441 protein-coding genes, 8 tRNA genes, 9 pseudogenes and 1 riboswitch (1 of these 459 cut by a window edge) are annotated in these 444971 nt (G+C 67.9%); of the genes and pseudogenes, 220 read left to right on the top strand and 238 right to left on the bottom strand.

Going from position 1 to position 444971, the window contains the following annotated elements:
- Positions 1-131 precede the first annotated feature (131 nt).
- Positions 132-374: a hypothetical protein gene (locus H7K45_RS02845; RefSeq protein ID WP_263994212.1), complete on the bottom strand. Its 243-nt coding sequence runs from the start codon at positions 372-374 to the stop codon at positions 132-134.
- Positions 375-486: 112 nt separating this feature from the next.
- Entirely contained in the window at positions 487-2013 is a 1527-nt protein-coding gene (locus H7K45_RS02840) for an alpha/beta hydrolase (RefSeq protein WP_263994211.1), read from the bottom strand.
- Between the two features lie 151 nt (positions 2014-2164).
- On the opposite strand from H7K45_RS02840, the gene H7K45_RS02835 reads away from it, so the two are divergent.
- The 5 genes from H7K45_RS02835 to H7K45_RS02815 all read left to right on the top strand — a co-directional run bounded on the left by H7K45_RS02835 (position 2165) and on the right by H7K45_RS02815 (position 8624).
- A complete protein-coding gene (locus H7K45_RS02835) occupies positions 2165-4036 on the top strand; it encodes a serine/threonine-protein kinase PknD (RefSeq protein WP_276069362.1) in 1872 nt (623 codons plus the stop codon).
- Between the two features lie 53 nt (positions 4037-4089).
- Complete coding sequence (locus tag H7K45_RS02830; protein ID WP_276069481.1) at positions 4090-5175, top strand: BTAD domain-containing putative transcriptional regulator; 1086 nt, start codon at positions 4090-4092, stop codon at positions 5173-5175.
- A gap of 99 nt (positions 5176-5274) precedes the next feature.
- A complete protein-coding gene (locus H7K45_RS02825) occupies positions 5275-5622 on the top strand; it encodes a hypothetical protein (protein ID WP_263994209.1) in 348 nt (115 codons plus the stop codon).
- Positions 5623-5745: 123 nt separating this feature from the next.
- Positions 5746-7233 (top strand): APC family permease, encoded by a 1488-nt coding sequence (locus H7K45_RS02820; RefSeq protein WP_263994208.1) that lies wholly within the window; start codon positions 5746-5748, stop codon positions 7231-7233.
- Positions 7230-8624: an FAD-binding oxidoreductase gene (locus tag H7K45_RS02815; protein WP_263994207.1), complete on the top strand. Its 1395-nt coding sequence runs from the start codon at positions 7230-7232 to the stop codon at positions 8622-8624. The genes H7K45_RS02820 and H7K45_RS02815 overlap by 4 nt, the downstream gene beginning before the upstream one ends.
- A gap of 2 nt (positions 8625-8626) precedes the next feature.
- On the opposite strand, the gene H7K45_RS02810 is transcribed toward H7K45_RS02815, so the two are convergent.
- Both H7K45_RS02810 and H7K45_RS02805 read right to left on the bottom strand, forming a co-directional pair.
- Positions 8627-9997: an SGNH/GDSL hydrolase family protein gene (locus tag H7K45_RS02810; RefSeq protein ID WP_263994206.1), complete on the bottom strand. Its 1371-nt coding sequence runs from the start codon at positions 9995-9997 to the stop codon at positions 8627-8629.
- Between the two features lie 55 nt (positions 9998-10052).
- Complete coding sequence (locus H7K45_RS02805) at positions 10053-11417, bottom strand: MFS transporter (protein ID WP_263994205.1); 1365 nt, start codon at positions 11415-11417, stop codon at positions 10053-10055.
- Between the two features lie 66 nt (positions 11418-11483).
- Between H7K45_RS02805 and H7K45_RS02800 the strand changes: the two genes are divergently transcribed.
- On the top strand, positions 11484-12563 hold the full coding sequence (locus tag H7K45_RS02800; protein WP_263994204.1) for an FAD-binding domain-containing protein: 1080 nt from the start codon (positions 11484-11486) through the stop codon (positions 12561-12563).
- A 22-nt stretch (positions 12564-12585) separates the two neighbouring features.
- Here H7K45_RS02800 and H7K45_RS02795 read toward each other — a convergent pair whose 3' ends face one another.
- Positions 12586-12981: a nitroreductase family deazaflavin-dependent oxidoreductase gene (locus tag H7K45_RS02795; RefSeq protein ID WP_263994203.1), complete on the bottom strand. Its 396-nt coding sequence runs from the start codon at positions 12979-12981 to the stop codon at positions 12586-12588.
- A gap of 718 nt (positions 12982-13699) precedes the next feature.
- Between H7K45_RS02795 and H7K45_RS02790 the strand changes: the two genes are divergently transcribed.
- The 3 genes and pseudogenes from H7K45_RS02790 to H7K45_RS02780 all read left to right on the top strand — a co-directional run.
- The gene (locus H7K45_RS02790) at positions 13700-14176 is read left to right on the top strand and encodes a hypothetical protein (RefSeq protein ID WP_263994202.1); all 477 of its coding nucleotides are present in this window, start codon (positions 13700-13702) and stop codon (positions 14174-14176) included.
- A gap of 69 nt (positions 14177-14245) precedes the next feature.
- Positions 14246-14404, top strand: coding sequence for a hypothetical protein (locus tag H7K45_RS02785; RefSeq protein ID WP_263994256.1), 159 nt, complete (start codon positions 14246-14248; stop codon positions 14402-14404).
- Positions 14401-14718 (top strand): annotated as a pseudogene (locus H7K45_RS02780) (SLC13 family permease); the annotation flags it as partial. The gene H7K45_RS02785 and the pseudogene H7K45_RS02780, both read left to right, overlap by 4 nt.
- Positions 14719-14760: 42 nt before the next feature.
- Here H7K45_RS02780 and H7K45_RS02775 read toward each other — a convergent pair.
- Positions 14761-15918 (bottom strand): low temperature requirement protein A, encoded by a 1158-nt coding sequence (locus H7K45_RS02775; protein ID WP_263994201.1) that lies wholly within the window; start codon positions 15916-15918, stop codon positions 14761-14763.
- Between the two features lie 523 nt (positions 15919-16441).
- On the opposite strand from H7K45_RS02775, the gene H7K45_RS02770 reads away from it, so the two are divergent.
- Positions 16442-17758 (top strand): ApeA N-terminal domain 1-containing protein, encoded by a 1317-nt coding sequence (locus H7K45_RS02770; RefSeq protein WP_263994200.1) that lies wholly within the window; start codon positions 16442-16444, stop codon positions 17756-17758.
- A gap of 11 nt (positions 17759-17769) precedes the next feature.
- Here H7K45_RS02770 and H7K45_RS02765 read toward each other — a convergent pair.
- The 7 genes and pseudogenes from H7K45_RS02765 to H7K45_RS02735 form a co-directional block, all read right to left on the bottom strand.
- A pseudogene (locus H7K45_RS02765) lies at positions 17770-17982 on the bottom strand (tyrosine-type recombinase/integrase); the annotation flags it as partial.
- Between the two features lie 493 nt (positions 17983-18475).
- A tRNA-Leu gene (locus H7K45_RS02760) sits at positions 18476-18549 on the bottom strand.
- Between the two features lie 59 nt (positions 18550-18608).
- Positions 18609-19250, bottom strand: a complete 642-nt coding sequence (locus H7K45_RS02755; RefSeq protein ID WP_263994199.1) for a uridine kinase family protein — start codon at positions 19248-19250, stop codon at positions 18609-18611.
- Between the two features lie 25 nt (positions 19251-19275).
- Positions 19276-20772: an NAD-dependent succinate-semialdehyde dehydrogenase gene (locus H7K45_RS02750; RefSeq protein WP_263994198.1), complete on the bottom strand. Its 1497-nt coding sequence runs from the start codon at positions 20770-20772 to the stop codon at positions 19276-19278.
- Between the two features lie 6 nt (positions 20773-20778).
- Complete coding sequence (locus H7K45_RS02745) at positions 20779-23664, bottom strand: FAD-binding and (Fe-S)-binding domain-containing protein (RefSeq protein WP_263994197.1); 2886 nt, start codon at positions 23662-23664, stop codon at positions 20779-20781.
- Positions 23661-24980, bottom strand: a complete 1320-nt coding sequence (locus H7K45_RS02740; RefSeq protein ID WP_276069477.1) for an aspartate aminotransferase family protein — start codon at positions 24978-24980, stop codon at positions 23661-23663. Before H7K45_RS02740 ends, H7K45_RS02745 begins: the two co-directional genes overlap by 4 nt.
- Before the next feature lie 53 nt (positions 24981-25033).
- Positions 25034-26164, bottom strand: a complete 1131-nt coding sequence (locus tag H7K45_RS02735) for a phosphotransferase (RefSeq protein ID WP_263994195.1) — start codon at positions 26162-26164, stop codon at positions 25034-25036.
- Between the two features lie 231 nt (positions 26165-26395).
- Here H7K45_RS02735 and H7K45_RS02730 point away from each other — a divergent pair, with 231 nt between their 5' ends.
- The 5 genes from H7K45_RS02730 to H7K45_RS02710 all read left to right on the top strand — a co-directional run bounded on the left by H7K45_RS02730 (position 26396) and on the right by H7K45_RS02710 (position 32320).
- A complete protein-coding gene (locus H7K45_RS02730; protein WP_263994194.1) occupies positions 26396-27073 on the top strand; it encodes a GntR family transcriptional regulator in 678 nt (225 codons plus the stop codon).
- Between the two features lie 196 nt (positions 27074-27269).
- On the top strand, positions 27270-28703 hold the full coding sequence (locus tag H7K45_RS02725) for a gamma-aminobutyraldehyde dehydrogenase (RefSeq protein ID WP_263994193.1): 1434 nt from the start codon (positions 27270-27272) through the stop codon (positions 28701-28703).
- A 34-nt stretch (positions 28704-28737) separates the two neighbouring features.
- Complete coding sequence (locus tag H7K45_RS02720) at positions 28738-29082, top strand: RedY/HapK family protein (protein ID WP_263994192.1); 345 nt, start codon at positions 28738-28740, stop codon at positions 29080-29082.
- Complete coding sequence (locus H7K45_RS02715) at positions 29079-30812, top strand: phytoene desaturase family protein (RefSeq protein WP_263994191.1); 1734 nt, start codon at positions 29079-29081, stop codon at positions 30810-30812. Before H7K45_RS02720 ends, H7K45_RS02715 begins: the two co-directional genes overlap by 4 nt.
- A gap of 23 nt (positions 30813-30835) precedes the next feature.
- Positions 30836-32320 (top strand): APC family permease, encoded by a 1485-nt coding sequence (locus H7K45_RS02710; RefSeq protein WP_263994190.1) that lies wholly within the window; start codon positions 30836-30838, stop codon positions 32318-32320.
- A 10-nt stretch (positions 32321-32330) separates the two neighbouring features.
- Here H7K45_RS02710 and H7K45_RS02705 read toward each other — a convergent pair whose 3' ends face one another.
- From H7K45_RS02705 to H7K45_RS02690, 4 genes are all read right to left on the bottom strand, one after another.
- Complete coding sequence (locus tag H7K45_RS02705) at positions 32331-33602, bottom strand: MFS transporter (RefSeq protein ID WP_263994189.1); 1272 nt, start codon at positions 33600-33602, stop codon at positions 32331-32333.
- Positions 33599-34303 (bottom strand): hypothetical protein, encoded by a 705-nt coding sequence (locus H7K45_RS02700; RefSeq protein WP_263994188.1) that lies wholly within the window; start codon positions 34301-34303, stop codon positions 33599-33601. The genes H7K45_RS02705 and H7K45_RS02700 overlap by 4 nt, the downstream gene beginning before the upstream one ends.
- 158 nt (positions 34304-34461) lie before the next feature.
- On the bottom strand, positions 34462-35211 hold the full coding sequence (locus tag H7K45_RS02695; RefSeq protein WP_263994187.1) for a hypothetical protein: 750 nt from the start codon (positions 35209-35211) through the stop codon (positions 34462-34464).
- A gap of 223 nt (positions 35212-35434) precedes the next feature.
- A complete protein-coding gene (locus H7K45_RS02690) occupies positions 35435-36664 on the bottom strand; it encodes a hypothetical protein (RefSeq protein ID WP_263994186.1) in 1230 nt (409 codons plus the stop codon).
- A gap of 232 nt (positions 36665-36896) precedes the next feature.
- On the opposite strand from H7K45_RS02690, the gene H7K45_RS02685 reads away from it, so the two are divergent.
- Positions 36897-39416, top strand: coding sequence for a DUF4118 domain-containing protein (locus H7K45_RS02685; protein ID WP_263994185.1), 2520 nt, complete (start codon positions 36897-36899; stop codon positions 39414-39416).
- Positions 39413-40093 carry a response regulator gene (locus H7K45_RS02680; protein WP_263994184.1) on the top strand — a complete coding sequence of 227 codons (681 nt, stop codon included), beginning with the start codon at positions 39413-39415 and terminating at the stop codon, positions 40091-40093. Before H7K45_RS02685 ends, H7K45_RS02680 begins: the two co-directional genes overlap by 4 nt.
- A 3-nt stretch (positions 40094-40096) precedes the next feature.
- Here H7K45_RS02680 and H7K45_RS02675 read toward each other — a convergent pair whose 3' ends face one another.
- The 3 genes from H7K45_RS02675 to H7K45_RS02665 form a co-directional block, all read right to left on the bottom strand.
- On the bottom strand, positions 40097-40699 hold the full coding sequence (locus tag H7K45_RS02675) for a TetR/AcrR family transcriptional regulator (RefSeq protein WP_263994183.1): 603 nt from the start codon (positions 40697-40699) through the stop codon (positions 40097-40099).
- A gap of 159 nt (positions 40700-40858) precedes the next feature.
- Positions 40859-41695 carry a class I SAM-dependent methyltransferase gene (locus tag H7K45_RS02670; protein ID WP_263994182.1) on the bottom strand — a complete coding sequence of 279 codons (837 nt, stop codon included), beginning with the start codon at positions 41693-41695 and terminating at the stop codon, positions 40859-40861.
- 10 nt (positions 41696-41705) lie between these two features.
- Complete coding sequence (locus H7K45_RS02665) at positions 41706-42578, bottom strand: alpha/beta fold hydrolase (protein ID WP_263994181.1); 873 nt, start codon at positions 42576-42578, stop codon at positions 41706-41708.
- 42 nt (positions 42579-42620) lie between these two features.
- On the opposite strand from H7K45_RS02665, the gene H7K45_RS02660 reads away from it, so the two are divergent.
- Positions 42621-44492 (top strand): propionyl-CoA synthetase, encoded by a 1872-nt coding sequence (locus H7K45_RS02660; RefSeq protein ID WP_263994180.1) that lies wholly within the window; start codon positions 42621-42623, stop codon positions 44490-44492.
- 178 nt (positions 44493-44670) lie between these two features.
- Here the strand turns inward: H7K45_RS02660 and H7K45_RS02655 are convergent, their stop codons facing one another.
- The 6 genes from H7K45_RS02655 to H7K45_RS02630 form a co-directional block, all read right to left on the bottom strand.
- On the bottom strand, positions 44671-44958 hold the full coding sequence (locus H7K45_RS02655; protein ID WP_263994179.1) for a hypothetical protein: 288 nt from the start codon (positions 44956-44958) through the stop codon (positions 44671-44673).
- A gap of 63 nt (positions 44959-45021) precedes the next feature.
- Positions 45022-45963 (bottom strand): Ppx/GppA phosphatase family protein, encoded by a 942-nt coding sequence (locus H7K45_RS02650; protein WP_263994254.1) that lies wholly within the window; start codon positions 45961-45963, stop codon positions 45022-45024.
- Positions 45964-45986: 23 nt separating this feature from the next.
- Positions 45987-46481 (bottom strand): DUF501 domain-containing protein, encoded by a 495-nt coding sequence (locus H7K45_RS02645; protein ID WP_263994178.1) that lies wholly within the window; start codon positions 46479-46481, stop codon positions 45987-45989.
- Positions 46474-47190, bottom strand: coding sequence for an FtsB family cell division protein (locus H7K45_RS02640; protein WP_263994177.1), 717 nt, complete (start codon positions 47188-47190; stop codon positions 46474-46476). The genes H7K45_RS02645 and H7K45_RS02640 overlap by 8 nt, the downstream gene beginning before the upstream one ends.
- Before the next feature lie 23 nt (positions 47191-47213).
- Entirely contained in the window at positions 47214-48503 is a 1290-nt protein-coding gene (gene eno / locus H7K45_RS02635) for a phosphopyruvate hydratase (RefSeq protein WP_263994176.1), read from the bottom strand.
- A 72-nt stretch (positions 48504-48575) separates the two neighbouring features.
- Positions 48576-49307: a lytic transglycosylase domain-containing protein gene (locus tag H7K45_RS02630; RefSeq protein WP_263994175.1), complete on the bottom strand. Its 732-nt coding sequence runs from the start codon at positions 49305-49307 to the stop codon at positions 48576-48578.
- 174 nt (positions 49308-49481) lie between these two features.
- On the opposite strand from H7K45_RS02630, the gene efeU reads away from it, so the two are divergent.
- The 3 genes from efeU to efeB are packed head-to-tail and all read left to right on the top strand — an operon-like array spanning position 49482 to position 52892.
- Positions 49482-50438, top strand: a complete 957-nt coding sequence (gene efeU, locus H7K45_RS02625) for an iron uptake transporter permease EfeU (protein WP_263994174.1) — start codon at positions 49482-49484, stop codon at positions 50436-50438.
- Complete coding sequence (efeO, locus tag H7K45_RS02620; protein ID WP_372512488.1) at positions 50405-51607, top strand: iron uptake system protein EfeO; 1203 nt, start codon at positions 50405-50407, stop codon at positions 51605-51607. Before efeU ends, efeO begins: the two co-directional genes overlap by 34 nt.
- On the top strand, positions 51588-52892 hold the full coding sequence (efeB, locus tag H7K45_RS02615) for an iron uptake transporter deferrochelatase/peroxidase subunit (protein ID WP_263994172.1): 1305 nt from the start codon (positions 51588-51590) through the stop codon (positions 52890-52892). The genes efeO and efeB overlap by 20 nt, the downstream gene beginning before the upstream one ends.
- Before the next feature lie 71 nt (positions 52893-52963).
- Here the strand turns inward: efeB and H7K45_RS02610 are convergent, their stop codons facing one another.
- The 3 genes from H7K45_RS02610 to H7K45_RS02600 all read right to left on the bottom strand — a co-directional run bounded on the left by H7K45_RS02610 (position 52964) and on the right by H7K45_RS02600 (position 58247).
- Positions 52964-53863 (bottom strand): nucleoside triphosphate pyrophosphohydrolase, encoded by a 900-nt coding sequence (locus H7K45_RS02610; protein WP_372512493.1) that lies wholly within the window; start codon positions 53861-53863, stop codon positions 52964-52966.
- A gap of 50 nt (positions 53864-53913) precedes the next feature.
- On the bottom strand, positions 53914-57546 hold the full coding sequence (mfd, locus tag H7K45_RS02605) for a transcription-repair coupling factor (protein WP_263994170.1): 3633 nt from the start codon (positions 57544-57546) through the stop codon (positions 53914-53916).
- A 104-nt stretch (positions 57547-57650) separates the two neighbouring features.
- A complete protein-coding gene (locus H7K45_RS02600; RefSeq protein ID WP_263994253.1) occupies positions 57651-58247 on the bottom strand; it encodes a TetR/AcrR family transcriptional regulator in 597 nt (198 codons plus the stop codon).
- A 95-nt stretch (positions 58248-58342) separates the two neighbouring features.
- On the opposite strand from H7K45_RS02600, the gene H7K45_RS02595 reads away from it, so the two are divergent.
- The 8 genes from H7K45_RS02595 to pth all read left to right on the top strand — a co-directional run bounded on the left by H7K45_RS02595 (position 58343) and on the right by pth (position 64711).
- Positions 58343-58414, top strand: a tRNA-Gln gene (locus H7K45_RS02595).
- Positions 58415-58490: 76 nt separating this feature from the next.
- Positions 58491-59951, top strand: a complete 1461-nt coding sequence (gene glmU / locus H7K45_RS02590) for a bifunctional UDP-N-acetylglucosamine diphosphorylase/glucosamine-1-phosphate N-acetyltransferase GlmU (protein WP_263994169.1) — start codon at positions 58491-58493, stop codon at positions 59949-59951.
- A gap of 92 nt (positions 59952-60043) precedes the next feature.
- Positions 60044-61024: a ribose-phosphate diphosphokinase gene (locus H7K45_RS02585; protein ID WP_263994168.1), complete on the top strand. Its 981-nt coding sequence runs from the start codon at positions 60044-60046 to the stop codon at positions 61022-61024.
- Between the two features lie 36 nt (positions 61025-61060).
- The gene (locus tag H7K45_RS02580) at positions 61061-61738 is read left to right on the top strand and encodes an LpqN/LpqT family lipoprotein (protein WP_263994167.1); all 678 of its coding nucleotides are present in this window, start codon (positions 61061-61063) and stop codon (positions 61736-61738) included.
- Complete coding sequence (locus H7K45_RS02575; protein ID WP_276069465.1) at positions 61735-62397, top strand: LpqN/LpqT family lipoprotein; 663 nt, start codon at positions 61735-61737, stop codon at positions 62395-62397. The genes H7K45_RS02580 and H7K45_RS02575 overlap by 4 nt, the downstream gene beginning before the upstream one ends.
- Before the next feature lie 39 nt (positions 62398-62436).
- The gene (locus H7K45_RS02570) at positions 62437-63303 is read left to right on the top strand and encodes an oxidoreductase (protein ID WP_263994165.1); all 867 of its coding nucleotides are present in this window, start codon (positions 62437-62439) and stop codon (positions 63301-63303) included.
- Between the two features lie 160 nt (positions 63304-63463).
- A complete protein-coding gene (locus H7K45_RS02565; protein WP_263994164.1) occupies positions 63464-64129 on the top strand; it encodes a 50S ribosomal protein L25/general stress protein Ctc in 666 nt (221 codons plus the stop codon).
- A 6-nt stretch (positions 64130-64135) separates the two neighbouring features.
- The gene (gene pth / locus H7K45_RS02560) at positions 64136-64711 is read left to right on the top strand and encodes an aminoacyl-tRNA hydrolase (protein ID WP_263994163.1); all 576 of its coding nucleotides are present in this window, start codon (positions 64136-64138) and stop codon (positions 64709-64711) included.
- An 81-nt stretch (positions 64712-64792) separates the two neighbouring features.
- Here the strand turns inward: pth and H7K45_RS02555 are convergent, their stop codons facing one another.
- The gene (locus tag H7K45_RS02555; RefSeq protein WP_263994162.1) at positions 64793-65830 is read right to left on the bottom strand and encodes an epoxyqueuosine reductase; all 1038 of its coding nucleotides are present in this window, start codon (positions 65828-65830) and stop codon (positions 64793-64795) included.
- Between the two features lie 109 nt (positions 65831-65939).
- Between H7K45_RS02555 and H7K45_RS02550 the strand changes: the two genes are divergently transcribed.
- Positions 65940-66470, top strand: coding sequence for a DUF6611 family protein (locus H7K45_RS02550; RefSeq protein ID WP_263994161.1), 531 nt, complete (start codon positions 65940-65942; stop codon positions 66468-66470).
- Here H7K45_RS02550 and H7K45_RS02545 read toward each other — a convergent pair.
- The 3 genes from H7K45_RS02545 to H7K45_RS02535 all read right to left on the bottom strand — a co-directional run bounded on the left by H7K45_RS02545 (position 66442) and on the right by H7K45_RS02535 (position 69813).
- Positions 66442-66834 (bottom strand): DUF8686 domain-containing protein, encoded by a 393-nt coding sequence (locus H7K45_RS02545; protein ID WP_263994160.1) that lies wholly within the window; start codon positions 66832-66834, stop codon positions 66442-66444. The genes H7K45_RS02550 and H7K45_RS02545 overlap by 29 nt on opposite strands.
- 21 nt (positions 66835-66855) lie before the next feature.
- A complete protein-coding gene (locus tag H7K45_RS02540) occupies positions 66856-68490 on the bottom strand; it encodes a fatty acyl-AMP ligase (protein ID WP_263994159.1) in 1635 nt (544 codons plus the stop codon).
- 348 nt (positions 68491-68838) lie between these two features.
- The gene (locus H7K45_RS02535) at positions 68839-69813 is read right to left on the bottom strand and encodes a 4-(cytidine 5'-diphospho)-2-C-methyl-D-erythritol kinase (protein WP_263994158.1); all 975 of its coding nucleotides are present in this window, start codon (positions 69811-69813) and stop codon (positions 68839-68841) included.
- 84 nt (positions 69814-69897) lie between these two features.
- On the opposite strand from H7K45_RS02535, the gene H7K45_RS02530 reads away from it, so the two are divergent.
- Together H7K45_RS02530 and H7K45_RS02525 are read left to right on the top strand one after the other, a co-directional pair.
- The gene (locus tag H7K45_RS02530; protein ID WP_263994157.1) at positions 69898-70683 is read left to right on the top strand and encodes a serine/threonine-protein kinase; all 786 of its coding nucleotides are present in this window, start codon (positions 69898-69900) and stop codon (positions 70681-70683) included.
- Between the two features lie 97 nt (positions 70684-70780).
- Complete coding sequence (locus H7K45_RS02525; protein WP_263994156.1) at positions 70781-72307, top strand: amino acid permease; 1527 nt, start codon at positions 70781-70783, stop codon at positions 72305-72307.
- A gap of 45 nt (positions 72308-72352) precedes the next feature.
- Here the strand turns inward: H7K45_RS02525 and rsmA are convergent, their stop codons facing one another.
- The 3 genes from rsmA to H7K45_RS02510 all read right to left on the bottom strand — a co-directional run bounded on the left by rsmA (position 72353) and on the right by H7K45_RS02510 (position 75332).
- Positions 72353-73252 carry a 16S rRNA (adenine(1518)-N(6)/adenine(1519)-N(6))-dimethyltransferase RsmA gene (gene rsmA / locus H7K45_RS02520; protein WP_263994252.1) on the bottom strand — a complete coding sequence of 300 codons (900 nt, stop codon included), beginning with the start codon at positions 73250-73252 and terminating at the stop codon, positions 72353-72355.
- Positions 73249-74376: a resuscitation-promoting factor gene (locus tag H7K45_RS02515; RefSeq protein ID WP_263994155.1), complete on the bottom strand. Its 1128-nt coding sequence runs from the start codon at positions 74374-74376 to the stop codon at positions 73249-73251. The genes rsmA and H7K45_RS02515 overlap by 4 nt, the downstream gene beginning before the upstream one ends.
- Positions 74377-74477: 101 nt before the next feature.
- Positions 74478-75332, bottom strand: coding sequence for a TatD family hydrolase (locus H7K45_RS02510; RefSeq protein ID WP_263994154.1), 855 nt, complete (start codon positions 75330-75332; stop codon positions 74478-74480).
- A gap of 23 nt (positions 75333-75355) precedes the next feature.
- On the opposite strand from H7K45_RS02510, the gene metG reads away from it, so the two are divergent.
- Genes metG through H7K45_RS02490 form a run of 4 tightly spaced genes read left to right on the top strand, consistent with a single transcriptional unit; the run spans position 75356 to position 80302 of the window.
- Complete coding sequence (gene metG, locus H7K45_RS02505) at positions 75356-76903, top strand: methionine--tRNA ligase (RefSeq protein WP_263994153.1); 1548 nt, start codon at positions 75356-75358, stop codon at positions 76901-76903.
- A gap of 49 nt (positions 76904-76952) precedes the next feature.
- Positions 76953-78125, top strand: coding sequence for an NAD(P)/FAD-dependent oxidoreductase (locus H7K45_RS02500; protein ID WP_263994152.1), 1173 nt, complete (start codon positions 76953-76955; stop codon positions 78123-78125).
- Positions 78122-79012, top strand: coding sequence for an RNA polymerase sigma-70 factor (locus H7K45_RS02495; protein ID WP_263994151.1), 891 nt, complete (start codon positions 78122-78124; stop codon positions 79010-79012). The genes H7K45_RS02500 and H7K45_RS02495 overlap by 4 nt, the downstream gene beginning before the upstream one ends.
- Positions 79013-79048: 36 nt before the next feature.
- Positions 79049-80302 (top strand): aminodeoxychorismate synthase component I, encoded by a 1254-nt coding sequence (locus H7K45_RS02490; protein ID WP_263994150.1) that lies wholly within the window; start codon positions 79049-79051, stop codon positions 80300-80302.
- On the opposite strand, the gene rsmI is transcribed toward H7K45_RS02490, so the two are convergent.
- Positions 80258-81094, bottom strand: a complete 837-nt coding sequence (rsmI, locus tag H7K45_RS02485) for a 16S rRNA (cytidine(1402)-2'-O)-methyltransferase (protein WP_263994149.1) — start codon at positions 81092-81094, stop codon at positions 80258-80260. The genes H7K45_RS02490 and rsmI overlap by 45 nt on opposite strands.
- Before the next feature lie 39 nt (positions 81095-81133).
- On the opposite strand from rsmI, the gene H7K45_RS02480 reads away from it, so the two are divergent.
- Together H7K45_RS02480 and H7K45_RS02475 are read left to right on the top strand one after the other, a co-directional pair.
- Positions 81134-82654: a dolichyl-phosphate-mannose--protein mannosyltransferase gene (locus H7K45_RS02480; RefSeq protein ID WP_372512492.1), complete on the top strand. Its 1521-nt coding sequence runs from the start codon at positions 81134-81136 to the stop codon at positions 82652-82654.
- A 100-nt stretch (positions 82655-82754) separates the two neighbouring features.
- On the top strand, positions 82755-83615 hold the full coding sequence (locus H7K45_RS02475; RefSeq protein WP_263994147.1) for a type IV toxin-antitoxin system AbiEi family antitoxin: 861 nt from the start codon (positions 82755-82757) through the stop codon (positions 83613-83615).
- A 50-nt stretch (positions 83616-83665) separates the two neighbouring features.
- On the opposite strand, the gene arcA is transcribed toward H7K45_RS02475, so the two are convergent.
- Positions 83666-84871, bottom strand: a complete 1206-nt coding sequence (gene arcA / locus H7K45_RS02470; RefSeq protein ID WP_263994146.1) for an arginine deiminase — start codon at positions 84869-84871, stop codon at positions 83666-83668.
- A 46-nt stretch (positions 84872-84917) separates the two neighbouring features.
- On the opposite strand from arcA, the gene soxR reads away from it, so the two are divergent.
- Together soxR and H7K45_RS02460 are read left to right on the top strand one after the other, a co-directional pair.
- Entirely contained in the window at positions 84918-85349 is a 432-nt protein-coding gene (soxR, locus tag H7K45_RS02465; RefSeq protein ID WP_263994145.1) for a redox-sensitive transcriptional activator SoxR, read from the top strand.
- Between the two features lie 40 nt (positions 85350-85389).
- Positions 85390-85998, top strand: coding sequence for an alpha-ketoglutarate-dependent dioxygenase AlkB (locus H7K45_RS02460; protein WP_263994251.1), 609 nt, complete (start codon positions 85390-85392; stop codon positions 85996-85998).
- Here the strand turns inward: H7K45_RS02460 and H7K45_RS02455 are convergent.
- Together H7K45_RS02455 and H7K45_RS02450 are read right to left on the bottom strand one after the other, a co-directional pair.
- Complete coding sequence (locus H7K45_RS02455; protein ID WP_263994144.1) at positions 85995-86666, bottom strand: DUF5642 family protein; 672 nt, start codon at positions 86664-86666, stop codon at positions 85995-85997. The genes H7K45_RS02460 and H7K45_RS02455 overlap by 4 nt on opposite strands.
- Positions 86667-86694: 28 nt before the next feature.
- Positions 86695-87345 carry a DUF5642 family protein gene (locus tag H7K45_RS02450; RefSeq protein WP_263994143.1) on the bottom strand — a complete coding sequence of 217 codons (651 nt, stop codon included), beginning with the start codon at positions 87343-87345 and terminating at the stop codon, positions 86695-86697.
- 72 nt (positions 87346-87417) lie between these two features.
- On the opposite strand from H7K45_RS02450, the gene lpqN reads away from it, so the two are divergent.
- Genes lpqN through H7K45_RS02435 form a run of 3 tightly spaced genes read left to right on the top strand, consistent with a single transcriptional unit; the run spans position 87418 to position 89421 of the window.
- Positions 87418-88122 (top strand): envelope biogenesis lipoprotein LpqN, encoded by a 705-nt coding sequence (lpqN, locus tag H7K45_RS02445; protein ID WP_263994142.1) that lies wholly within the window; start codon positions 87418-87420, stop codon positions 88120-88122.
- Positions 88119-88508, top strand: coding sequence for a hypothetical protein (locus H7K45_RS02440; protein WP_263994141.1), 390 nt, complete (start codon positions 88119-88121; stop codon positions 88506-88508). The genes lpqN and H7K45_RS02440 overlap by 4 nt, the downstream gene beginning before the upstream one ends.
- A 7-nt stretch (positions 88509-88515) precedes the next feature.
- The gene (locus tag H7K45_RS02435) at positions 88516-89421 is read left to right on the top strand and encodes a hypothetical protein (RefSeq protein WP_263994140.1); all 906 of its coding nucleotides are present in this window, start codon (positions 88516-88518) and stop codon (positions 89419-89421) included.
- A gap of 2 nt (positions 89422-89423) precedes the next feature.
- Here H7K45_RS02435 and H7K45_RS02430 read toward each other — a convergent pair whose 3' ends face one another.
- The 4 genes from H7K45_RS02430 to H7K45_RS02415 are packed head-to-tail and all read right to left on the bottom strand — an operon-like array spanning position 89424 to position 92280.
- Positions 89424-90245, bottom strand: coding sequence for a shikimate 5-dehydrogenase (locus H7K45_RS02430; protein WP_263994138.1), 822 nt, complete (start codon positions 90243-90245; stop codon positions 89424-89426).
- Positions 90245-91246 (bottom strand): acetyltransferase Pat, encoded by a 1002-nt coding sequence (gene pat, locus H7K45_RS02425; protein WP_263994137.1) that lies wholly within the window; start codon positions 91244-91246, stop codon positions 90245-90247. The genes H7K45_RS02430 and pat overlap by 1 nt, the downstream gene beginning before the upstream one ends.
- A gap of 41 nt (positions 91247-91287) precedes the next feature.
- On the bottom strand, positions 91288-91695 hold the full coding sequence (locus H7K45_RS02420; RefSeq protein WP_263994136.1) for a hypothetical protein: 408 nt from the start codon (positions 91693-91695) through the stop codon (positions 91288-91290).
- A 48-nt stretch (positions 91696-91743) separates the two neighbouring features.
- Positions 91744-92280: a DUF6328 family protein gene (locus H7K45_RS02415; protein WP_263994135.1), complete on the bottom strand. Its 537-nt coding sequence runs from the start codon at positions 92278-92280 to the stop codon at positions 91744-91746.
- 304 nt (positions 92281-92584) lie between these two features.
- Here H7K45_RS02415 and H7K45_RS02410 point away from each other — a divergent pair, with 304 nt between their 5' ends.
- Complete coding sequence (locus tag H7K45_RS02410; protein ID WP_263994134.1) at positions 92585-92920, top strand: STAS domain-containing protein; 336 nt, start codon at positions 92585-92587, stop codon at positions 92918-92920.
- On the opposite strand, the gene H7K45_RS02405 is transcribed toward H7K45_RS02410, so the two are convergent.
- The 5 genes from H7K45_RS02405 to H7K45_RS02385 are packed head-to-tail and all read right to left on the bottom strand — an operon-like array spanning position 92917 to position 96262.
- Positions 92917-93543 carry an SAM-dependent methyltransferase gene (locus H7K45_RS02405; protein WP_263994133.1) on the bottom strand — a complete coding sequence of 209 codons (627 nt, stop codon included), beginning with the start codon at positions 93541-93543 and terminating at the stop codon, positions 92917-92919. The genes H7K45_RS02410 and H7K45_RS02405 overlap by 4 nt on opposite strands.
- Positions 93540-94301, bottom strand: coding sequence for a PIG-L deacetylase family protein (locus H7K45_RS02400; protein ID WP_263994132.1), 762 nt, complete (start codon positions 94299-94301; stop codon positions 93540-93542). The genes H7K45_RS02405 and H7K45_RS02400 overlap by 4 nt, the downstream gene beginning before the upstream one ends.
- Entirely contained in the window at positions 94298-95242 is a 945-nt protein-coding gene (locus H7K45_RS02395) for an acyl-CoA dehydrogenase family protein (RefSeq protein WP_263994131.1), read from the bottom strand. Before H7K45_RS02395 ends, H7K45_RS02400 begins: the two co-directional genes overlap by 4 nt.
- Positions 95239-95943, bottom strand: a complete 705-nt coding sequence (locus H7K45_RS02390; protein WP_263994130.1) for a glycosyltransferase family 2 protein — start codon at positions 95941-95943, stop codon at positions 95239-95241. Before H7K45_RS02390 ends, H7K45_RS02395 begins: the two co-directional genes overlap by 4 nt.
- A 43-nt stretch (positions 95944-95986) precedes the next feature.
- Positions 95987-96262: a hypothetical protein gene (locus tag H7K45_RS02385; RefSeq protein ID WP_263994129.1), complete on the bottom strand. Its 276-nt coding sequence runs from the start codon at positions 96260-96262 to the stop codon at positions 95987-95989.
- Positions 96263-96409: 147 nt separating this feature from the next.
- On the opposite strand from H7K45_RS02385, the gene H7K45_RS02380 reads away from it, so the two are divergent.
- On the top strand, positions 96410-96598 hold the full coding sequence (locus tag H7K45_RS02380) for a hypothetical protein (RefSeq protein WP_263994128.1): 189 nt from the start codon (positions 96410-96412) through the stop codon (positions 96596-96598).
- Positions 96599-96603: 5 nt separating this feature from the next.
- Positions 96604-96924, top strand: coding sequence for a hypothetical protein (locus H7K45_RS02375; protein WP_263994127.1), 321 nt, complete (start codon positions 96604-96606; stop codon positions 96922-96924).
- A 7-nt stretch (positions 96925-96931) separates the two neighbouring features.
- On the opposite strand, the gene H7K45_RS02370 is transcribed toward H7K45_RS02375, so the two are convergent.
- Positions 96932-97831, bottom strand: a complete 900-nt coding sequence (locus H7K45_RS02370; protein ID WP_263994126.1) for a mechanosensitive ion channel family protein — start codon at positions 97829-97831, stop codon at positions 96932-96934.
- Positions 97832-98045: 214 nt separating this feature from the next.
- On the opposite strand from H7K45_RS02370, the gene H7K45_RS02365 reads away from it, so the two are divergent.
- Positions 98046-98732 carry an HAD family hydrolase gene (locus tag H7K45_RS02365; protein WP_263994125.1) on the top strand — a complete coding sequence of 229 codons (687 nt, stop codon included), beginning with the start codon at positions 98046-98048 and terminating at the stop codon, positions 98730-98732.
- Between the two features lie 4 nt (positions 98733-98736).
- On the opposite strand, the gene H7K45_RS02360 is transcribed toward H7K45_RS02365, so the two are convergent.
- Together H7K45_RS02360 and H7K45_RS02355 are read right to left on the bottom strand one after the other, a co-directional pair.
- Positions 98737-99753 (bottom strand): DNA topoisomerase IB, encoded by a 1017-nt coding sequence (locus tag H7K45_RS02360; RefSeq protein ID WP_263994124.1) that lies wholly within the window; start codon positions 99751-99753, stop codon positions 98737-98739.
- 9 nt (positions 99754-99762) lie between these two features.
- A complete protein-coding gene (locus H7K45_RS02355) occupies positions 99763-99978 on the bottom strand; it encodes a hypervirulence associated TUDOR domain-containing protein (RefSeq protein WP_263994123.1) in 216 nt (71 codons plus the stop codon).
- Positions 99979-100076: 98 nt separating this feature from the next.
- Between H7K45_RS02355 and H7K45_RS02350 the strand changes: the two genes are divergently transcribed.
- Positions 100077-100877 (top strand): alpha/beta fold hydrolase, encoded by an 801-nt coding sequence (locus tag H7K45_RS02350; protein ID WP_372512491.1) that lies wholly within the window; start codon positions 100077-100079, stop codon positions 100875-100877.
- Positions 100874-102025 carry a PP2C family protein-serine/threonine phosphatase gene (locus tag H7K45_RS02345; protein WP_263994121.1) on the top strand — a complete coding sequence of 384 codons (1152 nt, stop codon included), beginning with the start codon at positions 100874-100876 and terminating at the stop codon, positions 102023-102025. The genes H7K45_RS02350 and H7K45_RS02345 overlap by 4 nt, the downstream gene beginning before the upstream one ends.
- Here the strand turns inward: H7K45_RS02345 and H7K45_RS02340 are convergent.
- Positions 102022-104211, bottom strand: coding sequence for a SpoIIE family protein phosphatase (locus H7K45_RS02340; RefSeq protein WP_263994120.1), 2190 nt, complete (start codon positions 104209-104211; stop codon positions 102022-102024). The two genes, H7K45_RS02345 and H7K45_RS02340, sit on opposite strands and share 4 nt — an antisense overlap.
- Positions 104212-104509: 298 nt before the next feature.
- On the opposite strand from H7K45_RS02340, the gene H7K45_RS02335 reads away from it, so the two are divergent.
- The 5 genes from H7K45_RS02335 (at position 104510) to H7K45_RS02315 (ending at position 109619) form a co-directional block, all read left to right on the top strand.
- Complete coding sequence (locus tag H7K45_RS02335) at positions 104510-104863, top strand: STAS domain-containing protein (protein ID WP_263994119.1); 354 nt, start codon at positions 104510-104512, stop codon at positions 104861-104863.
- An 84-nt stretch (positions 104864-104947) separates the two neighbouring features.
- The gene (locus tag H7K45_RS02330) at positions 104948-106153 is read left to right on the top strand and encodes a PP2C family protein-serine/threonine phosphatase (protein WP_372512487.1); all 1206 of its coding nucleotides are present in this window, start codon (positions 104948-104950) and stop codon (positions 106151-106153) included.
- A gap of 80 nt (positions 106154-106233) precedes the next feature.
- Positions 106234-107766 (top strand): sensor histidine kinase, encoded by a 1533-nt coding sequence (locus H7K45_RS02325; RefSeq protein WP_263994249.1) that lies wholly within the window; start codon positions 106234-106236, stop codon positions 107764-107766.
- Complete coding sequence (locus H7K45_RS02320; RefSeq protein WP_263994118.1) at positions 107763-108203, top strand: response regulator; 441 nt, start codon at positions 107763-107765, stop codon at positions 108201-108203. The genes H7K45_RS02325 and H7K45_RS02320 overlap by 4 nt, the downstream gene beginning before the upstream one ends.
- 54 nt (positions 108204-108257) lie before the next feature.
- Positions 108258-109619: a WS/DGAT/MGAT family O-acyltransferase gene (locus H7K45_RS02315; protein ID WP_263994117.1), complete on the top strand. Its 1362-nt coding sequence runs from the start codon at positions 108258-108260 to the stop codon at positions 109617-109619.
- Between the two features lie 3 nt (positions 109620-109622).
- Here H7K45_RS02315 and H7K45_RS02310 read toward each other — a convergent pair whose 3' ends face one another.
- The 6 genes and pseudogenes from H7K45_RS02310 to H7K45_RS02285 all read right to left on the bottom strand — a co-directional run bounded on the left by H7K45_RS02310 (position 109623) and on the right by H7K45_RS02285 (position 113793).
- Positions 109623-110861 (bottom strand): KasA/KasB family beta-ketoacyl-ACP synthase, encoded by a 1239-nt coding sequence (locus H7K45_RS02310; protein ID WP_263994116.1) that lies wholly within the window; start codon positions 110859-110861, stop codon positions 109623-109625.
- Between the two features lie 94 nt (positions 110862-110955).
- Positions 110956-111395, bottom strand: a pseudogene (locus tag H7K45_RS02305) (DUF5078 domain-containing protein).
- Positions 111392-111922, bottom strand: coding sequence for a MarR family winged helix-turn-helix transcriptional regulator (locus H7K45_RS02300; protein ID WP_263994115.1), 531 nt, complete (start codon positions 111920-111922; stop codon positions 111392-111394). The pseudogene H7K45_RS02305 and the gene H7K45_RS02300 overlap by 4 nt, the downstream one beginning before the upstream one ends.
- Positions 111923-112149: 227 nt before the next feature.
- Positions 112150-112386 carry a hypothetical protein gene (locus H7K45_RS02295; RefSeq protein ID WP_263994114.1) on the bottom strand — a complete coding sequence of 79 codons (237 nt, stop codon included), beginning with the start codon at positions 112384-112386 and terminating at the stop codon, positions 112150-112152.
- 122 nt (positions 112387-112508) lie between these two features.
- The gene (locus H7K45_RS02290; protein ID WP_263994248.1) at positions 112509-113345 is read right to left on the bottom strand and encodes a glycoside hydrolase family 16 protein; all 837 of its coding nucleotides are present in this window, start codon (positions 113343-113345) and stop codon (positions 112509-112511) included.
- Positions 113346-113490: 145 nt separating this feature from the next.
- Positions 113491-113793, bottom strand: a complete 303-nt coding sequence (locus H7K45_RS02285; RefSeq protein WP_263994113.1) for a hypothetical protein — start codon at positions 113791-113793, stop codon at positions 113491-113493.
- Positions 113794-113833: 40 nt separating this feature from the next.
- Between H7K45_RS02285 and H7K45_RS02280 the strand changes: the two genes are divergently transcribed.
- Positions 113834-114367, top strand: a complete 534-nt coding sequence (locus H7K45_RS02280; protein WP_263994112.1) for a GNAT family N-acetyltransferase — start codon at positions 113834-113836, stop codon at positions 114365-114367.
- Here H7K45_RS02280 and H7K45_RS02275 read toward each other — a convergent pair.
- Positions 114356-115360 (bottom strand): amidohydrolase family protein, encoded by a 1005-nt coding sequence (locus H7K45_RS02275; protein WP_263994111.1) that lies wholly within the window; start codon positions 115358-115360, stop codon positions 114356-114358. The two genes, H7K45_RS02280 and H7K45_RS02275, sit on opposite strands and share 12 nt — an antisense overlap.
- A 50-nt stretch (positions 115361-115410) precedes the next feature.
- Between H7K45_RS02275 and H7K45_RS02270 the strand changes: the two genes are divergently transcribed.
- Positions 115411-116898, top strand: a complete 1488-nt coding sequence (locus tag H7K45_RS02270) for a flavin-containing monooxygenase (protein ID WP_263994110.1) — start codon at positions 115411-115413, stop codon at positions 116896-116898.
- Here H7K45_RS02270 and H7K45_RS02265 read toward each other — a convergent pair whose 3' ends face one another.
- Entirely contained in the window at positions 116899-117387 is a 489-nt protein-coding gene (locus H7K45_RS02265) for a Dps family protein (RefSeq protein WP_263994109.1), read from the bottom strand.
- A gap of 103 nt (positions 117388-117490) precedes the next feature.
- Here H7K45_RS02265 and H7K45_RS02260 point away from each other — a divergent pair, with 103 nt between their 5' ends.
- Positions 117491-117946 carry a Fur family transcriptional regulator gene (locus H7K45_RS02260; RefSeq protein ID WP_263994108.1) on the top strand — a complete coding sequence of 152 codons (456 nt, stop codon included), beginning with the start codon at positions 117491-117493 and terminating at the stop codon, positions 117944-117946.
- Between the two features lie 55 nt (positions 117947-118001).
- Positions 118002-119537 carry a histidine ammonia-lyase gene (gene hutH, locus H7K45_RS02255; protein ID WP_263994107.1) on the top strand — a complete coding sequence of 512 codons (1536 nt, stop codon included), beginning with the start codon at positions 118002-118004 and terminating at the stop codon, positions 119535-119537.
- Between the two features lie 9 nt (positions 119538-119546).
- Here the strand turns inward: hutH and H7K45_RS02250 are convergent, their stop codons facing one another.
- Positions 119547-120887, bottom strand: a complete 1341-nt coding sequence (locus tag H7K45_RS02250; RefSeq protein WP_263994106.1) for a serine/threonine-protein kinase — start codon at positions 120885-120887, stop codon at positions 119547-119549.
- A 52-nt stretch (positions 120888-120939) separates the two neighbouring features.
- Positions 120940-122847: an ArnT family glycosyltransferase gene (locus H7K45_RS02245; protein WP_263994105.1), complete on the bottom strand. Its 1908-nt coding sequence runs from the start codon at positions 122845-122847 to the stop codon at positions 120940-120942.
- A 144-nt stretch (positions 122848-122991) separates the two neighbouring features.
- Here H7K45_RS02245 and aceA point away from each other — a divergent pair, with 144 nt between their 5' ends.
- The 3 genes from aceA (at position 122992) to H7K45_RS02230 (ending at position 126469) form a co-directional block, all read left to right on the top strand.
- Positions 122992-125283, top strand: coding sequence for an isocitrate lyase ICL2 (gene aceA / locus H7K45_RS02240; protein ID WP_263994104.1), 2292 nt, complete (start codon positions 122992-122994; stop codon positions 125281-125283).
- A gap of 71 nt (positions 125284-125354) precedes the next feature.
- Positions 125355-125495, top strand: a complete 141-nt coding sequence (locus H7K45_RS02235; protein WP_263994103.1) for a hypothetical protein — start codon at positions 125355-125357, stop codon at positions 125493-125495.
- Positions 125496-125500: 5 nt separating this feature from the next.
- Positions 125501-126469 (top strand): aldo/keto reductase, encoded by a 969-nt coding sequence (locus H7K45_RS02230; RefSeq protein ID WP_263994102.1) that lies wholly within the window; start codon positions 125501-125503, stop codon positions 126467-126469.
- Here the strand turns inward: H7K45_RS02230 and H7K45_RS02225 are convergent.
- A complete protein-coding gene (locus H7K45_RS02225; protein WP_263994101.1) occupies positions 126466-127224 on the bottom strand; it encodes a class II aldolase/adducin family protein in 759 nt (252 codons plus the stop codon). The two genes, H7K45_RS02230 and H7K45_RS02225, sit on opposite strands and share 4 nt — an antisense overlap.
- A gap of 125 nt (positions 127225-127349) precedes the next feature.
- On the opposite strand from H7K45_RS02225, the gene H7K45_RS02220 reads away from it, so the two are divergent.
- Together H7K45_RS02220 and H7K45_RS02215 are read left to right on the top strand one after the other, a co-directional pair.
- Positions 127350-128492 (top strand): GGDEF domain-containing protein, encoded by a 1143-nt coding sequence (locus tag H7K45_RS02220; protein WP_263994100.1) that lies wholly within the window; start codon positions 127350-127352, stop codon positions 128490-128492.
- A gap of 86 nt (positions 128493-128578) precedes the next feature.
- Positions 128579-130672 carry an acyltransferase family protein gene (locus tag H7K45_RS02215; RefSeq protein WP_263994099.1) on the top strand — a complete coding sequence of 698 codons (2094 nt, stop codon included), beginning with the start codon at positions 128579-128581 and terminating at the stop codon, positions 130670-130672.
- Positions 130673-130685: 13 nt separating this feature from the next.
- On the opposite strand, the gene H7K45_RS02210 is transcribed toward H7K45_RS02215, so the two are convergent.
- Positions 130686-132203: an MFS transporter gene (locus H7K45_RS02210; RefSeq protein WP_263994098.1), complete on the bottom strand. Its 1518-nt coding sequence runs from the start codon at positions 132201-132203 to the stop codon at positions 130686-130688.
- 115 nt (positions 132204-132318) lie between these two features.
- Here H7K45_RS02210 and H7K45_RS02205 point away from each other — a divergent pair, with 115 nt between their 5' ends.
- The 3 genes from H7K45_RS02205 to H7K45_RS02195 all read left to right on the top strand — a co-directional run bounded on the left by H7K45_RS02205 (position 132319) and on the right by H7K45_RS02195 (position 134514).
- A complete protein-coding gene (locus tag H7K45_RS02205) occupies positions 132319-132765 on the top strand; it encodes a MarR family winged helix-turn-helix transcriptional regulator (protein WP_263994097.1) in 447 nt (148 codons plus the stop codon).
- Positions 132766-132824: 59 nt separating this feature from the next.
- Positions 132825-133205: a YybH family protein gene (locus tag H7K45_RS02200; protein WP_263994096.1), complete on the top strand. Its 381-nt coding sequence runs from the start codon at positions 132825-132827 to the stop codon at positions 133203-133205.
- 244 nt (positions 133206-133449) lie between these two features.
- Entirely contained in the window at positions 133450-134514 is a 1065-nt protein-coding gene (locus H7K45_RS02195) for a 3-deoxy-7-phosphoheptulonate synthase (RefSeq protein WP_263994095.1), read from the top strand.
- A 60-nt stretch (positions 134515-134574) separates the two neighbouring features.
- On the opposite strand, the gene H7K45_RS02190 is transcribed toward H7K45_RS02195, so the two are convergent.
- The 3 genes from H7K45_RS02190 to H7K45_RS02180 all read right to left on the bottom strand — a co-directional run bounded on the left by H7K45_RS02190 (position 134575) and on the right by H7K45_RS02180 (position 136974).
- Entirely contained in the window at positions 134575-135771 is a 1197-nt protein-coding gene (locus H7K45_RS02190) for an acyl-CoA dehydrogenase family protein (RefSeq protein ID WP_263994094.1), read from the bottom strand.
- 56 nt (positions 135772-135827) lie between these two features.
- On the bottom strand, positions 135828-136163 hold the full coding sequence (locus H7K45_RS02185; RefSeq protein WP_263994093.1) for a hypothetical protein: 336 nt from the start codon (positions 136161-136163) through the stop codon (positions 135828-135830).
- 352 nt (positions 136164-136515) lie between these two features.
- The gene (locus tag H7K45_RS02180) at positions 136516-136974 is read right to left on the bottom strand and encodes an anti-sigma factor antagonist (RefSeq protein ID WP_263994092.1); all 459 of its coding nucleotides are present in this window, start codon (positions 136972-136974) and stop codon (positions 136516-136518) included.
- 176 nt (positions 136975-137150) lie between these two features.
- Here H7K45_RS02180 and H7K45_RS02175 point away from each other — a divergent pair, with 176 nt between their 5' ends.
- Positions 137151-137900 carry a TetR/AcrR family transcriptional regulator gene (locus H7K45_RS02175; protein WP_263994247.1) on the top strand — a complete coding sequence of 250 codons (750 nt, stop codon included), beginning with the start codon at positions 137151-137153 and terminating at the stop codon, positions 137898-137900.
- A gap of 25 nt (positions 137901-137925) precedes the next feature.
- Here H7K45_RS02175 and H7K45_RS02170 read toward each other — a convergent pair whose 3' ends face one another.
- The 10 genes from H7K45_RS02170 to H7K45_RS02125 form a co-directional block, all read right to left on the bottom strand.
- A complete protein-coding gene (locus H7K45_RS02170) occupies positions 137926-138150 on the bottom strand; it encodes a hypothetical protein (protein WP_263994091.1) in 225 nt (74 codons plus the stop codon).
- A 58-nt stretch (positions 138151-138208) separates the two neighbouring features.
- Complete coding sequence (locus H7K45_RS02165; protein WP_263994090.1) at positions 138209-138673, bottom strand: hypothetical protein; 465 nt, start codon at positions 138671-138673, stop codon at positions 138209-138211.
- Entirely contained in the window at positions 138673-141174 is a 2502-nt protein-coding gene (locus H7K45_RS02160) for a molybdopterin oxidoreductase family protein (protein ID WP_263994089.1), read from the bottom strand. Before H7K45_RS02160 ends, H7K45_RS02165 begins: the two co-directional genes overlap by 1 nt.
- A 168-nt stretch (positions 141175-141342) precedes the next feature.
- The gene (locus H7K45_RS02155) at positions 141343-141957 is read right to left on the bottom strand and encodes a class I SAM-dependent methyltransferase (protein WP_263994088.1); all 615 of its coding nucleotides are present in this window, start codon (positions 141955-141957) and stop codon (positions 141343-141345) included.
- Positions 141958-142035: 78 nt separating this feature from the next.
- Positions 142036-142437, bottom strand: a complete 402-nt coding sequence (locus tag H7K45_RS02150; RefSeq protein WP_263994087.1) for a PaaI family thioesterase — start codon at positions 142435-142437, stop codon at positions 142036-142038.
- 514 nt (positions 142438-142951) lie between these two features.
- Positions 142952-143698, bottom strand: a complete 747-nt coding sequence (locus H7K45_RS02145) for a TatD family hydrolase (RefSeq protein ID WP_263994086.1) — start codon at positions 143696-143698, stop codon at positions 142952-142954.
- On the bottom strand, positions 143695-145053 hold the full coding sequence (gene qatC, locus H7K45_RS02140) for a Qat anti-phage system QueC-like protein QatC (RefSeq protein ID WP_263994085.1): 1359 nt from the start codon (positions 145051-145053) through the stop codon (positions 143695-143697). Before qatC ends, H7K45_RS02145 begins: the two co-directional genes overlap by 4 nt.
- Positions 145050-145775, bottom strand: a complete 726-nt coding sequence (locus H7K45_RS02135) for a Qat anti-phage system associated protein QatB (RefSeq protein WP_263994084.1) — start codon at positions 145773-145775, stop codon at positions 145050-145052. The genes qatC and H7K45_RS02135 overlap by 4 nt, the downstream gene beginning before the upstream one ends.
- Entirely contained in the window at positions 145759-147714 is a 1956-nt protein-coding gene (locus H7K45_RS02130) for a KAP family P-loop NTPase fold protein (protein ID WP_372512490.1), read from the bottom strand. Before H7K45_RS02130 ends, H7K45_RS02135 begins: the two co-directional genes overlap by 17 nt.
- Before the next feature lie 435 nt (positions 147715-148149).
- Positions 148150-148734 (bottom strand): recombinase family protein, encoded by a 585-nt coding sequence (locus tag H7K45_RS02125; RefSeq protein ID WP_263994082.1) that lies wholly within the window; start codon positions 148732-148734, stop codon positions 148150-148152.
- Positions 148735-149336: 602 nt separating this feature from the next.
- Here H7K45_RS02125 and H7K45_RS02120 point away from each other — a divergent pair.
- Positions 149337-150230 carry a hypothetical protein gene (locus tag H7K45_RS02120; RefSeq protein WP_263994081.1) on the top strand — a complete coding sequence of 298 codons (894 nt, stop codon included), beginning with the start codon at positions 149337-149339 and terminating at the stop codon, positions 150228-150230.
- A 201-nt stretch (positions 150231-150431) separates the two neighbouring features.
- The gene (locus tag H7K45_RS02115; protein ID WP_263994080.1) at positions 150432-151172 is read left to right on the top strand and encodes a hypothetical protein; all 741 of its coding nucleotides are present in this window, start codon (positions 150432-150434) and stop codon (positions 151170-151172) included.
- A gap of 303 nt (positions 151173-151475) precedes the next feature.
- Here H7K45_RS02115 and H7K45_RS02110 read toward each other — a convergent pair whose 3' ends face one another.
- Positions 151476-152669, bottom strand: a complete 1194-nt coding sequence (locus H7K45_RS02110; protein ID WP_263994079.1) for a protein NO VEIN domain-containing protein — start codon at positions 152667-152669, stop codon at positions 151476-151478.
- 190 nt (positions 152670-152859) lie between these two features.
- Here H7K45_RS02110 and H7K45_RS02105 point away from each other — a divergent pair, with 190 nt between their 5' ends.
- The 3 genes from H7K45_RS02105 (at position 152860) to H7K45_RS02095 (ending at position 155533) form a co-directional block, all read left to right on the top strand.
- Complete coding sequence (locus H7K45_RS02105; RefSeq protein ID WP_263994077.1) at positions 152860-153219, top strand: WXG100 family type VII secretion target; 360 nt, start codon at positions 152860-152862, stop codon at positions 153217-153219.
- Complete coding sequence (locus H7K45_RS02100) at positions 153219-154904, top strand: alpha/beta hydrolase (protein WP_263994075.1); 1686 nt, start codon at positions 153219-153221, stop codon at positions 154902-154904. Before H7K45_RS02105 ends, H7K45_RS02100 begins: the two co-directional genes overlap by 1 nt.
- A 140-nt stretch (positions 154905-155044) precedes the next feature.
- Positions 155045-155533: a hypothetical protein gene (locus H7K45_RS02095; RefSeq protein ID WP_263994073.1), complete on the top strand. Its 489-nt coding sequence runs from the start codon at positions 155045-155047 to the stop codon at positions 155531-155533.
- 19 nt (positions 155534-155552) lie between these two features.
- On the opposite strand, the gene H7K45_RS02090 is transcribed toward H7K45_RS02095, so the two are convergent.
- From H7K45_RS02090 to H7K45_RS02080, 3 genes are all read right to left on the bottom strand, one after another.
- Complete coding sequence (locus tag H7K45_RS02090; RefSeq protein WP_263994072.1) at positions 155553-156140, bottom strand: hypothetical protein; 588 nt, start codon at positions 156138-156140, stop codon at positions 155553-155555.
- 193 nt (positions 156141-156333) lie between these two features.
- A complete protein-coding gene (locus H7K45_RS02085) occupies positions 156334-157398 on the bottom strand; it encodes a zinc ribbon domain-containing protein (RefSeq protein ID WP_263994071.1) in 1065 nt (354 codons plus the stop codon).
- Between the two features lie 52 nt (positions 157399-157450).
- On the bottom strand, positions 157451-157984 hold the full coding sequence (locus H7K45_RS02080; RefSeq protein ID WP_263994070.1) for a hypothetical protein: 534 nt from the start codon (positions 157982-157984) through the stop codon (positions 157451-157453).
- Positions 157985-158250: 266 nt separating this feature from the next.
- Here H7K45_RS02080 and H7K45_RS02075 point away from each other — a divergent pair, with 266 nt between their 5' ends.
- Positions 158251-158466 (top strand): helix-turn-helix domain-containing protein, encoded by a 216-nt coding sequence (locus H7K45_RS02075; protein ID WP_263994069.1) that lies wholly within the window; start codon positions 158251-158253, stop codon positions 158464-158466.
- An 893-nt stretch (positions 158467-159359) separates the two neighbouring features.
- Here H7K45_RS02075 and H7K45_RS31790 read toward each other — a convergent pair.
- The 10 genes from H7K45_RS31790 to H7K45_RS02025 form a co-directional block, all read right to left on the bottom strand.
- Positions 159360-160850 (bottom strand): helix-turn-helix domain-containing protein, encoded by a 1491-nt coding sequence (locus H7K45_RS31790; RefSeq protein WP_504928623.1) that lies wholly within the window; start codon positions 160848-160850, stop codon positions 159360-159362.
- Between the two features lie 122 nt (positions 160851-160972).
- A complete protein-coding gene (locus H7K45_RS02065) occupies positions 160973-162325 on the bottom strand; it encodes an AAA family ATPase (protein ID WP_263994067.1) in 1353 nt (450 codons plus the stop codon).
- Positions 162322-162558, bottom strand: a complete 237-nt coding sequence (locus H7K45_RS02060; RefSeq protein WP_263994066.1) for a helix-turn-helix domain-containing protein — start codon at positions 162556-162558, stop codon at positions 162322-162324. Before H7K45_RS02060 ends, H7K45_RS02065 begins: the two co-directional genes overlap by 4 nt.
- The gene (locus tag H7K45_RS02055) at positions 162555-162776 is read right to left on the bottom strand and encodes a hypothetical protein (RefSeq protein ID WP_263994065.1); all 222 of its coding nucleotides are present in this window, start codon (positions 162774-162776) and stop codon (positions 162555-162557) included. Before H7K45_RS02055 ends, H7K45_RS02060 begins: the two co-directional genes overlap by 4 nt.
- A 294-nt stretch (positions 162777-163070) precedes the next feature.
- Entirely contained in the window at positions 163071-164210 is a 1140-nt protein-coding gene (locus H7K45_RS02050) for a tyrosine-type recombinase/integrase (protein ID WP_263994063.1), read from the bottom strand.
- 89 nt (positions 164211-164299) lie between these two features.
- Positions 164300-164372, bottom strand: a tRNA-Ala gene (locus H7K45_RS02045).
- Positions 164373-164421: 49 nt separating this feature from the next.
- On the bottom strand, positions 164422-165507 hold the full coding sequence (sepX, locus tag H7K45_RS02040) for a divisome protein SepX/GlpR (protein ID WP_263994062.1): 1086 nt from the start codon (positions 165505-165507) through the stop codon (positions 164422-164424).
- 131 nt (positions 165508-165638) lie between these two features.
- Positions 165639-166292, bottom strand: a complete 654-nt coding sequence (locus H7K45_RS02035; protein WP_263994060.1) for a GNAT family N-acetyltransferase — start codon at positions 166290-166292, stop codon at positions 165639-165641.
- 11 nt (positions 166293-166303) lie between these two features.
- Positions 166304-167560, bottom strand: a complete 1257-nt coding sequence (gene glp / locus H7K45_RS02030; protein ID WP_263994057.1) for a molybdotransferase-like divisome protein Glp — start codon at positions 167558-167560, stop codon at positions 166304-166306.
- A gap of 38 nt (positions 167561-167598) precedes the next feature.
- Positions 167599-168513, bottom strand: coding sequence for a UTP--glucose-1-phosphate uridylyltransferase (locus H7K45_RS02025; protein ID WP_263994056.1), 915 nt, complete (start codon positions 168511-168513; stop codon positions 167599-167601).
- 73 nt (positions 168514-168586) lie between these two features.
- Between H7K45_RS02025 and H7K45_RS02020 the strand changes: the two genes are divergently transcribed.
- The 4 genes from H7K45_RS02020 (at position 168587) to mscL (ending at position 170855) form a co-directional block, all read left to right on the top strand.
- Positions 168587-169165: a 5-formyltetrahydrofolate cyclo-ligase gene (locus H7K45_RS02020; RefSeq protein WP_263994054.1), complete on the top strand. Its 579-nt coding sequence runs from the start codon at positions 168587-168589 to the stop codon at positions 169163-169165.
- A gap of 100 nt (positions 169166-169265) precedes the next feature.
- On the top strand, positions 169266-169622 hold the full coding sequence (locus tag H7K45_RS02015) for an FmdB family zinc ribbon protein (protein WP_263994053.1): 357 nt from the start codon (positions 169266-169268) through the stop codon (positions 169620-169622).
- A gap of 61 nt (positions 169623-169683) precedes the next feature.
- Positions 169684-170334, top strand: coding sequence for an SAF domain-containing protein (locus tag H7K45_RS02010; protein WP_263994052.1), 651 nt, complete (start codon positions 169684-169686; stop codon positions 170332-170334).
- A 74-nt stretch (positions 170335-170408) separates the two neighbouring features.
- Positions 170409-170855, top strand: coding sequence for a large-conductance mechanosensitive channel protein MscL (gene mscL / locus H7K45_RS02005; RefSeq protein WP_263994051.1), 447 nt, complete (start codon positions 170409-170411; stop codon positions 170853-170855).
- Positions 170856-170916: 61 nt separating this feature from the next.
- On the opposite strand, the gene mspA is transcribed toward mscL, so the two are convergent.
- From mspA to rpmF, 7 genes are all read right to left on the bottom strand, one after another.
- Positions 170917-171540, bottom strand: coding sequence for a porin MspA (mspA, locus tag H7K45_RS02000; RefSeq protein WP_079925806.1), 624 nt, complete (start codon positions 171538-171540; stop codon positions 170917-170919).
- A 374-nt stretch (positions 171541-171914) separates the two neighbouring features.
- Entirely contained in the window at positions 171915-172073 is a 159-nt protein-coding gene (locus H7K45_RS01995) for a hypothetical protein (protein ID WP_263994047.1), read from the bottom strand.
- A gap of 160 nt (positions 172074-172233) precedes the next feature.
- Positions 172234-172731: a MogA/MoaB family molybdenum cofactor biosynthesis protein gene (locus H7K45_RS01990; protein WP_263994045.1), complete on the bottom strand. Its 498-nt coding sequence runs from the start codon at positions 172729-172731 to the stop codon at positions 172234-172236.
- Between the two features lie 71 nt (positions 172732-172802).
- On the bottom strand, positions 172803-174152 hold the full coding sequence (locus H7K45_RS01985) for a S1C family serine protease (RefSeq protein ID WP_263994044.1): 1350 nt from the start codon (positions 174150-174152) through the stop codon (positions 172803-172805).
- A gap of 141 nt (positions 174153-174293) precedes the next feature.
- Positions 174294-175814: a HAMP domain-containing sensor histidine kinase gene (locus H7K45_RS01980; RefSeq protein WP_263994043.1), complete on the bottom strand. Its 1521-nt coding sequence runs from the start codon at positions 175812-175814 to the stop codon at positions 174294-174296.
- A 7-nt stretch (positions 175815-175821) separates the two neighbouring features.
- Complete coding sequence (locus H7K45_RS01975; protein ID WP_263994041.1) at positions 175822-176508, bottom strand: response regulator transcription factor; 687 nt, start codon at positions 176506-176508, stop codon at positions 175822-175824.
- A gap of 68 nt (positions 176509-176576) precedes the next feature.
- Positions 176577-176750 (bottom strand): 50S ribosomal protein L32, encoded by a 174-nt coding sequence (gene rpmF / locus H7K45_RS01970; protein ID WP_149481706.1) that lies wholly within the window; start codon positions 176748-176750, stop codon positions 176577-176579.
- Between the two features lie 237 nt (positions 176751-176987).
- Here rpmF and H7K45_RS01965 point away from each other — a divergent pair, with 237 nt between their 5' ends.
- From H7K45_RS01965 to H7K45_RS01935, 7 genes are all read left to right on the top strand, one after another.
- Complete coding sequence (locus H7K45_RS01965) at positions 176988-178676, top strand: acyclic terpene utilization AtuA family protein (RefSeq protein ID WP_263994246.1); 1689 nt, start codon at positions 176988-176990, stop codon at positions 178674-178676.
- On the top strand, positions 178673-179821 hold the full coding sequence (locus H7K45_RS01960; RefSeq protein ID WP_263994038.1) for an acyl-CoA dehydrogenase family protein: 1149 nt from the start codon (positions 178673-178675) through the stop codon (positions 179819-179821). The genes H7K45_RS01965 and H7K45_RS01960 overlap by 4 nt, the downstream gene beginning before the upstream one ends.
- Before the next feature lie 16 nt (positions 179822-179837).
- Positions 179838-181433: an acyl-CoA carboxylase subunit beta gene (locus H7K45_RS01955; protein WP_263994037.1), complete on the top strand. Its 1596-nt coding sequence runs from the start codon at positions 179838-179840 to the stop codon at positions 181431-181433.
- Positions 181434-181521: 88 nt separating this feature from the next.
- A complete protein-coding gene (locus tag H7K45_RS01950; RefSeq protein WP_263994036.1) occupies positions 181522-183501 on the top strand; it encodes an acetyl/propionyl/methylcrotonyl-CoA carboxylase subunit alpha in 1980 nt (659 codons plus the stop codon).
- Positions 183498-184655 (top strand): acyl-CoA dehydrogenase family protein, encoded by a 1158-nt coding sequence (locus H7K45_RS01945; RefSeq protein WP_263994035.1) that lies wholly within the window; start codon positions 183498-183500, stop codon positions 184653-184655. The genes H7K45_RS01950 and H7K45_RS01945 overlap by 4 nt, the downstream gene beginning before the upstream one ends.
- The gene (locus H7K45_RS01940; protein WP_263994034.1) at positions 184655-185455 is read left to right on the top strand and encodes an enoyl-CoA hydratase family protein; all 801 of its coding nucleotides are present in this window, start codon (positions 184655-184657) and stop codon (positions 185453-185455) included. The genes H7K45_RS01945 and H7K45_RS01940 overlap by 1 nt, the downstream gene beginning before the upstream one ends.
- Before the next feature lie 57 nt (positions 185456-185512).
- Positions 185513-186091 (top strand): DUF1707 SHOCT-like domain-containing protein, encoded by a 579-nt coding sequence (locus H7K45_RS01935; protein ID WP_263994033.1) that lies wholly within the window; start codon positions 185513-185515, stop codon positions 186089-186091.
- Positions 186092-186095: 4 nt separating this feature from the next.
- Here H7K45_RS01935 and H7K45_RS01930 read toward each other — a convergent pair whose 3' ends face one another.
- From H7K45_RS01930 to sfnG, 7 genes are all read right to left on the bottom strand, one after another.
- Complete coding sequence (locus H7K45_RS01930) at positions 186096-188075, bottom strand: VWA domain-containing protein (protein ID WP_263994032.1); 1980 nt, start codon at positions 188073-188075, stop codon at positions 186096-186098.
- Positions 188068-189450, bottom strand: a complete 1383-nt coding sequence (locus H7K45_RS01925) for a sigma 54-interacting transcriptional regulator (protein ID WP_263994031.1) — start codon at positions 189448-189450, stop codon at positions 188068-188070. Before H7K45_RS01925 ends, H7K45_RS01930 begins: the two co-directional genes overlap by 8 nt.
- A 79-nt stretch (positions 189451-189529) precedes the next feature.
- Entirely contained in the window at positions 189530-191101 is a 1572-nt protein-coding gene (gene purH, locus H7K45_RS01920; RefSeq protein WP_263994245.1) for a bifunctional phosphoribosylaminoimidazolecarboxamide formyltransferase/IMP cyclohydrolase, read from the bottom strand.
- A gap of 14 nt (positions 191102-191115) precedes the next feature.
- A complete protein-coding gene (purN, locus tag H7K45_RS01915; RefSeq protein WP_263994030.1) occupies positions 191116-191745 on the bottom strand; it encodes a phosphoribosylglycinamide formyltransferase in 630 nt (209 codons plus the stop codon).
- Between the two features lie 10 nt (positions 191746-191755).
- The gene (locus H7K45_RS01910; protein ID WP_263994028.1) at positions 191756-193345 is read right to left on the bottom strand and encodes a cell division protein PerM; all 1590 of its coding nucleotides are present in this window, start codon (positions 193343-193345) and stop codon (positions 191756-191758) included.
- 61 nt (positions 193346-193406) lie between these two features.
- On the bottom strand, positions 193407-194354 hold the full coding sequence (locus H7K45_RS01905) for a DUF5336 domain-containing protein (protein WP_263994027.1): 948 nt from the start codon (positions 194352-194354) through the stop codon (positions 193407-193409).
- Between the two features lie 88 nt (positions 194355-194442).
- Positions 194443-195573, bottom strand: coding sequence for a dimethylsulfone monooxygenase SfnG (gene sfnG, locus H7K45_RS01900; protein WP_263994026.1), 1131 nt, complete (start codon positions 195571-195573; stop codon positions 194443-194445).
- A 115-nt stretch (positions 195574-195688) separates the two neighbouring features.
- Between sfnG and H7K45_RS01895 the strand changes: the two genes are divergently transcribed.
- Positions 195689-196537: an LLM class F420-dependent oxidoreductase gene (locus tag H7K45_RS01895; RefSeq protein WP_263994025.1), complete on the top strand. Its 849-nt coding sequence runs from the start codon at positions 195689-195691 to the stop codon at positions 196535-196537.
- Between the two features lie 46 nt (positions 196538-196583).
- Positions 196584-197360, top strand: a complete 777-nt coding sequence (locus tag H7K45_RS01890; RefSeq protein ID WP_263994024.1) for a class I SAM-dependent methyltransferase — start codon at positions 196584-196586, stop codon at positions 197358-197360.
- Here H7K45_RS01890 and H7K45_RS01885 read toward each other — a convergent pair.
- The 5 genes from H7K45_RS01885 to H7K45_RS31420 all read right to left on the bottom strand — a co-directional run bounded on the left by H7K45_RS01885 (position 197338) and on the right by H7K45_RS31420 (position 202338).
- On the bottom strand, positions 197338-198873 hold the full coding sequence (locus tag H7K45_RS01885) for an acetyl-CoA acetyltransferase (RefSeq protein WP_263994023.1): 1536 nt from the start codon (positions 198871-198873) through the stop codon (positions 197338-197340). The genes H7K45_RS01890 and H7K45_RS01885 overlap by 23 nt on opposite strands.
- Before the next feature lie 112 nt (positions 198874-198985).
- On the bottom strand, positions 198986-199558 hold the full coding sequence (locus H7K45_RS01880; protein ID WP_263994022.1) for a YbhB/YbcL family Raf kinase inhibitor-like protein: 573 nt from the start codon (positions 199556-199558) through the stop codon (positions 198986-198988).
- A complete protein-coding gene (locus tag H7K45_RS01875; RefSeq protein WP_263994021.1) occupies positions 199555-200316 on the bottom strand; it encodes an SDR family NAD(P)-dependent oxidoreductase in 762 nt (253 codons plus the stop codon). Before H7K45_RS01875 ends, H7K45_RS01880 begins: the two co-directional genes overlap by 4 nt.
- A 38-nt stretch (positions 200317-200354) precedes the next feature.
- Positions 200355-201488 (bottom strand): LLM class flavin-dependent oxidoreductase, encoded by a 1134-nt coding sequence (locus tag H7K45_RS01870; RefSeq protein WP_263994020.1) that lies wholly within the window; start codon positions 201486-201488, stop codon positions 200355-200357.
- 52 nt (positions 201489-201540) lie between these two features.
- Positions 201541-202338 carry an IclR family transcriptional regulator gene (locus tag H7K45_RS31420; RefSeq protein WP_263994019.1) on the bottom strand — a complete coding sequence of 266 codons (798 nt, stop codon included), beginning with the start codon at positions 202336-202338 and terminating at the stop codon, positions 201541-201543.
- Positions 202339-202512: 174 nt separating this feature from the next.
- Here H7K45_RS31420 and H7K45_RS01860 point away from each other — a divergent pair, with 174 nt between their 5' ends.
- From H7K45_RS01860 to H7K45_RS01840, 5 genes are read left to right on the top strand one after another with little or no spacing between them, the layout of a single operon-like run.
- The gene (locus H7K45_RS01860; protein ID WP_263994018.1) at positions 202513-203448 is read left to right on the top strand and encodes an isocitrate lyase/PEP mutase family protein; all 936 of its coding nucleotides are present in this window, start codon (positions 202513-202515) and stop codon (positions 203446-203448) included.
- Positions 203441-204700 (top strand): 3-isopropylmalate dehydratase large subunit, encoded by a 1260-nt coding sequence (locus H7K45_RS01855; protein ID WP_263994017.1) that lies wholly within the window; start codon positions 203441-203443, stop codon positions 204698-204700. Before H7K45_RS01860 ends, H7K45_RS01855 begins: the two co-directional genes overlap by 8 nt.
- Positions 204697-205230, top strand: coding sequence for a LeuD/DmdB family oxidoreductase small subunit (locus tag H7K45_RS01850; RefSeq protein ID WP_263994016.1), 534 nt, complete (start codon positions 204697-204699; stop codon positions 205228-205230). Before H7K45_RS01855 ends, H7K45_RS01850 begins: the two co-directional genes overlap by 4 nt.
- Positions 205227-205658, top strand: coding sequence for a flavin reductase family protein (locus tag H7K45_RS01845; RefSeq protein WP_263994015.1), 432 nt, complete (start codon positions 205227-205229; stop codon positions 205656-205658). Before H7K45_RS01850 ends, H7K45_RS01845 begins: the two co-directional genes overlap by 4 nt.
- Positions 205655-206599 (top strand): NAD-dependent epimerase/dehydratase family protein, encoded by a 945-nt coding sequence (locus tag H7K45_RS01840; RefSeq protein ID WP_263994014.1) that lies wholly within the window; start codon positions 205655-205657, stop codon positions 206597-206599. Before H7K45_RS01845 ends, H7K45_RS01840 begins: the two co-directional genes overlap by 4 nt.
- Positions 206600-206681: 82 nt before the next feature.
- Here the strand turns inward: H7K45_RS01840 and sucD are convergent, their stop codons facing one another.
- Positions 206682-207584, bottom strand: coding sequence for a succinate--CoA ligase subunit alpha (gene sucD / locus H7K45_RS01835; RefSeq protein ID WP_263994012.1), 903 nt, complete (start codon positions 207582-207584; stop codon positions 206682-206684).
- An 11-nt stretch (positions 207585-207595) separates the two neighbouring features.
- Positions 207596-208759: an ADP-forming succinate--CoA ligase subunit beta gene (gene sucC, locus H7K45_RS01830; RefSeq protein ID WP_263994010.1), complete on the bottom strand. Its 1164-nt coding sequence runs from the start codon at positions 208757-208759 to the stop codon at positions 207596-207598.
- A 273-nt stretch (positions 208760-209032) separates the two neighbouring features.
- On the opposite strand from sucC, the gene H7K45_RS01825 reads away from it, so the two are divergent.
- From H7K45_RS01825 to H7K45_RS01795, 7 genes are all read left to right on the top strand, one after another.
- Positions 209033-210082 carry a M23 family metallopeptidase gene (locus H7K45_RS01825; RefSeq protein WP_372512486.1) on the top strand — a complete coding sequence of 350 codons (1050 nt, stop codon included), beginning with the start codon at positions 209033-209035 and terminating at the stop codon, positions 210080-210082.
- A 3-nt stretch (positions 210083-210085) separates the two neighbouring features.
- Positions 210086-210676, top strand: coding sequence for a hypothetical protein (locus H7K45_RS01820; protein WP_263994009.1), 591 nt, complete (start codon positions 210086-210088; stop codon positions 210674-210676).
- Between the two features lie 135 nt (positions 210677-210811).
- A complete protein-coding gene (locus tag H7K45_RS01815) occupies positions 210812-211771 on the top strand; it encodes an ABC transporter substrate-binding protein (RefSeq protein ID WP_263994008.1) in 960 nt (319 codons plus the stop codon).
- On the top strand, positions 211750-212628 hold the full coding sequence (locus tag H7K45_RS01810; protein ID WP_372512485.1) for an ABC transporter permease: 879 nt from the start codon (positions 211750-211752) through the stop codon (positions 212626-212628). Before H7K45_RS01815 ends, H7K45_RS01810 begins: the two co-directional genes overlap by 22 nt.
- Positions 212625-213362, top strand: coding sequence for an ABC transporter ATP-binding protein (locus tag H7K45_RS01805; protein WP_263994006.1), 738 nt, complete (start codon positions 212625-212627; stop codon positions 213360-213362). The genes H7K45_RS01810 and H7K45_RS01805 overlap by 4 nt, the downstream gene beginning before the upstream one ends.
- Positions 213346-214944, top strand: coding sequence for an FAD-dependent oxidoreductase (locus tag H7K45_RS01800; RefSeq protein WP_263994005.1), 1599 nt, complete (start codon positions 213346-213348; stop codon positions 214942-214944). The genes H7K45_RS01805 and H7K45_RS01800 overlap by 17 nt, the downstream gene beginning before the upstream one ends.
- Positions 214941-215345 carry a 4Fe-4S dicluster domain-containing protein gene (locus tag H7K45_RS01795; RefSeq protein WP_263994004.1) on the top strand — a complete coding sequence of 135 codons (405 nt, stop codon included), beginning with the start codon at positions 214941-214943 and terminating at the stop codon, positions 215343-215345. The genes H7K45_RS01800 and H7K45_RS01795 overlap by 4 nt, the downstream gene beginning before the upstream one ends.
- Here the strand turns inward: H7K45_RS01795 and pcrA are convergent.
- Complete coding sequence (pcrA, locus tag H7K45_RS01790; RefSeq protein WP_263994002.1) at positions 215342-217660, bottom strand: DNA helicase PcrA; 2319 nt, start codon at positions 217658-217660, stop codon at positions 215342-215344. The two genes, H7K45_RS01795 and pcrA, sit on opposite strands and share 4 nt — an antisense overlap.
- Positions 217661-217877: 217 nt before the next feature.
- Here pcrA and H7K45_RS01785 point away from each other — a divergent pair, with 217 nt between their 5' ends.
- Positions 217878-218183: a chorismate mutase gene (locus H7K45_RS01785; RefSeq protein WP_263994001.1), complete on the top strand. Its 306-nt coding sequence runs from the start codon at positions 217878-217880 to the stop codon at positions 218181-218183.
- Here H7K45_RS01785 and H7K45_RS01780 read toward each other — a convergent pair.
- Positions 218180-219628 (bottom strand): NAD-dependent succinate-semialdehyde dehydrogenase, encoded by a 1449-nt coding sequence (locus tag H7K45_RS01780; RefSeq protein WP_263994243.1) that lies wholly within the window; start codon positions 219626-219628, stop codon positions 218180-218182. The genes H7K45_RS01785 and H7K45_RS01780 overlap by 4 nt on opposite strands.
- A gap of 61 nt (positions 219629-219689) precedes the next feature.
- Between H7K45_RS01780 and pgi the strand changes: the two genes are divergently transcribed.
- Together pgi and H7K45_RS01770 are read left to right on the top strand one after the other, a co-directional pair.
- A complete protein-coding gene (gene pgi / locus H7K45_RS01775) occupies positions 219690-221357 on the top strand; it encodes a glucose-6-phosphate isomerase (protein ID WP_263993999.1) in 1668 nt (555 codons plus the stop codon).
- A gap of 81 nt (positions 221358-221438) precedes the next feature.
- Complete coding sequence (locus H7K45_RS01770; protein ID WP_263993997.1) at positions 221439-222080, top strand: RNA polymerase sigma factor; 642 nt, start codon at positions 221439-221441, stop codon at positions 222078-222080.
- Here the strand turns inward: H7K45_RS01770 and H7K45_RS01765 are convergent.
- The 8 genes and pseudogenes from H7K45_RS01765 to cobF all read right to left on the bottom strand — a co-directional run bounded on the left by H7K45_RS01765 (position 222037) and on the right by cobF (position 228626).
- Positions 222037-222786, bottom strand: a complete 750-nt coding sequence (locus H7K45_RS01765) for an SDR family oxidoreductase (protein ID WP_263993996.1) — start codon at positions 222784-222786, stop codon at positions 222037-222039. The two genes, H7K45_RS01770 and H7K45_RS01765, sit on opposite strands and share 44 nt — an antisense overlap.
- Positions 222787-222817: 31 nt before the next feature.
- Complete coding sequence (locus H7K45_RS01760) at positions 222818-223291, bottom strand: zinc finger domain-containing protein (protein WP_263994242.1); 474 nt, start codon at positions 223289-223291, stop codon at positions 222818-222820.
- 162 nt (positions 223292-223453) lie between these two features.
- Positions 223454-223684 (bottom strand): annotated as a pseudogene (locus H7K45_RS01755) (DNA-formamidopyrimidine glycosylase family protein); the annotation flags it as partial.
- Between the two features lie 9 nt (positions 223685-223693).
- A complete protein-coding gene (locus H7K45_RS01750) occupies positions 223694-225862 on the bottom strand; it encodes a xanthine dehydrogenase family protein molybdopterin-binding subunit (RefSeq protein ID WP_372512484.1) in 2169 nt (722 codons plus the stop codon).
- The gene (locus tag H7K45_RS01745) at positions 225859-226836 is read right to left on the bottom strand and encodes an FAD binding domain-containing protein (protein WP_263994241.1); all 978 of its coding nucleotides are present in this window, start codon (positions 226834-226836) and stop codon (positions 225859-225861) included. Before H7K45_RS01745 ends, H7K45_RS01750 begins: the two co-directional genes overlap by 4 nt.
- A 5-nt stretch (positions 226837-226841) precedes the next feature.
- Positions 226842-227426 carry a (2Fe-2S)-binding protein gene (locus tag H7K45_RS01740; RefSeq protein ID WP_263993993.1) on the bottom strand — a complete coding sequence of 195 codons (585 nt, stop codon included), beginning with the start codon at positions 227424-227426 and terminating at the stop codon, positions 226842-226844.
- A gap of 47 nt (positions 227427-227473) precedes the next feature.
- Positions 227474-227854 (bottom strand): phage holin family protein, encoded by a 381-nt coding sequence (locus H7K45_RS01735; RefSeq protein ID WP_263993992.1) that lies wholly within the window; start codon positions 227852-227854, stop codon positions 227474-227476.
- Between the two features lie 25 nt (positions 227855-227879).
- Complete coding sequence (cobF, locus tag H7K45_RS01730) at positions 227880-228626, bottom strand: precorrin-6A synthase (deacetylating) (protein ID WP_263993991.1); 747 nt, start codon at positions 228624-228626, stop codon at positions 227880-227882.
- A 117-nt stretch (positions 228627-228743) separates the two neighbouring features.
- On the opposite strand from cobF, the gene H7K45_RS01725 reads away from it, so the two are divergent.
- Positions 228744-229964 carry a diiron oxygenase gene (locus tag H7K45_RS01725; protein ID WP_263993990.1) on the top strand — a complete coding sequence of 407 codons (1221 nt, stop codon included), beginning with the start codon at positions 228744-228746 and terminating at the stop codon, positions 229962-229964.
- Positions 229965-230024: 60 nt separating this feature from the next.
- The gene (locus H7K45_RS01720; RefSeq protein ID WP_263993989.1) at positions 230025-230903 is read left to right on the top strand and encodes an LLM class flavin-dependent oxidoreductase; all 879 of its coding nucleotides are present in this window, start codon (positions 230025-230027) and stop codon (positions 230901-230903) included.
- Here H7K45_RS01720 and H7K45_RS01715 read toward each other — a convergent pair.
- A complete protein-coding gene (locus H7K45_RS01715; RefSeq protein WP_263993988.1) occupies positions 230900-232087 on the bottom strand; it encodes an ROK family transcriptional regulator in 1188 nt (395 codons plus the stop codon). The genes H7K45_RS01720 and H7K45_RS01715 overlap by 4 nt on opposite strands.
- 100 nt (positions 232088-232187) lie before the next feature.
- On the opposite strand from H7K45_RS01715, the gene H7K45_RS01710 reads away from it, so the two are divergent.
- The 7 genes from H7K45_RS01710 (at position 232188) to H7K45_RS01680 (ending at position 237298) form a co-directional block, all read left to right on the top strand.
- The gene (locus H7K45_RS01710) at positions 232188-233414 is read left to right on the top strand and encodes an MFS transporter (protein ID WP_263993987.1); all 1227 of its coding nucleotides are present in this window, start codon (positions 232188-232190) and stop codon (positions 233412-233414) included.
- A 146-nt stretch (positions 233415-233560) separates the two neighbouring features.
- Positions 233561-234235, top strand: coding sequence for a cutinase family protein (locus H7K45_RS01705; protein WP_263993986.1), 675 nt, complete (start codon positions 233561-233563; stop codon positions 234233-234235).
- 83 nt (positions 234236-234318) lie between these two features.
- The gene (locus H7K45_RS01700; protein WP_263993985.1) at positions 234319-235119 is read left to right on the top strand and encodes an alpha/beta hydrolase; all 801 of its coding nucleotides are present in this window, start codon (positions 234319-234321) and stop codon (positions 235117-235119) included.
- The gene (locus H7K45_RS01695; protein ID WP_263993984.1) at positions 235116-235709 is read left to right on the top strand and encodes a TetR/AcrR family transcriptional regulator; all 594 of its coding nucleotides are present in this window, start codon (positions 235116-235118) and stop codon (positions 235707-235709) included. The genes H7K45_RS01700 and H7K45_RS01695 overlap by 4 nt, the downstream gene beginning before the upstream one ends.
- Positions 235710-235735: 26 nt before the next feature.
- On the top strand, positions 235736-236350 hold the full coding sequence (locus tag H7K45_RS01690) for a VOC family protein (protein ID WP_263993983.1): 615 nt from the start codon (positions 235736-235738) through the stop codon (positions 236348-236350).
- The gene (gene rnhA, locus H7K45_RS01685) at positions 236347-236805 is read left to right on the top strand and encodes a ribonuclease HI (RefSeq protein ID WP_263993982.1); all 459 of its coding nucleotides are present in this window, start codon (positions 236347-236349) and stop codon (positions 236803-236805) included. The genes H7K45_RS01690 and rnhA overlap by 4 nt, the downstream gene beginning before the upstream one ends.
- Before the next feature lie 61 nt (positions 236806-236866).
- A complete protein-coding gene (locus H7K45_RS01680; protein ID WP_263993981.1) occupies positions 236867-237298 on the top strand; it encodes a VOC family protein in 432 nt (143 codons plus the stop codon).
- Positions 237299-237302: 4 nt separating this feature from the next.
- On the opposite strand, the gene H7K45_RS01675 is transcribed toward H7K45_RS01680, so the two are convergent.
- From H7K45_RS01675 to H7K45_RS01630, 10 genes and pseudogenes are all read right to left on the bottom strand, one after another.
- Positions 237303-239567, bottom strand: a complete 2265-nt coding sequence (locus H7K45_RS01675) for an ATP-dependent DNA ligase (protein WP_276069353.1) — start codon at positions 239565-239567, stop codon at positions 237303-237305.
- Positions 239568-239615: 48 nt separating this feature from the next.
- Positions 239616-240305, bottom strand: a pseudogene (locus H7K45_RS01670) (HNH endonuclease signature motif containing protein); the annotation flags it as partial.
- A gap of 33 nt (positions 240306-240338) precedes the next feature.
- Positions 240339-240784, bottom strand: a pseudogene (locus tag H7K45_RS01665) (DUF222 domain-containing protein); the annotation flags it as partial.
- 68 nt (positions 240785-240852) lie between these two features.
- Positions 240853-241287, bottom strand: coding sequence for a DUF222 domain-containing protein (locus H7K45_RS01660; protein ID WP_372512483.1), 435 nt, complete (start codon positions 241285-241287; stop codon positions 240853-240855).
- Positions 241288-241468: 181 nt separating this feature from the next.
- On the bottom strand, positions 241469-242779 hold the full coding sequence (locus H7K45_RS01655) for a DUF4032 domain-containing protein (protein ID WP_263993979.1): 1311 nt from the start codon (positions 242777-242779) through the stop codon (positions 241469-241471).
- Positions 242779-243861, bottom strand: a complete 1083-nt coding sequence (locus H7K45_RS01650; protein ID WP_263993978.1) for an ABC transporter ATP-binding protein — start codon at positions 243859-243861, stop codon at positions 242779-242781. The genes H7K45_RS01655 and H7K45_RS01650 overlap by 1 nt, the downstream gene beginning before the upstream one ends.
- Before the next feature lie 13 nt (positions 243862-243874).
- Positions 243875-244744 carry a carbohydrate ABC transporter permease gene (locus H7K45_RS01645; protein WP_263993977.1) on the bottom strand — a complete coding sequence of 290 codons (870 nt, stop codon included), beginning with the start codon at positions 244742-244744 and terminating at the stop codon, positions 243875-243877.
- Positions 244745-244746: 2 nt separating this feature from the next.
- Entirely contained in the window at positions 244747-245721 is a 975-nt protein-coding gene (locus H7K45_RS01640) for a carbohydrate ABC transporter permease (protein WP_263993976.1), read from the bottom strand.
- Complete coding sequence (locus tag H7K45_RS01635; protein WP_263993975.1) at positions 245721-247094, bottom strand: ABC transporter substrate-binding protein; 1374 nt, start codon at positions 247092-247094, stop codon at positions 245721-245723. Before H7K45_RS01635 ends, H7K45_RS01640 begins: the two co-directional genes overlap by 1 nt.
- A 45-nt stretch (positions 247095-247139) precedes the next feature.
- Positions 247140-248093 carry a sugar-binding transcriptional regulator gene (locus tag H7K45_RS01630; RefSeq protein ID WP_263993974.1) on the bottom strand — a complete coding sequence of 318 codons (954 nt, stop codon included), beginning with the start codon at positions 248091-248093 and terminating at the stop codon, positions 247140-247142.
- A gap of 286 nt (positions 248094-248379) precedes the next feature.
- Here H7K45_RS01630 and H7K45_RS01625 point away from each other — a divergent pair, with 286 nt between their 5' ends.
- The 9 genes from H7K45_RS01625 to rbsD all read left to right on the top strand — a co-directional run bounded on the left by H7K45_RS01625 (position 248380) and on the right by rbsD (position 256998).
- Positions 248380-249792 carry a mannitol dehydrogenase family protein gene (locus H7K45_RS01625; protein WP_263993973.1) on the top strand — a complete coding sequence of 471 codons (1413 nt, stop codon included), beginning with the start codon at positions 248380-248382 and terminating at the stop codon, positions 249790-249792.
- Positions 249789-250706: a carbohydrate kinase family protein gene (locus H7K45_RS01620; RefSeq protein WP_263993972.1), complete on the top strand. Its 918-nt coding sequence runs from the start codon at positions 249789-249791 to the stop codon at positions 250704-250706. Before H7K45_RS01625 ends, H7K45_RS01620 begins: the two co-directional genes overlap by 4 nt.
- A gap of 21 nt (positions 250707-250727) precedes the next feature.
- Entirely contained in the window at positions 250728-251663 is a 936-nt protein-coding gene (gene ku, locus H7K45_RS01615) for a non-homologous end joining protein Ku (protein ID WP_263993971.1), read from the top strand.
- A gap of 128 nt (positions 251664-251791) precedes the next feature.
- The gene (locus H7K45_RS01610) at positions 251792-252871 is read left to right on the top strand and encodes a LacI family DNA-binding transcriptional regulator (RefSeq protein ID WP_263993970.1); all 1080 of its coding nucleotides are present in this window, start codon (positions 251792-251794) and stop codon (positions 252869-252871) included.
- 22 nt (positions 252872-252893) lie between these two features.
- Positions 252894-253928, top strand: coding sequence for a sugar ABC transporter substrate-binding protein (locus tag H7K45_RS01605; RefSeq protein ID WP_263993969.1), 1035 nt, complete (start codon positions 252894-252896; stop codon positions 253926-253928).
- Positions 253928-254899 carry an ABC transporter permease gene (locus tag H7K45_RS01600; RefSeq protein WP_263993968.1) on the top strand — a complete coding sequence of 324 codons (972 nt, stop codon included), beginning with the start codon at positions 253928-253930 and terminating at the stop codon, positions 254897-254899. Before H7K45_RS01605 ends, H7K45_RS01600 begins: the two co-directional genes overlap by 1 nt.
- Positions 254900-254910: 11 nt before the next feature.
- Positions 254911-255681, top strand: a complete 771-nt coding sequence (locus H7K45_RS01595; protein WP_263993967.1) for an ATP-binding cassette domain-containing protein — start codon at positions 254911-254913, stop codon at positions 255679-255681.
- Entirely contained in the window at positions 255674-256600 is a 927-nt protein-coding gene (locus tag H7K45_RS01590; protein WP_263993966.1) for a ribokinase, read from the top strand. Before H7K45_RS01595 ends, H7K45_RS01590 begins: the two co-directional genes overlap by 8 nt.
- Entirely contained in the window at positions 256597-256998 is a 402-nt protein-coding gene (rbsD, locus tag H7K45_RS01585) for a D-ribose pyranase (RefSeq protein ID WP_263993965.1), read from the top strand. The genes H7K45_RS01590 and rbsD overlap by 4 nt, the downstream gene beginning before the upstream one ends.
- A gap of 4 nt (positions 256999-257002) precedes the next feature.
- Here the strand turns inward: rbsD and H7K45_RS01580 are convergent, their stop codons facing one another.
- On the bottom strand, positions 257003-257407 hold the full coding sequence (locus H7K45_RS01580) for a heme-binding protein (protein ID WP_372512482.1): 405 nt from the start codon (positions 257405-257407) through the stop codon (positions 257003-257005).
- Entirely contained in the window at positions 257407-257721 is a 315-nt protein-coding gene (locus tag H7K45_RS01575; RefSeq protein ID WP_263993964.1) for a hypothetical protein, read from the bottom strand. The genes H7K45_RS01580 and H7K45_RS01575 overlap by 1 nt, the downstream gene beginning before the upstream one ends.
- A 156-nt stretch (positions 257722-257877) precedes the next feature.
- On the opposite strand from H7K45_RS01575, the gene H7K45_RS01570 reads away from it, so the two are divergent.
- The 6 genes from H7K45_RS01570 to H7K45_RS01545 all read left to right on the top strand — a co-directional run bounded on the left by H7K45_RS01570 (position 257878) and on the right by H7K45_RS01545 (position 262648).
- Positions 257878-258669, top strand: a complete 792-nt coding sequence (locus H7K45_RS01570) for an SDR family oxidoreductase (protein ID WP_263993963.1) — start codon at positions 257878-257880, stop codon at positions 258667-258669.
- Positions 258670-258681: 12 nt separating this feature from the next.
- Positions 258682-259773 carry an NAD(P)H-dependent amine dehydrogenase family protein gene (locus tag H7K45_RS01565; protein WP_263993962.1) on the top strand — a complete coding sequence of 364 codons (1092 nt, stop codon included), beginning with the start codon at positions 258682-258684 and terminating at the stop codon, positions 259771-259773.
- Positions 259774-259797: 24 nt separating this feature from the next.
- On the top strand, positions 259798-260073 hold the full coding sequence (locus H7K45_RS01560) for a hypothetical protein (protein ID WP_263993961.1): 276 nt from the start codon (positions 259798-259800) through the stop codon (positions 260071-260073).
- The gene (locus tag H7K45_RS01555) at positions 260074-260289 is read left to right on the top strand and encodes a hypothetical protein (protein WP_263993959.1); all 216 of its coding nucleotides are present in this window, start codon (positions 260074-260076) and stop codon (positions 260287-260289) included.
- Between the two features lie 64 nt (positions 260290-260353).
- Positions 260354-261583 carry an Nramp family divalent metal transporter gene (locus H7K45_RS01550; RefSeq protein ID WP_372512481.1) on the top strand — a complete coding sequence of 410 codons (1230 nt, stop codon included), beginning with the start codon at positions 260354-260356 and terminating at the stop codon, positions 261581-261583.
- Positions 261584-262648: a poly-gamma-glutamate hydrolase family protein gene (locus tag H7K45_RS01545; RefSeq protein WP_263993957.1), complete on the top strand. Its 1065-nt coding sequence runs from the start codon at positions 261584-261586 to the stop codon at positions 262646-262648. It abuts the gene before it with no gap.
- Here H7K45_RS01545 and H7K45_RS01540 read toward each other — a convergent pair.
- The 3 genes from H7K45_RS01540 to H7K45_RS01530 form a co-directional block, all read right to left on the bottom strand.
- Positions 262631-263074, bottom strand: coding sequence for an STAS domain-containing protein (locus tag H7K45_RS01540; RefSeq protein ID WP_263993955.1), 444 nt, complete (start codon positions 263072-263074; stop codon positions 262631-262633). The two genes, H7K45_RS01545 and H7K45_RS01540, sit on opposite strands and share 18 nt — an antisense overlap.
- Positions 263075-263332: 258 nt before the next feature.
- A complete protein-coding gene (locus tag H7K45_RS01535) occupies positions 263333-264676 on the bottom strand; it encodes an APC family permease (RefSeq protein ID WP_263993954.1) in 1344 nt (447 codons plus the stop codon).
- A 12-nt stretch (positions 264677-264688) separates the two neighbouring features.
- Positions 264689-266314, bottom strand: a complete 1626-nt coding sequence (locus H7K45_RS01530; protein WP_263993952.1) for an amidohydrolase — start codon at positions 266312-266314, stop codon at positions 264689-264691.
- Between the two features lie 157 nt (positions 266315-266471).
- On the opposite strand from H7K45_RS01530, the gene H7K45_RS01525 reads away from it, so the two are divergent.
- The 3 genes from H7K45_RS01525 (at position 266472) to H7K45_RS01515 (ending at position 268589) form a co-directional block, all read left to right on the top strand.
- Entirely contained in the window at positions 266472-267212 is a 741-nt protein-coding gene (locus tag H7K45_RS01525; protein WP_263993951.1) for a DUF1365 domain-containing protein, read from the top strand.
- A 73-nt stretch (positions 267213-267285) separates the two neighbouring features.
- A complete protein-coding gene (locus tag H7K45_RS01520) occupies positions 267286-267867 on the top strand; it encodes a sigma-70 family RNA polymerase sigma factor (RefSeq protein WP_263994238.1) in 582 nt (193 codons plus the stop codon).
- Complete coding sequence (locus H7K45_RS01515; protein WP_263993950.1) at positions 267864-268589, top strand: anti-sigma factor; 726 nt, start codon at positions 267864-267866, stop codon at positions 268587-268589. Before H7K45_RS01520 ends, H7K45_RS01515 begins: the two co-directional genes overlap by 4 nt.
- A 1-nt stretch (position 268590) precedes the next feature.
- Here the strand turns inward: H7K45_RS01515 and H7K45_RS01510 are convergent, their stop codons facing one another.
- Positions 268591-269697 (bottom strand): glutamate--cysteine ligase, encoded by a 1107-nt coding sequence (locus H7K45_RS01510; protein ID WP_263994237.1) that lies wholly within the window; start codon positions 269695-269697, stop codon positions 268591-268593.
- Positions 269698-269834: 137 nt separating this feature from the next.
- On the opposite strand from H7K45_RS01510, the gene H7K45_RS01505 reads away from it, so the two are divergent.
- Positions 269835-270656: a TIGR03621 family F420-dependent LLM class oxidoreductase gene (locus H7K45_RS01505; RefSeq protein ID WP_263993949.1), complete on the top strand. Its 822-nt coding sequence runs from the start codon at positions 269835-269837 to the stop codon at positions 270654-270656.
- Here H7K45_RS01505 and H7K45_RS01500 read toward each other — a convergent pair whose 3' ends face one another.
- Positions 270657-270833 carry a CsbD family protein gene (locus H7K45_RS01500; RefSeq protein WP_263993947.1) on the bottom strand — a complete coding sequence of 59 codons (177 nt, stop codon included), beginning with the start codon at positions 270831-270833 and terminating at the stop codon, positions 270657-270659.
- A 74-nt stretch (positions 270834-270907) separates the two neighbouring features.
- On the opposite strand from H7K45_RS01500, the gene H7K45_RS01495 reads away from it, so the two are divergent.
- Positions 270908-270980 (top strand) — tRNA-Arg (locus tag H7K45_RS01495).
- 43 nt (positions 270981-271023) lie between these two features.
- On the opposite strand, the gene H7K45_RS01490 is transcribed toward H7K45_RS01495, so the two are convergent.
- Both H7K45_RS01490 and H7K45_RS01485 read right to left on the bottom strand, forming a co-directional pair.
- Positions 271024-272214 carry an IS481 family transposase gene (locus H7K45_RS01490; RefSeq protein WP_263993945.1) on the bottom strand — a complete coding sequence of 397 codons (1191 nt, stop codon included), beginning with the start codon at positions 272212-272214 and terminating at the stop codon, positions 271024-271026.
- A 117-nt stretch (positions 272215-272331) separates the two neighbouring features.
- Entirely contained in the window at positions 272332-275892 is a 3561-nt protein-coding gene (locus H7K45_RS01485; protein ID WP_263993943.1) for an Ig-like domain-containing protein, read from the bottom strand.
- Here H7K45_RS01485 and H7K45_RS01480 point away from each other — a divergent pair.
- Together H7K45_RS01480 and H7K45_RS01475 are read left to right on the top strand one after the other, a co-directional pair.
- Complete coding sequence (locus H7K45_RS01480) at positions 275885-276100, top strand: hypothetical protein (RefSeq protein WP_263993939.1); 216 nt, start codon at positions 275885-275887, stop codon at positions 276098-276100. The genes H7K45_RS01485 and H7K45_RS01480 overlap by 8 nt on opposite strands.
- 27 nt (positions 276101-276127) lie before the next feature.
- On the top strand, positions 276128-276592 hold the full coding sequence (locus H7K45_RS01475; RefSeq protein WP_263993938.1) for a hypothetical protein: 465 nt from the start codon (positions 276128-276130) through the stop codon (positions 276590-276592).
- 207 nt (positions 276593-276799) lie between these two features.
- On the opposite strand, the gene H7K45_RS01470 is transcribed toward H7K45_RS01475, so the two are convergent.
- The 3 genes from H7K45_RS01470 to H7K45_RS01460 form a co-directional block, all read right to left on the bottom strand.
- Positions 276800-277492, bottom strand: a complete 693-nt coding sequence (locus tag H7K45_RS01470) for a helix-turn-helix transcriptional regulator (protein WP_263993937.1) — start codon at positions 277490-277492, stop codon at positions 276800-276802.
- Positions 277493-277512: 20 nt separating this feature from the next.
- Positions 277513-277905 (bottom strand): nuclear transport factor 2 family protein, encoded by a 393-nt coding sequence (locus H7K45_RS01465; RefSeq protein ID WP_263993936.1) that lies wholly within the window; start codon positions 277903-277905, stop codon positions 277513-277515.
- Between the two features lie 64 nt (positions 277906-277969).
- On the bottom strand, positions 277970-278650 hold the full coding sequence (locus H7K45_RS01460; protein ID WP_263993935.1) for a GAF and ANTAR domain-containing protein: 681 nt from the start codon (positions 278648-278650) through the stop codon (positions 277970-277972).
- Between the two features lie 195 nt (positions 278651-278845).
- Between H7K45_RS01460 and H7K45_RS01455 the strand changes: the two genes are divergently transcribed.
- The 5 genes from H7K45_RS01455 to H7K45_RS01435 all read left to right on the top strand — a co-directional run bounded on the left by H7K45_RS01455 (position 278846) and on the right by H7K45_RS01435 (position 283625).
- The gene (locus tag H7K45_RS01455; RefSeq protein ID WP_263993934.1) at positions 278846-280069 is read left to right on the top strand and encodes an acetyl-CoA acetyltransferase; all 1224 of its coding nucleotides are present in this window, start codon (positions 278846-278848) and stop codon (positions 280067-280069) included.
- A complete protein-coding gene (locus tag H7K45_RS01450; RefSeq protein ID WP_263993933.1) occupies positions 280066-281583 on the top strand; it encodes a carotenoid oxygenase family protein in 1518 nt (505 codons plus the stop codon). The genes H7K45_RS01455 and H7K45_RS01450 overlap by 4 nt, the downstream gene beginning before the upstream one ends.
- Positions 281584-281615: 32 nt before the next feature.
- Positions 281616-282473 carry a winged helix-turn-helix transcriptional regulator gene (locus tag H7K45_RS01445; RefSeq protein ID WP_263994236.1) on the top strand — a complete coding sequence of 286 codons (858 nt, stop codon included), beginning with the start codon at positions 281616-281618 and terminating at the stop codon, positions 282471-282473.
- Complete coding sequence (locus H7K45_RS01440; RefSeq protein ID WP_263993932.1) at positions 282470-283021, top strand: isochorismatase family protein; 552 nt, start codon at positions 282470-282472, stop codon at positions 283019-283021. The genes H7K45_RS01445 and H7K45_RS01440 overlap by 4 nt, the downstream gene beginning before the upstream one ends.
- A 154-nt stretch (positions 283022-283175) precedes the next feature.
- Positions 283176-283625, top strand: coding sequence for an Hsp20/alpha crystallin family protein (locus tag H7K45_RS01435; protein ID WP_263993931.1), 450 nt, complete (start codon positions 283176-283178; stop codon positions 283623-283625).
- Positions 283626-283668: 43 nt separating this feature from the next.
- Here H7K45_RS01435 and H7K45_RS01430 read toward each other — a convergent pair whose 3' ends face one another.
- Both H7K45_RS01430 and H7K45_RS01425 read right to left on the bottom strand, forming a co-directional pair.
- Positions 283669-284253, bottom strand: coding sequence for a GNAT family N-acetyltransferase (locus H7K45_RS01430; protein ID WP_263993930.1), 585 nt, complete (start codon positions 284251-284253; stop codon positions 283669-283671).
- The gene (locus tag H7K45_RS01425; protein WP_263993929.1) at positions 284250-284684 is read right to left on the bottom strand and encodes a hypothetical protein; all 435 of its coding nucleotides are present in this window, start codon (positions 284682-284684) and stop codon (positions 284250-284252) included. The genes H7K45_RS01430 and H7K45_RS01425 overlap by 4 nt, the downstream gene beginning before the upstream one ends.
- 94 nt (positions 284685-284778) lie before the next feature.
- On the opposite strand from H7K45_RS01425, the gene H7K45_RS01420 reads away from it, so the two are divergent.
- A complete protein-coding gene (locus H7K45_RS01420; protein ID WP_263993928.1) occupies positions 284779-285225 on the top strand; it encodes a cupin domain-containing protein in 447 nt (148 codons plus the stop codon).
- Here H7K45_RS01420 and H7K45_RS01415 read toward each other — a convergent pair.
- Positions 285215-285940, bottom strand: a complete 726-nt coding sequence (locus H7K45_RS01415) for a 3-keto-5-aminohexanoate cleavage protein (protein WP_263993926.1) — start codon at positions 285938-285940, stop codon at positions 285215-285217. The two genes, H7K45_RS01420 and H7K45_RS01415, sit on opposite strands and share 11 nt — an antisense overlap.
- 50 nt (positions 285941-285990) lie before the next feature.
- Between H7K45_RS01415 and H7K45_RS01410 the strand changes: the two genes are divergently transcribed.
- The gene (locus tag H7K45_RS01410; RefSeq protein ID WP_263993925.1) at positions 285991-287703 is read left to right on the top strand and encodes an NAD-binding protein; all 1713 of its coding nucleotides are present in this window, start codon (positions 285991-285993) and stop codon (positions 287701-287703) included.
- On the opposite strand, the gene H7K45_RS01405 is transcribed toward H7K45_RS01410, so the two are convergent.
- From H7K45_RS01405 to H7K45_RS01385, 5 genes are read right to left on the bottom strand one after another with little or no spacing between them, the layout of a single operon-like run.
- Complete coding sequence (locus tag H7K45_RS01405) at positions 287684-288124, bottom strand: type II toxin-antitoxin system Rv0910 family toxin (protein WP_263993924.1); 441 nt, start codon at positions 288122-288124, stop codon at positions 287684-287686. The two genes, H7K45_RS01410 and H7K45_RS01405, sit on opposite strands and share 20 nt — an antisense overlap.
- Positions 288125-288127: 3 nt before the next feature.
- A complete protein-coding gene (locus H7K45_RS01400; RefSeq protein WP_263993922.1) occupies positions 288128-288391 on the bottom strand; it encodes an antitoxin in 264 nt (87 codons plus the stop codon).
- Positions 288392-288414: 23 nt separating this feature from the next.
- Entirely contained in the window at positions 288415-290028 is a 1614-nt protein-coding gene (locus H7K45_RS01395) for a serine hydrolase (protein WP_263993920.1), read from the bottom strand.
- Positions 290029-290045: 17 nt separating this feature from the next.
- The gene (locus H7K45_RS01390; RefSeq protein WP_263993919.1) at positions 290046-291152 is read right to left on the bottom strand and encodes an MBL fold metallo-hydrolase; all 1107 of its coding nucleotides are present in this window, start codon (positions 291150-291152) and stop codon (positions 290046-290048) included.
- Positions 291152-291886, bottom strand: coding sequence for an enoyl-CoA hydratase (locus tag H7K45_RS01385; protein ID WP_263993917.1), 735 nt, complete (start codon positions 291884-291886; stop codon positions 291152-291154). Before H7K45_RS01385 ends, H7K45_RS01390 begins: the two co-directional genes overlap by 1 nt.
- A 27-nt stretch (positions 291887-291913) precedes the next feature.
- Here H7K45_RS01385 and H7K45_RS01380 point away from each other — a divergent pair.
- Positions 291914-293390, top strand: a pseudogene (locus H7K45_RS01380) (carboxyl transferase domain-containing protein).
- 105 nt (positions 293391-293495) lie between these two features.
- Positions 293496-294188, top strand: a complete 693-nt coding sequence (locus tag H7K45_RS01375; RefSeq protein WP_263993915.1) for a hypothetical protein — start codon at positions 293496-293498, stop codon at positions 294186-294188.
- Here H7K45_RS01375 and H7K45_RS01370 read toward each other — a convergent pair.
- A complete protein-coding gene (locus H7K45_RS01370; RefSeq protein ID WP_263993914.1) occupies positions 294185-294727 on the bottom strand; it encodes a TetR/AcrR family transcriptional regulator in 543 nt (180 codons plus the stop codon). The two genes, H7K45_RS01375 and H7K45_RS01370, sit on opposite strands and share 4 nt — an antisense overlap.
- A 101-nt stretch (positions 294728-294828) precedes the next feature.
- Between H7K45_RS01370 and H7K45_RS01365 the strand changes: the two genes are divergently transcribed.
- Positions 294829-295962, top strand: a complete 1134-nt coding sequence (locus H7K45_RS01365) for an FAD-dependent oxidoreductase (protein ID WP_263993913.1) — start codon at positions 294829-294831, stop codon at positions 295960-295962.
- A 45-nt stretch (positions 295963-296007) separates the two neighbouring features.
- A complete protein-coding gene (locus H7K45_RS01360) occupies positions 296008-297381 on the top strand; it encodes an NAD(P)/FAD-dependent oxidoreductase (RefSeq protein WP_263993912.1) in 1374 nt (457 codons plus the stop codon).
- Here the strand turns inward: H7K45_RS01360 and H7K45_RS01355 are convergent.
- From H7K45_RS01355 to H7K45_RS01325, 7 genes are all read right to left on the bottom strand, one after another.
- On the bottom strand, positions 297321-297749 hold the full coding sequence (locus H7K45_RS01355; protein WP_263993911.1) for a hypothetical protein: 429 nt from the start codon (positions 297747-297749) through the stop codon (positions 297321-297323). The two genes, H7K45_RS01360 and H7K45_RS01355, sit on opposite strands and share 61 nt — an antisense overlap.
- A gap of 41 nt (positions 297750-297790) precedes the next feature.
- Positions 297791-299611 carry an ABC transporter ATP-binding protein gene (locus tag H7K45_RS01350; protein WP_263993910.1) on the bottom strand — a complete coding sequence of 607 codons (1821 nt, stop codon included), beginning with the start codon at positions 299609-299611 and terminating at the stop codon, positions 297791-297793.
- The gene (locus H7K45_RS01345; RefSeq protein ID WP_372512480.1) at positions 299608-301551 is read right to left on the bottom strand and encodes an ABC transporter ATP-binding protein; all 1944 of its coding nucleotides are present in this window, start codon (positions 301549-301551) and stop codon (positions 299608-299610) included. Before H7K45_RS01345 ends, H7K45_RS01350 begins: the two co-directional genes overlap by 4 nt.
- 32 nt (positions 301552-301583) lie before the next feature.
- Positions 301584-303521, bottom strand: a complete 1938-nt coding sequence (locus tag H7K45_RS01340; protein ID WP_263993907.1) for an ABC transporter ATP-binding protein — start codon at positions 303519-303521, stop codon at positions 301584-301586.
- Positions 303522-303614: 93 nt separating this feature from the next.
- A complete protein-coding gene (locus H7K45_RS01335) occupies positions 303615-304160 on the bottom strand; it encodes a chromate transporter (protein WP_263993905.1) in 546 nt (181 codons plus the stop codon).
- Positions 304157-304735 (bottom strand): chromate transporter, encoded by a 579-nt coding sequence (locus H7K45_RS01330; RefSeq protein ID WP_263993903.1) that lies wholly within the window; start codon positions 304733-304735, stop codon positions 304157-304159. Before H7K45_RS01330 ends, H7K45_RS01335 begins: the two co-directional genes overlap by 4 nt.
- Complete coding sequence (locus H7K45_RS01325) at positions 304732-305721, bottom strand: phospholipase D-like domain-containing protein (protein WP_263993901.1); 990 nt, start codon at positions 305719-305721, stop codon at positions 304732-304734. The genes H7K45_RS01330 and H7K45_RS01325 overlap by 4 nt, the downstream gene beginning before the upstream one ends.
- 89 nt (positions 305722-305810) lie before the next feature.
- Here H7K45_RS01325 and prrA point away from each other — a divergent pair, with 89 nt between their 5' ends.
- Both prrA and H7K45_RS01315 read left to right on the top strand, forming a co-directional pair.
- On the top strand, positions 305811-306521 hold the full coding sequence (gene prrA, locus H7K45_RS01320) for a two-component system response regulator PrrA (protein WP_263993899.1): 711 nt from the start codon (positions 305811-305813) through the stop codon (positions 306519-306521).
- A 7-nt stretch (positions 306522-306528) separates the two neighbouring features.
- Positions 306529-307875: a HAMP domain-containing sensor histidine kinase gene (locus tag H7K45_RS01315; protein WP_263993898.1), complete on the top strand. Its 1347-nt coding sequence runs from the start codon at positions 306529-306531 to the stop codon at positions 307873-307875.
- On the opposite strand, the gene arfA is transcribed toward H7K45_RS01315, so the two are convergent.
- Both arfA and H7K45_RS01305 read right to left on the bottom strand, forming a co-directional pair.
- Positions 307872-308366 (bottom strand): channel-forming protein ArfA/OmpATb, encoded by a 495-nt coding sequence (arfA, locus tag H7K45_RS01310; protein WP_263993896.1) that lies wholly within the window; start codon positions 308364-308366, stop codon positions 307872-307874. The genes H7K45_RS01315 and arfA overlap by 4 nt on opposite strands.
- Complete coding sequence (locus H7K45_RS01305) at positions 308367-308729, bottom strand: FKBP-type peptidyl-prolyl cis-trans isomerase (protein WP_263993895.1); 363 nt, start codon at positions 308727-308729, stop codon at positions 308367-308369.
- A gap of 31 nt (positions 308730-308760) precedes the next feature.
- Here H7K45_RS01305 and H7K45_RS01300 point away from each other — a divergent pair, with 31 nt between their 5' ends.
- A complete protein-coding gene (locus H7K45_RS01300) occupies positions 308761-309021 on the top strand; it encodes a DUF2630 family protein (RefSeq protein WP_263993894.1) in 261 nt (86 codons plus the stop codon).
- On the opposite strand, the gene H7K45_RS01295 is transcribed toward H7K45_RS01300, so the two are convergent.
- The 7 genes from H7K45_RS01295 to pdxH all read right to left on the bottom strand — a co-directional run bounded on the left by H7K45_RS01295 (position 309009) and on the right by pdxH (position 318228).
- The gene (locus H7K45_RS01295) at positions 309009-312158 is read right to left on the bottom strand and encodes an ATP-binding protein (RefSeq protein ID WP_263993893.1); all 3150 of its coding nucleotides are present in this window, start codon (positions 312156-312158) and stop codon (positions 309009-309011) included. The genes H7K45_RS01300 and H7K45_RS01295 overlap by 13 nt on opposite strands.
- A gap of 81 nt (positions 312159-312239) precedes the next feature.
- Positions 312240-312662: a MarR family winged helix-turn-helix transcriptional regulator gene (locus H7K45_RS01290; RefSeq protein WP_263993892.1), complete on the bottom strand. Its 423-nt coding sequence runs from the start codon at positions 312660-312662 to the stop codon at positions 312240-312242.
- Positions 312652-314088 carry an MFS transporter gene (locus H7K45_RS01285; protein WP_263994235.1) on the bottom strand — a complete coding sequence of 479 codons (1437 nt, stop codon included), beginning with the start codon at positions 314086-314088 and terminating at the stop codon, positions 312652-312654. The genes H7K45_RS01290 and H7K45_RS01285 overlap by 11 nt, the downstream gene beginning before the upstream one ends.
- A 103-nt stretch (positions 314089-314191) precedes the next feature.
- Positions 314192-315505, bottom strand: a complete 1314-nt coding sequence (locus H7K45_RS01280) for a citrate synthase (RefSeq protein ID WP_263993890.1) — start codon at positions 315503-315505, stop codon at positions 314192-314194.
- A 71-nt stretch (positions 315506-315576) separates the two neighbouring features.
- Entirely contained in the window at positions 315577-316257 is a 681-nt protein-coding gene (locus H7K45_RS01275) for a TetR/AcrR family transcriptional regulator (RefSeq protein WP_263993889.1), read from the bottom strand.
- A gap of 46 nt (positions 316258-316303) precedes the next feature.
- Positions 316304-317563, bottom strand: a complete 1260-nt coding sequence (locus H7K45_RS01270; RefSeq protein WP_263993887.1) for an MFS transporter — start codon at positions 317561-317563, stop codon at positions 316304-316306.
- Between the two features lie 2 nt (positions 317564-317565).
- Positions 317566-318228, bottom strand: a complete 663-nt coding sequence (pdxH, locus tag H7K45_RS01265; protein WP_263993886.1) for a pyridoxamine 5'-phosphate oxidase — start codon at positions 318226-318228, stop codon at positions 317566-317568.
- Between the two features lie 83 nt (positions 318229-318311).
- On the opposite strand from pdxH, the gene H7K45_RS01260 reads away from it, so the two are divergent.
- The 3 genes and pseudogenes from H7K45_RS01260 to H7K45_RS01250 all read left to right on the top strand — a co-directional run bounded on the left by H7K45_RS01260 (position 318312) and on the right by H7K45_RS01250 (position 320572).
- The gene (locus H7K45_RS01260) at positions 318312-319439 is read left to right on the top strand and encodes a citrate synthase 2 (RefSeq protein WP_263993884.1); all 1128 of its coding nucleotides are present in this window, start codon (positions 318312-318314) and stop codon (positions 319437-319439) included.
- A pseudogene (locus H7K45_RS01255) lies at positions 319433-320040 on the top strand (maleylpyruvate isomerase N-terminal domain-containing protein). The gene H7K45_RS01260 and the pseudogene H7K45_RS01255 overlap by 7 nt, the downstream one beginning before the upstream one ends.
- Positions 320041-320125: 85 nt before the next feature.
- Entirely contained in the window at positions 320126-320572 is a 447-nt protein-coding gene (locus H7K45_RS01250; RefSeq protein WP_263993883.1) for a VOC family protein, read from the top strand.
- A gap of 22 nt (positions 320573-320594) precedes the next feature.
- Here the strand turns inward: H7K45_RS01250 and H7K45_RS01245 are convergent, their stop codons facing one another.
- Together H7K45_RS01245 and H7K45_RS01240 are read right to left on the bottom strand one after the other, a co-directional pair.
- A complete protein-coding gene (locus H7K45_RS01245) occupies positions 320595-322256 on the bottom strand; it encodes an FAD-dependent oxidoreductase (RefSeq protein WP_263993882.1) in 1662 nt (553 codons plus the stop codon).
- Between the two features lie 6 nt (positions 322257-322262).
- The gene (locus H7K45_RS01240) at positions 322263-323291 is read right to left on the bottom strand and encodes an AurF N-oxygenase family protein (RefSeq protein WP_263993881.1); all 1029 of its coding nucleotides are present in this window, start codon (positions 323289-323291) and stop codon (positions 322263-322265) included.
- A gap of 208 nt (positions 323292-323499) precedes the next feature.
- Between H7K45_RS01240 and serC the strand changes: the two genes are divergently transcribed.
- Both serC and sepH read left to right on the top strand, forming a co-directional pair.
- On the top strand, positions 323500-324606 hold the full coding sequence (gene serC / locus H7K45_RS01235) for a phosphoserine transaminase (RefSeq protein WP_263993880.1): 1107 nt from the start codon (positions 323500-323502) through the stop codon (positions 324604-324606).
- 78 nt (positions 324607-324684) lie between these two features.
- Positions 324685-325476, top strand: coding sequence for a septation protein SepH (gene sepH / locus H7K45_RS01230; protein WP_263993879.1), 792 nt, complete (start codon positions 324685-324687; stop codon positions 325474-325476).
- Positions 325477-325492: 16 nt separating this feature from the next.
- Here the strand turns inward: sepH and H7K45_RS01225 are convergent, their stop codons facing one another.
- From H7K45_RS01225 to H7K45_RS01215, 3 genes are read right to left on the bottom strand one after another with little or no spacing between them, the layout of a single operon-like run.
- Complete coding sequence (locus H7K45_RS01225; protein ID WP_263993878.1) at positions 325493-325777, bottom strand: DUF2537 domain-containing protein; 285 nt, start codon at positions 325775-325777, stop codon at positions 325493-325495.
- A complete protein-coding gene (locus H7K45_RS01220) occupies positions 325774-326595 on the bottom strand; it encodes a TrmH family RNA methyltransferase (RefSeq protein ID WP_263993876.1) in 822 nt (273 codons plus the stop codon). The genes H7K45_RS01225 and H7K45_RS01220 overlap by 4 nt, the downstream gene beginning before the upstream one ends.
- A complete protein-coding gene (locus H7K45_RS01215; protein ID WP_263993875.1) occupies positions 326592-327026 on the bottom strand; it encodes an Rv0880 family HTH-type transcriptional regulator in 435 nt (144 codons plus the stop codon). The genes H7K45_RS01220 and H7K45_RS01215 overlap by 4 nt, the downstream gene beginning before the upstream one ends.
- A 63-nt stretch (positions 327027-327089) precedes the next feature.
- On the opposite strand from H7K45_RS01215, the gene H7K45_RS01210 reads away from it, so the two are divergent.
- Positions 327090-327350, top strand: a complete 261-nt coding sequence (locus H7K45_RS01210; protein WP_263993874.1) for a DUF2530 domain-containing protein — start codon at positions 327090-327092, stop codon at positions 327348-327350.
- An 18-nt stretch (positions 327351-327368) separates the two neighbouring features.
- Positions 327369-327821 carry an SRPBCC family protein gene (locus H7K45_RS01205; RefSeq protein ID WP_263993873.1) on the top strand — a complete coding sequence of 151 codons (453 nt, stop codon included), beginning with the start codon at positions 327369-327371 and terminating at the stop codon, positions 327819-327821.
- Here H7K45_RS01205 and H7K45_RS01200 read toward each other — a convergent pair.
- Positions 327818-328651 carry a DUF3027 domain-containing protein gene (locus H7K45_RS01200; protein WP_263993872.1) on the bottom strand — a complete coding sequence of 278 codons (834 nt, stop codon included), beginning with the start codon at positions 328649-328651 and terminating at the stop codon, positions 327818-327820. The two genes, H7K45_RS01205 and H7K45_RS01200, sit on opposite strands and share 4 nt — an antisense overlap.
- Before the next feature lie 161 nt (positions 328652-328812).
- Here H7K45_RS01200 and H7K45_RS01195 point away from each other — a divergent pair, with 161 nt between their 5' ends.
- A complete protein-coding gene (locus H7K45_RS01195) occupies positions 328813-330351 on the top strand; it encodes an MFS transporter (RefSeq protein ID WP_263994234.1) in 1539 nt (512 codons plus the stop codon).
- Positions 330348-330836 (top strand): DUF2771 domain-containing protein, encoded by a 489-nt coding sequence (locus tag H7K45_RS01190; RefSeq protein WP_263993871.1) that lies wholly within the window; start codon positions 330348-330350, stop codon positions 330834-330836. Before H7K45_RS01195 ends, H7K45_RS01190 begins: the two co-directional genes overlap by 4 nt.
- On the opposite strand, the gene H7K45_RS01185 is transcribed toward H7K45_RS01190, so the two are convergent.
- A complete protein-coding gene (locus H7K45_RS01185; RefSeq protein ID WP_263994233.1) occupies positions 330833-331837 on the bottom strand; it encodes a glutathione S-transferase family protein in 1005 nt (334 codons plus the stop codon). The genes H7K45_RS01190 and H7K45_RS01185 overlap by 4 nt on opposite strands.
- 121 nt (positions 331838-331958) lie before the next feature.
- Between H7K45_RS01185 and H7K45_RS01180 the strand changes: the two genes are divergently transcribed.
- Positions 331959-332843 carry an endonuclease domain-containing protein gene (locus H7K45_RS01180; RefSeq protein WP_263994232.1) on the top strand — a complete coding sequence of 295 codons (885 nt, stop codon included), beginning with the start codon at positions 331959-331961 and terminating at the stop codon, positions 332841-332843.
- A gap of 36 nt (positions 332844-332879) precedes the next feature.
- Here H7K45_RS01180 and H7K45_RS01175 read toward each other — a convergent pair whose 3' ends face one another.
- Positions 332880-333290, bottom strand: a complete 411-nt coding sequence (locus tag H7K45_RS01175; RefSeq protein ID WP_263993870.1) for a cold-shock protein — start codon at positions 333288-333290, stop codon at positions 332880-332882.
- A gap of 150 nt (positions 333291-333440) precedes the next feature.
- On the opposite strand from H7K45_RS01175, the gene H7K45_RS01170 reads away from it, so the two are divergent.
- The 4 genes from H7K45_RS01170 to H7K45_RS01155 all read left to right on the top strand — a co-directional run bounded on the left by H7K45_RS01170 (position 333441) and on the right by H7K45_RS01155 (position 336941).
- Positions 333441-333830 carry a YccF domain-containing protein gene (locus H7K45_RS01170; RefSeq protein WP_263993868.1) on the top strand — a complete coding sequence of 130 codons (390 nt, stop codon included), beginning with the start codon at positions 333441-333443 and terminating at the stop codon, positions 333828-333830.
- Positions 333827-334888: a GTP 3',8-cyclase MoaA gene (gene moaA, locus H7K45_RS01165; RefSeq protein ID WP_263993866.1), complete on the top strand. Its 1062-nt coding sequence runs from the start codon at positions 333827-333829 to the stop codon at positions 334886-334888. Before H7K45_RS01170 ends, moaA begins: the two co-directional genes overlap by 4 nt.
- Position 334889: 1 nt before the next feature.
- On the top strand, positions 334890-335138 hold the full coding sequence (locus tag H7K45_RS01160; protein ID WP_263993865.1) for a MoaD/ThiS family protein: 249 nt from the start codon (positions 334890-334892) through the stop codon (positions 335136-335138).
- Positions 335139-335383: 245 nt separating this feature from the next.
- Positions 335384-335570, top strand: a riboswitch (cyclic di-AMP (ydaO/yuaA leader).
- A gap of 9 nt (positions 335571-335579) precedes the next feature.
- A complete protein-coding gene (locus H7K45_RS01155; protein WP_263993864.1) occupies positions 335580-336941 on the top strand; it encodes a transglycosylase family protein in 1362 nt (453 codons plus the stop codon).
- A gap of 18 nt (positions 336942-336959) precedes the next feature.
- Here H7K45_RS01155 and H7K45_RS01150 read toward each other — a convergent pair whose 3' ends face one another.
- From H7K45_RS01150 to H7K45_RS01135, 4 genes are read right to left on the bottom strand one after another with little or no spacing between them, the layout of a single operon-like run.
- Entirely contained in the window at positions 336960-337388 is a 429-nt protein-coding gene (locus H7K45_RS01150) for a molybdenum cofactor biosynthesis protein MoaE (RefSeq protein WP_263993863.1), read from the bottom strand.
- Positions 337385-337864 carry a MogA/MoaB family molybdenum cofactor biosynthesis protein gene (locus H7K45_RS01145; protein ID WP_263993862.1) on the bottom strand — a complete coding sequence of 160 codons (480 nt, stop codon included), beginning with the start codon at positions 337862-337864 and terminating at the stop codon, positions 337385-337387. The genes H7K45_RS01150 and H7K45_RS01145 overlap by 4 nt, the downstream gene beginning before the upstream one ends.
- The gene (gene moaC, locus H7K45_RS01140; protein ID WP_263993861.1) at positions 337861-338340 is read right to left on the bottom strand and encodes a cyclic pyranopterin monophosphate synthase MoaC; all 480 of its coding nucleotides are present in this window, start codon (positions 338338-338340) and stop codon (positions 337861-337863) included. Before moaC ends, H7K45_RS01145 begins: the two co-directional genes overlap by 4 nt.
- Before the next feature lie 2 nt (positions 338341-338342).
- Entirely contained in the window at positions 338343-338534 is a 192-nt protein-coding gene (locus H7K45_RS01135) for a hypothetical protein (protein ID WP_263993859.1), read from the bottom strand.
- A gap of 64 nt (positions 338535-338598) precedes the next feature.
- Here H7K45_RS01135 and H7K45_RS01130 point away from each other — a divergent pair, with 64 nt between their 5' ends.
- Genes H7K45_RS01130 through H7K45_RS01120 form a run of 3 tightly spaced genes read left to right on the top strand, consistent with a single transcriptional unit; the run spans position 338599 to position 342874 of the window.
- Complete coding sequence (locus tag H7K45_RS01130; RefSeq protein ID WP_263993858.1) at positions 338599-340854, top strand: helicase-associated domain-containing protein; 2256 nt, start codon at positions 338599-338601, stop codon at positions 340852-340854.
- Between the two features lie 21 nt (positions 340855-340875).
- Entirely contained in the window at positions 340876-342525 is a 1650-nt protein-coding gene (locus H7K45_RS01125; RefSeq protein ID WP_263993857.1) for a DNA repair helicase XPB, read from the top strand.
- A 1-nt stretch (position 342526) separates the two neighbouring features.
- A complete protein-coding gene (locus H7K45_RS01120; protein WP_263993856.1) occupies positions 342527-342874 on the top strand; it encodes a VOC family protein in 348 nt (115 codons plus the stop codon).
- On the opposite strand, the gene H7K45_RS01115 is transcribed toward H7K45_RS01120, so the two are convergent.
- The 4 genes from H7K45_RS01115 to H7K45_RS01100 form a co-directional block, all read right to left on the bottom strand.
- Positions 342871-343860, bottom strand: a complete 990-nt coding sequence (locus H7K45_RS01115) for an LLM class F420-dependent oxidoreductase (RefSeq protein WP_263993855.1) — start codon at positions 343858-343860, stop codon at positions 342871-342873. The genes H7K45_RS01120 and H7K45_RS01115 overlap by 4 nt on opposite strands.
- 115 nt (positions 343861-343975) lie before the next feature.
- Entirely contained in the window at positions 343976-346123 is a 2148-nt protein-coding gene (locus tag H7K45_RS01110; RefSeq protein WP_263993854.1) for a 3-hydroxyacyl-CoA dehydrogenase NAD-binding domain-containing protein, read from the bottom strand.
- Between the two features lie 11 nt (positions 346124-346134).
- Entirely contained in the window at positions 346135-347346 is a 1212-nt protein-coding gene (locus H7K45_RS01105) for an acetyl-CoA C-acetyltransferase (protein ID WP_263993853.1), read from the bottom strand.
- A gap of 190 nt (positions 347347-347536) precedes the next feature.
- The gene (locus H7K45_RS01100) at positions 347537-348640 is read right to left on the bottom strand and encodes an alkene reductase (RefSeq protein WP_263993852.1); all 1104 of its coding nucleotides are present in this window, start codon (positions 348638-348640) and stop codon (positions 347537-347539) included.
- Positions 348641-348701: 61 nt separating this feature from the next.
- On the opposite strand from H7K45_RS01100, the gene H7K45_RS01095 reads away from it, so the two are divergent.
- On the top strand, positions 348702-349901 hold the full coding sequence (locus H7K45_RS01095; protein WP_263993851.1) for a pyridoxal phosphate-dependent aminotransferase: 1200 nt from the start codon (positions 348702-348704) through the stop codon (positions 349899-349901).
- On the opposite strand, the gene H7K45_RS01090 is transcribed toward H7K45_RS01095, so the two are convergent.
- From H7K45_RS01090 to H7K45_RS01080, 3 genes are read right to left on the bottom strand one after another with little or no spacing between them, the layout of a single operon-like run.
- The gene (locus tag H7K45_RS01090) at positions 349902-351908 is read right to left on the bottom strand and encodes a YhgE/Pip domain-containing protein (protein WP_263994231.1); all 2007 of its coding nucleotides are present in this window, start codon (positions 351906-351908) and stop codon (positions 349902-349904) included.
- Positions 351909-351910: 2 nt separating this feature from the next.
- Complete coding sequence (locus H7K45_RS01085; RefSeq protein ID WP_263993850.1) at positions 351911-352597, bottom strand: hypothetical protein; 687 nt, start codon at positions 352595-352597, stop codon at positions 351911-351913.
- Between the two features lie 23 nt (positions 352598-352620).
- The gene (locus H7K45_RS01080) at positions 352621-353538 is read right to left on the bottom strand and encodes an LLM class F420-dependent oxidoreductase (protein WP_263993849.1); all 918 of its coding nucleotides are present in this window, start codon (positions 353536-353538) and stop codon (positions 352621-352623) included.
- 86 nt (positions 353539-353624) lie between these two features.
- Here H7K45_RS01080 and H7K45_RS01075 point away from each other — a divergent pair, with 86 nt between their 5' ends.
- Genes H7K45_RS01075 through H7K45_RS01060 form a run of 4 tightly spaced genes read left to right on the top strand, consistent with a single transcriptional unit; the run spans position 353625 to position 357100 of the window.
- The gene (locus tag H7K45_RS01075) at positions 353625-354434 is read left to right on the top strand and encodes an ABC transporter ATP-binding protein (protein WP_263993848.1); all 810 of its coding nucleotides are present in this window, start codon (positions 353625-353627) and stop codon (positions 354432-354434) included.
- Positions 354431-355198, top strand: a complete 768-nt coding sequence (locus H7K45_RS01070; RefSeq protein WP_263993847.1) for an ABC transporter permease — start codon at positions 354431-354433, stop codon at positions 355196-355198. Before H7K45_RS01075 ends, H7K45_RS01070 begins: the two co-directional genes overlap by 4 nt.
- Positions 355195-355998: an ABC transporter permease gene (locus H7K45_RS01065; protein ID WP_263993846.1), complete on the top strand. Its 804-nt coding sequence runs from the start codon at positions 355195-355197 to the stop codon at positions 355996-355998. The genes H7K45_RS01070 and H7K45_RS01065 overlap by 4 nt, the downstream gene beginning before the upstream one ends.
- Positions 355999-356029: 31 nt before the next feature.
- Positions 356030-357100, top strand: a complete 1071-nt coding sequence (locus H7K45_RS01060) for an ABC transporter substrate-binding protein (protein WP_263993845.1) — start codon at positions 356030-356032, stop codon at positions 357098-357100.
- Positions 357101-357136: 36 nt separating this feature from the next.
- Here H7K45_RS01060 and H7K45_RS01055 read toward each other — a convergent pair whose 3' ends face one another.
- Both H7K45_RS01055 and H7K45_RS01050 read right to left on the bottom strand, forming a co-directional pair.
- A complete protein-coding gene (locus tag H7K45_RS01055; protein WP_263993844.1) occupies positions 357137-358216 on the bottom strand; it encodes a CaiB/BaiF CoA transferase family protein in 1080 nt (359 codons plus the stop codon).
- Positions 358213-358653, bottom strand: coding sequence for an SRPBCC family protein (locus H7K45_RS01050; RefSeq protein ID WP_263993843.1), 441 nt, complete (start codon positions 358651-358653; stop codon positions 358213-358215). The genes H7K45_RS01055 and H7K45_RS01050 overlap by 4 nt, the downstream gene beginning before the upstream one ends.
- Positions 358654-358693: 40 nt before the next feature.
- Between H7K45_RS01050 and zwf the strand changes: the two genes are divergently transcribed.
- From zwf to H7K45_RS01035, 3 genes are read left to right on the top strand one after another with little or no spacing between them, the layout of a single operon-like run.
- Positions 358694-360226: a glucose-6-phosphate dehydrogenase gene (gene zwf / locus H7K45_RS01045; protein WP_263993842.1), complete on the top strand. Its 1533-nt coding sequence runs from the start codon at positions 358694-358696 to the stop codon at positions 360224-360226.
- 9 nt (positions 360227-360235) lie between these two features.
- Positions 360236-360589: a UBP-type zinc finger domain-containing protein gene (locus H7K45_RS01040; protein ID WP_263993841.1), complete on the top strand. Its 354-nt coding sequence runs from the start codon at positions 360236-360238 to the stop codon at positions 360587-360589.
- Positions 360590-360595: 6 nt separating this feature from the next.
- The gene (locus H7K45_RS01035; RefSeq protein WP_263993840.1) at positions 360596-361540 is read left to right on the top strand and encodes a cation diffusion facilitator family transporter; all 945 of its coding nucleotides are present in this window, start codon (positions 360596-360598) and stop codon (positions 361538-361540) included.
- Between the two features lie 142 nt (positions 361541-361682).
- Here the strand turns inward: H7K45_RS01035 and H7K45_RS01030 are convergent.
- Positions 361683-363199: pseudogene (locus tag H7K45_RS01030) on the bottom strand (phytoene desaturase family protein).
- Between the two features lie 51 nt (positions 363200-363250).
- Positions 363251-363856, bottom strand: coding sequence for a TetR/AcrR family transcriptional regulator (locus tag H7K45_RS01025; protein WP_263993839.1), 606 nt, complete (start codon positions 363854-363856; stop codon positions 363251-363253).
- Positions 363857-363970: 114 nt separating this feature from the next.
- Here H7K45_RS01025 and H7K45_RS01020 point away from each other — a divergent pair, with 114 nt between their 5' ends.
- The 3 genes from H7K45_RS01020 to H7K45_RS01010 all read left to right on the top strand — a co-directional run bounded on the left by H7K45_RS01020 (position 363971) and on the right by H7K45_RS01010 (position 366595).
- Positions 363971-364603 (top strand): GAF domain-containing protein, encoded by a 633-nt coding sequence (locus tag H7K45_RS01020; RefSeq protein WP_263993838.1) that lies wholly within the window; start codon positions 363971-363973, stop codon positions 364601-364603.
- A gap of 45 nt (positions 364604-364648) precedes the next feature.
- Positions 364649-366142, top strand: a complete 1494-nt coding sequence (locus H7K45_RS01015) for a sugar transferase (protein WP_372512479.1) — start codon at positions 364649-364651, stop codon at positions 366140-366142.
- A gap of 111 nt (positions 366143-366253) precedes the next feature.
- Positions 366254-366595: a hypothetical protein gene (locus tag H7K45_RS01010; RefSeq protein ID WP_263993837.1), complete on the top strand. Its 342-nt coding sequence runs from the start codon at positions 366254-366256 to the stop codon at positions 366593-366595.
- Positions 366596-366769: 174 nt separating this feature from the next.
- Here H7K45_RS01010 and H7K45_RS01005 read toward each other — a convergent pair whose 3' ends face one another.
- The 4 genes from H7K45_RS01005 to H7K45_RS00990 all read right to left on the bottom strand — a co-directional run bounded on the left by H7K45_RS01005 (position 366770) and on the right by H7K45_RS00990 (position 368309).
- On the bottom strand, positions 366770-367876 hold the full coding sequence (locus tag H7K45_RS01005) for a GGDEF domain-containing protein (protein WP_372512478.1): 1107 nt from the start codon (positions 367874-367876) through the stop codon (positions 366770-366772).
- Positions 367877-368011: 135 nt separating this feature from the next.
- Positions 368012-368088, bottom strand: a tRNA-Phe gene (locus H7K45_RS01000).
- Between the two features lie 31 nt (positions 368089-368119).
- Positions 368120-368196, bottom strand: a tRNA-Asp gene (locus H7K45_RS00995).
- 40 nt (positions 368197-368236) lie between these two features.
- Positions 368237-368309: transfer RNA gene (locus H7K45_RS00990), tRNA-Glu, on the bottom strand.
- 146 nt (positions 368310-368455) lie between these two features.
- Here H7K45_RS00990 and H7K45_RS00985 point away from each other — a divergent pair.
- The 3 genes from H7K45_RS00985 to H7K45_RS00975 all read left to right on the top strand — a co-directional run bounded on the left by H7K45_RS00985 (position 368456) and on the right by H7K45_RS00975 (position 370123).
- A tRNA-Lys gene (locus H7K45_RS00985) sits at positions 368456-368531 on the top strand.
- A gap of 56 nt (positions 368532-368587) precedes the next feature.
- Positions 368588-369553: an aldo/keto reductase gene (locus tag H7K45_RS00980; RefSeq protein WP_263993836.1), complete on the top strand. Its 966-nt coding sequence runs from the start codon at positions 368588-368590 to the stop codon at positions 369551-369553.
- A 63-nt stretch (positions 369554-369616) separates the two neighbouring features.
- A complete protein-coding gene (locus H7K45_RS00975; RefSeq protein ID WP_263993835.1) occupies positions 369617-370123 on the top strand; it encodes a hypothetical protein in 507 nt (168 codons plus the stop codon).
- A gap of 17 nt (positions 370124-370140) precedes the next feature.
- Here H7K45_RS00975 and H7K45_RS00970 read toward each other — a convergent pair whose 3' ends face one another.
- Positions 370141-371139 carry an oxygenase MpaB family protein gene (locus tag H7K45_RS00970; protein WP_263993834.1) on the bottom strand — a complete coding sequence of 333 codons (999 nt, stop codon included), beginning with the start codon at positions 371137-371139 and terminating at the stop codon, positions 370141-370143.
- 68 nt (positions 371140-371207) lie between these two features.
- Between H7K45_RS00970 and H7K45_RS00965 the strand changes: the two genes are divergently transcribed.
- Positions 371208-371795, top strand: coding sequence for a TetR/AcrR family transcriptional regulator (locus tag H7K45_RS00965; protein ID WP_263993833.1), 588 nt, complete (start codon positions 371208-371210; stop codon positions 371793-371795).
- Here H7K45_RS00965 and H7K45_RS00960 read toward each other — a convergent pair whose 3' ends face one another.
- Both H7K45_RS00960 and H7K45_RS00955 read right to left on the bottom strand, forming a co-directional pair.
- Positions 371796-372257: a hypothetical protein gene (locus tag H7K45_RS00960; protein ID WP_263993832.1), complete on the bottom strand. Its 462-nt coding sequence runs from the start codon at positions 372255-372257 to the stop codon at positions 371796-371798. It lies immediately after the preceding gene.
- Between the two features lie 123 nt (positions 372258-372380).
- Positions 372381-372830 (bottom strand): hypothetical protein, encoded by a 450-nt coding sequence (locus tag H7K45_RS00955; RefSeq protein WP_263993831.1) that lies wholly within the window; start codon positions 372828-372830, stop codon positions 372381-372383.
- A gap of 210 nt (positions 372831-373040) precedes the next feature.
- Here H7K45_RS00955 and H7K45_RS00950 point away from each other — a divergent pair, with 210 nt between their 5' ends.
- From H7K45_RS00950 to phoU, 4 genes are all read left to right on the top strand, one after another.
- A complete protein-coding gene (locus tag H7K45_RS00950; protein ID WP_263993830.1) occupies positions 373041-374042 on the top strand; it encodes an acyl-ACP desaturase in 1002 nt (333 codons plus the stop codon).
- Between the two features lie 41 nt (positions 374043-374083).
- Complete coding sequence (gene dusB, locus H7K45_RS00945) at positions 374084-375217, top strand: tRNA dihydrouridine synthase DusB (protein WP_263994228.1); 1134 nt, start codon at positions 374084-374086, stop codon at positions 375215-375217.
- A gap of 215 nt (positions 375218-375432) precedes the next feature.
- A complete protein-coding gene (locus H7K45_RS00940) occupies positions 375433-377463 on the top strand; it encodes an LCP family protein (RefSeq protein ID WP_263993828.1) in 2031 nt (676 codons plus the stop codon).
- A 93-nt stretch (positions 377464-377556) separates the two neighbouring features.
- The gene (gene phoU, locus H7K45_RS00935; protein WP_263993827.1) at positions 377557-378225 is read left to right on the top strand and encodes a phosphate signaling complex protein PhoU; all 669 of its coding nucleotides are present in this window, start codon (positions 377557-377559) and stop codon (positions 378223-378225) included.
- Here the strand turns inward: phoU and H7K45_RS00930 are convergent.
- Entirely contained in the window at positions 378219-378737 is a 519-nt protein-coding gene (locus tag H7K45_RS00930) for a MarR family winged helix-turn-helix transcriptional regulator (RefSeq protein ID WP_263993826.1), read from the bottom strand. The two genes, phoU and H7K45_RS00930, sit on opposite strands and share 7 nt — an antisense overlap.
- Before the next feature lie 80 nt (positions 378738-378817).
- Between H7K45_RS00930 and H7K45_RS00925 the strand changes: the two genes are divergently transcribed.
- Positions 378818-379792, top strand: a complete 975-nt coding sequence (locus tag H7K45_RS00925; RefSeq protein WP_263993825.1) for a quinone oxidoreductase family protein — start codon at positions 378818-378820, stop codon at positions 379790-379792.
- Between the two features lie 7 nt (positions 379793-379799).
- Here H7K45_RS00925 and pstB read toward each other — a convergent pair whose 3' ends face one another.
- From pstB to H7K45_RS00895, 6 genes are all read right to left on the bottom strand, one after another.
- A complete protein-coding gene (pstB, locus tag H7K45_RS00920) occupies positions 379800-380576 on the bottom strand; it encodes a phosphate ABC transporter ATP-binding protein PstB (protein WP_263993824.1) in 777 nt (258 codons plus the stop codon).
- A gap of 9 nt (positions 380577-380585) precedes the next feature.
- Positions 380586-381500 carry a phosphate ABC transporter permease PstA gene (gene pstA, locus H7K45_RS00915; protein WP_263993823.1) on the bottom strand — a complete coding sequence of 305 codons (915 nt, stop codon included), beginning with the start codon at positions 381498-381500 and terminating at the stop codon, positions 380586-380588.
- Positions 381497-382546 (bottom strand): phosphate ABC transporter permease subunit PstC, encoded by a 1050-nt coding sequence (gene pstC, locus H7K45_RS00910; RefSeq protein WP_263993822.1) that lies wholly within the window; start codon positions 382544-382546, stop codon positions 381497-381499. Before pstC ends, pstA begins: the two co-directional genes overlap by 4 nt.
- 48 nt (positions 382547-382594) lie before the next feature.
- Positions 382595-383737 (bottom strand): phosphate ABC transporter substrate-binding protein PstS, encoded by a 1143-nt coding sequence (gene pstS / locus H7K45_RS00905; protein ID WP_372512477.1) that lies wholly within the window; start codon positions 383735-383737, stop codon positions 382595-382597.
- Between the two features lie 123 nt (positions 383738-383860).
- Positions 383861-384745: a mycothiol synthase gene (gene mshD, locus H7K45_RS00900; protein WP_263993821.1), complete on the bottom strand. Its 885-nt coding sequence runs from the start codon at positions 384743-384745 to the stop codon at positions 383861-383863.
- Complete coding sequence (locus H7K45_RS00895; protein ID WP_263993820.1) at positions 384742-385527, bottom strand: winged helix-turn-helix transcriptional regulator; 786 nt, start codon at positions 385525-385527, stop codon at positions 384742-384744. The genes mshD and H7K45_RS00895 overlap by 4 nt, the downstream gene beginning before the upstream one ends.
- A gap of 185 nt (positions 385528-385712) precedes the next feature.
- Between H7K45_RS00895 and lmeA the strand changes: the two genes are divergently transcribed.
- From lmeA to H7K45_RS00865, 7 genes are all read left to right on the top strand, one after another.
- Positions 385713-386510 (top strand): mannan chain length control protein LmeA, encoded by a 798-nt coding sequence (gene lmeA, locus H7K45_RS00890; protein WP_263993819.1) that lies wholly within the window; start codon positions 385713-385715, stop codon positions 386508-386510.
- Positions 386507-386923, top strand: coding sequence for a thioredoxin family protein (locus H7K45_RS00885; RefSeq protein ID WP_263993818.1), 417 nt, complete (start codon positions 386507-386509; stop codon positions 386921-386923). Before lmeA ends, H7K45_RS00885 begins: the two co-directional genes overlap by 4 nt.
- Before the next feature lie 29 nt (positions 386924-386952).
- Complete coding sequence (locus tag H7K45_RS31645) at positions 386953-387045, top strand: Ms5788A family Cys-rich leader peptide (RefSeq protein ID WP_355215570.1); 93 nt, start codon at positions 386953-386955, stop codon at positions 387043-387045.
- An 85-nt stretch (positions 387046-387130) separates the two neighbouring features.
- Entirely contained in the window at positions 387131-387595 is a 465-nt protein-coding gene (locus H7K45_RS00880; protein ID WP_263993817.1) for a DUF4395 domain-containing protein, read from the top strand.
- Between the two features lie 37 nt (positions 387596-387632).
- Positions 387633-388466, top strand: coding sequence for a sulfurtransferase (locus H7K45_RS00875; RefSeq protein WP_263993816.1), 834 nt, complete (start codon positions 387633-387635; stop codon positions 388464-388466).
- A gap of 1 nt (position 388467) precedes the next feature.
- The gene (locus H7K45_RS00870; protein ID WP_263993815.1) at positions 388468-388770 is read left to right on the top strand and encodes a DUF1416 domain-containing protein; all 303 of its coding nucleotides are present in this window, start codon (positions 388468-388470) and stop codon (positions 388768-388770) included.
- Positions 388771-389066: 296 nt separating this feature from the next.
- Positions 389067-389726: a nitrobindin family protein gene (locus H7K45_RS00865; RefSeq protein WP_263994226.1), complete on the top strand. Its 660-nt coding sequence runs from the start codon at positions 389067-389069 to the stop codon at positions 389724-389726.
- A 237-nt stretch (positions 389727-389963) separates the two neighbouring features.
- Here the strand turns inward: H7K45_RS00865 and H7K45_RS00860 are convergent, their stop codons facing one another.
- Positions 389964-390836 carry an aminodeoxychorismate lyase gene (locus tag H7K45_RS00860; protein WP_263993814.1) on the bottom strand — a complete coding sequence of 291 codons (873 nt, stop codon included), beginning with the start codon at positions 390834-390836 and terminating at the stop codon, positions 389964-389966.
- A 43-nt stretch (positions 390837-390879) separates the two neighbouring features.
- On the opposite strand from H7K45_RS00860, the gene ygfZ reads away from it, so the two are divergent.
- Both ygfZ and H7K45_RS00850 read left to right on the top strand, forming a co-directional pair.
- Positions 390880-391959 (top strand): CAF17-like 4Fe-4S cluster assembly/insertion protein YgfZ, encoded by a 1080-nt coding sequence (gene ygfZ / locus H7K45_RS00855; protein WP_263993813.1) that lies wholly within the window; start codon positions 390880-390882, stop codon positions 391957-391959.
- 147 nt (positions 391960-392106) lie between these two features.
- Positions 392107-392292 carry a DUF3073 domain-containing protein gene (locus H7K45_RS00850; RefSeq protein ID WP_263993812.1) on the top strand — a complete coding sequence of 62 codons (186 nt, stop codon included), beginning with the start codon at positions 392107-392109 and terminating at the stop codon, positions 392290-392292.
- Between the two features lie 35 nt (positions 392293-392327).
- On the opposite strand, the gene purM is transcribed toward H7K45_RS00850, so the two are convergent.
- On the bottom strand, positions 392328-393407 hold the full coding sequence (gene purM, locus H7K45_RS00845; RefSeq protein WP_263993811.1) for a phosphoribosylformylglycinamidine cyclo-ligase: 1080 nt from the start codon (positions 393405-393407) through the stop codon (positions 392328-392330).
- A 68-nt stretch (positions 393408-393475) separates the two neighbouring features.
- On the opposite strand from purM, the gene H7K45_RS00840 reads away from it, so the two are divergent.
- Complete coding sequence (locus tag H7K45_RS00840; protein ID WP_263993810.1) at positions 393476-393910, top strand: cupin domain-containing protein; 435 nt, start codon at positions 393476-393478, stop codon at positions 393908-393910.
- Between the two features lie 73 nt (positions 393911-393983).
- Complete coding sequence (locus H7K45_RS00835) at positions 393984-394961, top strand: NAD(P)H-binding protein (RefSeq protein ID WP_263993809.1); 978 nt, start codon at positions 393984-393986, stop codon at positions 394959-394961.
- An 89-nt stretch (positions 394962-395050) separates the two neighbouring features.
- Here the strand turns inward: H7K45_RS00835 and purF are convergent, their stop codons facing one another.
- Positions 395051-396604, bottom strand: coding sequence for an amidophosphoribosyltransferase (gene purF, locus H7K45_RS00830; RefSeq protein WP_263994225.1), 1554 nt, complete (start codon positions 396602-396604; stop codon positions 395051-395053).
- Positions 396605-396763: 159 nt separating this feature from the next.
- Here purF and H7K45_RS00825 point away from each other — a divergent pair, with 159 nt between their 5' ends.
- Entirely contained in the window at positions 396764-398062 is a 1299-nt protein-coding gene (locus H7K45_RS00825) for a DoxX family protein (RefSeq protein WP_263993808.1), read from the top strand.
- Here H7K45_RS00825 and H7K45_RS00820 read toward each other — a convergent pair.
- From H7K45_RS00820 to H7K45_RS00795, 6 genes are read right to left on the bottom strand one after another with little or no spacing between them, the layout of a single operon-like run.
- Positions 398059-398451 (bottom strand): sterol carrier family protein, encoded by a 393-nt coding sequence (locus H7K45_RS00820; protein ID WP_263993807.1) that lies wholly within the window; start codon positions 398449-398451, stop codon positions 398059-398061. The two genes, H7K45_RS00825 and H7K45_RS00820, sit on opposite strands and share 4 nt — an antisense overlap.
- Positions 398452-398470: 19 nt before the next feature.
- The gene (locus H7K45_RS00815) at positions 398471-399094 is read right to left on the bottom strand and encodes an Rv0804 family intramembrane glutamic endopeptidase (protein ID WP_263993806.1); all 624 of its coding nucleotides are present in this window, start codon (positions 399092-399094) and stop codon (positions 398471-398473) included.
- A 23-nt stretch (positions 399095-399117) separates the two neighbouring features.
- The gene (gene purL, locus H7K45_RS00810; protein WP_263994224.1) at positions 399118-401391 is read right to left on the bottom strand and encodes a phosphoribosylformylglycinamidine synthase subunit PurL; all 2274 of its coding nucleotides are present in this window, start codon (positions 401389-401391) and stop codon (positions 399118-399120) included.
- A gap of 33 nt (positions 401392-401424) precedes the next feature.
- Positions 401425-402627 (bottom strand): cation:proton antiporter domain-containing protein, encoded by a 1203-nt coding sequence (locus tag H7K45_RS00805; protein ID WP_263993805.1) that lies wholly within the window; start codon positions 402625-402627, stop codon positions 401425-401427.
- Between the two features lie 22 nt (positions 402628-402649).
- Positions 402650-402997 (bottom strand): VOC family protein, encoded by a 348-nt coding sequence (locus H7K45_RS00800; RefSeq protein WP_263993804.1) that lies wholly within the window; start codon positions 402995-402997, stop codon positions 402650-402652.
- A 16-nt stretch (positions 402998-403013) separates the two neighbouring features.
- Positions 403014-404258, bottom strand: a complete 1245-nt coding sequence (locus tag H7K45_RS00795) for a M18 family aminopeptidase (RefSeq protein ID WP_263993803.1) — start codon at positions 404256-404258, stop codon at positions 403014-403016.
- A 100-nt stretch (positions 404259-404358) separates the two neighbouring features.
- Here H7K45_RS00795 and H7K45_RS00790 point away from each other — a divergent pair, with 100 nt between their 5' ends.
- From H7K45_RS00790 to H7K45_RS00780, 3 genes are read left to right on the top strand one after another with little or no spacing between them, the layout of a single operon-like run.
- Positions 404359-405372: a Dyp-type peroxidase gene (locus H7K45_RS00790; protein ID WP_263993802.1), complete on the top strand. Its 1014-nt coding sequence runs from the start codon at positions 404359-404361 to the stop codon at positions 405370-405372.
- A complete protein-coding gene (locus H7K45_RS00785) occupies positions 405372-406169 on the top strand; it encodes a family 1 encapsulin nanocompartment shell protein (RefSeq protein ID WP_263993801.1) in 798 nt (265 codons plus the stop codon). The genes H7K45_RS00790 and H7K45_RS00785 overlap by 1 nt, the downstream gene beginning before the upstream one ends.
- 10 nt (positions 406170-406179) lie before the next feature.
- Positions 406180-406917: an N-acyl homoserine lactonase family protein gene (locus tag H7K45_RS00780; RefSeq protein WP_263993799.1), complete on the top strand. Its 738-nt coding sequence runs from the start codon at positions 406180-406182 to the stop codon at positions 406915-406917.
- Here the strand turns inward: H7K45_RS00780 and H7K45_RS00775 are convergent.
- The 4 genes from H7K45_RS00775 to purS form a co-directional block, all read right to left on the bottom strand.
- A complete protein-coding gene (locus tag H7K45_RS00775) occupies positions 406866-407009 on the bottom strand; it encodes a hypothetical protein (RefSeq protein WP_263993798.1) in 144 nt (47 codons plus the stop codon). The two genes, H7K45_RS00780 and H7K45_RS00775, sit on opposite strands and share 52 nt — an antisense overlap.
- A 60-nt stretch (positions 407010-407069) precedes the next feature.
- Positions 407070-407597, bottom strand: coding sequence for a winged helix-turn-helix domain-containing protein (locus tag H7K45_RS31640; RefSeq protein WP_372512476.1), 528 nt, complete (start codon positions 407595-407597; stop codon positions 407070-407072).
- Between the two features lie 158 nt (positions 407598-407755).
- The gene (gene purQ, locus H7K45_RS00765; RefSeq protein WP_263993795.1) at positions 407756-408430 is read right to left on the bottom strand and encodes a phosphoribosylformylglycinamidine synthase subunit PurQ; all 675 of its coding nucleotides are present in this window, start codon (positions 408428-408430) and stop codon (positions 407756-407758) included.
- Positions 408427-408666 (bottom strand): phosphoribosylformylglycinamidine synthase subunit PurS, encoded by a 240-nt coding sequence (gene purS, locus H7K45_RS00760; protein ID WP_263993794.1) that lies wholly within the window; start codon positions 408664-408666, stop codon positions 408427-408429. Before purS ends, purQ begins: the two co-directional genes overlap by 4 nt.
- Before the next feature lie 79 nt (positions 408667-408745).
- Here purS and H7K45_RS00755 point away from each other — a divergent pair, with 79 nt between their 5' ends.
- The 3 genes from H7K45_RS00755 to H7K45_RS00745 are packed head-to-tail and all read left to right on the top strand — an operon-like array spanning position 408746 to position 410430.
- Complete coding sequence (locus tag H7K45_RS00755) at positions 408746-409396, top strand: MBL fold metallo-hydrolase (protein ID WP_263993792.1); 651 nt, start codon at positions 408746-408748, stop codon at positions 409394-409396.
- On the top strand, positions 409397-410026 hold the full coding sequence (locus H7K45_RS00750; RefSeq protein WP_263993791.1) for a hypothetical protein: 630 nt from the start codon (positions 409397-409399) through the stop codon (positions 410024-410026).
- A 26-nt stretch (positions 410027-410052) separates the two neighbouring features.
- Entirely contained in the window at positions 410053-410430 is a 378-nt protein-coding gene (locus tag H7K45_RS00745) for a hypothetical protein (protein WP_263993790.1), read from the top strand.
- Positions 410431-410478: 48 nt separating this feature from the next.
- On the opposite strand, the gene H7K45_RS00740 is transcribed toward H7K45_RS00745, so the two are convergent.
- The 5 genes from H7K45_RS00740 to H7K45_RS00720 form a co-directional block, all read right to left on the bottom strand.
- Positions 410479-412125 carry an FAD-binding dehydrogenase gene (locus tag H7K45_RS00740; RefSeq protein ID WP_372512475.1) on the bottom strand — a complete coding sequence of 549 codons (1647 nt, stop codon included), beginning with the start codon at positions 412123-412125 and terminating at the stop codon, positions 410479-410481.
- A gap of 23 nt (positions 412126-412148) precedes the next feature.
- Entirely contained in the window at positions 412149-412862 is a 714-nt protein-coding gene (locus H7K45_RS00735; protein WP_372512474.1) for a DUF2334 domain-containing protein, read from the bottom strand.
- Positions 412863-412932: 70 nt separating this feature from the next.
- Complete coding sequence (locus tag H7K45_RS00730) at positions 412933-413421, bottom strand: glutathione peroxidase (RefSeq protein WP_263993789.1); 489 nt, start codon at positions 413419-413421, stop codon at positions 412933-412935.
- A gap of 10 nt (positions 413422-413431) precedes the next feature.
- Positions 413432-415546, bottom strand: coding sequence for a S9 family peptidase (locus H7K45_RS00725; RefSeq protein WP_263993788.1), 2115 nt, complete (start codon positions 415544-415546; stop codon positions 413432-413434).
- On the bottom strand, positions 415543-416433 hold the full coding sequence (locus tag H7K45_RS00720; RefSeq protein ID WP_263993785.1) for a phosphoribosylaminoimidazolesuccinocarboxamide synthase: 891 nt from the start codon (positions 416431-416433) through the stop codon (positions 415543-415545). The genes H7K45_RS00725 and H7K45_RS00720 overlap by 4 nt, the downstream gene beginning before the upstream one ends.
- A 40-nt stretch (positions 416434-416473) precedes the next feature.
- Between H7K45_RS00720 and H7K45_RS00715 the strand changes: the two genes are divergently transcribed.
- Positions 416474-417088, top strand: a complete 615-nt coding sequence (locus tag H7K45_RS00715; protein ID WP_263993783.1) for a hypothetical protein — start codon at positions 416474-416476, stop codon at positions 417086-417088.
- Between the two features lie 102 nt (positions 417089-417190).
- The gene (locus H7K45_RS00710) at positions 417191-418051 is read left to right on the top strand and encodes a PDDEXK-like endonuclease domain-containing protein (protein WP_263993782.1); all 861 of its coding nucleotides are present in this window, start codon (positions 417191-417193) and stop codon (positions 418049-418051) included.
- Between the two features lie 17 nt (positions 418052-418068).
- Here the strand turns inward: H7K45_RS00710 and H7K45_RS00705 are convergent, their stop codons facing one another.
- Both H7K45_RS00705 and purB read right to left on the bottom strand, forming a co-directional pair.
- Positions 418069-419262, bottom strand: a complete 1194-nt coding sequence (locus H7K45_RS00705) for a cytochrome P450 (protein WP_263993781.1) — start codon at positions 419260-419262, stop codon at positions 418069-418071.
- Positions 419259-420677 (bottom strand): adenylosuccinate lyase, encoded by a 1419-nt coding sequence (gene purB / locus H7K45_RS00700; RefSeq protein WP_263993780.1) that lies wholly within the window; start codon positions 420675-420677, stop codon positions 419259-419261. The genes H7K45_RS00705 and purB overlap by 4 nt, the downstream gene beginning before the upstream one ends.
- A 40-nt stretch (positions 420678-420717) precedes the next feature.
- Here purB and relZ point away from each other — a divergent pair, with 40 nt between their 5' ends.
- Positions 420718-422433, top strand: a complete 1716-nt coding sequence (relZ, locus tag H7K45_RS00695; protein WP_263993779.1) for a bifunctional ribonuclease/(p)ppGpp synthase — start codon at positions 420718-420720, stop codon at positions 422431-422433.
- Between the two features lies 1 nt (position 422434).
- On the opposite strand, the gene H7K45_RS00690 is transcribed toward relZ, so the two are convergent.
- Positions 422435-423292 carry a methyltransferase gene (locus H7K45_RS00690; protein WP_263993778.1) on the bottom strand — a complete coding sequence of 286 codons (858 nt, stop codon included), beginning with the start codon at positions 423290-423292 and terminating at the stop codon, positions 422435-422437.
- A gap of 102 nt (positions 423293-423394) precedes the next feature.
- Here H7K45_RS00690 and H7K45_RS00685 point away from each other — a divergent pair, with 102 nt between their 5' ends.
- Together H7K45_RS00685 and H7K45_RS00680 are read left to right on the top strand one after the other, a co-directional pair.
- Positions 423395-424213, top strand: a complete 819-nt coding sequence (locus tag H7K45_RS00685; RefSeq protein ID WP_263993777.1) for a class I SAM-dependent methyltransferase — start codon at positions 423395-423397, stop codon at positions 424211-424213.
- Positions 424210-425184 (top strand): phytanoyl-CoA dioxygenase family protein, encoded by a 975-nt coding sequence (locus H7K45_RS00680; protein ID WP_263993776.1) that lies wholly within the window; start codon positions 424210-424212, stop codon positions 425182-425184. Before H7K45_RS00685 ends, H7K45_RS00680 begins: the two co-directional genes overlap by 4 nt.
- Here H7K45_RS00680 and H7K45_RS00675 read toward each other — a convergent pair.
- On the bottom strand, positions 425181-426617 hold the full coding sequence (locus H7K45_RS00675; protein WP_263993775.1) for an APC family permease: 1437 nt from the start codon (positions 426615-426617) through the stop codon (positions 425181-425183). The genes H7K45_RS00680 and H7K45_RS00675 overlap by 4 nt on opposite strands.
- A 74-nt stretch (positions 426618-426691) precedes the next feature.
- Positions 426692-427303 (bottom strand): TetR/AcrR family transcriptional regulator, encoded by a 612-nt coding sequence (locus H7K45_RS00670; RefSeq protein WP_263993774.1) that lies wholly within the window; start codon positions 427301-427303, stop codon positions 426692-426694.
- A 69-nt stretch (positions 427304-427372) separates the two neighbouring features.
- On the opposite strand from H7K45_RS00670, the gene H7K45_RS00665 reads away from it, so the two are divergent.
- Both H7K45_RS00665 and H7K45_RS00660 read left to right on the top strand, forming a co-directional pair.
- Entirely contained in the window at positions 427373-427822 is a 450-nt protein-coding gene (locus H7K45_RS00665) for a DoxX family protein (RefSeq protein WP_263993773.1), read from the top strand.
- The gene (locus tag H7K45_RS00660) at positions 427819-428724 is read left to right on the top strand and encodes an alpha/beta hydrolase (RefSeq protein WP_263994223.1); all 906 of its coding nucleotides are present in this window, start codon (positions 427819-427821) and stop codon (positions 428722-428724) included. The genes H7K45_RS00665 and H7K45_RS00660 overlap by 4 nt, the downstream gene beginning before the upstream one ends.
- Here H7K45_RS00660 and purD read toward each other — a convergent pair whose 3' ends face one another.
- Positions 428725-429993: a phosphoribosylamine--glycine ligase gene (purD, locus tag H7K45_RS00655; protein WP_263993772.1), complete on the bottom strand. Its 1269-nt coding sequence runs from the start codon at positions 429991-429993 to the stop codon at positions 428725-428727. It abuts the gene before it with no gap.
- Positions 429994-430056: 63 nt separating this feature from the next.
- Between purD and H7K45_RS00650 the strand changes: the two genes are divergently transcribed.
- Positions 430057-431298, top strand: coding sequence for a cytochrome P450 (locus tag H7K45_RS00650; RefSeq protein WP_263993771.1), 1242 nt, complete (start codon positions 430057-430059; stop codon positions 431296-431298).
- A gap of 43 nt (positions 431299-431341) precedes the next feature.
- Entirely contained in the window at positions 431342-431953 is a 612-nt protein-coding gene (locus H7K45_RS00645) for a TetR/AcrR family transcriptional regulator (protein ID WP_263993770.1), read from the top strand.
- On the opposite strand, the gene H7K45_RS00640 is transcribed toward H7K45_RS00645, so the two are convergent.
- Genes H7K45_RS00640 through H7K45_RS00620 form a run of 5 tightly spaced genes read right to left on the bottom strand, consistent with a single transcriptional unit; the run spans position 431940 to position 436681 of the window.
- Positions 431940-433166, bottom strand: coding sequence for a hypothetical protein (locus H7K45_RS00640; RefSeq protein ID WP_263993769.1), 1227 nt, complete (start codon positions 433164-433166; stop codon positions 431940-431942). The genes H7K45_RS00645 and H7K45_RS00640 overlap by 14 nt on opposite strands.
- The gene (locus H7K45_RS00635) at positions 433163-433594 is read right to left on the bottom strand and encodes a carboxymuconolactone decarboxylase family protein (RefSeq protein ID WP_263993768.1); all 432 of its coding nucleotides are present in this window, start codon (positions 433592-433594) and stop codon (positions 433163-433165) included. The genes H7K45_RS00640 and H7K45_RS00635 overlap by 4 nt, the downstream gene beginning before the upstream one ends.
- Positions 433595-433597: 3 nt before the next feature.
- Entirely contained in the window at positions 433598-434443 is an 846-nt protein-coding gene (locus H7K45_RS00630) for an NAD(P)-dependent oxidoreductase (protein ID WP_263993767.1), read from the bottom strand.
- Complete coding sequence (locus H7K45_RS00625) at positions 434440-435201, bottom strand: SDR family oxidoreductase (protein ID WP_263993766.1); 762 nt, start codon at positions 435199-435201, stop codon at positions 434440-434442. The genes H7K45_RS00630 and H7K45_RS00625 overlap by 4 nt, the downstream gene beginning before the upstream one ends.
- A 10-nt stretch (positions 435202-435211) precedes the next feature.
- On the bottom strand, positions 435212-436681 hold the full coding sequence (locus tag H7K45_RS00620) for an aldehyde dehydrogenase (protein ID WP_263993765.1): 1470 nt from the start codon (positions 436679-436681) through the stop codon (positions 435212-435214).
- Positions 436682-436864: 183 nt separating this feature from the next.
- Here H7K45_RS00620 and H7K45_RS00615 point away from each other — a divergent pair, with 183 nt between their 5' ends.
- The 10 genes from H7K45_RS00615 (at position 436865) to H7K45_RS00570 (ending at position 444538) form a co-directional block, all read left to right on the top strand.
- Positions 436865-437452: a TetR/AcrR family transcriptional regulator gene (locus H7K45_RS00615; RefSeq protein WP_263993764.1), complete on the top strand. Its 588-nt coding sequence runs from the start codon at positions 436865-436867 to the stop codon at positions 437450-437452.
- Positions 437449-438651, top strand: coding sequence for a cytochrome P450 (locus tag H7K45_RS00610; RefSeq protein WP_263993763.1), 1203 nt, complete (start codon positions 437449-437451; stop codon positions 438649-438651). The genes H7K45_RS00615 and H7K45_RS00610 overlap by 4 nt, the downstream gene beginning before the upstream one ends.
- Positions 438652-438663: 12 nt before the next feature.
- Complete coding sequence (locus H7K45_RS00605; RefSeq protein WP_263993762.1) at positions 438664-439488, top strand: SDR family oxidoreductase; 825 nt, start codon at positions 438664-438666, stop codon at positions 439486-439488.
- The gene (gene cyp51, locus H7K45_RS00600; protein ID WP_263993761.1) at positions 439485-440840 is read left to right on the top strand and encodes a lanosterol 14-alpha demethylase; all 1356 of its coding nucleotides are present in this window, start codon (positions 439485-439487) and stop codon (positions 440838-440840) included. The genes H7K45_RS00605 and cyp51 overlap by 4 nt, the downstream gene beginning before the upstream one ends.
- 4 nt (positions 440841-440844) lie before the next feature.
- On the top strand, positions 440845-441051 hold the full coding sequence (locus tag H7K45_RS00595) for a ferredoxin (RefSeq protein WP_263993760.1): 207 nt from the start codon (positions 440845-440847) through the stop codon (positions 441049-441051).
- Between the two features lie 5 nt (positions 441052-441056).
- Positions 441057-441596: a nuclear transport factor 2 family protein gene (locus H7K45_RS00590; protein WP_263993759.1), complete on the top strand. Its 540-nt coding sequence runs from the start codon at positions 441057-441059 to the stop codon at positions 441594-441596.
- A 96-nt stretch (positions 441597-441692) separates the two neighbouring features.
- Positions 441693-442820, top strand: coding sequence for an NDMA-dependent alcohol dehydrogenase (locus tag H7K45_RS00585; protein WP_263993758.1), 1128 nt, complete (start codon positions 441693-441695; stop codon positions 442818-442820).
- A gap of 5 nt (positions 442821-442825) precedes the next feature.
- Positions 442826-443263 carry a nuclear transport factor 2 family protein gene (locus tag H7K45_RS00580; RefSeq protein WP_263993757.1) on the top strand — a complete coding sequence of 146 codons (438 nt, stop codon included), beginning with the start codon at positions 442826-442828 and terminating at the stop codon, positions 443261-443263.
- On the top strand, positions 443260-444108 hold the full coding sequence (locus H7K45_RS00575) for an SDR family NAD(P)-dependent oxidoreductase (protein WP_263994222.1): 849 nt from the start codon (positions 443260-443262) through the stop codon (positions 444106-444108). The genes H7K45_RS00580 and H7K45_RS00575 overlap by 4 nt, the downstream gene beginning before the upstream one ends.
- 25 nt (positions 444109-444133) lie before the next feature.
- The gene (locus tag H7K45_RS00570) at positions 444134-444538 is read left to right on the top strand and encodes an HIT family protein (RefSeq protein WP_263993756.1); all 405 of its coding nucleotides are present in this window, start codon (positions 444134-444136) and stop codon (positions 444536-444538) included.
- Here H7K45_RS00570 and H7K45_RS00565 read toward each other — a convergent pair.
- Positions 444535-444971, bottom strand: the 3' end of a protein-coding gene (locus tag H7K45_RS00565; RefSeq protein WP_263993755.1) for a sensor histidine kinase. The gene runs 1024 nt beyond the window's last position; 437 of the gene's 1461 nt are visible here — the last part of the coding sequence; the start codon falls outside the window, past its right edge; its stop codon occupies positions 444535-444537. The two genes, H7K45_RS00570 and H7K45_RS00565, sit on opposite strands and share 4 nt — an antisense overlap.

Raw genomic sequence — 444971 nt, 5'->3', positions numbered from 1 at the left:
GACACGAAGGCCTCCTGGTTGATGAAGCGGTTCCTAGACAGCTCCACTTCACAACCGGAGGCCTTCTCTGTCACACAGGCTCACCGATACGAATCGGGACAACCTCCCTGGACATCACACCTAGGCCGGGTCTACTCGCAGCCGATACCGTTTCCGTCGCGGTCGAGGTCGTAGATGTCAGTGCCGACGACGGTGACCGGACCGGACACGTAGGCCGGGCCGTTGCCGCTTCCCCCTTGGCAGTCGACGTCACTGGCGATGGGGACGCACGCCCCTGAGTAATTCGGATCGCAGTCGCTCTGCTGTGCGTTTGCGACAGGGCAAAGAAGATAGCTTGCGGCAAACAATATTGTCGACACAGTCAGTTTTCTCATTTGGCCAGACTGTAGCTCAACCAGACCATTTCGCGTTGGCGACTGATCCACGCGAGAGCAGGACCGCTTACTAGAACTTCCCGACTAGGCGATTTGCCCTTCTCGTCGAGGATCAGCAGCGCAGGTCGGCCGGGGGCTGCAGGCGGTCGACGAAGAACGCCTCGAGGGGAGCGTCGACGCAGCGGTTGCCGCTGAAGGCGACCGTGTGCTGGTTGCCGTCGAACGTGATCAAGGGGGCGCCGAGTTGACGGGCCACGTCGACGCCCACCTGGTACGGGGTGGCGGGGTCCCCGGTGCTCGACACGACGACGACCTTCCCCGGTCCCGGCGAGCTCAGCGGATGCGGCTCGGCTGCCGACCGCACCGGCCAGAAGACGCACAGTGGGCGGGGTGCCTCACCCGTGAACTCGCCATAGTCTTTGTAGGGGGCGACCTCTCGCATCTTTCGGTCGACGTCGGCGTAGACCGCAGGGTCTGTGGGGTACGCCTCGTCGGCACAGTGGACGGAGTTGAATGCGTCCTCCGAATTGGTGTAGTGCCCGTCCTCGTCGCGTTCCAGGTATTCGTCGGCGAGCTCCAGGAGACTGTCGGCGTCAGTTCCACGGGCCAGTGCCGTCAGACCGTCGGTCAGTCGAGGCCAGTCCTCAGAGCTGTAGAGCGCGTCTTCGACCCCGGTGAGGGCGTCGGAATGACTGAGCCCCCGCGGGTCTGCCGTACGCGCAGGCTCGTCCACCAGTGGGTCGACGAGCTGATGGAAACGGTCGACGGATCCTGCCGGGTCGGTTCCGAGGGGGCAACCGGGCCGGGAGGCGCAGTCGGCGGCGTAGGCGTCGAACGCCTGTTGAAATCCCGCCGCCTGGTCAACCGCTCCGGCGAGTGGATCGGTGAATTGGTCCACCGCACCGTCGAGCATCATCGCGCGCACACGGTCGGGAAACAGTTCGGCATAAGCAGTTCCGAGTCGGGTGCCGTAGGAGTAGCCAAAGAAGTTCAGTTGCTCCTCCCCGAGGGCGGCCCGTACCGCGTCCATGTCTCGAGCGGAGTTCTCGGTGCTCATCCCAGCCAGGAACGCCAACCCGACCTGGTCCGCGCATCTCCGAGCGCGTTCCCGATCGATGTCTTCGATGTGGGCGACACCCGCCGGGCTGTAGTCGACCTGTGGGTCGGCGCGGTATTCGTCGAGCTCGGCGTCGGTTTCACACCGAATCTCGGGGGTGGACAGTCCCACTCCACGCGGGTCGAACGCCACCAGGTCGAATCGTCGTCCGATATCGGTCTTCTCGAGCTTCGGCGCGAACCGGGACATGACCTCGATAGCGGAGACACCTGGCCCACCCGGGTTGGAGATGATCGTGCCCAGTTTCTGGCCGGTGGCCGGTATCCACATCACCGCCAGCTGGGCTTGCGGCGCTTGCGGATTCGCGGCGTCACTCCAGTCGACGGGTACCGCGACGGAGGTGCATCGGGCGGTGGGCACCTTGGCGGTGTCGACCCAATCTCCGCAGCCGTGCCACCCCAGGGCCGGCGCGGCGTCGGGCGCCGCAGCAGCCTGCGGCACGGCGGTGGTGACGAGCGCAAGCGTCACCACGCAGACGACTCCGGACACGACGACCCCCGCAACGCTCCCCCACCGCAGCATCGCGACATCCTCGCACGACCGCGGCGGGGGTTGCAGCGCTTGCGCCTGGCGGACCTGAGCGGGGCCGTCGGCGCATTAGCCGCCCAACTGACTCCTCGGCTGGTTGAATGTCGCCAACAGAAGTCGGCCGGTCACGGGAGTTCGCAGCGTCATGGATGACACGGTCGTAGACGGCGGGGACGCCACCGAGGATCCGCCGTCCGGCCGGGAGGCCACCCGAGGCACGCCGTCTGCCGAGACCGCGACCGAAGGCGCCGAGACCGTCCGCACCTTCGGGCGTTACGAGCTGTTGTCGTTGGTCGGCGCGGGCGGCATGGGCCAGGTGTGGCGTGCACGCGACCGGCAGACCAATCGGGTCGTCGCGCTGAAGGTCTTACCGGAACACTCCGCCGCGGACGACGAGCCGCGCGAACGGTTCCGGCGGGAGTGCGAGGCGGTGGCACAGCTGACCGAGCCGCATGTCATCCCCATTCACGACTTCGGCGACATGGACGGCCGGCTCTTCCTCAACATGAGGTTGGTCGACGGCACCGACTTGCGCACGCTGATCCAACGCAACGGTGCCCTGACTCCCACGCGCGCGGTCGCGATCATCACCCAGGTCGCCGGCGCACTGCAGGCGGCCCATGACGTCGGACTGGTGCATCGTGACGTCAAACCGTCGAACATCCTGGTGTCCGACAACGACTTCGCCTACCTGATCGACTTCGGAATCGCCCACGCCTCAGGCGACCACACCCTGACGAAGGCCGGCGAAACCATCGGGACCGCGGCCTACATGGCACCGGAGGCCATCGGCGCCGCGGTGAAGACCCATGCGCGCGTCGACGTGTACGCCCTGGCCTGCGTACTCCACGAATGCCTCACGGGTAAGCCACCTTTCACCAGCGACATGGGTATTCAGGGCATGATTGCCCACCACCTGCACACCGCGCCACCGCGACCCAGTGCCAGTACGTCCGAGGTGCCAACCGCCTTCGACGCCGTCATCGCGAAGGGAATGGCCAAGAATCCCGACGAGCGCTACCCGACCGTCCGAGACCTCGCCGCCGCGGCCCGCGCGGCGACGGGCGCCACCGACACCGTGCCGGATGCGCCTGCAAGGAAGCGAGACACACCGTCGCGCAAGGTCATCGCCATCCTCGGCGCCGCATTGGCGGCCACCGTGGTGGCGGCGGTCGTCATCGCCTTCCGACCCTCCCCCGAGGGAGCCCAATCGTCGAATGGCGGTGGCACGCCGTCCGGCCCGGTCGGCCAGGGCCATTCCGCGCAGACCACGTTGCCGTTCAACGGAATTCGCGTCGCCGGTGGGGTCGCGGTCGACCCAGCGGGGACGGCGTACGTCACCGGCATCGGCACGGACCGGGTGATGCGACTGGAGCCTGGCGCGACTGATGCGACCGAGCTGCCGTTTCGCGGGCTCAAGAATCCGCGCGACGTGGCAGTCGACGCGAAGGGCGACGTCTACGTCACCGACTCGGGCAACGACCGCGTGATGTGGCTGCCGTCCGGCGCGCCCACGGCAATCCCGTTGCCCTTCAGCGGTCTCAACGACCCCCGCGGCATCATCGCCAGTCCGGGAGGCGACGTCTACGTCGTCGACCGTGGCAACGACCGCGTGCTGTTCTTGCCGTCGGGCACGACGGTGGCGGCCGAGCTGCCGTTCACGGGCCTCAACGATCCCCGTGGCGTCGCCGTCGACGCGGCGGGCGGTGTGGTCGTCACCGACTGGGGCAACAACCGGGTGGTGCGGTTGGCGCCGGGCGCTACCGACGCCACCCCCCTCCCGTTCACGGGTCTGAACGATCCTCACGGCGTGGCCATCGACGAGCAGGGCGACGTCTACGTGACCGACCGCGGCAACGCGGGAGTCGTCGAGCTCCGACCGGGTGCGCCTGCGGCGATTCCGCTGCCCTTCACGGGTCTCAACGATCCCCAGGGTGTGGCGGTCGACGGGGCAGGCAACGTCTACGTGACCGATGCGGGCCCCAACCCCGTGGTCAAACTCGCAGTCGACCGGTGAGCCTGGACTTCGGACTCCTCGGTCCGCTCCAGGTCACCGTGGACGGCCGGCCCATGCCGTTGGGCACCCCGAAACAGCGGGCGGTGCTGGCGCTGCTACTCATCAACCGCAATCGCGTGGTGCCAAGGGATTCCATCATCGACGCGATCTGGGCGGACACGGCCCATGCCGACGCGACCCACAATCTTCACGTCTACGTCGCGAATCTGCGCAAGATCTTCGGCACCGCCGGGGTCGACCCCCGAGCCGTCTTGGTCAGCGCACGGCCCGGCTACCGGCTGGACGTGCCGGAGTCATCCTGTGACATCGGGCGATTCGCCACGGAGCGGGCTGCGGGCGTCGAAGCGGCCGCCGCGGGTCGGTTCACCCAGGCCGGCGACCGCCTCGCCGCCGCTCTCGCGCAGTGGCGTGGCCCCGTCCTCGACGACGTGCGCGAGTTCGGTTTCGCCGCGACCTTCGCCACCGCGCTGGTCGAGGACAAGGTGGGGGCTCAGGTCACTCGCGCGGAGGCTGACATCGCCTGCGGTCGAGCCTCTTCGGTGATCGGCGAACTCGAGGCGCTCGTCTCGGAACACCCCTATCGCGAACCCCTGTGGGCGCAGCTGATCACCGCCTACTACGTCGTCGAGCGACAAACCGATGCCCTCGACGCCTACCGCAGAGTGAGATCCACGCTGTCCGAGGAGCTCGGCATCGACCCCGGCCCGACCCTGCGCACCCTGCACCAGCAGATCCTGCGCCAAGAGCCCCTGGACATCCGACGGATCGCGCAGAGCGACGCATCCGACGTCCTCACCATGATCGAGTTTCACACCTCGAATTCCAGTTCGGCGGCCGGCAGGGCGCAGCTCCGTGACGCCGCGGGCCGTTGCTACCCGTTGGAGACGGTGGCGACGGGGATCGGACGCCGCGACGACAACGCCATCGTGCTCGACGATCCACGGGTGAGCCGGCACCACGCCACGGTGATCGACACCGGTGCCAGCTTCGTGATCAACGACCTCCGGTCGTCCAACGGGGTGCTGGTCTCAGGCGAGCGCATTCGCGGCAGTGCCACGCTCTCCGACGGTGACGTCATCACCATCGCAGGCCATCGGCTCGTGTTCGAACTGGCACCGCACGCACCACCTGCCCCCTGACCGGCGGCGGCGTGGTCGGCGTTGAGATTCCGTTGAGGACTGCGCCGCATTCTCTTCTCCACGCGGCCACACCACGTGGCTCCGAGAAGGGAACCGCACATGATCACCACCCGAATCGCCACCAGCGCGGCCGTCCTGGCCTTCGGCCTCACCGGCCTCGGCGCAACCGTGGTCACGCTCGCCGCGCCCGCCCAAGCCGACACCGCGACCGTCACCCACGTCGACGGAACACCTATGACCGGCACTGCCGGACCCGCCGTGGAAGACGCCGGCAGGATCACCAACGAACTCGAAGGCGCGACCCGCGGACCCAACGTCGCCGCCGTCCCAACCCCGGGCAGCGCCACCACCGTCCAGCACGTCCCCTTCCCCCTCAATCCCGCCCCGCACAGTGAGCACGCCGGCCAGGGCCACAAGGGCACGAACGAACAACACGTCGACCACTGAATCCCACGGCGTTCCGCCGAACACCGCATGGCAAATCATCTCAATCGTGAATTTCCTCGCTAGAACACCCAGACCATCCCTTAATGTCCTGCACGAACCCAGCTACAGAGGATCGGAAGAATTGTGACCAGAGAGACTGCTGCGAATTCAGCTACTCAGAATGACGAGCGTCTGGGTTCCGGCTACGAACCGGAGTTGAAGCGAACACTCGGCGGCTTCCAGGTGTTCGCCGTGTCATTCGCGTTCATCTCGGTGGCGGTCGGCATCTTCGGGACCTACGACGACCTCCTCACCACCTCGGGACCGGTCGGCATCTGGTTGTGGATCCTCTCCGCGATCGGCCAAGCACTGGTGGCCCTGGTGGTGGCGCAGTTCGCGGCGAGGATCGCGCTCAGCGGATCGTCCTACCAATGGGCGTCGCGGCTGGCGAATCCGAAGGTCGGCTGGCTGTTCGGCTGGCTGACGTTCTGGTACTTGGCGATCGCCGTCGTCGCAGTGGACAACGCGTTGGCCAGTCAGGCGTTCATGCCCCTGGTGGGAATGGCGGAGAACGAGGACACCGCGCGCATCATCACCGTCGCGATCCTCGTCATCCAATCCGTCTTGGTGATCGCCTCCACGAAACTGCTGGGCATGCTCACCTCGAGCGCAGTGGGTGTCGAACTCCTCATCATCGTGGTGGTGGTGATCGGCCTGGCGGTCGTGATGGTGTTCACCGGCAGCGGCGATCTGACCAATCTCACCTCCCGCGGAGTCACCGCCGGAGCACCGAACTACTTCGCCATCGGCGGCGGTTTGATGGCCGGCATGATCATGGGTCTGACCACACTCGTCGGCTTCGATTCCGCGGCCAACCTGGCCGAGGAGGCGAAGGATCCGTTCAAGAGCGTCCCCCGCGCAATCGTGGCCTCGGTGCTCGCGGCGGGCCTTCTGGGATTCGTGTTCCTGATTGCGTTGACCATCGCCATCAAGGACGTCCCGGCGGTCAGCGCCAGCGGATCACCGGTCGCCGCGATCATCCGCAGCCAATTCGGAGTGGTAGCCGAGCGAGTCTTGTTGGCAGGCTTGGTATTCGCGATGTTCGGTGCGGGGATGGTGATCATCGCAGCGTGCTCGCGGCAGGTGTTCTCCATGGCCCGCGACAAGCGGTTCCCGGCCCACGAACTGATGAAGAAGGTCAACCCGAAGACCCAGACCCCCGTCCCCGCCACGCTGCTGATCCTTGGCGTGGGCGTCGTCTTGATGCTCGCTCTGCCCGGAGCCGCACTGATCCCACTGATCGTCGGCTCGACGATCCTGCCCGCGCTGATCTACACCGGAATCGTCGTCCTGTATCTGGCGGTGCGAAAGAACTTGGAGCGCAAGGAGGGCGGGTTCAGCCTCGGACGATTCGAGATACCGGTCGCCGTGGCGGCGCTGATCTGGGAGGCGTTCGTCCTGTTCGTACTCGTCACGCCCGGCGGCAACACCGTGCCCGTCATCGTCGTCGTCGGCATCATCCTCGCCGGCGGGATGTACTTCGCCTACATGTACTTCCTCCACCGCGACGTCCTCGACCACGAAGCGGGAATCGACGACGTCACGGCGACCACACCCGAGGTGACCGCATGAGCACGACGAGCACCTCAGCCGCCGAGCTGACCGGCCGGGTCGTCCGTCCGGGTGACGACGGCTACCGCAGCGCCAGTGACTCCTGGAACCTGCTGCACCGCAACGATCCGGCGGTGGTCGTGTTCGCGCAGCAGACGCAGGACGTGGTGAACGCAGTGGCCTGGGCGCGGCAAAACCGAGTCCCGGTCCGCGCCCGCAGCGGCGGGCACTGCCTCGAGGGGTGGTCCACCGTCGACGACGGCATCGTCATCGACGTCAGCGAATTGAAGTCCGCCACCGTCGACGCCGAGGGGCTGACCGCGACGGTCGGCGCGGGGCTCAACCAAATCGAAGCAGTCACCGCGCTCGGTGCGGCCGGCGTTGCGGCGCCGACCGGCACCGAGGGAACCGTCGGGTTGGTCGGTGCCACCCTCGGTGGCGGCTTCGGCCTCCTGACCCGTGCATTCGGAATGGCATCGGACAACCTGTTGGCCGCCGAGATCGTCGTCCCCTCCGAGGACGGCGGGGCACGGGCGATCGTCGTCGACGACAACACCAACGCAGACCTGTTGTGGGCGTTGCGCGGCGCCGGCAACGGCAACTTCGGCATCGTCACGTCCCTCACGTACCGCGTTCACCCCCTCGCCCACGTCGTCTACCTCACCGTGAGATGGTCGGGATTGGGTGACCTGCCCGCGGTGTTCGACGCCTGGCAACGCTTCGCCTTCGACACCGACAGTCGGCTCACCACTCAGCTCGAAATTGGCACCGACGGGTTCGAACTGGTGGGAGCGCTGGCCGGGGGAACGGCGGACGAGGCGGAACAGCTCTTGGTGCCCGTCACGTCCATTGGCATACCGACGCTCGTGATGACGGACGCGGGCTGGGCCGACACCTACGCCGGCTTTCAGATTCCGACCGAAGACGAACCGGTGAACTGGGCGTTCAAGTCGCAGTTCATCTATGAGCCGTACCCCGCCGAAGCGGTCGACGTCATCGTGTCGTTCCTGTCCAAGGCGCCCTCACCGCAATGCAATTACTTCACCAACGCCTTCGGTGGTGCTCTGCCCGGCAGTGAGCCCGCCGCCGGTTCGGCGTTCGCCCATCGCAACGCATTGTTCTACGCCGAGCCCGGCGCCGGCTGGGGCGGCGCGCGTGGCACGGCGGCCCGTGAGCGACCGGAGACACCCGACCCGCTCACCGCCGAATGTCTGTCCTGGATAACGGAATTCATGGAGGCCCTGGCGCCCTACGTCGACGGCGCGTACACCAACGTGCCGAATGCCGGCATGGCGGACTACGAGAACGCCTACTGGGGAGCGGGTGTCGACCGGTTGCGCACCATCAAGGCGAAGTACGACCCGGACGACGTGTTCAGCTTCGAGCAGAGCATCAGACCGGCGACGTCATGACCTCAGGAGCAAGCGCGGTCGGCAAGCATGTCGAGCGGAACGGCGTCGGCCATCGCCCGGTAACCGGCGAGGTTAAAGTGCAGATGGTCTGAGCCGTCGTAGGCCGGATTGATCCGGGACGGGTCAGCGGGGTCGCGGACGGCGGCCTCGAAGTCGACCACCCCGTCCGCCGGGCTCTGCTGCCGGATCCAGTCGTTGACCTCCTGACGCACGGCGTCGCTGTTTGGCGGCGCAGCGCTGCCACCAGCCGGAGTCAGCGTGCCCTGCAGTACCCGCAGTCCACGAGAATGCAGGCGGTCGATGACGTCGCGATACCCGCCGGTCAACTGGTCGACGGTGGCGTTGGGGGGCATCAGCAAGTCGTTGATTCCCTCTAGCCAGATCACCGTCGTCACGCCCGACTGGGCCAGCACATCTGCGTCGAGACGCCGAATCAGGGCAGGTCCCTGGATATCCGGCTGACCGCCAACCGTCGAATCTTGCAGGACGCGGTTGCCTGCGATGCCAAGGTTGAGCACCGACAGCGGACGGCCCGCTGCGGCCAGCCGCCGGGCGAGGTCGTCTGGCCAGCGCCCGTCGGCGTCGATGCCCTCCGCAGCCTCCGGCGCCCCTGCCGGAACCGCCTGGTAGCCGTCGGTGATGGAGTCGCCGACTGCGGCCACGGCACCGTCGGAGAGCGGCGCCTGCACCTCGAGACCGCTGACGAACGGGCGGCTGGTGGTGCGCTGGGTGAACGCGGACCCGTCGGCGTCGGCAGTGTGGTCGCCGGCGCCCTCGGCGGTGAGGTAGGACGTCTGCCGCGCGACGGCGTGCTCAGTCGCCTTGCCGACGTCGCCCGCCACGTACAGGCTCACGGCCAGCGGTTCGAAGGCCTGAACCGTGAATTGAACGGGGTCGCTTAGGACATCGTGTTCGGGCGCCACGGTGACGCTGCGGTCGCCGGCGAAGGTCAGCGGCGCGGTGGTGTCCGGAACCAGCGCGGGCCCGGATGCCCGGCGCGCTATGGCCGCCTGCGCGAATGTCACTGGGACGCTACCGAATCGGTTGGAGAGCCGGACCCGCGCGGTGCTGCCGTCGAACGTCGGCGTGAGGATCGCGCGGATGGTTTCGTCCCGCACCACCGACTTCGGGTTCATCGACATGTCGTACCGGTCGAAGTCGTCGTCGCCGGCAGACGCATCCGACGGAGCGGCTGCCCACACGCCGAGCCAGCCCTGATCAGAACAGCTGGGCAGAGGATCGGCCGCAGCCACCCCGGGCACGGCGAGTTGGATCATCAGCCCTGCCGCTGCGATCGAGATCGCCAGGCGAGAGCGCCAGCCCGCCCGCTTCTGGGATGCAGCAGCGAAGCTGGCCGCGTTCTCTGCCGTCATCGACGTTCCGATCCTCTGCGAGTGGTCCGCACGGACACTAGACGACAGGCGATCGTCAGGGAACGAGTTGCTCGATGTCGTCGAGCGAGGCGTCGCGCGTCTCGCGCATCACCAACAGGGCGATACCGGTCAGCACCGCCGCGCAGAGCAAGTAGACGCCAACCCACGCCACGCCGTAGGAGGTGGCCAGCCACGTCGCGACGAACGGTGCGATCGCCGCGCCCAAGATGCTGGCGACGTTGTAGGCGATACCGGATCCGGTGTACCGCACGTTGGTCGGAAACAGTTCGGGCAGCACGGCACTCATCGGCCCGAACGTGAGCCCCATCAACGTCATGCCGACGATCAGGAACACCAGGGTCGAGGTGGTCGTCGCCGACGCCGGGTCGAGCAGCAGTCCGAACGTGGTGCCGTAGACCATGATCGCGACGGTGATCACCAGCAGCGTCACCCGCCGGCCGAACTTGTCGGCCAGCAGTCCGGTGACGGGCAACATCGCGGCGAAGAAGAGCACCGAGATCAACTGCAGTTGAAGGAATTCTAGGTAGGGAATACCCAAACCCCCACCGGTGGGGGTCTTCTTGCCGGTGCCGAAGCTCAGCGCCCAGGTGGTGACGACGTAGAACAACGTGTAGGTGGCCAGCATGACGAACGTGCCGATGATCAGTTGACGCCAGTGGTTGCGGAACACCTCGGCCAACGGTGCACGCACCCGCTCGCCGCGGGCGATCGCGCGGGCGAACACCGGCGTCTCGGTCAGTCGCAGCCGCACGTACAGCCCGATCGCCACCATGACCGCGCTGAGCAGGAAGGGAATGCGCCAGCCCCACGTGAGGAATGCGCCGTCCAGGTCGGGGCTGGCGGTGTTGAAGCCCAGCCACAGCACCAGGATGAGGAACACGCCGTTGGCCAGCAGGAAGCCGAACGGGGCGCCAAGCTGGGGCCACATCGCCGCCCACGCGCGCTTGCCGGGTTTGGCCGTCTCGGTGGCCAGCAGGGCCGCGCCGCTCCATTCGCCACCCAGTGCCAGGCCCTGACTGAATCGCATGATCGCGAGCAACGCCGGGGCGAGCAGCCCCACTTGGTGATAGGTGGGCAGCACGCCGATGAGGAAGGTCGCGATGCCCATCACCAGCAGCGAGGCCACCAACGTGGTCTTGCGTCCGATCCGATCACCGAAGTGTCCGAACAAGATCGACCCGAGGGGACGGGCCACGAAGGCCAGGCCGAAGGTCGCCAGCGATGCGAGCAGTGCCGTCGTCGGGTCGCCCTTGGGGAAGAAGAGGTGCGGGAAGACCACGACGGCCGCGGTGGCGTAGGCATAGAAGTCGTAGAACTCGATGGTGGTGCCCACCATCGATGCGACGACGATCCGCCCGCGAGGCACGCCGTCAACCAGATCGGGTTCGCGTGTGGTCATGGGTGGACATCCTTGCACTCGCCTCGTCGGCGTGGCGTGTCCGACCCCGTGGCTACCCTCGACGAGGTGGAGTCGTTTGCGGTGTCTCGCCAAGACGTGCTGGACCAGGTATCGGGAATCGACGCCGGGAAGTACGCCAGGACGCGCAACTTCACCGACGGCGGCACGCAGATCTCGCCGTATCTCACCCGCGGGTTGGTGACCTTGCCCGAGGTGCGCGACATCATCCTCGAGCGACACACGCCCAGCCAGGCCTACAAGTTCGTCTTCGAGCTCGCGTGGCGTGAGTACTGGCAGCGGGAGTGGACGTTCCTCGGTGACCGCATCTTCGGCGACGTCAAGCGCCCGCAGCACCCCGTGAGCTCGCGGCGGATGCCGCGTGCCGTGCTCGACGCCGAGATCGGGGTCGACGCACTCGACGCCGCCGTGCGAGGTCTCTACGACACCGGCTACATGCACAACCACGAACGAATGTGGTTGGCGGGCTTGACATGCAACCTTGGGCGCACCCATTGGTGGGAGCCCGCGCAGTGGTTGTACTACCACCTGCTCGACGGCGACCCCGCCAGCAACAGCCTGTCCTGGCAATGGGTGGCGGGCACCAACAGCCACAAGAAGTACGTGCCGGCCCAACAGAACATCAACAAGTACTCACCGTTGAGGCAGCACGGCACCATCGTCGACCACGGGTACGGCGTGCTCGCCGACATGGCGGTGCCCGACGTCCTCACCGAGCGTGCCGACCTCGACCTGTCGTGGTCGCCGCCGCCGAGCGACGCGGTGGCGGTCGACCCGGCCAAGCCGACGCTGCTGTACCACTCGTTCTGGCTGAACGCGGCGTGGCGCTCGGACGTCGACGCCAACCGCGTCGTCCTGCTGGAGCCGAGTTGGTTCGCGCGCTTCCCGGTCTCGCCGATGGTGACTGACTATCTAGTGCGCTGCGCGCGGGAGATTCCTGGCGCCCAAGTGGTGGTTGCCGAGTTCGACGACCTAAGTCTCGGGGACGACGTGACCTTCATGGCTCACCCGTCGGTGCCGCACTGGCGAGGCCATGCCGACGAGATGCCGCGGATGTTCCCCAGGGTGCCGGAGAAGTCCTATGCGTCGTTCACCAGTTTCTGGAAGCAGTGCGAGCGGACGGGATGACCCGGCCGGGCTTGGTCGGGAGTCAGCCCGCCAAGCCTGCGCTCGTCAGCACGACCGCTGCCTCGTCGTAGGGAAACGCTCGGTAGAGCAGCCGGGCACGCGGTACGACGAGAGCCGCGGCCTCAGCCTTGCTCATGACCCGTGGGTCGACGAGCGTGACTGCCCGTCCACGCCTGTGCAGTACCGCCGGGCCGCCGGCCAGAACGTTCTTCACCCAGTCCGTCTCTCGGCCGTAGCCGATGAGGAAGGCATAGCCATCGGCGGTCTCGAACACTAGGAGGGGCGTTCGGTAACGCTTCCCCGACTTCCGTCCGACGTGCTCGAGCGTCCCGAGATAGGGAAGCCACGGTGTGATTGCGCGAGCCGTCGGGTTGGTGACCCGCTTGTTGAACTCTGCGATCCGGCGAGGCATGCGCACTCTCGGAGTGTAGGTAGTCGTCGGGATTCGCGGCGAACGAGCGGCTCGCCGGTGGAGGGGCTGGCGACAGTCGAGCGGACGCGCACCCGGCGAACCCCGCCGACACCCCGGCCTTCCGACCGGATTCGTCGTTCAGTTGGCACCGCCGCACCTCCCGCCGACATCGCGTCGTCCCTCCTGCATCCATCGGGGGTGACACTCCGCGTCATGCGGCGACGGCGAGCTTTCGAATCACGGTGCGTCTAAGAATCGTTTGCTGGTGGCAACCGATGGCAACGTTACGAGTACGTCAAATAATAAGGCGGGAACAATGGCTCATGACCATTCACGGCATATCCGACGGCAAACCCGGCTCCGCTACGGCTGGCGCCGTCCGGGGACGGACTGGCCGCGCGGATCGGCGATCCTTCGCTCGAACAAGAAGGTGGCGAGTCGCCACGAAAGACGTCGATCTACAAAAAACGGCCTCTAGCTGGGCTTACGGGGTAATCTGAATGGGAATGAATCGCACGCCTGCCGCACGGAGGTGTTTACACGATTCGCACGCACGTGCATTTTGGCCGCTGTCGCGTCCGACAGTTCGCTAGCAGCAAACGCCCAGACCTAGCCGCGACTCAAAAGAGACCAAAAGTTTTTATCGACCAATATGTTTGATTGCCGAATGCAGTGGTAACTTCTTCCTACACAACAACACCGTTGCTGAAAGGGAGAAGTTCTCATGAGTGGAACCATCGGACGCAGGATCATGTCGGGCGTTGCAGTGGCCGGCGGAACCGCAGCAATCGCCACCGGCTTGGCTCTGGCGGGCGCAGGTGCCGCATCGGCAGACAACACCCAGAACACCGTGACGAGCAATGGCAGCAAGTTCAGCCCGGGCAGCACCTCGGCCGCCGTCACCACGCCGGTCGGCAACGCGGGCACCAGCTTCCTGGACAACCTCGGCACGGCGATCTCCAACGCCCAGATCCAGCTCGGCACCGCGGGCACCAACGCCATCTCGCAGACCGGCACCGCGATCTCCAACGGGCAGATCCAGGGTGGCACCGCCGGCACCAACGCCATCTCGCAGACCGGCACCGCCGTCGGGAACGGACAGGTTCAGGTCGGCACCGCAGGCACCAACGCCATCACCCAGCTCGGCCAGGCCGGCAACGGCTTCCTGAACGGGATTGGCAACCTCTTCAACCGGGGATAGTCACACCACCTAGCTAGCGACGAGAGACGGCCGTGCCTTGGGCACGGCCGTTTTTCGTCGTTCTGGACGGTGCGTCAACGCTTGCTGATGCTGGGGTGCGTCGGCGACCGTCGCGCCCTGCTGCCGTGGGCCGGTTTCCTCATCGCCGGTGCGCTGTCGACGGCGGGCGCCTTCTCCACCGCGGTGATCGCCTTCCTCGTGCCGATGTCCGCGCATATCAGCCTCTGATCCTGGTCATCGCCTACCTGACGGCGCTGCTGTGCAACATCGAGAGTTCGACCCTCGGCGCGCTCGGGCTGGTGACGCCCATCGCGTTCGGCGCATTCGGCCACACCGACGTCGTCTTCTGGGTGACCGCCGCAGTGTGCGTGCCCGCGGCGCTGATGGTGATGAACCCGATCCATGTCGCGGGCACCTTGATCATCGGCAACAACGCCGTGGAGAACCAGGACGCCCTGTTCCGCCGACTGCTGGCCCTGGCGGGCTCGTTGGCGTCGGTCGTCCCGCGTCTCCTGGCGCTGATACCGATCGCCTCCGGCTGACAACCCAAGTGGCGGTTGCCCTTTCGTCCTTCCGGTTACTCCTCAGCGCACCTGGCCCGCCACGCCAGTGCCGATCCGCGGACGACGCCACAACTCCCAGGCCAGTCGAACGGCCCCTAGGGCGGTGAGCAAGGCCAGCGCCGCGAGACCGGGGACGTGCATCAGCACCGGCAAGGACGCCGCGGCGGCCAACCCCGTCGCGGTGCGGTCCACGGGGATCTGTCGGTGGTCCCGCCACCGGTAGGCGACGTCGGCGAGATAGAACATCCCCATTCCCCCGGCAAGGGCGACGGCCGACGGCACGGACACGGGCGCGGTGACGTGCGCGACGGCGCCGTGAGCCCCCACGGCGAACAGCACGATGCCGGCGACCATCGGTAGATGCAGATAGCTGTAGGCGTCGCGGGCCAGTTGGGCGCGTTCCGTCCCGGTCGCCTGTTCCAGCCGCTTCTGGGCACCGCTGCTCAAGCCGAAGTACGTCCACCAGAACGTTGCGTTGATCAGCACGCCCAGAATCAGCGCGGCGATCACCTCGGGACGGTGCAAATCGTTGGCACCGGAGCCCAGTTCGACGACGGCCTCTCCCAGCGCGATGATGATGATCGAGCCGTGGCGTGACACGAAGTAGGACGGCGAGACGCGAAATCCACCGAGCCCCAGCACAGCCGGTGCGCCGTAGTCGATCAGCGCCGCGGCAACCCACAGCAGCTCGCGTCCGGGCGAGTCGACGAAGGCGGCCGCCACGATGCAGGCGGGTGCGACGACGAAGGCCGGCACGATCCGCCACACGCTTCGCCGCAACTCGGAGTCCTCGTTCGACGAGTGCGCGACGAACATCACCGCGTGAATCAACCGCACGGCCAGGAGGGCAATTGCGAAGAGCGACGCACCGGAGGTGAACGCCGTCGGCAATGCCGTCGCGGCGACGAGCATCGCCGCCATCGCAGCGATGACCATCACCTCGTGCCACACGTTGGCGGTATCGAAGGTGTTGATCAGCCAGGTGTAGCCGACCCACGCCCACCACACCGCGAGCAGGGCGAGCGCTCCCCGCCCGAAACCCGTCGTCGACGGATCGTGAAGGACCAGCTGGGTCACCTGCGACATGGCGTAGGTGAAGACCAGATCGAAGAAGAGCTCGAGATTGCCCTCCGACGTCGGACTGCCTCCGTCGCTCGACTTTTCGTCGTCGTTGCTCATGACGCGGTGTCCGTGCGCGGCTGGGCCATCACCGTTGCCTTCCTTCCCCTGGTCGGCCTTGCGTCAGTTTGCCAACCGGGGAGGACGCGGTGCTTGGGCCTGACGGGTGAAAGCCGGGACCGTTCGTTGGTCCTGGGAGGCCGTGGTGAAATCCGCTGCTCGGCGGTTCGCTAGCACCCGGCCCGCACGTCGACGAGCGACGGGCGGCCTTCTTGCCTGTTCAAAGTGCGGTGCCCCCAGTCGGACTCGAACCGACACTTGGCGGATTTTAAGAAGGGGCGACCGGGTTTTCGCGACCTCGGGAAACGAACCGTCGAAGCGATCACTTTGGTTGCGCAACATCCTATTTCGACGTTCTCGGGTACGCCTGCGGTTCGGGCTCGATTCGCCCTAGATTCGCCCCCGGTCGCCGGGTGAGACCTGGTCGGCGTGCATTAGCTAGCAAGCCGAGGCGGCGTGTCGCGATTGACGCCCTAGGCCCTGATGCAACGATTCGGCTATGGGGGATCCACTACGCGAAACTATGGATGGCACGCTCGGACATTTCTGGACCGAATCGACCGACGTGTACGACCTTGACAAGGCTGCCGACGGCTACGTGAGGGTGGTCAACGACAGCATCTTTCACGTCGGAACTCTTCGCACTCGGGAATTCAATAGTGGGTTCAGAAACCCTAACCAGAGGCTCCCGCGCCCCGAGGCGGTCTACGGCCTTACCGCAAGCACAAGGGCAATGTTCTTCGACCTTGCAGGTGTCGGGCAATCAAATGTTATGGGGCAACGCGCATCGACGCAGACCGTACGCACGCGCGGTGTTGTTGTTGATGTTCCATTCTCCGTCCTGAAAGATACCGACTTCACTGAAGTTGAACTTTGGATCTCGGAAGTCACCCAATGGTCCGGACTATGGGGGATGTCTGAACAGATTCGACACGGCGACGACGGCCGACCGAACAAATTCACCGCATCCACTCTCGACCATGAGCCACTCGAGATTGACATTCGACGTGGTTTAAAACTGACCCTCGACACCACGTGGTCGGTGCAGGGCCCGGATGATAAGCGCGTCTTGAGTACGCCGCTGGTCGTCGGAACAGTAAGCGACAGACCACGATCCTGGCGTCAACACCTACCGGCGCTGATCGCAGTCCAGGACCTAATCAACCTCGCCTATGAGGGATTTGTGCCAGCGGAACATGGCACAGTCGAGTTCAAGTGCCGTGAGGACGGTCAACCGCGAACCACTCCGCAGATGTGGAACTCACGGCTCATGACTCTACCGCCAGGGAGCACAAAGCCTGCGATGACGAAGGTTCCAATGTTCTCCCTCGACACGATCGGCGGCGCTAGAGGTGTAAGGAATTGGATTCGGCTTGATCACGACTATCCGCGAGCGACCGGCCCGATTACGAACGAACACCGCTTCGGAGCGAGTGGGGTTGAAACGCGCCTCTTAGAAGTGGCCCTGGGGCTCGAGTACTGGACAAAGGTCAACCAGCAGCTAGGACGGGCGTGGGCCAAACCCCGAAAGCGAACGAAGAAGTCCTTTGAACCTCTGCCGATGGCGATCGGCCGTCACGTTGGGCCTGCCTTCACAAATTTTGTAGGCGACCTGGACAAGTGGGCTGACACGTTCTGGGACACCTACAACAGCCTGAAGCATGCACCCAACTTTGAGTACGACACGAGCGAGGTAGAACTGCTCGGTGATAGTGGCGCTCTATTACTTCTCGGCGCGTTGCTTAACCGCGCCGCGAACAACAGAACACCGATGAGCGTCATCTGCGATAGCCACCGTACGCAGATGATCGGATACAACGTCCGGAAGCTCTGGACTTAATGGATGATCCCTTAGGCTGGCCCAAACAGGCGTACCACGTTGCTGACCGCAGTCCGCTGAACCGGCGCGGGTGGTTCGGGCAGCGTGTTCAGTGCGCCGCCGTCCTGCTCGGGAATGTAGTCGCCTTACGTGTCGAGGGTTAGCGTGAACGTGCTGTGCCCCAGCCATTTCGAGACCTGCATGAAGTGCGTACCCGCCGAAAGCTGTAAGACCGCGAAGGTATATGAGCCGAAAAACTCCATAGACAGTCTCAACAGACTGCGAAAGGGCACCAGAGGTAACGCGTGGCGGCGTGACGGGTGCTAATCGGTGACGTGATTGACGTATTGCGGCCTTGCGGGTGCGACAAGCGCAAGCGCGACGCCGATTGGCCCGAGTAGAAGAAACGTGCACCAAAAGAATGACCAGGGCCGGTCGTTAGGTGCGACCGCAGCAGCGAGCAGCGCTATCAACAACCACACAAAAAATATGACTCCAGCGAGAACGCCGAACGAGCCATAAGTAAGGTCGATGAGCCTCTGTACTGACGGGTCCACATTGCTGTCCATAGGTCGAATCTTCCGCCACCAGGAACGCTGTCCGCGCAGCTTCGACCGAGTTAGCTACGGAAGCGACTCCGCCGCCGCGATCCCGCCGCCCGCCGGGGTGACGCCGGGGTGAAAGGGCTGCAGAGGGAAAGATTTTGAGACGAAAACCGATCTAACAGGCCCTATTCGGTGCCCCCAGTCGGACTCGAACCGACACTTGGCGGATTTTAAGTCCGCTGCCTCTGCCAATTGGGCTATGGGGGCGTGGCAGCTCAAAGGGTAATTCAGTCGTGCAAGAGTCCGACGGTGGGCTTCGCGAGCCCTCACCCCAGGTGTAACGATGCCGCGCCGCGCGCGAGTAGTACTTCTCCCCCGCCAGCACCCCGCAATTCCCCGGATACGACCATCGTCGCGCGCGCCCAGGGGCGTTCGTGCGCCAGGAAGGGCACCTCCTGCGCCGTCCAGTCGTCGACGAACTCGACCGAATCGTCACCGCGAGCGAGGACCCGGCGATAGGCGAGATCGGGGTCGGACTGGACCCACACCGTGGCGTCGAACCAGTGACGCAGTCGCTCGCGACATGCGCCGACACCCTCGACGACGAGTACGTCCGTGCCGGCCGGTACCTCGACGGCGCCCGGCCGACCGCGAGCGTCCCACGCCGGTGGCCTGAACGCGACCGGTGGCCCGTCGCGTCTCAGCGGCGCCAGCACCCCGTCGACGAGGAGGTCATGCCAGTCGAAGAACGAGTGGTGCCAAGCGATGTCGTCGGTATGGACGACGGCGATGCGTGCGCCGGCACGTGCCAGGTTGGTCGCGAACGTCGACTTGCCGGACCCGCTGCGACCGTCGACGCCGACGAGCATCACCCCCGACTGCCGGGGACTGGCACGCAGCTCGGACAGGACCCCCGCGTACGACGTCTCCGTCCACTGCGTGATCGTCGGCTCGTCCCCGACGTTCACGACCGCACCGCCGGGAGCGACGGTCTCATCGGCCTCGGCGTCGAGGAACCGCCAGGTACTTGTACTCCAGGAACTCGTCGATGCCGACCTTGCCGCCTTCGCGCCCCAAACCGGACTGCTTCACCCCACCGAACGGAGCGGCCGGGTTGGACACCACTCCGGTGTTGACGCCCACCATGCCCACCTCGAGTCGCTCGCTCAAGTCGAAGGCGCGGTCGACGTCCTGCGTGAACACGTATCCCACCAGACCCCAGTCGGTGTCGTTCGCGCGGTCGACGACGTCGTCCTCGTCGTCGAAGGGGATGACCGGGGCCACGGGTCCGAACACCTCGGTGGTCATCAGGTCGGAGTCGGCGGAGACGTCGGCCAGGACGGTCGGTGGATAGAAGTAGCCCGGTCCCTCGGGCAGCCGACCACCGGTCAGCGCGGTCGCGCCGCGCGCCAACGCGTCGTCGACGAGTCGCTGCACCTTCGCTCGGCCCGCCGAGTCGATCAACGGCCCCACCTCGGTGCCGTCGTCGAGTCCGTTGCCCACCGTCAACGCCGCCATCCGCGCGGCCAGCCGTTCGGAGAACGTCGCGGCGACGTCGCGGTGAACGTACATGCGGTTGGCCGCGGTGCACGCCTCCCCCATGTTGCGCATCTTCGCGGCCATCGCACCGTCCACCGCGACGTCGACGTCGGCGTCCGCACAGACGATGAACGGGGCGTTCCCACCCAGTTCCATCGAGGACCGCATCACCGTGTCGGCGGCCCGCCGCAACAGCAGCTTGCCCACCCCGGTGGAGCCGGTGAAGCTCACCTTTCTGGCCTTGCCGCTGCTCATCCACCGCTCTACCACCGTTGCCGCGTCCGTGGTGTTGACGACGTTGAGCACACCGTCGGGCAGGCCGGCCTCCTGCAGAATCCCGGCCAAAGCCAGGGAACTCAGCGGAGTTTGGGGGGCCGGCTTGAGCACCATCGTGCAGCCGGCGGCGACCGCGGGAGCGATCTTGCGCGTGCCCATGGCCAGGGGAAAGTTCCATGGCGTGATGAGCACGCACGGGCCGACCGGTCCGCGGGTCACGATGATGCGGTTCGCGCCGTCCCCCGTGGTGGTGTGGTCACCGGAGATTCGTACCGCCTCCTCGGAGAACCACCGCAAGAACTCGGCCGCGTAGGCGACTTCACCCTTCGCCTCGGCGAGCGGTTTGCCCATCTCGAGGGTCATCACCTCGGCCAGCCAATCCTGGCGGGACATCACCAAATCGTAAGCGCGACGCAAGATCTCGCTGCGATACCGCGGCGAGGTACCCGCCCACGACGCCTGTGCCCGTACCGCAGCCGCCAGCGCGGCGTCTCCGTCGGCCGGATCGGCGTCGGCGACGGCGGCCAGCACCTCGCCCGTCGCCGGGTTCTCGACGTCGAACACTCGTCCGCCGACGGCGTCCCTCCATTGCCCGTCAATCAGCAGCCCCGTCGGAATCGAGGCGACGGCCGGGCGAGACGACGTCGACTCGACGGTGGTGGTCGGTGCGGTCATGGGTGTCTACTCCTGTCGTTCGAGCGGATCGAGGATCTGCGCGAGATGCCGCGAGGCACTCGGCGAAGGATTCTCGGTGAGTTGCCGGGCCTGCATGTGGCAGCTGAACCCGTCGGTGAGGACGACGGCATCCGGACGTGCCCTCAACGCCGGCGCGAGCGCCTGCTCGGCGACGGCCATGCTGACGTCGAAGTGTTGCCGCTCGAAACCGAAGTTGCCTGCGACGCCGCAACATCCGGTGGCTTCGTGGACGTCGTCGATTCCGACGGCCTTCAACGCGCGCACCTGGGTGGCGGCTCCGAAGACGGCGTATTCGTGACAGTGGGTTTGTACGGTCACCGACGTCGGCAGCGCCGCACTCGGTGTCCAGCCGGCGTCGCGTCGAGCGCTGACGTATTCGGCGAAGCTCTGGACCCGTCGCGCCACACGATGCGCGGCGGGCGAGTCGACGAGTTCGGGTAGGTCCTTGCGCAGAGCTGCAGCGCAACTCGGCTCGGGGACGACGATCACGCGGTCGGACCCGTCGTCGAGCGATGCGGCGGTGCGACGCAGTCGCTTTCTGGCTTGATGGAGCTGTCCGGTGGAGATCCACGTCAGACCGCAACAGACGTCGGTACGCACGTCGGCACGGTGCCCGGCGTCCGCCACGACCCGCAGGGCCGCCCCGGCCACGTCGGGCCGGAAGCCCTTCGTGAAGGAGTCCACCACGAGGACGACGTCGCCATCCCCATTGCGATGAGGTGCCAGCTCGCGTCGAAGTTGGCGCCGGGAGGCGAAGCTCGGCAGCGGTCGCTCGGTGGTCAAGCCGCCCAGGCGAAGTCCCACCGGGCGCATTGGACTGGCCAACACGGCGTTGACGAGAGGGGCCATCCGCGACGTCACCGCCAGCCATCGCGGCAACCAGCCCAGCGAATAGTGCGCCACGGGACGCAGCCGCCCGCGGTAGTGGTGGTCGAGGAACTCGGCCTTGTAGGTCGCCATGTCGACGCCGGTCGGGCAGTCCGACGAGCATGCCTTGCACGACAGGCACAGATCGAGTGCCTCGCGCACGTCCTGCGACGCCCACCCCTCCTCGGCGCTCGTTGCGCCGCGCACCATGTCTTGGAGAACACGGGCACGCCCGCGCGTGGAGTCCTTCTCGTCGCCGGTGGCCCGGTAACTGGGGCACATGACACCGCTGCCGTGCGAGCGGCACCGTCCGACGCCGATGCAGCTCTGGACGGCCTCGGCGAACCCTCCGCTCCCCGACCCGTTCGCGTCGTGCAGAACGAAGGTCGTCTGCCACGGCAACGCGGGAATGTCCGCCAGCGCCAACGAGTTCGTGACCGGTTCGGGGTCGACGATCATGCCGGGGTTGAGGACGTTGGTCGGGTCGAAGAGACGCTTGAAGGCCGAGAAGGCCTCCATGATGGTCGGCGAGTACATCTCGGGCAGGAGCTCGGAGCGGGCCCGTCCGTCGCCGTGTTCTCCGGACAGCGTGCCGCCGTGGCGGACCACGAGACGAGCGGCAGCGGTGAGGAAGTCCGACATCACCTGCCGGCCCTCCGGAGTCCGTTGGTCGAAGGTGATGCGGATGTGCATGCACCCGGCGCCGAAGTGGCCGTACATCACCCCGATGAGACCGTGCCGTTCGAGCAATGACCGGAAGTCGGCGAGGTAGTCGGCGAGATCTTCCGGGGCGACCGCGGAGTCCTCCCAACCCGGCCACGACGTGACGCTCGACCCGTCGGGCAACTCCAGCCGGGATGACAGCCCCGCCCCGTCCTCCCGAACGCGCCACAACTTCCTGCGCTCGACGGGATCGCGCACCTCGCGGCAGTCCAGCGCTCGCCCAAGAGCCCGAAGCTCGCCCTGGAGCTTCCTCGACTGCGCCTCGACGGCGACGTCGTCCTCCCCGTCGAGGTCGACGTAGAGCCATGCCCGCCCAGCCGGCAGTTCGGACACCGAGTCCGGACCGCGACGAGCCCTCATGGTCGCCACGATCTGTTCGTCGATGCCCTCGATCGCGGCCGGGGAGTACTTCAGGATGGTCGTCACGTCGCGCGCGGCATCCACCACGTCGTCGTAGGCCACGATGAGCAGCAGCGCCGACGACGGCACGTCCACCAACTGCATGGTGGCGCCCACCACGATGGCGCACGTTCCCTCGCTGCCGACGAGTGCGCGGGCGACGTCGAAACCGTTCTCCGGCAGCAGGTTTGCCAAGTGAAAGCCCGACACCTGCCGCGGAATGCGGCCCAACTCGAGACGGAACTGAGCCATGTACCCGGTGGCGAGGGCCTTGAGGTCGGCGGTCAGCTGACTGGCCCGCTCGACTGCGGCCACGTCGTCGGAGTCGGTGGCACGCAGCGCGGTGCGGGTGGCGGTCAGTCGTGTTCCGTCGGCGAGCACCACGTCGAGGGACACCACGTGGTCGCCGGTGCGGCCGTAGCGAACGGAGTGGTTGCCGCACGCGTCGTTGCCTATCGATCCTCCGATCGTGGCGCGGTTCTTGCTCGACGGGTCCGGTGCGAAGGTGAGGCGGTTACCGGTGTGCCGTTCGACCGCGTCCGTGAGCTGGGACAGCACGACCCCCGGCTCGACGACGGCAGTCCGGCTGGCCGCGTCGATGGACACGATCGAGTTCATGTGGCGTGAGGTGTCGATGACGACACCTCGACCAATCGCGTTGCCGGCCATCGACGTTCCACCCCCGCGCGCGACGACGGGCACACCGGCTCGTCGACACGTCGCGACGAGGCGGCTGACGTCCTCGGCGTGGCGCGGAAACGCAACGGCCAGCGGCGCGACGCGGTAGTTCGACGCGTCGTAGCTGTACTCGGCGAGCCGCCTGCTGCTGACGTCGACGTCGACCCCGCTGCCGGCGAGCAATTCTGCGACGTCTCCGCTCAATGAAGTTCTTCGGCTAGGACGACGGCCAGGTTCTCCAGCATGCGATCCGCGTCGCCGATCGAGAACGGCAGCGGCGGGCGGACCTTGAGGACGCTGCCCCGTGGCCCGGACGCTGAGATCAGCACGCGTCGGCGTCGCATGTTGTTGACCACGCGCATGGTCGACTCCCCGTCGGGGGTGTTGGACTCACGGTCGGCCACGATGTCCACGCCGACGAACAACCCCGCGCCACGCACTTCGGCGATCTGTTCGTAGTCGGCGGTGAGCGTCGAGATCTCGGACATGATGTAGTTGCCGACCTTCTCGGCGTTGGCGATCAGGCCCTCGTCGTTGATCACGTCCAGTACGGCCTGGGCGGCGGCGATGGACACCGAGTTGCCGCCAAAGGTGTTGAAGTACCTGATGTTGCGGCCGAACTCGGTGAGCAGTTCGGGCCGGAAGGCGGCGGCGGCGATGGGTATGCCGTTGCCCATCGGCTTGCCGGTGGTCATGATGTCGGGAACCAGCCCGTGACGTTGAAAGCCCCACCAATGTTGGCCGGTACGCCCAAACCCTGGTTGCACCTCGTCGGCGATGAACAGACCGCCTGCGTCGTGGACCTCGTCGATGATCGGCTGGAGGAAGCCCACCGGGTCGGCGAAGATGCCGTCGGAGGAGAAGATCATGTCGGCGATGAACGCCGCGACCCCGAAGCCGTGGCGCTGCAGGTCGGCGACGGCGTCTCGTATTTCGCGCCGCATGGCCTCGACCACGCCGTCGTCGCCGCCGTGCCGCAGGCGATCGGGAGCACTGATCGTGCGGACGTGCGGACCGAGCGGGACGCCGACACCGAGGGACGGTGAGAAGGCCGACACGTCGGCCGTGAGGCCGTGGTAAGCGCCGGAGGTCACGATGACGCCGTGGTTGCCGGTGTAGTACCGGGCCACTCGCATGGCGAGATCGTTGGCTTCCGAACCCGTGCAGGTGAACATGACGTGCCCGAGCTCGGCGGGCATGGTGCCCAGGAATTGTTCGCTGTAGCTGAGGATCGACTGCTGAATGTAGCGGGTGTTGGTGTTCAGCGTGGAGAGTTGCCGGTGTACCGCGTCGACGACGTAGGGGTGGCAATGACCGACGCTCGTGACGTTGTTGTACACGTCGAGGTAGTCGTTGCCGTCGGCGTCGTAGAGCAACGTGCCTGCGCCGCGGACGATTTCGACGGGGTCGTCGTAGAACAGTCGATATCCGGGCCCGAGAAGCCGTTGCCGGTCGCCGACCTGTTGGCGTGCGCGCGGCGGCAATTCCTCGATGCGTGACGGATCGAACCCGTTCACCATCGGCTCGGATGCCCTGGGTGCGGGAGCCTTGGGGTTGAGGGACGCGGTCACGGTCATTCCCTTCCTGTCGGTGAGGCTGGTGTGCCGGTGGACTCGAGCATGGCGTGGACGGTCGGGGTGGCTACCGACATCGCGCACCGCAGCCGCTTCCAGTCGAGAGCAGAATGCGACAGTCCGTAGTCGCGACTGTCGGGATGCAGCGCGGCGCGCCAGCCGAAGATCAACGCCCGCAGGAGTAATCGGGCGGGTCCGGTGATGGCCAGCAGTGCCACCTCATCGGCTGCCACGGGACGCTCCTGCCGGTAACCGCGCACGATCTCCACTGCACTGGCCCACGGCCGCCGCTCGTCGGCGCCGATCTGGTTGGCGACCGCGACACTGAGTTCGAACACGATCGGGCTGCGAACGACGTCGCCGAAGTCGATGATCCCCGTGACGAACTCCTCGGACGCCGGATCGACGACGACGTTGAAGGGGCTGAAGTCGCCGTGAATCATCTGGGCGTCCAGGCCGTTGATCCGGGACGCGACGTGGGCGTCGAACTGGTCGAAGATCCACGTGGCCATGCTCGTGTCGTCGCGGTCGGTGACCCATTCCATCAACGGTCTCATGTGAGAGAAGTTCTTGAGATCCCAAATCAGAAGACGGGAGTCCTCCGGGTGGGTGAAGTCGCCCAGCGCGCGATCCAGTCGGGCCAGCATCGCACCCACACCGGCGAACTGCGCGGATGTCGGCTGCACGGTGGCGAGAAGACTTCCCTCGAGGTAGCTCAGAACGCGCAGGATGCGCACGTTGCCGTCGCCGTCGACGACGGGGGACTCGGTCTGACCACGTACTCCGCGGATCAAGCGCTGGGTCGGAATCGGCTCGGTCGACTCCTCCAGGTGCAGCATGACGGCGGATTGCAGGTTGACGATCTGCGCGCTCTCCGACGCTGGGGCAATCTTGACGAGGAACGACCCTCCGGCCGTGGAGAGGCGGAACGTGTCGTCCTTCTCGGTGGGTATGCGGGTCAGCTGACCGCTGAGACCGTAGAGCCTGTCCAGTTCGACGGCGACCCGCTCGTCGGGGAACGCCGGTGCACCAGACGCCAGCGCGCTCTCCCGCGCGATGTGCTCGAGTAGATCCGAGTTGGTGATCACGGGGTCGGCTCCTGCGGTGGACGCCTTCGGAAGAGCGGCCATCGCGCTGTGTAGTGGTGGTGGGTGGCGTACGGCATTCCGGTCTCTCTTCGTTGCGATCGGAGGACACGCCGTGGCGAGCGGTGCGTGCGGTCGTGTCGGCACTCGTCCGGTCGAGCCGGACTCGCGAGCCAACTTAGCGCAACTGTAGGACAATAGGGCAGCCGAGTCCAGGCGCTGGTCCGTCGAGGCGTCCTACAGGTGCGCAGTGTTGAGCAGTTGTACGCTGGCGCCATGTCCGTGGCTGATCGCATTCACATCGTCGGGCGCAGCAGTGCGCAGCAGATCGCCGACGGTTTGATGGACATGATCCTCGAGGGAGAACTCAAGCCGGGCGAGCGCATCAGGGAGAGCGTCATCGCCGAGCAATTGGGCATCTCCCGCAACACGGTCCGGGAAGCGGTGCGGCTTCTCCAGGGAACGGGGCTGGTTCGGTACGTCTTCAACCGCGGATTGGCAGTGTGGAACCCCTCCGACGAGGAAGTCCTCGACATCTATCGAGCGAGGCTCCACCTGGAGACGGCGGCCGCGGCGTCCGTGGGGTACGACACCGACCTGACGCCCCTGACCGACGCGATGGATGCGCTGAAAGTTGCGATGCTGACCCAAGATCCGCGCACCATCGTGGAGAAGGACCTGGACATTCACCGTGCCATCGTCGGATTGATGAACAGCCCCAGGTTGAACAAGTTCTACGGTGAACTGCTGGCCGATCTCCGGTACTTCCTGCTCATCTTGTCCCTGGATCACCACGAGTACGAGAGCGGCTCTGCGCTGGAGGACGAGCACCAGCGAATCGTCGCGGCATTCACCTCGCGCGATCCGGAGTTGGCGCGAACCACGATCGCCGAGATCATCACCGAGAACCGCGACGAGGTGCGCAAGATCCTGGCCAGTCGCACCGCCGGCTGACGGGCGTTCCATCCCCACCCTTCGGGTACGACGGCCTCCGGCGGGCGTGTCGGGCGGGGCCACCGTTCGCGATCCGGATTCCACCGTCGCCTTGCGCACACCTGAACCCTGTGCTTAAGTCCAACAAGTCAACTGTTCAACACTTGAACATGAACGACCATCTGCGGTCGACGGCATACGTCTGGAGAACCTTCACATGGCACAGGGCCATCTCATGTACATCGCGGGCGAGCATGTGTCTGCCGCGAGCGGCGCCACCGAGGCGGTCGTCAACCCCGCCACCAACGAGCGCATCGCCACGGTCCCCCTGGGCGATGCGAGCGACGTCGATCGCGCCGTTGCGGCGGCCGACGAGGCCTTCGACGATTGGGCGGCGACCACCCCCGGCAAGCGGGCCGAGTTGCTGCTGAAGCTGGCCGACCGGTTGGAGTCTCACGCCGAGGAATTCGCGCAGTTGGAGTCCCAGAACGTCGGCAAGCCCATCGCGGTGGCTCGCGAAGAGGTGCCCTTCGGCGTGGACAACATGCGCTTCTTCGCCGGCGCCGCCCGCGTTCTCGAGGGCCGGGCCGCCGGCGAGTACTCCCCCACCCACACCAGCATCATCCGACGTGACCCACTCGGCGTCGTCGGCAGCGTCGCCCCGTGGAACTTCCCGCTCGTCATGGCGATTTGGAAGATCTGCCCGGCTCTGATGACTGGCAACACGTTGGTACTGAAGCCAAGTGAAATGACTCCGCTGTCCACGCTGCGGCTGGCCGAACTTGCCGCAGACCTGTTCCCGCCCGGGGTGTTCAACGTCGTCACCGGCCACGGCGACACCGTCGGCGCCGCGTTGACCTCCCACCCCAGGGTACGAATGAGCTCACTCACCGGGGACACCAACACCGGAAAGGTCGTCGCCCGCGCCGGCGCCGACAACCTCAAGCGCCTACACCTCGAATTGGGCGGCAAGGCACCAGTATTGGTGTTCGACGACTGCGACGCCGAGCTGGCGATCACCAAGATCTGCGAAGGCGGCTACGGCAACTCCGGGCAGGACTGCATGGCCGCCTCCAGGGTGTACGTCGCCGACGGCATCTACGACGACTTCGTCACCGAACTCACCCGCGCCGTGTCGAAGATCGCCATGGGCGACCCCGCGCTCGAGTCGACCGACATGGGCCCGGTGATCTCCGAACGCCAACGCGACCGCGTGGCCGGCTTCGTCGACCGTGCGGTGTCCTCGGGACCGGCCGAGCTCGCGGTGGGCGGACTCGGCACCGGACCCGGCTTCTGGTACAAGCCCTCACTCGTCGTCGACGCCGCCCAAGACTCCGAGATCGTGCAGAAGGAAGTCTTCGGGCCGGTGGTCACCACGACCCGGTTCAGCGACGAAGCACAGGCCTTCGCCTGGGCCAACGACGTCGAATACGGTTTGGCCGCATCGGTGTTCACCCGCGACGTCGGCCGCGCGATGCGGGCGGCCCGCAAGCTGCAATTCGGCACGGTCTGGATCAACGATCATCTGCCGATCGTCTCGGAGATGCCGCACGGTGGCTTCAAGCAATCCGGCCACGGCAACGACATGTCGATCTACTCCGTGGAGGAGTACACGGAGATCAAGCACATCATGATCAACCTCGAGTCCTGACCCGCAGTCGCCCAACCACTTTGGAGTCCTCACGATGACGTCGACCAGCCGCCCGGTAGTAGCGGTCAACCTGTTCTCGATGCTGCCCGGCGTCGACCCGGCCGCATTCGAACGCTTCTCCACCGAGGTCGACCGACCGACGTGCCTGGCCCACCCCGACGTCGTCCGACGGTTCGAGGCGTTTCGCGTCAAGGAGGCGCCCGACGGTTCCCCCGCCGACATCCTGGAAGTCCTGGAGGTCAGCGACTGGGCGGCGTGGGAACGGCTTCGGGACACCCACCCCACCATGAAGCCCGTCACCGACGGCTTCGACGAACTCGTCGACCCCGCGACCGTTCGCACCTACTTCACCCACCTCATCCCTGGAGAGCTTCGATGACCCATCCCACCACCTACGATGCAATCGTCATCGGCGCCGGGCACAACGGTCTGATCACCGCCGGATACCTGGCTCGTGCCGGCAAGAAGGTTCTCGTCGTCGAGGCGCGCGACGTCGTCGGCGGCGCGTGTACCAGCGAGGAACTGATCCCCGGCGCCACGTGGTCGTCGTGCGCCTTCATCGCCAGCCTGCTGCGTCCCGAGATCATCGCCGACCTGGAACTCGAGCGGTACGGCCTGGAGATGTATCAGACCGAAGCCAACGAGGTCAGCATCTTCCCCGACGGCAGCCACCTGTTCGTGTGGAGGGACATGGACAAGACGCTCAAGGAGATCGAGAAGTTCTCCAAGCGCGACGCCGCCGCGTTCCTGGACTTCGGCCTGCGGGTGAAGAAGTTCGCCTCCATCCTGACGCCGTTCCTGCTGTCTCCGGCACCGAGTCGCTCGCAGGTGCTGGCCGCATTCGAGGCTGCCGGGGCCGAAGACCTGTTCAACGAGATGGTGCTGCTGTCCACCAAGGACCTGCTCGACCGGTACTTCGAGAACGAGCACATCAAGGGCCTCTTCACCTTCTTCGGCATGATCTCGGTCTGGGGCGGCCCGTCGACGCCGGGCACCGGCTACGTCTACGGGCACCACTCCGTCGGCGAATTCAAGGGCACGCTCGGACAGTGGGGCTTCGTCAAGGGCGGCATGGGCGGCATCACCCAGGCCATGGCGCGCAGCGCCGAAGCGCACGGCGCGCAGATCCGGCTCAACTCGCCGGTCGAACAGGTCGTCGTCGAGAGGGGTCGGGCAACCGGGGTCAAGCTGGCCACCGGCGAGATCATCTCCGCGCGCACGGTCATCTCCAACGCCGACCCGCAACGCTCCATGCTGCAGCTGCTGCCCAAGGGTGCCGTCGACGCCAAACTGACCGAGAAGCTGGAAGACTACGACGCCCGCGGCTCGATGGCCCGCATCCACCTCCTGATCGACGAATTGCCCGACTACATCGGCTTTCCCGCCGGCGAATTCGGTCCGCAGCATCAGGCACAGGCGATCATGGGTGCCTCCATAGAGAACTTCGAGCGCGCCTGGGAGGCCGAGCGGCGCGGAGAAATTCCCGACGACTTCGTCATCGAGGCCGTCATCCAGTCCACCCACGACGACACCCTGGCGCCCAAGGGCAAGCACACCATGACCCTTGGCGTGCAGCAACTTCCGTTCGAATTGGCCGGTACCGACTGGGACACCATCCGCGACGAGTGGGCCGATCGCGTGCTGGAGGTTCTGTTCCGCTACGCCCCGAACCTGCGCGGACACATCCTCGAGCGGGTCATCATCACGCCCAAGGATCTCGAGCGCGACTATGGCCTGACCGGCGGCAACATCTTTCACGGCGCCATGTTCTTCGATCAGCTGTTCAACAACCGCCCCACCCCCGAATTGGCCGACTACCGCACGACCGTGGACGACTACTACCTCTGCGGCTCGGGCACTCACCCCGGCGGCGGTGTGATGGGAGCCAACGGACACAACGCCGCCAAGGTCGTCATCGCCGACCTCGACGGGACCGCGGCACCCACCGCCGTGCGCGTCGGCCCCGCACCGCGGGCAGGTGTCGTGGACCGGGCGATGGAAACCGTGATGAGCACCAAGAGCGGCAAGAAACTCGGCTACACCGTCGCCACCAGCCCCGCACTGCGCAAGGTCGTCAAGTTCGCCGCTCGTAGCAAGTCCACCCGCTGACCTTCAACCGCAAAGGATCCGCCATGCTCCATCAAGACGAACCCCAACATCTCGCCACGGTCAAGGAATCACCCGATGGCTCGACGGGTTTGGCGCGCAACCAGATCGGCGTACTCGGCATCGTCTTCTTCGTCGTCGCCGCGGCCGCTCCGTTGACGGTGGTGGTGGCGCTCTTCCCGGTGATCATCGGCTCCGGAAACGGCATCGGCATCGCCGGCGCGTTCGTCGTCGTCGCCCTGGTGTTGACGATCTTCGCCGTCGGTTACGTGGCGATGAGCAAGCACATCACCAATGCCGGCGCCTTCTACGCCTTCATCACCCGTGGCCTCGGTCGACCACTGGGACTCGGATCGGCGTCACTGGCGATCTTCGCCTACAACGCGATACAGCTCGGCGTCATCGGCGGGTTCGGCTACTACGCAGCAGAATTCGTCTCCCGCCATACCGGCACCAACGTGCCCTGGTGGGTGTTCTCCTTCATCGCCATGGGCGCGTCGCTGTTCCTCGGCGTCCGGCAGATCCATGCCGGTGCCCGCGTGCTGGCCGTCTTGTTGACCCTCGAGACGGCCATCATCCTGATCCTCAACGTCGGCATCCTGGCCAACTCGCCGACACCGGTCAGTGACTACTCGTTCGAACCCTTTGCGCCGTCGGCAGTCTTCGCCGGGGCCATCGGCGTCGCGCTCATGTTCGCCCATGCCTCCTTCATCGGTTTCGAGGGCACTGCCATCTACGGCGAGGAAGCCAAGGACCCCAAGCGCACCGTGCCACGGGCCACCTACGCGTCGGTGATCTTCATGGGCGTCTTCTACGCCGTCACCGCCTTCCTCATCGTCAACGCGGTCGGCGTCGACGACATCACCGGTCTCGCGGCCAGTGAAGGTGGCAACCTGGTCTTCGCGGTGAGCGACACCGTGCTCGGCCGGGCGGGAACCGAAGCCTTCCAACTCTTGGTCATCACCAGCCTCTTCGCGGCCATCCTCACCTTCCACAACAACGTGGCCCGCTACCTGTACTCGCTGGGGCGCCAAGGCGTCATCTGGTCACGGTTGGGCACCACCCACCCGACCCGCCAGTCACCCGCAATCGCGTGTTACGTCCAGATCGGCATGGTCGCCGTCGTGGTCGCGATCTTCGCCATCTTCGGTCTCGATCCGTACACCACCTTGTTCACGTGGTGGACCGGTGTCGGCGCTGCAGGGATCATCCTGCTGCAGACGATCGCGAGCATCGCCATCTTCGTCTTCTTCCGCCGCTCCAAGGTCGACAAGCGGCCGTGGAACACCTTCATCGCACCCCTGCTCGGCATCGCAGGACTGATGCCGTTCCTCTGGTACGCGGTGACCGGAATGGACGTGCTGCTCGGTGGTGGCGGCTGGCTCCAGTTCACCTTCACTGCAATGTTGTTCGCCTCGCTCGCCATCGGCGTCATCGGTGCCTACGTCATCAAGGCCCGGTCACCGCAGCGCTACGAACAACTCAATTCGACCCTCGGCGACCGCATCTAACACGGGGTCGCTACCCCACCGGGCTAGGCTCCGCCTCGGCGGACTTGGACTTCGGTGGCTCGTCGACCGAGGAGCGCGTCTCGGGCACGGTGACGATCAGGAGGACGAGGGCGACGACGGCGATGCCGGTCAGCGCGAGCATGGCAGTGGTGTAGCCGGCCGCCTGGTCGATCGCACCGGCCAGGGCCGGGCTGAGCGTGGCGCCGATGCCCTGCACCATCGTCGCGGCACCGAACGCGACGTTGAAGCGGCCACTGCCACGGGTCAGGTCGGCCACCATGATGGCGAACAGCGCGCCCTGCAAGCCAGCGCCGATGCCGTCGAGCGCTTGGATCGCGATGACCTCGCCGGGGTTGGATGCCACGACGAACAGCAGACCGCGGATGGGCAGGACCGCGAAAGCGGCGATCATCAACGGCTTTCGGCCCCACTGGTCGCCGCGCTTGGACACGAGCAAGGCCATCGGGATCATCACGACCTGCGCCACGATGATGAGGGCAGCTTGATACAGCGCACCTTCACCGGAGTTGCCGACGGCCAGTTTCTGTCCCGTGATGGTGAGCATCGCGCCGTTGCCCAGCTGCCAGAGTCCGACCACCGCGGCCAGCAACAGCAGCGGCCGGTTGCGCAGCAGCATCCGGAACCCCGAGGGCTTTTCGTCGTCCCCGTCGTCCTCCTTGGGCTTGAGGCCACGCGCCAAGTCGTCGTTGATCAAGTGTCCCTTGATCATCAGGGTCGCGAGCACGACGAAGATGCCGAAGAGGCTGGCAAGCCAGAATCCCATCTTCAAGCTGATGAGGTACCCCGCCAAACCGGCGACGGCAGAACCCATTACGTTGCCCGCGTGGTTGAAGGCCTGCATGCGTCCGGTCTGCGCGGCATAGCGCTTGGGTCCGACCATGCCCAGCGCGATCGCCGCGATCACCGGGCCTAGGACGACACCGGCCACCCCGGTGATGAGCTGGGCGGCGGTGACGACGGCGAATGTCGGCTTGAGCGTCACGATGAACGTGCCGAACGAGGTCAGGGCAGCCGCACCGGCCAGGAGCGCGCGCTTGTGTCGACTCGCGTCGATGAGCGCGCCCGCCGGCGCGTTGAGCAACAACCCCACCGCCCCACCCAGGGTGAGGATCAATCCGATGTTGGCGGGGTTCCATGTCTCCTTGTTGATCAGGTACACCCCGAGGAAGGGGCCGAGGCCGGCTTGCACGTCGGCGAGAAAGAAGTTCACCCCGTCCAGCGCCCACAGCGAGCGCTTCAGCTCCGGGCTGTCGGTCGTCACCGGACTCGGCTCCCGGCCAGCGTCCACGCGCCGTAGCGAGTAGTGCAGGTGCCGTTGGGGCTCATGCCGTAGAGCGCCACCTCGTCGAGGTCGCCGCTGAACTCCTCGACCGCCGGCAGGACGAACAGGTCGGTGCGACTGGTCTCGTCTCGCGGCCAGGTGAGGGTGACGTGCGGGTTGAACCGATCGTCCTCGTCGTCGGAGACGTCGTCGAAGCCGTAGCGCCGCAGCTGCCGCACCCGCGCCGGATCGTCCGGGTGGGGATCGTCGAGAATGGCCGCCAGAGGTTCCCCGCCCGGCCCACGCTCTCGGAGCCTGCCGCGGCGCAGCGGCTCCACCGCGGCGACGATGGCGCGCTGTACGGCCCGAAAGTCGCCGTCAAGCGCGAAGAACACCTCCGGGGCGCCCTCGTGGTTGTGGCGGTACTCCGTCGCCGTAGCCGTCACGGGACCGCACGTGCGGAGCGCCTCGGCCAACGCGGCGCCGACCTCGGCGACTTCGTCGTCCTCCACGGCCATCATGAAGATCGACACGTGCGGCTCGCACGGCCCGTCGGACTGGCCCGGAAAGTTCGCGCCGAGCCGGAAGGCCGCGCCGCCGTGGGCCTCCATCGCGTCGGCTAGTTGGTTGCTACACGTCACGGCCAATTGACGCAGCCGTCGCGGAAGGACGAACACGACGTCGAGAGTCACCAAGGTCATCGGGGCTTCTCACTCGCGAAGAGACCCGGTGGACCGGGCGGCAAACACCACGGCGATGTATTGCTGCGAGTGATGTTGACCGATGAACCTGAATCCAAACTGAAGATTTCGAACCTGGCAACTACCTGAATGCATTGTGCCTCAATGCATTCCTCGCGTCAGGTGGACGCGGGCCTGGTCCGTTCCGCTCGCACGACGGCGGCGGTGTACCCCAACTCGGACCGGAGGTCGTCGTTCTGTGCGTAGCACGTGAGATAGTCGTAGAGCGCGCGGTGGTCTACGTCGAATCGCCGACAGTCGACTTCGATCATGGGCACCGGCGGGAGTCGGTCGATCCGCCACAGGCGCGTCGTGTACGACCGGCTCCACTCGGCGTTCGCGTACCCGATCAGCAGGATGACCGGGTGTCCGTTGAACGCGGCCTTCACCCCCGCGATCTCCGTCCACGCCAGAGCCGACTCAAAGCTCCAACCCCGTTGTGTGACACCTCGTTCCGTCAGCGCCACTCGGCCGCGGCGGATCCGCCCGAGGAGCGCCGACACCGGAAGCGATGCGAGGACGAGTCCGACGACGGCGAGCAGTCCCGAGACCACCGACATCCCCTGGCGAAGGAAGAGGTGTACTGCGCCGATCACACACGTGCCCGCAAGCGTGGTCATCAAGGCGACCAACAGGGCGAATTGCCTTGGCGATGAACAGATCTCGGTTGCCGGCAACCCGCCCACGCTCGTCGTCCTAATCGCGTGTGTGAGGGGACGCCGTCGATCGCGACTGGCCACACCAAACGCTGCGACAAGCGCCATCACGACGGCGAACAGCACCGAATACACGAGGCCCGAGGGATGTCCGGCCGAGGCCACGGTCGCACCGAACGACACGGATGCCACCGCGATGACGAGCAGAACCACGGTCGCGATGGTGGAACGAGCGCTCGAGGATCGAATCCGCACTCACCCCATCCTCCCCGGGCAAGCCCCTACAACCGCAGTTCGTCGGCGATCAGCGCCGCCTGCGCGATCACCGCATCCTGCCACTGTTGAAGGGCGTGGACGGGTGAGGCGTCGAAGCTCTGACCGAACGGATCGGGCACACCCGTCTCGTGTCCGGCGAGGGCTTCCTGACCAAACCCCGTTACTCGCCCTCGCTTCCGGACGCGGGCTTGGCGCTCGCACCCGCGCCGTCGTCCTTGGACGCGGGCTTGGCGCTCGCACCCGCGCCGTCGTCCTTGGCGGCGGGCTTGGCGGCGGGCTCGTCGCCGGTCTTGTCGGCGGCCTTGTCATTGCCCGTGGGATGGACGCCTGGCGTGGCCTTGATCGAGTCCTTGACCTCCGGGGTGTCCTTGACCGTGTCCTTGACCTCCGCGGTGTCCTTGACCACGGGGTCGGGTGACGGGCTGACGTCCCCGACCGGGGTCGGATCGGACGTCTTCTCGGGCTCGACCTCGAGCGGGGCGTCGACGGCCGGTGGCTGCTCCTCGCCGGCAGTCGGATCACTGACGGGCGCAACGAGTTTGGACTCGGACACCGCCGGATCATGGGAGACACCCGCGGACCGCGACAGCGTCAGGGTGTCGTTGCCGGTGGACAGCGTGCTGAACGACGACACGTCCGACACGTCCGCGGCGCCGAATGTCGGCGGCGGCGGGGGCGTCGTCGCGAGAGCGGTTGCGATGCCGAACTGCGCGGCCTCGATGCCCGCGACGATCGCACCGGCACCCTGCCCGAGCGAGGCGACGAAGTTCTTCGTGCCCTCCAGCCCGGCGTTGACGATGTTGCCCAGGTTCAGCGTCAGCACCGCGGCGACGAAGTCCTGCACGCCGACGATGGCTGCCGTTGTCACACCGTTGGCTGCGGTCAGGAAGCCGTTGGCGACGCTGAGGTAGGCCAGCGGTAATGCTTCGCTCAACGCAGCCTGTACCAGGGCGGCGCGCTGGTTGCGCCAAATCAGCGAATCGAGCAGCGGTTGCCCGACGGCGATCACCGAATCGCGGACTGCGGTCGCCACGGTGTCGAAGGCACCGACGAAGTCCAGCGCCAGGACCTGCTGGATCGCCTCGACGGTGACCCCCGGGATGGCCAACAACGACTGGGTAAGGCCGACACCGGCCTTGGCGAAACCACCGAGGTAGACCACCCAGTTCTCGATGGTGTTGCGGATGTTCTGGCGCACGATTGGCAGAGAGAGGATGTAGGGCCACTCGATGGCCGTCAGCTGGAACTCGTGCGACACCGCCGCCGTCGCACTCGCGACGTCGGCGGAGACCCGCGCGGGCGCCAGCGGGCTGACGGGCGTGAGCGCGATCGCGCTGGCACCGACGAGTGCGACGCCCGTGGTGAACCACGGCTTGATGGCTGCTTGCATGTCCCTACCCCTGACCCCGATGAAAATTGACGATCTTGACAGTAATCGCAGGCGTTTCACAGCATGGTCGTTTCCCACGGACTCGTCGCCGTGCCGTATGGAACGCGTAAAGACGCAGTTCGGCCGCGTCAAGAAAGTGCAAGGGTGGCCGCGACCGCCGACGGCCCGTCCTACCGTGGGAGACACGTCGACCGTGCGCTCGACGGCCGACGGATGAGGGGATGATGGGCACGTGAGTCCCGACGCGTCCACGCACCGCTCGAAGCGTGGCGAGCTGCGCATCTACCTCGGTGCGGCGCCGGGTGTCGGCAAGACCTTCGCCATGCTCGGCGAGGCGCACCGACGGCTCGAACGCGGCACCGACGTCGTCGCGGCGGTGGTGGAGACCCACGGCCGCAAGCGGACCGCCGAGCTCCTCGACGGCATCGAGCTGGTGCCGCCGCGGGTCATCTCCTACCGCGGCACCGAATTCGCCGAGCTGGACGTCGAGGCGGTGCTCGCCCGGCGTCCCGAGGTCGTGCTGGTCGACGAACTCGCCCACACCAACACCCCCGGATCGAAGCACGCCAAACGGTGGCAGGACGTCAGCGAGCTACTCGACGCCGGCATCGCGGTGGTGTCCACCGTCAACGTGCAGCATCTGGAGAGCCTCAACGACGTCGTGGCCCAAATAACGGGCATCGAACAGCAGGAGACCGTGCCCGACGAAGTGGTTCGGCGTGCCAACCAGATCGAGCTCGTCGACATCACCCCGGAAGCGTTGCGCCGCAGACTTTCCCATGGAAACGTCTATGCGCCCGAGCGCATCGACGCCGCCCTGAGCAACTACTTCCGTCAGGGCAACCTGACGGCCCTGCGCGAACTGGCTCTGCTGTGGCTGGCCGACCAGGTCGACGCCGCCCTGGCCAAGTACCGCGCCGACCACGAGATCAGCGACACCTGGGAGGCCCGGGAACGCGTCGCAGTCGCCGTCACCGGCGGCGACGAGTCGGAGACGTTGGTGCGCAGGGCGTCTCGCATCGCATCCCGGTCCAGCGCCGAGCTGATGGTGGTGCACGTCGTGCGCGGCGACGGACTGTCCGGCGTCTCGGCGCCACAGATGGGCAAGATTCGCGAACTCGCCGCCAGCCTGGGGGCCACGCTGCACACCGTCGCCGGCGACGACGTCCCCACCGCGCTGCTGGACTTCGCCCGCGAGATGAACGCCACCCAGCTGGTTCTCGGCACGTCGCGACGGTCCCGGTGGGCGCGGATGTTCGACGAGGGCATCGGCGCGGCCACGGTGCAGCGCTCGGGCAAGATCGACATCCACATGGTCACCCACGACCAAGCCAAGGGTGGTCGAACGTGGCAGGTCGCCCCCCGCGAGCGACGTCTGGTGTCGTGGCTCGCCGCGATCGTGGTGCCGTCGGTGTTGTGCGCGGTGATCGCCCTGCTGTTGGACCGCGTGCTCGGCATCGCCGGTGAGAGCGTGCTGTTCTTCGTCGGTGTCGTCGTGGTGGCGCTACTCGGCGGCGTCGGGCCTGCGACCGTGTCGGCGCTCCTGTCGGGACTGCTGCTCAACTACTTCCTCGTCGCGCCGCGCTACAGCTTCACCATCGCCCAACCCGACAGCGCCGTCACCGTCGTGGTACTGATTCTCGTCGCCGTCGCGGTGGCCGCCCTGGTCGACAGTGCGGCCAAACGCGCCAGGGAGGCTCGCTGGGCGTCCCAGGAGGCAGAACTGCTCGCATTGTTCGCCGGTTCGGTGCTGCGCGGCGCCGACCTGACCACGCTGCTCGAACGTGTCCGCGAGACCTATTCCCAACGCGCGGTGAGCATCCTGCGCGAGCGCGACGGCGAACAACGCATCATCGCCTGCGTCGGCGCCGACCCGTGCGTCGACGTCGAATCCGCCGACACGGCCATCGAAGTCGGCGACGACGAGTTCTGGATGCTGATGAGCGGACGACGACTCGCCGCCCGCGACCGTCGGGTGTTGACGGCGGTCGCCACCCAGGCCGCCGGATTGGTGCGCCAGCGCGAGCTGATCGACGAGGCCGGCCAGGCCGAGGCCATCGCACGGGCCGACGAGCTGCGCCGCTCATTGCTCTCGGCGGTCAGCCACGACCTCCGGACGCCGCTGGCCGGAGCCAAGGCCGCGGTGTCGAGCCTGCGCGCCGACGACGTCGGCTTCTCCCCCGAGGACACCGCCGAATTGCTCGCCACCGTCGAGGAGTCGGTCGACCAACTGACGTCGCTGGTGGGCAATCTGCTCGACTCCTCACGGCTGGCGGCCGGCGTGGTGCGACCCGAGCTGCAGCGGGTGTACCTCGACGAGATCGTTCACCGTGCCATCCTCGGAATACCCAGGGGCACGGCCGGTTTGGACCGCATCAAGGTCGACGTCGGCGACACCGCCGTGATGGCCGACGCCGGACTGTTGGAACGCGTCCTGGTCAACGTCGTCGACAACGCGATGCGTTACGCCCCCGACGGCATGGTCCGCGTCAACGCCGGGCGGGTCGGGGATCGCGTGCTCGTCAACGTCGTCGACGAGGGGCCCGGGGTGCGGCGCGCGCAAGTCGACGAACTGTTCGCGCCCTTCCAGCGGCTCGGCGACCACGACAACACCACCGGCGTCGGGTTGGGACTCTCCGTGGCACGGGGTTTCGTGGAGGCCATGGGCGGCACCATCAGCGCCACCGACACCCCCGGCGGCGGGCTGACCGTCGAAGTCGACCTCGCCGCCCCAAGGGAGGACACCCCATGACACGGGTGCTCGTGATCGACGACGAGCCGCAGATCCTGCGCGCCCTGCGCATCAACCTCTCGGTGCGCGGCTACGAGGTGCACACCGCCGCCACCGGCGCCGAGGCTCTCAAGGTGGCCGCCGAGCACAAGCCCGACGTCGTCGTCCTGGATCTGGGATTGCCCGACATCTCCGGCATCGACGTGCTCGAAGGCCTGCGGGGCTGGTTGAGCGCGCCCGTCATCGTGCTCTCGGCGCGCACCGACTCCTCGGACAAGGTCGAGGCCCTCGACGCCGGCGCCGACGACTACGTGACCAAGCCGTTCGGCATGGACGAGTTCCTCGCTCGCCTGCGGGCCGCGGTGCGCCGGGCCGACGCCTCCGACGACACCGACCAGCCCGTCGTCGAAACCGATTCGTTCACAGTCGATCTCGCCGCCAAGCTGGTCACGAAGCACGGTGTCGAAGTGCACCTCACTCCCACCGAGTGGGGCATGCTGGAGATGCTGGTGCGCAACCGCGGCAAGCTCGTCGGCCGCGAGGAACTGCTCAAGGAGGTGTGGGGACCGGCGTATGCCAAGGAGACCCACTACCTGAGGGTGTACCTCGCCCAGCTGCGCCGCAAGCTCGAAGACGACCCGTCCAACCCGCGTCACCTGATCACCGAGACGGGGATGGGATACCGCTTCGCGCAGTGAGGCTCAGGCCGTGAACATCTTCCTCGCCACGTCGACCAGCGGCCCGTGCAGGTTCTCGATCGAGTGCACCTCGTCGGCCAAGAGAGCGTCGACCACCAGTGTCGAGATCGCACCGACCAGCGTCCGGCACGCGAAGCGGGCGGCGTCGGTGCGGGCGTCGAATACGTCGGCCACCCCGTCGACGAACCGCTTCTGCTTGTCGAGCTTGATGGCAACGGCCTCGGGACCCGCGCTGTAGACGCCGATCAGGTAGAGCTTCGAGGTCTCCGGCCGGGAGGCGATGACCGAGAGGTAGGCGCCGAGGAAGCTCGCGAACCGGTCGATCGGGGCGTCGGCCACCGGGGTCGAGAAGATCGCCTCGATCAGCGAATCCTGCCGACGTTCGTAGCTCGCAAGGAAACAGCTCTGTTTGGAGTCGAAGAGTTCGTAGAACGTCTGCCGCGAGACACCGGCGTTGCGCACGATGTCGGCCACGCTGGTTCCGGCGTATCCGCGCACGGACATCTCGGCCTCCAACGCGTCGAATATTCGCTCGCGTTGATTACCACGGACCTCGTCGCGGCTCAGTCGATGCCGTCCGGGTCGGAGCTGTTTGCTGCTTTCCATGCCGTTGCCGCCAGGTAGACGTAAATGCTGTGCGAGTGCTGAGTGTAGGCGCTCAGACGACTGTCTCACCGATTGCCAATGATGAACAACTGTGTCTATATTTGCTCCGACGGGCGGGTCCAGAGGAGGGGACTGGATCCGCCCGATTCGCGGACGAGATCAGCGAGGTGGCTCCCACACCGCCTGCAGCGTGTACGTCATCGGAAGCCGATCGCCTCCCTCGGCTAGCACGAACTCCCCCTCGTGCTCGGGGCTGGCAACCATCGCGTCGTCGAAGAAGTTCCACGCCAACTCCCGGTGTTCCTCGAACCCGGTGATTCTGAAGCCGGCCTCCAAGAGCGCCGTGAAGATCTCGCCCAGCCCGTGGTTGAAGGCGACCGACTCGGGCGAGGAGACCACGCCCGCACCGGCATAGGTGTCCTCGTAGACGAAGCGCGTCCCCGGCGTCTCGAAGTAGGGGAACTCCACGACGAGCAACCCGTCGGGCCGCGGATCGCTCATCGCCCACAGGATTGGGTGGCCCTCCCTGACGAACAACCGCCCACCTGGACGCAGCAGGCTCGCCACCACGCCGGCCCACTCGCGGATGTCGGGCAGCCAGCACAGCGCGCCGATACCGGTGTAGACGAGGTCGGCACACTGCGCCCCGAGCGCTGCCGCCGCGTTGGCCACGTCGGCCTCGACGAACGTCACCTCGGCGCCGGCGCGGGCCGCCAGCGCCCGTCCCGCATCGATCGCGGACGGCGAGAAGTCCAGTCCCGTGACGGATTTCGCGCCCAGCCGAGCCAACGACACGGTGTCGGTGCCGATGTGGCACTGCAGGTGCACGACGTCGAGGCCGTCGAGCCGGCCCAACCGGGGAACGTCGTAGCGCACCACCGGTGAGAGGTAGTCCGGATCCTCGAAACTCGCCAGGTCGTAACCGCCGGGGCCGATGTGCATCGGCACCCGCGACTCCCAGTTCCTCAGGTTGACGTCACGCCAGTCGTCGGTCATGCCCAGGAGATTAGCCCGCCGTCTCCTCGGCAAGGTCGATCAGCCGCGCCCGCACCACGTCCGGTCGCTCGTCGATGACGAAGTGCCCGGAATCGACGGGCTCGAAGGTGTAGTCCTCGGCGTTGGCCGTCTCGGGGTCGGCAAGCGACGGATGCACCGCGATGTCACCCATGCCGAACACCGCGCGGATCGGCACCGTCGCCCTGCGGTCCTCGGGTTCCCTTGCACCCTGCGGCAATTCGCGCAGCAAGAACGTGCGATAGGTGTCGGTGGCCGTCCGCGCGACCACGGGGTCGCGGAACCGGTCGGCGTACACCCGCGCCGTCGCCGGGTCCAGCCGGTGCGCCTTCGGGCCGAAGGCGAACAAGAAGCGAAGATAGGGCGTGCGGCGTTGCAGCGCAACGCCAATCGTGGCGACGAACGGTTGGTAGAGCAGGAACCGCCAAAAGTGCGGCAGGATCGTCCTCGGCGTCTGCCATGGATGCGCCATGTTCATCACCAGGTAGCCCTCGAACCGCTCCGGCGCCGCCAGCAGCATCCGGTAGCCGACGAAGCCGCCCCAGTCGTGGCCCACCAACAGGACGCGGTCCAGACCCATCGCGTCCATCAACGCCAGCACGTCGGCGGCGACGTCGTCCTTGGCCCAGCGGTGCGGCGCGGGTCCGGACCAGCCGTACCCCGGCAAGTCGGGTGCGATGATGCGCAACCCGGGCGGGGGGTCGGCGAGCAGCTCCCGGTACACCCAGTGATGTTGCGGCCACCCGTGCAGGGCCAGCACCGGCCGGCCGTCCTCTGGCCCGGACTCGGTGACGTGAAAGCGCACGCCGCGCGCCTCCACGAATGATCTGCGCACACCGTCGATCGGCGGAACAAGACTAGTCATAAGTCCAGGTTATGGGACCCGGGAAGCCAGTACGCTCCCGATATGCCGGGCTATCGCGAAATGTTCGACGCCAGTATCGACGACCCATGCGCGTTCTGGGCTCGGGCGGCCGAGGCCGTCACCTGGACCCGCGCACCTCGACGCATCCTGGACGACTCCAATCCCCCGTTCTACCGGTGGTTCCCGGACGGTGAGCTCAACACCTGCGCCAACGCGCTGGACCGCCACGTCGACGGTGGCCGCGGCGACCAGGCCGCGCTGATCTACGACTCGCCGCTGACCGGCACGAAGCGCACCTACACCTATCGCCAACTGCTCGACGAGACCGCACGCTTCGCGGGCGTGCTGCGGGGACTCGGCGTCGAGAAGGGCGACCGCGTCGTCGTCTACCTGCCGATGGTCCCCGAGGCCCTCATCGCGATGCTAGCTTGCGCACGCCTCGGCGCCGTGCACTCGGTGGTGTTCGGCGGCTTCGCGGCCCACGAGCTCGCCGCCCGCATCGACGACGCCCGGCCGGCGGTGCTGGTGACGGCGTCGTGCGGTATCGAGCCCACGCGCATCGTCGACTACAAGATGATCGTCGACGGCGCGCTTCACCTGGCCGACCACGACACCCCGGCCTGCGTCGTCCTGCAACGCGAGCAGCACCCGTGCCATCTGACGCCCGGTCGCGACGTGTCGTGGACCGAAGCCATGGCCGACGCGGAACCCGTCGACCCCGTGCCCGTCGCCGCGACCGACCCGCTGTACGTGCTCTACACCTCCGGCACCACCGGCAAGCCCAAGGGCATCGTGCGCGACAATGGGGGCCACGCCGTCGCCCTGCTGTGGACCATGAAGCACATCTACGACACCGAACCCGGCGACGTGTATTGGGCGGCCTCGGACGTCGGCTGGGTGGTCGGGCACTCCTACATCGTCTACGGGCCGCTGCTGCTCGGCGCGACGACCGTGCTCTACGAAGGCAAACCGGTGGGCACCCCCGACGCGGGCGCATTCTGGCGGGTGGCCGCCGAACACGGTGTGAAGGCGCTGTTCTCGGCGCCTACGGCGGTCCGGGCGATCAAGAAGGTGGACCCGGACGGCGCCCTGCTCGCGGACTACGACCTCTCCGCGCTGAAGTATCTGTTCCAGGCAGGGGAACGGCTCGATCCCAGCACCTACCATTGGGCGGCCGAGAAGCTGGGCATCCCCGTGGTCGACCACTGGTGGCAGACCGAGACGGGATGGTCCATCGCCGCCGCGCCGATGGGCGTCGAGGCAATGGCCGTCAAGCCCGGCTCGGCGACGGTGCCCATGCCCGGCTACGACGTTCGGGTTCTGCGCCCCGACGGCACGGAATGCGATCCGGGAGAAGAGGGTTCGATCTGCGTCAAGCTGCCGCTTCCACCCGGGACGCTGCCCACGCTGTGGGGCGACGACGAGCGCTACGTCGCCTCGTACCTCTCGGCGTTCCCCGGCTACTACCTGTCCGGCGACGGCGGCTACCTCGACGAGGACGGCTACCTGTTCGTCATGGGAAGGACCGACGACGTCATCAACGTGGCGGGGCACCGGTTGTCGACGGGGTCGATCGAAGCCGTCCTCGCGACGCATCCCGCCGTCGCCGAGTGCGCGGTGATCGGTGCCGCCGACGAACTCAAGGGGCAGGTGCCACGCGGTTTCGTCGTGCTCAAGTCCGGGGCTTCCGCCGACGGCTTGGTCGATGAACTGGTGTTGGCGGTGCGGGAGAACATCGGTGCGGTCGCAGCGCTCAAGAGGGTCGACGTCGTGGCGGCGCTGCCGAAGACCCGCTCGGGCAAGATCCTGCGAAAGACCATGCGTGGCATCGCCGACGGTCGCGAAGAGCCTGTGCCGTCGACGATCGAAGACGCCGGTGTGCTCGACGCACTGGCACCGATCCTCCGGTCTTGATACGCGTCACGGTGATCGGAACTATTGTCGAATCGTCAAAGGTGAATGTTCGACCGACTCGACAGAGGTGGACTGCCATGAGTATCCGCGACCACAAGGCCGGGGCCTGCAACTGCCATTGCAATGCGTGTGACAACGGGCATCACTGCGGAAACCCGCCCAACTGCAACGTCCGACGCTAGGCGGCGACTTCGGCTGCCGTTTCCGGCTCGGCCCTCAGCCAGCTCGGGAACGGCAGCGCGCCGCCCTCGGAGCGCTTGCTGTCCACGCTGAACAGGAACAGGCTCAAGGCGAAGCTGAGTAGCGCGACGGTCCCGAGGATGGCCGCGCTCATCGCGTGTCCGGCACCGAGCGAGACCAGCGCGATGACGCCGGACACCACGGTGCCCAGCATCGTCACCAACCCGGCGGTCGCCAGGAATTCGGCGCTGGGATCGTCGTTGTACGTCGTCTTCTGCTCGGTCACGGACGGTTTTTACCCCGCACCCGCACGTTCAAAACGTAACGTCGAGCCGCCGCCATTCGCCCTTCACGCAATGGACAGCGCGATGCCGTCGAGGATGTCGTGCTCGCTGACCACCAGCTCGTCGATGCCTGCTCGCCCACCGAGCGCACGGGCCAGTTCCTCCACCACGATCGCACCGCCGCCGATGACGTCGACCCTGCCCTCGTGCATGGGTCCCAGCGCCGCGCGTTGACGTCGGGTCATCCCGAGCAGTCCCTCGCAGACCGTCAGGAGGTCCTCGAAGCCCACCCGGGACAGATGGATTGCCTCGGAGTCGTACGCGGGCAGGTTCATCGCCAGCGCCGCCAGTGTGGTCATCGTGCCGGCGACCCCCACCCAGGTCTTGGCCCGCTCGACGGGCACGACCTCGAAGACGGCGTCGAGCGCGTCGCGGACGACGGCGCGGGCGTCGGCGATCTCGGTCGCAGTCGGCGGGTCGGTCGTCAAGCACCGCTCGGTCAACCGCACGCAGCCGATGTTCGCCGAGTAGCTCGCCTCCACACCGGCGGCGGTACCCACCACCACCTCCGTCGACCCGCCGCCGAGGTCGACGACGACGAACGGCGCTCCGGCGGAGTCCAATTCGCCGACTGCCCCACGGAAGGACAGAGCGGCCTCCTCGGTACCGGTGATCACCTCGGCGACCGCGCCGGGCACCACCGCGCCCAGCACCTCGGCGGTCATCGCGAAGAATTCCTCGCGGTTGGCCGCGTCCCTGGTGGCCGAGGTGGCGACCATCCGCACCGTCGCGACGTCGTGCTCGGCCAGGAGGGCGGCGTACTCGACCAGAGCGGCGCGCGTCCGTTCGATCGCCGGCGCGGCGAAGCTGCCAGTCGCGTCGACGCCCTCGCCGAGACGCACGATGCGCATCTCACGGTGCACGTCGGTCAGGCGTCCGTCGGCCACGTCGGCGATCAGCAGCCGAATGGAATTGGTGCCGCAGTCGACGGCTCCCACCCGGCGCACGCGAGGGGCGAGGTCGGCCTCAGTCACGTGCTCCACACCTCTCGGTCCAGGATTCCGGCCATCGCGGGTTCCGCGGCCAACACGGCCAGCGCCTCGTCGCCGAAGGGGTTGACCCCTGGGCCCTTGGCCAGCGAGTGCGCGATGACGACGTGCAGGCACTTGACCCGGTCCGGCATGCCGCCACCGGAGAACGTCGTGCCCAGCGGTTCGACGGCGTCGCGTTCGGCGAGGAACGACTCGTGGGCGCGGCGATATGCGGCCGCCAGGTCCGGATCCACGGCGAGGCGCTCGGTCATCTCCCGCATCATCCCCGAGGACTCCAACCGGCTCGCGGCTGCCGTCAGCGCCGGATGCGTCAAGTAGTACAGCGTCGGAAAGGGCGTTCCGTCAGGCAGTTTCGGCGCCGTCTTGACCACGGCGGGTTGCCCGTTGGGGCAGCGGTAGGCGATCTCCAGGACGCCGCGCGGTTCACGGCCCAACTGCTGCGCGACGGCGTCGAGATCTGCTGCGTCAACCACCGGGACCCGGAGGAGGTGGTGCGGGGGGCGGCGGCACGTCCGGTCCGGGGGGCCCTGGCACCGGCGGCTCGGGGGCCGCCGGAATCTGCGTTACGCCGTGCGGTGCGTCGGCGATGGTGTGCCACAGCGAGGTGTACCACGGCTGGTTGCTCGGCGGCTTCACCGCGTCGACGCCCGGGGCCTCGACCGGCGCGGCCCCCGGCGGCAGCTGCACCTGATACGGAATGTCCCCTGGCATCACGAAACCGAGTCGCTCCCGCGCCTGTGCCGCGATGTACACCGGGTCGCCGAGCTTGAGCTTCTGCTGTTCGAGATCGGCGATCTGCGTGCGCAACTGCGCCTGCGCCTCGACGAGCTGCTTCATCTCTGTGCGCTGCGCGAAGAACGTGCGCACCGGTCCGGCGATCGTCAGGGTCAACACGCACACCACGACCGCGAGGATCGCCGCACGCCGGGCCGCCGAGCCCAGGCGCTGCTCGGACTGATGCTCGGCCGCCTCGGCGATGGCCTTGCGGATGGGCTCGATGACACCGGTCGGCTCGTCACCGTCGTCGAACTCCGCTGCTGCCTCCGCGGGTGCGGGTCGCGCCTCGATGGCACGCGGCTCGCGCCGAATCGGCGACGCCCCACGCGGCCGCCCGCCACCCTTGCCCGGTCGCGACGACGCGGGGGTGCGTCGCTTCGGGTCGGGCCGCTTGGCGTCGGGCATGACCGTGAAGACTCCGACCGGTGCTACTTGGTCTCGACCGAGAAGCGCGGGAAGGCCAAGTCGCCGGCGTAGCGGGCGGCGTCACCGAGTTCCTCTTCGATGCGCAACAGCTGGTTGTACTTGGCGACGCGCTCGCTGCGGGCGGGGGCACCGGTCTTGATCTGCCCGCTGCCCACGGCGACGGCCAGGTCAGCGATCGTGGTGTCCTCGGTCTCGCCGGACCGGTGGCTCATCATCGTGCGGTAGCCGCTGCCGTGCGCCAGGGACACTGCGTCCAACGTCTCGGTGAGCGTGCCGATCTGGTTGACCTTGACCAGGAGCGCGTTGGCCGCGCCCTTGTCGATGCCCTCTTCGAGCCGCTCCGGGTTGGTGACGAAGAGGTCGTCACCGACGATCTGGATGCGGTCGCCGATCGCGGTGGTCAACGAGACCCAGCCGTCCCAATCATCTTCGGAGAGTGGGTCTTCGACCGACACCAGCGGGTAGGCGTCGAGCAGTCCGGTGTAGAACTCCGTCATCTGCTCGGCGGTGCGGGTCTGCTTCTCGAAGGCGTAACCCTTGCCTTCGGTGTAGAACTCGGTCGCGGCGACGTCCAGCGCCAGGGCCACGTCGGAACCCAGCTTGAAGCCGGCGCCCTCGATGGCCGAACTGATCAGGTCGAGCGCGGCCACGGTGCCCGCGATGTCGGGGGCGAACCCGCCCTCGTCGCCAAGACCGGTGGCCAAACCCTGCTTCTTGAGCACCGACTTCAGCGAGTGATACACCTCGGCACCCCAGCGCAGCGCCTCCTTGAACGACGCGGCACCGATGGGCGCGACCATGAATTCCTGCACGTCGACGCCGGTGTCGGCGTGCGCGCCGCCGTTGACGATGTTCATCATCGGCACCGGCAGGATGTGGGCGTTGGGGCCACCGACGTAGCGGAACAGCGGCAGGCCTGCGGCGTCGGCAGCGGCCTTCGCGACGGCCAGCGACACCCCGAGGATGGCGTTCGCGCCCAGCCGGGACTTGTCCGGCGTGCCGTCGCAGTCGAGCAGAGCCTGGTCGACGAGTCGCTGATCGTCGGCGTTGAGACCGATCACGGCGGGTCCCAGTTCGTCGATGACGCCCTTGACTGCCTTCTCCACGCCCTTGCCGAGGTAGCGGCTGCCGCCGTCACGGAGCTCGACGGCCTCGTGCTCACCGGTGGAGGCGCCGGACGGGACGGCCGCGCGGGCGGCGGACCCGTCGTCGAGCGCCACCTCGACCTCGACGGTCGGGTTCCCCCGGGAGTCGAGAATCTCTCGCGCTGCGATCTGCTCGATGACGGGCACTGACGTCTCCTCGCGTGGTGCTGATGCGGACCAGGACAGCCTAGAGGCTGAGGTTTCCCGACGCCGAGAGAGCTACAGCGAGTGCCCCTCGGCGTAGGCGGTGGCCCAGTCGCGGACCGTTCTGGCGTACTGGTCGGACAGGTTGTAGGCCCGCAGCGCCTCCATCCACCCCCTCGGCGTGGCGAGGTCCTTGCCGCGCCAGCACAGATACCCGGCGGCCGACAGGGCCGCGTCGTCGATGTTGTCGGGGCTCACGACGCCGTCGTTGTTGGCGTCGACCCCGTAGAGCTTCCACGTCGCGGGGATGAACTGCATCGGCCCCATGGCGCGGTCGAACAGCTTGTCGCCGTCCAGCTTGCCGCCGTCGGTGTCGGGGATGGACATGTTGCCCAACGAGCCGTCCAGCATGACGCCCCGAATGGGCGGGGTCACGTCGCCGTTCGGGGCGATCGTCGCGCCGCGGTAGGTGCCGTGGTGGCTCTCGACCATGCCAATTCCGGCCAGTGTGGTCCAGGCCAGATGGCACTTGGGGTTCTCCACCTCGGCGACCCGCGCGGCGTAGGCGTAGGCCTCGAGTGCGGTCGCGGGGATGCCAAGGGCCGCAGAACGTTCCGCGGCCCACTCGCGCAGCTGGTCGGCCGGCCGCCCCTTGGCGTGCGTGTCGACCTGCGGCACCGCGTCACCGGGTGGGGGCGGCACGCCGTCGGGAATCGGGATGCCCGTCTGCCACGAGCACGACGAGGCCATCAGCAGAACCGTGGCGGCGACGACGACGACGGCCCTCAGCCAACGCACTGACGACACCGGACTCCCTCGACGCTTACGGACTCCAGCCATCGTCCCACGCGTCCGCGAGTGCCCTGCTTTCCGACGTGTGACGGGGCGTGCCGTTCCGTCGGCCACCTTGCTAAGGTGAGCCACACCTAGCTATGGCTAGCCAAACTTTGGTTCACCCTCACGCGCAGCAAGGACGAGTGCATGACCCCGGTCGCCGACCTCTCCGAGTCCGTGCTGGCTGCCGGGCCCAGCGTCACCTCACAGTTGTTCGGCAGCGCCCTGATCGGCGTCCGCGAAGGCCTCGAGGCCGCCATCGTCGTGACGATTCTGGTCGCCTTCCTGGTCAAGTCGGGCCGGCGCGATGCGCTGAGATGGGTCTGGCTGGGCGTCGGCGCGGCCGTCGTCATGACCGTCGCGGTGTTCCTGGTCATCCAGTTCGGCACGAGCACCATCTCGGGGCTGGGCGCCGAGGCCGTCGCCGGTGTCGCGTCGCTGATCGCGGTCGCCATCGTCACCACCATGGTGCTCTGGATGAGGCGGGCCGCCGCCGGATTGTCCGGGCAGTTGCGCGGCGACATGTCCAAGGCGCTGGAGGCGGGCGCGTTCGCCGTGCTGTCCCTGTCGTTCCTGGCCGTCGGCCGGGAAGGCGTCGAGACCGCGCTGTTCATGGTCGGCTTCGCCGAGGCCAAGACGCTGTGGCCGCTGACGGGCCTGATCGTCGGCGTCCTCGTCGCCGTGGTGATCGCCTTCGGGATCTACAAGGGCGCGCTGAGGATCAACCTCGCCAAGTTCTTCACCTACACCGGCGCGTTCCTCGTCGTGGTCGCCGCGGGCATCCTGTCCTACGGCATCGGCGCGTTGCAGACCGTCGGCTGGCTCCCCGGATTGAGCAGCCGCCCCTTCGACATCAGCTCTTGGTTCGACTGGTCGTCCTGGTACGGCCAGGTGATCCAGGGCGTCTTCAACGTCACCCCGACGCCGACGTGGTTGCAGTTCATCGGCTGGGTCGCCTACCTGATCGCCGTGCTCACCGTCTTCCTGCGACCCACCAAGGCGCCCGCGAAGCCGACGGACACACCTCCGCCGGACTCCCCGTCCACCAGTTCCGACGCCAATGCCTCCGAATGCACCACCGCACCCGAAAGGTCGAACACGTGATCGTCTCTGCTCACACCGCGAGGACGGGCGCAGCTGCCGCGGCCGCCCTGCTGACCGGCATCTCCCTGGTGGGCTGCCAGGCCAAGGAAAGCCAGACCCCGGCCAGCAGCGGCGACAACGCCCCCGCGCAGATCACGGTCGACGCCTCGGACACGACGTGCGAGCTGTCGGGCACCGAGAACGCCACCGGCCCGAGCACCTTCGTCATCACCAACAACGGCACCAAGGTCACCGAGTTCTACGTCTACGGTGCGGGCGACCGGGTCATGGGTGAGGTGGAGAACATCTCCCCCGGACTCGAACGCAAGCTCATCGTCCAGCTCACCGAGCCGGGCAAGTACCAGACTGCGTGCAAGCCGGGCATGATCGGCGACGGCATCCGCGGTGACTTCACCGTCACCGGCGACGCCGTCCAGGTCGACACCGAGGGCAAGTTCAAGGAAGCCGCCGACAACTACAAGCGGTACGTCACCAGCCAGACCGACGCCCTGATCCCGGCGGTCGACGTGTTCGTCGCGGCCGTCAAGAAGGGCGACGTCAACGCCGCCAAGGCCCAGTACCCCATTGCGCGAACCTATTACGAGCGCATCGAGCCCGTCGCCGAATCCTTCCCCGACGACCTCGACCCTCGCATCGACCTTCGCGAGGCCGATCTGGAGCCCGGCCAGAAGTGGACCGGATTCCATGCGCTGGAGAAGCAGCTGTGGGTCACCGGCCTGCAGCCCGACGCCAACGCCCTGGCCGATCAACTGGTCGCCGACGTCAAGGAACTCAACGACGGGGTCAAGGCACCGAACTTCACCGTCGACTCCACCCAGATCGCCGGTGGCGCACAGGGTCTGCTCGACGAGATCGCCTCCAGCAAGATCAGCGGCGAAGAGGACATCTTCAGCCACACCGACCTGTGGGACTTCGAGGCCAACCTGCAGGGCTCGCAGACCGCGGTGTCCTCGGTGCGGCCCATCCTCGACGAGCGCAACCCCGACCTGGGCAAGAAGGTCGACCAGCGCTTCGCCGAGTCCGAGGCGCTGCTGCAGAAGTACCGCCAGGGCGACGGATTCGTGCTCTACGACACGGTGACCGAACCGCAGCGCCAGGAGCTGTCCCGCTCGATCGACGCGCTGAGCAAGGAAGTCAGCCAGGTGCAGGGTGTCATCGCCGAGCAGTGACGCGGCGGAACCGGCCGGCGGCGGGCTGTCCCGCCGCCGGTTGTTCGGCGCTGCGGGGGTGACGGCCGCCGTCGTCGGCGCGGCCGGTGCGGGTGCACTGGCCGGCCGCGCGTCGGCCTCGAGCACGGCCACCGAGGAACTGCAGAACTCGGTGCCCTTCCGCGGCGAGCACCAGGCGGGCATCGTCACCGCGGCGCAGGACCGAATGCACTTCTGTTCCTTCGACGTCACCACCGACGACCGTGACGACGTGGTGGCGATGCTCAAGGAGTGGACGGCGATGGCCGAGCGGCTGACGCTCGCCCAGGAGGCGGTCGCAGGCGGTGCCGTCGGCCTCAACCCCTACGCCCCGCCCGCGGACACCGGTGAGGCCCTTGGTCTTCCGGCCTCGCAGCTGACGCTGACCGTCGGCTTCGGTCCGACGTTCTTCACCAAGGACGGCAAGGATCGCTTCGGGGTCGCCGACAAGCGGCCCCAGGCGTTGATCGACCTGCCGAAGTTTCCCAACGAGACGATGGACCCGGCCCGCAGCCACGGCGACATCTGCGTTCAGGCCTGCGCCAACGACCCGCAGGTCGCCGTGCACGCCATCCGCAACCTCGCCCGCGTCGCTTTCGGCACGGCCGCGGTGCGCTACTCGCAGCTGGGCTTCGGCCGCACCTCCTCGACTACTCGCGAGCAGGCGACACCGCGAAACCTGTTCGGCTTCAAGGACGGGACGTCCAACCTCAAGGCCGAGGACACCGGCGCCCTCGACGCGCACGTCTGGGTGGCCGACGGCGACGGCCCGGCTTGGATGACCGGCGGCTCCTACCTGGTGACCCGCCGCATCCGCATGCGCATCGAGAACTGGGACCGCACCACGCTCATGGAGCAGGAGCGCGTCATCGGCCGGCTCAAGGGATCCGGCGCCCCGATCGGCTACGCCGACGAATTCGACGCACTGGACTTCACCACCAAGAGCTCCAAGGGCACGCCCCTGATCGACATGGCCGCACACGTGCGGCTGGCGTCGAAGGAGAACCTCAACGGCATCGAGATCCTGCGCCGCGGTTACAACTTCACCGACGGCACCGACGGATTCGGCCACCTCGACGCCGGCCTGTTCTTCATCGCATTCGTCCGCGACCCCCGGTCGTCGTTCGTGCCGATGCAGATGGAACTGTCGCGACGCGACGCGCTCAACGAGTACATCACCCACACCGGGACCGCACTGTTCGCTTGCCCGCCCGGGCTTCGCGACGGCGACGCGGACGCCTACTGGGGTTCGACGCTGCTGTCGTGATCAACGCCGAACGTGGAGTCGTGTGCGAATTTGCGGCCGAAAGTCGCACATAAGTCCACGCTCGGCGACGATCAGGCCGGCCAGTGCGCCCGCCACTCCTCCTCGGTGACCGCACCTAGCGGTGCATTGCCCAGATCGGGGGCGTCCTCGGCGCTGCGCCGACTGACGAGGATGCTCTGCTCGACCGCGCGGACCAGGTCGACGAAGTCCAAAGCCGCGGCACGCACGGCACTTTCGGGGTCGCTGCCGAACGTGGTACCGATCGTCACCAGCTCCTCGGGCATCAGGTCGGCGGGTACGCCCGCTGCGGCGGCTCGGTCGAGGACCTTCTGCGCCAGCGCCAGCGCGGGCTGAGCGGTCGGCACGTCGTCCATGACCGACTCGCGTGCCTTCACCTTGACCTCGAGGGCCTTGCGCTCCTCCCACTGCGCCAGTTGGTCGTCGAGCGAAATCGCCTCTCCGGCAAGCACTGCCGGAACGCGGTTGCCGAGCTTGCGCACCAGCGCGTCGGCGACGTCGTCGACGCCGAAGGGCGACTCGGCGTCGTCCTGGGCGATGCGGGCGTGAAACAGCACCTGCAGCAACACGTCTCCGAGTTCTTCCCGGATTTCGTCGGTGTCGCCGCTGCGCACGGCGTCGAACAGCTCGTAGACCTCCTCTAGCAGGTAACGCCGCAGCGAGTCATGGGTCTGCTCGCCCTCCCACGGGCCGGCCGTACGCAGCGTGTCCATGATCGCGACCGCGTCGACGAGACGCTCACCGGGCGCCGGGGCGGGGGTGGCGATCAACGTCGCGCCCGCGGCCAGCCGGGCCTTGACCGCCGGATGGTCGGGGTCCGACGACAACAGGACGGGCGCGTCGTCGCCGAGGTAGGCCGGCCGGGCCGATGGCAGCGACCAGGGCACCTTGACCGGCATCTCCTCGGTGTACTGTACGTCTCCGGCGAGCAACGCCACCGCCTCGACGGGCATCAGCGCCGGCCGGCGCGGGTCGACCAAGACGACCGTGGACGAGGCGGAACTCACGTGGCCACGCTCGCCAGGTCGGTGACGTCGACGTCGTTTTGGGGCCGGCCGTCCAGCGCCAGCAGCAGACTCGCCACCACGCGCAGCAATTCGGCGTCGCGCACCCGCGGGGCGCTGACTCCGCTGCCCGCCCGCGGAATCGGGATCGTGATGGTCGACGTCGTCGCGCGGTAGGTCGCCGACGGGTACATGCGCTTGAGCCGTAACTGCTGAGAGTCCAGCAGCGTCAGCGGGGTCAGGCGGATGGTCGTCGCCGACGCCGTCACCTCGGTCACGCCGTACTGGCGGCAGAGCAGCCGGAGCCGGGCGGCCGCCACCAGCAGTTGCGCGGACTCGGGCAGCGGGCCATACCGGTCGACCAATTCCTCCACGACGGCGGCGATCCCGGCGTCGTCCTGGGCGGCGGCCAGCCGTCGGTAGCCCTCGAGCCGCAGCCGGTCGCTGCCGATGTAGTCCGGCGGCAGATGGGCGTCGACCGGTAGGTCGACGCGGACGTCCTTGGGCTCCTCGGCGGTGGACACGGTGTTGCCGTCGACCACGGCGCGATAGGCCTCGACCGCCTCGCCAACCAGCCGTACGTACAGGTCGAAGCCCACCCCGGCCACGTGACCCGACTGCTCGGCGCCGAGAACGTTTCCCGCGCCGCGGATTTCAAGGTCCTTCATGGCCACGGCCATACCCGCCCCGAGTTCGTTGTTCTGCGCGATGGTGGCCAGCCGGTCGTACGCAGTCTCGGTCAGCGGCACCTCGGGCGGGTAGAGCATGTAGGCGTAGCCGCGCTCGCGGCTACGGCCGACCCGACCCCGCAGCTGATGCAACTGGGAGAGGCCGAACGTGTCGGCGCGCTCGACGATCAGGGTGTTGGCGTTGCTGATGTCCAGGCCCGTCTCGACGATCGTCGTGCACACCAGGATGTCGAACTCGCGATTCCAGAAGCCCTCGACGGTGCGCTCGAGCTGCTCCTCGGGCATCTGCCCGTGCGCCACCACCACGCGCGCCTCCGGCACCAGCGCACGCACCCGCGCGGCCGCCGAGTCGATCGACTTCACCCGGTTGTGGATGTAGAACGCCTGCCCGTCGCGCAGCAATTCGCGCCGCAGCGCCGCACCGACCTGCTTGTCGTCGTGCGGCCCGACGTAGGTCAGCACCGGGAATCGCTCCTCGGGCGGCGTGAGGATCGTCGACATCTCGCGGATGCCTGCCAGGCTCATCTCGAGCGTGCGCGGAATGGGCGTGGCGCTCATGGTCAGCACGTCGACGTGGGTGCGCATCGACTTGATGTGCTCCTTGTGCTCGACGCCAAAGCGCTGCTCCTCGTCGACGATGACCAGCCCGAGATCCTTCCACGTGACACCGGTCTGCAGCAGGCGGTGCGTGCCGATCACGACGTCGACCGATCCGTCCTTCATGCCCTCGACGACCTTGCGGGACTCGGCGTTGTCGGTGAAGCGCGACAACCCCTTCACCGTCACCGGGAAGCCCGCCATCCGCTGGGAGAACGTCTGCAGGTGCTGGTCGGCCAGCAGCGTGGTGGGCACCAGCACGGCCACCTGCTTGCCCGCCTGCACCGCCTTGAACGCCGCGCGCACCGCGATCTCGGTCTTGCCGTAGCCGACGTCGCCACAGATGACGCGGTCCATCGGGACCGGCTTCTCCATGTCGGCCTTGACCTCGGTGATGGCCGTCAACTGGTCGACGGTCTCGGTGAAGCCGAACGCGTCCTCCATCTCGGCCTGCCACGGAGTGTCCGGTCCGAAGGCGAAGCCGGGGGCGGCCTGACGCTTGGCGTACAGCGTGACGAGCTCGCCGGCGATCTCCCGAACGGCCTTGCGCGCCTTGGTCTTCGTGTTGGTCCAGTCGCTACCGCCCAGCTTGCTCAGCGACGGTTCCGTGCCGCCGACGTAGCGCGAGAGCTGATCCAGCGAGTCCATCGGCACGAAGAGCTTGTCGGAGCCGCCGCCGCGCTTGGAGGACGCGTACTCCAGCACCAGGTACTCGCGGCGCGCGCCGCCGATGGTGCGCTCGACCATCTCGACGAACCTGCCGATGCCGTGCTGATCGTGCACGACGAGATCGCCCGCGGCCAGCGCCAGCGGGTCGACGACGTTGCGGCGCTTGGCCGCCAGCTTCTTGCCCTCGGTCGCGGCCGCCCGGTTGCCGGTCAGATCGGTCTCGGTGATGACGACGAGGTTGGCCCCCGGCAACACCACACCGTCGCGCAGCGGGCTCTTGAGCACCCCGACCACACCGGGCTTGGGGACGTCGCCGGGCGCCAACATCGAAGCGGGAGTGTCGGATTCACCTAGTTGCTCGACGATGCGCTGCGCCGTGCCTGCACCGGGGGTGACGACGGCGGCCAGCCCACCGGTGGTCACGTGCGCCCGCAGCATCGCGAACATCTCGTCGAGGTTGTTCTGCTGCCCCCGCGCCGACGGGGCGGCCTTGACGTCCAACTCGATCGCCGACCCGTCGGCGAGCTGGCTCAACGTCCACCAGGGATGTCCGCCGACCGCGGCGTTGGCCCGCACGTCGGCGAGGTCGCGGAAGCCCGAACCGCCGAGCTGTTCGACGTCGATCGGCGCGTCGGCCCCCATGGCCGCCACCGACCACGACGCCTCCAGGAATTCCTGGCCGGTCTTGATCAAGTCCGCCGCGCGGGTGCGCACCTTCTCCGGATCGCACAACAGAACCGGCGCCCCGGCGGGCAGGTGGTCGGTCAGCAGCGACAGTTCGGTAGGCCGCAGGACCGGAAGCAGCGCCTCCATCCCGTCGGTCGGGATGCCTTCGGCGAGCTTGGCCAACATGTCGCTGACCGTGCCGGTGACGCGGTTGTCGTCGTGGGGCTGATCGGCGGACAGCGCAGCCGCTCGCTGGCGCACGTCGTCGGTGAGCATCAGTTCCCGGCACGGGACCGCGATCACTTCGGTGACCTCGACGTCGGGGATCGACCGTTGGTCGGCGACGGAGAACATGCGCATCTCCGAGACCTCGTCGCCCCAGAACTCGACGCGGATCGGATGCTCGGCGGTCGGCGGGAAGACGTCGAGGATGCCGCCGCGGACGGCGAACTCGCCGCGCTTGCCGACCATGTCCACCCGCGTATAGGCCAACTCGACCAGCCGCTCCAGGAGGCCGTCGAAGTCGGCGTCCTCCCCAACGGTCAGCGTGACCGGCTCCACCTCGGCCAGGTCCGGCGCCATCGGCTGCAGCAGCGACCGTGCGGTGGTGACCACCACCCGCAGCGGCGCACCCAGCCGCGCGTCGTCGGGGTGGGCGAGACGGCGGAGCACCATCATCCGGGCGCCCACGGTCTCCACGCCCGGCGACAGCCGCTCGTGCGGCAGCGTCTCCCAAGACGGGAACATCGCGACGGCGTCGCCGAGCACCGCACGCAGTTCGGCGGTCAGGTCGTCGGCCTCCCGGCCGGTGGCGGTGACGACCAGCAGCGGACCCGCCTCGGCCAGCGCCGCGGCGACGAACAGCCGGGCGGCGGGCGGCCCGACGAGGGCGAGTTCGGCGGTGGAGTCGGCGGCGCGACGGGTGAGCTCGGCCAGACCGGGGTCGGACAGCGCAAGACGCACCAGGCCCGACATCGGGGTCTGGACATGGGGGTGCCCCGATGTAGTCATTGTTCTCCCAGTCTAATCGTCGGGGCTCGTCGGTCGCCCAGTGGCCACCTACCCCGCGACGCCGTCGAAAAACCGTGTGTCTACTGGCCATTCGACGCGGCCCGCTAGTGCTGGTCGTGCAGTTCCGGATCGGCTTCGAGGTGCGTGAGTCCGTTCCACATCAGGTTGACCAGGTGCGCGGCGACGACTTCCTTCTTCGGCTCCCTGGTGTCCAGCCACCACTGCGCCGTCATCGACACCGAACCGACGAGCGCCTGGGCGTAGAGCGGGGCGAGGTCGGGGTCGAGACCGCGGCGGGAGAAGTCGCCGGCCAGGATCGAGGCGACCTGGCTGACGGCGTCGTTGAGCAGGCTCGAATACGTGCCCGAGGCGATGCTGGCGGGCGAATCGCGAATCAGGATGCGGAAGCCGTCGGTGCGTTCCTCGACGTAGGTCAGCAGCGCCAGGGCCACCCGCTCGACCCGCACCCGGGACCGGTTGTTGGTCAGCGACGAGGTGATGCCGTCCAGCAGCGCCGACATCTCGCGGTCCACCACGACGGCGTAGAGGCCTTCCTTGCCGCCGAAATGCTCGTAGACGACCGGCTTGGACACGTTGGCCCGCTGGGCGATCTCCTCGATCGACGTCGCGTCGTAGCCACGCTCGGCGAACAGCGACTTGGCGATCTCGACCAGTTGTTGACGCCGTTCGGTGCCCGTCATACGCGCCCGAGGTGCGCGCACTTCCTTCTCCGGCGCTGCCACGGCCATCAGGGTAATCCCCGTCGGGTGGGAGTCGACTAAAGTCACTCCCGCAGTCCGTCGTGGTGTAATCGGCAGCACCTCTGATTTTGGTTCAGATAGTTCAGGTTCGAGTCCTGGCGACGGAGCGAGGCTGCGACTTCGGCGTGCCTACCGGCGGTGAGCGCCGCCGATCACGCCGAAATCGCACGAAGGAGGCCTGCAATGGCGACAAGAGGTGAGACCGCGGTCATCGTCCTGGCAGCCGGCTCCGGCACCAGGATGAAGTCCGACATCCCCAAGATGCTGCACACGCTGGCCGGCCGCAGCATGCTCTCGCACACCCTGCACGCGATCGCCAAGGTCTCGCCGCGGCACCTGGTCGTCGTGGTGGGCATGGGCCGTGACCACGTCATCCCCGCGGTCAACGGGCTTGCCGACGACCTGGACAGGCCCATCGAGATAGCGGTGCAGGACGAGCAGCTGGGCACCGGCCACGCCGTCGGCTGCGGCATGGCCGCGCTGCCCGAGGACTTCGACGGCACCGTCCTGGTGACCGCCAGCGACGTGCCGCTGCTGGACTCCGACACCCTCGCCGGGCTCGTCGACGACCACGTCAGCCACTCCACCGCCGCGACGCTGCTGACCACCACCCTGGCCGACCCGACCGGGTACGGCCGCATCCTGCGCACGCAGGACGGCGAAGTGCAGAGCATCGTCGAACAGGCCGACGCGACCGAGTCCCAGCGGGCCATCCGCGAGGTCAACGCGGCGGTGTACGCGTTCGACGCCCTCGCCCTTCGGCGGGCCCTGACCCAGCTGCGTTCCGACAACGCCCAGCGCGAGCTCTACCTGACCGACGCCGTGGAGATCCTCCGCCGCGACGGTCTGCGCGTCCGCGGCCGCCACGTCGACGACAGTGCGCTGGTCGCCGGCGTCAACGACCGCGTCCAGCTGGCCGACATGCACCGCGAGCTGAACCGGCGCATCGTCGCGGCGCTACAACGCAGCGGCGTGACCGTCGTCGACCCGGCCACCACCTGGGTCGACGTGGACGTGACCGTCGGTCGCGACACCGTGGTGGCCCCCGGCACCCAGCTCCTCGGCACCACCCGCATCGGGGCGCGCTGTCAGATCGGCCCGGACACCACGCTGACCGGTGTCACCGTCGGTGACGGCGCGACGGTGATTCGCACGCACGGGTCGTCGTCGGTGATCGGCGACGACGCCGTCGTCGGCCCGTTCGCGTATCTGCGGCCCGGCACCGAACTCGGTGCCGAGGGCAAGATCGGCACGTTCGTCGAGACGAAGAACTCGAGCATCGGAGCGGGCACCAAGGTGCCGCATCTGACCTACGTCGGCGACGCCGACATCGGCGAGCACACCAACATCGGCGCCGCAAGCGTCTTCGTCAACTACGACGGAGAAATCAAGCAGCGCACCACTATTGGATCGCACGCGAAGACGGGTTCGGACAACATGTTCGTCGCCCCGGTGACCGTCGGCGACGGCGCCTACACCGGCGCGGGCACCGTCGTGCGGCAGGACGTGCCGCCCGGCGCGCTGGCCGTCTCGGCGGGTCCGCAACGCAACATCGAGGGCTGGGTGGAGCGCAAGCGGCCGGGCAGCGCGGCGGCGCGAGCGGCCCGCGAGGCCACCGCGGCGAGCGACCGTTCGGACACCTGACGTTGGCTTCGTGGCAACCCGGACCACGCGCCCCCAGAATGGCTACGTACGATCAACCCGTATCGATCCCCGACGGCAAAGGCAGCTTCGACGTGGCCACGGACTGGACCGACAATCGCAAGAACCTGATGTTGTTCTCGGGTCGTGCGCATCCCGAACTCGCCGAACAAGTCGCCAAGGAGCTCGACGTCAGCGTCACCGCGCAGACGGCCCGCGACTTCGCCAACGGTGAGATCTTCGTGCGCTTCGACGAGTCGGTGCGCGGCTGCGACGCCTTCGTGCTGCAGAGCCATCCCGCGCCGCTGAACAAGTGGCTGATGGAACAACTGCTGATGATCGACGCGCTCAAGCGCGGCAGCGCCAAGCGCATCACCGCGATCCTGCCGTTCTACCCCTACGCCCGCCAGGACAAGAAGCACCGCGGCCGCGAGCCCATCTCGGCGCGCCTGGTCGCCGACCTCTACAAGACCGCAGGCGCCGACCGCATCGTGTCGGTGGACCTGCACACCGACCAAATCCAGGGCTTCTTCGACGGCCCCGTCGACCACATGCGTGGCCAGTCACTGCTGTGCGGCTACATCCGCGACAACTACGCCGATCACGACATGGTCGTCGTCTCCCCCGATTCCGGGCGGGTGCGCGTCGCCGAGAAGTGGGCCGATTCGCTCGGCGGCGTTCCGCTGGCCTTCATCCACAAGACGCGCGACCCGCTGGTGCCCAACCAGGTGAAGTCCAACCGCGTGGTCGGCGACGTCAAGGGCAGGACCTGCATCCTCACCGACGACATGATCGACACCGGCGGCACCATCGCCGGGGCGGTCAAGCTGCTCAAGGAAGACGGCGCCGCCGACGTGGTGATCGCCGCCACCCACGGCGTGCTGTCGGACCCGGCCCGCGACCGGCTGGCCGCGAGCGGTGCCCGCGAAGTCGTGGTCACCAACACGCTGCCCATCGGCGAGGACAAGATGTTCCCGCAGCTGACCGTGTTGTCGATCGCGCCGCTGCTGGCCAGCACCATCCGCGCGGTGTTCGAGAACGGCTCTGTGACGGGACTGTTCGACGGGGATGCCTGACATGGCGCCTCTGGTCGGCGACGTTCGCGAGACCCCGTGAGGCTGCGGCGCACCCTTGGCGTGGCGGTCACCGCACTGGCTCTGGCCGGATGTTCGGCCGCAGGACAGGACGCGGCGTCGTCGTCGACGAGCTCGTCGCCGGTGGCGACGACCAGCGACACCCCCGCCATGACGTCCGTACCCCCGGCCCCCGCGGCGCCGGCCGACCGCCCGCAGGGCTTCCGCGACTATCTGGCCTCGATCGACGTCACCGGTTCCCCGGTGCATCTCGACCAGGCGCCCGGTCTGACCGTCACCGTGCCGGTACCCGAGGGGTGGGCACAGACCAACGATCCGCTGTTCTCGACCGGCGTCGAGTTCATCCAGCCGGTCGGCCAGAGCGGCAACACGCCGTCGGTGACGCTGATGGCCGTCGAATTGACCGGGCCGTTCGACCCGAAGGACGCCATCCGCCACGCCAACGCCGACGCGTTGCCACCGGCGGCGACCGACGTCACCGAGTCCTACGACGACTACGACGGCTTCCCGTCGGCGGCGGCGCAGGGCGTGACCGCCTCGACCCAGCACTACAACCGCATCGTGCTCGCCGACGTCCCGTCGACCGGCAAGCGGTACCTGGTGCAGCTCACCGTCACCACACCCGCCGACCAGCTGATCGCCGCCAACCCGCCGCTGAAGAGCGTCGTGACCGGATTCAAGGTGGCGGTCTCCTGAAGCGCGTCGGGGTGGCGATCGCTGGTGCCGCGATCACGCTCGCCGTGGCCGGGTGCGGGCCGGCGACGCCGGACTACAAGTCGATCTGGACCACGACGACGTCGACGACCACCACAACACCCGCCGGCGAGAAGCCCATCTCGCTGTCGACCTACTTCGAGAACATCGGCATCACCGGCGCGCCGGTCGCACCCGACAAGCTGACCGACCTGACGGTGACGGTGCCCGAGCCACCGGGCTGGAAGCCGTACTTCAACGTCAACCTGTCCCCCGGCACCCGCACCATCGCCAAGGGCGACACCTACCCCACTGCGATGATCCTGGTGTTCCAGCTCGACGGAAACTTCGACGTGGCCGAGGCCCTCAAGCACGCCAACGGCGACGCCGAGCTGTCGGAGAACTTCAAGCAGCTCAACGCCTCCACCGACGACTTCCGCGGTTTCCCGTCCTCGATGATCGAGGGCACCTACGACCTCAACGGCCAGCGCATGCAGAGCTACAACCGCATCGTGTTCGCGACGGGCAAGCCCGCCAGGGCCAACCTGCCGGGCCAGAGTTACTTGGTTCAGCTGACCGTCACGTCATTTGCCGACAAGGCCCAGGAAGACGGTCCGGACATCGAGTCGATCATCAAGGGTTTCGTCGTCGCACCGACGTGACGCCACCCACTGCCGAGGCCTCCCGACTATGGTCCAGGCATGACTGAGTGGACCGCCGCAGACCTGCCCTCGTTCGCCGGCCGCACCGTGATCGTGACCGGTGCCAATAGCGGACTCGGCGAAGTCACCGCGCGCGAACTGGCGCGGGTCGGCGCCAAGGTCGTGGTCGCGGTACGCAATCTGGACAAGGGCAAGGCCGCCGCGGCGGGAATGCCCGGCGACGTGGAGGTCCGCGAGCTCGACCTGCAGGACCTGTCGTCGGTGCGCGCGTTCGCCGACTCGGTCGACGAGGTCGACGTACTGGTCAACAACGCCGGCATCATGGCGGTGCCGTTGGCTCGGACCGTCGACGGCTTCGAGAGCCAGTTCGGCACCAACCACCTTGGCCACTTCGCGCTGACCAATCTGTTGCTGCCGAAGATCTCCGACCGGGTGGTGACGGTGTCGTCCATGCTGCACCTGCTCGGCAAGATCAGCCTGAAGGACCCCAACTGGACGTCCCGTCCGTACTCCGCGTGGCTGGCGTACGGCCAATCCAAGCTGGCCAATCTGCTGTTCACCAAGGAGCTGCAGCGCCGCCTCGACGCGGTCGACTCGGCAATCCTGGCCGTGACCGCCCACCCCGGGTACTCGGCGACCAACCTGCAGGGCCACACCGCCGGAAAGGTCAGCGGCTCGCTCATGTCACTGGGCAACAAGCTGGCCACCAACGCCGACTTCGGGGCGCGCCAGACGTTGTTCGCCGTGTCGCAGGCCCTGCCCGGGGACGCATTCATCGGGCCGAAGTTCGCCATGCGCGGCCCGACCGGCCTGACGTCACGCAGCCCGCTGGCGAGCAACGCCACCACCGCGCGGGCGCTGTGGGAGCTGTCCGAGCAGCTCACGAGCACCAAATTTTCGATCTGACGGGGTCGTGCGCTAGCCTTGGCGACGATCACGGCGAGGGTGGACCGCTGCAGTCTTCAGACTTCAGGGCCTACCGTTATCGACGGGAACCGATTCGCAGCCACGCTGCTTCTAGTCGCCCTCTCCGTGCCACCACTGACACGGCACAGGAGCACTTCACATGGCGAAGACCGCCACCCACGCAGAGAACAACCTGACCGCTGAGGTCCGCGCCAAGACCGGCAAGGGCGCCTCGCGTCAGGCCCGTCGCGACGGCAAGGTGCCCGCGGTCCTCTACGGCCACGGCGCAGACCCGCAGCACCTGACCTTGCCGGCCCGTGAGTTCGCCGCCGTGCTCCGCAACTTCGGCACCAACGCCGTCCTGACCCTCGACATCGCCGGCAAGGAAGCCCTCGCGCTGCCCAAGGCCATCGAGATCCACCCGATCCGTCGCACGATCCAGCACGTCGACCTGATCATCGTCCGTCGCGGCGAGCGGGTCACCGTCGAGATCAACGTCATCGTCGAGGGTGACGCCGGCCCGGACACCCTGGTCAACGTCGAGTCGAACACCATCGAGATCGAGTCCGACGCGATGTCCATCCCGGAGAGCCTGACTCTGTCGGTCGAGGGCGTCCCCGCGGGCACGCAGTTCCTCGCCTCGCAGGTGCCGCTGCCCGAGGGCGTCACCCTGATCTCCGATCCCGAGTTGCTCGTCGTCAACGTCATCCCCGCGCCGACCGCCGAGGATCTGGAGTCCGAGGGTGCCGGCGACGCGGCCGACGCCCCCGCCGCCGACGAGGGCGACGCCGAGGACGGGGAGTCCTCGGACTCCGAGTCCGAGTAGCCTCCCGTGGCCGAGCCACTCTTGGTGGTCGGCCTTGGCAACCCCGGACCGCGGTACGAGACGACGCGGCACAACCTGGGCTTCCTCGTGGCCGACATCCTGGCCGATCGAATCGGCGCGGGTTTCAAGGTGCACAAGAAGTCCGGAGCAGACGTCGTGACCGGTCGCCTCGGCGGACGGTCGGTGGTGCTGGCCAAGCCGCGGACGTACATGAACGAGTCGGGGCGCCAGGTCGGTCCACTGGCCAACTTCTACTCGGTGGCCCCCGCCGACGTCGTCACCATCCACGACGAGCTGGACATCGACTTCGGTCGCATCCGCCTCAAGTTGGGTGGCGGCGAGGGCGGCCACAACGGGTTGCGCTCGGTGGCGTCGGCGTTGGGCACCAGGGAGTTTCAACGCGTGCGCGTCGGGGTGGGCCGGCCGCCGGGCCGCAAGGACCCGGCCACGTTCGTGCTGGAGAACTTCAGCGCCGCCGAGCGCCCGGAAGTCGGCGTGATCTGCGAGCAGGCCGCCGACGCCACTGAACTGCTCATCGAACTGGGCCTGGAGACGGCGCAGAACACCGTGCACGCCTGGTAACCGTCTCCTCGTCGAGTGTGCTGTGAGATCGCGAATTCGACCAACTTCGCGATCTCACAGCACACTCGACGGGGTGGGGGGTCAGCTGCGGCCGGTGATGCCGCTGTCGACCACCTTCGTCGGCTTGTGGGGGTAGCGCTTCTCGGCGTGTTCCTTGGCCGCGGAATTCGGCAGCACGTAGAGCGTCTCGCGCTTGGCCTGAAGCGGTTTGAGCACCAGATCCATGAAGCCCTTGCGGTCGTCGAGGTAGGGCTCGATGACGTCCTCACCCGCCGGACACACCGCCAGGCAGTAGGCAGCCTTGTAGTTCGCCTTGAACGACAAGCTCTGCCACATCGAGGCGTTCTCCGAATCGGTGACGCGCGAGCGGAAGTCGGCGGCGTCGGTGCTGTCGGCGATGGTCTGCACGTAATCGGTGAAGCCGCCCATGAACTCGCGGTAGTTGTGCACCGAGCACGCGACGAAGTCGAATTCGCCGTCCTTGCCGATGGCCCCGACCGGGCACGCCGCAACGCAGAGCTTGCACTCCAGGCAGGGTGAATAATCCAGCGGCTCACCGTAACTGGTGACGGGGGCGTCGACCAGGATGGTGGCCAGCAGGATGAAGTTGCCGAACTTGGGGTGGATCACGTTGCGGTGGATGCCCATGACGCCCAGGCCCGACGCCACCGCCACGGGCTTGTGGGCGACGACCCAGATGCGGCCGGGGAACCGGTCCATCTCCATCGGGAAGGTCGCCGACGGGTTCAGCGCCCGGTGACCGGCGTCCTGCAACGTGCGGGTGATGCGATGGGCCGCCTCGTTGATGATCTCGCCGGTGCGGTGGAACTCCTGGTTGGCCACGCTGCGCGCCGGCGACCGGACGTTGTCGCGGTTCATCCGAACCACCAGCGAGATGAACGTCTTGGCGCCGGGCAGCGCGGACTCGACGTGCTCGCGTTCGGACGCCAGGTCCGGATTCTCCACGCTGGCGAAGGCGACGTCGTCGGCGCCGGCAGCCAGGCAGACCTCGCGCAACCAATCGGCGTCGACGACCGCCGGTGGCGGTTCGGTCTTGTTGGCGAGCACCTTTCGTACGGTGGGATGGTTGGCGATGCGTCCGGCCACTCGATCCGTCATAGCTAGGTATAGTACACAATAGTCAGCTGTCGTAAGGATTCGACGGCGAACCGTCAAGACTTCGTACGGACCCTCGTCGCGGCCTTCATCCGGGCGTAGACCTGAATGCGTGAACGACACGACGACCACACCCCGCTGGCGACGACTGCTCGACGGCGGGCATTCCTGGGGCTCCCTCGAGGTGTCACCGACCCGGTACGGCGTCACCCGCTATCGACTGGTGGTGTTCCCACCGGGCATCTCCGCCGACGACCGGGCCCGGTTGCGCATCTGGCGAGCCTGGCCGACCTGGGGCATGGCAACCTTCCTGGTCTTGGAGATCCTGCTGGTGCCCGCCGTCGGACCCGTTGCCGCGCTGTGGATCTCGTCGATCGTCTTCCTCGGCGGCGGCCTGGCCATGATGCTGACGACGGCCGCCTACCGTGGCGGCGTGCGCACCATGATCGTGATCCGACGAGCCGGCGTGCACGACCCGCAGGCCGCCGAGCGCTTCGTCGAGTTCTACGTGCTGGCCCACGAACTGATCGAGGCCGACCGAGCGTTTGGCGCCGGCGAGACCCAGCCCGTCGGCCACGAACTCGCGGTGTGGCGGGCCTACGACCGGATGGCGGTCAGGGCGCCTGTCGCCACCAGGCGGTGACGTAGAGAGCGAGTGAGACGGCCAGGCCCATGACCATCCACAGCACCACGGTGTAGTCGACCCACGATCCGATCGGCGGCGATCCGGGGAACAGGTTGCGGATGGGCAGGACGGAGAACAGCAGCACCGCGCACATCGCGATGCCGAAGCCCACCGACGCGCCGGTGCGTGTGACATGGATGTCCAGGGGCTTCCCCGGCCCGGAGTCCGCCTCCGTGGCGTGCACGGCCCAGGGGGTCGACGAGTCGGTCACGGCCACCTGCACCGGCACGGCGACGCGAGCGGCGCCGCTACCGGAGAACGCCAACACCTGGACGTCGGACGCCCGATATCCGTCGAACGGCCAATCGTGTCCCGCGGACACGCACGCCAGAGGACGAAGGGCTTAGGTGACCAGCGAGACCGAGTTGGCCCGGCGCAGCTTGCCCGACGGCGTCTTCGGGATGGTGCCGGGGCCGAGGACCACGACGTTGCGCGGACGGACGTCGACCTCGGTGACGACCTCGTGGGCGACCTGGTGCTCGATGCGGCGCACCTCGACCGGGTCCTCCCACGCGTTGGACTCCACCGCGACGGCGAACGTCTCGCGGGAGTGCCCGGCGTCGAGCCGAACCGCGACGGCACATCCCGGCCGGACGCCCTTGACACGGCCCGCCGCCCGCTCGATGTCGGTCGGGTAGATGTTGCGGCCGGCCATGATGATGACGTCCTTGACGCGGCCACAGACCACGATGTGGCCGTTCTCCATCTGATACCCGAGGTCGCCGGTGTCGTACCAGCCGTGCTGGTCCTGGGCGGGCAGGAAGCCGCCCATGGTGATGTAACCGGGGGTTAGCGACTCGCCCCGGAGTTCGATGACGCCGACACCACGGGCGGGCATGATCTCGCCGTGCTCGTCGACGACGCGGGCCTCGAGGTCACGCAGCAGCGGGCCGAGCGACGCAAGCCGCTTGGTGTTGCCCTTCGTCGAGGGCACGGCGCGGCGCAGCGCCGCAAGCAGGTCGGCGTCGATCTCGTCGACGACCAGGCCCGCACCGCATTCGGAGAAGGACACCGCCAGCGTGGTCTCGGCCATGCCGTAGGCGGGCAGGATTGCCTTGGGGCTCAGACCGAACGGCTTGCCGGCGTCCAAGAGGTCTTCGACGTCGGAAGGGTCGACGGGCTCGGCGCCCGAGAGTGCGAATCGCAGAGTGGAGAGGTCGAATTGGCCGGGCTCGGCCTGGTTGCGCAGCCGCTTGGCGAACAGGGCGTAGGCGAAGTTGGGCGCCGCGGTCATGGTGCCCTTGTACTTGTCGATCAGCTTGGCCCACAGCAGCGTGTCGCGCAGGAAGTCCATCGGCGTGACCTTGACCAGTTCGGCGCCGAAGTACATCGGGATGGTGAGGAAGCCGACCATGCCCATGTCGTGGAAGCAGGGCAGCCAGCTGACCATGACGTCCTTCTCGACGTCGTACTGCGCGCCGATGAACATGGCCTCGGCGTTGGAGTAGATGTTGCGGTGCGTGATCTGCACGGCCTTGGGCGACCCGGTCGAGCCGGACGTCAACTGCATCAGGGCGAGGTCGTCCTCGTCGGTCTCGACGGGGTCGACGGGCTCGGCCTCCAGCAGGTCCCCGATCTTCAGGACCTTGATGCCCTTCTCCTCGAGCACGGGGATGGCGACGAGGAACGGCTCGGAGATGACGACGGCGGTGGCCTCGATCATGCCGATGACGTTCATGGTGTCCTCGGCCCAGACGACGAGGTCGGTGCGCGGGGTGGGCTGGTGCAGCATGGTCAGGCTCGCCCCGCGCATCCAGAGCGCCTGCGCGGTGGGCGCGATCTCGACGGGATAGCCGGCCAAGACGCCGACGGCGTCACCGGGGCCGACACCGGCCGCAGCGAGTCCGCCTGCGATGCGGCGTGCACGCTCGTGCACCTCACCCCAGGTGTGACGCACCGGCTCGTGCGGTTCGCCGGTCACCATGCCCGTGGTGACCGTCGCCGCGTTGCGGTACATCTTGTCGGTAAACCTGCTCACGACAACCTCCTGGGTCTGGGGAGCCCGCCGTGGGCACCAGTGTTCGGCGTGAAGCCAATGCGCGCTGTTCCATGTTCCACCCCTACGTGCACGCGTCCCGCGAGGAACGTGCACACGATTGGGGTGCGATTTCGTCTCGAAACGGGTGCGGTGAGGTGCGCTACACCGGGCTGGGCCGCATCGGCACCGCCGCTGCTGGAACGCCCACCGAAGACCTCGGTGGGGAAACTCGTCGCGCCGCACGTGGAGCCGCTCGTCATCACCGCCGATCATCTTAAGAGACTCTTAAGTAACTACCAAACTTCTGGCGCGATTGAGGCGTGGGTCACACCCGGGGGTCACCCGTCGTCATGCCGTCGGCGGCGGCGTTGGCACCACGCGAGCGCCCGGCACCGGACCGCTGGCGGCGCGAACCGTGCGACACACACCCTCCCCGGCGAGCTGAACGCCTACGTCGACCGCCGCCGAGGCCGTCGGACAGAGAAAGGCGCACGTCGGCCCCGAACCGGACACGATGCCCGCCAGGGCGCCCGCGTCGACGCCGGCCCGCAGCGTCCGGCGCAACCCAGGGTCGAGATTGAGCGCCGCAGGCTGCAGGTCGTTGCCGAGCAGCGGGGCCAGCTGATGGGGGTCACCGGAGGCCAGCGCGGCCAGCAGCAGTTCGGGGTCCTCCAGCCGTGGCGGTTGAACCACGGCGTCGTCGGCCCTGAGCCGGTCGATCTCGGCGAACACCTTCGGGGTGGACAATCCCCCGTCGGCGAACGCCAACACCCAGTGAAAGGTGTTGCGGGACAACACAGTCGCCAGCTGTTCACCGCGGCCGGTACCCAGCGCGGTACCGCCGTGCAGAGCGAAGGGCACGTCACTGCCCAGCTCGGCTCCCAGGGCGTGCAGATCCCGCCGCGGCACGCCGAGCTCCCACAGCGCGTTCATCGCGACCAGCACCGCGGCGGCGTCCGCGCTGCCCCCGGCCATACCGCCCGCCACGGGAATCGACTTCTCCAGGACGATGGACACATCCGGTTCCCGACCGACGTGCGACGCCATCAACTCCGCGGCGCGCCACGCCAAGTTGCGATGGTCCAGCGGAAGTGACGCCCCCTGGTCACCGGGCCCGTCCCCCGACAACTCCAGCGACAGCACGTCCGCGTTGCGGACGGTGATCTCGTCGAACAGCGAGACGGCGTGGAACACCGTGGTGAGTTCGTGATAGCCGTCGTCACGCAGATCGCCGACCGCGAGGTACAGGTTGACCTTGCCCGGCACGCGTACCGTCACCGACTTCGTCGAGACCCATTCGGCAGCTGCATCGGACCGGGGCACGCACCGAACAGTAACGAAGCCCGCCGGAAAGGGAAGCCGCGAGATCGGTGAATGTTGGCGGGTTCTGCGAGAATGCCGTCAACGATGGACGCTCTCGGGGACTACGTGATCGACGCCGAGGTCGGGCGCGGCGGCTCCGCCGTGGTCTACCGGGCCCACCACGCGTCGGATTCCACCGGGCCGGTAGCCCTGAAGGTGCTCGACGCGCACCACCGGGACGACGTCCACGTGACCCGGTTGCGACGGGAGTTCGACTTCGCCAAGGCTGCCGAGCACCCGCACGTGGTGACGGTCTACGACTGCGGCCCCGGGTGGCTGTCCATGCAGTTGATCACCGGCGGCACGGCGACGAACCTGCCCAGCCGCGAGCTTCGTCTGAGCGCCCTCGCGCAGATCGCCGACGCACTCGACCACGTCCACGCCCTCGGCATCGTGCACTGCGACGTCAAGCCGACCAACATCCTTGTCTCCGAACCGTTCTCCCCTGCCGGAGCCATCCTCGTCGACTTCGGCATCGCGCGCTCGCTGGCGCACGAGGGCACCCACCAGATGACGCACGTCGAGGCTTCCCTGCCCTATGCCGCACCCGAGGTACTGCACGGACACCCGCCCTCGGCCGCGTCCGACGAGTACGCGCTGGCCTGCACGACCGTCGAACTGCTCCTGGGGGCACCACCGTTTCACACGCACACCGCGATGGCGTTGGTCGACGCCCACCTCAACAGCCCGGTACCCAAGTACTCCCACCGCGTCGAGTGGGTCCCGCGGGCCTTCGACTCCATTCTCGCCAAGGCGATGGCCAAGTCCCCCGATCTGCGCTATCAGTCGTGCGCGGAGTTCATTTCGCTGGTCACGCGCGCAATTGGGTGAGCGGACCCCAAAGTTCGACCACCCGCCGCCGCGTTCCGTTACAGACTTTTTACCGCTCTCTGCTACACCCTCGGGCACGGAGGGCTAGCTTCGACAAATGACCACCGAATCTCAGAGCGCATACGACAATTCCGCGCTCGCACATGAAGAAGAGGGCTACGAGAAGGGGCTCAAACCCCGACAGGTGCAGATGATCGCCATCGGTGGCGCGATAGGCACGGGGTTGTTCATGGGTGCCGGCGGCCGTCTCGCGAGCGCCGGGCCAGGCCTGTTCATCGTGTACGCCGTCTGCGGCGTGTTCGTCTTCTTCATCCTGCGAGCCCTCGGCGAACTCGTGCTGCACCGTCCGTCGTCGGGCTCATTCGTGTCCTACGCGCGCGAATTCCTCGGCGAGAAAGCCGCTTACGTCGCCGGCTGGATGTACTTCTTCAACTGGGCGTGTACCTCGATCGTCGACGTCACCGCCATCGCCCTCTACATGCACTACTGGGGCACCTTCGGTGCGATACCGCAGTGGCTGATCGCCCTCATCGCGCTGGTGATCGTGTTGACCATCAACATGATCTCGGTCAAGTGGTTCGGCGAGATGGAGTTCTGGGCGGCGCTGATCAAGGTCGTCGCGCTCGTCACGTTCCTCGTCGTGGGCATCGTGTTCCTCGCCGGCCGCTTCAAGGTCGAGGGCGCCAGCACCGGCCCGTCGGTGATCGCCGACAACGGCGGCATCCTGCCCAACGGCGTCCTCGCCTTGGTCGTGATCACCTCGGGCGTCATCTTCGCCTACGCCGCAGTCGAATTGGTGGGCACGGCGGCGGGCGAGACCGAGAATCCGGCCAAGATCATGCCGCGGGCCATCAACTCCGTGATCTTCCGGATCGCCATCTTCTACGTCGGCTCCCTGGTCCTGTTGGCCCTGCTGCTGCCGTACACCGCCTACAAGCAGGGCACCAGCCCGTTCGTGACGTTCTTCTCCAGCATCGGCGTTCCGGCGGCGGGCGACATCATGAACTTCGTGGTGCTGACGGCGGCGTTGTCGAGCCTCAACGCCGGGCTGTATTCGACCGGCCGCATCCTGCGGTCGATGTCGATGAACGGCAGCGCGCCGAAGTTCACCGCCAAGATGTCCAAGAAGGGCGTCCCGTGGGCGGGTATCGCCCTGACGGCGTGCTTCACCGTCGTCGGCGTCTTCCTCAACCTGGTCGTGCCGGCCGAGGCGTTCAACATCGCGCTCGACCTGTCGGCGCTGGGCATCATCGCGTCGTGGGCCACCATCGTGATCTGCCAGATTCAGATGTACCGCTGGTCGCAGAAGGGCATCCTGGAGCGGCCCAGCTTCCGGCTGTTCGGCACCCCGTACACAAGCTACGCCACCCTGCTGTTCCTGGCGGCGGTCACGGTGTTGATGTGCATCGAGAACTACTGGAACGCCGTCGCGTTGGTGATCATCGTGCCCGCGCTGATCGGCGGCTGGTACGCCGTGCGCAGCCGGGTGCTGGCGGTGGCTCAGGAACGCGTTGGCATCACCGGCAACTACCCGATCTATGCGGAGACCCCGCTGCAGGACGAATTCCGGGCAAAGGACGCCCGGGCGCGCGACGCTGCCAAGGCCAAGAAGGACGGCGAGTAGGTCTAACGGCGGACGACGTCCGCGTGTGCTGAGCGCTCAGGCGCCTCAGTACACGCGGACGTTCGGCTGCCGGGGTGCGGTCTCGACCTGACCCGACCGCTGAAGCAGCCGGACGAAGTCGGCGATGCCGAGCGTTTCACCGCGCCGAGCCGGGTCGATGCTCGCCGACAGCAGACGCTCGGCGGACTCGTTGCCGGAACCGGCCCACTCCGCGAACGCGTTGCGGGAGGTCTTGCGACGTTGTGCGAAGGCGATGTCGATGAGCTCGAACACCTGCTTGCGGAAACCGTCCTCGACCGGCCAGGGCGACGTCTCGTAGCGGTCGATGCGGACCAGTCCGGAGTAGACGCGCGGAATCGGCCAGAAGACCGTCGGCGACACCGTGCCGTGGCGGCGGACATTGCCGTAGAAGCGCACCTTCGCGCTCGGCACGCCGTAGTCCTTGCCACCAGGCTCGGCCGCGAGACGTTCGGCGACCTCGAGCTGGACCATCACCATGACGGTCCGAATGGTCGGGAACTGCGCGAGCAGGTGCAGCAGCGCGGGTACCGCGACGTTGTACGGAAGGTTCGCCACGACTGCGGTCGGCTGATCCTCCACGTCGGCGGGCATCAAGTCCAGGACGTCCTTGTTGATGACGACCAGTCTGTTGATCTCGCTGTGGGAGTGGTCGGCGACAGTCTTCGGTAGTTGACGCGCCAGAACGGGGTCGATCTCGACCGCGGTCACCTTGGAGCCGCGATCGAGCAATGCCAGGGTCAACGAACCGAGGCCGGGCCCCACTTCGAGCACCACGTCATTGCGGTTCACCCCCGACGCCGACACGATCCGACGCACGGTGTTGGCGTCGTGGACGAAGTTCTGTCCAAACGCCTTCCGGGGCCGGAACTCGAGTTCCTTTGCCAGATGCCTTATCTCGGTCCGCCCGAGTAGCCGAATCGTCAGCGCACACCCAACCTTCCACTACACACGGGCCACGCACCCCAACCCTGGCGCGCCCGAGTGACCTCAGCAATCGCGATCTGCTCTTCCCTTGAAGCGAGATCAGCCCGCTGAGCATACCGCAAACCCCCGTTGCGCTCCCATGTGTTTTGGTCGAATTGCACTCCACCGTAGAAACCGTTACCGGTGTTTATAGCCCAATTACCTCCGGCTTCACATCGTGAAAGGGCGTCCCAGGTCGTTCCCTGTGACACCGGAGGCACCTCGGTTCCGGGCTTCGCGCCGACGCGAATCTTGCCGTCGCGGGCCGGAACGATGACGACATTGGCTACTGGCAGCCTGCCCGTCTCCACCCCGTTGACGGTCGCGACGGCGTACGTGACGTCCTGAATGCCCGGGGTTCCCGGGTCGTCGACGACCTGCCTGCTCATGTTCATCGTCACGTCCTGGACCACGTCGTTCACGGGTACGAGGGGTACCCGCTCGGTGGATCGGGACACCCGGACGCGGGTTACCTGAATCTGCATTCCGTCCGAGACCGGCGAGTTGGCCGCCGGCACGACGGTGTCGCTCTGTTGCAGGGGTTTGCCCGCGGCCTCGAGGAAGCCAGCCACGTTTGCCGCCGCCACGCGCACGGTGCTGATCACGCCGCCATCGTCGATTTGCGCGGTGCGCGCACCCACCACCGGCAGCGACATTCCCTCCAGCGGCACCCGGCTGCCGCGGGAGGCGGCGGCGGGCGCGGTGTCGGCCATCGACAGCTGAGCGAGCGCCCCCTGCACCGTGGAGGCGGTCGTCCAGACCTCGCGGCTGTCGCGACCGTCCAGTGAGATCTGCAGCGGACGGCTCCTGCGGAGCACGATCGTCTCGGACTGCTCGACGGGCTCGTCCGCCGCGGGGTACAGGTCGTCGCGGTCGCCCACCGAGAACCCGTTCTCTTGGACGACGTCGATGACGTGCGACTTCATGGTCGAGACCGTCATCGACGTGCCGTCGACGGTGAGCGTGACGGTCTTGTGAGTGCCGACGGCGTATCCACCGGCGAAGGTCAGGGCGACCAGCAGGCCGCCGACCAGGAGCCGCAGGTGCGGCGAACGCGCTTCATGAAGCCTGTGCAAGTAGTTCAACGTTGACTTTCCCGACTATCGGATCGGCGACAGGGAATTACGCGGCCGACCACGTTCATCACAGGACGGTAACGAAGTCCCATGGGGGCGGCAACCCGCGTTCAGCTGCGCATTTCGTACGTCCGACGAGCATTCTCCCACGTCTCGCGAGCGAGGTCCTCCGCCGGGCGGCCCACGACCTCGGCCAACGCCCGGACGGTGTACGGCAGACAGTACGACTCATTCGGTGCACCGCGGAACGGATGCGGCGTGAGAAAGGGCGCGTCGGTCTCGACGAGGAGCTGATCCGGCGGGATCAACGCCGCCGCCTCTCGAAGTTCGCCGGCGTTGCGAAAGCTCACCGTCCCCGACAGGCTCAGCAGCCATCCGGCGTCCAGACACGTGCGCGCCATCTCCGGCCCCGAGGAGAAGCAGTGGAAGATGACGGACTCCGGCGCACCCTCGGCGGCCAACACCTCGAGCACCGCGGCGTCGGCGTCCCGGTTGTGGATCATCAGCGGCTTGCCAGTGCGCTTGGCGAGGTCGACGTGCCAGGCGAACGCCTCCCGCTGCTCGGCAGGCTCGGCGCAACCGTCGAGCTTGCCTGGCCAGTAGAGATCCATGCCCGTCTCGCCGATGGCGACGACGCGGGGGTGGGTGGCGAGATCTTCGAGCTCGGCGCGAGCGGACTCGGTGAGCGCGTTGGCACGCGTCGGGTGCAGGGCCACCGCGGCGTACACACGGGAATCCCAGTCCGCCGCGCGAACCGCCCACCGGGCGGACTCCAGATCGTCGGCGATCGTGACGACCGCCGTGACGCCGACCGCCTCGGCCCGGTCGAGGATGGCGTGCACGTCGTCGGCGTCGGAGGCTCCGCAGGCGTCGAGGTGGGTGTGGGCGTCGACCAGGGGAACGAGCGGCTCGGGAGCGGGTGGCCGCTCGCGCTGCCGTCGGCCCTCGTGGGGGTGAGAACTCACACCACACAATAAGGTGAGTCCAAATGAAAGAGCCCTTCTACATCACGACGGCCATCGACTACCCCAACGGTGCGCCGCACATCGGTCACGCCTACGAGAAGACCGCGGCCGACGCGATCGCACGGTTCAAGCGGCTCGACGGGTACGACGTCCGGTTCCTCACCGGAACCGACGTCCACGGTCTGAAGATGGCGCAGACCGCCGAGCGGGAGGGCGTGCCGACCGCCGAGCTGGCGTTGCGCAACTCCGACACGTTCCAGGCCATGCAGGAGCGGCTCGGGGTCTCCTTCGACCGGTTCATCCGCACCAGCGACGCCGACCACCTGGAGGCGTCGGCCGCCATCTGGAATCGGATGAACGCCGCCGGCGACATCTATCTCGACTCGTACTCGGGGTGGTATTCCGTGCGCGACGAGCGGTTCTTCGCCGACGACGAACTCGAGGAGCGCGCCGACGGCATACGGTACTCGATCGAGACCGGGACTCCCGTGACGTGGACCGAGGAGCAGACCTACTTCTTCCGGCTGTCGGCCTACACCGACCGGCTGCTCGCCCACTACGAGGCCCATCCCGAGTTCATCGGTCCGGACGTCCGGCGCAACGAGGTCGTCAGCTTCGTCTCCGGCGGCCTTCGCGACCTGTCGATCTCGCGCACCACGTTCGACTGGGGCGTGCCCGTGCCCGATCATCCCGACCACGTGATGTACGTCTGGGTCGACGCGTTGACCAACTACCTTACCGGCGTGGGATTCCCCGACGCCGACTCCGAGTCCTTCCGGCGGTATTGGCCCGCCAACCTGCACATGATCGGCAAGGACATCATCCGGTTCCACGCGGTCTACTGGCCCGCCTTCCTCATGTCGGCCGGACTCGAGCTGCCCCGAAGGGTGTTCGCCCACGGGTTCATCAACGTCCGCGGCGAGAAGATGAGCAAGTCGGTCGGCAACGTCGTCGACCCGATCGCCCTGGTCGACGAGTTCGGCGTCGACGCGGTGCGCTACTTCCTGCTACGCGAGGTGCCGTTCGGTCAGGACGGCAGCTACAGCGAGGAATCCATCATCGGCCGGATCAACGCCGACCTGGCCAACGAGTTGGGCAACCTGGCGCAGCGGTCGCTGTCGATGGTCGACAAGAACCTGGACGCTCAGGTGCCCCAACCGGGTGAGTTCACCCCCGAGGACCGCGAACTGCTGGCCCTGGCCGACGGATTGCTGGCCCAGGTGCGCAGTCACTTCGACGTGCCCGCCATGCATCTGGCGCTCGAAGCCATCTGGTTGATGCTCGGCGCCGCCAACCGGTACTTCTCCGGCCAGGAGCCGTGGGTGCTGCGCAAGTCCGAGGCGGCAGCCGACCAGGAACGCTTCGCCACCGTGCTCTACACGACGCTGGAGGCGGTCCGCATCGCGGCGCTGCTGGTGCAGCCGGTGATGCCCACCTCGGCGGCCAAGCTCCTCGACCTGCTCGGACAGCCCGCCGACCAACGGGACTTCACCGCGGTCGGCACCCGCCTGGTGCCAGGGACGCCGCTGCCGAAGCCAGAGGGCGTGTTCCCCCGGTATCAGGTGCCGTGATCTGAGGCACGCCATGTCACACTTCCGTCGTCGGAGGTGTCTCGATGGCATGAACACACACGAGCACGCCACGAGAGTCGTCGTCGTCGGCGGCGGGTACGCCGGCGTCCAGGCCGCCAACCGCCTCCAGGTCGACGGCGACGTCTCCGTCACCCTGGTCAACCCCAGGCCTCAGTTCGTCGAGCGGATCCGGTTGCACCAGTACGTCACCGAGTCCGACGACGCCGTGGTGGACTTCGCCGACGTGCTGTCCGGCGACGTCCGCCTGGTGGTCGACACCGCCGAACTCGTCGACCCGGCGGCGCGGACGGTGACGCTGGCCTCGGGCGAGGTCCTCGACTACGACTACCTCGTCTACGCCCTCGGCAGCACCGGCGCCGCGGCGACGGTGCCCGGCGCCGCCGAATTCGCCTATCCCATCGCCGAATTCGAGCACGCCGAGCCGTTGCGCGCGGCGTTGGCCACGGTGCACCCCGCCGCCCCCGTCGTGGTGGTGGGCGGCGGTCCGACGGGTCTCGAGGTCGCCGCCGAATTGGCCGACGGCGGCCAAGCCGTGACGCTCGTCTGCGGGAGCGTCCTCGGCCCGTACTTCGGTGAGCCCACCCGCCGCGCGGTGACCAGACGGATGCGTCGGCTCGGAGTCACCGTCGTCGCCGGCGCGGGTGCCACGGTCACCGAGGTGCGGCGGGACTCGGTGGTGCTGGCCGACGGCCGCGAACTGCCCAGCGTCGTCACCGTCTGGACAGCCGGCTTCGGCGTGCCCGACCTCGCGGCGCGCAGCGGCCTCGCCACCGACGAGATCGGCCGCCTGCTCACCGACGAAACGCTCACCAGCGTCGACGATTCGCGGGTGGTCGGCGCGGGGGACGCGGTGGCACCGTCGAACGCTCCACTGAGGATGAGTTGCCAGGCCGCGATCCCGCTGGGCGCCCAGGCCGCCAACACCATCCTGAGCCGCATCGCCGGCGACGAGCCCGCCCCGGTCGACCAGGCCTTCACCGGCCAGTGCGTCAGCCTGGGCCGCAAGGCCGGAGTGATCCAGATCGCCCACCTCGACGACCGACCCACGCGGGTGTTCCTCGGCGGCCGGGTCGCGGCGTCGATCAAGGAGGCCGTCTGCAAGGGCACGGTGTGGCAGCTGGGCGTCGAGGCCCGAAAGCCGGGTTCGTACTTCTGGCTCAAGGGCGGCAAGCGGGCCGAGCACGTGGCGGCGGTCCGGTGACCACCAGCGAGCACGCCGACCGGTTCACCAGTCTGCGACCGCTGCTGTTCACCATCGCCTACGAGATCCTGGGTACGGCAACCGAATCCGACGACGTGCTCCAGGAGAGCTACCTCCGCTGGGCCGAGGTGGACCTGTCGACCGTCCGCGACACCAAGGCCTACCTTGCGCAGCTCGTCACCCGCCAAGCGCTCAACGCCATACGCGCACAGTCGCGTCGGCGCGAGGAGTACGTCGGCCCGTGGCTTCCCGAGCCCCTGCTCGTCGACGCCGCGGACGCGTCGACCGACGTCGTCCTCGCCGAATCGGTGTCGATGGCGATGATGGTGGTGCTGGAGACGCTGAGCCCAGACGAGCGGGCGGTGTTCGTGCTGCGCGAGGTCTTCGGCTTCGGCCACGACGAGATCGCCGAGACGCTGAGCAAGTCGACCGCGGCGGTGCGGCAGATGGCCCATCGCGCCCGCGAGCACGTGCATTCCCGCCGCCGACGCTTCGAGCCCGTCGACCCGAAGCAGTCGCTCGAGATCACCGCGCAGTTCTTCGCGACCGCCTCAACCGGTGACGTGGACGCGCTGATCTCGATGCTGGCCCCCGACGTGGTCTGGACTGCCGACAGCGACGGCAAGGCCAGTGCCGCCCGCCGACCCGTCGAGGGCGCGGACAGGGTCGCCCGCCTGATCCTCGGATTGCTTCGCTTCACCGCCGAGGGCGGTCGGGCCGAGCCCGCCTTCTACAACGGCGCACCCGCTCTGGTGCTCTACCGCGACGACACCCTGGAGGGCGTCGTCGCCGTCGAGATCACCGACGGACTGATCACGCACTTCTACGCGATGCGCAACCCGGCGAAGCTGGGCGGGGTGACGGTACGACGGGAGATCGCGCGCTAGCTGTGACGCCTCGGCAAGGCATGACAGGGTGTGGCGGTGCGGATCGAGCGGCTGACCTCGACCCGCAGCGCCCCGGAGGTGCTGCGGTGTCTGGCCGCTGCGACGACGCGCCTCGGCCTGCCTCCCCCGGCGGCGTTGACCGGTGACTGGTTCGGCTCCCGGGCGGTCATCGCGCCCAGCGTCGCAGTCGAACCCGTCGACCCGTCCGGCGTCTTCGACGTCGGCCCCGCGGCCGGATCGGACGCCGTCGGCGGCGGGTGGATCGGCTACCTGTCCTACCCCGATCCCGGGCGTGACGGTGCCGCCCCACGCATCCCCGAGGCGGCGGGCGGCTGGACCGATCACGTCGTGCGTCTCGACGCCGACGGGATCTGGTGGTACGAAAGCGTTTCCGGGGCGGCCGCACCCGAATGGCTGCTCGACGCACTGGTCGTCGACCCGCCACCGTCGCGGTGTCACGTCGAGTGGGGTGCGGCCGACCGCGACGCCCATCGCGAAGGCGTGCTCGCCTGCTTGGCGGCGATCGCCGCCGGCGAGGTGTACCAGGCCTGCGTCTGCACCCAACTCGTCGGAACGGTGACGGGATCGCCGGTCGACTTCTTCGCCGACGCCGTCGCCCGCACGTCACCTGCCCGGGCGGCGTTCGTCGGGGGTGACTGGGGTGCAGTGGTCTCTCTCTCGCCGGAGCTGTTCCTACGCCGGGTCGGCGCGACCGTGACGTCGAGTCCGATCAAGGGCACCCTGCCGTTGACCGAATCGCCGTCAACTCTTCGAGATTCGGTCAAGGACGTAGCCGAGAACGTGATGATCGTCGACCTCGTCCGCAACGACCTCGGCCGCATCGCCGTCACGGGTTCGGTGACGGTGCCCGAATTGTTGGTGGTGCGACGAGCCCCGGGCGTGTGGCATCTGGTGTCGACGGTCGCGGCGCGGGTCGACCCCGACCTCCCGATGTCCGCCCTCCTCGACGCGACGTTTCCACCGGCGTCGGTGACGGGCACGCCCAAGGCCCGCGCCCGTGAGCTGTTGCGCACCTGGGAGCCGGTGCGACGCGGAATCTATTGCGGCACCGTCGGATTGGCATCACCGATCGCGGGCACCGAACTCAACGTCGCCATCCGGACGGTCGAGTTCGACGGCACGGGGGGTGCGGTCCTCGGGGTCGGCGGGGGCATCACGGCCGATTCGGATCCCGACGGCGAGTGGGCGGAATGCCTTCACAAGGCGGCACCCGTGGTGAACGGTTCAGTCGCGGGCGCGCAGCACCGCGTCGTAGAGCTCGCGCCGTGACGGCGCCCCTGGGTTCTCGGCGATCACCTCCGCGCACGCGTCCTTGACCCTGGCGCCGGCCTCGACCAAGTCGTTGACCTCGGCCACCAGCGTGTCCAGGTCGGCGATCGGCTCGGCGCCGGCCACGACGACGGTGATCTCGCCGAGCACGCCGTCGGCGGCCCAGGCGGCGAGCTCCGCCAGGGTGCCGCGCTTGACCTCTTCGTGGGTCTTGGTCAGTTCACGGCAGACGACCGCACGTCGGTCGGGCCCCAACCGGTCGACGGCGTCGTCGAGACACTCGGCGAGCCGGCGCGGGGACTCGAAGAACACGCAGGTGCGGCGCTCACCGGCGAGCGTGGCCAGCCACGTCGACCTCGCGGAGTGCTTGCGGGGCGCGAAGCCCTCGAAGCAGAACCGGTCCGACGGCAGGCCCGAGACCGCCAGCGCCGTCGTCACCGCCGAGGGGCCCGGCAGACAGCTGACGGTCAGACCGGCCGCCGCGCATGCGGCCACCAGCCGGTAGCCGGGGTCGCTGATCAACGGCATGCCGGCGTCGCTGACCACCAGCACCGTCGCACCCTCGGCGATCTCCTCGACCAGCCACGGCACCCTGGCCGCCTCGTTCTGGTCGAAGAAGCTGACCACCTTCCCCTGGGGGACGACGTCGAGGCTTTGAGCCAGCGTCCGGATGCGGCGGGTGTCCTCGGCGGCGACCACGTCGGCGGTGCCCAGCGCCTCGACCAGGCGGGCGGAGGCGTCGCCAGCCTGGCCCAACGGCGTGGCGGCCAGTAGCAGTCGACCGGGTGTCACACCGAACAGAATACGATCGCTGACGTGACCGCCCCGCCCATCGACCGCGAGCAGCCGGTACCGGTCGTCAGCCCGGGCCCACTGGTCCCCCTCGGCGACTTCGGTCCGCTGGATCGCGCTCAGGGCTGGGCGATGACGTCGGTCGTCATGGCTCTGGCCGCGCTGACCAGGTTCCTCAACCTGGGTTCGCCCACCGACGGCGGCACCCCGATCTTCGACGAGAAGCACTACGCACCGCAGGCCTGGCAAATGTTGGGCAACCACGGGGTGGAGGACAACCCCGGGTACGGGCTGGTGGTACACCCGCCGGTCGGCAAGGAACTGCTGGCCATCGGTGAGGCCATCTTCGACTACGACGGGCTGGGCTGGCGGTTCTCCGGTGCGGTGTGTGGCGTCGTGCTGGTGGTGCTGGTGGCCCGCATCACGCGGCGGATCACCCGGTCGACGATGATCGGCGGCATCGCGGGCCTGCTGCTCGTCGCCGACGGCGTCAGCTTCGTCACCGCCCGCACCGCCCTGCTGGACATCTTCCTGGTGGTGTTCGTCGTCGCGGCCTTCGGTGCGTTGATGGTCGACCGCGACCAGATGCGCGAGCGGATGCACGTCGCCCAGTTCGAGGGCCGCATCGCCGAGACCCCGTGGGGACCGCGCCTCGGAGTGCGGTGGTGGCGGTTCGGCGCCGGGGTGCTGCTGGGCCTGGCGGTCGGCACGAAGTGGTCGGGGCTGTACTTCGTCCTCTTCTTCGGCGTGATGACGTTGGCGTTCGACGTGAGCGCGCGCCGCCAATACCGCGTCCCCCGGCCCTGGCTGGGCACGCTGCGGCGAGACGTCGGGCCGGCGGTGTACGTCTTCGGCCTCATTCCGCTCGCGGTCTACCTCGCGTCGTATGCACCGTGGTTCGCCTCCGAGACGGGCATCGACCGACACGAGGAGGGCCAGTCGTTCGCCGAGGGCGGCCTGCTGCCCGACGCGATCCGGTCGCTGTGGCACTTCACCTACGGCGCGTTCACCTTCCACTCCGGGTTGACGAACGCGGCGGGCAACCACCATCCGTGGGAGTCCAAGCCGTGGACGTGGCCGATGTCGCTGCGGCCGGTGCTCTACGCGATCGACCAGGACGGCGTGGCGGGCTGCGGCGCGCAGTCGTGCGTCAAGGCCGTGATGCTGGTGGGGACGCCGGCGATGTGGTTCCTCGCGGTGCCCATCCTGGTGTGGGCGGTGTGGAAGTCCTTCGTAAAACGCGACTGGCGGTACGCGGTGGCGCTGACCGGATACTGCGCGGGCTTCCTGCCGTGGTTCGCCGACATCGACCGGCAGATGTACTTCTTCTACGCCGCGCCGATGGCCCCCTTCATGGTGATGATGATCGCGCTGATCCTCGGTGACGTGCTCTACGCGCCGCGGCAGAACGCCGAGCGACGCACGCTGGGCCTGTTGGTCGTGTGCTTCTACGTGGCGGCGGTGATCACCAACTTCGCGTGGATGTATCCGATCCTGACGGGCCTGCCGATCTCGCAGGCGACCTGGCACATGCAGATCTGGCTGCCCAGCTGGCGTTGACGTCTGCGCATTTGGTCGCACTTTTGAGTTATCCACAACCCTCAGTGCAATCTCGACGGCAGGGCGCCGATTTGTCGTAGGACGTACCCACCATCGCGGCATGGACGAAGTCTTCGTCGGCAGCGAACGGTTGGCCTCCGGGCGACTCACACGCGGCCAACTGCGGTGGAACTACGCGCCACTCTTTCCCGGCGTCTACGCGCCGAAGTCGACGGCGGCGTCCCTGCGGGCGCGCACCGTCGGCGCCTGGTTGTGGTCTGGTCGGGACGGCATCGTCGCCGGCCGTGCGGCTGCCGCCATACACGGAGCGCAGTGGATCCGCGCAGACACCCCGATCGAGCTGATCGCCCGCCGAGACCGCTCGCCCACCGGAATCATCGCGCGAAACGAGCGCATCGACTCCGATGAGGTCATGGCGGTTGGCGGACTACTCGTCACCACACCCGCACGCACCGCCGCCGACCTGGCGCGGCATCTCCGACGCGACGAGGCGGTTCGGCATTTGGATGCCCTCGCCGCCGCGACCCATCTATCGGCCGATGACGCTCTGGCCCTTCTCACCCGTCATCCGCGCGCCCGCGGCCTCAGGCGGGCGCCAACAGCCATCGGCCTCATGGACCCGGGTGGCCAATCTCCGAAGGAGACCTGGCTGCGACTGCTCTACTGTGACGCCGGCTTCCCACGACCTACCACGCAGATACCGGTGACCGACGGGGTCTATAAGGCCGTCCTCGACATGGGTTGGGAAGACATCCTGGTTGCCGCCGACTTTGACGGCTCTCAGCATCTCACCGACCGCAAACGCTACGTCCACGACATCGGGCGCAACGAAATGGTTGCGCGCCAAGGCTGGTTCGACCTGCACGTCGTCGCGGAGCACTCCCGCGCGTACATCGTCAGACGAACGGCGGATGCCTTCGCGCAACGCGGCCGACCGTTGAGACTGCGTCGACGGTCGTGATCACCGAGGAATCACGACCCTGGACGCAGTTTCAACGCGCGCGCGGAAAGCTACAGCGGGTCGCGGGCGACCGGACACGACATACAGCGCGGGCCGCCACGCCCGGTACCCAGCTCCGAAGCCGAGATCGGCAACACCTCGACGCCCGAATCGGCAAGGCGGGCATTGGTTTCGGTGTTGCGCTCGTAGGCCACCACCACGCCGGGCGCCAACGCCAGGGTGTTGTTGCCGTCATCCCACTGCTCACGCTCGGCGGTCACGGGGTCGAGGCCCGTGTCGATCACCCGCAGCTTGCCGATCCCCATGGCGTCGGCCGCAGCCTCGACGAACGGTGCCGCGCTGGCGATCGACACACCATCGGACTTCTGCCGAATGGTGAACGCCGACAACGAATCCACGATGTTCGGGTACATCACCACGGCGTCCACATCGACCATCGTGCACACCGTGTCGAGGTGCATCTGCGCGCGCTCCTGAGCGATCGGCACGGCCAGTACGGTGTGCGCTAAACCGTCGTCGAACAGGCTGCGCGCCAACGCCTCGGCACCTGCCGGCGTGGTCCGCTCCCCCACGCCGACGGCCACGACGCCAGGCGCCAGCAGCAGCACGTCGCCGCCCTCGACGGGAGCCGACCGCGACTCGTATGCCCGCCGCACCCCGAGGAACCGCGGGTGGTGGGCATAGATCAGATCGGTCAGCGACGTCTCCCGGATACGCGCGGGCAGCGCCAGCGACGTGATGGCCACCCGCGGCCCGATCCAGAACGACGAGTCGCGGGTGAACAACAGATTCGGCAGCGGTTCGATGACGAAGTCGGCGTCGTGATGCATGCGCTGCACCAACGACAGCTCGCCACCGAGGAACGGGAGTTCGTTGAACGTCATGCCCGCCATGAGGATTCGCGCCAGCGGCTCGACCTCGAGGGTGCGAAGGTAAGCCGAGAGCTCTTGGGCCAGCGGCAAACCCAGTCGCCTGCTGTCCACGGCCGCGGCGATGCCCTGCATCCTCGCCGCACCACTGGCCAGCGCCTCGGTCAGCAGGTCCGCCAGCAGAAGCACCTCGACGCCGCGAGATCGCAACAGCGCGGCGAACGCATCGTGTTCCTCCTGCGCCCGCGCCACCCACGGCATCCCGTCGAACAGCAGCCGGTCGTTGTTGCGCGGGGTGAGGCGCTGAAGTTCGGGCCCAGGACGGTGCAGGATGACCACACGCAGCGGTCCCACCTCAGAATTCGCGCCCAGCGTCGTGGCTGTCATGGCTAGCACCGTAACGCGAATCCTCACCCCAACTATTGTTTAGGTCATGGACGTGGTCGAGTTGACCCCCGGCGAGTTGAGCCAGCGCAGCGGCGTCGCGGTCTCCGCCCTGCACTTCTACGAGCGCGAGGGCCTGATCGTCAGCAGACGCACGTCGGGCAACCAACGCCGCTACGCGCGCGAGACCCTGCGCCGGGTGGCGTTCATCCGGATGTCGCAGCGCCTGGGCATACCGCTGGCACGCATCCGGGAGGCCCTGTCCACCTTGCCGGCCGACCGCGTCCCCACCAGCAAGGACTGGGCCCGACTCTCGGCTGGCTGGCGGGCCGATCTCGACCAGCGGATCCTGCACCTGCAGCGCCTGCGCGACAACCTCGCCGGCTGCATCGGCTGCGGCTGTCTCAGCTTGAAGACCTGTCTGCTGACCAACCCGGGCGACGTCCTCGCCAGCAGCGGACCCGGCGCCGTCAAGCTGTAGATTCGAACGGGTGTGCGATAACCTGGAGGGCGTGACGGGAATCGATCTCGCGATTCAGGATGCACTGTTCGGCCACGACGAGCGCCGCGAGTTGGGCGACGGCGCCTGGGTCGACGTCCGTGCGGGCTGGCTCTCGGGCGGGCACGGACGCTCCGGGGATCTCTTCGACGATCTGATGACCGCCATTCCGTGGCGGTCCGAACGGCGCCAGATGTACGACCGGGTGCTCGACGTGCCACGTCTGGTCAGCTTCCACGACTTGATCTCCGAACCCGCCCCGCACCCCGAGATCGCGCGACTGAGGGTGCGGCTCAACGACATCTACGCAGGCGAACTCGGCGAACCCTTCACCTCGGCGGGGTTGTGCCTCTACCGCGACGGCAACGACAGCGTCGCCTGGCACGGGGACACCGTCGGCCGCAGCAGCACCGAGGACACCATGGTCGCCATCCTCAGCCTCGGCGCGACGCGGGTACTGGCGCTACGACCTCGTTCGGGCGGCCGGTCGCTGCGGCTGCCCCAGAGCCACGGCGACCTGATCGTCATGGGCGGCTCTTGCCAGCGCACGTGGGAACACGCCGTGCCCAAGACCACCAAGCCCACCGGTCCGCGGATCAGCATCCAGTTCCGCCCGCGCGACGTGCGCTAGCTCCCCCGCACGTCCTTCACCGCCGTGGTCAGCAGGTCCCGAGCGCGCTCCGTGTTCACGGGGACGACCGGCTTGCCGGCCTCGACCAGCGGATTGGCGGTGACGATCACCCGAAACGTCGAGAAGTCGGCAAGGTAGTTGTAGATCTCCCCCGTGGCGGGCTTGCCGCCGACCACCGTCTGCACGACGCGGTGGGTGCCGAGGGTGCGCACCCCGTCGATGGTCGGCGCTTCCACGACCTCCACCAGGCCGCGCAGGCCACCGCCAGCGAAGGCCACCTTCTTGCACGCGTCACCCGGATCGGGCATCGGCAGCGTCTCGGAGGTCTCCAGCGCGATGGCGATGAACCGGTTGCCGTCGCCTTCGGCGGTCGTGGCGGCCATGTTGCCCTCCAGACCCGGCGGCACCGTGGTGCCCAGCGCCACCTTCGCGCAGTCCGGCGGATCGAACACCGTGCCGGGCGGAAGAGGTTGCTGCGCAAGCAAACGCGGGTCGATGCCCGTCGGCGCCACGGTGCTGACCTTGAATTCCGGGCCGAAGCTGGTCTTGGTGTCGAGCACCTTGGAGATGTCGGCCTTCGACTCGTCCGGCGGCGCCGAGGTCGAGCATCCGGCCACGGCGATCGCAACGGCCGAGCAGACGAAGATCGAGAACGGCGTCCTGGACATCGCGGCCAATCTACCCGGCCGCGGCTCGTCACCCGCGAACCGCCGCCACGGTCTTGGCGAGCAGGTCGTAGGCGAAGCCCGGTGCCAGCGGCGCCGCGGACGATCCCGGGTCGGTCACCACGGTGACGTAGGCAACGTGCTGCCCCAGGTAGGCGACGAATGTCTCCGCGTGCGAACGTGTTTCGGTGCCACCCTCGACCGTCGTGGTGACCTCGGCGGACAAGCCAAGCGTGGCTACGCCGTCGGCGGGCGGCGACGGGACGACGCCGACCGCCCCCGAGGTGTGCGTGGCCGACACCCGCCACGTGCCACACGCGTCGACCAGCGCCTGGTCGACGGTGGCCGGTGCGTCGGCCACGACCGCGTAGACGATGCCTCCCGGGCCGGACGCCGACCAGCCGCGAACCGGTGCGCCGGCCCCGGGGTCGCCGAGCCCAGCACAGGAGGGCGGGTCGGCGACCCACTGCGCGCCAATGCCCCACAGGGCGATCGGTTCGGCACGGGCGGGCAGCGGGGTGAACTCGTAATCCGTTGGCAGATCGGCACGGACGCGGTCCACCCGGGCGGGGTCGGCGCCTGCGCTCGCGGCGGGCGGATTCGACACCGCGGTCGGTCCGGGCGCGGGCGAGCAGGCGACGAGGGACGCGACGACCGCCAGACACCACGCGACGACGCGCATGCACCTTCGTATCACGCTCACCGGGGGCGACCGCCGTGTACGTTCACAAAACGCCGACGAAGAGGGGACCAGATGAGAACGCACAGTACGGTCGCGGGTTGCGCCGTCGCCCTCGTCGCGCTGGGGCTGACCCTCGCGGGATGCGGGTCGAAGTCCACGACGGAATCGTCGTCGTCCTCGTCGTCGAGCAGTTCGGCCAGCCGCAGCGCCACCACCAGCAGCGCGGCCCCGACGTCGACTCAGGCCGGCGCCAACGAGACGATCGCCGACTACATCAAGGACAACGGCATCACCGAGACACCGGTTAGGCGTGGCGATCCCGGCACCCCGACGATCACCATGCCGCCGCCCGAAGGATGGGCCGACGCCGGACCCAAGACGCCCACGGGTGCCTACGACGCGATCGTCTTCACCGATCCCTCGATGGCGGCCGACCCGCCGACCATCGTCTCGGTGATGTCGAGGCTGACCGGGGACGTCGACCCGGCCAAGATCTTCGAGTACGCGCCGGGTGAGCTCAAGAACCTTCCCGGTTACGAGAGCGCGGGCGAGGGCGGCGACGCGAAACTCGGCGGCTTCGACGCCTATCAAATCGGTGCGACATACGTGAAGGACGGCACCAAGAAGCTCATCGCGCAGAAGACCGTGGTCATTCCGGCCGCCGACGGCAACGGCATCTTCGTGCTTCAGCTCAACGCCCAGGGCAACGAGGACCAGGTCAACCCGCTGATGACGGCCACCTCGAAGATCGACGAAGAAACGAAGATCACGCCATGACGCTCGGGGAGCCACCCCTGGAACCTCCGCAACCCCAGCGCGGGCTGACCAGGGAGGAACATGGCCGCGACGTCAGCGCCGCGCAGGCCGAGGCCGAGGCGCAGCAGTCGAAGTGGCGGCGCTTCCTCCACATGTTGAGCCCGCGCCTCGTCTGGTCGATGGCCGACGGCTATCCGGTGGTGCTCAAGCAGTTCATCCAGTTCTGCCTGATTCTGATCTACCCCGGCTGGGTGTTCGCAGTTCTGGTCGGCGGGCTGTTCCAGCTGCTGTTCTACGTGACGGTCTATCCGGTGCTGTGGGTGCTGTTCTGGCCGATGCGCAACCACCAGAAGAAGCACCACCCCGAGGAGTACGCCGCCACCCGCGCCAAGTTCGAGAAGAAGTAGGAGGGCCGTGGGACTCTTCAACCGCTCGGGCGGCGTCGTCGTCACGACGACGCCGAACGTGCTGCAGCCGCGGCAAACCGTCACCGCCACCGTCACCACGGACCGACCCGTCACCAAGGTCAGGACCGCCCGGCTGGACTGGGGCTACGTGAACTTCTACCAATACCACTGGGCGGGGCGGGTGGACTCCGTTGCGGCACGGGGTAACGACACGGTCTGGACCGCGGGTGAGGTGGGCACGAACTACGGCGGTGACCGCGACACCGACGACTGGGTGAGCGTCGTCGTCGACGACCTTCCCGTCGCCACCGGAGAGTTCACCGGGGCGTCCTCGACGTTCCGCATCCCCTCCTGGGCGCCCGCGTCCGCGCCGGAGATCGCGCGCTGGGAATGCCGCGTGACCGTCGACCGCGAGGGCGCGGATGCGCAGGCCCGGGACGAGTTCGCCGTGCGCATCGGCAGCGGCGACGTCGAGTCCTATCTGGAACCACTCGAGCGCGTCTCGGGGGACGCCGAGACCGTCGTCGACCTCGGGTTGTCCAAGCCGGTCTGGCGGGCGGGCGAGACCGTCACCGGCCACGTGACGCTGACGCCCACCGTCGACCTGCCCGACGGCGACCTCGCGGTGTCCTGGCAGCGCGAGCGCGAATCGCACCCGCTGACCCGCACACCGGGTCCCGGCAGTCAGCTCGACGGTCGAATCGTCCAGCTCGACAAGCACATTCGGTTGCGCGCCGGGACGCCGGTGGAATACCCGTTCGAGGTCAGGCTTCCCGACGACGCGCCGCCGACCGCAGCCGCGGTGCACTCGTCGATCAACTGGTTCGTGCAGGCCCGCTTGATGTACGAGGGCTTCGGCGGGCACTCGCTGGAGCGGGTGCGCCGCCCGATCACCGTCGTCAACGCCCCCTGAGCTCAGGCTCGAGAGATCGCCGACGCCTCGGCGACCTGCTCGGCGGTCGGACGCACCCCGGTGTAGCGCTCGAACTGCTCGGCGGCCTGCAGCGCGATCACCTCGGCGCCCGTCACCACGTGAACCCCCGCAGCGCGGGCGGCCTGGATGAGCGGCGTCTCCGACGGCAGCGCGACGACGTCGAACACCGTGTTGGCGTGCGCGATCATGGCGTCGTCGAAGGCCTTCTCCGAGGACTCCGGCGCCCCGGCCATTCCGATCGGCGTCACGTTGACGATGACGTCGGCGAGGTGCGAACCGACCTCCTCGGCGTAGTCGTAGCCGAGTCGCTCGGCGAGTGCCCGTCCGCTGTCGACGTTGCGGGCGATCACGATGCCCGATGCGAAGCCACGGTCGCGGAACGCTGCGCCGACGGCGCTGGCCATGCCGCCGCTACCGCGGATCATCACCCGCGACGCCGCGTCGAGGTGGTGCTCGTCGACGAGCCGCTGGACGGCGAGGTAGTCGGTGTTGGACGCTCGCAGGAAACCGTCGTCGTTGACGATGGTGTTCACCGAGTGAATCGCCCGTGCGGACGCCTCCACCTCGTCGACCAGTGCAATGACGTCCTCCTTGAACGGCATCGACACCGAACAGCCGCGAATGCCGAGCGCCCGCACGCCACCGATGGCCGCGGCGATGTCGGTCGTCGTGAACGCCTTGTAGACGAAGTCGAGACCGAGGACGTCGTAGAGGTGGTTGTGAAACCGGGTACCGATGTTGCTGGGTCGGGCGGCCAGCGAGATGCACAACCGGGTGTCCTTGTTCAGCGGTGGCCGTCCCATCAGCCGACCGCCCGAATCACCTGCTGCGCCACGGCGCGGATGTCGCGGTAGAGCTCCGGGGAGATGGTCAGCTCACGCATGACGGGAACGTCGAAGGCGGTGGTGACGACGCCTAGGTCGGCACGATGCCATTGCGCGCCATAACGGTCGAGGATCGTTCGCATGGGAAGATTGTCCGCTAGGACCTGCGCGGTGAACCGTCGGATGCCCTCACTGCGCGCGGCCACGACGAGGGCCTCCATCAGGAAGCTGCCGATGCCGCGGCCCTGATATTCGTCACCGACGATGAATGCGATCTCGGCGGCGGTCTGCGTGTCGTCGCGCACGTATCTGGCATCGGCCACGATTGGCGCGTCGACGGCCTTTCCGTCGGTCAGCACCCACACGAAGTGGTCGACGTAGTCGACCTCGAACAGGTAGGCCATCAGCGCCGGGGTCGGCGTCCGCGTCGTCTGGAAGCGCCGGTAGAAGGTGTCGCTCGAAAACTGGACGGGCCCGTGCAGGGTGCGCTCGTTGTCGCCGGGGAGCACGGGGCGCAGATGAAGCTCGGTACCGTCGCGCAGGACGATCGGGATGGGCGTGACGTACGTGGCAAGGCGCTGGCGCGCGGTGCGGACCAGTCTCTCCATCATTCGGGGGACGTCGAGGATGGCGGCGATCGCCTCCCGGCCGCCGACCCAGCCGGTCAGCTCTTCGGCCACCACGACGGTCGCCGAGCGGGGCGCGTCGCGCAGAAGGGCGATTTCGCCGACCACCAACCCGGGGGCCACGTCGACCTCGATGACGTCACCCTCGGTTCCGACGTGCGTGATTCGCGCCCGGCCCGACCCGATCAGCAGGAAGGAATCGGCGTGTTCGCCTTGGCGCATCAGGACTTGGCCCGCGGGTGCGGTCAGCGGTGACAACAGCTTGGCGACGTCCATGAGCGCGTCGACCGGACACCCCACGAAGAACGTCAGGGCAGCCAGCTCGTCGGCGCTGACGGTCCGCGATCCCGTCACGCCGGCGACGTTACGCGATGAGCGGTGACCAGACGGTCGATTCAGACGCCGTCCATGGGCGGGCCGTTGAGATCGCTGACTTGCTGGTGCGCCACGGCGGTGGCCACGGCGGTGCCCCCGCGCACCACTCCGACGATCGACACTTCGTCGTTCACGGCGAAGGCGGACGCCGCACCGCCCACGGCACTGCCGGTCGCGGTGATGGCGTTGGTCTCCGGGGTGATCAGGTAGGTCCTGGCGAAACCGTCGTCACTCTTGGCCGTCACGGACGACGGGGTGACGGCCACCAGGCGACCGACCTGGCTGACGGGCTCTTGGGTGGCCGCCGGCGTGACGACGTTCTCAGCGCGCGCCGCGGTCGGATTGCCGTCGACGACGTGCACGGCCAAGGCGGCGGCAACGGCGACGAACGCCACCGCCATCAGGGCGATGACCAGCGAATTCGTCAACGTTGCACGACGCCGCTTCTGGAGGTGTCTGGGGGCCACGGTCGGTTCTCACTTTCCCTTGCCTGCCGCACTAGTACCCCCGGCCGACCGTCGAGAAACTCGCATCCACACCGGGACCACCACCCAGAACGCGGTGAATCCGGCCAATGAGACGGCACCGGCGCCGACGGCGGCGGACTGGCCGGAGACGGCACCGAAGATGATCGTGGTCATCCCGACCAGCGCCAGCCCCAGCAAGAGCAGCCCGGCGTAGGTCAGTCGGTGAGCGGCAGACACCAGCGACACGAGCCGCCGCTGGCGGAAGAGGATGCGGTGGATGCCCACCGGCGCGATCAGCAGTATCGACGCGGCAACGGCACACGTCACGGTGGCCAGGAAGACCATGCGCATCGTGCGGTCCAGCATCTCGAAGCGCTGCTGGAACGGCAGGGTCAGCAAGAATCCGGTGAGCAATTGCACGCCGGTCTGCACCACCCGGAGTTCCTGCAGCAGGTTCGACCAGTTGCGGTCCAAGCGCTCGGCCTCGGTCTCCGACCGTGCATACCGATCCCAGTCCTGGTTGGCCTCGGGATGGTCGACGTCCACCTGCCACCTCCTGCGCCGCCTCCTGCGTCGGAGGTAAGAGCGATTGCCCGCCTCGAGGTGCCATAAACACGGCAAGCTCTCAGGAAGACACCATTGTTTCGACTGGTCGACCCGTACTACTCTCGACTGCAGGTTGAACTGACAGCCTCCCCACGTCACGAGGTCCTCTTGACGTCACCCCCAGACGCGTGAGCGAAAGCCACCGGAGGTCCATGTGTCAGTTGCACCCGATGCCACGTCAGCGCCACCCCGCCCACGTCGACAAAACGTCAGGTTCACCACGTCCGCCGGGCGCGGTCCGATCTTGGTAGTCACCGCCGAGGGCGAGGTCGACGCCGCCAACGCGCTACTGCTCAGCAAGCACGTCGAAGGCGAACTGGAGAGCGCGAGTCGGCTGATCGTCGACCTCCGAGCGCTCGATTTCTTTGCCGTGCAAGGGTTTTCGATCTTGCACCGCATCAACGTCATGAGCTCGCGGCATGCCGTCAACTGGGTGGTGTTGGCAGGCTCGGAAGTCAACCGAGTACTCGGAGTCTGCGATCCCGACGGCGGTCTCCCCGTCGCCGACAGCATGGAGTCGGCCATCGCGACGGTCACCCGCCCGCCCCGCAGCCACCTCCGCCTGGTGACGAGCCGCTAGCCGCGGGCCACCGCCCCCGGCACGCCGGTGTCGACGGCGACCGACTCGCTCGGGCCGAACCGGAAGACGTCGATCACGACGTCGTCGTCGAGGTAGTGCGCGACCGGTGTCAGGCCGGCCGTCTCGCCGATCACCGCGTTCGCCCGGTCCCCCGTGAGCGGGTAGTCCGCCACGGGATGGCGCCAATGGGCAGCCAGGAGGGTCGTACCCACGGCCAGGCGAGGGCACTCCCGATCGAGCACGCGACGTAGTGCCGCCTCGGAGAGGTAGTAGGCGACCTCGGAGATCACCACCAGGTCGACGTCCCCGCCCGGCCATGCCGCGTCGAGTGACGAGCGCACCAGTTCGAGGCCGTCCCGGTCCCCCAGACGACCGCGCGTGATGTCCAAGGCCGCCTGCGCAACGTCGTAGGAGGTGACGCGGTCGCAGCGCTCGACGAGTCGCTCGGTCAGCATGCCGATCGAACAGCCGGGCTCGAATGCATGCCGGTACCGCTGCTGCGGCAGCATCGCCATGGTGATCGAGTACTTGCGCCGCTCATACCAACGCTCGGCCATCCCCCACGGATCGGAGGAGTCGGCGTAGACGTCGTCGAAGTACTCGTCGGGCAGTCGGTCGGTCACCGGATCACCACCTCGGGAACCGCGAACAACCGCTCCACCACGAACGGCGGCAGCACCACCTCCGCGCCGTCGCGGTAGGGCGCCAGCTGCGACGCGTACGCCGCGGTGGCGTTGCGCTTGCGCTCCATGGCCGCGTGGTCACGGGGCGCTGCCGACATCCGGTGCCACGGCACCGCCTCGTCACCGGGTGCCGCCCAGTGCCACATCCACACCGGAAACTCGAGCAGCGTGGCACCGGTGCGCGACACCGCGGCAGCGGCGCTGCGTCCGACGGCCTCGTGATCGGGATGACCGTCGCCGCGCCAGGTGGCGGCACACCACGTCCCCGGCGGTCTCGCCGCCAGGACGTCGGCCAGCAGCGTCGTCAGCTCCCCCTGCCTGGCGGCGACCTCACCGTCGGCGAGTCCGAGCGCCATCGGCTGGTCGAGCCCCAAGATTGCTGTCGCCGAACGCAATTCGTCGCGGCGCTGCCGTTCCAGCCACCGCCTCTCCTCGGGCGACAGGCCTGGCACGGAGCCACCGCCGTCGGTCACCGAGATCACGGTGACGTCGACGCCGCGGGAATGGAGCAGCGACGCGGTCGCGCCGAAACCGAGGGTCTCGTCGTCGGGGTGCGGCGCGACGACGACGAGCGCCGGACATTCGGACAGATCCAACGCCGGCAGACGGTCGACCCAGTCGCGCCAGTCGGCGGCGGGCGTCCCGCCGTCGACGACGGGTGCGGCCGCGAATCGAGGCCCGTTGCCCGCTGCCGTCATCTGGCCGCCAGCCGTCCGAGTGCGGCCAGGTCTCGCTCGGCGTGGCTTTGCCGCACGTAGACGGTGAGATCGGCGACCCGTTTGGCGTGCGCGGCGTCGAGCACCAGGGGTGCCGGGCCGAGCGCTCGTCCCGTGCGGGCGACGGCCTCGTCGACGGCCACCTCGACGACGGCGCGCACCCGACGCGCGATGAGTTCGGCACGACTGCCGTGTGGCTCGGCGTCGACGTAGCAGGCGGCCGAGACCAAGATGGCCTCCGCGGCGGCCAGCGCCGCGTCGACGGCGCCGAGGTGGGCACGGGCGTGTTCGTCGGGCGCCCTGCCGTCGTGTTCGGCCGCGACGGCGCGGTAGAGCGGCGCGGCGACGCCGCGGGCGCCCCCCAACCAGCACGCGGCCACGCCCATGGCGCCGTGCCAGAAGCCTGGCCGGGACAGGTAGTCACCCGGGCGGCCGACTGGTGCGGCCTCGGCGCCGGCGAGCAGGACCGACCGGGTGTCGGAGTCGTGCATACCCGCGTTGTGCCAGTCGTCGGGCAGCGGTTGCACCTCGCCCTGGTCGAGTGCGACGGCGTAGAGGCCGCGCCCGGTGTCCTCGTGCCGAGCCGTGATCAGCGCGTGGCTGCAGATCCCGGCGCCGGAACACCACGCCTTGGTGCCGTGGAGCCGCACCCGGCCGTCGCCGTCGTCGGTCGCCGTCACCACGGCGGTCGGGGCTTCGGCAGCCCAGACGCCCCAGAGTTGACCGGGTATCGCATCGGGCCCGCCGAGTTCGGCCAGGATCGCCAGTGCATCGGCGTGCGCCTCGGCAAGCCTGCCTGCCACGACGTCGTTCTCCGTGAGGGCGGCCAACTTCCACCACCGGGCGGCCGTGCGCCCGGATCCCGGCGCGGGCAGGTCGAGCTCACCGGCGTCCAGCCAGCGACGGACCAGCGCGACGGTCATGCCGCACCGTCGCGTCGCGACACCGTCCTGAGATGGCTGGCGAATCCGCGGGGTGCCCGGCCCTGGACGCGAGCCGACGTCACCACCGACGAGCCGGCGTCGCGGTGAATGCGACGACCGGCCCGTTCGAAGCGGCGGACCAGGTCGACGTCCTCGTCGGAGGTCAGCGCCGCAAAACCACCGATGTCCCAGTATCCGTCGGCTCGAAATCCCATGTTCGCACCGTGCACGTGATCATGTCCGCCGCCAGCGCGCCGCATCTTCGCCCGGTAGCCGGCCAGATAGCGACGCACCGACGCCGCGGAGTGTTGCCGCCAGTTGGCCACCCGTACGACGCCGAGCACCATGTCGGCGTCGGCCCCCATCTGCCGGATCAGCCAATCGGGGTCGACGACGCTGTCGGCGTCGGTCGTGGCGTACCAGATGCGCGATTCGTCACCACCGATGGTCTGGCGGGCGTGGGTGAAGCCCGCGGCGCGAGCGGCGCCGACATTGCGGGCCTCGACCTCGACGAACTGCACATCGGCACCGAAACGTCCTGCCAGCGAGGCGCTTTCGTCAGTGCAGGAATCCAACACCACGACGATCGAGACCGGAACCGATGCGCACGCCGCCGCGGTCACGACCGCCTTGAGGCAGGTGGGCAACGCGCGAGCTTCGTCGTGCGCGGGGATCACCACCACCGCACCGTCCCACACCATGACCGACGCTTACCCGCGTGCGACGACGAGAAACTCCACCCCCCTAGAGGTGCGGAGCTTCCTTGATCTTGCTGTCTTCCTTGCCCGCCGTCTGGCAGAAGGTCTGCACCGACAGCTTGGTGCCGGTGATCTCGAGTTGCGCTGCGTCGGTGCCCTTCTCGTCCTTGAGCATCTTCGACACGGCAGTCTGCTGGTCGCCGTCGTTGGCCTTGAGGTAGTCCTTGCACGACGTGTCGCCGCCTTCGACCTTCGCGCCACAGCCGCTCAGCAGCACCCCGAGCGCCAAGCCCGCCGTCGCCATGCCCGTCATCGCCTTCATGCGCATCAAGTGAACGTCCTCCTGCGAAGTGTGCCGCGGACCGCCTTGGTCCACTTGCATGTGCCCTCCCGCGAACGCCGCGAAACGTCACGGGGTGTGGGCGACGTCGATCGGGGTATCCCTTCGGCGCACCCAGGAGGTACGAGGATGTCCGAACGACACCACACAGACGACCCCGAGAACCGGTCGAGCAGCGAATCCGACGTCGACGACGACTCCCACGTCGCGGCGTCGCGTGCCGACCGCGACGGGGGCGGTAACTACGTCGGCGAACAGGCCTCCGACGACGACTTCGACGCCGGCGAGACCGGTGCCGAGGCGCGCGCTCAAGGTTGACTCCCGTGAGCACCCGGACGAATGACGGGACGCGCACGGCGGTCAACTGGATCCTGGCCATCCTCAGCGCGCCCGCCGCGTTGGCCGTCGTCGTCTACTCCTATGTACAGGTACTCGGCACGGCGGGATGCAGCAGCGGAACGTGCACTGAATTCGGCCCCAATGAAACCGTGTTCGGCTTGATCGAATACGGGACGCCGGCGGTGGCCGCCGCCGCCGTGGGCCTGTCCTTCCTCACCGCGCGTCACCGGTACGGCGTTGTCGTACCGGTGATCGCGTGGGCGGTCGTCGTCGCCGCCACCATCGTGCTCGTGACGACCTTCTGAGCTGCCCTCAGGCAGCGTCGACCGTCGTCGACGTGCGGCTGTCGATGCCCTCACGACGCAGGTCGGCCACCACCAGTTGCCGTAGTCGCCGCCCGGCGTCGAACTGCTTGCCCGGCAAGGTGCGTGCCACCATCCTCAGCTTGACTTCGTCGACGCCGATGCTCTCCACACCCATGAGCGAGGGCGGGTCCAGCAGCAGGCTCGGCAGCACGTCGTCGTTCATCGCCTTCTCCGAAACGCCCTTGAGCACCTCGTTGACCCGGTTGAGGTCCGCCGACGCGGGGACCGGTATGTCGACCACCGCGCGCGCCCAGTCCTTGGAGAGGTTGAGCGACTTGACGATCTGGCCGTTGGGCACGGTGAACATCTCACCGTCGCTGGTGCGCAACTTGGTGACACGTAGGGTGACGTCCTCGACCGTACCGACCGCCTCGTTGCTGGCCCCGATCGTCAGCTGAACGAGATCGCCGAAGCCGTACTGCTTCTCGGTGATGATGAAGAATCCACTGAGCAAGTCCTGGACGATGCGCTGCGCGCCGAAGCCCAGTGCCGCACCGAGCACCGCGGCGGGCGCCACCAGCGATCCAATGGGCAGCCCCAGAGTGTTGACGACGTCGACCGAGACGACGACGTAGAGCACCGCAATGGCCACCGAGGAGATCACCGACGCCAGGGCCTGGCGGTGTTTGACGGCCTCGGACTGCACGGTGGCGTCGGAGTCGTCACTTTGGGCGAGCCGCCTGCTGATCCGGCCTGCGACGTGACGAATGACCCTGGTGGCGATCATCGTGGCGACGATCACCAGCACGATGTGCAAACCCTTGGTGGCGATCCATCGCCCGAAGCTGGACGTCCACAGACCGTCCCAGGCAGTTACGAATTCGAATGCGTTGTGAGAAATAGTCATCAGCGATCGTCACGGATGCGCGGAACCCCCTGCGGCCGAGTCATTTCCGGCCCACTGCCCCGTGATTCATCGTCCCTTCACGTGTGTGGTCTTGGTGCCGCGGCCAACGTCGTCGGCGGCGCGACGGCGGCTGAACTCCCCCGGGGCTGCGTTCCCGAGCACCCCACGGGTGAAACACCGTTTCACCCGACTCGGCGGGGGAACCCCTGCGAGCATGCCCACACCCGCAGTCTTGTTCGACATCGACGGCACCCTGGTCGACTCCAACTACCTCCACGTGCACGCGTGGCAACGGGCCTTCGACGAGGTCGACGTCGACGTGGAGTCCTGGCGCATCCATCGAGGCATCGGGATGGACGGCTCGTCTCTTCTGAAGGAGTTGGCGCCGGACTCCGACGACGAGGTCAAGGAACGCGCCAAGGACTTGCACTCCCGCTTCTACCTCGAGACCGCCCGCTTGCTGAAGCCGCTCCCCGGCACCAGGCGCCTGCTGGACCTGGTCAACGCCACCGGGCTACAGGTCGTGTTGGCCACGTCGGCGCCCGAGGATGAACTCGAGCTGTTGCGCAAGGTGCTCGACCAGGACGAGATCGTCTCTGCCGTCACGTCGTCGGAGGACGTCGAGACCGCCAAGCCGCAGCCCGACATCGTCGAGGTCGCGCTGCGACGGGCGGGCGTCGACGCCCGTCAGGCGGTCTTCGTCGGCGACTCCGTCTGGGACGTTCAGGCGGCGGCCAGGGCGGGGGTCGAGTGCATCGGTGTGGAGAGTGGCGGCGTCGACGTGCTGCGGCTACAGAGCGAAGGGGCGGTAGCGGTCTACCGCAATCCGCGCGACCTCGCCGATCACCTGGAGGACTCGCCGATCGGACACTTGGCAGCCCGCTCGTCCGACGGTTGGTGAGGCGTCAGGACTTGCCCACTCGCTGGATGAGGGTCCGGGTGGCGCGTTCGACGACGGCTTGCTTCTCGGCGGGATCGTCGATGCGGTCGGCGCGCTTGGCGGCGGCCGCGATGGTCAGTCCCTGCTCGTAACCCTGGACCACCCGGGGGTCGACGTAGGACGAGCGCGCCACCGCGGGGGTGTTGCCCAGCCCCTGGGACACCTCCTTCATCACCGCCGATTCCACCCGTTTGACGACCTTCTTCGACACCGGCGGATCGGCGTCGACGAAAGCCGTTGCCGCCAGGACCGTTTCGTGCCACGTGCGGAGATCCTTCACGCTGTAGTCCGCGCCGAGAAGCTCCTTGAAGCGGGTGTTGAGGTCATCGGCGTGCACGTCCTTCCAGCCGTCGTCGCCGCGGACGACCAGGAATCGATCGCTCGGGCATTCGCGGCGCAACAGCGAGCGCACCGACTTCACGACCGCGGGGTCGTCGATCTCCAGACTGCGACGAACGCCGCTCTTGGCGGGAAAGTCGAACGACACCACGCCCTTGGCGACGCTGACGTGCTCGCACAGCAGAGTCGCCATGCCGTGGGAGTCGTTCTCGTCGGCATACTGTTCACCTCCGGCGCGGAAGTACCCGAGGTCGATCAGGTGCAGGGCCAGCGCCAGTACCCGCTGCCGGGTGAAACCGCGGCCCCCCAGATCGTCGGCGATCTGTGCCCGCCAGCCGGGGAGGCGCTTGGACATCTCGAGCACCCGGTCGAACTTCGCCTCGGCCCGCTCTTCCTGCCACGCATCGTGATACTGGTACTGGCGACGGCCCGCCGCGTCGGTGCCGACGGCCTGAATGTGGCCATTGGGGTACGGACTGATCCACACCTTCTTCCACGCGGGCGGGATCACCAGTGCCTTGATGCGCTCGAGGTGCCGGTCGTCGGTCAGCGGTCCACCCTCGGCGTCGAGGTAGGAAAACCCCTTGCCGCGCCGAACCCGGGTGAACCCGGGTCCGGCAAGGACGCTGCGCCGGAGTCGCACCGCCGTCCCTCAGTCCGTCTTCTCGAGCGCGTCGGGACGGTGCACGGCCTCCCCACCGCTCTTGTCGCTGCGCACCAGATACTGCGGATCGTCCTCGGACGCCCGCACCGTCCGCTTCGCCGCCTTGGTGTCGCTGGTGATCTTCTTCTCCACCGTGCCCTCGGCGGTACCACCGTGACTCTTCCACTCGACGTGGTCGCCCTTGGACAGATCGTCGTTTGCCATGAGCCGTCAGTACCCACCCTCGTGCGCCGTCAAGCACGGTCGCGACGATGGACGTCAACCTGAGAATCTACGCGGACCGGCCATGGAATGATGGCCGCGTGGACGTGGGTGCCAGGAACAACGTGACCTTCGCCGGTCTCGAATCCGGGCCGACGGTGCTGCTGGCCCACGGATTTGGCTGCGATCAGAATTTGTGGCGCCTGGTGGCCGCCCGCCTGCAAGACCAATTTCGGCTCGTCCTGTTCGACCACGTGGGATCGGGACTGTCCGACCCGCAGGCGTGGGACCCCGAACGGTATTCGTCACTGCAGGGCTACGCCGACGACATCCTGGAGCTGGTCGAACGACTCGACCTCACCGACGTCGTCTTCGTCGGCCATTCCGTGGCGGCCATGATGGGCGTGCTCGCCGTGGCGAAGGATCCCCGCCGCTTCGCCAAGCTCGTCCTGCTGACACCGTCGCCGTGCTACCTCGACCACGACGACTACGTCGGCGGATTCACCCGGGAGGACGTCGAGGAGTTGCTCGAGTCGATGGAGAGCAACTACCTGGGCTGGTCGCGGGCCATGGCGCCCCGGGTCATGGGCACCCCGGATCGTCCCCAGCTCGAGGACGAGCTCACCGAGTCGTTCTGCCGCAACGATCCCGCCAAGGCCCGTGTCTTCGCGCGGACGACGTTCCTGTCCGACAACCGTGCCGATCTGCCGCGAGTGCGGATCGCGACCCGAGTGATCGAGTGCCTGCACGACACCCTGGCTCCGCGATCGGTCGGCGCCTACACCCACGAGCACATCGCGGGCAGCGACCTCGTCACCATCGACTCCACCGGGCACTGCCCCCAGATGAGCGCACCCGACCAGACCGCCGCGGCCATCGCCAGCTTCGCGGCCCCGGGATGACGGCGAGCGCCGACCTGCGCGACGCCTTCGACAACGCGCCGTGCGGGTACGTCATCACCACACCCGACGGGCAGATCCAGGCCGTCAACGACACCATCGCGTTCTGGCTCGGACGCGAGCGCGACACGCTGATCGGCACCCCGTTCGCGCAGTTGCTCACCGCGGGCGGTCGCATCCACTACGAAACTCACTTCGCCCCCATGCTGCTGGCGTCGGGGTCCCTCAACGGCGTCGCAGTCGACATCGTCGCCTCCGACGGCCGGCGGCTGCCCGTCATGTTGACCGCCAACGTCAAGTCCGACGCCGAGGGACGCCCCCTGCTGGTCCGCATCGTCGCCGACGACGCCACCGACCGTCGCTCCTATGAGCGCGAACTGCTGGCCGAACGCAGGCGGGCCGAGGAGGAACGTACCCGCGCCGTGAGTTTGGCTCAGACGCTTCAGCTTTCGCTCGTTCCACCGTCCTTCTCACCGCCACCGGGCCTACAGGTCGACGCCCATTACCACAGCCCGTCGGCCGGCGACGTCGGCGGCGACTTCTACGACCTGTTCCCGCTGTCGCAGGAGAAGTACGGCTTCTTCCTGGGCGACGTGTGCGGAAAGGGCGTCGGCGCAGCGACGTTGACGTCGTTGACCCGTTACACGCTGCGGGCCGCCGCCGTCGGCGACGACCACCCGGTCGGGGTGCTGCACACCCTCGACCGCGTCCTCAAGCAGGACGCCCATGGCGGCCGGGGCTGGTTCTGCACGGTGCTGTTCGGTGTGATCACCAGGGCCGCAGACGGTTTCGACGTCTCGATCGCCACCGGCGGCCATCCCCCACCTCTGCTCCTACGAGCTGATGGCACCGCCGACTACGTGGCCACCGGAGGCCAGGCCGTCGGCCTCTTCGCCGAGCCGAGGTTCTCCGCCCACCGGATCACCATGGCACCTGGCGACACCCTGGTTGCCTACTCCGACGGTTACACCGAAGCCCGCACCGGGCCAGGATCACGCTACGACGACGACGGTGAACTGCTGCGCTTCGCCAAGGCCCACTCCCCCACCGACGCCAGGGGGATCGTGGCGGCCATGCGCTCCCTCATCGAGGACCTGGGGCCCGGGGTCGACGACGACGCCGCCGCACTGGCGCTGAGCGTCACGACTTAGGACAGTTCGAAGTTCAACGTCACGACGGTGCCGGTGGGCGTGCCGTCGAGGGTGACGTCACCGCTGACCGCGCGCATCAGCGGCACCCCGCGCCCTCGGGTACGCGGGTTGGCGTCGGGCAGCTTCCACGACCCGAAGTCGTCGATGCGAATCGAGATGCCGCGACCCTTGGCCTCGGCACACACCACCATGCGTCCCGGTGCCATTTCGCGGTAGGCGTGTTCGATGCTGTTGGTGCACGCCTCGTTGACCACCAGCACGATGTCCCCGCCCAGGTCGTCGGGAATGCCGGTGGCCCGCAACCAGGCGGCGATCTGATGCCGGATGTCGCTGAGCTGATCGGGGGTGGCGAGTACGTCGATCTTCAGCGGCGCCGGCGGTCGGCGGTAGACCACGATCGCGACGTCGTCGTCGAAGCCGTCGGCGGGCATCAGCCGTGACAGCACGGCGTCGGCGACGACGTCGGCCGTCGATTCGATCGTCTCGGCCAGCACCTGGCCCGCGCGTTCGATGCCGTCGTCGACCAACTCGTCCCGGCGTTCCACCAGGCCGTCGGTGTAGAGCATCAACGTCGACCCGGGCGGCAGGAACGACGACGCCTCCGGCCGCGGACCCGACTTCTGCACCGCCAGCGGCACCGACGTGGCGCCCGTCAGGCTCTGCGCCGGCTCACCGGGGGCGGCGAGCAGCGCCGGAATGTGGCCCGCGCTGCTGTAGGACATGTGCCCGGTGTCGGCGTCGACGAGCCCGACGAAGACGGTGGTGCAGTATGCGCCGGCGATCACGGCGGCCGCGGAATCCAGCTCGTCGAGCAGCCGCCCCGGGCTGACCCCGTTGACCAGCAGAACGCGGGCCGAGCTACGCAGCTGTCCCATCACCGCCGCCGCCGACAGGCCGCTGCCGACGCAGTCGCCGACGACGATTCCGACGTGATGGTCGCCGACCGCGAGTACGTCGTACCAGTCCCCGCCGATCTCCAACGGAGAGGCGGCGGGCTCGTAGCGGACGGCGAACCCGACGGGCGGCTTCGTCGTCGGCATCATCGTCCGCTGCAGCGTGTGCGACGCCTCCCTGGCGATCTCGAACTGGCGGACGTGCTGAACGGCCAGGCTCAAATGCCCTACGAGTGTGGTGACGAGCAGCCGATCGTCGTCGCCGATCATCCGAGCTTCGGCGAGCTCCAGCCACAGCGCGGTCGGCGTGACGCCGGACAGGACGGCCATGATGCCCAGCCACGGACCCGACGGTCCGGCCGTCCCGATGGCCTGGACCGACAGCGGCGGCCAATCCCGAGCCTCGGTGAACCGCTCCGCGAGGAAGGGGTCGAGGTCGCCCCACGCGATCGCGTCCGCCGACCCGGCGACCTGTACCTCGGGGTCGGCGCCCGACCTCGTCCACATCACCGCGACCACCCGGGTGAGGTCGACGACGGCGCGGAGTTCCTCCAGCACGATGTCGAGCACCTCGGCCACGCTGGTGGCGATGCCGACGGCGGTCGCGAGTCGAACCACGGCCCGCTCCCGCGCGGCGCTGGCACGCGCCGCCGTCACGTCCCGGATCGTTCCGACGTACGCGTCCTGCTCGGCGACGTCGGCGGTGACCGAATTGATGCTCACCTCTGCCCACGAGACGCGCCCGTCCCGGTGGCGGATCGGGGTCTGCGCGGCGATGCTGCCCCGTTCGACCAGTTGCGCCAGGCGGTCGCCTGCCTCCTTCTGGTCGACCAGCCACGGGTAGGGCCACCGGTACGGCAAGCCGTCGTGTCCACAACCGGTGATCGCGGCGAACGCGTCGTTGATCTCGACGATGGTGCCCGAGCGGTCGACGACGAAGAAACCCTCCTGCAGAGAGTTCACCAACGCCGTTCGGAACGCGTTGCGAAGTTCGAGGTCGTCGACCCGCGCGCGTTGCTGCTCGTATCTCTCGGCGCCGTCGACGTATCCACGGGAGGCGGCGTCGACCGCAGCCAGGGTCTGCTGCAGGAACCGCAGGGCGGCCGGCCGCGCCGCCGCCGGGAGGTCCTCGGAGAGCTGGAAGTGGCACTCGACGATGTCGGTCACGCTGAGTCGGTCCTGCAGCGCCGTGCGCCCGAGATCACGGCCGACGAGCAGACTCTCCTCACCGCCGGATTCGAGATGTCGCCGCAGGGCGGCGGCGTAGGAGGGACCGAAATCTTGGTGGCTCATCGGGTCGTGACTCCGGCACTGGCAGGTGATGCCCCGGCGTCGTCCGTCACGCGCGTGTGTTCCCGCAAAATGCGATTCGCAATCGCCACCGTGGGCACGGGTCTGCTCCTCGTCTAGACGTGCACGGGTGTCGGTCATCCGCCGGATCCGGTACGGCGGCCCACCGATCTTGACATTAGCCTTGGGGGTGACGCTCGCGCCGCACCCGGAATGCCGTTCGGATGCGCGTGCGCGGACACTAGACTGCCCGTGTCTCGTCGCCGTGGCGGCGAACCAACGTCAGTAGGGAGGATGGCCGTTGCCGGCAGCCGATGAGCTCTCGATTTCGGTCGAGCGGCGGAGCGGGGCCACCGTGGTCACGGTGGGCGGTGTGGTGGATCTGGCGACTTCCCCGCAACTGGAGGAACTCCTGACCGAGCTGCTGGAAGAACGGGTGAACCCCCTGGTCGTCGACCTGACCGCGGTGACGTTCCTCGCGTCGGTGGGGTTGCGAATACTCGCCGAGACACACGAAAGGGCGGGCGGGACCGGCAAGTTCGCGGTGGTGGCCAGCGGCCCCGCGACGGCACGCCCCATCCAGCTGACCAAGCTCGACGAGTTCCTGGCGCTCTACGCCAGCGCCGACGAGGCGGTTTCCGCCCTAGGGGCCTAGTCGCGCGGGTTCGCGACTGTACTGTCAGACGACTGTCAAGCAGCGGCAGCTTCGTATTGCGACGTTCGAAGGATGTGGTTGCCGGTGGGGGCTCCACACGACCTCGATCAGACAGCCGGTGCCGGCACGAGGGGACACGGCGGCCCCCTGTCGGTGCTGCTGGTGGAGGACGACCGCGGGGACGCCCTGCTGGTCGAGGAGCTGGTCGTCGACGTCGACCTCGACGTCCGGCTCGACTGGGCACGGTCGATGGCCGACGCCGAGGTCGAGTTGGCCACCCTGCGCCCGGACTGCGTCCTGCTCGACCTCAACTTGCCCGACGCGAACGGCATCGCCGCGCTCGACCGCGTCACCAAGTGCGCTCCCACCATCCCGATCGTCGTGCTCACAGGCTTGAACGACGAGCACTTCGGCGTCTCGGCACTGGCCTCCGGTGCGCAGGACTACCTCGTCAAGGGTCGGGTCGACGCCGAGATGCTCCGGCGGGCACTGTCGTACGCGATCGAGCGCAAGCGCGCCGAGATCACGGCGGCAGATCTTCGCGACAGCCAGCTCCGAGCTCAGGAGAACTCTCGGCTCGAACGCGGGCTTCTGCCGTCACCCCTGTTGCTCGACGATCCCGGCGTGGACATCGTGGCGACGTACCGCCCCAGCCGGGCGAACGCGCTCCTCGGTGGCGACTTCTACGACTTCGTGCAAACCCCCGATCGCACCGTGCACGTCTTGGTCGGCGACGTGGCGGGCCACGGCCCCGACGAGGCCGCCCTAGGCGTCGCGCTGCGAATTGGCTGGCGCGCGTTGACGTTCGCCGGCCTGCGCGGCAACGAACGCATGCGCCAGCTGGAACGGATCCTGCGCGCCGAGAGCCCCGGCTCCCGCATCTTCGCGACCGTGCTAAGCCTGGCGTTCTCGGCGGAGGACCGCAGCTTCACCGCGGTACGGGCCGGGCACCCCGGCATGCTGCTGCACGGTCCCGGCGGCGTCGAGTGGCTCGAACCGGCCGCCGGACCTGCCCTGGGCCTCGGTGCCTCCCGGTGGCCGGTCTCAGAGCTCGAGTTGCCGGCCGGACACGGCGTGTTGTTGTTGACCGACGGGCTGTTCGAGGGCCATTCGGGCACCGGCAACGAACGCCTCGGGGAGGACGGTCTGCTGGAATTGGCCCGGTCCAAGGCGACCCTGACCGGCTCGGCGTTCGTCGACGCGCTCATCGCGGGCGCCGAGGAGAAGGCCGCGCTGCACGGCGGCCTGTCCGACGACATCGCCATCGTGCGGGTGGAACGGACGTCGTGATCACGCCCTCGCCCGACGAGACCGCTCGCCGGAACTCTCCGCTGACCGTGCAGGGTTGGCAGACACTGGTGTTGACCATCATGGGCGTGCTGATCCTCGGTGCCGGGATCGCGGGCGGTCTGCTGTTGAACCGCTACGACGAGGTCGCCCACCAGCTGATCGACGAGGTCCAGCCGTCGCGCTCGGCCGCCTACCAACTGCAGGCGGCGCTGCGCGACCAGGAGACCGCCGCCCGGGGCTATGCCATCTCCGCCGATCCCCAATTCCTGACCCCGTACTACGCCGGGCAGCAGGCGCAGGCAGCGGCGGCGCAACAGATCCGGGAGCACTCGGGCGGTCGCTCCGAACTGCTTGCCGACGTGGACGCCGTCGACCAGGCGGCCGACGCGTGGCGCGCGGCGTTCGCCGAACCGCTCATCGCCAGCGTCCGACCCGGTGCCCCCGTGGTGCTGGACCCCGGTGTCGCCGACCGGGGGAAAGTCCAGTTCGACCGCATCCGGACGCTCTTCGACACCCAGAACGCGCACCTCGCCAAGGCCCGCGCCGAGGGAATCGCCGGCCTGGACCGAATTCGCTGGTGGCGCAACGCCGTTCTCGGCTCGATCGTGGTCGCCCTGGTGCTGACCGTGGCCGCCCTGGCCGTGGTGATGCACACCGCGGTCACCCGGCCGCTGTCGTCGCTGGCGGCGTCGTGCCGGCGCATCACCGGGGGCGACTTCGGTCAGCGCATCGTCGCGCAGGGCCCCAAGGACATTCGCGGCATCGCCGTCGACGTCGAGAACATGCGGCAGCGCATCGTCGACGAACTCGACGCGTCGAGACGGGCCGAGGCGCGACTGGACGAACAGACCGTCGAGTTGCGCCGCTCCAACGCCGAGCTCGAGCAGTTCGCCTACGTCGCCTCGCACGACCTCCAGGAGCCGTTGCGCAAGGTGACCTCGTTCTGCCAGTTGCTCGAGAAGCGCTATCGCGACAAGCTCGACGACCGCGGCGTGGAGTACATCGACTTCGCCGTCGACGGTGCCAAGCGGATGCAGGTGTTGATCAACGACCTGCTGACCTTCTCCCGGGTCGGCCGGCTCAACGCCGCGCGCACCGACGTGGACCTCGGCGCCGCATTGGACGACGGCCTGGCCAACCTGTCGGTGGCGGTCGAGGAGTCCGGCGCCGTCATCGAGCGCCCCGCCGAGCCGCTCCCATGGGTCGTCGGTGATCCCACCCTGTTGACCATGCTGTGGCAGAACCTGATCGGCAACGCCATGAAGTTCCGCCGTGAAGGCGTCGCGCCCCACGTCGTGATCGAGTGGGAGGCCACGACGGACCCAACCGACGCGTCCGAGTCGCAATACTCGTTCACTCTGTCGGACAACGGGATCGGCATCGCCCCGGAATTCGTCGAGAAGGTGTTCGTCATCTTCCAGCGCCTACACGGCCGCGACACGTACGGCGGCACCGGCATCGGCTTGGCGCTGTGCAAGAAGATCGTCGAACACCACGGCGGCCTAATCTGGATCGACACGTCCTTCACCGAGGGGACCCGGTTCCGCTTCACCCTGCCCGTACCGTCCCCGGCGCAGGTCCCCGCACCATCCCTGGAAGGAACGGCCCCATGACATCAGCCGCTCGGCCGATCGACGTCCTACTGGTCGAGGACGACCCGGGTGACGAGCTCATCACGCGGGAAGCCTTCGAGCACAACAAGATCAAGAACAACCTGCACGTGGCACACGACGGCGAGGAGGGGCTGGACTTCCTGTATCGCCGCGGCCCCTACGCCGACGCGCCCACCCCCGACCTGATCCTGCTCGACCTGAACCTGCCGAAGTACGACGGGCGCCAGTTGCTCGAGAAGATCAAGTCCGACCCGGACCTCAACCACATTCCGGTGGTCGTGCTGACCACGTCGGCCGCCGAGGAGGACATCCTGCGCAGCTACAAGCTGCACGCCAACGCCTACGTCACCAAGCCGGTCGACCTGGACCAGTTCATGAACGCGGTCCGGCAGATCGACGAGTTCTTCGTCCAGGTCGTCCGGCTGCCGCAAGGCTGACGACCGGGGCCCTCCGGTGAGTGAATCTCAGGGAGTGTGGGTACCGTCACACCCATGAAGCTCATGTCGCCGACGGACTCGATGTTCCTTCTTGGCGAATCCCGGGAACATCCCATGCACGTCGCGGGCTTGCAACTGTTCGAGCCGCCCGAGGACGCCGGTCCGGACTACATCCGCGACATGTACGAGGCGATCGTCAAGAACGACGACTTTCAGCCGACGTTCCGCAAGCATCCCGGCCGGGTGCTCGGAGGCATCTCGAACCTCGCGTGGGCGTTCGACGACGACGTCGACATCGACTACCACCTGCGACGTTCGGCGCTGCCCCGCCCGGGCCGGGTGCGGGATCTGCTCGAGCTGGTGTCACGTCTGCACGGCACGCTGCTCGACCGACACCGGCCGCTGTGGGAGGCAAGCCTGGTGGAAGGCCTCGGCGACGGCCGGTTCGCGGTCTACACCAAGATTCACCACTCGCTGCTCGACGGGATCAGTGCCCAGCGGCTGACCATCCGGACGATGACGTCGGACCCGGACGACCTGGAGATGCGCATCCCGTGGACCCTCGGGCCCAAGCAGCGCGCCAAGGACTCCGGCGGCCGCTCGACGCTGCAGTCGCTGACGGGGACGGTCGGCTCGATCGCGTCGATTGCCCCGTCGACTCTCTCCATCGCCAGGGCGGCACTCCTGGAACAACAACTGACACTGCCGTTCCGCGCGCCCAAGACGATGTTCAACGTGCCGATCGGGGGCGCCCGCCGGGTGGCCGCCCAATCCTGGCCGCTGTCGCGGATCAAGGCCGTCAAGGCCGCCGCGGGTGTCACGGTCAACGACGTCGTGCTGGCGATGTGCGCGGGCGCCCTGCGCGCCTATCTCGTCGAACGCGCCGCGCTGCCCGATTCTCCGCTGGTGGCCATGGTTCCGGTCAGCCTGCGCACCAAGGACGAGCAGGACGCCGGCGGCAACATGGTCGGCACCATCCTGTGCAACCTTGCCACCGACGTCGTGGACCCCGCGAAGCGGCTCGACGCGATCAGCACCTCCATGACCGACAACAAGAAGGTGTTCGCCGACCTGCCGCGGACCCAGGCGCTGGCCCTGTCGGCCTTCCTGATGTCGGGACTCGCGATGGGACTGCTCCCCGGTTTCGTCTCCTCGGCCCCGCCACCGTTCAACATCGTCATCTCCAACGTCCCCGGCGCGTCGGAGCCGTTGTACTGGAATGGCTCTCGACTCGACGGAAACTATCCGTTCTCCATCGCCCTTGACGGGCAGGCGCTCAACATCACCATGACCAACAACGCAGACAACCTGGACTTCGGCCTCGTCGGGTGCCGGCGCAGCGTGCCCCATCTGCAGCGCCTGCTGATGCACCTGGAGAACTCGCTGGCCGAACTCGAGCAGGCCGTCGGCGTCTGACCGCTAGTACTTGCCGAAGGCCAGCACCACGTTGTGGCCCCCGAAGGCGAAGGTGTTGCTCACCGCGTACCGGTAGTCGGATCGGCGAGGCTCGCCGGTGACGACGTCGAGGTCGACACGCTCGTCGAGTTGGGTGGTGTTCAGCGTGGCCGGCACGACGCCGTCGCGCAGGGACTGCACCGTCAGCACCGCTTCGATCGCGCCAGCCGCCCCGAAGGTGTTGCCCAGCGCGGCCTTTGGGGCGTAGACGGGCGGACGGTGAGAACCGAGCACCTTCTGCAGCGCGGTGGCCTCGACGAGGTCGCCGGCGACCGTGCCCGTGGCGTGGGCGTTGACGAGGTCGACGTCGGCCGGGGTGAGGCCGGCCAATTCGACGGCCCGCGTCAGGGCGTGTGCCTCCTGTTCGGCACTGGGGTCTGGCAGCAGCGCGTCGTACCCGTCGGAGGTGGACGCCGCCCCCATCAGCCGTGCGAGGATGCGCGCTCCCCTGGCCTTGGCATGCTCCTCGGTTTCCAGGATCAGAAGGGCACCACCCTCGCCGAGCACCATGCCGGTGCGGTTGGCGTCGAACGGCCGGCAGGCTCCGGCCGGGTCGCCGTCGTCGGTGGCCATCAGGCCGTCGATCTGGGAGTAGGCGGCGATGGGAACGCCCTCGATCGGCGACTCCACGGCACCGCAGACCACGACGTCGGCGTCTCCGAATACGATCTGCTGCCAGGCCTGGGCGATGGCGGCTGCGCCGGACGCGTCACCCATCATGGGGGCCGACACGCCCGCGCGGGCTTCCCGGTCCAAGCCGATCGCCGCGGCCGCGCCGTTGGGCATGAACATCTGGACGGCCAGCGGCGACACCGCCTTGAGGCCGCGGTCGCGCATCCCGATGTAGGCGAGGATGACCTCCTCGGCGTTGCCGTAACCGGTGCTCACCGACACCGCGAGCCTGGTGGGATCCATCTCGGGCGCACCGCAGTCGGCCCACGCGCGCCGCCCGAGCACCAGGGCCATCTTCTGCGGGTAGGACAGCCGACGCAGCTCCACCCTGCTCAGTTCGGAGTCGAAGTCCTCGAGGAGTTGACCACCGATTCTCACCGGCAGGTGGAGTTCGCCGACGAAGTCCCCCGCCAGCGGACGGATGCCGGAGCCACCGTCCAGCAGGGAGGTCCAGGTCGTCTCGGCGTCGGTGGCCAGCGCGTTGGTCGTCGCGAACCCGGTGACGACTACGTCGGGAAAGTCGCGCAGCATCTCAAGCCTCCTCTTCGAGTGTGGAGACGATTCTCCCGTCCCGCTCACCCGAGCCACACAGGGGGATGGGCTTGCCGCCCCGGCGAGGCACCCTCTAGGGCGTGGCTTCCCAGTTCCAGATGGACATGTCGCCGCGGGGGTAGCTCGTGCAGACGTCGGTGGCCTTGGCCACAACGCCCTTGTTGTTGAAGAAGAGTTTGGCCCAGTTGCCCCAGTGGGTGGCCACGTTCTCGTAGTAGACGTTGGTGGCGGTGTCCTCGGAGTACTGGCGGCGGGCGACGGGGTCCAGGGAGAAGAACCAGTGGATGCGGTCGAAGGCCTGTCGATCATGTAGCGCTCGAAGTACACCGGGCTGGTGTCGCGGGCGGCGGCCATGTACTGCTCGGTGTCGCAGGTGGTGACGATCATCCGGTGCGGGATGGGGAAGTCGTCGGTGGCGTCGGCGGCCGCCGGCCCCGCCAGAGACGTCGCGAGGGCGCCGAGCGCCGCGGCGACGAGCGTGACGCGCCGTGCCGTCGAGTGACGTGAGGTCATGTCCGGACTCCTTGGTCGCATCGCGGTGTCCCGTCCTCGGGGGTGTCCCCGCACGGTGGGCCGTCGGCGTCGTGCCCTCGCGCCGCGGCGGCGGTCTCGCTCAACCGTCGCAGGATCGGCAGTGCGACCCCCGCGGCGAGCTCGAGGGAGAACTCCTCTTCGGAGGTCAGGGTGTCCATCAGGGTGGCGAGTCGGCCCCGGCGGGCCGAGGTGCGGGCGTCCAGCCGGGCCTGAGCAGCGGGGGCGAGTGAGACGACCGCGGCTCTGCCGTCCTCGGGGTCACCGGTCCGTTCGACGAGGCCCTGGCGTTCCAGCCGCTGGACCATTTGCGTCATCGACGGCTGCGAGGTGCCCTCCAGGCCGGCGAGGGTGGTGAGGCGTGCCGATCCCTCCTGGGCCAGCCGGTTCAAAAGTATTGCCGCGCTTGCACTCAGCCCGGCGCGCTCCGCCAGGTGGCGGATGGTGAGGTCGGCGGCAACATCCATCATCTCGCCGATCGAACCGTCGGGCTCGTGTCGTGATCGCACCGATTCCACCACCGCTTTATATCACGATGCCTATGCAGATGGCAGACTTTGGCGGCTGATGCCAACTGAGCCAGGAGACTGCAAGTACTCTGCGAGGACGCTGAGAACACAGGTCCGCCAGGGTGTCCGAACATGGCGACGGCCCCGGCACCACACGGTACCGGGGCCATCGCACCACGATCGGTCCCATGCGACTACATAGGTCTTCCTATGTAGTTTCGGCTGAATCAGCCAGGCAGACCCTGCTCCTCGGCCGGCAGCGGCGCCGGACCCTTGATGCTGGGCTGCGCCATGGGGATTGGCGGCGTGCCGGGCGCGGTGGTGACGGTGCTCGTGGTGCCCGTCGACATCTCCGAATCGGCGACGGCCCCCGGGGCGGCCTGCGCGATCGTGGCCCCGACGATGCCGAGGGTGACCATGGCGCCACCGGCGATGGCTGCGAACGTCTTGCTGCGTGAACTCATGGGGTGCTCCTTCATCCAAACGCTCATTAGTACTTCGCAGTAACCGACGAATGGATGAGGACTTTTATTCCGCCAGAGGCGAAGTACGCGCGGTGACGGCGCTCACGAGCACCCGGAGGGTGTCACCAGACGCGCACCCAGTCGACGAGCATGTCGGCCGGATAGGTGCCGCCGGCGGGGTCTCCGCCCCCGGAGCCGGCGACCGCCAGATTCAGCATCGGGGCCAGCTGATAGCCCGGATCGTTGAACGGCCAGTCGTCCAGGGAGTTGGCCGGCACGGTGAAGTAGGGCTCCATCCCCGGCGCGTAGTCGCGCCAGAAGTACATCCCCGCATCGGTCCACGTGCAGCGCCAGACGTGCCAGGCGTTGTCCACGTCGAACGGCTGCGTGGCGAACGACGTCCCGTCCAGCCGGGCGTGCACGGTGGACCCCGAAGGCCAGCTGCCGTTGCCGTACCACTCGACGAGGTCGATCTCACCGCCGCGCACGGGATCGTCGTTGAGCAGCCACCAAGCCGGCCAACACCCCAGGGTCAGGCAGTCGAATTTGATCCGGGCCTCCCAGGTGAGGCCGATACCGCCTCGCCAGGTGCCGGTCAGCTTGCCCCCGAAGTACTTTCCGTTCTCCTTGGTGGCGCGGATGACGAGGTTGGACTTGCCGTCGAGGAAGACGTTGCGGCGGTCGTTCCGGTACTGCCCCATGTTCTCGGGCCGATCCCAGAACACGGGGTTCTTGATGGTCTCGCGGGCCGTCGAGACGATCCACTTCGAGGGGTCTGGCGCCGAGCCCGCCGGACCGTCGAACTCGTCGTGGAAGAGGAACGCGGGGGTGGCGGTCTCCGGGGGTGGCGCCAGCGGCGTCGGCCCGGGTTCCGAGGGCGCCGCACCGGCGGTGGGAAGTGGGATCGCCGCGGCCAAGAGGCCCAATCCCGACATGAACAGTAGGTTTCGACGATCCATCTCCGGCACAGCGACACGATAGAGCCCAGGGGTGCGACTCCGCGCGATTGGTCCGGTGTGAAATTCGGTGGCCGTGATCTGCCGAAGGTGGCACGCTTCTGCGCTGATGCGGACTTCCCGGCTCTACCAGCGCCTTCTCGACGGCTCACTGCGTCAGCACCGTGATCTCGCGTGGACGCTGTTCGGCGCGCGCGGCGACCGCGTCGTGTCCCGGTGGCTGGACGACGAGTTCGCCAAGGTCGACGACCAGGCGTACGTCCGGCTGTTCACCGATCACGTCGAGTTGCCGGGGGTGGCTCCCGGTGACTACGCGCACCGTGTCCTCGAGACGGCGCACGGCGCCCTTCTCGGTGGCATCCGCTTCTACGGTCGTGACGTCGGCAGGCCCTTCGTCGAGGTGGTCGCCCACGACTTCGCAGACCTCGACGCCCTCCGACGGTCCGTCCACCGCGAGTGGTCGACGTTCGGGGTGGCCTTCGCGCGCGTTCGTGGCCGGCCGGGCTTCGTCGACGGGCCGCGCGTGTTGGCCGATCAGGGCGTCCATCTGGCCCGGTACCGCGACATGCCGCCACCGGACGGCCGGGTATCGCTGGCGCCGTTCGCCGACGTCGACGACGGCGTCGACCTGGTCCGCCGGCGGCTACGACCGGGTCGACGCCGACGCCCCGGCCCTCGGTCGCAACCTGGCGCCGGCCGATGCCGACGACCTCCGAGAGTGGCACGCGGCCGGCCAGCTCACCTCGATCGTGGTGGGCGACGACGTCGTCGGAGCCTTCGCCGTCGTCCCGGGTCGCATCGGCTGGATCGAAGGCGACGAGGTCCACGAGGAAGTCGTCGACGCCGAGCACGCGGGCAACGGCTACGCATCGTCGGCGCAACGCGCCTGGGCAGGCCGCCAGCTCGAAAACGGGGACCAGCTGCTGATCGGCACCATCGACGCGCACAACCACGCGTCGCGGCGCACGGCCTGGCGGGCCGGTCGCTCGTGCGTCCTCGAGGACGTCTTCCTGCTACTGCCCTGACATTCCGAGCAGCTTCTCGGCATTGCCGTGCGCGATCGCGACACGCTGGGACTCGGTGAGGTCGGCCTGCTCGAGGAACTCGGCGACGTTGTCGCGCACCACGTATGGAAAGTCCTCGGAGTGGATGATCCGGTCGGCCCCGACCTCGGCGACGATGAAGTTCAGCTGGTTCTGGCTGAACATTCCCGACGGCGTCACCCACACCTGCTCGCGGTAGTACGCGCTCGGCGCGCGGTCCAGGTAGTCGACCCACCCCACGACCTCGTCCAACCGATCGAGCCAACCGGCGACCAACTCGCCCCAATGTCCGCTCAGCAGGCGGAGATTCGGGTGCCGGTCCAGCGCACCGGACAGGATGAGGCGCAGCACGTGGATACCCGCCTCGGCGTGCCACCCGAACGCCGGACCGGCGAACAGGAACTGCACGGACGCCGGCCACGAGCCTGCGTAATAGGGCGTCGAGACGGCGCGTTGGGGCATGCCGGGATGGACGTAGATCGGCAACGTCACCGCCTCGGCCGCCGCGAGGACGGGCTCGAACCTGGGGTCGTCGAGGAAGACCCCGTCGATGGCGCCGTGGGTGAGCGCCCCCACGAAGCCCAGCTCCCCCACGCACCTCTTCAGCTCGTCGGCCGCCGCGGCGGGATCGTGCAGCGGCAGCGTCGCGAAGCCGCGGAACCGGGTGGGATGCTCCGAGATCTGCCGCGCGAGTTCGTCGTTCACCGCGCGGCACAACCGAACGGCCTCGGGATGGGCGAGGTTGCCGGGACTGTTCGCGCCATGCGACACCACCTGAACGTCGATTCCGGCCCGGTCCATGTGCGCAAGGCGGGTGCCTGCGAGGCGTTCCGCGGAGTCACGGTCGGGCATGAACGTCCCGAGGAACTCGCCGAACCCGGCGTCGGGCGTGATCGGCCCCGGTCCGGACAACTCCAGCACCCTGGCCACCGACTCCGGATGGTCGAAGTGTTCTTCGACGGTGATGATGCGCATCGTTCCTTCTTACGCTCCGAACCTCGTGACGGGCGTGCGAGAGTGGGCCGATGACGGCAGACGCGGCGGTGATCGGGGCGGGACCCGGCGGATTGGTCGCCGCGCGCTGGCTGACCTCCCAGGGTTTCGAGCCGACCGTGTTCGAACGCAGTCCCGTCCTCGGCGGGCAGTGGGCCGGCCTGTCGGGCACCAGCGGCGTGTGGCCGGCGATGCACACCAACACCAGTCGCGTGCTGACGGCCTTCAGCGATCTGGAGCCGCGCGGTACCAACGTCTTTCCGTCGGGCGCGGAGGTGCGCGACTACCTCTACCGCTACGCCAGGACCTTCGGGCTGCTGTCGCGGATCAGGTTCGGCAGCGCCGTCGAACACCTGGATCGCGACGGCGCCGGGTGGTGGCTGAGCCACGACGGTGAACGCAGCAGGTTCGACCGCGTGGTGGTGGCCAGCGGCCGGTTCCACACCCCGGCCATCCCACCCGTGCCCGGTCTCGACACGTTCACCGGCACCGTGGGCACCTCGAGCACCTATCACTATCGAGGTGCCGAGGCCCTCCGCGGCCGCCGAATCCTGGTGGCAGGGTGCGCGGTCAGCGCGCTGGAGGTGGCTGCCGAACTCGCCCAGCAGGGCGCGGCCGCGGTCGTCCTCACTCAGCGCCGTCAGCGTTACGTGCTGCCGAAGTTCGCCGCGGGCGTCCCGTCCGACCATCGAATCTTCACCCGGTACGGCGTCCTGGCCACCGAGAACCTTCCTGCCACGGAGGTGGACCGTCAGCTCCGCGAGATCGTCGTCGAGGCCGGCGGGAGCCCGGAGCAATACGGTGCGCCGGCGCCGGACCCGTCGCTGTTCGCCGCCGGGGTCACGCTGAGCCAGCAGCACCTGCCGTTGGTCGCCGAGGGCCGAATCGCCATACGGCCGTGGATCACCTCGGTCAGCGGGCCGGACGTCACCTTCGCCGACGGGCACGTCGAGCAGTTCGACGGCATCGTGTTCGGCACCGGGTTCGACCTCGACCTGCCGTTCCTGAGCGAGGAGATTCGCGCCCTGGCCGGCGTGGACGCGGTGCATCTGGACGCCGACCGGTACACCTTTCACCCCGACTTGCCCGGGCTGGCGTTCATGGGAATGTGGGATCAGTCCGGCGGATACTTCGTGCCGCTGGAACTGCAGGCGAGGTGGATCGCCTACACGTGGGGCGGGTCGATCCCTGCCCCCGACGAGGCCCACCAGCGACGCGCCGTCGAGCTCTACCGCACGCGGCGCGGTCTCCCCCAGAAGACCCGAATGAACCTGGCCGCACTGGGTTTCGCCCGCGCGGCCGGCGTCGAACCCTGCCTGCACGACTGGCCCGAACTACGGCGGGCACTCCTGTTCGGCCCGTTGGCCCCCAGCCAATTTCGGCTTCAAGGTCCCGACGCCTTGCCCGACGCCCCGGCCAGGTTCGCTCGTGACGCAGCCGCATTCGGCGCCGTCACCTCCAACGAATACACCGCGCGCGAACGCACCTACTGGGCTGCGCTGCAGTCCGCAGGCGTCTGATCAGGAGCCGTGTCGCAGCTGGGCGGCAAGCATCCAGCGCTGCTTCTCCAGTCCCTCCAGGATCGTGTGCAAGATGTCGGCACTGGTGGGGTCCTGATCGTCGACCTCGTCGTGGACGGCACGAATTGCGTTGACCACGGCGAGAATTCGGTCGGCGATGAGTGCGACGACGCGTTCGACGACGACTTCGCCTGCGGGGAAGGCGTCCAGCGTGGTGGTGGTCGCCACGGTGGCCGTGCGTCCGTCCGGCACGGCCTCGAGCGCGCGCATGCGCTCGGCGACCGAATCGGCGTAGTCGCGGGCCGCGTCGACGATCTCGTCGAGTTCCAGATGGATGGACCGGAAGTTCGGGCCGACGACCGTCCAGTGCGCCTGCTTGGCCTGGCTCTGCAACTCCAACAATCCGACGAGCACGGTCTGGAGATGGGCGGCGAGGGCGGGCGAGGCGACGAACTCGCCAGCGAGGACGTCATGGGTGGTGGTGGTCATCGTTCCTCCTTGGGTGGCCATGCCACGACACTACGCCTTTTCTTGAGTAAATCAATAAAACGACGGACCCAAGGTATTGGTTAGGCAATGCTAAGCTGGCGCCATGGACGACGCGATCAGCCGGTACAAGCAGGAACTGCGCGGCGTCGGACTGCGGGCGACGTCAGGTCGCGTGGCCGTCCTGCGGGCATTGGAGAATTCGCCCCATGCCACTGCGGAGACGGTGTTCACGCTGATCCGCGGGGACCTGCCCGGCACCTCGACGCAGGCCGTCTACATGGTGCTCAACGATCTGACCCGCACCGGCCTCATCCGGCGGTTCGAGCCCGCGGGCTCCGCGGCGCTCTACGAACGCCGAATCGGCGACAACCACCACCACCTGGTCTGCGATGAGTGCGGGGTCGTTCGCGACGTCGACTGCGTCGTCGGCCGGGCGCCGTGTCTGACCCCTCCCGACGACACGGGGTTCCGCGTCCGGGAGGCCGAGGTCACCTTCTGGGGACTCTGCGAGCGGTGCCAGGCGAACCCGGTCGACGCCGGCCCGGTCTTCAGCGGGTGAGACTACGGTGGGCTAGCCAGACCCCCGTGTCCCCGCAGAAGGAGAGCCGCCACCCATGACCGTGACCGTCGGGATAGGACCGGTCAGCTTTGGCGACGTGGTCGCAGTCGCCCGCGACGACGCGGGGGTGACCCTGTCGGAGGAGGCGGGTGCGGCCATCCACGCCAGCCGCGACATCATCGAGGCGCTCGCCAACGACCCCACCCCCGTCTACGGCGTCTCGACCGGCTTCGGTGCACTGGCGACCCGACACATCCCCCACGAGAGCCGCACCCAACTGCAGCGCAGTCTCATCCGCTCGCACGCCGCGGGCTCGGGTCCCGAAGTCGAGCGCGAGGTGGTCCGCGCGATGATGTTGCTCCGGCTCTCGACGCTCGCGACGGGACGCACCGGAGTTCGCCGCGACACCGCCCAGGCCTATGCCGACCTGCTGTCGGCCGGGCTCACCCCCGTCGTGCACGAGTACGGCAGCCTCGGCTGCTCCGGTGACCTGGCACCCCTTGCGCACGTGGCACTTTCAGTCATGGGTGAGGGCTACGTGCGCACCCGCACCGGTCAGATCAAGCCGTCGGCGCAGGCCCTGGCCGAACACGGTCTGACGCCCGTCACGCTGGCCGAGAAGGAGGGCTTGGCCCTCATCAACGGCACCGACGGCATGCTCGGTCAACTGGTCCTCGCCCTGACCGATCTCGACGACCTGCTGCGCCTGGCCGACGTCGCGGCCGCCATGAGCGTCGAGGGCCAACTCGGCACCGACCGCGTGTTCGCCGCCGATCTGCAGCAGCTGCGGCCGCACCCCGGCCAGGCCGCGGCGGCGGCCAACATGACCCGTCTGCTCGCCGGGTCGGCCATCGTGGCGAGCCATCGGACCCCCGACTGCACCCGCGTGCAGGACGCGTACTCGTTGCGCTGCGCGCCCCAGGTCGCCGGTGCGGCCCGAGATACCGCTGCGCACGCCCGCCTGGTGGCCGAACGCGAACTCGCCAGCGTCGTCGACAATCCCGTCGTCACGCTCGACGGTCGGGTGGAGTCCAACGGCAACTTCCACGGCGCGCCCGTGGCGTACGCGCTGGACTTCCTGGCCATCGTGGTGGCCGACGTAGCCAGCATCAGCGAACGCCGCACCGACCGCTTCCTCGACGTCCATCGCAGCCACGGGCTCAACCCGTTCCTGGCCCACGACCCCGGCGTCGACAGCGGCCACATGATCGCGCAGTACACCCAGGCCGGGATCGTCTCCGAGCTCAAGCGACTGGCCGCGCCGGCCAGCGCGGACTCGATCCCGTCGTCGGCCATGCAGGAGGACCACGTCTCCATGGGCTGGTCGGCCGCCCGCAAGTTACGCCGTGCGGTCGACGGCCTGACCACCGTGCTGGCAATCGAAGTCCTCACCGCGGCAAGGGGATTGGACATGCGACAACCACTGACGCCGGCACCGGCCACGGGTGCGGTGATAGGTGCGTTGCGCGAGCGGGTCGAAGGTCCCGGTCCGGACCGCTTCCTGGCGCCGGAGATCGCCGCGGCGGTGGGACTGTCCCGCTCGGGTGACCTGGTTCGTGCCGCCGAGAACGTCGTCGGCCCCCTGGCCTGAGGCCGCCCCTCAGGCGGGCCCGTACAGATTGCCGCGCCGAATGTCCTCGCGGCACTCCAGCCGCGTCTCGCGCGTCTGTTGGACGCAGACCCGCACCTGCTCTTCGATGCCGTCCGGGTAGACCTCGTCGGTGGGGCCGGGGGTGACCGTCGGAGACGGGACGACACCGGAGACCAGGGACCACATGACGGTGTTGGCCGGTGGCAGCCGCGCGCAGTACGCCTTCTGCCCTGTCTCGGAAATGCCTGCGGCGCCGAGCACTTGGCAATCGGCGCCGACGAGTACCACGGGCATCGGAGGCGCCGACGGTGCCGCAGAGGCCACTTGCGAACTCTGGTGACGGGCGATGACGATGCCCGTGACGACACCGGCGATCAACAACACTCCGACCGCGATCGCCGCGGCCACCCCCAACCACCACCCGCGGCCACGGGTACGGCCACCCTTGGCGTCGGCGCCGGCATAGCGGCTCGCCAGCACGGTGTCGTCGACGCCCACACCGTCTTGCTCCCCGAGTTGGCGCGCCAACGCCCGTGCGAAGTCGCTACAGGTGTCGTACCGGTCCGCAGGCGACTTCGCCAACGCCTTGGCCAGCACCGGTTGCAGCCCCGACAGTTCCGGCTTGCGTTCGTCGATCGCGGGCGGCGGCGCGCTCACGTGCCGACTGATCACCACGGCGGGATTGCGGTCGAGGAACATGTGCGTCCCCGTGAGAAGTTCGAAAGCCGTTGCCGCCAGGGAGTATTGGTCGGCCCGACCGTCGAGCGTCTGACCCATCAGCTGCTCGGGGGCGGCGTAGGCCACGGTGCCGACGGCCATGTTCGTCTCGGTCAGCCCGCTGGCGTCGTCGACCCGGCGCGCGATGCCGAAGTCGGCCAGCAGGGCCCGCCAGCGATCGGAATCCAGATTGGCCAACAGGATGTTCGCGGGCTTGACGTCACGATGCAGGAGCTGGCGGACGTGGGCGTAGTCCAGGGCGTCGGCGACCGCACTGACGATGCGTACGACGTCGGCCGGCGGCATGCCGTGGCGATACTCCTTCTCCTGCAGCAGTTGCCCGGCGTCGGTGCCCTCGACGTAGTCCATCGCAATCCACAGCCGGCCCTCGTCCTCACCGCGGTCGTGCACGGCCACGATGTTCTGATGCCACAGCGTGGCGACGTTCTGCGCTTCGCGGTTGAAGCGTTCCCGGTACTCGTCGTCGCTGGACACCGACTGCGCCATCACCTTGAGCGCGTCCTGCCGCGGCAGACGCGGATGCTGGGCGAGGTACACCTCACCCATGGCGCCGGCACCGAGCAGTCGCACGATGACGTAACCGGCGAACGTCGCCCCATCGGCTAATGGCATGCGACGCATCCTACTGAGGCGACGCCGCTGAGCTACCGGAACACGAATGCCCTCACGTGGCGGGCGCGGTGAGGTCGTAGACGGTGTCGGAGCCGACGGTCGTCGGGGTGAAGTGGGCGGCGACCCACGTGGCGATGTCGGCGTGCGGAGTGCGGCCACCGAAACCGCCGGGCCGGTGGTCGTCCTTCTGGACGACGTAGTAACCGATCCGGTGGTTGGCGACGTCCTGCTCGAACTCCCCGAGCGTCGGCGCCGGGTCGGTGCCGCCGAATCCGCCGATGGCCATCACCGCGGTGTCGGTCGACAACTCCAGGGTCGCCGCCGCGCTGGATCGGTCGATCGCCGCGGAGAAGTCGGTGTGGGTGGCCTTCAGCATCGCGTCGAGTCGGGGGTCGTCGACGTCCTGGCCCCAGCCGCCGTGCTTCTCGTCCGGCGAGGCCGGTCCGACCAGCGGCATCCCGCCCTCGTGGGGCTGCAGGACCGTCGCGAACGAGTAGGCGGCGGTCCCGAACGCGGCGCTCAGCAACCCCACGCCCACAGCGGCGGCCGCCAGCCGTCGACGGGCCGGGGCACCGGCCGTCACCAACAGCGCGACCGAAGCGAGCACCGCCACGACCAGGATCGACCAGCGCATGGCGGGGAACCAACCGGCGTTGCGGCCCAGCAGCCACCAACTCCAGACACCGGTGCCCAGGATCATGGCGACGAGGCCACCGCGGCCCAGCCAGGTGTCGCGCCGAGCCCACGCCTCACCCCCGCCGATCGCGACCATCGCGCAGATGGCGGGCGCAAAGGACAGGCTGTAGTACGGGTGCACCATCGACTTCATGTAGCTCAGCACGAGACCGTCGACCAGCATCCAGGCGCCGAATCCGATCGCGCCGGCCCGCACCAGATCGGTGCGCGGCGCGCGCCCTCGTAGCCCCAGCACCAGCACCAGGGCGATCAGCGCGGCGGGTAACAGCCAACTGATCTCGAACCCGAACTCGCCGGTGAACAGCCGGGTCAGTCCGCTGGAGTCGCGGCCGAACCCGCCGAAGCCGTGATGGCCGTGGTTGACCTCGAACGGGGTGTCGGCCGCCGCCCCCACCACCGGGTTGAGCTCGAACATCTTGGTGTTCTTGCCCAGAACGCGGCCAAAGCCGTTGTATCCCAACACCAGGTTCATGAAGTTGTTGTCGGCGGACCCGGCGATGTAGGGCCGCGACGACGCCGGCCACAACACGGTCAGCAGGACGAACCAGCCCGCCGAGATGAGGAAGGCCGCGAGCGCACCCAGCAGATGGAGCACCCGCCGACCGAAACCGTTCGGCGCCGCGATCAGATACATCAGGCCGATCGCCGGCATGACCATGATGCCCTCGAGCATCTTGGCCAGGAAGGCAAATCCCAGCGCGACGCCCGCGAGCGCGATCCACCTGGCGCTGGCCCGCTCGAGCGCCCTGACCCCGCAGTACACCGCGGCCGTCATCAGCAGCACCATGACCGCATCCGGGTTGTTGAACCGGAACATCAGCGCCGCCACCGGGGTCAGCGCGAAGGCGAACCCGGCGAGCAGGGCCGCTTGGGGTCCGCTGACCCGGCGGACCGCCGCGTACAGCAGCGCCACCGTCGCCACGGCCATCAGCGCCTCGGGAATCAACATGCTGGCACTGCTGAAGCCGAAGATCTGACCGGAGAGCCCCATCACCCACTGCGACACCGGGGGCTTGTCGACGGTCATGAAGTTCTGGGTGTCCAACGACCCGAAGAGCAGGGCCTCCCAGTCCTTCGAGCCGGCTTGGGCCGCGGCGGCGTAGAACTGGTTGCCCATCCCGTTGATCGTGATGTTCCACAGGTAGGTCGCCGCCGTGAACAGCAGCAGGACGGCGAACCCGATGCGGTCCCAGTGCCTGCGCGGCGGGGTGGCCTCGGGCGGTTCGTCACTGGTCGGGACCGGCAGTTCCAATGTGGTTGTCACACTGACAGTTAGACAGGTGGACCGTGGACGAACCTGTGAGCCGCACGCGAACCCGCTGAATGGGTGAATCGAAACTGCCCGCCCGGCAATCGCCATACACTCGCACCATCATCACCGGAAATGCTCGACGAGGAGCTTGAACGCATGACGATGACCGAACCCGACGTCCACGCCAGCACATCCTTCGACGACGACGTCGCGGCAACCCAGAAGTACTTCGACAGTCCGCGGTTCGAGGGCATCGTCCGGCTGTACACGGCGCGCCAGGTCGCCGAGCAGCGCGGCACCATCGAGTGCGACTACCCCGTGGCCCGCGCCGCGGCGGCCGCCTTCTACGAGCGCCTGCGCGAACTCGCCGCGGCGCAGAAGAGCATCACGACGTTCGGCCCCTATTCACCCGGCCAGGCGGTGACCATCAAGCGGATGGGCATCGAGGGCATCTACCTCGGCGGGTGGGCCACCTCGGCAAAGGGCTCCATCAGCGAGGACCCCGGGCCCGACCTTGCCAGTTACCCGCTGAGCCAGGTCCCCGACGAAGCGGCCGGGTTGGTGCGCGCGTTGCTGACCGCCGACCGCAACCAGCAGTACCTGCGGTTGAAGATGACCCCCAAGCAACGGGAGGCAGCGGGTCCTCCCGTCGACTACCGGCCGTTCATCATCGCCGACGCCGACACCGGCCACGGCGGTGATCCGCACGTGCGCAACCTGATCCGCCGCTTCGTCGAGGCAGGCGTGCCCGGCTACCACATCGAAGACCAGCGGCCCGGCACCAAGAAGTGCGGCCATCAGGGCGGCAAGGTCCTGGTGCCGTCCGACGAACAGATCAAGCGCCTCAACACCGCGCGCTTCCAACTCGACATCATGCGCGTGCCCGGCATCATCGTCGCCCGCACCGACGCCGAGGCCGCCAACTTGATCGACAGCCGCGCCGACGAACGCGACCAGCCGTTCCTGCTCGGCGCGACCAACCTGAAGGTGCCGCCCTACAAGGCGTGCTTCTTGGCGCTCATGCGCAGCCTGCACCAGCAGGGCGTCACCGATCTGCGGGGTCACCTGCTATACGCCCTGCCCGACGGCGAGTATGCCGCCGCCGACGCCTGGTTGGCGCGAACCGGTGTCGCCGCAGCGGTCAGCGAGGCCGCGGCGTCCTGGGCCCGCGGCGAGCAGACCTCGGTCGACGACCTCTTCGACACCGTCGAGTCGCAGTTCGTCGACGCCTGGCAGGCCGACGCCGGTTTGGAGACCTACGGCGAGGCAGTGGCCGAGATGGTGGCCTTCCGTGAGCGCGAGGGCGAGCCGGTGGCCATGACGCCCGCGCAGTGGCGCGAGTTCGCCAAGGGTGCGTCGCTCTATGCCGCGCGCGAGAAGGCCAGGGAATTGGGCGTCGACGTGCCGTGGGACTGCGAACGGGCCAAGACCCCGGAGGGCTACTACCAGGTGCGCGGTGGCATTCCGTACGCGATCGCGAAGTCGCTGGCGGCCGCGCCGTTCGCCGACGTCCTGTGGATGGAGACCAAGACCGCCGACCTGGCCGACGCCAGGGAGTTCGCCAGGGCGATCCGGGCCGTCTACCCCGACAAGATGATGGCCTACAACCTGTCCCCGTCGTTCAACTGGGACACCACCGGCATGACCGACGACGAGATGCGCGCCTTCCCCGAGGAGATCGGAAAGATGGGCTTCGTCTTCAACTTCATGACCTACGGCGGCCACCAGATCGACGGCGTCGCCGCCGAGGAGTTCGCCACCGCGTTGCGACAGGACGGCATGCTGGCGCTGGCGCGGCTGCAGCGCAAGATGCGACTCGTCGAATCGCCGTACCGCACTCCGCAGACGCTCGTCGGCGGCCCGCGCAGCGACGCCGCTCTGGCGGCGTCGTCGGGACGCACCGCCACCACGAAGTCGATGGGCAAGGGGTCCACGCAGCACCAACACCTGGTGCAGACCGAGGTGCCGAAGAAGCTGCTGGAGGATTGGCTGGCGCTGTGGGGCGAGCACTACCAGCTCGACGAGACGCTGCGCGTGCAGTTCCGTCCGCTTAGGGCGGGTGGCGAAGTGCTCGAGCTCGGCATCTACGGCGACGGCGAGGACAAGCTGGCCAACGTGCTGGTCGACCCCATCAAGGATCGCAACGGGCGCAGCATCCTGACGGTGCGCGACCAGAACACCTTCGCCGAGCACCTCCGGCAAAAGCGGCTCATGACGCTGGTGCATCTCTGGTTGATCAACCGGTTCAAGGCCGATGCGGTCTACTACGTGACGCCGACGGAGGACAACGTCTACCAAACCGAGAAGATGAAGTCCCACGGCATCTTCTCGAACGTGCACGAAGACGTCGGCGAGATCGTCGTCGCCGACGTCAACCAGCCGCGCATCGACGAGTTGTTGGCGCCGGACCGGGAGGCCCTGATGCGACTGGTGCGCAAGGAGGATTAGACCCCCGGTTTCAAAGGGACTTCACAGGCGGGGCTTCATCGCTCATTAACTTCGGTCAGCACGCTGGAGCCATGATCGCTTCACTGCTCGCCGCCGCCGTCGGACTTGGCGTGGTGGTCGTCGCCGAGTTCAACTGGCAGCGGGCGCTGACCGCCGCGACTGCCGCCGGTCTGGTCGCCCAGCCCACCGGAGAGGTGACGCCCGTACCGTAGGGGACGTGAAGTTCCTGGAGGTCGACGGGCTCGGCCCGGTCAGTCGCATCGGGCTGGGTACGTGGCAGTTCGGCGCCAAGGAGTGGGGGTACGGCGACGCCTACGCCGCCGGCGCCGCCCGTGACATCGTGGCTCGCGCCCGCGCGCTGGGGGTGACGCTGTTCGACACCGCCGAGGTGTACGGATTCGGCAAGAGCGAGCGCATCCTCGGCGAAGCGCTTGGCGACGAACGAGCCGACGTCGTCGTCGCGAGCAAGGTCTTCCCCGTCGCCCCGTTCCCGCCCGTCGTCCGGCGACGGGCCCGCGCGAGCGCGAAGCGGCTGGGCCTGCGGACGATTCCGCTCTATCAAGTCCACCAGGCCAACCCCGTCGTCCCCGATTCGGTGATCATGCCCGGAATGAGATCCCTGCTCGACGACGGCGCCATCGGCGCGGTCGGGGTGTCGAACTACTCCTTGGACCGGTGGCGCAAGGCCGACGCCGCGCTCGGCCGGCCGGTGGTGAGCAATCAGGTGCACTTCTCCCTCGCCCATCCCGGGCCGCTGGATGACCTGGTGCCCTTCGCCGAGCGCGAGAATCGCATGGTGATGGCCTACAGCCCGCTGGCCCAGGGCCTACTCGGCGGGAAGTACGGCCCCGACAACCGGCCCGGCGGCGTCCGGGCGACCAATCCGCTGTTCGGCACCGAGAACCTGCGACGAGTCGAGCCGCTACTGGACACCCTGCGAGGCGTCGCCGCAGAGGTCGGCGCCAAGCCCGCCCAGGTCGCGCTGGCCTGGCTGATCAGCCTGCCGGGGGTGGTGGCCATCCCCGGCGCGTCCAGCGTCGATCAACTCGAATTCAACGTCGCAGCAGCCGATCTCGATCTGGGCACGGCCAACGTAGACGCCTTGACCGCCGCCGCCCGAGCCTTCCGCCCGGTGTCCATCGCCCGGTTCGTCGCCGACACGATCCGCGAGAAGGTGGGCCGTTAGCCGGCCGGTACGTAGGTGCGCTGCGCCCACTGGAACGCCTGCCACCCGGCAACCTCGTCGAAGTCGGCGTGGGTGCGTCGCGCCGCCTCGGCGCTGATCGGCACGGCGTCGCGGGCCTTGACCTGAACTTCGGCGCACCGCTCCATCAGCAAGAAGAAGCCCACTGCCGAGTCGACGGTGGCGCCCACCGTCAGCAGCCCGTGGTTGCGCAGGATGACCGCTCGCGAGCCGCCGACGGCCGCCGCGATGCGCTTGCCGCCGTCGAGGGACGCGATGTTGACCTCCTCGTCGTCGAAGATCTCGTGGTCGTCGTAGAACACGCACGCCTCCTGTGAAATCGGCGCGAGTTTGGTGACCGTCGCCGAGAACGGCGTGCCGTACGGGGTGTGGCAATGCGCCGCCGAGACGACGTCGGGCCGGGCCTCGTGCACCGGCGCGTGAATGTGAAAGGCGGCGATGTTGATGTGCCCACCATCCTCGACGGTGCCGTCGGGGCGCACCAGCACCAAGTCGTCGGTGGTCACCGCGCGGAACGGGACACCGTAGCGGGCCAGCCAAAAGCAGTCCGGCCGTTCGGGATCGCGAGCCGAGACGTGACCGTCGCCGAGCGAGCCCCATCCCATGGCGCCGAACACCCGGTATGCCAAGGCAAGACGGCGCTTGCGATGCTCACGGAGCTCGGCCGGGTCGGCGATCTCCGGCTCGTAGGCGTCGGGGTCGAGATGTCCGTCCAGATGTTCGTGGTCTGCCGTCACTCCCCCACGCTATCCAGCATCCCGGACTGTCACCACCGACCTCGGATTTCGGTTAGTGTTTCCGGCGTGCTACGCGGCCGTTCACCGGAGTTCGCCGAGCGCGGCCCGAGCGTCGGCCCGCCCGCGTGAGACTGACCGCGCTGGCCTCGGCACGGCGCCGTTTCACCTCCGAGGATCGCTACTACTGGATCACGTCTCTGCTCGCGGCCAGGGGTCATCAGCGAGCCACCTGTCGGTTGACCGCGCTCAACATCCTCGGTTGCGGCACCGTGCCGTTGGTGCTGATGCTGGGTGACCATGGCCCGACGGGTGCGCGGGACCGCTTTTTGGCCGTCACGGTGTTCGCGATCAGCGCTGCCCTCGCCGCCACCTGGTTGCGGTCCAGCTGGCCCACTCGCCGCGGGTCTCAGCTGTGCGTGGTGATCTGCGCCATCCTGCTCACCGTCGGCTGCCTCATCGAGAACGATCCCGCCCTCGGACTCTTGGGGGCCACCGGGTTCATCGCCCTGTCGACGTTCACCGCCGTGTTCCACGCCGGGTGGCTGTTGGCCTACACCTGGATCGTCGGCGTCGCGACCATCGTGGTGCAGTCGGTGCGCTTCGCCGGGGTGGCACCCGAGGTCACCGTGGGAGCGATCGCCCTGTTCGCCTTCGTCAACGCCTTCGTGGTGTTCTGCTGCCGCAGCGTCGTCCGACTGGTCGACAGCGACGTGCACTACGGCGAACTCGAACCGCTGACCGGATTGCTGACGCGCGACGCATTCTCCGAACGCGTCGCGACCGTGGTCACCCGTGACCGTGACGACGACCGGTTCCTGGCGATCGTCGTCGTCAGCCTCGACAGCTTCTCGCTGCTGACCGCGATGGGTGGCGAGGCCGGTGGCAACCAGGCTCGGGTGGCGGTCGGGCAGCGGCTTCGCGAGACGCTGCGGCGCGACGCCCTACTCGCGCACGTCGGCGAATCGGAGTACCTGATCGCGGACACGTTCAGCAGCACCGACGCCTCGGTGCTCACCGATCGACTGCAGCACACCGTCCGCACCGCCCCGTTCCGGCTGACCGCGAGCATCGGCACGGTGGTCGCACCGTTGGCCGAACTCGTCGGGCATCCACCGCACGACGTCGTCGAGGAACTCATCACCATCGCCTCCACGAACGTGTACCTCGCCCGCCGCAACGGCGGCCAGCGCACCGAGACGACCGCCAATCCGGAGCTGACGTCGCTGCGCGAGACCAACGGCTGGGACGACGACGACCTGACGGCCTAGCCGCGACTCGACCGCCCTGCCTCAGGGCAACCTGCTACGGTCCTCCCTAGCGAGCCCGAGGTGGGCTTTCGAGGAAGTAGGCGGCAATGAGCAACGTCGCACTAGGCTCGTCACCGCCATCGGCCGGGTCCTCGCCGCCGCCCGCCATGCCCACCTTCCGCTCCGACGTCGAGGGCATGCGGGCCGTCGCGGTCGCTCTGGTGCTGGCCTATCACGCCTTCGCCCACCCCTTCACGGGCGGTTGTGTGGGCGTCGACGTGTTCTTCGTGATCTCGGGCTTCCTCATCACCGGCCTGCTGCTGCGCGAAAGCTCGCGGTCCGGCCGCATCTCCATCGCGGCCTTCTACGCCCGCCGGGTCCGTCGCGTCCTGCCCGCCGCCACCGCCGTGGTGCTCGCGACGACCGTCACGGCCTACGTCCTGCTCGGGTTCGTGACGGGCAACGCCGTCGCCGCGGCCGCCACGTGGACCGCGGTCTTCGCGGCGAACGTGTACTTCGGCCTGCTCGGCAACGACTACCTCGGTTCGCAGCTGCCGCCCTCGCCGCTGGACCACATGTGGTCCCTCGGCGTCGAGGAACAGTTCTACGTCGTGTGGCCGCTGGTGCTCCTTGCGGCGGTGCTCGCGCTGCCCGGGCGGTGGCGTCGTCCCGGGTTGGCCGCCATCCTGGGCGTCGTCATCGCCGCGTCGCTGGCGTGGTCGGTGATCGGCACGCACACCAACGCGACGTGGGCCTACCTCTCACCGTTCACCCGCGCCTGGGAGCTCGCCCTCGGCGCCCTGGTCGCCGTCGCCGCGCCGTCGTTGGCACGCATCCGAGACGACCGCATCCTGCAGACCGTCGCCGGGCTCGGCATCGTGGCGATCGCCGCGAGTTCGTTGCTGCTCGACGCGCGGACCCCGTACCCGGGTTCTGCCGTCGTCGTCCCCGTGCTGGGGACGGCGCTGCTCATCGGCGCCGGCTGCGCCAATCCCCGCACCGTCGTGGGACGAGCCCTCGGCGCCGCACCGATGCAGTGGATCGGAGCGCGCTCCTACTCCCTCTACGTGTGGCACTGGCCGGTGCTCGCCGTCGCCGCGCAGTACGCGGGGCACGCGCTGACCAAGACGCAGAACGCGGGCCTGCTGGCCGTCGCCGCCGTCCTGGCCGCGCTCAGCTACTCACTGCTCGAGAATCCGGTCCGTCACTCGTCGTTCCTCGTGGCCCGCGACGGCATCACCCTCGCCGTCGGTGCGGCTCTGATCGCCGTCACCGTCGTCGTGGCCCAGGTCCTGATCGCGACGCACCAGAGCTCGTCGGCCTCGGCCGCCGCCCGCCCGTCGGACCACACGTTCGCCACCGGCGCCGAGGTCCAGGCCGCGGTGGCGGCGGCCCAGACCGTCACCGACCTGCCCGCCGAGGTCGCCGCACGGCTGACCGCACCCGACCCGCCGTCGCCGGGACGCGGCTTCGACTGCAGCCGGGTCGACGACACCGGGGCTACGTCCTTCGGCCAGTGTGCCTACGGAGACCCCGCCGGCGACCGGGTGGTCGTCGCGTACGGCGACGCCCGCGCCATGACGTGGAGCACCCCGCTCGCCCGTCTCGCCGCCGAGAATGGTTGGCAGCTAAGGGTCTTCGCGCTCGACGGTTGCCCACCGGCCGATCTGCACCTTCAGTCGCAACAGTCCGGCACGCCGAATGCCGCCTGCGACCGATTCCACCGCGCGGCGGTCGCCGCCATCACCGCCCTGGCGCCACGCCTGGTGGTCACGACCGGCATGGTCGGGCCGCCGTTGGCCGACGGTTCCGACGTCACACCGTCGCAGTGGGCCGACGGCCTGGCGTCGACGTATGCCGCCCTGGCCCCGACCGGGGCGAGGTTCGCCGCGATCGGCGACCTGCCCACGTGGGACGACGACGACGCGCACTGCCTGGCCCGGCGACCGCAGCAGGTCCAGGCCTGCTCGGCGGCCACCGACGACGCCGCCCCCGACGACGCGTTCGTCGATGCCGAGCGGTCCGCCGTGACCGCTCACGGTGGCGTCTACGTCACGCCAACCCCGTGGGTGTGCGCGCACCGCTGCGAGCCGGTGATCGCCGGAAAGCGGGTATACGCCAACGAATTCGACCTCACCTCCGACTACGCCGACTATCTCACCGGCGCGCTGGGTGAAGCGCTCGCACCCGTGCGGCCGTGACACCGTCCGGCGCTCAGGGTGATCGCGGCCGGCTCGCGCCCTCGGCCCGTACCGATCCGCGTCTGCGGTCGACACCGCCTGCGGCCAGCGGCGTCGCCACGTCTTCGAGCGACTTGCCCTCGGCGTCGACGGCGAGGAACCATGCGATCAGCCCGCCGCCGGCCATCACCGCCGCACCCAGCAGGTAACCGACGAACAGCAGCACCGGTCGTGAACCGTCACCGATGAGGGCGCCGTAGACCACCGGCCCCAGTGCGCCGAAACACTGTGCGATGGCGAAGAACACCGCGATCGCCTTGGCCCTGACCTCGAGAGGAAAGATCTCACTCACCGTCAGATAGGCCGAACTGGCCCCCGCCGAAGCGAAGAAGAAGATCACGCACCACGCCACGGTCTGGGTGACGGCGTTGAGCACTCCGGCGTAGAACAGACCGGCGCTGCCGGCGAGCAGCACACCAGACAGCACGTAGGTCCCGGAGATCATCTTGCGGCGGCCGACGGTGTCGAAGAAGTGGCCAATGGCCAACGGGCCGGCCAGATTACCCACCGCGAAGGCGATTAGGTAGAGCGGCGTGGACTCCGACGGCACGCCGTAGAACTTGCCGAGCACCAGGGTGTAGGTGAAGAAGATCGCGTTGTAGAGGAAGGACTGGCTGATCATCAGCGAAGCACCGAGGATCGCGCGCTTGGGATAGTCGCGGAACAGCACGCGCGTCAACGCCAGGTAGCCGATCTTCTGCGTCGGCCTGAGCTCGATGGCCTTGGCGTCGTCGACGCGCGCCAACGTGGCGCCGGTGGCCTCGACTTCGTGCTCGATGAAGCTGATCGACTGCTCGGCCTCGTCGACGCGGCCGTTCATCACCTGCCAGCGCGGACTCTCCGGCAGATGGCGCCGCACCACCAGGATGACCAAGCCGAGCACCGGGCCGATCAAGAACGCAAGTCGCCAGCCGAGACCCAGGTCCATCGACTTGAGGAAGACGAAGGTGCCGAGGGTACCGAGTATCGCTCCGGCCCAATAAGTTCCGTTGACGGCGATGTCGACGCGGCCACGGTATCGCGCCGGGATCAGCTCGTCGATCGCCGAGTTGATCGCGGCGTACTCCCCGCCGATGCCCATACCCGCGATGAAGCGGGTCGCGTAGAGGAACACCACCCACCCGAGGCCGTTGCCGAGGGTCAGCGCGGTGAGCCCGCTGCCCACCAGGTACACGCCCAACGTGACCATGAAGAGGTTGCGCCGACCGAGCTTGTCGGACAGGCGCCCGAAGAACAGAGCACCGACGACCTCGCCCGCCAGATACACCGTGGCGAGAAAGCCGACGGCGGCCGAGGAGAGCCCCAGGGTCTCGGGCTGACTGAGGGTGTCGGCGACGGCGCTGGCCACGGTGATCTCGAGCCCGTCCAGAATCCACGCGACTCCGAGTGCCACCACGAGTCGGGTGTGGAACGGCGACCACGGCAGTCGGTCGATGCGGGCCGGAATCAGGCTGCGGATCGGGGCGCCCTGCGTTTCGGCGGGTGTCACCATGGTCCCCTCCTCGGAATAGGCACTCTGCTGCCGAACGGCAGTTCCCGCCAATCGGCCTGCGGAAACCATTCGCGTCGAGACCGTCGAGGCCGGTGGTTGGCGGTACTTTCTTGGAGTGGAACTGGCCGGTCTCTTCAGCGAGTTGGTTCGTCTCGAGACGGAGTTGTGGAACGCGGCCGACGCTCGACTTCGAGCCGACTTCGACCTCCCGCTGTCCTGGTTCGAGCCCATGCAGGTGATCGCTCGGGTGCCGTCTTGCCGGGTGTTCGACATCGCCACCGAACTGTCGATCACCGTCGGTGGGACCAGCAAGCTCGTCGACCGACTCGTGGCCGCCGGTCATTGTGCCCGGGTGGCGAACCCCGACGATCGACGGTCGTCGGTCATCGAACTGACGCCGACTGGCCGCCGTCTGCTGGCCAAGGCGTCGACGGCGTTGGAAGACGAATTGCAGTCGCTCATCGGCGCCGCCGTCGCCACGTCAGCGCTGCAACGGTTCGAGTCGACACTGCTGGCACTGCGCCGAGCCGTCGCGCAGGCCGGTGGCCGTTCTCAGGTGTGACACCGCCCGTCGGATTTAGATTCTGCGGAATCATATTCCATGGAATATAGTTCGAGAGCATGAGCCCAGAAGCCGAAATCCGCGCACTGCTCGACACGTACGAGCGCGCACTGAACACCGACGACACCGCCCTTGCGGTGTCGTGCTACACCGCTGACGGCGTCTTCATGCCGACGACCCTGCCCACCGCCGCGGGCCCCGACCTCACCCGGGCCTATGAGCAGATCTTCGCGGCCATCCACCTCGACGTCACGTTCACCGTCGACGAGCTGGTCGTGGCCAGTGACGTCGTCGCCTACGCGCTGACGCGCAGCGCCGGGCAGCAGACCGTTCACGCCACCGGAGAGCGGTCGGCCGAATCGAACCGCGAGATGTTCGTCTTCACCGCCGACGACGGACCGTGGAAGATCGCCCGCTACATCTTCAACAAGCCGAACTGAGGCCGCGGTTCGTCCGCCCGGCGGATGACACGGTATGGTGGCCGACGTGAACATCGGCACGCGCAGCTATTGGCGCTTTATCTCGGCTCCGGGTGGAGCCTGCGATAAGGCGCCGTAACTCGACGCGCGATACGCCACCCGGAGCCCAGCAGTGACCACGAGGTCGCTGCTTTCGTCATTTCAGGGCTCCGGAACGTCGACGGGTGAGCCCTGGGAAACCACTCACAGGAAGCCCGCCCACATCGTGACCATCACCAGCACCATCGCAGACGTCGAACCGACCTCCGACCGGCGGATCGTCTCGTTTCGGCCCGTGCCGCCATCCGAGCAACTCTTGGCTGAGCTGCCCCTCGGCCCCGACGGCGCCGCGGCGGTTCGACGCCACCGCGACGAGATCACCGAGATCCTCGCCGGTCGCGACGACCGGCTGCTCGTCGTCGTGGGACCCTGCTCGGTGCACGACCCAGTGGCGGCGCTGGACTACGCGCGCCGGCTGGCGCCGTTGGCCGACGCCTACGCCGACCGCCTCAAGATCGTCATGCGGGTCTACTTCGAGAAGCCCCGCACGACCGTCGGTTGGAAGGGTCTGATCAACGACCCCGGGATGGACGGCACCTTCGACGTCGAGCGCGGGCTGCGCACCGCGCGGGCACTGCTGCTCGACATCGGCGAGATCGGGTTGGCCGTGGGCTGCGAATTCCTCGAGCCGACCAGCCCGCAGTACATCGCCGACACCGTGTCCTGGGGCGCGATCGGAGCCAGGACCACCGAATCGCAGATTCACCGTCAGCTGGCCTCCGGACTGTCGATGCCGATCGGGTTCAAGAACGGCACCGACGGCAACGTCCAACCCGCCGTCGACGGCGTGAGAGCGGCTGCGGCACAACACGTCTTCTTTGGAATCGACGACCTCGGCCGCGGCGCCATCGTCGAGACCGCGGGCAACCCCGACTGCCATCTGATCCTGCGCGGCGGATCCTCGGGCCCCAACTACGACGCGTGCTCGGTCGCCGCGGCGATCGAAGGCTTGGCCGCGGCGGGGCTGCCGGACAACGTGATGGTCGACTGCTCGCACGCCAACTCGGGCAAGGATCACGTGCGCCAGGCCGAGGTCGCCGACGAGATTGCCGCCCGCATCGCCGACGGCGAGCGCGGCATCAGCGGCGTGATGCTGGAGAGCTTCCTGGTCGCGGGCGCCCAGCCCGTCACCGGAGACCTCGTGTACGGCCAGTCCGTCACCGACGCCTGCATGGACTTCACCACCACCGCCGACATCCTGGCCCGTCTGCATGCCGCCAAAGTCCGCTAGCGGCAACGCGGTTCGCGACCGAGGAAGCGCACCCCGTGGGGGATGCGCTTCCTCGTCGTTTCACACAGTCGGGCTGATGCGCTCGGGTACGTCCAGCAGTGCCTTGCCAAGCACCTCGTAGCCGACGGCGGCGTTCTGTCCGGCGTGGCGGGCGATGACGTTGGCGTCGCGCCACACCTGCTGCATCGGGCTGGCTTCGGCGAAACCGCCTGCGCCGTAGAGGTTGGCGGCGATCTCGACCGCCTCGAGGACCTGGGTCATGGCATGACCGCACTGGGCACGCAACCGGGCACGCACGGCGTAGTCGGGCCGCTGCCCCCTGGCGCCTGCGGCGTCGAGTTCGTCGACGACGCTCAGCGCGTGCAACCGCGCGGTCTGCAACGCGAGGTTGGCCTGGGCCAACTGGATCTGCACACCCACCGAGTCGGCCTGCCGCTGGTAGACGGTGTGGTGCAGCGGCTTCTGCGTGGCCTTCTCGGTGGCCAGCGCCAGCGCGGCCCGCCCCAGCCCCAGCAGCGGGCACAGAATCGACAGCGAAAGAACCGATCCCGTGTGCGGCTGATCGCCTACCTCACCCGAGGGGTCGGAGTACCCGCCCTCGGCGATGTCGGCCAGAGGGACGGTGCGGTACGACGGCACGAACACGTCCTCCCCGGCCAGGGTGTGCGAGCCGGTGCCCCGCATGCCCACGGTGTGCCAGGTGTCCTCGACGGTGAGTTCCGACATCGGCACCAGGCACAGCAGCACCTCGGGAGTGCCGGCGTCGTCGGGGACCAGTGCGCCCACCACCGCCCACGTGGCGTGCGGGGCACCGGAGGCGTACGGCCACCGGCCGCTCACCCGCAGACCGCCCTCCACCCGCCGGCCCGGACTGGGCGTGATGCTGCCGGCGATCCGGACGCCGGGGCCGTCGCCGAAGACCTCGTCGCGGGCTCGTTCGGAGGCCAGGCCCACCAACCACCCCGCCACCGATCCCAGACTGACCACCCAGGCCGCCGAGGCGTCGGCCTCGCCGAGTGCCTCGGCGACCTCGAGCAGGGTCCGCAGGTTCGCCTCCTGCCCGCCGAAGCGCCGCGGCACCAGCAGACCGAACAACCCGGCGTCGGTCATCGCCTCGATCACCTCGTCGGGCTGCCGGCGGTTCACGTCGCCGTAGCCGGCGTGTCGACGTAGCAGGGGTTGCAGGGCCACTGCGCGTGCCACCAGTTCGTCGGACGACGAGCCGTGGTGCGTGGCGGGGAGGGCGTGGATGCTCATGGAAGACCTTTCGGGGGAAACGTGGTGGTGGGGTGTCGGCCGACTCGCGCCGCTGCTCACAGCGGAATGAAGACGCCGAGGAACCAGAACCCCCAGATGCCGCGACCGCGGTCGAAGAACGGATCCGCGCGGAAGCCGCGGTAGTTGAAGGGACGGTGGTCGCGGCGGCCGTCGTCGAACCCGCGCTGATCCCACCGCCGGTCGTCGAACCGGAAGTCGTCTCGCCGGTCGTGGCGGCCGTCGCCGTCGCGGCCACAGAAGTGCCCAAAGCACCGATCTTGGTGAAATCCAGTGTCAGCCAATGCCGTTGCGGCACCGGCGCCGAGCCCGAGTGCGCTCACACTCAGGGCGGCGGCGACCGCGGCGCGCGCGGTAATCTTCACGAGTCTCATGCTGACTTCTCCTTCGACGTTCCGACGTGGTCGGCGATTCAGTCGCAAGTCGTTGTCTTGCAACGGCTTCTGATCGCTTCAACCAGCATGGGCGGCCGAAGAACCCACTGGGTGAAGACCACGTGGAGATCGCATGGAGATCGCCGGCGACCGGCGGCGCGCGGAGGTATGCCCGCGGTCACACCACGTCGCTGGCCGGCTCGGCACGGCAGCAGTGGCCCGACGCTCGTCGGAGGTGTGGCGCATGCACGATCGAATCACCGCGGTGCGGGCCCGGGCGGGCCGTAACCATCACCGCCGCGTGCGGACGTCACTTCGGGGTGTGGGACGTCGCTCGATCACCCCCGTGCCGTCACGACCCCTGAGAATTCGCCACTGCGTCACCGGTTGGTCGATGGATCTGGTGCCAGGCGTCGACCGCGGCGACGACGGTGGCATGCACCGGCAACAGGGTGTCCCACAGGCCCACCCCGATGATGCGGGCCACCACGGGTTGGGTTCCCACCACGCGGAGGTCGATGCCGCGACCGCGGCAATGCTCGGCCGTGTCGGCCAGCGCGGTGAATGCACACAGTCCCAGGAAGTGCGCAGCATCGAGATCGATGATCAGCGCCCCCGGGGCCGTGGCCACTGCGGATACCTCGGCGAGCACGCACCTCCAGGCGGCCACGTTGGTGAGGTCGATGTCACCACCGACCCGTAACACGGTGACCATCCCGTCTCGCTGGACGTTGACGCGTAAACGCTCGGTGGCGTCAGCCGCAGCAGAAAGGCAACCGGTCAAGCGCGAATGAGGATGAAACGTCGACACAGAAGACACCTGCCCATACCCCTAAAGCCGCCGCGCACAGGAGGATCCGGCGCACACCTCCCGCCCTGCGCACTGAAGGCGGCCATACCGACACAACCTACGCCCCGATGTTTACGTTGTAAACTTGGGGTACGGTAAGACTTGGCAACGAGGCGAAGACTTCCAGCGACGAGGTGATCGACATCAACACCCACGCCCCAGACCGCCACGGTGACACCGGCGCGGCGGCCGTCACCGGGCGGCAGCACACCCCGCCGCGGTTGACGCGCGCGGTCATCCTCGACGCAGCGATCGCATTCATCGACACCCACGGCCTGGACAAACTGACCATGCGTCGCCTCGGCGCCACCTGCGGAGTTGAGGCCATGGCCCTCTACCGCCACGTGCACAGCCGTGGTGACCTGCTCACCGGCATCGTCGACCACGTCCTCGACCAGCTCTACACCGATCAACTGGCCGCCCGCCGCCAAGAAGACGGCTGGCAAGACTACCTGCTGCGCCTGGCTCACGGGGTGCGCCAGATCGCCCTGAACCATCCGCAGGTGTTCCCCCTGGTGGCCACCGCGGCACCCGAAGCGCCGTGGGTGCGGCCACCGCTGCGCAGCCTGCGGTGGATGGAGTCCTTCCTGGACACCCTGATCTGCTACGGCTTCACCGACAACGCCGCGGTCACCGCCTACCGCACGTACACCAGCTTCCTGGTCGGGCAGCTGCTGCAGGAAGTGTCGGCCGCCGGAGCCGAACTGCACCCCGATGAAGCCATCCTCGACGAAGCCGACCCGACCACACCGGTCCTCGACCTGCGCGACTATCCGCATCTCCAACGACTCGAGCCGGCCTTGTCCGAAGACCACAGCACCGCCGAATTCGAAGAAATGCTCGAAGCCATCCTGGATCGACTCGAGCTCCTTGTCGCCCGCCGCTGACACCCGTCGGCGACTTCCCAGCACGTCAGATCCGCGCCATGCTCACCAGCGTGCGGTCACCAATGACCTGAGTGTCCTTGAGCCGCAGGCCCGCTCGCTCGGCAATCTCCTCAGCAAGGCCAACGCCAACCGTCGCCCAGGGGAACCACGGCCCGACGTGGTCGTCGGTCTCCAAACGGGTCAGGGGCGTCGTCGCACCACGATGGTGAGTGTCGAACTCCACCAGGACATAGCCTCCGACGGCCACCATGTTCGAGCGCGAAATCGCCAGTGGGACGGCCGTCGGAACTGACCGGCTGCGCCAAACATCACGGCGTGACGATCAAAGCCTGCGGCGCCGCCTGTTTCATCCGGGTGTTGAGCCAGGTCAGTTGCCGGGAAGTGTGGGCGTTGCTTCGCCGTGCGATGTCCAGCAGCTGATGGTCGCGCAGTCCCATGGCGCCTTGAGCGATGACCGTCCAGGTGGTCTGCACCAGGGTGGCCAGGACGTGTAGGTCCTGAAGGTCGCGTAGAAGACCGATCTCGCCATCCCGGACGCAGGAAAGGCCGTTGGCGCGGAGCCGCTCCGGTTCATCGAGGTCGTCCTGCTCGCCGTAGCGTTCGACGACCGGTTCGAGGTCGCGACGGTGCTCGTCGCTCCACCCGGCGAGGGTATGGCAGGTGTGGAAGACGTCGGCGTGCCGCGCGTGCCCGGCGGCGACCGTACGCAACGAGTTGGCCAGCGTCTTCTCGCTGTGGTCGGCGAGGCCGACGTAGGTGGCAAGGTGGGGCATCAGTCCCGTCCTTCCGGGCCACTGGCCCGTTGTGCGGGGTCGAGCTGGTAGTGGGGGGTTTCCGCCCAGACCACGCTGGTCGACTCTGGTCCGCCGACGGTGTCCGGTAGGCCGCCGGTCACCGGGGCGGACGCGGTCGTGGTGGGAGCTGGGGAGGGTCCGTCGCCGGCCCGCACGCGGGTCACCCGGCAGGCAGCGGTCTTGAAGTAGGGCTGTTTGGAGACCGGGTCCCACACCGTCATCGTGAGTTCGTTGGCGACGCGCCGGTCGGCGTCGGCGGCCCCGTCGGGATCCCAGCGGCCGTAGTGGAACGGCGCGAACACCGCCCCCTCCATGATGTGGCCGATCCGGGCCCTTACTTCGATCGCGCCGCGTGGTGATTGCACCCGGACCCAGTCGCCTTCAGTGACGTCGAGCCGCGCCGCGTCGGGTGCGGACAGTTCCACCCAGGCGTCGGGTGCCGCCTGTTGCAGTGGTCGTGACCGTCCGGTCTTCGTGCGGGTGTGGAACTGAAAGACGGTGCGTCCTGTCGTGTACAGCAGCGGATACTCATCCGTTGGTCGTTCATGGGCAGGTGTGTAGGGCGCTCCCTTGAGAACCGCGCGCCCGGCCGGTGCCATTGCCCGGTGCTCCTGCTCGGTCACGGTGCCGCCGGTGAGCAGGTCGTGGCCGTAGGTTTCGCAGTAGTCGGTGTCGGTCGGGAAGACGCCGTCGGCGTAGAGCCGGTCGGTGCCCACGGGGTGCTCCGCGTTGACCGGCCACGGGATCCCAGACGGGCCGCGCAGCGTGTCATAGCTCAGCCCGGTGTAGTCGACCGGGCGCCCGGCCGTCACCGCCGCCCACGCGTCGAATGCCTGCTCCGGTGTACGCCAGCTGATCAGCGGGTCCCCGTCGTCATCGGTGAAGCCCATGGCGTCGGCGTAGGCGAGGAAGATGTCGAGGTCGCTGCGCGCCTCGCCGGGGGGCTGCACGGCCTGCTCGGAGAGATGCACCACGCGGTTGACGTTGGTGAAACAACCCGTCTTCTCGCCCCATCCGGCCGCGGGCAGCACGACGTCGGCGAGTTCGGCGGTCTCGGTGCGGAACAGGTCCTGCACCACCACGAAGCAATCCTCCCCGGCGAGGATCGACCGGATGCGCGAGGACTCCGGCATCGATACCGCGGGGTTGGTCGCCGAAATCCACAGCAGCCCAATCGAACCCGTCTCGGCGTAAGACATGATCTGCATCGCGTGGGTCGGGGGCGACCAGTGCGGAATGGTCATCACGTCGACTTTCCAGGCGTCGGCGAGTTCCTGCACGTGCGCGGGGTTGTCCCAGTTGCGGAAACCGGGCAGGTCGCCGTCGGCGCCGCACTCACGGTTGTTCTGCGCGGTGGGTTGACCGTTCATCTGCAGGACCCCGGCACCGGGGCGGCCGATCAAACCGCGCAGCAAGTGCAGGTTGTGGACCGCGACGGAGGCCGCGGTGGCCTGATGGGACTGGTAGAAGCCCTGCAGGACCGTGGAGAGCACGGCGCTGCTCTCACCAAAGATGCGTGCGGCGCAGCGCAGGTCGCCCGCGTCGATGCCGCAGATGTCGGCGACGTGCTCGGGGGTGTAGGGGTCCACGACCTGGTGCAAGGCGTCGATACCGATCGTGTGTTGCGCGACCCAGCCGTGGTCGATCCAGTCGTTTTCGAACAGCTCACGTGTCAAGCCGTTCATCAGGGCCAGGTTGGTGCCGACCCGCGCGGCGAGGTGGACGCCGCCGGTGCGCTCGGCCTCCTGGGCCACCAGAGTGCGGCGGGGGTCGACGCAGACGATGCGCGGCGGGTTCTCCCCGCGGGTGCGGTCCAGGATGCGGGTCCACAGGACCGTCTGGGTTTCGGCCATGTTGTGGCCGTAGAGGAACACCGCGTCGCAGTGCTCGATGTCGGTGTACGAGCCGGGCTGCCCATCGGCGCCAAAGGATTCCTTGAAGGCCGCCGCGGCGGTGGCCGTGCACAGCCGGGTGTTGCCGTCCATGTGGGGCGTGCCAATGCCGGCCTTGCCGATGACCGCGAGGGTGTAGTACTCCTCGAGGAACAGCTGACCCGAAGTGTAGAAGCCATGGCTGAGCGGCCCCTTCTCCTCAAGCAGCCGACGCGACCTGTCCACGATCCGTCCCATCGCGGTGTCCCAGTCGGTTTCAACCAGCCGGCCACCCTCGCGCACCAGAGGCCGGGTCAGACGATCCGGGGACGACGCCCACGGGGTCGACCCGTAGAGCCCCTTCGGACCGAGCCGCCCGTGGTTGACGGTGTCACCAACGCGTCCACGAATCCCCACCATCCGACCGTCCTTGACGGCGATGTCGCAACCGCAGCCATTGCTGCACAGCAGGCACGCCGACTGCACCCACCGGTCCACGTCGCGGTCGGCGAGCCCCTCGTCGAGGAAGTGGTCGACCCGGGCGGGCCACACCGAACCCAACCCGTGAGGAGTGGCCTGTCCGTACGTCTCGGCGATCCGATCGGTCATGCGCTGCGCTCCGTGCCTTAATGATTAGGAGCCAGTCAGGTACCCAGCCCGTCGCGAAGCAAGCCCCCGAGGCTGATCTGCATCCGAGGAGCAGCCGGGCGACGTCGCGTCCGACGACCAAGGGCGGATCGGGACACCCGCAGGCGTGGGCACGGTCCGGCGAGCGGACTAGGGCTTGAGCCACCGCCACTGCGCCGTCAGCCAGCCTTGAGCCTCGGGCAAAGTGTCCCGCACGGCGGCGACGACGCCCGGCCAAATGCGTTCGTCGTAGTCGTCACCCGAGAGCCAGCCGCCGGAGCTCACCTTCGGCAACCACGCCTCGATGTCGGCCGCGACGCTGTCGTAGTCGTGGCGGGCGTCGAGGTGCACCCACGCCAACGAGCCGTCGACGAAGAAGTCTGCTGCCTTTGGCGACGAGCTGATGAAGACGTGGACGTCGTCGGCGAATCCGCACGCAATCACATTGCGATGCAACAGGCCCGCGAAGGTTCCGCCGCCGTATTCGACCGCCGGACCGTGCGCGTCCTCACTGGCCAGTCCCTCTTCGCCGCTCCCGCGGCAGGTGTCGACCCCGATGACCGTGAAGTCACGTCCTGAGGTGCGCACCACGTCGGCGAGGGAACACAGGCTGCGCCCGAGATAGGAGCCGACCTCGACGAAGGTGCTGCCCTCTTCGAACACCTCGACGGCTTCCTGCTGGCCTTCGCGCCAATGGAACCAGCCGGGGATGTCCGACCATTGGCTGACCTCGGTGGCGAATGCGTCTTTCGTGGGGTGGTTCACGGTGAGGCGGTTCCCCGATCGGGGGGCGGATAACCCCCGGCGCTCGAGTACGTTGATCGGAGGCCGCCTCGTCGGCGGTTAGCCCACCGGGCGCGAGACGTGGACCATCTGAGTCGTGTACGCGCACAACAGGTTGTCCTCGTCGTGAACCTCGGTCTTGATCGTGGCCAGCGTCCTGCCGATCTTCAACGGCGTCGAGGTAGCCGTGGCCGTACTACGAACGGGCCGCAGGAAGTAGGTCGTGGACTCCGCCGTGGTCCACACGCAGCCCTCGTCGACGTTGAGCGCCACACACACCGCCGAAGCAACGTCGCACACGCTCATGATGGCGCCGCCGTGAAGACCTCCCCCGAGCGTCGACAGTTCGTGTCGTGTGGGCAGGACGGCTTGTACCAGTTCGGCCGTCAGCACCGGAAAGGTCACGCCAAGCGTCGCCGCGAACGGCGCCAGTGCATAGATCTGCCATTCGTCGAGTTTCATCGATGCGCGAGCCTAGGCGACCGACTCGTCTTCATCGCTTCGGCCTCGACCCCACCGCTGAAAGGATATCGCCCGCGATATCGCTTTGCGTGGACCATGGTCACTCGGACGATCCTTGGAGTTCGGTCAGAACGCAATTCCTGACCCGCAATTACTTGTGGAGCTAAGGGGAATCGAAATTCCTCGCACCTTCGCTGCTTAATGCAGCTGATCTGCAGAAACGCAGCAGGGCGACCGTTCGAACCCACGCGAAACAACGTGCCGCGACCTGCGGAAACAGCGAGGGGTGTTGACGCGGTCAACATCTCAGGGCTGCGCACCACTCCCGCGGCCATTGACAACCAACTTCGACATCGTACGGAGCCGGTGAGCGCGGTCGATGGATCGCACCCAAGCGGGCGCTTGCACAGTGCCACCACGGCCGACCGCTGCTGGCCCATCCCACACTCCTGCGGGTGTCGATGACCCGACGACAACCGAAACCCTAGTGGGGGGCGTGTGGACGTCGGTTCGATCAACCGGCCATGCTTCGCAGTCGGTCGTGGTTTCGTCGCAGCGTCTGCGCGGCGTCGACAGGCGCCACCTGCCAGGCGATGGCGAGCTGGTTAGCCAGCGATTTCAGATCAGTGGGTTGCGCCGGGCGACCAGATGTCTTGGCGTATGGTCCGTCGGTTTCTAGGAGGATTCGGTCCGCTGGCACATTCGCAATAAAGGACGCGAACCGCTTGGATCGGGTCATAGCGGGGTTGACGGAGAAGTACAGGCCGGCGGCGAGGGCGTCGTCGACGAGCTTGAGCGGCCCGGTGTACCAGTGCATCACGGCGGGCAGCTGCACCTGCGACAGCAGGTTGACGACTTCGGTTTCTGCGCCGCGGCTGTGCACCGTCAGGGGATGGCGCCCGGGCTGGGCTTCGGTGAGAACGATGTCGAACACTCGAAGCTGGTGCTTCTTGGTCGCGATTCCGTGTTGCGAGAAGTCGAGCCCGACCTCGCCGATCCAGCGGGTTTGGGGCATGCAGCGGAAGAACCGAGCGATGTCGGCGGGTCGGAAGGACGCGGCGCGCAATGGATGTAAGCCCAGGGCCACCTCGATGGTCGGTCGCCGTCCCAACCGAGTTTTCAAGCGGCGGAACTCCTCTGGGCTTTCGGTGACGGCGACCAGGGACACGTTGGCCGCTGCTGCGGAGTCCATCACCGCGACCGGGTCGTCGTAGGCACCGAGGTGGCAGTGGCTGTCCAGCAGTGGTCCGAGGTCGGTCATTGCAACCCCTGGATCAGTTCGGCGGTCGCCCCGGTCGCGCCCTGCAACCAGCTGCGAAGCTCCTCCAGGCCGGCACGCCATACGCGCAGAAAGGCGCGCTGCTCGCCGTCGGGGATCGGACCGTTGCGTAAGACGTCGCGATCTGGGCGGTCAGCGAAGACGCCGTTGACGACGGCGCGGAGGTCACTGGCTCGCCTGGTCGGCCGGGACAACAGATCGCTGCCGTCGAGTGCGTCCCAGGCGTAGCCGTCGGCGCTGTCCCAGCCCACGTGGGCCATCGAGGCACGACGGATGAGGCACGGGAAGCAGTACCCGCAGTTGCCTTGCTCGCGCTGGACGTAGCGCGCGGCCTCGGGGTGCGAGCAGGACACGCTCAGCGGCGCGAGGCGGCGCAGCAGGTCGGGGTTGAGGGTTTCGGCGAGCATCTGCCCCTTGGGCGTGAGGCGGTAGGGGTTGAGGACGGGATTGTTCACCCCGCAGTGAGCCGCTGCTTCGGTGAGGATCTTGATGAAGTGTGGGTGCGTGGTGCGAGTGCTGTAGCTCCCTGATCGTGCCCGGGTGAGTGGGACGTTGATGCCAATGAAGCCGTTCTCAGGGATGAACACCGGGGTGTCGGGGCCCACCGACGCCGCCAGGGCCAGGGCGGTGGTCAAGAAAAGCAACGACCGTGCGCGGGTGGTGTTCTCCCGCCGGGACGGCAGTGACCGCGCCTGGGCCGTGTTGGGTGGCGCTGGTCGAAGGAACAGGCGTCTGGACACCAGCCGATCGTGCCCGTAGTGCTCGAACAATTCGGCGAGGAGGGCTTCTTGGGCGGTGGACGCCTGCCCTCCTTCGTGGTGGGAGAGCAGGCACAACCGCATCGCCGGGTTGCCTTCGAGGAGGTCGACGACACCGCACAAGGAATCCAGGCCACCAGAGAACAGGCACACTGCGTCGACCTCACCGACGGCGGTGACTGTGGCCGGCACCTTGGGCACCATTGCGAGCGGATCGTGTTCGTCGGTGCGGGCGGTGACCCTCCAGCGGTCCCCTGTCAGAAAGCTCAGCACTGGTGACCAATCGGCCTTGGCCCACTGGTCGGCGTCCTGGACGGGCAGGTCGATGTCGAGTTCTCTAGTCCACCGGTCCGCCGTCAGGCGCCGCAGCGACACCTTGTCGGCGCAGTAGCCGGCCGCCCCAAGAAGTGCGAGATCCAGGGCCTCGCGCGGGGGGCGCCAACCTTCAAAGAACCGGGCGCCGGCCTTGCCGACTTGGACCGTGGACACCGAACTCCCCGGCCTCCAGTCCAAGAGCTGGACTTCCTGTGATCCGGTGTCGCCCTGCTCAAGCGCAATGCGCATCCGGTAGGAGCTCATGAGTCGTCTCCGTCGTCGAGGGCGCTGATCGCCTGGTACGCACTGCTGATGGCATCCTCGGCGATGCCGCGGCCCTGTTCGCCTCGCCAGTCGACAGCGAAGGGATCCTCGGGCAGGTGGATGGCGACCAAGTCGGCGATGATCTGGCGCATCTCCTGATCGGCTTTGCGCATGGCGACCGGATCAGACAGCCGGGATAACCGCTCGGCGACGACGGGGACGCGGTTGTAGACGTAGAGCGCCAGGAAGCTCTGCAGCAGCGCCAACAGGTCGGTCTCGTCGATGCTGACGTCGGCGAGTTCCTCCCATTGATCGGCGTCACCGAACACCTCGTCCAGGACGTCGCACGCCGCGTCGCGGGCTGCCTGGGCGTCCAGGTCGTCACCGTCTCCGGCGATGAATCCGATCAGTTCGTCGAGCACTGTGAAGCGGTCGCTCCCGACCAGATCGGCCAGGCCGATGCCCTCGAGCGCCTGCGCCAGGCCACCGGCACCGATGCCCGACAGCAGTGCGCCCAGGTTCTGGATCCCCGTGGCCCCGGCCCGGGCGGAGGTCGCCGCGCCGCCCGTACCCCCGAGCAACGGAACGTGGCGTCCCAGGACCCGCCGGGCACGTGCCGCGGAGTCCGGGCTGTCAAGATGGCGGACATAGGAGGACGCCGCGTACTTCAGGGGCGTCCACGCTCCCCCGCTGCCGGCCGACCTGTCAGCGGAAGTTCCCACTTCCGGCGCCCTTTCTCTGCTGCGCCTCACGTGCCCGAAGCGCTGCCTGCACGATGCCCCGCAGGCCGCCGCCCGCGCTTTGCCAACGATCAAGGACCCGTTGGATCTTCGGATGGTCTACCGGCAAGCGGCGGACGACTAGGCCGCCCGCCGTCACCGGGATACTCGCGGGCGCGATGCGCAGCAGGGTGTCGCCGAGTGCATCGACGAGGTCGGCGTTGAGTTGCGACAGTTCGATGGCCGCGGTCAGCGCGATGCCCGATGGGTTTCGCGTCACCCGGTCGAGCAGGGCTTCGAAAAACTGGGCGCGTTCGGTGGGGTCCAAGGCGGCCACGGTCGGGTAGTGGTTCCGTCGGGCCTGCTCGACCTCTGATTGCACATGGGTCAGCAGGATTTGGAGTCGAGGGGCGAGCCGCGACGCCGACACGCCGAACGACAGTTTGTCCCGCGAATAGGTGAAGTAAGGCCGTAAATCGACCGATGTCAACGGCGGGTCGAGCCGCAACCATTCACCGATATAGGGCTTGTCCGCCCAGGCCCGCACCTCGGTGTCGAGCTCGGCCCCATCTGGTGTGCTCGCGACGTCGGTGTCGGTGCGCGTCCCGGGCCGCGGGCCGGTGGTGCGTCGTGGCATCGGAGGCGGGTCGGTCTCCCCGCCGCTGGCCTCAGGGTCTTCGGGTGGCGTGCGGGCGTACGTCTCCGCGGCGATCAATTCAGGCGAGGGTCCGTCGGCGGGGACCTGCCAGTCAAACAGTTTCTGGAAGTCGGAGTTGTGCTGATCCTCCAGCACCATCATCTTCGCGAGTTCGGGCAGTTTGAGGTCGACGTTGCGCCGGGCGGCGCTGCGGTGTTTGAGAAGGAGGTTGTTCATGAAGCGCTTAAGTTGGCGGGGATTGCCGCGCAGGGAGGTGCCCAGGACGGGCATAATGTTGGCCGCCCACCCGAGGTCGGCTGCCATCGCCGGCGGGATGTTTTCTAGGACGTCGCCGGCGATTCCGGCGTTGAACGCTACGGCGAGTCCGTTGACGCGGCGGTTCTCGTCGGCCGCGACGACGACGTCGTCGAAGCGGTCGTCGTCCAGATGCAGTTCGGCGATCAGCAGGTTGGCGTAGGTCTCGGCTTCCGGCGCCGACAGCGGCGGGATGGCGACCTTGAGTTGCAGCATCTTCTCTAAGTAATCACGCCCCAGCCCGGCGCCGTCCTCGCGCTTGAGGTCGGGGTAGCGCGCGTCGATCGCCGATTCCACCACCGCTTGGTTGAGGGCTAGCACGTAAGCCGTCTTCGGGGTGTTGAGGAACAGGCGTATCGCCTCCAACGTGTCGACCACCGTCTCGGGCAGGCAGCGGTCCAGGTCGTCGACGAAGACGACGACCGCGTCGATCGACGTTTGCTCGGAGATGAGTGCGGCGAAGCTTTTACGGAACTGCGTGACGTCGGTGATGGGCGGCTCGGGGTCGGCCGACGCCGTCGCCACCGGTTCAGCTAGGCCGTCCTTAATCGGCGCGGCAAACGCCTTGGCAGTCTCGCCGACGAGGTTGAGGGTGTCCAGGTCGGTATCGGGGGCCAGAGCCTGCATCGCATACGGTGCCGCCGTGGGGACGACGGTGGCTCCCAGACGTCCAGCGCGGCGGGCCAATCGTTTGATCGTGCCGACGAAGGCGCGCAGGCGCCCCACCTCCTCGGCGGTGGCCGGGAAACGTCGCTCGAAGGCATTCAGGACAGTGTTCATCAACGCGACCTTGACGTCGTCGAGGTCCTCGTACTGCCAGGGACTGAACGGGACGCACAAGTATGGCGAAGCCTCCTCGTCCTCGTCCTCGTCGTCATCGGCGCTGTGTTCTCCGGTGTCGGCCCGACGCTCGGCCGCCAGTTCGGCCGCGGCGATGAGCATCAAGCTGCTCTTGCCCGACCCCCAATCCCCCAGCACCCCGATCGTCACCGGCAACAACCGCGGTTCGGTCAAGGCGACGACGAGGCCGTCGACCAGATAGTCGAAACCTAACAAGTCGAACTCGGTCTCGTTGTCCGCCCACACGTTCAATCCCCCACGATCCAGGTGGCCCAGTGAGGCCTCACGGCCGCGACAACCTCAGGACGACACCGAAAGGCTACCCACCAATCACCCGCGGCTGGCCCTCCTTCAGCACAACGGCGTCACCCATATGGACAGAGTTGCCCGGATGGATCCGATCGCCACCGCCATCGCCACACCAGTCAGGCCGCTGCACCTGCTGACTGATGAGCGGCTCGCAGCCACGCGAACTGGAAGGTCGTCCGCTGCCCGTCCAGCATCAGGGTGCACGCAGCCGTTCGCCGCGGATGTCGCGGCGAACTCACCGGAATCGAGACGGCCGGATCCTTCACAGCCCTATCTCTAATCGATGGTGACGCGGGCCGTGGCATCTGCGCGCTCTGCAAGGAGTCGGTACACCGTGGCACGGGAAACGCCAATGATCTTGGCAACGTCGGTCGCCGTGATGCCCTTCTCGCGAAGACTCTGCGCCCTGGCAGCGTCGGCGTTGTCCACCTTGCGGGGCCGACCGCCCTTGCGTCCGTTGGCTGCAGCCGCCGCTAGTCCAGCGCGGGTGCGCTCGATCATCGTGTCGCGTTCGAGCTGCGCGAAGGCCGCCATGATCGTCAGCATTGCCTTGCCCATGGGGCCGTCGGTGTGGAGCCCTTCGGTGATGCTGCGGAATCCGACCTCGCGAGACGTCAGCTCCTCGACGACAGCGAGAACCTGTTGAGTGTTGCGACCTAGGCGGTCGAGCTTCCAGACCGTGAGAACGTCGCCTGCCCGGAGATGATCGAGGCAGGCATCCAGCCCCGGTCGAGTCGAAGTCGAGCCGGACACGCCTTGGTCACTGAATACGCGTTCGACGCCTGCCTCACGTAGAGCATCGAGCTGAAGGGAGAGGTTCTGGTCTGAGGTCGACACCCTCGCGTATCCAATACCGGCCATGGCATCTCCTGTCTCACAAACCCATCGGGGCAGGGTTATGAGAATAGCAGTTTTGAGACAGGTTTTAGAGACGGCTCGCGATCTCGGTCGAGCTTGGTGGGGCACTTGCAGGCGCGAGAAGGTGAGGTTCTCGACAACCCATCGTTTTCGAGACGACGCTCGGCCCGGCCGAGATCCCACTAGCATTAATTGCGATGGTTGCCTACAACACATCCGAGCGCCCCAGGGCGGCACTAGCCGGGTGCAAGGCCGAACATCCTATTGTTCGCGCTCTCGACGGTCTCGCCGGAACAACGAGCTTGGACCGCCTAGACACGCAGCCACTGCACGAGCGGGACGTAGTCGTAGTCTGGCAATCCCCGTCCGACACGCGTGGTCAGTTAATAAGGGTGGGCGGCCTCGGTGAGTCGCACCTGCGTGTTGTCCAGTTCGGCGGCCAACCGGTCAGCACATGGTCCAACGGCAGCGCCCCAGCGGGCCCTTCACTGGCAGTGTCGCTAGGGGAGGAGCTTCACGTACCAGACACGTGCCCATCGGCCCTTCGGGCACTGGTGAAAGCCACCCTTGTGCCGCTTCTTGCAGCGCGAGGCAGTTCCCGACATGTGATCCAACCGGTGTGGGGCGAATCAGCGCCAGCTAAGTTCACGCCGCTGCTGGTGACCTCGCGCGGTCAGGTGCTTGCGGCGATCTACAGCCACCCCGTAATCGAGGAGGTGTGGTGGCTGCCTGTTGAGGCCAGCGACGCGGAGGATTTCGACTTCGCGTCGTGGTTGAGCGCCGCCTTGGATGCTTGGCACTTAGAGGACTCCGACCGCTTTCCAGGCCCGCCGGACTGGACTCGATCAAAGAACTGGATGACTCACGAGGAGCTGCAGCTCGTGGGAGCCATTGAGCGTGCAGAATTCGAGATGGAGCAGCGGCTAGCCGAACTCAGCGCACAAGTAGAAGAGCGAAAACTCGCTTTAGCGGAGGCTCAAGAACGTCACGACCGTGCCGAGCGCGCCCTCTTGACCGGACAAGGTGAGGAACTCGCTGCAGCGGTCAAGGCAGCGCTGGAAAGATTAGGGTTCCAGGTAGAGAACAGAGACGAATCGAGGCAGGGCCAGAAGCTGGAGGACCTCCGTGTACGTGATCCTGCGTCCCCGTGGATAGCTTTGGTGGAGGTCAAAGGCTACGACACCTCGGGCGGCAAGCCCAGCGATCTGGCCAAAATCGCGCGATTCGCGGGGATCTATGCCGCCGTCGAACAAGGACTGCCTGACGCCAGCTGGTACGTGGTGAACCAATACCGGTTGACCTCACCTGACAGGCGCAGAGCCCTCATGCGCAATCACGGCGAAGATGTCGAACGCTTTGTTCAGCAGGACAACGGCGTATTGGTTGATACCTGTGAGCTGTTCCTCCTCGACAGGAGGGTGTCTTCTGGAGATCTTGCGCCGGAGGAAGCCAGAACGATGTTGATGTCGGCGGCTAGGGCGTTTCATTGTGAGCAGTGACAGGCGCAGGCGCGCGCCGCGAGTCCGAAGTGGAGAACCTGGCGCGCGCGAACCAGGTCACACGGAGGATCCAGGCTTCATGGCTCATGTTGCACAGATATGTGATTGATGACTGATCGGGCTGGTGGCGTCATCGCCGCCCTCTCTCGCGCGCAGAGCAGTCACCCCCGCGACGCGGCCGCTGAGACTGACGTTCGATCGATGATTGATGCACTTATCCGCAGTGGTGAGGTCAGTCAAGAGGACGTCCAGAACAATAAGCTCCACTACCGATTGAAGCTCTTCGGCGAACCCGTCCTGGGCGGGCCGCGCCACGGGTACCTTCGGCTTTCCTGCTGGGCTGAAGGCCTAGGAGCCGACCGCAACGCTGAACGGTTCAGCTACTCGGGGCCTCAACTCGACCGCCCGGGCTGCGACGACCTGGTGAGCGGTGTCGGTATCATAGAAGCGCCGAAACTAATTCGCGATCTCGTCCGCGACGGGAACCTCGACCTGACCAAAGATGAGTTCCAGGGCGTCGTTGCCGGTGTGTGGTCAATGGCAGAACCATTCGTATCGGGCCTGGACTGGGACACGTGGGTAGAGCTTTTTCTTCTAAACGGGTTCACCAACGATGGCACTTACGCGAACCGGCCAGCTGGACCTCTAGATCTGTATCGGGGCGCGACTGAAGACAAGAAACGGGGGATGGCGTGGACGACAGACATCGACGTCGCCCGCAGCTTCGCGTACGACCGGATTAGCAACCGCTCCGTCGGCAACGTGTACGTCGCACATGTTGCCCCCGCGGTGACCCTGGCATTCATATGCGACAGAGGGCTGCACGAGAACGAGTGGGTAATCGACCCGCGTGCACTGCGTGATGACGACATCAGGCTCGTCGAAGTGGTTGAAGATGACCCTCGCCCGGCCAGCAGTCGTCGCCAACGATCGCAGCAGTGAACGTGTGCAATCGTTGGAGGTCGATCGAGACCCGACAGCGGCGAACGGATGCGTGGCCCATCTAGCACTGAAGGATGTTCGAAACTGCAGGATGTCCGGTACGACGAGGCGATTTGACGGTGTGCAAAGTCGAATATTTGCGGTGCCCATGGGGACCATGACGGTCGTTGCCCTGGCACGTTAGGATTCCAGTCATCGACCAGCGCTCGAGTCCAACCAGCAGGATGCCGCGCGGTTCCATCGTGTGTGCGGCGGCGTCCACAGAACTAAGGTACCGCCGCCAAACTGTAAAGACGGCAGCCCTCAAGACTGACCTTCGAGAGCGGGAGTAGTGGTGCTCAATGAAGGTCCCCGCAGTGCGCTGTCGAGCGGGTGGTCTCTCGGAGTCAAGCGAGGTGCACCAACGAGAGTCTCGGCCCGTAGGTCGCATGATTCTGATAGCGGTCCTCGAATGACGTACATGCCCTGATCTGTGGAGCCGTACTTGAAAAGTCTGTAGAGATAATACTTTTCGTCGAAGTACGTGGACGCTGCAACCTCATAGCGAGACACGAAGAAGGGCACCTCTCGCCCCTGCATTGTCGTCTTCACCTCGATGTAGCGGTCTGCGCCGTCACTGTCGAACGAGCGCACGTCGTAGCCCAGGCCGTCACCTCGAGTCACGGATTCGTGCATCACACCCTCGGCGAGGTCGGGACGGCCCTCGAGAACAAGCCGCGCCTTCTCGTAGGCGACGACCGCGAATTCTCCGGCTAGGCCTAGTTTGCGATTCGCGGTGTCTCGGGTCGAGTAGTCCCGTTTGATACCGATCTCGCGCGGCTGCCACTTGCTCGTCACCAAGGTGATCTTTGGGGGGTCGACAACCCGTAGCTCATCTGCTGTTTGCCTTGGCACGTCGATCGCCATCTCCTCGGCTCGAGTGGCCATCGCGCGGTCAAGAACGGAGTCGACTTCGAGCTGTCGTACGACTTCGTCGCGCAGGCTGCGTTGGATGTGGTGCGCTGGCTTATATCCGTCTATGTAGAACAGGTTGTTTTGAGCGAGTACGGCACTGATGTTCTGGTATTTGAATTCGATCGACTTGTGCGAGCGGCCGTGAAGATGCTCTCGGAGACGTGCATTCTCCGCGGATTTGTTGAACGGTGTCCCGTGCAGTTCGAGCGTCAACATGGCTAGGTAGCTCGCCACGACGGCACGGTTTTCCGTTGGGGTCCAGTCAGACTTCTCGGTGACGGTGAAGCCAAGAGCTCGGAGCCGCTCGGCAACGGGCTTCCCCCCGCTGAAGTCGCTGGACTCCTTGAAGTCTCCGGTGGCGAAACCGTGAGCTACACCGACGATCGCCTTCGAGTCGTAATCCCTGCCATCCTCAACCAGGAAGTACTCGAGCGCGTGGCTGAAGTGATACTCGTCGAAGAAGCCTTGCTGACCCAGCTCGTCATACCTTTGGATTGCCTGCAGAACTGCGGGGCGGGTGACTGAGGACAAGCTGATACCCATCGGCCGAAGGTAGCAACCCATCACAAGGATTGGCTCTTGTCTGTAGCACCCGCCGGAGTCGAAGGTGCGGTTGTCTGGCGAAGCCAAGTGTCCGTGTGGGGCGTTCACACCTCTGCAGGTGCGAGCGGCGGCGCGGACCTGCTGCTACCAGAGGATTGGTGCAGATCGACGTTGCGGGCGGCACATATCCTTGACGTTCGACCTGCTGCTGGATGGCGGGGGGATGAATATCTCGAACGGGGAAGAGGTAATGGCGAGCCGACTTCGAGTGGATCCGATCGACCTTCGGATGTCCGCCGACCACATGGACATGCACCGCGCCGATCTTGCCGCGGCGCACACTGCTGCCGACGACGCGATCGAAGGGGCGCAGGCGGGCTGGGTGGGGACATCGGCGGCAGCACTGCAGGCGAAGTTCGTCGAGTGGCAGGCCACCACCACGAAGTTGTGTGACGACGTCGCCGCCCATGGTGCTGCCTACACGGCGGCCGCCGACGGTTATTCGAAGAACGACGTCGACTCTGCTGAAGCAGTGAACCGTACGCTCTGATGCCGATCACGTTGGCCGACATCGGCCGCTGGGACCCTGGTGCAGTGCGGGAGGTGTCCACGGCCTTGAGCAAGCGTGGAGCCAGCGCTGAGGAAGTCCGCACCGGGCTGGGCAAGCTGCCCTTGATCGCGACATGGCAGGGCACCGGTGGCGACGCTGCCCGCGCCGCGCTGGACAAGCTGAGCAAGCACCTCGCCGCCCACACCGAACAGATGACCGCCGTCGCCGACGCCACCAGGAAGGCGGCCGACGAGATCGAGTCGGTCAAGCAGGCCCAGCAGCGCATCTTCGACGACGCCCGCAGAGAGGGGTTCGACGTCGACCCCGCCACGGGGGCCGTGAAGCCGTTGTATCCGGATCGAGGCAACGATCCGGTCTACGCGATGGAGCAGATGGACCTGGAGAAGCGCATCACCCAGGTCCTCGCGGACGCCAACACCGCCGACACCGACTTGGCCCGGGGCATCACGATGGCCGGTGACGACGCCTCCGGGCCTGCCGAGGACCGCCCCGACGTCCGGGCCGCCCTCTCGCAGCCACTGCCTGAGGACCCCAAACAGTTCAACGACTTGTGGAACAAGCTCACCCCGGAAGAGAAGGACTGGCTCTACAGCCGCGACCACGGTCTCGGCAACCATCCGGGGATGCCTTTCGACCCAGCGGATCATCTCGGCAAGGACCACTACAACCGACGGCACCTCGACGAGCTGCTCCCTCGGCAGCAAGCCAAGGTCGACCAGATGCAACACCAGTTCGACGACCTGGCCCGCAAGGCGTACATGGGCGACCACAACGCGGCCACGGCGCTGTCCAATCTCGCCCCCCAGCTGCAGGCGGCCAAACACCAGCTCGACGGGTACAAGCAAGTCCACGACACGGTGGATCCGCCCAAGACGATCGACGGCAAGCCCAACCGCGACGCGCAGATCCCCCGATACCTCGGGATGCTCGACGAGCAGGGCCACGCCGCGGTAGCCGTCGGTGGCAATCCCGACACCGCCACCCGCAACGCGACCTTCGTCCCCGGGACCGGGCAGGATCTCGCGCGGCTGGAGTACAGCAACGAGAAGGCCATCGCGATGTACGGCGCAGCCCTGGACGCCGACAGCAGCCTGAAGACCGGAGACGTGTCGGTGACGACGTGGATGGGCTATGACAGACCCATGGACGTACCTCAGGCCGCGAGCACCTCCCCGGCCTTCAACGGTGCGAGCGGGTTGGACGCCTACGAGAACGGGATGCGCGCCTCCCACGTCGGACCGCCGTCGGTGGACACGGTGATCGGCCACAGTTACGGCTCCACGCTGGTGGGGGCGGCTGCCTCCGACGGACATCACCTGGCGGTGGACAACGTCATCGCCGTCGGCAGCCCCGGCATGCTGGTCCCGCACGCGGGGGACCTCAACCTCGACAAGGGGGCCGACGTATACGCCATGCAAGCCCGCAACGACATCATCAGCCTGGCCAGCGGGTGGACCTTGGGACCCGACCCCATCGACGGCGACTTCGGAGCCACCCGGCTCTACGCCGACGCCGGACCCAGCTCCGACCCCCTGGGGCTCACCCCTAGCATCGATGCCCACAGCAGCTACTGGAACGCGGGCAATCCCGCATTGGCCAACATGGGTGCCGTCATCGCCGGGGTCACCCCACCGGCCATGCCAGGAGGGCCGGGATCATCATGACAAGCAAGCCGACGAGAATCGTGGACCGCGCCGCCGCGGCGACGACCGCTCTCCTCCTGGTCCTCTCTCTCGCGGCGTGCAGTCGCACCGACGACGGTCGACCCACCAGCACCAGCGCACCCGACCACGGAGGATCAGCCATGTCCACCACTCCCGCCTTGCCGCCCGACTTTCACGTCGTCGACGCCGTACCGACCAGCCAGCAACAGGCCCAGGACACCGTCATCGGCTACCTGAAGAAGACGCTGAAGGAGCTGCCCCCGGGCACGGTGTTCGACAACTCCCGCTACCCCGGCTCCGGGAACACCCCCTGCACCGACCAGTCCACCGGGACACCCCCCAACGAGTACGCCGACAAACGTCAAGCAGTCTTCCCGCCCGGCAACAACGCCGAGGCGATGATCACCAAGATGGGTCAGATCTGGACGTCCTGGGGGTGGCACGTGGTCGAACGCGACGGGTTCCGCAAGCCCAACCAATTCGGATACGGCCCCGACGGATACGCCCTGCAGGTCGTGGCGTCCAACCCGCCCGGATACCCGCCCACCATCACCGGCGTTTCCCCCTGCTACCCGGGCGACCTCGCCAGCGACAACGTCCCCGTACCAGCCGTCCTGGACAGCAACTAGACCCCACCCACGCGTGTGTTCATTGCAGTCTCGTCAACCGAGGATCACGGGCCCACTGGTCGCCGAATACCCCTACAGCGACCCATAAGGCGACAGCGGGGGCTGCTGGCCCCTGCAACCTGAGCGGTACGACGGCTCCCCTGAACGACAGGGTGAGTGCCCAGTTGTCGAGGTCGGGATGGAACTCGAGGATGTCGTTCAGCGAGAACGAGATCCAGCCGTGTCTGGCGACGCTGCACCACAACCGTGCCGACGTCACGAAGACCGGTGCCACCTGATGATCTCGCCACTGCACCGCGGCCCGCCGCTGGGCCTCGGCTCGGCGCTGGTGGTTGACCAGAGCGTTGACACCGAGCGCGCCCAGGACGAACTCGGGCTTGCCGAAGACGAACAGGTTGCTCTGGTGGTACCGACCGTCGCCGCCGTAGAGGCGGCTGTAGGCCAGGTTGCCTACCGGCATGAGTCCGTGCTCGCCGGGGGCCAAGATCGGGCCCCACACATCCACCGCCGGCGGCTGCCGGTGAGCGCGCAGCGTCCGGGCGCAGTCGATGGCGTACCTCCACCAGGTCGTCGCTTCGGCCTCCAGCTCGAGGTGCGGGTGGGCCACTGGGGTCGCGTGATCACTCTGGGGCTGGACCGGCAACCGAGCGACCTCGGCGTGACGCGGGCGGCCGCAGCTGCCGCAGTAGCGGTGGCCCTCAGGACTGACGCGTCCACAGCGCTCGCATGCCGTCATCGCGGTACCCAGGTGAAGCACCCCTTGGCGGTCGCGACGTCGAGCCGCCAGCAGGTCTGCGAGGTCAATGCCCCGACCAGTACTCGACCATCGGCTCGGTGCTGACCACTGTCGAGCCGGAGGTGATGACTAGCGCGTTTCTGTCGATCGCGTATTGGTAGCCGTCGTTGGTAACGGTGAACCCGTTCGCCGTGGGCGCTGCGTCGTTGATCTGGATCGCGGAGCCGTTCTGCAGGCCGTAGCCGAGGTAGTACAGCTGGCCAATGCTGGTCTGGCAGATGACGGCGAGGGATTTGGTGGTGCGGCCCATCGCCAGAACGGGGTCGACGTCGTGGCACCGTCCGCTGCCACCCGGGTAACCGACGAAACCGTGAGCGTCAGCGTCTGGCAGCTGAGGCGTCGGCACGGTCGGGTCGGCGGGGACGGGCGTTGGTGCGGGCAATGGTGCCGACCCCGATGGGGTCTGCGCCTCGGTGGGAGGCTGTGATGCCGGGGGCGGCTGTGCTGCGCTGGTAGGAACGGGCCGGATCGTGAAGCCGTACTGCTCCAGTGGTGCAAGCGCCCCGGTCGCAATGTCATGGCTGAGCGTGGTTGCGAGGAACACCCACTCGGTCCCGTCCGGCTCGGTCTTGTCGGCGTAGTCGGTGTTCGGGTATCCGGTGCTGACCTGCGCCAGGTCGTTCTGCAACCGCAGATTCGAGGTGTACTGGCCCATCGAGATGACGACTCCGCTCGGCGACAGGCAGACGGCCCGGTCGGTGGCGTGGCCAAGGGCGCTGTGACCGTTGACGAACGTGCCCGGCTTACAGGTCGCCGACACCCAGTCCTGAGAGGATCCCGCCGGTCTGGAGGCAGGCGTGGTTGCGGTGCTGCCGTCGCCGGGCGAGATGGCTTCCAGGGCAATCAGTACGGTCGCCGCGGCGACGACGGTGACCACGGCGAGGGCTGCGCCCATCCGGGCGGCAACGGGCCACGCGACCCAGCGTTGCCTGATTGCGGCTCGCAGCCCGGTGTCAGGAGTACGGGTGGATGCTGACGTGGTCGAGTGCTGCGGGGGCAGCGCGGTACCGCATTCGCCGCAGAACGAGTAGTCGGCGGGGTTCGGATGGCCGCTCAAACAAGTGGGCACGTCGGCAAGTCCAAATCATCTTTACTGTTGGTCGACGACATGTCCGCCCCTCTCACGAGACCTCCCGCACGTGGAAGCCGTACTTCATGAGTGGCGACAGGGCTACGTGGCCGACGTCGAGCTCGAGAAACACCCATGTTCCGTCGTCCGTCGCGAGGGTCGCGTATCCGCGGCCCTTCCACAGGGCAAGGTCGTTGTCTAACAACAAGTTCGACGTGTACTTGCCGATCGAGATGTCGGTCCCACCGCGTGCGGCGCTGCAGGCTTGCAGATCGGTGGCGTTGCGAAGAGTGCCGTTGAAGTCTCTGAGCGTGCCGAGCTCGCACACGCTTGACTCCCAGTCGTCCAACAGGGGGGTGGGCGCTGGTGAAATCGGCGGGTCAGCGACGTCGCCCTTGCTGCTCGTCGTCCGGACTGCGAGCACAGAGACTACGCAGATCGCCGCGGCCGCGACGAAGGCGGCCGTGAACCACACCCACAGCGACGGATGACGGATTGTCTGCCTCTGCGGGACCGCGAATGAATTCGAATGCCGGGTCTCCTCGTCGAACTCCTGTGTTGTCTCGCCGACCGTGCGAGAACCCATCTGGCCTGGCGGTAGAAGGCCTCGAGCGTCAGCCCGTCTCGCCAACGCAGCTCCACAGTTACCGCAGAAGGATTGAGACTCTGGATTGGCGTGGCCATTCGGACACTCCACCGCCGACCCCTACTCCTGTTGCGATCAAATCCCTATCGGCCTGCTGCCCGCTCCGCACTGGAATGGGCAGGCGTCAGCTTCGGTCGACCGCACCCGAATGCTACTTATAAGTATGTAGACCTTCAAGTAGCGGCGCGGAAACGTGGCTTCGTGTCATGGAAGGCCAGCTGCAGCGCGTTGTAGGCCGCAACCTGCGCCGAATTCGGCTGGACCGTGACTTCAGTCAAGAGGCGTTCGCCAACCACATGGGCGTCCACAGGACGTACCTCGGCAGCGTGGAGCGAGGCGAGCGCAACCTCACTCTGCAGACGTTGGAGAAAATCGCCGACTTCCTTGGGGTGGACCCGCGTGACCTCTTGAACGAGCGCTAGGTCGCCTGCTGTCGCTGCCGCCGAGGGGCAGTCACTCCAAGTGCTGCTGCAACCTGCGTCTGTTCCGGTCGACTCTGCTTCGTTGGTTGTGGGTCCTTACGGGCAGGTCCCACCGATTGCCGCACGGGTCCACCGTGCACGAAGCTCTTCTTCGTGGCGTCGTTCGTCTCTCGCCACGCGAAGATGGCCGTATTTGCGGGCCATACGCTGATGGATGGCGCAGGCGGTGTCACACAGCACGTCGGTGTAGGCGATGTTGTCCTTCTCCGCCATCCCGTTCATTCGATGCACCTCTCAGCTCTAGGGCATGCAGGCGCTGTCGCCTGCCCTAGGTCGACGCTCCAGCGCTCCGTTATCCCGGCCAGCCACCGAACGCGGGGATCGACGTGCCCTCAGGTCGCAGCCCGGCGACGGCGCTGAACGAAGCACTCCCAGCGTATCCGTGGGCCGCGTTGTAAGGCTAGGACTTTCCCTCTAGGCCTCGAATCGCTGCAGTACCGGCCAGTGCACGCGGACCGTAGATAGCCAGGCGACCGAAACTGATTCTTTGGACTTTCAAGGTCTTTGGGAGAATTCTTCCTCTACGCCATATTTACGGCGATCGACACTGCAGGTCAAAGACCATGTAGCACATCGCCGACCGGCAGACGACAGCCAGACAATCTCGCACCTGTGCCACACCTCCAACCAAACATGGCTTGCACCTTCGTCTTACATTCGACAACACCTGTAATTTCCCTCCACTTCGCAGTTCCTAGGTCGTCACGCGAGTGGGGCAAAGACCAATGTGCGGCGGACGCGGAGCTGAGATGGCACTAATGGGCCCTGAACGCCGCTGTGCGGTCAGTTCAGACGCATCCCGCGGTCACGTCCGCGGAGCAGCCCTACGCGACTCAGAGCCCATTCGAGAAGGGCTGCAGTGGCCCTCTAGACGAAGGCCACGCGATCCGAGCGGCCGAATCCTCCAACATCCTCGCTCTGGCAGCCCCCTCCTCGTATCGACGTCGGCGTTCTTCGATGTTCTCGCCCATGTTGGTGTGTACGCCGGTCTCGGCGTGCGCCATCCGAGGCACGGGGCGGTCGTCTTCGAAAGCGGGTCCCGGAGTGGGCGAGGGCTTCTTCGTCGCGTTCGAGCCCTCGATCTTGGCCCGCTCACGGAGGGCGTCGCGAAGACCGCGACGTTCAGTGAGCTGCCACTCGAAGTCCGCTCGCAAGGGGAAGACGTCCGTGCTGTAGCGGCTGTGATCCATCAGATTCTCGAGCTCCCGGAACGAGGCGATGACGAAGCTGATGTCGTCGAAGGCTCGGCGGTCGGCGGTGAGCATGATACGGAAGGTCTTGGCCCAGTTGTTGACTCGATAGTCGTCGACGACGTCAGGTTTGCCCAAGGACTCCCGGTAGGCCGTGAACATACCGACGAGTTCGGTGACCTGCGCTTCGAGCTGCAGAGGACTGAGGCGCTTTCCGACGCCGATGGTGATAGTTGGCTCGACGATTCGCGTCGTCCCCTCCACCTTCGCGACCAGGAGAGCGTCGTAGTTGTCCAGGATCTGAGCCACTCTGGTGATCTTGGTTTCGCCACGCTCGAGTTTGATGGGGAGGTGGCCATCGCACTCGTCGAACAACCAAGTCACCAGCGCGCAGGCTTCGTCGATGGGATGTTTCCGAGCCGCCAGCAGCCCAAGAGTGGAGTGCCTCCATCTCCTCCTGCGCGTCATTGTGATCGGTTTCTTCGCTCTGCGCTGGACGTAGAACTCGAAGAAATTCACGAACTGGTCGATCTCCGGGGACAACAAGTAGATCGTATTACCAGACGAGGTCACCTGGGGGGGAACATCTTCCCGGGAGCCAGCGGCTCCCGGCATCTCAAGACTTTCGGACGGATCACCCTCCGATTCCGAAGGGTAAGTAGTACTTGTATCTTTATTAAGAGAAGATCTATCTACATCAGATACCTCTTCGGGTGAAGTTTCGCTCACCCCTACCCCTGCAGTGTCTTTCACCCCTTGGCGCGCAGCATCTGTCACTCCCGCAACTTCTTGCTCTTGCATGCCTGGGCTGGGAGCAACGACTTCCCCCAGCGGGGCTGTACCTTTCGTCCCTGGCCTAGGACTGCTGCAATCACCTGGACCCGAGCTCGCGATATCCGAAAGATTGATTTCCCCTGGGTCCGAAGCGCTCTGGACTCCTGGCGTCCTTGGGAAGCTGTAGAGGTTAGTGAGCTGACGTTCACCATCGAACCGGCTCTGAACTTTCAGAGCACCCAGCTTTTCGAGCTGGCGGGTCTTCGTCTGCACCGTTCTGTCGCTCATGCCCAACTCGTCGGCAATGGTCTGGATGCTGGCCCAGGCCCCGCCTCCTTGGTCGAACGAGCGCCATGCCATGTAGACCTTGACCATGGTTGGGGTGAACCGTTCGTGGTGCAGCCAAGCGGGATAGGGCAGCAACCGATCATCGCGGTCAGGGTTCGTGTCCGAGAGTCCGCCACCACCATCATGCTGCCCCCTCACGGCCGCACCACCTCATCCAAGGACGAGCTCACCGCTGCGCGGTTGGCACGCTCTATGACGCATGGAAGGCACTTACGGGTGGCGACACCCAGCGGCCCCCCACAGTCGGGGCAGCGACCCACCACGGCGTCGTCACCGGTGACGACGGCAGAGTCATCGTAAGGTGTTGGTGGCGCACCTTCGTCGGCATCCGGACCCGAAGCTGCCCTCGAACAGGGCAAACCCACCCCGCCGACATCGCTGATCTCCTCTTGTTGATCATCGCCGTCGTCTGCTTCGAAACCTTCAGTACCCTCACTCGCTTCAGCACCCTCACTTGCTTCAGCTGCTTCAAGCTTGTGGTCAGGCAACGGCTTCATTGGTCCGTAGACACCGCGGGAAGGCCGAGCGATACGCCCCTTGCTGAGCAGCCGGGTCAGGTGCTGGTTTGCCGACCTGAGAGTCATATCAAGACCCTCGGCGACGTCCGCGCTCATTGTCGAGGAGCGCGAATTCACGAAGTCTTCGACGTCGTGGGCCGCCCTGCCCAAGTTGTCTGAACGCTGGGCCAGCAGCTCGACGGTCGAGCGTGCGTCTTCTCCCAGCCATTCCAGGGCGACGGAACCGTTCTCGGTACCGACCAGCCTGTAGGCCAACGACTTCGGCGCGACGGCAAGGTTGCTCTTGACTGACGACAGGATGCGGACATCGTCTGCGTGGTCGGGGTCGGCGGTCACCATGAACCCAGCACGGGCGGCCCCCACGATGCCGACGGAGCCATTGCCGTGAGAGATCGGGTCGCCACCCCTGTTCTTCCGGAGGTGCCGCAAGAGCAACATGGCGCACCCGGTGCGCTCAGCCAGCTTGCTCAACGGAGTCAGCACCTTTCGCACGGCCTGATCCATGTTGGCGTCCCCCGGCAGGTAGGCCATCAAGACGTCCACGACGAGCAGGCGTGCCCCCGTCACGGCGACGTGGCGCTCCAACTGCTCGATGTCGCCCAGGTTGATTGGCGACGGGTCCCCGTTCTGGTCGATGCCGTGCTCGATCACGTGCACCCGGTTGACGTCAGCTCGTGCGGCATCCAGGCGAGGACGGATCGTATCGGCAACTCCGTCTTCGGCGGTCATGTAGAGGACGTCACCTGCCTCGTCGCAACGTGTGCCGTCGGGCCACTCGCCCCCACGGGACACGATCGCCGCGATAGTCAACGCCAGAAGCGACTTCCCGAGACCCGGGTCGCCATCGAGTGTGACAATTTTTCCCACTGGAAGACGGCCGGGCCAGAGCCACGTCACCCGCTCCGGCTCCACGTCAGCCACGCAGACTCGGCCGGACACCGGGCCACCGCCTGAGGTCTCGCCGGTCACGCTGAAACCCGCTTTCGGCTGGTAGCAGTCAGTCCGACCGCAGCGGTACGCGTGATGCGGGGGTTGTTGAGGCAGGCGTCGAGGGCATCCGTCACGTCTTGTTCGGTCATGCGCCACGTCCTGGCGACTTTCCGGCCGGGGAAATGACCGGCCCGAAGCTGCTCAACCAGCCACCGCTCAGAGGGCGCGCCGATCTGCTCGGCAACTTCGCTGACAGAGTAGGTACGCGTCATGCCAGCACGCCCTCGGATGGTGCCAGCAGCGCGATGATCTGTTCACGGATCTCTTCCCTGACGGGGGGTGCCTTCATCAGCGCACGGCTAATGGCATCGATGAGCGCGAGCTCTTGCATGATCACACGGGAGGCGACGAGTTCGGGGTCGTCATCGGGGCGGGAGCGTCCCAGGGACGCATAGCGACCGCGCGCGGCGCGGTAGGCAAAACTAGACATGGGTGGCCTTCAGAGACGTAGGGCAACGACACGGGCGATCTCGATGGGATGGCCTGAAGGCGCAGTTCGAGCAGAACTGCCTGCCTGTACTGGTGTGCCGGTCCTTGGGTCTCTTGCCGTCGAGTGTCCCGCTGCACTCTCAACCTCGACGGTGCTCTGATCTCGTTGATGCTCTAGTCGCCACGTTAGCAGCTCGCGCCCCTACGTGCGTTGTCCCGACCTCTGATTCAGTTGCACTACAGAGCTTTTCAAGAACGGGTGTAGAACTCGTCTAGTCGCGCATCCAAATCTGCACTACGGCGTCATCGGCAAAAGCGCCTGTTCGATCGCGTCCGCGGCCGTTTTCATCGAGCGTCGGTCCAGGTGTCCGTAGACGGCGACCGTCGTCTGGATCGACTCATGGCCGAGGTGCTGCTGGACAACTGGCAGGGGGATACCGGCTTGAATCATCCAGGAAGCGCAGGAGTGCCGGAGGTCGTGCACGCGGGGCCGGAGAACCTTCATGCTGTCCGTCACCTGCTCGCCGGTCTCGTCAACCAACGGCCAAGCGCGCTGCAGTGCCGGTACCCAGACGCGGGCGTAGAAGCCCTGCGCCCGGACCGGACCGCCCGCCCTGTTGACGAACAGAAACTCATTCGAGTAGTCGAGCTTGTCCAATACGGACTTCGGGACGTTGATCGTGCGCAGGCCCTTCCTGGTCTTCGTCGAACCCAGGCGGTATCCGCCGCTCCCCTGCTTCCAGGACTGCGAGATTCGGACAGTGCCATCCTCCCGGTTTACGTCGCCGGGACGCAGTGCCGAGGCTTCACCCCAACGGGCACCGGAGGCGACGAGAAACTCGACCATTGGCTGCCACGGCGCGGTCACCTTCGAGTGCAACAGCGCGAACTGTTCACGCGTCAGGAAGATTGTTTCGTGGGGATCGTCATTCTTCGGCATGCGCATGCTGGCGCAAGGGCTGGCCGGGATGCGCTTTGCCGCCACCGCGGCGTTCAGCGCCCCGGCGAGGAAGCCGTGCTTGTTGGTGATCGTCTTCGCGCTGGGCCTCCAGCCCTTCTCGTCCAGCTTCTCCATTGACTTAATCCACTGGGCTACGTGATCCCGGGTCAGCGCCGCCAAGGGTATGGACCCCAAGGGCTCGGCTATGTCGTTGCGAACGTAAGCGCGGTACTTCTCGACGGTGTTGGCGTCGACCCCCGTCAGGTGATCGATGTGGTGATTCAGCCACTTCTCGACAGTCAGAGTCGGCATCGTGGACTCGGCCTTCAGACTGGCCAGCGCGTTGTCGGGGCCGAACTTGGTGACCATTTCACAGAAGGCTGTTGCCGAGGCGAAGTCGTTGAACGACGTTGAAGTCTGCTTGCCCTGGAGGCGGTAAAGCACGGCGAAGTACTCGGACCCATCCCGGCGAGTGCGGTTGCGTAGCGAAGCCACAGTGAAGACTTTAGGTTACTTTGTTGACCTACGCGTTGACGTGAACACCGATCAACCCCGAAAACCGGTCCCGACCTGCTGAAACTGAGTGGAGCTAAGGGGAATCGAACCCCTGACCTTCTCGATGCGAACGAGACGCGCTACCAACTGCGCTATAGCCCCTTGTACCGCTAGCAGGCTACCAGTGCCGGTGTCCTGCTAGAAATCGGCGCTACTGACCCGAGGCCCGCGGCAGGTCGTACTCCCGCGCGAAGCTCGCGTACTCGAGGTGTTCGAAGATCGGGTCCTCGTCGTCGATCTCCAGAACGACCGAACCGGGCCTGCGCAACCGCGCCGGCACCACGTCGAATTCCTGGTCCTTGGTGTTCTCCACGCCCAGGTGCGAGCGCATCATGCGCTGCGCGCGACGACGCCGCACCTGCTCCTCGATGCGCGTCTGACGGCGCAAGTACGCGAGGTAGAGCACGGTGACGACGCCGACCGTGCCGCACACCCACCAGAACGTCGGCGACACCACGAAGGCCGCGACCGCGCTCAGCAGCAGCAGCACCGACATCGCCATCAGCATGCGCTTGCGGAACCGGTACTTGCGCGCGCTGACGGCCGCGGCGGTCTTGGTCTCGTAGGTGCGGCGGCGCTCCTGGGACTTCGATTCCGCGCCGTGCGGTTCGGACTCCTCGGCGGCCTCGACACCGGAGGAGTCGTCGACGTACTCGTAGTCGTGGTTCGGGTCGTCCTCGGACACCGCTTCGAACTCGTCGGTCATCTCCTCGGATGCGGCAGTGTCGTCGTCGGAGGCGCGAGCGGCGGGCGCCTCGTCCGCGGCGTCGACCTCGTGGAGGTCGTCGATCGAGAACGTCGCGGTGTCGTCGGCGAACTCCAACGGCAGCTGGGGCTCCTGCACGGCGGTCTTCTGCGCCGAGACACCGATGGGCAGGGCGCCGGAGTCCTCCTCCACCACGTCGACGTCGAGGTACTCCGACTCGGCTTCGACCTTCGCCGCGGCCATCACCACGACCGCGGTGCGGGGCGCATCCTCGGAGTCGCGGTCGTCGTAGAAGTCGTCGTCGAGGTCGTCGTGGGTGGGGCGCCAGTCGGGGTCGCTATGGTGACCGGCGGCCGGTTTGCGGCGTCGCAGCAGCCGCGCGCCGTGGCCGGAGTTCAGCACACGGGTTGCCAGTGCGACGTCGCTGGTGCGCCGAACGGTGTCCCGCTTGCTGATCAACATGGGAACCAACACGAAGAGCCAGAGCACCACGAGCGAGATCCAGAGAAGAGACTGAGGGATGCTTGGCATGACGCCGGCTCCTTTCCCCGTGAGTTAGGTCCGTGACCAGCGCATCCGGGGACGACGCGCCGCGACTAATTACACACCTGTAATTCGCCTCTGACAAGCACATTCGTCCCAATAGCCACAACTGCCCCAAATTAGGTCCAATTGGCCCGTCCGGCGCGGACCAACGCCGACGTTGCCGACCCGTTCAGCTCCTCGATGGTGATGGCCACCAGCAGATGGTCCCGCCACCCGCCGTCGACCTCCAGATAACGCTTGAGCAAGCCCTCCTCGCGGAAGTTCGCCTTCGACAGCACCGCCCGGCTCGGGGCGTTCTCCGGCCGCACCGTCGCCTCGATTCGGTGCAGGCCCACCGGCCCGAAGCCGTGATCCACGCCCAACGCCAGCGCCGCCGTCGCCACCCCGCCGCCGTTGTGCGCCTTGGCCACCCAGTACCCGATCCACGCCGAGCGCAGCGCACCGTGGGTGACGTTGCCGATCGTCAGCTGGCCGCACAACTCACCGTCCAGCTCGATGGCGTACGGCAGCATCCGCCCCTTCCTGGCCTCCGCGCGCAGTCCGGAACAGATCGACGGCCACGACGAAATGCTATGTCGCGCTTCCCAATCCACCTCGGCAACGGGCTCCCACGGCTCGAGGTGCGCCCGATCGGCCAGCCGGATCCGGCTCCACACCGCCCCGTCGCGCAGCCGAATCGGACGCAGCCGCACCAGACCCGCGGGCACCCGCAGCGGACCGACCGACTGCGGCCACCCCGGGTGCATCGACGACGACCGCCACAGGTTCATGATCGGCTGCGTCAGCCGCGTTGCGCCAGGAACGCCACGTCCACGATCTCGCCGGTACGGACCTCCTCGGCCTCACTGGGCACCACCACCAGGCAGTTCGCCTCGGCCAACGTCGCCAGCAGATGCGACGACGCACCCGGCGCGCCGCCGAGCGCCTGCACCAGGTACTCGCCGGTGTCCTGGTCCCGCATCAGCTGCCCACGCAGGTAGCCCTTGCGTCCGGCCACCGATGTGATCGGCGACAGGGTGCGCGCCTGCACGACGCGCCGCAACGGCTGCCGCTTGCCCAACGACATGCGAATCAGCGGCCGCACCATCACCTCGAAGACCACCAGTGCGCTCACCGGATTGGCCGGCAACAGGAACACCGGCACGCCGTCGCGGCCCAGCTGACCAAAACCCTGAACGGAGCCGGGGTGCATCGCGATGCGCGAGACCTCCATCTCTCCGAGCTCCGAGAGCACCGCCCGCACGCTCTCGGCCGCGGTCCCTCCGACGGCACCGGCGATCACCAACACCTCGGCCCGGTTGATCTGACCTTCCACCACGTCGCGCAGCGTCTTGGACTCCGTGTCGACGATTCCGACACGGTTCACCTCGGCCCCCGCGTCACGCCCCGCCGCGGCCAGCGCATAGGAGTTGACGTCGTAGACCTGGCCGTTGCCCGGGTTGCGCGAGACGTCGACCAGTTCCCCGCCGACGCTCATGACCGACAGCCGCGGACGCGGATGCACCAGCACCCGCTCGCGTCCCACCGCGGCCAGCAGCCCGACCTGCGCCGCCCCGATGATGGTGCCCGATCGCACGGCAACGTCGCCGGGTTGGACGTCGTCACCAGTGCGGCGCACGTAGGCGCCCGATCGCACCCCGCGCAGCACCCGCACCCGCGAATCGCCGCCGTCGGTCCAACGCAACGGCAGGACGGCGTCGGCGAGGGTCGGCATGGGCGCACCGGTCTGCACGCGCGCGGCCTGACGCGGCTGAAGGCGGCTCGGGGTCTTGGCACCGGCCTCGATCAGGCCCATCACCGGAAGGCTGACCTCCCGGTCACCGTCCTCGCCGTCACCGCCCGCCTCGACGCCGAGCACGTCGACGCTGCGTACCGCGTATCCGTCGATCGCGGCCTGATCGAAGCCAGGAAGGGGGCGTTCGGTGACGACCTCCTCGGCGCACATCAAACCCTGGGCCTCCGCGATGGCCACCCGAACGGGTCTGGGTGCTACCGCCGCGGCAGCCACCTTCGCCTGCTGCTCCTCCACCGAACGCACTCGTGCGCCTTTCTCCAGTCATGGAGCCCACGCGCACGTCAGTTGGCGTTGAGGCCCAAACGCTCGACCAACCAGCGCCGCAGCTCCGGTCCGTAGTCGTCGCGCTCCAATGCAAAGTCAACCGCAGCCTTGAGGTAGCCGCCGGGATTTCCCAGGTCGTGTCGAGAACCGCGGTGCACCACCACGTGAACGGGGTGCCCCTCGTCGATGAGCAGCGCGATCGCGTCGGTCAGCTGGATCTCGCCGCCAACGCCGCGGGGCACCCGTCGCAACGCGTCGAAGATGGCCCGGTCCAGCACGTACCGGCCAGCCGCGGCGTACAGCGACGGCGCGTCCTCCTTCTTCGGCTTCTCCACCATGCCCTTGACGCGCAACACATTCGGGTTCACGGCGTCCGGGACCACCTCGACGTCGAACACGCCGTAGGCACTGATGTCGTCAGCGGGCACCTCGATGGCGCACAGCACCGATCCCCCGCGCTTGGCGCGCACCTTGGACATGGTCTCCAGGACACCGGTCGGCAACACGAGGTCGTCGGGCAACAGCACTGCCACGGCGTCCTCGTCGTCGTCCAGGCTCGGTTCGACGCAGCTGACGGCGTGCCCCAGGCCCAACGGTTCGGCCTGCACCACGGACTCGACCTTGATGAGGCCAGGCGCTCGGCGCACCTTCTCCAACATCACCGTCTTGCCTCGGGCCTCCAGCGTGCCCTCGAGGATGAGGTCCTCGACGAAGTGCGCGACGACGCCGTCCTTGCCCGCGGAGGTGACGATGATGAGGCGTTCGGCGCCCGCCTCGGCGGCCTCGGCGGCGACCAGCTCGATGCCGGGGGTGTCGACGACGGGCAGCAGTTCCTTCGGCACCGTCTTCGTCGCAGGTAGGAAGCGTGTGCCCAACCCAGCGGCCGGAACGATCGCGGTGCGAGGAATCGGCACCACAGCGCGTGTCGTCATCGTTCACACCCTAACGTCATCGGCCGCTGAGAACCTGCTGAGCCCTCACCGTGTGACGTGACATGGTGAAGTCGTGGCACCGACGAAGACCCAGATGCGCGCCGCGATCCTCTCCGCCCGCCGCGCCGTCCCCGACGCGGTGCGGCGCGCCGAGGCCGACCACCTGCGCCGACACCTGGCCGGCCTGGCCGGAGCGGGCGACACGGTGTGTGCCTACGTCCCCGTCGGTTCCGAGCCTGGCTCGGTCGCCATGCTCGACGACCTGGTCGACGGGGGTGCCCGGGTGCTGCTGCCGGTGGCACGCGTGGACGAGGCGGGGCACCCCCTGCCTCTGAGCTGGGGTGAGTACCGCGGTGATCTGGTGGCCGCTCGCTTCGGTCTTCGCGAGCCACCCGCACCGCACCTGCCCGCGGAGACCGTCGCCTCAGCGTCGACGGTCGTGATTCCGGCGTTGGCCGTCGACCGCATCGGCAACCGTCTTGGCAGGGGTGCCGGATTCTACGACCGGACCCTGGCCATGGCCGGTCCGACGACGCGACTGGTGGCGATGGTCCGCGACGACGAACTGGTTCAGGCGCTTCCGGCCGACCCCCACGACGTCCCGATGACCCACGCGCTGACCCCCGGCAACGGGCTCGTCGAACTCGGTTGAGGAGCCGCGATGGCCGCGGGAATGGCGGGAGCCACGTAGCGGTTCTAGCACTTGAGCAGCTAGAGTGCTAAAGGATTTGTTCATTGTTCCGGAGGTTTTGGTGCCCACCTATTCGTACGCTTGTACCGAGTGCGACAACCGTTTCGACGCGGTGCAGGCATTCACAGATGACGCGCTGACCACGTGCCCCGAGTGCTCGGGCCGGCTGCGCAAGCTGTTCGGCTCGGTGGGCGTCGTGTTCAAGGGCAGCGGCTTCTACCGCAACGACAGCCGCGACACCTCGAAGAGCACCATCAACGGCTCCAGTGGCGGTGGCGAATCGTCGGGGTCGGCGGAGAAGTCGTCCGACAAGCCTGCCGAGAAGTCGTCGTCGGAGAAGTCGTCCAGCTCGGACAAGTCCAGCTCCACCTCGTCGGCGAGCAAGCCCGCGTCGACGCCCGCTGCCTCCAGCTCGTAGTTATCCACAGGGCGCGGCTCACCCCCTGCCACATCCCCGCCGGGCTATCTAGCGTGGCCGCATGGGGCAATCACTCAATCCGTCGCTGACGTCGCGCCTGCACGCACTGCGCCCCGACTGGACGCGCACGCTCATGGCTCGCCGCGTGACCGCCGCGGCGCTCGTCGTCTTGGCTGCCGTGGCCGCGTTGCGCCCCGACCCGTCGCACGGCCGCGCCGACGTCGTGGTCGCGGCGCGCGACCTTGCCCCCGGAGTCGAGTTGATGGCCGCCGACCTGCGCGTGGAATCCCGTGCGGTGACGGCCATTCCGGACGGTGCGACCGTCCGCAGCGCCGATCTGATCGGCGCCACGCTGGCCGGTCCGGCACGTCGCGGCGAGGTGCTGACCGACGTCCGGGTGATGAATTCGCGCCTGGCCGAGGCCGCCGCGGGTCCGGACGCGCGCATCGTGCCCGTGCACCCGACGGACGCCGCGCTCCTCGACGTGGTGCGCACCGGCGACGTGGTCGACGTGCTGGCGGTCTCGGAGTCGGCCGACGGATCCGAGGAACGTTCCCGCGTGGTGGCCGCCGACGCCGTCGTGGTCTTGGTCTCGACCCCAGCCAAGGACCGCAGCCGCGACGGCGTGGTCCTGCTCGCCCTGCCGGCGCGCGAAGCCAACGACGTCGCCGGCGCGTCCCTCTCTCAGGCGATAACCCTCACGTTCCACTGAATTCGGACCTTCGGGCTAGCGTTGCCGCACGGGTCACGGCGCACGGCCTGACCACCAACTGAGGAGGAATCCGCGTGCTCAAGGGATTCAAGGAGTTTCTCTCCCGCGGCAACATCGTCGACCTGTCGGTCGCGGTGGTCATCGGCACGGCGTTCACCGCCCTGGTGAAGACCTTCACCGACAGCATCATCACTCCGCTGACCAGCCGGATCGGCGCCAGCAGCACCGACGTCGGTGTCCTGAAGATCAACATCGGCGGTGGTCAGTTCATCGATCTGAACGTGCTGATCTCCGCGGCCATCAACTTCGTCCTGGTTGCCGCTGTCGTCTACTTCCTGGTGGTGGTCCCGTACAACCGGCTCCGGAAGAAGGGCGAGGTCGAGCAGGCTGGCGACACCGAACTCAGCCTGCTCACCGAAATCCGCAACCTCCTCAAGGACGGTGCGAGCGCCGAGACGGTCACCGGCCCCGGCACCGGCCCAAGCCCCGACACGGCGAAGCACACCAGCGCCGACCGGTAGCGCACATACGAAGACAGCCCCCGGCCGATGGCCGGGGGCTGTTTTCGTGTGAACTAGGGAGTTAGTTCATGTTCCACGGTTCGCCGTACGTGGTGACGCTGTCACCCGTCGAGGCGATGAGCCGTGCGAACGGACGCAGGAGCACGCCGCCGGCAGCGCCGGTGACCGTTCCGTGAGCGTTCGAGACCGCGACCCCACCGGAGGCACCCTTGACGTCGACCGAGAAGGTCGCGACTTCCTGGATGCCGGGGCCGTTGCCGAGGTCGGCGCTGATGGACACACCCGGGAACAGGTTCGGGGTGATGACCTGCAGCGGGTTCGCCGGCGTCGCGTCGTCGAGCAGGATGTTCGGGGTGGTGTAGCTGAAGTTGATGCCAACGCCCAGCGACCACGGGAAGCCGATCTGGTAGCCGAGCTCCAGCGTGCCCTCGAACTCGTCGGCACCGGGGCCGGCGACGATGAACTTTGCGCGGCCCGAGTGGAACCACTCGCGGGTGAGGCGGTTGCGGTCGAGCGGGAAGACACCGTTGAGGAAGGTGTCCCACTGCTGAACCGTCAGCGTCCGGTCCTGGCCGTCGACCAGGCTCAGCTCGTTGTCCAGGCCTGCGTGAGAGGTGCCCGTGCTGGTGAGGAGCGCCGCAAACGCTGCTACCAGTGCGACCAGCACCCGACTGATTGCCTTCATGATCTCCCTAGCTGTCGTGACGGACCTTGCGGTCCGTGTTCCTGTGAGTGCCCGGCTCTACGGCTAAGCCTGACACCTCGCAAGAGCTTGATGTGGAGGAAATTAGAAATTCCACATTCGGTTCTTACGTAAAGCTCATCGTTAGACGACGAGAAACATAACGGCGGGGCCTCCGCCCGGCAACGCGTACGGGTGCTCAACAGTGGGCGCGGTTTGTGCCCGGCAATGTTTGCTTCATCTACCGGCGCGAGAATTCGGTCCGTGCGAGCACTCCGGTACGGCGCCTCGCGTCGGATTTCGGCCCCGGTCGGGACGGGATTTCAGCGGCGTTCGCGCGCCTCGTCGGACGCCCGAAAGAGGAAGGAAACCGCAGCTCAGCCGTGGTGGGGAGGGACGTTGTCCCTCAGCCAGTCGTCGCGCTCGCGACCACGGTCGGTGGCCTCGTCATCCCACTCGTCCTTGGTGGTCTCGGGAAGGCTTTCACCAAAAATCTTGTTAACTGCCAGGCGTCGCGGCTGTGAATTCTCGGTCACGTCGACGCTCCATTGTGATGAACATCACATTTCGTCGCTCGTGACCGCTCACATCTCCGCAGCGCCAAACCGGGATGACTATGTGCCGCACCCTCATACGCCAACCGCCCCGCCGAGCGGAGCTCGCGGGGATCGGTGGGCGACGGAGACGCCACGAAGCCTAGATCTCGAGGCTGGACAGCTGGCCGATGATCTGGACGGCAAGCGGTCCCAGCGTCGCCATGCCGTCCCGGACGGCACCGCGCGAACCCGCGATGTTGACGACCAGGGTGCTCCCCGAAATACCCGCCAAGCCGCGCGAGACGCCCGCGTCGACCAGCCCCGCCGACAGCCCGGAGGCACGGAGGGCCTCGGAGATGCCGAGCAGCTCGCGATCGAGGATCGTCCGGGTGGCCTCCGGCGTGACGTCGCGGGGCGTGACCCCGGTGCCTCCCACCGACACGACGAGGTCCACGCCGCCGATGACGGCGGTGTTGAGAGCGTTGCGAATCTCGATCTCGTCGGCGGACACCACGACGACCCCGTCGACGACGAACCCCGCCTCACCCAGCAGCTCGGTGACTACCGGACCACTGTGGTCCTCTTCATCTCCGTGCGCGGTCCGGTCGTCGACGACGACGACGAGTGCGCGACCCACCAACTCACCAGGCTGTTCCATGAAGGCAACCGTATATCCCGCCGCCGACGCGGGCGAAGCGATCCTGAGCTCCGGGCGACCCGGCGCGACCGTCACTGCTGCGCCTTGCCCAGGGTGACGGACACGGTCTGCGGCTTACCCGAGGCGTCGAGGTAGGTCAGCGTCACCTTGTCACCGGGGGCCCGCGACCGTACCGCCGCGACCAACGCGTCGGCGCTGCCGATGACCCGGTCGTCGACCTTGGTGACCACCACCCCGGCCGGCATGCCCGCCGCCGAGGCGGCGCCGCCTGCCGTCACGTCGACGATCTTGGCGCCGTCCACGCTTGCGTCGTTGCCCACCTGAACGCCGAGTGAGGCATGCGATGCGGTGCCGCTCTGAATCAGCTCGTCGGCGATCCGCTTGGCCTGGTCGACCGGGATCGCGAACCCAAGGCCGATCGAGCCGCTCTGCGATTGACCCGAGTCGCCGCCGAGCGTGGCGATGGCGGAGTTCACGCCCACCAGCTCGCCGTTCATGTTCACCAGCGCGCCGCCGGAGTTGCCGGGGTTGATCGCCGCGTCGGTCTGGATGGCGTCGAGCACGGTGTTCTGGTTCTGGGCGTCGCCACCGGCGGCCACGGGGCGGTTCAGCGCGCTGACGATGCCGGTGGTCACGGTGCCCTCGAGGCCGAGCGGCGACCCGATTGCGACGACGTCCTGGCCGACGCGCAGGTTGCCCGACGAGCCCAGCGTGATCGGGGCGAGTCCGCTGGCCCCGACGGCCTGCACGACCGCGATGTCGCTGCTGGGATCCGTGCCGACGACCTTGAACGTCGTCGTCGCTCCGTTGGCGAAGGTCACCTTGGTCTGGACGCCGCCCGCCGGGACTCCGGGACCACCGTTGGCGGCGGCCACGACGTGGTTGTTGGTCAGGATGAGGCCGTCGGAGGACAGGATGATGCCCGACCCCTCCTCGGACTGCCTGCCCATGTCGGTCTCGAGTTTCACCACGCTGGGCACGACCTTGGCCGCGACCTGCTCGACCGATCCAGCCGGCAGGCTCGCCGCCGGCACGCCGGGCGTCGCACCCGAGGACGTCGAACTCCACGACGGCCGACCGGGTTGCACCAGGGTCGCGACGCCGCCGCCGATGCCCGCCGAGACGACCGCGATCGCCAACGCGCCCACCGTCAGCCGGCCGGCCCGGGAGCGGTTGCGGGGCGACGTCGGTGGGGCGGGCATCATCCGGGTGGGGTCGCCGCGGTACGGATCGTGCGGCCCGCGATAGGCGTGCGAGGCGGGCGAACCCTGCGGGGGTTGCGTCGCGTAGCGCCAGTCATAGGACTGCTGCGGGTAGGCACCGCTGCGATGCTGGCCGGGGTAGCCCGGCGCCGCGGCCTCGTGCGCACCGGTGTGTTGACCGGGCTGCGGTGGCGGCGAGTACCTCGGATGGTTCGTCATTGCGGCTGTTGGCTCTTCTTTCGAGTCGTGTACGTCAGCGGTCTGTCGTGGTAACGAAAGATGTCCTCTGACAGTGCCCCCCTGGGCTGAGAATCCACTTAGAGATCTTTCGGGACTTGCCCAGAACTTCCGGTGCCCCGGTCACCCATTCTCGGCGCTACCGGCCACGCCGTCCAACGCACCGACCTCGCGTGTCGCGCCGACCGCGACTGCACCGTCGACCAGCGGTCTGCCAGGAAGGAGGACGAAGATCGACGTCCCGGGCGGATCGGCCTGAGGCGTCGCGTAGTCGATGCGAAGCGTCCCACCGTGTTTCACGACGACCTGTTTGACGATCGCCAAGCCAAGGCCCGAGCCGGACATCGACCGCGCCGAGGTGGACCGGTAGAAGCGCTCGAACACCAGCTCGCGTTCACTCGGCGGAATGCCGGGCCCCTGGTCGGACACCACCAGCTCGGCGTAGTTCGGGTCGACCTGCGCAAGCCGCACGCCGACCCGGCCACCGGGCGGGCTCCACTTCGCGGCATTGTCGAGAAGGTTGAGCACGGCCCGGGACAAGGTGGCCTCGTCGCCGTAGACCTGCCACCGGACGGTGTGGACGTCGAAGTCGATGTCGTTGCGCCGCCGACGAACTCGTTCAAGGCTGCGGTCGACGACGTCGGCGAGGTCGACCGGTTCGTGGATGGTGACGCCCGCATCCTCCCGGCTCAGGTCCACCAGGTCGCCGACGAGGGTCGACAGTTCCTCGATCTGGGCGATCACGTCGGCGCGCAGCCCGGCCATCTCCTCCTCGGGGATGCTCGGCGCGCCGGGCGCCATCGAGGCCATCAGGAGTTCGACGTTGGTGCGCAGCGACGTCAGCGGGGTGCGCAGTTCGTGGCCCGCGTCGGTGACCAGCCGCGCCTGACGCTCGCGCGACTCGGTCAGCGCTCGCAGCATCATGTTGAACGCCTCGGTGAGGCGGGCCAACTCGTCGCTGCCGTGCACCGGGATGGGTCTCAGGTCGTCGGTTCGGGCCACGCGTTCGGCGGCGTCGGTCAGTCGCGCCACGGGGCGCAACCCCGTCCGGGCCACCATGCCGCCGGCGATCGCGGCGACGGCCATGCCCAAGCCGCCGACGATCAGCAGGATGGTGCCGAGGCGTTTGATCACCTTGCCGGTCGGGTCGAGGCTCTTCGAGATCAGCAGGGAATCGCCGCTGGGCAGGTGGACGGCCAGCACGCGCTGAAAGTTGACGGTGCGCAACGACATTCGCAGGTTTCCCTGGATGACGGCCTTCTCGGGGTCACCGAGGGGCAGCGTCTGACCCTCCTGGTTCGCGGTGTAGATGGACCGGCCCGGCATCACGAACATGGCGTTGACGTCGGAGTAGGCCGTGCCCTCGATCGCCTTGCCCGGGTCCACGGCCAGCAGGCCGCTCTCGATGAGCAGCCGAGCGCGAATCTGCAGCTGGTTGTCGATGTCGTCGTAGAGGGCGCGGGACACCACCGCGTAGACGGCCAGGCCCATCAGGACCACCACCATCGCCACCATCGACATCGCGAGCAGCATCACGCGCCAGCGCAGCGACACCGAACTGGCGCGGTGCGTGACGTAGGGCTGCACGTCGGGGGCGCGTCGTTCGCGGGACCGCGACCAGAACGGCGAGCGGACCGAACCCATCAGGGCGTCACGGCGGGGTCTCGCGCAGCACGTAGCCGACGCCACGCACGGTGTGGATGAGGCGCGGCTCGCCCTCGGCCTCGGTCTTGCGCCGCAGGTAGCCGACGTAGACCTCGAGGGCGTTGCCGGACGTCGGGAAGTCGAAGCCCCACACCTCTTCGAGGATGCGGCTGCGGGTCAGAACCCGACGCGGGTTGGCGATCAGCATCTCGAGCAGGGAGAACTCGGTCCTGGTCAGGCTGATCTGGCGCTCACCGCGGGTCACTTCCCGCGTCACCGGGTCGAGGCTGAGGTCGGAGAACGTCAGGGCCGCGGAGTCGCCGTCGTCGGGAAGGACGCGTCGCCGCAGCAGGGCCCGCATCCGGGCCAGCAGTTCTTCCAGGGCGAACGGCTTGGGCAGGTAGTCGTCGGCTCCGGCGTCGAGGCCCGCGACGCGCTCGGACACCGAATCGCGGGCGGTGAGCACCAGGATGGGCAGGTCGTCACCGGTGCTGCGGAGCTGCCGGCACACTTCGAGCCCGTCGAGTCGGGGCATCATGACGTCGAGCACCAGCGCGTCGGGCCGGTCGCTGGCGATCAGGTCCAGGGCTTCGAGGCCGTCCTGCGCCAGGTCGACCGAATATCCGTTGAACGCGAGGGACCGGCGCAGGGATTCGCGCACAGCACGATCGTCGTCAACCACGAGTATGCGCACAGCGACAGTTTCAACCCCGTGTCTGAGACAGGCCTGAGAGGCGCGCCGTCAGAGGAGCGACGAGAAGGTCAGCGGCGGTCGAGGTCGATGAGGCCGAGGCGGGCGGCCTTGAGCAGGCGACGCGGCACCTTGTGCAGCTGACCTGCGACGTTGACGTTGACCAGGCCGGTGGCCTCGGTCTTCCACTGCGACCGCCGACTACGGGTGTTCGACCGCGACATTCTCCGCTTCGGCACAGCCATGGGGGTACTTCTCCTCTTGAGATTTCGTTTCGAGACCGCCGCACTCGCCTCGACTACTGCCAAGGCGTCGGCAATTGCAGTTCAGAATAGCCGCAGAGCCACCCAGCCTCCAAAAACGCCGTCGCGCCCCTTGACGTGGGACCGGTGGTACCGGCTAACCTACCGGCCTACCGGTTGGTTGAACGATGGTCGACGATGGGAGCTCGAGTGCGTCCGCAGGGCAGCAGCGTCGGGCCGGTGCGCATCGGGAATTGCTCGGGCTTCTACGGCGACCGCCACGCTGCGATGCGCGAGATGGTGACCGGCGGCGAGCTCGACTACCTCACCGGCGACTACCTCGCCGAGCTGACGATGCTGATCCTGGCCCGCGACCGCGCCAAGTCCCCCGAGCGCGGCTACGCCAAGACGTTCCTCACCCAGCTCGAGGAGTCACTGGGAACCGCACTGGACACCGGCACGAAGATCGTCGCCAACGCCGGCGGGCTAAATCCCGCCGGCCTGGCCGCCGCCGTCCGGGCGCTGGCCGAACGACTCGGCCTCGAGGTCGCCGTCGCGCACGTCGAGGGTGACGACCTCGTCGCCCGGCGCGCCGAATTCGGCTTCGCCGACGACGTGCTCGCCGCCAACGCCTACCTGGGCGCCTGGGGCATCGTCGAGTGCCTCGCGGGCGGCGCCGACGTCGTCGTCACCGGCCGCGTCACCGACGCGTCGGTGATCGTCGGTCCGGCGGCCGCCCACTTCGGCTGGACTCGAACCGACTACGACGCCCTCGCCGGGGCCGTCGCCGCCGGGCACGTCATCGAATGCGGCACGCAGGCCACCGGCGGAAACTTCGCCTTCTTCGGCGACGTGCCCGACCTCGTGCACCCCGGTTTCCCGATCGCCGAGATCGACGCCGACGGATCGTCCGTGATCACCAAGCACCCCGGTACAGGAGGCCTGGTCAGCGTCGACACCGTCACCGCCCAGCTGCTCTACGAGATCGGCGGCGAGCGTTACGCCAATCCCGACGTCACCCTTCGGCTGGACAGCCTCCGGTTGAGCCAGGACGGGCCCGACCGCGTCCGGATCGCCGGCGCCCGCGGCGAGGAGCCGCCGCCCACCCTGAAGGTGTCCCTCAACGCCGTCGGCGGGTTCCGCAACGCGATGACGTTCGTGCTGACCGGTCTCGACGTCGAGGCCAAGGCCGACCTGGTGCAGCGTCAACTGGAGGCCGGCCTGGCGGTGCGACCGGCCGAGCTGGAATGGACGCTGGCCCGCACCGACCATCCCGACGCCGACACCGAGGAGGCTGCCAGCGCGCTGCTGCGGTGCGTGGTCCGCGACACCGATCCGAAGGTCGTGGGGCGCCAATTCTCCTCGTCGGCAGTCGAATTGGCGCTCGCCAGCTACCCTGGTTTCACCACGACGGCACCGCCCGGCGACGGCCAGGTCTACGGCGTCTTCACCGCGGGGTACGTGGACGCCACCGCCGTCCCCCACGTTGCGGTGCACGCCGACGGCACCCGCACGTCGATTCCCTCGGCGTCGCCGACGAAGGTCCTCGAACCCGTCGCCCCGGCCCCGATGCCACCGTCGCCAGCGCCTGGCCCGACCCGTCGGGCACCGCTCGGCGACGTGGCCGGCGCGCGGAGTGGGGACAAGGGCGGCGGCGCCAACGTCGGGGTCTGGGTGCGGAACCCGGAGCAGTGGAGTTGGCTCGCCCACACCCTGACGGTCGACGCCCTGCGCGAATTGCTGCCGGAGACGAAGAACTTGCCGGTCACCCGTTACCTGCTACCCAACCTGCGTGCCGTCAACTTCGTCATCGAGGGCATCCTCGGCAAGGGCGTGGCCCACCAAGCCCGCTTCGACCCCCAGGCCAAGGGTCTCGGCGAATGGTTGCGCTCCCGCCACGTCGACCTACCGGAGGACTTTCAGTCGTGAACACCTGGACCACCCCCGAACGCGATCAGCTCCGAAAGACGGTGCGGGCGTTCGCCGAACGCGAGATCTTGCCCCATGCCGCCGAGTGGGAGCGCACCGGTGACATTCCGCGCGAACTCCATCTCAAGGCCGGCGAGGCGGGTCTGCTCGGTGCCAGCCTGCCCGAGTCGGTCGGCGGTGAGGGCGGCGACGGCGCCGACGCGGTCGTCATCTGCGAGGAGCTGCACCAGGCGGGCGTGCCCGGCGGCGTGTTCGCCTCGCTCTTCACGTGCGGGATCGCCGTGCCGCACATGGTGGCCTCGGGTGACCAGCGCCTGATCGACACCTACGTGCGGCCCACGCTGCGCGGGGAGAAGATCGGCTCGCTGGCGATCACCGAACCCGGCGGTGGCTCGGACGTGGGTCACCTCACGACCAGGGCGGTGCGGGAGGGCGACGAGTACGTCATCAACGGCGCCAAGACCTACATCACCTCCGGCGTGCGGGCGGACTACGTCGTCACCGCCGCGCGGACCGGTGGACCGGGAGCCGGCGGGGTGTCGCTCATCGTCGTCGACAAGGGCACTCCGGGCTTCGAGGTCAGCCGCAAGCTGGAGAAGATGGGGTGGCGCTCCTCGGACACGGCCGAACTGTCCTACACCGACGTCCGGGTACCGGTGGCCAACCTCGTCGGTGTCGAGAACACCGGTTTCCTGCAGATCGCCGGTGCGTTCGTCTCCGAGCGCGTCGGCCTGGCCGCCCAGGCCTACTCCAGCGCGCAACGCTGCCTGGACCTGACCGTCCAGTGGTGCCGAGACCGCGAAACCTTTGGCCGCCCGCTAATTTCACGTCAGTCGGTGCAGAACACGCTGGCCGAGATGGCGCGCAGGGTCGACGTGGCGCGGGTGTACACACGGCACGTGGTCGAGCGGCAGCTGGACGGCGCCACCAACCTGATCACCGAGGTGTGCCACGCCAAGAACACCGCCGTCGAGGCAGGCGAATGGGTGGCCAACGCGGGTGTCCAGCTGTTCGGCGGCATGGGTTACATGGCCGAGTCCGAGATCGAACGGCAGTACCGCGACATGCGCATCCTCGGCATCGGCGGTGGCACCACCGAAATCCTCACCGGATTGGCCGCCAAGACGCTTGGATACCAATCGTGAGCGGAGCGGATCGCAAATGAGTCCCTTGACGTCACTGGTCGACACCTCGGGTGCGGCCTTCACCGACGCGGCGGCCGCGATGACCGCCAAACTGGCCGAGTTGGACGCCGAACACGCCAAGGCGTTGGCCGGCGGGAGTGCCAGATCCGTCGAGCGGCACCACGCCCGCGGCAAGCTGACACCCCGCGAGCGCATCGAGTTGCTGGTGGATCCCGACTCCCCCTTCCTCGAGCTGAGCCCACTGGCCGCCTGGGGCAGCGACTTCCAGGTCGGCGCCAGCGTCGTCACCGGCATCGGCGTCGTCGAGGGCGTCGAATGCCTCCTCGTCGCGAACGACCCCACCGTCAAGGGCGGCACCAGCAACCCGTGGACCCTGCGAAAGATTCTGCGCGCCAATCAGATCGCTCGCGAGAACCGGCTGCCGGTGATATCGCTGGTCGAGTCCGGCGGCGCCGACCTGCCGACGCAGAAGGAAGTGTTCATCCCCGGCGGCCAGATGTTCCGCGACCTGACCCGGCTGTCGGCGGCCGGCATTCCGACCGTCGCGTTGGTGTTCGGCAACTCCACCGCCGGTGGCGCCTACGTCCCAGGCATGTCCGACCACGTCGTGATGATCAAGGAACGGTCGAAGGTGTTCCTGGCCGGGCCGCCGCTGGTGAAGATGGCCACCGGCGAGGAGTCCGACGACGAGTCGCTCGGTGGGGCCGAGATGCACGCCCGGACATCGGGGTTGGCCGACTACCTGGCCAATGACGAACTCGACGCCATCCGCATCGGCCGTCGCATCGTCGCCCGGCTGAACTGGCGCAAGGCCGGTCCGCGGCCGCGAGCGGTGACCGAACCGCTCTACGACGCCGATGAGTTGACCGGCATCGTCCCCGCCGACCTGCGGGTGCCGTTCGACCCTCGCGACGTGATCGCCCGCATCGTCGACGGCTCGGAGTTCGACGAGTTCAAGCCGCTCTACGGCGGCTCGCTGGTGACCGGATGGGCGACGCTGCACGGCTACCCGATCGGCATCCTGGCCAACGCACGCGGGGTGCTCTTCAGCGAGGAATCGCAGAAGGCGACCCAGTTCATCCAGCTCGCCAATCGGTCCGACACGCCACTGTTGTTCCTGCACAACACCACCGGTTACATGGTCGGAAAGGCGTACGAGGAAGGCGGCATGATCAAGCACGGCTCGATGATGATCAACGCCGTCTCCAATTCGACGGTGCCGCACATCTCGCTGCTGTTGGGCGCGTCCTACGGCGCAGGCCACTACGGCATGTGCGGCCGGGCCTATGATCCGCGCTTCCTGTTCGCCTGGCCGAGTGCGAAGTCCGCCGTCATGGGCGGCGCCCAGCTGGCCGGCGTCATCTCGATCGTCAGCCGTGCCGCGGCCGAGGCACGCGGCCAGCAGGTCGACGAGGACGCCGACACGGCCCTGCGCGCCGCGATCGAGGCACAGATCGACGCGGAGTCACTGCCGATGTTCCTGTCCGGCCGGATGTTCGACGACGGTGTCATCGACCCCCGCGACACCCGGACCGTCCTGGGCATGTGCCTGTCCGCCATCGCCACCGGGCCGATCGAGGGGACGTCGAACTTCGGCGTCTTCCGGATGTGAGCGCCACCATGACCGCCCCCGTCGCGATTCGTGCACGCGGGACCGCGGTGAGCGCGGGTATGCGTGCACGAATCGCAGAGGGAGCGAGATGATCACCCGAGTTCTGGTGGCCAACCGGGGCGAGATCGCCCGCCGCGTGTTCGCGACCTGCCGTCGGCTCGGCATCGGCACGGTCGCCGTGTACACCGACCCCGACGCCGGCTCCCCGCACGTCGCCGAGGCCGACGTCCGGGTTCGGCTGGATGGTCGCGACGGTTACCTCGACGGCGCGCAGCTGATCGCGGCGGCGCGGGCCGCCGGCGCCGACGCCGTCCACCCCGGTTACGGGTTCCTCTCCGAGAACGCCGAATTCGCCGCGGCGGTGCTGGCTGCGGGTCTGACGTGGATCGGCCCGCCGGTGGCCGCCGTCCAGGCGATGGGCAGCAAGATCGAGGCCAAGAAGATGATGGCCGCGGCGGGTGTCCCGGTGCTCGACGAACTCGACCCCGAGACGGTGACCGCCGAGCAGCTGCCCGTGCTGATCAAGGCGTCGGCCGGTGGCGGCGGGCGCGGCATGCGCGTGGTCGACGACCTCGCCGAGCTCTCCGCCCAGACCGAGGCCGCGCGGCGGGAGGCGCAGTCGGCCTTCGGCGACGGAACGGTGTTCTGCGAGCGATACCTGGCCGCCGGGCACCACGTCGAGGTGCAGGTGATGGCCGACCTCCACGGGACGGTGTGGGCGGTCGGCGAACGCGAGTGCTCGATCCAGCGCCGCCACCAGAAGATCGTCGAGGAGGCGCCGTCACCTCTGGTCGAACGCATCCCCGGCATGCGCGACGAACTGTTCACCGCGGCGCGTCTGGCGGCCGAGGCGATCGATTACGCGGGTGCCGGCACCGTCGAGTTCATGGCCTCCGATGACGGGTCCTTCTACTTCCTCGAGATGAACACCCGCCTGCAGGTGGAGCATCCCGTCACCGAGGAGACCACCGGACTGGACCTCGTCGAACTGCAGCTGCTGGTCGCCGACGGTGGCCGACTCGAAGCCGAACCCCCACGGGCGCAGGGACATTCGATCGAGGTCCGGGTGTACGCCGAGGACCCCGCGAAGGACTGGCAGCCGCAGGCCGGCCCCGTGCACCGCTTCGAGGTGCCCGGTGCGCTCACTGAGTTCGGCCTGCTCGGCCGCGCCGGCGTCCGGGTGGACTCGGGGATCGTCGACGGCTCGGAGGTGTCGGTGTTCTACGACCCGATGCTGGCCAAGGTCATCTCCCGAGCCCCCACCCGAAGGCAAGCCGCGGGCATCCTGGCCGCGGCGTTGGCCCGCACCCGGGTGCACGGCATCCGCACCAATCGCGACCTGCTGGTCAACGTGCTGCGACATCCGGCGTTCCTCGACGGTGCCACCGACACCGCGTTCTTCGCCACCCACGGTCTGACCACACTGGCCGCCCCCCTTGGTAATTCGTCTGCGGTTGCCTGGTCGACGGTCGCCGCCGCCCTCGCCGACGCGACCGCCAACCGCGCCAACGCATCGGTGCTCGGCGGATTGCCGAGCGGGTGGCGCAATCTGGCGTCCGGCTTTCAGACCAAGCGCTACCTCGACGACGCGGGCGGCGAGCACGAGGTGCGCTACCGACTGGGCCGTGCCGGACTCGAGCTCGACGGCGACGATTCCGTCGCCCTGGTCTCGGCATCACCAGACCGGGTCGTGCTGCGCGTCGACGGCGTCGAGTACCCGTTCGAGGTGGCCCGCTACGGACTCTCCGATTCCGACGTCTTCGTCGACGGTTCGCTGGGCCCGGTGCATCTGATTGCCCTGCCGCGCTTCCCCGATCCCGACGCCGCCGTGGCCAAGGGCTCGCTGCTCGCGCCGATGCCCGGTGCGGTGACACGGGTGGCCGCCGCAGTCGGCGACACCGTGACCGCCGGCCAGCCGCTGATTTGGTTGGAAGCCATGAAGATGGAGCACACCATCGTCGCCCCCGCCGACGGCGTGCTCGTCGAACTCAACGTCGGTGCCGGTCGACAAGTCGACGTCGGCGCCGTCCTCGCCCGCATCGACGACCCACAAGGAGAATCCGCATGAGCTTCATCGAGACCGACGAACAGCAGCAGCTTCGCAAGGCGGTTGCCGCGATGTCCGCGAGCTACGGGTCGGACTACTACCTGGAGAAGGCCCGCGCCGGCGAGCACACCACCGAGTTGTGGAGTGAGGCAGGCAAACTGGGCTTCATTGGCGTGAACCTGCCAGAGGAGTACGGCGGCGGTGGCGCCGGGATGTACGAGCTTTCGCTTGTCATGGAGGAGATGGCGGCCGGCGGTTGCGCGCTGCTGATGATGGTCGTCTCCCCCGCCATCAACGGCACCATCATCGCCAAGTACGGCACCGACGAGCAGAAGCAACGCTGGCTGCCCGGCATCGCCGACGGCTCGATCACGATGGCATTCGCCATCACCGAACCCGACGCGGGATCCAACTCACACCGGATCACCACGACGGCCCGCCGTGACGGCGACGACTGGATCCTCTCGGGTCAGAAGGTCTACATCTCCGGCGTCGACCAGGCCCAGGCGGTGCTCGTCGTGAGCCGCACGGCCGAGGCGAAGACGGGCAACCTCAAGCCGGCGCTTTTCGTCGTCCCCACCGACACCCCCGGCCTGTCCTGGACGAAGATCGACATGGAGATCGTCAGCCCGGAGAACCAGTTCCAGCTGTTCCTCGACGACGTCCGGCTGCCTGCGGATGCCCTCGTCGGCTCCGAGGACGCCGCGATCGCGCAGCTGTTCGCCGGACTGAATCCCGAGCGCATCATGGGTGCGGCCAGCGCCGTCGGCATGGGCCGCTTCGCGATCACCAAGGCCACCGATTACGTCAAGACCCGGCAGGTGTGGAAGACCCCGATCGGAGCCCACCAGGGCATCTCACATCCGTTGGCTCAGAATCACATCGAGATCGAGCTGGCCAAGCTGATGATGCAGAAGGCCGCCGCGCTCTACGACCTCGGGGACGACGGCGGTGCAGCCGAGGCCGCGAACATGGCCAAGTACGCCGCGGGCGAGGCGTCGGTGCGCGCGGTGGACCAAGCCGTGCAGTCCCTCGGCGGCAACGGTTTGACCAAGGAGTACGGCATCGCCTCGGTGCTGACGGCGTCGCGCCTGGCCCGCATCGCGCCGGTGAGCCGGGAGATGATCTTGAACTTCGTCGCGCAGACGTCGCTGGGCCTCCCCCGGTCGTACTGATGAGCGACACCCTGGTCACCTACGAGGTGCAGGGCGCGGTCGCGCGGCTGACCCTGGACTCGCCGCACAACCGCAACGCCCTGTCGACGACACTCGTCGCGCAACTGCACGACGGGCTGACCTCGGCCGCGGCGAATCCCGACGTGCGGTGCGTGATCCTCGGCCATACCGGCGGCACGTTCTGCGCTGGCGCCGACCTGGGTGAGGCGGCCGGACGCAGCCCGGAGGATCTGGCGACCGACCGGGCTCGTGAGATGACCAACCTGCTGCGGGCACTGATCAGCCTGCCGATGCCGGTCGTCGGCGTGGTCGACGGTCACGTGCGCGCGGGTGGGCTCGGGCTGATCGGTGCGTGCGACGTCGTCGTCGCCGGGCCGTCGAGCACCTTCGCGCTGACCGAGGCACGGATCGGCGTCGCCCCGTCCATCATCTCGTTGACCTTGCTGCCGAAGATGTCCGCACGCGCGGCGGGCCGTTACTTCGTCACCGGGGAGAAGTTCGGGCCTGCCGAAGCCGAGGCCGCCGGGGTGGTGACCATCGCCGTCGGCTCCGCCGACGACGTGTCGGCCACCGTCGCGCGGCTGGTGGCAGACGTCACGAAGGGGTCACCCCAGGGGTTGGCGGCGTCCAAGGCGTTGACGACGGCAGGCGTTCTCGCCAGCTTCGACGCTCGAGCCGAGGCTCTGACCACGCAATCGGCAGCGCTGTTCGTGTCCGAGGAGGCCCGGGAGGGCATCACCGCCTTCCTCGAGAAGCGGCCGCCACGGTGGCTAAGCGGTGCCGGCGAGGCCACGATTTAGCTGGTTGGTGTGCACGGCGTCTTGCATGTCTGACCGATCGTCGTAGGCTCGTCCTCGATGAGCAATGGAGCGTCGCGACACGGATCGATGCGCGCTGCCGACTCCGATCGAATTCAGGCCGCGCAGTTGCTGACCGATGCCGCCGCGCAGGGCCGTCTCGGGATGAGCGAATACGAAGAACGCCTCAAGAAGGCGTACGCGGCCCAGACGTTCGACGAGCTCGACCGGCTCAGCTCCGACCTACCGGGCATCGCCCCCACGGCGCCCCCGATCGGGCCGGGACAACCGGCACCGTCGACGCTCCTGTTGGCCATCATGAGCGGTTTCGAGCGACGCGGCCGCTGGAACGTGCCGAAGCGGCTGACGTCGGTGGCCCTGTTCGGCGGCGGCGTGATCGACCTGCGCTACGCCGACTTCACCACCGCCGAGGTCGAGATCCACTCGTATTCCGTCTTTGGTGGCCAGACCATCCTGCTGCCGCCCGAGCTGAACGTCGACGTGCACGGCGTGGGAGTGATGGGCGCGTTCGACCACCTCGGCGACGAAGGCTCGCCCGGCGCACCGCAGGTCACCATTCGTGGGTTCTCGCTGTGGGGCAGCGTCGGGATCAAGCGCAAGAAGCGCAAGACCCAGTAGAGGTTCAGCCCCGTCGTCGGCGCGTCCGTAGGTAGTCGCCGACGACGGCGGCGCCCAAGCCGTCGAGATCGGGTTCGACGACCCGCCCCTCCACCCGCCGCGCGACCTGGTCGATGAACCGCGCCAGCCCCGGATCGCTGCCGAGCCGGAAGATCGTCACCTGCGCACCGAGGCGGGAGATCTCGTCGAAGCCCTTGACGGTGTGGGCAATGGTCCGCGGGTGTGGCGGGTAGTCGAAGAAGACCGACGTGCCGCCCTCGTCGCGCCCGTAGTCCTCGAGGTGTGCCGTCGGTTCGCCGTCGGTGACGATGAGCACCACCGGTTGGGCATTGGGGTGGCGGCGCAGATGGCGCGACGCGAGTGCCAGCGCGTGGTGCAGGTTGGTGCCCTGCTCGTAGACACCCTCCAGGCCGGTCAGTTCGGCCGCGCTGACGGTGCGCGCATACCGCCCGAAGGCGATGATCTGCAGGTCGTCGGAGCGGAACCGCGTGCTGATCAGCTGGTGCAGCGCCAGCGCGGTGCGCTTCATCGGCAGCCACCGGTTCTCCATCACCATCGAGAACGACGTGTCGACCAGCAGCGCCACCGCGGACTGGGTGCGCTGCTCGGTCTCGGAGATCTCGACGTCCTCGACGGTGATGTGCATCGGCACTTCCGCGACACCAGTACCGGCCTGGCGCAGCACGGCATTGGTCAACGTGCGCGTGACGTTCCACGGCTCGGTGTCGCCGAACTGCCACGGCCTGGTGGCACCGGTCAGTTCGCCCGCCGCCCCGGCGCGACGCGTGTCGCGTTCGCCGTGGCGGCCCGAAAGCTGCTGTGCCACGTCGCGGAGGATCATCTGACCCAGCTGACGCATCGCCTTGGGGGACAGCCGCCACTGACCGTCCGCGTCGCGGTCGAGGAAGCCCTGATTCATCAGCGCGCGTTCGAGTTCGGACAGGGTGCGGGCGTCGACGGCGGCCTGGTCGCCGAGCTGGCGGGCCAGCATGTCGAGGTCGACGTCGTCCATCTGCGCGCCGGCGTAGCTCTGACTCAGCTGTTCGGCGAGCTGTTCGAGTTCGCCGATGTCGGCAAGGGCCTGAGCGCCCTCACCCATGCCCATGGGGTTGTCGCCCTTGAACCGCTCCGAGCCTTGCCAGTCCTCGCCGGGCCGTGCGTTCTGCAGGTGCTGGTCGAGTTTGTCGAGCGCATTGGTCAGCGACGGCGACCCAAAGGCCTGCTGCGCCAGGGCATCCAGTTCGGCGCGCTGATCCGGCGAGAGGCTGTTGCGGAACCGCTGTGCGGCGGCCGCCCGCTTGGCCAGGGAGTCGAGCAGTTCGTCGATGTTCTTGGGATTCTCCGGGAAGAACTCGCCGTGCTTGGCCATGAACTCGGAGAAGTCCTCCGGGGAGTCTTGGCCGCTGGCGTGCTTGTCGAGGAGTTCGTTCAGGTCGTCGAGCATGTCGTTGACGCGCTGACGGTCCTCGTCGGTGGCGTTCTCCAACGCCTGCTTCATGCCCGAGAACCGTTGGTCGAGCATCTCGCGACCCATCAGGTCCTTGATCTGCTCGTACTTCTCGCGCGCCTCCGGCGACCGCCAGTCGTACTCGGAGAGTTCGGAGACCGCCTTGGCCGGCGAGGGCGGCAAAGCCTCGAGCTGGAGTTCGTTGAACCGGGCGTCGTCGTCCAGCGCCCGGGCCAATTCCTTGCGCTCGGCCAGCACCGCCTCGTCGAGCAGCTTCTTGATCTCCTGCAGAGTGCCGTCGAGGTTGTTCTGCTGCAGCAGCTTTCGGCGCTTGCTGTTGGCCTCGGCGGCCAGTCGGTCGGCGCCGCGCATGTTGTCGGTGCCGCGGCGCATCAGCTCGGCTAGTGCACGTCGCGGCGAACTGCCCTCCATGACGTCCTGCCCGATCTGCTCCAGCGCCTCGCGCAGGTCGACCGGCGGAGCCAGCGGATCAGGCCCGCCGGAGTAGCGCGAATACCGCGACGTCCGCTTAGCCATAGATTGTTTCGCCCTCCCCAGAGACCTTGTCGATTCGCTTGGCCAGGTACAGCGCCTCAAGGGCCAACTCCAGGGCCGCCGCGCGTTCGCCGTCGGACTGCGCGCCCAGCCGCTCGGAGATGGCGTCGACCACGGGTAGGTCCGGCAGTGCGGCCAGCACGTCCTTGGCCGACACGCGCTCGCCCGTGGTGACCGGGGCGCCCTCCTCGACCGCGGTGACCAGCGGGCCGACGTCCAGACCGCCGAGCAGTCGTTGCGCGGTGTCGGCCGTCGCCCGTCGCAACAGGTGTTCCAGCACGGCCTGTTCGCGGCCCTCTTCACCTGATTCGAACTCCAGCTTGCCGCGCAGCACGTCGACGATGGTGCCCAGGTCGACGACCCGCGCGACGGGATCCTGCTCGCCGAGGATCGCCGACCGGTGCGTGGCCGCGGCGGCCACCGTCTCGGCGGCGGCGATGGCAAAACGCGCCGACACCCCGGAGCGCTGGTCGATCGACTGCGATTCGCGCAGCGAGCGGGCGAAGCGCGCCAAGATCTGCAGCAGGTAGTCGGGGACGGCGGCCGGCAGGTGGGATTCCTGCTTGATGACGCCGACCTCGGCGTCAAGTTCCCGCGGATAGTGGGTGCGGATCTCGGCGCCGAAACGGTCCTTGAGCGGGGTGATGATGCGGCCGCGGTTGGTGTAGTCCTCGGGGTTGGCGCTGGCCACGACGAGAACGTCCAGCGGCAGCCGCAGCGTGTAGCCGCGCACCTGGATGTCGCGCTCCTCCATCACGTTGAGCATGGCGACCTGGATGCGCTCGGCGAGGTCGGGCAGCTCGTTGATGGCGACGATCCCGCGGTGCGCCCGCGGGATGAGTCCAAACGCGATGGTCTCCGGATCGCCGAGGCTTCGGCCCTCGGCGACCTTGATGGGGTCGATGTCGCCAACCAGGTCGGCGACGCTGGTGTCGGGCGTGGCCAACTTCTCGGTGTAGCGCTCGCTGCGGTGGATCCAGGTGATGGGCAGGTCGTCGCCGGAGCTGGCCGCCCGGCGGATCCACTCGGGCGTGATCGGCGTGTACGGGTGTTCGTGCAACTCGGATCCGTCGATGACGGGGGTCCACTCGTCGAGCAGATTGGTCAACGACCGCAGCAGGCGGGTCTTGCCCTGCCCGCGTTCGCCGAGCAGCACGACGTCGTGTTCGGCGATCAGCGCGCGTTCCAGCTGCGGGATGACGGAGTCCTCGAAACCGAGGATGCCGGTCCACACGTCACGGCCCTCACCGAGCGCGGCCAGCAGGTTTTCCCGAATTTCGGCCTTCACGCCGCGCTCGCGATGCCCGGAGGCACGCAGCTCGCCGACGGTGCGGGGCAGGTCGTTAGGTGATGTCACTACTCCACGCTACGACGGTTGGCGCCGGGAGGCACCAGGTCCGTGCTCTCAGCGAAATTACGGTGACGTCACCACGCCCCTAGTGCGCGAAGTGGCGCGCACCGGTGAGGTACAGCGCGATGCCGGCCGCCTCGGCCGCTGCGGTCACCACGTCGTCGCGCATCGACCCGCCGGGATGGACGATGGCCGTCACCCCCGCCGCGGTCAGCACCTCGAGCCCGTCCGGGAACGGGAAGAAGGCGTCCGAGGATGCCACCGCCCCGCGGACGCGGTCGCCCGCACGTTCGACGGCCAGCCGCGCCGCGTCGACCCGGTTGACCTGACCCATGCCGACGCCCACGGTGGCGCCGTCCTTGGCGACGACGATCGCGTTCGACTTCACCGCACGGCAGGCGCGCCAGGCGAACACCAGATCGGCGAAGATGTCGGCGTCGACCGGCGTGCCGGTGGCCAGGGTCCAGGTGGCGGGGTCGTCGCCGGGGGCGTCGACTGCGTCGCGCTGTTGAACCAGCAGGCCCCCGCTGACCTGGCGGAATTCCGGCCCTCCGACGCGCGGCTCGGAGGCAACCAGCACGCGAATGTTCTTCTTGCCGGCCAATATTTCGACCGCACCCGGCTCGTAGGCCGGGGCGATGATCACCTCGGTGAAGATGTCGGCGACCGTCGTGGCCATCTCGACGCTGACCGTGGTGTTGGCCGCGATGACGCCGCCGAACGCGCTCAGCGGGTCGCACTCGTGGGCCTTGCGGTGCGCGTCGGCGACCGAGACCGACGACACCGCGATGCCACACGGGTTGGCGTGCTTGATGATAGCCACGCAGGTCTGCTCGTAGTCGAACGCGGCGCGCCAGGCGGCGTCGGCGTCGGTGTAGTTGTTGTAGGACATCTCCTTGCCGTGCAACTGCTCGGCCTGCGCGAGGCCGGGCCACGCCGAATCGTCGCGGTAGAGCGCGGCTTGCTGGTGGGGGTTCTCGCCGTAGCGAAGCACCGCGGCCCGCTTCCACGTGCCGCCGAACCACTCTGGCGGTCCGGCCTGGTCGACCTCCGGGGAAAGCACCGACCCCATCCAGCTGGCAACGGCGACGTCGTACTCGGCGGTGTGCCGGAAGGCCAAGGCCGCCAACCGCTTCCGCTCCGCGAGGGTGAAGCCACCCTCGCGGACCGCGGCCAGCACTCCGTCGTACCCACGGGGTTCGACGACGACCGCGACGCTGGGGTGGTTCTTGGCGGCGGCGCGAACCATCGACGGGCCGCCGATGTCGATCTGCTCGACGCACTCGTCCTCGGTGGCGCCGGATTCGACGGTCTCGGTGAACGGGTAGAGGTTCACGACGACCAATTCGAAGGCCGCGACGCCGAGTTCGTCGAGCGCGGCGAGGTGCTCGGCCTTGCGGGTGTCGGCCAGCAAGCCGGCGTGCACCCTGGGGTGCAGGGTCTTCACGCGGCCGTCGAGCACCTCGGGAAAGCCGGTGACCTCCTCGACCGGCGTGACCGGGACACCGCTGGCGGCAATGGTCTTCGCCGTCGAACCGGTCGAGACGATCGCGACGCCCGCCTCGTGGAGGCCGCGCGCCAACTCGGCGAGACCCGTCTTGTCGTAGACGCTGATCAGCGCGCGCCGAACCGCCCGTCTGCCGTCGTGGGTGTCCACGTCTACGTCCACGCTCATCCGATCGTTGCCTTTCGTCCAGTCCACGTCACGCCGCGCGTCGCCATCGCGGCAAGTACTTCCACCAACAGTCGTCTCTCGACGACCTTGATCCGTTCGTGCAGGGCGGCCTCGTCGTCGTCGTCGAGGACCGCGACGGCCTCTTGGGCCAAGATCGGCCCGGTGTCCACCCCCGAGTCGACGAGGTGCACGGTGCATCCGGTGACACGCACACCGTAGGCCAGCGAGTCGGGGACCGCGTGCGCGCCAGGGAAGGCAGGCAGCAGGGCCGGGTGGGTGTTGACGATCCGCCCGGCGAAGCGCGAAAGGAACTGGGAGCCAAGGATCTTCATGAACCCAGCCGACACCACGAGATCGGGCTGATGCGCAGCCGCGGCGTCGGTGATGGCGGCGTCCCACGCGTCCCGGTCGGCGTGGTCGCCGAGGCGCGTGGTGAAGGTCGGCAGCGAGGCGGCCTCGGCGATCTCCAGGGCACGGCAGTCACGGTCGGTGCCGACCGCGACCACGCGGGCCGGGAAGTCCCCGACGGTGGCGGCGAGGATCGACTCCAGCAGCGAACCCGTGCCGGAGGCCAGAACGATCAGCCGGGCCGGCGCACTGGGGGGCACGATGATCGGGGGCTGCACGCGATGCAGCCTAATCGGCGGGGCGGTGTGACCCGTCGCTGGTGTGGTCTTCCCCGGCAGAGAGGTCGTCGTCGGCGAAGTAGTGCGCCTCGGGGTCGTCGTCGAAGTCGAGCGCATCGCGGTGGGTCGGCCGCATCGAGCGCGGCGGTATCCGCGCCTCGGGCTCGGATCTCGGCCCGGGCACGACCTCTGCCTCGATCTCGGGTCGGGCCTCGACTTCGAGGTCGCGGCGAGGCTCGGGATCGCGGCGAGGCTCGGGTGCGGGTTCGATCACTTCGGCTTCGATCACGTCGGGCTCGAACACTTCGGGCTCGAACGCTTCGGGTTCCAGGAACTCCTCGACATCCGGCTCGGGCTCGGACTCGGACTCGGACTCCCCGACGGTCGCCACCGGCGCCGTCTCCGGCTCCACGTCCCGCTCGGGCTCGGGCTCGGGCTCTGGCGCCGCGACCGGGGCGGTACGGGTCTTCGACCGACGCCGCAGCCCCCCGCTCATCACGACGGTCAGGCCGCCGACCGCGACGAACCAGATGAACACCGCGGGACCAAAGGTGGCCTGGTCGACGCCGACGTCGCCGAAGTTGCCGAGTCGGCCGCCGCCGGCGTACCCGAGCAGCGCCATCGCCACGGCCCCGATGACGGCCGCCGCCACCAACTTGCCCGCGGCTTCGGGCAACGGTTCGGCACGCCGCGCGCACTGCTGGCCGACGGCCACGCCCGCGGCTGCGGCGGCGATCAAGAGCGCCACCCAGATGGGTCCCAGCGGCGGGCTGGGCACCGCCGCCAGAATGGGCAGGGCGGGCACGTCGCCGCCCAGCACGGTGAAGGAACTGAACGTCGCCAGCCCGATGTGCGCGCTCGAGCCGACGGCGACCGCCGCGGTCCCGACGATCACGTTGGGGGCGTAGAACATCGACAGCAGTGTCAGGCTCAGCTGACCGAACGCCGAGTCGGTGATGCCGAACAGGGTGTCCATGGTGCCCCAGTGCAGGACCATCGACCCGGCCGCGATCACCCCGGACAGGCCGAACAACGCCAGCACGCCGACCGAGGCCGCGCGGAACGCCTCCGGCAACCAGCCGGGCACGTAGGGCAGTCGAAGCAACCGGGGCGCCACCCTGGGTCCGACGCCGATGAGCGCGCCTGCCAGGTGCACCGTCAGCACGCAGCCGAACGCAAGCGTCGCCCCCGGCGTCTGAAGTTCCGTCAACACCGAGGACGCGTCGTGGATCACCGCCAGAGCGACGGCGGCGATCAGCAGCGGGCCGCCGAGGGCCGATGCCACGATCCACCGGATCACGAACCAGGACGTGCCTGCCTTGGTCGCCGCTGCCGTGGTGCGGGCGGTCCCCCACACCATCAGCAGCAGCGGCAGCAGTGGCATGACGCCGAGTTCGGCGCCGCCGATCGAGACCGGCACCCCGTGGACGCCGAGCCACATGCTGGCGATCGCCCCGAACGCACCGGTCATGTCGCTGTTGGCGATGACCAACTGCACCAGCACCACGGCGGCGATCACCGCGACGGCGATGGCCGACGGCCCGAACGCGACCCGAAGCAGGTCGCGCGCCTGCCGCGTGCCGACTGGCCGGTTGTCCACTAGCTGCGTCGCTCCTCGCACGATCTCCCGCGCGCGACGGGTGCGTGCGCGCCGCTAGCGATTATGACGGTGGCGGGGCGGATTGCGGCGCAGCCTGCTGCTGTGGTGGCTGCGTTTCGAACGACTGGGTCGGCTGAGAGCCAAGCGATCCCTGCGGCGATCCGAAGGCGGGGAATCCCGTCGGCGGCGTGGGTGAGCCGTTCTCGTGCGACCCGGTCTGCTGGCCCGGCTGCGGGGTCTGCTGGCCGGACTGCGGGGTCTGCTGACCACCGGGCTGCGAGGTCGGCTGAGCGCCGAAGCCACCGGTCGTCGGGTTGTTGGGGTAGCCGCCGTACTGCGGCTGCGGGTATCCACCGCGCTGGCCGGGGCCCTGCTGGTGCAGCGGCGCGGTGTGCTGGTGCTGACCCTGCGGCTGACCGTAGTACTGCCCCGGCGCGCCGTACTGGCCGTACGGGTTCTGGTCGTACTTCGGCTTGGGGGTGGGGGCGCTGACGACGCCTGCCTCCAGCAGCAGCGCGGCAACGGCCGCGATCACCTGGAGCACCGAGAAGACGATGATCAGGTACAGCGCCCAGCCGAACGTCACGCCCGAGGGCAGGCCGACGATCTGAGACAGCACGATCAGCAGTGCGAGCACCGAGAGGATGGCGACCCAGGTGTAGGACCGGCCAAGCTTGGGCAGCAGGCTGGCCCCGGCGAGCAGGGCGGCGACGAGCGCCACCGCGGTCGCGAGCGTGATCCCGATGGGCGTCGTGCTCACCGATCCACCGATCGGGCCGAAGCCGGGCAGATTCGGTGCGTTGATCGTGAACACCGGGCCGAAGTTGGCCAGGTAGACGAACAATCCGAGTACCGCGACGGCAGCGGCCAGGTAGACGGGCAACTTGCTTGGGCCGGCCGGTGCCGCCTCCGGAGTCTGTCCATAGTGCTGCGCGGGCGCGGAATACTGCCCCGCGGACGGCCCGGACGGGTAACCGGAGTTACCGGGCGGGCCCGATGGGTACGACATGTCCCCTCCTCTGATGGGCGATTGGTTCACCCACGCTAGCGCACCAAGCTTTGGGGTCGGCCCGTGCGCACGCCAGCGCGACGAGGTGTCAGGCCGAAACCAGCACCGGCTGGTCGCGTGAATCCTCTTCGGACCGTTCGATTTCGCGCACCAGCGGGAGGACCTTGGCGCCGAAGTACTCGATCTCCTCCTGGAAGTGAAGGAACCCACCGAGGATCAGGTCGACGCCGCGCTTGCGGTAGGCGACGATGCGTTCGGCGATCTGCTCGGGCGTGCCGATCAGCTGGGTCCGGAAGCCGTCGTTGTACTGAACGAGGTCCTCGAACGACGAGTCCGCCCACATGCCCTTCTTGTCGCCGGTCGCGTTGCCCGCCTGCTGCACGGCCCCGCGGAAGCCCTCCACGGCGGGCTTGTTGGCCTTGGCGATGATCTCCTTGAGGACTTCCTTTGCTTCTCTTTCCGTGTCACGGGCGATGATGAAGCCGTTGAGGCCCACCTTGACCTCGCGGCCGACGGTGCGGGCGTGGTCGCGAACCTCGACGACCTGTTCGGTGATGCCGTCGAAGTCCTTGCCGTTGGAGAAGTACCAGTCGGAGTACAGCCCGCCGTTGCGGCGGGCGGCGGTCGAGTTACCGCCCTGGAAGATCTCCGGGTTCGGCCGCTCCGGGGTGTTGACCGGCTTGGGCTTGAGGGTGAAGTCGTGGATGCGGTAGAAGTCGCCGCGGAAGTCCACGTCGTCCTCGGTCCAGATCTTGCGCAGCACCTGGAGGAACTCGGCGCTGCGGCGGTACCGCTCGTCGTGTTCGAGCCACGGCTCACCCAGGTGGGTGAATTCGTCCTTGAACCAGCCCGAGACGACGTTGACGGCGAAGCGGCCGTTGCTGAGGTGGTCCGCCGTCGCGCCCAGCTTGGCGAGCACCGCGGGCTGCCACAAGCCGGGGTGGACGGCGGCGATGACCTTGAGCCGCTCGGTGGCCAGCAGTAGGGCGAGGCTGAAGCTGGTGGATTCGTGCTGGTATTCGGCGCCGTAACTGGCTTCGTACCGGACCTGGGACAGGGCGTACTCGAAGCCGTTGTTCTCCGCGGTCTGCGCGAGCTTCTTGTTGTACTCGTAATTCCAGTCCGTGCGCTGCTCGATGTCGCTGGTCACGAGGCCGCCACTGACGTTGGGCACCCAGTAGGCGAACTTGACGTGGTCGGCGATGCGTTCGGTCGTCATGGTGTGTCATCCCAGTTGGTCGGTCGACACTGGTCACGGGTATTGATCCGTCAGATTCCAACACCGAGGTGTCAGACCTTGCGCCCGGGTACTAGAACACGTTCTAATTCTGCCCATGGACTACGGGCTCGTTCTCTTCACCAGCGATCGCGGGATAGCTCCGGCGGCAGCGGCCACACTCGCGGACGACCACGGCTTCCACACGTTCTACGTGCCCGAGCACACCCACATCCCCATCAAGCGGGAGGCCGCCCACCCGACCACCGGTGACGAGTCGCTGCCCGACGACCGCTACATGCGCACGCTCGACCCGTGGGTCAGCCTGGGCACCGCCGCCGCGGTGACGACGAGGGTGCGGCTCTCGACGGCCGTCGCACTGCCCGTGGAACACGACTGCATCACGCTGGCCAAGTCCATCGCCACCCTCGACCACCTCTCCGGCGGGCGCGTCAGCCTCGGTGTCGGATTCGGTTGGAATACCGACGAACTCACCGACCACAACGTGCCGCCGGGGCGCCGCCGCACCATGTTGCGCGAGTACCTGGAGGCGATGCGTGCGTTGTGGACGCAGGAGGAGGCCGAATACGACGGCGAGTTCGTGAAATTCGGCCCCAGCTGGGCCTGGCCGAAACCCGTTCAGCCGCACATTCCCGTGCTCGTCGGCGCCGCGGGCACCGAGAAGAACTTCAGGTGGATCGCCAAGTCGGCCGACGGCTGGATCACCACGCCGCGTGACTTCGACATCGACGCGCCCGTGAAGCTGCTGCAGGACACCTGGGCCGCCGCCGGTCGCGACGGCGCACCGCAGATCGTCGCGCTGGACTTCAAGCCCGACCCCGACAAGCTGGCCCGCTGGGCCGATCTCGGCGTCACCGAGGTGCTCTTCGGGTTGCCGGACAAGTCCGAAGTCGAGGTCGCCGGCTACGTGGAGAGACTGGCGGGCAAGCTCGCGGCTCTGGTCTGATCCGCTCCCTCAGAGGCTTCTCAGCCGCAGAGCGCATCCTGGTGGCATGGCTGAGCAGGCACCCGTCTTCACCGACCGTCGTCGAGCCGAGTCGTTCGGCTCGGTCGCCGAGGACTACGACCGCTACCGGCCCCGGTATCCCGACGCGCTGATCGCACGGTTGGTGACAGCGCCAGGTCTACGCGTCCTCGACGTGGGGGCGGGTACCGGGATCTCGTCGGCTCAGCTCGCAGGTGCCGGAGCCGACGTCCTCGCCGTCGAGCCCGACGCGCAGATGGCGGCGCTCTGTGCCGCGAAGGGAATCCCGGTCGAGCGCAACACCTTCGAGCAGTGGCAGCCGCGTGACCGCACCTTCGATCTGGTGACCTTCGGGCAGTCGTTTCACTGGGTGGACCCCGACGTGGCCTTGCCGAAGCTCGCGAGGCTCTTGACCCCCGGCGGGCGACTGGCGCTGATGTGGAACCGCATCACCGCCAACGACTCGGTGCGTCGGGAACTCGAACGCGTCTCCGCCCAGTACGGCGTCACCACACCGGCCGCCACGTCCGGCAGCAACGCCGAGACCGCGCTGCAGGCGCTGCTGCGTCGCACCGAGTTCACCTCCGAGCGCGTCGAGGTGCGCGAGGAACTGCACTATTCGACCGAGGATTGGCTCAGTCTGGTGTTCACCCACTCCAACCACGTGGTGTTGGAGCACGCCGCGAAGACCGAGTTGCGCGGCCGCTTGGCCACTCTCATCGGCGACGACGGAGTGGACGCGGTCAACGAGGCGCTCGCCCTGATCTGCACGCGGTCGAACGTCACGCCAGCGTCGCGCGGTTGACCCCGTCCTCGGTCGACTTCACGGCGATCGTCGCGCCCAGCGGGTCTCCCCCGGTCATCAGCGCCACCAGGTCGTCGTCCTCGGTCAGCGCCATGAAGCGGGTGTCGTCGGCGGCGAGCCGCCCGATGATCACACCCGTCGTCGTCGGCCAGTCGTAGCGCACCGAATAGGTCTCGATCGTCCCGGGGCCGTCGGCATGCCGGGTCACCGGGACCGTCGGCAGGGCCGCGATGTCTGCCTGCAACGCTTCGCTGCGGTCGGGGGCCCACTCGGCGGGCACGGTCGAGTACACGCCGACGGAGTACTTGCTCATCACGCCGCCGTTGGCGCCGACGAGACCGAACGACCCTGGGCGGTCCCGCATCTGGGCGACCGTCTCGGCGATGCCGTGCAGCGAGTAGCTGTTGCCGGGGCCACCGAAGTACGGCAGCCCGCCGGTGAGCGTGAGCCCCCGCGGATCGTCGGGCTGGAGGCCGAACTCGTCGCACACCGCGAACACCGGGAAGGGGAAGCAGCTGTAGAGATCGAAGGTCGCCACGTCGTCGACGCCGGTGCCGGCCCCGCGAAGCGCTTCTGCCACGGCGTTCCTCGCGGCGTGGCTGACGCTCAGGTCGACGCGGTCCAGCAGGTCCTGCTCGGTCAGGTCGGCGTGGCCGCGCAGATATATCCACTTGGCCTCCGGCACGCCGAGGCGCTGGGCGGCGGCGACCGACATCACCACCGCCGCCGCGCCCTGGTTGACGGTGTCGCGGGCCACCATCAGCCGCGGGTAGGGGTCGCAGATCATCCGATTCTCGACGGTGACCGTCTCGATCTCGTCGACCGACCGCTCGACCGGCGACGACGCGAACGGGTTCTTCGCGGCGACCCTCGTGAAGGGTGCGAACAGCTCGGCCATCCGGTGCCGGTAGTCCGTCACGCCAAGACCAAGGCGCCCGCGACGCGCGTTGTCGAGCAGTCCGTACTGCACCGGCGCACCCGTCAGCCCATGCGTGGCGGTGTACTCGGACATGTACTGCTCGAAGCCGTAGCCGCGGTCCTCCAGTTGGCCGCCGACGGTCTCGCTGTGGTCTGGCCCGTTGTCGCGGCCTGCGAAGGTCTTCAACGTCGAGCCGTTCTCCGAGCCGAGAATCAGCGCCGCCTCGATCTCACCCGCCGCGATCGCCCCGCTCAGCTCAGTCACCAGATGCTGAGGGCCGTTGCCGCCGATGGGTTCGAGAATCGCGCGCGCCGGATCGGCCCCCACGCGGCGGGCCACCGATCGGACGTAGTTGTCCGATGCCCCCAGGGGCGGGTCGCCGAACGGCGTGCAGATCTCGAATTGCCGCAGCCCGGCGAACACCTCGATCGCGCGGGCGACGGCCACCTCGTCGGCGCCGGTGTCCGAGAGGGCGGCGCGTACCGCTTCGGTGGCGAGCTCGACCGACGACATGCCGCGATAGTCGGGGGCGTCGACGCGCTCGGTGAACTGCCCGACCCCGACGACGACGGGGGTGCGTGGGTCGACCGGCATGCGAACCTCCTGGCGTGTACTGATTCGCCAGGCTAATAGAACACGTTCCTGTTTCGCCAATTCGCGCCGCTCACTCCGGTGGCGGACGACCGCGCTCACCAGAGCAAACGTGTCACGCCCGTTCGACGAAGCCGTCGAGTCGACCGCGGGCCAGCACGCGCGTGGGAGTCTTCAACGCGGTCCGGAGGTTCTTTCGGGCGTGGTCCGGGATCGGGTCGGCGAGGGCGAACAGTTGGAAGACATACCGGTGGGGACCGTGGCCCCGGATGGGCGCCGGACCCTCATATCCCCTTCCGAGCAGGACCTTCAGGAGCTGGACGCCGTCGCCGACGGTGGAAGCGCTGAGCCCACCGGCGGGCAGCGACGTCACCTCGGGGTCGATCAGCGCGGCGACGTGCGCCAGCGGACGGGGCAACGGGACGTCGACGTCTTCGACGACGAGAAGCAGTTCGGCGGTCGACGGTGGGGCCGCCGACCAGGTCAGGCTCGGCGATCGATTGGCGCCACCGATTCTGGTGGCCGCGTGGGCGCGTGGAATGGTCGACTCGTGGCCGAAGTCCGCGCTCGTCAGGCCGAGGTCGTCGGTTGCCCTCAGCGCGGGGCGGTTCCAGACGAGTTTGGCTTGGCCGGCCCTGACGGGCACGAGAAGCGCGCCAAGACCGCGCCGTGGGTGGTCCTGGTTCACGTCGCCGTCGCACCGCCGTCGACGAACATGGCGCTTCCCGTGACGAAGGACGACTCGTCGCTTGCGAGGAACAGCGCCGCCGCGGCCACTTCCTCGGGTCGTCCCAACCGGCCGGTGAGGTGCTGTGCGGTCAGATGGTCGAGAACGGCGCCCTGCTGGTCCTCGGGCAGCAGCGAGACGAAGCTTCGCGGCATCGGGGTGTCGACGACGCCGGGAAGGATGGCGTTGACCCTGATGCCCGGTGCGAGATCGACGGCGGCGACGCGCGAGAGCAACACCACACCAGCCTTGGCCGCCCCGTAGATCGCCATGTTGGGCAGCGCCACCGAGCCGCCGGCCGACGACGTGTTGACGATGGACCCGCCCGGGTTGGTCATCCTGGGCGCGAAGGCGCGAATCATCAGGAACACCGACTTGGAGTTGACGTCGTGGACGCGATCCCAGTCCTCGACCGTCGACTCCAAGATGTGCTTGCCCAGAATGATTCCCGCGTTGTTGTACAGCACGTCGACGAGACGGTCGGCCGTCACCTCGGTCGCGAGTCGACCAACCTGCTCTTCAGACGACACGTCGACGGTGCGGAACGTGAAGTCGTAACCCTGCGCCGTCAGTTCGCGTTCGAGTTCCGTGCCGGCCTCAGTCGACAGGTCGACGCCCACCACCGATGCGCCCTCACTGCAGAACAGACGGCTCGCCGCTCGCCCCACTCCACCGGCGACGCCGGTGATCACCGCGTACTTTCCATCCAGACGTCCCACGAATTGCCCTTCCCGATACTCGGATGCTGGTTCGGCCGTCAGGCTCGGAGTCCGGCTTGGCGCAGCAGCGGCAGCACCGACTCGCCGAAGTGCTCGAGCCCGCGCTCGTAGTCGTGGAAACCCAGTGTCACGCCCGAGATTCCAGCGTTCTCCAGGCCGATCAGGCGATCGGTGATCTGCTCTGGAGTGCCGAGGAAGACCGGGGTGCCCCATCCCGTGATGAACGCGTCCTCGGTGGCTTGGGCCAAGATCTCGTCGAACGAGCCGCTCTGGATGCCGAGGACCTGCATCAGGTTTCGTGCGGCCTCTCGGTCGCCGCCGTCGACGACGGATCGCAGTTGGTCATGCGCCTCCTCTTCGGTGTCGGCGCACACCACGTAGGCGCCGGAGAAGACCAGCGGATTGCGGTGGTACTTGTCGAAGGCGTCGCTCTTGAACCTCTGAATGCGTTCGGCAGCGGTGGCCGGATCCTTGACGGCGATGAAGCTGACGTCGGCATGTCGGGCGGAGAAGTCGCTCCCCGCCGGTGACGCTCCGGCATTCATGATCACCGGGTGCGGCCGCTGAATCGGCTTGGGCCAGGACTGAGCATCCTTGACCGAATAGAACGCGCCGTCGACGGAGAACGGGTCCTCCTCGGTCCACAGTCGCTTGACGATGTGAAGCCATTCGTCGCCCACGCGATAACGCTCGTCGTGCTCTCGCTGCGAGGAACCGAACATCTCCAGTTCTGGTGTGAACCAGCCCATTACGAGGTTGAGGCCAAACCGTCCGTTGGAGATGTGGTCGACGGTGGCGGCCTGTTTGGCGGCGACGATCGGATGGATGACGGGGACGTGCGAGGTGGCGAAGACCATGATGCGTTCGGTGACCTGCGCCAGGCCGGCCGCCCAGGTGTAGGTGTCGAACGACTCGCCGTTGAAGTTGGTCGCTCCGCCGAAACCACGCCAGCGGCTGACGGGAACGACCATGTCGAGTCCCATGGCGTCGCTCTGCCGTGCAAGCTTGCGGGTGTGCTCCCAGCTCACTTCGTACGTCGTCGGGGCCTCGCTGATGCTCAGTCCGTAGCTGACGTTGGTCGCGAACGTGCCCAACTTGAGCTTGTTCTCGTCGTCGTAGATGGCCAGGTGCGATCTACCTTCGGCGAGGTCGGTGGCGAGGGGTGCGGGCATCTGACTCTTCCTGTCGATTTCGTTGTGCTCGTTGAGGATTGAGGCTTCTGGCCTAGTGTGTCCGAGTGGCCGCTGCGGCGTCCCGGTCGTCGAGGTGGGCGACGTGGCCCAGGCGTTGGGAGATCGACAGCCCGGCGGCGGCGATCAGTGGACCGAATTCGGCCGACGCCGCGGCGGTGAGCCGGAAGGTCGGACCGCCGACGGCGATGGCGGCGGTGATGTCGCCGGACGAGTCGAAGATCGGCGCGGCAATCGAACTGAGCCCCGGCTCGCGCTCCTCGGAGGTGTAGGACCACCCTTCCCGACGGACGACCTCGAGCGTGCGGCGAAGTTGCGCGGCATCGGTGGTGGTCGCGTCGGTGAAGCGCGTGAGGCCTGCGGCCAGGGCCGCCGCCAGCGCGTCGGGATCGAAGGCCATGAAGGCCTTTCCCGCGGCGCCGGCGTGCATGGGCATCACCTGACCGACGTATCCGTTGAAGACGATCGACCGCTCGGACATCGCGATGGCGACGCCGACGCGGACGGCGCCCTGGCGGACGTAGATGCCGGTGGTCTCGCCCGTCAGATCCCGAATCTGGTCGATCACCGGTCCGGCGGCAACCATGAGGTCGGACGCGGCCCGGGCGGGAGCCGACCAGACGAGCACCCGTAGGCCGAGCCGGTAGTAGTTCCCGTCCCGCTCGAGCAGGCGTTGCACCACGAGATTCTTGACGATGCGGGCCACCGTGGTGGCGGGCAGACCCGTGATGTCGCGGATCTCGCCCACTTGAAGTCGCGGTTGCCTCTTGGAGAAGCAGTCCAGAACCAAGCACACCCGCTCGATCACCCGAACTGATCCGTCTTCCGTCACCTGGCACCTCGGCTCCACTAGATGGTTTTCAATTCCGTCAGACGGAGTGACCGTAGTCACCGGATTGTGCCGGTGTCAATGCACCAAAAGCCGCCTCGCGAAACTGATACACGGTGTTGACAGCCTGATCGCCCCGTCTTAGCGTCACCACTGTATGGTTTTCACATCCACTGAATGGACTCCACGCTTATGTCCTCGACATCCGCACCCCACGCCGACTGCGCCGCGCCGAGGGCCTCGGGTAGCGCCGCGACGGCGGCGCTGCTACGGGAACTGATCGAGGGCGAAGAGCTCGTCGTGGCCCCCGGCGTCTACGACGGAATCTCGGCGGCCGTAGTGGAGCACTCGACGTCTCCACTCGCCTACCTGACGGGTGCCGGAGTATCCGCCTCGGCGGTCGGCCTGCCGGACGTCGGTCTGACGACCATGACCGAAATGGTCACGCAGCTCGCGGCAATCGCCCGCGTGTTGTCCAAACCCCTGATTGCCGACGCCGACACCGGTTTCGGCGACGTGACCAACCTCTACCGCACGGTCATCGAGTACGAGCGCCTCGGCGTCGCCGGCATCCAGATCGAGGACCAGATCTTCCCCAAACGCTGCGGCCACCTCGACGACAAGACGGTCGTCGACGCCGACGAGTTCACCGCCAAGATCCGCGCCGCCGCCGACGCGCGGACCGACATGCTCGTCATCGCGCGCACCGACGCGCGGGCCGCATACGGGCTCGACGAGGCGTTGCGCCGGGCGGCGCTGTACGTCGACGCCGGCGCCGACGTCATCTTCGTCGAGGCACCCGAGACCGTGGACGAAATCGCGCGCATACCACGGGAAGTCGAGGCACCGGTGCTGTTCAATCTCGTCCCCCGGGGCAAGACCCCCGAGGTCACGCTGAGCCAGCTCCAAGATTTCGGCTACGCGCTGGTCATCGCGCCCGCCGCAGGAATCGGCGGAGCCGTTCGGGGAATCACGGCAGCCCTCGACGCCCTCGGCAGCGGCGACGTCAGCGGCACCGGCACGGCATCGCCGCACGAATTCTTCACGATGCTCGACCTGCCCTTCTGGCAAGACCTCCGCGCGACCTACGCCAGCGGTGACGCGCGTGCCTAACACGATGATCGAGGCCATTCTCGCCGCGTCGTCGGGCCACGCCGACGTCACGCCGGGGCAGATCGTCACCTGCGACGTGGACATGACGGTGGTGATCGACGTGCAGTTCGCCCAACTCCGCCTGGCCGACATCGTGGCCGTGCACGACCCCCGGAAGGTTGCCGTCGTCATGGACCACGCCGTCCCCGCCCCCACGGTGCGTGACGCCGTGCACGGCACCCGGGCGAGAGCCTTTGCGCGCCAACACGGCATCGAGCGCTTCTTCGACGTCGGCAGGCACGGGATCGTGCACCAGGTGATCGACGAGCAAGGCTTGGCACTCCCCGGAACCGTCGTGGCCTGTACCGACTCGCACACCTGCGCCGCGGGGGCAATGAACTCCGCCGCCCGAGGCCTCGGGCCCGCCGAGATCCTGCAGATGCTGTGTACCGGCAAGACCTGGCACCGGGTTCCCGAAACGATCCGGTACGAACTGGTGGGCACCAAACCACCCCACGTCAACGGCAAGGACGTCTTCCTTGCCATCGCCGGTCGATACGGAGACGCCACCGATCATGCACTCGAGTTCGGCGGGCCGGGATTGGCGAGCGTGCCGATGAGCGACCGCCGCACCATCGCCACCCAGGGCGCCGAGATCGGCGCCGACTTCACGCTGTTCCCGGCCGACGACGTGTGCCTCCGACACGTGTCGCAGACCGCACCGGGGGCCACCTTCACAGCGCGCGAGGCCGACGCCGACGCCCGCTACGCCGCAGTACGCGTGGTCGACCTCGACACCATCGAGCCGATGGTCGCCCGGCCCGGCACGGTCATCCACAACGCCTCGCCGGCAAATGAACTCACCGAAGTACGGATCGACCAGGCGTTCATCGGCTCCTGCGCCAACGGCCAACTCGCCGATCTCGAAGTCGCTGCGAGCGTCGTCGCGGGCCGCCGGGTGGCCGACGGCGTTCGGCTGATCGTCACGCCCGCTTCTCAACGGGTCTACAAGGACGCGGTCGACCTTGGCTACGTGTCCACCCTCGTCGACGCTGGCGCGGTCGTGACCAACTCGACCTGCGGAGCGTGCTTCGGCTACCACATGGGAGTCCTGGCCCCCGACGAAGTGTGCATCACCGCCAGCACCCGCAACTTTCGCGGCCGGATGGGAAGTACCGAGGCATCCATCTACATGGCCTCACCGGCGACCGTCGCGTCGTCGGCCGTCGCCGGGTACATCACCGCGCCTGCGACGGCGGTGGTCGACTCGTGAGACCACTGATCGCTCGCGGCAAGGCCTGGGTCTTCGGCGACGAGGTCAACACCGACGACATGTATCCCGGCTTCGCCATGAAGATGCCCATCGCGCAAGCGGCGCAGCACATGTTCGACGCGACGCGTCCCGACTGGCCCAGCCTCGTGCAGCCGGGAGACGTCGTGGTGGCGGGCCGGAACTTCGGCATCGGGTCCAGCCGACCCGTGGGTGAGCTCTTCCTGCAACACGGGGTGAGTTGCTTGATCGCCGAACAGTTCAACTCGCTGTTCCTCCGCAACGTCCTGAACTACGGGCTGCCCGCGATCACCCTTCCGCACGCCCGCGAGATCCTCGCCGAGGGTGACCTCCTGGAGATCGACCTGCGCGCCGCCACGCTGCACGACGTCACACGGGACAGCACACACACGTTCGTGCCGTTTCCGAACTTCATCGTCGACGTCCTCGACGCCGGTGGACTGATGAACCAACTCGAGGCCGGCGGCTACCTTCGCACTCCGCACTCCCCCGCACCCGGGCCTCAGTCATGAAGCTCGACGCCGTCCCGTCGGACCCCGCCGCCCTGCGCGTGCTGTTCGCCCAGATCCCCCAGAGTGTCGTCGCGCTGTGCGGACTCGATGCGTCGGGAACACCACACGGGGTGGCCGCGAGTTCCTTCACACCGATCTCCCTGGAACCACCGCTGGTGTCCGTGGCAATGGCCGAGACGTCGACGACGTGGCCGACGCTGCGGAGGATGCCACGTGTCGGCGTCAGCCTGCTGTCGCATTCCCAGGCTGACACCTGTCGGACGCTTGCAGCCAAGGGGCGGGACCGATTCGCCAATCTTCGCTGGAGTTCGACGGTCGGCTCAAGTGCTGTCTTCGTCGACGGCGCCGCCGACGGCCGCGAGCCACTCATCTTCCACGGCAGCGGCTTTCGTCGACTGGCCGCCATCCGACCCCAGGGGATTCAATGACGACGTCAGATGCGACGACCGTGGTGCTCGGCGCCGGCAGTGGACTCGGCGCCGAGATCGCCCGCCAGCTCGTCGCGCTCGGCCACCAGGTGCGCGGGGTGACGCGTAGTGGCAACGGCATTCCGGTCGGCGTCGCCAATCACCGCGCCGACATCTTGGATCGCTCGGCGGCAGTCGCCGCGTGCCGCGGAGCCTCGGTCGTGCACCTGGCCGCGAATGTTCCGTACCCGAACTGGCTCGACACGTTCCCCGCCATGGTCGACAACGCGATCGTCGCGGCGGAGTCCGCGGGCGCGAAGCTGGTGTTCACCGACAACCTCTACGCCTACGGACCGGTCGACGGTCCGATCAGCGAGCAGACCCCCGAGAAACCCGTCGGCCCCAAGGAGAGACTGCGGTCTCGACTCGGCCGCACACTCCTCGACGCGCACGAACGGGGCCGGGTACGGGTGACGATCGGCCGAGTCAGTGACTATTACGGCCCAGATGCCCGAATGTCGCTGCCCGACGAACTCGTCCTCGAACCGCTCGCCCGTGGGCGCAACCCGCTGTGGTTCGCCCCGCTCGACCTTCCGCATACCTTCGGCTACTCCGTCGACACCGCCAAGGCGCTCGTCGTCCTGGGCGACGACGATCGCGCCGACGGCAGAGTGTGGCACACGCCGGCGGCAGAGACCCTCGCGGTCTCGGATTTCATCTCCCTGGCCGGGTCGATCTCGGGCCGGATTCGCAGACCCCTTCGGCTGCCAGGCGCGGTCCCGCGACTGATGTCGTTGTACGACAAGCGCTTACGGGGCTACGGCGAACTCGACCACCAGCGGACCAAGCCGTGGATCGTCGACCACGCCGCGTTCGATCGCACCTTCGGGCCCCTCCCGCTGACTAGCCACGAGGACGGCATCGCGCACACGATCGCCTGGTACCGAGACGCGTTGCGGTAACACCGCCAACCCCCCAAACGAAAGTGCGGCCAGATCGTGAATCCCGACGGATTCGCGATCTGGCCGCACACTCGACGATTCGTTACAGGCTTTCGAAGATCTCCCGGGCCAGCTTGGCGGTCTCGGACGGCGTCTTGCCGACCTTGACGCCGGCAGCCTCCAGAGCCACCTTCTTGCCGTCGGCGGTACCGGCACCGTCGGACACGATGGCGCCGGCGTGGCCCATCGTCTTGCCCTCGGGTGCGGTGAAGCCGGCGACGTAGCCGACGACCGGCTTCGTGACATTGGCCTTGATGTAGTCGGCGGCCTTCTCCTCGGCGTCGCCGCCGATTTCGCCGATCATCACGATGACCTTGGTCTCGGGATCCTTTTCGAACGCCTCGATGGCGTCGATGTGGGTGGTGCCGATGACCGGGTCGCCACCGATGCCGATGGCCGTCGAGAAGCCGAGATCACGCAGTTCGTACATCATCTGGTAGGTCAGCGTGCCCGACTTCGACACCAGGCCAATCGGGCCCTTGCCGGTGATGTTGTTGGGCGTGATGCCGACCAGCGACTCACCGGGTGTGATGATGCCGGGACAGTTCGGGCCGATGATTCGGGTCTTTTCACCCTTCTCGACGTTGTAGGCCCACGCAAAGGCGCTGTCCTGCACCGGGATTCCCTCGGTGATGACGACGAGCAATGGGATCTCGGCGTCGATGGCCTCGATGATGGCGTCCTTGGAGAACGCGGGCGGGACGAAGGCGATCGACACGTCGGCGCCTGTCTCCTTGATGGCCTCGGCCACCGAACCGAAGACCGGGAGACTGATTGCCGCACCATCTTTGTCCACGTGCTCAACGGTGGTTCCGGCCTTGCGCGCATTCACGCCACCGACGACCTGCGTGCCTGCCTTGAGCATCAGCGCGGTGTGCTTGGTGCCCTCGCCGCCGGTGATGCCCTGGACGATGACCTTGCTGTCCTTGTTCAAAAAGATCGACATTCGAGTGCCCCTTACTTGTTGGCCAGCTCGGCGGCCTTGTCGGCACCGGCGTCCATGGTCTCGGCCTGGATGACCAGGGGGTGGTTGGCCTCGTCGAGAATGCGGCGTCCCTCTTCGACGTTGTTGCCGTCGAGGCGGACGATCAGCGGCTTGTTGGCGCTGTCGCCAAGCTTCTTCAGCGCGCCGACGATGCCGTTGGCCACCGCGTCACAGGCGGTGATGCCGCCGAACACGTTGACGAAGACGCTCTTGACCTGCTCGTCGCCCAGGATGACGTCGAGGCCGTTGGCCATCACCTCGGCCGAGGCGCCACCGCCGATGTCGAGGAAGTTGGCGGGCTTCACGCCGCCGTGCTTCTCCCCGGCGTAGGCGACCACGTCGAGGGTGGACATCACCAGACCCGCACCGTTGCCGATGATGCCGACCGCGCCGTCGAGCTTGACGTAGTTGAGGTCGTTCTCCTTGGCCTTCAGCTCGAGGGGATCGGTGGCGTCCTTGTCCTCGAACTCCTCGTGCCCGGGCTGACGGAAGTCGGCGTTGGCGTCGAGGGTGACCTTGCCGTCGAGGGCGAGGATCTGGTCGTCGGGGGTGCGGACGAGCGGGTTCACCTCGACCAGGGTCGCGTCCTCGCCGATGAACACCTCCCACAGCTTCTGGATGGTCACCGCGGCGGCGTCGAGCACCTCGGCGGGCAGGTGGCCCTGCTCGGCGATCGAGCGCGCGAAGGCCAGGTCGACACCCTTGACGGCGTCCACGGGGACCTTGGCGAGGCGCTCGGGCTTGGTGGCGGCGACCTCTTCGATCTCCATGCCGCCCTCGACCGAGCACATGGCCAGGTAGGTCCGGTTGGAGCGGTCCAGCAGGAAGGAGATGTAGTACTCCTCGGCGATGTCGGAGGCCTCGGCGACGAGCAACTTCTTCACGACGTGGCCCTTGATGTCCAGGCCGAGGATGTTCTGCGCGTGGGTGAGGGCGTCCTCGGGCGTGGCTGCGTACTTGACGCCGCCGGCCTTACCGCGACCGCCCACCTTGACCTGGGCCTTCACCATGACGGGCTTGCCGATTTCCTCGGCGATGGCCTTGGCGTCCTCCGCCGAGTCGGTCACCCGTCCGGGGGTGGTGGGAACGTTGTGCTTGGCGAACAATTCCTTCGCCTGGTATTCGAATAGATCCATGCGTTTCCCCGGATCTCCCTAGTCTGTCTGCGTTGACTGATTGGTTGTTTCTCTACGTTTCGGCCAGAATGGCTCGGGAGGAACTTTATCCACACACCCCAATGTGATCCGCACCGCCCACCTTTCATGTGGTACATCTCACCGGCCGCCTTGTAGTGATACAAGTCACAATATTCGGCGGAATATGGCCACGGGTTGCCACCAACATTGGAATTTGGTTAACGTGCCTCTGGTCTGAGTAACGGAACGGTCACGGCGCGAAGGACATCTAGGTTGGCTGAGCAAGGTTCATCACGGGCATCTCGTGAAACCTCGACGACCCACTTCGACGCCACCACCACCGACATCATCCCGTTCAACGAGTTCGGTGATCTCGACGAGCTGGACTTCAGCAACACCGCGGCCTTCGACCGCGAATCGCTCGTCATCCGCGCCCCCGAGCTCGACGACCTGCACGACACCGACGACCTGACGCCGCTGCGTCTGGCCGTCCCCGCGCAGTTCCGGCCGACCGCGCAGGCCCAGCCCCGCTCGCGCCACGCGTACCGCGACAGCTACACCGACGTCAGCGACGGCCTTGCAGACACCGACGTCATCGACATGTCGTTCCGCCGTGGCCTACATCGCAAGGTCGGCGACGACCACGTCAAGGCCCGCCTGGTGGCCGCGGCCATGGCCGTCGGCGCCACTGCAGCCGCCGCCTACTCGGTCGTCAACGCCTCCGACAAGGCACCCGTCGACCAGATGGTCGCGGCCGGACCGAACGCCTTCGTCGACGGCGCCGCCATCTCCGGATCCTCCGACGGCATGCAGATCGTCACGGTTGCCCCGGTGGCCAGCGAGTCCGTACACAGCCAGGAGCTCGCCAACGGCGCCGCGTTCGCCGCCGAGCGCGCCGAACGCGAAGCCCGGCTCTCCCGGCCGATGTACGTCATGCCCACCCGTGGGGTGTGGACCTCCGGCTTCGGTTACCGCTGGGGTGTCCTGCACGCCGGCATCGACATCGCGAACTCCATCGGCACTCCGATCTACGCCGTCGCCGACGGTGTGGTCACCGACGCCGGGCTCACCGCCGGCTACGGCGCCTGGGTGAAGATCCGCCACGCCGACGGCACCGTCACCCTGTACGGCCACGTCAACACCTGGCTCGTCACCCCCGGCGAACGCGTCATGGCGGGCGACCAGATCGCGACGATCGGCAACCGCGGCCAGTCCACCGGCCCGCACTGCCACTTCTCGGTCTTGAAGAACGGCACCGACTTCATCGACCCGGTGCCGTGGCTCGCCGCCAAGGGCTTGAGCCCCGGTAACTACGTCGGCTGACCGGTGACGTCCGACGGACCCCCGTCCGAGGAAACCCGCATCATCCGTCGGCAGCCCGAAGCAGGCGCGCCACCGACGTCCAACTTCGCGGAGCAACAGACCGGCATCATCCGCCGCCACCCCACCGGCGCGTTTCCCGCCACACCCGAACCGCAGACCAGCTTCATCCCGCAGGCCGTCCCCGTGCCGTCGGTCGCACCGCCGCAGGCACCTCGGCAGCAGGCCAGCCGTCGGAGCCCGCTCGCCGCGTCAGCCACTGCCACCGTCAGCATCATCAGTGGCTGGGCCACGGCCGTCATCGCCACGTCCCTCATCAGCGGGTGGTGGGGAACCGACGAATTGTTCTGCATCGCAATAGGTTTCCTCACCGCGGTGTCTGCCGCGGCCACCATCGGCGGCCTGATCTCGCTGCTGCTGAGACAACGCATCGGCCGGTTGCTCATCGTCGTCGGTTCGATCGTCGCGCTGATGATCTTTGCCGGCCTCTTCGTCGCCGGCGCCGACCTGCCTCGACTGGTCTACGGCATTCCGATCCTGCCGGTGGCTGCCATCACCTTGGCGCTGCTCCCGGCTACCGGCCGCTGGTGCGACTGAGCCAGGGCGACTAGCTCGTCGGATCGACCGTGGAGCGTTCCGGTCAACACGAGCGTAAGGATCGACCCCCACCTGTGAATCGGCTGTAGTGAAGGTTCTGGTCTGTCACGAATCCGATCCGGAGGCTTCACTCCAATGTTCAGGCGAATTCTGCATGTCTTGACCGTCGCCGCGCTGACCACGACGGCGGTCGCCTGCAGCGGCGGCCCCGCCGACTCCGGCGGTTACACCCTCCGGATCGGGGCGACGTCGGTGACGGGAACGCCTGCGGGATCGCTGGGGTGGGGCGACCGTCAGGGCATCCTGAACAGGGAGTTGAAGGCCGCCGGGGTCGACAAGATCGAGTACTCGTTCTTCCAGTCCGGCGGGGACGCGGTCTCGGCGCTCATCGCGGGCGCGGTCGACGTCGCCGCCGTGGGCGACAACCCCGCCCTGCGGGCGCGCAGCCGCGACCCGAAAGTGGTCCTCCTGTCGTTTGATTCGGTCAACAGCGACATGCAGCTCGTCGGAGCCCGCGGAGGGCCCACCACCATCGAGGGACTCGTCGGCAAGAACGTGACCGCCCCGCAAGGCACGATCCGTGACCGGGCCGCCCGCCAGCTCATCGAAGCGGCCGGCCTCACCGGCAAGATCGAGGTCAAGGACGTGCCCACCCCCGAGTCCATCGCCGGGCTGAGCTCGGGCCAGATCGACGCCACGGTGCTCAGCGGCGCCAGTTCGGTGGATCTGCAGAACAAGGGCTACCCCATCATCGACAGCCTGTCGCGACACGGCATGGGCAGCACCGGAACCAACGTCGCCCTGACCTCATTCACCGAGGCCCACCCCGACTTCCGTGCCGCATGGCAGCGGGCGGTCACCGCGGTCAACGCCGACATCCAAGAGAACTTCGACGACTACCTGCACTGGGTCGCCGATACCGACGGCACCAAATTCGAGGACGTCAAGAAGTCCACCCAGGCCGACGAATTCAACACCGAGCCGTTCCCCCAGATCGGCGTCAAGCAGCTGCAGGACGCCTACGACTTCCTCGAGGCCGACGGCTCGCTGGCCAATCAGTACTCCGTCACCGAGTGGATCGGCGCCACGAAGTGACCACCGCCGCGGTCCCGGCGGCGACCACTCGGCCGGCACCCGACCTGATCGAGGTCGTCGCCGAACACCGCACCAGGCGCGGACTTTGGGCGCGTACCCCCCGCGCGGTACGCCGCATGGCGGGCCCCGTCGCCCTCCTAGCCGCATGGGCCGTCGGGGCGGCGACCGGGTGGCTCGACCCCGATCTGTTCCCGCCGCCCGCGCAGGTCGCCGCCACCGCGTGGCGGCTGCTCGACGACGGTCAACTGGCCACCCACATCGGAGCGTCGGCGACGCGCGTCCTGACCGGCACCGTCCTCGGCATCCTCATCGGATCGGCACTCGCGGTGCTCGCGGGGCTGACTCGAACGGGCGAGGATCTCCTCGACTGGACCATGCAGGTCTTCAAGGCCGTGCCCAACTTCGCGCTCACCCCCTTGCTGATCATCTGGATGGGCATCGGTGAGGGGCCCAAGATCGTGCTGATCACCACGGGTGTGGCCATTGCGATCTACATCAACACCTACGCCGGAATCCGAGGTGTGGACCGTCAACTGGTCGAGATGGCCCAGACCCTGAAGGCGCGGCGCAGCACGCTCATCACCCAGGTCATCCTGCCGGGGGCGATGCCGAACTTCCTGGTGGGGTTGCGGCTGGGGCTGTCGAGCGCCTGGCTCAGCCTGATCTTCGCCGAGATGATCAACACCACCAAGGGCATTGGCTACCTGATGTCTCGCGCGCAGACCAATCTGCAGTTCGACGTCTCGCTGCTCGTCATCGTCATCTACGCCGTCGCCGGATTGCTGTCGTATGCGTTGGTTCGGCTGCTGGAGCGACTGTTGCTGTCCTGGCGCAACGGTTTCGACGGCGTCTCGTGACGCAGACGGTCGTCACGATCCGAGCGCTGCGCCGCAACTTCGGGTCTCAGCAGGTGCTCGACGACTTCGAACTCGACATCGCCGACGGCGAATTCGTGGCGATGCTGGGCCGGTCGGGTTCGGGCAAGAGCACACTGCTGCGCGCCGTCGCCGGACTCGACGAGCAGGTCACCGGCTCGGTCGTCGCACCCCGCTCCCGCGCCGTCGTCTTCCAGAGCCCCCGGTTGCTGCCGTGGCGGCGCGCCCTGGCCAACGTCACCTTCGCCCTGGCCGACGGCGGACCCGATGCGGCCGACCGGGACGCGCGCGGCCGTGCCGCGCTCGCCGAGGTCGGCCTGGCCGACAAGGCCCGGTCGTGGCCGCTGATGCTCTCCGGTGGTGAGGCGCAACGTGTTTCGCTGGCCAGAGCCCTGGTTCGCGAACCCGACCTGCTCTTGCTCGACGAGCCGTTCGGCGCGCTCGACGCCCTGACCCGCCTGAAGATGTACCGCCTGCTGCACGACCTGTGGTCGCGCAGGCACATGGCCGTCCTGCACGTCACCCACGACGTCGACGAGGCGATCCTGCTCGCGGACCGCGTGGTGGTGCTCTCCGAAGGCCGGGTGTCCCTCGACCGGCGGGTGAACCTGCCCTTTCCCCGCAGCAGGGGGGACGACGGTTTCGACGACCTGCGCCGCACCCTCCTCGCCGAACTGGGGGTCCACGAAGAGGTCGGGCATGAGCAGCCCTCCTGACGCCGACGAGCTGACCACCGACGTCCTGGTGATCGGGGGTGGCCCCGCGGCCACCTGGGCGGCCATCTCCGCCGCCGAGGCGGGAGTCCGAGTCGCATTGGTGGACAAGGGTTTCTGCGGTACCACCGGCGCCACGGCATCCGGTGGCAACAACCTGTGGCTGATTCCGCCAGGACCGCGCCGCGAGCAGTCGATGCGCGAGTCCGAGCTGGCGGCAGGCGGACTCACCGACGCCGACTGGATGTCGCGGGTCTTGGCCACCTCGTGGGATCGGGTGGAACTGCTGGCCCGGTGGGGGTATCCGTTTCCGTCGGCACCCGACGGTCAGCCGCTGCGCAGCAGCCTGCAGGGCCCGGAGTACATGCGGCGCATGCGCCGCAAGGCCCACCGCAGCGGGGTCCGCATCTTCGACCACCACCCGGCTCTGGAACTCTGCGCCGACGCGGACGGAGTCGTCGACGGGGCCCGGGGCATCGCCCGGCAGGACGACGGACGGCCGTGGCGGATCCACGCCGGAGCCGTGGTGCTGGCCACCGGCGGCACCGCCTTCATGTCCGGCACCTTCGGCACGAACGTCGACACCGGTGACGGGCTGTTGATGGCCGCCGAGCTCGGCGCCAGCCTGTCCGGCATGGAGTTCTCCGGCGCCTACGCCCTGGCTCCGGAGTGGGGCGTGCACACCAAGGGACGAATGTTGCAGTGGGGCAGCTTCTACGACGAGCACGGCCAACCGCTGCCGACCCAGCTGGGGCTGGGTGGCCGACAGGACGCTCAGCGCGCCCTGGCGCGCGGCGAGCGGGTCTTCGCCCGACTGGACCGGGCCCCCGCCGACATTCGCCAGACGATGCGCGACGCCCAGCCGAACTACTTCCTTCCGCTGGACAAGGCGGGCGTCGACCCGTTCACGATGGCCTACCCGATCCGCATGATCCACGAGGGGTCCGTTCGCGGGACGGGCGGTCTGCGACTGACCGGACCCGATTGTGCGACAACGGTTCCCGGCCTGTTCGCCGCCGGTGACGCGGCGACGCGCGAATTGATCACCGGGTCGGTCAGTGGTGGCGGCAGTCGCAACGGGTCGTGGGCGATCGCCTCGGGCACGTTCGCCGGTCGCGGGGCCGCGGAGTTCGGCCGTGGACGGGTCACGTCGGCGAGGCGGGACACCGGCCATGGGGGCGTCCGGACCGGTGGCGTCGACGCACCGACAGTCGACGAGGTCGTGCGCGCCACCCAATCCCACGTGCTGCCGCCGTCGCGCAGCTACCTGAAGTCGGCGTCTCGCCTGGCCGAGTCAGCCGCGGCGCTGGAATCCCTGTGGCGCGACGTCTCCGAAGGTCTGGCCCCCGTGCCGCGCCGGGCGTCGTACAAACCGCGCGAGGCGATCGCCATGGTCGCCGCCGCACGCTGGACGACCGCGGCGTCACTGGCCCGCGCCGAGAGTCGCGGCCTGCATCGTCGGGAGGACGTCCCCGCCCGGGACCACCGGTTCGACCATCGGATCCTGGTGGGCGGCCTGGACACCGTGTGGACCTCACCCGACCCGGTGCTGCCCCGGTTCGTCTCCGCCGAGCCCGCCGCATGATCGAGATCGTCAGCGCCGCAGCGTGCATCGCCTGCGACCTCTGCGTGAAGGTCTGCCCGACCGACGTCTTCGACCGCGGCACCGACGGAGTGCCGGTGATCGCCCGGCAGTCCGACTGTCAGACGTGCTTCATGTGTGAGGCCTACTGTCCGACCGACGCGTTGTACGTCGCACCCACGTCGACCCCGGTGGGACCCGACAGCCCGCATGCCGACGAGGACGCCGTGGCCCGACAAGGCCTCTTTGGCGGCTACCGCGCGATGCTCGGCTGGGGCCGGGGCCGCACCCTTGGGGCGCGCCTCGACCAGAACCCCGTCCTCGGTGCGGTGCCACCGCTGGCCGAGCCGCGGCTACCCGCACCCGCCGAGCTCGCCGACGGGCCGTGGCACCACCCGACTTAGAGCTTCTGGATGGGTGCGTGGTTGTGCATCAGCTTGACCCGGCCTGCGCTGCCGAAGTCGATGAGCGACATCGCGGATTCGCCCATGCCCGACACCTCCTCGACTCTGCCGAGGCCGTACTTGTCGTGCGTGACGCGATCGCCGGGCTCCAGCGTGATCGCCGGCCGGTTGCGCGCCGCGGAGGTGCGGGCCGGTGAGGGTCTCGGCGCGCCGAAGCGACCCGCCCCGCTGACGGGAGCGCTGAACGACGACTGTGGCGCCTCCACCCGTCGCCAGTCGATGAGCTCCTGCGGAATCTCCCGCAGGAAGCGGGATTCGGGGTTGAGCATCGGCTGACCCCACGACGAGCGCACCTTCGCCCGACTCAGATACAGCCGTTGCCGGGCGCGGGTGATGCCGACGTAGGCCAGGCGGCGCTCCTCGGACAGTTCGAGGGGGTCGCCGAGGGCACGCATGTGGGGGAACATGCCGTCCTCCCAGCCGGTCACGAAGACCATCGGAAACTCCAGGCCCTTGGCGGTGTGCAAGGTCATCATCGTCACCACACCCGACCCGTTGTCGGGGATGCCGTCGGCGTCGGCGACCAGCGAGACCCGTTCCAGGAACTGGGCCAGCACCCCGGTGTCGGGGACGTCCTCGTCGACCGGCTCGCCCTCCTCTTCGCGAAGGGCGGCGGCATTCGCCAGGTCGATGCTGAATTCGTGTGCGACGCTGACGAGTTCGTTGAGGTTGTCGAGCCGGGCCTGATCCTGCGGGTCGTTCGACGCCTCCAGTTCGCGGCGGTACCCCGTGCGTTCCAGCACGGCCTCGACGAGGTTGCCCAGCTCGTCGCCCAGCAGTCCGCGCAGTTCGTCGAGCAAGGCGACGAAGGCGGCGATAGCCTTCTCCGAGCGCGTGTTGAGCATCGGCACCCGCCCCTCGGCGGCGGCCTGCAGGCTGTCGTTGAACGAGCCGCCGGTGTTCTCGGCGTGCACCGCGACGCAGGCCTCGGCACGGTCGCCGATGCCGCGGCGGGGGGTGTTCAGGATTCGCCGCATGCTGACGGTGTCACCGGGGTTGTCGAGCACCCGAAGGTAGGCGACGATGTCGCGAATCTCCTTGCGCTCGTAGAAGCGCACCCCGCCGACGACCTTGTAGGGAATGCCCGCGCGGATGAAGACGTCCTCGACGGCGCGTGAGGAGTTGTTGGTGCGGTAGAACACGGCGACGTCGGAGTAGTTCACGTCCCCGCGGGAGGTGAGCGCGTCGACCTCCTCGGCGATGAACCGCGCCTCGTCGTGTTCGTTGTCGGCGACGTAGCCGACGATCAGCTCGCCCTCCCCGGCGTCGGTCCACAGCCGCTTCTCCCGGCGCCCCGAGTTGCGGGAGATGACGGAGTTCGCTGCGGACAGGATGTTCTGCGTCGACCGGTAGTTCTGCTCGAGCAGGATCGTCGTCGCGTTGGGGTAGTCGCGTTCGAAGTCCTCGATGTTGCGGATGGTGGCACCGCGGAAGGCGTAGATCGACTGGTCGGCGTCACCGACGACGCACAGCTCGGCCGGCGGCACGCCGTCGGCGCCCTCTTCCAGATCGTGGCCCACCAACTCGCGCACCAATGCGTACTGGGCGTGGTTGGTGTCCTGGTACTCGTCGACCAGGATGTGCCGGAACCGCCGGCGGTAGTACTGCGCGATCTGGGGGAACGCCTGGAGCACGGCGACCGTCTCACCGATCAGGTCGTCGAAGTCCAGCGCGTTCGCCGCCCGCAGCCGCCGCTGGTACTCGGCGTAGGCCTGGGCGACGATGCGGGCAAGGTCGTCCTCGCCCTCCGACGCCTCGAAGGCCGCCTTGTCGGGATCGATCAGCTCGTTCTTCAGGTTGGAGATCGACGTGGCCAGCAGCCGCGGCGAGTACCGCTTGGTGTCCAGGCCCATGTCCTTGCCGATCATCATGAGCAACCGGCGAGAGTCGTCGGAGTCGTAGATCGAGAAGTTCGAGTTGAGCCCTGGCAGCAGCGACGCCTGGTTGCGCAGGATCCGCACGCAGGTGGAGTGGAAGGTGGAGACCCACATCGATCTGGCCCGCGGCCCGACGAGCTCGACCACCCGCTCCCGCATCTCGGCGGCGGCCTTGTTGGTGAAGGTGATGGCCAGCACCTGCCCCACCCCGACGTCACGGGCGGCCAGCAGGTAGGCGATGCGGCGCGTGAGCACCGCCGTCTTACCCGACCCGGCACCCGCGACGATCAGCAGTGGCGTGCCCTCGTGCAGCACGGCCTTGCGCTGCTGGGGGTTGAGCCCGTCCAGCAGCTGATCCGTCTCAGTGGCGATCGTCATGTCGGAGATCAACTTACCGCTGACGGCGGACACCCGGGGTCGAGGCTTTGCGCGGACGCGGCCGATGGTGGCACACTCGTGAGGTGCTCGATGTGCAGGGACGATTTACCTACGGATACCGGCTGCCGGTGTCCGTGGTCTAGCTGCTTGCCCTTCAGCCCCGCGGTCCGCGTCCGGATCCGGGGCTCTTTCTCTTTCGCGTGAGGCCCGTATTCGGATGAGACCAGAACCCACCCGAGAAGACGATGCGGAGTCAGACATGAGTCTCGAGACCGAACCCACGCCCAACATCGACGAGCTGCGCCTGGAGATCGACCGGCTGGACGCCGAGATCCTGGCCGCCGTCCAGCGCCGCGCCGAGGTGTCGCAGACGATCGGCAAGGCCAGGATGGCCTCCGGCGGAACTCGCCTGGTGCACAGCCGCGAGATGAAGGTCATCGAGCGCTACAGCGTGCTGGGCGCCGAGGGCAAGGATCTCGCCATGATCCTGTTGCGCCTCGGCCGCGGCCGCCTCGGTTACTAGTTCGTCAGGGCGATGTACTTGGTCTCGAGGTACTCCTCGATGCCCTCGGAGCCGCCCTCACGACCGAAGCCGGATTCCTTCACGCCGCCGAACGGCGCCGCCGGATCGGAGATCACCCCGCGGTTGACGCCGACCATGCCTGCCTCGATGGCCTCCGCCGCGCGCAGCGCCCGGTCCAGCGACTGGGTGTAGATGTAGGCCGCGAGCCCGTACTGCGTCGCGTTGGCCGCGGCAATGCCCTCTTCCTCGGTGTCGAACCCGATCACGGGGGCGACGGGACCGAACACCTCCTCCTTGAAGATCCGCGCCTCGGCGGGCACGCCGTCGAGCACGGTCGCGGGGTAGAAGTGGCCGGGCCCCTCGGGCTTGACACCGCCCACGGCGACGGTGGCGCCCTTGGAGACCGCGTCCGACACCAGGTCTTCGACGGTGGCGATCTGCTTGGCACTGATCAGCGGTCCCAGGGTCGACGACTCGTCGAGCCCGTTGCCGAGCCTGAACTCGCTCATCCTCGTGACCAGCTTCTCGGTGAACTCGGCGCGCACCGCGTTGGCCACGTGGAACCGGTTTGACGCCGTGCAGGCCTCGCCTCCGTTGCGCATCTTGGCCAGCAGCGCGCCCTCGACCGCCGCGTCGACGTCCGCGTCGTCGAACACCACGAACGGCGCGTTGCCACCGAGTTCCATCGACAGCCGCAGCAGCTTGTCCGCGCTCTGCTTGACCAGTGCCTTGCCCACGCCCGTCGACCCGGTGAAGGTCAGCTTGCGCAACCGGCCGTCGTCGATCAGCGCCGTGGTGAGGTCACCCGGCTTGCTGGTCGGCAGGATCGACAGCACGCCCTTGGGCAGTCCCGCGTCGTCCATCAGCTTGGCCAGCAGCAGCATCGTGAGCGGCGTCTCCTGCGCGGGCTTGACGATCATCGTGCAGCCCGCCGCCACGGCGGGACCGATCTTGCGAGTTGCCATGGCCAGGGGGAAGTTCCACGGCGTGATCGCAAGACACGGCCCGACGGGGTACTTGGTGACGATGATGCGGCCGGTGCCCGCCGGAGCCTTGGTGTAGCGGCCGCCGATGCGCACCGCCTCCTCGGAGAACCAGCGGAAGAACTCGCTGCCGTACTTCACCTCGCCCATGCTCTCGGAGAAGACCTTGCCCATCTCCAGGGTCATCAGGGTCGCGAACTCCTCCGCGCGGGCGGTGATCGCCTCGAACACCGCGCGCAGGATCTCACCGCGCTCCCGCGGCGCCGTGGCGGCCCACTCGCCCTGGACCGCAGCGGCCGCGTCCAACGCCGCGATGCCGTCCTCCGGCGTGGCGTCACCGATCGCGGCCAACACCTCGTCGGTCGCGGGGTTGAGCACGTCGAAGGTCGACGACGCCGCCCGTTCCTCACCGCCGATCCACAGACCGGTGGGGACGGTGGAGAGCAGAGCCTTTGGATCGATGCGGGAGTCCATGCATCCATCATTTACCCCCTCGCAAGCGACGTCGCATTAGGGTCGAGATATGTCTTCCGATGAGATTTCGATCCCCGACATCACCTCGACCCCGGCCTGGAATGCACTGCTGCGCCACCGTGACGAGATCGGCGGCACGCATCTGCGGGAGTTCTTCGCCGAGGACCCCGCCCGCGGTCGCGAGTTGACGCTCACCGTCGGCGATCTCTACGTCGACTACAGCAAGCACCGGGTGACGCGGGAGACGCTGAAGCTGCTCGTCGACCTGGCCAAGGCCGCCGATCTCGAGGGCAAGCGCGACGCCATGTTCGCCGGCGCGCACATCAACACCTCCGAGGACCGCGCGGTGCTGCACACCGCCCTGCGGTTGCCGAGGGACGCCGAGCTGACCGTCGACGGACAGGACGTCGTCGCCGACGTGCACGAGGTGCTCGACGCCATGGGCGACTTCACCGACAAGATCCGCAGCGGCGAGTGGACGGGCGCCACGGGCGAACGGATCACCACCGTGGTCAACATCGGCATCGGTGGCTCGGACCTGGGCCCGGTGATGGTGGACCAGGCGTTGCGCCACTACGCCGACGCCGGCGTCTCGGCCCGCTTCGTGTCCAACGTCGACCCTGCGGACCTCGTCGCCAAACTCGACGGGCTCGATCCTGCGTCGACGCTGTTCATCGTTGCGTCCAAGACGTTCTCGACGTTGGAGACGCTCACCAATGCGACCGCGGCCCGCCGCTGGCTGACCGACGCGCTGGGCCAGGACGCGGTGTCCAAGCACTTCGTCGCGGTCTCCACCAACGAGAAGCTGGTCGACGAGTTCGGCATCGACACCGCCAACATGTTCGGGTTCTGGGACTGGGTCGGCGGCCGCTACTCGGTGGACTCCGCGATCGGCCTGTCGGTGATGGCGGTGATCGGCAAGGAACGGTTCGCCGAGTTCCTCGCCGGCTTCCACGTCGTCGACGAGCACTTTCGCTCCACGCCGCTGGAGGCCAATGCGCCTGTGCTGCTTGGTCTCATCGGCCTCTGGTACAACGACTTCTTCGACGCCCAGGCCCGGGCGGTCCTGCCCTACTCCAACGACATGGCCCGCTTCCCGGCGTACCTTCAGCAGTTGACGATGGAGTCCAACGGCAAGTCCGTGCGGGCCGACGGCACCCCCGTCACCACCTCGACCGGTGAAATCTATTGGGGCGAGCCGGGAACCAACGGGCAGCACGCGTTCTACCAACTGCTACACCAGGGCACCCGGTTGATCCCGGCCGACTTCATCGGGTTCTCCCAGCCCACCGACGACCTGCCCACCCGGGACGGCACCGGCAGCATGCACGACCTGCTGATGAGCAACTTCTTCGCCCAGACCAAGGTGCTGGCATTCGGCAAGACTGCTGAGGAGATCGCAGCGGAGGGGACGAAGCCCGAGGTGGTGCCCCACAAGGTGATGCCCGGCAACCGGCCGAGCACCTCGATCCTGGCCACCAAGCTCACGCCGTCGGTGGTCGGACAACTGGTCGCGCTCTACGAGCATCAGGTGTTCACCGAGGGCGTCATCTGGGGCATCGACTCCTTCGACCAGTGGGGCGTGGAACTCGGTAAGACACAAGCCAATTCGCTGCTCCCGGTGCTCACCGAGGAGGAGGCGCCCGCCGAGCAGTCCGACAGCTCGACCGACGCCTTGGTCCGGCACTACCGGGCCGAGCGGGGCAGGTCTGCCTAGCCGCTAGCCCGCCGGCGATCTCCAGCTCGTCTCCACGAGATCTTCAAGCAGTCGAGGCCGCCCCCGACGAGCATCGACGTCGTGACCAACGAAACGACGGACCGCAGCACCAACCTCATTCGCCTCTCGGGTGACTTCGAGCAGGACGTTCTGCCGTTCCGTGCCCAGTTGTACCGGTTTGCGTTGAGCCGCACCAAGAACACCGCGGATGCCGAGGACCTGCTGCAGGACACTCTGCTGGCCGCGTTCAAGGCCTACGACGACCTGCAGCCCGACTCGCATCTGAAGTCGTGGCTGATGACGATCATGCGGAACACGTGGATCGACCGTCACCGGATGGCGACGCGCCGCCCGGTGCAAACCCACCTCGACGAGGTGACCGAGTCGACCGCACCCGCGTTGCACGACGAGCGCTCGGCCGAGAGGTGCCTGCTCGACGACGACTTCGACCCCGACGTGGTCGCCGCGATGGGCTCGCTGTCCGAGACGATGCGCGAGACGGTGTTCCTGGTGGCCGTGATGGGGCTGGACAGTCAGGACGCCGCGCGCGTGCTGGGGGTGTCACCGGGAACGGTGTTGACCAGGATGCATCGGTCGCGGCACGCGCTACGCAAGCACTTGGCGAGCCGAGGGCCCGAATCGCGCGTCGACGCGACCGGGGCGGGCCGGGCGCGGTCGGTCAGGCGAAGTACTTGGTCAGCCTCGGCGGCAACACCTTCATGACCTCGACCAGCGGCCACCACGGCCAGCCGGGGACGACGGCGCGTCCCTTCTCCTTTTCGATGGCGTCGACCATGGCCTTGACCCCGGTCTCGTTGTCGACCATCAGCGTCGTGGTCTTCGACTTGGCCGTCATCTCCGACTCGATGTAGCCGGGCTCGAGCACGGTGACCTTGATCGGACCCGACGGGTATTCCGCGCGCAGGGACTCGCCAAGGGAGCTCACCCCGGCCTTGCTGGCGGCGTAGGCCGCCTTGACGCCCGGCACGCCCTTGTTGCCGAGCACCGAGGACACCAGCACCAGGTGTCCCCCGCCTGCGTCGATGAACATCTCCAGCGCCGTCTCGATTTGCACCAGTGCCGCAACGAGATTCGTCTCGATGGTGGCCTTGTTGGCCCACAGCTTGCCGCGTCCGAGCGGGTGTCCCTTGCCGATGCCCGCGTTGACGACGACGCAGTCGAGTCCACCCAGCGCGTCGCCCAGTTCGGCGAACACCTTGGGCACGGCGTCGTGGTCGTCGACGTCGAGGGCGGCGACGGCAACGGTGATGCCGGGATGCCGGGCGGTCAGTTCGGCCTTCAGCTCCTCGAGGTTGTCCGTGCGACGCGCACACAGCGCGAGATCGCGGCCCTTCGCGGCGAACTGGCGGGCCATTCCCGCCCCCAGGCCCGAACTGGCACCGGTGATGAGGATCTTCTGGCGAGTCATCCGGGCAGCCTAGTCAACCGGCCTGCCGGTCCTACTTCAGCAACTTGGACATGCGCCGGTCGGCCAGGATCTTGCCGCCGGTCTGACACGTCGGGCAATACTGGAACGACTTGTCGGTGAACGACACCTCGCGCACGGTGTCCCCGCAAATGGGGCACGGCATACCGGTCCGCGCGTGCACCCGCAGCCCAGAGCGCTTCTCGCCCTTCAGCGTCGCCGCACCTTGGCCCACCGATCGGGTCACGGCGTCCTGCAGCACCGAGATCATTGCGTCGTAGAGGTGCCCGAGCTGGGGCTCGCTAAGCCTGCTCGAGGTGGCGAACGGGGAGATCTTGGCGACGTGCAGGATCTCGTCGCTGTAGGCGTTGCCGATGCCGGCGATGGTCCGCTGATCGGTGATGACGGTCTTGATGCGGCCGCTGGTGCCCTTGAGGATGCCGGTCAGGCCGTCGAGGGTCAGCGACAGCGCGTCGGGCCCAAGACTCGCGATCTGCGGCACCTTCATCGGGTCGTCGACGAGCCACACGGCGAGGCGCTTCTGGGTGCCTGCCTCGGTCAGGTCGAAGCCCGCTCCCTCCCCCGGGGTGCCCAGGTGCACGCGCAGCGCGATGGGGCTCTTGCCGCCGGGTCGCAGCGGAACTCCGGAGAGCTTGTCCGACCAGCGCAGCCAGCCCGCCCGCGACAGGTGGGTGATCAAGTGGAGGTCGCCGGCCTGCAGACCGAGGTACTTGCCCCACCGATTGGCGCCGGTGACCGTCAGTCCATGCAGCGCGGTCGGCGGCGGGTCGAAGGTCTTGAGCGCCGAGAGGGCCGCGACGTCGACGCGTCCCACCGTCAGGCCCACCGCGTGGCGGCGCAGGTGGTCGGCGAGGGCTTCTACCTCGGGTAGTTCGGGCACGTTTCCAGGCTAGAGCAGATTCTCCAACCGGATGGGCAGGTCCGTGACCCGCTTGCCGGTGGCGTTGAAGACGGCGTTGGCGATGGCCGCCGGTACCCCCACGATGACGACCTCGCCGAGGCCCTTGACGCCGATGGGATTGGCGACGTCGTCCCGCGCCGCCAGAAACGTGGCGTCCAGCGCGGGCACGTCGGCGTTCACCGGCACCAGGTAGTCCGACATGTTGGCGTTGACGACGCGTCCGTCGCGGTGGTCGAGTTCGGTGGCCTCCAGCAGGGCCATGCCGATGCCGCCGACCATGCCGCCGATGGCTTGGCTGTGCGCCAGCCTGGGGTTGACCACTCGACCGGCGTCGTACCAGGCGTTGACCCGGCGGATGCGGACGGTGCCCAGCGAATCGTCCACGGCCACTTCGGCGAACACCGCGCCGTAGGCGTACATCGAGAAGCGTTCGTCGGCGGTGTCGGGTGTCCAGGTGCCGCGGCTGTCCACGCTGGGCCAGCCACGCCGGGCCAGGAGATCCCGGTAACCCTCGCCGCGCGACGGGTCCTTGGCGACGAACATGCGCCCGTCGACGACCGTGACGTCCTCGGGACGCACCCCGTTCAGCGGTGACCCGGGATCCACCACGGCGAGCCGGATCACCTTGTCCCGCAGCGTGTTGGCCACGGTGAACACCGCCGACCCGACGCTGGCCATCGTCCGCGAACCCGAATGCGACGGCGCTGCGGGATAGGTGCTGTCGCCGAGCGCGAAGCGGACACGTGCGATCGGCAGACCCAACGCGTCGGCGGCCACCTGCGACATCGAGGTGTACGTGCCAGGCCCCATGTCGCTGGTGGCGGTCTGCACGTCGGCGGTGCCGTCGGCGTTGATTCGCGCCAGCGCGTCGGACTCGCTGCGGCTCGTGTGGTATCCCGCCGCGGCCACGCCCATGCCGATGAGCTCGGAACCCTCGCGAACCGCGCGCGGCACAAGATTGCGCCGCGCCCAACCGAATTCGCCCGCGCCCCGCTGCAGGCACTCGGTCAGCCGACGGGTGGAGAACGGCAGACCGTCGGTCTGGTCGCGGTCGGGTTCGTTGCGCATCCGCAGTTCGACGGGGTCGACGGCGAGGGTGTTCGCGAGGTCGTCGATCGCCGACTCCAGCGCGAACGTCCCGGTCACCGCCCCCGGCCCGCGCATGTAGGTCGGCTGGTTGACGTCCATGGGCACCACCCGATAGGTGGAGCGCATGTTCGGGCTGGTGTACATGAACTTCGGCGATGCCGTCAGGCCGTCTTCGTAGGAGGCGTAGCGCGCCGTCTCCGTGCGACCCTCGTGGACGATGGCACCGATGCGACCGGACCGGTCCGCGCCGATCGCCATCCGCTGCCTGCTGGTCGGCCGGTAGCCGATGCCGGCGTAGGTCTGCTGCCGGGTCAGGACGAGCTTGACGGGTCTGCCGACCTGGCGGGCGGCAAACGAGGCCAGGAGTTGATGCGGCCACGTCTGGCCGGCGCTGCCGAACGCACCGCCGACGAACGGCGAGATGACGCGTACGTGGTCGACGGGCACGCCATGCGCCTTGGCGTGGGCCTCTTGGGCGCCGACGATGGACTGCACCTTGTCCCACACCGTCAACCTGTCGCCGTCCCACTTGGCGACCGTGGCAGGCAACTCCATCGGATTGTGGTTGTTGCGGGCGATGGCGTATTGCCGGTCGGTCACGACGGCGCTGGCACGCAGCGCGGACTCCGGCTCACCGCGGACGTAGTCGGCCTGTCTCTCCCCAGGCTCCGGAATCGCCTGCGGCGCATCGATGTCGGTGTTCGACGCACTTGGCGAGTACCGGACCGTGACGAGGGCGGCCGCGTGCGTGGCGGCCTCGAGACTCTCGGCGACGACGACGGCGACGGGCTGGCCGAAGAAGGCGACCCGCCGGATGTCGTAGGGCAGCGCAACGGCACCGAAGTCGACCAGGACGCGCGTGACGCCGGGTGATCGCGAGGCCTCCCCCGCGTCGATCCCCTGCACCGCACCCGCCGAGACGGTGCTGCAGACCAGGACGGCGTGCAGGAAGTCCGGGACCGGGTTGTCGGCGGCGTAGTGCGCCGCTCCCGTCACCTTGAGAGGTCCGTCCACCCGCGTCAGTGGCGCGCCGACGACGGCTTCTGGCATGCGCTGGGGGTACGTCACGGCAGGCCTGCCACGGTGGCGAGCTGACGTTCGACCACCCGTTTCACCAGATCCACCTTGAAACCGTTGTCCGACAAGGGTTTCGCACCGTCGGCGGCACGGGCGGCGGCGTCCCGCCAGAGACCGGGCGACACCGGTCGACCGACCAGTGCCTGCTCGACCGCCGGGAGCCGCCACGGCACGGTGGCCACGCCTCCCACGGCGACCTTCGCGGCCCGCACGGTGCCGCCCGCGACGTCGAGCGCGACGGCCGCCGAGGTGACGGCGAACTCGTAGGACTGCCGGTCGCGAACCTTGAGATATCCCGAGCGGCTGGTCGCGGGTCCGGTGGGCACCTCGACCGCCACGATGAGCTCGCCTGGCCGTAGGTCGTGTTCCCGATCCGGCGTGTTGCCTGGTTGCCGGAAGAAGTCGGCGACGGCGATGCGTCGGTCCCCGCTCGCGTCGCGGGTCACGACGACCGCGTCGAGGGCAGCCAGCGCGACCGCGAGGTCCGACGGGTGGGTGGCCACGCACTGGTCGCTGGTGCCCAGGATGGCGTGGTTGCGGTTGACCCCGGCGATCGCCGCGCAGCCCGCCCCTGGCGTGCGTCGGTTGCAGTTGGCCGTCACGTCGCGGAAGTAGAGGCACCGCGGGCGTTGCATCAGGTTGCCGCCGATGGAGGCCATGTTGCGCAGTTGCGCCGACGCGCTGAGCTCCAGGGCCTCGGCGATCACCGGGAATTGGCGGCGCACCCGGTCGTCGGCGGCCAGGTCGGCCATCCGCACCAGCGAGCCCACGCGCAGGGTGCGATCGTCGAGGTCGACGTTGCGATAGGGCAGCGCGTTGACGTCGACGACCGCCCCGGGTCGCTCGACGGTGACCCTCATGAGGTCGACGAGGGTGGTCCCGCCGGCGATGTATCGCGCGCCCGAGCGGCCGGCCGCCAGCGCCGAGGACTCGTCGACGGCCTTGGTGAAGGTGAAGGGGAACACCGGTGTCAGGTGTTCTTGGCGGCGGTCGCGACGGCGGTGACGATGTTGGTGTACGCCCCGCATCGACATATGTTGCCGCTCATCCACTCCCGGATCTCGGCGTCGGAACCGGTGTGCCCCTCGTCGATGCAGCCAAGGCCGGACATGATCTGGCCGGAGGTGCAGTAGCCGCACTGGAACGCGTCACAGTCGACGAAGGCCTGCTGAAGCGGGTGCAGGCGCCCGTCGTGTGCGACGCCTTCGATGGTCTGCACGTCGGCGCCGTCGTGCATCACGGCCAGCGTGAGGCACGAGTTGACCCTCTTGCCGTCGAGCAACACGGTGCACGCACCGCAGGCGCCTTGGTCGCACCCCTTCTTGGTGCCGGTGAGTCCGACTCGTTCCCTCAGCATGTCGAGCAACGAGGTTCGCGCGTCGACGTCGACGGCCTTGTCCTCGCCGTTGACGCGCAGCGACACCGTCATGGTCTGTTGCCCGGCGGGCGGGGTGTCGTCGGTGCCACAGCCACTCAGCGCCGTGGCAGCCGCAGCGGCACCGCCGAGTGTGATGGAGGCACCCACGAAGGTGCGCCGGTTGATCTCGGGAGCCACCGAGCCGAGCGTACGCCGTGATCTTGTCCGGTGACGGGTGGCGAACGTCAGTCCGGAATGACCAGTGAGAGCACCCAACTGACGACCGACAGCACGATCGACGCCCAGATGGCCGTCCACCAGAAGTGGTCGATGTAAAGACCCCAGTGCGTGGTGCTCTCGGTGATTCGGGAGGTCAGCATCAGCATCGCCGCGTTGACCACGATGTGGAAGAGACCAAGGGTGAGGACGTAGAGCGGCAACGAGATCAGCTGGACGACGGGTTTGACGATTGCGTTGACGAGTCCGAAGATCACCGCCACGACGAAGATGATGCCGACGCGCTGCACCGTCGAGTCACCGCCGACGAACTCGACGCCCGAGACGAGCTTGGTGACGACCCACAACGCCAGACCGGTGAGCCCGGCGCGCAGTACGAAGCGAATCACGCGCCGATCCTGCCACGGCCGGCTGTCACGACCGCAGCAGATAGACGTCCATGATCCAGCCGTGGCGCTCCCGCGCCTCGGCACGCACCTGCGCGATGCGATCACCGACGTCCGCGACGGTGCCCGCCACCAGGATCTCCTTCGGCGTGCCCAAATAGGCGCCCCACCAGATCCGCGTCGTGGGCGGGCACTGGAGGAAGGCCAGGTCACCGTCGAGCATGACCACCGCCGTACCGCTGAGCCCGTCCTCCCGTAGCCGGCGTCCGGTGGTGACGAGCACCGGGGCGCCGACGTCGTTGAGCGGTATGCGGTGCCGGGCGGTGAGCGCCTGGATGGCGGTGATGCCGGGGATGACGTCGTAGGTGAAGGCGACGCGATCGGCGACCATGTCGAGAATGCGCAAGGTGCTGTCGTACAACGACGGATCGCCCCACGCCAGGAACGCGCCGACGCCGTCGTCGGTCAACTCGTCGAGCATCGCGCTGGCCCACAGATCGGCGCGGGCGGCGTGCCAGTCGGCGACCACCCGGCGGTAGGCCGGGCCGTCCGGGGCGTCCTTGGATCGCGGCGGGTCGGGCAATTCGACGAAGCGGTAACCCGGTTCGCGAATGAAGCGCTCGCAGATCTCGCGCCGCAGCGACACCAGATCGTCCTTCACCGCGCCCTTGTCCGAGGCGAAGAAGACCTCGACGTCGTTGAGTGCGTCGACGGCCTGGGCGGTCACATACGCCGGGTCGCCGGCCCCGATCCCGATGACGTGGATTCGCCGCATCACGCCATCCCGGTCGGAACCACGAGTATCCGGTACCGGAGGTATTGACAACTCGTGAGCTTCGTCATTAGGTTTCGAAGCATATCGGCGCGGAATTTCGCTGAAGGGACGTCAACGATGACAGCCTCCGTCAAGGCCAACGGTGCTCCGAGTCGCGAGGAATTCTCCGAGCGCCTGTTGCGCGGGTCGGTGAAGAAGTACTACGAACCGGTCGTCGACGTCGACTGGGACGCGCCGCTGGACCCCGACAAGTTCTTCCTGCCCCCGCGGTCGGTCTCCCTCTATGGAACTCCGTTGTGGGACAGCATGTCTCGCGAACAGCAGATCGAATTGTCCCGCCAGGAATTCGTCAACACGCTCTCAGCGGGCATCTGGTTCGAGAACATCCTCAACCAGGCCTTGCTGCGCGACCTGATGCACGCCGACCCCACGGCGCGCTCGACCCACTACGCGCTGACCGAAATGGGCGACGAGACCCGCCACATGGTGATGTTCGGCCGGGCCATCGAGAAGGTCGGCGGCAAGCCGATGCGGCCAAAGCGCTACCAGCGCATGATCATCAACGCGTTGCCGCTGACGTTCCGCGGGGCGCTGCTCTGGGTCGCGGCTCTCGTCGGTGAGGAGATCTTCGACTCGCTGCAGCGCAACATGATGGACGATCCCGACTTGCAACCGGTGGTCCAGCGCATCATGAAGATCCACGTGACCGAAGAGGCCCGCCACATCCAGTTCGCCCGCGACGGTGCGCGCAAGCGCGTCGCGGAGATGCCGTGGCTCAGCCGAATGTGGGTGGCCAATCTCAACGGCGTCGGCGGGTTGTTCTTCCGGCACCTGTTCACCAACGCCGCCCAGTACCGACGGGCGGGCCTCGACGGCAAGGAGGCTCGCCGTGTCGCCCGCACCAGCCCCCACCACCACGACGTCCAGGCACTCGGGTTCGCCCCGCTGGCGGCATTCCTCGCCGACGTCGGGCTGATGGGGCCGGTCGCGCGCCGGCTGTGGACCCGCACCCACTTCCTCCCCGCCACCTCGTCGGGGCGCCCGCGTTCCGACGTCGAGGTCGACGTCGACGATCGCGACTCCTATGACGGACCCGCCGTCCTGCACGTCGGGGGCGTCGACCACACCGTCGGCGTCCGACTCGTGGGGCATCTCGAACCCGTCGACGGCCAATATCATTGGCAGGGTGCGATCTTCGGAGAGCTGCCCGGCGACGTGCTCAAGCAGCCACGGGCCACGCTGTCCGTCGGCGACCGCGTAGCGACCGCCCGCATCAGCGAGCGCACGGCGCAGGGCACGTACGGGATCGTCGGCGTCGGCGCCCCGCCGTTCGCCTGAGCTGCATGGCTTCGGTCAACTCGGCCCGCGTCAACTAGAACGTGTTCTAGTATTCGCTTCATGCGGTTCACCTATGCGGAAGCCATGACCGATCCGAAGTACCTGATTCCGTTGGCGAAGGCGGCCGACGAGGCCGGGTACCACGCGATGACGATCCCGGACAGCGTCGCCTATCCCGAGGTGTCGGACTCGAAGTATCCCTACACCGAGGACGGCAACCGCGAGTTCCTCGACGGCAAACCCTTCGTGGAGTCCTTCGCGCTCATCGGCGCGCTCTCGGCGGTGACCACCAAGCTGCACTTCAACATCTTCGTGCTGAAGCTGCCGATCCGGCCGCCTGCCCTGGTGGCGAAGCAGGCCGGCTCGTTGGCGGCGATGTTCGACAACCGCCTGGGCCTCGGCGTCGGCACCAGTCCGTGGCCCGAGGACTACGAGATCATGGGCGTGCCATACGGCAAGCGCGGCAAGCGAATGGACGAGTGCATCGACGTCATCCGTGGCCTCACCTCGGGCGACTACTTCGAATACCACGGCGAGTTCTACGACTTCCCCGCTTTCAAGATGACGCCCGCACCCACCAAGCCGGTGCCCATCCTCATCGGTGGGCACGCCGACGCCGCGCTCCGACGGGCCGCACGCAACGACGGCTGGATGCACGGCGGCGGCGACCCCGAGGAACTCGACCCGCTGCTGGCCAAGTTGCAGAAGTACCGCGACGAGGAGGAGCGGATCGGGCTGGCCGACGAATTCGAAATCCACGTCATCTCCGTCGACGGGTTCACCCTCGACGGCGTGAAGCGGTTGGAGGACAAGGGCGTCACCGACGTCATCGTCGGGTTCCGGATCCCCTACATCATGGGCCCGGACACCGAACCCCTCGACGACAAGATCCGCAATCTGGAGTGGTTCGCGGAGAATGTCATCGCCAAGGCAGGTTAGGCCCGGCCCGCGCCCGCGACCAACGCGTCGACGGCCCGCGCGCTGAGCACCTCGTCGAGCACCATCACGGCGCCACCCACGGTGCCGGACCGGCTGCCGTGAGCCGCTGGCACCACCTCGAGGGTGCGCGTCGCCTGCGCAGTGGCGTTGCCGTACAACGTCTCTCGCAGCCCGGCAACGAAGATCTCATAGGCACCGACCATGTCGCCCGCCACGACGACGATCGCCGGGTTCAGGAGGTTCACCGCGGCGGCGAGCACCTCGCCGACGTAGCGCCCACTGTCGCGGATCATCCGGCGGGCCTCGGCATCGCCACCGTGAGCGATCTCGACGACGTCGCGGAGGTTCCGTACCGAACGGCCCTGCTGCTGCAGTGCGTGCACGAGTGCCCAACCGCCTGCCACGGCCTCGACACAGCCGGTGTCACCGCAGCGGCACGGAAGACCATGCGCGGCAGCGATCTTCGTGTGACCCAGCTCGCCGGCCGCCTGAGCGGCGCCGCGCTGCAGCACACCACCCGCGACGATGCCCGACCCCAGACCACTCGAGGCCTTGACGACGAGGACGTCGTCGTGGCCGCGACCCTCGACGACGGCGATCGCGTTCGAATCGTTGTCCAGGATCACGGGGACGTCGGCCAGACGGGGAAGTTCGGCGAAGTAGGGCCGCAGCTCGACACCGTCCCAGCCGCGCAGGATGGGTGAGTCTCGGCTGCACCCGCGCGCCCGATCCACGGTGCCGGGCAGACTGAGTCCCACCCCGTACACCGTGGCGCCCGGATGGTCCTCCAGCATCACGTCGAGCCGCTTCACCACGTCGGGCATCAGATCGTCGGGGCCGAGCGCGACCTCCTGGTCGATGTCGGTGATCGACAGCACCTCACCGGCGAGGTCGGTCACCGCGAGCCTGGTCCGGCTGATGCCGACCGCCACCGAGAGCACGATGCCCGCGTCGGCGTCGAAGGACAGCAGCGTTGGCGGCCGCCCGCCGGTCGACGGCGCCTGTTCGCGCTCGCGCACCAGGCCAAGGGCACTCAAGGAAGCGATTCGGGAGGCGACGGCCGACCGCGAGAGCCCGGTCACCTGGCCGATCTCGGCGCGGGTGATGTCTCGACGATCCCTGATCAGTGCGAAGACATCGCCCACGGAATTTCTCCCGTCGCTTCGCTCGCCCACGCTGGCCATCCCCCGATACTGCACCAAAAGCGTAAGACTCGCCACTTCTGACTCTTGAAAGTCTAAAGTCGGTTTGCCGACGCGCATAAGTGCGTCTACCGTTGGACCGGTGACACGCTCTCTAGAACGCCCGTCCGTACCTCTGTCCGTGGTGTCACCGCCGCCGTCGGTGCGCTGGCTGGCAGTCATGGCACTGGCCATCGGCAGCTTCGCCATCGGCACCACCGAGTTCGTCGCCATGGGCCTGCTGCCCGACATCGCGTCCAGCCTGAACATCACCGAGCCCATCGCGGGCCACGTCATATCCGCCTACGCTCTCGGCGTCGTCGTCGGCGCCCCGGTCATCGCCTCACTGACCGCGCACATGCCGCGTAAGGCGCTGCTCCTGGGGCTCATCGCGCTGTTCACCGTCGGCAACCTGGCCAGCGTGCTGGCTCCGAGCTACGAGACCCTGATGGCCGCGCGATTCGTCTCGGGCATCCCGCATGGCGCCTTCTTCGGCATCGCCGCCCTGGTCGCCGCCCACCTGATGGGCCCGAAGAACCGGGCCAAGGCCGTCGCCCACGTGATGAGCGGCCTCACGGTGGCGACGGTGCTCGGCGTGCCGCTCGCATCCTTCCTCGGCCAGCACTTCGGCTGGCGCAGCGCCTTCGCCCTCGTCGTCGTGATCGGCCTCGTCACCCTGACCGCCATCTGGCACTGGCTGCCCGACCTGAAGTCGATGCACGTCACCAGCGCCCTGACCGAGCTCAGCGCTCTGCGTCGTCCCCAGGTGTGGCTCTCCCTGGTGCTCGGCATGGTCGGCTTCGGTGGCATGTTCGCCGTCTACACCTACGTGGCCACCACCCTGACCGACGTGTCCGGGCTGTCGCGCGGACTCGTCCCGCTGGGCCTGATGACGTTCGGCATCGGCATGGTCGTCGGCAACCTGGTCGGCGGCAAGTTGGCCGACGTCTCGGTCGTCAGGGCGCTGTACGCCTCGCTGATCTCCCTCGGCGCGATGCTGGCACTGTTCGTCGTGCTCGTCCACAACCCGTGGACGGCGCTGCTCGGACTGTTCCTGATCGGGGCCTCCGGCTCGGCCATCGGGCCGGCCCTGCAGACCCGCCTGATGGACGTCGCACACGGCGCGCAGACCCTGGCCGCGGCGCTGAACCACTCGGCGCTGAACATCGCCAACGCCGCAGGTGCCTGGATCGGCGGACTGGTCATCGCCGCGGGATACGGCTACACCGCACCCGCCGGTGCCGGTGCGGCACTCGCCGTCGCCGGACTGGTCGTCCTGACCATCTCGGTGTTGCTGCAACGCTGGACGGAGCGTTCCCATGTCGGATAGTCGCGGAGTTCGCGTCGACGTTCACGTACTGGGCCTTCGCCTGGCCTTCACGATTCCGCCGTGGCGCGGGTTCGGGCAGCGGCGTCGAGCGCTGACCGCCAGCTAGGCGTTCCCGCCGACGAGATGACCTGTGTCAGTCTGGAGTCATGACTGCACGCCACCTCGCACGGCTGACCGGCGCCGCCATCGCATTCGTCACCGGCGCCCTCGTCGTCCCGACCGGGGCTCCGACGGCGTCGGCGGCGCCGTGTCCTGACGTGGAGGTGGTGTTCGCCCGGGGCACCTTCGCGCCCCAGGGTCTTGGCGGCATCGGACAGGAGTTCGTCGACGCGGTGCGCGCCAAGACCGGCGCCAAGTCGGTCGGGGTGTACGCCGTGGTGTATCCGGCGAGCACGAACTTCCCGACCGCCGTGGACGGCATCCGCGATGCGGCCAATCACATCGAGAGCATGGCCACGACGTGTCCCGACACGAAGATGGTGCTCGGCGGTTACTCCCAGGGCGCGGCCGTCATCGGCTTCACGACCGCCAACGTCGTGCCCGGCGGGGTCGACCCGAACGAGGTGCCCAAGCCGATGCCCGCGGACGTCGCCGACCACGTGGCTGCCGTGGCGCTGCTGGGCACACCCGACACGAAGTTCATGGACATGATCGGGCAGCCGCCGGTGACCATCGGACCGCTGTACGCAGGCAAGACGATTCAGTTGTGCGCACCGGGCGACCCGATCTGCTCCGACGGCGACGACGGCGCCGCCCACACCAGCTACACCAAGATCGGTTTGACCGACCAGGCCGCCGCGTTCGTCGCGAGCAGGGTCTGAGCGCCGGAAATATTCTTCACCCCGTCCTGGTTCTTGACGTCACGATGTTATGTAACATCGTTTCATAAGAGACAGGACCCGCTATGACCAACGTCGTCTTCATTCACGGACTGTGGGTCTCCCACACCGCCTGGCAGCCGTGGATCGACCACTTCGCCGAGCACGGCCACCACGCGATCGCGCCGGCGTGGCCCGGCGAGCACGCGAGCGTCGAAGAGACCCGCCGCAACGCCGGCGACCAGGCAGGCGTCGGCATCGACGACCTCACCGAGCACTTCGCCAAGGTCCTCGAGCGGTTCGACACCCCGCCGGTGGTGATCGGGCACTCCTTCGGCGGCCTGATCGCCCAGAAGTTGTTGGGGCAGAACAAGGCCGCTGCCGCGGTCGCCGTCGACCCCGCTCCGATCAAGGGCGTCAAGCCGTTGCCCGTCGCCCAATTGCGTTCTGCCTTCCCGGTACTCGGCAACCCGCTCAACCGCGGACGCGCCAAGGGACTCACCGAAGCGCAGTGGCGCTACGGCTTCGGCAACGCGTTGACCGTCGAGGAGTCCGACGACCTGTGGCGGCAGTGGTCCATCCCGTCGCCGGGCAAGCCGCTGTTCGAGGCCGCGGTCGCGAACTTCGCGCCCAATTCGCCCGCCAAGGTGGACGTCGCCAACGCCACCAGGGGTCCGCTGCTGATCACGGGCGGAACGGCGGACCACACCGTGCCCTTCGTGTCTGCCAAGGCCACGCACGGGCTGTACTCGAAGTCGACCGCGATCACCGACTTCCACGAGTTCGACGGCCGGGGCCACTCGCTCACCGTCGACCACGGCTGGCGCGACGTCGCCGACGTCACCCTGTCGTGGCTGAAGGACCGTGGGTTCACCGCGCAGTCATGAGCACGCCCCCGACCCGCCGCCGCACCGCCAGCCACGAAGTCTCGGCCGCGCTCCTCCGCGCGGCCGAGACGGTGCTGGACCGCGACGGCAGCGACGGGGTGACCGTCCGCGCGGTGGCCGAAGCCGCCGAGGTCTCACCCACCAGCGTCTACAACCGCTTCCGCAGCAAGGACGGGCTGACCGTTGCGCTGGCCGTGCGCACGTTGGCTCGACTCGGCGAGATCGTCGACGTGCCCGCGGGTCCGGAGCCCCGGGAGCGCCTGCGTCAGTCCTGCCGCAACTATCGCGACTTCGCGCTACGGCATCCTGCGCGGTATGCCCTCATCTTCGGTACGGGCAGCCCACTGGAGGACCAGTCGTCGGAGGCGGCCGAGTCCGGCCGCGCGGTCTTCACCGTCCTGAAGGGATTGATCGGCGACGTGGCCCCCGAGCTCGACGACGGCGAACTGCCCGAGGCGGCGCAGACGGTGTGGGCGGCTCTGCACGGGTCGGTCACCATCGAGCAGGCGGGCATCGGTCAGACGCCCGACGCGGACGCTACCTTCGAGCACATGCTCGATTGCTTGATCCAGGGCGTGACGGCGTCGTGAGGCGCCTGGCGGTCGAGGAATTCCAGGTGGCCGATCCACCAGAGGCGTGGACGCGAGCAGGTTTCTCCCTCGACGCCGACGCGGTCTGCCGAGTCGGCGGCGTCGGCATCCGGCTGGTCGGGCGCGACCGCGGCACCGGCATCGTGGGCTGGTCGTTGCGCGGTGCGCCGTTCGACACGAGCGACGTCGACGGCATCGCGACGACCACGGTGCCCGACGGTCCGCCGGCGCCACCTCCGGGCAGACATTCCAACGGGGTCGTCTCCGTCGACCACGTCGTCGTGTTCTCACCCGACCTGCCCCGGACGCTTGCCGCGCTGGCCGGGCTCGGCGCGCACCCCCGCCGGGAGCGCGACGGGGTGCTCGGCGGACGGCCGATCCGGCAGGTCTTCCTTCGCCTCGGGGAGGTGATCGTCGAGGTCGTGGGTGGCGCGGAGGCGGCAGGTGACGGACCGGCCACGCTGTGGGGGCTGACGTTCGTCGTCGACGACGTCGAGGCTGCGGTAGCGGCGCTCGGCGACCGGACCTCACCGGTCAAGGAAGCCGTGCAGCCAGGACGCCGAATCACCACGCTTCGCCATGACGAATTCGGAATGTCGGTCCGGACGGCGCTGATCTCACCGCCTATCCTCGGCTCGTGACCGAGACCGCGGAGCCCGTCGTGATCCACACCGACGGTGGGTGCCGCCCCAATCCCGGACCCGGTGGGTGGGGCGCTGTCCTGCGTCACCGCGGCCACGTGCGCGAGATGTTCGGCGGCGAGCCCGGCGACACCAGCAACAACCGGATGGAGCTGACCGCACCGATCATGGCGCTCGAGGCGCTGACCAGACCGATGACGGTGCACATTCACACCGACAGCACGTACGTGCGCAGCGGCATCACCAAGTGGGTGCTCGGCTGGGAACGCAACGGCTGGCTGACCTCGGCGAAGCAACCCGTGAAGAACGTCGACCTGTGGAAGCGCCTGCAGGCGGCGTGTGCGGTTCACCGGGTCGAATGGTTTTGGGTCAAGGGACATTCCGGGGTGGCCGATAACGAGCTTGCCGACGTGCTGGCCACCCGCGGCATGGAGCAGGCCATCGCGCGGTTGTGACCGAACGCTGACCGGTCGGTTCTCCGCGGGTCGTGCAACGGCGTGTGGGTAGCCTTCCCACATGGCACTCATCGACAGCTCCGGCTTCGCCCACGTCCGACTGACCGTCACCGACATCGACCGGTCCAAGTCGTTCTACGACCAGGTCTTCGGCTGGCCGGTGGCCATCGACGCGTCGGACTCGGTCGACGAGCCGGGCGTCACCGAGTCGGCGGAGAAGTTCTACGGCGGCGTGGTGTATCAGACTCCGCAGGGCACGCTCTTCGGACTGCGGCCGGTGGGCAGTGACCGATTCGATTCCACCCGAACGGGTCTCGACCACATCAGCTTCACCGTGACCGACCGTGCCGCACTCGGGGCCGCCGCGGCGGCACTGGGCGAGGCCGGCATCCCGCACGGCGACGTCGTCGACCTGACCGACGCGGGCATCGCCATCCTGTCGTTTCAGGACCCCGACGACATCAACGTCGAGCTGACCGCGCCGCTGTCGTAGGCGGTCACTCCCAGACCACTTCGCCCGGGCTCTTGTCCGGCCGCAGACCACGCCAACTTGGCTGGCGAAGCCGCCCGTCGGAGGTGCGCTCGCTGTAGCGCACCTCGCCCACCAATCCGGGTTCGACGAACGTGACCCCCTTGGCGTCGAGGCCCGACAGCCTTGTCGTGAAGGGCGATTCGCTGGCGTGCAGGGGTTCGAGCGTCTTCTTCAGCGCGGCCAGGTCCTTGTCGGTGAAGCCAGTACCCACTCGGCCGGCGAACTGCAAACCCTCGTCCGAGGGCACCCCGATCAGTAGCGCACCGATGCCGCTGGTGCGGCCACCCTCACCGGCACGCCAGCCGCCGATCACCACCTCCTGCGTCAGCCACAACTTGTCCTTGATCCAGGACTGCGACCGTCGCCCCGGTTGATAGGTCGAGTCCCGCCTCTTCGCGACGACTCCTTCCCACCGCTGCGCCCGTGCGTGCTCGAGGGCCTCGGGGCCGTCACCGTCGAGCTGTGCGGGCACGATCAGGCCGCCACCTGCGGCCAACGTCTCGAGCAACCTGCGTCGGTCGGAGTACTTGGCGCGCAACAGGGATCGACCGTCGAGCTGCAGGATGTCGAACGCCCAAAATTCGACCCGGGTCGACGTGGCGCGGTTTTGCATGAGACCGAAATTCGGCACGCCGTCGGCGTCGAGCGCCACCACCTCTCCGTCGAGGATCACGTGATGGTCGGCCAGATCCGCCGCCAGGGCCTTGAGTCGAGGGTATTCACCGGTGACGTCGCGACCGCTGCGCGACTGCAGACGCATCGCCCCGTGATCGGCGTCGACCAGCAACCGGTAGCCGTCCCACTTTCCCTCGAATGCCCACACCACCTTGGTCAGTCGCGCCACCGACCCGTGGGTGGCGAGCATGGGCTTGACGTCTTCCGGGGTGGGTTCGTGCTGCTCCTTCATCCGGTGGGCCAGCCAATTCTTGCCGCCGGTCTGGATCAGTGCGTACCGTCCGGAGACCTTGCTGCCGTGCAGAGTGACGATCACCTCGCCGCCCTTCGCGGGGCCGTCCGGTCCGTTGTCGTTGAACTTCTCGGCCTCGTAGGTACCGGAGTCCCACACGATGACCTCGCCACCGCCATACTCGCCCTTGGGAATCGAGCCCTCGAAGGTCGCATACTCCAACGGATGGTCCTCGGTGTGCACCGCGAGGTGGTTCACCGACGTGGTCTCAGGAAGATTCTTCGGCACCGCCCACGACACCAGCACGCCGTTGCGTTCGAGCCGAAAGTCGTAGTGCAACCGGCGCGCGTGATGCTCCTGGATGACGAAGGTGTCGTCGTTGCCGACGGTCGGCGCGGACCGCGGTACCGGCTCCCGCGTCTTGGTGGCATCGCGCATGCTGCGGTAGGTCGTGAGTTTGTCTGCCAGCGGCACGATCTCGTCGAGCGGCGCCAGCAGATCACCGTCGCGCTCGACGCGCTCGAGCACCTCGTCGAAGCGCAGGTGCCGCAGGTCGGGGTCCTCGATCTCCTCCCAGGTGCGGGGTGCGGCGACCGTCGGTTCGTCGCGGCCGCGCATGGAGTACGGCGCGATGGTCGTCTTCGCGGCGCTGTTCTGACTCCAGTCGACGAACACCTTGCCGGTGCGCAGGCTCTTGGTCATCGTCGCGGTGACCTGTGTCGGCATCGACTTCTCCAGCTGCACCGCGATGCGCTTGGCCAGCACGGAGGCACCTTGGGAGCTGACCGGCTCGGCGAGCGGCACGTAGAGGTGCAGGCCCTTGCTGCCGCTGGTCAACGGAAACGTCTCGAGCCCGATGTCGGTGATGAAGTCGCGGACCTCGTGCGCCACCTCGCACAGCTGTCGGAACGTGACGTCGTCACCGGGGTCGAGGTCGAAGACGATCCGCGTCGCAGGGCCGGGGGTGGCCTCGTCGAGGAACCGCCACTGTGGCACGTGAACTTCCAGCGACGCCTGCTGCGCAAGCCAGGCCAGTCCCTCACGGGTGTCGACGATCGGATAGGTGGTGGTGCCCGACCTGTGTGTCACCGAGCCACGGTCCAGCCAGTCCGGCGCCGACGACGCGAGCTGCTTTTCGAAGAAGTCCGGCTCCCCCACGCCGTTGGGCCACCGTTTGCGGGTGACCGGCCGACCCGCGATGTGCGGCACCATGGCGTCGGCGATCGCCACGTAGTACTCGAAGACCTCGGCCTTCGTCGTCCCCGTGGCCGGGTACAGCACCTTGTCGGGGTTGGTCAGCTTGACCCGCCCGCAGCGCTCCATCACGTGACCGTATTACCCACGGCTCGCGACGGCGAACTTCTTCCGCGTCTACGCGGCGTTGGGTTCCGGTCCGCCCGGCTGGCGGTCCTGTCCCGCGGAGTTCCCGACGTCGTCGTCGGGCGGTCGATACAGACGTTCTGGGCGGTGGTAGTCGTTGACCCGGGCTTGCCCGGTGTCCAGACCCGCCGGCGGGATCCACTCGACGTCGTGATCGGCGTTGACCCGGGTGGCCCAGCCACCGGGACCGACCATTCGGTTGTCGGGCCCGCACGCCAGGCCGAGCTCGTCGGCGTTCGTCTGCCCACCCTGCGCCCAATCCCGCGCGGCGTGATGCACCTGACTGCCATAGGCCGGCACCGTGCACCCCGGCTTCGTGCACCCACCGTCGCGCGCGATCAACATCAACCGTTGCGCCGACGTGGCGACGCGACGGGCCCGGAACAGATTCAACGCCGCCCCCGTGGCCCCGTCGAACACCGCCAGGAACGGAACCGCCTCGGCCGCCAGCCCGATGACCTCACCGATGGGCGTGACGGTGCCACCGCCGGTGACCCCCACCCCCGCACGGCTCTCCAAATCCTGCAGCGTGGTGCGGATGACGATCGACGTCGTCANCCCGTTGTGCCGGCCAAGCTCCCCACTGGCCAGCACACTGCGTCCGACCGCCATCAGCGCGTCATGCTGACGCTGGCCCAGGCTGCGGTGGTCGCCGTCGATCTGTTCCTGGGTGGGAGTGCCCACCCGTTGTGCCGGCCAAGCTCCCCACTGGCCAGCACACTGCGTCCGACCGCCATCAGCGCGTCATGCTGACGCTGGCCCAGGCTGCGGTGGTCGCCGTCGATCTGTTCCTGGGTGGGAGTGCCCGTCAGGCAGGGATGTTGGTCGGCCGGGTTGCACATCCCCGGCGCNGCCCACTTGGCGAAGATCGCCTCGTAGATCGCCCACGCCTCCGGGGTCAAAGTGCCCCGGAGCGGGATCATCCCGTCGGGCCGCTGCGGCCCCGTGGTGACACCACGGCGACGGGCCCGTTCNGTGTCGTCGGGTTCCGGGCCGTCCTGGTCGAGCAGGAAGATCGTGCGATCGGCGTTGTCCTTGNGCTCCTTGGGCCCCAATCTCATCGCCGCCCTGACCAGATCGGCTTCGATCTGCCCGCGGGTGGTCGGGTCCACCGCCGGTGGGATGCGGCTCATCGCCTTGGCCAGCACGTGGACGTGCTCCCGGTTGATCACACCGTGGGACTGAGCGATCGCCGTGCACGGCAACACCGGATCCAGCGGTGCGCCGATCANTCCACCGCCGGTGGGATGCGGCTCATCGCCTTGGCCAGCACGTGGACGTGCTCCCGGTTGATCACACCGTGGGACTGAGCGATCGCCGTGCACGGCAACACCGGATCCAGCGGTGCGCCGATCACCGTCTGCCGCGACGCCAGCAGCGCGGCCTCCTCCAGCCGGCGCCCGGCCTCGCTCGACGAAATCCGCCACCGGATGGCCAACACGTCGCGCCACGACTTGGCCCCCAGCACCTTCGGCGTCGTCTCGGCCTGCAGCCGGGTCAGCAGACGATGGCCCTGCACCGGCAACTGGCAGGACAGCGTCTCCAGATCGTCGAGCACACTGTGCAATTCGGGAGCGGTCAACGCGTCGACCGACAACGCCGCCAGCGCGTCATGTGCAGCGCGCAGCGCTGTAACCGCCGCCTGCACCTCCCCCGTACCCATGAATCAAACATATGTTCGAATCTTGGCAATTCGGGAGCGGTCAACGCGTCGACCGACAACGCCGCCAGCGCGTCATGTGCAGCGCGCAGCGCTGTAACCGCCGCCTGCACCTCCCCCGTACCCATGAATCAAACATATGTTCGAATCTTAGCAATTCCGCGACGTGTTTCGTGAGAAGCGTCTAAGAGAGATCGTCGTCCATCTCCAGCACCGCGAACGGTGCGGTCGGCACTTCGGCGACCGACATCTTCGCCGCCGAATCGGTGGGGATGACGTCGCCGGCCAACGCCGCGAGCGCCTTGTTGGTCCCGACGTCGCGACCCGCCTTCTCGCTGAGCAACCAACGCACCTCGAGCAGATCGCAGTATGCCTGGATCGCCGAACCCCGGTGACCGACGACCTCGTGGGCCAGTTGCTCGTACGGCGTCAAGATCTCGATCGTCCACAGGCGGGCCGCGGTCGCCTCGTCCACGTCGTGCCCCGCCTCCAGACACAGTTGCGCCTGATACGCGTGGAGGTCACCCAACAGGATCGCCGCCTGCCCCTCCCCGACGTCGAGCCCGGTGAGCTCCTGCAGATGCTGAGCGTGATATCTGCGATCCCCGACCGCCACCCGCACCCGCATGCGACTCGGGTCCGAAGCGTCTGGCTGCAAGGACAATTCGTCGACGGCGAAGCCCAGGTCGTTGAGTCGCCGGATCGTCCCCTCGACGCGATAGCGGTCGGCGAAGCCGAAGACGGGCTCGGCGTGCAACAACTCCCACAGCTCGTCGTAGCGCACCTGGACCTGCTCGGCCTCGGCGATCAGCGTCAGGTGCATCTCCTCCGGAAGACCAAGTCGCTCAGCCAAGTCGACCAGACCTTCGGCCACGTTCTCGACCAGGATCTCCAAGTCGTGCCGACGCTGGCCCCGGCTCAACTTCGGATGCACCTCGGAGGTCTCGGCGTCGACCAACCAGGCCTGCAGACGCTGTCCGTCACGCGAGAACAACGTGTTCGCCAACGAGCAGTCGCCCCAGAACACGCCGTGGCGGTGCAACTCCACCAGCAGCCCCGCCATCGCATCCAGCAGCCGTGCCCGGTGCGCGGGTTGATCCGGCGGCAACCGCATGAACAACCGGCGATACTGCCAGGACCCCTCGAGGTACCGGGTAACCAAGATCGCGGTCTCGAACTCCGGCTGCAGCACCAGCCCGGCGGGATGGACGGCGGGCAGGCCCATCTCCTCGAGCTGGCGCAGCACCTCGTACTCCTTGATCGCGATCCGCGGCGGCATGTCCTTGACCGCCCAGAGCTGACCGTCGGCGTCGACGAACTTGACCAGGTGGCGACTCATCCCCACCGCGATGTCGCGCAGCGGCACGTCGGGAACCACCCACTCCGAAAGCGGCCTGTCCCAAGGCAATCCGAGCAGACCCGGAGACGGTGCTCGGAGCCGCAGCTCCGGTGTCAATCCCCCGGTCGCTGCGCTCCGGCCCGCCGGCGCGCGCATCAGTTCAGACGTTCGCCCGAACTCGGATGGAACAGGTGCACGACACCTTCGGGATGCCGGCGCAGCCGAACCGTGTCGGCCAACCGCGGCGCCGTGCGCGGATTGCACCGCGCCACCAGCTCGACACCGCCGGTGCCCGCATGGGTGTAGACGTAGGCCTCGCTGCCGAGATCCTCGACCAGGTCGACGACCACCTCGACACCACCGGTCTCGGTGACCTCCAGTGCCTCGGGCCGGATCCCGACGGTGACCTCCTTGAGGCCCGACTCGCTCAGCTTGGTCAGCTGGTCACGCTCGAGCTCGAAGATCGAGTCACCGACGCGAACGCCGCCGGAGGCGATCTCAGCGGTGAACAGGTTCATCGCCGGAGACCCGATGAACCCGGCGACGAAGGCGTTCGCCGGACGGTCGTAAAGCTCGTTGGGAGAGGCGAATTGCTGCAGCTTTCCGAACCGGAGCACCGCCACCCGGTCGCCCATCGTCATGGCCTCGACCTGGTCGTGCGTGACGTACACGGTGGTGGTGCCGAGACGGCGCTGCAACGCGGCGATCTGGGTGCGGGTCTGCACCCGCAACTTGGCGTCGAGGTTGGACAGTGGCTCGTCCATGCAGAACACCTGCGGCTCGCGCACGATGGCTCGGCCCATCGCAACGCGCTGACGCTGACCACCGGACAGCTTGGCGGGCTTGCGATCCAGGTGCTCGGTCAGGTCGAGGACCTTGGCGGCCTCCTCGACCTTCTTGCGCCGCTCCTCGGCGGAGACGCCGCGCAGCTTCAGGGCGAAGCCCATGTTCTCGGCGACGGTCTTGTTGGGGTAGAGCGCGTAGTTCTGGAACACCATCGCAATGTCGCGGTCCTTGGACGGGACCCCCGTCATGTCCTTGCCGCCGATGGAGATGCTGCCCTCGTCGATGTCTTCGAGGCCGGCCAGCATGCGCAGTGCGGTGCTCTTGCCCGAACCGGACGGCCCGACCAGGACGACGAACTCGCCGTCCTGGATGTCGAGGTTGAGGTTGTCCACGGCGAGCTTGTCGGAGCCCTCGTAGATGCAGGACGCGTTCTTGTACGTGATTGCAGCCATTGTGTTTACTCCTCTACTTGATGGCGCCGAAGGAAAGACCACGAACGAGCTTGTTCTGGGCGAACCAGCCGCACAGGATCACCGGCAGTGCGGCCATCGTGGCCGCCGCCGACAGCACGGCCCAGTACTGACCCTCACCGGCGATGAAGCCGACCAGGTACACCGGCATCGTCTGGGCGTTCACCGCAGTGAGATTCACTGCGAGGAAGAATTCGTTCCAGGCGAAGATGACGCAGATGAGTGCGGTGGCCGCGATGCCGGGTGAGACCAGCGGCAGGATCACCTCACGCACCGACCGCCACAGGCTGGCGCCGTCGAGGCTGGCGGCCTCGAGCAGTTCGCCGGGGACTTCGAGGAAGAACGACCGCATCATCCAGATCGCGATCGGGAGGTTCATCGAGGTGTAGAGGACGACCAGTGCCCAGATGTTGTCCAGCAGACCAAGGTTGGACACGATGACATATAGCGGCAGGATCGCCGCGACGACGGGCAGCATCTTCGTGCTCATGAAGAAGAACAGTGCGTCCGAGGTCTTGCGCACCGGGCGCAGCGACAGCGCGAACGCGGCCGGTACGCCCAGCAACAGCACCAGGATCGTCGACATCGCGGTGGCGAACACCGAGTTCAACATCGCCGGCCCGATGCCCTGCTCGAACACCGCCGAGTACTGATCCAGCGTGGGGACGAAGAACAGCTTCGGCGGGTTGGTCGCGGCGTCACTCTCTTGCTTGAACGACGTCAACACCATCCAGAAGACCGGGAAGAAGAAGCCGAGCCCGACGAGCCAGGCGACCAATCCCCACGGGCTGAACTTCTTGGACTTCTTCTTGCGCACCGGGGCGGCATCCTCTGTCGCGGTGGTGCGTTCGGCAGTGGTAGTCATGGTTACGCAGCCTCTTCCTTGCCGGAGAACGATTTGAAGATCAACCTCAACGCGAAGCTGGCGATGATCATCGTGAAGATGACGACCACCACGCCCATCGCCGCCGCCTGGCCCATGTCGAAGCCGAGGAACGCGCGCTGGTAGATGTAGAACGGCAGGTTGGCACTGGCCACGCCCGGCCCGCCCTGCGTCATCATGAAGATGGCGTCGAACGTGTTCACCAGGTAGATGGCTCCGAGCACGACGCCCAACTCGATGAAGCGCCGCAGGTGCGGCAGCGTCAGCTCACGGAAGAGCTGCATTGCCGTGGCACCGTCGACCCGGCCCGCCTCGAGCTGGTCCCGCGGCATGGACGTCAATCCGGCCAGGATCAGCAGCATCATGAAAGGCGTCCACTGCCAAATCAATTCGACCATCACCATCGCCAGCGGGAACTGGCCGATCCAGTCCACCGGCCCGATGCCCACCAGCGAGAGCACCCAATTCAGGATGCCGTTGTTGGGGTCGAGGATCGTCGTCTTCCAGATCAGGGCCCCGGCGACGGGGGTGATCAGGAACGGCGTGATCAGGAGGGTGCGCACGACGCCGCGGCCCAGGAACGCGCGATCGAGCAGCAGGGCGATTCCGAGGCCGAGCAGCGCCGAGATCAGCACGACACCGACGATGAGGACGACGGTGTTGCCCGCGACCGACCAGAACTGACGGTCCTGGACGACGGCGACGTAGTTGCTGAACCCGACGAATTGCCGTGAGCCCGGCCGAACCAGGTTCCAAGAAAGCGTCGAGTAGTACAGCGTGAACAGGAATGGCACCTGCGTCACGGCGATCATGAAGATCAGCGCGGGCAGGAGCGGTCCCCGTCTGCGCCACCCCTCGGCCCGGCTGACCCCGGTGTCCTGGGCTTCACGGATCTTGCGAACCCGTTCGGCCACTGCCCCCTGACCGGCGTCCGACTCTGTTTCAGCGGTAAGAGTCATCACTTCTCCTGGTAGCTCTTGCCGACGACCTCGGCGTATTTCTGTGATTGCTCCATCGCTTCGTCGACGGAGATCTGGCCGGCGATGGCCGCACTGATCTGCTGGCTGACCCGGGTGCCCAGATCCTGGAACTCGGGAATCCCGACGAATTGGACGCCGGTGTACGGAACCGGTTGCACCGTCGGCTTGTTCGGTGACGCGTTGGTGATCGACTGCAGGGTCAACGGGCCGTACGACTTCGAGATTGCCTCATACTGCGGAAGTTCCGTGTACGTCGACGTGCGACTTCCGGGTGGGACGCGGGCCCAGCCCAGCTTCTCGCCCACCAGCTTCATGTAGTCCTTGCTCGTCATCCAGGAGATGAACTTCCATGCGCCTTCTGGGTTCTTGGCGGCCTTGGGGATGCCGAGTGCCCAGGTGTAGAGCCAGCCCGAGTTGGGCTTCTCCACGATCGGTGCGGGCAGGTAGCCGATCTTGCCCACCAGATCGGGGTAGGTCTTGGGATCCTCGATCGTCGAGACCGCTGAGGTCGCGTCGTACCACATCGCGGTCTGACCCTGGCCGAACAGGTTGGCGCACTCCTGGAAACCCGTCGAGGACGCGCCCAACTCGCCGGAGTCCTTGATCGTGTTGACGTAGAAGTTGACGGCCTTCTTCACCTCGGGGCTGTTGAGCTGCGCGTTCCACTTCTCGTCGAACCAGCGACCGCCGAAGGTGTTGATGACGGTGTCCAGCGGCGCGAGCACTTCACCCCAGCCGGGCTTGCCGCGCAAGCAGATACCCGCGTCCGAGATCTGCTTGGCCTTGATGGTCTTGGCCCAGTCGGCGACCTCCTGCCAGGTGGGCTGGTAGCTCGGATCCGGGTTGACGGTGATGCCGGCCTTCTCGAACATGTCCTTGCGGTACATCAGGAACGACGACTCGCCGTAGAACGGCACCGAGTACATGCTGCCCTCGTATGACAGCGAGTCGCGCAGCGACGGGATGAAATCGGCTTCGTCGTACCCGGGCGTGTTCTTCGCGTAGTCCGAAAGGGGCAGCAACCAGCCGTCCTTGGCCCACTGCGGGGTCTCGAAGTTGCTGATCATCGCGACGTCGAACTGGCTGCCGCCCATGGCGGTCGACATGGTGATCTTCGCGCGGGCCTGGTTCTCCGAGAGGGAGATGAACTTCAACTTCACGCCGGGGTTCGCCTTTTCGAACTCCGGCGACAACTTCTGCGCGTCGGTCATCTGCGAGTTGGAGACCAAGGCGATGGTCACCTCGTTGTCCGATGCCCCCAAGCTGCCCGCGCCCGAACAGCCCGCGGTCAGCGTCAGCCCGAGGGCCACCGCGCACACCGAGAGCTTTCGCACTGCTCGTGTCGCTTTCATCTTCACCTCACTCCTCGTCGAGTACAACTGCGTGTGTTCCCTGTCCTAGTGCTCCAATAGCCAACGTGCGCAATCGATGTCGCATACCAGCAGCTTCGCCAACCCGCCGAGCAGTGCGGCCCGCGTTGCTTCGTGCTTGGGCGGACCGCTGCAGACGAGGATGGTCTTGGCGCAGGTGCGGATGTCCTCGAGTGGCACCGACACCGCGCGGTGGGCGAGCTCGGTGATCACCGGCGCGCCGTTGGCGTCGAAGAAGCGCCCGCCGATCTCCCCGACGGCACCGAGTGAGACCAGTTCGTCCAGCATCCGGGTGTCGAGGAAGCTGCCCTCGAAGAGCGTCGTGGAGGTGCTCACCGAGCCCACGCCAAACAGCATGGTGTCGGCTCGCCGGCCGGTCTCCAGCGTGCGCGAGATCACCGAGTCGTTCCGCATGGACGTCACGGTCGACGGATCGGCGTACAGGGGTGCCGGAAGTCGCATTGCGCTGGCGCGCAACATGTCTGCCCCACGACTGAGGATGAACTCCATGCCGGTTTGGTAGGCGGCGGTGGACATCGCGCCGTCGAGTTGGACGACCACGCGACAGCTCGCGACGCCGGGGGCCAAGGCGGTGACGGCTGCCACCTGCTCGGGGCCCCACGTGAAGCCGAGGACGTCGTTCTCGGAAAGCCGTCGCATGAGCAGGGCACCGGCGGCGCGCCCCAGGTGCCCGGTTACCACGGCCTCGGTCAGGCCGTAGCGCTCCTCGAGCAGTCGCTCCTCGTCGGCGTGCAGATCGTCCTTCATGGTGGGCGGGACGACGACTTCGATGCGCACCAAACCCCTGGCCTTGGCCCTGGCGATCAACCTGCCCGCGGTGGGCCGCGAGACGCCAAGCTTGGCGGCGATCTCCGCCTGGGTGAGCCCGTCGAGGTAGTAGAGCGTGGCCGCCCGAAGCGCGAGACGGAGATCCTCGGGGGTTCCCCCGCTGTTCGAGGCGGCCTGGGCGGGCGGTTGCATGGACTCCCCAGGCCGGTCCGCTGGAGCCGCGCTTGCGTGGACTGCCCGCTGAACCACGCGGGCGTTCGACGTCGGTGTCGCCACGATCTCCGATCCCCTCCAACCAGATCAGTGAGCAGATGCTCGGGGTCGCGTGTAGATGCTCACCACGCTAACATGTGAATGTGACCTACACAACACTTTCAGTGCAGCGGCCGTCGCGAGGCGAAATGGCCGCTCCGACCGTACGAATTCACATCGACCCCCAACCCGTGCGGGGTAGCGTCCAGGAAGTGGTGATCGAGTCATGAAGCTCAACAACGCGTCCCTGCCCGAGATCCCGATCGCGAAGCCGTCCTACGATCGCAGCGAAATCACCGTCGGCATCGTCCATTTCGGTGTGGGCGGCTTTCACCGCGCGCACCAGGCGATGTACCTGGACCGGTTGCTGTCCGAGGGCAAGGCCACGGAGTGGGGCATCTGCGGAGTCGGCGTGCTGCCCGGCGACCGCAAGATGGCGTCGGTCATGGCCGACCAAGACGGCCTCTACACCCTGATCTTGATGAACCCCGACGGCACCCGCGACCCACGCGTCATCGGATCCATCGTCGACTACAAATTCGCACCCGACGATCCCGAGGCAGTCGTCGAACTGATCGCCGCGCCCACCACGCGCATCGTCGAACTGACCATCACCGAGGGCGGCTACGCGACCGACGACGCCAGCCCGGACAGCGTCTTCGGACTGGTCACAGAGGCGTTGGCGCGCCGCAGGGAACGCGGCCTCCCATCGCCGACGATCGTCTCCTGCGACAACATCGAGGGCAACGGCGACGTCGCCCGCGCCGCCTTCACCTCTTACGCCGAGCGGACCCAGCCCGAGCTGGCCGAATGGATGAAGGCCAACACGCGATTTCCGAACTCGATGGTGGACCGCATCACGCCGGTCACGACGCCGGACGTGATCGAGAATCTGTCCGCCGATTACGGCGTCGAGGACGAATGGCCCGTTGCGGCCGAACCGTTCACCGCGTGGGTGCTCGACGACGACTTCTCCGACGGACGGCCACCGTATGAGGACGTCGGCGTGCTGCTGGTCGAGGACGTCACGCCGTACGAGTTGATGAAGCTGAGGCTGCTCAATGCCGGCCATCAAGCGCTCTGCTACTTCGCGTATTTGGCGGGCTACCGGCTGGTGGCCGACGCCGCCGGCGACCCGTTGTTCGCCAAGTTCTTGCTGGAGTACATGGACACCGAGGCGACGCCGACGCTCAAGCCGGTGCCTGGCATCGACCTGCCCAAGTTCAAGCAGACCGCGATCGAACGCTTCGCCAATCCCGGCGTGCGGGACACCATCGTGCGGCTGTGCTTCGGCTCATCGGATCGTATTCCTCAGTGGCTGGTGCCGGTGATCAAGGAGAATCTGCGTTCCGGTGAGCCGGTGCGGCTCTCGGCCGCGACCGTTGCGAGTTGGGCTCGCTACGCCGAGGGCGTCGACGAGCAGGGCAAGCCAATCGACGTGCAGGACAACCTGGCGGATTCGCTGGTGCCGCTTGCCAAGTCGCAGCTGGAGAACCCGACGGCGTTCATCGAGAACACGGCACTGTTCGGCGATCTCGCCGAGCAGCCGCGCTTCGTCGAGGCGTATCTGTGGGCGCTGGACTCGCTGCACCGTGACGGCGCGCGGGCGACGTTGGAAGCGCTGGTGAAAGAAGGATGACGAACCGGGCCCTCGTCATCGGTGAGGCGCTGATCGACATCGTCCAGCGCGACGGACGGGTGCTCGGCGAGCACGTCGGCGGCAGCCCGCTGAACGTCGCGATCGGACTGGGGCGACTGGGGCGCGACGTCGACTTCCTCACCCACGTCGCCGACGACGAACGCGGCCGGCGCATCGTCGAACACGTCGAGGCATCCGGGGTGCGACTGGTGCCGGGCAGCGTCACCGCCGAACGCACGCCGACCGCCGAGGCGCGGCTCGACGACACCGGCGCCGCGCAGTACACCTTCGACATCGACTGGCGGTTGTCGGGCACCCCAGAGGTGGCTCCCCCGTTGACCGTCCACACCGGTTCGATCGCAGGGTTTCTCGACCCGGGCTGCCTGGCGACCGCGGCGCTGCTCGACGCGTATCGGCTCTCGGCCACCGTCACCTACGACCCGAACGTCCGGCCCGCCCTGATCGAGGATCACGATCAGGCGGTCAACCGGATCGAGCGGCTCGTCGAGAAGGCCGACGTGGTCAAGGCCAGTGACGAAGACCTGCGCTGGATCGACCCGACGCGCACGCCCGAACAGGTAGCCACCGCTTGGCAATCCCTTGGGCCGTCGATCGTCGCGGTCACCATGGGCGGGGACGGTGCGTTCGCGATCTCCGCGGCGGGGACCGTGCGGGTGGCGGCTCGAAAGGTCGACGTGGTCGACACGGTGGGTGCCGGCGACTCGTTCATGACCGGTCTCGTCGACGCGCTGTGGTCGCTCGACCTGCTGGGCGGCGACAAGCGGGCCGATCTGAAGCGCATCGACGACGACGCGCTGACGGGCGTTCTGTCCCATGCCGTCCTGGCGTCGGCGCTGACGGTGTCCAAGGCCGGGGCAGACCTGCCCGACCGCGCGGCTCTTCAAATGGGATGACTCCGTGGGCCATACTGGGTCATGCGTTCCATCTGGAAGGGATCGATAGCCTTCGGGCTGGTCAACGTGCCGGTCAAGGTCTACAGCGCCACCGAAGACCACGACATCAAGTTCCACCAGGTGCACGCCAAGGACAACGGGCGCATCCGCTACAAGCGGGTGTGCGAGGTGTGCGGCGAAGTCGTCGAATACCGGGACATCGCAAAGGCCTACGACTCCGACGACGGACAGACGGTGATCATCACCGACGAGGACATCGCCACGCTGCCCGAGGAGCGCAGCCGTGAGATCGAGGTCGTCGAGTTCATCCCGGCCGATCAGCTCGACCCACTGATGTACGACAAGAGCTACTTCCTCGAACCCGATTCGAAGTCGTCGAAATCGTATGTGCTGCTTGCCAAGACACTGGCCGAGACCGATCGGGTGGCGATCGTGCACTTTGCCCTGCGGAACAAGACCCGCCTGGCGGCGTTGCGGGTCAAGGACTTCAGCAAGCGCGACGTCATGGTGATCCACACGCTGCTGTGGCCCGACGAGATCCGCGACCCCGACTTCCCGGTGCTGGACAAGGAAGTGGAGATCAAGCCCGCCGAACTGAAGATGGCCGGCCAGGTGGTCGAGTCGATGACCGACGACTTCCACCCCGACCAGTTCCGTGACGACTATCAGGAGCAGCTGCACGAGTTGGTGCAAGCCAAACTCGAAGGCGGCGAGGCGTTCACGGTCGAGGACCAGCCCGCCGAGAACCTCGACGAGACCGACGACGTCTCCGACCTGCTAGCCAAGCTGGAGGCCAGCGTGAAGGCCCGCGCGGGAGCGAAGAAGACCGCGGCTGACACCGACGAGAAGGCACCGGCCAAGAAGGCTCCCGCCAAGACCGCCGCCAAGAAGACGGCCGCGAAGAAGGCGCCCGCCAAGAAGACCGCGGCGAAGAAGGCACCGGCCAAGAAGGCCTGATCACCCCGGTCGTCACCCCGCTCCGCCCCGCCAGAGCACCACCCGATGGTTGACCCCCGCTGAGATCTGTGTCACAGTCACACGTCTAGTTAATCGATTAAACAGTGAGGGCCGGGGTGACGGTTCGGATGCAGGACGTAGCGCAGCGGGTCGGCGTCTCCGCCGCCACGGTGTCGCTCGCGCTCGCCGGGAGCGACCGCATCTCCCCGGCCACTCGGACCAGGGTCGAGGAAGCCGCGCGTGCCATGGGGTACCGGCCGCACGTCGGCGCCCGGGCGCTGCGTACCGACTCCACCCGCACCATCGGCCTGGTCGTCAGCGACGTGGCCAACCCGTTCTTCGCCGAGCTGGCCGGGGAGATTCAGCGCGCCGCCGCCCGGAAGTCGTATTCGATCGTGCTCTGCAACAGCGACGAAGACGCCCGGCGACAGGACGACTACCTCTCGAGCCTGCTCGCCGGCCGCCAGGTCGACGGCACCATCGTCGTCCCCACCGCGGCGATGACCCCCGGCCTGCAGCAGGCGGCGGCCGGCGCGGCGAAGATGGTCCTGCTGGACCGGCCCGTCGAAGTCACCGGCCGCGGTGCCGCCGCACGCCACCTCGCCAAGTGTCCGATCGTCCGCAGCGACGCCAGGGCCGCACTCGACGAAGTGGCCGAGCTGCTCTCCTCGCTCGGACATCGCCGAATCGGCATCATCGCGCCCCCGCTGCAGACCCAGGTCGGTCAAGAGCGCCGGGACGTCCTTCGCGAGGCGTTGCTGCGCCGCGGCGTACCACCGCGGGGCATCACCGTCGTGGAGGGCGACTTTCGCCAGGACAGCGGCGTCACGGCCGTGCACCGACTGATGGCCCGCCGTCAGCCCCCCACCGCGATCTTCGCCGCGGACGGACTGATGGCGGTCGGCGCACTGAAGGGGTTGCGCGCGGCCAACATTCGCGTCCCGCAGGACGTCTCGCTCGTCGGCTTCGACGACGCGCCCTGGTTCGACCTGTTCGACCCACCCATGACGTCGGTCGCCCAGCCCATCGGCGCGTTGGCTGTCGCCGCCGTCGACGCCATGGTCGCGCTGCTGACCGGCGAACCCGCGCACAGCGCGCACCCCGCGTGCCACCTCGTCCGCCGCGGTTCCTGCGGCGAGGCCACCACCGACGACCCGGGAGGGGCGACCCCCGCCCCAACCAGAAAGCGGCAGTCGCCACAGCGGTGACGCCGACGAGAAAGGAACAACCATGAAGAACCCCGTGGGCGCGACGCAGTGCCGCGTCGCCCTTACCGCTCTGCTGTGCGGCACCCTGGCGCTGACGGCGGCCGGGTGCAACCGCTCGCCAAGCGGGGGCGAGGCCAGCGGCGGCGCGAAGATCGCGATCGTCACACGCGACTTCACCAACCCGTACTGGGCCGCGCTGCGTGACGGCGCCGAGGCCGAAGGCAAGAAGCAGGGCGTCGAGGTCACGGTGCAGGCCGGTAGCTCCGAGACCGACTCCACGGGCGAGAACACCAAGATCTCGACGCTGGCCGCGCAGGACTACGACTGCTTCGGCGTCGTCCCGGTCAACGCCACCAACGTGATCACCCCGCTGGTGCCCGTCGCGAAGAAGAACATCCCAATCCTCAACCTGGACACCCAGATCGACGCGGACGCATCCAAGGCCGCCGGCGTGTCCTACGCGTCGTTCATCGGCTCGGACAACCTCTCGGCCGGTCAGCAGGCCGGTGCGGCGCTGATGGCCGACATGGGCGGCAAGGGCGAGGTCGCCGTGCTTCAGGGCATCGCGGGTGAGCAGAACGGAATCAACCGACTCAAGGGCTTCACCGACGCCACGCAGGGCAAGCTGCAGATCGTCGCCACGCAGCCTGCCGACTACGACCAGAACCTCGCGTTGACGGTGACCGGCGACCTGCTGCGCGCGCACCCGAACATCACCGGCATCTTCGCCGCCAACGACACCATGGGACTCGGCGCCGCCCAAGCGGTGAAGAACGCGGGCAAGACCGGCGTCGTGTCGATCATCTCGGTCGACGGCATCACCGCGGCTCTTCAGGCCGTCAAGGACGGCACGCTGTCCGGCACGATCAGCCAATACCCCTATGCCGAGGGCCAAATGGCCGTCCAGGCGTGCATCAACCTGGTCGCGAAGAAGTCCGTGCCGGAGCGGGTCGTCGCACCGATCCACCTCATCGACAAGTCCAACGTCGACGAGGCGATCGCTTCGTTCCCGCAGCCGTTCGAGCCGTACGACAACCCCGTCACCGGCGGGAAGTGATGACCGCCGCTACCGAGGCACCCCCGGCCGGGGAAACCAGGAAGCGCACCGTGTCGGTCGGGGCGGCGGCGCGTTACGCCGCCCCGATCGGCCTGGTCGTGGTGTTCGTCGTCTTCTTCATCGCGACCCCGAACTTCCTCACCGTCGCCAACCTGACCGACCTGCTGGTGTCCGCCTCGATCCTGATGGTGTTGGCCATGGGCCAGCAGGTCGTCATCGCGATCGCCGGCATCGACCTGTCCGTTGGGTCCAATTTGCCCTGGGCTGCAGCCGTTTTGGGATTCGCCTACACCAACGGCGCCAATCTGGCCGTGTCGATGCTGCTGGCACTGCTCGCCGGTGCACTGGTCGGACTGCTGAACGGGCTACTGGTGGCCCGGCTGAACATGACCGACTTCATCGTCACGCTGGGCTCGCTGTCGGTGGTCAGCGGCGCCACCCTGCTGCTGACCGGCGGTAACACCGTCGCGGTCTCGTCACCCTTCCTGCAGGGGTTGGCGCTCGACGGCGTCGGCCCCGTGCGCTGGTTCTGGTTGGTGGCCATCATCGCCGCGCTGCTGACGGCATTCCTGTTGTTCCGCACCAAGACCGGCACGCACCTGCTGGCCACCGGAGGCAACGTCGACGCGGCCCGCGGGACGGGTATCAACGTCGCGCGGATGAAGCTGTTGGCCTACGTGCTGTCGGGACTGGCGTGCGGGGTGGCGGGCATCCTGCTGGTCGCCCGCACCGGCGGCGCCGATCCCAGCCTTCAGACCGACCTGCTGCTGTCGTCGATCGCCGCGGTCGTGCTGGGCGGCTCCAGCCTGTTCGGCGGCCGCGCCTCGGTGCTCGGATCGGCGGTGGGCGCGGTGCTGCTGACCAGTCTGATCAACGGCTTCACCCTGATCGGCATCTCGCAGAACTACCAGCCCGTGGCCGTCGGCGCCGTCGTGCTCGGTGCCGCGTTCATCTCCAGGTTCCAGAAGTGAGGGCTCCCGACGTGACCACTGACAACGGCGCACCACTGGTCGAATTGCGCGGCATCACCAAGTCATTCGACGCCGTCCGCGCCCTGCAGGGAGTGGACCTGTCCATCACCGAGGGCACGGTCACCGCGCTTCTTGGTGACAACGGTGCGGGCAAGTCGACCCTGGTGCGATGCCTGACCGGGGTGCACTCGCCCGACGACGGCGAGATCCGCTTCCGCGGAGAGGCCATCAAACTGGGCTCGCCCGACGACGCCCGCCACCTCGGTATCGAGACCGTCTTTCAGGATCTGGGCCTGATCGAGGATCTCGAGGTGTGGCAGAACCTGTACCTCAACCGGGAACTGACCAAGGGGGTGGTGCCCCTGCGGGTGCTCGACAAGAAGACGATGATCGCCCGCAGTTCGACGATCCTCGCCGACCTGGACGTCAACGTGCCCAACGTGCGCGCCACGGTGCGTCGAATGTCGGGTGGGCAACGCCAGAGCGTCGCGATCGCCCGCGCCGCCAACTGGGGTACCACGCTGGTCATCATGGACGAACCGACTGCGGCACTTGGCGTTCGGGAGACCGCGGCGGTGGAGAAGCTGATCGGCCGGCTGCGGTCCAACGGCGTCACCGTGTTGCTGGTCAGCCACGACATGGATCAGGTCATGCGCGTGGCCGACACCGCGTGGGTGCTGCGACGGGGACGCACCGCGGCCCACCGGGCGATGAGCCAGACCGACGGCGCCGAGCTCGTCGGCCTGATCACCGGTGCGATCGCGGGCGACGCCGATGCCTGAGCACCCGGCCGTGGTGGTCGTCGGATCCGTCAACGTCGACCACACCGTCACCGCCCCGGCGTTTCCCCAACCGGGACAGACGATCATGGGCACGTCGACGAGTTCGTCGGTCGGCGGCAAGGGCGCCAATCAAGCCGTCGCGGCGGCGCTCGCGGGGGCGACCGTCGCGATGGTCGCCAGCATCGGCGACGACGCGAGCGGGTCGACGGCGCGGCGGCGGCTCGAGGAGCGGGGCGTGCTGACCACGCACGTCTCGGTCGTCGCCGGCGAGCCGACCGGGACGGCACTCATCACCGTCGCCGAGCGTGACAACACGATCATCGTCGTCGCCGGAGCCAACGGGAGTTGGCCGGAGGACCTTCCCGGTGTCGTCGAGCACGCATCGGTGGTGTTGGCGCAGTTGGAGATTCCGGTCGAGGTCGTCGTGGCCGCGGCCGATCGGGCGCGCGGCACGTTCGTGCTGAACGCCGCACCCGCCGCGACGCTGCCGGCCGCTCTGCTGGCCCGGTGCGACGTGCTGATCGTCAACGAGCACGAACTCGCCATGGTGGTCGGATCCGTCGAGGGAGGCACGGTGGGCACCGACGTCGAGGCCATCGCCGCCGCACACGCCGGCCTGCGGGGCCGCGGGGTCGGCGCCGTCGTCACCACCCTGGGTGCAGCGGGCGCGCTGATCACCGACGCCACCGGCGAGACGACGTCGCTGCCCGCACCGTCGTCGGACGTCGTCGACACCACCGGCGCCGGGGACGCGTTCGCCGGAGTCGTCGCGGCCCGGCTGAGCGCCGGGGACGACCTGCTCGACGCGTGCCGCTGGGGTGTGGTCGCCGGCTCGCTCGCCGTTCGGGCGGCCGGCGCGCAGGACTCGTATGCCGACCTCTCCAGCCTCACCGCGGCAGTTCAGGAGAACCGATCATGAAGCGCGACGGAATCATTCACGCCGAGCTGGCCCGCCACGTTGCCGCGCTGCGGCACACCGACACGTTCGTCATCTGCGACGCGGGACTGCCCCTGGCACGCGACATGCCATTCGTCGACCTCGGTTACCGCTACGGGCAGGCCACGTTCGCCGACGTCACCGCGACCGTGCTGAGCGAGGTGGTCGTCGAGCACAGTTGGGTGTCGCGCGACGTCCTCACGGTCAGCCCGAAGGTGCACGAGCACCTCCTCGGCCTCGGCCTGACGCCGGAGCCGGTCGACCACGACCGCTTCAAGGCGGCCGTGCTGGACGCGGCGTTCGCCGTACGCACCGGTGAGGACACGTTCTTCGCCAACGTGCTGTGCCGAGCCGGGGTTCCGTTCGGCGGACCGGCGTGACGAGCTACCGGCAGCGATCCTTCATGTCGCGCAACGGTTGCCGGATGCCCTCGAGGTCGGTCTTGGTCTGCGGATTGGCGTCGAGGTAGGCGGCCACCTGCTGCTTGACCTGATCCCTCGGTTGACCCTTGAGCGTCGAATAGAACGCGTTGACGTCGGGATGGGTGAAGAAGTACGCCGAGGTGGCCGTGGACACCTGCCCGACGACGGCCTCGAAGTCCGCCGCCGAGCAGCCGGGCGCCGGCGGCGGTGGCGGGTCGGCGAGCGCTGCGGGCGCCGTCGCGGCCAACACCGCACCCGCGATGCCGGCTCCGATTGCGGTGGCCACCAGCCGCCGGGTGGCTCGAGTACTGAACGGCATGACGAAGTCCCCTCGGTCGTGGCTGGGCGTGCTGGTCGGGTTGGGCATCATCGATGTCCGCCGCCGCCGGTCGCACCGCCACCGCCACCGGAATGCGATCCCTCGTTCGGCTGCAGCGCCGTGCCGCCCCCGGCGGGGTTGAAGTACCACTCGTTGTCGAAGGGGTAGCCCTCATCCGCCGAAGGCGTTGGTGCGTCGTTGATTTGGACGTTGCCCGGGGAATCGAAGCCCCCAGGAGCGTCGCACGCCACGACCTCGGGATCGCAACTCTCGTCCGCGAAGGCCGCCGGCGCACCACCGATCAACCCCGCGGCGAACGCGGCCGCGACGAGACCAACTACCCCTGATGTGCCCAGCCGCATGGCGACCCCCTCCCGAGCGCCGCCCCTCGGCGATCGATGCCCGGAAGGTACCACCGGCGACACCCTCGTCAGCATCTTTCTCGATCATCGCGTTCCGACGAACGGCGCGGCCATTCCCCCACCAAATTAGAACGTGTTCTAGTAACGTCCACGACCGTGATCCTCGACATGTTCAAACTCGACGGCCAGGTCGCCGTCGTCACCGGGGCGGGCCGTGGACTCGGCGCCGCGATGGCGCTGGCATTCGCCGAGGCCGGCGCCGACGTCGTGATAGCCGCACGCACGCAGTCGCAGCTCGACGAGGTGGCCGAGCAGGTTCGCGCCACCGGGCGCCGCGCCCACGTGGTGGTGGCCGACCTGGCCCATCCGGAGGACACGGCGTCCTTGGCGCAGCACGCGGTCGACGCGTTCGGGCGACTAGACGTCGTCGTCAACAACGTCGGCGGCACCATGCCCGCCCCGCTGCTGGACACCTCGACCAAGGAGCTGCGCGACGCCTTCACGTTCAACGTGGCGACCGCGCACGCGCTGACCGTCGCCGCCGTCCCGCTGATGCTCGAACATTCCGGCGGCGGCAGCATCGTCAACGTCACCTCGACGATGAGCCGGGTCTCCGGTCGCGGGTTCGCCGCCTACGGCACGGCCAAGGCCGCGCTCGCGCACTACACCCGCCTCTCGGCGCTGGACCTGGCGCCGCGCATCCGGGTCAACGCCATCGCCCCCGGGTCGATCCTGACCTCGGCGCTGGACGTCCTGGCGAGCAACGACGAACTGCGCAAGCCGATGGAGGACGCCACCCCCATGCGCCGGTTGGGCGATCCGACCGACATCGCCGCGGCCGCGGTGTATCTCGCGTCTCCCGCGGGAAGCTATCTGACCGGCAAGACCCTCGAGGTCGACGGCGGCATCACCTACCCGAATTTCTCCTTCCCCATCCCCGATCTGTAGAGGACCCTCGACATGACGATCAAGGTCGCCGCCGTCGGCACCGGCAACGTCGGCAAGCACGCGCTCTCCCAACTGATCCGCGATCCCCGATTCGACCTGACCGGGGTATGGGTGTCCTCGAATGCCAAGGCCGGCAAGGACGCCGGCGAGCTGGCCGGTCTCGACGAGTCGACCGGCGTCACCGCCACCACCGACCTGGCGGACATCTTGGCCGCCGAGCCGCAGTGCGTGGTCTACACCGCGATGGCCGACAACCGACTCGTCGAGGCACTCGAGGACTACCGTCGCATCTTGGCCGCCGGCGTCAACGTCGTCGCCAGTGCCGCGGTGTTCCTCCAATACCCCTGGGGCACATTGCCCGACGAGATGATCGCACCGATCCGCGACGCGGCAGAGGCGGGCAGCTCCAGCATCTTCGTCAACGGCATCGACCCCGGCTTCGCCAACGACCTCATCCCGATGGCGCTGGCGGGCACCTGCCAGAGCGTCGAGCAGATCCGCTGCATGGAGATCATCAACTACGACACCTACGACAGCGCCACCGTCATGTTCGACGTGATGGGGTTCGGCAAGCCGCTCGACGAGACGCCGATGCTCCTGCAACCCGGAGTGCTGAGCCTCGCCTGGGGTTCGGTGGTGCGCCAACTCGCCGCCGGCCTCGGCGTCACCCTCGACGAGGTCACCGAGACCTACGTCCGCGAACCCGCTCCCGAGGACTTCGACATCGCCTCCGGCCGCATCGCGACGGGCACCGCGGCGGCCTTGCGCTTCGAGGTCCGCGGCATGGTCGACGGCACCCCGGCCGTCGTCCTCGAGCACGTCACGCGAACCCGCGACGACTTGTGCCCGGACTGGCCGCAACCCGCCCAGGAGGGCGGCTCGTACCGCATCGAGGTCACCGGGGAGCCGAGCTACGCACTCGACCTGTGCCTCAGCAGTCGTCACGGCGACCACAACCATGCGGGTTTGGTGGCGACCGCGGCGCGTGTCGTCAACGCGATCCCCGAGGTCGTCGCTGCCGCGCCGGGAATCCGGACCACCCTCGACTTGCCGCTGGTGACCGGAAGGGGGTTGTACGCTGGGCATCTGCCGTCAACCGACTGAACGGCGTCGACGAAGGGCCTGCCAATGCGCACTCGCCATCTCATCGGTCTGATCGCCTCGGCGGGTGCCGTGGCCGCGGTCGCCGTCGCCCCCGCCGCGTCGGCCGACCCTACCGAGATCTCCAACCAACCCGCCTGCACGACGACGGGCCAAGTCGGCGAGACCGGCACCAGCACCACCCAGTGCCAGACGCCGGGCAACGTGGAGATCTCCGCCCAGGCGCCGGACGTGCCGACGTGGACCTACCCCTGGGACGACGAGTTCTACGGTCCGGCGCTCGTCATCGGCAACGGGGGCTAAGTGCGCTCCCGGGTGGTCGCGTCCGCACTCGCCGTCGTCGCGGCGGCGGTGGCGCTGGCCCCGGTCGCGTCGGCGGCGCCGCAGTGCGTCAACCTCGACCCGACGACCACGCAGTGCCAAACCCCCGGCCATTCCCAGATCACCACCTCGCCGCCGGCGATGAACGACAACCCGTGGTGGCCCTACGGCGGCAGGATCGTCGGCTTCCCCTGGTAGCACGCCACCGCAGGTTTCGGTTAACCTAACTTTCCTATTCGTCCGACCGGATGCAAGGGAAACGGTGTTGTCGCTCGTAGACAAGGCGCCGCAGCGCGCGATCGCGATGCTGCTCGGACCCGCGTTCGTCGCCGCCATCGCCTACGTCGACCCCGGCAACGTCGCCGCCAACGTCAGCGCCGGTGCGCAATACGGCTTCCTCCTGGTGTGGGTGATCCTGGTCGCCAACGTGATGGCCGGGCTGGTGCAGTACCTCTCGGCCAAACTCGGCCTCGTCACCGGACGCACCCTGCCCGAAGCGGTCGCCGACCACTCCCGGACCCGGACCCGCGTCGCGTATTGGCTGCAGGCCGAATTGGTCGCCATGGCAACCGATCTCGCCGAGGTGGTGGGTGGCGCCATCGCGCTCTACCTACTCTTCGACCTGCCGCTGCTGCTCGGTGGTGTGATCACCGGCGTCGTGTCACTCGTCCTCCTCGCGGTACAGAATCGCCGCGGGCAACGCGTGTTCGAGCGCGTCATCACCGGCCTGCTGCTCGTCATCGCGATCGGCTTCCTGACGAGCCTGTTCGTCGCCCCGCCCGCACCGAGTGACGTCGTCGGCGGTCTGGTGCCGCGCTTCGACGGCGCCGAGAGCATCCTGCTCGCCACCGCCATGCTCGGGGCGACCGTCATGCCGCACGCCGTCTACCTGCACTCTGCGCTGGCCCGTGACCGGCACGGCAGGCCCGAGGAAGGTGCGCCGCGGCGGCACCTCTTGCGCGCCACCCGCTACGACGTCAGCCTGGCCATGCTCGTCGCGGGCGCGGTGAACCTCGCGATGCTGCTCGTCGCCGCCACCAATCTGCAGGGCGTCGAGAACACCGACTCGATCGAGGGCGCATACGCCGCGGTGCAGAACTCCCTGGGGCACACCGTCGCACTGTTCTTCGCGATCGGCCTTCTGGCCTCGGGGCTCGCGTCGACCTCGGTCGGCGCCTATGCCGGCGCAATGATCATGCAGGGGTTGCTTCGCCGGTCCTACCCGCTGCTCCTGCGCCGGTTGGTCACCCTGGTGCCGGCGCTCGTCGTGTTGGCAATCGGCGTCGACCCGAGCCGGGCGCTGGTGCTGTCGCAGGTGGTGCTGTCGTTCGGCATCCCGTTCGCCCTCGTCCCGCTGGTGCGGCTGACCAGCAACCGGACGTTGATGGGGGCCGACGTGAACCACCGCGTCACCACGGCCCTTGGCTGGACGGTCGCCGGCGTCATTAGTGTGCTCAACGTGGTCCTGATCTATCTGACGGTGTCGGGCTGAATGCAGCCCTACTTCGCGTACGGGTCCAACCTGGACGTGTCGCAGATGAGGCGCCGCTGTCCCGATGCGTCTCGGCCGCGGCCCGCCACGCTCGCCGACCATGACTGGCTGATCAACGAACGCGGTGTCGCGACGGTGGAACCCCTCGACGGCGCGCGCGTGCACGGGGTGCTGTGGCAGATCAGCGACCACGATCTCGCGGTGCTCGACAGTGCCGAGGGCGTCCCGGTCAGATACCGGCGCGACCGGATGACCGTCGACACCTCCGACGGGCCTGCCGAGGCGTGGGTCTACGTGGACCCGCGCGTCGAACCGGGCGCCCCGCGCCCCGGCTATCTGGAACGGATCATCGGGGGCGCCACCCACCACGGCCTCCCCCGCAGATGGGTCGAATACCTCCAGCGGTGGGATCCCGTCAACTGGCCGCGCCAGCTGCCACCCGCCAGTTTGCCCGGGCCGCAGAGCCTTTCGGATCTTCTCGCCGATCCCGAGGTCGTCGAAGCCAGCACACTGCGCTCACGGTTCGGATTCCTCGCCATCCACGGCGGCGGATTGGAACGCATGACCGACGTCATCGCCGAACGCGCCGCGGCGACCGCCGACGCGTCGGTGTACGTCGTCCGGCACCCCAAGGACTACCCCCACCACCTGTCCTCCGCGGCGTATCGGGCCGGGGAGTCCGCGCTCTTGGACGCCTTCCTCGACCACGTCGACGTCGTGGTCTCGCTGCACGGGTACGGCCGGGTGGGGCGCACCATGGACCTGCTGGCCGGCGGCGGCAACAGAGTCTTGGCTGCGCATCTGGCCGCGCACGTACTGGTGCCGGGCTTCCAGGTGGTGACCGACCTGGACGCCATCCCCCGCGAACTCCGCGGGCTGCATCCGGAGAATCCGGTGAACCGGGCCCGCCGGGGCGGGGCGCAACTGGAACTGACGCCGCGGGTGCGCGGCATCAGTCCCCGCAGCGGGCCCGAGGGTGACGACGGATTGTGCGCACCGACGTCGGCCCTCGTCGCCGGACTGGCCGCCGCGGCGACAGCCTGGCCGTCAGCCGACGACGACTGAGTCGGCGGCTGCCGGAGCCTCGAAGGCGACTCCCAGTTCGACCAGTGCCAGCCGAACGGTCTCGGCGCGCGGCAGATCCGTTGACGCACATACCCGTAGGACTCGTCGCACGGCCGGGCCAGGTACCAGCCGCCACCGGATGCCGAGCGCCGCGCAGCACCGGTCGACGCCGTGAAGCGCAGCCATCGCGGGCGCGCCGAAGAAGTCGACGGCGGTGGCGTCGACGACCAAGGCCGTCGCGATTGCGACGTGCCGCTCGAGATAGCCGGCCAACCGGCCGGCGTTGCTCGCGTCGACCTCGCCCAGAATCGAGACGACGACGGCGGGTTCGAGGGCCACCGACGCGCTCGCCGGGCCCCACTGTTCGCTGACGCCGATCGACCGTGGATCGGGACGGTAGACGCGGCGCGTTCCGATGGGTGTCATCGTGACCCCCTGAGGTTGAGACCGGGTGGCTGGGCCGCCGTGCTCTCGACGTAGGGGGAACGTACAACGAAATCCGCAGCAGGTGTCGACATTCGCAATCAGCGCAAAAGTCGTCGTCTGCGTCAATTGGGGCCGCTTGCGCCCTGGTGACGACGCATTCCGTTGCCATGAGGCTCGTCGGCAAACCGGGCTACCCGAAACGTGAGTCCACGGACTCGGCGGTGACCTGCGCAGGGCCCGCCACCACGGAATCCGTGGCTACTCCTCGATGGCCAGCACGGGCGTCGGCCGCTGGAAGCCGCGGGTGACGACCAGCAGCCAAATCACGCCGATCACCAGCCACACGACGCCGACCTCGAGGGTCAGCCAGGACAGGCTGGTCCACAACCACACCGTCAGGATGAAACCGATGCCCGGCAGCACCAGGTTGTTGAGGACGTTCTTCTCACCCTCGTCGACGAAGTAGTGCTTGATGACGGTCAGGTTGACCGCCGAGAACGCGATCAACGCACCGAAGCTGACGATCGAGGCCAGGAAGTCGAGCTTGATCCAGATCGCCGCCAGGGAGATCACCGACACCACCAGGATCGCGAACGTCGGCGTGGAGAACTTGGCGGAGACGTGGCCGAACACCTTGCGCGGCATGATGCCGTCGCGCCCCATGGCGTACAGGATCCGCGCGACGCTGGCCTGGGAGGTCAGCGCCGACCCGAAGGCGCCCGCGATGTACGCCGCGGTGAAGAACGTGTTCAGGAACTGGCCGCCGGCGGCGGTCATCACGTCGAGCGAACCGGAGTCGACGTCGACGAACTGGTTCGACGGGAACACCAGCTGCGAGACGTAGGACAGGGCCACGAAGATGACGCCGCAGGCGATGGTGGCGATCATGATGGCCTTCGGCACGCTACGCCTGGGGTCCTTGGCTTCCTCCGACAGCGTCGAGACCGCGTCGAAGCCGAGGAACGACAGACACAGGATGGCCGCACCGGCGAAGATCGGGCTGGCGCCGCCTGCGCTGCCGTCCCCGGTGAAGGGCGCCATCAGGTCGACGTTGCCCGCCTTGGTGATGGTCATGAAGGCCATCACGACGAAGACGACGATGAAGATGGCCTGAACCGCCAGCAGCAGGAAGTTGGCGCGCGCCACCGAGACGATGCCGACGATGTTCAAGATGGTCACCAGGATGATCGAGGCGAGGACGAACACCCAGGCGGGCACCGCCGGAATCGCCGCCTCGAGGTAGATCCCGATGACGAGGTAGTTCAGCATCGGCAGGAAGAGGTAGTCGAGCAGCAGCGACCAGCCCGCCAGGAATCCGGTCGGCGCGCCGAAGGTTCGCTGCGTGTAGGCGTACGTCGAGCCGGCCACCGGGAAGGCCGCCGACATCCGCGCATACGACCTGGCCGTGAACACCATCGCGGCGAGCGTGACCAGGTAGGCGACCGACAGCCGACCGCCGGTCAGCTGGGTGACGATGCCGTAGGTGGTGTACACCGTGAGCGGCACCATGTAGACCATGCCGAAGAGGACGAGCGCGGGAACGCCAAGCGCTCGTTTGAGATGGCCCTCGTGCTCGGTGACGACGGGCGTTTCTGCCGACATTGCTGATCCCTTCTACGGAGAGTGCTGGTGGCCGAGCTCGCCGCGCAGATACGTGGCTTTGACGACGACGTCGGGCAGCTGCTGGGCCGGGGCGTCGCGGGGGTCGCGGTCCAGCCACACCAGATCGGCGCTGGCGCCGGGGATGAGGCGGCCCCAGCTGTTCTCGGCGAAGGCCTGCTCGGCGACGCCCGCGGTGTAGGCGCTCAGTGCCCGTTCGACGGTCAGGGCTTCCTGAGGCGTCCATCCGCCCTCCGGCTCGCCGTCGGACGTGCGCCGCGAGATGCCGATCGCGATGCCGTCTAGCGGCGCCCCGGATGACACCGGCCAGTCCGATCCCAGGGCCAGCGGAGCCCCGGACTCGTCGAGACTGCGCATCCGATACTGCCGGTCGGCGCGCTCGGTACCCAGCCGCGGCACCGTGAGCACGGTCATCAGCGCGTCCATCTGCGCCCACAGCGGTTGCATGCAGGGGATGACGCCGAGCGCGGCGAACCGTTCGAGGTCGGCGTCGTCGACCAGCTGGACGTGAGCGATCACCGGGCGACGGTCGCGCGGGCCGTTGGATTCGATCGCGTACTCGATGGCGTCGAGGGCTTGGCGCACCGCGGCGTCACCGATGGCGTGGATGTGGATTTGGAAGCCAAGTTCGTCGACGCGGCGCGCGGCCTGGGCCAGGCTGTCGCCCTCCCACACCTGCATGCCGTGGCTATGCAGCCCCGAGCAATACGGCTCCAGCAGCGCACCCGTCTCGTTCTCCACGACCCCGTCGGCGAAGAACTTCACGGTGTGAGCGGTCAGGAAGGGCGAGTCCACGGCCTCGACGCGCTGGCGGCCGTCGACGAAACCGTCGACCTGGGTGTCGAAGTGCCGGGGGTCGGCGTAGAAGGCCAGGTTGAACCGGACGCGCAGCGCGCCGCGCTCGGCGGCGGTGACGTAGGTGTCCACGTCATCGGGTTCGACCCAGGCGTCCTGCACCCAGGTGACACCCCTGGCCAGGTAGTAGTCCGCCGCGGTACCCAGGGCGGCCACCCGGACGTCGAGGTCGCGCTTCGGCATGACGGCGGTGACGAGGTCGACCGCGCCCCACTCCCGAAGGGTTCCAAGGACGGAGCCGTCCTCGCGGTGCGGAATCTCCCCGATCACCGGGTCCGGGGTGTCGGAGGTGATGCCCGCGCGTTGCAGCGCAACGGAATTGACCCACATGGTGTGGTAGTCCCAGGCGCGCAGGACGACGGGCCGGTCCGGCACGGCCTCGTCGAGCCAGCGCGCGTCGAACAGGCTGCCCTCGGCGAGGCTGCCGTTGTAGGAGGCGCCGACGATCCATTCCTCGTCAGGGTTGGCCTCGGCGAACTTGCGCACCTCGGCGACGATCTCCTCCACCGAGTCGCACGGCCGCACCGCCGGACCGACGTATTCGAGGCCACCGAGCATGGGATGGGCGTGGCCGTCACCAAAGGACGGCATCAGGAAGCCGCCCTCGAGGTCGACCTCGACGGTCCCCTCGGACTGGCCGGCGGTGGCGACCGCGTCCTCGCCGAGCGCGGCGATTACGCCGTGATCGTCGACCAGCAATGCGGTATTCGTCGGTCCCGGGGTGCCTGTCCAAATGGTTCCGTTGTGAAAGAGCGTTGTCGCCACGGATCGGCACACTACGCGGCGGCGGCGCTTTCGCAATGTAGAACGGTGCCCATCCACAGCGTGTTCTGCGCCGAATAGCAGATGTGGAACGTAGAGACCTCGTCGGTGGCGCCAAGGAGTGCATCACTCCGGCACCCGAGTCGTTGGCGTGGGCCCCGTGCTGAGCGTCCTCTACCGGACGCGGATCACGCATTTGAGCCGCTCACCCGTCCACCACTACTTCGAGCAGGGCGGTTACCTCTGGTACGTCGACCTCGACGACTTGCCTCGGCTGCCCCGGTGGCTGCAGCCCTTCGCCACATTCGAGGCCGCCGACCATCTTTCGCCGCCCGTCACGGGACCGGACACGCTGCGTGCTCGCGTCGACCAATACCTCGCCGACCGTGGCGTCGACCTCCCCGGCGGCACCGTGACGGCGCTGACGCAGGCCCGGGTGCTCGGGCACGTCTTCAATCCGTTGACCGTCTTCTGGTGTCACGACGATCGCGGCGTCCTGCGCCACGTCATTGCCGAGGTGCACACCACCTCGGGTGATCGTCACGCCTATCTGCTGCCGCCAACGGGTGCGCAGCCCGCCGCGGTCAAGAAGGCCGTCATGGTCTCCCCCGCCGACGGTGCCGACGGTTACTACCTGGTGCGGGCACCGCTGCCCGGGGTCGACCTCGACGTGACGATCTCCCTGCACCGCGACAACAAGCCCGCGTTCGTCGCGACTCTGGACGGCACCCGATGGAAGGCTTCGGTCGCCAACGTCATGCGGCTTCAGCTCGTGGCACCGATGGCGCCGTTGATCGGCGAGATGTGGATTCGCATGCAGGGCACCACGCTCTGGACGCAGCGCGCTCCCGCCGTCACGCGCGCTCCCGAGCGCGAGCGCGAGAAGGTCGGTCAGCTATGACGTGGCCTCGCTGTCGCCACCGTCGCATCCCTGCACTCACGTCGAGGCGGGTGCCCGCCGCAGTGCGGTTCCGGTGACGCTCCTCGCGCGGCCCGATACACTTCGCGGCGTGACAGCCGATCTCGACGCTTTGCTGCGCCGGGTGGCAGAAGAGGACGTCGAGGCCTTCGCCGCGTTCTACGACCACACCCGCGCCCGGGTGTTCGGCCTCGTCCTACGCGTCCTGCGCGATCCCGGGTACAGCGAAGAAACGACCCAGGACGTCTACCTCCAGGTGTGGCGCAACGCCGCGACCTACAACCCGGCCGCCGGAACGCCCCTGGCCTGGCTGATGACGCTGGCCCACCGCCGCGCCGTCGACCGCGTGCGCTCCGAGCAGTCGGCCACCCAGCGCGAGTCCCGCTACGGCGCCGCCAACGTGGAGCTGCCGGCCGACCGCGTCGCCGAAACCGTCATCCAACTCGACGAGCAGCGTCAGGTCACCGAATGTCTGGCGTCGCTGACCGATCCGCAGCGCGAATGCATTCAACTGGCGTATTACGAGGGCCTGACCTATGTGCAGGTATCGGAGCGCTTGTCGGCAAACCTTGCCACCATTAAGTCACGGATGCGCGATGGCATCCGTGGATTGCGGAAGTGTCTGGGGGTCTCGTGACCGAACCACACGACGAATCCACGAACGACCTGCTCGTTCTCGCTACTCCGTACGCATTGCACGCCTTGGCGCAGTCCGAGCAGGACGACTTGGACCGACGGCTGACCGACGTGCCGCGACCCGTCGCCCTCGCCTTCGCCGACGAGGTGCGGGCGGTGCGCGAGACGATGGCTCTGGTATCCGCCGCGACCGCGCAGGAACCACCGGCCAGCCTGCGGGACCGCCTGCTGGCCTCCGTCGCCGACCACGGCCGCGTCGTCGAGATGCGCCCGAAGTCGACGCGCTGGCGCGCCGCGGCGATCGCTGCGGCCGCCGCGGTGGGCATCGGGCTGGGCGCGGTCGGCGTCGGCATCGCGGTGCGGCCCGACTCCACGCCGTCGGCGGCCGAACAGATCTTCGCCGCCCCGGACGTGCGGACGGTGTCCGGGCCGATCCCGACCGGGGGCACGGCGACCGTCGTCTTCTCGCGTGAGCGCAACGCGGCCGTGCTGCTGATGAACAACGTCGAACCGCCGAAACCCGGCACGGTCTACCAGATGTGGTTGGTCGACGCGAAGGGCCCGGAGTCGGCCGGCACCATGGATTCCGCGGCCGTCGCCCCGTCGACCACCGCGGTCCTGCCGGATCTGCACGGGTCGACGGCGCTGGCGTTCACCGTCGAGCCCAGTGGCGGCTCGTCGGCACCGACGACACCGGCGTTCGCCGAACTTCCGCTCGTCTGACTCAGAGTCCTTCAACGGTGGCGGTGGCCGCCTCGGCGACGACGTCGGCCACGTCCCCGCGCCGCGCCCACGCCCGTCGTTGCCGGGTGGCGCCGTTGCCGGTGGCGAGAACGCGGTCGACCTCGGCGCGCACCATCTCGTCGTCGCCAAGCGCGGCCAGCGCCGGCCCGACGTGTTCGACGAGGCCGTGCAGCAGATCGGCGGCGGGCCGCAGCGCGCCGTCGCCGGGAAGGTCGACCAGCTGGCCCTCCAGCCCGTAGCGGGCGGCGGTCCAGTAGGCCGCCTTCAGTACGTGCGGCGCGATGGGCGGCCGCGGCTCGTCCTCGGCGAGCACGGTCATCACCAGTGCGCGGACCAGGGTGGCGAACAGCACGGTGTCGGCGACGGTGGCCGGCACGTCGGCAACGCGCACCTCCACGGTCGGAAAGTTGGCCGACGGGCGGACGTCCCAATAGACCATGCCGTCGTCGAGCATCGCTCCCGTCGCCAACATCTCCTTCACGGCGGCGTCGTATTCGGCGGCGGAGTCGAAGGGTGGCGGCGGGCCCGCGCTGGGCCAACGCGCCCACAGGACGCTGCGCCAGCTCGCGTGACCCGTGTCGGCGTTGCGGTACACCGCCGAGTTGGCGGTGAGCGCAAGCAGCAGCGGCAGCCAGGGCCGCAGTCGGGTGGCCACGCGGACGGCGACGTCACGATCGGCCACGGCGACGTGCACGTGACATCCGGAGATGCCTTGTTCGTGGGCGATCATGCCGAAGCGCTCGGCGATGTGGGCATAGCGCGGCTTGTCCGTGACCGGGAAGTGCTGCGGCAGGGTGGGCGGCAACGCGACCGCGAGGAGACGGGCACCGGCCGCGGTCGCCGCGTCGGCGGTCCCGCGCCGCAAGCGAATCAGTTCGCGGCGCAGATCCGCGCTCGTGTGGGCCACCTCGGAGGTCGTCTCGACCTGGCAGCTGGTGAGTTCGAGTTCGAGTTCGACGCCGCGGGTGCGGGCGTGATCGGCGACGACCCTGTTGAGAGGCGCGGGCTCTCCGGTATTGGCGTCGACGAGGAGGAATTCTTCCTCCACGCCGAAGGTGGGGGGCTCGGGGGTGTTGATCCGGCCCATCGGATCGTTCACAACGGGCCGGATCAGGGTGACACTCCTACTGTCGCGCGAGATGGGTGCGCGGCTCGCGATTGCAGTTGCCCCGCCCACCGCGCGGCCAAACATCCGTCGTCGAATCGACACCTAAGCTCAGGGTCATGGCGCGTGATCTTCGATTCGGGTTCGGCCTGCACGCCGCACCCCGGCAGTCGTCGGTGCAGGACTGGGCCCATCGCGCGGAGGACATGGGCTACGACGTCCTGCACGTGCCCGACCACTTGGGCGCGCCCGCGCCGTTCCCGACCCTGATGACGGCGGCCGCCTGTACCGAAAGGTTGCACGTCGGGACGTTCGTGCTCAACGCGGGCTTCTACAAGGCCGCGCTCCTCGCGCGCGACGTCATGGCGATGCACGATCTCACCGGGGGCCGGTTGGAACTGGGGCTTGGTACGGGTTACGTCGAAGCGGAGTTCGCGGCCGCCGAGCTTGCCTTTCCGAGTGCGCGCGAGCGAGTGGACCACCTGCGCCACGTGGTCGAGTACCTCGGTGAGAACGCCCCCGACGTGCCAATCTTGATCGCCGGCAACGGCAATCGCGTGCTGACCATCGCCGCCAGACGTGCGCACGTCATCGGTCTCACCGGCGGCGACCCCGAGAGCCCCGACGGCGACCCGCTGGCCGAGCGGATCGGCTTCGTCCGCGACGCCGCCGGCGACCGGTTCGACGAGTTGGAATTGAACATCGCAATCACCGCAATACCGATCGACGACTCGGGCATTCCGGACCTCTCCATCACCCGGCGTTTCCTGCCCGAGCTGAGCGACGAGGAACTGCTGCGCACCCCTGGGGTGCTGGCCGGCTCGCCCAGCGAAATCGCCGACGAGATTCGCCGCTACCGCGACACCTACGGCATTACCTACATCACCGTTCAGCAGCCCCACGCCGAGGCGTTCGCGAAGGTGATCGAACTTCTGCGCTGATCAGCGTCCGCGGACGGCGTCCTTGAGACGCTCACCGGACATCTTAACGCGCGCCTTCACCTGGTCGGCCTTGCCCTCGGCGCGAAGGCGGTCGTTGCCGGTGATCTCGCCAAAGTTCTCCTTGACGCGTCCAGCCAGCTTGTCGACGGTGTGCTTGGCCTTCTTCGATGTGCTCATGGTCGTGGATAGCCTGCGTACGAGCAGGAGAAACGCAGAGTCGCGCCTGACTTCGGTATGCTGCGATCCGGTCCGCCCCCGTAGCTCAGGGGATAGAGCACGGCTCTCCTAAAGCCGGTGTCGCATGTTCGAATCATGCCGGGGGCACCCCTGTGATGTCGCAAGACATCGGAATAGCCGCGGACCTTCTTTAGGTCCGCGGCTTTTTTCGTGTGGGGCCTTTGGGGGCTCCGGTGGGTTGGTAGTCCTTGGTGGGGTCGAGGGTGAGTTGGCGCAGGAGTTCGCCGGTTGCGGCGTCGATGATTCTGATGTCGAGGTCTTGGATGAGTATTAAGACGCGTGTTCGGTAGTGGGTGCGGCCGATGCCGATGTGGTGCAGGCGGCCGTTGAGGCGCAGGGTGATGGAGCCGGCTTGGCCGACGCGGTCCGTGCGGACGCGGTCGTGGGTGTCCTCGCGTGTTCCTGGGGTTGCTTTGGGGCGGGCGTGGTAGGCGGTCGCGGGTGTGGCGCGGTGGTCTAGGGAGCGGTGTGGTCGGCGGTTGTTGTATTCGTCGGTGAAGGCGTCGAGTTGGGTTTGCAGGTCGGTGATCGTGGTGGCGGCGGGGTGGTGGGTCAGCCATTTCTTGAGGGTTTGTTGGAATCGTTCGACTTTGCCGCAGGTGGTTGGGTGGTTGGGGGTGGAGTTGATTTGGAGGACTTCTAGGCGGCGGAGTTCATTTTCGAGTTGGTTGCGTCCGCCCTTGCCGCCGGCGAGTCGGGTGGTGAACACCATGCCGTTGTCGGTCAGTGCGGATGATGGGATGCCATGGGCGGCATAGGCTTTGCGGAATGTGTCGAGGACGATGGGTCCGGTGACGCGGTGGTGGGCGGTGACGGAGAGTGCGTAACGGGAGTGGTCGTCGAGCCAGGTCAGGATTTCGGTGTGGACACCTCCGGTGATCCACCAGTGGGTGAAGTCGGCTTGCCAGCGTTGGTTGGGTTGTTCGGCGGCGAAGCGGATGTAGGAGGACTTGGGTCGTTTCGCCGGTGTGGGGGTGACCAGCCCGGCGGCGGTGAGGTGGCGGCTGATCGAGGCCGCCGACACCGTGAGGTGGTGGTGATGGTGCAGGTGCCAGGCGATGGTGTGCGGTCCGGCGTCGAGGCCTGTGTCGCCGAGGGTGCGTCGTAGGTCGACGATCAGGTCGATGGTGGATTGGGGGAGCCGGGTTGGGCTGGTGGTGGGGCGACGGGATCGTGGTTCGAACGCTGCCTCGCCCTCTGTTCGATAGCGGGCGACTAGTCGGCTGATCCAGCCTTGGGACACACCGTAGGTGCGGGCTACCTCGGACTGGCTCCGACCCTCCACGACGACGGCGGTGATGACCAGGCGGGCTTTCGACATGCGCCGAACCTGGCTGACTCAGCCCATTCCGATGTCTTGCGACACCCCATTCCTATGTCCTGAAACAACACAATGCCGGGGGCACCCCGTGATTTCTTGGCGCCTGCAGTAGGCCGTCTAGCTGACGACCAGCGTCACGGTCGCAACGGCGCTGTCGACCTTGCCGTCGTTCACCTTGTACGTGAAGGAGTCCGTTCCGACGAAGCCGACGGTGGGCGTGTAGACGAACGCGAACTGGCTGGCCAAGAACTGCAGGGTGCCGTGCTGTGTGCTCGTGACCAGAGACGCGGTCAGCGTGTCCCCGTCGGCGTCGGACACCCGGTTGAGCAAGGAATAGGCCCCGGAGGTGTCCTTGGGGAAGGGGATCGTGTCGTTGTTGACCGCGGGCACGTCGTTGACGGCGGTGACGTTGATGGTGACCGTCGTAAAGGCCGTCTCGGCAGCCCCGTCGCTCGCTTTGTACGTGAACGTGTCCGTGCCGTTCAGGTTGGGTCCCGGCGAGTAGGTGAACGACCCGTCCGAGCGCAGCTCCAGCGAGCCGCGGGTCGGTGGGGTACCGATGCTTACGACGCTCAATGTTTGACCGTCGGCGTCGGTGTCATTGGCGAGGAGGCCCGGGCCGTTCACGGTGAGAACCGTATCTTCGGCGATGGTGTAGGAATCCGAGTTGCCCACCGGCGCAACGTTGTTGGCGTCGGCGGTGACGGTGATCGTCACGGTGCCCTCGCTGGTCGTCGTGCCGTCGCCGACCGTGTACCTGAAGGAGTCGGTTCCGACGTATCCGGCGTCCGGCCGGTACGTGAAGCCGCCGCTCGAGAACACCCCCGAGAGTGTGCCGTGCTGGGGCGCGAAGGCCGCCGTGATCGCCAGCGGGTTGCCGTCGGGGTCGGTGTCGTTGGCCAACAGGCCTGGGGCACTGATGACGAGGGTGCCGTTTGCGACGACGGTGTAGCTGTCGTTTCCGACGATGGGTGCGTCGTTGACCGGGGTGACCGTAATGCTCACGGTCGCTTCGTTACTGAGCGCGCCGGTGTCGTCCTTGACTTTGTAGCCCAGGCTGTCGGTCCTCGCCTCACTGCCGTTGTTGACGTAGGTGATCGTGCCGTTGGAGTTGACGGTCGCGGTGCCGTAGGTGGGCTGCCGGGTGATGACGATCGTCGTGGTGTCCACGGTGCCGTCGGCGTCGGTGTCGTTGGCCGTCACCGCGATGGCCGTGGTCCCGCCCTCGGCGACGGTCGCGGCGTCGTTCAGCGCGATCGGTGCGTCGTTGACGGGGGTGACCGTAATGCTCACGGTCGCTTCGTTGCTCAGCGCGCCGGTGTCGTCCTTGACCGTGTAGGCGAAGCTGTCGGTCCTCGCCTCAGTTCCGTTGTTGGCGTAAGTGATCGAGCCGTTCGCGTTGACGGTGGCGGTTCCCGCGGTGGGTTGCCGGGTGATGACGACCGTCGTGGTGTCCACCGTGCCGTCGGCGTCGGTGTCGTTGGTGGTCACCGCGACGGTCGTGGTGCCACCCTCGGCCACGGTGGCGGTGTCGTTCACCGCCACCGGGCGGGCGCCCCCGATGACGTTGATGGTGACGGTGGCGAACGTTCCGGCATCCGAGTTGTCCCTGATGCGGTATTGGAAGCTGTCGGTTCCCACGAAACCGGGGTTTGGCGTGTATGTCACGAGACCGAGCGAGTAATCCCCGAGTACCTGCGTTCCGTTGTACGGGAAACCGATGAACGACCACCTGATCGGATCACCTTCGGCATCGGTGGCGCCCGCGTACAGGTAGATGGTGACCGGCGTTCCCGCTGAGGTCGTATAGATCTGGCTCCCGGGCACCGGTGCATCGTTGACCGGGGTGACGGTGATCCTGACGGTGGCGGTGGAGTCGCCGTTGAGGGTGTAGGTGAAGGAGTCAGTGCCGTTGTAGTTGGTGTTCGGGGTGTAGCTCACGGTGGTGCCGATGATGGTGACGGTGCCATTGGCGGGTTGCGTGACGGCCGTGATGTTCATGAGTACGCCGTCGACGTTGGTGTCGTTGTCCAACACGTTGATGGCGGTCGGCGTGTCCTCGACCACGGTGGCAGTGTCGTCGACTGCGACCGTCGGGTCCGTCACGGGGGTGACGGTCATGGTGACGGTCGCGGCAGAGCCGCCGTTGAGCGTGTAGGTGAAGGTGTCGGTCCCGTTGAAGTTGGCCTTCGGCGTGTAGCTCAGGGTCGTGCCGGTAAAGGTGACCACGCCCCCGGCGGGCTGGGTGACGCCGGTGATGGTCTTGGGTCCAGCGTCGACGTCGGTGTCGTTGGCCAGCACGTCGATCGACGTGCTGCCGCTGTCCTCGGTGACCGTGGCGGCGTCGTTCACGGCGATCGGCGGGTCGTCGACGGGGGTGACGGTGAAGGTGACGGTGGCATAGTCGCTTACGTCTTGGCCGTCCCACACCTTGTACCGGATCGTGGCGGGCCCGGAATAGTTGGCCGGCGGCGTGTAGACGATGTACCACCGGCCGAGGTAAACCATGTCCGTGACGCCGATGTCGGCGTTCTCCGTCTGCGCCCACCTCACGACATCACCGTCGACGTCGACGGCGCCCACCAGCGGGTCTACGCGAATCGTCGTGTCTTCCAGAAGGGTCACGCTTTGGTCTGCGGCCACCGGGGCATCGTTGACCGCGGTCACGGTCATGGTGACGGTCGCGGCAGAGCCGCCGTTGAGGGTGTAGCTGAAGGCGTCGGTGCCGTTGAAGTTGGCGTTCGGCGTGTAGCTCAGGGTCGTGCCGGTGAAGGTGACGCTGCCGTTGGTGGGTTGGGTGACGCCGGTGATGGTCTTGGGTCCGGCATCGATGTCGGTGTCGTTGGCCAGCACGTCGATCGACGTGCTGCCGCTGTCCTCCGTGACGGTGGCGCTGTCGTTGACCGCCACGGGTGGGTCGTCGACCGGGGTGACCGTGACGGTGACGGTGGCCGTGCCGGTCAGCGATCCGTCGCTCGCGGTGTAGGAGAAGCTGTCGGTGCCGTCGAAATTGGCGTTCGGGGTGTAGGTGACCCCCGAAGCGGTGAACGTGGTGGTGCCGTGGCTGGCTGGGCCGACGCCGGTGACCGTCAACGTGTTCCCGTTGGCGTCGGTGTCGTTGCCGAGCACGGCGATGGTGATGGAGGTGTCCTCGGAGGTGGTGCGGGTGTCGCCGTTGACCACCGGCGCGACGTTGACCCGATTCAGCGTCAGGGCAACGGTTCCGGTGGCGGTGGAGGGACTCCAGGACAGCGGGATGCCAAGGAAGTTGGGCCGCGCGCCAGCGTCACTCACGGTGTAGGTGAAGGTGTCGGTGCCCCCGGTCAGCGCATAGGCGTCGTCCGGGTCGTAGGTGAACGTGCCGGTGGCCTGGTCCACGGTGACGATCCCGTGGGCAGGCCCCCCGATCGCGCCGCGGGCGGGCACGGTGTAGGTCAAGGCGTCACCGTCGGGGTCGACGGCGCCAAACGCCACGGGTGCGCTCACCGCGTTGGGGAGGGCCAGGCTGATGGTCAGGTTCTGGCTCGGTGCCGTCGGCGTCGAGTTGACGAAGGTGCGCTGGAACTCTCGGCGTACCCAGCCCAGCACGGCCCACAGCAGCGGGGGTTGAGCCGGCGAGGCGGGGTTGCCAAAGATGGGCGTCAGGAACGCGTTCACCAGCGTGCTGACGATGGACACCGGAATTGCTAGCAGTGCGCTGATGGGATCGGTGGCCACCGACGGGGCGATCGGCGCAAGTGCGGCCGTCGTGCTCGCGAAACCCGTTGACTGGACCAGAGCTTGGACACGCGACGTGGACGGCTGCGGCGCGGACGCGGTGTTCGGCACTGCACCGGCAGTATTCGCGACGGTCGGCCCGACGGTCGACGTCGACGGGGGAAGGTGACCCGTTTCGACCGTCGCTTTCGGCGCGTTGTTCGAGTCGGCCGTCGGCTTCACCGTCACGGTCGGCTTCGAAGGAGCGGGCGCGGACGGGGTGACGGTCGGGTCGCTGGCCGGCACCTCGACGACGGGTTCGGACGTCGGTGTGGGTGCCGGGGTAAGTGTCGGCGTGGGCGTGGACGACGGCTCCGTCGCCGTACTGGCGCCGGTGTTCGTCTGTGCGGTCACGGTGCTCGACGGCGCATCGCCGTCGGTCGTGTCTCGTGTACCAGTCTCGGTGCCGTCCGCAGAAGTGTCCGCCGCGGTGACCTTGGGCGGTTCGACGTTCGCCGGCGCAGTCGCCGCTCCCGCGGCCTCGGAGGCGTTGGACTCCTGGGAGGAGGCGCTCGTGGACCCGGTGGAACCGTCACCAATGTCGGCGAGCGCGGTGGTCGGAAATACGACGACCGTACCCACCCCCAGGACCACGGCCAATGCACCGACACGACCGACGTAGCGGCTAAACCCCATGAACATCCTCACTCGCAGGAACAGGCTGATTACGCGACTCGAGATGCTCTAACGGGAAGCGCCAGCTAATTCATAGCAGCGCGTCAATAAGGAAGCACGGCGTTTGCAGAGTTTGCAGTAGTGCGACAGCAAAGTGCAGTAGTCGGCGACACCTGACCCGTGCGATCTACGTAGTCGTGCCTCCGGACGTGCGCTACCCCAGGCGGCGCGTACTCCAGCGCGACAGATCCGCGTCGAGCACGTCCGGGTCGCGTTCGGGGAACACCTCGTGGGTGATCTCCAAGTGCCGGATGCGGTCGAGGTGAAAGCCGCGGATTCCTCCGCGCAGCCGGCACCATCCCACGAACATCCACGAATCACCGCCGCGCAGCAGACCCATCGCCTCCACGTCGCGGGTGGTCTCACTCACGCCGTCCTCCGACGCGTACACCAACCGCGTGACGCGGCGTGCGGCGATCGCCTCGGGGATCAGGGCGGTCGCCGACACCGACGGTGGCTGCGAGTCGATGACGAACATCGCCCCCAACGCCTCGTCGATCGGAGCGAGCTGATCCTCGCGACTGATCGCGAGCACTTTCGCCCGCGCGCGTCGAGCCGCCGCGCCATAGGGCGAAGTCTCCAGCAGGGCCAGTCCCGCGAGCACCGCCAGCGACTCCGGTGCCGTGAGGTTCAGCGGCGGCAGGGAGTGCTCCCGCAAGATCGAATATCCGCCTGCCACGCCGTGATCGGCGTAGATCGGCACCCCCGCGAGCTGAAGGGACTGCACGTCGCGTTCGATCGTGCGCTTGGACACCTCGAACTCCTCGGAGAGCCGGGCGGCCGACAGTGGCCGGCGCGCTCCGCGCAGCAGGTCGACCAGTGCGTACAGCCGCTCGGCTCTCCTCATGAGGGTGAGTCTCCCCGACCTCAGCTCTGGTGCGGTCGGGTCCCGCCCACCGACCACACCTCGCGGATCAGCCCGTCGTCGGTGAAGTCGAAGACGTCGACGCCGCCGGCCGCGCCGACGTCGCTGCGCACGTTCCACAGCAGCCGCCCGTGAGCGCCGTCCACCGCCCGGGCGACCTCGCTGAACACCGTGTCCGGGTGCGTCGCGTGATACCGGTCCAGGTAGTCGGCGAAGCTGTCCGCGCCGAGCACGTCGTCACCGGGGTTGGACCCGTCGGCCTCGGAGTTCAGGAAGTGAATCCTGAAGTCCGTACTGCAAATTCGGCGCGCGATCGCACTGTCGGAGTTCCACATCGTCAACCACACATCGAGCGAAGCGGCTGCGGTCGTGTCCATCGTCGTGTTCTCGTTCATGACCACAGCGTCGGACACGGTCGCGACAACGGTATGTCGGTGTTTCGCCGACGAGTTCTCGCGACTAGTCCCCGCGGGTGTCGATCACGCGCTGGGCAACGTCGAGCAGCTTGGTGTTGGTGTCCTGGGACAGCTGGCGGAGCATCGAGAACGCCCGCACGTCGTCGATCTTGAACCGTTCCATGATGATGCCCTTGGCCTGTCCAATCCGGTCGCGCGTCGACAGCGCCGACTGCAGCTGCTCGCCTTCCCGGCTCGCGAGGATCGCCGCGGCGGCGTGGGCGGCGAGGATCATGCCGACGGACTCGGCCTCGCTGTCCCACAGCTTGGGCTCGTGGCCGAACAAGTTGAGGGCGCCTGCCGTGCGGTCGGCGGTGTACAGCTTGAACGACAGCGCACTGAGCACACCGAGCTCGACGACCGCCGGCGCGTAGTTCGGAAAGCGGGGCTCGTCGCGGAAGTCGTCGGTCCGGACGACGATCTCGTCGAGGGCTGCCTCCACGCAGGGGCCCTCGTTGAAACGCATCTGCAATTCGTCGAGTTTGAACATCAAGTCGCTGGTCGGGGCCAGTGTTTCGAAGGTTCCGGCCTTGCCGATGAGCAACACGCCGGCGACGTCGACCCCGGGGATGAGCTCCTTGGCGGTGGCTGTCACGTCGGCGAGTACGTCGTCGACTTTTCGCAGCGCGGTGACTCGCGCCAACTCCGCCATGCGCATGGCGAGGTCGTGGGACTGCAACTTCATGCCTGCATTTTGCACGCTATCGCCATCGCAGAGCACGTTTGTCACCGTCGAGCAGGGGAATCAGCCCAAGCAGGCGTGGATCGGTGTCGACACCGACCACGCCGAGGTCTCGCCCGGTTCAGACCAGAGCCGGCGAGACCGCCTCATTGCGCCATTTCCAGTAGTCACTCTGTTAGTTGTAGTAGCTTGCGGAAGATGACCACTTCCGACGTGTGGGTCCTCGGCGGCTACCAAAGCGACTTCGCCAGAAACCTCACCCGCGAGGGCGTCGACTTCGCCGGCCTAACCGCCGAGGTGGTCACCGCCACGCTGCACGCCGCGGAAATCGACGCCGTCGACGTCGGCGTCGTCCACGTCGGCAACGCGTTCGGCGAGATGTTCGCCGCCCAGGGCCACCTCGGCGCCATGCCGGCAACCGTCGTCGACGGCCTGTGGGGCACCCCCTCCTCCCGGCACGAGGCCGCCTGCGCCTCGGGCAGCGTCGCCACGCTCGCGGCCATCGCCGACCTGCGTTCCGGGGCCTACGAGACGGCCCTGGTCCTGGGTGTGGAGGTGGAGAAGACGGTGCCGGGTGACACCGCCGCCCAGTACCTCGGCGCGGCCGCGTGGACCGGCCACGAAGGTCGTGACGCCCGCTTCATGTGGCCGTCGATGTTCTCCACGGTCGCCGAGGAGTACGACCGCCGCTACGGCCTCGACGAAGGCCACCTCCGGGCCATCGCCGCCCTCAACCTCGCCAACGCGCGCCGCAACCCGAACGCGCAGACCCGCGACTGGACCGTGCCGACCCACCTGACCGACGACGACGCCGCCAACCCCGTCGTCGAGGGCCGGATCCGTCGCTTCGACTGCAGCCAGATGACCGACGGTGGCGCCGGCGTCGTCCTCGTCACCGACCGCTATCTGCGCGAACACCCCACCGCGCGCCCCATGGGCCGCATCCGGGGCTGGGGGCACCGCACGGTGGGCCTGGGCATGCGACAGAAGCTCGACCGGTCCGCCGACGACGAGTACGTCATGCCGCACGTGCGCGGCGCCGTCCACGACGCCTTCCGCCGGGCGCGGGTGACGCTCGACGACCTCGACGGCATCGAGGTGCACGACTGCTTCACCCCGAGCGAGTACATGGCCGTCGACCACATCGGCCTGACCGGCCCCGGCGAATCCTGGAAGGCCGTCGAGAACGGCGAGATCGAGATCGGCGGACGGCTGCCGGTCAACCCCAGCGGCGGGCTGATCGGCGGCGGTCATCCGGTGGGCGCGTCGGGGGTTCGCATGCTCCTCGACGCCGCCAAACAGGTCAGCGGCACCGCCGGTGACTACCAGGTCGACGGTGCCCACACCTTCGGCACGCTCAACTTCGGCGGCAGCACCGCCACCACCGTCAGTTTCGTCGTCTCGAGCCAGGAGCAACCGTGAACGTAGACGTGGTCGGCAAGTACCTCTCGACGTTGCCCGACGACGACGACCATCCGTACCGCACCGGGCCGTGGCGACCTCAGTCCACCGAGTGGGACGCCGACGACCTCACCGTCGTCGCCGGCGAGCTGCCGCGCGATCTCGACGGCGTCTACCTGCGCAACACGGAGAATCCGTTGCACCCGGCGATGAAGGCCTATCACCCCTTCGACGGGGACGGCATGGTGCACGTCGTCGGGTTCCGTGACGGAAAGGCGTTCTACCGCAACAGGTTCGTGCAGACCGACGGGTTCACCGAGGAGAACGACGCCGGCGGACCGCTGTGGCCGGGGCTCGCCGAGCCGGTCGGACTGGCCAAGCGCGACTACGGCTGGGGCGCGCGGACGTTGATGAAGGACGCGTCGAGCACCGACGTGATCGTCCACCGGGGCACCGCGCTGACCAGCTTCTACCAGTGCGGCGACCTCTACCGGGTCGACCCGTTCAGTGGCGACACGCTCGGCAAGGCGCAGTGGGGCGGTGCGTTCCCCGTCGACTGGGGAGTGTCGGCGCACCCGAAGGTCGACGACAAGACCGGGGAGATGCTGTTCTTCAACTACTCCAAGCAGGATCCGTTCATGCACTACGGCGTCGTCGACGCCGACGACCGTCTGGTGCACTACGTCGACGTGCCGCTGCCCGGTCCGCGTCTCCCCCACGACATGGCCTTCACCGAGAACTACGCCATCCTCAACGACTTCCCGTTGTTCTGGGAGCCCGAGTATCTGGAACGCAACGCCCACGTGGCGCGCTTCCACCGCGACATGCCGTCGCGATTCGCCGTCATCCCGCGGCGCGGGCAGACCTCCCAGATCCGGTGGTTCGAGGCCGACCCGACCTACGTCCTGCACTTCACCAACGCCTTCGAAGACGGCGACGAGATCGTGCTCGACGGGTTCTACCAGGGAGATCCGGAGCCCAGTGACAACGGACTCGGGGACAAGTGGCAGCGGGCGTTCCGCTTCTTGGCGCTGGACCGCATGCAGGCACGGCTGCACCGCTGGCGGTTCAACCTCGTCACCGGCGGGGTCCGCGAGGAGCAGCTGTCGGACTCCATCACCGAATTCGGCATGATCAACCCCGGGTACTCGGGGCAGCATTACCGCTACGCCTACGCCGCGACGGGGAAGCCGGGTTGGTTCCTGTTCGACGGGTTGGTCAAGCACGACCTGTCGACGGGGTCCGAGGAGAGCTACCGCTTCGCCGACGGCGTCTACGGCAGCGAGACCGCGATGGCGCCCCGAATTGGAAGCACCGGCGAGGACGACGGCTACCTCGTCACCATCACCACCGACATGAACGCCGACGCCTCCTATTGCCTGGTGTTCGACGCAGCCAGGGTCGGCGACGGCCCGGTGTGCACTCTCGCTCTGCCGGAACGCGTTTCGAGTGGGACGCACTCGACGTGGGCGCCCGGGGCCGAGCTGCGCCGCTGGCAGCAGACCGACACCGCCGCAGAGGCAATCGGCCTGTAGTGGACGCGCGTGACGTCAACGCCGTCGGCCGGATGCTGGGCGTGCTGGGCGACGAATGGACGCTGCTGATTGCGCAGCAGGCGCTGCTCGGGGTAACTCGGTACGGCGACTTCGCCACCCGCCTGCCGATCTCGCACGCCGTGCTCGTGCGTCGGTTGACGGCGATGACGGCCGACGGGCTGCTGGAACGGCAGCCGTACCAGGAGCGGCCCCCGCGGTATGAGTACGTGCCGACGGCGCAGGGCCGATCGCTGTGGCCGGTGTTGACCGCGATCTGGGAGTGGGAGCGCCGCTGGGTGCCCGAGCACGCCGAACGGCTGCCGACGATGCACCACCTCGGCTGCGGGTCCGATTTCTCGCCGCAGGTCACGTGCCAGGCGTGCCAACAGGTCGTCACCGAGAAGGACGTGACTGCCTCCTGGGGGCCGAGCGGGTCGTGGGCGCGCTCCATGCCTGCCGAGTCGACGCGCCGGCGCTCGGCCTCGCAGGCGGCGGGACGGGCGGGGCTGTTCCCGCAGACCATGGAGATCCTCGGAAACCGGTGGTCCTTCGCCCTTCTGGTCGCGGCGTTCGTCGGCACGACCCGGTTCAACGACTTCGCAGGCCAACTCGGCGCTCCCCCGGGCTCGCTGGCCGACAGGTTGCAAATCCTCACGTGCAGTGGGGTTCTCGACGCCACCGGCGGGCGGTATCTGCTCACCGAGAAGGGCCGCGCCACCTTTCCCATTCTCATCACCGCCCTGCAGTGGGCGCAGCGCTGGTTCGCGGCCCCCGAGGGCCCGGCCGTGATCCTGCGGCATGATTCGTGTGGCGTGGCGTTCGACGCCGTGCTCAGCTGTGACCAGTGCGCCGCTCCGCTGCGCGGCGCCGACGTGGAGGACAGGCGATGACCACTCTGGAGAACCGGCCCAACAGTGCACTATTGGTCGTCGACGTGCAGAACGGCGTCGTCGCAGGTGCGTATGCGCGTGACGCGGTGGTGGCGACGATTCGCCACCTCGTCGACCGGGCGCGTGCCGAACGCGTACCCGTGATCTGGGTGCAGCACTCCGACGACGAGCTGGCCAGGGGCAGCGACGAATGGCAGATCGTGCCCGAACTCGGCCGGTCGGCCGACGAAACGCTCGTCGAGAAGAATCACGGCGATTCCTTCGAGGCCACCACGCTGGAGCACGATCTGGCCGAACTCGGCGTCGGCAGGCTGGTGGTGGTGGGGGCCTCGACCGACCAGTGCGTGCGGTCGACCATTCACGGCGGGTTCGCCCGAGGCTACGACGTCACCCTCGTCGGTGACGCCCACACGACGGAGGATCTGACGTCCTACGGGGCACCGCCCCCGGATGCGGTGGTCGCACACACCAACCTCTACTGGAGTCACCAGACGGCGCCGGGACGCGCCGCCGAGGTCGTCTCGGCCGCGGACGTACGCCTGAGTTGAGCCGGATGTCGTTGTGGCGCTCCACGACTGGCGTGAAATTCGGCCAAGAAATTTCTTGGCACTCTCGCCCTATGAGTGCTAATTTTGGAAGCGCACAGTGATTGACAGCCCGCCGCGGTGGCGGGCATCGAGTCGACGAGGGAGGTGGATTGCTGTGCTTCGCTTTGATCCGTTTGGTGACTTCGACGTGTTGACCCGTGGCCTGGTGAACGCTCAGACCGGATCGAATCGCAGTCCTCGGTTCATGCCGATGGACCTTTGCAAGGTTGGCGACCACTATCTGCTGACCGCCGACCTTCCCGGCGTGGATCCCGGCTCGGTCGACATCGACGTGGACGGCGGGACGCTGACGATCTCCGCGCATCGGACCGCTCGCAGCGAGGATTCCGTCCAGTGGCTGACCAACGAGAGGTTCTTCGGCACCTACCGCAGGCAGCTGTCCCTTGGTGACGGCGTCGACGCGTCCGCGATCAGCGCAACCTACGAGAATGGCGTTCTGGCCGTGACGATTCCGATCGCCGAGAGGGCCAAGCCGCGCAAGGTGCAGATCGCCCACGGCGGCGACCGGACGTCCATCGAGGCGAACACGGTCGACGCCGGTTAGCACCCCCGACCCAGGACCGGTGCCGACGCTTGCCGAGGCGTCGTCACCGGTCCAGTCGGAAGTTCAGGTTGTTGCGCACCGACGGCCATTCGCCGTCCAGGATCGAGTAGACGACCGTGTCGCGCCGCGATCCGTCGGGCAGTAGTTGATGGCTGCGCAGGATTCCGTCACGCTTGGCGCCGAGACGCTCGATCGCGGCGCGACTGGTCGAGTTGAAGAAGTGCGTACGGAATTCGACTGCGACGCAACCCAATCGATCGAAGGCGTGCCCGAGCATCAGTAGCTTGCACTCGGTGTTGACGCCCGACCTGCGGACGGACTGCCGATACCAGGTGTAACCGATCTCGAGCCGGCGATTGGGTGGGTCCACGTGGCAGTAGCTCGACGACCCGACCACCGCGCCGTCGCGTGCTCGCACGACGAACGTGAGCCCGGTGTCGGGATGTTGCACCGCCAGCCGCCCGTCGATCCACTCCTGCGCCGACTCCGTGGTCGGGGCACTGGTGAACCACAGCGGTCGCACGTCGGCGGCGGCCGCGGCGATCTCGGGTGCATGTTCCGCCGTCAGCGGCTCCAGACGCACCCAGCGGTCCCCGCTGAGCACCACCGGGTCGACGAAACCACTCATCGGCCACTCCCCATCTCAGCCCATGCCGTCACCATCGCGAACACCGACAACACCGCCGCGGCGACCACGGCTCCCGCACCGACGTAGAGGCCGTAACCCGCGACGATTGGGTTGCCGACGTACAGCCGGTAGTACCACACCACCAGCACGGCCAGGACCACCGAAATGCCCAGCGCTGCAGTGGAAGCGAGCTTGGGTCGAAGTCTGCGCGCCGACATCGCCGCCGCCACGGCCAACACCGAACTCAGCACGACGATCAACTGGCCGACTCCGAAGCCATTCGGCGGGACGCCGATGGCCCCGAGTTTCCCGCCGATGGCGTTGGCCCGGCCCCCGCCGTCGGCGCTGGTGACCAACCACGGCAACCACGCGCTCACCAGGAGCACCGCCGCGCACAGCACGACGAACCATCCCGGGCGCAGGCGAGCCATGCCAGGAGCGTATCGGGTCGGCGTGCCACCGCGACATAGGTCGGCCTGCCTCCGCGACATAGGTCGGCCTGCCTCCGCGACGTAGGCTGACGGCATGAGCGAGCTCCCGGAATGGGCGAGGAAACTCGACCTGTCGCCCCACCCCGAGGGAGGCTGGTACCGGGAGACGTGGCGCAGCGCGCTGACCCTGGAACGGCCCGCATTGCCGACGGAGTACGGCGGTGCACGGAGCGCGGGCACTGCCATCCTGTTCCTGCTGATGCCCGGGCAGCAGTCGGCCTGGCACACCGTGCGCAGCGCCGAGCTGTGGCTCCACCACCGCGGCAGCCCGTTGCTGCTCGACATCGGGGCCGAAAGAGACGGCGCGACAACTCATCTCCTCGGCAGTGACGTCGAGGCAGGCGAGCACCCGCAGGTCGTCGTGCCGCCAGGGCACTGGCAGCGCGCGGTGCCCCGCGACGACGAACCGACACTGGTCAGCTGCGTCGTCGTCCCCGGTTTCGACTTCGCCGACTTCGCCCTCGTCACCCCTACCGACTGAGCAGCTCCACCGCGGCGGAGACCAGTGCGGCGTTGTCAGGGGTCACCGACCCGTCGGGCAATTTCAGGGTGTCCTCCATGCCGATGCGCGTCTGCACACCGCAGACACCCGCGTGCTCGAGCAACGGCCAGCAACTGTCGTCGAGGCCGTGCAACAACACCGGCGCCGGCGAATTCGCCGCAGCGATTCGTTCCAGCATCGCGTCGGCGACGGCCACGTCTTCGTGCCCCTGAAGCTCGACCATCACCCGCATGCAGTGCTGCACCATCTTCGACTCCGCCCACGACGCGGCGGCCTCCAGATGGAACAGGCCGATCTCGACTCCGAGACCCTTGCCGAGCAGGACGTCGGCGAGCTCCGGCGAGCCGGGCTCGTGCCAGTTCAGCGACGCGAAGTCCGGCAGCACCGTCCAGGCCTCGACGGCACGGCGTCGCGCGTCGGGGTCGGGCAACGCCCAGAACCCGGTGGTGACCCCCAGCGGCAGCCCGGGCACCGCAGCCCGGACGGCGGTCACCGCGGCAGCGACGACGTCGGGCTCCAGCGAGTCCTTGCCGTCGGGGGTCTTGGGGTGCATGTGCACGGCCTGGGCGCCCGCCTCGTGCGCCGACACCGCCGCGGCCGCGAGCTGCTCGGGGGTGACGGGCAGATTCGGGTGCTGATCGGGGGTGCGAGCACCGTTGACACAGGCCTTGACGTAGATCTTCGCGTTGGGCATGGGTACATCTTCGCCCTTCGCCGTCAGGCTTTCCGAAGTACCGTCTCCCCATGGAGGGGCACATCATCGTCTGCGGTGACGATCCGTTGGGGTTGCGGATCGTCGAGCAGCTCCGCAGCGCCGGCCGTGAGATCGCGATCGTCGAGTCCCCCGCCGAACTGCGCGACGCAGGCATCGCCCATGCCTCCGCGTTGATCTGCGCGGACGACGACGACGCCCTGAACCTCGAAATCGCCCTGTTGGCACGGGAATTGAATCCCACCGTACGAGTCGTCGCACGTCTGGCCAACGGCGTTCTGCGCGAGGCCGTCGCCATCGGCAACGGCCCCGGCGCCGTCCTCGACGTCGCCGACGTGGCCGCGCCCTCGGTCGTCGAGGCGTGCCTGTCGCGCACCACCCATTCGATCACCGTCGCCGGTGTGGAGTTCGTCGTCTCCGGCACGACGGCGCCGCGAGCGGCCACGTTGCGGGAGCTGTTCGGCGACCTCGCGCCGGTCGCCGTGCTGCGCGGTGAGCAGTCTCCGGAGCCGGGGACGGTGGTGCCGTGCCCCGGCAGAGACGAGCGCGTCGAACCCGGGGACTGGACGGCGATGATCGGCACGGCCGACGATCTCTCCGCCCAAGGCATCGCCGTAACCGCGGCCCGGACCCCTGACACGCACGCGCGGCGGTCGCCGGTGAAGCCGCTCACCGACGCGCTGCGGGCGTTCCGTGAAGACGTCAACCCCAACTTCTTCAAGGCGCTGTCCGTGTCGATGACGCTGCTGATCGGAGCGACGGTGTTGTTGCGCTTCGCCTACCACCGTCCGGGCATGAGCATCGTGGACGCGCTCTACTTCTCGACCGAGACCATCGCGACCGTCGGATACGGCGACTTCAGCTTCGTCGACCAGCCGACCTGGTTGCGACTGTTCGGGATCGTGCTGATGTTCGCCGGTGTCACCACCACCGCCGTGCTGATGGCGTTCGTGGCCGATCTGCTGCTGTCGCGGCGCATCGCGCAGAACGCCGGCCGCCGCAAGGTGCGGGACCTGACCGACCACGTCGTCGTCGTCGGCCTCGGCTCGTTCGGCATTCGGGTGGTGGCGGACCTGAAGGCCGCCGGGCACGACGTCGTCGTGGTCGAGCGCAGCCGTGACAACCGCTACCTGTCGTCGGCGGCCCAGCTCGACGTGCCGGTCATCTTTGGTGACGCCACGCTGGCGCAGACGCTCGAGGACGCTCGCATCGACGACGCCGTCGCCGTGGCCGTCCTCACACAGGACGACATGGTGAACATCGAGACGGGCATCGTGCTTCGCGAACGGCTCGGCGAGCGGTGGCTGCGATCGGCGGACGGTCCGGGTGTGCCGGTCGTGCTACGAATCTACGACCGGACCCTGGGACGGGCAGTCGCCCAACGCTTCGGCTTCGAGAACGTCCGCTCGACGGTCGAACTCGCGGCCCCGTGGTTCATCGGCGCCGCCATGGGGCTGGAGGTGCTCGGCACCTTCTCGGTGGGCCAGCAGTCCTTCATGGTCGGCGGGGTCGAGGTGGCACGGGGCAGCAAACTCGACGGCCTGCGGATGGCCGACATGTCGACCCAGACCCGCGTCATCGCGATCTCGCGTGGCCCGGGTGACGTCCAACTGCATCCCCGCCGGGACACCCGGTTGGCCGCCGGAGACACGGCATATCTCGTGGGCCCGCACCGGGAACTGTTGGATACGTTGCACGAGGGACTGTCCGAGTTCGCGCAGGGGGTTACGCGAAGACGGACTTGAACCTGTCCAGTGACTCGCGGATGTCGCTCTTGAGCGAGCCCGCGACGATCATCCCGATCGGACCGAACAGTGCAGGGCCGCCCAGGTGCACGTCAAAGGTCACGGTGGAGGTGGTCGCCGTCTCGTCGGCGGGCTTGACCCGGCCGATCAGCTTGACCTTGACCCCGCCCTTGCCGTCGCCGTCGAGGGTCAGCGAGTGCGGCGGCTTGTAGCTGACGATGGTCCACCGGACCAGGTTCATCATTCCCTTGACCTCGACGACCGAGGCGAGCTTGGTGCCCTTCTCCAGGGTGTCGGGCAGCGTGCTACGCCACACCCGGTGGATGGTGAGCCACTCCTTGTACCGCGAGAGGTCCGAGGCTGCGTCCCAAGCCTTCTCGGGTGGCAGCGGGACGTCGACGGAGACCGAGAGCTTCGCCATGGCCTACGACGTGGGAGGCGGCCCGGCTGGCGTGGCGGGCGGCGTGGTGTCGGGCGACTGCTGAACCGGGGGCTGCGAGGCGGGCGGCTGCTGCCTGCCTGCGTTGTCCCTGGCCGCCTTCTTCGCGGCCTCCTGCACCTTGTCCACCTGCCCGGCGTACTTGCCCTGCGTCTTCTTGTCGACCAGGTCGCCAGCCTTGTCGATCGCCTTGTCGACCTTGTCGGCGTTCTTGGACGCCAGGTCCTTCACCTTGTCAAGAAATCCCATGCCACCACCCTAATCAGTTCGCGTCAGCGGCTGAAGGTACCCATCTTCTCGTCGTCGTAGTACTCGAGGTTGAGCTTGTCGCCGTAGAAGGTCGCCTTGGAGATCGAACCGGGCGGCGCGTTCTCCCCCTGCGGCACGAAGGTGAACACGTTGCCGTCCCAGTGGGTCAGTTCCAGCTTCTCCCGCGGACCGAGCGCCAGCGTCAGCTTTCCGTCGGCGTCGGTGACGGTGGCCGGGCCCCAGTACGCATTCTCGTAGGTGCCGACGATCGTCGGGGTCGGCGGCGCAGGCGCGGGGGCCGTCGGCGGCTTCTGGCCGGCCAGCGAGCCCTCCGGCTGCTCCATCGCGGCGAAGGCCTGACCGTAGAGCGTGCGCCAGTCCTCGCGCACCTCGCCGAACTGAACCAGGTCGGCGAACTCCGCGGTCAGCGTCTCCGGCACACCCGACGGCGTGGCGTTGGTCAACGCGACGATGGCCACGTCCGCCGACGGGATGACCACGAAGTTGGTGCCCGCTCCCAGCTCGAACGCGCCCGAGTGGCTGAACTGGGTTCGGGCCGCCACCGTCGTCCCGACGTTGAAGCCGTACCCGTAGAAGGCGGGCCGGGCAGCGGGCTCGGACGGCGGGCTCGCCACGATCTGCGGTGTGACGGCGGCCAGCAACTGCTTCGGGTCGACGATCGTCTTGCCGCCGACCGTGCCGTTGGCCAACACCATCGTCAGCCACTTGGCCATGTCGTTCGCCGTCGAACTGACCCCGCCCGCCGGGGATTCGGCTTGCGCGTCGCGGACGTAGAGCGGCTTGTAGGCCCCGTCGACGTGGATGTGTCCGATGGCCCGGTCGGGCCTTGCCTCGTAGTCGGCGAACTGCGAGCTGGTCGACGTCATGCCAAGCGGACCGTAGAGCACCTCCTGGCTGAGGTCCTCCCACGTCTTGCCCGCGCTGGTGGCCACGGCCTCGGCGCCAGCGGTGAGCCCAAAATTGGTGTAGGCGTAGGACGTACGGAACTGTCCGAGCGGCAGCTGGCGCAGATGGTCGAGGATGTAGCGCCGGTCGTAGCCGAGATCCTCCAGCAGGTCGCCGGCATGGTCCGGCAGCCCGGAACGGTGGGAGTACATGTCACCGACGGTCACCAGCTTGGTGATGGTGGGGTCGGCGAGGGCGAACCATGGCAGCTTCTCGACGACCGGGGTGTCCCAGCCGATGGCACCCTCACCGACCTGGTGGGCGACGACGGTAGAGCCGAGCGGCTTGGACAGCGACGCCAGCTGGAACACCGTGTCGGGGTCGACCCCGTTGGCGGGATCGGCTCCCTTGCGAACGTCCTTGACGCCGAAGCCCTTGGCGTAGACCACCTTTCCGCCGTGAACGACGGCGACCGACATACCGGGTATGCCCGACTTCTTCATCAGCTCGTCGGCGATGCCGTCGAGTTTGGCGACGGCCTTGCCGACCGCGTCGTCGGGCAGCGGCATCGCAGGCACCAAGGGGGGAGCCACGGGAGCCGCCGACGGATCAGCCGCTGCGGGCGCCGGAGCGCTGGAGGGGCCGGCCTGCGGCGCCTGCTTCGCGCAGCCCCCGAGCGCGGCCGTCACGGCGAGGATGGTGACCAGGCGGAAGACCGGTGAGCGCTGCACACCAGCACGCTAGCCGGTCAGACGCGCCACCATGGGTCCAATGCCGCGGCGGCCGGGTCCACGCGCAGTCCGGGTTTGGGCGTCACCACCCGGACGCCGTCGCCCTCGGCCGCGGTGAGGAGCCGCTCGACGGGTTCGGACCACGGGTGCGGCGCCAGCCGGAACGTCGCCCAGTGGATCGGCATCAGCAACCCGCCGTCGGACACGTCGCGATGCGCGCGCACGGCCTCCTCCGGGTTCATGTGGATGTCGGGCCACCCGGGGTGGTACGCCCCGATCGGCATCAACGTCAGATCGAATGGCCCGTAGTCGGCGCCGATGTCGGCGAAGCTCTTCGTGTAGCCGGTGTCGCCGCCGAAGAAGGCGCGGTGCCGCGGCCCGATGATTGCCCACGACGACCACAGCGTGACGTTGCGGGTCAGGAAACGGCCGGAGAAGTGCCGCGCGGGCGTGCACACCAGCTCGAGTTCCCCGAGGTGGGCGCTCTCGTTCCAGTCCAGTTCGACGATGCGGTTCTTCGGGATGTGCCACGCGCGCAGATGCGCGCCGATGCCGAGCGGCACGTAGAACTTGGCGCGCTGGGTCAGGGCGAGCTGTTTGATGGTGTCGACGTCGAGATGGTCGTAGTGGTCGTGGCTGATGATGACGGCGTCGACCGCGGGCAGCGCCTCCAGCGCGGCGGGCACGGGGTGCAGCCGCTGCGGGCCGACGGCCCGCGAGGGTGAGCACCGATCGCTCCAGACGGGGTCGGCCAGGATGCGGTATCCGTCGACCTCGATCATCGCCGAGGAGTGGCCGTACCAGGTGGCCGCGAGGTCGGCCGCGGCCACGCTGGGGTCCGGGGTGACCAGCGGCACGGGCGTCGCGGGGTGTTGCGCCGAGCCGCCGCCTATCACGTCCCTGGCGAGGAGGAACTGCTCCTGGCGGGTGAGGCTGGCTTCCGACGCCGGCTCCATGTTGACGAAGACGCCGTCGCGGTAGTGCGGCGAGCGCCGCGCGACGGCGTCGATCTCCACCGGCGAGGCGCCGAGCGCGGCCGGAGCGCCCTGTACGGCCCGCAACACCCAGCTTCCGCCGATCAGCGCGGCCGTGCCGCCGATGAATCGCACCGCCTCCCGAAGCATTAGGCCCCCTTGAAGTTCGCCGGCCGCTTCTCGATCCGCGCGACCTGCGCTTCGATGATGTCGTGGCTGGACCACGCCCGGTCGTAGAGCTCCCTGTGGGCGGGCCAGGGGTCTTCGTACGCGCCGTCGTCGTTGAGCACCCGCTTGGCGTGCTGCAACGCCAGCGGCGCGAACCCGGCGAGCTCCTGCGCCCACGCCTGAGCGTCGGCAAGAGTGCCCAGCCGGTTCGCCATTCCGGTCGCCAGGGCGGAGTCGGCGGTGAGCCGCTCGGCGGCCAGCAGCATGCCGCGAGCCCGGCCGGCGCCGACCAGGGAGGTCAACCGGCGAATGCTCCAATTGTCAAGCGCGATACCGTATTTGGCGACGGGAAACTGGAAGTACGCCTCGGGGGCGACGACCCGCAGGTCGCAGATCATCGACAGGATGACCCCGGCGCCGATGGCAGGCCCGTTGATGGCGCCGATGACGGGCACCGGAGCCTGGTCGATCGCGATGTTGAGCGCCTTGGCCTTGTCGGGGAGTTCGTCGGCGACGCCCTGACCGCCGGACAGGTCGGCCCCGGAGCTGAAGACGTGCCCCTGACCGGTGAGCACGATCGCGCGGACGTCCTCGGTGGCGGCCTTCTCGACGGCCTCCCGCAATCCGTCGACCAGTTCGCTGTTGAGTGCGTTGCGGCGTTCGGGCCGCTGCATCTCCAGGGTCAGTACGTTGCCCTCACGGGTCATTCCGATCATGGGGGCCAGCCTATATAGCCTTGCTGGGTGAGTCGGATCGGAGCCATGGCCCTGCGCGACGCGGTCCTCGACGAAGGGTCCTTCGTCAGCTGGGACGGCCCCCCCGCTCGACGTCGCAACCGACGACGACTATCGCCGCGATCTCGCCGAGGCCAGGGCGGCGACCGGCCTCGACGAGTCGGTGCTGACGGGCGAGGGCACGGTGTTCGGCCGCCGCGTGGCCGTCGTGGCCAGTGAGTTCGACTTCCTGGCTGGCTCGATCGGGGTGGCCGCGGCCGAGCGCATCACCACCGCGATCGAACGGGCCACCGCCGAGGCGCTGCCGTTGGTGGCCTCGCCGAGTTCCGGTGGCACCCGGATGCAGGAGGGCACGGTCGCGTTCCTGCAGATGGTGAAGATCGCCGCCGCGGTGGAACTGCACAAACAAGCCCATCTGCCCTACCTGGTGTACCTGCGGCACCCGACGACCGGCGGGGTGTTCGCGTCGTGGGGATCGCTGGGACACGTGACCGCGGCCGAGCCCGGTGCGCTGATCGGCTTCCTTGGACCGCGGGTCTACGAGCACCTGTACGGCGAGCCGTTTCCGACGGGCATCCAGACCGCGGAGAACTTGCACCGGCACGGCGTCATCGACGGCGTCGTCCCGATCGGGCTGCTGCGCTCAACCCTGGACCGTGCGCTGAAGGTGCTGACCGACCCGCCGGGTTCGCCACCGGCGCCACCGGAGGCCGGACCCGTCGCCGACGTGCCTGCGTGGGATTCAGTGGAGATCTCCCGGCGTCCCGACCGGCCCGGCATCGGGTACCTGCTGAGGCACGGGACGACGGAGCGGGTGTTGCTCAGTGGCACCGGCGGGCACGGCGAGGCGGCCACGACGTTGCTGGCGCTGGCCAGATTCGGTGGGCAGCCCGCGGTGGTGGTGGGCCAGCAGCGCGGCGTCGGCGGCGGGTTGGCCGGGCCGCAGGCGTTGCGGGAGGCACGGCGTGGCATGGCACTGGCCGAGGAGTTGCGGCTGCCGCTGGTGCTCGTCATCGACACGCCGGGGCCGGCCCTGTCCGCGGCGGCCGAGGAGGGCGGTCTGGCAAGTGAGATCGCCCGATGCCTCGCCCAGCTCGTCACCCTGGACACGCCGACGGTGTCGGTGCTGCTCGGCCAGGGCAGCGGTGGGCCAGCCCTGGCGATGGTGCCCGCCGACCGCGTCCTGGCCGCCCTGCACGGTTGGCTGGCCCCGCTGCCGCCCGAAGGGGCCAGCGCCATCGTCTTCCGCGACGTCGACCACGCCCCGGAACTCGCTGCCGCACAGGGCATTCGGTCAGCCGATCTGTTGCGCAACGGGATCGTCGACGCCGTGGTCCCGGAGTACACCGACGCCGCCGACACACCGCTGGACTTCACCGAGCGGCTGTCGGCGACCATCGCCGGCGAGCTGACCGCGCTTCGGCGCGTGCCCGCCGAGGAGCGGCTGGCGTCGCGGTTGCGCCGCTATCGACGAATCGGCCTCTGACTTCTCGCCGAACGTGGACTTCTTGACGCGTCTTCGGCGGCAGGCCCGCCGAAAGTCCACGCTCGGCGGGGGTGGGCCAGTGCAAGTGGTGGCATTGTGGAACCCGTGGACTCGGTGCTGCACTTCGCCGGCAACTTCTGGTGGCTGATCTTCCCGCTCGGCGGGGTGATCGGCGGTGGAGTCAGGGCCGTCGCCGCGGCCAACGAACGCCGCGCCGAGCGTCGGCTGGAGCGCTACCGCATCAAGCAGCAGGCCAAGGTGGCGATGGCCGAGGCGTCCGGACGCGGGCGGGTGGACGAGGCGGCCGCCCGCCGCGAGGTGACCAAGGTGCTCGAGCGCCACGACGGCACCGACGCACGGTGGCTGGAGTACGAGCTCGACGTGGCCAAGCTGCTCGACTTTCCGTTGATGACCGACATGCGGGAGCCGCTGACGGCGGAATTTCACCGGGCTCGCAGTCGCGCCGACCTGTTGCGGCCCGCGAACGCCGAGGATCTGGTCGGCGACCGGGACGCCCAGCTGGACTACCGCGACGCCGTCCACTCCTACGTCACCGCGTTCGACGTCGCCGAGGCCGAGGCTGTCCGCCGGCGGCGCAGTGACTTCTCCGCCGAGGCGCAGGAGCGGTTGGAGCGCGCGCAGCGGCTGCTGCGGGTGGCCTCGGACGGGGCGGCCACCACCGACGAACGCCGCAACGCCTACTCCAAGGCCCAGCGCGAGCTCGACGGCCTGATCGTGTTGCCTGCGGTCACCCGAGCCGGCATCGAGCGGCGGATTGCCGGGGAGATCGAGGCCTAGCGGCCCACCGCGTAGCGCTGCAGGGTGGGACCGAGCCATTCGATCAGTTCGTCTCGGCTCAGACCGACGACCGGCGGCAGCCGCAACACGAAGCGGCACAACGCCATGCCGAGGACCTGGGTGGCGATGAGACCGGCCCGGCGCGGCGCGTCGTCGGGGGCGAACTTGGTGATCGCCGGCAGCAGCTGTGCGGCGAAGATGTCGGTCATGCGTTGCGCCGCATCGGCATTGGTGGTGGCCGATCGCAGTAGCACCACCAGTGCGTCGTCGGCCTCCCAGCGCGAGAGGAAGTGCGACACCAACGCGTGACCGAGGTCGTCGGGGGCGAGGTCGGACAGGTCGGGGAATTGCAGGTCGAACTCGGCGGCCGCGGCGAACAACTGGTCCTTGGTGCCGTAGTAGCGCATCACCATCGACGGGTCGATGTTCGCGTCGGCGGCGATGGCCCTGATGGTGGCGGCCTCGTATCCCGACGCCGCGAAGCGCTCGCGGGCCGCAGCCAAGATGACGGCCTTGGTCTGATCGGCCTTCGCTCCCATGACGACGAGCATATGCCAACAGCTGTTGACTTTTGGCGCGGCTCGGCGCACGCTGAGAAAGTCAACATGCGTTGGCATTCGACCGGACCTCAGGAGCACCCATGCACGACACCGACGTCCTCATCGTGGGAGCCGGCCCGACTGGACTGACCCTGGCGGCCTCGCTGCTGCAGGCGGGCGCGCGGGTGACACTCGTCGACCGCGAAGCCGAAGCCGCCAACACCTCGCGCGCAGCCGGGGTCAACGCCCGCACCCTGGAGGTGCTCGAAGCCGTCGACGTCACACGTCGCCTCGTCAAGGAGGGTCTCGAAGCCCCTCGCTTCACCGTGCGCGACGGCGCCACCACGCTGCTGTCCGTGGACTTCACCGGGTTGCCGACGGCCTACCCGTTCACGCTGATGGTGCCGCAGTCGACCACGGAGCGACTCCTGCTGGACCGGGTGCGCGAACTCGGCGGCGACGTGGTCCGACCCAAGGCACTGCTGACCCTCGTCCAGGACGACGCCGGCGTGTCGGCTACCTTCGACGACGGCAGCACCGTCCGGGCCCGCTACGTCGTCGGCACCGACGGCATGCACAGCACCGTGCGAACACAGGCCGGAATCGGCTTCACCGGGGGTGCCTACGCCCACTCGTTCGTGCTCGCCGACGTCCACCTGCGGGGCGAGAAACGCTCCGACGAGGTCCGGCTCTACTGGGCCAGCGACGGGCTGACCGTCGTCGCACCCCTTCCGGACGGGGCGTTTCGCGTCGTCGCACCCGTCGACGACGCACCCGAGGTGCCGTCGGCGGAATTCGTCCAGCACCTCCTCGACGCCCGCAGCCACGGCGGAAGCACCGTGACCGACGTCGTCTGGGGGTCCCGGTTCCGGATCCACCACCGCGTCGCCGACAGCTACCGCCGGGGACGCATCCTGCTCGCCGGGGACGCCGCCCACGTGCACAGCCCGGCCGGCGGTCAGGGCATGAACCTCGGGATTCAGGATGCAGTCGTGCTGGCCGACGCGCTGACGAGAGTGCTGGCAGGTGGGCCGGATTCGGCGCTCGACGACTACGCCGCCGCCCGACGCCCGATCGCCGTGCAGGTCGTCGCGCTGACCGACCGGTTGACCCGGCTCGCCACCATGCCGCGCCCGTTGCGCCCGGCCCGCAACGCCGCGCTGAGGGTGGTCGGACACCTGCCGTGGGTCACCCGGGCGCTGGCGTCGCGGCTCTCCGGGCTGGTCTACCGCTGACGGGGTGCGTGATCGCGGGTCGACGGCACCGGGCACCATGACGGCATGAGCGAAGTCATCGAGGCCGACTACCTGGTGATCGGTGCGGGTGCCATGGGCGTGGCGTTCGTCGACGCCCTCGTCGCCGAGACCGACGCCACCGTGGTGCTCGTCGACCGCAACGATCAGCCCGGCGGGCATTGGGTCAACGCCTATCCCTTCGTTCGGCTGCACCAGCCGTCGGCCTATTACGGGGTGAACTCGCGCCGCCTCGGTACCGACTCCCTCGACGTCAGCGGGTGGAACGAGGGCTTCTACGAACTCGCCAGCGGCGCCGAGGTGTGCGCGTACTACGACACCGTGATGCGCCAGGACCTGCTTCCCACCGGACGAGTCCGGTACTTCCCGATGAGCGAGTACCTGGGAGACAACCACTTTCGGACGCTCGGCGGGGAGGACTACCGCGTCGAGGTTCGCCGCCGGGTGGTCGACGCCACCTACCTGAGCGTGGTGGTTCCGTCGATGCGGCCGCCGCTCTACGACGTCGCCCCCGGGGTCGACTGCATCCCGCCCAACGGTCTCCCCAAGCAGCCGGCCCGAGACCGCTACGTCATCGTCGGCGCCGGCAAGACCTCCATGGACGTCTGCCTGTGGCTGCTGCGCCACGGCGTCGCACCCGATCGGCTGACGTGGATCAAACCGCGCGACTCGTGGCTGCTCGACCGCGCGGCCGTGCAACCCGGTCCGCTGTTCGCCAGGCGGGTGCTTGCAGACTTCTCCGCGCAGGCCCGCGCCATCAACCAGGCGACCTCGATCGACGATCTCTACCTGCGGCTGGAGAAACTGGGCTGCCTGTTAAGGATCGACCCGACGGTCGAACCCACGATGTACCGCTGTGCGATCGTCTCGCGTCACGAACTCGAGCGGCTACGCCTCGTCGAGAACGTCGTCCGGATGGGACGGGTGCGCGCACTGGAACCGGGACGCATCGTGCTCGACGGCGGCACCGTCGACGCCGATCCCGACACCCTGTACGTCGACTGCACCGGCGACGGCATCGGGACGCGGCCGGCCACCCCGGTGTTCACTCCCGGCCACATCACTCTGCAGTCGGTGCGCACGTGTCAGCCGGCGTTCAGCGCCGCCGTCATCGCACGCGTCGAGGCGATGGACGCCGACGACGACGTCAAGAACGACTACTGCCGACCGGTGGAGCATCCGATGGAACCGCTCGACTGGGCCACCATGACGCTCGACTTCAACCACAACCAGCTGACGTGGTTCGACGATCCCGAGATTATGCGCTGGCTCAACCGCGCCCGGCTGAACGTGGTGAGCCACATGCAGACCGACGACGACGCCGCCAAGGCCGGAGCGGCTCAGATCGCGCCGCGGCTGCGCGCGGCCAACGCCAAGTTGGAAGCCCTGCTGCGGGTTTGAACCCAGAGGACGACCGCGGCGACGGCCGCCTCGACGATCGCCAAACTGGTCGCCACGGCCATCAGCGGCGACGTCGTCGCCGCCGGGGTGGTACTCACCACCTGCCCGTGGTGGTGCCCCGGCATCGACAGGTGCACCGCGACCATCCCGAGGTTCATCACCGCCACGACGCACCACACCCGCGGTGATCCCGCCGTCCACAGTTCCCTGGCGCAGTAGAGGCACGCGAGCGCCATGGCGATCACGACCGCCGTGGTCACCGCGCTGCGGGCGTCACCGGCCATCACCGCGTGCAGGGCGGCCGAGCCCGCGGCCAGCAGCGCGCACACCCGTCGACCACCCACGGCGGACGAGTCGAGACGCGACATCGGTCTACCTTGTCACCGACTCCGCGGCGGCGCAGCCCGAGTCAGACCAGGGAGTCGACCCAGGCCCGGTGCAGTGCCGCGTACCGGCCGTCCCCACGCATCAGCTCGGCTGGCGCACCGTCCTCGACGATGCGCCCGTGCTCGAGGACCAACACCCGGTCGGCCACCTCGACGGTGGACAGCCGGTGGGCGATCACGACGGCGGTGCGGTCGGCCAGCACCGTGGCCAGCGCCCGCTGCACCAGTCGCTCGCTGGGGATGTCGAGCGATGAGGTGGCCTCGTCGAGGATGAGCACGGCAGGATCGGCGAGGAAGGCGCGCGCGAAGGCGATCAGCTGCCGCTGGCCCGCCGACAGCCGGCCACCCCGCTTGGCGACGTCGGTGTCGTAGCCGTCGACGAGCGCGTCGACGAATCGGTTGGCGCCGACCGCCTCGGCGGCCGCCCGCACCTCGGCGTCGGTCGCATCGGGCCTGCCGAACCGGATGTTGTCGGCGATGGTGCCCTCGAACATGAAGTTCTCCTGGGTCACCATCACCACGTGCTTGCGCAAATCGGCCTGGGCGAGGTCGCGCAGGTCGACGCCGTCGAGCTCGACCGCACCCGAAGTGGGGTCGTAGAACCTGGCGATCAACTTGGCGATGGTGGTCTTGCCCGCGCCGGTCGTGCCGACCAGCGCCACGGTTTGGCCGGCCGGGATGTCGACCCGCAGATCCGGAAGCACCGGCCGGTCGGGCACGTAGGAGAACGCCACGTCACGAAAGACGATGCCGCCCTTGACCGTCGAGAGCTCGACCGGCTCCTCGGGATCCTCGATGCCGGGCGTCTCGGCCAGCACGCCTGCGATCTTCTCCAGCGCCGCGGCCGCGGACTGGAACGTGTTGAAGAACTGGGAGATCTCCTGCATCGGTTCGAAGAAGATCCGCAGGTACAGCAGGAACGCGGTCAGCGTGCCAAGCGTCATCTCGCCGTTCAGCACCCGGTATCCGCCGTAAAGCAGCACCCCGCCGGTGGTGACGTTGCCGACCAGTCGCACGGCGGGCATGAAGATCGCCAGCAGCTTGAACGCCCGCTCGTTGACGTTCTTGTAGTCGTCGGCGACCGCGGTGAAGATCTCCTGGTTGCGTGGCTCGCGACGGTAGGCCTGCACCGCCTTGATGCCGGTCATCGTCTCGACGAACTGCACGATGACCAACGCCGCGCGCTCGCGCACCAGCTTGTAGGTCTTGGCCGACTCGGTTCGGAACCACCACACCAGCAGCACCAGAATCGGAAAGGCACACAGGCACATCAGGCCGAGCTTCACGTCGAGCACCACCAGCAGCACCGAGGTGCCAAGCAGTGTCAGGACGGCGGTGATCAGACCGTCGAATCCGGTCTGCAACATGTCCTGGATGGCCTCGACGTCGTTGGTCGAGCGTGCCACCACCCGCCCGGAGGTGTAGCGGTCGTGGAACGCGACGTCGAGCCGCTGGAAGTGCCGGAAGATCCTGCGGCGCAACTCGAGCAGGACTTCCTGCCCGATCCGCCCCGAACGACGCAGGAAGAACATCCGGCTGGTCGCCTGGATCACCACGACACCGCACAGCGCCGCGACGATCAGGATCAGTTCCCGCGCGGAACCGCCGTCGACGAGCGGAGGGATGCCGTGGTCGATGCCGCGTTGCACCAGCAATGGCAACGACAGCCGCGCGGCGTTCTCCACCACGATGACGACGGTCAGCAGCGCCACCGCGGTGGCGTAGGGCCGCAGCAGCCCGCCCAACAGGGTTCGCGCCTCGCGGCGACGTGAGATCGACTCGTCAATGGGCAGGTCGGCGTCGTCTCCTGCGACCGCCCGGCCGCGCCAGTCCGTCGTACTCATCGAGACCTCTCAGCTTCCGACGCGACGTAACTGCGGTCCCCGTCCCGGTCGGCCTCCTGCTCCAGGTATAGGTGCTCGAGCCGGGTGCGCTCCTGGTCGCCCTCCCAGTCGCACTCCCGTTCCAGGTCCTCGTCGAGGTCGTCGTCGGCGGCCAGCAGGTAGCGGTACGCCGGGGCGGTGGCGAGCAACTCGGCGTGGGTGCCCACCCGGGTGACGGTCGCGCCCTCACCAGGCACCCGCTCGAGCAGGGCGACGCGATCGGCGAGCAACACCGTCGACGCACGGTTCGCGACGACCAAGCCGGTCACCTCGGAGAGGACTCGGCGCAGCGCCTCGGTGACCACGGCTTCGGTGTGCACGTCCAGCGCCGAGAGGGTGTCGTCCAGCACCAGGATCGACGGGGCCGCCAGCAGGGCCCTGGCCAGCGAAAGTCGTTGCCGCTGACCACCGGAGAGGCTCATGCCCTGCTCACCGATCCGGGTGTCCAGACCGAACGGAAGGTCGTAGACGAACCCGGCGGCCGCCACCTCGATGGCCTGGGCCATCTGCTCCTCCGTCGCCGGATCGCCCGGCGGTCTGCCAAGCGCGAGGTTCTCCGCCACCGACATCGAGAACAGGGTGGGGTCCTCGAAGGCCGTGGCGACGGCCCTGCGCAACGCAGGAAGGGAGAGCTCACGAATGTCGCGGCCGTCGACGAGGATGGCGCCCTCGGTCACGTCGTACAGGCGCGAGAGCAACGAGACGAGCACCGACTTGCCCGATCCCGTCGGGCCGACCAGGGCGATGGTCTCCCCCGGTTCGACGGCGAGGTCGACGTGGCGCAGGGCCCACTCGTCGGAGTCGGGGAACCGGAAGCCGACGTCGACCAGTTCCAGACGGCCGCCGCGCGGCACCTCGCGGTGCGGGCCGTCGGTGATCTCACGCGGCGCGTCGAAGACCTCGACGACACGGTTGGCGGCGGTCATGGCCTCCTGCGTCATCGACAGCAGGAAGCCCAGCGACGCGATGGGCCACACCAGCGACAACATCATCGTGATGAACGCGACCAGGGTGCCCATGGTGACCAGTCCGCTGCCTGCGGCGTAGGCGCCAAGCCCCAGTACGACGATCAGACTGGCGCTGGGGATGGCCTCCAGCAGCGTCCAGAATTGCGCCGACACCCCGACCTTGCGCACCTCGGTGTCGAACAGCGCGGTGGCGCGTTGGTCGAACCGGTCGTAGGCGTACTGCTCGCGGCCGAACGCCTTGACCACCCGAACTCCGAGCGCCTGCTCCTCGACGTGGGTCGCGACGTTGCCCGACTGATCCTGCGCGGCCCGCGACAGCTTGGTGAACTTGCGCTGAAAGTGCAGCACGGTGGCGGTGATCGGAACGATCGAGATCACCACGACCACGCCGAGCGGCCAGTACATGGCCAGCAGGATGCCCGTCACCACGACGATCTGAATGACGTTGAGCAACAAGAACAGCAGCCCGAACGACAGGAACTGGCGAATGGTGCTGAGGTCGTTCATGACCCGCGAGAGCAGCTGACCAGACTGCCACCTGCCGTGGAAGGACATCGGCAGGATCTGCAGCCGCGCGTAGAGGTCCTTGCGGAGGTCGGCCTCGACGCCCATCGTCGCGCGCGAGACCAACCAGCGACGGATGAACCACAGCACGGCCTCGGAGACCAGCAGCGCCATGGCCGCGGAGCCGAGCGTCCACAGGTGCTCTCGATCCTGGTGCCGTACCGGGCCGTCGATGACGGCCTTGGTCATCAACGGGATGGCCACGGTGGCGACGAGGCTCAGCAGCGCCGCGATCAGCATCGAGGTCCACCTCAGCCAGTACGGCTTCAGGTACGGCGCGAGCCGCAGGATGTCCGACGTCGAACGGATGCGACGAGGGGGCGGCGCCACGACGGGCTCGGACCGCAGTCCTTCATCCGTGGGCGTCACACCATCAAGGCTCCCATGCTCGGCAACCGACTTCATGCCGCCGACGTCTCGTCGCCGAACTGGGTCTCGTACAACTCTGCGTAGCGTCCGCGGCGGGCCAGCAGGGCCCGATGGGTCCCGCGTTCGACGATGCGGCCGTCCTCCACCACCAGGATCAGGTCCGCGGCGCGAATCGTGGAGAGGCGGTGGGCGATCACCAGGGACGTCCGTCCGGCGAGCGCCTCGGCCAGCGCCTGCTGCACCGCGGCCTCGGACTCGGAGTCCAGCGACGCCGTCGCCTCGTCGAGGACCACCACCCGGGACGTGCCGAGCAGCAGGCGCGCGATGGTCAGCCGTTGCCGCTGCCCGCCGGAGAGCCGGTAGCCGCGTTCGCCGACGACGGTGTCCAGACCGTCGGGCATGTCGGCCACCACGTCGGCAAGACGGGCGCGGCGCAAGGCCTCCCACAGCTGGTCATCGCCCGGAGCCGCGCCGGCGGCGACATCATCGGAGGCGCCGGGTGCGGCGAGGGTCAGGTTGGCGCGGATCGATTCGTGGAACAGGTGACCGTCCTGGGTGACGACGCCGACGGTCTCCTTCAGGGAGGCGAAGGTCACGTCGCGCACGTCGACGCCCGCCAGCTTGATCGCGCCGGAGTCGACGTCGTAGAGCCGTGCGAGCAGCGACGCGATGGTCGACTTGCCCGCACCGGAGGAGCCCACCAGCGCCACCATCTGACCCGGCTGGGCGGTGAACGAAACACCGTGCAGCACTTCGTCTCCCCCGCGGTCGTCGAGGACGGCGACCTCTTCGAGCGAGGCCAGCGAGACCTTGTCCGCCGACGGATAGGAGAACCGGACGTCGTCGAATTCGACGCCGACCGGACCGTCGGGCACCGCCACGGCGCCGGCCCTCTCCTGGATCAGCGGCGTCAGGTCGAGAACCTCGAAGACGCGCTCGAAACTCACCAGCGCACTGGCGATTTCGACGTGTGCGTTGGCCAGCGCCGTCAAGGGGGCGTACAGCCGCGTCAGCAGCAGCGCCAGGGAGACGATGGCACCGGCCTGCAGAGTGCCCCCGATCGCGAGGACCCCGCCAAGCCCGTACACCAGCGCCAGCGCAAGCGCCGACATCAGCGTCAGCGAGTTCATGAAGGTGGCCTGCAACATCGACGTCCGCACGCCGATGTCGCGAACCCGGCCGGCCCGTGCCGCGAACTCGTCGGACTCACGCCGCGGATCGCCGAACAGCTTGACCAGGGTGGCGCCGGGAGCCGAGAAACGTTCCGTCATCTGGGTGTTCATCGTCGCGTTGTAGATCGCGCTCTCGCGACTCAGCGCCGCCATCGTGCGACCGATGCGGCGGGCCGGGAGCAGGAACAACGGCGTCAGCAGCAGCGACAACACCGTGATCTGCCACGAGATGCCGAGCATTACCGCCAGCGTCAGCGCGAGGGTCACGACGTTGCCCACCACACCGGACAGCGTGTCGGAGAACGCGCGTTGCGCCCCGATGACGTCGTTGCCCAGGCGGCTCACCAAGGCCCCGGTCCGGGTTCTGGTGAAGAACGCGACCGGCATCCGCTGCACGTGGTCGAAGACCGCCGTCCGAAGATCGAGGATGAGGCCTTCGCCGATGTTGGAGGACAGCCAACGGGTCAGCATGCCGACACCGGCCTCGGCCACCGCCACCGCGGCGATCACCGACGCCAGCAGCACCACCGTGCTCGGCGCGCTGAGCCCCAAAATGCTCCTCGCGTCCGCACCGTCGACGATTGCGTCGACCACGTGGCCGGCCAGTACCGGGGTGGACACCGCGAGCAGGGCACCGACGACGCTGACGGCCACGAACCCGCCGAGGCGCCGATGGTGACGGGCGGAGAACCGCCAAATCCTCGACAGCAGGGCACGGTTGGCCAGCACGCGGAGATCACCTCCACGCGCGTTGCGCTGCCGGTAGAGGGCCCGGCTGGCCGCGTACTCCATGCTCATGTCGTCACCGTAGAACCTCAACAAAGGTTCTGGTCAATTCGTTACCCGTCGGCAAACCCACACACAGGTCATACCCGTTATGTCCGACAAGGCTCAGACGATGCCGAAGTATCCGATCACACCGGCCGCCGCGACCACCAGCAACGGGTTGACCTTCGACCGGACGAAGATCAGCGTGCACACCGCCGTCAGCATGTAGGCCCGCCAGTCGTGGTCGGCGGCGCGGCTCATCACCAGCGACGACGCCAGGATCAGCCCGACGGTCAGCGGGGCGAAGCCCTTCTCGACGGCGATCCGCCACTTCGACTCCTGCGCCCGCTGCCAGAACAGCGTGATGGCGTACACCAGTGACGCCGCCGGGATCACCATCGCGGCCGTCGCGACGAAACCTCCGAGCACGCCGCCGAGCACGCCGCCAACGGGCACACCGGCGGCGTAGCCGATCATGCCGACGATCAGGATGCTGGGGCCGGGCGCGGTCTGGGAGATCGAGAACAGGTCGGCGAACTGTGTGTCGCTGAGCCAGCGGTGCTGATGGACGGCCCGCAGATGCATGTCGGGCAGCACCGCGTTGCCGCCGCCGATCGACATCAGCGACAGCGAACCGAACAGCGCGATCAACTGCAGGTAGGTCGTCACGCGTCGGCCTGCGCGGCCTTCTCCGCAGCCCCGCGCGGCCACGCCCAGAGCAGCGCCAGCGGCGCGACGATGGCGAGCACGCCCAGCAACGGCCACCGCAGTACGCCGTTGAGCACGAAGGCCAGCCCGAACAGGCCCACCGGGATCAGCCCCGTCAGGCACGTCTTGCCGGTCTTGATCACCATGGCCAGCGTGAGGGCCACGGCGGCCGCCGACGCGCCGTGCAGCACACCCTTGACTGCAGGCACCTCCTTGAAGGTGAAGTACAAGAATGCCAACACCAGCACGATCACCAGCGGCATGAAGCACAACCCGACGACCGCGGCGACGGCTCCCGGCACGGCCCGCAGCTTCGTGCCCGTGAACACGGCCATGTTGACCTGGTTGGCACCGGGCAGGATGCGGCACATCGTCATGGCGGAGAGGAACTCCGCCTCGCCCATCCACTGCTTCTCCACGACGATGACCTCACGCGACCACGCCGAGAGCCCACCCCCGAAGGACGCCAGAGCAATGTGGTTGAACGTCAACGCCAATTCGCCCAAACCGACCTTCGTCGGCTCTGGAGCGGTCACTCGTGGACGAGTTCCGGGTCGTGGGGAAAGTCGTCCTCCTGGTGGGTGGAGGTGTCGAGCGGATCGGGCGGCGAATAGTGGTGCGAGAGCGCCCAATCCTCGTCGAAGGTCGCCTTGAGCCGCGCGACGACTGCGGGCTCCGTGATCGTGATGCCGAGTTCGCGACGCAGGTCGAAGGCGCTGCGGTCGATGTTCATCGACCCGACCAGCGCTCGCTCGTCGTCGACGATCATCAGCTTGGCGTGCACGCGGAGGTTCTTCTGCTTGTGCACCTTGGCGCCGAAGCGGCGCAACGTCCGCAGCGAGGCGAAGGTGTCGAGGACGTCGCCCTCGCTGATGCCGTGCCTGCCACCGCACAACACGTGCACCTTGACGCCGCGTTCCACCGCCGCCGCGAGGTGGTCGAGGATCACGGCGTCGACGAACTTGGGGTGCTGCACGTCGATGCGGTGCGTGGCGGTGTCGATGAACCGGGCCATGTGATAGCGGGAATTCGAGTTGCTCCAGAGCAGGCCCTCGTAGACCGTCGGAACCCAGTCGTCGTGGTTCCAGTCGGCCTCGAACACCTCGACGATCTGCGCGACGTGAACCGGATCGTCGATGACGACGCCGTAGTCCCTCGTCGCCGTGAAGTACTTCAGGCACATGTTGAACGTCGCCACCAGCGCGGTCTTCTCGTCGACGACCATCGATTTCTCGTGGGTGACGTAGAACTTCGGATTGGCCCACTGCACGGCGATGCCGGCGGCACTGAAGCGCTCGAAGGTCTCGTCGTTGGCGCGATCGCCACCGGAGCGCGCCGCGTTCAGCATTACCCGCACGTCGACCCCGGCCGCCTTACGGGCGATGACGGCGTCGATGAGGCTCTCGTCGGTGAAGGTGAACTGCTTGATCAGGAGCGACGCCCGGGCCGAACCGATGAATTCCAGCACCGGGCCCAAGCCGTCGTCGGGCTCGACGATCAGGCGGGGTCCGCTCGTCTGCACGAGTGTCGAAGCTAGCACTGGCCACCCCCCTCTGGTCTGCGCCACGCGCCTACCGCATCCATAGTGGCGCATCAGGCAAGATGAGGCGCATGGAGATGGCAGCGAGCGGTGCCGCGGCACCCCGAGTCCTGGTGGTCGACGACGACCCCGACGTGCTGGCGTCCCTGGAACGCGGACTGCGTCTCTCGGGATTCGAGGTCAGCACCGCCGTCGACGGCGCCGAGGCGCTGCGCAGCGCCACGGAGACCCGGCCCGACGCGATCGTCCTCGACATCAACATGCCCGTCCTCGACGGGGTGAGCGTGGTGACGGCGTTGCGCGCCATGGACAACGACGTGCCGGTGTGCGTGCTGTCGGCCCGCAGTTCGGTCGACGACAGGGTGGCCGGCCTGGAGGCCGGGGCCGACGACTATCTGGTCAAGCCGTTCGTCCTGGCCGAACTGGTCGCCAGGGTCAAGGCACTGTTGCGTCGCCGCGGCGCCACCGCGACGTTCTCCTCGGAGACCATCGCCGTGGGTCCGCTCGAGGTCGACATCCCCGGGCGCCGGGCCCGCGTCAACGGCGTCGACGTCGACCTGACCAAGCGCGAGTTCGACCTGCTGGCGGTGCTCGCCGAGCACAAGACCGCCGTGCTGTCGCGCGCGCAGCTGCTGGAACTGGTGTGGGGGTACGACTTCGCCGCCGACACCAATGTCGTCGACGTGTTCATCGGTTACCTCCGCCGCAAGCTGGAAGCCGGTGGCGCGTCACGTCTGCTCCACACCGTGCGAGGCGTGGGATTCGTCCTACGGCAGCAGTAGGTTCGACGTGAACATCCTCTCGCGGGTCTTCCGGCGCACGCCGTCGCTGCGGACCCGCGTGGCGTTCGCGACCGCCATCGCCGCCGCGATCGTGGTGGGCATCGTCGGGACGATCGTGTGGATCGGCGTCACCAACGACCGCAAGGAACGCCTGGACCGCCGGCTCGACGAGGCGGCGGGCTTTGCGATTCCGTTCCTGCCGCGCGGGCTCGACCAGATTCCCAAGTCACCCAACGACCAGGACGCGATCATCACCGTCCGGCGTCCCGACGGCCAGGTGACGTCCAACTCCGACGTGACGCTGCCGGAATTGCCCGCCGGTTACGCCGACACCACCATCGACGGGGTGCGCTACCGCGTGCGCACCGTCGACATCACCGGGCCGCAGGGCCGGATGACCGCCGCCGTTGGCGCCACGTACGACGCCACCATCGCCGACACCAACAACCTCCACCGCCGCGTGATCATGATCTGCTCCTTCGCCATTGGCGCCGCGGCCGTGGCCGGCTGGCTGCTGGCGGCGTTCGCGGTCAGACCGCTCAAGCGCCTCGCGCAGCAGACCAGGGCGATCGACGTCGGCGGCGCGGCACCCGACATCGACGTGCGCGGCGCCACCGAGGCCGTCGAGATCGCCGACGCCGTCAACGGCATGGTGCAGCGCATCTGGCAGGAGCAGGACCGCACCAAGGCGGCGCTGGTGTCGTCTCGCGACTTCGCCGCCGTCACCTCTCACGAACTGCGCACCCCGCTGACGGCGATGCGCACCAACCTCGAGGTGCTGGCCACCCTCGACCTCGCCGAAGATCAGCGCAAGGAAGTCCTCGGCGACGTCATCCGCACCCAGACGCGCATCGAGTCGACGCTGTGGGCCATCGAAAGGCTTGCCCAGGGCGAACTCTCGACCTCCGACGACCATTCTCCGGTCGACATCACCGAGTTGCTCGACCGGGCCGCCCACGACGCGATGCGGGCCTACCCCGACCTCGACGTGTCGTTGGTGCCCGCGCCGACGGTCATCATCGTCGGACTGCCCGCCGGGTTGCGGCTCGCGGTGGACAACGCGATCGCCAACGCCGTCAAGCACGGTGACGCCACCCGGGTCCAGCTGTCGGCCGTCACGTCACGCGCCGGCGTGGAGATCGCGGTGGACGACGACGGCGTGGGCCTTCCCGAGGAGGAACGCACGATCGTCTTCGAGCGATTCTCCCGCGGGTCGACCGCATCGCACTCGGGCTCCGGTCTGGGCTTGGCGCTGGTTGCCCAGCAAGCCGAATTGCACGGCGGCACGGCCTCGTTGGAGGAGAGTCCACTCGGCGGTGTCCGGTTGCTGCTACGGCTGCCGGGACCGTCCTAGCCAACCCGAATGTCGTTGGCCACCTTGACGTTCGGCCACGTCTCGTCGACCGCGGTCGCGGCTGCGGTCTTGGCCGCCTCCGTCTTGGCACTCCCGGTCAAGGTGGCGGTGTCCCCCACGAGCTTCACGCCAAAGCCCTGCACGTCCATCGCGACACCGAACAACGCACCAAGACCGGAGAACTCCGGGGCGACGACGCCAGGTTTGACCGTCAGCTGGTCGACGATCTTTGCGCCCGGCATGGCCTGACGCAGCGTCGCGGGCAGATCGGACTTGAGCGATGCGTCGGGTACCTCCCCGGTGACGGTGAATCCGTTGGCCGTCCGGACGATGGACATCGCCCCGAAGGGCCCGGTCTTCGCGACGGCCGACGACGTGGTCGCCGGGCCTGCGGGCGGCGTGGCCTCGGCGGCCGTTCCGGCGTCACCGGACTTACCGCATCCGGCGACGACGAACAGCAGCGTCAGGGCGAGCAGGAGGACGGAACGCACTCAGCGAGCGTCGAGCAGGTCGATCACGAAGATCAACGTCTTGCCCGACAGGCGGTGGCCGGATCCAGCCGGACCGTAGGCCTTCGCCGGCGGGATCACCAGCTTGCGGCGACCGCCGACGCGCATTCCGGGAATCCCGTCCTGCCAGCCCTCGATGAGCCCGCGCAGCGGAAACTCGATCGACTCGTTGCGGCTCCACGAGCTGTCGAACTCGTCGCCGCTGTCGTACTCCACGCCGACGTAGTGCACCTCGACGGTGCCACCGGGCACCGCCTCGGCGCCGTCTCCGACGACGATGTCTTCGATGACGAGTTCGGCAGGCGCCGGACCGTCGGGGAATTCGATCTCGGGTTTAGTTGCCACCCTTGACACCGTAGTCGGGCAGACTGGGGGCGTGAGTACGGACCCGAACAAAGATGCCGACATCCTCGCCCACGTCAACGAACTGGTCGCAGAGGAGAAGGAGCTGCGGTCGAAGCTCCAGCAGCACGAGATCGACGAGACCGAGGAACACCACCGGCTGCGCAGCATCGAGGTGCAGCTCGACCAGTGCTGGGACCTGCTGCGGCAGCGCCGGGCGTTGCGCGAGACGGGCCAGGACCCCGATCAGGCCAGCGTGCGGCCCGAGGACGAGGTCGAGGGCTACCTGAGCTGAGCCGTCGCGACGCAACCCTCGAATCCCAGGGCCGTCGCCCGCTCGCGACACCGGCGCAGCGACACCCGGTAGGTCACGTCGTCACCCCGCGCCCGAGCCACCCGCGCCCTCAGCCCTAGGAGGACCACCTCGACGATCGCCAAATCGTCCCGGCCCGCCGAGGCCAGCCGTTCGATGGCCGCGTCGGCCTCCTGCACGTCACCCCGGCCGTGGCGCTGCAGCAAGGCCTCCACGAGGAATCGGGTGGCCACGACGCCGTGGGCGAACTGCCCGCGTTCGGACACGCGGTTGCCCGCCGCCCTGAGCTCGTCGACGGCGACGTCGAGGTGACCGTCGCGCGCCAGTTCCCGCGCGTGGAACAAATCGAGGACGGCGAGCTCGCTGCGGTAGAAGTGGCCACGATCGGACATCTCCCGGATCTTGGCCAGCAGATGCCTGCCCCGGCGCCGCTCGGCGGATCCCCGTTCCAGGAGCAGCCCGCCCAGGCAATAGGTGGCCAGCGCGACGGCGTGGTGGTCGCCGTGGTCCACCGCGATGGTCAGCGCCTCCTCCGCTTCGCGCAGGGTGGAGTCGTCGGGCAGCAGCACGCCCTGCAACGTCCTCACGCTGTGCTGGTAGACGACGCACTTGCTGAAGGTCAGTCTGTCCGCCCCGCGGGCCATGGTCAGGGAGTCGCGAAAGTCGTTGCGCCAGTTGGCCAGCCCGAGCCAGCACCTGGCGATTCCGCGGAACGTGAGCGCCAACGCCAGCGGCGACCCGAACACGACGTCGCCCATGGTCGGATCACCGTCGGCCAGTTCGATCGCCGTCTGCGACCACCTCAGCAGCTCGTCGACATCGCCGGTCTCCTGTTTGGAGACCATCGGGGCGACGGACAGTCCGACCGTCAGCACGGGATCGCCGATCCCCTCGAGCAGCGACCACACCTCGGTACCCAGAGCCGACGCTTCGGTGACGCTGCCGTGCACCATGTGGTCGGTGTACTGCCCTAGCATCGCCAAGGTCAGCGACCGCTTGTCCCCCGCTGCCGCGGCGAGCTCGCGCACTTCGTGAAAGCCGCTGTCGGACATGCTCTCCGCGGTGCGATAGGCCGTCGCGCAGAGCAACGTGCCCGCGGCGATGCGCATGGCCAGCCGGCCGGGGTCGTCGGCGGGCAACGCGTAGGCGACGTGTCGCGCCCTGGCCCAGCTCAACCTCGCCGCGGCGATGTCACGATTCCTCGACCATGCCCCGGCCCGCATGTGCCACCCGTAGGCCGCGCCGAAGTCTCCGGCTGCCTCGAGATGTTCACCGATGAGCGCCGCATTCTGTTCCGCCAGAGTGGGTTCCGCCGTCTCGATCGCCGCCGCCACCCGCCGGTGGACCTCGGCACGTTCAGCGAGCAGCAACGTCTCGTAGGCCACCGTGCGGATCAGCGGCTGCCGGAAGACGTACTCATCGGACGACGAGGACTTCACCTGATCCACCATCTCCGCCTCGACCAGCGCGTCGAATGCCGGTACCACGCCGATCGTCTCCAAGAGGTCTGCGGTGCAGCGCGTTCCGACGACTGCGGCGGCGTTCAGGGTTCGCTTGGCTCGGTCGTCCAGCCGGTCGATGCGGGCCGCGATGACGGCGTACAGGGTCGGCGGCACGCTGACCTCGGCCGCGGTGGCCGTGGAGGTGTAGGCACCGCGCCGACCGTGCAGGACGCCCCGCTCGACGAGGTCTCGCACGATCTCCTTGACGAAGAACGGATTGCCCACCGCGCGTTCGCCAATCGTGGACGCCAGGCCCGTCAGCGACTGATGCGTACCCATCTGCTCGGCGATCAGCTCAGAGGTCTCCGCATCACTCAACGGCGCCAGGGTGATGGTTCGCCCCTCGGCCAGTTGGGACAGCGGGCCGCGATAGTCCGGCCGGTGGGTGATCAGCGCCATCGAATCGGTCCGCGAGAGCACCGCGGTGAAGTCGGCCAGCATCGACTCGCTGATCTCGTCGATCCATTGGGCGTCCTCGACGACGAACACGGCGGGCGATCGCTGCGTGGTCCAGGCGCCCCGGATCAGCGCCGTCAACCGCCTGCGCCTGGCGTCGGGGTGCAGTGTCGGCATGGCCACGTCGGGGTCGTCGATGCCGAGCAGGTCGCCGAGGAGCAACAGATCCTCGGCGCCGACGTCGGGCAACACCTGTGCGAGACGCGCTCTGTCCGATGGGGATTCGACGTCACCGACCTTGAGCACCGCACGCAGCAGCTGCGCGACGACGTGGAACGGCACCTCCTTGGCAATCGAGTCGCACCGCGCGCCGAACACCTGCACGCCCCGGGTGGCGGCCATCGCCGCCATCTCCCTGACCACCCGGCTCTTCCCGATCCCGGCGGGTCCACACAATCCCACGCTGGTGCCGCCGCATCCGTCGAGAACTTCCTCGAATGTGCCCTCGAGGACGGCCATCTCCCATCTACGGCCGATGAGCGGAGAGTCGGCGCGCCGCGAAAGGGCGTGATGCGGCCTGACGTGCAGCAGCCTGCGCACGGCCACTGCGGTGGCGGAGCCCTTCACCACCAGGAAGTCAGGTTCGGAGAGGTCGACGACCTCGTCGACCAATCGTGCCGTCGACTCCGAGATCGCCACCCCGCCGACTGGTGCCACCGATTCCATCCGCTGCGCCATCCCGACGGCCTCGCCGATCGAGGTGTAGGCCAGTGAGCCAGCCCCAAGCTTGCCGGCGACGACCTGACCCGAGTTGAGTCCCACCCTGACCGAGACGTCGACTCCCTCGCGGCCGAACCGCACGGCCAGTCGGCGGATCTCCCGTTGGAGGTGCAGCGCCGCGAGACACCCGCGCAGCGCGTGGTCTTCGAGGGCAACCGGAGCTCCGAAGACGGCCATGATGCCGTCTCCGGTGAACTTGTCGACGGTTCCGCCGTACCGCTTGACCGCAGCGGCCGAGACGTCGAAGACCTCGGACATGATGCCGCGCAACCGCTCCGGACCGATGGCGACCGCGATGTCCATCGAGCGCACGACGTCGGCGAACAGCACCGTGACCTGTTTGAATTCGGCTGCGTCAGTGGGCTGCGTCGACTCACCACATTCGCTGCAGAACTTGGCGGCGGCGCGCAACTCGGAGGCACACCTCCGGCACACCGTCATCGCGTCGTCCTCTCCGCTGGACGAGCTCAGAATATTTCTCGCCGGTCGGACAGTCGACCCGAATCGACGATGTCGTCAAATTCAGCCGTCGGTCAACTTGGCCAGAATCGACTCGAGGGTCTGCACTTCCTCCCGACTCAGGTCGGCGAAGCGGCGCGGCGCGGGATCCTCGACACCGTCGATACGCGCCAGCACCCGCCGTCCCTCATCGGTCAGCGACACCACCTTGCATCTGCGGTTGTTCGGATTCGTCTCTCGCACAACCAATCCGCGGTCTTCCAAGTCGTTGACCGCAACGCTGGTCGCCGGGGCGTCCATGGTGGCGGCCTCGGCGATCTCCTTGGCGGTCATGGGCCGACGGGCCAGCCGGCGCAGCACGCGGATGCGACTGAACGGCAGACCGGACACCTCGATGACATCGCGCTTCCAGGCGTCGCGGTTGTCGAACACGACGCTCACCATGGCGCGCCACACCTCGTCGGCCGCGCGGGTGTCAGCCGACATTGGCGGCCTCCTTCGGTTCGCGGGCTCCGGCGATCAGCGGTGCCAGCCGCTCGGCCGACCGGAACGCCGCCGGCGTGGTCGAAAGGTAGCCGAGCACGGTGATGACGACACCGATGCCGATGCTGGCGAACCAGAGCGGTCGAGCCGAGGCGGCGAAGTCCGCGCCGCTGGTCGAGATCGCCGATCCCGCGATCGAGCCGCACAGCGCCACACCGATGCTGACGCCGATCTGTCGGCTGGTCGAGGTCACCGCCGAGGCCGCGCCTGCCCGGTCGAGCGGCATGCCGCTGACCGCGGCGTTGGTGATCGGGGCGTTCACCATCGAGAAGCCGATGCCGAACACGGCGAAGATGACGAGCAGCCCCCACACCGGGGTGGTCTTGGTGAGGAACGTCAGCAGCACCGAGGCGGTGGTGATCAGGACACCAGCGACCAGCAACGAGGGCCGGGCACCGAACCGACCCACCATGCGCCCGGAGATCGGGGAGAACACCAGTGCGCCGATGGCGATGGGGGCGTAGACGAGGCCGGTGTGCATGGCGCTGTAGCCGCGCTCGCCCTGGAGGTACAGCGACATCATGAACAGGAACGCACCCCACGCCGAGAACGCGCACACCGCCGTCACGGTGGCCCCGGCGAAGGGGACGCTGCGGAAGAACCGTAGGTCGATGAACGGGTCGTGACGCCGCGATTCGTAGCGCAGGAAGGCGACGAACGCGATCGCCGCGACCACCGCGACCGCGATGACGCGGGGGTTGGTCCAGCCGTACCCCGGACCTTCGATGAGGGTGAACACCACGCCGAAGAGGAACGTCACCGCCAGCCCCTGGCCGACGGGATCGATGTTGCGCATCGTCTGAGACTTCGTCTCGGGGACGAAGATGGCGGTCAGGATCACCGCGGCCAGACAGATGGGCAGGTTGATCCAGAACACCGCCCGCCAGCTGATCAGCTCGATGAGCAAGCCGCCGACCACCGGACCAAGGGCCATCGAGATGCCGACGACGGCACCCCAGAAGCCCAGTGCCCGGGCCCGCTCCACCCGTCCGGTGAAGATTTGCGAGATGATCGACAGCGCAACGGGATTGAGCATCGACCCGCCGATGGCCTGCAGCAAGCGCGCCATGATCAGGGTGTCGATGTTGGGCGCCATGCTGCACAGCAGCGAGCCGATGGCGAACACCACCAGGCCTATCTGGAACACCCTGCGACGGCCGAAGCGGTCGCCGGTCGCGCCGGAGAGCATCAGCAGTGACGCCAGCACCAGGGTGTAGACGTCCACTACCCACTGAAGCTCCGAGGTCGACGCGTGCAGGTCGGTGCGGATGCTCGGGATGGCGACGTTGACGATGGTCGCGTCCATCGAGACGATCAGCAGACTCAGACAACAGGACACCAGGATGATGGCCTTGCGGCGCGACGTCAGGTCGCCGGAGCCGGGCTGCCGGCGGCCATCCTCAGTTGCAATCACACAACGATTGTGAACCTACAACTATTACCGAAGCAAACGATGTGGCGCAGTCGACAGGCTAACGGCCGCCCATGTCGGTGTAGTCACGCTCGTTGTACCCGGTGTAGATCTGACGCGGCCGGCCGATCTTGTTGGGCTCGCCGTTCATCTCCCGCCAGTGGGCGATCCACCCGGGCAGCCGGCCCATGGCGAACAACACCGTGAACATGCGCGTCGGGAAGCCCATCGCGCGGTAGATCACGCCGGTGTAGTAGTCCACGTTCGGGTACAGCTTGCGCTCGATGAAGAAGTCGTCGGTGAGCGCGATCTCCTCGAGTTCCTTGGCGATGTCGAGAAGCTCGTCGTCGCCGCCGAGCTTGCCGAGGATCTTGTCGGCCTGCTCCTTGACGATGCGCGCCCGCGGATCGTAGTTCTTGTAGACGCGGTGCCCGAAGCCCATGAGCTTCACGCCGTCCTCGCGGTTCTTGACCTTCTTGACGAACGTCGCCACGTCGTCGTCGCCGGTGCGGATCTTCTCCAGCATCTCCAGCACCGCCTGGTTGGCGCCGCCGTGCAGCGGACCCCACAGCGCGTTGATGCCACCGGAGATCGACGTGAACAGGTTGGCCTGCGAGCTGCCGACCAACCGCACCGTCGACGTCGAGCAGTTCTGCTCGTGGTCGGCATGCAGGATCAGCAACAGGTCCAGAGCGCGGACGATCTCGGGATCGACCTCGTAGGGCTCGGCCGGGAAGCCGAACGTCATCCGCAGGAAGTTCTCCACCAGGGTCAGCGAGTTGTCGGGGTACAGGAACGGCTGCCCCACCGACTTCTTGTAGGCGTACGCCGCGATGGTCGGCATCTTGGCCAGCAGGCGGATGGTCGACAACTCCACCTGATCCTGGTCACCGGGGTCCAGCGAATCCTGGTAGTAGGCGCTCAGGGCGTTGACGGCGCTGGACAGCACCGGCATCGGGTGGGCGTTGCGGGGGAAGCCGTCGAAGAAGCGCTTGAGATCCTCGTGCAGCAGCGTGTGCCGCTGGATCTGCGTGGTGAACTTCTCGAGCTCGTCGGCAGTCGGCAGTTCGCCGTAGATCAACAGGTAGCTGACTTCGATGAAGGTCGACTTCTCGGCCAGTTGCTCGATGGGATACCCGCGGTAGCGCAAGATGCCCGCGTCGCCGTCGATGTAGCAGATCGAACTCTTCGTCGCCGAGGTGTTGACGAAGCCACCGTCGTACGTGGTGTAGCCCGTCTTGGCCAGCAGGGATCCCAGTGCGATGCCGTCGGATCCCTCCGTGGCCTTGACGATGTTCAGGTCGATCTCGCCCCCGGGGTACCGGAGGGTGGCGACCTCGTCCGAATCAGTCGAAGGACTGGACTCCTGCGGCACGTTGGGTCCCTTCTGCGTTGGCGACCGGAACGAAGCTGTCCGTCACTAGTGGAAGGTAGTCGCTATCGGTTTCACGCGCTCGTGTGGGGTTGGCCGTCGGCGCTCGGGTCACTGCACCACGGCGTCCACGTGCCACGGAACGTGGTCACCGTGGCGGTCAAGCGGTCGGAGATGACCTCGGGTGTGATGGCGTCGTTGCCCTCGAGCCCCAGCCCGGCGAACGACTCGGAGAAGAGCACGGCCCACACGTCGGTGATGAGCGTGACCGACCGATGGTCGGGCGGCACGCCGAGCCGCCGGGCCATCACCCGCATCGTGGCCTTCTCCGTGATGTCGTGCCGAAGGCCGAGAGCGGCAGTCCGGTAGGAGGTGGAGCCGTTGATGATCCGGATCAGCGTTGCCATCCGCCGGAAGCCATTCGACTCGACGCCGTTGCGGCTGCGGAAGACCTCGAGGGACGCAGCGAGCAAGGCGTCGTAGGCGGTCATCTCACCGGGCAGCCGCTCCATTACTGCGGCGATCATCTCGTCGAGATCGTCGGTGATGGCGGCGACGACGGACACCTTGGTCGGGAAGTACCGGCTGAACGTCCGCGGCGAGACGTCGGCGGCCGCGGCGATCTGGTCGACGGTGGTGTTGTCGTACCCGCGCTTCTCACACAGCGTGGCGGCGGCGTCGATGAGCGTCGCACGGGTGCGCAACTTCTTGCGCTCCCGCAACCCGCTGGGCACACCACTCGTCACGTCGGGCACGACAAGATGCTAGCTCAGCGAATCTGTGCGTTCAGTCACAGCCAATTCACACGCGGTAGCGCACGAACGCGGGTACCAGCAGCGCGGCGATCAGGACGCCCACGACGACGAGGGCGCCGCCGCCCGCAGCGGCCACCGTCGTGCCGACCACGGCCGCCGACGCACCGTGGACGGTGTCGGCCAATCGAGGCCCACCGGCGACCACCACGGTGAACACGCCTTGCAGTCGGCCACGCACGTCGTCGGAGGCTGCCTGCTGCAGAATCGTCGAGCGGAACGCCGAGGAGACCATGTCGGCGGCACCACCAATTGCCAGGAACGCCAGCGCAATCCACAGCAGCGCACCGGCATGCCCACCGGCCAGGCCGGCCGCGAGCCCGAACCCGATCATCGCCACGCCCCACACCACGATCGCGAGCACCACCGCCAGCCCCTGGCGGCTCACGCGCGGCAACCACCCCGAGAACACGCCACCCAGCACCGCGCCCACGGCGATCGCCGCCGACAGGTAGGCCATGGCGCTGCCGCCCTCGACCGGCCCGCCGAAGCTCTGGTGCGCCATCTCGGGGAACAGCGCCCGCGGCATGCCGAAGATCATCGCGATCAGGTCGACGACGAAGGACATCAGCACGACGCGGTTGCCCGCCAGGTATCGGAAGCCGTCCAGGACGGCCGCGAAGCCCCACTTCGAGGCGCCCTGGGTGGTGCCGGTCGGCGGCATCTTCGCCAGTCGCCACGTCGCGACGATCGGGGCGATGCACGTGAGCGCGTCGATGGCGTACAGCGTGGACAGGTCGACGAAGTGCAACAGCACGCCCGCCAGCAGCGGCCCCACGATGGCGCCGAACTGCATGACGGTCATGTTCAGCGAGTTGGCCGCCGGCAGTTGATCCTCTGGGACCATCCGCGGGATCGCTGCCGACCGGGTGGGGCTGTTGACCGCGAAGAACGCCTGCTGCACCGACAGCAGGCACAGCACCACCCAAACGTTGTTCAGCCCGAGCGCGGCCTGCACCCACAGCAGCACCGACGACACGGCCAGCCCGATGGAGGCGATGAAGAGCAGCAGCCGGCGATCCATCGCATCGGCCCATGCGCCGCCCCACAGCCCGAAGACCACCAGGGGAACCAGCGCGAACAGCCCGGCCAGCCCGACGTAGGCCGAGTTCTCCGTCAGGGCGTACAGCTGAACCGGGACGGCGAAGATCGTGAGGTTGCCGCCGATGACCGTGACGATGCCTGCCAGCCACAACCGCCGAAAGTCCGGCGTCCGAAGCGGTGTGGTGTCGGCGAAGAGGTTCGCCACCCCTACGGCTGCAGACGCTCGGTGACCGCCCCGCTCACCCGGATCCTGTTGTGGACCCGGTTCTCGCGGCCCTGCCAGAACTCCACGGCGTCGGCGGCGATGAGGTATCCGCCCCAGTTCGGCGGCACGGGAATGGTGTCGTCCCCGGCGAATCGTTCGGTGACGTCGGCGAGCTGGCGTTCGAGTGCCTCCCGGGAGGCGACGGGGTGCGACTGCTGCGACGCCCACGCGCCGAGCTGGGAGCCCCGCGGCCGCTTGGCCCAGTAGTCCGCGGTGACCTCGGGTGCGACCTTGGCGACGGGGCCGCGCACGTGCACCTGACGCCCGAGGGCGTACCAGGGGAACGTCGCCGACGCATACGGCGAGACGGCCAGCTGGTGCCCCTTGTCGGAGTCGTAGTTGGTGTAGAAGGTGATGCCGGTCTCGTCCACGCCCTTGCACAACACCGTTCGGGTGGAGGGCCTTCCCTCGGCGTCGACGGTGCCGACGACGATGGCGTTCGGCTCGGCGATCCCGGCCTCTTCGGCGTCGGCCAACCACCTGCGCAACAGCGCGATCCACCCGTCGGCGAGCCAGTCGGCGTCGAGGTCGGCGCTGCCGTCCTTCTCGGGCGATCCGTACTCCACGCGCATACGAGCCAGATGCTCGTCACCGTCCTGAACCACCCGCCCGACGCTACGCCCAGCGCGCCGTCGCATGGTTACCCACCGGTAGCAACCGCCGGTCGCCGTGGTGCGAGAATCTGCCCATGACCGACGCGTCCAACATTCCCGACGGATTCGTAGCAGGCCTCGAAGGCGTCGTCGCCTTCACCACGGAGATCGCCGAGCCGGACAAGGACGGCGGCGCGCTGCGCTACCGCGGCGTGAACGTCGAGGAGCTGGTGGCCAAGCGCGTCACCTTCGGCGACGTGTGGTCACTGCTCGTCGACGGCTCCTTCGGCAACGGGTTGACCCCCGCCGAGCCGTTCCCGCTGCCCATTCACACCGGTGACGTCAGGGTGGACGTCCAGGCAGGCCTGGCGATGCTCGCCCCGATCTGGGGTTATCAGCCGCTGCTCGACATCGACGACGAGACCGCCCGCAACCAGCTGGCCCGCGCGTCGGTGATGGCACTGTCCTACGTCGCACAATCGGCCCGCGGCATCCACCGCCCGGCGGTCACGCAGCGGACCATCGACGAATGTTCTACCGTCACACAGCGATTCATGACCCGCTGGAAGGGCGACCCCGACCCGCGGCACGTCGAGGCCATCGACGCCTACTGGGTCACCGCTGCCGAACACGGCATGAACGCGTCGACCTTCACCGCACGGGTGATCGCGTCGACCGGCGCGGACGTCGCCGCGTCGCTGTCGGGCGCCGTCGGCGCGATGAGCGGGCCGCTGCACGGTGGCGCGCCGGCTCGGGTGCTTCCGATGATCGAGGAGGTCGAGCGTTCCGGTGACGCCCGCGCCGTGGTCAAGGCCATCCTGGACCGCGGCGACAAACTGATGGGCTTCGGGCACCGCGTGTACCGGGCCGAGGATCCCCGGGCCCGGGTGCTGCGGGCCACCGCCGAGCGACTCCAGGCGCCACGCTTCGAGGTGGCCAGGGCACTCGAGCAAGCTGCCCTCGCCGAGCTGCGCGAGCGCCGCCCGGATCGGGCCATCGAGACCAACGTCGAGTTCTGGGCTGCGGTGATCCTCGACTTCGCAGGCGTACCCCCGACCATGATGCCCGCGATGTTCACGTGCGGGCGCACCGCGGGGTGGTGCGCCCACATCCTTGAGCAGAAGCGGCTCGGCAAGCTGGTCCGCCCGGCCGCGATCTACGTCGGCCCGCCGCCGCGCAGCCCGGAATCGGTCGAAGGTTGGGACTCCATCAGCTCATCGTGAGCACCGCCTTCGGTTCCGCGGCAACCGCATTCGCCGCGCTCGTCCACCAGATACCCGAATCCGCTTGGGACGGAAGGGTCTCGGGGAGTGGGATCTGCGGGCATTGGTCGGGCATGCGTCGCGGTCGATGATCACGGTCAGCGAATACCTGCGCGCACCAGCCGAGCGCGAGGACGTGACGAGCGCGGCCGACTACTACGCCATGGTGCGGGAGTATCTGGCCGGGGCGGACGCGGGCGCGGTCGTCGAACGAGGGCGCCATGCCGGCCGTGAACTCGGCGAGGATCCCGCCGCGGCGGTCGACGCCCTGGTCGAACGCGCCCTCGACGACGTCTCACGCGCCGACGATCCGCTCGTCTCGGTGATCGGCGGCCTGGGCATCCGGCTGAGCAACTACCTGCCGACCCGCGTCTTCGAGCTCGCGGTGCACGGTCTCGACGTCGCCAGGGCCACCGGCCTGCCGTTCACGCTGCCCGACGACGTGCTCGCCGAGGCGACGGTGCTGGCGGCCCAGATCAGCGTGCGCCTTGGCACGGCCACCCCGGTGTTGCTCGCCCTGACGGGTCGCGAGGACCTACCCCCGTCGTTCTCCGTCGTGTAGGTCGAGATCACGGCAGCGCGATGACTTTCACCGCCGCCATCGGTCGACTCTGGTGACCACCACTCGCCAACGAAGGGACCCCACCATGGCCATCGACGTGCAGCCCGCCGTCTCCCCCTACCTCATCGTCGACGACGCCGCGGCAGCCATCGACTTCTACGTCGCGGCATTCGGCGCCGAGGAGCTTGGGCGCGTGCCACGCCCGGACGGCAAGATCGTGAACGCGGCGCTTCGCATCAACGGCTCGGTCGTGATGCTCAACGACGACTTCCCCGAGATGACGGGCGGCAAGTCGATGACCCCGACGTCCCTCGGCGGTACCCCGGTGTCCATCCACCTCACCGTGACCGACGTCGAGTCGCAGTTCCAGCGGGCCGTCGACGCCGGCGCCACCGTCGTCGCCCCACTCGAGGACGTGTTCTGGGGCGACCGTTACGGCGTCATCCGAGATCCGTTCGGACACATGTGGTCCCTCGGCCAGCCCATGCGCGAGGTCAGCAGCGAGGAGATCGCCGCCGCCATGGCCGGCTGACCTTCCGCCTAGGCGTCGCGAGTCACAGCCGAAGCCCCGACAACAGGCGCTGCCCCAGCGACGGAGCGGGCGCCGTGGCCGCCGCGGCCAGCATGTCGGAGACCTCGGTGAACTTGTCCCGCGGCCGGTCGGGTCCGCCACGGCCGATCTCGGCGTGGTCGATCGCCCGCCAGCCGGCCGCGTCGACGACGTCGGGCTGCCTGGCACGGACCAGCTTTTCCATCGCCGACGCCCGACCGATGGGGTCGGCCAACAGCCCGGCGTTGTAATCGGCGACGAGGTTGTGCACCGTCTCCGCCGCACAGGACTTGTTGGTCCCGATGAATCCCGTTGGACCCCGCTTGATCCAGCCGGCCACGTACACCCCGGGCCTTCCGACCACGCGTCCACCGTCGTTGGGCACCACGGCGGTGTCCTCGTCGAAGGGCAGGTCGCGAATGGGCTTGCCGCGGTAGCCGATAGACGTCAGCACCATGCCGGCGCCGACCTCGCGGACCTCGTCGGTGCCGGTGACGGTGAAGGCGACGCCCGCGACCCGGTCCTGACCGAGCACCCGCTTCGGGGTCAGACCGTAGACCAGTCGAATGCGGGGCCTGCCGATTGGTGCGGCCGAGTCGCCCAACTTGGCAAGCACCTCGAGCTTGTTTCGCGTCAGCGCATCGCCTTCGGTCGACAGGTCTCGGCGCACCAATTCGTGGTCTTCGGCCGAGAGCACCACCTCCTGGGTGGTGGTCAACCCGATCAGCTCCGGCAGCGTGAACGCCGACGCGGCCGGGCCGCGGCGGGCAGCCACCACGACCTCGCGCACGCGGGAGTCACGCAGCGCCTCGAGCGCGCGATCGGAGACGTCGGTGCGGGCCAGCGCGTCGGGATCGGTGGTGAGGATTCGCGCCACGTCGAGGGCCACGTTGCCGTTGCCGATCACCACGACGCCTTCGGCACTCAGATCCACCGGCAGGTCGACGTAGTCGGGGTGCCCGTTGATCCAGGCGACCATCTCCGTGGCGGTGTGAGTGCCTGGCAGTTCCATTCCCTCGACGTCCAGGCGACGGTCGGTGGGCGCGCCGACCGCGTACAGCACGGCATGGTGGTGCTCGGCCAGTTCGGCCAGGGACAGGTGGTGCCCGACCTCCACGTTGAGGTAGAAGGTGAAGCCACGCTGCCGCGCGATCCGGTCGAAGAGCCCGGTGACGCGTTTGGTGCTCTGGTGGTCGGGCGCCACGCCCGCACGCACCAAACCGTATGGCGTCGGCAGCTTCTCGAAGACGTTGACCCGCACGCCCTCCTGGGTCAGCAGTTCGTCGGCGGCATACATTGCCGCCGGGCCGGATCCGACGACGGCGACCACGAGTGGCCCACCCGTCCTCGGCCGGACGGCGGGCGCCTCGGCCACCGGCGCCAGCTTGGACGTCGGCGGCAGCTTGCCCTCGCGCTTGGGGTAGAACGCCGCGTTGAGTTCGACGAACACCTGCTGACCGTCGTCGAGCTTGGTGTCCGGCGAGATGGCGCCGACCGGGCACGCCGTGACGCAGGCGCCGCAGTCGACGCACGCGACGGGGTCGATGTGGAGCATCTCTGCGGTGGCGAAGCCCGGCTCGTCGGGCGACGGGTGGATGCAGTTGACCGGACACGCGTAGACACAGGACCCGTCGCTACAGCACGACTGGGTGATCACATGGGGCACGAGCGGCTACGCGACGGAGACCAGGTGCTGACGCTGCGGCTCGCTGCGGTAGCGGCTGGCGCCGCCGTTGATGCGGCAGATCCGCCAGATCAGCTTGGCAAGCGGGTTCATCAGGCCGGTCTCGGTGCACAGCATCCGGACGTCACCGAACATGTCGCGCAGCATCTTTCGCGATTCGGGAGACTTGAAGAAGATCTCCTTGCGGACCGAACGCGGGATGTCGAATTCGTTCCAGAACGCGCGCGGCGGCACGATGATCGCCGAGCAGAGCACCCGCATGACCACGGGCACGTACAGCGAGAGCCAGAAGCGCTTGGCGCGGGACAGGTTGGGCACCCGCTTGTGAAGGTACTCGTGCGCGAACGAGATGTGCCGGGCCTCCTCGGCCACGTGGATCGCCATCACCCGCTCCATGATCGGATGCAGCGCCTTGCCCTCCCGCAGCACGTTCTTCTGGGTGTGGTCGATGGGCTCCTCGCCGGCGAGGATGCCGAACCAGAACGGAATCGGCATGGGGCCTGCGACCAGCGGGATGAACGGTTGCACCCACTTGAGCATCGTCGGCATGCCGGGAACGTCGGCGCCGATGCGGTTCACCATCTCCTGGAACATCAGGGTGTGGTTGCACTCCTCGACCGCCTCGTGCAGGCAGTAGCGGTACTCCGGTGAGTTGTTGGGCGTCCAGAACGCGTACTCCATCAGACCGCGAATGAGGATGGACTCGAAGTGCAGTCCGACCTTCGCGACGTTGGCCTGGCGCCACATGCCGATCTCGATCTGACGATCCTTGGGCTGCGACCGGTACCAGGCATGCTTGCCGATCGGGTCGGTCGCCGGCAGGATCCAGCGCTCGTCGCCCGGGGTGACGGCAAATTCCGGGGAGTCCCAGTCGATGTCGGTGAAGGGGTTGAAATTGCGGCGCACGGACCCCTCGGAAAGAGTGCGCAGCGTCTCCGTATAAGCGGTGTCGTCGAGAACGTCCATGTTCTTGCGCCACCGGCGGATGATGCGTGTGCGAGCGGTCTTGGTAGCCATTCGATGCCTCCCGTGAGGTTTACATTCGTCATCCCTGTGTCCAAGACGGTACCGGAGGTCCCACGAAATCAACAGGGCGTTCTCCTGAGTGTGCGCTGAACGGGTTACCCACGTCACATGTGACGCAGGTCTCGTCGACGGGTGGCCATCACGGGCCCGCGGCTCCTGGCGAACCACGCCGACGGGGTGCTCACTAGGCTGGTCTGCCATGGCCGACCTCGTGATACCCGCCGACCTCAAGCCCAAGGACGGACGCTTCGGCTCCGGACCGTCGAAGGTGCGGCCCGAGCAACTGCAGGCGTTGACCGCCGCCAGCCACCTCTTCGGCACCTCCCACCGCCAGGCGCCGGTCAAGGACCTCGTCGGCCGGGTGCGCGACGGCGTCAAACAGCTGTTCTCGGTGCCCGAGGGCTACGAGGTCATCCTCGGCAACGGCGGGTCGACGGCGTTCTGGGACGCCGCCGCGTTCGGCCTGATCGACGAGCGCTCGCTGCACCTGACGTTCGGCGAATTCAGCGCCAAGTTCGCCTCCGCCGTCGCGGCCAATCCCTTCGTAGGCGACCCCATCGTCGTCAAGGCGGACCCGGGCAGCGCGCCCGAGCCGCAGTCCGACCCCAGCGTCGACGTCGTCGCCTGGGCGCACAACGAGACCTCGACCGGGGTGGCGGTGCCGGTCGGCCGCCCCGCGGGCGACGCGCTCGTCGTCATCGACGCCACCTCGGCCGCCGGCGGTCTGCCAGTCGACGTCGCCGACACCGACGCCTACTACTTCGCCCCGCAGAAGAACTTCGCCTCCGACGGCGGTCTCTGGCTGGCGATCATGAGCCCCGCCGCACTGGCGCGCGTCGAGAAGATCGCGGCGTCCGGCCGCTGGGTGCCCGACTTCCTGTCGCTGCCCATCGCGGTCGACAACAGCCTCAAGAACCAGACCTACAACACCCCGGCGATCGGCACCTTGGTGCTGATGGCCGACCAGCTCGACTGGCTCAACGGCAACGGCGGCCTGGACTGGGCCGTGGCCCGCACCGCCGACTCCTCGGGTCGGCTGTACGCGTGGGCCGAGGCCACCGCCTACACCACGCCCTTCGTCACGGACCCCGCCTTGCGCTCGCAGGTCGTCGGCACGGTCGACTTCACCGACGAGGTCGACGCCGCCGCCGTCGCCAAGGTGCTGCGCGCCAACGGCGTCGTCGACACCGAGCCCTACCGCAAACTGGGCCGCAACCAGCTCCGCGTCGCGATGTTCCCCGCCGTCGACCCCGACGACGTGAGCGCCCTGACCGCGTGCGTCGACTGGGTCGTCGAGCACCTCTGATCGGGTCGAGCGTGTCACCGCGGTTACGGGGCGATAACGAAGTAGGGTGACCGCTTGAGCTGCCCTAGGAGGTCGCACGTGCGAGAACTAAAGGTCGTCGGACTCGACTTCAACGACGGTCGGGGTGGCACACGCATCGTCTGCGAGACGGCCGAGGGCACCGAGAAGTTCGTCCTGCGCCCGGACGACCGCCTTCGCGCCGCGTTGAGCGGTGACGCCCTGCCCGCCCAAGCCGATTCCGAGGTACCGCACGTGTTGAGCCCCAAGGAGATTCAGTCCAGGATTCGCGCGGGCGCCTCGGTCGAGCAGGTGGCAGGCGCGGCCGGTGACGACGTCGCCCGGGTCGAACGCTTTGCCCACCCGGTGCTCCTCGAGCGTTCCCGCGCTGCCGAACTCGCGACCGCGGCTCATCCCGTCCTCGCCGACGGCCCGGCCGTGCTGACACTGCTGGAGACCATCACCACCGCGCTGGTCGCCCGCGGGCTCGACCCCGACGCCACCGCGTGGGACGCCTGGCGCAACGAGGACGGCCGCTGGACCGTTCAACTGACGTGGAAGGCCGGGCGTTCGGAGAACGTCGCCCACTTCCGGTTCACCCCCGGCTCGCACGGCGGCACCGCCACCGCGTTCGACGACGCGGCGGCCGAACTGATCGATCCGCACTACGACCGCCCGCCGCTGCGCTCGGTGGCACCGGTGCCGACGCTGGACCTTTCGCTGCCCGAGCCCACGCCTGCGCCCGAACCCGCACCCGCGCCGTCTCAGGAGCCCGCGAAGGCAGCGGCGAAGCCCCGCACGCGCAAGCGCCGCCCGGAGGTTCCGGGCTGGGAAGACGTCCTGCTGGGCGTCCGGTCGGCCAACCAGCCCTGATCCCGGCGCTCGTCGGTTAGGCGACCACGGCCTTGATCGCCATGCCGAGCAGCACCAGCCAGCCGACGACGACACCGACGGCGCTGCCGAGAACGAACCACCGCCACACCGGCCGCCGTCGCCAACCCCAGACCGTCGGAGCCAGCCCACCGACGGCGACCAGGTTCAATCCCACCGCGAGGATCGGCTGCACCCGCACGAGCCCCAGACTCAGGACGACGATCGCCCCCGCCGTCACCGCCGCCACGAACGCCGCCACGGTGAGGCCGGTCCCCCACGGCGTCGTCGCATCCTCGGTCATGGGGCGAGCCTAGCCCGCTCGTAGAAGGCCATCGCCGCAGCCGTGGCCACGTTGAGGGAGTCCGTTCCCCGGGCCATCGGGATGCGTACCCGCACGTCGCTGGCCCGCATCGTCCGCTCGTGAAGACCGGGCCCCTCGGCACCCACCAGGATGGCCACCTTCGCGTCCTCGAGCGTCGGCATCGCCTCGGCCAACGTCTGGGCCGATGGATTCGGCGTCATGGCAAGTACGCGGAAACCGTTGTCGCGCAGCGTGTCCAGCTCGCGGGGCCAGTCAACGGACCACGCGTAGGACACCAGCAGCGCGTGACCCATCGACACCCGCACGGCGCGCCGGTACAGCGGGTCGGCGCACCCGAGACCGAACACCACCGCGTCCACGCCGAGCCCGGCGGCGTTGCGGAACACCGAACCGAGGTTCTCGTGGTCGTTGACGCCCTCGAGCACCGCGATGGTTCGCGCCCCCTCGAGCACCTGGGGTATGGACAGCTCCGGCGGACGCGGCGCCGCCGCCAACACCCCGCGGTTGAGGTGAAAGCCCACCACCTCGGCCATCACCTCGGCGGTGGCGAGGTAGAACGGGGCGTCGGACACCGCCAGGTCGTCGGCCAGCTCGGCCAACCTCCGCGCGGTGCCAAGGAACGCCCGCGGGACGAAGCGCGAGGCCAGCATGCGCTGCACCACCAGCACGCCCTCGGCGATGACCAGACCCTTGCCGCTGGGCAGATCGGGTCGGCGGTCGATGCTGTTCAGATCGCGGAAGTCGTCGAGACGGGAGTCGGCGGGATCGTCGACCGGCACGACGTTCGGCTCGCTCAAGCGCCGCCGTCGTCCACGATCGCCAGCATCAGGTCGGCCGCGGCCAGAAGGGTCTGGCGCTCGGCGGGCTGCAGTTCGTCGAGCCGCTGCTGCAACCATTCCTGGCTGGCGCGGCGCTCGACGTCGAGCAGCTCTCGACCCGCCGCCGACGCCGACACCAACACCTGGCGCCCGTCGTCGGGGTGGGCGACGCGGTCGACGAAACCGAGCTCGGCCAGCGAGGCGATGACCCGCGTCATCGACGGCGGCCGCACCCTCTCGCGGATGGCCAGCGCACCCGGGGTGATCGGTCCCTCCTTGGCGAGCGTCGACAAGGCGGAAAGCTGGGACAGCGACACTGGGGAATCCGGGCGGCGGAAGCGCAGCTGACGGGCCAACCGCAGCACGGCCAGCCCCAGGTCACTGGCCAAACGGGCTTCGGGGTCGGTCACGACGCAAAGAGTACCGACACCGGACGGGCGGATCGGCCGGGTTGGTCGGCTAGGTTCTCCTGGATGGACGCCACGCCGCCCGAACCCCAGCCGGCCCCTCCGCCGCTGCCCGAGGCCCTCCTCCGCCCGTGGCCCGTCATCTACGTGATCGCGACCGGATGGCTGGTCGCGGCCGTGTTGGCCTTCACCGTGCCCGGTCTGCACGACTGGCGCCCGGTAACCGTCGCCGGTCTCGGGGTGGGCGTGTTGGGCACGTCGATCTTCCTGTGGCAACGTAGCGCCGTCCGACGCGGCGCCCGCGGAGCGCAACGCGGACTCGACTGAATTGCCGGAGGCACACCCATGGCGCAACCCCTGCTTCGAGCCCAGGTCGACATCGACGCACCACCGGCGAAGGTCTGGGCGCTCGTGTCCGATCTGCGACTGATGCCGCAGTGGAGCCCGCAGTGCAGGTTGATGAAGCAGTTCGGACCGCTGCGCCCCGGCACCAGAACCGTCAACCTCAACCGGCGCAACTTCCTGTTCTGGCCGACCACCAGCCGCATCACCGAGGTCGTCTCGGAGCGCAAGCTGGCGTTCCGGGTCAACGAGAACAACACCGTCTGGAGCTTCGAACTGGAGCCTACGGCCACCGGCACCCGGCTGACCGAGACGCGGCATGCCGAGAACGGCGTCAAGCCGGTGTCGAACGTGATGGTCAACGTCGCCCTTGGCGGCGTTCCGAGCTTCGAAGGCGAACTGGTCGACGGGATGAACGAATCCCTGAGCCGCATCAAGGCGGCGGCGGAGCGTTAGCCCTCGACGGGCTCGGCCTCGGCGACCGGCTGGGTCAGGTCGATGACGCCATCGTCGAACGGCTCGAACAACGGCGACCCGATCGTCGCCGGCTGCGGGGTGTCGGAGTGTGCGCCGCAGCCGTACTCGCTCGCGACGACGTGGCCGTCGGCGGACATCTCGTTGGCGCACACGCCGAACAAGGTGCCCAGCGAGCCGGTCAGCGGCAGGTAGTAGGCGCAGTCGCGGCAGACCTTGCGGGTGGCCCGCGCCATGGGCGAGTCGGGCCCGTAGTCGCCCTCGTTCCAGCGCTCGGCGGCCTCGATGCGGCCCCACTGGCTGAGCACCTGCCGTCGGCCGAACCCAACCTCGGCGGCCAGTTCGTCGAGTTCCTCGTCGCCCGAGGACGCGTAGCCCGGCACCAGCCGCGGATCGTCGGCCGGGGTGGCCAGCAGATCACCCGGGCTCAGATCACCCGGTTGGATGCGTTCCTGCCACGGCACCCACTGCGGTGCCAGCAGCGCCGTCGGGCCGGGCACCAACACGACCTCGCTGATGGTGGCGTGATCGGCGCCCGGGGACGCGGCGACCACGACGGCCCACTGCCAGCCCTGGTAACCGGGCATCGCGGCCAGGAATCGGTGCGTGGCAGCGTTCGAGTCCTCTAGCGCGCCGCCCAGATACTCGCCGACCAGACCCTCGGCCGCGTCACCGCCCTCGAACTCGACGATCGCCGAGCGGGCGGCGTCGACCGCGCCCATCAGCACGGCGGTGAGTTCCGCCGTCGGCTCCGGCCGTTCGGTCTCGAGGTCATCGGCGGCCTGCTCGGCCGGGTCGATCATGCTGTCCATCACCACCAATACTGCCTGACGACCCCGGAGCAAAGCCACACCGGCTGCCCTGCGGGCGGTGTCTCCCGCCATGGGGAACAATCAGAGACGTGGATGACTCGCGAGACCCCCGCTACCATCCGCCGCGTCCACCCGGCGGTCATCGCGGTGAGCATCCCGGCATGGCGAACTACCCGAGCAGCCCGTCCACCCCTCGCCAGTCGAGCGCCAACCGGTGGCTGCCACCCATCGAGGACAGCCACCGCGCGCACCACTACGACGACGAGCCCGGTCTCGGCCCGACGGCAGACCGTCCGCGCGGGGCCGCCGGGCGCGGCCGCGAAATGGGCTCCAAGATGTACGGCCTGTTCCAGAAGGCCGCCACCGCCGACGGTGCCGACAAATCGGGACTGACGGCTCTCACCTACCCGGTGATGGCCAACTTCGCCGCCGACTCCGCCATGGCGGTGGCACTGGCCAACACGCTCTTCTTCGCCGCCGCCTCCGGGGAGAGCAAGAGCAAGGTCGCGCTGTACCTGCTCATCACCATCGCGCCGTTCGCGGTCATCGCACCGCTCATCGGTCCGGCAATCGACCGGTTGCAGCATGGCCGCCGCGTCGCACTCGCCGCGTCGTTCGCGATCCGCACCGCGTTGGCGGTCCTGCTCATCGCCAACTACGACCCCGCCACCGGCAGCTTCCCGCCGTGGGTGCTCTACCCGTGTGCGCTCGGAATGATGGTGCTCTCCAAGTCCTTCAGCGTGCTGCGCAGTGCCGTCACCCCTCGCGTGCTGCCACCCAGCATCGACCTCGTCCGGGTCAATTCGCGTCTGACGATGTTCGGCCTGCTCGGCGGCACCATCGCCGGTGGCGCCGCCGCCGCGGGGGTGGAGTACCTCTTCGGCCTGTTCCGGCTGCCCGGCGCGCTGTACGTCTGCGTCGCGGTGACCGTGGTGGGCGCGGCGCTGTCGATGCGCATTCCGAAGTGGGTCGAGGTGACGGAGGGCGAGGTCCCGACCACGCTGAGCTACCACGGCCCCACCGAGCAGTTCGACCGGATGCCCCCCGTCACCGGCAAGACCCGACAACCGTTGGGCCGCAACATCATCACCTCACTGTGGGGTAACTGCACCATCAAGGTGATGGTCGGCTTCCTGTTCCTCTACCCCGCCTTCGTCGCCAAGTCCCACGACGCCAGCGGCTGGGAGCAACTGCGCATCCTCGGCCTCATCGGTGCCGCCGCAGGCATCGGCAACTTCGTCGGAAACTTCACCGCCGCACGGCTTCAGCTCGGCAACCCCTCCCGCCTGGTGGTCCGGGCGGCGACCGCGGTGACGGTCATGGCGCTGGCGACGGCGGTACTGGGCAACCTCTACGTCGCGGCGCTGGCCACGTTGGTCACCTCGGGCGCGAGCGCCATCGCCAAGGCCTCGCTGGACGCCTCGCTGCAGGACGACCTGCCCGAACAGTCCCGCGCGTCGGCGTTCGGCCGATCGGAGTCGCTGCTGCAGCTGGCCTGGGTGGCCGGCGGTGCCATGGGCGTCCTCATCTACACCGATCTGTGGGTCGGGTTCACTGCGATCACCGCGCTGCTGATTCTGGGACTCGCCCAGACCTTGGTGAGCAACGGCGGCGACTCGCTGATCCCCGGGCTCGGCGGCAACCGCCCGGTGTTCGCCGAGCAGGAGAGTCGTGGCACGGCGTCGGCGGTGCGCGAATGAAGCGCGTCGCGATCGTGCTCGCCTGCGTCACGCTGGTGGCGTCGGTCCTCACCGGCGCCCTGGTGTGGCAGCTCAGCCGCAACCCGCCACCGAAGCATCCCGAGATCAGCGCCTACACCCGCGAACAGCTCGTGCGGGTGGGCCCGTACCGCTACTGCGACGTCTTCGTCATCACCCAGTGCGACGTCCCCAAGACGGTCGGCACGCTGAAGGTGAGCTACCGCAACCCGATTCAGCTGTCGGTGCCGCCGGCCATCGCCCGCGCCCCCTGGGTGCTCATCCGGGCCTACGACGGCGGCGACGAGCCCGTCGTCTCGGAGTTCCGCCCCGACAGCACCCTCGCGGTGACCATCCCGACGGTCGACGCCCGGCGCGGCCGGCTGACCGGGTTCGCGGTCCAGCTGCCCACCCTCGTGCGCGACGAGCAGAACAACGAGTTCCCGTGGCCGCACGCCGAGTGGTCGATCGCGACGATCTGGCCCTAGCCGACCCCGTGCCCGGCGGGCACCCGTTCGCCCTCGCGCGTCTCCCCCGGCGGTGTCCCGTCGCCGAACGGCCGGCCGCCGAGTTCCTCGCGGCCGTGCGGGGTCGACCAGTTGGTCAGGTCGGGTCCCTTGGGCACCACCTTGGTCGGGTTGATGTCCTCGTGCACCACGTAGTAGTGCTTCTTGATCTGGACGAAGTCGACGGTGTCGCCGAAACCGGGGGTCTGGAACAGGTCCCGCGCGTAGGCCCACAGCACGGGCATCTCGGTGAGCTTCTGCCGGTTGCACTTGAAGTGCCCGTGGTAGACGGGGTCGAATCGGACCAGGGTGGTGAACAGCCGCACGTCGGCCTCGGTGATGGTGTCCCCAACCAGGAAGCGTTGCGTGGCAAGCCGTTCGGAGAGCCAATCGAGCGCGGTGAACAAGCGGTCGTAGGCCTTCTCGTAGGCGTCCTGCGAGCCGGCGAACCCGCAGCGGTACACCCCGTTGTTGACCTCGGTGTAGATGCGCTGTGCCACCTCGTCAATCTCGGCTCGCAGCGCTTCGGGGTACAGCGCAGGCGCACCGGGGCGGTGGTACTCGGTCCACTGCGTCGACAGGTCCAGCGTCATCTGCGGGAAGTCGTTGGTGACCACCTGACCGGACGGAACGTCGACGATCGCAGGCACCGTGATGCCCTTCTCGTAATCGGGGAACCTGGCCAGGTAGGCGTCCCGTAGGCGTGGGATCTTCAGTACGGGGTCGACGCCCCCGGGGTCCAGGTCGAAGGTCCAACTGCGCTCGTCGTGTGTGGGCCCGCAAAAGCCAATGGAGAGAACGTCTTCCAAGCCCAGAAGTCGTCTGACGATGATCGCGCGGTTGGCCCACGGGCACGCGCGGGCCACCACCAACCGGTAGCGACCCGGCTCCACCGGATACCCGTCGCGGCCGTCGGCGGTGATGCGGGTTTCGATGTACTTGGTGTCGCGGTTGAAGTCGCCCTCGGGGTTGACGTAGGTCACGGACACCAGTGTTCCCCACCGAGCGTGAAGTAAAGCGCGGGATCCAGGCGGGGACCCGCGAATGACTTCACTCTCGCTGGCGCAAACGGAACCCCCGGACATTCGCAGCCGTCGAATGGTCATGCGACCGTTCGTGGGCACCGAGGCACTGGCGGCCGGAACGGTGAACCGCTATCAACTGGCGACGCGCTACACCTCCATGCACCGCAACGTGTACATGCCGAGAGACGTGGAGCCGACGGCCAACGATCGCGCCGTCGCGGCGTGGTTGTGGTCCGGACGCCAGGCGACGGCTGCAGGTCTGTCCGCCGCAGCACTGCACGGCTGCAAGTGGATCGACCCCCGGCTACCCGCCGAACTCATCCACACCAGTCGCCATCGCACGACGGGCATCGTGCTGCATAGCGATCGCCTGGCTGACGACGAATTCTGCCGCCTCAGGAGCATCGGCGTGACCACGCCGGCACGAACGGCCTTCGACCTGGGGAGGAAGCCGGGCCTGACCGAGGCCGTGATCCGGATCGATGCACTCGTTCAGGCCACCGGCCTCAAGCCGGCCGACATGGCGCTGCTCGCCGATCGACATGCCGGCGCACGCGGAATCCGTCAACTGCGACGTGCGATGGCCCTCGCCGACGACGGCGCCGAATCCCCGCAGGAAACCCGCACCCGACTGGTCCTCACCGCAGCCGGCCTGCGCCCGACGCACACCCAGATCGAGGTCTTCGACCCATTCGGATCGTTCGTCGGGCGACTCGACATGGGCTGGCGCCAATACTTGGTCGGTGTCGAATACGACGGCATCCAGCACTGGACGGACCCAGCACAGAGGACTCGCGATGTGGACCGCGTCGCCGAGCTGGAGGCTTTGGGCTGGCGCATCGTGCGCGTCAGCTCCGACATGCTTCGCCGCCGCCCCCACGTCGTCGTCGATCGCACCCTCGCCGCGTTACGCGTGGCTGGTTTTCATCCACCGAGCGTGAAGACGATTGCGAATTCTCGATGATTCATCGGACAGAACATCACACTCGACAATACGACGTCAGGCGTCGAGCTCCTGGGCGACGGCTTTGACCACCTCGGAGATGCGGCGCGCGGTCTTGCGGTCGGGATACTTGCCCTTGCGCAGCTCGGGCTGAACCGATCCCTCGAGCAGGGTGATCATGTCCTCGACCATGCCGTGCAGCTCGTCGGGGGTGTGCTTGTGCTCGGGAGCGGACGTCTCGCGGCGGGCGCGCGCCACGCTGGGGGGCGGTTCGACGACCTTGAGGCTCAGCGCTTGCGGGCCACGGCGTCCGGCGGCGATGCCGAACTCGACCTTCTGGCCTGCCTTGAGCTCCTGCACGCCAGCCGGGAGTGCGGAGGAGCCCACGTAGACGTCCTCGCCCTCCTCTTGGGACACGAAGCCGAAGCCCTTCTCGGCGCTGTACCACTTCACCTTGCCGGTCGGCACTGGTCTCACCCGCTCGCTTCGCAATGAACGCGTCCCACTCGTGCGGGACGCGAATGCCATGATCCTACAAGGAGGCGACCTGCGACCGTTACCGCTCGACCCCCGGTTGGCCCCCTGTCGGTAGGCTGAGGGTCACCGCCGGAGGGGAACATGCGCCTAATACTGAACGTCGTCTGGTTGATCTTCGGCGGCCTGTGGCTCGCGCTCGGGTACTTCCTCGCCGGCATTCTGTGCTTCATCCTCATCGTCACGATCCCGTTCGGCTTCGCCGCGTTCCGCATCGGCGTCTACGCACTGTGGCCCTTCGGCCAGACCGTCGTCGACAAGCCCGGGGCGGGCGCCGGCGCCATGATCGGCAACGTGATCTGGGTCGTGCTCTGCGGTATCTGGCTGGCGATCGGCCACGTCGTCACCGCGATCGCGATGGCGGTGACGATCATCGGCATTCCGTTGGCACTGGCCAACCTCAAGCTCATCCCGGTGTCGCTGTTCCCCCTCGGCAAGGAGATCGTGCCGACCAACCAGGGCGTCTTCGCGTGACGGTGACACCACTGGGCGTGCCCGCGGTGCGATCGGCAGCGCGCTCCACGGCCGACGTTCCCACGTCCGGCCCGCTGCTCGACACGTTCGGCCGGGCCGCCACCGACCTACGGGTGTCGCTGACCGACCGGTGCAATCTGCGCTGTACCTACTGCATGCCCGCCGAGGGCCTCGACTGGATGCCCGGCGACGACCTCCTGCGGCCCGACGAACTGGCCCGCCTCCTGGGCATCGCCGTCACCCGCCTTGGCATCACCAACGTGCGGTTCACCGGTGGTGAGCCACTGCTGTCGCGCAATCTCGAGGGAGCGATAGCGGCGGCGACCTCGCTGCGCCCGCGCCCCAAGACAGCGGTCACCACCAACGGCATCGGGCTGGTCCGTCGCGCGGCCGCCCTCAAGGCCGCCGGTCTGGACCGGGTGAACGTCTCACTCGACACCGTCAACCCCGAGCACTTCGCCCGCATCACCCGCCGGGACCGCCTCGACGACGTGCTGGCGGGCCTGGCCGCGGCCGCCGACGCCGGGTTGGCGCCGGTGAAGGTCAACGCCGTGCTGGACCCGGTCACCGGGCTTGGTGACGCCGTCGCGCTCCTCCGGTTCTGCCTGGACCACGGGTATCAGCTGCGCATCATCGAGCAAATGCCGCTGGACGCGGGGCATCAGTGGCAGCGCGACAAGACGATCGACGCCGACCTGATCCTGTCGACGCTGCGACGCGAGTTCGACCTGGTGCCCGACGACGCTCCGCGCGGCTCCGCGCCCGCGCAGCTGTGGCGGGTCGACGGCGGCGCGGGCACGGTCGGCGTGATCGCGTCGGTCTCGGACGCGTTCTGCGGCGCGTGCGACCGGACTCGGCTCACCGCCGACGGTCAGGTCCGCAGCTGTCTGTTCTCCCGCGAGGAGACCGATCTGCGGCTGCTGATGCGCCGCGGCGCCGACGACGACGCCCTCGAGGCCGCCTGGCGCGCCGCGATGTGGGCCAAGCCGGCCGGCCACGGCATCAACGAACCCGGCTTCCAGCAGCCCGAGCGTCCGATGAGCGCCATCGGCGGTTGAGATGAACGTGAACGTGCGCTACTTCGCCGCGGCGAGGGCCGCCGCGGAGATTGACGGCGAGACGGTGACGCTCGCCCCCGACGCCACGGTGGCCGACCTCGTGGCCGCTCTTCGGACGCGCGGCGACAAGCTGTCGACGGTGCTCGACCGCTGCTCGTTCCTGTGCGACGAAATCGCCGTCCGGGACATGACCAAGACGCTCGAAACAAATCAGACCGTCGATGTCTTACCGCCCTTCGCGGGCGGATAAGAGTGATTTGCATCACATAACGGAATGATCACAAAGTGTCACACGTGCAGTTCACCGCGGAGTTTCCCTGCGTAAACACGACGCCGTACTGCCGTTTTAAGGTTCTCACAATATTTGCTGGGGCATGAAACACCGCGACCACCCGGACGTGCTCATCGCGGGTGTACCCGTTACCGTCCTATTCCAAGCCATTCGACCCCAATCGTGGCCCGCCATGCCCAGTAACGCCGAGCTCCATCCGCCGGGCATGGTCAAGACCTACCTCAGGGATGGAGGCGGGGGACCCACCGGTCCACCGATAGACAAGGACTCGGAATCCCGTGCACCAGCGCGAGATTCCTTGGGGTGAAGCCGAGGCCGCGAGGCCGAGGCCGGGCAACCTCTCCAGCCCGAACCCGACAGCTGACCTCGTAGGCGTGGACGAGAGGACTTTCTACACCCATGAGTGGACGGCATCGCAAGACCCCCAGCTCGGCCGTGAACGTCGCGAAGATCGCCTTCACCGGCGCCGTGCTCGGTACGGGCGGCCTCGCCCTCGCCGGTCACGCCAGCGCCGCGACCGACGGAGAATGGGACCGAGTCGCCGGTTGTGAGTCCGGCGGAAACTGGGCCATCAACACCGGCAACGGTTACCAGGGCGGACTCCAGTTCTCCCCGAGCACCTGGGCCGGCCACGGTGGCACCGAGTACGCCCCCGCCGCCTACCTCGCGTCCAAGGACGAGCAGATCGCCGTCGCCGAGCGCGTGCTGGCAGGCCAGGGCCGCGGCGCATGGCCCGTGTGCGGTACCGGACTCTCCAGCGCCACCCCGCGCAACGTGGTCGCCGACGCCGCCCCGCTGGACAATCCCGATCTCGGTGGAGCCGTCCCCCCGGCCGACGCCGCACCGCTGGACGCCCCCCTGCCTCCCCCTCCCCCGGTCGACGAGCTCCCGCCGCCGCCCGCGCCGGACCAGGCCGTCCCACTGGACGCCCCGCTGCCCCCGCCGCCTCCCGTCGACGAGCTCCCGCCGCCGCCCGCGCCGGACCAGGCCGTTCCCCTGGACGCCCCCCTGCCCCCGGTCGACCAGCTCCCCCCGGCGCCCGCGCCGGACCAGGCCGTGACCGTCGCGTTCGACACCCCGGCACCGCCCGCACCCGCCGACGACGCACCGCCGCCCCCGCCGGTCGACGCCGCACCGCTCGACGCACCGATGCCTCCCCCGCTTCCGCCGGGCCTCGGCCCCCTGAAGCTCGACCAGGCCGTCCCCGCCGTCACCGTCGCCAACTGGGACGTCGCCCCCGAGGGTGCTGCTCCCGCGTCCGAGCCGCAGGCGTGGGCCCTGCACGGTGCCCCGCTGCCTCAGGACCCGGTGCTGCCGGTTCCCGCGCCGCTGCCGCCCGCGCCCGACGCCGGCGCACCCGTGACCGATGCTCCCGTGCCCGGCGCAGCCGATGCGCTGGCCGCCCCGGCCCCCGATCCAGAGGTGCTGCCCCCCAACGGCATTCCGCACCTCGCTAGCCCGGACGCACCGCCGCCCGGGTCGACGATGGATCCCAACGCCGCCGGCCCCGTCGACAGCCCGAACACCAGCTACCTCAAGGACCTCTGGCAAGCAGTCCAGAACCACGAGATCAGTGGCAAGGAAGCCCTCATCGTCGGTCTGTCGCAGCGCGGCATGAACACGCCGATTCCGGCGCAGGCCCCGGGCCCGAACGTGCCCACCGGCCCGGCACCGGCTCCGGCCGATCCGGCGGCACCGGCCCCCGCGCCGGCTCCCGGTGACCCGGCCCTGCTTCTGCCGGCCCCCGCACCCGCCAACTAGGCCCAGATCCTCCGGGGGCTAGGCCGAGCCCACCCATTCGTCGGTTCCGTCGACGAACAACTGGTGCTTCCACACGGGTAGCCGCGCCTTGACGGTGTCGACCAGCAGCGCGCACGTCTCGAACGCGGCCTTGCGGTGGTCGGCCGAGACGGCGGCGACCAGTGCCGCGTCGCCGATGTCGAGGATGCCCACGCGGTGGCTCACGGCGATGGCCCGTACGCCCTGACACGTCTCGGCGATCTCCGCGGCCACCTCCGCCAACGTCTGCTGGGCAGTCGGGTGCGAGGAGTACTCCAGGCGGGTGACCGACCGGCCGCCGTCGTGATCGCGGACCGCGCCAACGAAGCCGACGACGGCCCCCGCCGCGCGGTGCACCACCAACGCTTCGTGCTCGGCGAGATCGATCGCCCGGTCGCTCAGTTCGGCCCGCAGCACGATCGCGCTCATGGGGTGTGGTCTCCTCCGCCGAGTTGGTCGAGGGCGTGCTCGAGCACGTCGGCAAGCACCCCGAGTCCGTCCTTCACACCGCCGGGGGATCCTGGCAGGTTGACGATGAGCGTGCCGTCGCGCACCCCGCAGACGCCGCGGGACAGTACCGAGGTCGGCACGTGCGGCAGCCCCGACCGCCGGATCGCGTCGGCGAGGCCGGGGATCTGGAAGTCGACGACGGCGGCCGTCGCGTCTGCGGTGCCGTCGGTCGGCGAGATGCCGGTACCGCCGGAGGTCAGGATCAGGTCGACCTTCTCACCGAGGGCGTTCCACAGCGCACGGCTGACGGCCAGCCCGTCGGCCACCACCTGCGGAGGGGTCACGTGGTAGCCGCGGGCGCCAAGCCACTCCACGATTACCGGGCCGGTGCGGTCCTCGTAGACCCCGTTGGCCGCACGCGTGGACGCGATGATCACCCGTGCCGACCGCGTCACGTGTGGCGCTCCCAGCTTTTCGTCTTGCCGCCGTCCTTGCGCACGACCGCGATGCCGTCGATCGTCGCCGCCGGGTCGACCGCCTTGAGCATGTCGTAGAGCGTGAGCGCCGCGACGCTGACGGCGGTCAGCGCCTCCATCTCCACGCCGGTGCGGTCCGTGGTCCGCACGGTGGCGGTGATGGTGACTTCGGTCGTGCCGATCTCGAAGTCGACGTCGACGCCCGTCAGCGCCAGCTGGTGACACAGCGGAATGAGGTCGCTGGTGCGCTTCGCGGCGAGGATGCCGGCGATGCGGGCGGTCGCAAGGGCGTCGCCCTTGGGCAACCCCCCCGTGGCGATGAGTTCGACGACGTCGGCACGTGTCCGCAGGACACCGGTGGCGACCGCCGTGCGCTTGGTCGCGTCCTTTGCGGTCACGTCGACCATGTGGGCCGCGCCCGAGTCGTCCAGGTGCGACAGTCGACCAGACGTCACGTCTACTTGTTGATGACGGTGACCGGGTGGGTGTACGGCAGATCCTCCACCGGCAGCGGGAACGTCAGCTCGCCGAAGGGCGACAGTGCGCCGGTGCGATCGGCGGCGAGCTCGCTGACGGGGTGATCGCCGTCGGCGCTCACGGGCCAGCCGTTGTCGACGTAGTGGTTCTTCTGCGGTTTCTTGTCGGCCACGCCTTACATTGTGGCAGGCCGGGCGGGTGCTGGCGAGACCGGCGCTGGCCTACGCTGGTAAGCAATGTCCGAATCAGCTCCCGTCGTGCCGTTGGGCACCTGGCTGGCCGAGCTGACCGACGATCAGCTCGTCCGCCTGTTCGAGCTGCGCCCGGACCTCGCGCAACCGCCACCGGGGTCGATCGCCGCCCTGGCGGCCAGAGCGCAGGCCAGGCAATCGGTGAAGGCCGCGACCGACGGCCTGGACTTCTTGGCGCTGGCGACGCTCGACGCGTTGCTCGTCCTGCACGCCGACGGCGGGGGCGTGCCGCTGACCGAGCTGACGAAGCTTCTTGGCGACCGCGCTGGCTCCGGCGACCTCGCCGCCGCACTGGACGCGCTGCGCGAGCGTGCCCTGACGTGGGGTGAGGACGCCGTGCGGGTGGCGCCGGAAGCGGCTGCCGGCCTGCCGTGGCATCCCGGTCAGGTCACCCTGGAGGCCGACGGTTTGGACGCCACGCGCGTCGCCGAGCTGGTCGAGGGCGTCGACGGTCCGCAGCGCGACCTGCTCGAACGTCTCGTCGACGGGTCGCCGATCGGGCGCACCAGGGACGCGGCCACCGGCACCCCCGCCGACCGACCGGTGCAGCGCCTGCTGGCCGCCGGGCTGCTGCGGCGCGTCGACGAGGACACCGTGATCTTGCCGCGCGTCGTCGGGCAGGTGATGCGCGGTGAGGCGCCCGGTCCCGTCGGGCTGACTCTGCCCGATCCAGCCACGACGACGACGTCGAAGGCCGACGTCGACGCGGCCGCCGCCGGCTCCGCGATGGACCTGCTTCGCGAGGTCGACGTGGTTCTTGAGGCGTTGTCGGCCACGCCGATTCCCGAACTGCGCAGCGGCGGGCTCGGGGTGCGCGAGCTCAAGCGTCTTGGCAAGGCGACCGGAATCGACGACGACCGCCTCGGCCTCATCCTCGAGGTGGCCTCGGCGGCCGGCCTGATCGCGGCGGGCATCCCCGAGCCGGACCCGCTCGACGGCGCCGGTCCCTACTGGGCCCCGACCCTGGCCGCCGACCGCTTCGTCGAGTCCTCCAACGCGGTGCGCTGGCATCTGGTCGCCTCGGCGTGGTTGGACCTTCCCGCCCGTCCCGGTCTCGTCGGTGAACGCGGCCCCGACGGGAAACCCTATGCGGTGCTGTCGGATTCGCTCTACTCGACGGCGGCGCCCTTGGACCGCCGGCTGCTGCTGACCACGCTGGCCGACCTGCCCGTCGGCACGGGCGTCGACGCCGCGGGTGCGAGCGCCGCGATGACGTGGCGCCGGCCGCGATGGGCGGCCCGCCTTCAGGTCAAGCCGGTGGCCGACCTGCTCGCCGAGGCCCATGCCGTTGGCGCGCTCGGCCGGGGGGCGATCGCCACCCCGAGCCGCGGCCTGCTCACCGCCGAGCCCGAGGACGTCGTCGTCGCGGCGATGGACAAGGTGTTGCCAGCACCGATCGACCACTTCCTGCTGCAGGCCGACCTGACCGTGGTGGTGCCCGGACCGCTCGATCGTGGCCTGGCCGAACAGCTTTCGATGGTGGCCACCGTCGAGTCGGCTGGCGCGGCGATGGTGTACCGCATCAGCGAGCAGTCCGTACGGCGGGCACTGGACACCGGGATGAGCGCCAGCGAGTTGCACGGGTTGTTCGCCCGGCACTCGAGAACCCCTGTGCCGCAAGGCTTGACGTACCTGATCGACGACGTGGCACGCCGCCACGGCCAGCTGAGGGTCGGCATGGCGGCGTCGTTCGTGCGGTGCGAGGACCCCGCGCTGCTGACGCAGGCCATCTCGGCGCCGGCGATGGAGAAACTGGACGTGCGGGCCTTGGCCCCGACCGTGGCCGTGTCGATGTCGCCCATCAACGAACTGCTCGCGGCACTGCGATCCGCGGGTTTCGCGCCTGCCGCAGAGGACTCGTCGGGCACAATCGTGGACGTGAAGTCCCGGGGTGCTCGGGTTCCGACGCCGGGCCGACGCCGCGGGTACCGACCGCCCCAGGGGCCGACCGCCCAGACCCTTGGCGCCATCGTGGCCGTACTGCGCAAGGTGACGGGCTCCCCCGCCGACGGCAGCCGCCTGGACCCGGCCGAGGCGATGGCGCAACTGCACGGCGCGGCCCACCGTCAGGAGTCGGTGGTGATCGGCTACGTCGACCCGGCGGGCGTGGCCACCCAGCGCGTCGTGGCGCCGATCAACGTGCGTGGCGGTCAGCTGACCGCGTATGACCCGGCCGCCGGACGGGTGCGTGACTTCGCCATTCACCGCGTCACCTCGGTGGTGTCGGCGGAGCAGGGATAATGGGAGGGATGGAGTCCACGCATGACTGACGGCCCTCTGATCGTGCAGTCCGACAAGACGGTGCTGCTCGAAGTCGACCACGAACTCGCCGGTGCCGCGCGCGCGGCGATCGCACCGTTCGCCGAACTCGAGCGGGCGCCCGAACACATCCACACCTACCGCATCACCCCGTTGGCGCTGTGGAACGCCCGCGCCGCAGGCCACGACGCCGAGCAGGTCGTCGACGCCCTGGTGTCCTTCTCGCGGTACTCGGTACCGCAACCGCTGCTCGTCGACATCGTCGACACGATGGCCCGTTACGGCCGTCTGCAGCTCGTGAAGAGCCCGGTGCACGGCCTGGTGCTGGTGAGCCTGGACCGCGCGGTGCTCGAGGAGGTGCTCCGCAACAAGAAGATCGCCCCCATGTTGGGCGCGCGCATCGACGACGACACCGTCATCGTGCACGCCAGCGACCGCGGGAACATCAAGCAGATCCTGCTCAAGATCGGTTGGCCCGCCGAGGATCTCGCTGGTTACGTCGACGGCGAGGCCCACCCCATCGAGCTCGCACAGGACGGCTGGGTGCTGCGCGACTACCAGCAGATGGCCACCGACTCGTTCTGGGCCGGCGGGTCGGGCGTCGTGGTGCTTCCGTGCGGTGCCGGCAAGACGATCGTCGGCGCGGCGGCGATGGCGAAGGCCGGCGCGACGACACTGATCCTGGTCACCAACACCGTCTCCGGCCGGCAGTGGAAGCGCGAGCTGATCGCCCGCACCTCGCTGACCGAGGACGAGATCGGCGAGTACTCCGGCGAGCGCAAGGAGATTCGACCTGTAACGATCGCCACGTACCAGGTGATCACGCGGCGGACGAAGGGCGAGTACAAGCACCTGGAGCTCTTCGACAGCCGCGACTGGGGTCTGATCATCTACGACGAGGTCCACCTGTTGCCCGCACCGGTGTTCCGGATGACGGCCGATCTGCAGTCCCGTCGACGCCTCGGGCTGACGGCGACGCTGATCCGGGAGGACGGTCGCGAGGGCGACGTCTTCAGCCTGATCGGGCCCAAGCGCTACGACGCACCGTGGAAGGACATCGAGGCGCAGGGCTGGATCGCACCGGCCGAGTGCATCGAGGTGCGGGTCACCATGACCGAGAACGAGCGGATGATCTACGCGACCGCCGAACCCGAGGAACGCTACAAGCTGTGCTCGACGGCGCACACCAAGGTGGCGGTGGTGAAGTCGATCCTGGCTCGTCACCCGGGTGAGCCGACGCTGGTCATCGGCGCCTACCTCGACCAACTCGAGGAGCTGGGCCGCGAACTCGACGCACCGGTCATCCAGGGGTCGACGAAGAACGCCGAACGCGAGGTGCTCTTCGACGCGTTCCGGCGCGGGGAGATCCAGACCCTGGTGGTGTCCAAGGTGGCGAACTTCTCCATCGATCTCCCGGAAGCCAGTGTGGCCGTGCAGGTCTCGGGCACCTTCGGATCCCGGCAGGAGGAGGCTCAGCGACTGGGCCGGCTGCTGCGTCCCAAGGCCGACGGCGGCGGGGCGATCTTCTACTCGGTGGTGTCGCGAGACAGTCTCGACGCCGAATACGCCGCGCACCGGCAGCGGTTCCTCGCCGAGCAGGGCTACGGTTACGTCATCAAGGACGCCGACGACTTGCTCGGTCCGGCGATCTGACATGACGACAACGCGTCGAGTGGTCCCCAACCTCACCGTCACCGACCTGGACGCCGCGCGCGAGGCGTACGTCGCGACACTGGGACTGACCGAGGTGATGAATCACGGCTGGATCCTCACCCTCGCCGACGACGCCGGACGCCAAATCAGTCTGATGACGCGGGATCTCACCGCACCCGTCAACCCGCACGTCTCGGTGGAGGTCGACGACGTCGACGGCGCTCACGCCGCAGCGGTGGCCGCCGGGCTGCGCATCGTGCACCCGGTGACCGACGAGTCGTGGGGGGTGCGGCGGTTCTTATTCGAGGATCCGTCGGGCAACGTCGTCAACGTGCTGAGCCACCGCTAGGTGAGCGCGGGGATGACCTCGCGTTCGAAGAGTTCGATTCCGGATCGGTCGTAGGCCGCCTCCGGGAAGTACAGGATCGCGTACTCACAGCCCAGATCTCGCAACCGGGTCAGCCGTTCGATCACCTGCTCGGGGGTTCCGGTGGCCGAGTCGGGCGACGTGGCGTTGGCCAGCATCGCGTCGACCGCCTCGGGGTTCGCCTTGGCGACCTGCCGGGCACGGATGCGTTCGACCCGCTCGGCGACCTCGGCCTCCGACGTTCCCACCACGGCGTTGAAGTTCGCCGACCGCACGATGGCGCCGTAGTCGGTTCCGACGTCGGCACAGTGCCCCTCGAGCACCTTGGACTTGTGCGTGAACCCCTCTGGCTCGGAGGTGAAGTTCGTGTACTGCGCGTACTTTGCGGCGATCTTCAACGTGACCTTCTCACCGCCGCCGGCGACCCACAGCGGAATACCCCCCTCTTGCAACGGCTTTGGGGCGACGATGGCGCCGTCGACCTGAAAGTGCTTGCCCGTGAAGGTCACCACGCCGTCGCGCCACGCGTCGCGCATGATCTGCACGCCTTCGTCGAGCTGGCCCAAGCGACCTCCGGCCGAGGGAAAGCCGTACCCGTAGGCGCGCCATTCGTGTTCGTACCAGCCGCCGCCGATGCCCATCTGCACCCGGCCACCGGAGATGACGTCAACGGTCGCGGCCACCTTGGCGAGGTACGCCGGGTTGCGGTAACCCATGGCCGTACACATCTGCCCCAGCTTGATGCGCGTGGTGCTCGCCGCATACGCCGACATCAACGACCACGCCTCGTGCGTCGCCTCGCCGGTCGGCACCGGCACGGTGTGGAAGTGGTCGTACACCCAGACGGAATCCCACGCCCCGTCGTCGGCGTGGGCGGCGAGATCGCGCATCACCTCCCAGTGCCGCGCGGTGGGAATGTCCACCAGATCGAGTCGCCAACCCTGCGGGATGAAGAGTCCAAAGCGCATGCCTGAAGACTGTAGGCGGTGTCAGCCGTCGGCGCGGCCGCCCTGGGTTCCTCCCGACCAACGCAAAGGTCCCCGAAGCGCCGTTGCTTCGGGGACCTTCGCTGGATCTGGCGGGCTAGCTGGTGAGCGACGCCGGCGGTTCGAACCGCTCGCCGTAGCGCTCGGCCAGTTCCTTGGCGCGGGCCACGAAGGCGGCCTTGCCGACGCCGTGCGGGCCCTCGTAGCCCACGATGAACTGCGCCGAACCACCGGTCCACGGCGGGAAGCCGATGCCCATGATGGAGCCGATGTTGGCGTCCGCAGTGGTCGTCAGGACGTCCTCGTCGATGCACTTCTGCGTCTCGAGCGCCTCGGCGAACAGCATCCGGTCGATCATGTCCTGCAGCGGCAGGTCGGTGGTGCCGGAGTTGAACGTGTCCTTCAACCCGGACCACAACCCGACGCGCTTGCCGTCGGCGTATTCGTAGAAGCCGGCGCCCTTGAGCCGCGACGGCCGACCGATCTCGATCATCTTCTCCACGACGGCCTCGGCCGGGTGCGCCTCGTAGGTGCCACCTGCGTCTTCGACGCCCTTGCGCGAGGCAACGGCGATCTTGTGCATGAGCTCAAGGTTCAGTTCGTCGGAGAGCTGCAGCGGGGGTGCCGGGTAGCCCGCTTGGCTGCCTGCCTGCTCGATGCTGGCAGGGGCGACGCCCTCGCCGAGCATGGCGAGCGCCTCGTTGACGAACGTGCCGATCACGCGGCTGGTGAAGAAGCCACGGCTGTCGTTGACCACGATCGGGGTCTTGCCGATGGCCAACGTGTAGTCGAACACCCGGGCCAGTGCCTCGTCAGAAGTCTTCTCGCCCTTGATGATCTCCACCAACGGCATCTTGTCGACCGGCGAGAAGAAGTGAATGCCGATGAAGTCCTCTTGGCGCTTGACCCCGGTCGCCAGCTCGGTGATCGGCAGCGTCGAGGTGTTCGAGCCCAGCAGAGCGTTCGGCTCGACGATGTCCTCGATCTCCTGAAACACCTTGTGCTTGAGCTCGACCGACTCGAAGACCGCCTCGATGACGAAGTCGACGCCGGCGAAGTCGGCGGCATCGGCGGTCGGGGTGATCCTGGCAAGCAGCGCGTCGGACTTCTCCTGCGTCGTCCTGCCGCGCTCGAGCGCCTTGGCCTCGATCTTCTCCGAGTAGCCCTTACCCCGTTGGGCGGCTTCGATTTCGACGTCCTTGAGCACGACCTCGTAGCCGGCCTTGGCCGAGACGTAGGCGATGCCCGCGCCCATCATGCCCGCGCCCAGCACACCGATCTTGCGGATCTCCTGCTTGGCGATGCCGTCGGGGCGTGAGCCACCGCCGTTGATCGACTGCAGGTCGAGGAAGAACGCCTGGATCATGTTCTTCGCGACCTGGCCTGTGACCAGGTGGGTGAAGTACCGGCTCTCGATGCGAGTAGCGGTGTCGAAGTCGACCTGCGCACCCTCCACGGCCGCGTCGAGGATCGCGCGCGGGGCGGGCATGGGCGCACCCTTGAGCTGCTTCTTCAGCAGGGCCGGGAAGGACGGCAGGATCGCCGCGAGTGCGGGATGCGACGGCGTGCCGCCGGGCATCTTGTAACCCTTGGCGTCCCACGGCTGCGTGAAGCTCTCCGGGTTGGCCTTGATCCAAGCCTTGGCGGCCGGCACCAATTCGTCGATGCTGGTGACCAATTCGTCGACCAGGCCAATGTCCTTGGCCTTGCCGGGCTTGAACCGCGTGCCCTGGCTCAGGATCTCCATGAAGGCCTTCTGGATGCCGAACATCCGGACGGTGCGGGCGACGCCACCTCCGCCGGGCAGCAGACCCAGGGTCACCTCGGGCAGGCCGATCGCCACGCCCTTGACGTCGGCGGCGATGCGGTGGTGGGTGGCCAGCGCGATCTCCAGGCCACCGCCGAGGGCGGCACCGTTGATGGCGGCGACCACGGGCTTGCCGAGGGTCTCCAGCTTGCGCAGGTCGGCCTTGATGAACTCGACCTCTTCGAACGCCTGGGCGGCGTCGTCCGGGCCGATCTTCAGCATGCCCTTCAGGTCACCGCCGGCGAAGAAGGTCTTCTTCGCGCTGGCGATCACCACACCGGTGATCGAATCCTTCTCCGCCACCAGGCGCTCCACGGCCTCGTGCATGGATTGCTTGTAGTGCTCGTTCATCACGTTGGCCGAGCCGGTCGGGTCGTCCAACGTCAGGGTGACGATGCCGTCGGCATCCTTGTCCCACTTGATCGTGTTCTCTGCCATGGTCATGTCTCCTAGACGCGCTCGATGATGGTCGCGACGCCCATGCCGCCGCCGATGCACAACGTGATCAGCGCACGCTGAGCGCCACGGCGCTCCAGCTCGTCGACCATGGTGCCGGTGATCATGGCGCCCGTGGCGCCCAGCGGGTGGCCCATCGCGATGGCGCCACCGTTGACGTTGAGCTTCTCGTCGGGGATGTTGAGGTCCTTCTGGAACTTCAGCACCACCGAGGCGAACGCCTCGTTGAGTTCGAAGAGGTCGATGTCCTCGGTCGACAAGCCTGCGCGGTCGAGCACCTTGCGGGTGGCAGGAGTCGGACCGGTCAGCATGATGACGGGGTCGGCGCCGCTGGTGGCCGTGGCCACGATGCGTGCCCGCGGAGTCAGGCCGTTGGCCTTGCCCGCGCGCTCACTGCCGACGAGTACCAGGGCCGCGCCGTCGACGATGCCGGAGCTGTTGCCACCGGTGTGGACGTGGTTGATCTTCTCCACCGAGTGGTACTTCTGCAGGGCGACGTCGTCGAAGCCGCCCATGGCGCCGAGGCCCTCGAAGGCGGACTTCAGCTTGCCGAGGCTCTCCAGGGTGGTGCCGGGGCGCATGTGCTCGTCCTGATCGAGGATGACCAGTCCGTTCTGGTCCTTGACCGGGATGACGGACTTGGCGAAGTAACCGCCCGACCAGGCCGCGGCCGCCTTCTCCTGCGAGCGCACGGCGTAGGCGTCGACGTCCTCGCGTGAGAAGCCCTCGATGGTGGCGATGAGGTCGGCGCCGATGCCCTGCGGGACGAAGCCGATGCGGTAGTTGGTCTCGGGGTCGCTGGCCCATGCGCCACCGTCGGAGCCCATGGGTACACGGCTCATCGACTCGACGCCGCCGGCGAGCACGAGGTCGTCCCAGCCCGAGCGCACCTTCTGCGCGGCGGTGTTGACGGCTTCGAGGCCCGAGGCGCAGAAGCGGTTCAGCTGGAATCCACCGGTGGTCTCGGGCAGCTTGGCCACGAGCGCCGCGGTGCGGGCGATGTCGCCGCCCTGGTCGCCGACGGGCGAGACGACACCCAGGATCAGGTCGCTGATCATGTCCTCGTCGAGGTCGGGGTGACGGGTACGTAGCTCGTCGATCAGTCCGACGACGAGGTTGACCGGCTTGACCTCGTTGAGAGCGCCGTTGCGTTGTTTGCCGCGCGGTGTGCGGATCGCCTCGTAGATGAAGGCTTCTTCGGACATGGTGAATTCCTCTTCTTTGGCTCGGGGAGGCCCAAGTGGTCCAATGATGCCGAGGATAACAGCCTCTCCCAACCGGCTGGTTGGGAGGTTCGCGGCGGAGCGGTCTCCGCCGAACGCCCAACGCCGAACGTGACGCCACTGCGAGACATCCGAAGATTCTTCGCAGTGGCGTCACGTTGGACGCAGGAGGTCAGGCGTTCTTCAGTTCCGCCTCCGCCAGGGTCGGGTAGTCCACGTAGCCGACGGGCCCGGGCGCGTAGAAGGTGGCGACGTCGGGTTCGTTCAGCTCGGCGCCGAGGATCAGCCGGTCGATCAAATCCGGGTTCGCGAGGAACGCGCGCCCGACGGCCGCGGCGCTGATGACGCCCCACTCGGCGAGCTCCTCGAGCTGGCAGAACCGGGTGTCGACCTCGCGGCCGGTGTTGAGCACCAACGGGCCGCTCCACAGCCCGCGCAACGTGCCGAACGCAGGCACGTCGGGGTCGATCAGCACGTGCAGGTACGCGATGTCCAAGGGCGCGATCCGTGAGAGCAGCGCTTCGTAGGCGGCCACGTCGTCGACCTCGTGCATGTCACCGGCACCGTTTCCCGGGGAGATGCGCAGCCCGACCCGGTCGGCGCCGATCTCGGCGGCGACGGCCTCGACGATCTCGGCGGCCAGGCGGGCGCGGTTCTCCGGCGACCCTCCGTACCGGTCGGTGCGCTGGTTGACCACGTCGGAGAGGAACTCGTGCAGCAGGTAGCCGTTGGCGCCGTGAATCTCCACGCCGTCCATGCCGGCGTCGACGGCCCGGCGGGCAGCCGCGCGGAAGTCGTCGACGATGGTCGCGATCTCGTCGGTCTCCAGGGCGCGGGGCACCGGCAGGGCTTGCTTGCCCGACGGCGTGTGCGTCGTCAGGTCGGCGGCGATGGCCGACGGCGCGACGGGATGCACACCGCTGATGTCCGGATGTCCCATCCGACCGACGTGCCACAGCTGGACGAACATCAGGCCGTCGACCTCGTGAACGGATTCCGCGATCTCTGCCCACTTCGCCTCGTGCCGGTCGGTGTACATGCCGGGCGTATTCAGGTAGGCGCCGTTGGCGGAGGCCGACACCGCCGTGGCCTCGGAGATGATCAGGCCTGCCGCCGCGCGCTGGGTGTAGTACTGCACCGCCAGGTCGGACGGGGTTCCGTCGTCCTGCGCCCTGGATCGGGTCAGCGGCGCCATGAAGAGCCGGTTGCGCGCGTCGGCATAGCCGATCCGGACGGGTCGAAGGAGTGCGGCGTCGGCCGGTAGCGCGTAGGTCATGCCGCCGTCAGCGTCACGAACGCAGGATTCATTCCCACCCGCGAGGACCTAGGCTCGCACCATGGTCATTCCGAATGTCGCCGGGCGCCCGGCTCCGGTCGCCAGGCTCGCGCCCTACGCCGTGACGATCTTCGCCGAGATGTCCGCATTGGCCGCACGCATCGGCGCGGTCAACCTGGGTCAGGGCTTCCCCGACGAGGACGGCCCTGCGGCGATGCTGAAGACCGCCGAGAATGCGATCGCCCAGGGCGTCAACCAGTACCCGCCAGGGCCGGGCATCCCCGCCCTGCGGGAGGCAATCGCCGCGCAGCGCCACCGCCACTACGGCGTCACCTACGACCCCGACACCGAGGTGCTGGTCACCGTCGGCGCCACCGAGGCGATCGCGGCGGCCGTCATCGGCCTGGTGGAACCCGGCTCGGACGTGCTGCTGATCGAGCCCTTCTACGACTCGTACTCCCCCGTCATCGCGATGGCCGGCTGCCACCGGGTCGCGGTTCCCCTCGTCGCCGACGGCCGCGGATTCGCGATCGACGTCGACGCCCTCGCCAGGGCCGTCACGCCCCGCACGCGGGCGCTGATCGTGAACTCGCCGCACAACCCGACCGGGATGGTCGCCACCGACGCGGAGCTCACCGCCATCGCCGAGCTCGCGGTCCGGCACGACCTGCTGGTCATCACCGACGAGGTGTACGAGCAACTGGTGTTCGACGGACGGCGCCACGTTCCCCTGGCCGGCTATCCGGGGATGGCCGAACGCACGATCACGATCTCGAGTGCGGCGAAGATGTTCAACGTCACCGGCTGGAAGATCGGCTGGGCGTGCGGACCGGCGAATCTGATCGCGGGCGTCCGCGCGGCCAAGCAGTTCCTCACCTACGTCGGCGGCGCGCCGTTCCAACCGGCGGTAGCCGAGGCGCTGAACGACGAGGACGACTGGAGCCGCTCCCTGCGAGACTCGTTCCAGGCCAGGCGAAATCGCCTTGCCGGGGCGTTGTCGGACATCGGGTTCGACGTGCTGGACAGCTTCGGCACGTACTTCCTGTGCGCCGACCCGCGTCCCCTCGGATACGACGACGGCACGGCCTTCTGCGCCGAACTGCCCGAGCGAGCGGGGGTGGCGGCGATCCCGATGTCGGCGTTCTGCGATCCGGACGCCGACCACTTCGGTCAGTGGAAGCACCTGGTGCGCTTCGCCTTCTGCAAACGCGACGACACCATGGAGGAGGCCATCTCCAGGCTTCAGGTGCTCAAGGCCTGATCACACCTCGATGGGCGGGTGCAGCCGTTCCATCGTGTACTGCCGGTTGCGCCTGGCGGCCAGGGCACTGGCCAGCAGCGACACGGCGAGGACCCCGACGAGCGCCACGATGGAGACCCACAGCCGGGACTCCACCCCGCCGACCGTCAACTCCCGCAATCCGTTGACCGCGTACGTCATCGGGTCGAAGGGGTGGATGATCTGGAACGGCTTGGCGGTGGTCTCGACCGGGTAGATGCCGCCCGAGGACACCAGCTGAAACATCAGGAAGGCCAGGGTGACGACCCTGCCGACGGCGACGCCGAACACCGCGTTGAACGCCTGGATCATGGCGAGGAACGTCGCCGCCACCAGGAGCAGGAATGCGACGGTGGCGGGGGCGTACTTGGCATGCAGACCCACCCCGACGTGCACGACGACGTACATCACCGCGACCTGGCAAACCACCACCACCAGGGCAGGCCAGTAGGACGCCAGCACCACGCGCAGCGAGCCAAGGCCGGCGACGATGGGACGGGACTGCAAGGGCGTCAGCAACATCCAGACGATCAGCGCGCCGATGAACAACGCCAGCGGCAAGAAGAAGGGCGCGAACCCGGTGCCGAAGGTGGGCGCTTCGTTGGCGACATGCTGCTGAACCGCCACCGGGCTCGCCACCGTGCGGGCGACCGCCTCACGTTGCGGCGGGGTCCACGTCGGAACCTGCGCAGCACCCTTGTTCAGTCCCTCGGCGAGCTGCCGGGATCCGTCGCTCAACTTCTGGGTCCCAGCCGCCAATTGGTCGGCCCCGCGCGCCAATTGGCCGCCACCGTCGGCCAGCCGCACCAAACCCGCGTCGAGTTTCGCGGCACCGCTGTCGAGTTGGGCCGCGCCGTCGCGCAACCGGATGACGTCGGCCTTCAGCTGGCCGTTCAGCGCCTGGGTGAGTAATTGCCGTGGCTGGCTGTGTGGATCGCCGAACTCGCTCTGCAGTCGCTGGGCGCCGTCACGCAACCGGAGCAAGCCGTCGTCAGTCGTCGGATCGAGGCCCTGGGAGTTCAGCAGTCTCTGCGCTCCGCCAAGCACCTCGCCGAGACCACGCGCCGACGGATCCGCATTGGTCCGCAAGCCACCGATGACCTGGTCGACGATCCCGGCCGCCAACTGGTGGTCCACGTTGAGCGCGGCGATGCGGTCACTCGCCGTGGCGACACCCCCGCTGATCTGCGCCGCCAGAGCGGACACGTCGTCGGGGTTCAGGCCGAGCCGCTGCACCCTGTCCAACGTGTCGATCAGAGGCGTGGTGGCCTGGCCTATGCCCGTCGACAACTGGTGCGCGCCCGCGGCCAGCGCCGCGGATCCGGTGCGGGCGGTGGTCAGTCCGTTGGCCAGTGTGTGTGCCCCCGTGGCCAATTGACGCGCGCCGTCGTCGGCGCTGGTCAGGCCGGCCGACAGCTGATCGGCTCCGGCGGCTGCCTTCTTGACCCCGTCGCCGGCATCCGTCAGACCGATCAGCACCTTGCCGACCACCTGCTCGCCGATGCGGGCACTCACCTGGGTGAGGATCTCTCGCGAGGCGTTCTGCCCGATCACCGACGCGAGGTAGTTGTTCGCGTCGTTGAAGTCGAAACGAAGCTCGGCTTGACGGGGATTGGGCGTGGCCGCCGACGCGATCGCCTCGCTGAAGTCCTCCGGCAGCGTGATGGAGAAGTACGACGTGCCGGCCGCGACCGCCTTGGCCGCCTCCTGCGCCGACATCTGATGCAGGTCGAGCTGACCGGATTTCAGCAGGGCGCCACTCACCTGGTCGCCCGCCCGCAGCTCCTGCCCACCGACGACGGCGCCGCGGTCCTCGTTGACCAGGGCCACGGGGACCCTGTCCACCGCGTTGAACGGGTTCCAGAACGCCCAGAGGTACATCGCGCCGTAGAGCAGGGGCAACAGGATGATCGTGACGAGGGCAACCCGGGGCATCACGCCCCGCGAGTAACGCTTGAGGTCGGTACCCAGTGACAGTCCGGCAAGCATGGTCACACTCCATCCTTCTGGGCCAGCGGTAGTTGGGTGCGAACGCCCAACCCGTCGGGGACGGGATTGGCCGACGTCGTCACGACGGTCTGCCGTTGCCCCAGTTCGGCGAGACGCCGCACCAACTCGGCCCGGCTCTGGTCCTCGGCCAGCTGGTCGACACCACCGACCACCAGCAGCGGCGGTGCGAGCGTGTTGGCCAGTGCGACGCGCAACAGCAGGGCATCCAGCTCGCCGAGTTCCTCGACGTAGGAATGCAATTCGGGTAGCGGCAGCGCGCCGAAGACCGGGCCGCACACCCGGGCCAGTTCGGCGTCCCCGGCGCGGCGCACCAGTCGGTACCACGGCGCGTCCCAGCGCAACTTCTCGGTGAGCAGGTCGCCTACGGTCACCGACTCGTCGACGGCGTCGAGCTCGTCGACCCCGGCCAGCGCGCACGTGGCGAACACGGTCCGCACGTCGGTCTCGCCAAGCACCGTCAGCGTCCCGTCCGACGGCTTCATGCGACCGGACAGGGTCAGCAGCAGCGCGGTGCGCCACGCGCCGGGGGATGCGAGGAGCACGCTGAGCCCACCGCGCGGGATCTCGAGGCTCAGCGGACCGTACACCGGCCCCCAGGGTCCCGTCACCGAGATGTCCGCCGCCACGATTGCGGGCGGTTGTTCGTCTACGGCGTCCGGCTCGACCACCGTGTCATCCAAACACGATGGGCTCAGATCGAGGCGGCGACTTCCCAGAGCCGTTCGGGGTCAGCGGTGTCCGACCGCATTGGGGCCAGCACCAAGTCGGTGGCGCCCGCGTCGACATACCGCTGCAGCTGACGTCGGACCGCCTCGGCTGGGCCGACGGCGGCGAGATCGCCTGCCTTGTCGGCTCCCTCGCGGGCGAGCACCGCCGCGTAGGACGGAATCGACTCGTAGAAGGTCAGCTCTTCGTTGGCGATGCGGCGCGCACCCTCCTCGTCGTCGGACACCACGACGGGCACCGCGGCGATGACTCGTGGTGCGGGCCTGCCCGCCGACGTCGCGGCGTCGGTGATGGTCGGCACGATGAACTCCGAGAGCGTCCGCGGGCCTGCCAGGTACGGCAGCGTGCCGTCGGCGAGCTCACCGGTCACGCGTAAGGCCTTGGGTCCCATGGCCGCAACGTAGACGGGTATCGATTCACCCCCGGCGAGGCTGACGGGCCAGTCGAGCGCAGTGGCGGAGATCTCCGTGCCGTGGAAGTCGACGGCACCGGTGTCGAAGATGGAGCGCAGAACCTGCAGGTGGTCGCGCAACCGGCCCGCCGGGTTGGACCACGCCGTCCCGAACGCCTGAGACTCGATCGCCTTCGCACCGAGCCCGAGACCAAGGCTGAAGTTGCCGTGCGAGGCCGCCTGCGCCGTGTGCGCCAACGTCGAGATGATCAGCGGATGGCGCGGGTTGATCGGCACGACGAACGTCCCGACACCGAGTCCGGGTACGGCTGCACCCACCAGACCCGCCAGGCTGATCGCGTCGTGGCTGAACTGTTGGGAGAACCACGCCTGGCGAACACCGATCTCGTAGGCACGGCGAGCCTGGGCGATCACGTCGTCGACGGCGTTGCTGGCAGAGGGACTGGGATTGATCACGACTCCGGTGGACATTCCTTGGTCAACCGACCGTCGCGGTGGACGCATTCCCCATCACTCAGCGTGCGCTTTTCCCTTGCCCGTGCCCATACTGGGCGACCATGACAGATCCGGCGACGAAGGCGCCCCATCCCACCGGGATCGACATCACGGCGCTGACCAAGACCTTCACGGCTGGTCGCCGCACGGTGGAGGCCCTGCAGTCGGTGGACCTGCACACCAAGCAGGACGCCTTCCTCGCCCTGCTCGGCCCGTCGGGGTGCGGCAAGTCGACGGTGCTGCGCATCCTGGCCGGCCTCGACCTACCCACCAGCGGCACCGCACTGATCAACGGGGAGTCACCCACCGAGCTCCGCAAGCACCACGAACTCGGCATCGCGTTCCAGGACTCGGCGCTGCTGCCCTGGCGCAGTGTGGTGTCCAACATCAAACTGCCGCTGCAGGTCGCCGGCCTCACCGTCGAGCCCGGCGTGATCGCCGACCTCGTCAAGCTGGTCGGGCTCGAGGGGTTCGAGAAGGCCAAACCGGCGCAGCTGTCCGGTGGCATGCGCCAACGGGTGTCGATCGCACGGGCCCTGGTGGTCAAGCCGACGGTACTGCTGCTCGACGAGCCGTTCGGTGCCCTCGACGACATGACCCGCCAGCGCCTCAACCTCGAACTGCTACGCATCTGGACCGAGAAGCCCGCGACGACGCTCATGGTCACGCACGGCATCGCCGAGGCGGTGTTCCTGTCCGACGCCGTCGCCGTGATGAGCCCACGACCGGGACGGGTGGTCGAGGTGGTGCCCGTCGACCTGCCGCGACCGCGCACCCCGGACATCATGCGTACGCCGGAGTTTCACCGCATCCACGACTACCTCGTCGAATTGCTGTTCGGGCGGGCCGACGGCACGCAAGGGATCGCGTGACCGCTCGACCGGGCTGGCGTGGCGGCGCCGTCGGCATCATCGGCCTGCTCGCAGCCTGGTGGCTGCTGGCCGCGTCGGGTGCCGCGGGCGGGACGATCCCGACGCCCGCTGCGGTGGTGTCCGGCATGGCCCGCGACGGCCTCGCGCTGTACGGGCCGAACTTCGCGGTCACCGCGCGTGGCGCGCTGCAGGGCTTCCTGTGGGGTAACGGGCTCGCGATCGCCCTCGCCGTGCTGGTGGTCCTGATCCCGCCCATCGAATCCCTGGCCACCCAACTCGCCATCCTGAGCTACTGCACTCCCCTGCTGGCCCTCGGGCCGATCATCCTCGTCGTCTTCGGCGGGCGGGCGCCGACGATCTTCCTCGCCGCGATGTACTGCTTCTTCACCACGATGGTCGGCACGCTGGCAGGTCTGCGGTCGGCCGACCGAACCAGCCTCGACCTGGTCGAGGCCTACGGCGGCGGACGGTGGCAGAAGTTCACCAAGGTTCGATTGTTCGCGGCAGCCCCAAACACGTTCGCAGCACTGAAGATCGCCGCTCCGTCGGCCGTCCTCGGCGCGATCCTCGGTGAGTACCTCGGCGGGGTGGACAGCGGCATCGGGGTCGCGCTCACCGCCGCGCAGACGTCCTACGACGTGCCGCGCACGTGGGGTCTCGCCATCGCGGCGGCCGCGATGGCGGGCGTCGGTTACGGGATGGTCGCGGTGGTGGCCAGGCTCGTCATGCCGTGGACCGCGGCGTCATCCGGAGTCTCGCGATGACCTCGACCCTGCGCCGCGTCGCACGCTTCCTGGCTCCGCTGGCCATCGCGATGGCCTTGCTGTTCGCGCTCTGGTACCTGTTCCTCGTCGCCTTCCCTCAGGTGGGGCCGCGGGTCGGAAAGTCGCCAGTCGACGTGTGGCGCTATCTGTTCACGGGATCGACCAGTCACACCGCACGGGCCAACCTGATGGACAACCTTCAGATCACCCTGCGCGACGCCTCGATCGGCTTCGCGTCGGGGATTGGCGCCGCGGTGGTAGTCGCCGCACTGTTCGTGCTGTTCGTCAGCCTCGAGCGCACCTTGCTGCCGATCGCGGTGCTGCTGCGGTCGGTGCCGCTGGTCGCGATGACGCCGATCATCGTCCTGGTGTTCGGCAGGGGCCTGGTCGGCGTGGCGGTGATGGCGTCCATCGTGGTGTTCTTCCCGGCACTGGTGATGATCATGGCGGGCCTGCGCGAGGCGCCGCGGCAAGCCCAGGAACTCGTCGCGGCCTACGGCGGGAATCGGTGGACGGCGCTGTACCGGGTCGCCATCCCCTCGGCGCTGCCGTCCCTGTTCGCGGCGGCGCGAATCTCGGTGCCTGGCGCGCTGATCGGCGCCTTGATCGGTGAATGGCTGGGCAGCGGTGAGGGTTTGGGCTCCAGCTTGATCAAGGCCATTCCGCGATATCAGTACAACGAGCTGTGGGCGTCGATCGCCGTCGTCACGATCGTGTCTATCCTGCTCTACGCGGTGGTCGGCGTGCTGGAGAATCTCGTGCTCGCACGCTTCGGCCCCGACGCGGGAAGCACGCCCTGACAGGGGCGGCGATGGCGCTTAGTCTTCGACGATGACTCCTTCGTTGCATCGTCGGGAATTCCTCCGCTACGCCGCCATGGCCGGTCTTACCGCAGGCGGAGCGGGTGTGCTCGCGGCCTGCGGTTCAGGCGGTTCGTCGGGCGCCAGTGGCACGCCGTCCGACGGATCGAAGTTCGGAACCGTTGCGGTGCAATTGTCTTGGATCAAGAACATCGAATTCGCCGGCGAGTACTTCGCCCTCGAGAAGGGCTACTACAAGGACGCCGGGTTCGGCAACGTGGACCTCGTCGCCGGTGGCGCCGCCGGCACGGGCGTCGAGGCAGGCCTGGACACCGGCAAGATCTGGATCGGGATGTCGGCGCCACAGCTCACCGCGCCGGCGGTGCTCAACGGGCTCCCCGCGAAGATCGTCGGCGCGACGTATCAGAAGAATCCCTTCGCCATCGTGAGCTCGGCAGCCAAGCCGATCAACACCCCGCAGGACATGGTGGGCAAGAAGATCGGCGTTCAGGACTCCAATCAGCTGGTGTTCGGTGCGCTGCTGGACGCCAACGGCATCGACTCCAAGGCGATCACCGTCGTCCCCGCCCAGTTCGATCCGTCGCCGCTGGCCAACGGCGAGGTCGACGGCTGGGTGAGTTACGTGACGAACGAGCCGATCACGTTGGCCGCCAAGGGCTTTCCCAACCACGCCATGTTGTTCGCCGACTTCAAGCTGCCACTGGTGGCCGAGACGTTCACCGTGAAGCAGGAGACCATCGACAACGAGCGCGACAAGCTCAAGGCGTTCCTGTTGGCCGAGATCAAGGGCTGGCGGGACGCGATCGCCGACCCGGCGGGATCGGCCAAGCTGGCGGCCGAGGTGTACGGCAAGGACCAGAACCTCGACGTCGCCGAGCAGACCGAGGAGGCCAGGGCCCAGGTCGGGCTGGTGGTCTCCGCCGACACCAAGGCCAACGGCCTGTTCACCATGACCCAGGCGCTCATCGACGAGAACATCGTCGCGCTCAAGGCCGCCAAGCTGGACATCGCCGCAGAGGATCTGTTCGACATGTCGATCATCGACGAGGTCTACACCGAGCATCCCGATCTGAAGATCTAGCCGGAAGCCTTGAGAGCGTCGGGCCAGCCAACTCGATCACCACCCGAGGTCGTCGAGTGCCGTCGTGGCCTGCGGGGGCGGCCCACCTGCAGCAGACGGTGTGCGCGAGAACCGCGGCGCCGGGGCAGCCTGCACCACGCCGTCAGCGGTGAGGATGGTCGAGCGCGCCGTCAGGTGCTCGTCGACTGCGGCTTCGGTCCAGGTCAGCACCGGCGTCACACATGCGTCGGTGCCCGCGAACACCGAACTCCACTCGTCGCGTGTCCGGGTGGCGAAACGCTCTTCGAACAATGCGCGCATCCGCCCGTAGTGCTCTCGGTCGCCTTGGCCGGGAACGTCGTCGGGATTCAGCCCGAGCCCTTCGAGCAACCGGGTGAAGAACTGCGGTTCGATCGCACCCACCGCCACGTACTTGCCGTCGGAGGTCTCGTAGACCCGGTAGAACGGCGCACCACCGTCGAGCAGGAACGACTCCCGCTCGTCCTTGAGCGCTCCCGTCGCCTTCATCGTCCACATCATTTGGGCGAGGACGCTGACCCCGTCGACCATGGCGGCGTCGACCACCTGTCCCGTACCGGACCGTTCCCGCTCGAACAGAGCCGCGAGGATGCCCACGACGGCGAACGTCGACCCCCCGCCGAAGTCGGCGACCAGGTTGAGCGGTGCCACCGGGGGACGGTCGCGGTAGCCGATCGCGCTCAGCGCACCGGTGCGCGCCAGATAGTTGATGTCGTGTCCCGCGGTCGTGGCCAGCGGTCCGTCCTGACCCCAGCCGGTGATGCGGGCGTAGACCAGCCGAGGGTTGACCGCCGCACAGTCCTGCGGACCGACGCCCAGACGCTCGCACGTCCCTGGGCGAAAGCAATCCAGCAGTACGTCGGCCTTCGCGGCGAGGTCGAGCAGCCGATCGGGCTCGGCCTTGACGTCCAGGTCGACGATGCGTTTGCCGCGGTGAAGGAGGTCGGCGCCCTCCGCAGGCATCGTCAGTCCGCCGCTGGGCCGCCGAAAGCGGACCACGTCGGCCCCCATGTCGGCCAACATCATTCCCGCGTGCGGACCGGGCCCGATACCGCCGAGCTCGACGACCCGGACCCCGGCCAGCGGGCCGGCCGTCACCCCTTCTTGACCTTCAAGACCTGCTTGCGCAAGCCGTCGGTCGCGGTCTCCATTCCGCCCTTCAGGGTGCGCTTGAGCAAGAATCCCGGCAGGGGAATGGACAGGTCGATCGCCATGTCGAATCGAACCTTGGTCTTGGCCCCGTCGGGGGTCAGCGTGTAGCCGGCGTCTTGGGCCTTGAGCTGACTTGAGGACACCAGGGTCCACGTCACGCTCGTGTCGGTCCAGGTGTATTCGATGACCATCTCGTCGGTCAGACCAGCGGCCTTCACGGTCATCTCGACCTGCTTGGGCCGCCCGTCCGGGTAGCTCTCCAGGATCACGGCCTTCTGATACTGCGGCGACCACGTCGGGGTCGACTCGACGTCGGCGATGACGTCCATGATCTCTGCCGGAGTTGCTTCGATGACCACTTCGCGCGAATCCCTGGTTGTCATGTCCGCGACCTTAACCAGCACTGTCCTGCGCCGTTCACGTATGGATGGAAACATCGTCGCCGTGTCCACCCCAGACCTTGCGCAGACCATCGCATACCCGGCCGCCGGCGCCCGTCCCTACCGCCGCGACGAGGATGCGCTGCTGCCCCACGTCATCGTGTTGTTCGGCGCAACCGGCGACCTCGCCAAGCGCAAGCTGCTGCCCGGCATGGCGTACCTGGTGCAGTCGTCACTGGCGCCGAAGATCCGGGTGGTCGGCACCTCCTTGGAGGACCTCACCGACGAGCAGTTTCGGGCGCTGACCAAGGAGGCGGTCGACGCCTTCGGCACCCACGAGCTCACCGCGGAGCAATGGGACCACTTCGCAAGCCGGGTCACCTACGTCCCCCAGGGCGCCGGCCCGGAGGCACTGGCCGCCGCCGTCGCCGCCGCCGAGAAGGAGCTGGGTGACAGTGGCGCCGCGGAAGTCCGCCGCCTGCACTATCTTTCCGTTCCCCCGAAGGCCGCGCGGGCGGTCATCACGATGCTGCGCGACGCGAACCTCGTCGAGCGGTCCCGGGTGGTGATGGAGAAGCCGTTCGGCACCGACCTGGCCAGCGCCATCGAATTGAACGACTTCGTCCACGAGACGTTCCGGGAACGGCAGATCTTCCGCATCGACCACTTCCTCGGCAAGGAAGCTGCTCAGAACATCCTGGCGTTCCGCTTCGCCAACGGGTTGTTCGAGCCGATCTGGAACCGCAACTTCATCGACCACATCCAGATCGACATTCCCGAAACGCTCGGCCTGGATCAGCGCGCCAACTTCTACGAGAGCACCGGCGCCTTCAAGGACATGGTGGTGACGCACCTGCTGCAGGTGATGGCGTTCGTGGTCATGGAGCCGCCGACGGCGCTGGAACCCCGCGCCATCAGCGAGGAGAAGAACAAGGTCTTCCGCTCGATGCTGCCGATCCAGACCACCGACGTGGTGCGCGGGCAATACGCCGGGTATCGCAGCGAGCAGGGGGTGGCCCGCGACTCCGACACCGAGACGTTCATCGCGCTCAAGGTCGGCATCGACAATTGGCGTTGGGCGGGGGTCCCGATCTATCTGCGGACCGGCAAGAAGATGGCCGAGGGCATGCGCATCATCTCGATCGCGTTCAGGGAGGCGCCGCGAACCATGTTTCCCGCCGGTTCCGGCGTCGGTTCCCAAGGGCCCGACCACCTGACGTTCGACCTCGCCGACGCGTCGAAGGTGTCGCTGTCGTTCTACGGCAAGCGGCCCGGCCCGGGGATGAAGCTCGACAAGATGTCGATGCAGTTCTCCACCCAGGAGACCGACTCCCTCGGTGACGTCCTGGAGGCCTACGAGCGGTTGATCCTGGACGCCATGCGCGGCGACCACACCCTGTTCACCACCGCCGAGGGCATCGAATCCCTGTGGGACCGTTCCGAACAACTACTTCAAGATCCGCCGCCGGTGAAGTCCTACCAGCCGGGCACCTGGGGTCCGAACGCGATTCACCAGCTCGTCGCACCCAATGCGTGGCGACTGCCGTTCGAACGTGAGTGGCGCGAGAAGAAGTAGGGTGAGCCCATGACCGATGCGGTGAATCCCACGATCCCTCCCAGCGGTACGGGGTGCGTCGAATGCACGGCCGTCGGCGGATGGTGGGTGCACCTTCGCCGGTGCACCGCATGCGGCCACATCGGGTGTTGCGACGATTCGTTGGCCCGGCACGCGTCGGCGCACTGGAACGAGACGGGTCATCCGATCATCCGGTCCTTCGAACCGGGCGAGGACTGGTTCTGGAACTACGACACCAACGAGTACTACGACGGGCCGGAATTGGCTCCGCCCGAAAGTCATCCGCTCGACCAGACCGTACCCGGGCCCAATGACCGGGTCCCCGAGGACTGGATGACACAGCTGCAACGCCGAGGTGACTGACCTCCCGTGGTGAAGGCCGGAGGCGACAGCACCCTTACCGTCCTCGTCGCATTCGGGGCGAACCTCGTGGTCGCCCTCGCGAAGTCCTTCGCCGCGGTGGTGTCCGGATCGGCGTCGATGACCGCGGAGGCCGCGCACTCGTGGGCCGACACCGGCAACGAGGTGTTCCTCCTCGTCGCCAACCGGCGCAGCGTCCACGAACGCGACGCCCGTCGCCCCCTGGGGTACGGCCGGGAGGCCTACGTGTGGTCACTGCTCGCGGCGGTCGGTCTGTTCGTCGTCGGGGCGGCCGTGTCGATCTGGCGGGGAGTCACCGAGCTGCTGCACGGCGAGGACTCCGCCGAGGACTATCGGGTGGCCTACCTCGTGCTGGCAATCGCCTTCGTACTGGAGGGCGTGTCGCTGCTGCAGTCGCTGCGCCAACTACGAAGGGACGCAAATACTTACGAAAGTGACGTGCTGCAGTACGCCTTCGAGACCTCCGACCCCACGGTGCGGGCCGTCTTCGCCGAGGACAGCGCGGCGCTTGTCGGCATCGTCATCGCGTTCCTCGGAATCTTGTTGCACCAGCTCACCGGGGAGGTGCTCTGGGACGCGATCGGATCGATCTTGGTCGGCGGAGTGCTTGGCGTCGTCGCGGTGATCCTGATCAATCGCAACAGGGTGTTCCTCACCGGGGAGGCGGGGCCGCCGCGCCTGCAGCAGGCGCTGCGCGAGAAGCTGGCCAGCTTTCCCGAGGTGGCCTCGGTACGTTTCCTGCGCCCCGAATTCATCGGTCCGAAGCAGATATTCGTGATCGCGAGCGTCGACCTGGTGGGCGACGCCGTGGAGTCGTCGATCGCGCGCACGTTGCGCGAACTCGAGCACCGGTTCGAAGACGACGTGCCCTACGTGCTGGAGGCGGTGCTCACCGTTTCCGAGCCGGACGACCCGGGTACCACGCTCGGATGACTACAGAACCCACGACCAGCGACTCGGATTCCGGCCCCGAGGGCGCTGCCAAGGACGTCGAGAGCGATCCCGCCAAGGGCGCCGAGGATCGGTCGGACTGGTCCGACGAGGGTGGCGCCACGCCGACGGGACCCGCCGACGACTAACTGGCGTCGGCCGTCGCCGCGGCGGCCGCGTCGAATCCGGGGATGAAGGTGATCCCGGGTCCGCCGTGACAGCCTGCGCTGCCGAGGTACAGCCCGCGAATCGGGATGGGTGAATCGGCGAAAACCCGTGGCAGTAGTCGCCACCGGGCGCGCCGAACATCGTCCCCATGTGCCGCGGCGTAAAGGTGGTGTGGCGGATGATCTTCGACTCGAAGTCCGGTGCCACGCTGGCGATCTTGTCGATCACCCGCCGGCCCATTTCGACCTTGAGGTCACCATGGGACGCGCGACCGTACTCGAGCGGAAACCACATCGAGAACGCCGACATGGCGTGCTTGCCCTCGGGGGCCAAACTACTGTCGTGGACCGACGGGAACTGCATCGCGACCGCCGGATCGGAGGGGACGATTCCGCGTCGACTGTCCTCCCACTGCCGCTGCAGTTCCTCGGGGGTGCTGAACAATCCGATCGCCGCTTGCATCTCGGGGTCGTCGAGCATCTCGTAGGGCGCCGCGAAGGTCGGCATGCCGTCCAGGGCAAAGTGCATCTGCACATAGCTGCCGCGGTGGTCGACGTGCGTGAACCGGCTGCGGACGTCGGGTGGCACGACGTCGGGGTCCAGCAGTGTGGTGACGGTGAGGTCGGGTGCGATCGCCGAGACCACCACGCCGGCCTCGACCGTCGAACCGTCGCCGAGTCGAACGCCGGTGACGCGGCCGTCTGACACCACGATCTGCTCGACCGTGCTGCGAAGCCGAAGTTCACCGCCGTGGGCGTGCAGCATGGCGACCAGATGCGTGGTGAGCGCGCCTATTCCGCCGCGGAACTTCTTCATCAGCTTGGTGTTCTCGTCCGGCATCGCCAGACCGAACGCCAGCGCCGCGGCGGTACCCGGCGTCGCGGGTCCGCGGTAGGTGGTGTTGACGGCCAGGAAGGACAGCATGCCGCGCAGGGCGCCGTGCTTCTCGGCGTCGGGCAGGTACCGGTCCAGCACGTCGACGACCGAGCCGAACAGCATGTCGCGGATGGCCGACCGCTCGAATTCACTGCTGGCGCAGGCGAACATCTCGTCGATCGTCTTGGGTCCGACACCTGCGTCGAACCGCCCGATGGCCCGGGTGGGCCCCTGACTCCAGGCCATCAGGCCGGCCATGCCGTTGACCGCCTCGGCGCCGTGCACGTCACCGAGATGGGTCAGCAGCTTCATCGGGTCGGTGTAGTACACGACGGGTTCGTCGCCGATACCCCGCAGTGACACCGACATGACGTCGAGATCCACCGTCGGCAACGCCTCGAGGCCGAGCGCGTCACTCACCGTCGCCGAGGTCGGAAACTGCAGCGAGCCGGCGATCTCGAATCGGAAGCCCTCGAAGAGCTCGACGGTCGAGGCCATGCCACCGGCGTATCGCTTGGACTCCAGACACAGCGTGCGAAAGCCCGACTTCTGCAGCAGCGCCGCAGCGGCCAAGCCGTTGTGCCCCGCCCCGATGACCACCGCGTCGAACTGCGTCATCGACCGAGGCTGACACGGTGCCCAAGTTTTGTCAATTATGACAAAACTTGGTCAGTCGCCGCCGACCACCCCCACGGCGACCACGTCGAGCGCGGTTCGAGACAACCGCGCCAGCTCCGGCAGGGCCCGCTCCTCGCTCGACATCCAGACCTCCATGGCGCCGAACACCGCGGCGGCGACGCACCGCGCCGTCACCGTCGTGCGCAACCGGTCGTCGAGACTTGCCGCGGGCGGATCGTTGCGGGTCAGGTGCTCCTCGACCGCGGCGGCGAAGTCGGCCTCCACCTGGCGGATGTGCCGCACGATGCGCGCCGGGTCGAGTTCGCGGCTCCGCAACTCGGCGATCTTCGGCACGGCGGCGGCGTCATAGGGTGCCGCCATGATCGCGGAATGCACTGCCTCGACCAACGATTCGTCTGGCTCCCGGCTCGCCAGCGCAGTCCGGAACCATTCGAGGCCGGCGTCGTAATCGGCGAAGAGCAGGTCGTGCTTCGAGGTGAAGTGGCGATAGAACGTGCGCAGCGAAACCCCCGCGTCCGCGGCGATCTGCTCGGCCGAGGTGTCCTCGACACCCTGGGCCAGGAACCTCACCAGCGCGGCCTCGCGAAGCGCGGCGCGGGTTCGTTCGCTGCGCGCGGTCTGCGCGGGTCGGACCATTGGTCGAAAATACCCCGAGCGTGAGAACGACGGCAGCGACGGTCACTTTTCGAAACGCGCGTCAATTTTTGCTGGACACCCCATTTTCGGCGGTACCGCGCCTATCATCGACGGGTGAGCGACCTGACCGCGGAGACGGACGCCGGAGACGGTGGCTACCTCGACCGCGAAACCGCCCGACGTTTGGTTGCGGGGACGGTCTCGGTCAATCCGGCGGTCCGGGAACTGATGGGGCAGATCACCAAGGACTACGGCGGCGTGGCCCGGCTACTGCGGCTCGTCCTGGCCGACCCCGACCGGCTGACCGCCCTGCAGGGCGCGGGCCTACTCGACGGGGCGCCTCGGATCGCGCTCGACCAGTTCGCGGAGCTCACCGCCGAGGCCCTTGGCGTGCCGTGCGCCGCGGTGTCGATCCTCGCCGACGACCGTCAGATTCGCCTGGGCTGCAACGATTCCGGCGCCGACCGATCGTTCCCACTGGAGGAATCGATCTGCAAGTACGCCGTCGTCAGCGGCCAGCCCTTGATCGTCGACGACATCGCCCGCCACCCGGTGCTGGCCGACCACCCCATGGCGCTCAGCGGCGCCATCCGGGCCTACGCCGCCTTTCCGCTGCATGACGAGCGGGGCACTCCCGCGGGCACGCTGTGCGCGTGGGACCGCGACCCGAGACGGTGGACGAGCGGTCAGGTACAGATCCTCGAGGACCTGGCCGCGGCCGCGCACGCCAGGGTGTTCGGCACGTGAGGCCATGATGCGCGCCGTCGAGCCGGCACGGAAACGGAGGGGCGAGTGATCACGCTGCAGGGGAACGAGGCTCCGCCGTCGTCGCCGTCGATCGGGGTCACCCGTGCCCGGCCGCGGCGTCGCACGCTCGACGAGTTGGCCAGGACCAACCCGCTGAGCACGATCATCACGGTGTCCATCGACGTGTTGGCCGGTTCCGCGGGCGTGGCCCTGGGTTCGTGGTGGGCGTTCGCCACCGAGCCGACGAGCCCTCCGGTGTGGATGTGCTGGCTCTACACCCCGCTGGTCGTCGCGGTGTTCGCCGTGCGAAAGGTGTACTCCCGTCGCCTGAACCGACGATTCCTCGACGAGGTCGGCCCGGTGCTCGCGGGCACGGCGCTCGCGGCGGTGTTGCTGCTGAGCCTGATGGAATTCGCAAGCGCGCCAGGGCACATCGGTGGCATGACCACCAAGATCTGGGTCTGCGTCGTCGCGGTCATGCTGCTGTGCCGGCTGATCCGCGCGGGATACCAACGGCACCTGCGACGGCGCAACCTGCTGCTGTCCCCCGTCATCGTCGTGGGCAACGGGCGCGTCGCCTACCAAATCGTCGAGCGGCTACGCGACAGCCCACAGCACGGACTGTCGGTCGTCGGTTTGGTGGACGCCGAACCGCCGTGGGCCGGAATCGATTCCGAGGGCGTCGCGCCCCCGGTTCCCTACCTGGGCTCGCCGGACGACGTCGACCGGTTGATTCGCGAGACCGGTGCCGAGGGCGTCGTCATCGCCTTCTCACTCACCCAAGACCAATTGCTCACCCCGGTCGTCCGCGTGGCCCACCGGCACGGACTGCGCGTCTGGGTGGTGCCCAGGATGTTCGATTCGGTTGGCGGGAACGTCCGAGTGGAGCACGTCGGCGGCCTTCCGCTACTTGCCGTACCCCACACCGACCCGCAGGGGTGGCAGTTCACGCTGATGAAGCACGTCGGCGATCGAGTGGTGGCCGCCGTCGGGCTGCTACTGATCTCCCCACTGTTCTTGACGTTGATGTTGCTGGTGCGGCTTAGTTCACCGGGCCCCATCCTGTTCCGGCAGCCACGCGTCGGACGTGACGGACAGGTGTTCGACTGTCTGAAGTTTCGGTCGATGCGTGCGCCGCGGGCCTCGGACGCCGACTTCGAGGTCGCGTCGGGGCGGGCGCCCGGTGGCGTCGAGGGCGTGGACCGGCGTACTGCCATCGGCAAGATCATGAGACGGACGTCGCTGGACGAACTGCCTCAGCTCCTCAACGTAATCAAGGGCGACATGAGCCTCGTCGGTCCGCGACCGGAGCGGCCGGAGTTCGTCGCGCTGTTCGACGCGCAGATCCGCCGATACGGTGAGAGACACCGGGTCAAGGCCGGCGTGACCGGCTGGGCCCAGGTTCACGGACTTCGTGGCCAGACCTCGATCGCCGATCGCGCGGAATGGGACAACTACTACATCGAGAATTGGTCGTGGGGACTCGACCTGAAGATCTTGATGCTCACGGTGCTTGCCGTCATGCGCCGGGCGGAGTGAGCAGCGGCGCCAGCGTTGCTAGGTCAGTTATTTCTCCGATACCGAGACACCTTTCTGCAAGCGGTCGCACAATGCGTAAGGCACACGCATATTTGCTCGTAGGGGGTCGCCATGCAGAAGTCGCTCACGGCGTTGGTGTTCGGCGCCGCCACGGCGATGCTGATGGCGGCGCCAGCCCACGGCGAGCCCGCCCCCGACCCGCACATGCCCAACATGCAGAGCGGTTACTGTCCCGGCGGGGGTATGGGGTCACAGATCTCGCTCGCCTACTGTGACGGTGTGCCATTCCCGGACGGGTCCTATTGGCACACGATTCAGTATGGGGCGCCGATGATCGGTCATCCCTATGGCCTTCTCTCGCCGGGTATGCAGTGCGTCGTCGGTGGGGGACCGATCCCCGCGCCGGCCCCACCGGGCGGGTGCGGCGGGGCGGTACCGCCGCCTCCTCCCTAGCACTCCGTCGAAGGGATGGCGCCAGCTCGGTACTCACCCCCTCTTGGAACGACTGCCACCCGATCTGCGGGTACCGGGCGTGCAGGTCGGCGAAGTCGACCCGCGCGCCACGGAACGACGCGACCAGGACGGTGGCGACGAATCGACCGGTGCAGACCATTTCGGTGGGCGCCGTCAGACCTCGATCTGCGTGGCTAATTTGGCCTTCTTGTCCGCGTACATCAACTCATCGGCCTGGGCCACCAACTCCTGCAACGTCCGGCAGTCCCCGGCGGCGACGCGCACCACGCCCACGCTGACCGACAGGTGGTGTCGGCGGTCTGCGGCCTCGTCGAGAGCGCGGAACGACTCCGTCAACCGCGCTTTGAGGACGTCGGAGCACTCTTCGGCCTCGGTGACCAGGATGCAGAATTCGTCACCCCCTGTGCGGGCCACGATGGCAGCGGGCCCCAGGACCGAGCGCAACGTCCGGGCGACGTCGGCAATCACCTCGTCGCCGGCGTCATGCCCCTGTTCGTCGTTGACCTTCTTCAGGCCGTCGACGTCGAGGAAGGCCAGAAGGCAGTCACGGCCGCGGTCGCGCGCCGCGCTCAAGGTCGCCTGGCCCTCCACGTTGAATCCCCGCAGGTTGTGCAATCCGGTCAACTCGTCGGTCAGCGAGAGCCGTCGGATCTCGTCGTTGGCGCTCCTAAGTTCGGCCGTACGCTCTCGCACCCGCTGTTCGAGTTCGGAGATCGTCTGGACGTGCGCCATAGCCACCGACGTCGAATCGGCGAGCCCCTGCAGCAGCGACACCTCCTGAGCCGACGGCATCCGCTCGTGGGCCCAATAGACGCCGATCGCCCCAACCGGTTCCAATCGCCGAATGGGGACCATCACCAGACTCTTGACGAACGTGGTGCGGTACACCGCGTGCGGGATGCGGTCGTCCTGAAACACGTCGGGGATGACCACTGCCTCCCGGTGAAGCATGGCCCATCCGCCGATGCACCCGTCGACCGGAAATCTGCTCCCCTTCCACAGGCGGCCAATGGCATTCTCGTCGGCGTAGAAGCACGTGTCGTTGTCCCGCAACACGATGGTGGCGCCGTCGCACCCGAGGATCTCGCGAGCCGACGTGCGCACGACGCGCAGCACGTCCGCGAGTTCCTGGGCCAGAGAGAGTTCCTGAACCGCGAGCAGGAGCCGTTCCATGCCGCCGGCAGGGTCGGTGAACGTCAGCGCGCTCTCGATGGCCGATCCCACGCCAGGGGGATCGGACTCGACCAGCGAACCGACCATTCCTACCTCCGCGGGGCGTCCTTCGCCTCGATGGATCGAGGCACTGAAAATCGACGGAAGCGTAACAAAGGATGTGTATCGAGGCGGGTCATAGAAGCGCCTGAGAAAAAGACGTCATCTCTGGCGATGACGGTGTGGTGGCCAGGGCCGGGATCGAACCGGCGACCTTCCGCTTTTCAGGCGGACGCTCGTACCAACTGAGCTACCTGGCCGGGACGGCACGCACTTCCTTGCCTCGCCGTTTGGCGACCCTGACGGGACTCGAACCCGCGACCTCCGCCGTGACAGGGCGGCGCGCTAACCAACTGCGCCACAGGGCCTTGCTCTTCCTGCTGCTCCGACGTCGCCGCCGTTGCGTCGTACCCCCAACGGGATTCGAACCCGTGCTACCGCCGTGAAAGGGCGGCGTCCTAGGCCGCTAAACGATGGGGGCCAAAGCCGAATCTCTTCGGGGACTCTCAACGCCGGAGCGTTGGGAGCTTCGATAGCTTAGGTTACCGACCCCCATTTCCTCAAACTTGGGTCCCCGTCCCGCCCCCGGCGACCGCTGCGGGGCCGCCAAGTATCCTGACTCACCACGCCCCTATAGCTCAGTTGGTAGAGCTACGGACTTTTAATCCGCAGGTCCCAGGTTCGAGCCCTGGTGGGGGCACCAGGTTCTCGTCAGCCGGTGGGCCGCGGCGCCGACACCGTCGTCACGGAGGACGCCAAATGACGAACGACCAGACCGTGCGGTTGGGTCTGGGGCTCGCCGCCCTGGGGCGGCCCGCCTACATCACCAGCGGTCGCGCCGACGACGTCGGTGCGGCACGGTCGGTCGACGAGATGCGGGACCGTACCGCCGACGTGCTCGACGCCGCCTACTCGTCCGGCATCCGATACGTCGACGTCGCCCGGTCGTATGGTCTGGCCGAGCAGTTCCTGGCCCATTGGCTCGCCTCCCGCCCCGAGATCGAGGACGTCGAGGTCGCGTCCAAGTGGGGCTACCGCTACGTGGGCGACTGGCAGATGACCGCCGACGTGCACGAGGTGAAGGACCATTCCCTCGACGCGTTCACGCGTCAGCTGGCCGAGACCAAGCAGATCCTCGGCGACCGGGTCGACCTCTATCAGGTGCACTCGGTGACGCCCGACAGCCCGGTGCTCGCCGACCGGGAGCTCCACCGCGCGCTCGCCGACGTCCGTGACGGCGGGCTTCGCATCGGATTGTCCACCTCCGGCCCGCGGCAGGCCGACGTCGTTCGAGCGGCCACGGCGATCGAGGCCGGCGGCCGGCGCTTGTTCACCTCCGTCCAGTCGACCTGGAACCTGCTCGAGACATCGGCCGGCTCAGCACTTTCCGAAGCTCGTGCCGAGGGCATGGCCGTCGTCGTGAAGGAGGTCTTCGCCAATGGCCGGTTGGCCCCCGGCAGCACCGACGTCGCGCCCGGCGTCGAATTGGCGTCGCGCGTGGCCGCCGATCTCGGGATCGGTCTCGACCAGCTCGCCCTTGCCGCCGCCTACCGTCAGCCGTGGTCGCCTCGGGTGCTCTCCGGGGCGGCTACTCCGCTCCAGGTTCGGTCTCACGTCGCGGGTGCCGACTTCGCGTTGCCGACCGATGTGGCCGATGCGCTGGAGGCCGCGGCGGAGGATCCCGCCGACTACTGGGCGGCGCGCGGCCGCCGTCAGTGGGGCTGATTCGGTCGACGAGGTGAGCGCTTGGACCCCCGCCGACGCTCCAACCCGGATACCCTTTCCGCCATGAAGTCGGTGGCGGCGTTCGGGGCGGCGGTGATCGTCTCGATCGCATGCGCAGCGTGCGGTCCCGCGCACGGCGCATCCGGGTCCTCGGTCGTCCGGCCCGCCACCTCCAACCAAGACGCCGGGCCGTCCGACGTTCCCGAGACCCTGGCTGCCGCCACGGCCGCCGCGCAGGCCAACATCGACCGTTTCACTGCCGGGGACTACGCCGGCGTCTGGGAGCACATGGAGTCCGACGTCCGAGCCGGCATCAGCCAGCGGGACTTCGTGACGTTCTACGAGACCTGCAAGAAGCCCGGCGCACGCATCAGCGTCCGCGGGCTCCGCTTGGAAGACGGTGAGGCCGTCGTCGTCATGAAGATTCAGGGCGTGGAGAAGTCCCGGGGCATGGTCTACGAAGACGGCCGGTGGAACATGCAGGCGACCGACGACTTCGCCGCCCGGCTAGGCCAGCCGCTCCCCCAGCTCATCGCCGAGGAGACCGCGGCCGGGCTCTGCTCGCACTGACCGCAACGCCCGAGCGCTCACACCACCGGGCAGTAGTGCATCGGGTTGTCCCGCTCGTCGAGAGGGGGCAGGTTGCGTGCCGGCGTCTCGGGCAGCGGCGCATCAGGGGCGTTGCGTCCCGTGACGCGATCCCAGCCGGCGCGCGCCCGCGGATGCATGCGAGCGCGCTTGGGCAGCAACGAGAATGCGGCGCCCACGAGTCGCCCAAGGCGACGGTGCACCCACTCGTCTCGGTCGGTCCACGTGTAGCCCATCAGGTCTCGGACGGGCGGATCGTAGAGACCCACGGTGAACCATACGAAGAACGGTGCCACCAGCTTCCGTTGCTGACGCCACATCCAGTCGGGCATCTTCTCGGCCCACGGCGGCTTGGGTAGGTCGGTCAGGTCGAGCACTGCGCGCGCGGCGTAGTTGTTCTCCAACACGTTGCGGCACATGTGATCCCAATAGGTCTGGAACTCCTCCCACGTGTTGGGCACCGGGCGCATGCTCATGCCGTACATCCGGTACCACTGGACGTGCTCGTCGAACAGCTGGCGCTTTTCGGCCTCGGTGATGCCGCCGCACAGCCGTTCCGCGACGATGAGGGTCCCCACGAAGAACGTGGAGTGCGCCCAGTAGAAGACCTCGGGATTGAGCGCGTGGTACCGACGGCCTTGCGCGTCAACGCCTTTGATGTCGGTGTGGTAGTCACGAACCTCGGCGCCGGTGCGGGGCGCCCGGTCGGTGTCGAACACGACGCCGCCGATCGGGTAGAGCGACCTCAGCAGCCGGGGCCACCGCTCGCGGAAGAACGTCGAATGCTCCTCGACGGCGGCGCCAAGCTGGGGATGCATGTTCTGCATCGAACCGGCCCACGGGCCCTGCAGGAGGCCTCGCCAGTCACCGAAGTACTTCCACGTCAGGGAGTCGGGACCGAGCGGCACCGGCGGGGCGTCGTATCCCCCGGGCGACACCGGGCAGCCGATGGGCTGCCCGCTGGTCACTGGACACGTCTCGGACGTATCTTGGGTCACCTGGGGACCTTTCCCTGGAGCCGGCGCGGTTTGACTACGCGCGTTGTCATAATGAGTCTAGGAGTGATGTGCCTTCCGGTCAACGACGGGGCCGCTGGTCCGGTGTCCCCCTGCGGGACCGGCAGACGCTTCGGCGCGACGAGCTCATCACCGCCGGTGTGGAGGTGCTCGGCGGCGAGGGCGGCGGATCGCTGACCGTACGCGGCGTGTGCCGGGCGGCCGGCCTGACCGAGCGCTACTTCTACGAAAGCTTCGACGACCGCGACGACTTCGTGCGCGCGGTGTACGACCACGTGTGCAGCACGGCCATGACCACGTTGACGTCGTCGACCACACCGCGCGACGCCGTGGAGCGTTTCGTCGCGCTGATGGTCGACGATCCGATCCGGGGTCGCGTGCTGTTGATCGCCCCCGAGCGGGAACCCGTGCTCACCAAGTCGGGCGCGGAATGGATGCCGAGCTTCATCGAGCTGCTTCAGCACAAGCTGACGCGCATCACCGATCCGGCGGTCCAAGCCATGGTCGCCACCGGACTCGTCGGTGCACTGACGGCCTTGTTCACGGCCTATCTGAATGGGCGACTCGACGCCACCCGGGAGCAGTTCATCGACTACTGCGTCGACATGCTGCTCAGCCGGGCGTCGTCACACCATTAGTTACTCGCCGGGAGCGCCGGGCGACTGGCCGTCACCGGCCAATTCGTCGGTTGCGTCCTGCGCGGCCTGCGCCTGGGCCTGGGCCTTGGCCTCTTCTTCGTCGGCCGCCGACTTCGCCGCGCGACCCTCTTCGCTGCCCTGCGACAGACCGGGCGTCGTCGCGGTGGCGTAACCGCCGTTGCAGTTCAGGTAGAACTGCACGGTGTTGGACACGTGGGCACCGTCGTTGGCGCTGGCGAACGGGGCGGTCTGCGACCGGTCGACGATGCAGTCGCTCTCGGAGAGCTTGTCTCCGGTGCGAGCCGCGACGACGACCGTCTGGCCCGCATCACTCGCGGCGGACGACGCATCGGAATACTTCTGACCCGCGTAGGAATCGGCCGAGGCCACCCCACCGCCGAGAAGCGCCGACACTGCCAACGCGCCAATGGCGCCAGAACCAACAACGATGAGCTTCTTCACTTCTAGCCCTATCTATCCGCGGAGTCACAGCCTGCTCGCCGGGATATTACAGCCGCATGTGCCGCAGCGCAGCGGCTCCCGTCAATAGACGGGAGGCGTCGAATTCGGGGGCCTCGGAGCGGTTTACTCGCCGCCCGCGACGGCCAGCTGATCATCCTCGGACTGCTGCGCGGCCGCCGCTTCCTGAGCCTCGCGCTGCTTCTTTGCTGCCAGGTCGGCCTGGTAGATCTTCTGACCCTCGGGGCTTTGCAGCGAGAAGCCGGGCCACAGCTTGGTCGAGTACTTGGCATAGCAGTTCAGGTTGACGTTCATCTGCTTGTTGGCCTGGTTGCCGAACCCGTCGATACCCGAGGCCGGGGTCGCACTGGTGACGATGCACTGGTCCCAATCCTTGCGATCCCCAACGGTCGACGTCACGACGGCCGACGTGCCCTGCTGACTGAGAGTCGCCTTGGCGTCGGCATAGGTTTGCCCGACGACGCCGCTGTCGGCCCCGGCGATGCCTCCGCCGAGGCTCAACGCCACCGCCGCCGAACCCAATGCACCGACTCCGGCAACCAAGAACTTGTTCACGTGAGGTGACCTTTCGTCGTCAACGGGCGCGCGGTCGCGGATACGTCGTTTGCCAGCGGGGATGTTTCTGCCGCGAATACTACCCTTGCCTCCGGATTGCCTGTGAGTCTTGATAACGACGTGATGACACTGCGGTCGAGGAACTTGATGTCACCGGGGGACACAGATATATTGAGTGCAACCAACGGGTACAGATAACTGGGAGGGTTCATGTCGACCGAGTTGACCGACCTGCAGCTGCTACACGAACTCGAGCCAGTGGTGGAGCAGAACATCAACCGCCACATGCGCATGCGCAAGGACTGGAACCCGCATGACTACATTCCGTGGTCCGACGGCAAGAACTACTACGCCCTCGGCGGGCAAGACTGGGATCCCGAGCAGTCCAAGCTCTCCGAGGTCGCGCAGGTCTCGATGCTGCAGAACCTGCTCACCGAGGACAACCTGCCGTCCTACCACCGCGAGATCGCCATGAACTTCAGCATGGACGGCCCGTGGGGTTACTGGGTCAACCGGTGGACCGCCGAGGAGAACCGGCACGGCATCGCGCTGCGCGACTATCTCGTCGTCACTCGCGCCATCGACCCCCTCGAGCTCGAGGAGCTGCGCGTCGAGCAGGTCACCCGCGGCTTCAGCCCCGGCCAGGGCCCGCAGGGCGAGATGTTCGCCGAAAGCCTCTTCGACTCGGTCATCTACGTCACCTTCCAGGAACTCGCCACGCGCGTCTCGCACCGCAACACCGGCAAGGCGTGCAACGAGACGGTCGCCGACCAACTGCTGCAACGCGTTTCGGCCGACGAGAACCTGCACATGATCTTCTACCGCGACGTCAGCGCGGCCGGTCTGGACTTCGCGCCCAACCAGGCGATGAAGTCGCTGCACCGGGTGCTGCGCAATTTCAAGATGCCCGGTTACACCGTTCCCGAGTTCCGCCGCAAGGCCGTCGTCATCGCCGTCGGCGGCGTCTACGACCCGCGCATCCACCTCGACGACGTCGTGATGCCCGTGCTCAAGAAGTGGCGCATCTTCGAGCGTGAGGACTTCACCGGCGAGGCCGCCGAGATGCGCGACGACCTCGGCAAGCTCGTCGACGAACTCGAGGAGACCTGCCAGAAGTTCGAGGTCGCCAAGGAGCGCCGGCTCGAGCGCGAGCGCAAGATGGCGGAGAAGAAGGAAATGAAGAACTTGTTGGTGACGTCATCAGCGTCCTGACCGACGCACCCGTATCGGCCCGATCCGTTCCCGGCCCCGGGATCAAGATCGGGCCGATCGCGTTGCGCAGCCCCGTCGTCCTCGCGCCCATGGCCGGGGTCACCAACGTGGCGTTCCGCACCCTGTGCCGCGAGCTCGAGCTGGCCAGAGCGGGCACCGTCAGCGGCCTGTACGTCTGCGAGATGGTCACGGCTCGTGCGCTCGTCGAACGCAACGAGAGCACGCTGCACATGACGACGTTCGGTCCCGAGGAGTCGCCGCGGTCGCTGCAGCTCTACACCGTCGACCCAGCCACCACCTACGCCGCGGCGAAGATGATCGTCGACGAGGACATGGCCGATCACATCGACATGAACTTCGGCTGCCCGGTCCCCAAGGTCACCCGTCGCGGGGGCGGTGCGGCGCTGCCCTACAAGCGCAAGCTGTTCGGCCAGATCGTGGCCGCTGCGGTACGCGCCACGGCCGGCACCAGGATCCCGGTCACCGTGAAATTCCGCATCGGCATCGACGACGACCACCACACCCACCTCGACGCCGGCCGCATTGCCGCCGCCGAGGGCGCGGCGGCGGTTGCACTGCACGCCCGCACCGCGGCACAGCGCTACTCCGGCACGGCCGACTGGAACCAGATCGCCGAGCTCAAGCAACACGTCACCGACATCCCCGTGCTGGGCAACGGCGACATCTTCGTCGCCGACGACGCCCTGAAGATGATGGCCGAGACCGGGTGCGACGGAGTCGTCATCGGCCGCGGCTGCCTTGGTCGGCCGTGGCTGTTCGCCGAGCTGTCGGCGGCGTTCAACGGCGTCGAGGCCCCGGTGCCGCCCACCCTCGGCGAGGTCGCCGACATCGCCCGTCGTCACGGGCAGCTCCTCGCTGCGCACTTCGGCGAGGACAAGGGCATGCGCGACATCCGCAAGCACGTCGCCTGGTACCTGCACGGGTTCCCCGCCGGCGCCGATCTGCGCCGTGCGCTGGCGTTGGTCAAGACGCTCGACGAGCTCGACGAACTGCTCGGCCAGCTGGATCCCGACGTGCCGTTTCCGCCTGCTGCCGAGGGTCCGCGCGGACGACAAGGTTCCCCGGGATCGGTGTCCCTACCCGAGGGCTGGCTCGGCGACCCGGATGACTGCACGGTGCCCTCGGGGGCCGACGTTATGCACTCCGGGGGCTGAACCGACGCCCGTGCGAGACGTCTTCGAGACGCCACCGACACCGTCTCGGACTGGCTCGACATCGGGTTGTCTCAGTACGATGGGAAACCACCATGACGGGTTCCGACTGGCTTCGAGTGGCCAAGCCCCTGTCGTGCTGCTAGAAGACTAGAAGCAGACGAGTTCGATCGGTGCGCACGAACGCACCGATACACACGGTCGGAGGCCGACAGGACATGAGTGACGGCGACAACGCCGCTCCCGGTCGTCGGCAACGGAGCGGACCCGACGACGCCTCGTCCGGTGACGAGAAACGCGTCAACGACTGGATTACCCGATCGACGCGGCCGGCGCCAGGCGCCGCGCCGTGGGAGCGTTCCCAGACCCCATCCGACGCGCCGGCAGGCAACCACACCGACGGCGTCACCGTCGCCGACCTGATCGCCAAGATCACCGGCACGCACCCCGAGCCCGCGCCCGAACCAGAAGTCGACGCCGAGTCCGAGGCCGACGAACAGTCCGGCCACGACGACGACGTGGCCTACGACGACGCCCCCGACGCCGTCCCCGGAGACGACACCACCGTCATTCCCGTCGTCCCGGCCCACGCCTCCGAATTGCCCGACCTGACGGGCCTGGCCAGGGAACCCGCGACACCGGAGCGGATCGACGGCGTCACCCCGACCCCCGTCACGACGTCCTCGCACCGCGGTCGCCACACGGCGATGGTGATGGGCAGGGTCGCCGCGGCGCTCATCGCGGTCCTCGCGTTGGCGCTGACCGGCGCCGCCTGGCAGTGGCAGGCGTCCAAGGACAAAAGCCTCAACAAGGTGGCCGCGCTCGACCCGAACTCCCGCGACATCGTCGACCCCGGCGCGCAGTTCGGCGACGAGAACTTCCTCATCGTCGGCACCGACAGTCGCCTCGGGCAGAACAGCGACATGGGTGCGGGCACCACCGACGACGCAGCCGGCGCCCGGTCGGACACGATCATGCTGGTCAACATCCCGGCCAATCGCAAACGCGTTGTCGCCGTGTCGTTCCCGCGCGATTTGTCCATCACTCCCATGCAGTGCGAGCACTGGGACCCCACGACCAGCACCTACGGTCCGGCCACCGACCCGGATTCCCCCGTCTACGGCATGGACAAGGTCTACACCGAGACCAAGTTGAATTCGGCCTACGCGGTCGGCGGCCCGAAGTGCCTCGTGAAGGTCATCCAGAAGCTTTCAGGTCTGTCGGTGAATCGGTTCATGGCCGTCGACTTCGCCGGCTTCTCCAAGATGGTCGACGCACTCGGCGGCGTCGAGGTCTGTTCCACCACGCCGCTCGAGGACTACGAGCTGGGGACGGTCTTGCCCAATGCCGGCCGACAGATCGTCGACGGGCACACCGCGCTGCAGTACGTCCGCGCGCGGCAAGTGACCACCGAGACCAACGGCGACTACGGCCGCATCAAGCGCCAACAGCTGTTCCTGTCGTCGCTGCTGCGTTCGCTGATCTCCAAGGACACGTTCTTCTCGCTCAGCAAGCTCAACAACGTGGTGAACCTGTTCATCAACGACAGCTACGTCGACAACATCCAGACCAAGGACCTCGTCGACCTCGGTCAGTCCGTGCAGGGCGTCAACGTCGGACGCATCACGTTCGTCACGGTGCCGACGGTCGGCTATGCCGACGAGTACGGCAACGAGGTGCCCCGCACCGACGACATGCGCAGCCTCTTCGACGCGATCATCAACGACGATCCACTTCCGGAGGAGAAGACCGTCGGACCCACGCTGGCCGACAAGCCCGAGGCCGTCGTGCCACCGCCGCCGGTGGCGGACAACACCGGCGAACTCGTCGACGCCGTCACCACCAGCCCCGGCGACATCACCGTGCGCGTGTCCAACTCGACCGGGGAGGACGGCCTCGCGTCCACCGCCGCGAGCGACCTGCAGCAGCACGGGTTCAACGTCGACACCCCCGACGACTACCCCGGCCCCCTGGACTCCACGACGGTGTTCTTCTCCTCGGGCAACGAGCAGGCCGCCGCGACCGTCGCCTCGTCGTTCGCCTCCCCCGCGATCCCCCCGATCGAGCGGGTCTCCGGCATGGGCAACGTGGTCCGAGTGGTGCTCGGTTCGGACTTCAACGCCGTCAACGCGCCGTCCCCGAGCGGGTCCTCGGTCCAGGTCCACGTCGTGCACGATCGCAGCGCCGAGAAATCCCATCTCCCCGAGGACCTGACCGTCACCAATGCCGCGGACACCACCTGCGAGTGACGCGGTCGAACGGGCATTGCGGCAGGTGGCATTCACCTTTCGTTCACCCGTGAGGTCGTGACGACGGCGTCGACCTACCCGTAGGCTTGGTACATGCGTACCGCCTACCACGAGCAACTGGCCTCGTTGACCGACCAGCTCGGTGAGATGTGCGGCCTTGCCGGTGTGGCCATGGAGCGTGCCACCCAGTCCTTGCTCCAGGCCGATCTCGTCCTCGCCGAGCAGGTCATCACCGATCACGAACAGATCGCCGCGATGAGTGCGCGCGCCGAAGAGGCGGCCTTCGTCCTCCTGGCGTTGCAGGCCCCCGTGGCGGGCGATCTCCGCGCGATCGTCAGCTCGATTCAGATCGTGGCCGACGTCGACCGGATGGGAGCGCTGGCACTGCACGTCGCGAAGATCGCCCGGCGTCGCCATCCCCAGCACGTCCTGCCGGAGGAAGTCAACGGTTACTTCGCCGAAATGGGCCGTCTTGCAGTCGAACTCGGCAACAGCGCCCAGGAGGTGCTGGTCAGCCGGGACCCGCAAAAGGCTGCCCGCATCCGCGAAGAGGACGACGCGATGGACGACCTCCACCGTCACCTGTTCTCCGTGCTGATGGATCGCGAGTGGCGCCACGGCGTGGTCGCCGCGGTCGACGTGACCCTGCTGAGCCGGTTCTACGAGCGTTTCGCCGACCATGCGGTCGAGGTCGCCCGTCGCGTGATCTTCCAGGTGACCGGCCGCTTCCCCGACGAGGAAGTGGTCCCCGCGCCTCACTGACGGGTGATGCGAACCCCCACCTTGGTGGCCGCCAGCAAGTCCCGCAGCACCTTAGCCAGTACGTGGAGTTCGGCGTTGCCGTAGGCGGCGAGGAAGTCCTGGCGGCCGTGGTCCATCTCGTCGTGCAGGCGCCGATGCGCCTCGGCGACGTGTTCCCCGTCGCGCGTCAGCACCAATTCGACCTCCTTGCGGTTGCCGGGGATGGGCCTGCGGGTGACGAGATGAGCGTCGACCAGTCGTTGGACGTGCTTGGACACCGTCCCCTTCAGTTGCCCGGAGCGGGCCGCCAGGCCGACGACGCTGACGGGCCCGTCGGCGATCGCGGCGAGAAGATGCAACGACAACGTCGGTAGGCCGCGAACCGCCGCGCTCAACCGGGGCGGGCACAGGCGGGCCATGAAGTCGCGTTCGGCGTCGTCGTCCTCGCCGCCGGTCATCTCGACGTCGAACTTGTCCCCCACCGCGGCGAGCAGTCCGACGACTTCCTCGACCAGTGCGGACTTGGTTTTCACGGAAACCATCTTGCCATCGGGTGGGCGGCGTCGTACATTGTTTCCATAGAAACCATATCGGGGGAAACGAAGGAGCCGTGATGAAGGCAGCAGTGGTCCACGAGTGGGGTGCGGCGCCGGTGTACGCCGACCAGCCCGAGCCCGACGTCACCGGCGGCGGCGTCGTCGCGACGGTCGAGGCGTCGGCGCTGACCAACCTCACCAAGGGCCTGATGTCCGGAAAGCACTACGCCAGCAAGCAAATTCAGCTACCCGCCATCCCGGGCGTGGACGGCGTCGCCCGTCTCGAGGACGGCACCCGCGTCTACACCGGCGCGCTCAAGCCCTACGGGATGATGGCCGAACGCACCCTCGTCGACCCGCAGGGCGCCGTGGTGGTGCCCGACCACGTCGACTCCGTCACCGCAGCCGCCATCCCCAATCCGGGCGTCTCGGCGTGGATGTCGCTTCAGCACGCGGCCGCGATCAAGCCGGGTGCCCACGTCTTGGTGCTCGGCGCCACCGGCGTCACCGGGTCGACGGCAGTCCAGCTGGCCAAGTCGGCGTTTGGCGCCGGTCGGGTGGTCGTCGCGGGCCGCGACACCGCCCGGCTGGAGTGGTTGCGCACCGTCGGCGCCGACGACGTCATCGCTCTCGGCGAGGAGGACCTACGCGCCCGGGCGGCCACCCTGCACGCAGAGCGGCCCTTCGACGCGGTCCTGGACTACCTGTGGGGCAAGACGGCAGAGCAGGTGCTCGCCGCGCTCGGCGCCAGCGAGCTCTCCGCGCCCTACTACGAGACACGGTTCGTGCAGATCGGGTCGATCACCGGACTGGACATCACCCTGCCGGCAGGCATCCTGCGCAGCGCAGGCATCATCCTCAGTGGCGTCGGCCTCGGAAGTGCGCCACCAGAGGTGCTCGCCCACATCCGGTCCGAGGCACTTCCGAAGCTGTTCGACATGGTCGCCGCCGGTGACCTACACCTCGAGGTTCAACCCAAGCCGCTGGCCGACGTCGAACGTCTGTGGACGGCCAAGGAACCGTCGGGCACCCGCGTCGTCCTGGTGCCCTGAAACGCGACTAGCCGAAGCGGCCCGAGATGTAGTCCTCGGTCGCCTTCTGCGTGGGGTTGGAGAAGATCTTCTCCGTGTCGTCGATCTCGATCAGTTTGCCGGGCTTGCCCGTCGCCTCGAGATTGAAGAACGCGGTCTGATCGCTGACTCGGGCGGCCTGCTGCATGTTGTGCGTGACGATCACGATCGTGAAGTCCTGCTTGAGCTCGGAGATGAGATCCTCGATGGCCAGCGTCGAGATCGGGTCGAGCGCCGAGCACGGCTCGTCCATGAGCAGTACGTCGGGCTGCACGGCGATTGCCCGGGCGATGCAGAGTCGCTGCTGCTGCCCGCCCGAGAGCCCGCCGCCGGGCTTGTCCAGCCGGTCCTTGACCTCGTTCCACAGGTTGGCGCCCTTGAGGGACTGCTCGGCGACCTCGTCGAGCGCCTTCTTGCTGTGACGGCCCTGCAGCTTCAGCCCAGCCACGACGTTGTCGCGAATCGACATGGTGGGGAACGGGTTTGGCCGCTGAAACACCATGCCGATGGTCTTGCGCACCCCGACGGGGTCGACGCCCGCGCCGTAGATGTCCTCGCCGTCGAGCAGCACCGAGCCTTCGACGCGCGCGCCGGGGATCACCTCGTGCATGCGGTTCAGGGTGCGCAGCACCGTCGACTTGCCACAGCCCGACGGCCCGATGAATGCCGTCACACTGCGCGGCTGCACCGACAGCGCCACGTCGGCCACGGCGTGGAACGACCCGTAGTAGATGTTGACGTCTTTGAGGTCCAGGCGTTTGGCCACGGAATGCTCCTACACTTTCTTGGGAGAGAAGATCTTTGCGACCAGGCGCGCCGCGACGTTGAGGATGGCGATCAGCAACACCAAGGTCAGGGCCGCGCCCCAAAGACGGTCGGTGGGAATCGGGTTGGCCCCGGCGCCTGCGGAGATCTGGTCGTACATCATGCCGGGCAGCGAGCCCATGAATCCGCCGAACATGTCGAAGTTGATCGACGCCGCGTAGCCCACCAGGATCAGCAGCGGCGCGGTTTCGCCCATCACGCGGGCCAGCGCGAGCATGATGCCGGTGACGATGCCCGAGAGCGCGGTCGGAATGACGATCCGCACGATGGTCTTCCACTTCGGTACGCCGAGTGCGTAACTCGCCTCGCGAAGATCCATGGGGACGATTCGCAACATTTCCTCGGTGGCCCGCACGATGACCGGGATCATCAGCAGCACGAGCGCCAGCGACACCGCGAATCCGGAGCGCTCGAAGCCCAGCGTCGCCACCCACAGCGCGTAGATGAACAGCGCCGCCACGATCGACGGCACACCGGTGAGGATGTCGACCATGAACGTGGTGACGCGGCCCAGCCGCGTGCCGCCGCCGTACTCGACGAGGTAGACCGCGACCATCACGCCGACAGGAATCGAGATCAGCGAGCACACCAGTCCTTGCAGCAGCGTGCCCATCACCGCGTGGTAGACGCCGCCACCGGGTGAGAACGCCGTGGTTCCCGCCTGAGAGTTGGTGAACCACACCGACGAGGTCACCGCGGCGAATCCCTTGCTGATCACCGAGTACAGCACCCACACCAGCGGCACCAGGGCGATGAGCACTGAAGCCGAGACCAGCACGGTCGCCACGTTGTTGGTCAGCTTCCGCTTGGCGCTGACGCCCTGGAACGTCGGCGCTTTTACGGGCTTGTCGAGTGTCGAGGTCACGACTTCGCGCCCCTTCCGGCGACCGCGGCACGGGCCAGCGAGTTCACCACGAACGTGAGGATGAACAGCACCAGGCCCGCCGCAATGTAGGCGCCTGCCTTGTATTGGTCGTTGAATTCGCTTGCCGCCGAGGCGATCTTGCTGGCGAAGGTGTAGCCGCCGTCGAAGAGCGACCAGCCGAACGCCGACTGCGTGCCGCGCAGGATGATGAGCAGGGCGATGGTCTCGCCAAGCGCCCGGCCGAGGCCGAGCATGGCACCGCTGATGTAGCCCGACAGCCCGAACGGCAGGACCGTCGTCCTGACGACCTCCCAGCGCGTGGCGCCGAGCGCGAGGGCGGCCTCGATCTGTCCGCGGGGGGTCTGGATGAACACCTCTCGGGCGACCGCGGTGATGATCGGCAGGATCATCACAGCGAGCACGATGCCCGCCGTGAAGATCGTGCCGCCGCCGGCCACCGACGCCGTACCCGTCTTGAACAGGAACAGCCAATCCAAGTTCTGGTTGAGCCACACGGCGAACGGCTTGAGCACGGGGGCCAGCACGTAGAGGCCCCACACGCCGTAGACGATCGAGGGCACCGCCGCCAGCAGATCCACCACGTAGGCCAGCGGACCGGAGAGTCGCCGCGGCGAGTACTGGGTGAGGAAGATCGCGATCCCCAGCGCCACGGGCATCGCCAGCACCAACGCGAACACCGAGACGAACACCGTCACCTGAATCAAGTCGAGGATGCCGAACTGCATCTTCGAGGTGTCCGTGGTGATCCAGTTGCCGCCGTAGGTGAAGAAGTTCGCCTCGTTACGGCTCAGCGCGGGGACCGCGCGCCAGATCAAGAACACCGCGATCGCCGCGATCAGGACGACGATGGCGACGCCGGCACCCTGCGCCAGACCGCCGAATATGCGGTCTCCCAGGCGCACCTTGGCGCCCTTGGACGGGTTGGTGGAGATGGGTTCCGGTGCGGGAAGGGGCGAAGCGATCACTTCGCCCGATCCCGCGCCGGCTGGGTTCGGTGTCGTCACTGTCATCCCGTTGTCGGTCATTGCTTCCAGAACCCATCCTCACCGCGTTGGTGGCGGTATGCCAACCGTCTAGGCAATTGCGTCGACGGACTTGAGCAAGCGCTCCTTGAAGCTGTCGGGCAGCGGGACGAAGCCGGCGGCCGACAGGTTGGCCTGACCCTGATCGGCCGACACCGTCAGGAACGACTTCACCGCGGCGGCGGTGTCGGCGTCGTATCCCTTGGAGCAGACGATTTCGTAGGTGGCCAGCATCAACGGGTAGGCGCCGGCTTCCTTGGAGGCGTAGAGCGCGTTGAGGTCGAGCGTCAGGTCCATGCCGTCGGCCTTGAACTTGGCGTCGCCGACGGCCTTGGCCGTCGAGTCGTCGGTGAGTTCGACGGCGCCCGCGCCGCTGTCGATCTGCGCGAAGGGCAGGTTGGCCGCCTTCGCAGGGCTCTTCTCGACGTAGCCGATGGCACCGGGGGTGGCCTGCACGGCCTGCACGACGCCGGAGGACTTCTGGGCGCCTTCACCGGCACCGCCCTGGAACTCCTTGCCCGCGCCCTTGGTCCACGTCTGCGGCGCGGCGGCGGTCAGGTACTTCTGGAAGTTGTCGGTCGTGCCCGACGAATCCGACCGGTAGATCGGGGTGATCTTGGTGTCGGGCAGGGTGGCGCCACTGTTGAGTGCGGCGATGGCCGGGTCGTTCCAGGTGGTGATGGCACCGGTGAAGATCTTGGCCAGCACGTCGGCGTTCACGACGAGCTTGTCGACGCCCTCGAGGTTGTAGGCCATCGCGACCGGGCCGAACACCAGCGGCAGGTTCCACGCCGGGTTGCCGCCACAGCGCTCGGTGGCCGGGGCGACCTGGTCGGCGGCCAGCGCCGAGTCCGAGCCCGCGAAGTCGACCTGCTTGGCGAGGAACTGCGTCACGCCCGCACCGGAGCCGGTGGGGTTGTAGGACAGGGACTTGCCCGAGCAGACCTGGCCCCACGCCTTGTTGAACTCGGCGATGGCGTTCTGCTGGGCGGTGGAACCCTCGGCGGTCAGGGCGGCCTTGCCGCCGCAGTCGGCCGCACCGGCCGCGGCGGACGACGATCCCGATGCACCGCTGGACGACGTACCGGAATTGTTGTCGCTGCCGCACGCGGTCATGGACAACGCGAGTGCGGCCGCGGACAGCGCCACCATGAACGGGGTGCCGGCGCTGGTGCCAAAGCGATTGAGCTTCACTTATCCCACTTTCGATTTTTGACTGCCTCAGGACTCCACGGCAACGTATGCGGCGTCGGTGGACGGGTCGCTGACGAAAGGTGAACGAGCAGTGAACAGCCTCAGCGATTTCACAGCTGAGGACTAACGGCGGGTGTACGCCACGTCTGCTGTGAAGATGGTGAAAGCGAGCCGTTCGTACGTCTTCACGGCGGCAGAGTTATCTGCCTCCACGTAAAGCGTCACATCCGCGTCGGGGCCGAGCCGGTCCGCCAGGTGGTGCAGACCGACCAACGTCAGCAGCGCCCCGAGACCACGCCCCTGGGCGCTCGGGTCGACGCCGACGACGTAGACCTCTCCCAGGGCCGGCCCATGAACCTTGGTCCAGTGAAAGCCGAGGAGCTCTTCGGTCGCGGCGTCGAACGCCAAGAACAGCCCAGCCGGGTCGAACCACGCCTCGCCGCGCCGTTCGGCGACGTCGGCCTCGGTCCAACCGCCCTGTTCGGGATGCCAGGAGAAGGCGGCGTTGTTCACCCGCAGCAGCTCCGCGTCGTCCTCGGGTCCGGCGTAGGTGCGCAGCAGCACCCCGTCGGCCGGCTTCACCTCGGGAAGGTCGCGCAGTGGGCGGCGCATCTGCAGCAGCCGGCGCGCGGCGACGAGGTCGAGGGACGCGGCAGTGGCCCGCGCCGGCGGCAAGTCTCCGTGTGCCCACACCCGGGTGCCGGGACCGCCCTCGGCCAAGCCCGTGCGGATCAGGTCGGCCCCGACGCCCCGACGGCGGGCGTCGGGGTGCACGACGGCCTCGGCCATTGCGGGTGCCTCTTCCGTGGCGGGTGCGAGGTTGAGGTATCCGACGACGTGGTCGTCGAGGGTGGCGACGAGGTGCGCGGTCCGGTCCCGCGGGAGCTCCCGCAGGATCTGGTCACCGACGGGTGCGGTCCCGTCGACGGCGTGGGCGGCGTCCACGATCTCGGTGATCCGTCGCTGGTCGGCGTCGGAGAGCGTCGTGCGCCAGGTGAGGTCGGTCACTGGGCGCGAAGTGGGTCGCCCAAGTCGTCGACGAATCCCGCCGGGTCCTGGTCGTAGCCGTCGACGTCGTCGTAGTCGTCCCCGGGATCGGACTCGGGAGCCGGGGGGCGGCCCCGCGCCGGCCTGACCGCCTTGTATCCGACGTTCCTCACGGTGCCGATGAGCGATTCGTACTCGGGCCCGAGCTTGGCGCGGAGACGTCGCACGTGGACGTCGACCGTGCGGGTGCCACCGAAGAAGTCGTAACCCCAGACCTCCTGCAACAGCTGCGCCCGGGTGAACACCCGACCGGCGTGCAGCGCCAGGTACTTCAGCAGCTCGAACTCCTTGTAGGTGAGGTCGAGCGGTCGGCCGCGAAGCCGGGCGGTGTAGGTGCCCTCGTCGATGACGAGTTCGCCAAGATTGACCTTGCCTGCACTTTCCTGGTCGGCGGCACCGCCGCGGCGTCCAACCAGCAACCGCAGCCGCGCGTCGATTTCGGCGGGGCCGGTACTGGGCAGCAGGATCTCGTCGAGACCCCATTCGACGTTGACGGCGACCAGACCACCCTCGTTGACGACCGCGACGACGGGCACCGCCGTGCCGGTGGTGCCCAGCAGCCGGCACAGGCCGCGCGCGGCGGCGAGATCGGTGCGCGCGTCGACGATGGCCACGTCCGCGGTGCCCGCCTCCAGCAGCGACGACACCTCGGTCGGCGCAGCGCGCACGCTGTGCGCCAGCAGCGCCAACGACGGCAGCACCGATTCCGGGTGCGGGTCGACGGTCAGTAGCAGTAGATCCAACGGGTCCTCCAGCGCATTTCGGGAAGGTGACCCGGCGTCGTCAACACTGACACTGTCGGCAATCTCCCAGATTCATGGCTGACACGCGGCCGTTACCGGCCGACGATGGCATAACGATAGCGTGCAACCTGCGAATTTGCCGCGCTGGGCAATTACCGGCAACCGACGTAGGCCAGAATGTCCGGGTGCGCAAGGTGCTGATCGGACTCGTCGCGACGGTCACGACAGTGGCAGTAGGCGCGGTCGGCGCCGATTTCGGGACGGCCATCTACGCGGAATACCACTGGGCGCGCAGCGTCCGCGCGGCCAACCACCTGCCGTTCGACCCCTGGGTGGGCATCCTCGGCTTTCCGTTCGTCACCCAGGCGACCGGCCATCACTACCGGGAAGTCGAGATCCGTGCGGCCGGGGTGGACCACCCCGTGGTCGGCAAGGCCTCCATCGAGGCGACGATGCACTCGGTGGATCTCACCGACACGTCGTGGCTGCTCAAACCCGACGCCACGTTGCGCGTCGGCAAGCTGGAGGGCCGCTTGATCGTCGACTCGACGCACGTCGGCCGGTTCATGGGCATCAAGGATCTTCTCGTCGAGGCGCCACCCAAGGAGACCAACGACGCCACCGGCGGGACGACGGAATCGGGCATCTCGGGCAGCCGCGGGCTGGTGTTCACCGGAACGCCCACCGCGGCGGGCTTCGACAGGCGGATCAGCGTGTCGGTCGACCTGTCCACGCCCGATGACGACGACACCACGCTCGTCTTCACCGCCACAGACGTGCTGACCGGCCCCGGTACGGCCGACGAGCAGGTGCCCGACGACAAGAAGGCCGCCGTCCTCGCCGCGTTCGAAACGAGGATGCCGGGGATGAAGCTGCCGTTCGCAATCGCGCCGACCAGTGAGGGAGCTCGCGGCTCGGACATCATCATCGAGGGCATCACCACGGGAGTAACGGTGGCCGTCGACGGGTTCAGACAGTCATGAGCTCTCTGCCCGTCGTGATCGCGGTGCTGGTGGTGACCCTGGCCGTGGCCGTCGTCGTGGGGCGCCTACTCACCAGGCGGGACGGCGTGGTGCGCGCCTCCGAGGGAGCCGCGGTGACCGTACCCGGCGTGGACCTGCCCCAGGGTAGGCCCGCGATCGTGCACTTCAGTGCCGAGTGGTGCGGACCGTGCTCGGCGGTGCGGCGGGTCGTCGACGACGTCTGTGCCGAGCTGCCCGAGGTTGCTCACGTGGAGGTCGACATGGACGCCAATCCGGCCGCTGCGCGCGAGCTTTCGGTGTTGTCGTTGCCGACGACGTTCATCTTCGACGCCGACGGCCGGCAGCGGTACCGCAGCTCCGGCGTGCCGAAGGCCGCTGACCTGCGATCGGCCCTCGAACCGTTATTGGCTTGAGGGCCCTGTCATTGGGTAAGCTCTGCGGCGTGTCCCCCCGCGTTGAGCTTCAGCTCACCAAGCGCCGCGCAGTAGATCTGTGCCGCGTCGCGGGTTTCTGTTGTCGCTGTCATAGCTGCTGAGTAGCCGCGCGACCTCGCGTCGCCCTCGGAGCAGCCGCTCAGGCTTGCCCACGCCCAGCCTCGCCACAACAGCAGGAGCAGACCGTTGCCGAACGAGAACACCACCCCTGACCAGGTCGACGTCCGTGGTCCCCGGTTCACCGCATGGGTGACGACCGCGGTGTTGGTGGTCGCACTCCTGGTGTCGGCCTACAGCCCGGTCGCCGCAGCCGTCGTGCTCGGGGTTCAGTCGATCGTCTTCGCCGTTGGCGCCGTCGGCGGGCCACGCAAACATCCGTACGGCCGAGTCTTCGCCGCACTCGTCGCACCCCGCCTCGGCCCGGTGACCGACCGCGAGCCCGTCGCGCCGTTGAAGTTCGCCCAGTTGGTGGGATTGGTGTTCGCGCTCGTCGCGGCCGTCGGGTTCGCGACCGGGCTGGTGGCACTGGGTCTCGTGGCCACCGCGCTCGCACTCGTCGCGGCCTTCCTCAACGCCGCCTTCGGGATCTGTCTTGGCTGCCGGCTCTACCCGCTCGTCGCCCGCTTTCGATCTACCGCCACCCCCGCCTAATCTGTCGAATACCCAAGCAATCGAAGGGATTTCACCCATGGCACGTTCCGACGTCCTGGTCAGCACCGAGTGGGCCGAGAACAATCTCGACGCCCCCAACACCGTCTTCGTCGAGGTAGACGAGGACACCAGCGCCTACGAGAACGGTCACATCGCCGGCGCCGTCCGGCTGGACTGGAAGACCGAACTGCAGGATCCCGTCAAGCGTGACTTCGTCGACCAGCAGCAGTTCTCCAAGCTGCTCTCCGACAAGGGCATCGCCAACGACGACACCGTCGTCCTCTACGGCGGCAACAACAACTGGTTCGCCGCGTATGCGTACTGGTACTTCAAGCTGTACGGCCACGAGAACGTCAAGCTGATCGACGGTGGCCGCAAGAGGTGGGAGCTCGACGGTCGCCCCCTGGTCACCGAGGTTCCGGACCGGCCGGCCACGTCCTACACGGCGGCCGCGCCCAACACCGCGATCCGCGCCTTCCGCGAAGAAGTGATCGCCGCCATCGGCACGAAGAACCTGGTCGACGTCCGCTCCCCCGACGAGTTCTCCGGCAAGATCCTCGCCCCCGCTCACCTGCCGCAGGAGCAGAGCCAGCGCGCCGGCCACATTCCCTCCGCCGTCAACGTGCCGTGGAGCAAGGCGGCCAACGAGGACGGCACCTTCAAGTCGGACGAAGACCTCGCCAAGCTGTACGCCGAGGCGGGCCTCGACGGCACCAAGGAGACCATCGCCTACTGCCGGATCGGTGAGCGTTCGTCGCACACGTGGTTCGTGCTGCAGGAACTCCTCGGCCACCAGAACGTCAAGAACTACGACGGCAGTTGGACTGAATACGGCTCCCTAGTGGGCGCCCCGATCGAGTTGGGAAGTTGATATGTGCTCTGCACCCAAGCAAGGACTGACGTTGCCGGCCAGCGTCGACCTCGAGAAGGAAACGGTCATCACCGGTCGCGTCGTCGACGGTGCCGGCCAGACCGTCGGAGGAGCCTTCGTGCGACTGCTGGACTCGTCCGACGAGTTCACCGCCGAGGTCGTGGCATCGGCCACCGGTGACTTCCGGTTCTTCGCCGCTCCTGGTTCGTGGACGTTGCGCGCCCTGTCCCCCGCGGGCAACGGCGACGCCAGCGTCGCGCCGTCGGGCGCCGGGATTCACGAAGTCGACGTCAAGGTCGCCTAGCGACGATGCGGTGAGGCACGAGCCGAGGAGGAGCTGGGCAATGCAGCCCGCGTAAGCGCCACGCGCGAGCGGTGGCTGGGGCCTCTCCTGGGCGCCGCTGGCGAGCCCAACCCCGGTCGCCGCGTGGCGTGACGTCGCCACTACACTGACGGTGTGGTGCTCTTCTTCGAAATCCTGCTCATCGTGGCAGTCGTCGTCATCACCTGGTTCGCCTTGTACACGGTGTACCGGCTGATCACCGACGAGTTGTGACCGCGGACGACGACGCCGAAATCGGCGGCGAGACCGCCGATGCCGTGGATTCGACTCCGACGGGGTCGGTGATTCCCGGTTCCGGTGACCGCGCCGTCGCCGGTGCCGCGGAGCGCGCTCGGGTCACGGCGGCCCGAAATCTCCCGACGTTCGACGACCTCCCCGTGCCCGCCGACACGGCCAATCTCCGCGAGGGCGTCAGCCTCGACGACGCACTTCTGGCCCTGCTGCCGCTCGTCGGCGTATGGCGCGGCGAGGGTACCGGCCGCGGACCGGAGGGCGATTACGCATTCGGTCAGCAGATCTCGGTATCCCATGACGGTGGCGACTACCTGAACTGGGAGGCCCGCTCGTGGCTGCTGTCCGAGTCCGGCGACTACGTCGGACCGTCGCTGCGTGAATCCGGATTCTGGCGTTTCGTCAACGACCCGGAAGACCCCGCCGAGACGCAGGCGATCGAACTGCTGCTGGCCCATTCGGCCGGTTATGTCGAACTCTTCTACGGCCACCCCCTGAACCAGTCCTCGTGGGAGCTGGCGACCGACGCACTGGCCCGCAGCCGATCGGGCGTGCTCGTCGGTGGTGCCAAACGCCTCTACGGCATCGTCGAGGGCGGCGACCTCGCCTACGTCGAGGAGCGCGTCGACGCCGACGGCGGACTGGTGCCTCACCTCTCGGCCCGACTGTCACGGCACGTCGGCTGAGAAGGTCCAGACATGGAGCGGCCCCCGAGCCGTTGGTTCCTGGTTGGACTGACCGAGGGGCTCGGGGGCCGGGTGACTGCTGGGAATTCGCCAGCGCACGCTGGTAAACGCCCGGTGCTGCTAGCGGGCAGCCACCTCACTTGTCCATGAGTCAATCAATTTCTGGACCACCTCCTTCCTGTGTAAGGACGAAGGTACTCCCGGATCCCGGTGTCGACAACCGATTTTCGGCGTCGGTCAATCGGGGGTGCCGACGGCCTCGTCGACCATCGCCGCCACGTCCGGCACCCCGTCAGCCGCGGCCAAGGCGTGACCGTCGAGCGTGTGTACCCGCGCCGCGAGCGTGACGCTGGACAGCAGCCAAACCCCCTCGGCGACAAGGAGATCGCACGGACGTAACAGTCGCTCGTCGCAGCTGGCGCCGCGCCGTCGGGCGACGTCGAACACCGCTGCCACGGTCGTCCCCGACAGGATCGGCAGCGTCGACGGTGGCGTCACCAGCACCCCGTCGCCGGTGGCGATGAGGACGCTCGACCTCGGGCCCTCCAGCACGTAGCCGTCGGCGCTCGTCAACACCACGTCGTCCGCTCCGTGATTCTGGGCGTGCCTCAGCGCCGCGGCGTTGACGGCGTAGGACAGCGACTTCACGTCGGCGGTCGACCACCGCGGCAGGCCGGCACCCATTGGCGGCGGCTCGCCCACCGAGATCCCGCGGTCCATGGTGATCGCCGACACCCCGTCACGGCGGGCGGCCGCCACCCGATCGGGCAGCGGCGACGCGGCGACGAAGCCGACCGGCTCGCCGTCATGCCCGCGGCCCCACACCAGCCGCATGACGGCCTCGCCAGCACCGGGCCACTGCCGAGCCGCCGTGGCCACCGCCGACCGCCACCGGGGCTGGTCCGGTGGGGGCAGCCCGACGCTCGCCGCGGAGCGCGCCAACCGGTCGAGGTGGCGCCCGACCAGGCATGCCCGCCCGCCGCGGACCAGCAGGGTCTCGAAGACCCCGTCGCCGCGGGCGAACAGCGGATCGTCGACGTGCCCGACGGGGAAACCCGCGGCGACGACCGCGCCGTCCAGGGTGACGACGATCTCGGCGGGGGACGTCATGGGCACCGACGATAGTGCGGTGCGACCTCCGTACGCTGGAAGGATGTCTGCCGTACCCGCCCCAGAATCTGGTCCCGACGCCGGCGCCACGTGGCATTACGGCGACCCGTTCGGCGAGCAGCGGGCCGCCCAGAGCGGCGTCGTCGTGGTGGACCGGTCGCATCGCGCCACCATCGCGCTGACTGGCGCCGAGCGCCGAAAGTGGTTGCACACCATCTCGACTCAGCACGTCGTCGACCTCCCCGACGGGGCCGTGGTGGAGAATCTGAGCCTCGACGCGCAGGGGCGTGTCGAAGATCACTGGTTGCAGACCCAGCTCGACGGGGTCACCGTCGTCGACACCGAACCGTGGCGCGGCGAGGCGTTGCTGGCGTATCTGCGCAAGATGATCTTCTGGGCCGACGTGGTCGCCGAGCCCGCCAACCTCGCGGTCCTGTCCCTACTCGGCCCGCGGATCGACGACCCGGCCGTCCTCTCGGCGCTCGGCCTCGCCGTGCTGCCGGAGGTGGCCACCGCGTCACCGCTGCCAGGCGGCGGTTTCGTGCGCACGCTGCGTCCCGGCGAGGTCGACGTGGTGGTGCCCCGCGAGACCACCCCGACGTGGCTCGCCCGGCTGACTGCGGCGGGTGTCCAACCTGCCGGCATCTGGGCCTACGAGGCGCAGCGGGTCGCCGCGGTCCGGCCCCGGCTCGGCGTCGACACCGACGAGCGGACCATTCCCCACGAGGTCGGCTGGATCGGCGGCCCGGGCGCGGGGGCCGTTCATCTCGACAAGGGCTGCTACCGCGGTCAGGAGACCGTCGCGCGGGTGCACAACCTCGGCAAACCGCCGCGGATGCTGGTGCTGCTGCAGCTGGACGGGTCGGCCGACCGGCCGGCAGCCGGCGATCCGGTGTTGGCCGGCGGGCGCTCCATCGGGCGACTGGGCACCGTCGTCGACCACGTCGACCACGGTCCCGTCGCGCTGGCGCTGCTCAAGCGCGGCGTGCCGGCGGACACCGAGCTGAGCACCGGCGGCGAGACGGCGGTGAGTGCGCTGATCGATCCGGATTCGCTGCCCGAGGTGACCGGAGTGGGCGCAGGCCGGCTCGCCGTGGAACGTCTGCGGAGCGCTCAGCGTTGACATCAGGGTCGCCGCGCTCGCCGTGGGGATGGCCCTGCCAGCATGAGACCGACGGGCACGGTAAAGTGTCTACAGGACGATAAAACACATTCAGATCGGAGCCGCCTGCACATCGGGCCGCTCCGTTATTGCGCGAGGGGGTCCCCCATGGGCCGCGGCCGGGCGAAGGCGAAGCAGACGAAGGTCGCTCGCGACCTCAAGTACAGCTCGCCACAAACCGATTTCCAACGGTTACAGCAGGAACTGGGTGGTTCCGGTTCCCCCGAGCCGGACATCCTGAGCGACGGGCCGGTGGACGATCGCTGGGTCGACGACGACGACTGGCGCCGCTGACCGGTCGTCCGCCACTGGGGCCGACGTCGCGCCGCTCAGAACCTCGGGTGTTGCCCAACTAGCTGAGCGCGCGACTTGCCCTTGCCGCCCTTGGTCACCGTACCCAGGGTCCAGCAATCCAGGTGTCGCGCAGTCAAGATCGCCAACGCACGGTCGGTGTCCTCCGGCGCGACGATGGCGACCATGCCGACACCCATGTTGAACGTCTTGTCCATCTCCGCGCGATCGATCCGCCCTCGCTGGGCGATCATGGCGAACACCGGGGCGGGCGTCCACGTGCCACGATCCAACTCCGCGCTCAGCCCGTTCGGGATGACCCGTTCGAGGTTGCCCGCGAGCCCGCCACCGGTGACGTGACAGAAGGTGCGCACCTGTGTCTCGGCGGCCAACGCGAGACAATCCTTGGCGTAGATGCGCGTCGGCTCGAGCAGTTCCTCACCCAGGGTGCGGCCGAACTCCTCGACGTGTCCGGCGAGGTTGCCGCGATCGATCTCCAGAAGCACCTTGCGCGCCAACGAATATCCGTTGGAGTGCAGTCCGGTCGAGGCCATCGCGATGATGACGTCACCGGGTTTCACGCGGTCGGGGCCCAGCACGTCGTCGGCCTCGACGACGCCGACGCCGGTGGCGGAGATGTCGTAGTGGTCGGGTGACATCAGACCCGGGTGCTCGGCGGTCTCGCCGCCCAGGAGCGCACAACCGGCGATGACGCAGCCGTCGGCGATGCCGGACACGATCTCGGCCACGCGTTCGGGGACCGTCCGGCCGACGGCGATGTAGTCCTGCAGGAAGAGGGGTTCGGCTCCGCAGACGACGAGGTCGTCGACCACCATCGCCACGAGATCCAGGCCCACGGTGTCGTGCTTGTCCATGGCTTGGGCGATCGCCAGTTTCGTTCCGACACCGTCGGTGGACGAGGCCAGCAGTGGCTCGCGGTATCCCCCGCGCAGGGCGAACAACCCGGCGAATCCGCCGAGCCCTCCCCTCACCTCGGGTCGGGTGGCCTTCTTCGCCAGCGGTTTGAACAGCTCGACGGCGCGGTCACCCGCCTCGATGTCCACTCCGGCAGATGCGTAGGAGGCGACGCCGTCGTCCTCCCGCTGATCCTCGCTCATCGGGTATGAGGGTACCGGTCGCATCGATCGCAGCGCACAGGTGACGGTCGGTGTGACACGCTGCCCCCATGACCGACCTTCGTGCAGTGGCCGCCGCCGTCTCCGTGGCAGCCGTCGCGGCCCTCGGCGCGGCTGCGCCTGCGGCCGCCACCCCGAGTCGGGGAGTCGACGCCAGGATCCTGTCGCAGGCCACCGTGAACGGCCACGACTACATCACCAAGGAGATCACCATCGCGCCGGGCGGCAGCACCGGGTGGCACTGGCATCCGGGCCGGGTCTACGGCGTCATCCGGTCGGGCACCCTGACCCACGACTTCGCCGACTGTTCGGTCGACGGTGTCTACTCCGCCGGCGCGCCGATCACCGAGGACAGCGGTCCAGACCACGTGCACGAGGGCCGCAACTTGGGTTCGGAGCCGGTCGTGATGTGGGTTCTCTACATCGACGACGCGGGTGCGCCGCCGGCGGTCGACGCTCCGAACCCGGGCTGCCCGTTTGAATAGGGCGCTACCGGGACATCTGTATCGGTGACTGCTCCGAATACCTCGGTAGTGGACACCGACGGACGGAGGCTGGATGTCGGACGTTGAGTCGCGCCGCTCATTGGTGACGGGGGCAACCGGCTACATCGGTGGTCATCTCACCGCCCTGCTCGTGGAGCGAGGCGAGAACGTGCGGGCGATGGCCCGCAATCCGGACAAGCTTCGCGACGCGCCATGGCGCGATCAGGTCGAAGTGGTCAAGGGCGATCTCGGCGACCCGAAGTCACTGGAGGCTGCGTTCGAGGACGTCGACGTCGTCTACTACCTCGTGCACTCGATGGGCAGTTCGCGGGACTTCGTCCGCGAAGAGGAGAAGTCCGCGCACAACGTGGCCGCCGCAGCCGAGAAGGCTGGCGTGCGCCGCATCGTCTACCTCTCCGGCCTGCACCCCGAGGGTGCGCTGTCCCGCCACCTGCAGTCGCGCAACAAGGTCGGCGAAGTCCTGATGGCCTCGTCGGTCGAGACGGTCGTGTTGCAGGCTGGCATCGTCATCGGGTCCGGATCGGCGTCCTTCGAGATGGTGCGTCACCTGACCGATCGGTTGCCGGTGATGACGACCCCGAAGTGGGTGCGCAACAAGATTCAGCCGATCTCGATCGACGACGTCCTCTACTACCTCGCCGAAAGCGCGGACGCGCCGCTGCCGAAGTCACGCACCTTCGACGTCGGATGCCCCGACGTGCTGGAGTACGCCGACGCGATGCAGATCTACGCCGAGGAGGCGGGGTTGCGACGACGGTTCATCGTGGCGCTGCCCCTGCTCACCCCGAGCATCGCGAGTTGGTGGGTGGGCCTGGTGACACCGATTCCGTCCGGGCTGGCGCGTCCGTTGGTGGAGTCCCTCGAGCACGACGCGGTGATGTCAGAGCACGACATCGACGGCGTCATCCCACCCCCGCCCGGCGGTCTGACGAACTACCGCGACTCGGTGCGACGGGCGCTCGAACAGGATGGCATGGAGGGCAAGGGGCGGCGCCACCTCATCCGGTTCAGTTCGGTTGCGCCGCAGTAGTTTCGGGACAGGTCAGGGTCTACGACGGCGGTGCCGTCAAGGGGGTCTACGACGGCGGTGCCGTCAAGGACGCCACGACGGCGGTGCCGTCAAGGACGCCTGAGCGCCGAGGCGTTGTCGTTCTCGGATTGCACACCGGTCCGCGCGGCGTTGGCCAGCATGTGCTCGATGACGTTCTTGCCCAGGGCCGACTCGCTTGGCAGTTCGATCGGGTACTCCCCGTCGAAGCATGCCGAACACAGTCGGGAGGCAGGTTGCTCGGTCGCGGCGATCATGCCCTGATGCGAGATGTAGTTGAGGCTGTCGGCACCGATCGCGCGGCGCACCGCGTCGAGCATCTCGGCCTCGTTGGCGCCCGCGTTGGACGCGTTGGCGATCAGCTCGGCAGGCGTGGCGAAGTCGATGCCGTAGAAGCACGGCCACTTCACCGGCGGCGACGCGATGCGGACGTGCACCTCGAGGGCGCCGGCCTCTCGGAGCATCCTGATCAACGCGCGTTGGGTGTTGCCTCGCACGATCGAGTCGTCCACCACGATCAGCCGCTTGCCGCGGATGACTTCCTTGAGCGGGTTGAGCTTGAGCCGGATGCCCAGCTGTCGGATGGTCTGCGAGGGTTGGATGAAGGTGCGGCCGACGTAGGCGTTCTTCATCAGGCCCTGTCCGAACGGAATGCCGGACTCCTGCGCGTAGCCCACCGCTGCCGGGGTTCCGGACTCGGGCACACCGATCACCAGGTCCCCGTCGACGGGAGACTCGCGAGCCAGTCGCCGGCCGATGTCGACGCGGGTGGCGTGCACCGAACGGCCACCGATGACGCTGTCGGGCCGGGCCAGGTAGACGTACTCGAACACACACCCCTTGGGGGTGGGGTTGGCGAAGCGGGTGGAGCGCACGCCGTCGGCGTCGATAGCGAGCAGTTCGCCGGGTTCGATGTCACGCACGAACGCGGCGCCCACGATGTCGAGCGCAGCCGTCTCCGATGCGACCACCCAGCCACGGTCCAGCCGGCCGAGCGACAGCGGGCGCACACCGTACGGATCGCGAGCGGCGTAGAGCGTGTTCTCGTCCATGAAGGTCAGGCAGAACGCGCCTCGCACGGTCGGCAGCAGTTCCAGCGCGGCCTGCTCGAGGGTGGCGTCGGCGGCGCCGTGTGCCAGCAGCGCGCCCAAGATGTCCGAGTCCGTCGTGGCCGCGGCGGCACCGCGGGTGTCGGTCAGGCCGGCCTCACGGGCGCGGGCGGCGAGTTCGGTCGTGTTGACCAGGTTTCCGTTGTGTCCGAGCGCCACGCCGGTGCCCGCGGCGGTGTTCCTGAAGACCGGTTGGGCGTTCTCCCACGTCGTCGAGCCCGTCGTCGAATAGCGGCAGTGACCGATCGCGACGTGACCCTCCATCGCCGCGAGGGTCTGCTCGTCGAACACCTGGCTGACGAGGCCGAGATCCTTGAACACCAGCACCTGGGATCCGTCGGCTACGGCGATGCCCGCTGCCTCCTGCCCTCTGTGTTGCAGGGCATAGAGGCCGTAATACGAGAGCTTGGCCACGTCTTCGCCGGGAGCCCAGACTCCGAAGACGCCACATTCCTCCCGTGGCTCGTCCGAAGAGTCGCTCGCGAGAAGAGAATCGGAGTCGGTGGTCTGCTCGATCTGCTCGGCGGTCACGATCAGTCTGCTCCCTAAGGGCTGTGGGTGACGTGCCCGAGTCTACGGTCAACAGCTGTCGAAGGTGGAATCGGAGCGCGGTGGCGGCGTCATTTCTTCAACAACGGCGACCGTCGGCGCATTTCTCAACGGAGGTGTGACCGAGTGCAGCCCGACCCACGGCAATCCGACGACGCGGCGGTCTCCTGGAGTCTCGCCACTCGCGTCGCGTTCCGCTTCTTCGTGGTCTACCTCGGATCGTTCTGCGTCACGTTCGCGCAGGTCGTGTTCGCCTTCACCGGGGTGCTGGCCGGTCTGCTGCCCGACGGCGCCGTCATCTGGCAGATGGTCGCCTTGGAACCGCTCACGCGCTGGTTTGGTCGCACGGCCCTCGGCGTCGACGCAGTCCTGGTGCCGGGTTCCGGCAGCGGCGACCAGGCCGCGATCTGGGTGTACGTCGCCTTTCTGTTGACGGTGTCGGCGCTGGCCACGGTGGCGTGGTCGGTGCTGGATCGGCGCCGTCGGGCCTACCCGCGGTTGGCGGCCTGGTTCGCGACGTTCCTGCGCGTCTGCCTGGGCGGGCAGATGCTCTTCTACGGTTTCGCGAAGGTCGTCCCGACCCAGATGCCGTCGCCACCGCTGGCGGCGTTGATCGAGCCGCTGGGCGATCTCAGCCCGATGGCGCTGCTGTGGCTACAGGTCGGCACCTCCCATCCCTACGAGATCGCCCTCGGGGCGGTCGAGGTGCTCGCGGGGGTGTTGCTGTTCATCCCTCGCACCGCAACGGCAGGCGCCTTGGTCAGCCTGGTAGGCACGGGCCAAATCTTCCTGCTGAACATGACCTACGGCGTACCGGTGAAGATCTTGTCCTTTCATCTGTTCCTCATCAGCGCGATCCTCGTGGCGCCTGAGGCGCGCCGGCTGGTCGAGGCGCTGATACTGGGTCGCGGCGTCGGGCCCGAGGTGCGGCCGGCCCTGTTCGACTCGCGGCGACGCGACCGTCTTGCGAAGGTCGCGCAGGTGCTGCTCGGGGCGTGGGTGCTGGCTGGATGCTTGGTGCTCAACCTGCACAGCTGGCACGAGTTCGGCGACGGACGCCCCAAGCCCGAGCTGTATGGCATTTGGCAGGTCACGGATTTCTCGGTCGACGGCACCCCTCGGCCTCCCCTGCTGACCGACGAACTTCGTTGGCAGAGAGTCGTGTTCGACAACGCGGGTGTGATCACCTACCAGCTGATGGACGGCACGCTCGTCGACGTCGCCGCCGAGTCGACCCCCGACAGCCTCGTCGTGACGGCCGAGGACGGCTCGTTCGCCGTCGACCGCGCGGACGACGAGCTTCGCCTGACCGGCCGGTGGCGGGGCTCCCCGACCTCGGTCACCCTGCACCGCCAACCGCTGGAGGACTTCACCCTGCGCAACCGCGGGTTCCACTGGGTGCAGGAGGCGCCGTTCTTCGGCTAGGGCACTAGCGGGACGACTGGCAGCCAGTCGGCGATCTCCTGAGCGCGCGATCCCGACGACTGCAACGTGCCTGCGGCAAGTGCGTCGGACATCGCGAGCAGGCCGGTGGCGAGTAGGAGCCAGGTGCGCGGATCGGCCTCGACCACGTTCGGCGGGTTGCCGCGAGTATGCGCCAAACCCGAAATGCATTGCACCGCAACGAACGGTGGTACCCGCACCTCGACACTGGCGCCCGGCGCCTGCGCGGCCAGGGTCCTGGCGGTCAGCCGCACCGCGTCGGCGATCGCGCTGCGTTCCGGGGTTGGCGCGGTGCCGTCGCGAAGCCACTGCGCGACGGCCGCAACGGCGTCTCGGGTCTTCGTCGGATCCGCACTGCGACGGTTGGCCATGCCCTAGTCTCCCAAACCGTCAAACCCCGACCCGCTGGACCGTCAGGGCCGCGACGGCGCCCACCTCGTTGACCGCCAGATGGGCGAGCATCGGCGCGGCGAGACTTCCGGACCGGTCGTACAACCACCCGAAGACCCAGCCCGCGCACCCGGTGACGGCGACGGTGCCGACGACCGTGTCCCCGGCTCCGCGCGCATCGGCGACGTGGGACAGACCAAAGGTCACGGCCTGCGCGACGCGACCCCACGTCGGTCCAAGTGCTCGTGCCGCAACGGTTCCCAGGGCCGCTCGGAACGCCGCCTCCTCCGACCACACCGTGCCCACCGGGATGCGCACCAGAAACCACTCCGCCAGCGGTGCGGGCATGTTCCGTCGACCCATGCCCGTCCGCACGGTGGGGACGGCCGTGGCCGCCGCCACTGCCACGGATACCGCGCCCGCCGCCCGAAGTCCCAGGCGCATTCCGGTTCTCGACGCGGGCGGCCGCAGTCCGAGTGGGGCGCCGGCGCGCTCGACCAACGCGGCAGCCAAGACGGCCTGTGCGGCCGTTCGCCACCGCGGCGTCAGCCTCGGCGCAATCAGTCCGCTCCAACCCGTCAGTGCCGCCGCGAGCAGGAACGCTCGGCCTACGTTGGGCTGCAACGGCATTCGTCAGGCGGTGGCGCTCACCCGAACAGTGCGGGAAGCACGCCGTCGGACGTGCTGCGCAGTTCGTCGAGGCTCACGGTGAACTGACCTTGGACCTCTAGGGATTTGCTGCCCTCGTCGACCACGCCGATGCGTTCGGCGGGCAGCCCGCGCGCTTCGCACATCGCCCGGAACCGGCTCTCCTCGGTGCGGGGCACTGCGACGAGCACGCGTCCCGCCGACTCGGAGAACAGGGTCACGAACGGATCTGCACCCTCGGGAAGGATGAGCCGACAACCGGTTTCGCCAGCCAGGGCCGACTCGACGACCGCCTGGATGAGCCCGCCCTCGGATAGGTCGTGCGCCGCGGAGATCAGACCGTCGCGCGAGGCCGACACCAGGACTTCGGCCAGCAGCTTCTCGCGGGCCAGATCCACCTTGGGGGGCAGACCGCCGAGGTGGTCCGCGGTCACCTGGGCCCACACCGAACCGTCGAACTCGTCGCGGGTGTCGCCCAGCAGCATCAGCGTCTCACCGGGTTCGGTGCCGAATGCCGTGGGAACCCGCCGCCTGACGTCCTCCAGGACACCGAGCACGCCCACCACCGGGGTGGGCAGGATCGGCGTGGTACCGGTCTGGTTGTAGAAGCTGACGTTACCGCCGGTCACCGGAATACCAAGGGCTGCACAGCCATCGGCGAGTCCGCGGACGGCCTGCGAGAACTGCCACATCACACCGGGATCCTCCGGCGAGCCGAAGTTAAGGCAGTTGGTGACCGCCAGCGGCGACGCGCCGGTGACCGCGACGTTGCGGTAGGCCTCGGCTAGGGCGAGTTGAGCACCGGTGTACGGGTCGAGCTGGGTGTAGCGGCCGGAGGCGTCGGTGGAGATGGCCACGCCGCGGCCGGTCTCCTCGTCGATCCGTAGCACCCCGCCGTCGGCGTGCTCGGCCAGCACCGTGTTGCCGCGGACGTATCGGTCGTACTGCTCCGTGATGAAGGCCCGGCTGCACAGGTGCGGGCTGCCAATGAGTTCGAGCAACGTCGCGCGCAGTTCGTCGCCGGTCGACGGACGCGGGATCGACGCGGAGGTGTCGGCGTTGAGGGCGTCTTGGGTGTGGGGCCGCTCGACGGGGCGTTCGTACACCGGGCCCTCGTGCGCCACGGTCCTTGGGGGCACGTCGACGACCGTCTCGCCGTTCCAGGTGATCTGCAGCCGGTCGCCGTCGGTGACTTCGCCGATGACGGTGGCCAGCACCTCCCACTTGCGACAGACGGCCATGAACGCGTCCACGTTCTCGGGTGCCACGACCGCACACATGCGCTCTTGCGACTCGCTCGAGAGCACCTCGGCGGGGGTCATGAACTTGGCCCGCAGCGGCACCTTGTCGAGTTGGATCGACATGCCACCGTCACCAGCAGACGCCAACTCCGATGTGGCGCAAGACAATCCGGCTCCACCGAGATCCTGGATGCCGATCACCAGACCGGCCGCATACAACTCGAGGCAGCACTCGATGAGCACCTTCTCCATGAAGGGGTCGCCGACCTGAACCGACGGCAGCTTCTTGCGGCCGGGCCCCTCACCCTCGTCGCCGCCGAAGGTCTCCGACGCGAGCACCGACACGCCACCGATGCCGTCGAGGCCGGTGCGCGCCCCGAACAGGATGATCTTGTTGCCGGTGCCGGATGCGAAGGCGAGGTGGAGGTCCTCCTTGCGGAGCACCCCGACGCACAGCGCGTTCACCAGTGGGTTGCCGGCGTAGGACGGATCGAAGATCGTCTCGCCGCCGATGTTGGGCAGGCCAAGGGAGTTGCCGTAGCCACCGACGCCGCGCACGACGCCGTCGAGCACCCGCCGGGTGTCGGGAGCGTCGGCCGCCCCGAAGCGCAGCTGGTCCATCACCGCGACCGGGCGGGCACCCATGGCCATGATGTCGCGGACGATGCCACCGACACCGGTCGCCGCGCCCTGGTACGGCTCGACGTAGGACGGGTGGTTGTGGGACTCGACCTTGAACGTCACCGCCCACCCGTCGCCGATGTCGACCACGCCGGCGTTCTCGCCGATACCGGCCAGCATGGCGGACCGCATCTCGTCGGTGGTCGTCTCGCCGAAGTAGCGCAGGTGCACCTTGGAGGACTTGTAGGAGCAGTGCTCACTCCACATCACCGAGTACATGGCGAGCTCCGCGTCGGTCGGCCGACGCCCGAGAATGCCACGAATGCGCTGGTACTCGTCGTCCTTCAGGCCAAGCTCGCGGAACGGTTGCGGCTGATCGGGGGTCGTGGAGGCCTGCTCGACGCTGTCCACTTCGTGGGAGTACGCAGATGTCACCGGCACAGTTTATTCGCTTCCGCGACGGGCGAGCGCCCGCGCCGCAACGGGCCCCCCGAAACCATGCAGCACGACGCTTCCCAGCACCACGACGACCACGATCAGCAGGATGGTGTCCTCGTCGGGTGGGTCGAGCACGTTGTAGGCCAACAGCCCGAAGACGATCACGGCGGCGCCACGGGGCCCCAAGCCACCCAGCATGAGCCGTTCGGGCCAGCTGAACTTCGATCCGACCATGGCCAACAGGACGGGCAGCATCCGCACCAACGTCAGAGCCAGCAGGCAGAACACCACGATGCCGACGGTGAGATCGGCCTGCCAGTAGGCGATCAACACCACCCCGCCGAAGACGAACCACATCAGCGACGTCAGGAGGAAGCCGAGGTCTTCCAGCAGTTCCAGCTCGTGCTCGTGATCATTGGACCGTCGGTAGTAGTGATACGCGACACCGCATAGATAGGCCGCGACGAATCCGTTGCCGTGCCACCAGATGGTGAGGGTGTAGGCCGCTGCCGGTGCCGCCACCACCAAGACCCGGCGGGACTGGTCGGTCATCAGATCCCTGCGCTCGGCGAGGTTGGCGGCCAGCGCGAGGACGGCACCCACCACCGCCCCGACGACGATGGCCTTGGCCGAATGGGGGAACGCCTCACGGATTTCGTCCCACACGGGGCCGGCCTCCACGTGTTGATCGGCCACCGCGAGCGCGAAGATGAAGATGGGCGAGAGGATGCCGTCGTTGTGCCCGGCCTCGACGTTGAGCAGATCGCTGACGCGGTGCGGCACGTCCCGGTTTCGCATGATCCATTGAGCGGGAGCGAAATCGATCGGCACGACGATGCAGGCGATGACGACGACCGTCGCCAAGGACAGACCGGGCAACAACCACAGACCCAGCAGCACCGCGATTCCGACACTCAGTGGCAACGCCACGAATAGCACCCGGGCGGCCGAACGCGGGTGCGCGCCCATCACCCCGGCGCGCATCGCATTCGCGTCGACGAACAGCAGGACCGCCAGGATGATCTTGGTGGCCTGCTCGGCCGTCTCCGAGTTGAGGGTGTCGGCCAGCGAGCCGTGGGTGGTGTATTCGACGAGGGCGCCGGCGAGGAGGAGGAACAGCGGAGGAGCGATGCGCCAGCGGTCCAGGCGCTGGGCCAGCAGTGCCCACACCGCAAGGAGAAGCGAGATGGCGATCAGCGACAGCAACACGTGGGTGATCCTGCCGTGCTGCCTATCCGCCCGCTATGCAGAACGCGTTGCCCTCCGGGTCGGCAAGCACCACCCACCGGAAGGCGTCGCCGAACCCGTTGCGCTCGATCTCCATGGCGCCGAGCACGACGACCCTGGCAACCTCGGCCTCCATGTCGTCGGCCTGCAGATCGAGGTGCGCCTTGTTCTTGCCGGGCGTCGGATCGGGCACCCGCTGGAAGCCGACGGCCGTGCCACCCGGCCGGGTCAGCAGGACGAACTCCCCCGGCACCACCGCGTTCACCTCGTTCCCCAGTACGCCGGCCCACCAGGCTGCGAGCTCGTCGGGATCGGTGCAGTCGAAGGTCACCGTGGCCATGTCCAGAGTCATGCCTGAAGAAGGTAATTCACACCGGTGACAAAAAGGCCTGCAACGCGGCGGAGTACGCCTGCACGTCGTGGGCTCCCATCAGCTCGCGTGCCGAGTGCATTGCCAGTTGCGCGGCACCGACGTCGACGGTGGGGATGCCGGTGCGAGCCGCCGTCATCGGGCCGATCGTCGATCCGCACGGCAAATCGGCACGGTGCTCATACCGCTGCAGGGGCACCCCGGCCTGCGCACAGGCCAGCGCGAACGCCGCCGCGGTGCGACCGTCGGTGGCGTACCGCAGGTTTGGGTGCACCTTGAGCACCGGGCCGCCGTTCACCTCGATCAGGTGGCCGGGTTCGTGGCGCTCGGGGTAGTTGGGGTGCGTGGCGTGCGCCATGTCGCCGGAGGCCACCGTCGACCCGGCGATGCGGCGCAGGAATGCTTCTCGTCCGCCGCCGGCGACCAGCGCGATGCGCTCCAACACCGTGGGCAGCAGTTCGGACTGTGCGCCGTGATCCGACGTCGACCCAACCTCCTCGTGGTCGAACAATGCGAGAACTGGCACGAAACCCCGCGGCTCCGCGGCCAGGAACGCCTCCAGCCCGGCATAGCAGGTGCCCTGGTTGTCCAGCCGTGGCGCACTGACCAGCTCGAGGTCGACGCCCGCCAGCGACGACCCGGTCAGGTCGTGGGTCATCAGGTCGGCGGCAAGTACCTCGCCCGGGTCGACGCCCGCCCGTTCGGCGACCCAGTCGACGAACGAGCGCACCCGGTCGCCGACGCCCCACACCGCGTTGACGTGGCGCTGCGGATTCAGCTCGACGCCCTTGCGGTCGTCGGAGAGGTGGATGGCCAGCTGTGGCACCCGCAGAATCGGATCGTCGACGCGCACCAGCACGTCCTCGGTCGCCAATGACAGCCTGCCGCTGATGCCGAGGTCGCGGTCCAACCACGAGTTCAGCCACGCGCCGCCGTAGGGCTCCAGCGCGACGACCTGCCAGCCCGCGACGACGCGATCCGGATGCTGTTTGACCCTCAGATTCGGGCTGTCGGTGTGCCCGCCGACGATGCGGAAGGGCGCATCGCCGACGGCGGCCTTCCACGCGACCAGGGACCCGGCCCGCACGGTGAAGTAGCCCCCGTCGCCCGAAGGCCAGGCGTCGCCCTCGAACAACTCGACGAAGCCGGCGGATCGCAATCGTTCGGCCACGGTCGCGCACACGTGGAAGGGCGACGGCGAGGCGTCGATGAAGTCGCACAAGCCCTGGGGGGTCGCTGCCATGGGTCCATCTTGACGCCTTCCCCCGGAGACGGTGGGGGCTAGCCACCATCTTGGCGCTTCGAGCGCCGTTCGCGGTGATCTTGACGCTAGGGTCCCTGATGTGTCCGATTCGCTGTCGCAGAAGGTGCTCGCACCCCTGACGCCCGCCGCCATCTTCATCGTCGCCACCGTCGACGACGGTGGCGAAGCCGTCGTGCACGATGCACTGGGCGACATCTCGGGGTTGGTCCGGGCCATCGGCTTTCGCGACCCAAGCAAGCAGCTGTCGGTGGTGACCTCGATTGGCTCCGACGCCTTCGACCGACTCTTCTCCGGCCCACGGCCGGCCGAACTGCATCCCTTCGTCACCTTGAACGGTCCGCGGCACCACGCCCCCTCGACGCCGGGGGACCTGCTGTTCCACGTCCGTGCGAACTCCCTCGACGTCTGCTTCGAATTGGCCGGGCGCATCGTCGACTCGATGGCCGGCGCGATCACCGTCGTCGACGAGGTGCACGGGTTCAAATTCTTCGACAACCGGGACCTGATGGGGTTCGTCGACGGGACGGAGAACCCCGAGGGCCCAGTTGCCCAGCGCGCCACGCAAATCGGTGACGAGGACCCCGACTTCGCAGGCGGGTGCTACGTACACGTCCAGAAGTACCTCCACGACATGGGTGCCTGGAACGCGCTCTCGACCGAGGCGCAGGAGCGGGTGATCGGACGCACCAAGCTCGACGACATCGAACTCGGTGACGACGTGAAGCCGCCGAATTCACACTTGGCCCTCAACGTCATCACCGACGACGACGGCAACGAGCTGAAGATCTTGCGGCACAACATGCCATTCGGTGCGATCGGCAAGGCCGAGTTCGGCACGTACTACATCGGCTACTCCCGCACCCCGTCGGTCACCGAGCGGATGCTGCGCAACATGTTCATCGGCGACCCGCCGGGAAACACCGACCGCATCCTGGACTTCTCGACCGCAGTCACCGGCACCATGTTCTTCGTCCCGACCGCGGACTTCCTCGACGACCCACCGTCATTACCCGAGACACCCGTGCCCGCAACGGTTTCGACGTCACGACCCACCGGCTCCCTGTCGATCGGCAGTATGAAAGGACGATCCTGATGAACAACCTCTACCGCGAGCTGGCACCCATCACCGACGAGGCTTGGGGTGAGATCGAACTGGAGGCCACCAGGACCTTCAAGCGCCACATCGCCGGACGACGCGTAGTCGACGTCAGCGGACCCGGTGGGCCGGCGAAGGCGGCGGTCAGCACCGGTCACTTGGTGGAGGTCGCACCTCCCGGCGACGGCGTCGTGGCACATCTCCGGCAGAGCCGGCCCCTGGTCCGGCTACGCGTGCCCTTCACGATCAAGCGCACCGACGTCGACGACGTCGAGCGTGGCTCCCAGGACTCCGACTGGGATCCGGTCAAGGCGGCGGCGAAGCAGCTGGCGTTCGCGGAGGACCGCGCCATCTTCGAGGGCTACCCCGACGCATCCATAGACGGCATTCGCAAGTCCAGTTCCAACGCGGCGCTCGCACTGCCGTCGGATCCCAAGGAAATCCCCGACGTCATCTCCCAGGCACTGTCGGCGCTCCGGCTCGCGGGGGTCGACGGCCCCTATTGCGTGCTGCTGTCAGCCGACGTCTACACGCAGGTCAGTGAGACCACCGCGCACGGCTATCCGATTCGCGAGCACCTCAACCGCCTGATCGACGGCGAGATCATCTGGGCGCCGGCGATCGACGGCGCGTTCGTGCTGTCCTCGCGCGGGGGGGACTTCGACCTGCAGTTGGGCACCGACGTGTCGATCGGTTACCTCTCGCATGACGCCACCAGCGTGCAGCTGTACCTCGAGGAGACCATGACGTTCCTGTGCTACACGGCGGAGGCGTCGGTTGCGTTGACTGCGTAGACTTTTGAGCGTGACGGTCGACGCGCTCGTTCCCCTCACCTGCGGATGGCTGACCCTGCCGACGGCGTTCTTCATCGTTGGTGAGCCCGACGAACTCACCGTGCCCGTCCCGGCGTACCTGATCGACCATCCGAACGGACGTGTGCTGTTCGACGCCGGCTTGGGCCCGCGCTTTCGCCGACCCACCGGGACGCCCGTCGAGGGGTGGGTCGACCTCGAAAGTGACGCCTGCGTGGACGAACGACTCCGCGCGCTCGGGGTCGACCCCACATCGATCCGCTACCTGGTGAACTCGCATCTGCACTCCGACCACGCCGGCGGCAACACCTTCGTGCCGGATGCCACCGTCGTCGTGCAGCGGGCGGAATGGGACTTCGCCCACGTGTCAGATGATTTCGCCTATCACACACCAGAATTCGACACCGGACAGGACGTCATGCTGGTGGAGGGTCACTTCGATCTGTTCGGCGACGGATCAGTTCGGTTGATCCCCACCCCCGGGCACACCCCAGGCCATCAGTCTGCGCTGGTCCGTACCCCGACCGGGGACGTGGTGTTGACCGGCGACGCCTGCAATCTGAAGCAGTCCATGGACGAGATGCGGCTGCCCGATCACGCACACGACGACGCGCTGTACCGCCAGTCGTTGCAGACGTTGCGCTCCCTACGCGACCAAGGCGCGAGCGTGTTCTACGGTCACGATCCAGTCTTCTGGGCCACGCTGAACCCGTCATCCGAGGCGGGCTGACAGGTCATCAGTTCGAGCGCCTCCTCCGGCGACAGCAGGTCGAGGTAGCCGGCGAGCACATCCCAGTCCGCCGCCCCCACCTCAGCCGTCATCGATCATCGGTCACCCTTCACCTTGGTCGGTCACAGTGGTGAACATTGCAGCGCACCAGGTCATTTCGGCGGACCGACCAGATCTCGCCGACGTGCCGGAGATACCAGCCGATGGTAGGCATATCCGCGGGTCCGTGACGCTCGCCGCACGACGCCACCTCTGCCACTGCGCTCGAACCGGAGCACCCTCCCCTGTGCCGCCTCCACCTCCGACGTGCCGTCCGCTCGGTCGGTCTCCGCCGAGCGCGGGTCTCCGACGAATTGATATCCGCGCCCGCGCACGGTCCGAATCGTGTGCTGGAGTTCTCCACTGTCGCCGAGTGCCTGCCGAATCGACTTGATGCGACTCGACAGAGCTGCGTCGCCGACGAACCGTCCGCCCCACACGGAGTCGAACAACTCGATCTTGGTGACGACGCGGTCGTGATGGGTCACCAGTAGCGTCAGCACGTCGAAGACCTGCGGCTCGACCGGGATCGTAATCCCGTTTCGCCGCAACTCGTATCGCCGAAGGTCCAGTACGAACTCGCCGAAGTGCCATTCGGCGGGTGCCGATTCGAGTGCCGCCACTTCAGACAACGGGGCCATGGCCACAGTGTGTCCCTTCTCGCGTTGCGCTCCCTTGCGGAGGCCGTCAGGAGGAACGACGAGCGACCCGTCCGGATGGTTCACATCAGTTCAAAGATAATCTGACGACGCTCTCGAATGCGGAATCCCTTGGCCTGAAGATTGGCTGCCGCCGCACGTCACGCCGTGAGAACTGCGTCCAATGCGGAGTAGAAGATGCCCAATCCGTCGTCGGACGGACCGGTCAGCGCCTCCGTCGCGTGCTCCGGGTGCGGCATGAGGCCTACGACGCGACCGTTGGCCGAGCTGATGCCGGCGATGTTGCGCAACGACCCGTTCATGTTCTCCCGGTAGCGGAAGACGACGCGCCCCTCGCCCTCAAGCTCGTCGAGCACGTCGTCGGACGCCACGAATCGGCCCTCGCCGGACTTCAGCGGCACCAGTAGGTCGGCGCCCTGGTCGTAACGTGTGGTCCACGCCGACGAATTGGATGCCACTTCCAGCCACACGTCGCGACACACGAAGTGCAAACCGGCGTTCCTCGTCAACGCGCCGGGCAGCAGACCCGCCTCGCACAGCACCTGGAAGCCGTTGCAGATGCCCAGGACCGGCATCCCGCCCCCGGCTGCCTCGACGACCTCACCCATCACGGGCGCGAACTTGGCGATGGCACCGCACCGCAGATAGTCACCGTAGGAGAACCCGCCGGGCACCACGACGGCGTCGACGCCCTTCAGATCGGCGTCGGCGTGCCAGAGGTTCACCGCTTCCGCGCCGGCCAACCGGACGGCGCGAACGGCGTCGACGTCGTCGAGCGTCCCGGGGAATGTGACGACCCCGACCTTGGCGCTCACGCATCCTCCCGGGTGACGGTCCAGTCCTCGATCACGGTGTTGGCGAGCAGTGACTCGGCGATCTCGGAGAGCGTCTCGTCACTCACGCCGTCGTCGACCTCCAACTCGAACCGCTTGCCCTGTCGAACGTCCGAGACGCCCGACACGCCGAGGCGGCCCAGAGCGCCGACGATGGCCTGACCCTGGGGGTCGAGGATCACCGTTTTGGGCATCACGTGCACTACGACGCGGGCCACGCGCGGCTCCTGTTCTACTTCTACGAGGTGGATTGCTCGGCGCTCACTCTACCGGCAGGTACCGGGCCACAATGGAGCCATGCAACTGACCCACTTCGGCCACTCCTGCCTCCTGGCGAGCTTTCGGGAGGGCGATTCCGACACCAGCGTGCTCTTCGACCCCGGCACGTTCTCCCACGGCTTCGAAGGAATCACGGGGCTCTCGGCGATCCTCATCACCCATCAGCACCCCGATCACGTCGACTCAGATCGCCTACCTGCACTGATCGAGGCCAATCCGCAGGCCGCGCTGTACGCCGACCCCATGACCGCCGCTCAACTAGGCAGCGCGTGGACGGCCGTACACGCCGGTGACGCGTTCACCGTCGGCCATCTGGCAGTCCGGGGTGTCGGCGGCACGCACGCGGTCATCCACCCGGAGATCCCGCAGATCGACAACATCTCCTACCTCCTCGGTGACGAAGGCCACCCCGCCCGGCTGATGCACCCCGGTGACGCCCTCTTCGCACCCGGCGAGCCCGTCGAGGTGCTCGCCACTCCCGCTGCCGCGCCCTGGATGAAGCTCTCCGAGGCGGTGGACTACTTGCGGGCGGTGGCCCCGACCCGCGCCGTGCCGATTCATCAGGCCGTCGTCGCCAAGGAGGCCCGCGGCGTCTACTACGGCCGCCTGGCGGACATGACCGATGCCGACTTCCGCGTGCTGGAGGAGGAGAACGGCACCGAGATCTAGGTGGGTTCTTTCAGGAGGCTGACCTTCACCGGCCACATCGCCGGCATCGGTACTGGCTCGGGTGTCCGCATGGTGGTCGGGTCGTGGCTGCGCTCGCCCTTCGGCCGCTTCGCCGACGTGATGGTGGAGACCGCCGACGGCCGACGCACGCTGCTGGCGCCGTCGGACCAGGTCGCCGAGTTCGTCTCGGCCACTTACGAATTCGACTCGATCGAGATCGGATCGGTCGACGTCGACCATCGGGCCGACGGCTTCTCCGTCACCGCACCCGGGCTTGGCGTCGACGCCCGGCTGGGCGGCCCGGCGCAGTTCGACGGGCTGTTGCGCCTGGTGCCGGGCCGCCTGGCAACCGCACCGGCCTGGTTGCGCATCGTCGATCCCGTTGCCGCGCGGCTCATTCCGGGAGTTCGTACGGCCGGTAGCGCGGGAAACGGGCGGCGCGAGTACTACGGGTGCGACGCAGCAGGCGCATCGCCGCGATCACCGGCTCGTTCCGCGGCGTGGATCTCGACGGGCTCGCACCGCTCGACCCGCCCGTCCGGTTCGGCTTCTCGTCTGCGCCGAGCGCGCCCCAGATGGTCTCGGTCACCACGACGATCGACCTTCCGCGCGGCTGAGCAGTCGCTGTGAACGCCTCGAGCGGCCAGTATTCCCGCATGCCGTCCCGATCATCGCGCGCCACGTCCGCTCGGCGCGAGGCCAGCCCACTGCAGGCGGTGCACTCTGGCTACTTCGCGTTGCACGGCGGCACCGCGGCAACGGCTCGCATCGTCGACGCACCCACCCGCAGCGGCACCCGGCCCACCTACCCCGCTGACGTCGCACAATCGCGCCTGTTCGCGGCGTTGCTGCTCGACGAGCTCGACGAATTGGAGGGGCTCGTCGCCGCGGCCGAACGCCGGCGCCGACGCCGAAGTGCGGCGGGTTCCGACGATCCGACGGCCGCTTCACCAGCCCTGGCGAACCTTCACGAGAAGATCGCCGACGTTCGGCGCTTGCTCGACGCACTGGATGCACGCTTTCCCCAGGACTGACCCCACGGCTCGGCCGACCGACTTTCGATCAGCCGGATTTGAACTGTGTCAGCCGATGTCGCGCACCGCGGCGCGGCCGGCCGCTCGACCGGAGAACACGCAGCCACCCAGGAAGGTGCCTTCTAGCGACCGGTACCCGTGCACACCGCCACCGCCGAAGCCGGCAGCCTCGCCGGCCGCATACAGGCCGTCGAAGGCCGTTCCGTCGGCCTTGAGAACCCGGGAATCGAGGTCGGTCTCCAACCCTCCCAACGACTTTCGAGTCAAGATGTGCAGCTTGACCGCGATCAGGGGGCCGGCCTTCGGGTCGGTGATCCGGTGCGGCGCGACGACGCGGCTCACGCGATCGGGCACGTAATTGCGCGCTCCACGGATGGCCGTCACCTGACTGTCCTTGGTGTAGCGGTTGGCGACTTCGCGGTCGCGGGCGGTGACCTCTGCTTCGACGACGTCGACGTCGAGGCGTTCGACGTCGGGCACGTCGTTCATCTTCGCCACCAAATCCCGCAGCGTGGTCGCAGAGACGAAGTCGACGCCGCGGTCGACGAAACGCTGCACGGGCCCTGGCGCGCCGGGCCTGACCCGGCCGAGTACCTGCCGCACACTTCGTCCGGTCAGGTCGGGGTTCTGCTCCTGCCCGGAAAGCCCGAACTCCTTCTCGATGATCCGTGCGTTGAGGACGAACCACGTGTAGTCGTGGCCGGTCTTGGCGATGTACTCCAGCGTGCCGAGCGTGTCGAAACCGGGATACAGCGGTGCCGGCAACCGCCGCCCGGTCGCGTCGAGCCAGATCGACGACGGTCCCGGCAGGATGCGAATGCCGTGGCGGTCCCAGACCGGGTCGTAGTTGGTGACACCTTCGGTGTAGTGCCACATTCGGTCGCGGTTGACGAAGTTCGCGCCGGCGGCCTCGGTGATGCCGAGCATTCGCCCGTCGACGTGGGCAGGTACGCCGCTGAGCAGTTGACTGGGCACGCGGCCCATCCGAGCCGGCCAATTCTTGCGGACCAGATCGTGGTTTCCGCCGATGCCGCCGCTGGCCACGATCACCGCAGGTGCTCGGAACTCGAACTCTCCGACGGTATTTCGTGACGACGCGACGCCGCGGGCTGCGGTCGACGGTTCCAACACCGCGCCGCGGACCCCGGTGACGGCGCCTGCCTCGACGATCAAGTCGTCGACCCTGTGACGGTAGGCGAATCGCACCTTGGCGCCGGCCGCGAGCAGACGACGGGCGAAGATTTCGACGATCGCCGGGCCCGTGCCCCAGGCGATGTGGAACCGGGGCACCGAATTGCCATGTCCGCGGGCGTCGTAGCCGCCACGCTCGGCCCACCCGACGAGGGCGAAGGTCTTCAGCCCGCGCTCGCGCAACCAGCTGTGCTTCTCCCCGGCGGCGAAGTCGACGTAGGCATGGGCCCACTGCCGCGGCCAGTAGTCCTCGGGCCGATCGAATCCGGCGGTGCCCAGCCAGTCCTGCAAGGCCAGCTCGTGGCTGTCCCGGATACCCAGCCGCCGTTGTTGCGGGCTGTTCACGTAGAACAACCCTCCGAAGGACCAGAAGGCCTGGCCGCCCAGGTTGGCGGCGTTCTCCTGGTCGACGATCAGGACCGAACGGCCCTTGTCCAGCACTTCACACGCGGCGACCAAACCGGCGAGCCCGGCTCCGACCACGATGACGTCGACATCGGCCATGACGCCACGTTAGCCGTCACCGCTCACGCGGCGTCCGGCACGTCCGTCGACACCGCCTTCAGCGCCCAGCGGTACACCGCGGGGACGCAGCGATGCAGCAGTGCCAGGTCGACGGCGTCGAGCATGGCCTGCCGCGAAGCCGGTCGACGCAGCTGCCCCGCGGCGACCGCGAGGCGGACGGTGCCCTCGCGTCGCGCGGTCCGCTCGGCCGAGAGCACGAGCGTGCGGCACCACCACGTCTCGGTCAGGAAGCCTTCCCCGATGCCGACGACCCTGGCCCTCGACGTCGTCCCACGCACCAGGTCGGTGACACCGCCCAGCTCGGCGACCAGACGGAAGCCGTTGCGAGGCAGCGCGGTCAGTACGCCCTGTGAGACCGTCCACCCTGGCGCTGCGAACAGCCTGGTCCGCAAGCCCAGATGTTCGAGCACCCGGTCTGCCCCGGTCAATCTCAGGTTGGCCTCGTGGGCCTGCAGCGTCGCGAATTCCCCGCGCCGCTTCTTGGTGGCGGCCTCGTCGTAGCCGTGCAGGACGATTGCGTCGCCCTCGGCTCGGCGGCAGGTCAGCCACTCCACGGTGGCCGCGTCCTGGTCGAGCCGGTAGCCGCCCTTCTGCCGCGGTGCCACCAGCAGGGACGCCGGCACGGAACGGCTGGCGAGTTCGTCGCGGAAGGCGGCCGCGCTGCCCAATGTGCGGTCGGTGATCCCGGAGATCGAGACGATCAGTTCGCCAGCCACGCTATGCAGTGTCGCAACGCCAGGTGTGCAGAAGGTGTCCTCCGCCTGCGTGGGAGTTGACGTCTTGGTGTTACCTCGGCAGCACGGCCTCGATGGCGCTGATGACCTCGGGGGCGTCGGGTGCGGTGCGCGGCCGGAACCGGTTGACGACGTCACCGCCCGGCCCCACGAGGAACTTCTCGAAGTTCCACTGCACGTCACCGGCCTCCCCGTCGGCGTCGGGCGTCTCGGTCAGCACCGCGTACAGCGGGTGCCGGTCGGCGCCGTTGACGTCGGTCTTGGCAAGGAGTGGAAAGGTCACGCCGTAGGTGCTGGAGCAGAAGTCCTGGATCTCCTCGGCGGTGCCCGGTTCCTGGCCCATGAACTGGTTGCACGGCACCCCGAGCACCGTCAGGCCGCGGTCGCGGTAGTCCTGCGCCAATTGCTCGAGGGCGGTGTACTGCGGCGTCAGACCGCACTTGGAGGCCACGTTCACGACGAGCACCGGGCCGTCGGCCAAGTCGGCCAGTGTCATGGGCCTACCGTCGAGGGTGGTCAGCGGGATGTCGTCGAGGCTCATGGGCGTGACGCTACCGGCCGGCGCCGTAGTGGTCACGGTCGGCGGTGGCAAGCACCCAGGCGTACATGAACGCCGCTTCCTTCCAGCGTTCGTAGCGCCCGCTGATCCCGCCGTGACCGGCGCTCATCTCGGTCTTCAACAGCAGGGGGTGATCGTCGGTCTTGCTGTGCCGCAGCGCGGCAACCCATTTCGCCGGTTCGACGTAGTACACCCTGGTGTCGTTGAGCGATGTCATGGCCAGGATCGCCGGGTAGTCCTTCGCCTCCACGTTTTCATACGGGGTGTAGGACTTCATGTAGTGGTAGACGTCTTCGTCGGCCAAGGGGTTGCCCCACTCATCCCACTCGGTGACCGTCAGCGGCAGTGACGGATCCAGGATCGTGGTGAGCGCGTCGACGAAGGGCACCTGGGCCAGGATTCCCGCGAACAGTTCCGGGGCCATGTTCGCGACCGCACCCATCAGAAGGCCGCCGGCGCTGCCGCCCATCGCCACCAGGTTCTCGGGCGTGGTCACGTCGGTGCCGACCAGATGCGCTCCGGCGGAGACGAAGTCGACGAAGGTGTTCTTCTTCTCGAGCATCTTGCCGTGCTCGTACCACGGCCTGCCCATCTCGCCGCCGCCGCGGACGTGGGCGATGGCGAATACCATGCCGCGGTCCAGAAGCGACAGCCGCGCGATGGAGAACCGCGGATCCTCGCAGGATTCGTAGGCACCGTAGCCGTACAGCAGCGTGGGAGCCGGAACCGTCAGGCCCGCACGGTGAATGATGGACAGCGGGATCCGAGTGCCGTCGGGAGCCAGGGCCCAGTCCCGCCGCTCGACGTACTCGTCGGGGCGGTAGTCGCCGAGGACCGTCTGCTCGCGCAGCAGCGTGCGTTCACCCGTCGCCAGGTCGACGTCGTAGACGCGTACGGGCACGATGAACGACGTCGTCCCGACCCGAAGTACCGGCGCAGACCAGTTCGGGTTCCCGGACAGGCCCGACGACGTCAACTCCGTCTCGAAGGTGATCTCCTCAGGGGCGCCGTACGTGCCGTCTTCGTCGATGGGCCACAACTGAATTCGCGGCAGTGCGTCACTTCGGTAGCTGACGACGAGGTGGCGCTCGAACGCGTCGACCGCGTCGAGGCGGACGTCGGCCCGGTGCTCGACCAACGTACGGAACGCCGTCGGGTCGTCGACCGGCGCCTCGACCAACGTGAAGTTCTCGGCGCCGTCGTTGTGCAGGATCAGGAAGCGGTCCTGTCCGCCGACGACGGCGTGCTCGACGGAGTACTCCACGGCGTCGCGGCGGGGCAGGATCGAGACGAAGTCGGTTTCCCCGTCGGCCGCGTCGCCGTAGAACACCTCGGAGGTGACCGCGCTGCCCGCGGCGATGAACAGGTACTTGTCGCTGCGACTGCGACCGACCCCGACCCAGAACCGCTCGTCGGGCTCGTGGAAGACCTTGGTCGCGGGCAGACCGGCACCAAGGCGGTGTCGCCACACCGTGTCCGGACGCCAGGCGTCGTCGACCGTCGTGTAGTACACGGTGCGATCGTCCGCAGCCCACGTCGCCCCTGCGCCGATACCGGAGATGACGTCGTCGTACAGCTCACCGGTACGCAAGTCCTTGAAGCGCAACGTGAATCGCTCGTCACCGACCACGTCGACCGAAAAGGCGAGGGTGCGGCCGTCGATCGTGATCGACGCCGCGCCGAGGGAGAAGAAGTCGTGGCCCTCGGCTTCGACGTTCTCGTCGAGCAGTATCTGCTCGCCTGGCACCGGCTCGTTCTCGTCGAGCTGCGGCGGCGTCCAGTCGTCGAGATCGCTGACGGGGCAGCGGCAATGGATGCCGTACTGCTTTCCTTCGACACTGCGCCCGTAGTACCACCACGCACCGCGGCGCGTCGGCACCGACAGGTCGGTCTCCTTGGTACGAGCCTTGATCTCGTCGAAGATCTTCTGGCGCAACGGCTCCAGATACTCGGTCTGCTGATCGGTGTAGGCGTTCTCGGCCTTTAGGTAGTCGACGACCTCCGGATCGGCCTTGTCGCGCAGCCACTCGTAGTAGTCCACGAAGACGTCGCCGTGATGCTCGCGGCGGTGCTCGACGCGCTTGGCAATCGGCGGTGTGCCGCTCATTTGGCTCCGATCCAGTCAGCGAAGTTCAACCCGGAAATGCGTTCGTATGCCTCGATGTAACGGGCCCTGGTGGCCTCGACGATCTCGGCCGGAAGGGGTGGCGGCGGCGCCTCGCCGTGGCGATCCCAGCCCGAGTCGGGCCCGGTCAGCCAGTTGCGCACGAACTGCTTGTCGAAGCTGGCCTGCACCACGCCCTCCTCATAGGAGTCCGCGCGCCAGTATCGCGACGAGTCCGGGGTGAAGACTTCGTCGGCGAGGACCATCTGGCCGTCCTCGTCCACCCCGAACTCGAACTTGGTGTCGGCAATGATGATGCCCTTGCTCAGGGCGTGGTCGGCGGCCTCACGGTAGATGTCGAGCGTCAGATCCCGCAGCTGGGCGGCACGCTCGGCGCCGACCACCTCGACGACCGCCTCGAAGCTGACGTTCTCGTCGTGGCTGCCGAGATCGGCCTTGGTGGCGGGGGTGAAGATCGGTTCGGTGAACTTGCTGGCCTCGGTCAGGCCGGCGGGCAGGTCGATGCCGCAGACCTTGCCGGTTGCGCGGTAGTCGACGATGCCGGATCCGGTGAGATAGCCGCGGGCGACGCACTCCACGGGCATCATCTCCAGCTGCTTGACCACCAACGCCCGCCCGAGCACCTCGGCCGGGATGCGCTCGTCGTCGGGCGGGCCGGCCAGGTGGTTGGGAGTGTCCAGCAGGTCGAAGAAGAACACGCTCATCGCGGTGAGGATGCGGCCCTTGTCGGGAATCTCGCTGTCGAGGATGAAGTCGTAGGCCGAGATTCGGTCGCTTGCCACGAACAGCAGATGGTCGGCGTCGATGCGATACAACTCGCGAACCTTGCCGCTGGCCAGATGTTGGTAGTCGGACAGAGCTGGGCGCATCGGGCAAGACTATCGGTCCATCTGTGCTGGGATCACACCCATGAGCTCTCGCTACGTGCCGTACGCCACCACCCCCGGCCGGCTGCTCGCCCAGTTGACCAGTGACGCGGTCGTCGTGGTGTGGACCGTGCTCTGGGTTCTGGTCGGCCTCGCCGTGCACTCCGCGGTGAACACCATCGCCGAGGTGGGCAGGCAGGTCAACGACGGAGCGACCGGGGTCTCGGAGAACTTGAACTCCGCGGGCGACAGCACCGACGACTTTCCGCTGGTCGGCAGCGCGCTGAGCAAGCCGCTGCGCGCGGCGAGCCGGGCAGCGCTCGACATCGCCGGCGCCGGCCACAGCCTCGACACCACCGCGAGCTGGTTGGCCGTCGTGCTGGGCTTGGCGGTCGCGGCGCCGCCGATCTTGTTCGTGGCGTTGCCGTGGCTGGTGCTGCGCATCCGCTTCTTCCGCCGCAAGTGGACGGCCATCACGCTCGCGGCGACCCCCGCCGGCGAGCAACTCCTGGCGCTACGGGCGCTGGCCAACCGCCCGCTGGCCAAGCTCGCGGCCGTGAGCATCGACCCCGTCGGAGCGTGGCGTCGCGACGACGCGATCGCCATCCGCGGCCTGGCCAACCTGGAGCTGCGCTCCTCGGGCATCCGCCGCAAGTAGGCCCACCCCGCGATTTGTGTGCACACACCCGCGCTCATCGCGGGTGCGTGTGCACAAATCGCGTCAGGGAACCCAGTCGGGGGCTGGCGAGTCAAACCCTTGGTGCTCGACGAACTGTTGCGCTGCCACGACGGTGTCATCACACTGGGCCAGGCCCGGGACGCTGGGCTGAGCCAGGACGCGGTCGAGAGACGTGTGCGGTCAGGTCGTTGGCGACGCTGCGCACGCGGTGTCTACTTCGTCGACGACCGTCCGTTCACCGACGCCGCGCGCATTCGTGCCGCGGTCTGGAGCAACGGCGAGCGAGCCGTCGCCAGTGGACTTGCAGCGGCCTGGTGGCTGGAGCTCACCCAGTTCGCGCCGGGAACGGTCGAGGTGACGGTTCCCCGCGCCAGCAATCACAGGTCTCGACCGGGAGTTCGACTCAGACGCCGAGACCTTGCACCCTCCGACGTGTTCGAGTCCCGAGGCTTGCGCGTGACGGCTCTACCGATGACGGTGGTGGAGGCCGCCGTGCGCCGCGGGGGCGGCCCGAAGATCCTCGATCAGGCACTCCAACGACGCACCCATCTGCCGGCGCTGTGGACGACTCACCTCCGCAACAAGGGCCGCCACGGTTCGCCGGCGGCGCGCCGACTCCTCCGAGCGGCCGATGACGGAGCGCGGTCCGAGGCAGAACGCCTCGCCGCACGCCTACTCAATTTAGCGAAGATCACCGGCTGGAAGGCCAATCAACGCGTAGCCGGCTACGAGGTGGATGTGCTGTTTCGCGGCCCAAAGGTGGCCATCGAGATCGACGGATTCGCGTTCCACAGCGACTCCGAGGCCTTCCAACGCGACCGAACGAAGCAGAATGCGATCGCGCTAGTGGGCTATCACGTCCTCAGGTTCACATGGCTTGACTTGACCGAGCATCCAGACAGGGTCGTCGAGGAGGTCCGCCGAGCGATTCGTGCACCCTAACCCGCGGCAGTCGCGGGTTAGGGTGCACAAATCACGACGGGGAGGGAGCGGATGCCCGTGTGCCGATTGCTCCGCGTCCACTCGACGGGGCCCGCCAACTCCACCGCCGCGAACCGGTCCAGCAGTTCCTCGAACAGCACCCGCATCTCGAGCCGCGCCAGGTTGGCACCGAGGCAGTAGTGCGCGCCCTGCCCGAAACCCAAGTGCGGGTTGGGCTTGCGGGCCACGTCGAAGAGATCCGGGTCGTCGAAGGCCAACTCGTCGCGGTTGGCCGAGCCCTCCCAGATCTGCACCTTCTGCCCGGCCTGGATCGCGCACCCGCCGAGCGTGACCTCCCGCGTGGCGGTCCGCCGCTTCGACGGTGACGGCGACGTCCACCGGACCATCTCCTCGACCGCCGTCGGCAGTGACTCCAAATCGTCACGCAGCACGGCCATGTGGTCGGGGTTCTCGATCAGTGCCAGGAGCCCACCCGCGATCGCGTTGCGCGTGGTCTCCGCCCCGGCGCTGAACAGCAGGCTGAAGAACAGGTACAGCTCGAGCTCACCGAGCGCGCAGGTCTCGTCGTTGGCCACGATCGACAACATGTCGTCGGTCGGCTGGGCCCGCTTGGCGGCGACCAACTCCGCGCCGTAGGCATACATCCGCGCACTGTCGTCAGCGCTCGCCTCGCGACCCAGGTCGAATTGCGGCTCGATGGCGTGAAACAGCCAATGTCGTTCGGATTCCGGCACTCCCAGCAAGATGCAGATCATCTGCATGGGCAATTCGGCCGCCACGTCGACGACGACGTCGAACGGCACACCCGGCTGCACCGCGTCGAGCAGCGTGCGGGTCCGCGACCGCAGATCGTCTTCCACGCGGCCGATCATCCGCGGGGTCAGACCGGAGCTGACCAGCCGCCGGATCTGCGCGTGCCGTGGGTCGTCCATCATGTTGAGCACCTGGCCGGCGATCGGAAGATCCTGCAGGAGCGTGCCGCCGTAGGGCCGTGCGCCGCCGGTCACCGAGGAGAATGACTCCGGATCACGAAGCACGGCAAGGGTTTCGGCGTGCGTGGCGACCGACCAGAATCCCTCGCCGTCGGGCGTGTGCTCGGTGGGCTCGTGCCAGAAGACGGGAGCCTCGCGACGGTGCACCGCGAACAGTTCGTGCGGGAAACCCGCCGCGAAGTTGTCCAGGTCGGTGAAGTCCACCGCCGCCAAGCTCACAGGATGGCGCCCGAGGTGTACGCCGCCGCGTCGGGATAGCGGCTCACCAGCTCCTCCACCGCGGCGACCACCGCGTCGACCTGCGCGCCGGCCGCCCCGGTGAACGCCTCCTTGTCCGCCAGCGCGGCATCGAGCGCCGCCCGGTCCAGCGGCAGCCGCGGGTCGGCGGCCAACCGGTCGAGAAGGTCCGGCTCCGAACCCTTCTCGCGCATCGCCAGTGCAACCGCGACGGCGTGCTCCTTGATGACCTCGTGTGCCGTTTCGCGTCCGACGCCGGCACGGACGGCGGCGATCAGGATGCGGGTGGTGGCCAGGAACGGCAGGTAGCGGTCCAGCTCGCGCTGGATGACGGCCGGGTACGCGCCGAATTCGTCGAGCACGGTCAGGAACGTCTCGATCTGACCGTCGAGGGCGAAGAACGCGTCGGGCAGCGCGACGCGCCGCACCACCGAACAGAAGACGTCGCCCTCGTTCCACTGCGCACCCGCGAGCTCGGCGGCCATCGACCCGTAACCGCGGAGCACCACCTGCAGGCCGTTGACCCGCTCACAGGACCGGCTGTTCATCTTGTGCGGCATGGCCGACGAGCCGACCTGCCCCGGTGCGAAGCCCTCGGTGACCAGCTCGTTGCCCGCCATCAGCCGGATCGTGTGCGCCAGTGACGACGGTCCCGCCCCGAGCTGCACGAGCGCCGAGAGCACGTCGTGGTCCAGCGAGCGCGGGTAGATCTGCCCGACACTGGTCAACGTCGTCGCAAAGCCAAGGTATTCGGCCACCCGCTGCTCCAGCGCCGCCAACCCCGCCGTATCGCCGTCGAGCAAGTCGAGCATGTCCTGTGCGGTGCCCATCGGTCCCTTGATGCCGCGCAGCGGATACCGGTCGACCAACTCGCTCAGCCGGGTCAGCGCGATCAGCATCTCCTCGGCCGCCGAGGCAAACCGCTTGCCCAGCGTCGTCGCCTGGGCCGCCACGTTGTGCGACCGCCCCGCCATCACCACGTCACGGTAGAGCTCGGCGCGCTCGGCAAGGCGCGCGACGACGGCGATGCCGTGGGCGTGGACGAGTTGCAGCGAGCGGCGGATCTGCAGCTGCTCGACGTTCTCGGTCAGGTCGCGGCTGGTCATGCCCTTGTGCACGTGCTCGTGACCGGCCAGCGCATTGAACTCCTCGATGCGTGCCTTGACGTCGTGGCGGGTGACGCGTTCGCGCTCGGTGATCGAGGCCAGGTCGACCTGTTCCACGACGCGCTCGTAGTCCTCGACGACGCCGTCGGGGACCGACACGCCGAGCTCGACCTGGGCGCGGAGGACGGCGATCCACAGCCGGCGCTCCGCGACGATCTTGGCCTCCGGCGACCAGATGGCCACCATGTCGGCGCTGGCGTACCGGTTGGCCAGGACATTCGGAATCGTCACGGATACACAGCTTACGACCCGGCTGAGGCAAGCTAGACCGATGTACTTCGTCGGCGTGGACCTCGCGTGGGGTGAGCGCAAGCCCTCGGGTGTCGCGGTCGTCGACGACGACGGCCGCCTGGTCTACGTCGGGGTGGCACAGGACGACGCCAGCATTCGGGCGGCGATCGGGCCCTACGTGCAGGACGACTGCCTGGTGGCCTTCGACGCCCCGCTGGTGGTGAACAACCCCACCGGTCAGCGGCCCAGTGAATCGGCGCTCAACCGCGACTTCGCGAAGTTCGAGGCAGGCGCCCATCCCACCAACACCGGCAAACCCGAATTCGCCGGCACTCCACGCGCGGCCCGCCTCGCCGCCGCGCTCGACCTCGACATCGACCCGTACTCCGCGTCGACGCGGCGGGCCATCGAGGTCTACCCGCACCCGGCGACCGTGGCGCTGTTCCGGCTGGGCCGCACGCTGAAGTACAAGGCCAAGCCCGGCCGCAGCGTCGCGCAGCTGCGGTCTGAATTGCTACGGCTGTTGGACCTGATCGAGACGCTCGCGCACGCGACGCCGCCGTTGCGGGTCGCCGACGACGACGGGTGGAAAGCCCTTCGACACCTCGTGGAGACCGCCGAACGCAAGAGCGAGCTGCGCCGCGCGGAGGATCCCGTCGACGCGGTGGTGTGCGCCTACGTCGCCCTGTTCGCCACCCGCCGACCCCGAGACGTGACGATCTACGGTGACGCGGAGACCGGCGCCACCATCACTCCGACGCTGCCGCCCGACCTGACCCCGGCACCGCGGGAGGCGACTCCGGGTGCCGTGCGCGACGCCATCACGGAGTTCGCCGCCCGCCGGCCCGCGTTGATCGGCGCGACCGACCGCTACCTGCACCTGGTAACCACACTGCTCGACGACGCCGGCATCAACTACCTCGACGTCACCGCGCGCACCAAGTCGGTCGCGTCGTTCGCCGAGAAGGCCGACCGCAGCGTCGACGGCCGACGCCTCTACACCGACCCGCTCTCCGAGCTCACCGACCAGATCGGTCTGCGGATCATCACGTTCCTACGCGACGACGTGACCACCGTCGCCAACCTGCTTGCCGAGGAGATGCAGCTGCTCGACGACCGCGACATGGGACAGGAGACGGCCCGCGAGGGCCGATGGGGGTACGCCAGCCGGCATCTCCTGGTCGCCGTCGAGGGTGAGCAGCAGCCCGCGTCGATTCAGGTGCGGACGGTCCTTCAGCACGCGTGGGCGGAGTTCGAGCACGACATACGCTACAAGGGTTCCATTCCCGAGGAGGACGCCCCCGACCTGGACCGTCGATTCACCCTCGCCGCAGGTCTTCTCGAGTTGGCCGACCGTGAATTCTCCGCCATCAGGGAGCGTCTGAAGAGTTCGCCGCCCGCGGCGCGCTCGGAGCAATCCGACGACCCCCGCATCGGCACTCCGGTGCTGGCCACCTACCTCGGCAACCGCTTCCCCGACGCAGGCTGGTCCCGCACCGAGCACTACGCGTGGATCTCGGGGCTGCTGCTGGAGTTGGGCGTCGATTCACTCGACGAGCTCGACGAGTTGCTCGGCGGCCTGGACACCGACGCGGTCAACGCGAAGATGGACTACCGCTACCCGGCCGGCGCGGTGCGCCGCCTCGACGACGCGCTGCTGGCCCGCTACGGCGACCGCTACGTGGGCCTGACGGGCAACTCCCACCGCGTCGCCCAGCTCCAGACGCGACTCGAAAAGCTGACTGCCGCTTCATGATTCAGGACTTGCGCGCCACCATCACGTCCACCGGGTGGGGCACCACACCCGGGCGGCCAGGCAGCGAGACGTCGCGAAGGTAGTCGAGCAGTCGATCGCGCGCCGGGGTCGTCAGTGCGCGCGACCGCGCCCCGATCAGGAAGTCGAGCACGTCCTCGCCGCGCCCCAGCGGATCGCTCAACCCGTCGCGGAGGTCGAGGTGTCCGACGATCGTCTCGACGTCGACGGACAACCCCCGCCGACGTAGGTCTGCCTCGACGTCCTCGGCGAACCACGGCGTCCGCCCTTCCCACGGGCACAGCATCTCCGTCAGCACGCACAGCGGCTCCCGCGGCGCGACGGCCGCCAGCAAGAGCCCACCGGGCGTCAGCATCCGTAGCCCGTGGTCGAGGGCCGACGAGAGGTTCGCGACGTAGTACAGCGAATGCACGAAGTGCACGAGATCGGCGGGATGGCCTGCGTCGTGGTCGGCGAAGCCCCCGATCACCACCGTCGGCACGAGACTCGGCACGTCGAGAGCGTTCATCCGGGCAGCAAACCCCGCGGCCGACGGGGGATGCGGCTCGACACCGGTGTAGCGCACTCGGCGTCCGCCGGACGCCAACGCACCTGCCAGCGGTGCGTCGACGCTGCCGTCGCCGACGCCAACGCCGACGACGCGCACCGGGTCGCAGTCGCTCAGCAGCGGTGGCAGCTCGGCGACCAGCCAGTCGCGAAGGCGGCGGCGCTGGTCGCTGGCCGCCTCGTACCGCGCGTGCGTGTGGGCGTACCGCTCGTTGGTCAGGGCCGGCAGGGCCGGCACTTCTCGAACGCTCTTCCGCAAGCCCACGAGGGGCGCGGGCACATCGATCAGTGTCATTTGCCGCCAGTGTCCCCGCGGATTGGGCGGAAACCGCGCGAAGATCGACGCCGACATCGTTGCGTAAGAATCGGTCAGCGAGATCCGTGATTGGCTTGTCCGATGACTCCTCCCGACACCGCCCAGCGCAGCCTCGAGCATTGGAGTGAGGCCGGGCGCGCGGAGATGGAGGCGTTCTACGCGCTCGCGACCGAGGACTACCGGCAGCTCGTCGCCGCGCGGGACTGGAACGCAGACCTCGCCAGCCACGCCGTCGGCGGCCGGGTGCGCCTGCTCGACGTCGCATGCGGCAGTGGGAAGTTCCCGACCGCGCTGCTGGCCGGCGGCCTCGCCACCGCCCCGGTGATCGAGGTCGACCTGCTGGACCCGTCGGCGTTCAGCATCGCCGAGGCCAGGTCGACGCTCGCACCGCCGTTCGTCGCGGCGGGCGAACACGAAGTGCTGCTTCAGGACTTCTCCGGGTCCGGTTACGACGTGGCGTGGGCCACCCACGCGCTGTACGCCCTGCCACCCGCCGAACTCGCCGCAGGGGTGGCGAAGATGGTTGCGTCCCTTCGCCCCGGCGGCTTCGGGGTGGTCGCGCAGGCGTCGTCGCGGTCGCACTATCTGACTTTCTACGACGCCTATCGGGAGTCGTTCGCACCGGACGCCACGCCGTACACCGACGCCGAAGGGGTGGCGGCCGCCCTGCGCGACGCCGGGGCGCCGGTCGAGGTGCAGTTGCTGAGTTACCGCACCGGGACCTCCGACCGGACCGTCGCCGAAGGCTTCCTGCAACGCTGCGCGTTCGACGACACCGTGACCCTCGAACAGATGGAGGCCAGCGACGCGCTAGGCCGCTATCTCAGCGGCTGTCGGGGGCCCGACGGCGCCTACGCATTCCAGCACGAAGCCCACCTGATCACTTGGCAGCAGCCATGATTCGCAACCCACACCTGTCCGAGGCCACCGCCGCAGGCACCGCGTCCGACGTCGCCGTCGAATGGGACCGCGGCAACGACCAGTGGTGGGACTGGTACATGTCGCTGGCCGACGGCCCAGTCCCCGACGGACCACTCGTCGACCCGCCCGCCCACGATCCCGGCCCGCTGCCGACCGACGACGAGGTCACCGCCGAACTGGCCAAGGCCTACCCAATCACCGACGAGCAGATCGCGCGCTTTCGCACCGAGGCGTTCGTCAAGCTGCCCGGCGTGCTCAGCCCCGGAACCGTCGAGCGGCTACGAATCAAGTTGCGCGCCATGCTCGACGAGGCCGTCGACGCCGACGTCGGCTTCCAAAGTCGCGAGATGATGTGGCTCGACGACGACGTGGTGCGCGCCGCCGTGCTCTCCCCGCGCCTCGGCGGCATCAGCGCGGCCCTGCTGGGCACCGATCGGGTCAGGCTCTATCACGACAACGCGTTGTCGAAGGAGCCTGGCGCGGGACGCACTCCGTGGCACTACGACGCACACCACTTTCCGCTGGACTCACCGAAGGTGTTGACGGCGTGGATTCCGCTGCAGCCCACCCCGCGCGAGATGGGACCGCTGGCCTTCGCCCGCGGTGCCGACGTCGGGGAGCTGGTCGACGGCCTCGAGTTCGACAAGCACGGCACCTCCTACGACCGTGGCGTCTCGGAAATCCTTCGTACCCATGGGGTTCAGGTCGAGGACGGGCCCTTCGCGGCGGGCGAGGTCAGCTTCCACGGGGCCAACTGCTTCCACACTGCGGGCGCCAACCGCACCACCGCCGCGCGCGTGGTGCTCGCCAACACCTACTTCGCCGACGGCGTCCGCGTGGTGCCGAGCCCGACCATGGTGAGCGGCGATTGGCGCAAGTTCATCCCCGGTGCCGAGCCGGGCGAGGTGGTGGCCAGCCCGCGCAATCCGCTGCTGGCACGCCCGGTCTAGGGTTCGGCGTCCAGCTTTTCGACGTCGGTGATGCCGGGGCCGCGAATGCCCAGCGCCCGGTTGATCGCCAACGTGACGCCGAACAGGACGATGCCGAGCGCGACAAGGGCCAGCGCGAGGACGTATTGCTGCAGCGGCCGGCCCGACAGTGGCAGCACCAGGTACGCCGAGGCGACGAAGCCCACCCAGGGCAGCCAGGTCGGCGTCCGGAAGTGGGCGCGAGCACCGTCGGCCCCACTGGCGTGAACGTCCTTGCGCAACACCAAGACCGCGATGTTGACCACCGCGAACACCGCCAGTAGCAACAGTGAGGTCGTGCCGCCGAGTGTCGAGATCGCCTTGTCGTTCGCGAAGGCCGTGACGTAGAGGATCAACGCGAAGGCGATGGTGGTGGTGAACACGATCGCCACCCACGGCGTGCGTCGGGCGCGGTGGACGGTACCCAGCACCGGTGGCAGCACGTGCTGCTTGGCCATGCCGTAGATCAACCGGCTTGCCATCAGCATGTTGATCAGAGCGGTGTTGGCCACGGCGAACATGGAGATGAAGGGCAGGATCTTCTCGATCGGCAGGCCGGGCGCCCCGGCCTTGACCACCTCGACCAGCGGCGTCTCGCTGGCTTCCAGCGCACCCACCGGCACCAGGGCCACGGCGACGACGGCGACCACGATGTAGACCACGCCTGCGATGCCGAGCCCGGTCAGCAGCATCTTCGGGAAGATGCGCACCGGATCCTTGGTCTCCTCGGCCATGTTGACCGAGTCCTCGAACCCCACCATCGCGAAGAAGGCCAGCGACGTCGCGGTCGTGACGGCGAGGAACGCGTTCTTGTCCTCCGCAGTGTCGAACGCGACCACGCGGGAGAAGTCGACGGCGTCACCGCCCTGGGTGAACGCCCAGAATCCGACGAAGATCACCAGCATCAGACCGGTGATCTCCACGATCGTCAGCACCACGTTGAGCTTGACGCTCTCGCCGACGCCGCGCAGGTTGACCGCGGCGACCAACAGCATGAAGAGCATTGCCACGGCGACGATTCCGGCGGTGCCCCAGTCCAAGCCGAAGCCCTTGAAGAAGTTGGAGGCGAAGAATCGCGACGCCGTGGCGGCCGAGGTGATGCCGGAGCACATCACGATGAACGCCACCAGGAACGTCACGAAGTGAATGCCGAACGCCTTGTGCGCGTAGAGCGCAGCCCCGGCGGCCTGCGGGTACTTGGTGACCAGTTCCAGATAGCTGAATGCGGTGACCATCGCGATGAGGAACGCCACCAGGAACGGCAGCCACGCCGCACCACCCACCTCGGCCGCGACGTCTCCGGTCAGGGCGTAGACCCCGGTGCCGAGGATGTCTCCGACGATGAACAGCAGCAACAGGCCGGGGCCCATCACACGTTTGAGTTCCGGCTGGTTCTCCACGGTGGTCTGCGCCATGACGCCTCCCTGATAGTCAGCTGTGAATCGCAGGTCCAACCATTACAGGAAATGCTCGAGCACGCACGACTATCTCAGCCGAAGGGCGCCAGCACGTCGATGACGTCGACGAGCGTGGCGCGCGCGGCGGCCCTCGGACCGTCCCCGACGCCGACGAGGGACGCCACGACCGCGCCGTCGACGGCACACACCAACGCGGTCATCAGCTCGGCTCGCACTGACCGACCCGACCTCTCGACCACCTCGACGACGGCGTCGGTCCGCTGCTTCATGATGCGGCGCTGGACGTCGCGGAGACCTGGTTGGCGCGCGCACGCGATGTAGCGCTCGTAGCGGGAGATCAACTGCTCGGAGACCCGGGTGTCGGGGCCGTCGCCGACCAGGAAGTCGACGAGGACGTCGGCGGTCGACTCGGCGCCACGGCGGCGGCGCGGAAGAGCCGCGACTCGGGAGTCCAGGATCTCGGCGTCTCGGATGCCGACGTACTCGACGGCCCGCTCGACGAGGTCGTCGAGGGAGGAGAAGTAGTAGGTCGTGGAGGCCAGTGGCAGACCGGCTCGACGGGCCACGGCGCGGTGCCGGACCGCGTCGAAGCCGCCCTCGCACAACAGCTCGGCGGCCGCGCTGACCAGCGCGTACCGTCGCCTCTCACCCTTGGGGGTGACCGCTGCCGTCACGTGTTGCATGCTGCCAGCAACGGCTCGGCGGTATGGGGCTTTCGACCAACTACGAGATTCCACGACCGAAAGGCGACCGTGCACTCATCCGCGGCGAACCCACCCGCCACATCCGTCCCGCGCGTACTGGGCCGGGTGCTGCTGGGCGCTGCCCTCGTCTTCGCCGGCACTAGCCATCTGACCTTCGCCCGGCACGCGTTCTACGCCCAGATTCCGCCGTGGCTGCCGTTGAACGCCACCTTCGTGATCATCGCCTCGGGCATCGTCGAGATCGTCCTCGGCATTGCCCTCGTGGTGGTGCCGCGGCACCGCGTCGTCCTGGGCTGGGCAGCCGCTGCCTTGTTCGTGGTCGTCTTCCCCGGCAACGTCTCGCAATTCCTCACCCACAGTCCTGCGTTCGGCTTGGACTCCGACCTGTCCCGGGGTGTCCGGTTGCTCTTTCAACCGCTGCTGGTGGTGTGGGCGCTCTGGTGCACCGGTGCGTGGTCCGCGCTGCGGCGGCGGCCGCCAGAGGCACCGGTGGCATGATGGCGCGCATGCCCAATCTGAGCCGTCGCGCCGTCCTGCGCCTCGGTGCCGGAGTGGCCGCGGGTGCCGCGGGCGCGTACGCCCTTGGCTCGACGCCGAGTCCGCCGTCGGCGACGCAGCCGCCCGTTGCGATGACGGGGATCGGTGCACCGCTGGCACCACCCCCGGTGCCGCTGGAGCCGGCAGCCCCGGCACCCACCTACGTCACGGGGTCGTTCGTCTCGGCAGCCCGTGGCGGGGTGACGACCAATTGGGCGATCGCCAGGCCGCCCGGCCAAACCGGTCCCCTTCGTCCCGTCATCGCTTTGCATGGCAAGGGTCAGGACGCAGCAGGTGTGATGGCAGGCGGTGTGGAGCAGGGCCTCGCCCAGGCCGTCGCCTCGGGCATTCCCCCGTTCGCCGTCGTGGCCGTCGACGGTGGTGGCGGCTACTGGCATGCCAGGGCCTCCGGGGAGGACTCCGGCTCGATGGTGCTCGACGAGTTGATCCCCCTGCTCGGCCAGCAGGGGTTGGACGTCTCGCGCGTCGGATTCCTGGGCTGGTCGATGGGCGGTTACGGCGCGCTCCTGCTCGGGTCGCGACTCGGCCCCGCGCGTACCGCGGCGATCTGCGCGGTCAGCCCCGCACTGTGGACCTCGTCGGACGCCACCGCACCCGGCGCCTTCGACGGTGCGGCCGACTACGCCGCCAACAGCGTGTGGGGGCTGCCGAACCTGGGATCCATTCCGATCAGGATCGACTGCGGTGACAGCGATCCGTTCTACGCCGCCACGAAGCAGTTCATCGGGCAGCTACCCAACCCTCCCTCGGGCGGATTCTCCCCGGGCGGTCACGACGGCGCGTTCTGGAGTTCTCAGCTCCCGGGGGAAATCGCCTGGATGGCACCGCTTCTCGTCGCGTAGCTAGACGCCGATCCGCCCTTCGGCGGCCGCCAATCCGATGTCGGTGCGAAAGTGACTGCCGGGCAATCGTATTCCGGCCATGACGGCGTAGGCCGCGTCGCGGGCGGCGACGAGGTCCGCACCGGTGCCGACGGCGGAGAGCACCCGACCGCCCGACGACACGACGGTCCCGTCCTCGCGGCGAGCGGTACCCGCGTGCAGCACGCCGGGCGCATCCGACCCCGTGATGACGTCCCCAACCCGAGGCCGCCCCGGGTAGTTCTCGGCGGCCAGCACCACCGCGACGGCCGCACCGTCGGCCCACCGAAGCGCGGGCTGACCGGCCAGCTCGCCGACGGCGGCGGCGTGTAGCAGCTGCCCAAGGGGGCTCTCCAGCAGCGCCAGCACGGCTTGAGTCTCGGGATCGCCAAAGCGGCAATTGAACTCGACCACGGCCGGGCCGCGTGAGGTGATCGCCAATCCGGCGTAGAGCAGGCCCGAGAATGGGCAGCCACGGGCGACCAGTTCCGCGGCCACCGGTGTGACGACGTCGTCGACGATGCTCGTCAGGACCTCGACGGGCAGCCAGGGCAGCGGGGTGTAGGCGCCCATGCCCCCGGTGTTCGGTCCGGCATCCCCGTCCCCGACCCGCTTGAAGTCCTGCGCGGGTAGCAGCGGCACCACCGTCTCCCCGTCGACGACGCAGAAGAGCGAGACCTCCGGACCGTCGAGGAAGGACTCGAGCAGCACGGGATGCCCGGAATCCAGGAGGCTGGCGGCGTGCGCGCGGGCGGTGTCGCGGTCAGCGGTTACGACCACGCCCTTGCCTGCAGCCAGGCCGTCGTCCTTGACCACCCAGGCCTCGTCACCGGAGGGCGGGCCGAACCGGTCCAGCGCGGCGTCCAGACGAGCGGGATTGTCGACGATCTCGCTGCGCGCGGTGCGCACACCCGCGGCATCCATCACGTCCTTGGCGAAGGATTTCGACCCCTCGATGCGGGCGGCGTCCTTGGAGGGACCGAAGCACGCGATGCCCGCCGCGCGCAGGGCGTCGGCGACGCCGAGGACCAGCGGCACCTCGGGTCCTATGACGACGAGGTCGGACTCGGTGCGCTTGGCCAGCTTCACCACCTCGTCAGCCGAGGTGACGTCGACGTCGTGCTGCTCGGCGACCGACGCCGTGCCGGCATTGCCTGGCGCGACGGCCAGGGCGTCCACCTCGGGATCTCGACGCAGGGCGAGCAACAACGCATGTTCACGGGCTCCGGATCCGATCACGAGGACGCGCACGGTGGTAACCCTAAACCCCCGAATTCGGCCATACACTTGCCAATCAGATGTATGGTCTCGGTCATGGCGACCACGCAGAGCGCATGTCCCTTCGGGGCCGGGTATGACTTCACCGACCCCGACGTCCTGGTCCGCGGCATCCCGGTCGACGAATTCGCCCAGCTCCGCAAGACCGCTCCGGTTTGGTGGAACGAGCAGCAAGAGTCGATCTTCGACGACGGCGGCTACTGGGTGATCAGCAGGCACGAGGACATCAAGGCCATCTCGCGCAACGGCGACCTGTGGTCGACCAACCGCAAGGGTGCGGTCATGCGGCTACCCGAGGGCGTCACCGCCGAGCAGCTCGACTTGACCAAGGCACTGCTGATCAACCACGACGCACCCGAGCACACCCGGCTACGCAAGATCGTCTCCCGCCTCTTCACCCCGCGCGCGGTCGCGACGCTCGAGGAGAAACTCGCGGTCGCAGCGCGCGAGATCGTCGCAAACGCCGCCGCCAAGGATCACGGCGACTTCGTCGCCGACGTCGCCACCCGCCTTCCGCTGCTGGCCATCGCCGACCTGATCGGCGTGCCGGAAGCCGACCGCGAGCGGCTGTTTCACTGGAGCAACAGCGTCATCAACACCGACGACCCCGACTTCGACGCCGACCCCACGACCGCCAACGCCGAGCTGATGGGCTACGCGTACACCATGGCCGAGGAGCGCCGCCGCCAACCGGCCGATGACATCGTCACCCGACTGATCCAAGCCGAGGACACCGAAACCGGAAAACCGCTGGACGATGTCGAATTCGCGTTCTTCGTCATCCTGCTCGCCGTGGCGGGCAACGAGACCACCCGCAACGCCATGACGCACGGCATGAACGCGTTCTTCGACAACCCGGACCAGTGGGAGCTGTTCAAGACCGAGCGGCCCGCGACCGCGGTCGACGAAATCGTTCGGTGGGCCACCCCGGTGCACTGCTTCCAACGGACCGCCCTGGCCGACGTGAGGTTCGGCGACGTGACGATCGCCGAAGGCCAGCGGGCCGGTCTCTTCTACAGCTCCGCCAACTTCGACGAGGCCGTCTTCGAGCGGCCCTTCGAGTTCGACATCATGCGCAACCCCAACCCGCACCTGGCCTTCGGAGGCAACGGCGCCCACTTCTGCATCGGCGCCAACCTGGCCCGCATGGAGATCAAGCTGATCTTCGACGAGCTGGCCGACCAGATTCCCGACATCGCCAAAGTGGCCGAACCGCAACGGCTCCGGTCGGGATGGATCAACGGTGTCAAGGAGCTGCCGGTCGCCTACCGGGGCTGACCGGGCTGGCCGGGCTTCTCAAGGCCCCGGTTACGATTTGCTCGTGCGCACCCATGGCTGGTCGGGATCGGCGCCCGCGACCGACGACGAGGCCGTAACCCGAATTCTCGATGCCGCGAGCAAGGCCATCGACGAACGCGGCGCCGACATCGGCATCGCCGACGTCGCCCGCACCCTCGGGGTCACCCGGCAAACCGTCTACCGGTACTTCGCCAGCACCGAAGCCTTGCTGGTAGCCGCCGCCGTGCACGCCGCCGACGACTTCCTCGAGCGGCTGGCCGAGCACCTGCGGGGACGCACCGACCCGCTCGACGCCGTCACCGAGGCCATCGCAACCGCACTGGAATGGCTGCCCGAGGACAAGCACATCGGCCTGCTGATCGCGCCGGGCCGCGCCGACGAGCACACGGCCTCGGTGACCTCGGACGTCGCCCTCCGTTTCGCCAACGCGATGCTGCGCCGGTTCGACGTGGACTGGCCGGGGTGCGGCTTCTCCGAGACGGATCTCGACGAGCTCGCCGAGTACCTGCTGCGGATCATCCAGTCGTTCGTCATCGACCCCGGTCGGCCGCCCCGCTCGGGTGAGGCGCTGCGCGATTACCTCAGACGGTGGGTCGCCGGCCCAATCGTGCCTGGTCCGCTCACACCACCGTGAGTGGCAACGACTTTCGCTCCTGGAACACCCAGTTCGCCCCGCCGGAGAACTTCGTGACGGCGACTTCACCGAGTTCCTTCGCCGGAGAGTCGGTTTCGATCACGCGCACGGTCCAGTCGGTCTCGGTGCCGGACACCTCGGCTCGCAGGTGCGGGTCGACGGCCTGGACGACGGCTTGCAGTGGCAGGTCCGCGACCGGCGACACCAGCGAGATCCAGGCGCCGTCCTCGTGGGCGGGTGACGGCCGAACGCGAAGGGACTCCGGACTCACCTCGACCGACACGTACGCCGCCGGATTCAACAGCGGGTGCAGTTCCAGCACCCTCAGCGCACCCTCGGCGTCACGCGAGAGACCAAGTGCCCGGTGGATGCGCTCGGCGGCCACCCCGGCGATCCCGATCAGCTGCTTGTAGCGGACCGACTCCTGCAGGGCCACGTCGTCCTTCGCGCGAGCCGCCACCGCGAGCGTGAAGGACAGCACCAGCAGGTGCATCTGCAAGCAGACCTCGTCGGCGATGCGCACCAGTGCCGAATGCGAGAACGCGCCGAAGTCGACGTCGGCGAGCAGCTCGCCGGAGTAGTCGGCCGCCCCTTCGTCGTCTGGATCGATCGGATCGAGCTCGCAGGCATGGGCGCGGCTCGCGGCGACGACGTCCATCGCCGGAATGAAGGGAACCTCGGGGTAGGACTCGTCGATGATGACCGTCCACGCGCAGTGCGGCGTGCGGCCGGCCGGCACTCGTGGTGGCCGGTGGATCGGACGCACCTGGGCCTTGCGGTTGGTGGCCAGGGCCGTGGCGTCGAACGTCGGGTCCTCGATGTCATGACACATGCCGTGCACGTAGTCGTCACCCATCGGCTCGACGTCGAGCAGCGCACCGCAGTGGTCCAGGTGGAACTCGCCGTGCCACCGGTCGTGCACGGTGTAGCGGAAGTCCATGAACTGTGGTGGCGCACCGATGTCGAGCTGCAGACCCTTGAAGAGCGTGAAGATGTCCACCCCTTCATACTTGAGCGCCTTCTGCATTCGCTTGGTGTACAGCGGACTGGACGCCGCCCACTCCTCGATGGCGATCTGCAGCATCTCGTCGCGGCCCCACGCACTGATGCAGTGCGCCATCCCCGAGCGGTCGATGAGCTGGCCGATCAACAGCAACTCGGGCACCAGGGTGGCGAGCTCGTCGCGCGACAGCGCGGCGTACCTGCTCGTCATCGGTCGCCCGAATGCATCTGTACCGCAGCGTCGACGTTGGCCTTCTTGTCCTCGCCCTCACCCCGCTCGGCAGCCCTCCTCCGCTTCTTCACCACCTTCGTCACGGCGCCGTCGAACTTGGAGCCCAGGGGGAACCCGAGGTACTGGGTGAGGAAGACGGCCATCTCCTTGAGTTCGTCGCCGGTCATCTCCTCGTTGTGCATCGCGGCGTTGGCCTGAATCTCGGCGAGCGCGTCGTTCCCCAGGGCCGCAACAGCGGTGAGCGTCATGATGCGCTTGTCCCGCATCGACAGACCCGGCCGGGTCCAGATGGTGCCGAAGAGGTGATCCACCGTCAGGTCGAAGAAGGGGTCACCCTCGACGTTGGGCATCTCCCAGCCGTAGACCTCGTTCATCTTCTCGAGGCCCTTGCGGCGCAATTCGTCCATCGTCTAGCTCCTCTCGTGCGGCACGCCGAGGCCGTCGGCCACGTCTCGCAACGCAATCTCGGCCAGCGGTAGTTCCACTCCGGTGGCCTCTCCAAGTCTCAGGGCCAACCGCAGGTCCTTCTCCGCCAGGCCGCGCGTGTGGACGAACATGTCGTGTAGGAAGTGGTCGGCCGTCAACGGCATGGTGTCGTCACGAACCATGATCGCGCCCGGCCCACCGCTCTGGGCGTCGGAGTGCCGCACCACCCGGCCGAGCTTCTGTAGGTCGATGCCCGCGGCCTCCGCCAGTTTCTGCGCTTCGCACGCCGCAGCGAAGCCGATGAACGTCAACATGTTGCGAGCCAGCTTCATTCGCGTACCCGCGCCGGGCTCACCAGCTCGGACCACCATCGACGCCCACCGCTTGAACACGGGTTTGACGTGCTCGTAGGCCGCGTCGTCTGCGCCGACCATGACGGCCAGCTCGCCCTTGGCAGCCGCGCCGGCACCACCGCTGACGGGGGCGTCCACGATGTGAATCCCGTGGGGACGCAATTCCTCGGCGAGCTCGGCGGCCGTCTCCGGCTCGATCGTGGAGTGGATCGCGATGACGGTGCCAGGCTTTGCGTGCGCGCCCAGTTCGGCGACCACGTCGCGAACCTGCGCGTCGGTGAGCACGGTCACGCTGATGACGTCCGCGACGGCGGCCACCTCGGCGACGTTGCCTGCGACCGTCGCCCCGAGCTCGGCCAGTGGTGCCGTCGACTCGGTGCGGACGTCGTAGACGATTAGTCCACCGGGCCAGTCGACGAGGCGCTTGGCCATCGGAGCACCTTGATTGCCCAGACCGATGTAGCCGAGGGTGTTCACCTGATGATCTGTCCGCCGTCGACGTTGAAGATCTGCCCCGTGATCCACTTCGCCTGATCCGAGAGCAGGAACAGGCACATGCCGACGAGATCCTCGGGCTCACCCATGCGCGACAGAGGAATTCGCTTCACGATGTCGGCGACCATCTCCTGCGGGGTCGTGCTGCGATTGGCCTCGGTGTCGATCGGACCGGGTGCGATGGCGTTGATCCGGATGTTCTGGCCACCGAGCTCGGTCGCCAACTGCTGGGTCAAGCCGTTGATGCCAACCTTCGCAAGACCGTAGAAGTTGGAGTACAACCACGCTGCGGTCGACGACTGGTTGACGATGGCCCCGCCCCCGCGCTTGGCCATCTTTCGGTAGACCGCGCGTGTGCACAACAGCGCCCCGTCGAGGTTCACGCTCATGAACTTCTTGTAGTACTCCCAGTCGACGCTGACCAGGAAGTCGAGCTTCATCCCGCCGAAGATCGCGGCGTTGTTGACCAGGTAGTCGATGCCACCGAACTCCGAAAGGGTTTGCGCGGCCATCTCCTTGGCCGAGTCCGGATCGCTCACGTCGACCCGCACCGCGAGCGCGTTGCCACCCTCGCCCTTGATGGCGTCGGCCACCTTTTGAGCACCCTCGACGTTGACGTCGGCTACTACCACGGCCGCACCCTCGCGAGCCAACGCCTCGGCGTAGGCCTGCCCGATGCCACCACCGGAACCGGTGACGATCGCTACCCTGTCCTTGAACTGATCCCCGTACAGACCCACTGACGCCTCCTCAATTCGCTGCCGTGGCAATGGCCTTCGTCTCGAGATACTCCTCGAAACCGGCGATTCCCATCTCCCGGCCGATGCCGGACTGCTTGTAACCGCCGAAGGGCATGTCCGCCGAATACCAGACGCCGCCGTTGACGTTGACCGTGCCGACCCGCAGGCGCGCCGCCACCGCCGCCGCGCGTTCGTCGTCGGCGGAGAAGACCGTGCCCGACAGACCGAAGGGCGAGTCGTTGGCGATCCGCACCGCGTCGTCGTCACCGTCGTGAGCGATGACCGTCAGCACGGGCCCGAAGATCTCCTCTCGCGCCACCCGCGCGCTGTTGTCCAAGCCCGCGATGACCGTCGGATCGACGAAGAACCCGGTGTCGCGATCGGCGGGGCTGCCGCCACCACACGCGAACGTGCCACCCTCGGCGATCGCCGAGTCGAGGTACTCCTGGATGCGGTCGCGCTGGCGCGCGGAGATGACTGGGCCGCATACGGTTCCGGATTTGGTGGGGTCCCCCGCCTTCAACCCGGACATCGTGCCCGCGGCCGCCTCGACGGCCTCGTCGTAACGCTCCCGCGGTACCACCAGTCGCGTCGTGATCGCGCAACCCTGCCCGGCGTGCATCGACGCGGTGAACGCCGCCATCGAACATGCCCCCGCGAGGTCGGCGTCGTCGAGTACCAGGAACGCAGACTTGCCACCGAGTTCCAGGAACACCTTCTTCAGCGTCGCAGCGCCGTCGGCCATCACCGCCCGGCCGGTGTTCGTCGACCCGGTGAACGACACCATGTCGACGCGCGGATCCTTCGACAGCAGCGCACCCACGCCATGATCACTGGAGGTGACGATGTTGACCACACCGGGGGGAAAGTCGGTGTGTTCGACGATGAGCTCTCCCAATACCGCTGCGCACCAGGGCGTATCGGGTGCTGGCTTGAGCACGACCGTGTTGCCGGCTGCCAGCGCGGGGCCCAGCTTGGCGAGGTTGATCTGGTGCGGGAAGTTCCACGGGGTGATCGCCCCGACGACGCCGACGGCCTCGCGGGCGATCGTCCGGTGCGTCTTGATGCCCATCGGCGAGGCGTAGCCAAGATCGGTCGTCCACTGGTAGGACTCGGCGGTGTCGGCGCAGAAGCTGAGGTCTTCGATCGGCCCTTCGAGCTGGGCCATCGACGTCAGCATCACCGGCGCACCGACCTCGGCGATCGTCAGCTCCCGCAATTCCTCGACGTGGTCCCGCATCGCCTGCTGCAGCTGACGGATGCACCGCACGCGGAGTTCGACGTTGGTCGACCAGTCGGTGTCGTCGAATGCCCGCCGTGCTGCGCCGATCGCCACGTCCATGTCGGCCTCGGTGGCGTCGGCCGCGACGCCGAGCACTTCCTCGGTCGCGGGGTTGACCGTCGGGAACGTTCCCCCACTGCCCGCGATCAGCTTGCCGTCGACGAGCAATCGACTGCGGCGACCGCTCAGCAGTGTCATCTCGTTCCCTCTTCGGTTCTGGACACCTGTCCGATCATCACGGTTCGAACCATAACCGCCGACGCTCGGGCATGGCAAGGGTGTGCCGGGTAGGCGGCTCCAGAACCAGTGCTTGGCTGGCTGTTTGACATGAGTTCGCCGACGAGCTTGCCTATGTCCAAGCCCTTCCGATAACTTGGACATGTGTCCAGCGAAGCGACGGCTCCAGCGGTCGACGAGGCGCCGCGCAACCGGCGGCAGGAGGAGACCTTTCGCAAGGTGCTCACCGCGGGGATGGAGATGTTGCGCGAATCGTCCTACGCCGATCTGACGGTGCGTTCGGTGGCGGCACGGGCGAAGGTGGCCCCGGCTACGGCGTACACGTACTTCTCGTCGAAGAATCACCTCATCGCCGAGATCTACCTCGACCTGATGACCAAGGTGCCGTTCTACACCGACGTGAACGAGCCGATGCCGACTCGCGTCGAGAAGGCGCTGCGCAACCTCGTGTTGGTGGTCGCCGACGAGCCCGAGGTGGCGGCCGCGTGCACGACGGCCCTGCTCTCCGGCAACGATCCGACCGTCCGTCGCGTCCGTGACCGCATCGGCTTGGAGATCCACCGCAGGATCAAGTCCGCCGCCGGGCCGGACACCGATCCGCGCGTCGTGTCCGCCTTGGAGATGACCTACTTCGGCGCGCTCGTCAACGCCGGCAGTGGCGCCTTCACCTATCACCAGATCGCCGACCGGCTGAGCTACGTCATCGGCCTCATCGTGGGGAAACACCAATGACGACCAGTCACTCCGAGGTCCTGCTGGACCCGTACGACTACGACTTCCACGAGGACCCGTACCCGTATTACCGACGACTCCGCGACGAGGCACCGCTCTACCACAACGAAGACCAGAAGTTCTGGGCACTGTCCCGGCACGCCGACGTCGTCCAAGGTTTTCGCAACAGCACGTCGCTGTCGAACAAGCACGGCGTCTCCCTGGATCCGATCTCCCGCAACGAACACGCCCACCGGGTGATGTCGTTTCTGGCCCTCGACGATCCGGGGCACCTACGGTTGCGGACGTTGGTGTCGAAGGGGTTCACGCCTAGACGAATTCGTGAACTGGAGTCCCGCGTCACCGAGATCGCGGTGGCACACCTGGACGCCGCCGTTCAGTCGGACCACTTCGACTTCGTGGACGACTTCGCGGGCAAGCTCCCGATGGACGTCATCTCCGAACTCATGGGTGTCCCGGAGTCGGACAGGGTGCGTATCCGCGCCCTCGCCGACGGCGTGATGCACCGGGACGACGGCGTGAAGGACGTGCCTGCCGAAGCCATGCAGGCCTCTGCCGACCTGATGGTCTACTACGCCGACATGGTCTCGTCTCGGCGCGCCACCCGCACCGAGGACCTGACCTCGGCGCTGGTCGACGCGGAGATCGACGGCGACAAGCTGACCGACGAGGAGATCATCGCGTTCCTCTTCCTCATGGTCGTCGCCGGTAACGAGACGACCACCAAACTGCTTGCCAACGCGGCCTATTGGGGGTTCAAGAACCCCGATCAACTGGCGCCCGTCTTCGCCGACCACTCGTTGGTCAAGCCGTGGGTCGAGGAGACATTGCGCTACGACACCTCGAGTCAGATCCTGGCCCGTGCCGTCGACGCCGACCTCGAGATGTACGACACCACGATCCCCGCCGGCGACGTGCTCCTGCTGCTGCCGGGGTCGGCCAACCGCGACGACCGGGTGTTCGACGATCCCGACGACTACCGAATCGACCGCGAAATCGGTTCCAAGCTGGTGAGTTTCGGCAGCGGCGCGCACTTCTGCCTGGGGGCCCACCTGGCCAGGATGGAAGCCCAGGTGGCGCTGACCAAGTTCCTCGAGCGCGTTCGCGGCTACGAGGTGGACGAGGCCAGCTCCGTGCGGGTGCACTCCAGCAGTGTCCGCGGTTTCGCGCACCTACCCATCACGATCCAGGCCCGCTGAAGGGATTACACGATGCCCCGCTTCGCTCCGCTCCCAGACCGCAGGCCCGCCGTCGTCGCCGGCGCGTCCGCAGGGATTGGGGAGGCGACCGCCATCGCGCTCGCGGCGCGCGGCTTTCCCGTGGCACTCGGTGCACGGCGCGTCGAGAAGCTCGACGACATCGTCGGGAAGATCAACGCCGAGGGTGGCGAAGCCGTCGGGTTCCACCTCGACGTGACCGACCCCAACTCCGTCAAGGCGTTCCATGCGCAGGCGGTCGACGCGCTCGGCGACATCGAGGTGCTGGTGGCGGGCGCAGGTGACACGTACTTCGGCAAGCTGGCCGACATCAGCACCGACGACTTCAACTCGCAGCTCCAGATCCATCTGGTCGGCGCCAACCGGCTGGCCGCTGCGGTGCTGCCCGGCATGCTCGAGCGGCAGCGCGGTGACCTGATCTTCGTCGGCTCCGACGTCGCGCTGCGGCAGCGGCCGCACATGGGTGCCTATGGCGCGGCGAAGGCCGCCCTCGTCGCGATGGTGACCAACTTCCAGATGGAGCTCGAGGGCACGGGGGTGCGCGCCTCGATCGTGCACCCCGGCCCGACGAAGACCTCCATGGGCTGGAGCCTGCCCGCCGAACTCATCGGGCCCGCACTCGAGGATTGGGCCAAGTGGGGCCAGGCCCGGCACGACTACTTCTTGCGCGCATCGGATTTGGCGCGCGCCATCACGTTCGTCGCCGAGACACCGCGCGGTGGGTTCATCGCCAACATGGAACTTCAGCCCGAAGCGCCGTTGGCCACCAGCAAGGAGCGCCAGCAGCTCAAAGTCGACGAAGGGGCGTTGAACTCGTGACCACTGCCGTAGTCCCCCGAGTATCCGGTGGCGAGGAAGAACATGGCCACCTCGAGGAGTTTCGTACCGACCCCATCGGCCTGATGAATCGCATCCGCGAGGAGTGCGGTGACGTCGGATGGTTCCAGCTCGTCGACAAGCAGGTCGTCATGCTGTCCGGGTCGGAGGCCAACGAGTTCTTCTTCCGGTCCAGCGATTCCGAGCTCAACCAGGCCGCGGCCTACCCCTTCATGACGCCGATCTTCGGTGAGGGCGTGGTCTTCGACGCCGACCCCGAGCGTCGCGCGGAGATGCTGCACAACACCGCGTTGCGCGGCGAGCAGATGAAGGGTCACGCCGCGACCATCGAGAACGAGGTTCTCAAGATGATCGCCGACTGGGGATCCGATGGCGAGATCGAACTCCTCGACTTCTTCTCCGAGTTGACCATCTACACCTCGACCGCCTGCCTCATCGGCCTCAAGTTCCGCGAGCAGCTGGACGGTCGATTCGCGCACTACTACCACCAGTTGGAACGCGGGACCGACCCGCTCTGCTACGTCGACCCGTACATGGACATCGAGAGCTTCCGCATCCGCGACGAGTCCCGTGTGAAGCTCGTCGAGCTGGTGCAGGAGATCATGAACGGCCGGATCACCAACCCGCCCAAGGACAAGCAGGATCGTGACCTGCTCGACGTGCTGGTGTCCATCAAGGACGACGACGGCAACCCCCGCTTCACGGCCAACGAGGTCACGGGCATGTTCATCTCGCTGATGTTCGCCGGTCACCACACCAGTTCGGGCACGTCGTCGTGGACCCTGATCGAATTGCTGCGCCACCCCGAGGTGTACGCCGCGGTCCAGCAGGAACTCGACGAGCTCTACGCCGACGGTCAGGAAGTCAGTTTCCATGCGTTGCGGCAGATCCCGAAACTCGACAACGCGTTGAAGGAGACGCTGCGCTTGCACCCGCCGCTCATCATCCTGATGCGTGTCGCGCAAGACGAATTCGAGGTCGCGGGCTACCCGATCCACGCGGGGCAGTTCGTCGCCGCGTCACCGGCGATCTCCAACCGGATCGCCGAAGACTTTCCGGACCCCGACGACTTCAACCCCGCCCGCTACGACAAGCCGCGCCAGGAAGACCTGGCCAACCGGTGGACGTGGATCCCGTTCGGCGCGGGCAAGCACCGTTGCGTCGGCGCGGCGTTCGCTCAGATGCAGATCAAGGCGATCTTCTCGGTGTTGTTGCGCGAGTACGAATTCGAGATGTCCCAGCCCGCCGACAGCTACCGCAACGACCACTCCAAGATGGTCGTGCAGTTGGCTCAGCCGGCCAAGGTCCGCTACCGCAGGCGGGTCAAGGCCTGAGCCAATGGGTTGCTACCGCGTCCTCCTCGACGAAGACCTCTGCCAGGGCCACGCCATGTGCGAACTGGAGGCGCCCGGGGTGTTCGCAGTGCCCAAGCGTGGCGTCGTGGAAATCCTCGACGCCGAGCCACCCGACGACGTCCGCGAGGACGTCGAGCGGGCGATCGAGATGTGTCCCACCCAAGCAATCTCCTTGACGGAAAAGGACTGACGAACATGGCTTCACGTGAACAGCTCGACGAGTGGGTCGAACGTTGGCTGCAGGTCAACCGGGACGCCGAGAAGGCCGGTGACTGGACGGCACTGGCGGACTTCTACGCCGAGGACGCGACCTACGGCTGGAACATCGGGCCCAAGGAGGACGTCATGTGCATCGGCCGGGACGAGATCCGGCGGGTCGCCCTCGGTCTGGAGATGCAGGGCCTGGAGAACTGGGTCTACGAGTACCAGAAGGTGCTCGTCGACGAGAAGCAACGCGAAATCGTCGGCTTCTGGAAGCAGATCGTGAACAAGTCCGACGGCACCCGCGACGAGATCTACGGCATCGGGGGCAGTTGGTTCCGGCTCGACGATCAACTCTTGATCGAGTGGCAGCGCGACTTCTTCGACTTCGGCCACGTGTCGAAGATGTTCATGAAGCTCATCGAATCCGGCGACCTGAGCGACGGCATGCAGAAGCGCATCGAGCGCAGCATGGCCGGAGAGAAGCTGCCGGGCTATTACCCGCTGGGCGAGTCCCCCGTCGTCATCTGGTAACTCCACCAAGCAGTTGCTTGGGGTGGGTGTGATCCAGTTAACTAAGGGTTCTACGCTGTTGTCACTGACTCAATTCGCACGTCGAGAGAGGTACTCGTGAAGACAAAGGGCGCGCTCATCTGGGAGTTCAACCAGCCATGGTCGATCGAAGAAATCGAGATCGGCGACCCCGTCAAGGACGAGGTCAAGATCCAGATGGAAGCCTCGGGCATGTGCCACTCCGACCATCACCTGGTGACCGGCGGCATTCCGATGATGGGCTTTCCCGTTCTCGGCGGTCACGAGGGAGCCGGCATCGTCACCGAGGTCGGACCCGGGGTCGAGGACCTTGCCCCCGGTGACCACGTGGTGCTGTCGTTCATTCCGTCGTGCGGTCGGTGCCCGTCTTGTCAGGCCGGTCTTCGCAACCTCTGCGATCTGGGCGCCGGACTCCTCAACGGCGTCTCCGTTTCCGACGGCACCCACCGCATCACCGCCAAGGGGCAACCCGTCTTCCCGATGACGCTGCTGGGCACCTTCAGCCCGTACATGGTGGTGCACAAGAGCTCCGTGGTGAAGATCGACCCGTCCATTCCGTTCGAGGTGGCCTGCTTGGTGGGCTGCGGTGTGACGACGGGTTACGGCTCGGCCGTCAAGGCCGGCGACATTCGGCCCGGCGACGACGTCGCGGTCGTCGGCGTCGGCGGTGTCGGCATGTCGGCGTTGCAGGGTGCGGTCAACGCCGGAGCCCGCAACCTCTTCGTCATCGAACCGGTGGAATGGAAGCGCGACGCCGCACTGAAATTCGGTGCCACGCATGCCTATCCCGACATCGAATCCGCCTTCGCCGGCGTCGCCGAGGTCACCCAGGGGTTGATGGCCAAGCAGGTCATCGTCACCGTCGGCGAACTCGACGGCAAGGACGTCGACAACTACGTCAACCTGACCTCCAAGGGTGGCACCACCGTGCTGACCGCGATCGGCAGCATGCTGGACACCAACGTGACGCTCAACCTGGCGATGCTGACCCTGATGCAGAAGAGGCTGCAGGGCACCATCTTCGGTGGCGGCAACCCGCACTTCGACATCCCGCAGCTGCTGTCGATGTACAAGGCGGGCCGGCTCAACCTCGACGACATGGTCACGCGGCAGTATCAGCTGGAGCAGATCAACGACGGCTACACCGACATGCTCGAAGGCCGCAACATCCGCGGCGTCATCCGCTACACCGACGCAGACCGGTAGTCATCGTGTCCCAGGAGACGGTTGAGGCGACGCCGGTGGTCGCCGCGTCCGAGGCGTCGTGGCGCTGCGTCCAGGCGGGTGACCGTGACGGGTGGCTGGCGCTGATGGCCGAGGACGTCGTCGTGGAGGACCCCATCGGCGAGGCCGTCACCAATCCCGACGGGACCGGTGTTCGCGGCAAGGAGGCGCTGGCCGCCTTCTACGACGCGAACATCGGGCCCAACCGGCTGACCGTGACGCGCGAGGAGACCTTCCGCTCGAGTTCACCCACCGAGATCGCCTACATCCTGGTGTTGCACACCGAGTTCCCCAACGGATTCACGGCGACCGTGCGAGGCGTGTTCACCTACCGCGTGAACGACGCCGGGTTGATCACCAACCTGCGGGGCTACTGGAACATGGACGCCATGCAGTTCGGGCAGAAGACCGAGGGCGACAGCTGACTGCCGCCGCGGTCGTCGTCGGCGGATCGCGCGGCATCGGTCTCGCCGTCGCCGAACTCCTGACCTCCCGCGGCATGGGCGTCGTCGTGAACGGCCGCGACCCCGACGTGGTCGACGCTGCCGTCTCGCACGTGGGTGGCCGCACCATCGGTGTCGCCGGGTCACCAGCCGACCCGGGAACCGCCGACGCGCTAATCGCCTCGTGCATCGACGAATTCGGCCGGATCGACGCCCTGGTCAACTGTGCGGGCACCGCGGAGCCGGCTGGCTCGTCGATCCTCGACGTGACCTCGGCACAGTTCCGCGATCTCCTCGACGCGCACCTCGGCACGGTATTCGAGACGTGCCGGGCGGCGGCGCCCAAGATGGTCGCCCAGGGTGGTGGCGCGATCGTCAACACCAGCTCGTTCGCCTTCCTCGGCGACTACGGCGGAACGGGCTATCCCGCCGGCAAGGGCGCGGTCAACGCCCTGACGCTTGCGATCGCGGCAGAGCTGAAGTCGCGGAACGTGCGGGCGAATGTGGTGTGTCCTGGCGCGAAGACGCGGCTGTCGACCGGTCCCGAATACGAGGCGCAGATCGGCGAGCTCAACCGTCGCGGAATGCTCGACGACGTCAGCATGCAGGGTGCGCTGGACGCCGCGCCGCCGAAATACGCCGCGTCGACGTATGCGTATCTGGTGAGTGACGGCGCGAAGGACGTGACGGGTCAAATCTTCGTCGCCGCAGGAGGTTTCGTCGGCCGCTTCGACCGGCCCACCCCCACGATCGTCGCCTATCGGGACCACCACGACTCGCCGCCGTGGACGGTCGACGAGCTCGACGGGTTCGTCGGCCACCGCTGACCCGCGCTTCTGGCATGCTCGAGCCATGGCCTCCGTGTTCACCATGATCATCAACCGCGAGATCCCCGGCCGATTCGTCTACGAGGACGACGAGGTCGTCGCGTTCCTCACCATCGAACCGATGACCCAGGGACACACCCTCGTCGTCCCCCGGGCCGAGATCGACAACTGGCAGGACGTCGAGCCAGCCGTCTTCGCCAAGGTGATGGCGGTGGCGCAGCGCATCGGCAAGGCGCAGTCAGCGGCGTTCGACGTCCAGCGGACGGGCCTGATCATCGCCGGGCTCGAAGTACCGCACCTGCACGTCCACGTGTTCCCGGCTCGCGAGCTGTCCGACTTCGGCTTCGCGGGCGTCGACCGCAACCCCTCACCGGAATCTCTCGACGAGGCGCAGGCGAAGATCGTCGCTGCGCTGGCCGAGCTCGACTAGACCGTCGCGGGTTCGTCGGCCCCGGGGTCGTGCACCACCGGCACGTCGGCGATCCGCGGAAGCGCAACCGTGAACCGGCAGCCCTGACCCGGCGCCGTGGTCACGCTGACCGTCCCGCCATGGGCGTAGACCAGCGAGTCGACGATGGACAATCCCAGCCCCGTGCCGCCGCTGGCCCGGGCCCGGGAGGAATCGGTGCGGTAGAAGCGCTCGAAGACCCGGTGCGCGTCCTCGCGGCTCATGCCGGGACCTTCGTCGGCCACCTCCAGGATCGCGCTGTCCTGCCTGGTGCCGACGTGGATCGCGATGCTCGCCGACTCCGGAGTGTGCTGTAGCGCGTTGGCCACCAAATTGCCCATCACCTGCCGCAGCCGGGCTTCGTCGCCGAGCACCTCTGGCGTTCCCGGGCCGTCGAGGACTTCCATGGTGACGG

Origin of the sequence: Mycobacterium yunnanensis (assembly GCF_025823185.1) — a bacterium.
In the GTDB taxonomy this organism is placed as follows: Bacteria; Actinomycetota; Actinomycetes; order Mycobacteriales; family Mycobacteriaceae; genus Mycobacterium; species Mycobacterium yunnanensis.
The sequence above is the reverse complement of the archived record's forward strand: the minus strand, read 5'-3'. Positions and strand labels throughout refer to the sequence as shown.

Bases quoted from the DNA above. Each gene is read 5' to 3' on its own strand.
- H7K45_RS00570 (WP_263993756.1), top strand. From the start codon at position 444,134: ATGGCCTCCGTGTTCACCATGATCATCAACCGCGAGATCCCCGGCCGA.
- H7K45_RS02190 (WP_263994094.1), bottom strand. From the start codon at position 135,771: ATGAGCATCCACGCCCTCCCCGCCACGCACCACGGCTCGTCGTCCGAC.
- H7K45_RS01410 (WP_263993925.1), top strand. From the start codon at position 285,991: ATGGAGGGGCACATCATCGTCTGCGGTGACGATCCGTTGGGGTTGCGG.
- H7K45_RS01535 (WP_263993954.1), bottom strand. From the start codon at position 264,676: ATGTCGGCAGAAACGCCCGTCGTCACCGAGCACGAGGGCCATCTCAAA.
- H7K45_RS02010 (WP_263994052.1), top strand. From the start codon at position 169,684: ATGGGGCAATCACTCAATCCGTCGCTGACGTCGCGCCTGCACGCACTG.
- H7K45_RS02475 (WP_263994147.1), top strand. From the start codon at position 82,755: ATGGACGAAGTCTTCGTCGGCAGCGAACGGTTGGCCTCCGGGCGACTC.
- H7K45_RS01675 (WP_276069353.1), bottom strand. From the start codon at position 239,567: ATGGAGCGCTGCGGGCGGGTCAAGCTGACCAACCCCGACAAGGTGCTG.
- H7K45_RS01980 (WP_263994043.1), bottom strand. From the start codon at position 175,814: ATGGGTTCGGTCCGCTCGCCGTTCTGGTCGCGGTCCCGCGAACGACGC.
- H7K45_RS00675 (WP_263993775.1), bottom strand. From the start codon at position 426,617: ATGGCGCAGACCACCGTGGAGAACCAGCCGGAACTCAAACGTGTGATG.
- H7K45_RS02570 (WP_263994165.1), top strand. From the start codon at position 62,437: ATGACTGAGTGGACCGCCGCAGACCTGCCCTCGTTCGCCGGCCGCACC.
- H7K45_RS00680 (WP_263993776.1), top strand. From the start codon at position 424,210: ATGATTCGCAACCCACACCTGTCCGAGGCCACCGCCGCAGGCACCGCG.
- efeU (WP_263994174.1), top strand. From the start codon at position 49,482: ATGACCCCGGTCGCCGACCTCTCCGAGTCCGTGCTGGCTGCCGGGCCC.
- H7K45_RS01385 (WP_263993917.1), bottom strand. From the start codon at position 291,886: ATGATCGGAATGACCCGTGAGGGCAACGTACTGACCCTGGAGATGCAG.
- H7K45_RS01465 (WP_263993936.1), bottom strand. From the start codon at position 277,905: ATGAACGAGAACACGACGATGGACACGACCGCAGCCGCTTCGCTCGAT.
- H7K45_RS02430 (WP_263994138.1), bottom strand. From the start codon at position 90,245: ATGGGACGGCCACCGCTGAACAAGGACACCCGGTTGTGCATCTCGCTG.
- H7K45_RS02055 (WP_263994065.1), bottom strand. From the start codon at position 162,776: ATGTCTAGTTTTGCCTACCGCGCCGCGCGCGGTCGCTATGCGTCCCTG.
- H7K45_RS01440 (WP_263993932.1), top strand. From the start codon at position 282,470: ATGACCACTCTGGAGAACCGGCCCAACAGTGCACTATTGGTCGTCGAC.
- H7K45_RS02450 (WP_263994143.1), bottom strand. From the start codon at position 87,345: ATGCGCGTCGTCGCGTGGTGTCTGGCGGTCGTCGCGTCCCTCGTCGCC.
- H7K45_RS01170 (WP_263993868.1), top strand. From the start codon at position 333,441: ATGCGCCTAATACTGAACGTCGTCTGGTTGATCTTCGGCGGCCTGTGG.
- H7K45_RS01155 (WP_263993864.1), top strand. From the start codon at position 335,580: ATGAGTGGACGGCATCGCAAGACCCCCAGCTCGGCCGTGAACGTCGCG.
- H7K45_RS01640 (WP_263993976.1), bottom strand. From the start codon at position 245,721: ATGACTCTTACCGCTGAAACAGAGTCGGACGCCGGTCAGGGGGCAGTG.
- H7K45_RS01370 (WP_263993914.1), bottom strand. From the start codon at position 294,727: ATGGGAGCGAAGGCCGATCAGACCAAGGCCGTCATCTTGGCTGCGGCC.
- H7K45_RS00730 (WP_263993789.1), bottom strand. From the start codon at position 413,421: ATGAGCCTCGACGACATCCCGCTGACCACCCTCGACGGTAGGCCCATG.
- H7K45_RS02275 (WP_263994111.1), bottom strand. From the start codon at position 115,360: ATGCGCATCATCACCGTCGAAGAACACTTCGACCATCCGGAGTCGGTG.
- H7K45_RS02830 (WP_276069481.1), top strand. From the start codon at position 4,090: ATGCCGTTGGGCACCCCGAAACAGCGGGCGGTGCTGGCGCTGCTACTC.
- mfd (WP_263994170.1), bottom strand. From the start codon at position 57,546: ATGACTACATCGGGGCACCCCCATGTCCAGACCCCGATGTCGGGCCTG.
- H7K45_RS01210 (WP_263993874.1), top strand. From the start codon at position 327,090: ATGGACGCCACGCCGCCCGAACCCCAGCCGGCCCCTCCGCCGCTGCCC.
- H7K45_RS01650 (WP_263993978.1), bottom strand. From the start codon at position 243,861: ATGGCTGCAATCACGTACAAGAACGCGTCCTGCATCTACGAGGGCTCC.
- H7K45_RS01990 (WP_263994045.1), bottom strand. From the start codon at position 172,731: ATGGAACAGCCTGGTGAGTTGGTGGGTCGCGCACTCGTCGTCGTCGTC.
- arcA (WP_263994146.1), bottom strand. From the start codon at position 84,871: ATGACAGCCACGACGCTGGGCGCGAATTCTGAGGTGGGACCGCTGCGT.
- H7K45_RS01010 (WP_263993837.1), top strand. From the start codon at position 366,254: ATGCAGAAGTCGCTCACGGCGTTGGTGTTCGGCGCCGCCACGGCGATG.
- H7K45_RS01205 (WP_263993873.1), top strand. From the start codon at position 327,369: ATGGCGCAACCCCTGCTTCGAGCCCAGGTCGACATCGACGCACCACCG.
- pcrA (WP_263994002.1), bottom strand. From the start codon at position 217,660: ATGACGATCGCCACTGAGACGGATCAGCTGCTGGACGGGCTCAACCCC.
- H7K45_RS01890 (WP_263994024.1), top strand. From the start codon at position 196,584: ATGGCTGAGCAGGCACCCGTCTTCACCGACCGTCGTCGAGCCGAGTCG.
- H7K45_RS01505 (WP_263993949.1), top strand. From the start codon at position 269,835: ATGGCGCGTGATCTTCGATTCGGGTTCGGCCTGCACGCCGCACCCCGG.
- ku (WP_263993971.1), top strand. From the start codon at position 250,728: ATGCGTTCCATCTGGAAGGGATCGATAGCCTTCGGGCTGGTCAACGTG.
- aceA (WP_263994104.1), top strand. From the start codon at position 122,992: ATGACGATGACCGAACCCGACGTCCACGCCAGCACATCCTTCGACGAC.
- H7K45_RS02325 (WP_263994249.1), top strand. From the start codon at position 106,234: ATGGGCGTGCTGATCCTCGGTGCCGGGATCGCGGGCGGTCTGCTGTTG.
- H7K45_RS00640 (WP_263993769.1), bottom strand. From the start codon at position 433,166: ATGACGAGCAGGTACGCCGCGCTGTCGCGCGACGAGCTCGCCACCCTG.
- H7K45_RS02385 (WP_263994129.1), bottom strand. From the start codon at position 96,262: ATGAAGGCGATGACGGGCATGGCGACGGCGGGCTTGGCGCTCGGGGTG.
- H7K45_RS01415 (WP_263993926.1), bottom strand. From the start codon at position 285,940: ATGCCCAACGCGAAGATCTACGTCAAGGCCTGTGTCAACGGTGCTCGC.
- qatC (WP_263994085.1), bottom strand. From the start codon at position 145,053: ATGAGCTCCTACCGGATGCGCATTGCGCTTGAGCAGGGCGACACCGGA.
- H7K45_RS01060 (WP_263993845.1), top strand. From the start codon at position 356,030: ATGACTCCTTCGTTGCATCGTCGGGAATTCCTCCGCTACGCCGCCATG.
- H7K45_RS01540 (WP_263993955.1), bottom strand. From the start codon at position 263,074: ATGACACCCATCGGAACGCGCCGCGTCTACCGTCCCGATCCACGGTCG.
- H7K45_RS02555 (WP_263994162.1), bottom strand. From the start codon at position 65,830: ATGACGGATCGAGTGGCCGGACGCATCGCCAACCATCCCACCGTACGA.
- H7K45_RS00720 (WP_263993785.1), bottom strand. From the start codon at position 416,433: ATGCGCCCAGCTCTGTCCGACTACCAACATCTGGCCAGCGGCAAGGTT.
- H7K45_RS01350 (WP_263993910.1), bottom strand. From the start codon at position 299,611: ATGAGTACGACGGACTGGCGCGGCCGGGCGGTCGCAGGAGACGACGCC.
- H7K45_RS02840 (WP_263994211.1), bottom strand. From the start codon at position 2,013: ATGCTGCGGTGGGGGAGCGTTGCGGGGGTCGTCGTGTCCGGAGTCGTC.
- H7K45_RS02310 (WP_263994116.1), bottom strand. From the start codon at position 110,861: ATGCTGCGCGACTTTCCCGACGTAGTCGTCACCGGGTTCGCGACGACC.
- H7K45_RS02750 (WP_263994198.1), bottom strand. From the start codon at position 20,772: ATGACCGCACCGACCACCACCGTCGAGTCGACGTCGTCTCGCCCGGCC.
- H7K45_RS00835 (WP_263993809.1), top strand. From the start codon at position 393,984: ATGTCGGACGTTGAGTCGCGCCGCTCATTGGTGACGGGGGCAACCGGC.
- H7K45_RS01645 (WP_263993977.1), bottom strand. From the start codon at position 244,744: ATGACTACCACTGCCGAACGCACCACCGCGACAGAGGATGCCGCCCCG.
- ygfZ (WP_263993813.1), top strand. From the start codon at position 390,880: ATGTCTGCCGTACCCGCCCCAGAATCTGGTCCCGACGCCGGCGCCACG.
- H7K45_RS01050 (WP_263993843.1), bottom strand. From the start codon at position 358,653: ATGACAACCAGGGATTCGCGCGAAGTGGTCATCGAAGCAACTCCGGCA.
- H7K45_RS01250 (WP_263993883.1), top strand. From the start codon at position 320,126: ATGGCCATCGACGTGCAGCCCGCCGTCTCCCCCTACCTCATCGTCGAC.
- H7K45_RS01625 (WP_263993973.1), top strand. From the start codon at position 248,380: ATGAAGCTCAACAACGCGTCCCTGCCCGAGATCCCGATCGCGAAGCCG.
- H7K45_RS01025 (WP_263993839.1), bottom strand. From the start codon at position 363,856: ATGGTCCGACCCGCGCAGACCGCGCGCAGCGAACGAACCCGCGCCGCG.
- H7K45_RS02500 (WP_263994152.1), top strand. From the start codon at position 76,953: ATGAACACACACGAGCACGCCACGAGAGTCGTCGTCGTCGGCGGCGGG.
- H7K45_RS01870 (WP_263994020.1), bottom strand. From the start codon at position 201,488: ATGCCCGCACCCCTCGCCACCGACCTCGCCGAAGGTAGATCGCACCTG.
- H7K45_RS00635 (WP_263993768.1), bottom strand. From the start codon at position 433,594: ATGGACGAATTGCGCCGCAAGGGCCTCGAGAAGATGAACGAGGTCTAC.
- H7K45_RS01115 (WP_263993855.1), bottom strand. From the start codon at position 343,860: ATGCGCTTTGGACTCTTCATCCCGCAGGGTTGGCGACTCGATCTGGTG.
- H7K45_RS01700 (WP_263993985.1), top strand. From the start codon at position 234,319: ATGACCAACGTCGTCTTCATTCACGGACTGTGGGTCTCCCACACCGCC.
- relZ (WP_263993779.1), top strand. From the start codon at position 420,718: ATGTACTTCGTCGGCGTGGACCTCGCGTGGGGTGAGCGCAAGCCCTCG.
- H7K45_RS01460 (WP_263993935.1), bottom strand. From the start codon at position 278,650: ATGAAGTTGCAGTCCCACGACCTCGCCATGCGCATGGCGGAGTTGGCG.
- H7K45_RS01200 (WP_263993872.1), bottom strand. From the start codon at position 328,651: ATGGACAGCATGATCGACCCGGCCGAGCAGGCCGCCGATGACCTCGAG.
- H7K45_RS01950 (WP_263994036.1), top strand. From the start codon at position 181,522: ATGATCACCCGAGTTCTGGTGGCCAACCGGGGCGAGATCGCCCGCCGC.
- H7K45_RS00950 (WP_263993830.1), top strand. From the start codon at position 373,041: ATGTCGACCGAGTTGACCGACCTGCAGCTGCTACACGAACTCGAGCCA.
- H7K45_RS01545 (WP_263993957.1), top strand. From the start codon at position 261,584: ATGCAGCCCTACTTCGCGTACGGGTCCAACCTGGACGTGTCGCAGATG.
- H7K45_RS02395 (WP_263994131.1), bottom strand. From the start codon at position 95,242: ATGACCGTCGCGCTGGTCCGTCGCTGGCTGGACGCCGGTGAGCTCGAC.
- H7K45_RS01360 (WP_263993912.1), top strand. From the start codon at position 296,008: ATGAGCGAAGTCATCGAGGCCGACTACCTGGTGATCGGTGCGGGTGCC.
- H7K45_RS00740 (WP_372512475.1), bottom strand. From the start codon at position 412,125: ATGGCCGATGTCGACGTCATCGTGGTCGGAGCCGGGCTCGCCGGTTTG.
- H7K45_RS02715 (WP_263994191.1), top strand. From the start codon at position 29,079: ATGACCCATCCCACCACCTACGATGCAATCGTCATCGGCGCCGGGCAC.
- H7K45_RS01105 (WP_263993853.1), bottom strand. From the start codon at position 347,346: ATGTCCGAAGAAGCCTTCATCTACGAGGCGATCCGCACACCGCGCGGC.
- rbsD (WP_263993965.1), top strand. From the start codon at position 256,597: ATGAAGCGCGACGGAATCATTCACGCCGAGCTGGCCCGCCACGTTGCC.
- H7K45_RS02690 (WP_263994186.1), bottom strand. From the start codon at position 36,664: ATGCAAGCAGCCATCAAGCCGTGGTTCACCACGGGCGTCGCACTCGTC.
- H7K45_RS02810 (WP_263994206.1), bottom strand. From the start codon at position 9,997: ATGACGGCAGAGAACGCGGCCAGCTTCGCTGCTGCATCCCAGAAGCGG.
- H7K45_RS00595 (WP_263993760.1), top strand. From the start codon at position 440,845: ATGGGTTGCTACCGCGTCCTCCTCGACGAAGACCTCTGCCAGGGCCAC.
- H7K45_RS01065 (WP_263993846.1), top strand. From the start codon at position 355,195: ATGACCTCGACCCTGCGCCGCGTCGCACGCTTCCTGGCTCCGCTGGCC.
- H7K45_RS01480 (WP_263993939.1), top strand. From the start codon at position 275,885: ATGGACACCGGAATTGCTAGCAGTGCGCTGATGGGATCGGTGGCCACC.
- H7K45_RS00590 (WP_263993759.1), top strand. From the start codon at position 441,057: ATGGCTTCACGTGAACAGCTCGACGAGTGGGTCGAACGTTGGCTGCAG.
- H7K45_RS02720 (WP_263994192.1), top strand. From the start codon at position 28,738: ATGACGTCGACCAGCCGCCCGGTAGTAGCGGTCAACCTGTTCTCGATG.
- H7K45_RS00980 (WP_263993836.1), top strand. From the start codon at position 368,588: ATGACGAACGACCAGACCGTGCGGTTGGGTCTGGGGCTCGCCGCCCTG.
- H7K45_RS02730 (WP_263994194.1), top strand. From the start codon at position 26,396: ATGTCCGTGGCTGATCGCATTCACATCGTCGGGCGCAGCAGTGCGCAG.
- H7K45_RS01630 (WP_263993974.1), bottom strand. From the start codon at position 248,093: ATGCAACCGCCCGCCCAGGCCGCCTCGAACAGCGGGGGAACCCCCGAG.
- H7K45_RS02165 (WP_263994090.1), bottom strand. From the start codon at position 138,673: ATGCCCCACCTTGCCACCTACGTCGGCCTCGCCGACCACAGCGAGAAG.
- H7K45_RS01765 (WP_263993996.1), bottom strand. From the start codon at position 222,786: ATGACTCGCCAGAAGATCCTCATCACCGGTGCCAGTTCGGGCCTGGGG.
- H7K45_RS01445 (WP_263994236.1), top strand. From the start codon at position 281,616: ATGCTGGGCGTGCTGGGCGACGAATGGACGCTGCTGATTGCGCAGCAG.
- H7K45_RS01490 (WP_263993945.1), bottom strand. From the start codon at position 272,214: ATGTCGAAAGCCCGCCTGGTCATCACCGCCGTCGTCGTGGAGGGTCGG.
- H7K45_RS01120 (WP_263993856.1), top strand. From the start codon at position 342,527: ATGACGACAACGCGTCGAGTGGTCCCCAACCTCACCGTCACCGACCTG.
- H7K45_RS01075 (WP_263993848.1), top strand. From the start codon at position 353,625: ATGACAGATCCGGCGACGAAGGCGCCCCATCCCACCGGGATCGACATC.
- H7K45_RS01355 (WP_263993911.1), bottom strand. From the start codon at position 297,749: ATGTCGCGTCTCGACTCGTCCGCCGTGGGTGGTCGACGGGTGTGCGCG.
- H7K45_RS00820 (WP_263993807.1), bottom strand. From the start codon at position 398,451: ATGGCCAACCGTCGCAGTGCGGATCCGACGAAGACCCGAGACGCCGTT.
- H7K45_RS02610 (WP_372512493.1), bottom strand. From the start codon at position 53,863: ATGCCCGTCGAGGCGGTGGCGTTGCTCGCCGGAGACGTACAGTACACC.
- H7K45_RS01095 (WP_263993851.1), top strand. From the start codon at position 348,702: ATGGTCATTCCGAATGTCGCCGGGCGCCCGGCTCCGGTCGCCAGGCTC.
- H7K45_RS01160 (WP_263993865.1), top strand. From the start codon at position 334,890: ATGAACGTGAACGTGCGCTACTTCGCCGCGGCGAGGGCCGCCGCGGAG.
- H7K45_RS01295 (WP_263993893.1), bottom strand. From the start codon at position 312,158: ATGACGGTGTGCCGGAGGTGTGCCTCCGAGTTGCGCGCCGCCGCCAAG.
- H7K45_RS01430 (WP_263993930.1), bottom strand. From the start codon at position 284,253: ATGAGTGGTTTCGTCGACCCGGTGGTGCTCAGCGGGGACCGCTGGGTG.
- H7K45_RS01955 (WP_263994037.1), top strand. From the start codon at position 179,838: ATGAGTCCCTTGACGTCACTGGTCGACACCTCGGGTGCGGCCTTCACC.
- H7K45_RS01930 (WP_263994032.1), bottom strand. From the start codon at position 188,075: ATGGCTAAGCGGACGTCGCGGTATTCGCGCTACTCCGGCGGGCCTGAT.
- H7K45_RS00870 (WP_263993815.1), top strand. From the start codon at position 388,468: ATGTGCTCTGCACCCAAGCAAGGACTGACGTTGCCGGCCAGCGTCGAC.
- H7K45_RS02035 (WP_263994060.1), bottom strand. From the start codon at position 166,292: ATGAACCTGTGGCGGTCGTCGTCGATGCACCCGGGGTGGCCGCAGTCG.
- H7K45_RS01935 (WP_263994033.1), top strand. From the start codon at position 185,513: ATGAGCAATGGAGCGTCGCGACACGGATCGATGCGCGCTGCCGACTCC.
- H7K45_RS01125 (WP_263993857.1), top strand. From the start codon at position 340,876: ATGACTGACGGCCCTCTGATCGTGCAGTCCGACAAGACGGTGCTGCTC.
- H7K45_RS02100 (WP_263994075.1), top strand. From the start codon at position 153,219: ATGCCGATCACGTTGGCCGACATCGGCCGCTGGGACCCTGGTGCAGTG.
- H7K45_RS00940 (WP_263993828.1), top strand. From the start codon at position 375,433: ATGAGTGACGGCGACAACGCCGCTCCCGGTCGTCGGCAACGGAGCGGA.
- H7K45_RS00975 (WP_263993835.1), top strand. From the start codon at position 369,617: ATGAAGTCGGTGGCGGCGTTCGGGGCGGCGGTGATCGTCTCGATCGCA.
- sucC (WP_263994010.1), bottom strand. From the start codon at position 208,759: ATGGATCTATTCGAATACCAGGCGAAGGAATTGTTCGCCAAGCACAAC.
- H7K45_RS02770 (WP_263994200.1), top strand. From the start codon at position 16,442: ATGGATGGCACGCTCGGACATTTCTGGACCGAATCGACCGACGTGTAC.
- H7K45_RS01785 (WP_263994001.1), top strand. From the start codon at position 217,878: ATGAGACCAGAACCCACCCGAGAAGACGATGCGGAGTCAGACATGAGT.
- mspA (WP_079925806.1), bottom strand. From the start codon at position 171,540: ATGAAGGCAATCAGTCGGGTGCTGGTCGCACTGGTAGCAGCGTTTGCG.
- H7K45_RS02235 (WP_263994103.1), top strand. From the start codon at position 125,355: ATGATCGCTTCACTGCTCGCCGCCGCCGTCGGACTTGGCGTGGTGGTC.
- H7K45_RS02110 (WP_263994079.1), bottom strand. From the start codon at position 152,669: ATGGGTATCAGCTTGTCCTCAGTCACCCGCCCCGCAGTTCTGCAGGCA.
- H7K45_RS02290 (WP_263994248.1), bottom strand. From the start codon at position 113,345: ATGGATCGTCGAAACCTACTGTTCATGTCGGGATTGGGCCTCTTGGCC.
- H7K45_RS00745 (WP_263993790.1), top strand. From the start codon at position 410,053: ATGCCGTCCCGATCATCGCGCGCCACGTCCGCTCGGCGCGAGGCCAGC.
- H7K45_RS01800 (WP_263994005.1), top strand. From the start codon at position 213,346: ATGAGCAGCCCTCCTGACGCCGACGAGCTGACCACCGACGTCCTGGTG.
- H7K45_RS02600 (WP_263994253.1), bottom strand. From the start codon at position 58,247: ATGACGGGCACCGAACGGCGTCAACAACTGGTCGAGATCGCCAAGTCG.
- H7K45_RS02315 (WP_263994117.1), top strand. From the start codon at position 108,258: ATGAAGCTCATGTCGCCGACGGACTCGATGTTCCTTCTTGGCGAATCC.
- zwf (WP_263993842.1), top strand. From the start codon at position 358,694: ATGGATGGAAACATCGTCGCCGTGTCCACCCCAGACCTTGCGCAGACC.
- H7K45_RS01290 (WP_263993892.1), bottom strand. From the start codon at position 312,662: ATGTCGGCTGACACCCGCGCGGCCGACGAGGTGTGGCGCGCCATGGTG.
- H7K45_RS00660 (WP_263994223.1), top strand. From the start codon at position 427,819: ATGATGGCGCGCATGCCCAATCTGAGCCGTCGCGCCGTCCTGCGCCTC.
- H7K45_RS01420 (WP_263993928.1), top strand. From the start codon at position 284,779: ATGAGCGAGCTCCCGGAATGGGCGAGGAAACTCGACCTGTCGCCCCAC.
- pstC (WP_263993822.1), bottom strand. From the start codon at position 382,546: ATGACCGACAACGGGATGACAGTGACGACACCGAACCCAGCCGGCGCG.
- H7K45_RS02295 (WP_263994114.1), bottom strand. From the start codon at position 112,386: ATGAGTTCACGCAGCAAGACGTTCGCAGCCATCGCCGGTGGCGCCATG.
- H7K45_RS02355 (WP_263994123.1), bottom strand. From the start codon at position 99,978: ATGGCAAACGACGATCTGTCCAAGGGCGACCACGTCGAGTGGAAGAGT.
- H7K45_RS01040 (WP_263993841.1), top strand. From the start codon at position 360,236: ATGACCGATGCGGTGAATCCCACGATCCCTCCCAGCGGTACGGGGTGC.
- H7K45_RS01500 (WP_263993947.1), bottom strand. From the start codon at position 270,833: ATGAGCACATCGAAGAAGGCCAAGCACACCGTCGACAAGCTGGCTGGA.
- H7K45_RS00840 (WP_263993810.1), top strand. From the start codon at position 393,476: ATGACCGACCTTCGTGCAGTGGCCGCCGCCGTCTCCGTGGCAGCCGTC.
- H7K45_RS00885 (WP_263993818.1), top strand. From the start codon at position 386,507: ATGAGCTCTCTGCCCGTCGTGATCGCGGTGCTGGTGGTGACCCTGGCC.
- H7K45_RS02060 (WP_263994066.1), bottom strand. From the start codon at position 162,558: ATGACGCGTACCTACTCTGTCAGCGAAGTTGCCGAGCAGATCGGCGCG.
- H7K45_RS02740 (WP_276069477.1), bottom strand. From the start codon at position 24,980: ATGGTGAACGGGTTCGATCCGTCACGCATCGAGGAATTGCCGCCGCGC.
- H7K45_RS01150 (WP_263993863.1), bottom strand. From the start codon at position 337,388: ATGAGCGCGATCGTGCTGCGGGCCGAACTGAGCGACCGGGCGATCGAT.
- H7K45_RS02400 (WP_263994132.1), bottom strand. From the start codon at position 94,301: ATGACGGCAGCGGGCAACGGGCCTCGATTCGCGGCCGCACCCGTCGTC.
- H7K45_RS02675 (WP_263994183.1), bottom strand. From the start codon at position 40,699: ATGGAAAGCAGCAAACAGCTCCGACCCGGACGGCATCGACTGAGCCGC.
- H7K45_RS02345 (WP_263994121.1), top strand. From the start codon at position 100,874: ATGACGGCGAGCGCCGACCTGCGCGACGCCTTCGACAACGCGCCGTGC.
- H7K45_RS01470 (WP_263993937.1), bottom strand. From the start codon at position 277,492: ATGAGGAGAGCCGAGCGGCTGTACGCACTGGTCGACCTGCTGCGCGGA.
- H7K45_RS02145 (WP_263994086.1), bottom strand. From the start codon at position 143,698: ATGACCGACCTCGGACCACTGCTGGACAGCCACTGCCACCTCGGTGCC.
- H7K45_RS00715 (WP_263993783.1), top strand. From the start codon at position 416,474: ATGAGCTCTCGCTACGTGCCGTACGCCACCACCCCCGGCCGGCTGCTC.
- H7K45_RS00670 (WP_263993774.1), bottom strand. From the start codon at position 427,303: ATGCAACACGTGACGGCAGCGGTCACCCCCAAGGGTGAGAGGCGACGG.
- phoU (WP_263993827.1), top strand. From the start codon at position 377,557: ATGCGTACCGCCTACCACGAGCAACTGGCCTCGTTGACCGACCAGCTC.
- H7K45_RS00610 (WP_263993763.1), top strand. From the start codon at position 437,449: ATGACGACCAGTCACTCCGAGGTCCTGCTGGACCCGTACGACTACGAC.
- H7K45_RS01715 (WP_263993988.1), bottom strand. From the start codon at position 232,087: ATGGCCAGCGTGGGCGAGCGAAGCGACGGGAGAAATTCCGTGGGCGAT.
- H7K45_RS01195 (WP_263994234.1), top strand. From the start codon at position 328,813: ATGGCGAACTACCCGAGCAGCCCGTCCACCCCTCGCCAGTCGAGCGCC.
- H7K45_RS02710 (WP_263994190.1), top strand. From the start codon at position 30,836: ATGCTCCATCAAGACGAACCCCAACATCTCGCCACGGTCAAGGAATCA.
- H7K45_RS00875 (WP_263993816.1), top strand. From the start codon at position 387,633: ATGGCACGTTCCGACGTCCTGGTCAGCACCGAGTGGGCCGAGAACAAT.
- H7K45_RS01590 (WP_263993966.1), top strand. From the start codon at position 255,674: ATGCCTGAGCACCCGGCCGTGGTGGTCGTCGGATCCGTCAACGTCGAC.
- efeO (WP_372512488.1), top strand. From the start codon at position 50,405: ATGCACCACCGCACCCGAAAGGTCGAACACGTGATCGTCTCTGCTCAC.
- H7K45_RS02825 (WP_263994209.1), top strand. From the start codon at position 5,275: ATGATCACCACCCGAATCGCCACCAGCGCGGCCGTCCTGGCCTTCGGC.
- H7K45_RS00785 (WP_263993801.1), top strand. From the start codon at position 405,372: ATGAACAACCTCTACCGCGAGCTGGCACCCATCACCGACGAGGCTTGG.
- H7K45_RS01845 (WP_263994015.1), top strand. From the start codon at position 205,227: ATGAAGCTCGACGCCGTCCCGTCGGACCCCGCCGCCCTGCGCGTGCTG.
- H7K45_RS02530 (WP_263994157.1), top strand. From the start codon at position 69,898: ATGGACGCTCTCGGGGACTACGTGATCGACGCCGAGGTCGGGCGCGGC.
- sepX (WP_263994062.1), bottom strand. From the start codon at position 165,507: ATGCCAAGCATCCCTCAGTCTCTTCTCTGGATCTCGCTCGTGGTGCTC.
- H7K45_RS02440 (WP_263994141.1), top strand. From the start codon at position 88,119: ATGACGCTCGGGGAGCCACCCCTGGAACCTCCGCAACCCCAGCGCGGG.
- H7K45_RS02170 (WP_263994091.1), bottom strand. From the start codon at position 138,150: ATGGTGGCCGTCGGAGGCTATGTCCTGGTGGAGTTCGACACTCACCAT.
- H7K45_RS01680 (WP_263993981.1), top strand. From the start codon at position 236,867: ATGGCACTCATCGACAGCTCCGGCTTCGCCCACGTCCGACTGACCGTC.
- H7K45_RS02215 (WP_263994099.1), top strand. From the start codon at position 128,579: ATGAGCAACGTCGCACTAGGCTCGTCACCGCCATCGGCCGGGTCCTCG.
- H7K45_RS01795 (WP_263994004.1), top strand. From the start codon at position 214,941: ATGATCGAGATCGTCAGCGCCGCAGCGTGCATCGCCTGCGACCTCTGC.
- soxR (WP_263994145.1), top strand. From the start codon at position 84,918: ATGGACGTGGTCGAGTTGACCCCCGGCGAGTTGAGCCAGCGCAGCGGC.
- H7K45_RS02210 (WP_263994098.1), bottom strand. From the start codon at position 132,203: ATGGTGACACCCGCCGAAACGCAGGGCGCCCCGATCCGCAGCCTGATT.
- H7K45_RS00685 (WP_263993777.1), top strand. From the start codon at position 423,395: ATGACTCCTCCCGACACCGCCCAGCGCAGCCTCGAGCATTGGAGTGAG.
- H7K45_RS02525 (WP_263994156.1), top strand. From the start codon at position 70,781: ATGACCACCGAATCTCAGAGCGCATACGACAATTCCGCGCTCGCACAT.
- H7K45_RS01720 (WP_263993989.1), top strand. From the start codon at position 230,025: ATGCGGTTCACCTATGCGGAAGCCATGACCGATCCGAAGTACCTGATT.
- H7K45_RS02455 (WP_263994144.1), bottom strand. From the start codon at position 86,666: ATGTCCAGGACGCCGTTCTCGATCTTCGTCTGCTCGGCCGTTGCGATC.
- H7K45_RS02185 (WP_263994093.1), bottom strand. From the start codon at position 136,163: ATGAGACTCGTGAAGATTACCGCGCGCGCCGCGGTCGCCGCCGCCCTG.
- sfnG (WP_263994026.1), bottom strand. From the start codon at position 195,573: ATGACGACCGAACGCATCGCCGACCACGTCAAGTTCGCCTACTGGGTG.
- H7K45_RS01390 (WP_263993919.1), bottom strand. From the start codon at position 291,152: ATGCTTCGGGAGGCGGTGCGATTCATCGGCGGCACGGCCGCGCTGATC.
- H7K45_RS01565 (WP_263993962.1), top strand. From the start codon at position 258,682: ATGACGATCAAGGTCGCCGCCGTCGGCACCGGCAACGTCGGCAAGCAC.
- H7K45_RS02665 (WP_263994181.1), bottom strand. From the start codon at position 42,578: ATGACTAGTCTTGTTCCGCCGATCGACGGTGTGCGCAGATCATTCGTG.
- H7K45_RS02095 (WP_263994073.1), top strand. From the start codon at position 155,045: ATGTCCACCACTCCCGCCTTGCCGCCCGACTTTCACGTCGTCGACGCC.
- H7K45_RS02200 (WP_263994096.1), top strand. From the start codon at position 132,825: ATGAGCCCAGAAGCCGAAATCCGCGCACTGCTCGACACGTACGAGCGC.
- H7K45_RS02735 (WP_263994195.1), bottom strand. From the start codon at position 26,164: ATGGCCGCTCTTCCGAAGGCGTCCACCGCAGGAGCCGACCCCGTGATC.
- H7K45_RS00755 (WP_263993792.1), top strand. From the start codon at position 408,746: ATGCAACTGACCCACTTCGGCCACTCCTGCCTCCTGGCGAGCTTTCGG.
- H7K45_RS02390 (WP_263994130.1), bottom strand. From the start codon at position 95,943: ATGGTGTGGGACGGTGCGGTGGTGGTGATCCCCGCGCACGACGAAGCT.
- H7K45_RS01100 (WP_263993852.1), bottom strand. From the start codon at position 348,640: ATGACCTACGCGCTACCGGCCGACGCCGCACTCCTTCGACCCGTCCGG.
- H7K45_RS01600 (WP_263993968.1), top strand. From the start codon at position 253,928: ATGACCGCCGCTACCGAGGCACCCCCGGCCGGGGAAACCAGGAAGCGC.
- H7K45_RS01945 (WP_263994035.1), top strand. From the start codon at position 183,498: ATGAGCTTCATCGAGACCGACGAACAGCAGCAGCTTCGCAAGGCGGTT.
- H7K45_RS01635 (WP_263993975.1), bottom strand. From the start codon at position 247,094: ATGAAAGCGACACGAGCAGTGCGAAAGCTCTCGGTGTGCGCGGTGGCC.
- H7K45_RS01610 (WP_263993970.1), top strand. From the start codon at position 251,792: ATGCAGGACGTAGCGCAGCGGGTCGGCGTCTCCGCCGCCACGGTGTCG.
- H7K45_RS00690 (WP_263993778.1), bottom strand. From the start codon at position 423,292: ATGACACTGATCGATGTGCCCGCGCCCCTCGTGGGCTTGCGGAAGAGC.
- cobF (WP_263993991.1), bottom strand. From the start codon at position 228,626: ATGCGGCGAATCCACGTCATCGGGATCGGGGCCGGCGACCCGGCGTAT.
- H7K45_RS01190 (WP_263993871.1), top strand. From the start codon at position 330,348: ATGAAGCGCGTCGCGATCGTGCTCGCCTGCGTCACGCTGGTGGCGTCG.
- H7K45_RS01090 (WP_263994231.1), bottom strand. From the start codon at position 351,908: ATGCTTGCCGGACTGTCACTGGGTACCGACCTCAAGCGTTACTCGCGG.
- pgi (WP_263993999.1), top strand. From the start codon at position 219,690: ATGTCTTCCGATGAGATTTCGATCCCCGACATCACCTCGACCCCGGCC.
- H7K45_RS02260 (WP_263994108.1), top strand. From the start codon at position 117,491: ATGGACGACGCGATCAGCCGGTACAAGCAGGAACTGCGCGGCGTCGGA.
- H7K45_RS01840 (WP_263994014.1), top strand. From the start codon at position 205,655: ATGACGACGTCAGATGCGACGACCGTGGTGCTCGGCGCCGGCAGTGGA.
- sucD (WP_263994012.1), bottom strand. From the start codon at position 207,584: ATGTCGATCTTTTTGAACAAGGACAGCAAGGTCATCGTCCAGGGCATC.
- H7K45_RS01005 (WP_372512478.1), bottom strand. From the start codon at position 367,876: ATGGTCGGTTCGCTGGTCGAGTCCGATCCCCCTGGCGTGGGATCGGCC.
- H7K45_RS01620 (WP_263993972.1), top strand. From the start codon at position 249,789: ATGACGAACCGGGCCCTCGTCATCGGTGAGGCGCTGATCGACATCGTC.
- H7K45_RS02660 (WP_263994180.1), top strand. From the start codon at position 42,621: ATGCCGGGCTATCGCGAAATGTTCGACGCCAGTATCGACGACCCATGC.
- H7K45_RS00925 (WP_263993825.1), top strand. From the start codon at position 378,818: ATGAAGGCAGCAGTGGTCCACGAGTGGGGTGCGGCGCCGGTGTACGCC.
- prrA (WP_263993899.1), top strand. From the start codon at position 305,811: ATGGAGATGGCAGCGAGCGGTGCCGCGGCACCCCGAGTCCTGGTGGTC.
- H7K45_RS00850 (WP_263993812.1), top strand. From the start codon at position 392,107: ATGGGCCGCGGCCGGGCGAAGGCGAAGCAGACGAAGGTCGCTCGCGAC.
- H7K45_RS01705 (WP_263993986.1), top strand. From the start codon at position 233,561: ATGACTGCACGCCACCTCGCACGGCTGACCGGCGCCGCCATCGCATTC.
- H7K45_RS02115 (WP_263994080.1), top strand. From the start codon at position 150,432: ATGATTGATGCACTTATCCGCAGTGGTGAGGTCAGTCAAGAGGACGTC.
- H7K45_RS31640 (WP_372512476.1), bottom strand. From the start codon at position 407,597: ATGGCCCCGTTGTCTGAAGTGGCGGCACTCGAATCGGCACCCGCCGAA.
- H7K45_RS02380 (WP_263994128.1), top strand. From the start codon at position 96,410: ATGTCCGAACGACACCACACAGACGACCCCGAGAACCGGTCGAGCAGC.
- hutH (WP_263994107.1), top strand. From the start codon at position 118,002: ATGACCGTGACCGTCGGGATAGGACCGGTCAGCTTTGGCGACGTGGTC.
- H7K45_RS02025 (WP_263994056.1), bottom strand. From the start codon at position 168,513: ATGACGACACGCGCTGTGGTGCCGATTCCTCGCACCGCGATCGTTCCG.
- H7K45_RS02320 (WP_263994118.1), top strand. From the start codon at position 107,763: ATGACATCAGCCGCTCGGCCGATCGACGTCCTACTGGTCGAGGACGAC.
- H7K45_RS01365 (WP_263993913.1), top strand. From the start codon at position 294,829: ATGCACGACACCGACGTCCTCATCGTGGGAGCCGGCCCGACTGGACTG.
- H7K45_RS01815 (WP_263994008.1), top strand. From the start codon at position 210,812: ATGTTCAGGCGAATTCTGCATGTCTTGACCGTCGCCGCGCTGACCACG.
- H7K45_RS01655 (WP_263993979.1), bottom strand. From the start codon at position 242,779: ATGCGCGCGCCGGCGGGCCGGAGCGCAGCGACCGGGGGATTGACACCG.
- H7K45_RS01080 (WP_263993849.1), bottom strand. From the start codon at position 353,538: ATGTCCACCGGAGTCGTGATCAATCCCAGTCCCTCTGCCAGCAACGCC.
- H7K45_RS01885 (WP_263994023.1), bottom strand. From the start codon at position 198,873: ATGCCGGTCGACCCACGCACCCCCGTCGTCGTCGGGGTCGGGCAGTTC.
- H7K45_RS00650 (WP_263993771.1), top strand. From the start codon at position 430,057: ATGGCGACCACGCAGAGCGCATGTCCCTTCGGGGCCGGGTATGACTTC.
- H7K45_RS02845 (WP_263994212.1), bottom strand. From the start codon at position 374: ATGAGAAAACTGACTGTGTCGACAATATTGTTTGCCGCAAGCTATCTT.
- H7K45_RS01425 (WP_263993929.1), bottom strand. From the start codon at position 284,684: ATGGCTCGCCTGCGCCCGGGATGGTTCGTCGTGCTGTGCGCGGCGGTG.
- purM (WP_263993811.1), bottom strand. From the start codon at position 393,407: ATGAGCGAGGATCAGCGGGAGGACGACGGCGTCGCCTCCTACGCATCT.
- H7K45_RS01580 (WP_372512482.1), bottom strand. From the start codon at position 257,407: ATGCCCAACCCGACCAGCACGCCCAGCCACGACCGAGGGGACTTCGTC.
- H7K45_RS01760 (WP_263994242.1), bottom strand. From the start codon at position 223,291: ATGAAGGTGCCGCAGATCGCGAGTCTTGGGCCCGACGCGCTGTCGCTG.
- H7K45_RS02725 (WP_263994193.1), top strand. From the start codon at position 27,270: ATGGCACAGGGCCATCTCATGTACATCGCGGGCGAGCATGTGTCTGCC.
- metG (WP_263994153.1), top strand. From the start codon at position 75,356: ATGAAAGAGCCCTTCTACATCACGACGGCCATCGACTACCCCAACGGT.
- lpqN (WP_263994142.1), top strand. From the start codon at position 87,418: ATGAGAACGCACAGTACGGTCGCGGGTTGCGCCGTCGCCCTCGTCGCG.
- H7K45_RS01725 (WP_263993990.1), top strand. From the start codon at position 228,744: ATGACAGCCTCCGTCAAGGCCAACGGTGCTCCGAGTCGCGAGGAATTC.
- H7K45_RS02160 (WP_263994089.1), bottom strand. From the start codon at position 141,174: ATGACCGATCGGATCGCCGAGACGTACGGACAGGCCACTCCTCACGGG.
- H7K45_RS02815 (WP_263994207.1), top strand. From the start codon at position 7,230: ATGAGCACGACGAGCACCTCAGCCGCCGAGCTGACCGGCCGGGTCGTC.
- H7K45_RS02250 (WP_263994106.1), bottom strand. From the start codon at position 120,887: ATGCCATTAGCCGATGGGGCGACGTTCGCCGGTTACGTCATCGTGCGA.
- H7K45_RS02370 (WP_263994126.1), bottom strand. From the start codon at position 97,831: ATGACTATTTCTCACAACGCATTCGAATTCGTAACTGCCTGGGACGGT.
- H7K45_RS02265 (WP_263994109.1), bottom strand. From the start codon at position 117,387: ATGACCACCACCACCCATGACGTCCTCGCTGGCGAGTTCGTCGCCTCG.
- H7K45_RS02790 (WP_263994202.1), top strand. From the start codon at position 13,700: ATGAGTGGAACCATCGGACGCAGGATCATGTCGGGCGTTGCAGTGGCC.
- H7K45_RS01510 (WP_263994237.1), bottom strand. From the start codon at position 269,697: ATGGGCCGGATCAACACCCCCGAGCCCCCCACCTTCGGCGTGGAGGAA.
- H7K45_RS01240 (WP_263993881.1), bottom strand. From the start codon at position 323,291: ATGGCTACCAAGACCGCTCGCACACGCATCATCCGCCGGTGGCGCAAG.
- H7K45_RS31790 (WP_504928623.1), bottom strand. From the start codon at position 160,850: ATGGCATGGCGCTCGTTCGACCAAGGAGGCGGGGCCTGGGCCAGCATC.
- H7K45_RS00605 (WP_263993762.1), top strand. From the start codon at position 438,664: ATGCCCCGCTTCGCTCCGCTCCCAGACCGCAGGCCCGCCGTCGTCGCC.
- H7K45_RS01180 (WP_263994232.1), top strand. From the start codon at position 331,959: ATGCGACCGTTCGTGGGCACCGAGGCACTGGCGGCCGGAACGGTGAAC.
- H7K45_RS00775 (WP_263993798.1), bottom strand. From the start codon at position 407,009: ATGACGGCTGAGGTGGGGGCGGCGGACTGGGATGTGCTCGCCGGCTAC.
- rpmF (WP_149481706.1), bottom strand. From the start codon at position 176,750: ATGGCTGTGCCGAAGCGGAGAATGTCGCGGTCGAACACCCGTAGTCGG.
- H7K45_RS01895 (WP_263994025.1), top strand. From the start codon at position 195,689: ATGGACTACGGGCTCGTTCTCTTCACCAGCGATCGCGGGATAGCTCCG.
- H7K45_RS01225 (WP_263993878.1), bottom strand. From the start codon at position 325,777: ATGACCGAGGATGCGACGACGCCGTGGGGGACCGGCCTCACCGTGGCG.
- H7K45_RS00795 (WP_263993803.1), bottom strand. From the start codon at position 404,258: ATGGCAGCGACCCCCCAGGGCTTGTGCGACTTCATCGACGCCTCGCCG.
- H7K45_RS01400 (WP_263993922.1), bottom strand. From the start codon at position 288,391: ATGGGATTTCTTGACAAGGTGAAGGACCTGGCGTCCAAGAACGCCGAC.
- H7K45_RS01405 (WP_263993924.1), bottom strand. From the start codon at position 288,124: ATGGCGAAGCTCTCGGTCTCCGTCGACGTCCCGCTGCCACCCGAGAAG.
- H7K45_RS02565 (WP_263994164.1), top strand. From the start codon at position 63,464: ATGGCGAAGACCGCCACCCACGCAGAGAACAACCTGACCGCTGAGGTC.
- H7K45_RS02365 (WP_263994125.1), top strand. From the start codon at position 98,046: ATGCCCACACCCGCAGTCTTGTTCGACATCGACGGCACCCTGGTCGAC.
- H7K45_RS02805 (WP_263994205.1), bottom strand. From the start codon at position 11,417: ATGACCACACGCGAACCCGATCTGGTTGACGGCGTGCCTCGCGGGCGG.
- glmU (WP_263994169.1), top strand. From the start codon at position 58,491: ATGGCGACAAGAGGTGAGACCGCGGTCATCGTCCTGGCAGCCGGCTCC.
- H7K45_RS00800 (WP_263993804.1), bottom strand. From the start codon at position 402,997: ATGACTCTGGACATGGCCACGGTGACCTTCGACTGCACCGATCCCGAC.
- H7K45_RS01110 (WP_263993854.1), bottom strand. From the start codon at position 346,123: ATGGCAGAGAACACGATCAAGTGGGACAAGGATGCCGACGGCATCGTC.
- H7K45_RS01260 (WP_263993884.1), top strand. From the start codon at position 318,312: ATGACCGACGCGTCCAACATTCCCGACGGATTCGTAGCAGGCCTCGAA.
- H7K45_RS01455 (WP_263993934.1), top strand. From the start codon at position 278,846: ATGACCACTTCCGACGTGTGGGTCCTCGGCGGCTACCAAAGCGACTTC.
- H7K45_RS00620 (WP_263993765.1), bottom strand. From the start codon at position 436,681: ATGACACTGCTGAGCGGTCGCCGCAGTCGATTGCTCGTCGACGGCAAG.
- H7K45_RS02835 (WP_276069362.1), top strand. From the start codon at position 2,165: ATGGATGACACGGTCGTAGACGGCGGGGACGCCACCGAGGATCCGCCG.
- H7K45_RS01560 (WP_263993961.1), top strand. From the start codon at position 259,798: ATGCGCACTCGCCATCTCATCGGTCTGATCGCCTCGGCGGGTGCCGTG.
- H7K45_RS02775 (WP_263994201.1), bottom strand. From the start codon at position 15,918: ATGAGCAACGACGACGAAAAGTCGAGCGACGGAGGCAGTCCGACGTCG.
- H7K45_RS02150 (WP_263994087.1), bottom strand. From the start codon at position 142,437: ATGAAACTCGACGAATGGCAGATCTATGCACTGGCGCCGTTCGCGGCG.
- H7K45_RS02075 (WP_263994069.1), top strand. From the start codon at position 158,251: ATGGAAGGCCAGCTGCAGCGCGTTGTAGGCCGCAACCTGCGCCGAATT.
- H7K45_RS00860 (WP_263993814.1), bottom strand. From the start codon at position 390,836: ATGACGTCCCCCGCCGAGATCGTCGTCACCCTGGACGGCGCGGTCGTC.
- H7K45_RS01860 (WP_263994018.1), top strand. From the start codon at position 202,513: ATGGACTCCACGCTTATGTCCTCGACATCCGCACCCCACGCCGACTGC.
- H7K45_RS02640 (WP_263994177.1), bottom strand. From the start codon at position 47,190: ATGCCCGACGCCAAGCGGCCCGACCCGAAGCGACGCACCCCCGCGTCG.
- H7K45_RS01940 (WP_263994034.1), top strand. From the start codon at position 184,655: ATGAGCGACACCCTGGTCACCTACGAGGTGCAGGGCGCGGTCGCGCGG.
- H7K45_RS02125 (WP_263994082.1), bottom strand. From the start codon at position 148,734: ATGGCCGGTATTGGATACGCGAGGGTGTCGACCTCAGACCAGAACCTC.
- H7K45_RS02270 (WP_263994110.1), top strand. From the start codon at position 115,411: ATGACGGCAGACGCGGCGGTGATCGGGGCGGGACCCGGCGGATTGGTC.
- serC (WP_263993880.1), top strand. From the start codon at position 323,500: ATGGCCGACCTCGTGATACCCGCCGACCTCAAGCCCAAGGACGGACGC.
- H7K45_RS02670 (WP_263994182.1), bottom strand. From the start codon at position 41,695: ATGACCGACGACTGGCGTGACGTCAACCTGAGGAACTGGGAGTCGCGG.
- H7K45_RS02680 (WP_263994184.1), top strand. From the start codon at position 39,413: ATGACACGGGTGCTCGTGATCGACGACGAGCCGCAGATCCTGCGCGCC.
- H7K45_RS01905 (WP_263994027.1), bottom strand. From the start codon at position 194,354: ATGTCGTACCCATCGGGCCCGCCCGGTAACTCCGGTTACCCGTCCGGG.
- H7K45_RS01340 (WP_263993907.1), bottom strand. From the start codon at position 303,521: ATGAGCATGGAGTACGCGGCCAGCCGGGCCCTCTACCGGCAGCGCAAC.
- H7K45_RS01605 (WP_263993969.1), top strand. From the start codon at position 252,894: ATGAAGAACCCCGTGGGCGCGACGCAGTGCCGCGTCGCCCTTACCGCT.
- H7K45_RS01575 (WP_263993964.1), bottom strand. From the start codon at position 257,721: ATGCGGCTGGGCACATCAGGGGTAGTTGGTCTCGTCGCGGCCGCGTTC.
- H7K45_RS02340 (WP_263994120.1), bottom strand. From the start codon at position 104,211: ATGAGCCACCAAGATTTCGGTCCCTCCTACGCCGCCGCCCTGCGGCGA.
- H7K45_RS01985 (WP_263994044.1), bottom strand. From the start codon at position 174,152: ATGACGAACCATCCGAGGTACTCGCCGCCACCGCAGCCCGGTCAACAC.
- H7K45_RS01695 (WP_263993984.1), top strand. From the start codon at position 235,116: ATGAGCACGCCCCCGACCCGCCGCCGCACCGCCAGCCACGAAGTCTCG.
- H7K45_RS00725 (WP_263993788.1), bottom strand. From the start codon at position 415,546: ATGAGCGGCACACCGCCGATTGCCAAGCGCGTCGAGCACCGCCGCGAG.
- H7K45_RS02700 (WP_263994188.1), bottom strand. From the start codon at position 34,303: ATGACCTTGGTGACTCTCGACGTCGTGTTCGTCCTTCCGCGACGGCTG.
- H7K45_RS01130 (WP_263993858.1), top strand. From the start codon at position 338,599: ATGTCCGAATCAGCTCCCGTCGTGCCGTTGGGCACCTGGCTGGCCGAG.
- H7K45_RS02080 (WP_263994070.1), bottom strand. From the start codon at position 157,984: ATGGGTTCTCGCACGGTCGGCGAGACAACACAGGAGTTCGACGAGGAG.